This window comes from Streptomyces sp. NBC_00019, from assembly GCF_045041015.1.
In the GTDB taxonomy this organism is placed as follows: domain Bacteria; phylum Actinomycetota; class Actinomycetes; order Streptomycetales; family Streptomycetaceae; genus Streptomyces.
In genome coordinates this window covers 6303047-6755320 of sequence record NZ_CP108302.1, presented here as the reverse complement: position 1 = coordinate 6755320, position 452274 = coordinate 6303047, and the positions used below count along the sequence as shown (strand labels likewise).

Sequence of the window (452274 nt, the reverse complement as noted above, 5' to 3'; positions counted from 1 at the left end):
GACGCAGCGGGCCGTGGAGAACTTTCCCATCTCGGGGCAGCGGATCGAGCGTGCCCACATCGAGGCGCTCGCACGGATCAAGGGTGCCGCGGCGAAGGTCAACGCCGAGCTGGGGGTGCTCGACAAGGACATCGCCGAGGCCGTGCAGGACGCGGCCGGTGAGGTCGCCGAGGGGCGGTGGGACGAGCACTTCCCGATCGACGTGTTCCAGACGGGGTCCGGGACCTCGTCCAACATGAACACCAACGAGGTCATCGCCACGCTGGCGACCGAGCGGCTCGGCCGGGACGTGCATCCCAACGATCACGTCAACGCCTCGCAGTCCTCCAACGACGTCTTCCCGTCCTCCATCCACATCGCCGCCACTGCCGCCGTCACCCGGGATCTCATTCCGGCGCTGGAGCACCTCGCGGCCTCCCTGGAGGCCAAGTCCGAGGAGTTCGCCGACGTCGTGAAGTCCGGGCGTACCCATCTCATGGACGCCACACCCGTCACCCTGGGGCAGGAGTTCGGCGGGTACGCGGCCCAGGTGCGGTACGGCGTCGAGCGGCTGAACGCCTCCCTCCCCCGCCTCGCCGAGCTCCCGCTGGGCGGTACCGCCGTCGGCACCGGCATCAACACCCCGCCGGGCTTCTCCGCCGCCGTCATCGACGAGGTGGCCCGCGTCACCGGGCTGCCGCTGACGGAGGCGCGCGACCACTTCGAGGCGCAGGGGGCCCGCGACGGGATCGTGGAGACGAGCGGGCAGCTGCGGACCATCGCGGTCGGGCTCACCAAGATCGCCAACGATCTGCGGTGGATGGCCTCGGGGCCGCGCACCGGGCTCGCCGAGATCTCCCTTCCCGATCTTCAGCCCGGGTCCTCGATCATGCCCGGCAAGGTCAACCCGGTCATTCCCGAGGCCGTGCTCATGGTCGCGGCCCAGGTCGTCGGCAACGACGCCACCGTCGCCACCGCCGGGGCCGCCGGCAACTTCGAGCTCAACGTCATGCTGCCGGTCATCGCCAAGAACGTACTGGAGTCCGTCCGGCTGCTCGCCAACGTCTCCCGGCTCCTCGCCGACCGGACCGTCGACGGGATCGTCGCGCACCGCGAACGCGCCCGCGAGTACGCCGAGTCGTCACCTTCCGTGGTCACACCGCTGAACAAGTACATCGGGTACGAGGAGGCCGCCAAGGTCGCCAAGAAGGCGCTCGCGGAGCGCAAGACCATTCGTCAGGTCGTCGTGGAGGGCGGGTACATCGAGCGGGGCGACCTCACCGTCGAACAGCTCGACGAAGCGCTGGATGTCCTGCGTATGACGCGTCCGTAACCATTGTCGTCCCGGACGCGAACCGTGACGCGCACCGCAGCGTCGTATGGCCATGGCACCTAATATCTGTTCATGGCAGACGGTGGAGCGGTGAGAGCGGCGGAAGCGGGTAGAACGACGTCCTTCTGGGAGCCCGGGAGTCAGATCCTGTGGCGGTACCGGGAGAACGGCGCCGCGCGTTTTCACATCGCACGCCCTGTCACCGTCGTCCGGGACGACCACGATCTGCTGGCCGTGTGGATGGCCCCCGGCACCGAGTGTGTGAAGCCCGTCCTCGCCGACGGCACCTCGGTGCACGCGGAGCCGCTGGAGACCCGGTACACCAAGCCACGGACCGTGCAGCGGGACCGCTGGTTCGGCACCGGTGTGCTGAAGCTGGCGCGGCCGGGCGAACCGTGGTCGGTGTGGCTGTTCTGGGAGTCGGGCTGGCTGTTCAAGAACTGGTACGTGAACCTGGAGGAACCGCTGGCCCGTTGGGACGGCGGGGTCGACTCCGAGGACCACTTCCTGGACATCTCCGTGCACCCGGACCGCAGTTGGCACTGGCGCGACGAGGACGAGTTCACGCAGGCCCAGCGGGACGGGCTGATGGACTCGGCGCAGGCGGAACAGGTGCGTCGGGCCGGGCGTTCGGCGGTGGAGGTGATCCGCTCCTGGGGCACCCCGTACTCGGACGGCTGGCAGCACTGGCGCCCGGATCCGTCCTGGTCGGTACCGTTGCTGCCGGAAGACTGGGACCGCACGCCCGCGCACATGTCCTCATGAGACCCTTGATGCGCCCCCGGGCAACAAACGTAGGATCGTCCTCCGCAAGAGCGCGCGGCGGCAACTACCGGAGCGTGCATCGAGCTTGAGCATTCGTCACCGAGGGGCGGCAGGACGTGAGCGAGGGGTACGAGGGCAACACCGGTACGGAGGCAAGACGCTCCGCCGGTGGCACAGGAACATCCTCTGACCACGCGGGAATTCCGTTCCTGGGGCACGTATACCGGGTATCGGCATTTCGGCGGGACGAACTGAGCGCGAGGCGCGCAGCCACCGACGGACGGATTCGACACGCGTGACGGAGCAGCCCACCTCCTTCGAGCGCCCCCAGCCGGGCGCCGACCCCGCGGACCCTCGCGGGGCGCTCCTGCGTGCCTCCACGCCCCCGCACAGCGCCTTACCGGCACAGGCCCGGGCCGGCGAGACGCCGCCCCCGGGGTCCGACTTCACGACACCGGTGTCCGGCGGCGACCCCGAGCACTCCCAGCCCACCGTGGCCGCCGAGCCGGACACCCACCGTCCGCGACCGGTGCCCGAGGCCGTCCCCGCCCCGTCGGAGGCCGTGTCCGACGGCCCTGAGCGGCGGAGCGGACAGAGTCAGGCGCTCGGCCGGCCCACGCCGATGCGCCGGGACGGCGACCGGCTGCGGTTCGTGGGCGCCGCGACCCGGCGGATCGCCCGTGGCATCGACCTCGACGAGATCGTGATGGGGCTGTGCCGGGCGACCGTGCCGACCTTCTCGGACGCGATCCTGGTCTATCTGCGCGACCCGCTGCCGGTCGGCGACGAGCGGCCCACCGGCCCGCTGGTGCTGCGGCTGCGCCGTACCGACCGGATACCGGAGGAGCGGGACACCGAGGGCGGTTTCGCCGTGCCCGCGCCCCAGCCGGAGCCAACCGAGCTGACCGAGCTGTCGGCCGTCACCGCCGAGCTGTGCGAGGTGCGCACCGGCGGCGCGCTGGCCGAGGTGCTGCGGGGCGTACGCCCCGTCTTCACGGACTCTCCGGCGGCCCGCGCCGCGCTGCCGGAACTCCTCGGCGAGGGCAGCGAGTTGATCGTCCCCGGCGGCCGGCGCGCCATCCTGGCCCCGCTGCGCGGTCGGCGCCGGGTCATCGGCGCCGCACTGTTCCTGCGCCGCCCGGAGCGCATCGCCTTCGAGCCGGACGACCTCCTGGTCGCCGCCCAGCTCGCCACGCACAGCGCGCTCGGCATCGACAAGGCCGTGCTGTACGGCCGTGAGGCGTACATCGCCGACGAACTCCAGCGCACCATGCTGCCGGAGACGCTCCCGCGGCCGACAGGTGTCCGGCTGGCCTCGCGCTATCTGCCGGCCGCCGAGACCGCGCGGGTCGGCGGCGACTGGTACGACGCGATCCCCCTGCCGGGGAGCCGGGTCGCGCTGGTCGTCGGCGACGTCATGGGGCACTCCATGACGTCGGCCGCGATCATGGGCCAGCTGCGCACGACGGCCCAGACGCTCGCGGGTCTCGACCTGCCGCCGCAGGAAGTACTGCACCACCTCGACGAACAGGCCCAGCGGCTCGGCACGGACCGCATGGCGACCTGCCTCTACGCCGTCTACGACCCGGTCTCGCATCGCATCACCATCGCCAACGCCGGCCATCCGCCGCCCGTCCTGCTCCACCTGGGCGGCCGGGCGGAGGTGCTGCGGGTGCCGCCGGGCGCGCCGATCGGTGTCGGCGGCGTCGACTTCGAGGCCGTGGAGCTGGACGCCCCGGCCGGGGCGACCCTGCTCCTGTACACCGACGGGCTGGTCGAGTCGCGCCTTCGGGACGTGTGGAGCGGCATAGAGCAACTGCGCGAGAAGCTCGCCGCGACCGCGCAGTTGACCGGGCCGGATCATCCGCCGCCGCTGGAGGCGCTGTGCGACGAGGTGCTCGACATGCTCGGACCGGGCGACCGGGACGACGACATCGCGCTGCTCGCCGCCCGCTTCGAGGGGATCGCGCCGAGTGATGTGGCGTACTGGTTCCTGGAGCCGGAGGACGCGGCACCGGGGCGTGCCCGGCGGCTGGCCCGACGCGCCTTGTCCCGCTGGGGACTCGAGGACATGTCCGACTCGGTGGAGCTGCTGGTCAGCGAGGTCGTGACCAACGCCGTGCGGTACGCCTCGCGGCCGGTGACGTTGCGGTTGCTGCGGACCGATGTGCTGCGCTGCGAAGTCGGCGACGACGTGCCTCAGTTGCCGCGGCTGCGGCAGGCCCGGGCCACCGATGAGGGCGGGCGGGGGCTGTACCTCGTCAACAAGCTGGCACGCCGGTGGGGAGCGACCCGGCTGAGCACCGGCAAGGTGGTCTGGTTCGAGTTGAACCGAAGCTGAGAAGACGAAGGGCGCCCGGCGGATGCCGGGCGCCCTTCGTTCTGCCCTACTGATCGTCCCCCGGGTCCACCGGATCCTCCGGAATGCCATCCGTCGGTGGCTTCGTCGTCGGCGTCTGCGTGGGCGTCTGCGTCGGAGTCTGGGTCGGGGTCTGCGTGGGTGTCTGCGTCGGAGTCTGGGTGGGCGTCTGCGTGGGTGTCTGCGTCGGAGTCTGGGTGGGCGTCTGGGTCGGGGTCTGCGTGGGCGTCTGCGTCGGCGTCCACGTCGGCTCGACCGCCGCGCCCTGGTCGGTGTCCAGGTCGAACTCGGCGGACGTGGACGTCACACCGAACATGTACGCCGACCAGATCTGCGCCGGGAAGCCACCGCCGTTGACGCGGTCGAAACCGCCGGCGTTGTACATCTTGGCCTGGGCCTTGGTCTTGTAGTCCTCGCCGAACAGACCCACCGAGGTGACCAGGTCCGGGGTGTAGCCGGTGAACCAGGCCGACTTGTTGTCGTCGGACGTACCCGTCTTGCCCGCGACCTCCTGGCCGTCGCGCTTGGGATTCTCCCGGACGGACGTCTGGGCCGTACCGTCGTCGACCACACCGGTCAGCACCGAGGTCACCGTGTCGGCGGTCTCGCGGCTGATGACCTGCTCGCCGATCGGGTCGGGCATCTCGACCTCGCTGCCGTTGCGCTCGGCCGACTTGATGATGGTCGGGGTGACCTTCTTGCCGTGGTTGTCGAGGGTGGCGTAGACCCCGGCCATCTGGATCGGGCTCGCGCCCATCGTGCCCAGGGTGTAGGCAGGCAGCGCCTTCAGGTCACCGGTGTCCATGCCGAGGTCGGCGGCGGTCTTGAGGACCTTGTCCATGCCGACGTCGACGCCCAGCTGCGCGAAGACGGAGTTGATCGACTTGTTCATCGCCGTCTGGACGGTGACGTCGCCGTAGTCCCGGTCGTCCTCGTTCTCCGGGGCGAAGGCGATGTCGCTGCCCTCGACGGGACGCTTGCTGGTGCCGTCGTAGACCGTGCTCGCGGTGATCTTCTTGTCGTCCTGGGTCACCGCGCCGTCCTCCAGGGCGGCGGCCAGAATGACCGGCTTGAACGTCGACGCGGGCTGGTAGTCGGTGCGGTTGGCGTTGCTGAAGAAGTGCGTGGTGTAGTCCTCGCCGCCGTACAGGGCGACGATCTTCCCGGTCTTCGGGTCGACGGAGGCGGCGCCGGCCTGGATGTTCTTGTCGACCTTGCGCTTGTCCGGGTCCAGCTTGTCGGTCAGCTGGGCCTTGACGGCCTTCTCCAGCTGCGCCTGCTTCTTCTTGTCGATGTTCAGGGTGATGGTCCAGCCGCCCCGGTCGTACTGGGCCTCCGCCTCGTCCTGGGTGAGGCCGTCCTGGGTCATCAGCTGCTTGACGAGCTGCTGCTTGGCGAGCTTGACGAAGTAGCCCTTCTGCCCCTTGAGCCCGGACTCGGCCTTGGGCTCCTTGGGGGTCGGGAACTTCATCTCCGCGCGCTTCGAGGCGTCCAGCCAGTTTTCCTCGACCATGTTGTCCAGGACGTAGTTCCAGCGCTGCTTGACCAGCTTCTTGCTGTAGTCCGAGGCGGTGGCCCAGTCGTACTGGCTCGGCGCCTGCAGCAGCGCGGCGAGGTAGGCGCCCTGCTGGACGCTCAGGTCCTCGGCGTCGACGCGGTAGTAGGCCTGCGCGGCGGCCTGGATGCCGTAGGCGGTACGGCCGTAGTAGCTGGTGTTGATGTAGCCCGCGAGGATCTCGTCCTTGGACTGCTGGCGGTCCACCTTGAGGGAGATCACCAGCTCCCTGAGCTTGCGGGTGACCGTCTGGTCCTGGGTGAGGTAGTAGTTCTTGACGTACTGCTGGGTGATCGTCGAACCACCCTGCTTGCCCTTGCCGGACAGCGTGTTGAGCAGACCGCGGGCGGTGCCCTTCAGGTCGACGCCGGAGTCCTGGTAGAAGGACTTGTTCTCGGCGGCGACGAAGGTGAGCTGGACCTCTTTGGGGATCTTGGCGAGGTCCACGGTCTCGCGGTTCACCTTGCCGTCCCGGACCAGGACGTCGCCATTGCTGTACTTGATGGTGTTGCTCTGGAGCTCGGCCTGCGCGTTGCCCTCGGGGACCTGCACCATCATGTACAGGACGATGAAGGCGCCGATGCCGAGCAGGCAGAAGCCGAGGAACGTGCCGAGGATCTTCTTCCAGGTGAAGAGCCGGCGTATGACGCTCTTCTCGCTGCCGCCGCTCGCCATCCTGGACGAACGGCCCTTGGGCGCGGCGCGGCGACCGCCGCGCTGCCGCGCTCGTCTTTCTTCCGCTCGTCCCATGGGTCCGTTCCGCTCCGCTTCGCTCGTGTGTGCGCATGCGTCACACAGGTTCGCCGCTCAGGTCAGCTCAGAAAGCTAACACCGGGAGATGTGACAAAGGGCGCCCGATCCGGTCTTTTGCGGACGTGACAATCAGCACCCGTTCCTTACGGAACTGACGAGCGAGTGGTGTGAAGGGTTGCCTTGGAGGGTAAAAGTGATATCACTTAGCTAGAACTGAGCTAGCCGTACGAGAACATTCGAGAACCGGGGGACCACCCATGACCACCCGCGACGAGACCACCGTCGACGTACCCGCCATGCCCGCCCCACGCGTGCGGGAGTTCACCGCCCACAGCATCGGCGGCGGACTCGCCCTGCTCCTCGGGCTGCTGGGACTGTTCGCGGGCGCCGGAATGATTGCGGGCGCTACGGCGGTCTCGGCGACCGGCGGGAAGGCCGCGCTGATCGTCGGCGGGATCCTGGTCGGACTCGCCGCGTTTCTCGCCATGTGCGGGCTGAACACGGTGGCGCCGGGCGAGGCGCGGGTCGTGCAGCTCTTCGGGCGCTACCGGGGGACGATCCGGCAGGACGGGCTGCGCTGGGTGAACCCCTTCACCTCGCGCACCAAGATCTCGACGCGGGTGCGCAACCACGAGACGGCCGTCCTGAAGGTCAACGACGCCTACGGCAACCCGATCGAGCTCGCCGCGGTCGTGGTGTGGCGGATCGAGGACACCGCGCAGGCCACCTTCGAGGTGGACGACTACATCGAGTTCGTCTCCACCCAGACCGAGGCGGCCGTCCGGCACATCGCCATCGAGTACCCCTACGACGCTCACGAGGAGAGCGGTCTCTCCCTGCGTGGCAACGCCGAGGAGATCACCGAGAAGCTCGCCCTCGAACTCCACGCGCGCGTGGAGGCGGCCGGCGTCGAGATCATCGAGTCCCGCTTCACCCACCTCGCATACGCTCCCGAGATCGCCTCGGCGATGCTCCAGCGGCAGCAGGCCGGGGCGATCGTCGCGGCGCGGCGGCAGATCGTGGACGGGGCGGTCGGGATGGTCGAGGCGGCGCTCGCCCGGATCAGCGAGCAGGACATCGTGGAGCTGGACGACGAACGCAAGGCGGCGATGGTGTCGAACCTGATGGTGGTGTTGTGCGGGGACCGTGCGGCACAGCCCGTCCTGAACACGGGGACCCTCTACCAGTGACGGAGGAGTCCGCGCCGAAGCGGCGGCCGCAGCAGCGCAAGCAGGTGCTGCTGCGGCTGGACCCGTCCGTGTACGAGGCGCTGGCCCGGTGGGCCGGGGACGAGTTGCGGTCGGCGAACGCACAGATCGAGTTCCTGTTGCGGAAGGCCCTGGCGGACGCGGGGCGGCTACCGGGCGAGGCCGGGCCCATCCCGCGCCGGGGGCGGCCACCGGTGGATCCGGAGGCCTGAGATCCGTGTAGCAGAACCGTGACAATCGGCCCCCACCTGCGATTCAGCACCCACCCACGCCACCTACACACTCGGCGTATACATGCCGTGTATACGCCGCGTGTACAGTCCTCCGCATGTCCATCGGTCACACCCTCTTGGGACTCCTGGAGTCCGGACCCCGCCACGGCTACGACCTGAAGCGGGCCTTCGACGAGAAGTTCGGTCACGACCGGCCCCTGCACTACGGCCAGGTCTACTCGACGATGTCGCGCCTGCTGAAGAACGGGCTCGTCGAGGTCGACGGCATCGAGGCCGGCGGCGGGCCCGAGCGCAAGCGGTACGCGATCACCGAGGCCGGCATCACCGACGTACAGCGATGGCTGGCCACGCCGGAGAAGCCCGAGCCGTATCTGCAGTCGACGCTGTACACGAAGGTCGTCCTGGCGCTGCTCACGCACCGCGACGCCGCCGACATCCTCGACACACAGCGCTCGGAGCATCTGCGCATGATGCGGATCCTCACCGACCGGAAGCGGAAGGGGGACCTCGCCGATCAGCTCATCTGCGACCACGCCCTGTTCCATCTCGAAGCAGATCTGCGCTGGCTGGAACTGACCGCCGCGCGTCTCGACAAGCTCGCACAGGTGGTGGCCGAATGACTCCCGCTGGTTCCCTGCTCGTGGCCGACGACCTGCGCAAGGCGTACGGCCCGACCCTGGCGCTCGACGGCGCCCAGTTCTCCATCCACCCGGGCGAGGTCGTCGCCGTGATGGGCCCCTCCGGGTCCGGCAAGTCCACGCTGCTGCACTGTCTCGCCGGGATCGTGACGCCCGACTCGGGCTCGATCATGTACGGCGGGCGCGAGATGGCGACGATGAACGACGCCCAGCGCAGCGAGCTGCGGCGCTCCCAGTTCGGGTTCGTCTTCCAGTTCGGCCAGCTCGTCCCCGAGCTGACCTGCGTGGAGAACGTCGCCCTGCCGCTGCGGCTCAACGGCACCTCCCGCAAGGAGGCCGAGCGGACCGCCCTGACGTGGATGGAGCGGCTGGAGGTCGACGACCTGAAGAAGAAGCGGCCGGGTGAGGTCTCCGGCGGGCAGGGGCAACGTGTCGCCGTGGCACGGTCGTTGGTGACCAGCCCGCGCGTGCTGTTCGCCGACGAGCCCACCGGCGCGCTCGACTCGCTCAACGGCGAGCGCGTGATGGAGCTGCTCACCGAGGCCGCGCGGTCCACCAATGCGGCCGTCGTACTGGTCACGCACGAGGCGCGGGTGGCGGCCTACTCCGACCGCGAGATCGTCGTACGGGACGGGAAGTCCCGGGACATGGAGCGAGTCGTATGAAGCAGTGGACGCGGGACCTGGGGATGGGGGTCAGATTCGCGTTCGCGGGGGGACGCGAAGGCTGGATCCGGGTGCTGCTGACGGCGGTCGGGGTGGGGCTCGGGGTGGCGCTGCTGCTGCTGACCACCGCGATCCCGAGCGCGATGTCGGCGCGGGACGACCGGGAGGCCGCGCGGACCGACATGTCGTTCAGCGGGACCAGGATCAAGAAGGCCGACGACACCCTGATCGTCGGATACATCACCACGACCTATCACGACAAGAGCGTGCGGGGCCGGGAGTTGGAGCCCGAGGGGCCCAAGTCGCCGCTGCCGCCGGGGCTCTCCGCCTTCCCCGCGGCGGGCGAGATGGTGGTCTCCCCCGCGCTGAAGAAGCTCCTGGAGTCCGGCGACGGGAAGGTGCTGCGGGAGCGGCTGCCGGACCGGATCGTCGGGACCATCGGGGAGAGCGGTCTGATCGGCTCGGCCGAACTCGCCTTCTACCGCGGCGCCGAGGGACTCGCACCCAAGATCGATGGCGGCGTCGTGGACCGCATCGAGCGGTTCGGGGCCCCGCAGCAGTCCAAGGAACCGCTGGATCCCGTACTGCTCCTGCTGATCCTCGTCGTCTTCGCGGTACTGCTGACGCCCGTCGCCGTCTTCATCGCGGCGGCCGTGCGGTTCGGCGGCGAGCGGCGCGACCGGCGGCTCGCGGCCCTGAGGCTGGTGGGCTCCGACGCGCGGATGACCCGGCGGGTCGCGGCGGGCGAGGCGATGGCCGGAGCCATGGTGGGCCTGGTCCTGGGCGCCGGCTTCTTCATGATCGGGCGTCAGATCGCGGGCTCCGTGGAGCTCTTCGACTACAGCTTCTTCCCGAGCTATCTCAACCCCTCGCCCCTGCTGGCCCTGCTGGTCGCCGTCGCGGTGCCCGCGGCCGCCGTGCTGGTCACCCAGCTGGCGCTGCGCGGTGTCGTCATCGAGCCGCTGGGCGTGGTGCGTACGACGAAGCCCTCGCGGCGCCGGCTGTGGTGGCGGCTGCTGCTGCCGCTCGGCGGGCTCGCGATGCTCTACCCGATGATCGGCCAGGGACGCGACGGCGGGAACTTCAACCAGTACCTCACCATCGGTGGCGTCATGCTGCTGCTGGTCGGCGTGACCGCGCTGCTGCCCTGGGCTGTCGAAGCGGTCGTCTCCCGGCTCGGAGTGGGCCCGGTGGCCTGGCAACTGGCGGTCCGCAGACTCCAGTTGAGCAGCGGCACAGCGGCCCGCATGGTCAACGGCATCGCGGTGGCGGTGGCCGGCGCGATCGCCCTGCAGATGCTGTTCGCCGGAGTCGACGGCCAGTACACGGAGCGCAAGGACGAGAACGTCACCGGCGCGCAGATCGCCGTACAACTGTCCACGGGGAGTCCGGTCGCCGAGGCCAAGGAGAAGCTCGCGGCGACCCGGGGCGTCACGCGCGTCTACCACCTGTCCGACGGATACCTCGGAAGCAGCCGCGTCGACCCCCAGAACTTCGCCCCCGTGTCCGTCGGCACCTGTGCGGCCCTGCGCGAGGTCGCGAAGCTCCCTTCCTGCCGTGACGGCGACGTGTTCGTCCTGCGGGTCGGCGACTACGCCTACGACACGGACAAGATGGTCAAGAGCGGCAACAAGCTCTGGTTCGACGACTCCGACGACAGCGCGACGACGAAGTCGGTCGCCTGGACCGTCCCGAAGGACTTCAAGGTCGTCCAGGGCACCGAGGACTCGGCCCGCGTCGGGCGCGCGGGCGTGCTGCTGACACCGGCGGCGCTGCCCTCGGGAGCCGCCCCACTGCTCACCCCCGAGGTGTATCTGGGGCTCGACAACGCGGTGCCGGACGCCATCGAGTACGTCCGCAACACGACGGCGGCCATCGACCCGTACCAGGAGCCCATCCAGTTCACGTCCTCCGTGCGCGACGAGAACTACGCCTCGATCCGCGGTGGCCTGTTCGTCGGCGCCACCTGCGTCCTGATGCTGATCGGCGCGAGTCTGCTGGTCTCCCAGCTGGAGCAGCTCCGTGAACGCAAGAAGCTGCTGTCCGCCCTGATCGCCTTCGGCACCAAGCGCTCCACGCTGAGCCTGTCGGTGCTGTGGCAGACGGCGATCCCGGTCGGCCTCGGGCTGGTGCTGGCCTCGACGGTGGGGCTGACGCTCGGCGCGGTCCTGCTGAAGATGACGAACACCCCGGTGTCCGTGGACTGGGCGGGCGTGCTGTCGATGACGGGCGCGGGCGCCGCGGTCGTCCTGGTGGTGACGCTGCTCAGCCTGCCGCCGCTGCTGCGGCTGATGCGGCCGGACGGGCTGCGCACGGAGTAGTCGGTACGACGGTGGGGCCCCTCCGGTTCGGGAGGGGCCCTTTCCGTGTGCTCAGAGGCTGTACTCCCGTACCACCCGCCGCACTTGGGCGAAGAGCATGCCCACGTTCACCGACTTCCGGCAGACCACCACGGCCACCACGTCCTGCTGTTCGTTCAGCCGGATGAACAGGTGGGTGAGGTTCTCGCTGTTGACCAGGATCTCCTGGAAGAAGTGGTTGTCACCGCCCATCCCGCGGCGTTCCTTGAAGACGTCCTCGATCATCACGACCGTGCGGCCCTGGAACAGGTCGAGAGTCGCACCCGCCAGCAGGTCCAGGACCTCCGGCGGATGGTTCTCGACGGTCTCGTACGAAAGGAGCATGCCGGTGGACATGTCGACCACGCCCGAGGCCACACAGTCGGGCGCATCGGTACGCAGTGACTTGACCAGGCCCATCACCTGATCGGAGAAACCGGGGGTCATACGCTTCGTCGCCACCCTTCAGACTCCTTCCGCTGCCTTGTGCGTGAGGATCGAGCCGATACGGTCGAGAGCGGGCTGGGTCGCCCGGTGCAGTCGGTCCACGTCCATGCCCTCGTCGCCGATGACGACCATCAGGGCGGTGTCGCCGACCGCGTAGAACGCCGCGCAGCCGTGACTGCCGTACGTCACGGTCTGGCGCAGGGTGCCCCGGGCGGTCGCCTGGGCGGTGCGGCGGGCGAGACCGAGGCCGGCCGCGGCGAGGGCGGCGAGGCCCTCCGGATCGATGGAGTCGGCGGTGTCCGCCGCGATGAGCAGTCCGTCGGCGGCGGCGACCGCCGTATCGGTGATGCCGGTCACCTGTTCGCGCAGTCCACGCATTTCCAGCGCCAGTGCTTCGTGATCCATGTATTCAACTCCCCTATTTCTGTTCGGATCTGTTCGGCTTCTTCATTCGAGGGCTCTTTTTGGGGCTCATTTGGGGGATCATTTGGGGGCTCCGTTTCGCAGCCGGAAGAATCCGCCGGGTTTACGGCGGGGCAGGGTGCCGGGGACAAGCGGCGGGGCGGTGGGAGGCGACGGGTCGCGCTGCCGCACCCCCTCGTCGGGGATGGGGAGGACCGGGATCGGGGTGGGTGCCGCGGCGCACTCCAGGAGCCCCTCGCCGAGCATCCGGGCCATCTCGACGGTGACGGTGTAGACGCCACGCCCGGTGCGGAAGGCCAGGTCACGGGCGGTGCTGCGGCCGTCGACGTGGGTGAGCAGCTCGCGTTGGAGCGCGGTGAGAGGGCCGGCGTCCATGTCCGGGACCGGATGCGGACGCTCACGGTCGGGGTGCACGGGGTGCGGCAGCGCGGCCAGGGCGGTGAGCCTGCGGGTGCCCTCCTGGAGCAGCCGCTTCGATGCCTCACCGACGGCGACCGTGGCGAACGGCTCGGTCTCGGCGACACGTTCACAGCCGTGCACCCGGCCGGCGAGGACGGCGAAGACCGCGTCGTGCAGCGCCATCACACACACGACCCTGAGCTGGGCGGCCCCGGCATAGCCGCGCGCGATCAGTCCGGCCGCCGGCCAGCGCGCCCCGCCCGACTCCCGTACCAGCGCGGCCCATTCCTCCCCGCTGACCCGGCCCGAACGCAGCAGCAGCGCCTCGGGTCCGGGGGCGCCGGGACTCTGCGCGCCCACGACGAGCCCGTTGCGCAGATGGAGGGTGCCGCCGGGCGCTCCGGCCACTCTCAGCTCCCCGGTGAACTCCTCGCGCCCGCACAGCGTCAGGGCGTGTGCCAGCAGGTCGTGACCGACCTGATCGAGGTCGAGGGGGTCGCGAAGGCCCGACATCACTCCCCCTGGCATTTCGCACATACGCCTGGCGCGTAGCACTCAGGGGGGTATGTGTATCAGCCGCGAGGCATATTTCGGCCGGGTTATTCCGAGCTGCTCCCAGCTGACGGAAATTGAAGCGTAGAGCCGTTCAATTCGCTTTGTTCGGCGCTCATTTGAACGATTCTCAGGCGACTGTCTCCGAACTGCCGACGAGCCTGACGGGCAGCGGCCGCAGCGCCTCCCGCAGTGCGGTGGCCAGTTCGCCGTACTCGGCACCGCGCGCCGCTCCCGTCCGCATGGCGAGGGCGATGCGGCGGGACGGGGCGGGCTCGGCAAAGTTTCCGGTGAGGAGGTGGGTGCTGCGGGACGTCTCGACCTTGACGGTGGTCCGCGGCAGCAGCGTCACCCCGAGTCCGCCGGCGACGAGTTGGACGAGCGTGGACAGTCCGGCGGCCGTGGTGGTGACGGGGGCGTCGGCCCGCCCGGCCTCCCGGCAGATGTCGAGGGCCTGGTCGCGCAGGCAGTGCCCCTCGTCCAGGAGCAGCAGGTTGAGTTCCTCGAGCACCTCGCGGGTGATGCCCTCGCGGCCGTCGAGCGGGTGGCCGAGGGGGGTGACGAGCACGAAGTCCTCGTCGAAGAGCGCGAGTTCGACGACGCCGGGCACCCCGAGCGGTACGGCGAGCAGCAGCAGGTCCAGGCGGCCGGTGGTGAGGCCGTCGATGAGGTTGGCGGTCTGCTCCTCGTGGACCTGGAGGTCGAGGTGCGGGTAGCGGTCGTGGACCAGGTTGAGGACGGTGGGCAGGAGGTACGGCGCGAGTGCCTCGACTCCCACGAGCAGGTACTCCGCAAGGCGGGCGTCGACCGCGAGGTCATCCAGGAGTCCTTCAAGATCGCCTCGATCGTCCAGGCGATCGGCGTGACGCTGGACGCGGAAGCGATCCTCGCCGACTAGTCCGCCCCATGCTCCGGGCCTCGCTCACCCCTGGTGGGCGGGGCCCTCCTTGGTGCCGGGGGCGTCCGTCGGAGGGGATGCGGGGGCGACGTCCATCGCCGTGGCGCCCCGTGGCCGGGGCGACTGCTTCAGGGCCTGTTCCCGGGAGTACGACCGCAGATAGCCGACCACCGTGTTCGTGACCGCGACCAACGGCACCGCGACCACCGCACCGCCGATCCCGGCGACCATGCCGCCCGCGGCGACGGACAGGACCACCGCCAGCGGGTGGACCCGGACCGCGCGGCCCAGGATGAACGGCTGCAGGATGTGCCCCTCGATCTGCTGCACCGCCAGCACGACCGCCAGGGACATGACCGCCGTGAACACGCCCTGTGTCACCAGCGCGACCACCACCGCCAGGGCGCCCGAGACGACCGCGCCCACCAGCGGGATGAACGCGAACAGGAAGATGAAGACCGCCAGCGGAACGGCCATCGGGACACCCAGGAAGTAGATGCCGAGGCCGATGAAGATGGCGTCGATCAGAGCCACTATCACCGTGCCGCGCACATAGGCCGTCAGCGTGCGCCACGCTCGCGGGCCCGCACCCGCGACGCCTGGCCGCGCCGCCGCCGGCACCAGCTTCAGCGTCCACTCCCAGATACGCTTGCCGTCGTAGAGCAGGAAGAGCGTCGAGAAGGCGGCGAGCAGGATGCCCGTCAGCGCCTCGACGACGACCGTCACACCTTCCAGACCGGCCGACGTGATCTGGTCCGTGTTCGCGCCGACCGCTTCCCGCAGGTTCTCGGCGATGTCGTTGATCTGCTTGTCCGTGACATGGAACGGGCTGTTGAGCAGCCAGTTGCGCAACTCGTCGATGCCGTCCTGGACCTGGTCGGAAACGTTGTCGATGTTCTCCATGACCTGCCAGGTCACGAACCATCCGATCAGGCCCATCACGACGAAGCCGAGAATCGCGGTGAGCGCGGTCGCGAGGCCGCGCGGAACGCCGTAGCGCCGCAGCCACGCCACCGTCGGCTGGAGCAGCGCGGTGATCAGCAGCGCGGCCACGAAGGCGAGGACGACGAGTTGTACGGCGCTGATGACCCGCATGAGGACCCAGACCGTGCCCGCCAGGACGAGCAGTCGCCAGCCGGCCTCGGCGGCGACGCGCATGCCCCACGGGACCGCCTGCGCGGGATCGGGGCGGGGAGTCGCGGCGGGGGGTGCTTCGTCGGTGGGCGGCGGGGGCTCGTCGGGAGGCGAGACCTCCTCCTCGCGCTCCGCCTCCGCTCGGCGCTCGTCCAGCCGGTCACCCATCTCGGTCAGTCCGTGGCCGAGCCGACCGAGCCACTCAGGCACTCGCGACATGATCCGTGTCCGTCCCTTTCCCCCGTCTTTCCCCACCACTCCCCCCTGGAGCCTGTGAGTCGTCCGTCAGACCGTACAACAGGGCGAAAGCCCCCCACCGTAGGACGGTGAGGGGCTGCGCGGGGTTGAGCGTCGGCCGGGGCCGGGCGGCTCTAGTACCAGTTGTTGGCCTGCCAGAAGGACCAGGCCTCGCACGGGCTGCCGTAGCGGCTGTCCATGTAGTTGAGGCCCCACTTGATCTGGGTGGCCGGGTTGGTCCGCCAGTCGTCGCCGACGGAGGACATCTTGGAGCCGGGCAGAGCCTGGAAGAGACCGTAGGCGCCGGAGGAGGCGTTGACCGCCGTGTACTTCCAGCTGGACTCGTGGTCCACGATGTTGCTGAAGCACGTCCACTGACCGCTCGGCACCATCTGGCGCGCCATCGCCTGGATCTGCGCAATGGTGTACGAGCTCTGGACGGGGAAGCTGGAGGAGTCACGGGAGGCGGCGGCGGCCTTGGCCTCGGCGCGCTCCTTGGCGTCCTGCGCCGCCTTCTCGGCGGCTTCCTTCTTCTCGACAGCCGACTGGGCAGCAGCCTTGCGAGCCGATTCCTCGGCGTCCTTCTTGGCGCTCGCGTCGGCGGCGATGGCCTGGACATTGGCCTGCTGCGTCAGGGACGCGGTCTGCACCTGGGCCTGCTGGCCCGCGGGTATGTCCGCGAGGAGCGTCGAATCGGCTACTGCCGCCTCGGCGTCGTTCGTCTGCGCGGTGCTGCCCGAGGCAACGCCGACGACGCTTCCGACAGCGGTGACCGCGGTGGCAGAGGCCACTGCGAATCCCCGGACCGAAATCGGACTCACACGGTTTCCTTCCAGCATCGCCCGCTTCGGTGACCCTGGCGGACGCAATCTTGCCCCTGGCGCTGACCTCCCAACTACTGGGTCACGGGAGGTTCGGGCCCGGTGGGCAACTCCCGTGAGGGAGGCGCCGCGTGGTGCTCGGGCGGCATACGACGGCGGCTATGGAGTTGAAGCTGGTGTTGCTGTGGTGCCGTACCGCTGGGGGTACAGGTGTGTCGTATGCGGGGCCTGACAGGAATGAGACTCTGCCGCAACCGGACGCCGGGTGGCAATTCTGAGTTGCGTGTGAAAGCTCACACCTCGTTTGCCCCTAGGGATTTCAGGAAAGCCGCACACACCGAGGCGCCGCCCGGCTAGGCTCACTGCCTTTCCGAACGGCGCCAACTACTGCGTAACCCTTGTGAAGATGGACGACAGGGTCAGATGTGCCCGTCCTCCAGCATTTCGGTCACAAGGGCGGCGATCTGGGACCTCTCGGACCTCGTCAGCGTGACGTGGGCGAAGAGCGGGTGCCCCTTCAGCTTCTCCACGACGGCGACGACACCGTCGTAGCGCCCCACCCTCAGGTTGTCCCGCTGGGCCACGTCATGGGTGAGGACCACCCGCGAATTGGCTCCGATTCGGGACAGAACGGTGAGAAGTACATTCCGTTCCAGTGACTGCGCCTCGTCCACGATCACGAACGCGTCGTGCAGCGAGCGTCCGCGGATGTGGGTGAGGGGCAGGACCTCGAGCATCCCGCGCGCGGTGACCTCCTCGATGACCTCGCGGCTGGCTACCGCGGACAGCGTGTCGAAGACCGCCTGCGCCCAGGGGCTCATCTTCTCGGACTCGGAGCCCGGCAGATAGCCGAGCTCCTGCCCGCCCACCGCGTACAGCGGACGGAAGACCATCACCTTCTGGTGCTGGCGGCGCTCCAGGACCGCCTCCAGGCCCGCGCACAGCGCGAGCGCCGACTTGCCGGTGCCGGCCCGGCCGCCCATGGACACGATGCCGATGTCCGGGTCGAGCAGGATGTCCAGCGCGATGCGCTGCTCCGCGCTGCGCCCCTTGATGCCGAACGCCTCCCGATCACCGCGCACCAGGCGGATGTTGCCCTCGGGACTGACCCGCCCCAGCGCCTTGCCGCGCTCGGACTGGATCGTCAGACCCGTGTGCACGGGCAGGTCGGCGGCCTCGGGGACGTACACATGGCCTTCCTCGAAGAGGATGTCCACCTGTTCGCCCGGCAGGGTCAGTTCGGACATTCCGGTCCAGCCGGAGGAGCCCGTGATGGCGAGTTCGGCCCGGTACTCCTCGGCGAGAAGACCGACCGAGGAGGCCTTGATCCTGAGCGGGAGGTCCTTCGAGACGACGGTGACGTCGAATCCCTCGGCCTGCAGATTGCGGGCGACCGCGAGGATGCGGGAGTCGTTGTCCCCCAGGCGGTAGCCGCTGGGCAGCACGCTGGGGTCCGAGTGATTGAGCTCGACACGGACGGTTCCGCCGAGTTCCCCGATCGGGATGGGGGCGTCGAGGCGGCCGTGCCGCACCCGGAACTCGTCGAGCAGCCGCAGTGCCTGCCGGGCGAAGTATCCGAGCTCGGGATGGTGCCGCTTGGCCTCCAGTTCCGTCACCACGACGATGGGGAGCACGACCTCGTGCTCGTCGAAGCGGTTCAGGGCGTTCGGGTCGGCCAGCAGAACGCTGGTGTCGAGAACATAGGTGCGCCGGTCTGGCATACGGCGCTTTGTGCTGGTCACCACGGAAGGACGTACCCCCTCGGATGAGGTCGGGGAGCGACGGAGTGGAGCTGGACCGGTCGACGGCCGCGATGCACGGGCCGGAGACCGGCCCTCCACTGCTTCTTCCGTGCTGTGACCGCACGGTCGAGCTGGTGCAAAGGGCCTCCCGGGCGAACGGCTCCGGTGCCGCCCGCTGAGATCCGACACCCGTGGTTCGGGTGTCGACCTGCTTGGCTTATGCCCTCGAACATGCGCCGCCATGCCGGTGCGTATGACGGCGCGCTGGTGAACTCCTTGTTACTTCCGCCCCAAACGGGGTAGGCCGGGCGCCTGCCGCGCGACCTAACCGCCGTAGCGGCGATGCCGCGCCGCGTAGTCGCGCAGGGCGCGCAGGAAGTCGACCTTGCGGAAGGCCGGCCAGAAGACGTCACAGAAGTAGTACTCGGAGTGGGCCGTCTGCCACAGCATGAATCCGGACAGCCGCTGCTCGCCGCTGGTGCGGATCACCAGGTCGGGGTGGGGCTGGTCGCCGGTGTAGAGATGACGGCCGATCGCGTCGATGGTGACGGACTCGGCGAGGTCCTCGAGCGAGGTTCCCTTGTCGGCGGCGTCGAGCATCATCGACCGCATGGCGTCCACGATCTCCTGGCGACCGCCGTAGCCGATGGCGAGGTTGACGAGTATCCCGTCGACGTGCGCCGTCGCCTCCGCCGCCTCCTTCAGCGCCAGCTGCATCTGGGAGGGCAGCAGGTCGGGGGTGCCGACGTGGTGCACCCGCCAGCGGCCGTCCGCGGCGAGGGTGCGCACGACGTCCTCGATGATGCCGAGCAGCGGGCCGAGTTCGTCCTGGGGCCGGTCGAAGTTGTCCGTCGACAGCAGCCAGAGGGTGACGACCTCGACCTCGGTCTCGGAGCACCAGCCGAGGAACTCCTCGATTTTTTCGGCTCCAGCGCGGTGACCGTGCACGGTGGTGGATCCGGCGGCCTTCGCCCAGCGGCGGTTGCCATCCATGATGACGCCGATGTGCTTGGGCACCTGAGCGTGGTCCAGGTGGCCTTCCACCCGGCGCGCGTACAGCCTGACCAGCAGGCCGCGCAGCTTGTCGCGCAGGTTCACGTTCTTGTCAGCCCCTCCGTACGGCGGTCCCCGCGGGCGGAAGCCTACCGGTGCGGTGGAGGATGACTTGAGCGCGGGTCGAGTTGCCGGTCACGCCAACACGGCAGAGCCGCACGTCGACCCACAAAAAACGGGCCGGTCCGTGGGGGGGAGACGGACCGGCCCGAGGGGGGGTTTCCACCATAACCCTTCGTAAGTGATGCTGCGTGCATCGGCGTGCCACAACTACTCTCCGGAGTCGGGTGGCGACGGGCCGATGGCCTGGAAAGGCCCCGTTCATGGAGGATCCATGGCCGAATCGCAGCGGATTCCCAAGGCAATCGGGTGGGTTCCGCGGAGATCCGGAGGCTTTGGGGCGACTTGCCGGATGCTCGGCGACTTGTTCTCGCGTCCCCCAGGTGGGTGACCCCGGCCGCGAACCTCGGCTTGACGCCGGGCGCCGGTCGCGCGATGAGGCCGGTGAGCTGCGAAGGCAGGGCGCCGCGCAGCCCCCTCCGCTGCGCGATGCCGGCCACACAGCTTTGCTCGCGCGAATTACCTTGGTCTGAACTTACGTGAGATCAAGGTAAGAAGCGAGTTGACGGTGATAACGATGTGGAAACCTCGTGAATCCCATGGATGCGAAGGGGGAATGGGGGGCTGATGCGATGATTGCCCGATTTGCCCACAGTGATGGCTGCTGCTCTTCGCACATCTCCATAGAGGACAGTTCCTGACCTAGTTCCGCCCTACCGTCGAATCATGACGGTGAGGATCACATGGACCGAGGCGAGCGCACGCCGACTCGAACGGCAGTTCTTGGCCACTTCCGCGGAGCCGGGCGTCCCGGTCGCCGAGGTGGTCGCCACGATGCTCGGGGCGCATGCGCAGGTGCTGTCCGCGGCCGAGTTGTCGGTCGGGATGCGGACCGAGGGGACGACACGGGCGGACGTGCGCGAGGCGCTCTGGGAGGACCGGTCACTGGTGAAGACGCACGGCCCGCGCGGGACCGTCCATCTGCTTCCCACGGCCGAACTCCCGCTGTGGTGCGCCGCGTTGCCGGCCGTCCCGGCCGGGACGGTCTTCGCATCGGACGTACGGGTCAGCGAGGAGCAGGCCGGGCAGATCGTGGCGGCGATCGGGGACGCCCTGGACGGGGTGTGTCTGACCGTGGACGAGCTGGGCAAGGAGGTCGTGGCGCGCACCGGCGCCTGGGCCGGTGACCTGGTGATGCCCGCCTTCCAGACCCTGTGGCCGCGCTGGCGGCTGGTGCTGCACCGGGCGGGCTGGTCCGGCGCCCTGTGCTTCGGCCCCAACCGGGGCCGCAAGGTGACGTACACCCGCCCGCCGCACTTCGATCCGCTGCCGCCGGACGAGGCCGTGCGGACTCTCGTACGGCGCTATCTGCACGCCTACGGGCCCGGAACCCCGGCGTGGTTCGCCAAGTGGCTGGCGGCGCCCGGCGGTTGGCCGAGCGCACTGTTCCGGCGGATGGCGGAGGCCGGGGAGATCGAGGAGGTCGACTTCGAGGGGACGGCGGCCTGGGTGGTGACGGGCGACACAGAGTTCCCCGGGAACGACGGGGTCCGGGACAGGGATCGGATGCGGGGTGTGCGGCTGCTGCCGTACTTCGACGCGTACGGCATCGCCGCCCAGCCCCGTGAGCTGCTGTTCCCCGGTGCCGCGTACCAGCGGGCGCTGGCGGCCGGCCAGGCCGGCAACTTTCCGCTGCTGCTGGTCGACGGTGTGGTGGCCGGGGTCTGGCATCAGCGGCGCCGGGGCCGTCGTACGACCGTCACGGTGGAGCCGCTGCGGCGGCTCACGGCGCGGCAGGAGCGGGAGTTGGGGGAGCGGGTGGAGCGGGTGGGTGAAGTGCTGGAGGCGGAGGCGGAGTTGGTGGTCGGGGAGGTGACGGTCGGGCCTCACGCGTGAGGAGGCGTGAGTTTCCGGGCGTCGAAGAGATGGCGGGTGCTGTGGGCGACGAAGGGCCCCTCGGACTCGATCCGCTCGTGCAGAGCGCGGAGTTGAGGCTGGTACGTCTCGATGGTGAAGCCCGGCACCATCCACACCACCTTGCGCAGGAAGTGGACGACGGCCCCGATGTCCTGGAACTCGATCCGCAGCCGCTCCGCACGCAGATCGACGACCTCGAGCCCGGCGGCCTCGGCGTCGGCGCGTTCGCGACCGGGGTGGCGGGAGGCGCTCTGTTCGGCGGGGAGCGGGCCGAGGAAGTGCTCGACGAGCTCGAAGACGCTGCGCGGGCCCACGTGCTGGGCGAAGTAGGTGCCACCCGGCTGGAGCACGCGTGCGATCTCCGGCCAGTTGGGGGCGACGGGATGGCGGCTGGTGACGAGGTCGAAGGCCGCGTCCGCGAAGGGCAGCGGGGCGTCCTCGGGCGAGGCGACGACGGCGACGCCGTGGGGGCGGAGCAGCGCGGTCGCCTTGGCCACGTTGGGTGGCCAGCCCTCGGTGGCGACGACGAGGCGGGGCACCTTCGAGCCCTCCGCCGCCTTGCCGAGAGCGAAGTCCAGGACCTCCCCTCCCCCGGTCTGGACGTCCAGCGCGGCGGTGGCCCGGGAGAGCCGCCCGGCCTTGGCCACGGCGTATCCCCACGAGGGCCGCGCCTCGCTGGCCCGTCCCTCGAACCAGGAGAAGTCCCACCCTTCGGTGGGCACGGAGGCGCCTTCGGCGACGAGGGCTTCGTAGCTGCGGTGGGGGTGGTCGATCGGCATGGGGTGATCGTCGCAGGGTGAGGTCTGGGAATGCCGCTGATTTTCACGGGCCGGGGAGGGGGCGGCGGACACGGTGGGCCTCCTGCCGTCACGAGACCAGCGGTCGAACGGGGACGTTCTCGGGGCGTCAACGATCAGGCCGGTATCCAGCAGGTCTGGTTGCACCAGCACAGCATGGATGCGAGAGGATGCAGCGGCGGACACGGTCACCCCACGATCAGCGGGCGGGGACAGGAAGGTGACCGCGGTGACCGTGCCGGTGGGTTGAGCCCAACGGGAACGTGCCGACCACGCAAGCGCAAACGGAGAGGCCCATGGGGGAGCGCGACCGGCTGGTAGTCGACTACGGACTCCTGGAGTCTTCGAAGACGAATCTGCAGGACATCAAGAAGGCCCTCAAAGGCATCGACAAACACCGTGCCGACATCCATGACATCTGGGGCCATCAAAGCATCGCAGGCAAGATGGATGATTTCGTCACCAACTGGGACAACTATCGGCGTGAACTCCTTGAGAACGTCGAGGACTTGGGCAAGCAAGTAGAGACCTCGCTCAAGAGCTTCGAGAAGCTGGACCTCGATCTCGCGAAGGCGAACGAGAAGAAGCACGGCGAAAACGGGGGGAACTGACCGATGGGTACGGGCAAGGGCAGGCGCCGACCGGTCGACTGGCATCCGCTGGCGGAGAAGGACCCGGTCCCCGGCGATCCGGAGGACATCCGCGATGAGGTCGGCAGAATGACGAACCTCGCCTCAACCCTTCGCGACCAGGCTCGCATCCTGCGCAAGGCCGCCGACGGTGACGCCCTGACGGGCAAGTACGCCGACAAGATCCGCGACAAGTCCGGCGACCTCGAAAAGCACTTCCGCGAGACTGCGGCCCGCTACGAACGTGTGGTCGGCGACCTCGGCAATTGGGCCAACGAGCTGGAGGACTTCCAGGAACGGGCCGACGGCGTCCTCCGAGCCGCGAAGCAGGCCGACGAAGAACACGCTGCCGAGGTGAAGAAGAAGGAAGCCGAGGCCAAGAAAAACGGCGAGAAGAACGTGTCGGAGTCATCCGACCCCGACAGCCACCTGGCGCCTTACCACAAGCAGCTCAACCAGATCGTCTCCGAGCGCGACTCCCGCGCCCAGCACTACGCCGACAACATCGGCGATGACATCTCGGACATCATCAAGGACAGCACCTGGGAGAATTTCAAGGACGGGGTGCACGAGCACGCGGATACCATCAAATCCGTCATCGAAGTCCTGAGTTGGGCCGCGACCGCCATCGGGATCATCGCCCTCCTCTTCACTCCGGTCGGATGGCTGGCGACCCTCATCACGGTGACCGCCATCAGCCTCACAGCGCTCGTCGGCATCGGACACACGCTGCTGGCCCTCTCCGGTGACGGGAACTGGGCGGACGTCGCCATGGACGTCTTCGCGCTGGCGACGCTGGGAATGGGCAGCGTTGCGATGAAGGGCGTGAAGTCCGCAGTGACAGCGCTCAAAACCGTCAGCAGGGCGGAACGGTTCCAGCGGTACGAGAATCTGCGCAAGCTGCTCAACAAGAACCTCATGCGCTACGCCGGCTCGGACCGCGGCTCGAAAGCAGCGCGCGCACTGCAATCCCTGCGGCAGATCGGGGCACGAGAAACACGCCCCATGGCGACCCGGGTGGAGCGGCTACTGGGGGGCGACGGGGAGGTCATCAGCGCGAGTAAGTTCGCCAAGGCGATGCGGGCTGAGTTCGGCGGGAATGCCAGCGTGCGGGCGGCGGCCGATGCGACGGAAAAGGCCGTTAGGAATTTCCGCTCGAACTACCTAGCAGCCACCGCCGTAGACCTCGGAGACAAGGCCGGGGAAAAGGGCCCTTACGCGGACCAGTACGGTGATGCCAAGGATGTCCTGACACGTGAAGTCGGGAGTCGCTGGTGAAGAATCCCGGCACTAGGTTCGACCGACAGTAATCAGGCTCAGTAAGGAGTGGGAGATAGTGGCAACAGTCCCAGCGAAAAGCCCAGAAGAGTCACGGGCCATGAAACACCTTGCCGTATTCACTTTGACGCCGATCCTCTGCTTTGCCTTCCAGGATCTCGGAAGTAAATATGGGGGCATGGACTGGCTCACCTACGGATACGCGGCTTGGCCTATGATGATTGGGCCTGTCCTGATGCTTCTCCTGTTCATCAAGAACCGAGAGCTGATCCGTGACCCGCGGAGGGGTGCCAACTTCTCCCAGGTGGTCAAGATGGTTTCCTTTCTTTTCCTGATCCCGAATGTATTGGCGGCATTCGGCTACAGCTGGCTGGCCTGGATTTCGGTGCTTTCCACGCTGACGATCCTCGTGGCCGACCGCCAGCTCAAGAAGCAGGCCCGCGTGTGAGCGCCTCCGATCTGGAACAACAGTCACCCCCCGTCAAGGCGACCGCTCCCCACCGCTACGAACTCGTCCTGCCCCCCGGCTGGGTCCGAATCCCCCTGCGCGCGGGCATGAAGGAAGCACTCGAAAAGGTTCTCTTCTCGCACATGGCGGAAGTCCCGGAAGGCATCCCCCGGGACGACGCGATGCGCTTCCGGTTGGAGATGCGCCGCCAGTTGGAAAAGCAAGCCCGCGCGGCCAGAAGGAACGGTGGCCTCGACCTCTACCTTCCGGTCCTCCCTCGCGGGGGCATCTTCCTCATGGCTTCGTTCATCGTTGCCGAGCTGCCGATCGGCCGAGACCATACGGTCCCCCCACAGGCGGTACTCGCACAGCTTGCCGACGAGGAGGTGCCCGGCGGAACGGCGACAACGGTCGACGTGGCAGGGGCACCCGCACTCCGCCGTGCCTACCGCTCCACCCCTGACGAGGAGGAGCTGCCGACACGGCGGGTCGACTACGTGATCCCCGTGGCGGACGACCCCGGTCGCTGGATCAGCATCAACTTCTCCACCCCGGGTGACGGCGATATCGACGGCGAATTCACCGACGTGCTGGTCGAGTTGTTCGACGCGGTGGTCGGCACGTTCAAGTGGAGTTACGAGTGAGCTGGCTCAACGTCAAGCACGCCATGGATCTGTCCCCCTGGATCCGCATCCCTCTCATGTGGCCGGAGCCGGGTCTTGAGGACGTCGAGGAGGCACAGACGCCTGAGGCGTGGGCACGCTACTTCGCCGAGGGTCTCTGGGAGGACTTCGCGTCGGAGAAGCCAGAGCCGGGCGAAGTCGATCTGCTGACCGACATCCTGTTGATGTATGCCCTCAGGGCCCCCGCGGCCTACCCGGACTTCGAGGTCTTCCTCCATCTCCCCCACCCACGGGAGATCCCGCTTCCCGCGTATGTCGACCTGGTGGAGATCGAGGAGGGTGAGGACCGGGAGATGGCACTGCGTGAGCTGACCCACGCCGATGCGAGCTACGCCGTCGAGCCCCCCATCGTCGAGGGCTTCGACTCCCCGCACCTGGGTGCCGGCTTGCGGGTGCTGCGCTACTTCCAGGACGAGGACAGCAACGAGGTGCACGTCGGCCTCCGTTACGCCTGGCGCTACGAGAAGGGCACGGAAGCCGCGGACGTTCTGATCATCCTGGCCGATCCCGACGCCGGCCGGGTCCTCCGGGCTCTCGACGATGTCGACGAATTCGCCCGCACCGTCCGGATCAGCGCGGATGAGGAAGCGGATGCTTGGAAGTCCTCGTGATCCCGGTCAGGTCGCCACAGCACGTCGGGCGATCACTCTCCCAAGAGGAGTGATCGCCCGACCGTGGTATCTCGCGGTTGTCAGCGGTTGACGGCCTGGATCTCCTGTACGACGACGTCCTGGGTGGCACCGAAGCTTCCGTCGGGCAGGTCGCCGCCGGCACCGCCGGTGCCGGTCCAGGTGATCTTCCAGGTGACCGTGGCCTGGAGCGGGTACGAGCCGTCGCCCGAGGAGCGCAGGTACTTCACGCCGCAGGGCGGCGTCTGGTCGGCCTTGCCCTTCGCGTAGGGCTCACCGATCCGGCCGTTGTTGATCTCGCACACACCGGATGCCGGGTAGGTCACGGCGTCGGCCGTGCCGGGCTTGATCTCGAGGGAGATCGGTTCCGCCGTGGCGGTCGCTGTCAGGCCGATGGCGTCGATGGAGGCGGTGACGGAGACCGGCTTGAACTCGGCGCCGTCGAGCCAGGCCCAGGTCGGGAGGTTGACCTTGGTGTTGTTCGCGGGGGCCAGGGTCACCTCGGTACCGGGGACGCGGATCTCGTTGTAGGCGAGCCCGGCGAGGATCTCCGGGGTGACGGCGTTCGGGATGTTGGCCGGCGGGGCGTCACCCGTGTCCACCCAGAAATAGTCCTCGTCGCAGGCGTCCCAGCCGGGCGGGAAGTCCTTGTTGACGTACGAGCCCCACCAGTAGCCCTTGCCTGACTTGTCCTTGTTGAAGCCCTTCTCTTCATCCTTGGCGTTGTACTTCTCCCGCTGCTCGGCATCCCACTGGTAGCCCGTCGACTCGGCCTCCCAGATCGGCTCCAACTTCTTCTGCAGCTCTTCGGGGGAGTACATCGGGGCATACCAGCAGGCGGGCGGCGTCCAGGAGGTGTTGGACGTCAGGGCGCCGGTGGAGGCGCCGCTGCCATTCTTCGAACGGTCGAATTCGACGGTGCCGACGGTGACGGAGAGATTGCCCTTGTCGTCGGCGTTGGCGTCCTGAGTCGGGTTGCTCGAGTCGAGGGTGCCACCGCCTCCGGTGGGCGAGTCATCGGCGTGGGCCACGCCCGGCACCGCGAAGAGCGACAGGCACACACCGACGGCGACCGCGCTCGGTATCTTCTTCATTGCGCGTGTCAGGGCTGGCACTTCGCGCTCCCCCTCTGCGAGACGATCTTCTGGATCGCCCACACCCCCTTGCCGTTCTTCTTCAGAGACGTGTGGTAGATCACGTAACTGTCGGAAGTGACCTTGGTCTTCCTGACCTTGCCGTTCTTGAGGTCCTTCGCGTACGCCTTCCCCTGGTCCTCGCAGTAGCTGAGGGAAGCGGTACCGTCCTTGTCCACGGCCACTTCGGGGTTGTAGAAGCGGTAGGCCCCCGTGATGCTGACCTTGGCGTCCACGTACTCCTTGACGAACTTCTCCACGCCGACGGCGGCCTCGCCCTCGTAGTAGTAGAGGTACGCCTTGTCGAGCGCGTCCTGGTTCACGATGGCCAGGTCCACAGCCTTGATGGACTGCTCTCCGTCGGCCAGGACCGCGTCCTTGTCCTCGTCACCCGTCTTCGGCCAGTCGAAGGTGTAGGCCAGATCGGACGGCATCTCGATCTTCGGTCGGTCGCTGGAGGTCGACGCGCTCGGGCTGGGGGACGACGTCTTGCCGGTGTCGGCTCCCGCGATCTTGTCGTTGTCCTTGTCCTTGGAGCTGTCGTCGCTTCCGCACGCGGACAGCGTCAGGGCCGCGGTGGCGGTCAGGGCTAGCGCTGCGAGCAGCGTGGGGCGGCGGTTCACGGTCGGCTCCCGGTGAGGCGAGGCTTCTCTTGAGCGAAGCAACGCTATCCAGGGGGCTGCCGGGACACCAGAGTGAAGACTGTCAAGGGGCGGGGTGTATGAGCTCAAATGGGGCACATATGGACCTTGTTGAGTCGTAACGGTTGCGTAACGTGGAGTGAGCGGACAGTTCCAGTTATGAATGCGCAAAGGAGATGTCCGTCAGCAAGAGGCCTACCGCCTACGCCGCACGCGCACCACGCATCATTGCCCAGGCGCGACATGTGTTCTCTCGAACCTGCCGGGCGAAGTCCTCCCGGCCCTTTGCCGATGCCGCGTCGGCGAAGCGGACTTCCCGGTGCCCTCCGGGTGAGGGTGATTCCGCACGGTCACCGCGCGCCCCGTGCTCATACGACGCGCCTCGGGTCCCGCGCCGGGCCACAGTCCTCGGCGTGGTCCTTCGTCAGTACGGCGAGCAGTTCGGGGTCGGAGTGCGCCTCGGCCGTGTGCCGCCATGCAATCAGCGGCTGGGCGACGGATGCGCTGTTGCCGACGGAGTCCGCGGCCCGCACAGTGTCGACTGGTTCGGCTGCGAAGTCGTGCTGCCGCAATCCCTCCCGACCGTCATTTGCTAAACTCTTTGCTACTCTTTCGGTATGGACTCTGCGGAGCAGTACGGCAAGGACGAGGGCCCAGCCCAGAAGGTCAGCGTGTCCATGCCTGCGGGCCGTATCGCCGCGGTCAAAGCGCGCGTGGGAAGCCGGGGCTTCTCGGCGTATGTCAGCGCGGCGGTGGAGCGGCAAATACAGCGTGACCTGCTGGAGGAGCTGCTCCAGGAGAAAGAGGCGGAAATCGGTCCCCCTTCCGCCGAGGTCCAGGAGTGGGCCGCGGACATCTTCCGTGAGGCCGAGACCATGGCGGCGAGCGAGCCCGCCGCAGATGCCCACGGAGAGGGCGACAGTCCCGAATGGCGCGCAAGCAAAGCCAGTTGAGCCATGGAGTACTGCTGCTCGACAGCCAAGGACTCAGCAAGTTCATGGCCAGCGACCCGCACGTGACCGGTCTGATCCGCATGGCCCAGGCCAAAGACACCCTGGTCGCGGTGAGCAACCTGACGCTCGTCGAGGCGTGGCACTCCAAGGCCCGCATGGATCGCCTGCGATGGCATGTGTCCCGGCTGGAAGTGCTGCCCGTCACGGACACGATCACATGGCGTGCCATCGAGCTCCTCCGCAACGCGGACCTGCACGGGCACAAGTACGCCATCGACGCGGTGGTCGCGGCGACGGCGTTGGGCTACTCAGGCCCACGCATCGTCGTGACGTCCGACGTGGACGACATGAACAAGCTCTGCGGCGACCGGATCCGTTCCGTGGGTGTGTGACAGAAGCTATGCGGAGTCGGGGTGGGGGGTCTTGACGGTTGCGAGGAAGGGGGTGAAGGAGGTGGTGGGGAAGGTAAGAGTGGCCCGGGTGGGAGCCTTGGAGTCGCGTATGGCGATGTGGGTGGGGGACGTGGCGATCTCTACGCAGTTGTTGCCGTCGTCCGGACCTGAGTAGGACGACTTGCGCCAGTTATCCATGGGGGACCTCACAGTTCTGCCGCCAGACGATGGATGAAGTCACGCGACGGCGCCGGCTCCAGTGACACGGCTTCCATTTTACGGAAACGTGTTCGAAAAGCTCCGAGTTGAGCCTCGGCATCGATGAAGGCCGAACCCTGTGGTGCATCGCGCAACACCGTGTCCAGTTTGGGTACGGGGCCACCCACGTATGCCATGGCGCCTGCGGCCAAGCCGAAGCGATCCAGGTCGAAGGGGATGACACGCAGGGTGATGTTGTCCGCCTTGGTCAACTCCAAGAGACTGGCGAGCTGAGCCTGAGAGGTGACTCGGTCGCCGGGCCTGATGCGCAGGGCTGCCTCATGGATCAGCAGTTCGTACGGAATGGTGATGTGCTGGCGGGCCATTCGGTGACGCACCCGCAATTCCAGTTCCGCACAGGTGAGTTCGGGGACCCTGGCGGAGAAGACAGCGCGAGCGTAGTCCTCTGTCTGCAGCAGACCCGGCACGTAGAGGATCGACACCTCGTTTCGGAACGTGGCGTAGTGGTCCAGTTCGGCGAGGTCTAGGAATGACGTGGGCAGCTGCCACCTGTACTCCTCCCACCAGCCTCGTGTTCGATCGGTCGCCATCGCGACGAGAGCGTTGATGAACTCTCCGTCCGTACAGACGTAGTGCGATGCGAGTCTGCGCAGGCGTTCCTCACTCACACCCGCGATGCCGGACTCGATCTGACTGATCTGCACAGAGTTCACACCGAGCAGCGCCGCCGCCTCGCGGGCACTGAGGCCCGCTGCGTCCCGCAGCCTGCGCAGCTCCGCCCCCAGACGCTTCTGCCGCGCCGTCGGCTCGCGCCTGGTACCCATCGACTGCCCCTTGGTTCAACACGCCTGCCAGCACGACTCGTTCGGGGTCAGTTTACGGGATCGGCTTGCTTGGTCATAAATAAAAGGTCTACCTTCAGTTACGCAAAGGCATTCTGCGGAAGTGCACCGCCCCGCCCTGCCATTCCGGACGCGGCACCGTAATCGCCGCCAACTCCCCCTCACCTGAACGGAGTTCTCCCCATGCCCGAAACCGAGTCCGCACCCTGGGAGTACACGCTGTACATCCCGAACGACGTCCGAGCCGTCACCGTCAGCCGCCGTACCCTCCGGCTGATCCTCACGATGCACGGCCTGATCCGCCTCGTCGATGTCGCGGAGCTGCTCGCGGCGGAGCTGGTCTCCAACGCCGTACGGCACACCAAGGGACCCGCAGCCCTTCGGGTGCGCTGGGTGGCGGGGGTGCTGCGGATCGGGGCGTGGGACGCCGATCCGGAACCACCTGAGCCGCCGGGGAAGTTGGAGGAGATCACTGAGGCGGAGGAAGGGAGGGGACTGGCGCTGGTACGGGCGTGCGCCGAAGTGTGGGGATGGCAGCCGTTGGCGAGAGAGGGGAACCGGGGGAAGTTCGTGTGGTGTGAGCTTGCCGCGGCTTGAAAGCTGACGAGTGGTCGGCGCGGCCTCGTCTCTGTTGCCTGGCGGCGATACGTTCGGTTCGCGGGAGTGGCGGACGGGCAGGTTGTGGTGGGCGAAGGGGGCGGTTCGGGTATGGGGCGGTTGCGGGATGGGCGGGGGACGTTGGTCGTCCATGGGGAGCCTGCCGGTGTTTCCGTTCCGTTGGAGGTCGCCGCGTCCTATCGCGCCCGTACCAAAGGGTTGTTGGGGCGCGATTCCCTGGACGGGGCGATCCTGCTGACGCCTGCCAGCGGTGTGCACACCTTTCGTATGCGCATGCCCATCGATGTCGCCTACCTCGATCGCCACCTCGTCGTCACCGCCGTACGCACCATGAAGCCCGGCCGACTGGGGATGCCCCGGCTCCGTTCGCGTCATGTGCTGGAGGCGGAGGCCGGGGTTATGGCCGGGTGGGGGCTGCGGGCCGGGGTGCGGGTGAGCGTGACCACCGAGTGACGGGGGCCGATCACTGGGTTTGGTCGCCGGGGGTTGCTCCGTGCGCAGAAGGAATGGTTTGTACTCCCCTGCCGTCAGGTTGCTGACCGTTACCAGGTGGCCCATCCAGGTCAGCTTCTACGTCGCTGTAGTCCCCGTCGGCGCCCACGAGACGCGCGTCACATTCAGGGGTGTCACATCTCGGTGGGGTCGTTCCGTCTAGGGGGTGTAGGCATCGACACCAACGCCACAGGAGCTCACCATGGAAGCCCGCCTCGACCTCTTCGGAAACCCGCTCGCCGGCAAGATCATCCGGTACGTCAACTCGGCGGGCAAGGCGGTCGCGGACTCGACCCTGCCGCACTCGACGGCAGAGCTCGTCAAGCTCCGCGCCAGCCAGATCAACGGCTGCGGGTTCTGCACCGACATGCACACCAAGGACGCGGTCGCCGCCGGCGAGACCCACGAACGTCTCCACCTCGTCGCCGCCTGGCGTGAGGCCAAGGTGTTCACCGAGGCCGAGCGTGCCGCGCTGGAACTGGCCGAGGAAGGCACCCGTATCGCCGACGGGGCCGGCGGGGTCAGCGACGAGGTCTGGGCCAACGCCCAGAAGCACTACGACGAGGAGCAGCTGGCCGCGCTGGTCGCCACCATCGCCCTCATCAACCTCTACAACCGCTTCAACGTCATCATCCAGCAGCCCGCCGGTGACTACCAGCCCGGCATGTTCGGCTGACCGATCGACGATCGACCGTTCCATCGGCGCCGGGGAGTTCTCCTCCCCGGCGCCTCGTCGTTCAGCGTGATCTTGCGAGGAACCCCAGGGCTTCAGCCCCGGGAGGAATCGCATCCCGTGGCTGCGACGCGGAGCGTCGCGGCATCTCTCTCAGGCACGGAGTGCCCGGATTGCCGTCCGGCGGAGCTGGACAGGGCACGCGAAGCGAACGCGTGCTCGATGATCTACCTGATCGTATGGCGAATGCCTGTATCGGTACGGTTTGTGTGACCGGAGGTTTAGGGTCGACGTCATGAAGCTGGTGGTGCGGGTGAAGCTGCTGCCGACGCCCGTACAGGCGGCGGCACTTGAGGCGACCCTGCACGCCTGCAACGAGGCCGCCACCTGGGCCGCCGAGGTCGCCTTCGCCAAGGGCGCGCGCCGTCCGCTCGGTCTGCGCAAGCACACCTATGCCGAGGTCAGGGAGCGGTGGGGGCTGGGGGCGCAGGCCGCCCAGCACGCGATCAAGAAGACCTGTGACGCCTACACCACCCTGAAGGCCAACCTCCGAAACGGCCGCTACGGACGGCCCGGCACCAAGCGCCACACCCGTGCCGCGGGCAAGCCGGTCACCTTCCGTAAGGAGGCGGCCCAGCCCTACGACGACCGGATGCTGTCCTGGCAGCATCAGGCCCGCACCCTCTCCATCTGGACCACGGCGGGCCGGCTGAAGGGCGTGGCGTTCACCGGGCAGGCCGAGCAGTTGGCTGTGCTGGCCGCGCACCGTCAGGGTGAGTCCGACCTGGTCCGCCAGGGCGGGAAGTGGTTCCTGATCGCGACCTGCGAGATCCCCGCCAAGACCCTGAACGCGCACCCGGTGGGCTTCATCGGTGTCGACCTGGGGATCGTGAACATCGCCGCCACCTCCGACGGCGCACGGCACTCCGGACGCCGGATCAACCGCAAGCGCGAGAGGGACCGGGCGCTGCGGTCCAAGCTGCAGAAGAAGGGCACGAAGTCCGCGAAGCGGCGGGCGAGGAAGTACGCGGGCCGTGAGGCCCGCCGGAACAAGGACATCAACCACAAGATCAGCAAGCGGATCGTGGCGGAGGCTGAACGCACCGGACGCGGGATCGCCCTGGAAGAACTGACGGGCATTCGCGAGCGGGCACGGCTGAGAAAGCCCCAACGCACCACGCTCCACTCCTGGCCCTTCGCCCAACTCGGCGCCTTCATCGCCTATAAGGCGAGGCGCGCCGGAGTCCCGGTCGTGCACGTCGATCCGGCGCACACCAGCCAGGAATGCTCCCAGTGCCACCACACCGAACGGGGAAACCGGCCCTCCCAGGCCCGGTTCACCTGCCGGTCCTGCGGCTTCGTTGAGCACGCGGACCACAACGCGTCCCACAACATCCGCCGACGCGGCTGGATGCTGTGGGTATGCGGGGCCCAGCCAACGGCCCCTGCACTCACCCTCATCGCGTGAGTACTGGACGCAGCCGAACCCATCACAGCCAGTGATGACTCGAGCAGCAAGCCCGATCGTTCACGACCGGGTAGTTGACCTCTCCGTGCGCGGGAAAGAGACCTCGACCCGTCGGTTCTTCTTGCGGCCGGCCTCCGTCGAGTTGTCGGAGATCGGGTACTGCTCGCCGTATCCGCGTACCTCGTACGTGACGTTCGCGTCGTTCAGTTCGGCTTCCAGGACGTCCTGTACGGCGTTGGCCCGCTGCTTCGACAGGACGTCGCCGTGGGCGGAGGTGCCCAGGTTGTCCGTGAAGCCGAAGACGCGGATCTTCGTCGCGTTCTGCTTCTTGATCTCGTCCGCGATCGCCGCGATGCGGGCCTTCGACTGGCCGCTGAGTTTCGCACTGTCCTTGCCGAACAGGACCTCCGCCTGGAGGGCGAACTTGACGTCGGCGTTGGTGTCTTCACGGCGTTCCTCGCCGGACTGGTCCTCCACGACCTGCTTGATGTCCAGGACCTTGGGTTCGGCCAGGGTCGCGCCCTCGGGGAGCTTGAGGTCCGGGTCGTTGGCGTCCACCTTCACGGGGGCCGCGGCGGTGGCCTCGGTGCCTGGGGGGACGCTGGGGGTTTCGTCGGCCTCGGCCGTCGTCGCGACGAAGAGGTTCGTGGCGAGCATGACCGACGCGGCGGTGAGGGTCAGGGCGAGGCGGGGTGGGGTGAGGGTCATCGGTGCCTCACCCGGAGATGGTGATCGTGGCGGCTGCGAAGGTGGGCAGTTGGAAGGTGACTTCGCCCGTGTCGGTGGGCGGTGCGGGGAACTGCATGAAGACGGGGATGGAATCGCCTGCCTTGATCCGCGGCATGCCCGTCGTGGTCAGCGGGCGCCCATCGGTATCACGCAGCACGTAGTAGCGCTTCTTGCTCGCGGAGTCCACGAGGGTTGCTCCACCCAACGACGTCCCATGCCTGATGATCTCGGTCTCGTCGCCCGACGTCCGCACAGAGACACGTGCTGCCTCGGCACCGTCGTTCTTCATCTCACCACTCACGGTGACGAACCCACCCGAGTCCCTCTGGGCCGAGGTGATTTCGAGGATCAACCCGTCCTCACCCTTGAGCTCGGCGAGAGGCTCATCCGTCCCCTCCTGAGCACTCGGATTGGACCCGGTGTCCTTGGAAGCCGAGGCCGACGCCTCCGGCTTCTTGTCGTCGTCGCCTCCACCGCCGCAGCCGGCCACACCGACGGCCAGTCCAGCCGCAACAGTCAGTGCGACCATCCCCCTGCGGGCCTTCGTAGTGAACCGAATACTCATGACTCCGCTTCCTTCATCCCTTGTCGTTCGCTTGTCAGTCGGCCAGATGGACGTCGAAGAGGTCCTCGGGCTCCGGAAGGATGGTGAGATCGTCCGGGTCCAAGTCCCAGTCCACGTTGTCCTTGCAGGTGAGTCGCGGCAGTACGTCGTCCCCGGAACCCGCGCCAGGGACCTCGAACGTGCAGAGAGGTTCGATCACTGCCCGGGCGGATGCCCTCGCATACTTGTTCTCCGTGCCGGGAACGATGGAGTCTCCCACCGGTTCGTTCGTCTCCACATCGACTTCGTAGGCCAGAAGTCCCGTCAGCTGACAAGCCTCTACGTGCGCGTCGTTCTGCGCCGCCAGCTCATAGGCCCGCTCGCACGAGGGAGTCAGACCTGGCACGTTGCCATCGAAGATGTCCTGCCACTTCGTCGGGTCGAGTACGACCTCCACCCACTTGCCCGCGAGTTGGTCCCTGGCGTCCTGGGCAGCCGCGAGCGCCGCCGCGTCCGCTGCCGTCTGCGCGCCGTTCCGGTTTGCCGCGGCCTGGCCGACCGCAAGGTAGGCGAACGCAAGAAAAAGCAGGCCCGCCACCACCGTGATGTAGATGGGGAAGGCCTGCCCTGCGTCGCCGTACGGGGACCGCCTGATCAACCAATGACCTCGTCGATTTTCGCCACGATGGCGTCGTAGATCTGCTGACCGATGTCCGTCCCCGTGATCGCCAACACGATCGCCACAACCACCGCGATGATCCCCAGGTACTCGACCGCGGTCTGTCCCTCGTCGTTCCAGTTCCGCATGGCGTTGCCCTCCGTTGTCCGTGGTGTGGGCAACGTATGAGGTGGCGCCCGTCCTCGCGGAGGGTCCCAGGGCCCAACTCCGGGCCCAATTCGCCTTCCCCTTCCCCCCAGCCCTCATCTCAGGTCACCCCTAGCCACTTCGCGGCGGCCTCGGCGCGGCTGGTGCTGTGGAGTTTGGCGAAGATGCGGTTGATGTGGTTCTTGACGGTCTTCTCGCTGATGAAGCAGGTGGCGGCGATCTGTTGGTTGTTCATGCCGGATGCGATGAGGTCCATGATCTCCGCCTCCCTTGCGCTCAGGTGGAACCGCGACTTGTCAGACTGTGCCACAACTGGTTGCAGTTGCGAAAGCTGTTTCGCAGAAATCAATGGGGACTTGGGTTGATGCGGGGCGAAATTGTGTGCAGTCGCACTGCCTTCCTTTGTCTGTCGCAGCCGGGCCACCAGGGCATCCGCCGCCGTCGGCGTGAAGTGGGCCCGGCCGTTCTTGATGTTCCTTACGGCGTCGACCAGTTGGTCCGCCGTGAACTCGCCGTGGACCAGGTAGCCGCCGGCGCCCAGGCGCAGGGCCTCGTGGACGATCTCCGACTCCCGGCTGTAGGTGAGCATCACCACCGGGGAGATCTGAACCAGGTGCGGGAGGGCCGAGAGGCCGTCGACACCCGGCATGCGGACGTCCAGGAGGATCACGTCGGGGTGGTGGGCCAGCGCCACCTCGTAGGCCTGGCGGCCGTCCGCGGCTTCCGCGACGACCGTGATGTCCTCGCGGCCGGAGAGGAGGGCGGTGAGGCCCGCGCGGACCACCGGGTTGTCGTCCGCCACCACGACGCGTAGGGCGGTCGATGGCGCGGGGGGCGGGAAGTCCTCGAACGGGTCGTGGGGCGGTGGCTGCTTCGCGCCGGGGTGGGGAGTCGTCTGGTCCGGCATTCTGCGGCCTCCTCTCGTCGTTTCGCGTTGCGTGGGGGATTTGTGCGGCGGCGTCGTGCGGTTGGTCAAGCGCTGCCTGGGGCCGGTGTCGTCAGCGGGAGTTCCAGTCGGACCTCCGTGCCCTTGGGGTGGGTGCCGCGGCCGATGCGGATGCGGGCGCCGAGCGAGGCGGCTCGTTCGACCATGCCCACCAGACCGAAGTGGCCCGTGCTGCGGAGTTGTTCGAGGGTGGTGCCCTGGGGCAGGCCTCGGCCGTCGTCGTAGACGGTCATGCAGAGCAGGTCGCCGTGGACTCCCGCGCTCACGTCCACCCGGGTCGGGGCCGCGTGGCGGTGGGCGTTCTCCATCGCTTCCGTGGCGATGGTGAGGAGTTGACGGGCGACGGCCGGCGGGATGAGGGGTGTCTCCTCCTCGCCGGTGGAGTGGTAGGTGGCCGCGAGGTTCGTACGGGTGCCGAAGTCCCGTGTGCGGGCCGCCAGTTCCCTGAGTACGTCGGTGCTGTCCGCCTCCCGGCGCAGGTCTGCCAGGAGTTCGCGGGACTCGGCGGCTGCCCGGCGGGCCGAGCGGGCCACCAGCTCCGCCCGTTCCTTGACCAGCGTGGGGTTCATACGGTCGGCCGAGCCTGCCAGGCCGTCCGCCGCCAGGGCCACGCCGAACAGGGTCTTGGCGACCGAGTCGTGCATCTCCCTCGCCAGACGGGCCCGTTCCTCGGCGATCGCCTCCGTGACGGCCAGACGGGCCTGGACCTCGGTCAGGGCCTGGGTGGCGGCGCCGAAGCGGAACATGAGGTTGCGCAGGGCCGAGCCGACCGCTCCGGCGATGACGCAGAGGCCGGGGAGGAGGAGGCGTTCGGCGACGGTGGTGGCCGGGTTCTGTGTCGTCGCGTAGACCAGGAGAAAGATCAGGGACTGAAGGCTCGCGAAGACCGCGGCGCCTCGCCAGCCGTAGACGATGCCGGCGAGGAGCGGGGTGCAGACGCTGACGTAGGCAAGCGTGGTGTCGGGGCCCGCGGAGATGAGGAGCAGGGAGCCGAAGAGGGTGTCCGCGGCCAGGAGCGTGGGGTGGCGGAGGAGGAGGGGGCCGAAGCGTTCCCAGTCCCTGAAGAGGACGTACGAGCCCATGAAGGTGGCGACCACCGCGGCGCCCACCAGGCGGGCGCCCAGGCCCGGGTTGGCGTTGAGGAGGGCGGCGGGGGCGGCCAGGGCGATCATGGCCAGCCGGAAGCCGAAGACTTGGCGGGCCAGGGCTTGTAGGGCGTTGACCTGGATGGGGATGGCGGGTGCGTCGGCCTGTGCGGGCGCGTCGGTCCAAGCGGGAGCGCCAACCCCTGGGGGAGCATCAGTCCGAGCGGGAGCGTCAGCCCCTGCGGGAGCGTCAGCCCATGCGGGTGTGTCAGCCCGAGCGGCTGGCCCCTGTGGGGTGGCTCCACCGTCCGCCGCCGTCCGTGGCTGCCTCGGCACACCCGGCAGTGGCTCCTCCAGCGATTCCACTCCCCGCCGCCGCCACACCCCCCGGCGTTCCCCGGTCATCGACATCCTCGTCACCCGCCCCCTAGTCGCCCGTGATCGAGCCGAAGTCGGTCCCCGAGCCCAGCAGCAGGCCCGCGCCCAGGAGGAGCATCGTGGCCGGGACCATGAACGTGGTGATCATCATCGTGGCCTTGGGGACCGCGCGGGCGGCCTTGCGGCGGGCGTTCTGGGCGTCCGTGCGGCGCATGTCCTTGGCGAGGGCGACCAGGGTGTCGACGATCGGGGCGCCCAGTTCCTCGCCCTGCTGGAGCGCCGTGACGAACATGGCCACCTGTTCGGAGTCGTTGCGGCGGCGCAGTTCCTGGAAGGCCTGGCGGCGGCCCATGCCGAGGTCCATCTGGCGGAGCGTGATGCGGAGTTCGTCCGCCCAGGGCCCCTCGTACTTCGTCGCCACCCGGTCCAGCGCCTGCCTGAAGCCCAGGCCCGCGCTCACCACGACCGCCAGGACGTCGAGGAAGTCCGGCAGGGTCCGCTCGATCACGTCCTTGCGGATCCGGATCGCCGACCAGATGCCGACCTCCGTCCAGAACGCCCCGAAGGCGAACAGCAGCAGGGCCACGAGGAACTGTCCCCGCATCACGAAGACCAGGCCGCCGAACCCGCCCAGGAAGCCGTAGACCGCGCGGCGGGCCGCGTAGCGGTCGATGGTCAGGCCGCCGGGGTTGCCGGCCAGGTCGATCCTGCGGCGGTACTTCGCGACCTGCTTGGGACCCATCAGGCGCAGGACGGCGGGCGCGTAGCGCATGCCGAGACGGTCGATCAGCGAGTCCACCGCGCCGGTGCGCGTGGCGCCGACCTCCAGGGCGAGGACCAGGTCGCCGGGGAGTTTCGCGTCCGCCCGGTACATGCGGATCCCGGCGAAGACGCCCCAGACCCCGAGGCCCATCAGCAGGGCGAGAAGAAGTGCCATCTGTGTACGCCCCCTCAGACGTCGATACGGGACAGGCGGCGGATCAGGACGAACCCCACCGCGTAGAGCGCGAAGGCGATGATCACCGCCGCCTGGCCGGCCGGGGAGCCGGTCATACGGTCCAGGGCGCCGTCCTTCACGCCGTTCATCAGGAAGAGGGAACCCACTCCGAGGACCGGGACGGCGTACGACGTCATGTTGACCTGCGCCAGTTGGGTGCGGACCTCCCGACGGGTCTCCTTGCGCTCCTCCAGGGTCTCCGTCAAGTTCCGCAGCGCACCCACCACTTGGCCGCCCGCCCGGTTGGAGAGCACCAACGTCGTCACCAGGACCACCAGTTCGCGCGACGGCAGGCGCTCCGCCATCTCCCCCAGCGCGTCGTCCAGGGAGGCGCCCAGCGCCAGCTGGTTGGCCACCTTGCCCAGTTCCTCCCCGGCCGGGGCCTCCAGTTCCTCCGCGGCCATGCCGATCGCCGTGCGCAGGGCGAGCCCCGCCTGGGTGGCATTGGCCAGGATGCGGGACATTTCCGGGAGTTGGTTGATGAACTTCTCGATGCGTTTCTGGCGCTGCCAGTTCAGGAACTGCACGGCCACCCAGATGCCCAGCAGACCGGCGAGGGGGCCGAAGAAGGGGGCCAGGGCCGCCTGACTGATCAGCCACAGGCCGGCGGCCGTGGCCACCATGTAGACGAAGAACTCGCCCGGGGTGATGTCCAGGCCCGTCGCCGCCAGCCTCAGTTCCAGTTTCCTGCCGAGCTTGGTGCGGCGCAGTCGGCGGTCCAGGGTCGGGAAGCGGCGCCGGCGGCCGCCCGCCTGTATCTGGCCCGTCGCCGAGAGGCGGTCGACCAGGGCCTGGCGCTGGGCCTTGCCCATGGCGTACGCGTGCAGGCCCGCCACGGCGAGGACGCAGGTCAGCAGGGCGATGCCCGTGGTGAGCGTGATCAGCGAGTCGAGTTCCATCGGGCGGTACCTACCTGGCTTCTCGGGTCGTCAGTTCGAGCGCGGACTGGGCCACGCCGAAGGCCTGGGGGATCGGCTGGCTCGCCATGTAGAGGCGGTCCGCAGTACGGCGTGGGAGCGGGAAGTACTCGAAGGCGCCGTGGACGCGGCCGTCCGCCGACATGGGCTGGGCGTGGAAGCGGGCCGCCGTGGCCAGGCGGTAGGGCTCGGCGCCGTGGCTGTCGAGGATGGCTATCTCCGTGATGCGGCGGGCTCCGTCGGGGAACCGGGTCAGCTGGATGATCACGTCGAGCGCGCTGTTGATCTGGTCGTGCAGCGCTTCGAAGGGGACGCCGACCTCGGACATCGACGCCAGGGTCTTCAGACGCATCAGGGCGTCCTCCGTGCTGTTGGCGTGGACCGTGGCCAGTGAGCCGTCGTGGCCGGTCGACATCGCCTGGAGCATGTCCAGGGACTCGCCGCCGCGGACCTCACCGACGACGATGCGGTCCGGGCGCATACGGAGGGAGTTGCGGACCAGGTCGCGGATGGTCACCTGGCCCTTGCCCTCGACGTTCGGCGGGCGGGACTCCAGGCGGATCACATGCGCCTGCTGGAGCTGGAGTTCCGCGGAGTCCTCGATGGTGATGATGCGTTCGCGCTCCGGGATCAGCCCCGACAGGGCGTTGAGCAGGGTCGTCTTCCCGGTGCCCGTCGCGCCCGACACGATGATGTTGAACTTGGCCTGCACCAGGCCCGCGAGCAGGTACAGCATGTGCTCGTCCAGCGAGCCCAGGCCGATCATCTCCTGGAGGGTGAAGGAGCGCGGGAAACGGCGGATCGTCAGGGTCGCGCCCGTCAGCGACAGGGGCGGGATGATGACGTTCACGCGCTCGCCGGACGGGAGGCGGGCGTCCACCATGGGATTCGACTCGTCCACGCGCCGGTTGACCGTCGAGACGATCCGCTCGATCGTCTGCATCAGCTGGTCGTGGGAGGGGAAGCGGAGCGGCAACTGCTCCACCCGGCCGCCGCGTTCGACGAAGATCGCGTCCGGGCCGTTCACCATGATCTCGGTGATGGACGCGTCTTCGAGGAGCGGCTCCAGGATGCCGAGGCCCAGCGCCTCGTCCACGACCCTGCGGATCAGCTGCGAGCGTTCGACCGTCGACAGCACCGGGCCCTCGCGGCTGATGATGTGCCCGAGCACCCGCTCCAGGCGGGCCCGGCGCTCGGCGGCCGCCAGCGAGCTCATCTCCGCGAGGTCGATCTCCTCCAGGAGCTTGGCGCGGTACGAGGCGACCAGGTGGCCGTCCTCGCCCCGGCTGCCGTTCTCCTCGGGGGTGCTGATGCGGGCCCGCAGACTCATGGGGTACCTCGTTCAGTGGTCGAGCGGCATGGTGGCCGTCTTGGTCGCGTCGCCGAAGTCCCAGCCGGGGACGATGGAGGGGATGTCGACGGTGGCGGTGACGGTGACTTCATCGCCGCCCTGCGCGGCGGAACAGGAGACCGACAGCCAGTCGCTGACCGCGGTCGTACAGCCCTCCTGGGCGCTGTTCTCCAGCGAGGCCGCCCGCGCCCCCGCCCGCGCCGCGGTACCGGCCTGCTGTGCCGTGTAGGCGATGAGCCCGATCTGTACCCCCGCCATGGCGACGAGGATCAGGATCGGGATGAACCCGAGGTACTCGATGGCGACCTGGCCGAGGTCGGCACGTCGGCGGTCGCGGACTTTCCCGTCGTACGACATCTCAGTCCGTCTCCTCCTCCACGGCTCCCGCATGGCCCTCGACCGTGAACGGGAAGCCGATCGCGCCCGGGAAGAGGACGGGGACCTGGAGTTCGACGTCGGCCGTGACATAGCCGCCGCCGGTGCCGCACTCCACGGTGCCGTTCCACGCGTCCGGCAGCTTCTCCAGGCCTGCCGCCTCGCACGCGCCCTGCCGCTCCCCCGGGCTCGCCGCCGTTCCCGCCCGTACCGCCTCGTCCGCAGCATTCCCCGCCAGCGTGAAGGTGTACCCCACCAGCACGAACTGCCACAGCAGCACCAAGGTGATGATGATCAGCGGGGTCATGCCGAGGAACTCGATGGTGACCTGGCCGGAGTCCCGGCGCCCCATGACCCCGAGCCGCCTCATGGCCCCAGCTCCCTGCGTCGGCGGAAGCCCACCGCGCCCCGGTCGCTCCTGGACCGTCCGCCCTTGTGCGCTCCCTCGGCCGGTTTGACCAGTCCCAGTTCCCCCGCGAGAGCCCACAGCGCCTGCTTCACGACGCTCTTGTTGTCGAGTTCGTGGACGCGTCCGGCGTCCACGACCGATTGCAGTTCCTTGAAGTTGGCGGGGATCGCCACCCCCGCGACCGGTGTGCCGGTGATCTTCCGGACCAGCGAGGGCTGGATCTCGGTTCCGCGCGTGTGCCGGTTGACGACCACCGTCGTCTCCTCGGCCTTGCGGATCTGGAGCCGGTCCCACATGCGGACGGTCCGTTTGGCGCCGCGTACCGCGATCACGTCGGGCGTGGTGACGAGCAGGGCCGTGTCCGCCATCTCGACGGCCGCCGCGCCGGCGCCGCCGATCTGGGCGCCGCAGTCGATGACGACGATCTCGTAGCGGGAGCGCAGGGCGCTGACGATCTGACGGACGGCCCGGTCGGTGACCTCCTCGCCGCGTTCGCCCTCGCCGGGGGCCAGGAGCAGGGCGAGCCCGGTGTCGTGGCGGAAGACGGCGTCGGCCAGCACGCGTGGGGAGATGTCGGTGATGGTGGCGAGGTCGGCCACCGAGCGGCGGAACTGGACGTCCAGGAAGGAGGCGACGTCCCCGGTCTGGAGGTCGAGGTCGACCAGGGCCGTGCTGCGGCCGGACGCCTGGGCGGCGAGGGCGAGTTGGATGGCTGCGAGGGTGGTCCCCACTCCCCCTTTCGCGCCGCTGACCGTGACGACCGTGCCGCCGACTCCGGTGAACACGTCGACGGCGCCGCCCAGATGACGCCGTACGCCCACCGACCACTGGGCGACCGCCTGGACCCGGATGGCCAGCTCCTCGTAGCTCAGCGGCAGCGCCACCAGTCCCCGTGCCCCGTAGTCCATGGCGGCCTGGAAGAGGCCGGGGCTCGCGTCGGAGGTGACGAGGATGACGCCGACCGCGGGGAAGCGCAGGGCCACCTCGCGGATCAGTTCCAGCGCCGGGACCGGGCCGATGCGTTCGTGGACGACCACGACCTCCGGCAGCTCGTCGAAGGACTCGGCGGCCAGGCGCGCGAGGGTGTCGACGAGCTGGGTGGAGTCGACGACCGGGGCCACCGGTTCGGCGTCCGGGAGCTGGCTGAGCAGGGTGGTGATGGAGCGGACCGCGTCCGCGTCGCCTACCGCCGGCAGGATCCTCGTGGGCATACGGCTCTCACTTGTCCTTCGCGAGTTCGTACGTGCGGTCCTGCTCGGGGACGGTGCCGGTCTCGCCCGGCGCGACCAGTGCGAGCCGGACGCGCTTGGCGAAGGACTCGGCGTACGTGATGCGCTGGGCGTCGATGGCGGAGAGCGCGAAGGTGATGGGGACGGCCTCGGTGGCCTCGCGGGTGCGGTCGTCGGCGTCGGGCTGGAGCGGGGTGAGGTCGCCCACGTCGAGGACCTTGGCGTTCGTTACGATGATCTTGGACTGATCGGGAGCACCCTCCCGCTCACCCTCGAAGGTGGCGTACACGTTGACCGTGGAGTTCGGCGTGATCTTGCCGGCCACACCGGTCGCCGCGTCGATCATGATGGCGACCTCTTGCTGCCCGGGCTGCAGAGCCGGCTGTGCCACGATCATGTCGCTCTGCAGCAGGGAGCCCTTCTTCAGGGCGGTGACCGCGATCTTGCCGTCGATCTCGCGGAGATTGCGGACCGCGTTGTCGGACAGCCACCGCTCGGGCATCTCGATCTTCTCGAACTGGGCCGTGCTCAGCGGTTTGTAGGGGTCCACGTTCGTCTTGAGCCGGTAGGCGGTGACCTCGGGGCCGACCTTGGACTCGGCGTCGTTGATGACGGACAGGACGCCGGCGAAGGCCGCGAGGGCGCAGACGGCCGACAGGATCAGGAGTATGACGCCGCGGCGCTGACGGGAGTTCATGAACCGTACAACCTCATTGGGGGATATCGGTCGACAGGGCTCACCCGGCGGTGAGTTGGTTCTGCTGGTTCTCGGTGTGCGGTGACGTGGCGGAACAGAACACACAGCGGTCGCCGATCACATCGATGCCGCACCAGTGGCAGGCGCTCTGGCGGACCGAGGTGACCAGTTGGTAGAGGACCGAGAGGTCGGGCAGGAACGAACAGAACTCGATCACTTTCGGGGTGCCCCACCACGACGCCGACTCGGCGGGGAGCGGGACCTCTCGCAGGCCCTGGACGTCCCAGGACGGGGCGAGGGTGGTGGTGACCCAGTCGGACTGGAACTGCCCCTTGGCGACCAGCAGGGCGGTGGCGAACTCGGGGCCCTTCAGGGCGGCTTCGGGGCCGATGCGGACCATTTGCGGTTCGGGGTGGGCGATCACACCGAACTGACTTCCCGGGACCCATGACTTGGCATGCGCCTTGAGGTCCACGGGAACGCGGTCGAGCTTGGTGACGGAGCCGAGGACCGCCCCGGCGTGAATGTAGTGGGTGAGCAGCCGGCCCGCGGAGGCGAGCACGCCGGGGCTGAGGTCGCAGGAGGCGAGCTGCCTCAACTGGCGGGCCAGGACGGCCAGCCCGAGGGGCGGCAGATCGGGGCGGAACAGGGCGATACGGTCGCTTTCCAGGAGGGACCGTACGGTGTGCAGGCGCCGCTCGACCGCCTTCGGCACCGCCTGGGAGCAGACGACGATCACATGGCCGTGCTGGTCGATGAGCGCCTGGAGGCCCAGCAGCGTGCGCTCCAGCGGTTCCTTGTCCAGGCCCTTGAGCACGACGGCGGGCACGGTTCGCTCGTCCTGCGGTGGCAGCGCCATGTCGGCACCGGTCACGGCAATGGCAGTTGGCACGCGCAGCTCCCCGTTCCCATGCCCCGCCGGCCCGACCGGCGTTACTCCGGCACACCCAGTCGACTTCACTGCGTGACTACGTCAGCACTCTAGCCACGCCCATGTGACCGGAGAACAGCGTTTCTTCAGCTGATGGCAACTGTTTTTGCGCAAGGCTCCCCAAATCAGGGCGGATTGCATATGCCGATGCCCCGTGGAGAACCCGTGGGCCCCGTAAAGATGGTCTGGACCTATTGACGGACGCGATTGGTCTGGACCAGTCTGCTTGTCATGGCCATACTCAGACGACGCTCTGCTCGCTTCTGGTCGGCAGCGGTTCTCGCAGCCCTCGCCCTCGGTGTGTCCGGCACAGGCCAGGCCTCCGCCGCGGATGTCAACAACGCCAAGAACGCCGGCTTCGAGTCCGGCCTGACAAACTGGACCTGTACGGCGGGCAGCGGGGCGACCGTCTCCTCGCCGGTGCACGGCGGCGCGGCCGCGCTGAAGGCGACGCCGGCCGGGCAGGACAACGCGAAGTGCACGCAGACGGTGGCGGTGAAGCCCGGATCGACGTACACGCTCAGCGCGTGGGTGCAGGGTGGGTACTCCTACCTCGGTGTCACCGGCACCGGCACGACGGACGTGTCGACATGGACCCCCGACTCCACGTCCTGGAAGCAGCTGTCGACGACCTTCACCACCGGCGCCTCGACGACCTCGGTGACGGTCTACACGCACGGCTGGTACGGGCAGTCGGCGTACTTCGCGGACGACGTCTCGGTGTACGGCCCCGACGGCGGCGGTGGCACCGACCCGGCCCCGACGGTTCCGGGCATGCCGAGCGGCCTCGCGGTCTCCGGTACGTCCTCCTCGTCGGTTTCCCTGGCCTGGAGCACGGTCTCCGGGGCCACGGGGTACAACGTCTACCGCGGCGGTACGAAGGTGACGGCGGTGACCGGCACGTCGGCGACGGTGACCGGGCTCGCGGCGTCGACGTCGTACTCCTTCCAGGTCACCGCGACCAACTCGGCGGGTGAGTCCGCGAAGTCGACGGCGGTGACAGGGACGACGACGGCCACCCCGACCGGACCGGCGCTGCCCAAGCACGCCGTCACCGGGTACTGGCAGAACTTCAACAACGGGGCCACGGTCCAGAAGATCTCCGACGTCCAGTCCCAGTACGACATCATCGCGGTGGCCTTCGCGGACGCCACGACGACTCCGGGCGCGGTGACGTTCAACCTCGACTCGGCGGGGCTCGGCGGTTACACCGTCGACCAGTTCAAGGCGGACATCGCGGCGAAGAAGGCGGCCGGGAAGAAGGTCATCGTCTCGGTCGGCGGTGAGCGGGGGACGGTCGCGGTCAACGACTCCTCCTCGGCGGCGAACTTCGCGAACTCGGTGTACTCACTGATGCAGACGTACGGCTTCGACGGCGTGGACATCGACCTCGAGAACGGCCTCAACGCGACGTACATGACACAGGCGCTGAGGTCGCTCTCGTCGAAGGCGGGCTCGTCCCTCGTCATCACGATGGCCCCGCAGACGATCGACATGCAGTCGACGTCGAACGCGTACTTCCAGACCGCGCTGAACGTGAAGGACATCCTCACGGTCGTCAACATGCAGTACTACAACAGCGGTTCCATGCTCGGCTGCGACGGCAAGGTGTACTCGCAGGGCTCCGTCGACTTCCTGACGGCCCTGGCCTGCATCCAGCTCGAGGGCGGCCTCGCCCCCTCCCAGGTGGGCCTCGGCCTTCCGGCCTCGACCAGCGGCGCGGGCAGCGGCTACGTGTCCCCGACGGTGGTCAACAACGCCCTCGACTGCCTCACGAAGGGCACCGGTTGCGGCTCCTTCAAGCCGTCCAAGACCTACCCCGACCTGCGCGGCGCGATGACCTGGTCGACGAACTGGGACGCCTCGTCGGGCAACGCGTGGTCGAACACGGTGGGCCCGCACGTGCACGGGCTGCCGTAGCGGAAGGGGCTGAGCGTGGGGGCGAGAAGGCCGCCCCCACCACCGCTCACCCCATCGGCCTGTAGTACCCCAACACCGCCGCCAGCCCCGCGAACCACTCCCCCAGTCGCTCCCGCGACTTCGCGTCCACCACGCACTCGTAGAACTGGCCGTCGAGGTGGACCACGGCCAGCATCAGTGACTTTCCGTTCGGGGTCGTCTTGTAGTGGACGCTGCGGATCTCCGGCCAGTCGAAGTCCGCCTCGACGCCGTTGAGTTCCAGGGTGACGCCGGAGGCGTCGACAGACACCGAGCTGCGGCGGTCGACGGCGAGGAACTCGGGGCCGGCGGGGGTCGGCTGGGGCATCGGTGGGGGTGGGCCGAAGCCTTGGGGTGGGTGGGGTGGGTACGGCGGGTGGGTCATGGTGGGTCCCCCGGGGTGACGTGCCTGGGTGTGTGCGTACGGCAACTTACTCGTCGTACCGGGAAATCCGGCGAGCCGGCCTTCGCCTGTGCCGATGCCCTCAAGATCCCCTGCAAATCGTGTGAAACATTTCCGGGGTGCCACCGCATCAATCAAGTGAGAGCGCGAAGCAGGCGCATCCACGAGCAGGGGGAACACATGAGACAGGTCCTTGCGGACCAGTACGCGGAGTTCGCGGCGGCACGCGCGGGGCATCTCTACCGCTCCGCGTGCCTGCTCACCGCCGGGGACACGTATCTCGCCGAGGACCTGGTGCAGGAGACCCTGGGCCGGCTGTACATCAGCTGGCACCGGGTGGCCCGGGTCGGCAACCCCGCCGGGTACGCGCAGACCGTCCTCACCCGGGCGTTCCTCGCCCACCAGCGGCGCCGCAGCAGCAAGGAGCGCGCCACCGCCGAGTTCCCGGAGCAGGTCTACGCCGACCACGGCGACGTCCCGCTGCGCCTCACGCTGCTCCAGGCGCTGGCCCGGCTGCCCGCCAAGGACCGGGCGGTGGTCGTGCTGCGCTACTGGGAGGACCGCTCGATCGAGGAGACCGCCGACGCGATGAACGCCAGTTCCTCCGCGGTCCGCACCCGCTGCACCCGCGCCCTGGGCCGGCTGCGGGAGCTGCTGGGCGAGGACCTCGGCGAGTACGCACGCTTCTGACGGCCCCACCCGTCCCTATGACCTCGCCTCACCACACCTCTGACTTCTCATCCTTCACACCTCGGGGAAACGGTGGTTAGCCATGCCCGCTCAACAGCACAGTGATCCCTTCGAGGACCGTGTCGCCGCCGAACTGCGCGATGTCGGCGGACAGTTCGACGCCGATCCGCATGCGCTCACCACCGCGGGCCTCGCCCGTGGCCGACGGCTGCGACTGCGGCGCCGGGCCGCCGTCGTGGGCGGCGCGGCCTCCCTCGCGCTCGTCGGGGTGGGCGGGGCGCTGCTCCTGCCCGGCGGCGGTTCGGACCCGGACCCGTCCTCGGTGGCCTCGAAGCCGAGCGCCACGGCGACCGTGCCGCCCGTCTCCGGCCAGGAGCTGATCAGGACGCTCAAGGAGCAGCTCGGGTACGGCAAGTTCAGCCAGGAGACCGGTCGCGGTACCGCGGACGCGCCGTACGCGTGGCTCGTGTGGGACGACGGGGACGGGGGTTCCGTCGTCTCCGTCAACATGGAGCGGGTCGAGCCGGGCACTGAGCAGACCCGGCAGTGGACCGAGTGCCCGGACAAGACGTTCACGCCGTACGACAGTTGCCGGACGAGCCGGCTGGACAACGGCTCGGTGCTGAGGATCCTCCAGGGGTACGAGTATCCCGACAAGCGGGAGCCCACCAAGCACTGGTCCGCCGACCTGGTCACTCCGAGGGGCCAGCACGTCGCGGTGTACGAGTGGAACGCCGAGGCCGAGAAGGGCTCGCCGGTCACCCGCGAGGACCCGCCGCTGGACGCGGCGGAGTTGAAGAAGCTGGTGACCGCGCCGGCGTGGCTGACGGCGGTCGACGCCATTCCCAAGGAGGACAAGTCGTCGTCGGCGAGCCCGGAGGAGACCGCCCCCACCACCGACATCCGCAAGACGCTCGTCGACCTCCTCCCCGACGGTCTCACCCCGGTCTCGAGGGGCGGTGACGAGTCCGGGTGGGGCTATGTCGTCGTCGACGACGGCAAGGGCAAGAGCCTCGTCGAGATCAACGTCCAGCCGAACATGGGGGACCTCCTCGGCGAGAGCATCTTCGAGGGTGCCGAGGAGGTCGGCGACGGCACGATGCTCATCACCCGCGAGGACGCCGGGGACAAGGGCGTCTCGGGCACGGTCAGGTGGACCGTCGACACGGTGCGGATCGACGGACTGCGGGTCGTGATCAGCGCCCTCAACGCGGGCGGGCCGCACGACGCGCCGAGCCGTGACAAGCCCGCCCTGACGATGGAGCAGCTCAAGAAGATCGCGCTCAGCTCGAAGTGGGGGCCGAGCCGGGAGGAGTCGCAGACCGGTCAGAAGAACTCCGACCAGGGCTGATCCCAGATCTGCTTCACGCACAGCACCAGGAACAGCAGTCCGGCGATCACCAGCATTCCGTTGCTGATGAGGCCGTTGCGCCATTCGGCCGGTGTGCGCGAGGAGTTGAGGAGCCAGATCAGTGTGCCGGCCAGGAAGGGAAGGAAGGCCGCGCCCAGGACGCCGTAGAGGATGATCAGGCGGAAGGGCTGGCCCTGGAAGAGCAGGACGATGGGCGGGAAGGTCAGCCACAGCAGGTACGCGCGGAAGGGCCAGGAGCGTTCGCGCGCACCGGAGGCGACCTCCTCGCCCGTCCCCTTGCCCGTGCTCTCGCCCTTGTCGCGGAAGCGGGCGACGAAGTCGGCGAACATCAGGCTCACGCCGTGCCAGACGCCGATCAGGGAGGTGTACGAGGTGGCGAAGAAGCCGATCAGGAAGAACTTGGCGGTCGCCGAGCCGTACTTGTCCTCCAGGATGTCGCTGAGCTGGATGAGCCCCTTGTCGCCGCTGGCGATGGCGATGTTCGCCGAGTGCAGCATCTCGGCGCCGACGAACAGCATGGAGATGACGAAGATGCCGGTGGTGGCGTAGGCGACGCGGTTGTCGAGCCGCATGACCTTCATCCAGCCGGTGTTGGTCCAGCCCTTGGCGTTGACCCAGTAGCCGTACGCGGCGAGGGTGATGGTGCCGCCGACGCCGCCGATGAGGCCGAGGGTGTTGAGGATCGAGTCCTTCTCGTCGGGGAGGACGGGCAGCAGGCCCGCGAAGGCGTCCCCCAGGTTCGGGGTGACCCGGATGGCGAGGTAGACCGTCACCACGAACATGACGCCCACCAGGACCGTCATGACCTTCTCGAAGACCTCGTACTTGTTGAACCAGACGAAGACGAGGCCGGTCAGACCGCAGGCGACGGCCCACCACTTGAGGTCCATCACGTCCGGGAACAGCGCCTGGAGCGGGAGCGCGCTGGACGACATCGCGGCGGCGCCGTAGACGAAGCCCCAGATCACCACGTAGACGACGAAGAACCACGAGGTCCAGCGGCCCAGGCTCGCCCAGCCGTCGAAGAGGGTGCGGCCGGTGGACAGATGCCAGCGGCCGGCGGCCTCGGCGAGGGAGATCTTGACGAGGCAGCCGATGACGGCGGCCCACAGGAGCGTGTAGCCGAAGTTGCTGCCCGCGATGAGGGTCGCGACCAGGTCGCCGGCGCCGACGCCGGTGGCCGCGACGACGATGCCGGGGCCTATGTACTTCCAACTGGACTTACGAGGTTGGGGGTTGCCGGATGATGCCTGGGTGTCCGTGGGGTTGCCCGTGGTGTCCGCCATGCAGGTCAAGAAAGCCCAAAGCCGCCCGCCCGGCAAGAGGGCCTGCGTGGATCTTCACCCGATGCGCGTACTCGGGGGGAAGGGGTCGGGCCCCGGCGGCTGGGCAAGCGCACCGGGGCCCGGGATGTGGTTCCGGGGGGAGCCTGAGTTGACGTATCCGGAACTCTCGGGTCAGAACGACTGTCGCCGACCACAGTCGTCGGACCCGCACGTGCCGAGCTCGAACCACACGGTCTTGCCCGGCCCGTCCTGATGGCAGCCCCAGCGCCGGGCAAGCGCATCCACCAGGAACATCCCCCGGCCGCTCTCCGCGGTGCCCGCCTGGAGCACCTGGGGAGTTCGGCGGCCGACATCGGCGACCTCGCAGCGCAGTACGCCGTGCGAGGCGAAGAGGGTGAGTCGGAAGCTGCTCGCGGAGTGGAGCAGGGCGTTGGTGGCGAGCTCGCTGACGAGCAGCTCGGCCGTGTCCACCAGGTCCTCCTGGTCCGCGAGCCCCCACCCCTCCAGCTGTCGGCGGACCGTGGCGCGGGCCTCGCGAACGGCGGCGGGACGGGGGGCGTACTCGACGCTCAGATGGCCTGCCCCCAAGGGGGGTTGGGGGTACGCGGCGTACCGAGGATCGGGGTCCGGGGGGCGGCCCCCGGAGAGTTGCAGCATGGGAGCAGGATGCCCGCCGCGACCGTGCCGCACACCGGGAGGAATACCCGATTCACTACCTACGTACATCAGTTCGGGATCGAGCCACGGCCGCAGCGTTCCGGCCACCGCGCCTTTATTGACTCTTGACCTGCTCATGCCATAGGCGCACGATGAGCGCCGCACCCGCACCTGTGAGTCACCTGTATCCCCACTTGCTTCAGGCCCGGAGACCCCGGAATCCCTGGAGAAACTAGGAGACTTCATGCGACTTCGCATACGAGGCTCAGGCGTCCGCGGCGGAAGACGTACCGCCGTGTTCGCCGCCCTCCTCGCCCTCGCGCTCGCGGCACCCCTCTCCCCGGGCGCGAGCGCCGACAGCACCGCCAAGGCGGCTCCCTCGGCGGACGACATCCGCCAGTACGAGATCCACACGCACGCGACGGTCAAGGAACGCACGGCCCTCCAGCAGGCCGGCGTGGCCATCGACGAGGTGGACGACCACGGTGTCGTGATCTCCGGCCGTGCCGACCAGATCAGGAAACTGCGCGCGCAGGGCTACGACATCACGGCGCTCGGCGCGGTCCCCGACCGGTCCTCCGCCGAGGACGGCGGGGTCGGAATCCTCGACTTCCCCTCGGCCGACTCGAGGTACCACAACTACGCGGAGATGACGAGCGAGATCAACTCGGTCGTCTCCGCCCACTCCTCCATCGCGAGCACCCGCGTGATCGGCACCTCGTACCAGGGCCGGAACATCGTCGCCATCAAGATCAGCGACAACGTGGCGACCGACGAGTCCGAGCCCGAGGTGCTGTTCACCCACCACCAGCACGCCCGTGAGCACCTCACCGTCGAGATGGCGCTGTACCTGCTCAACGAGCTGACCTCGGACTACGGCACCGACTCCCGCGTGACCAGCATGGTCAACAACCGCGAGATCTGGATCGTCCCGGACCTCAACCCCGACGGCGGCGAGTACGACGTCGCGACCGGCTCCTACCGCTCGTGGCGCAAGAACCGCCAGCCCAACTCCGGTTCCTCGAACGTCGGTACCGACCTCAACCGCAACTGGGCCTACCGGTGGGGCTGCTGCGGCGGCTCGTCCGGGTCGACCTCCTCGGAGACGTACCGCGGCCCGGCGGCCGAGTCGGCGCCCGAGGTCAAGGTCGTCGCCGACTTCGTCCGCAGCCGGATCGTCGGCGGCGTGCAGCAGATCAGGGCCGGCATCGACTTCCACACGTACAGCGAACTGGTCCTGTGGCCCTACGGGTACACGACGGCGAACACGGCCACCGGCATGACCACCGACGACCGCAACGCCTTCGCGACGGTCGGCGGGAAGATGGCCGCGAGCAACGGCTACACGCCCGAGCAGTCCAGCGACCTGTACATCACCGACGGATCGATCGACGACTGGCTGTGGGGCAGCCAGAAGATCTTCGGGTACACCTTCGAGATGTACCCGTCGTCGAGCTCCGGGGGCGGCTTCTACCCGCCCGACGAGGTGATCGCTGCGGAGACCGCGCGCAACCGGGACGCGGTGCTGCAGCTGCTGGAGAACGCGGACTGCATGTACCGGTCCATCGGCAAGGAGGCACAGTACTGCAGTTAGAAGTGGACAGGTCGTCGGGGAGCTGCGGGCCGGTGGTGGCCGGTCGCGCAGTTCCCCGCGCCCCTGGGTGGGACTAGTCGTCCTCGGTTTCGTCGGCGCCGTCGTCGAAGTAGGCGTCGAGGACGGCGTCCAGCTGCTCGTCCCACTCCTGGAAGCGCGCCCGCGACGTGGCCTCGACCTCGATCGGGTACCAGCGCCTGTCCGGGGTGTGCACGGTGATCGTGTACCGCTTGCCGAAGCGGGGCGTCTCGGTCTCGATCGCGCCGATCTCGTCCCAGCGGAACTCGCACCGCTCCTCGTCGAGGCTCAGGCGTACGCCCTTCGCATCGGCGACGATCTTCGCGCGGCGGTCGGACGCCTCGAAGGCGGGGCCGTCGGCCGCGTCCGCCTCCGGCTCGTCGGGAGTGGGTTCCTCCTCGGGGTCGGGGGCGGCCTCCTTCTTCGCGAGGGCGTCCTCCTCGGCAAGGGGCTCCTCGGCGTCCTCGGGCTCGCCGGACACGGGTGAGGTCAGCCCGGGGATGAAGGCCGGGTCGAACCCGGCGCCTTCCAGGGGCTTGCTGCTCGAACCTATGCGCTGCTCCACAGCGGGAAGTATGGCGGACGAAGCTGTGCCGTGGGGCGCCGGGGGCCGAGGTCGCCTACCGCGCATGACGAATTGGCGGATCTGTCCCCCCGCCGATGCACCGGCCACCCGCGGTTTTACCGCCGGTTTGGGGACAGATCCGCCAATCACGCCTTCCTGCCTACACGAACAGGCTCAGCACCGCCGCCATCACGAAGCCGACCACCGACAGGACCGTCTCCAGGACCGTCCAGGTCTTCAGCGTGTCCCGCTCGCTGATGCCGAAGTACTTGGCCACCATCCAGAAGCCGCCGTCGTTCACGTGCGAGGCGAAGATCGAGCCCGCCGAGATGGCCATGATGACCAGGGCCACGAAGGCCTGGGAGTGATCGCCCTCCGAGAGCAGGGGCGCCACGATGCCCGCCGTCGTCACGATCGCCACCGTCGCCGAGCCCTGGGCCACCCGTAGGACCACCGAGATCAGGTACGACAGGACGATCACCGGGAGGCCCACGTCGTTGAAGGTGTCCGAGAGCGCCTGGGCCACGCCGCTCGCCTTGAGGATCGCACCGAAGACACCGCCCGCGCCCACGACGAGCAGGATGTTGCCGACCGGCTTGAGCGAGGCCGTCGAGACGGTCTCCAGGGACTTGCGGGACCAGCCGCGCCTCAGGCCCAGGAGGTAGTACGCGAGGAGCAGGGCGATCGTCAGGGCCACGAAGGGGCTGCCGAAGAACTCGATCACCGAGCGGCCCGTGGAGGGGTCCAGGGCGATCGAGGAGAAGGTGGCGGCGAGGATCAGGACCAGCGGGGTGCCGATGATGCCGAGGACCGTGCCCAGCGGGACCGGGTCCTCGCGGGGCTCCACACCCTGCTCGCGCTGCTCGTTGATGACCGCGAGCCTGGCCTCCGCGGCCGCTTCCACCATGTCCTGCGGTACGGCCACGAAGATGCGCCGGCCGATCCACGCGGAGAACACCCAGGCGGCCAGTACCGCCGGGATGCCGCAGACCACGCCCATCAGGATGACCCAGCCGAGATCCACGTGCAGCAGTCCCGCCGCGGCCACCGGTCCGGGGTGCGGGGGCAGGAAGGCGTGGGTCATCGACAGACCGGCGAGGAGGGGGAGGCAGTAGAGCAGGATCGACTTGCCGCTGCGCTTCGCCGCCGCGTACACGATCGGGGCGAGGACGAAGATGCCCACGTCGAAGAAGACCGGGATGCCGAAGATGAGGCCGGTGAGGCCCATGGCGAGGGGTGCCCTCTTCTCACCGAAGAGGTTGAGGAGGCGGGACGCCAACACCTCGGCGCCGCCGCTGACTTCGAGGATCGCGCCGAGCATCGTGCCCAGGCCGATGATGATCGCGACATGGCCGAGGATGCCGCCCATGCCGGACTCGATGGTGGAGACGGCGTCGGAGCGCTGGACCGTGCCGAAGAGTTCGGTGACCGAGAGGCCCGCGAGGAGGCCGACGGCTATGGAGACGGCGAGGAGGGCGACGAACGGCTGGAGTCTGACCTTGATGATCAGGAAGAGGAGGAGGGCGATGCCGATGGCGGCGACGGTCAGGAGACCGGCCGTGCCGTCGATGAGGAGGAGCAGACCACCTGTGTGCGGGGGAGCTTCGGTGGTTGCGGCGAGCGGTTGGGACATGGGGGTCCTCTGCGTAAGTACATACAGCTTTCGGGCAAGGCGGATCGCGGCATGGCCACCCGTCGGGGGCCATGCCGTTCTGCTTACGGCGTGCGGGAGTTGAGGGGGTGTGGGCTCAGCCGAGTACGGCGAGCGCGTCGATCTCGATGAGGAGTCCGGCGGGGAGGCCGACGTAGACCGTCGTGCGGGCGGCCGGGGGCGCGGTGAGGCCCTGCTCCTCGAAGTAGGTGTTGTAGAGGCCGTTCATCTCGGCGAAGTGGTCGACGTCCGTGAGGTAGACGCGGATCATCATCACGTCGTCCCAGCTCGCGCCGCCCTCCTCCAGGATCGCCTTGACGTTGGCGAGAGTCTGCAGGGTCTGCTCGCGCAGGGTGGGGCCGGCGGGCGTCGGCGGCTTGCCGTCCTCCGCGGGGAGGAAGCCGACCTGGCCGGCCACCTGGAGGATGTTGCCCTTGCGCACGCCGTGCGAGAACTTCGCGGGCGGGGTGGTGTGGGTCTTGGGCGTGAGCGCGATCTTCTCGGTCTTCTCGGTCATGAGGTGGCTTCCTTGACGGGGGTTCTGCCGGAGTACTCGCCGCTGACGGTGTCCGCGGTACGGCGGACCAGCGGGAGGAGGGTGAGGAGTTCGTCGGCGGTGACGACGACGTTCGGGGCGGAGACCGACATCGCGGCCACGACCCTGCCGTCGGCGCCGCGGATCGGTGCGGCGACGCAGTTGATGGACTCCTCGTGGCCACCGAGGTCGGTGGCCCAGCCCTGTTCGCGCACGCGCTCCAACTCCTTGAGGAAAGCGGATGCGTTGGGGGTCGAACGGGACGTGTACATGGGGTACTCGAGCTTGTCCGCGAGGGTGCGGCGCTCGGACTCGTGCAGGTCGGCGAGGAGCAGCTTGGCCACGGCCGCGACGGTGATGGCGACGGGCTTGCCGATCCGGGAGTACATCCGGACCGGGTAGCGGCTCTCGACCTTGTCGATGTAGAGGACCTCGGCCTCCTCGTACACGGCGAGGTGGACGGTGTGGCCGCACTGCTCGTTGAGGCGTACGAGGTGGGGGTGGGCGATCTCCCGGATGTCCAGGTTCTCCATCGCCTCCTGGGCCAGCGCGATGAGGCGGGCGCCGAGACGGTAGCGCTGGTCGGACTGGCGGTAGACCATGCCGTGTTCGTGGAGCGTGCGCAGGAGCCGCAGGGCCGTGGACTTGTGGACGCCGAGGCGGTCGGCGACCTGTCCCAGGTCTGCGGGACCTTCTGCGAGCAGCGGCAGGATGCTCAGCGCGCGGTCGACGGTCTGGCTCATGGAATGCGTACCTCCTCCGGGGCCTGCACGGCTTGCGTCCAGCCGGGGCCGAGTCGAAGTGTCTCCCAGGTCCCGTCGTCCACGGCCGCCAGGCGGTCGACGGTGTCGCGGGTGGGCGGTACGGCGAGGTCGCCGGGGGTGGTGAGGGTGGCGGCGGCATGGAGGTGTGCGGTGCGGAGACAGGCCGTCACGGAGAGACCTCGCAGCATGCCGGAGAGAAACCCGGCGGCAAAGGCGTCACCGGCACCGGTGGTGGCCACGACGTCGACACCGAGGGCGGGAACAAAGGTGACGGCGCCCGCCCCAAGGGACGCGGGGAAGGAAGCCTCGCCTTGTGACTCCGGGCCGCCACCCGACCCAAGGGGCGCGGGGAACTGCGCGACCAGCCCCCACTCACCCGCAGCCGACACGAATGCCGTAGCCCCCTTGGCCCCTTGCTTCACCACCAGCACGCCCGGCTCGGGCAACAGCTCCCGGACCGCCGACGAACCACCGGAAACCCCCCACGCCTCCTCCGCCTCGTCCTCCCCCACGAACACCACATCCGCCCGGCGCGCCAGCTCCAGCACCACCCCCGCCCCCTCGGCCCCCCTCCACAGGTCGGGCCGGTGGTTCACGTCGAAGGAGATCAGGGGGCGCCCCACGCCGGGAGCCGTCAGCTCGTGCAGCAACCCCCGGCACCCTTCGGACAGCGCCGCAGTGATCCCCGTCAGATGCAGCACCCGCCCCGCCCGCACCGCCTCCAGGTCCACGTCCCCCGGCGACATCGCCGACGCCGCCGACCCCGCCCGGTAGTAGGCGACCTCGTGCGCATCCGTCCCCCGCTCCCCCGCCGTACGGAAGTACACGCCCGTCGGCCGCGCCGGATCACGACGTACGGCCGACACGTCCACGCCGTACGACCCGATCGTCGCCACCAGATGGTCACCGAAGCCGTCCGCACCCACCCGGCTCACCCACCGCACGGAGTGCCCCGCGGCGGCCAACCCACAGGCCACGTTCGACTCCGCACCCCCGATCCCCCGCTCGAACGACGGCACATCGGCAAGGCGGCCGGGTCGGGTGGGCAGGAACGTGACCATGGACTCGCCGAGCGCGACGACATCCACGATGTCGGGGGCGTTGGTCACGATGGTCGTAGCTCCTCGGTCTCGGTCATGGGGGTCCATTGACCCTGCGTTGGCCGAGATGTTAGACAGCAGTAAGCGATATACGCAATGGACGTTGCAGTAGACGCAACGCACCAGATCAGGGAGGCTCCATGACAGCCGACAGCCCCTCCGAAGCGCTCGCCCGCCTCGCAGAGGACCGTGTCGACCACCGCTTCAAGGGCCTCCCCCCGGACGCCGACGGCCTCACCGTCGCCGAACTCGCCGCACAGCGCCGCAACCTCTTCACCGACGGCTTCGCGACCCCCGTCCTTGCCCTCTCCGCCGAGCGGCTCCAGCACAACCTGGAGCTCATGGAGGCCTACTCCGAACGCCACGGACTCGCGTTCGCCCCGCACGGCAAGACCTCCATGGCACCCCAGCTGTTCCAGCGGCAGATCGAGCACGGGGCGTGGGGCATCACCCTCGCCGTACCGCACCAGGTCCGCGTCGCCCGGGCCTTCGGGACGCGGCGCGTATTCCTCGCCAACGAACTCGTCGACCCGGCCGCGCTCCGGTGGATCTCCGCCGAGCTCGACTCCGACCCCGACTTCCGTCTCATCTGTTACGTCGACTCCGTACGCGGTGTCGGGCTCATGGACGCGGCCCTGCGCGGAGCCGGCCGCCCCCTGGACGTGGTCGTCGAGCTCGCCGCCGGCGACGGCGCCCGTACCGGGGTCCGCACGGAGGCCGAGTGCGCCGCCGTCGCCGACGCCGTGGCCGCCGTACCGACCCTGCGGCTCGTCGGTGTCGCCGGGTACGAGGGGGAGGTCCCGAACGCCGACCCCGAGCGCGTGCACGCCTGGCTGCGGCGGCTCGTCTCCCTCGCGGTGGCGTTCGACAAGCACGGGCGGTTCGGCGGGACGGACGAGGTCGTCGTCAGTGCGGGCGGCAGCGCCTGGTTCGACGCCGTCGCCGACGTGTTCGCGGAGATCCCCGAACTCTCCCTTCCCGTGCTGAAGTTGCTCCGCTCCGGCGCCTATGTCTCGCACGACGACGGCCACTACCGGAAGATCACCCCCTTCAACCGGGTCCCGGAGGAGGGCGCCCTGGAACCGGCGTTCCGGCTGTGGACGCAGGTCGTCTCCCGGCCCTCCCCCGAACAGGCCTTCGTCAACGCGGGCAAGCGGGACGCGGCCTACGACCTCCATCTGCCGTTCGCCCAGGTCGTACGGCGGGAGGGGGTGGAGCGCCCGGCGGACGGCATCGAGGTGACCGGCCTGTCCGACCAGCACGCCTGGCTGCGCACCGGGCCAGAGGCCGATCTGGAGGTCGGTGACTGGCTCGGCCTGGGGCTGTCCCATCCGTGCACGTCCTTCGACAAGTGGCAGCTGATCCCGGTGGCCGAGGCGGACGGCACGGTCGTCGACTACATCCGCACCTACTTCTGAGGGGGCTGTCGCCGATGGAAGAGCTCGTCATCCGGGACGCGGACGTCGTGGACGGCAGCGGTGCGCCGTCGTACCGCGCAGATGTCGTGATCGACGGCGGCCGGATCGTCTCGATCGTCAAGGAGGCGGCCGACGCCGGGTGCCAACGCCCCACGGCCCGCCGCGAGTTGGACGCGGAAGGCCTCGTCCTCTCCCCCGGCTTCATCGACATGCACGCCCACAGCGACCTCGCCCTCCTGCGCGACCCCGACCACAGCGCCAAGGCCGCGCAGGGGGTCACGCTCGAAGTCCTGGGCCAGGACGGGCTGTCGTACGCCCCCGTCGACGACGGCACCCTGGCCGAGGTCCGCCGCGCCATCACCGGCTGGAACGGGTACGGCGACGACATCGACTTCGACTGGCGGTCGGTGGGCGAGTACCTCGACCGCCTTGACTCCGGTTTCGAAGGCCGGGGCATCGCCGTCAACGCGGCCTATCTGATCCCCCAGGGCACCGTCCGCATGCTGGCCGTCGGCTGGGAGGACCGGGAGGCAACCCCTCAGGAGCTCGACCGGATGCGGCAGTTGGTTGCCGAGGGAATGGAGCAGGGCGCGGTCGGCCTGTCGTCGGGGCTCACCTACACGCCCGGCATGTACGCCAAGGACGCCGAACTCACCGAGCTGTGCCGGGTGGTGGCGTCGTACGGCGGCTACTACTGCCCGCACCACCGCTCGTACGGCGCGGGGGCCCTCGAGGCGTACGAGGAGATGGTCGCCCTGACCCGGGAGGCGGGCTGCTCCCTGCATCTCGCCCACGCCACCATGAACTTCGGCGTGAACAAGGGCCGGGCGCCCGAGCTGCTGGCCCTTCTCGACGACGCGCTCGCGCAGGGCGCCGACATCAGCCTCGACACGTACCCCTACACCCCCGGCTGCACCACCCTCGTGGCCATGCTGCCGAGTTGGGCGAGCGAGGGCGGCCCGGAGCGGATCCTGGAGCGGCTCGCGGACGAGGCGACGGCCGAGCGGATCCGGCACCACCTGGAGGTCATCGGCGCGGACGGCTGCCACGGGGTGCCCATCGAGTGGGACACGATCGAGATCTCGGGGGTCAGCGATCCGTCACTGGGCGACTTCGTCGGCCGTACGGTCCAGCAGTCCGCCGAGTCGCGCGGCGAGGCCCCCTGGACGACCGCGCGCCGACTGCTCGTGCGGGACCGGCTCGGGACGACGATCCTCCAGCACGTGGGCCACGAGGAGAACGTCCAGCGGATCATGCGCCACCCGGTCCACACCGGCGGCTCGGACGGCATCCTGCAGGGGACGAAGCCGCACCCCCGCGCGTACGGCACCTTCCCGCACTATCTCGGCCGGTACGTCAGGGAGTTGGGGGTGCTGTCCCTGGAGGAGTGCGTGGCCCATCTGACCGGCCGCCCGGCGGCACGACTGCGCCTGCCGGACCGCGGGCTGGTGCGTGAGGGGTACCGGGCCGACGTGGTCCTCTTCGATCCGGGGACGGTGGCGGCGGGGTCGACGTTCGAGAATCCCCGCACACTCCCGGTGGGCATCCCGCACGTCCTGATCGACGGTCGGTTCGTGATCGAAGACGGCCGACGGACGGACGTACTGGCGGGCAAGGCGGTCCGTCACAGTCCCATGTGACGGAACGCCCGACGCCCCAGGGGCGCGGGACTGTATCAGTGTGCGGCTCCGCCGCGTGGGCGCGACCGGCCACGACGGCGCCGCAGCCGCCCTACAACCGATCGCACCCCGCACGGAGCGTTACGGCTTAGGCAGCGTGCAGGTGCTCGCGCTCAGGTTGAGCTGGTTGCGGGTCGTGAAGCAGGCCGGGATGTTGTAGATCTCCTGGGCGTAGTTGATGCCCTGGCGGACGGTGACGGCGCCGCTCTCGCTGACCTCGCACGGGTTGTTGACCGTGCAGGACTCGCCGTCCTCGTTGCCGGTGTTGTTGACGGCGACGACCTTGCCGGTGGCCTGGTCGATCACCGGCGAGCCGGAGGTGCCGCCGATGGTGTTGCAGGCGGAGGTGTAACGGACCGAGTCCTTCCAGGTCCAGTCACCCTCCTTCAGACGGTACGCGAACCCGTCGATGTTGCAGTTGTAGAGCGTCTTCCAGTAGCCGGAGGCCACGGTGATGGCGGTGCCGGCGGTCGGGTGGGTGTCCTGGACGGTCAGCGGGGAGATGTTGTACGAGCTCTTGATCGTCGCGTACGTGCTGGTGAGCTGGTAGATCGAGACGTCCGTGTCGGTCATCGTCGCGTAGGCGAGCTTGCTCGCGCGCAGCGTCGCGACCCGGGAGCCGGAGGAGTTGAGCAGGCCGAAGGTCCGGGAGGAGGCCTGGTTGGTGATGACCTGGCCGGGTGCCGGGAAGCCGGAGGTCAGGCAGTGGCCGTTGCTGAGCACCAGGGCCGGGTCGGTGTCCAGGGAGTTCGGGAAGCGGATGACCGAACCGGAACAGTTGCTGAGCGAGACGGTCCCGGCGAGCGTCACGGCCTGGAGCGTGGGCGACGGCGACGTGGCCTGCTTGACGGCCGACGTGGTGGACGTGACCAGGTCGTGCACGACCGACGTGACCGTGTCCGTGTCCACGCTCTTGCCGACGCCCGCTGCCGCGGGTTCGGCGGCGACCGCGGGTGCCGTACCCATCCCGGCGAGCGCCAGGACACTGAGTGCGGCGACGAGAGGCTTTCTCATGTGGGGGTCCCCTCTTGCGACTTGGACGACCGGAAATCTTCCGGCCGTCCGTGAGTTTGTCATGCGCATTCTCGACATGGAGGGGTTGAGGGGACAAGGAGTTCGCGCCCTCAGGTATACGGATCTTCACCGGAAGGTCATCAACCCGCCCTGATCCACACTCACTTGGGCGGCTTGGTGTTGCCCTGGCCCTTTCCGGGCCGCTTGTCACGGTTGCCTGGGACGGTCCCGTTCTCGGCGGCGATCGGAGCCGGGGTGGCGGTCAAGGACCGGTGTGTCACCCGACGCTCGACGCCGGGGCGAGGGCGCGCTGCTGATGGGCGACCTGGAGCACCCATTGCGTCAGCAGATCGGGGCTTGATGTCGGCCCCAGAGCCTCCAGTTCACGAGCGCGGGCATGCCGGTTCAGGGTGCACTTGGAGGCATAGAAGATCACCTGCTCCCGCTCCGGGTACAGGCCGCGGTCCCGCCACTCCTGGAGGGCGTCCAGGCCCGCCTCCGGGCCGGCGCTGCGGCCGATGTCGGAGATCACCAGGTTCACCCGGTCGTTGGCGAGCGCGAGTTCCGCCTCCTCCTGATCGGCGGCCTCCACCACGACGGCGCCCCGCAGCGTCAAATAGTCCACCAGGCGCCGGTTGTTGGCCATGTGGTCGTCCACCCACAGGATGTGCAGCCCCGTGAAGTCCTCCTTGACCCGGGTCGGCGCGGGCTCCGTCAACCGCTGTGCGGCGATCGGCAGCACCGCGTCGACGAGCGGCAACTGCCGTAGTGTCGATACCCAGGAGTCCGTGCAGAAGCTCGCCGACGACCCCGATTTCATCTCCCTCTACGACGGGCTGATGAAGTTCCCCGACGCGACGGAACTCATTGATTCGGGATCGACGGTCAGCGCGTTCCAGACCACGTTGACCAGCGCGGCCGGCCCCAGGAAGGCCGCCGCCGTGGCCAGCCCCAGGCGCAGAACGCCGACGAGCGAGAACCGCCCGTCCGCCGAGGCGAGGAACCTGACCAGGGCGCGTCGGCCGAATCCGGCCAGCACCGCCTTGAGCAGCCGCTCCAACTGGTCACCGCTGCGGGCGGACCACGCGTTGTACCAGACGGTCTCGACGCCACCCTCCCGTAACCGGGCCCGCGTCAGGCGCATCAGGGTGCTCTTGCCCATGCCCCGGCGTGCGTCCACCGCGACGGCCATCGGCGTCGAGGCACACGAGTGGATCAGCAGCCGGGCGAGCGCATCAGCACTGACCTGCGCCTTGAGCCGATCCCGTTCCGCGCACTCCACCGGTTCGTCGCTGAGCAGCCTGAAGGATTCGTCGTGGATCCGCACGACATCGACATCAGCCATGTCCGTCCCCCGTTCATGGCAAGTCCTGCCCGGAGTGTGGCATCGCCACGGGCCGCGGGCGCCGCTCACGCACGGAGTTCCGCACGACGACGTAGGCCCCGCGCGCAGGTGGGCGAGGAGCCCTACGCCACGCCCCTCCGGCCCACGCTGCTCACCTGGGCTTCTTGGTGCTGCCCTGACCACGCCCCGATCTGCTGTCGGAGTTGCCCGGGGCGGACTCGCTCGCGGTGGCGGTCGGGGCCGGGGTGGTGGAGGCGCCGGACGAGGGCTGCCCCTCGGGCTCTCCCGATTCCTTCTTGTCCGACGACGGCGACGGGGAGCCGGAGGCGGCGGTCCCGGAGGAGGACGTGCCGGCGTCCGGCGACCCAGTGCCGTCCGAGCCGGTCGCGGTGCCGTCCTCGTCGGGCTCCGTGGAGCCGTCGGCCGCCGACGGTCCCGTACGGCCGTGCTTGCCTTCGGCGTCACCCGACCCGCCTCCCGAGAAGGCGAACCCGGCGATCAGTGCGACCGTCGACACGGCGCCCACCGCGCCGGCCGCGAGCGCCACCCGTCGCGAGCGCCAGGGGGCCGGTTTGCGGCGGGAGCGGGAACGGGAGCGCCGGGACGGGATGCGTGGCAGCTCGGTCGTCTCGTCGTAGGTGCTCTGCCAGCCGTGCGCGACGGCCGGGTCGGCGTACTCCTCGTACGGCGGGGGCGGCTCGGTCTGCGGGTGGTACACGTTCGGCGGACCCTGGGGGTCGCGCGCGACGTGTGTCCCGTTTCCGTACTCGTCTGGGCTGGACATGGCCCCGCATTGTAGGGACGGGCGGGGCCCCTGGGACAGCTACCGCCGATAACCGCCCAAACCGCACCGTCTCGCGTGGCGGAAAACACGACCCGCGAAGCGTTACCCCGCCGTAAGCTCCCTGACATGCAGGTGATCCAGTCGACCAAGCTCGCCAACGTCTGTTACGAGATCCGGGGCCCGGTTCTCGAGGAGGCCATGCGGCTTGAGGCGGCGGGCCACCGCATCCTCAAGCTGAACACCGGAAACCCGGCCGCCTTCGGCTTCGAGTGCCCGCCGGAGATCCTGGAGGACATCCTCCGGAACGTGTCCTCGGCCCATGGGTACGGCGACGCGAAGGGGCTGCTCGCCGCGCGCCGCGCCGTCGTCATGCACAACCAGACCCTCGGCATCGAGACCGACGTCGAGCACGTCTTCCTCGGCAACGGCGCCTCCGAGCTGATCGTGATGGCGATGCAGGCCCTGCTGGACGACGGCGACGAGGTCCTCGTCCCGTCCCCGGACTACCCGCTGTGGACCGCCGCGGTCTCCCTCTCCGGCGGCACCGCCGTCCACTACCGCTGCGACGAGCAGTCCGACTGGATGCCGGACCTCGCGGACATCGAGCGGAAGGTCACCGACCGCACCAAAGCGATCGTGATCATCAACCCGAACAACCCCACGGGCGCGGTGTACGACCCGGCGATGATCCAGGGCCTGACCGACATCGCCCGCCGCCACAACCTGCTGGTCTGCTCGGACGAGATCTACGACAAGATCCTCTACGACGGCGCCACGCACACCCCGACCGCGGCCGTCGCCCCGGACCTGCTGACCCTCACCTTCAACGGCATGTCGAAGGCGTACCGGGTCGCGGGCTACCGCGTCGGCTGGATGGCGATCTCCGGGCCGCGCGCCCACGCGGACTCCTACATCGAGGGCCTCACCATCCTCGCGAACATGCGCCTGTGCGCGAACATGCCGGGTCAGCACGGAGTCGTGGCCGCGCTCAGCGGGCGCCAGACGATCAACGACCTGGTGCTGCCGGGCGGGCGACTGCGCGAGCAGCGGGACGTGGCGTACGAGCTGCTGACCCAGATCCCGGGCGTGAGCTGCGTGAAGCCGAAGGGCGCGCTCTATCTCTTCCCACGGCTCGACCCCAAGGTCTTCAAGATCAAGGACGACCGGCAGATGGTCCTCGACCTGCTGCGGCGCGAGAAGATCATGGTCGTCCAGGGCACCGGCTTCAACTGGAGCGAGCCCGATCACTTCCGGGTCGTGACGCTGCCGACGGCCCGTGATCTACGGGACGCGGTGACACGGATCGGGAACTTCCTGGACGGCTACAGCCAGTCGTAGGTGAATCCGTCCCGCCGCTCAACTTTAGACTAAATCTAAGCTAGGATGATTTCCTGACAGCACAGGAGGCCATCCCATGTACGAACCGATCCGCACCAAGTCGGTCCACAGCACGATGGCCGGCACCACGTCCGACTTTCCGCACCGGACCCGCGAGGAGGAGCTGGAGTTCCAGCTCGCGGGGCATCTGGCGGCCCTGCTGGCGGTGACGGACGAACTGCGTTCGGCTTCGCCGTCGGCCGACCTCGACGCGGCCGCGGAGCGGCTGGCCGAGCAGGTGACGCGTCTGCGGAGCGGCAGCACGCCGGCCCGCGCCTCCGGCGGGGGCGACGGTCGGCTCGCGTCTCTGCACCGACGGGCGCATGCCCTGGCGGGGCGGGCGCTGGTGGTGGCGGCATCGCGTGCGGACACCGCGGCGGCGATTCTGGCCGCGGAACGAATGGATGCGCATGCCGCTGCGCTGGCTGAGCCGCGCGAGCTGACCGCGGCCGGCTGATCCCTGGAACGGCCCCGGTCCGCGTGCACCCGCAGCGACGCGCGGACCGGGCGCCACACACTGCGTTGGCTTGAGCCGTGGCGCCTCTCGCCGTAAGGGTTCGTGTCGTCTTGCGGCTGCGGGTTCGTCGTGGTTGATCGCGCAGTTCCCCGCGCCCCTTTGGGGCGCGTTGCAGTACTGGGGTCGGTATGACACCTCCCGTTCATGCCCCCTGCCGGGGAATGTTGGGTTCCGGGAGCAGTCTGCCTGTGTGAGACGAATCATCGGAATCGTCCTCGCGGTCTTGCTGATCGGCGGAGTGGTGGTAGCCGTCGCGGCGGGCCGGGACACCGGGGACAAGAGCACGGCAACGAAGACCGTGCGAGGAGTGATCGGATCGGAGAAGGCGGAGTTCTTCGCCGATCCTGATGTGGTGAAGGCCCTGACCGCCAAGGGGTTCACCGTGAAGGCCGAGACCTCCGGGTCCTGGGCCATGGAAGGGCTGGACCTCGAGGGGTACGACTTCGCCCTTCCCTCCAGTCAGGCGCCGGCCGTCGAACTCGCCGCGAAGTACAAGGTGTCGGGGACACTCCCCCGCCCCTTCTACTCGCCCCTCGTCGTCGTGGCGCACAAGAGCGCCGCCGAGGTGCTCGCGGGCAACGGGCTCGCCACGCTGGACGCCGAACACCGCGGCATGCTCAGGATGGCCGCCTATCTCGACGCGGCCCGCGAGGACCGCACCTGGCAGCAGCTCAAGGGCGCCGCGAAGTACGGGGAGTTGAGCGGCACGCTCTACCTCGCCAGCACCGACCCGGAGTCCTCCAACTCCGGCGCCCTCTATCTGGCCGCCGCCTCCTATGTCGGCAACGGCGGCAAGGTCGTCGCGAGCGAAGCCGAGGTCGGGAAGGCGACTCCCCTGCTGCGCAAGCTGATCAGCGTGCAGGGCGCCCAGCAGACCAGCACGGACGCGGCGTTCCGGGACTTCGTCAGCGGGGCCGGCAACCCGCTCGTCCTCGTCTACGAGTCGCAGGTCGCCTCGCTCCTGGCGGACGGACAGCAGCCGGACGACCTGGTCGTCCTCTACCCGGACACCACGGTCAACAGCGACCACACCGTCGTACCGCTGACCGAGAACGGCCAGGCCCTCGCCGAACTCCTCTCCACGGACCCCGAGTTGCGCAAGCTGGAGGTCCGGCACGGGTTCCGTCCGCAGGGCGCGGCCGCCGGGTTCGCCTCGGCCGGCACCTATCTCAAGCAGCAGCTGACCGGCGTCCGCCAGGCGCCCGTGCCCACCTCCACGGTGCTGCACGAGCTGGCGCGACGGGCGCGGGGATGAACGGGGGGATCGTATGAGCGGCTTCAACAACACCAGCCAGAACAGCAGTCGGCAGCACACCCTCAGCGGTGACGACGTCTTCACGCTCACCCCGCCCGAGGCCGTGGCACCCGTGCCGCGGGAGAAGGCCGGCGGGCTCGTGCCCGTCGACGAGAGCGTCCGTACGGGGATGGCGCAGAAGGCGGCCGACTATGTCGCGGGGCTCACCGCCCTCGACGCCCGCTCGCCCGAGTTCGCGGGCAAGGTCGGTGAGATCACCGGGCTCGGCGCCGGCGAGATGCGTGCCGCGGCCGCGCAGTCCAACCGGATGCTGGAGCGGACCATCCGCAGCCTGCCCGACACGGGCGGGGACGCCCAGTCGCAGGTCGCGGGCTCGCTCGTGGAACTGCGGCGGGTCGTCGAGGACCTGGACCCGCGTGATCTGCCGGCCGCCAAGGGACGGAAGTTCCTGTCCCGGCTGCCCGGCGGCAACAAGGTGCGCGACTACGTCGCCAAGTACTCCTCCGCGCAGGGGACCCTCAACAAGATCGTGGGCTCGCTGCGCGGCGGGCAGGACGAACTGCGCCGCGACAACGCCGCGTTGCAGACCGAGCGGGTCCGGCTCTGGGAGAGCATGGGCAAGCTCCAGGAGTACGTCGTCCTCACCGAGGCCCTGGACACGGCGGTCGAGCAGCACATCGCCCGGGTCGGCGACCCCGAGGCGGCCGACTCGCTCCGCGCCGACGTGCTCTTCCCGGTCCGGCAGAAGCACCAGGACCTGCTCACCCAGCTCGCGGTGTGCGCCCAGGGCTACCTCGCGATGGACGTCGTACGCCGCAACAACGAGGAGCTGATCAAGGGCGTCGACCGCGCGGCCACGACCACGGTGTCGGCGCTGCGGATCTCCGTGATGCTGGCCTCCGCGCTCGACAACCAGAAGAAGGTCATCGAGCAGGTCAACGCGTTGCGCGGCACGACCGAGGACCTCATCCGGGGCAACGCGGAGATGCTCGCCACGCAGAGCGGGGAGATCCAGCGCATCGCCGCCGACCCGGCCGTGGGGGCGGAGACCCTGCGGTCGGCGTTCCAGCAGATCTATCGGACCCTGGACGCCATCGACACCTACAAGGTCCAGGCGACCGAGGTGATGGCGTCCACCGTGGAGTCCCTGACCTCCGAACTCCAGCACGCCTCCGCGTACCTGGAGCGCAGCCGGTCGCAGGGCGCGCTGGAAGGGGGGCTCGGATGAGACGACCCCTCGCGCTGGCCGTCGCGGCGCTCGCCCTCCTGACCGCGTGCACGTCGACGGGGTCATCGGGCTCCGGGGACGGCGTGAGCACGCCGGGTGTCGCCGGCTCCTACGAGCCCGGCACCCTGCGCGTCCTCGCCTCCAGCGAGCTCAGCGACATGGCCCCGGTCCTCGACCGCGTCGAGAAGGAGACCGGGATCAAGGTCCGACCCGTCTATCTGGGCACCCTGGACGCGATCGACCTGCTCGCCCAGGGCACGGCGGACGGAAAGTACGACGCCCTGTGGCTGTCCTCCAACGACTATCTGCGGCTGCGCCCCGACGTGGCGAAGAAGGTGGTCTCCGAGACCCCGGTGATGTCCAGCCCGGTGGCGATCGGGATCAAAAGCGCCTCGCTGAAGTCCCTCGGCTGGAAGCCCGAGCAGGTGACCTGGGCCCAGGTCGAACAGGCCGTCCAGGACGGCCGGCTGACGTACGGCATGACCGATCCGTCCCGCTCCAACTCCGGCTTCTCCACCCTGGTCGCCGTCGCCTCGGCCCTCTCCGGCGCCCAGTCGGCGCTCACCGACGCGGACGTCACGAAGGCGGCCCCGCGGCTGAAGGAGTTCTTCCAGGGGCAGAAGCTGACGTCGGGCTCGTCGGGCTGGCTGGCGGCGGCGTACGAGCGGCGCGGGAACGTCGACGCGCTCCTCAACTACGAGTCCGTCCTCGAGGGCATCCCGGGCCTCACCGTGATCCGGCCCCGGGACGGCGTGGTCACCGCCGACTACCCGCTCTCCTCCCTCGCCGCCACCGACACCACGGTCCGCGAGGACGTCCGCCGGCTCGCCGAGGCCCTGCGCACCCCGGAGATCCAGCGCGAGATCACCGAGCGCACCCACCGCCGCCCGGTGGTCCCCTCGGTGTCCCCCGCGTCCGGCCTCGACACCGACCGACGTCGCGAACTGCCCTTCCCGGGCAGCCGTTCCGTCGCCGACGGGCTGCTCGACTCGTACGACAACGAGCTGCGCCGTCCTTCCCGGACCGTGTACGTCCTCGACACCTCGGGCTCGATGGAGGGCGACCGGCTGGCGCAGCTGAAGAAGGCGCTCACCAACGTCGGCGGCCGTTTCCGGGGCCGCGAGGAGGTCACCCTGATGCCGTTCGGGTCGGAGGTGAAGGACGTGCGGCGCTACGCGATGGATCCGGATCCCCGGTCCGGCATCGAAGCCGTCCGTGCGGACATCGGCGCGCTCGCCGCCGAGGGGGACACCGCGATCTACACCTCGCTGGAGAAGGCGTACGAGGAACTCCGCACCGACCGGGACATGTTCACGTCGATCGTGCTGATGACGGACGGCGAGAACACGACGGGCAGCTCCGCGGCGCAGTTCGAGGGGTTCCACGCCCTGCTCGACCCCGCGCAGCGGGAGATCCCCGTCTTCCCCATCCTCTTCGGCGACTCCGACCGGGGGGAGCTGGAGCACATCGCCGAACTGACCGGCGGCCGCCTCTTCGACGCCCGACAGGGCTCGCTGGACGGCGCCTTCGAGGAGATCCGTGGCTATCAGTGAGTACCTCGAGTCCCGGAAGAACATCACGGGCAGCGTGTGCGGGATCGCCGGGCTGGGGCTGACCTTCGCGGGAGTGGCGGGCCCGTACTGGCCCGTCGTCGTCGTGGGGCTGTACGGCGCGGGCGCGCTGATCGCCCCGCCGGAGCGGCCGCCGCTGCCGGACTTCCCGGACGCTTCCGCCCAACTGGACGCCGTGCGCGGTGACTTCGGGACCCTCCACGCGTATCTGGCGGAGATCGAACTGCCGCCCGCCGCGGCCGGCCGGCTCACCGAACTCACCGAGCTGCTCGGCGCGTTGCTCGATCCCGGCTGGTCGACCGAGCTGCTCGCGCACGATCCGGAGGGCGTGCACACGCTCTCCCGGGCGGTACGGCAGGACGTTCCCGAGGCTGTCGACACCTTCGTACGCACCCGCTGGTGGACGCGTCTCGCACCGGGCCAGGAGGCGCCGGAACGGCACCTGGAGCGGCAGCTCACGCTCCTCCAGAAGGAGGCCGAGGCGCTGGCCGCGGCGCTGCGCGAGACGGAGGCGCGGCGGCAGGAGTCGCACACGCGGTACCTGGAGGACCGGGCGAACTAGCCCCCGTTGCTCCGGGCGATGGCCGCGATCACGATGAACACCACCAGCGCGATCAGCAGGCACGCCACCTTCAGCGCACCGAACCCGGCGCCCGCCGGCACCTCCTGGGGCACCGGCACCGGCGGCGGGGGCGGCAGCGGTACCGGCCGGGGGCCGTTGAACACGTCGTGGCCGGTGTGGACCGCCCGTACGCACCAGGGGCAGTCCGGCAGATGGGCGCCGTAGGCGTGCAGCGGACGCGCCTGGCACACCCGTATCTGTGCGCGCTGCTTGTCGAGCGCGCGCAGCCATGCCTCCGCCGGTGGGCGGGCGGCGGGGGCGTGGACGCCGGGGCCGAAGGCGGCGCGGGAGAGGGTGAGCAGGTCGGGCGGGAGGACGGACGGGTCGATGGTGCCGCGCGGGATGACGACCTGCTCGGGGCGGACGACGTAGGAGCAGCTGGCGGCGATGTTGTCCTTGACGGTCGACTCGGAGGTGCTCTCGTGCGGGACGCCCCCGAAGGGGTGGTTGCCGGCCGTGAGGAGCTGGTAGACGAGGACGGCGAGGGCGAAGTCGTCGCTGGAGCGGGTGGCGGGGCCGCCTGCTTGGCGTTCCGGGGCCGAGTAGTCCGTGGTGTGCATCAGGCACGGGAAGGGCTCGCCCGTCACCGGGTCGGTGAAGGCGATGGAGTCGCAGTCGAGGAAGGTCACGAAGCCGTTGGCGTCGACGACCACGTTGCTGCTGGAGAAGTCGCCGATGACGAGGTGGTCGTGGTGCATGCGCGCGGTCATGAACGCGAGGTTCCAGGAGACGCCGACCAGGAAGCGCCAGTCCGCCTGGGGGAAGAGCCTCAGGCGCTGGGCGCGGGTGAACAGCCCGACCAGCTGGACGTGTTCGGGCTCGCCGAACCGGTGCATGGCGTAGCCGAGGAACGCGCCCTCGGGACTGCGGGCCATCGCGATGGGCCAGGCCAGCTCGGGCGGCTGGGAGCGGTCGGTGGGGCGGGCCGCGAGGGGGGACATGGTCAGCATGCGGGCCAGTCGGCGCTCCTGGTCGGGGCCCGGCGGGTCGCGGTAGAGCTTGACGACGGTTCCGTGGTCGCCCTCGACGGGGAAGACGGCCGCCTGTCCGCCGCCCTTCAGGGGCTGCTCGGCGAGGACGACCGGTTTGCCGTCCAGGTGGACCACGCGGCCGCTCATGGCCGCGCCTTGCGCACGGCCCGCAGCAGTGTCTTGTCGTCGGCGTTGAGCGCGGTCAGCCGGTCCGACCTGAGCAGTGCGGCCAGATTGTCGTGCGCGGAGTCGGACACCGGTCCGGGGCCGTCGAGGGAGCGGAAGACGGCGTCGGCGAAGGAGGCGTTCGGGGTCGGGGTGCCGCCGCCGGTGCGGGAGAGCGCGGCCTGGGCGAGTCCGTCGGTGGAAAGCAGGACGCCGTCGATCCCCGGGTCGCACACACAGTCGGTGCGCATCCAGCGGGCCGCGTCGGGCGAGGTGAGGAAGACCGTCTCGTTGCTGTACTCGCTGGCGTCCGCGGCCTGCGGCAGCACATGGAACTGCGGTTCGCCGTCCTCGGCTCCGGCGCGCAGTACGACGAAACCGTCGCCGACGGTGAGATGGCCGAGCCAGTCCGGGGCCAGCACGACAACGGTGAGGGTGGTCGCGAAGTCCGCGGCCGCCGCGCCCGTGGTGTCCAGGAACACCTTGGTGACGTCATGGAAGGCGTCCGCGAGCAGATCGTGCACGGCCTCGCCGGGCGGGCTGTCGACGGCCGCGGCGGCCCGTCGTACGAAGTGCTCGGCGGCCAGCTCGACCGCGAGCCGCGAGCCCTCGTCGGAGCGCGGCCGGCTGCCGGCGCCGTCCGCGACGGCGAGCACGGCGACCGGCCCGGACTCGACATGGGCGCAGGCGTCCTGGCAGGGCAGACCGTCCCGGCGGTGCCGGTAGCCCTCGACGCTCATGCCGTGGATCCGCCAGCCGGCCCTGCCCATCGCTCAGCTCTCCCAGGCGGGGCGCTGGGTCTTGAACTGGCTGAAGATCTTCTCGAAGACCTCGTCGCCGGCGCCCTTCTGTTCGGCGTTGGCACTGGCGGACATCATCTGGAGCAGTTCGCGGAACGGGAAGCCGTGGATGGTGGCGTTGAACTTCGGGGCGAACGCCCGCAGGACCTGCTCGCCGGTGTCGGTGATGCCGCCGACGCCGATCGCGTACAGCCGGAAGCGGCGGGCCTGCTGTTCCTCGGCGAGCACCGGGACCAGCCGGTGCCAGGAGTCGGTGCGGCGGCCGGTGGCATCGGTCGGGATGCCGTCGGTGACCAGACAGATCTGCGGGCGGTAGTACTGGAGTCCGGCGGCGCGCAGCTCGGCCTTGCGGGCGGCGACGATGTGCATCGACAGCTCCAGGGCCTCCGTCATCAGCGTCACACCCGCGGCGCCGAGCTGCGGCGGGCGGAACATGTGCGCGGGCACGAAGGGGCTCACGGGGGCGCCGGGGGCGAGGGGCTGCGGACCCCGCCAGGCGGCGACCCCCTGTCCGCCGAAGGTGACGACGGCGACCTCGACGCTGTAGCTGAGGGCCACGTCGTCGTGCAGTTCACGCGTCCACTCCACCAGCGCGTTGTTGAGCGTCTGGATCGGCGGGCCCGCCATGGAGCTGGACGTGTCGAGACACAGCACCAGCGGCAGCCGCTGCGCGTTGTTCTCGAACTCGATGTCGGCGTACTCCGCCGGCAGCGTGGGCGGGTATTCGCTGGACATGGGCGTCTCCTGGTGGAGCGGTACGTCTAACGGGCGTGGGCGTGGCGCCCGGCGGCGGGCGGAAAGGCGTGCAGTACGTCGGAGTCCGGCTCCGGTCCGTCGGTGACGTCGACGCGCGAGCCGGGCGCGGGCGGTGCCTGCCCGGGATCCGCCCACACGGCCCGGTACAGGACGCGGTCGAGTTCGACGTATCCCTGGGGGTGCAGGTCGGTGCGGACGACGGCGGGGCGAGTGGCGGCGCTCGGCGTGCCGGAGCGGTGGCGGCCGGAGCGGGCGGGGGTGGTGCGCAGGGCGCGGGTGGGTTCGTCGGCCATGCGGGCGGCGGGCGCCGGGGCGGCGGCGGGAGCCGTGCGGGTGCGGCGTACGGCGAAGTAGAAGGCGATGAGGAGGAGGACGAGGAGAGTGGCGACGGTGATCAGGAGCCAGTCCTCGTAACCGAGGCCCGATCCTTCGGAGGGGGCCAGGGAGTACTCGGACTCGGGGAGGCCCGCGATGCCCTGCGCGTTGATCAGGCCGGTGCCGAGCACCTGCTTGCCGGAGCCGGGTCCGACCAGGTCGCACAGGTCCCCGGGCCCCTTGGTACAGGCGCCGACGTCCTCCAGTTCCGTGACTTCCGTCGGGGTCAGGCGGGTGATGCTGGCCTTCGGGTGGACGAGCCGGTGGCCCGCCAGCACGAGCAGCGCCGTCCCGCCCTCGCCGGTCGTCACCCCGTCCGGCACCCGCACTTCGAGGTTGTGGCGGTTGCCCAACACGGCCGCGGCGACGGTGCTCCGGCCCCGTTGGGTGCCGTCGAACGGGAGCTGCTGGTCCACGGTGACCGTGACGGTGTGTTCCTTGATCTCCCGAGTCCAGCATCGCAGCCGGTCCGCGAAGGCCCCGTCGCACGACTCGTCGGCATGCGTGGGCGCCGCGGAGACCAGGGCGACGAGCAGCCCAAGAAGCACGGTGAAACAGAGCGAACGCCTCATGGACACCCCCGTGACCCGAAACGGTCATCGCTCATATTGGAGCCAACGGACCCGTTCCCGAAAGGGTTTTACGCTTTCCCGCCATTCCCTTCTACAACTGGAACACCTCATGACAACGGGTGAACATCTGCCGCGCCCGTTCCACCCAATCGCTGGCCAAAGCATCGAAGTCCGCTTGGGTGACCCGGCAGGTCAGCGGCAGATCGCACACCCCTGCGAGACAGGGCCGCGGCCCCCGCACGTCCCACACGGAGAGCATGGGATTCAACTGTTCGGTATTCCATGCGTTCGATGCCGCCGCGGCGACCGCCAGTTGGTCATGGCGCAGGAAATTCCCGTCCGTGACAAAGGCGACGAGCAGCCGCTTGGTGGTCATGAATCTGACCGTGAGCGTTCGTCCCGTTTCCTCGAGATCGAATTGCAGGGACACGGAATCGGTGTCGGTCACGGCGTGGAAATTCCGCCCGGTACCCCAGTTCCGCACCAACTGCCGCCAGTGCGTGCCGATTTCATGGGCCGGGCCGGTCGAGGGCTCAGACGGTGCCACGGCCCACCGCCCGGGCGACCATCGCGTCGGTCAGTCCCGCGTCCAGCAGTGCCTGGGCATGCAGCATCAGACAGGAGGGCACGGACACGCTCGTACCGGCGGCGCGGCGCGCGGCCAGCTCGTCCAGCCGGACCTCGATCGTCTGCCGCACCTTGGGCGGCGGCCACGAGGGTGCCGGCTGGGCCTCCTCCACCAGTTCGGCCAGCAGGTCGTCGAGCCGGGGCCTCTCCTCGGGCCGCTTGGCGAGGCAGCGTGAGATCAGCGGCCGCATGCCGGGCGGTACGCCGTCGAGGTCGGGGTCACCGAAGACGACCTGGTACCGCACCGCCTCCCCCGCCCCGTGCGGCGGCCGCCCCGACAGCGCGTAGACCAGCACTCCGCCGAGGGAGAACACATCGCTCTCCGGCCCGACCTGCGCCCCCTTCATCTGCTCCGGCGACATGAACGGCGGGGTGCCCACGATGAGTCCGACGGCGGTGAGGCCGGGCGCTCCGTCCACGCGGGAGATCCCGAAGTCGATGACCCGCGGCCCGTCGGAGGCGAGGAGCACGTTGGACGGCTTGAGGTCGCGGTGCACGACTCCGGCCGCGTGCACGGCCTGGAGCGCCTCGACGAGGAACGCGCCGAGCCGGCGTACCTGGTCCTCGGGCAGCGGCCCGTCCGTGCGGACCGCCTCGGCGAGCGAGGGGCCGGGGACGTACATCGTGGCCAGCCAGGGCAGTTCGGCCTCGGTGTCGGCGTCGATCACCGCCGCGGTGTAGGCGCCGCTGACGACCCGGGCGGCGGCGACCTCGCGCGCGAAGCGTTCCCGGAACTCGGGTTCGGCCGCCAGCTCGGGGCGTACGACCTTCACCGCCACCTCGCGCCCGGCGGGCGACCGCCCGAGATACACCCAGCCCATGCCGCCGGACCCGAGCCGTCCGACGATGCGGTACGGCCCCACCTTCAAGGGATCGCTGACCGGTGTGCGCACCCCGCTCACCTCATTTCGGGGTTCGTTGCAGGATGTCCCGAGTGTCCCGCGAAATCCCGGTCCGCACAGGGGTGATGAGGGAAAACGCTCAGAGGTGACAGGGGAAGAAGACGAAGGCCTGTCGCCGGTCTCCCGTCGGGGCGGACGGGAGACCGACGACAGGCCTCAAGCCCCGCACGCCGTTGTACGGAACCTCGTCGGCTGTCACCGCGGCCGGTCGTGACGATCGCTGGTCAGGGCACATCCAAACCGGCCGCGGAGTCTTTCTTCGTCGCGTGGGCTCAGCCCAGGCGCTGCACCAGCGCCCGGTACTCGTCCCACAGTTCCTTCGGGGTGTGCTCGCCGAAGGTGTTGAGGTGCTCGGGGACCAGGGCGGCCTCCTCGCGCCAGACCTCCTTGTCGACGGTGAGGAGGAAGTCCAGGTCGGACTCGGAGAGTTCGAGGCCCTTGGTGTCCAGCGCGCCCTTGGCCGGCAGCACGCCGATCGGGGTCTCGACGCCCTCGGCCTTGCCGTCGAGACGCTCGACGATCCACTTCAGGACACGGCTGTTCTCACCGAAGCCGGGCCAGACGAACTTGCCCTCGTCGTTCTTGCGGAACCAGTTGACGTAGTAGATCTTCGGGAGCTTCGCCTGGTCCTTGCCCTTGGCGACGTCGACCCAGTGGCCCATGTAGTCGCCCATGTTGTAGCCGCAGAACGGCAGCATGGCGAAGGGGTCGCGGCGCAGCTCGCCGACCTTGCCCTCGGCGGCCGCGGTCTTCTCGGAGGCCACGTTGGCGCCCAGGAACACACCGTGGTTCCAGTCGAAGGACTCGGTCACCAGCGGTACGGCGGAGGCGCGGCGGCCGCCGAAGAGGATCGCGGAGATCGGCACGCCCTTGGGGTCCTCCCACTCGGGCGCGATGATCGGGCACTGCGAGGCGGGCGTGGTGAAGCGGGCGTTGGGGTGGGCCGCCGGGACACCGGACTCCGGCGTCCAGTCGTTGCCCTTCCAGTCGGTGAGGTGGGCCGGAGTCTCCTCCGTCATGCCCTCCCACCAGATGTCGTTGTCGTCGGTGAGCGCCACGTTGGTGAAGACGGAGTTGCCCCACAGCGTCTTCATCGCGTTGGCGTTGGTGTGCTCACCGGTGCCGGGCGCGACGCCGAAGAAGCCGGCCTCGGGGTTGATGGCGTAGAGGCGGCCGTCCTCGCCGAACCGCATCCAGGCGATGTCGTCGCCGATCGTCTCGACGGTCCAGCCGGAGATCGTGGGCTCCAGCATGGCGAGGTTGGTCTTGCCGCAGGCGCTCGGGAAGGCGGCGGCGACGTACTTCGACTCACCCTGCGGGGGCGTGAGCTTGAGGATCAGCATGTGCTCGGCGAGCCAGCCCTCGTCGCGGGCCATGACCGACGCGATGCGCAGGGCGTAGCACTTCTTGCCGAGCAGGGCGTTGCCGCCGTAGCCGGAGCCGTAGGACCAGATCTCGCGGCTCTCGGGGAAGTGCGAGATGTACTTGGTGGAGTTGCACGGCCACGGGACGTCCGCCTCGCCCTTCGTGAGGGGCGCGCCGAGGGTGTGGACGGCCTTCACGAAGAAGCCGTCGGAGCCGAGCTCGTCCAGGACCGGCTGCCCCATCCGGGTCATGGTGCGCATGGAGACGGCGACGTAGGCCGAGTCGGTGATCTCGACGCCGATGGCGGAGAGGTCCGAGCCGAGGGGGCCCATGCAGAACGGGACGACGTACATCGTCCGGCCCTTCATGGAGCCGCGGAAGACGCCCTTCTCCCCCTGGAAGATGTCCCGCATCTCGGCGGGGGCCTTCCAGTGGTTGGTCGGGCCGGCGTCCTCTTCCTTCTCGGAGCAGATGAAGGTGCGGTCCTCGACGCGTGCGACGTCGGTCGGGTCGGAGGCCGCGTAGTAGGAGTTCGGGCGCTTGATCGGGTCGAGCTTCTTGAAGGTGCCCTTCTCGACGAGCTCCTCGCACAGGCGCTCGTACTCGGCCTCGGATCCGTCACACCAGACCACGCTGTCCGGCTGCGTCAGTTCTGCGATCTCGTTCACCCACGAGACCAGTTCCTTGTGCTGGGTGGGGATGACGGGGGGAGCCGCGATGTCGCGCGCCACGATTGCTCCTAAATGAGGGATTTTTTGTTTGGAGGCCCCGTGGGGGCTGCGACCCGGATGCTTCTCGGTGGTGACCTTGGCGCTCATCCGGTGCCGACCGCACTCATCTGATCATGCGTCGCGAGCGCCCATCTGTCCAGAAGGCCTCACACTTGAGCGGAGTGAGGATTGCCACGTGTCGGAGTGTTGCCAACCGTGCACTTTGGGTTCACTTGACACTTCCTTGACCGCGCCCTCACGGCGTCAACTGCCGTGAGATGATGGCCACTCTCGGCCCTTTCCGGGCCCGCACTCATCCGCAACTTACGGTTCCGTAGGTACGATGCCGTGCATGACTGCGTCCGCCTCCGATGCGCCTCTGGACTCGCCGGCCGCCGGCCGTAACCCCGTGGCGCTCTCCCTGCCGCAAGAGATCAAGCCCAAACTCCGGGGCTGGCTGCATCTCGGCATGTTCCCGGCCGTGCTCATCTCGGGTCTGGTGCTCACCGCCCTCGCGGACTCGACGCGGGGCCGTATCGCCTGCGGGATCTTCGCCCTGACGGCCTGTCTGCTGTTCGGCGTCAGCGCCCTGTACCACCGGGGCAACTGGAGTCCGCGCATGGACGGCATCCTGCGCAGACTGGATCACGCCAACATCTTCCTGATCATCGCGGGCACCTACACCCCGCTGACCATGCTGCTCCTGCCCGGCGCGAAGGGGCAGTGGCTGCTGTGGGGCATCTGGGGTGCCGCCCTGGCCGGAATCATCTTCCGTGTCTTCTGGGTGGGCGCACCGCGCTGGCTCTACACCCCCTGCTACATCGCGATGGGCTGGGCGGCGGTCTTCTTCCTGCCCGACTTCATGCGTACCGGCGGTATCGCGGTCCTGGTCCTGGTGATCGTCGGCGGGCTGCTCTACAGCGCGGGTGGCGTGATCTACGGCCTCAAGCGCCCTGACCCCTCTCCGCGCTTCTTCGGCTTCCACGAGGTCTTCCACTCGCTCACGCTGGCGGCGTTCGTCGTCCACTACGTCGGGATCTCGCTGGTGGCATACCAGCACGCGTAGCGGCATTCCCGCTCTTCAGGGCCATGGCTTCAAGCCGTGGCCCTTTTTTTGTTGACAGGGACTCCTTTTTGAGAGCTACTCTCATTTCATGGACGCTTCCACTTCAGACCCGCGGCGTTGGTGGGCCCTCGCCGCCCTCGTCACGAGCATGCTGACCCTCGGCTTCGACACGACGATCCTCAACGTGGCGCTCCCGACCCTGGCCGCCGACCTCGGCGCCTCCACCGGCGAGCAGCAGTGGATGGCGGACGCGTACGTGATCGTGTTCGCGGCGCTGATGCTCCCCGCCGGGCTGCTCGGCGACCGCTTCGGACGGCGGCGGATGCTGATCGTCGGGCTAGGCGTCTTCCTCGCCGGTTCGCTGGTGGGCGCCCTGGCCGAGGACGTGCACTCGGTCATCGCCGCCCGCGCGCTGATGGGCGTCGGCGCCGCCCTGGTCACCCCGCTCGCGCTCTCCGTCCTGCCCACGCTGTTCGCCCGCGATGAGCAGCCCAAGGCCACCGCCATCGTCTCCGCCGCCTCGGCACTCGGCCTGCCGCTCGGCCCGATCATCGGCGGCTGGCTGCTCAACCACTTCTGGTGGGGCTCGGTCTTCCTCGTCAACATCCCGATGGCCGCGATCGGCATCGCCGCCTGCGTCTTCCTGCTCCCCGAGACCCGCGACCCCGCCTCCCCCAAGGTCGACACCGTCTCCACCGCGTTCACCGCGACCGGCCTCGGCGCCCTGGTCTACGCGATCATCGAGGCGCCCACCCGCGGCTGGGCTGACCCGCTGGTCCTGGCCATGCTCACGGCGGCCGTCGTCCTCATCACCGCGCTGGTCCTGCGCGAACGCCGGGTCGAGCGCCCCATGCTCGACATGACCCTGCTCGCCCAGCGCGGTTTCCTCTTCAACACGATCGCCGCGACCCTGGTCATGTTCGTCCTGTCCGGCCTGCTCTTCGTGCTGCCGCCCTACCTCCAGGCCGTCCTCGGCAACGACGCCCTCGGCACCGGCGTACGGCTGCTGCCGATGATGGGCGGAATCCTGGTCGCCTCCCGCACGGCCCCGCAGGCCGCCACCCGCTTCGGCGCCCGCGCCACGGTCAGCGCCGGTCTGGTGGTGCTGGCCTTCGCCGCGCTCCTCGCCAGCCGTACGACGGTCGACTCCGGTTACGGCTTCACCGCGCTGTGGCTCTCCATCACCGGCCTCGGCTTCGGCTTCTCCCTCATGCCGGCCATGGCCGGAGCCCTCGGCGCCCTGCCCCGCGACCGCGCCGGCAGCGGCTCCGGGCTCCTGATGACGCTGCGCCAGGTCGGCGGCGCGATCGGTATCGCCCTGCTCGGCAGTCTGCTGGCCGACACCTTCCGGGACCGGCTCGACGTCACCGGGCTGCCGGCGAAGGCGGCCGACACCGCCGGGGAGTCCGTGGTCGCGGCGCACCTCGTCGCCGAGAAGGCGAGCCCCGGAAAAGCAGCGGACCTGGTGGCCTCCGCGAACAGCGCCTACGTCCACGGCATGGGCGTCGTCATGGTGGTGTGCGGCGCCGCCGCCCTCGTCGCGGCGCTCCTCGCGGCGGCGTTCCTGCCGGGGACGCGCGAGGCCGACAAGGGCGCCGGCACCCCGGACATGGTGGCCCCGCAGGCCGATGCCCGACAATGAACCCATGACGCCCGCACGCTCCCTCCCGCTCACCGACGCCCCCCAGCTGGGACTTCGCGAGCGGAAGAAGATCAAGACCCGGACGGCGATCCGCGACGCGACGTACGCCCTGATCAAGGAGCAGGGCTACGACGCCACCACCGTCGAGCAGATCGCCGAGCGCGCCGAGGTGTCGCCGTCCACGGTCTTCCGCTACTTCCCCACCAAGGAGGACATCGTCCTCACGGACGAGTACGACCCGATCATCCTGGGCGAGCTGCGCAACCGGCCGGCGGACGAGGCGTGGGTCGACTCGATGCGGTACGTGATGAAGAAGGCCATCAGCTTCGGGCTCGAAAGGGAACCCGAGATCACCCGTATGCGATCGCATCTCCTGGTCCAGGTCCCCGCGGTGCGGTCCCGGATGCGGGAGCACATCGCGGTCACCAGCCGCATGCTCGCCGAGGCCGTCGCCGAGCGCACCGGCTGGGACAAGGACGCCCTGGAGGTACGGGTCTACACGATGTCCCTCATCAGCGGCTTCGGGGAGATCGCCCAGTACTGGGCCGAGAGCGGCTTCCAGGACGACCTCGTCGACCTCGTCGACCGCACCGTGGACGTCCTGACGAACGGCCTGCCGGTCCGGAAACCCTGAGGCCGCCGACGCCTCACATGACATCCTGACCAGGTGAACGGACCGGAGATCCACGTCGAATTCGCCCCCAGGCTGGCCCTGTTCGTCCCGCACGAACGCCGCCACGGCTCCACCACGGTCACCACCGACGGCGTCTCGACCCTCGGCCATGTCGTCGAGTCCCTCGGCGTCCCGCTGACCGAGGTCGGCACACTCCTCGTGGACGGCCGCGAGGTGCCCAGGTCGTACGTCCCCGCTGTCGGCGACTCCGTGGCCGTACGGGACGTCGAGCGCCCCCAGCGGGTGCCCGGCGCTCCGCTGCGCTTCCTCCTCGACGTCCACCTCGGCACCCTTGCCCGCCGGCTGCGCCTGCTCGGCGTGGACACGGCGTACGAGTCGACGGACATCGGCGACCCGGCCCTCGCCACCCGCTCCGCCGTCCAGCAGCGGGTCATGCTCAGCCGCGACCGGGGCCTGCTGCGCCGCCGCGAACTGTGGGCCGGCGCCTATGTCTACAGCACCCGTCCCGAGGAGCAGCTCCGCGACATCCTCGACCGGTTCCGCCCCGAGCTACGGCCCTGGACGCGCTGCACCGCCTGCAACGGCCTGCTCAGGGAGGCCACCAAGGAGGAGGTGGCGGACCAGCTGGCCGGCGGCACACACCGGTCGTACGACGTGTTCGCGCAGTGCACCCAGTGCGGGCGCGCGTACTGGAAGGGCGCGCACCACGAACAGTTGGAGGCCATCGTGGCGCGCGCCCTGGCGGACTTCCCTAACGCTTCCTGAGGTCGGCCTTCCCGCAGGCCACCCCGTCCCCGTTGGCATCGAGCCGCAGCGGGTCGTCCTTGCCGTTGACCTTCAGCCGGCCGTAGTCGTTCTTCTTCAGCCAGTCGCAGCGGGCCTTGGTGCCGGCCTTCACGCTCGGCGGGAAGTCGGTCGGCACACAGACGTTGATCGAGCCGTAGTGCCGGTCGCAGCCGGAGACGGTGACCGGCACCTGCTGCGAGGTGCGCTTCTTGCCGGGCTCGGTGACCTTGCCTTCGAGTGAGTCCGCGAAGGAGTGGACGTGCGCCGAGGCGTCCGTCGCACTGAGCGCCGAAGGCCCTTGCAGATGGACCCACTTGGCCACCGACGGCACCCCGTTGGCGTCGACCGCGAAGAGCATGTACCAGCCGGGCGGGGCCAGGTCGGGGTTGCTCGTCACGTTGAGGTCGACGTTGCCGCCGTCCACCGACAGCGGCAGATCGACGAACCGCTGGTTCGGGTCGGAGGAGTGCGTCACCGCGGCCGGGCGGATCAGCTCGGCCTTGGCGATGGGCCGGTCGACGGTGATCCGCTGGGTGTCGCCGTAGGTCCACTCGGTGTCGATGACCGAAGTGATCGACGGACGCGGGCCCTTGAGGAGATAGGGCGGCGTGTAGATCGACACGTTGTGGTTCCAGGTGCCGTTGCCCGGGTTGTCGCCGGTCGTCATCACCCGGCCGTCGGGCAGCAGGAACGCCGAGGAGTGGTAGCCGCGGGCCTCGGGGTCGGCGGCCACCGGGTCGAAGGTGCCGGTGTCCGGGTCGTAGAGCGACGACTCGTACACCGGGTCGGCGCGGTTGTGCAGCGCGCCGCCGGTCTCCAGCACCTTGCCGTCGGGCAGCAGTACGGCGGAGACGTACATCTTGCCCTGGTTGCCGGTCTGGGCCTGCTTGCCGTTGCCGAGGTCGACCGTGCCCTGCGGGAGCGGCGGACCGGCGGTGTAGGCCGGGTTCGCCTGCTTCAGGTCGATGACGTCGGTCAGGCGGTTGGCGTCCGGGTTGGAGTCGATGTTGCCGCCGCCGATCGTGAGGACCTTCTGGTCCTGTGCGGGTGGCAGCAGCACGCTCGCCGACTGGTCGCGCTCGTCCTTGTTCTGGAGCCCCGGGACCTGGGTGACCGTGTTGGCGTCGTAGTCGTAGATCGCGCTGCCGGTGCCCGGGATGTTGTTGCCGAAGACATGGCTGCCCGAGTAGAAGAGGCGGCCGTCCTGCATCAGGATCATCGACGGGTACAGACCCCAGTACGACCAGGTCTGGTTGACCTTCCAGAGCTCCAGCCACTTCTGCTCGGCGTCCGACCACAGCTCGGCGGTGACCGATCCGGTGGAGTCCTCGCGCAGCCCGCCGAAGGAGATGACGTCACCGTTGCCGAGGATCGTCGCCGACGGGTACCAGTGGCCGTCGTTCATGTCATTGGTCTTGCTGTACGTCTCGGTGACCGGATCGAAGATGTACGAGTCCTTGAACCCCTCGTAGCCGTGCCCGCCCGCGACCGGGTACGCCTTGTTCCCGCTCATCACCAGCACACGCCCGTCCTGGAGCTGGACGTGCCCGGAGCAGAACATGTCCTTGGGCGTGGGGATCACCTTGTACGTGCCGTTGACCGGGTCGTACACCGCCGAGGTGAAGGTGCCCGCGTTGAACTGCTCCTCGCTGTTGCCGGAGCCCGCGATCAGCAGCACCTTGCCGTTGTTGAGGACGACGGAGTGCATGGAGCGCACCGGGTTCTGTGTGGGCAGCACGTCCCAGCGGCCGTTGGCGCACTGCTCGGCGGTGCCCGTGCACTGCGGTGCGGGGACGGGGTCGGCGACCTGCTCCATGGTGTAGTCGTCGGTGGTGGCGGAGCCGGTGCCGTAGACGGAGACACCCCAGGTGATGCGGTCGGTGCCGGTGGGGACCTCGGGCGTACGGACGCTCGCCTCGGTCCAGCTGCCGGCCATCTCCAGGGTCTTCAGGTCCGTCCAGTACTGCCAGCCGGCCGTCGTGTCGTGCCGGAACAGGGTGACCGACGTGTCCGGGGTGGTCGACTTGTACCAGAGGTTCAGGTCGTACTGCCTGCCCACGCTGACGACGGGGGCGCACTCCGCCGACTCGGTGATCAGCGCCTTGCGGTCGCCTTCGGTCCGGCGGGTCAGCTCGACCTTCATGGCCTTCGAGCCGGAGTGGGCGTCGGACGTGGTGGTGAAGGTGAAGTCGTTGTCGCCCCAGCCGGACTTCTCCCAGCAGTACGGCATGCCGCCGGTGCCGGCGGTCTCGAAGCCGGGGTTCTTGATGAGGTTGGCGGCGGAGGCGGGCTGCGGGGCGGTCAGGAGCAGGCCGGCGGTCAGAGCGCCCACTGCGAGAAGGGCGGTTCTCCGTCTTCGGTTCATGCGGTGCGGCTCCTGTTTCTGCGCGGGAGATAAACCAGCGCCTCGGTCCCGGCGAAGCGCAGGACGAACGTCGTCACCAGCGCGAGTGCGGTGGCGGACAGCGCGCCCATCCCGAACCGGTGGACGAACAGCGCGATCAGCGGGATGCGCAGCACCAGGTCGGCGTTGGCGATCAGGGCGAACCGGCCGGCCCGGTCCCACCAGCGCCGGTGCCGGCGGCGGTCGCGGAACAGCAGATGCTCGATGAGCAGGAAGTTCCAGGCGACGCCGAGCTGGTTGGCGAGGATCTCGGCCGGTACGTAGTGCATGCCGAGGACGGTGAGGGCGTACAGCCCGAGCAGATTGGGCACGAACCCGGTCGCGCCGATCAGGCCGAAGCCGACCATGCGGGCGACCGGCGAGGCGGTGCGCAGACCGACCAGGTGACGCAGGAAGCGCAGGCCCTCCTGGGCGCTGGACTTGGACTCGCCCGCGTACCGGTCCTGGAAGACGAAGGGCACCTCGGTGACCGCGCGGGGGCGGCTGCGGACGGCGAGTTCGAGGAGGATCTTGTAGCCGAGGGGCTTCAGGACGTCGGCCGTGATGTCGCTGCGGCGGATCGCGAAGAAGCCGCTCATCGGGTCGCTGATGCCGTGCAGCCGGCGCGGGAAGAGGGACTTGGTCAGCCAGGTCGCCGCCCTGGACACGGCCACGCGGTAACTGCCCGCGAGCCCGGCGCGGCTGCCGCCCTTGATGTACCGGGAGGCGACGACGAGCCCGGCGTTCGCCCGCTCCCCCGTCGCGACCAGCTCCGGGACCAGGGACGGCGGATGCTGGCAGTCGCCGTCCATCACGACGACCCAGTCCGACCCGGCCGCCTTCATCCCCTCCACGACCGCCCCGCCGAGCCCGCCGACCGGCTCGTCACGGTGCAGCACGGTCACCGGGAACGGGCAGTCCTTGGCGGCCTCGTAGATCACCTCGGGGGTGTCGTCGGTGGAGTCGTCCACGAAGACGACCTCGCAGGGCAGTCTGGACGGCACCGACTCGCTGATCTGATGGAGCAGTTGGCGGATGTTGGCGGACTCGTTGTACGTCGGTACGACGATGGTGACGGCACCCGGTTCGGGGATCTCGGTGACCCGTACGTCCGGGACGGGAGCGGTGTACTCGTGGGTCATCGAACGCCTCCGGAGACGGTCTGGATCTGCCGGATCTCGATCCGGTCCGCACCGGTGCCGAAGACGGCGACCGGCGTCGAGTGCTGGATGGCGGCCCTGACGTTGGGCAGGTCCGCCGCGTCGCGCCGCACGGTCGGGGAGGCGACGACGTAGTCGAGATCCTTCCAGCCATGCGGCATCGTCTTGGTCACCGCCGGGTCGAGGTCGGCCTTGTAGAACCAGATGGCGCCGAGCCCGGGCCGGTACCCGGCGTGCACCAGGTCCAGCCAGAGCGCGTCGTCCACGAGTACCCGCCTCTTCTCCGGCTGCTCCACCTCGGTCGCCAGCCACTTGGAGGCGGCCTGGTAGGGGGCGTTGGCATCGGCGGTGACGGCGGTGCGGTCGCCGTCGTACCAGCGCGGGACGACGTAGGCGCCGGCGGCGATCGCGAGGACGGCGGCGAGGGCGTACCGGCCGCCCTGGGGCAGCCGGTGGCTTCTGCGCAGGACGGCATGGGCGACGGAGGCGGTGCCCCCGGCCAGCACGAGCGCGAGGAACGGCAGCGCCTGAATGACGTACATCGCGGGCAGATAGCCGTTGGGGCGCAGGGCGAGCCCGGCGAGGATCGCGACCGTCAGGGCCGGTCCGGCCAGTGCGCGGGCGGTGACCGACCAGCGCCAGGTGGCCAGCAGCAGAAGCGCGCCGACGAGACCCCCGAGGGGCAGGACACGGTCGTAGTAGAGCCATGACTGCAGCACCCCGTGGGAACCGGACCCCTGGTCGAGGATGAAGCCCGAACCGGGCCTGGTCATCTGGTACTTGACCCCGTCCCACAGCGACACATGTCCGCCGCCGGGCAGCAACTCGCCCTTGAGCAGAGCGAACAGGGGGTACGCGAGGCCGATCAGCGTGCACGCCGTGATCGCGCCGGTGAGGGCGAACTTGCGGGTGTCCCTGTGGCTGTGGCGCCACATGGTGAGCAGCAGCGCCGGCAGGACGACGAGCATCGTCTCCTTGGTGAGGACGGCCGTCGCGGCGGCGATGCCCGCGCCGAAGTGGTGCCAGAGGTGGCGGCTCGGGGAGGCGGCGAGGGTGAACGCGAGGAGCGTCCACATCACCGCGAGGTTGTCGAGGAAGATCTCCCGCTGGAGGACGACGGAGAGCGGGGAGAGCCCGAACAGGACCATGCCGAGCCCGGCGGCCCAGCGCGGCAGGGCGAGCCGGCGCCCGAGGACGTACACGAGGGCGGCGCTGATCCCGCTGATCAGCAGCATCGTCACCCGCATCGAGCCGACGGTCATCGACTCCGGGCTCAGGGCCTTCGGGATCCAGGTGAGCAGGGCCATCTGGATCCAGCCGAGCGGCGGGTGGTCGTACCAGTAGGTGTAGTGGGCGAGGCCCTTGCCCTCCTGGACGGCCCAGGCCTGGGCGAGGTAGGTGCCCTCGTCGTCGCTGAGGGTCGGGTAGTCGGCGATGTTCCAGCCCTGGACGGTGAGGATGGCGACGAGAAGCGCGCCGCAGAGGAGGAGGTCGGGGCGCTTCGACGGTGTCGTTCGACTGGTCGAACGCACTTCAGGCGCAGGCTGCCGCTGCGCGGGGACCTGGGGAACGGTCACCGCGGGGAGGGTGGAGGTCACGCAGGGACGTCCTCTCGGATCGCCGGTGTCTGGTTCAGATGCGCACCGACATGAGTGGTCAACTCCCAGTCGTTCCGACCGCGTTGTTCACGCCATACGGCGCGGACGGCGGCCCCGGCGAGGAGCACCTGGTAGAAGGGGCCGCCCACGACGAGCTTGAGGTAGTGGACGAAGCGGATGCGAAGGCCGTACTGCTTGCCGAAGTCGTGCAGTCCGACGATCTCGAAGACGAAGGTGACCAGTGCGGTGACGGCCGGCAGGAAGGTGATGAAGGCGACGCCGACGGGCACGTCGAGGAAGAGCGCGATCGCGACGTTGAGCGGGATGACGACGCCGGAGAAGGCCTGAAGGAACGGCGTCATGAGGGTGTAGCGGGCGAGCAACCGCTGGCCGAGACCGGGGAGTTGCTTCCAGTCCTTCTTCCGGTAGACCTGCAGGAAGCCCTGGTTCCAGCGGGTGCGCTGCTTGAGCAGCGACATGAGCGAGCCGGGGGTCTCCTCCCGGGTCACCATGTCGGAGTCGTAGGCGACGACGACCTTCTTGCCGACGCTGGAGAGCCGTACGCCCAGGTCGCAGTCCTCGGCGAGACAGTCGGGATCCCAGCCCCCGGCTTCCTTGAGGGTGTCGGTCCGTACGAAGACGGTGTTGCCGCCGAGCGGGATGAACCCCTTCTGCGCGTGCAGGTGCAGGCGGGAGCGGAACCAGAAGAAGTACTCCAGACAGTTACGCAGGCTGTACCAGCTGGAGTGGAAGTTGATGAGCTGCACACCGCCCTGGACGACGTCGGCCCCGGTGGTACGGAAGGCGTGGTCGACATGGGCGAGGAGCTCGGGGTGGACCTGGTCCTCGGCGTCGAAGACCCCGACGACGTCGCCGCGGCAGTGCGGCAGCGCCGTGTTCATGGCCTTCGGCTTGTTCTTCTTCTCGTGGGTGTCGACGACGACGCGGACGCGCGGATCACGCGCCGCGGCCCCCTCGGCCACTCTCGTCGTCTCCGGGTCGTCGTGCCCGACGATGACGATGATCTCGAAGTCGGTGTGGCTGGATTCCAGCAGCCGCTGGATGGTGTGGTCCAGCACGGCCTGTTCGTGGCGCGCGGGCAGCAGCAGCGAGAACGACACATGCTCGCCCCCGTCCGGTCTGCTGAACCGGGTGGAGGCGAGCACCTCGGGCGTGCGCCACGCGTGCATCTGCCACCACAGGGTGAACGCCGCCATCCAGAACAAGGCGAGCGAGACGGCGGCGATGAAGACAGACGTCAGCAACAGATCCCCCCAGATCCCCAAACCCCCTGTCACGACGGTCCGTCACATCCGCCGTGATCACTGTGGAGAGATTATGGGTGTTCTGTGAACAGAGGGATCTGCTCCCATAAATAGTGTGTTTCGGAGGAGTGTGGTGACTTAGGGGCGAATCCGAACACCGGATGACTGCCGGGTAACGGCGTTTCAGCCGTTCAGCGCCGCGCGCAGCCGGTCCGGGTCGGTCGTCGGGGCGTCACAGGTGAAGTTACGGCAGACGTACGCGGTCGGTTCACCGCCGACGAGAGGCCGGTCGGCGAGCAGGGGCAGTTCGTCACTCCCCGTCGCCCCGACGGCGACGACGGCACCGGGGGCGGTGCCGAGAAGTGCCGTACGGTGCAGGGCCTTTGTGCCCGGGTCGTCGAGCGCGGGACCGACGACCGCGATCTCCCGCGGCCCGTCGAGCAGGGCCTCGGCGACGGCGAGCCCCCACCCGATGAACCGCGGCACCCGCGGACCGAGCGCCTTGACGACCCCGAGGGCCTTCTCGGCGGCGGTGCGATGGGGCTCGGCACCGGTCTGGGCGGCATAGCTGAGCAGGGCGCCGGCGGCAGCGGTCCATCCCGAGGGAGCCGCGTTGTCGGTCGGGTCCTGAGGGCGCCGGATCAACTGCTCGGCATCGGAGGCGGTGTCGAACAGCGCGCCGGACTCCTCGTCCACGAACCGTGCCAGGACGTGGTCGAGCAGGAAGCCGGCGAACTCCAGCCAGACACCTTCACCGGTGACGGAGGCCAGGGCGAGGAATCCCTCGGCGACATCGGCGTAGTCCTCCAACACTCCCGCGTTGGCACCGGCATGGCCGTCCTTGCTGGTACGCGAGAGCCGCGCCTGCTCGTCGAGATGCAGCCGTACGAGGAGGTCGGCGGCCCCGACCGCGGCGTCGACGAGGTCGGGCCGGTCGAAGTAGGCGCCGGTCTCGGCGAGCGCGGCGATCGCCAGCCCGTTCCAGGCGGCCACCACCTTGTCGTCCCGGCCGGGAGCGGGGCGCTGACCCCGCGCCTCGAGCAGCCGGCCCTTCACGGACTCGATGTGCTCGGCGTCGAACACGCCCTCCTGCTGCGGAAGCTGGAGGACGGAGGCACCCTCTTCGAAGGTCCCCTCCTCGGTGACGCCGAAGTAGTGGGCGGCCAGTTCGGCGTCCTGGGACCCGAGGACCTCGGTGAGCTGCTCGGGCGTCCAGACGTAGTAGGCCCCCTCGACATGCTTGCCGCTGCCGTCGTCGCTGTCGGCGTCGAGCGCGGAGGCGAACCCGCCTTCCGGGGTGCGCAGTTCGCGCACCATGAAGTCGGCGGTCTCCAGGGCCACCCGGCGGGCGAGCTCGGAGCCGGTGGTGCGCCAGAGGTGGGCGTAGACGCGGCAGAGCAGGGCGTTGTCGTAGAGCATCTTCTCGAAGTGCGGCACGACCCACTCGCGGTCGACGGAGTAGCGCGCGAACCCGCCCCCGAGCTGGTCGTAGATGCCCCCGCGGGCCATCCGCTCACAGGTGTCCTGCGCCATCTGGAGCGCACCCTCGGAGCCGGTCCGCGCGTGGTGCCGCAACAGGAACTCGAGGACCATGGACGGCGGGAACTTGGGCGCCCCGCCGAATCCGCCGCGCTGCGGGTCGTACTCCCGGGTCAGCCCGAGCAGCGCCTTGGCGAGCTCCTCCTCACCGGGTGCCTGGGTGTCGCCGTAACTGATCTCCCGCCCGGCGAGATCCCGCACGATCTTCCCGGCCACCTCGGCGACCTCGTCCCGCTTGTCGCTCCAGGCGCTCCGCACACCCTCCAGGACCTGCCGGAAGGACGGCATGCCGTGCCGGGGCGCGGGCGGGAAGTACGTGCCGAAGTAGAAGGGTTCGGCGTCCGGGGTGAGGAACACGGTCATGGGCCAGCCGCCCTGCCCGGTGGCGGCCTGGACGGCCTCCATGTAGACGGCGTCCACGTCGGGGCGTTCTTCTCGGTCGACCTTGACGCTCACGAAATGGGCGTTGAGGTAGTCGGCGGTCGCCTGGTCCTCGAAGGACTCGTGAGCCATGACGTGACACCAGTGGCAGCTCGAATAGCCGACGCTGAGCAGCACGGGCACGCCCCGCTTACGCGCCTCCTCGAAGGCCTCGGCCGACCAGGGCCACCAGTCGACCGGGTTGTCGGCGTGCTGAAGGAGGTACGGGGACGTCTCGTGCGCCAGTCGGTTCGGCATGAGGTCCATCCTGCCGCAGTACCCCGCACGTCACGCGGCAGGCGTCTCCCAGACGGTGACGTCTAGTTTTCCGATGCCCCGGCCCGGTGGAGCGGCGACCACACGGAAGTGCACGACGCGGCCCTCACCGGTCAGGAGGCAGAAGTCGGCGCCGCGTTTCGCGTCCGCCGCGTAGACGCCGTTGCGTTCCACGGCTTCGATGCACTGCTCGGCCGTAGGAGCGGAGTCGGAGGCGGGCAACGGGGCCAGGTGGGAAGCGGAGTCGGGCACGTCCAGCCCCGGGGCGTCGCCGGACGCCTGGTAGATGATGTCCGCGCCCTTGAGGTCGGTGTTGTGCGCCGTCAGCGGTTCGGTCGTGTCCAGCTCGATGTACACCGCCCCGCCTTCGCTGACGTCGGCCGTCACCTCACCCGGCCCGTACAGCACCTGATCGGCCGCGGTGCTCTTCGTGGGAGACGGGGTGGGCTGCTCCTGGCCGGTGGGCTCCGTCGAGACCGACGACCGGGTAGGGCCGGTCGTCTCGTCGCTCTTGTCGTCCGACGAACCCGAGCCGCTCATCAGGATCGTGACCACGATTCCCACGACCGGGATGACGATCCCGGCGACCCACCAGGCCCAACGGGGCTGCTGCGGCCCCTGCGGCGGGACCGGCGGCGGACCTTGCGGCGGGCTCGTCGGCCCGTTGTTCGCCACACTCATGTCTTCCCCGTTGTCGCCTACTGTGTCCGCGGTCACGATAGCCACAGCCACGGCGCGCGCCAATTCACCAACGCCGAAAGGTGGTCTGAAGCCACTTGCCCCCTCGCCCCGGCGCACCCTGGGCAGCACACTTGACCAAGAACCGTTGTCACCGGAGGGGGACGAGACATGCGGGACAGCCATCGGGTGGACGCCGAGCGGCTGTTGGCACGGGCCGTGGAGGAGGAGGTGCGGCGCTCCGGCGGGCGTACCGACGGGCCGGTGCTGATGGCGCGAGGGCGTGGAGCGCTGGATGCCATGGCGCAGAGCGCCGCGGAGGAGTACGAGGCGTACACGCGCGCGTTGGACGAGGCGGCGGCCGGCCAGCTCACGTTCGGGCAGCGGTACGCGAAGGAGGGCGGCGGAACTCCGCTGATGGTGGCGGGCGTCGCCGCTCTCGCGGCCGTCGTCACGGACCTGGCGCTCGGCACCGGCGCGGGTACGGCGCTCGGTGCCGGGGCAGCCGTCGGCGTCGTGGGTGCGGCGGCGACCGTGGTGAAGGTCGCCGGTGCGCATCTGCCGGCCGCGCATCATCAGGCGGGCGCGGTGGGACAGCCGGGCGGGCCCGAGCAGTTGCGGCTGGCGTGGCTGACGGCGCTGGAGGTACGGGGCATCCGACCGTTCCTCGACCAGCAGCGGGTGCTGAGCGCCTCGACGGGGCCGAAGAAGACGGGGCCCCGGCTGAAGGGCGCCGACAAGAGCGCGGCGGCGCGCGGCCGGAACGTGCTGCAGCAGTCGTTCGGCCAACTCCCGGAGCCGGTGGCCGCGTTCGCGGGCCGGCGGCAGGAACTGGGGCGGATCCGGCAGTGGGTGCAGGCGGCCCGGGCGAGCACGGAGACCCGGCCGACGGTGGTGGTGCTGCACGGGTCGTCGGGCAGCGGCCGTTCGGCCCTCGCGCTGCAGGCGGCCCACGATCTGAAGGACTACTTCCGCGGCGCGTGCGTAGTGGACCTGCGCGGCGACAGCCCGGAGGAGCCGCCGCTGTCGACGCGGGACGCTCTGCTGCATCTGCTGAACCGGCTGGGCGCGCCCCGCGAGCAACTCCTCTTCCGTGAGCGTTCCTCACCGGACCAGCAGGTCAAGCGGCTGGGCGAGTTGTACCACCAGCATCTGACGGGGCTGCCGGTGACGATCGTCCTGGACGACGCCTCGGACCCCGAACAGGTCCGCACCCTCGTCCCCGAGCGCTCCGACAGCCTGGTCCTGGTCACCGCCCGCACCTCCCTGGACCTGCCCGCCGATCTGCCGGCCTGGGTGCACCAGTTGCCGGTCGAGGCGCTGGACGCGGCGGGCGCAGAGGAACTGCTGGGGGCGGCGGCGCAGGACGCGTCGGGTCCGTACGACGCCGATGCGTCCGACCTGGTACGGGAGTTGTGCGGCAGCCTGCCGCTGGCGCTGCGTGTCGCGGGTTCGTCCCTCGGCCCGCGCTCACCGCGCGCGCTCGCCGCGGACCTGGGGGCGTACGGTCCGGTGGAGCCGGTCGAGCGGGTGCTGTGGCTGCGCTACACCGACCAGTCGGACACGGCGCGGCGACTGCTGCGGCGCCTGGCCCTCGCCGGCCGGGCGTCCCTGGGCGCGGCGGCGGCCGCGGCGCTGCTGGCCACCGACCAGGCGGAGGCCACCCGCCAGTTGGTCGCGCTGTCCCGGGCGGGCCTGATCGACCATGTCCGCGGCGACCGCTACCGCCTGCACGACCTGGTCCGCGCCTTCGCCCAGGCCCGTCTCCTGGACGAGGAGGAACCGGCCGAGCGCAACTCGGCGCAGGAACGTCTCATCGTGAACTACGCCGAGCTGGCCGACTCGGTCCTGCGCCTGGTCGACGGCAACATGTCGACCCGCTCGGACCGCTTCAGCCCGCACGGCTTCACCTCCCTGGACGAGGCGCTGCGCTGGCTGGACGACGAGTCGAGCTTCATCACCTCGACCCTGCGCCACGCGGAGGGCGTGAACCAGGGCGCGGTGCTCAATCTCCTGGGCGCCCTCTGCGACTACTGCCTTCTGCGCGGCGACCTCTACCGCCTGGGCGAGATCAGCGAGCTGGCGCAGGCGGTGGACCAGGGTCTGCTGCTGAGGTCGGTCCAATGGCGCACGGGCATCGCGGCCCGCCAGCTCGGCGAGCTGGACAAGGCCCGCACGACCCTGACCTCGGTGGTCGACCTCTACATGGAGGCCCACCACGACGCGGGCGCGGCCCGCGCCCTGTGCTCCCTCGGCATCACCCTGCACCACCAGGGCAACCTGACGGAGGCCGCGGCGAAGCTCCACGAGGCCCTGGACCTCCAGGCGGCCCCCGCACTGGCCACCGACCGCGCCTGGACCATGCACGCGCTGGCGGCGGTGGAACGCGACCGGGCGCGGGTGGCGGAGGCCATGGAACTGCTCACCCGGTCCCTGGTCCTGCACCGCGCGGGCGAGTCCGTGCACGGCGAGGCCTGGGCCCACTTCCAGCTCGGCCAGCTGGGCCTGCGCATGGGCGACGTCCCCCGCGCGGAGACCGAGCTGCGCACCGCCCTGGACCTGTACGGCCGTACCCGCGACGCCCGTGGCGAGGCCTGGGCCCTGACCCAGCTGGCCCGCGCCCGTCTGGTCGCCGGCGACCCCTCCCCCGCGGTGGACGGTCTGCGCCAGGCGGCGTCCCGGCATCGCGACAACGAGGACGCCCGTGGCGAGGCGTGGACGGTGTACTACCTGGGCCAGGCGCTGGAGGAGACGGGCAACCTGGACCTGGCGGTACGGGAGTTGGAGAGGTCCAGGACCATGTTCTCCCGGATGCGGGACGTGTACGGCCTGGCCTGCGCCCGCCATCATTCGGCCCGGGTGACGCGCGACCAGCGGGCGGCACAGACCGGCTCGCTGCGGAACTCCGGCTTCGCACGCCAGCTCCTGGTCGACGCGCGTGCGGACTTCCAGCGCATAGGCGTCGCCCACGGCGAGGCATGGACGTGCCTGGAACTGGCCGTGGTCGACGCCGGCAACACCCGCACCCAGCAGGCCCTGTCGCTGTGCGACGAGGCGATCGGCCTGTTCACTTCCTACGGAGACCGCCGCGGCGAGGACTGGGCCCGCTTCCTGCGCTGCACACTGCTGCCGTACGCGGCACCGGGCGGCGTCGAGGTCGGCACGGCGGTGGCCCAGGAGGACCTGTCCCAACTGGGCCGGACCGGCCACTCGCTACGGGACGAGAAACTCGACGACTACGTCGAGGCGTACCAGCTCCTGCTGGAACGCGGCGTGAACCTGGAGGCCGGCTGGCAGGCCTGGCGCCTGGGCATGGTCCCGAACCGGCACGCCCGCGAGGTGATGGGGGTGGCGGTACCGGTCAAGAACTGACCGCCGCACGCCCCCACACCCGTGGGCGTCAGCTCTGGCGGGCCTTGGGCTCGACAGAGGGCTCCTCGGACCCGGCCTCCGGGTCCGAGGATTCCTTGAAGTCGACCTTGTTCATGTGCTTGCTCATCGACTTCATCAGCACCCACACGGCCAGGGCCATCGCCGCGAAGACGATGAAACCGAGGACGCCGGGGGTGACCTTGTCCTCGTCGACCTCCTTGGCGAAGGTCGCGAAGTGGGTCATTGCCAGGCTCACGCTTGCGCTCATGTCAGGCATTGTCCCGGATGCCCGCGAAGAGGTCGTCCTCGGGGAGGGAGGTATCGACGAAGGACTTCGCGAGCTCGTACTCCTCCGTCGGCCAGACCTCCTTCTGGACCTCCATCGGAACCCGGAACCAGCCGCCGTCGGGGTCGATCTGCGTGGCGTGCGCGATCAGCGCCTTGTCACGGATCTCATAGAACTCGGCGCACGGGATGTGCGTGGTCAGCGTGCGCTCGGTGCGCTCGATCTCGCTCCAGCGCTTGAGCCACTCCCCGTACGGCGACTCCAGGCCGCGGTCCAGCATCGCGTTGTGCAGCGCCTCGGTGCGCTGCCGGTTGAAGCCCTGGTTGTAGTAGAGCTTCTGCGACTGGTACGCCGGGCCGAACTCCCCCTCCGGGTACTTCTCGGTGTCCGCCGCACCCTCGAACGCCACCATCGAGATCTTGTGGGTCATGATGTGGTCGGGGTGCGGGTAGCCGCCGTTCTCGTCGTACGTCGTGATCACCTGCGGACGGAACGAGCGGATCTTGCGCACCAGCTCACCGGCCGCCTTGTCGACGTCCTCCAGGGCGAAGCAGCCCTCGGGCAGCGGGGGCAGCGGGTCGCCCTCGGGCAGGCCGGAGTCGACGAAGCCGAGCCACTCCTGCTTGACGCCGAGGATCTCGCGGGCCTCGTCCATCTCCTTCTTGCGTACCTCGTGGATGTGCTCCTCGATGTACTTGTCGCCCTGCAGCTTCGGATTGAGGATGGAGCCGCGCTCCCCGCCCGTGCAGGTCACGACCAGCACGTCCACCCCCTCGGACACGTACTTCGCCATGGTCGCCGCGCCCTTGCTCGACTCGTCGTCGGGGTGGGCGTGGACGGCCATCAGTCGCAGCTGGTCAGTCAAGACTCAATCCTTGGTAAGTCGGCGCCCCTGATGTGAACCGGGGCGATCGGCGCTTCTATAGTGACCGAATCGGGGGGCGAATAATTCCGGTGTCCGGAGGACGATCATGAGTACGGCGAGCACGCGACTGCCCGAGGGCCGTTACGGCCGCTCCTCGGACGAGCGCGCCGACCACAAGCTCAAGATCGCCGGCGCCGTTCTCGGGGCGCTGTTGCTCGCGCTGATGGGGTATTTCGCCTACTACTACGTCGGCCAGAACAAGATCAGCGCCGAGGTGATCAGCTTCGAGCAGGAGCGGGACGCCGTGAAGGTGCATCTGGAGGTCCGCAAGGACTCCGGTGCGAGCGGCTACTGCACTCTGCGTTCCCAGGCCGAGAGCGGTGCCGAGGTCGGCCGGGCCGACTTCCGCTTCGACGGGGACGCCACCCGCATCGACCGGGTCGTCACACTGCGTACGACGTCACCGGGCACGACCGCGGAGCTGCTCGGCTGTCACGCCGACTGACCTCATCCGCATTACGCCTTGCTGACCTGCGCCGATGTGATTCTGATGGCTTATGTCCTCCCCCTTGGGCCGCTGAATTGTTAGGCTCGTGGTTTCGCCCATCCGTGAAGGAACATTCTTCTGGGTAGGGCGATGCTTTGTATTCCCAGTACCTACGAGGAGCACCTGTGACCCAGACCAGCGAAGACGTCACCTGGCTTACGCAGGAGGCGTACACCAAGCTCAAGGAAGAGCTGGCGTACCTGTCTGGTCCCGCGCGCGAGGAAGTCACCGCGAAGATCGCGGCCGCGCGCGAGGAGGGCGACCTGCGCGAGAACGGCGGGTACCACGCGGCCAAGGAAGAGCAGGGCAAGCAGGAGCTCCGCATCCGCCAGCTGACCCAGCTCCTGGAGAAGGCCAAGGTCGGCGAGGCCCCGGCGTCCGCTGACGGCGCGGTGGCGCCCGGCATGGTCGTGACGATCGCCTTCGACGGTGACGAGGACGATACGACGACCTTCCTGCTCGCCTCCCGCGAGTACGCCAGCTCCGACATCGAGACCTACTCGCCGCAGTCCCCGCTGGGCTCCGGCGTGCTCGGCCACAAGGTCGGCGAGGACGCGGAGTACGAGCTGCCGAACGGCAGGAAGGCCTCCGTGAAGATCCTCAAGGCCGAGCCCTACAGCGCCTGATCCCCTTACCCCGCATTGCCCCGACAGACCCCCGGCGTCTTACCGACGCCGGGGGTTTCGTCATGCCGCGTCATGCCGCCCGGCGTCACCTCATGCGGTCGCGGACCGGTACTTCCGCACCGCCAGCGTCCTGAACAGGACGACGATCAGGATCGAGTAGATCAGCGACGCCCACACCGCGTGCTGCATGGGCCAGGCGTCGGAGGTCGAGACCCCTGGGTTGCCGAAGAGCTCGCGGGAGGCCTGGACCGTGGCGCTGAACGGGTTCCAGTCGGCGACATGGCGCAGCCAGGGCGTCATCTGGCTGGAGTCCACGAACGCGTTCGAGACGAAGGTGACCGGGAAGAGCCAGATCAGCCCGCCCGAGGTGGCCGCCTCCGGGGTCCGCACGGAGAGTCCGATCAGGGCGCCGACCCACGTGAAGGCGTACCCGAGCAGGAGCAGCAGACCGAAGGCGCCGAGCACCTCACCGATGCTGGTGTGGGTGCGCCAGCCGACCAGCAGGGCGACCATCGCCAGCACGAACAGCGTGAGCGCCGTCTGCACCAGGTCGGCGAGGGTCCGCCCGGTCAGCACCGCGCCGCGCGCCATGGGCAGCGAGCGGAAGCGGTCGATGAGCCCCTTGTGCATGTCGTCGGCGATCCCGGCGCCCGCACCCGCCGTGGCGAAGGTGACGGTCTGGGCGAAGATGCCTGCCATCAGGAACTCTCGGTAGACCGCGGGGTCCGTGGTGCCGCCGATGTTCATGGAGCCGCCGAACACATAGCTGAACAGCACCACGAACATGATCGGCTGGATGAGCCCGAAGATGACCATCTCGGGGATCCGGGACATGCGGATCAGGTTGCGTTTCGCGACGACCAGCGAGTCACGGATCGACTGGCTGATCGGGTTCGTGGCGGGCGTGACGCGTACGGCGTCGGTGACAGCGCTCACTTGCCGGTCTCCTTCGTGTGGCGGCGGTCCTTGGCGTCCTGGGCGGCACCGCTCTCGCTGTTCGCACCGCTCGCGCCGTTCTCCTCCGCCTCGGCCTCGGCATGGTGGCCGGTCAGGGAGAGGAAGACGTCGTCGAGGGTGGGGCGGCGCAGGCCGATGTCGTCTATCTCGATGCCGCGCACGTCGAGTTCGCGGATGACCTCGGCGAGGAGCTTGGCGCCGCCGGTGACGGGCACGGTGAGCTTGCGGGTGTGGTCCTCGACGGTGGTCTCGCCCTTGCCGAAGCCGGCGAGCACTTCCCGGGCGGTCGGGATGTGCTCGCGCTCGTGCACCACGACCTCGACGCGCTCGCCGCCGGTGCGGGCCTTGAGCTGGTCGGAGGTGCCGCGGGCGATGACGCGGCCGTGGTCGACGACCGCGATGTCGTGCGCGAGGTGGTCGGCCTCTTCCAGGTACTGCGTGGTCAGCAGCAGGGTCGTACCGCCGGAGACGAGCTGCTTGATGACCTCCCACAGCTGCTGGCGGTTGCGCGGGTCGAGGCCGGTCGTCGGTTCGTCCATGAACATCACGGGCGGGGAGACGACCAGGGCGGCCGCGAGGTCGAGGCGGCGGCGCATGCCTCCGGAGTAGGTCTTCGCGGTACGGTCGGCGGCGTCCGCGAGGTTGAACTGCTCGAGCAGCTCGCCGGCCCGGACCTTCGCGTCCTTGGCCTTCATCTGGTAGAGCTGGCCGACCATCTGGAGGTTCTCGCGGCCGGTCAGATACTCGTCGACCGCGGCGAACTGGCCGGACAGACCGATCGAGCGCCGCACCTCGTTGGGATGCTTGAGCACGTCGAGGCCCGCGACGACCGCCTTGCCGCTGTCGGGTCGCAGCAGGGTCGTCAGACAGCGGACGGTCGTCGTCTTGCCCGCGCCGTTCGGCCCGAGCAGGCCCAGGACAGTGCCCTCCGGCACGTCGAGGTCGACGCCGTCCAGAGCCCTTACGTCGCCGAAGGTCTTCACCAGACCTTCGGCATAGATGGCGCCTGGCATATGAGTCTCCACGTCGTCGGGGATTCTTCGAAAAGCCTATGGTTTGTACTTTTTGTTCCGCCTGATGGGTGGCGGATGAGGGCGGCGATCTCGCCGCGAGACACACCATAACGCGATGTATCGCGTCTCTCAATGGACTTACTCGAACGAGTGATGGAGAAGCTCCTGAGCTGGGAGTTCGGCGCCCCGGCTGCTCAGTCGATGACCGTATAGCCCGCGTTCCGCAGGGCCTGGCCGACCTCGGCGCAGTGCTCCGGACCCTTCGTCTCCAGGTGCAGCTCCACCTCCGCCTCCGTGAGCCCGAGCCGTGGATCGGTCCGTACGTGACTCACGTCGAGGACGTTAGCGTCCACCACTGACAACGCCCCGAGAAGCGTCGCCAGGGCGCCCGGCCGGTCCGTCAGCCTGAGCCGTACGGCCAGATAGCGACCCTGCGCGGACATGCCGTGGCGCAGTACGCGTTGCAGGAGCACCGGGTCGACGTTGCCGCCGGACAGCACCGCCACGACCGGCCCCTCGAAGGCACCCGGGTCGCTCAGCAGCGCCGCGACCGGGCTCGCCCCGGCGGGCTCGACGACCAGCTTGGCCCGCTCCAGGCTCAGCAGCAGCGCGGCGGACAGCTCGTCCTCCGACACCGTACGCACTTCGTCGACCAGCTCGCCGATGATTTCGAACGGCACATCGCCGGGCCGGCCGACCTTCATGCCGTCGGCCATCGTCGCCGGGTTCTCGATCGACACCGGACGCCCGGCCGCCAACGAGGGCGGGTACGCGGCCGCGCCCGCGGCCTGGACGCCGACGATCCGCACATCGGGCCTGATCGACTTCACCGCGATCGCGACACCGGCCGCGAGACCGCCGCCACCGATGCCGAGGACGATCGTGCGCACCTCCGGGCACTGCTCCAGGATCTCCAGACCGACCGTGCCCTGACCGGCGATGACGTCGGGATGGTCGAAGGGGTGGATGAACACCGCGCCGGTCCGCTCCGCGTACTCCTGCGCGGCGGCCAGCGTCTCGTCGACCACCTGCCCGTGCAGCCGGACCTCGGCGCCGTACTCCCGGGTCGCGCTGATCTTCGGCAGCGGGGCGCCCTTCGGCATGAACACCGTGGAACGCACGCCGAGCAGGGACGACGCCAGTGCGACGCCCTGCGCGTGGTTGCCGGCGCTCGCGGCGACGACCCCGGCGGCCCGCTCCTCGGGCAGCAGCCCGGCGATCCGGACGTATGCGCCGCGCAGCTTGAACGAGCCCGTTCGCTGGAGGTTCTCGCACTTGAAGTGCACCGGCGAGCCCACCAGCTGGGACAGGTGCCGGCTGCCCTCCATCGCGGTCACCCGCGCCACCCCCATGAGCATCTTCTGGGCGCCGCGCACATCGTCGAGGGTGACGGGCCGCAGGGAGTGCAAGGAGTCAGCCGTGCCATAGCTCATGACACAAGCATCGCAGTTCACAGGCGCAAGCGGCCGCTGTGACCAACCTCCGAGACCGGTTTCCGCAGCGTCGGTACGGCCCGCCTTCCGGCCGCGTACCCTGTCCCCCAACCCAGCACCCCTTATCTGAAGTGAGCCCCCGGCCATGCCCACAACACCTGAAATGTCGATGGACATGACGACCGTCGGTGACACCGGTCTCCTCGACACGCTGCAGCACGAAGTGGCGGTCTTCGCCCGTCGTGCCGAACAGACCCGGCTCGGCGGGGTCGGGCAGGTGCGCAACTCCATGGACCGCGCCGCATATCTGCTGCTCAACCGCCTCGACAAGGAAGGCCCGATGGGCGTCAAGGCGCTCGCCGCGAGCATGGGCATCGACTCGTCGACGGTCACCCGGCAGGTGGCTCCGCTCGTGGACACCGGGCTCGTCAAGCGCACCTCCCACCCGGAGGACGGCCGGGCGGTGGTGCTCCAGCTGTCCCCGCGCGGGCTGTCGCGGCTGGAGGAAGTGCGCTCCTCCCGGCGTCAGTTGATGGCCGAGCTGACACACGACTGGGCACCGGAGGAGCGCGAGGCCTTCTGCACGCTCCTGACGCGCTTCAACACCGCGCTCTCCTCCCGGATGGCGGCCCAGGGCCTGCCGGGCGCGGACGCGCCGTCGGCGTCCTGAGCGTCCTTCACGCACGCGTGGCGCACCCGTTCTCCGGGTGCCCGGCTCTCGAGGGGTGCGCGGCTCTTGACCGAAAGGCCACCCCTGGCCTCATATGAGACCGGGTCCTTAACTCGCACACGGTTCCGTATCCGGTATGTGGCGCGGGTCCCGTTCCCTCACAGGTCGCCCTCAGGCGGGAGGCGCGGTGCGAAAACGGCATGCGTCCCAAGACGCCCGCCGGGCCCGGGAGTTCAAGGCGTTCGTCGCGGGCGCCGCCGGGCGGCTGCTGCATGCCGCGACGCTTCTGACGGCGGAGGGGCCCGACGACAACCCCCGCGCGCGGCGCCTGCTGACGCTGGCGCTCGCCCACACGTACGCGTGCTGGGACGGACTGCGCGGCGAGGACCCCTACGACCGCACCCGCCAGTACCTGGCCACCCGCTTCGCCCGCGGCGCCTGGCACCAGTACGGCGGCCTGGGCGGCCACCGACCGCACCCCGCCAACCCGTTGGCCGCGCTGGCCCCGCAGGAGCGCCTCGTCCTCGTCCTGCGGCTCTACGAGGGCGTCGCCGAGGAACAGACGGCCGCCCTGCTCGGACTCGCCACGGAACGCGTCCGCACGATCTGCGACCGGGCCACGGCGACGCTGCTGCATCCCCCGCGCGGGCCCGCTCCGGCGGTGGGAGGCGCGAAGGTGGCGGCGTCGTGAGGGCGAGGGGCCACCCGGGAAGGGAGCGGCCGTGAACCGGCCCGAACGCGAAGCCGCCGTACGCCGCATCATGGAACAGGCGCATCCGCCCGTGCCGCCGGAACTTCACGCCGAGGTGGTGCGCCGGGGCGGCCGCATGCTGCGGCGCAGGCGGGCAGCCCTGCGGCTGATGTGGTTCCTGATGTTCGCGGCGAGCGTCGCGTTCGTGGTGTGGGCGGTGACGGCCCGGCCTTGGGTGGAGCCGCCGTCGGAGACGACTCCACCGCTGACCGGCTGGTGACCGGCCGGACCGGCCGGCTCGTGAACCGCCGAAGGGGCTAGCCCAGGGCCTGCTGAAGGTCTTCCAGCAGGTCGTCGACGTTCTCGATGCCCACCGAGAGGCGTACGAGGTCGGCGGGGACCTCGAGGGCCGAGCCGGCGACCGACGCGTGCGTCATCCGGCCGGGGTGCTCGATCAGGGACTCCACGCCGCCCAGGGACTCGCCCAGCGTGAACACCTTGGCGCGGTTGCAGACCTCGACGGCCGCCTCCTCGCCACCCGTGACCTGGAAGGAGACCATGCCGCCGAAGGACCGCATCTGCTTGGCGGCGACCTCGTGACCGGGGTGGTCCTCCAGACCCGGGTAGAGCACCTTCGTCACGCGCGCGTGCCGGGTCAGCATGTCGGCGACCTTGGTCGCGTTCTCGCTGTGCCGGTCCATCCGCACCGACAGCGTCTTGGCTCCGCGCAGCACCAGCCAGGAGTCGAAGGGCCCGGCGACCGCGCCCATCGCGTTCTGGTGGTACGCCAGTTCCTCACCGAGCGCCTCGTCGGCGGTGATCAGCGCGCCGCCCACGACGTCCGAGTGGCCGCCCATGTACTTGGTCAGGGAGTGCACGACGACGTCGGCGCCGAGCGACAGCGGCTGCTGCAGATACGGCGTGGCGAAGGTGTTGTCGACGACGAGCTTCGCGCCGGCGTCCCGGGCGATCTGCGCGACGGCGGCGATGTCGGTGATACCGAGCAGCGGGTTGGAGGGGGTCTCCACCCACACGGCCTTGGTCTTCGGGGTGACGGCGGCCCGGACGGCGGCCGGGTCGCTGGTGTCGGCGACCGACCATTCGACGCCCCAGCGGGCGACGACCTTCGCGAAGAGCCGGAACGTGCCGCCGTACGCGTCGTTGGGGATGACCACGTGGTCGCCGGGGCTGAGCAGCGTACGCAACAGGCAGTCCTCGGCCGCCAGTCCGGACGCGAACGCAAGGCCCCGTCGGCCGCCCTCGAGGGCGGCGAGGTTCTCCTCCAGGGCGGTACGGGTCGGGTTGGCGCTGCGGCTGTACTCGTAGCCGCCGCGCAGGCCGCCGACGCCGTCCTGCTTGTAGGTCGAGACCTGGTAGATCGGCGGGACGACCGCACCGGTGAGGGGGTCCGCCGTGTTGCCCGCGTGGATGGCGAGCGTCTCGAAGTGCTGACTGATGTGCCTGTCGCTCATGGGCACCGAGCGTAGTCCGCTCGCGGGGCAGGCGTCGCACAGCGAGGCTCGAGAAGGGTTTTCCCCAGGCCGCGGAGCCGGGACGGGAGGTTCTCCACAGGCACCCGGAGCCTGGACAAGAGGTTTTCCACAGGCCCGGGACCGGGTTGGCCAATTGTCGGCGGCGTCTGGAACGCTTGAGGCATGGAAATTCTCTGGGTCCTGATGGCGGTGGTCATGTTCGGCTTCGTGCTGCTGCCGGTCCTGCGGCGCCGCCGGGGCATGATCGAGCAGGTCCCGCCGGGCCACCCGGACGCCGCGGACCCCGCGGACTACGGCTTCGTACGGCAGGAGGAGCTGGACGTCCGCATGCCCGGCCCCGACCAGGACCTGCTGGACGTCCTGGACCTGGTGCAGCGCACCCAGGACTACCGGGCGGCCTCCCAGCTGCTGGTGGGCACCGAGGCGGCGGGTGAGCTGCGCTGGCAGCGTGTGCAGGCCTTCGCGGGCGCGGCCTCCCTGGAGCTGGCGCAGCGGCCGGGCGGGGTGAGCGAGTCGCCGGGCGGCCAGTGGCTGCGGGTGTGGCGGTCCGAGCAGCCCAAGGACGCGGGTGGTGCGGCCATCCACGCGGAGTTCCTGGTGCAGCAGGCGTGGCGGACGGCCACGCCCGGCACGGACTCGTTCCGGATCATCATGGAGGAGGCGAGGGCGGCGTGCGGCGAGGCGGCGCTGCTGGCGCCGGGTGACCCGATCCCGTACATCGTCGAGCTGTCGGTGGCCCGTGGCCTCGCCTATCCGCGGGCGGAGTTCGAGCAGCTGTGGCTGAAGATCCTGGACCGCGCCCCGTCGCACATGGGCGCGCATCTGGCGGCGCTCCACTACTGGTGCGAGAAGTGGCACGGCTCGCGTGAGCTGGCGATGTCCTTCGCGGAGGCGGCCGCGGCCCGCGCCCCGCAGGGCTCCCTCCTCGCCGCCATGCCGCTGTTCGCGGTCTTCGAGCACCTGCCCGAGGTGAACCTGGTCAGCGGCTTCTACCAGAGCGAGACCGTCACCAAGGCGATGCACGGGGCGCTGCACGCAGTGCACTCGGCCCGCGCGGACGACCCGATGCTGGCGCATGTGCGGCACATGCTGGTCTTCTTCCTGGTCCGCGGCGAGCGCTGGCAGGAGGCCATGAACCAGCTCATACACATCGACGGCCACGTGGGCGCCCTGCCGTGGACCCTGTCCCCCGATCCGGCGGCCGAGTTCGCGGTCTACCGGGCGCTGGCGGTGGCGGGCTACGAGGCGAACGGCGGCAGCCCGGCGACGCTGCCGCACTGAGGAGCACGTGGCCCGGCGTCGCCCCGCCCCGACGGAATGCGGGGCGGCGCCGGGCCGTTGTGCGTGACGCCGCTTCCGGCCACCACCGGAGGGGTCCGGCGAGGAGACGAGAAGGAGCCCGCGCCCATGCTGTTCGGCCGTACGCCCGTCCTGCCCACCCCCGAGCAGGCGCTGAAGGGCCGCCCCGCCCCGGTGTTCACGGTCCCCGACCGCCACACCGTCCTCGGCACCCCGCTGCTCGGCCCCTACCCCCAGGGCCACGAGATCGCCGACTTCGCTCTGGGCTGCTTCTGGGGCGCCGAACGCAAGTTCTGGCAGCTCCCGGCCGGCGTCTGGACCACCCTGGTCGGCTACCAGGGCGGCCACACCGAGCACCCCACCTACGAAGAGGTCTGCTCCGGCCTGACCGGCCACACCGAGGTCGTCCGCGTCGTCTACGACCCCTCGCTCATCTCCTACGAGCGCCTCCTGAAGACCTTCTGGGAGTCCCACGACCCCACCCAGGGCTTCCGCCAGGGCAACGACGTCGGCACCCAGTACCGCTCCGCGATCCACACCCACACCCCCGCCCAGGCCACCACCGCCGAAACCTCGCGCGAGACTTACCAGAAGCTCCTCACCGGCACAGGCCACGGCACGATCACCACGGAGATCCTGCCGGCGGCGGGACGTACCTTCTATCCGGCCGAGGGGTATCACCAGCAGTACCTGGACAAGAACCCGGCCGGTTACTGCGGGATCGGCGGCACCGGAGTGTCGTGCCCGATCGGTGTGGCCAGGGCGGATGGCTGAGCCGCTGTCGCCGGAGGTCGCGGCGACTCTCCGGGCGCTGCTGGCCGGGTCGGATGCGGTGAGCGGCGCCCTGCTGGCCCAGGTTCCCCACACGCGGGTGGTGGGCAGGTGTCGCTGCGGCTGTGCGACGGTCGATCTGGAAGTGGACCGTACGGTGGTGGCTCCTGCGCCGTCGCACGACAATCCAGCTGTGGACGCCGGGTACACCGCCCCGCACTCGGCCGGTGTCATGGTCTTCGCCAAGGACGGCTACCTGTCGCTCCTGGAGATCTACTCGGTCTCCGACGAGCCGATCTCGACGTGGCCGGACCCCCGCTTCATCGAGCGATGAGGCGGAACAGGGTCGAGTTGAGTACCCCGTTCGGCGGGCGCGTCCAGGGGGTTCCGGTTTCAGCCCGGCGCTCCTCGTGCAACCAGGCATACAAGCTGGCAGCAGTGATGCCCATGGGCGTTGAGTGCCCATAGGGTGCCTCCGTGACTGCCACGTTGAGTTCCACGCGAGCCCGGGCCGCGCTGCGCACATCTGCGCGGGTCTCCGGGGAGTTGCTGCTCACATTCCTGATGCTCGCGGTGGCTCTGTGGATTCTGGGGCGGATGTGGTCGGTCGTCTGGCCGCTCGTGATCGGCCTGCTGCTGACCACGCTGACCTGGCCGCCGACTCGTTTCCTGCGGCGTCGCGGGTGGAAGCCCGCTCTCGCCGCGTCGGTCGTGACGGTGCTGTTCCTCCTGGTCGCCATGGGTGTCGTGGCGCTGATCGCGGTACCGGTGGCATCGCAGTCCGGGGAACTGGGAGACGGGGTGTTCAAGGGCATTCAGGAGTTGCGCGAGTGGGCCGCCGGGCCGCCGTTGAACATCGATGACGCGCAGATCAACAAGGCCTTCGACACCGCGGTCTCCCGTGCGCAGGACAGTCTGGGCAACGTGGCGGGCGCTGTCGTCACGGGAGTGAGCACCGTGCTGAACGGTCTGGTCACCGCCGTCCTGGCCCTCTTCCTGATGTTCTTCTTCCTCAAGGACGGCCCACGGTTCCTGCCGTGGCTCGCCCGGCAGCTGCCCGGTCGACTCGCCACCGACGTCCCGACCGTGGCCGCGCGCGGCTGGAACACCCTGGGCGCGTTCGTGCGTTCGCAGGCGGCTGTCGGCCTGATCGACGCCGTCCTGATCGGGCTGGGGTTGTGGATCCTGGACGTACCCCTCGTGCTTCCCCTGGCGGTGCTGACGTTCGTCTCCGCGTTCGTGCCGATCATCGGTGCCTTGTTCGCCGGTTTCGTCGCGGTTCTCATCGCGCTGGTCTCCAACGGCCTGACGGACGCGCTGATCGTGCTGGCGATCATCGTGGCGGTGCAGCAGCTCGAGGGCAACGTGTTCCAGCCCATGATCCAGAGTCGTGGGCTCGGCCTCCACGCGGCCGTGATCCTGCTGGCGGTGACATTGGGCGGGAGTCTGGCCGGCATCGTGGGGAGTCTGCTCGCGGTGCCGGTCGCCGCGCTGATCGCGGTGTGCTGGGACTATGTGCGTGAGCAGCTCCGCGAACCGTCCGAGGGGCCGGGGACCGACGGGTTGGACAGCGACGCCCCCGTCCCGTCCTAGGGATGCGCGAGTGGGTGCGGCCCCTCGCCGTCTCCGCCGGCTGGTGAGGCCGACGGCACCGCCGCGGAATCGCCCGGTGAGCGTTTGACCTTGACACCGTGACAAGGCCTTCACTGCTGCCGAGGAGGTGGTCGCGGTGACCATGGCGGAACAGGACACGGATGGGATGCGGGCTCTCCAGGGCCTGGAGGACGACCGTTCGTCCGTGCGACTGCGGGCGGCCATGACGGTGGGCACGACGCCCGAGCCGCGCTTCGTCGGGAAGCTCATCGAGCGGTGCGCGATCGAGCCCGAGTTCTTCGTCCGCGACATGCTGACGTGGGCGCTCGCCCGTCACCCGGTGTCGGTGACGCTCACCGGGCTGCTCCGCGAGGTCCGTTCGGAGCGGGCGCAGGCACGGAGCCAGGCGTTGCACACGCTGTCCAAGATCGGGGACCGGCAGGCGTGGCCGGCGATCACGCGGGAGCTGCTGTGCGACGCCGACGAGGAGGTGGCGCGGAGCGCCTGGCGGGCCGCGGTCGTGCTCGTACCGGAAGGCGAGGAGTCCGGGTTGGCCGAGGTACTGGCGACGCAGCTCGGGCGCGGGGAGCGCGAGACGCAGCTGAGTCTCAGCCGGGCGCTGGTCGGGCTGGGTGAGGTCGTGCTGCCGGCTCTGCGCGCCGCGGCGACGGCCGCTGACCCACATGTGCGCACGCATGCCCTCGCCACGGAACGGCTGCTGCGCGACCCGGACGCCGGTTTCGAGTTCGCGATCGAGGAGGCGAAGCGCGTGGTGGCCCTCGGCGGGTCGGGCCGGGCGGGACAATAGGGCGTGTTGATCGGTGAGGTGGCGCGACGGTCCGGGGTCAGTGCCCGCATGCTCAGGCATTACGAGTCGCTCGGACTGCTGCGGCCCTCGGGTCGTACGGGCTCCGGCTATCGGGAGTACTCCGGCGACGACATCCGGCGGATCTTCCACATCGAGAGTCTGCGGTCACTGGGGCTGTCGCTGCGGGAGATCGGGCGGGCGCTGGACGATCCCGGTTTCACGCCCTCGGCGCTGGTCGACGACCTCATCCGTCAGACACGCGAACGCATCGCGGCCGAGACCGAGCTGCTCACGCGGCTCCGCCGGATCGACGCCGCCGAGCCCGCCGACTGGGAGGACGTCCTCCAGATCGTCGTGTCCCTCCAGGCGCTGGGGTCGAAGAGCGCTGCCGCCCGCCAGCGCGCGGCCCTTTCCTCAGCCGACGAGATTCCGGTCGAGGCCCTGGTCGAGGCGGTGCTCAGGGAGTCGGAGCCGAACGTCGCCGGAGCCCTTCGCTGGGCGCTGGCGCGATCGGGCGACGGCGGCACGGCACTGCTGGCTCAGGGCCTCGGCTCACCGGTGCCCGCCGTGCGGGAACGCGCCGTTCGGTCCCTCGCCGAGCTGCCCGGCGACGAGGCCACCGCCCGGCTGCGGGACGCCCTCACGGACCCCGATGCCGTGGTCCGCGGTCATGCGGCTCTGGCGCTCGGGACGCGGGGAGTGGTCGACGCGGTCCCGGCCCTCGTCGACCTGATCGTGGAGGGCAGGAACGACACGGACGCGGCCGACGCGCTGAGCATGCTGGCGGGCGACACCGCGACGGCGGACCGGATCGCCACCAGGCTCGTCGACCGCCTCACCCACGGCACCACCCACGACACCACCGAGGCGCCCGCACGCGTACGGCTGACGGAGGCGCTGGCGGACATCCCGGGGCGCACGGCTTCGGACGCCCTCGTGGAGCTGTCCGGCGACGGGGACCGTGCCGTCGCGCTGACCGCCGCGTACCTTCTTCGGCTGCGCGACGCAGGGTGACGGTTCCTCTCGGGAACTGCGTACGCGGCCCGGCCGCAGGACCTCCGCCGGGCCGCCCCTCGGTCAGCCCTCGGCGCGGGCGGGCAGCCGCCATCCCGGGCGCGGGAAGTGGCAGGTGTAGCCGTCCGGGTAACGCTGCAGGTAGTCCTGGTGCTCGGGCTCGGCCACCCAGAAGGGGCCCACCGGCTCCACCTCGGTGACGACCTTGCCCGGCCACAGGCCAGAAGCGTCCACGTCCGCGATCGTGTCCTCGGCGATCCGCTTCTGCTCGTCGTCCACGTAGTAGATCGCCGAGCGGTAGCTCAGACCGATGTCGTTGCCCTGCCGGTTCTTGGTGCTCGGGTCGTGGATCTGGAAGAAGAACTCCAGGATCGCGCGGAAGTCGGTCTTCGCGGGGTCGAAGGCGATCTCGATGGCCTCCGCGTGCGTGCCGTGGTTACGGTACGTAGCATTCGGTACGTCACCCCCGGTGTATCCCACCCGGGTCGCCGTCACGCCCGGAAGTCGGCGGATCAGCTCCTCCATCCCCCAGAAGCATCCGCCCGCCAGCACGGCCCTCTGCGTCTGCGCAGCCATTCCCGCTCCTCCCATATCTGCCATCTCGGTCACTCGGGCTGCTCGGCTCGCACGCCGTCGGCATCCCAGACCCACCCCCCTCAACGCACGAGGGCTTCCGGCGATTCCGTACCGGGCGAACGGCATCCGGTACCCGAACCGGTAGCCGTGGTCATCGGCGGGCGGTCCGCAGTGTCCCGTCGGGGAGCCGACATGACTCGCCGGGACAAGTCCGGACCGGTCTAAAACCACTGGTCCCACCCCCCGGACCGGCCCCACGCTGTACGCCATGGAACAGCCCCGACACCAGATCCGAGCGACCCACACGGCATCCACGATCACCGTCTACCAGGCATACTCCCCTGACCTCGGCCTGCCGGCCGCCCGCGAGAACCGCTTCCCGGCGGCATGGAAGCGCGATCGGATGACGTGGATCAAGCCCTCCTTTCTGTGGATGATGTACCGCTGCGGCTGGGCCACGAAGGAGGGGCAGGAGACCGTGCTCGCCGTCGAGATCACCCGTGACGGCTTCGAGTGGGCGCTGCGCCATGCATGCCTGTCCGGCTACGTCCGGGGCCTGCACCCCGACCGGGCCGCCTGGCAGGGCCAGTTGAAGCGGGCGCCCGCTCGTGTGCAGTGGGATCCCGAGCGCGACCTGCGTCTTCAGCCCCTGCCCCACCGCGCCCTGCAACTCGGCCTCTGTGGCGAGGCGGTTCGGCGATACGCCGATGAGTGGACGGTCGGCATCCGTGACGTGACCTCGCTCGCCCGCGAGATACACGCACGAGTCCGCAGCGGTGATCTGGACTCCGCCGCCCGGCTGTTGCCCGAGGAACTCCCGTTTCCCGAGGGAGACGGACTCCTCGCCCACCTACGGGGATGAAGCCCGCGCGCTCCGCGCTACAGCTCGGGACAGCGCTCCACGTCCCCCTCGAATGTCCCGCCCGCCCCATCCGTCACCGTCACCGTCGTCGAGTCCAGATCCGGGCGGGTGAGCAGATACGCGCGGGCGGCGGTGCAGATGACCTGGTTCGCCGCGAGGGGGGTCAATTTGCCTGCGTAGCCTGGCAGTTCGAGGCGAATCCTGTCGGTCTCCGTCATCAGCCGTACCGACTCCTCGGGGGACGGCTCGGTGGGTGAGGGGGTCGGGAGGGTGGTGGCGGGGAGTTGGCGGGCCAGCTCGGTGGTCAGCTGTTTGCGTCGTTCCTGGGGGGTCGGGCCCTTGAGGAGTGACTCGACGGCCGTCACGGGTTCGCCGGCGTCGGAGATCGTGCGGGGCACCGCGACCAGGGCGCCGTCCCGGACCAGGTAGATCGGTACGGTCGGGGGGATCCCGCTCGCGGGTCCGCCCGCCTCCACCACGCCGGTCGCGGGGATGTCGCAGGAGGAGAGCAGGAGGGCCGACGCCGCGACGAGCAGCGCGGTGACGTGGGTCGGCTTCATGAGGAACCCGGGCTTCATGAGGAACCTCCACCTTCCGACTCGTCCCGCCGTAGCGGGAGTTCTACGGTGAAGACCGCGCCGCCCTCGGGACGGTTCGCCGCGCGGATCGTCCCGCCGTGCATCCGTACGTTCTCCTCCGTGATCGAGAGGCCCAACCCGCTGCCCTCCGTACGGGTGCGCGCGCTGTCCGACTTGTAGAAGCGCTCGAAGACGTACGGCAGTACGTCGGCCGGGATGCCGGGGCCGCTGTCCGTCACCTCGACGATCACCGAGGCGACCGCCGGTTCGTTTGCCGATACGTCCGCCGGTACGCCCGCCGACAATCCGATCCGCACCGGCCGCGCCCCGTGCCGCAGCGCGTTCCCGACCAGGTTGGCCACGACCACGTCCAGCCGCCGCGGGTCGACCCTTCCGCGCAGTTCGTCGGGGCCCGGCAGTGCCGTCTCCACCTCGTCCGACCAGCCGCGGGAGGCGAGGGTGCGGCGGATCGACTCGGCGAGGTCGATCTCGTCCAGGTGGAGGACCGCCGCGCCCGCGTCGAAGCGGGAGACCTCCATCAAGTCCTCGACCAGACGGGCGAGTTTGACCGTCTCCTCGCTGATCAGCCGTACCGCGGTGGCCGTGTCGGGATCGAGGTGGCCGGCCTCCTCGTCGAGGACGTCGGTGACCGCCGACATCGCGGCCAGCGGGGTGCGCAGTTCGTGGGAGACGTCCGCCACGAAACGGCGGGCCCGCGCCTCCATGGCACGCAGTTCGGCGACGGACTTCTCCAGGGCCGCCGCGGTCTCGTTGAACGTGTGGGACAGGTCGGCGAGTTCATCGGAGCCGTTGACGTCGAGGCGGGTGTCGAGGTGGCCCTCGGCGATGCTGCGGGTGGCGCGGCGGAGGGCACGGACCGGACGCAGTACGCCGCGTGCGGCGAACAGGGCGAGGAGTACGGCGGCACCGAGGGCCGGTACCATCGCCCGCTCCACCGCGGTGACCAGGGCGTCGACGGACGCCTGTTCGCCGGTCTGGGGCACGGCGAGGAAGACCTGGACACCGGACAGCACCGGAATACCCCCGGTCGGACCGGCGAAGGCGACCGACATACCGACGAGCAGCGAGGTACGTCCGCCGTCGCGCACCCGCTGGAACACCGTGGCCTGGCTCGAGTCGACGGCCTCGCGCACGGCCGGCGTCAGCGCGCCGAAGGGGTCGTCCGGGATCGAGGTCTCGGAGATCCCCTCGTATCGGACCAACACCCGCCATGTGGCCGCCGGTTCGGCGCGGGCCACGTCCACGGCGAACTGTCGCAGTGACTGCCGGGAGGGGGGATACGTCAAGTCCGGGGCCAGGCGTCCGACTTGGGCACGCAGTTGTGCGATCACCGTGTCCTGGCTCTGCTTGAGGACCCCGTTGCGGGCCTCCCGGAAGGCCAGGGCGCCGGTCGTCATGGTGGCCAGGGCGGCGACGAGCCCGAACGCCACGACCAGCCGCATCCGCAGACCGCCACGCGCGATCCACGCCGGGAACCTCACCCCCGTACGCCCACTCGCCCTCGTACGCTCACTCACCGCCGTACGACCACTCGGCGCCGTACGCCCACTCACTCCCGTACGACCCCCCACTCCCGTACGACGTCTCACTTGGCCGCGAACCGATAGCCGAAGCCACGCACCGTCTGTATATAGCGCGGATCCCGCGGCGGATCGCCCATCTTGGCGCGCAGCCGCTTCACGCAGGCGTCCACCAGGCGGGCGTCGCCGTGGTAGCTGTGCTCCCAGACCGCCTCCAGCAGCTGCTGTCTGCTGAAGACCTGTCCGGGCGAGGCGGAGAGGGTCAGGAGGAGGCGGAGTTCGGAGGGGGCGAGGGCGACCGGGGTGCCCGCGACGGTGACGGTGAGACCGGCCCGGTCGATGGCGAGGTCGCCGTGGGTGTCGATCCTCGGCAGGCCGCCGCCGTCGGCCGCGGTGCCGCCCGCCCGGCGAAGTACCGCGCGGATACGGGCGTTCAGCACACCGGCCTGCACCGGCTTGACGACGTAGTCGTCGGCGCCCGCCTCCAGGCCCACGACGATGTCCACGTCGTCGCCCCGCGCGGTCGCCATGACGATCGGCAGGGTCTGGTCGACGGAGCGGATGCCACGGCACACGTCCAGGCCGGTCATGCCGGGCAGCATCAGATCGAGGACGACGACGTCGGGGCGGAAGGACGTGAGGTGCGCCATGCCGTCCTCGCCGGTCGCGGCGGCGGCGACGTCGTGTCCCTGGCGGCGCAGTGCCAGGGCGACCCCTTCGCGGACGGCGCGGTCGTCTTCGATCAGCAGAACTCGTGGCATGGGCTCAGTATCGGGACCGTCGGGCGCGCGTCTGGACTCTGTTACCGGATGATCACACAGCCCACGACGGATTGTTCGTTATTGTTTCGTGACCATTCGGGCCAGATCCGATCACATGGCGGCCACAACCTGGCCAACCATGACCGCCCACACCACCACACCCTCCCGTTCCCGACGCCGCCGACGCGGCGCCACGCACGCCTCCTCCGGACGGCGGCGCGGAACGGGACGCGTGTGGGCGGGTCTGGTCGCCCTGACCGTCCTCGGTGCCGCCGGGTTCGCGGCCGCCCAGTGGGCGCCGCCCGGAGACGGGGAGGCCAGGACGGAAGCCGGGCAGAAGACGGCCCCCGACCGCAAAGCGACACCGCCGCCGACGCCGACGCCGACGACCGATGCGCGCTCCACCCAGCGGGCCAAACCCGCCCCCGCCCCGTCCCGCTCCACCACCACGACCCCGACCATCCCCGCGACCGGCCCCGGCACCTTCGTCACCGCGTCCGGCGGCAGCCCCAAGGTCGGCAACGGAAGGACCCTGCGCTACCGCGTCGAGGTCGAGACGGGGCTCGACCTGTCCACGGCGGACGTGGCCGAGCAGGTGGACCGCGTCCTGGCCGACCCCCGGGGCTGGACGGCGGACGGCACCTCCGCGTTCCAGCGGATCTCGTCGGGGACCGCGGACTTCGTCGTCAAGGTCGCGACCCCGGGCACCGTCGACAAGATCTGCGCGACGCAGGGCCTGGACACCGGGGGTGAGTACAACTGCAGCGTGAACGACGACGTCATGGTCAACCTCAAGCGCTGGGAGCTGGCCACCCAGTACTACGCCGACGACGTACGGTCCTACCGGGCCCTGATCATCAACCACGAGGTCGGTCACTTCCTCCGCCACGGCCACGTCACCTGCCCCGGCCCCGGCAAACCCGCCCCGGCGATGATGCAGCAGATCAAGGGCATGAAGGGCTGCGTCCCCAACGTCTGGCCCTACGACGCCCAGGGACGGCTCATCACCGGACCGGCCGCGCCCTGACGCCGTGCCGGGGTCAGGCTCACCCGGAAGCCGTCAGCTTCTTCAGCTGTGCCTCGACGATCGCTTCCGGTACGACGGCCGGGGGCGAATCTCCCGACGCACGGGGCCGGTCGAACTCGTAGAACATGGCGACCGTGGCTCCCTGCCTGACGGCCACCACCGCGAAGGGCACCCGGACAGGCTCCTCGTCCCCGGTGCCGGCCACGACCTGCGTGAGCCGCAGGGACACGGACTCGTCGCCGTAACCGGGGTCGGGCTGCAGTTCGGTGTCCTCGTAGGGGAAGTCCGCCGTGACGTCCTCGAAGGTCTCGCACTCCTCGGCGGCGGTGCGGAGCTCGGCGATCACCCGCGCGGCGTCCTGACCGCTGTGCGACGACAGGATCATGGTCGCCCCGGTCGCGCTGTCCTTCTTCGAGAAGATCATCCGGCCGACACGCGCGACGGCGCCGAAGCCGCTGCTTCCCCCCAACGCACGGGCGACGGGGGCGCATTCGTCGGGATCGGCCGTACGCCGCGACGCGGACGTGTCGGTCACCGTCTTCTCGATGTCGTAACCGCCGAGGTCCGCCTTCGTGAGCACCGCCTGTTCGAGCTCCGTCGCGCTCAACGGCTCCGCCTCCACGACGGCCACGTCCGCCGAGGCGTCCGCATCGGAACCGCATCCGGCGAGCGTCGCGCACAACGTGAGCACCGCCAGAGAAACGCCCACCCGTGACTGCCGAACCATCGTCGTCCCCACCCGTTCCCCACCCGCTCCCCACCGGAGCATCGATCAGCAGAGTAGAACGTCAGTCCCCTTCCCGAGGGGCCGAACCAAGATCCGTGACCGCGCAGTTGGCCTCGCGGACCGTCGGCGAAGTTGCGGAGCCGTCAGCCCATGACCGAAGCTCCCGGCATGAACGTCCGTGTGGAGATCGCCCGTGAGGCGAGCCAGGAACTCGTCGACGCTTTCGCCCGCCTGCTGCCCCAACTGTCGTCGACGGCGAAGCCCCTCGACCATGAGGCCGTCGAGCGCATGCTGACGCACGACGCGAACACCGTCCTCCTCGCCCGCACCCAGGCCGGGATCGTCGGGACCCTGACCCTCGCGATGCTCCCCCTGCCGTCCGGTCTGCGGGCCCGCGTCGAGGACGTCGTCGTGGACACCGCCGCCCGCGGCCAGGGAGTCGCCGGCCTGCTCATCGAGGAGGCCCTCCGCATCGCCCACGAGGCCGGAGCCCGCACGGTCGACCTGACCTCCCGCCCGGACCGGGGCCCGGCGAACCGCCTCTATGAACGGCTCGGCTTCCGGGCCCGGGAGTCCACGGTCTACCGCCTTCCGCTGGACACCGGCCCGACCCCCTCATGACCGACACCGACACCGACACCGACGCCGAGTCGCTGGCCGAACTCTGGCGGCAGCGGCGCCCGTCGGGCCCGCCCGTCGCCCACACGCTCCGGAGTACGTACCCGGACTGCTGGGTGCGCTTCCACAGCCTTCCCGAGTCCAAGCGCCACCCCGGGGGAATGTGAAGCAGGGCTCATGGATCATGGTGGGGTGAGAGACGTGGAGCAGGCCGGTGGCCGTGGCGGACTGACCGCCTATCAGGCGGAGTTGCGGGACCGTATGCTCGCCGCCCCGGTCGTGCCCGCCCCCGAGCCGTGGCGGCCGGTCTTCGAGGGCTGTGCCCCCGTCGGCGGGCTGCTCGGTATCGGTTTCGCCGCGCACCCGGAGAACGGTCGTGACCTGGTGATGGTCGTGTCCGGTGACGGGCATGGTCTGTTCGACGCCGTCACGGGAGAGAGGATCGCCCGGGACCGTGACCCCGATCCCGATGCCGAGGAGTGCGGTCGCGACGCGCCTCCCGGGCTGTCGTGCCCGGGGCTCGGGCCGATCGCCGGGCGCAGCGTGTACATCGCCGGGCTCCTCGGCGGCGCTCTGCACACCGGCACCGGTGACGGCTGGGTCCTGGAGGTCGTGAGTCCCGACTGGCCGCACGACCGGGTCCTGCTCTCCCGCGGCAGCAGCATGCCGCACCGCGCACCGCACGGAGAGGGGTGGTGGCACATCTTCCACTCGTACTACTCGGAGTTGCGGGCCGTCGGCTTCTCCCCCTCCGGCCGCACTCTCGCCGTGGCGACCAGCAGCGACGTGACCCTGTGGACCCGCGCCCCCGCCGACTGAGTCACCCCACGCGCCCCGCCAGGAACTCCTCCCACGTCCGCTTCCCCGTCTCCGCGCCCTGCAGCGTGAGGTTCGCCCCCGCCCGGTACGCCTTCCCCGCCTTGCCCGGTATCCGCACCGGCATCCTCAACCGGCTCCGCTTCCCCCGGAGTTCGAGGTACGGACGGGCCAACTCGGCGATGTCGTACGTCTTCGGACCCGTGATGTCGGGGACCAGCCCCTGGGGCTCCCCCAACATCAACTCGGCAAGTCGCGCGGCCACTTCGGCCGAGTCCACCGGCTGGAGGCGCAGACCACCGGGTACCGGAAGCACCGGCAGCTTCGTCATCTTCTCGATCATCGTGAGGGTCAGGTCGTGGAACTGGGCCGCCCTCAGGGTCGTCCAGGGGATGCCCGAGTCGGCGATGACCCGCTCCGAGTCGAGCTTGGTCCGCAGCCAGGCCAGCGGGACGCGGTCGGCGCCGATGACCGAGATGTACACGAGGTGGCGCACCTCGGCGCCGACGCAGGCCCGCACCAGGTTCCGGGTCGCCTCGTCGTCCCCCTTCGGCCCGCCCGCCAGATGCAGGACCGTCCCGACACCGGCCACCGCCGCCGCCACGCCCTCCCCCGTCAGCAGATCGGCGGTGACGTACTCGACGCCGTCCCCGCCCTCGCGGGCACCGCGGCTCAGGACCCGCACCTCGTGACCGGCCGCCCGCAGCAGCGGAACCACATGACCGCCCAGGGTGCCCGTGCCGCCGGTGACCAGGAGGGGTGCCGTCTTCGTCATGTCTGCTCCAGTTCCGCGAGGTTCGACTGCCTTCACCGGACTGACCCCGGGCGTCGGGGCGATGTGACAGACGGCGGCGGATTTTTTCTCGCATTGCTCGCTCGTCCCGCGCGAGGAACACACAGCGACACCACTTAAGGTAAGGCTTGCCTAAGCAAATCCCCCCAGAAGATCGCCGGAGCAAGTCGTGCGCGCAGCGGGGCTATGAGCAGGCAGGGCCACTGGCCGTCGTTCTGCTGCTCTCGCTGCCCGCGCTCGTGTGGGCGAGCCGGGCGTCGCTGCCGCTCGGGCTGGACCCCGACACGGCGGCCGGGCTCGGGGTGCGGGTGGACCGGGTGCGGCTCGGGCTCACCGTCCTCGGGGTCGTGCTCGCCGCGACGGCGACCGGCGCGGCCGGGCCCATCGGCTTCGTCGCCCTCACCGCACCCCAGCTGGCCCGCCGCCTCACCCGCACACCCCAACTGCCCCTGCTCAACGCCGCGTTGACGGGCGCCGTGGTCCTGGTCGCCGCCGACCTCGCGGCCCGCACCCTCGTGCCTCCGCTGGAGATCCCGGTCGGCGCGCTCACCGCGCTGGTCGGCGGGCCGTATCTGCTGTGGCTGCTGGGGAAGAGGTGAGGGCCCCGGAGCAGTGCGGCTCCGGGGCCCTCGGTCATGCGGGCGGTGTCAGATCGTCGCCGTGTCGATCACGAAGCGGTACCGGACGTCGCTCGCCAGCACCCGCTCGTACGCCTCGTTGATCTCGTCGGCGCGGATCAGCTCGATCTCCGCGCCGAAGCCGTGCTCGGCGCAGAAGTCCAGCATCTCCTGGGTCTCCTGGATGCCGCCGATGCCGGAGCCGGCGAGGGTCTTGCGGCCGCCGATCACCGAGAACAGGTTCAGCGCGACGGGCTCCTCGGGGGCGCCGACGTTCACGAAGGCGCCGTCCGTCTTCAGCAGGGACAGGTAGGCGTCCAGGTTCAGCGGGGCCGAGACCGTCGAGAGGATCAGGTCGAAGGTGCCCGCGAGCTCCTTGAAGGTCGTCTCGTCACTGGTCGCGTAGTAGTGGTCGGCGCCCAGCTTCAGGCCGTCGTCCTTCTTGCGCAGGGACTGGGACAGGACGGTGACCTCGGCACCCAGCGCGTGCGCGATCTTGACGCCCATGTGGCCGAGGCCGCCCATGCCGACGATCGCGACCTTCTTGCCGGGGCCGGCGTTCCAGTGCTTGAGCGGGGAGTATGTGGTGATGCCGGCGCACAGGAGCGGGGCGGCCACGTCGAGGGACAGGCCCTCGGGGATGCGGACCACGTAGTTCTCGTCGACGACGATCTTCTCGGCGTAGCCGCCGTAGGTGGGCTCGCCGTCCTTGCCGACGGCGTTGTACGTGCCGGTCATGCCGCCGCCGGTGCAGTACTGCTCCAGGCCGGCCTTGCAGTTGTCGCACTCGCGGCAGGAGTCGACCATGCAGCCGACGCCCACCCGGTCGCCGACGGCGTACTTGGTGACGCCGGGGCCGACCTCGGAGACGATGCCGGCGATCTCGTGGCCGGGGACCATCGGGAAGATGGCCTCGCCCCAGCCCTCACGGGCCTGGTGGATGTCGGAGTGGCAGATGCCGGCGAACTTGATGTCGATCAGGACGTCGAACTCGCGGACCGCGCGCCGTTCGATGGTGGTGCGCTCCAGCGGAGCCTTCGCGGCGGGGGCGGCGTACGCAGCAACGGTGGTCATGCCGGGGTTCTCCTAGCAGTGGTGTCGCACCCGGCCGCCTTCTGACCGGGTACGCGACCACCTTGCCCGAGCGAAGGGTGTTCACCCAGGTCACCGCTCTGCCTACGTTCGCTGTTCCTACTACTGGCGGGGTCAGGATGATGAGCGTACGACCGTGAATACTTGAGGCATGGACGAACGCCCCGAACCCGTACAGGAGCCCTCCGGCGGCGCGCTGGACCGGCGTGCCGAGCTGAGCGAGTTCCTGCGCACCCGGCGGGCCCGGCTGAAGCCGGAGGACGTGGGGCTGCCGGACTTCGGACGGCACCGGCGGGTGCCGGGGCTGCGGCGCGAGGAGCTGGCGCAGCTGGCCGGGGTGTCGGTGGCGTACTACACGCGCCTGGAGCAGGGCAACGGACGGAACGTGTCGGCGGAGGTCCTGGACGCGATCTCCCGTGCCCTGCGGCTGACCGACGCCGAGCACGCCCATCTCACGCATCTCGCGAAGCCGAAGCAGCACAAGAAGAAGCAGACCGGGCGGACCCAGCAGGTGCGCGGCTCCCTGCTTCACCTGCTGGACTCGATGGACGGCTTCCCGGCGTACGTCACGGGTCGGCGCTCGGACATCCTCGCCTGGAACCGGATGGCCGCGGCGGTCTTCGGCGACTGGTCCGAACTCCCGCCGCAGGACCGTAACTGGGCCCGCATGGTCTTCCTGCGCCCCGAGTACCGCGACCTGTTCGTCGAATGGGACTCCAAGGCGACGGACATGGTCAGCTACCTCCGCATGGACGCCGGCTGCCACCCCGATGACCCGCGCCTGTCCGCCCTGGTGGGCGAACTCTCGGTCAAGAGCGAGGAGTTCCGGCGTCTGTGGGCCACCCATGACGTCAAGGAGAAGGGCTACGGCATCAAACGCCTCCGCCACCCCCTGGTGGGCGACCTCACCCTCAGCTTCGAGTCCTTCCGTCTGCCCGACGACAGCGAACAGACCCTCATCACCTACCACGCGGAACCGGGCTCCCCCTCGGCCGAGGCCCTGCGCCTGCTGGCCAGCTGGGGCACGGACGCGACCCGGGCGGGCAAGGAGTCGACGGCCCCGCAGGCCTGACCGGGCGCCTCAGTCCGCGACGCCGAGGTCCTCGCGCATCAGCCGCCGCATCTCGGACAGCCGTGGCTCGGCCTCCTTCAGGTCGAGCAACGCCTGCACGGCGCTCTCCCCGTCCCGGGCCCGCCCCCGGTCGAGCCGTTTCACCACGGCGTCGATGCCCGCGAGCACCTGGTTCACGGCCCGCGAGGCCTGGAGGATCCGCTCCGGGACGACCATCTGCGCCTCGGCGTACCGGTCGCGGTACTCCCGCCGTACCTCCTCCAGCTGCTCACGGTCGTGGTCCGTGTAGACGTCGTCGCGCAGCCGGTGCAGGGCGTCCTTGAGGAGGGTGTGGAACTGACGCGAGGCCCGGTTCATCCCCGTATAGGCGGTCCGCCGGTCCGCGAACAGCCGCCTGTGTTCGGCGAGTTCGGCCTCCTCCGCCCGCTGTCGCGAGGTCAGCCGCTGGCTGAGGACAGGGGCGAAGAGAGTGCCGAGGACACCGACCACGGCGGTGATCATGGCGGTCACGGCAGCGGTCATGCGCGGACCCTACGTCACCCCTGGTACGGCGGCATCACCCCCCACCCCCACTTCGGCACCGGCTGCTCCGCCGGCGGCTTGGCGTCCGGTCCTGAGAAGTACACCGCGAGCCGGGTGCCCCACTCGATGTAGGCGAGGAAGGCCGAGCGGAACTCGGCGTCGGTCGGCAGGCCCGCCTCGTCGGCGGCGTCCTGGATGAGGCTGACCCAGCGGCGGCGCTGGGGCTCGGTGATGCCCCGGCCCAGGTGCTTGGCGACCATGTGCCCGTGGCCGCCCTGGGTCTCGGAGTACCCGGGCGGGCCGCCGAAGACCTCCGCCAGCCAGAGGGACACGTGCTCGGCGTGCTCGGGGGCCAGGCCGTCGAAGACCGGGGCCAGCAGGTCGTCCTTGAGGACCTTGCCGTAGAAGACCGACGTCAGACGGGCGAAGGCCTCAGCGCCACCCGCCCACTCGTACAGCGTGGGCACGGCCGAGCCCGCGCCACGTACCGTCGTCGGTTTGTAGTGCCGCATCTCCTCGATGTCGGCGATGTACGGACGGATCTCGGCGAGGAAGTCGGGGAAGAGTTCCGACTTGCGGAAGCCCTCGATGTGGTCCTCCGTCGAGGTCCACGTGATGCGCAGGACGAAGTGCGCGAAGTCCTCCTCGCAGCGCGCCAGTTCGTAGTCCACGCACTGCGGCGCCGCCGCCAGCTGGGCCGCGGCGCGGGTGTAGGCGGCCAGGAACTCCGCCGAACGGTCTTCCGGGATGTGGTACCGGACGTATTCCACGGTGTGGGCGGTCATGGGGCCACACAAACACGGAAGCCCCACCGGAGGCTGCTCCTCCGGTGGGGCTTTCGCTCATGGCCTACTGCGGCGGACTACTTTCCGTAGTACGCGTTGTAGATCGAGATCGTCGACTTGTTGCCCTTCTTGTCGGCGATCTTGGCGTGGAAGGAGATGCCCTTCCCCTTCTCCGGGTTCTTCACGGTGATCTTGCCGCCCGTGACGGTGACCTTCTTCCAGGTCTTGCCGTAGTCGTAGGACACGTACACCGACAGCGACTTCAGGTTGGAACCCTTGGCCGCACCCTCGACGACGACCGGGATCTTCACCGTCTCGCCGGCCTTGACGCGGCTGTCCAGCCCCGTCTTGGCGTTGAAGCGAGCCGTGGAGACCGGCAGCGAGACCAGGTCCGCGGAGGACTTCTTCGAGCGGAACGTGAAGCTCGCGTCGATCCGCGTCGAAGCCGCCGCCACCTTGACGCTCCGCTTCACGGACGTCGTCAGCTTGTACTCGGCGTCGGCGGCGGGAACCTTGAAGGCCCCCTCGCCGAAGAACGGGTCCGTGTTGGAGCCGACCTTGGTGCCGTTGCGGTACAGCTCCGTCTTCACCGAGGAGAAGACGGACGAGCCCGCGTGGGTGGCGCCGTCCGCGAACAGCGGCAGGTAGCCGTAGAGGTTGTTGCCCTCACGGAACACGCCGTAGTTCTTGTTCAGGTGCGGACCGAAGACCGCGGTGTTGAAGGTCTTCGTGTACTTCTGGCCCGCCTTGAAGGTCTGCGGGTCGCCCAGCGTGTAGTAGGCCTCCGTGATCGGGAAGCCGTCCGCGTCCTTGCCGTTGTACTGCTCGAAGTCCAGCGTCCACTGGACCTTGTCGGACGTCGAGAAGTACACCGTGCGGGTGCCCGGCAGCGACTGCTCCACGGGGGAACCGATGACGATGTCCGTGGGGAAGAAGCCCCAGGCGGTGAGCCCACCGGTCTTGCCGGCCGCGGCCGCACCGAGGTTGTTCTTCACCGTGGCGAGCTCGGACGCCTTGAAGTGGCGGACCTTGTCGCCCTGGATCTTCGTGACCTTGGCGGTGGTGGCCACGTCGTACTCGGCGTTGTCACCCTTGGTCCACTGACCGCTCCAGGTCTGGCTCAGACCGGTCGCGACCTGCCCGCCGAGGTGCGCCATCCGCAGGTCGGCGAAGGACGGCAGCCCCACACCGATGCCGATGCCCGCCGGGTCGTACATGTAGCTGACCATGCCGAAGAGCTGCTTGGCCCCGGCGTCCGGCACCGTGATGTCGGGCGACTTGGTGGTACGGGCGTCGATCGTCACCGAGCTGTTCTTGGTGACGCTCAGCTTCGGCTGGACCACCCAGTCCAGGCCGCCCTCCAGGTTCACCCAGTCCTTGGCGATCCAGGCGTCCAGCAGATACGTGCCCTTGGGCAGGCGCATCTTGGTGGTGCCGGACTCGTCGATCGTCACCTGGTAGCCAAGGTTCGCGGCCAGACCGGTGTAGCCGAGCAGGACGGTGTTGTAGTCCTTGGCCGGCTGGCCGTCCTTGCCGATGTGCTTGACGGTGAGGTCGTACGACTCCACCTCACGCTGCACGGCCGCGGCCGTACGGACCGTCTGGCCGCCGCCCGTCGCGGTCACGTACGCGGAGTACGCGCCGTCGACCGTGCCGCCCAGCTTGGTGTTGACGGTGAAGTCGACGGAGGCCGTGCCGCCCGCCGGGACGGTCACCTTCGTCTTGGCGAGCTTGAAGAAGCCCGTCGGAGCCGCCGCGCCCTTGGGGTTGGTGGCCTTCGACGACAGCGTCAGCGTGACGTCCTTGTCACCGAGGTTGCGGTACGTCAGCTTCTTGGGGACCGGCTTGTCATCGGTGTGCGGCCACAGCTGCGTACCGAAGCTCACCGACACCGGGTCGGCGATCACGGTCTGCTTGATGGCCTTGTCGACCTGGATCCGGCCCGAACCCTGCTCGAACGGGGTGTACTTGCCGCCCTTGGTGGAGGCGGTCAGCGCGCCCTTCAGTTCGGTGTAGGTCCACTCCGGGTGCTGCTGCTTCAGGATCGCCGCGGCGCCCGCGACATGCGGGGTCGCCATCGACGTACCGGAGATGGTCAGGTAGCCGGCCGGCTTCTCGCCGACTTCCTGCTCGATGACGCTGCCCTTGGCCGAGGCGGCCGTGATGTCCACGCCCGGCGCGGTCACGTCCGGCTTGATGGCGCCGTCGCCGACCCGCGGGCCGGTGCTGGACCAGGGAGCCAGGACATCCTTGTCGTCGACGGCGCCGACGGTGAGCGCGGCGTCCGCGCTGCCCGGCGAACCGACCGTCTGCGGACCGGAGTTGCCCGCCGCGATCGCGAAGAGCGTGCCCTTCTCGGCGGAGAACTTGTTGACCGCCGCCTCGAGCGGGTCGACCTCCGGGGTGTCCATGCCGCCGAGGCTGAGGTTGACGACGTCGGCGCCCTGCGCGACGGCCCACTCCATGCCGGCGAGGATTCCGGAGTCGTCGCCCGAGCCGTTGTCGTCGAGGACCTTGCCGTTGAGGAGCTTGGCGCCGGGCGCCACGCCCTTGTACTTGCCGCCCGACTTGGCGCCGGTGCCCGCCGCGATGGACGCGACGTGCGTGCCGTGGCCGAAGTGGTCGGTGGCGTCGGCGGCCGTGGAGAAGTTCTTGGCGTCGATCACCTGGTCCTTGAGGTCCGGGTGAGTGGCATCGACGCCGGTGTCCAGGACGGCGATCTTGACGCCCTTGCCGTTGTAGCCGGCGGCCCACGCCTTGGGGGCGCCGATCTGCGGCACGGACTTGTCGAGGCTGGCCTTGCGGACACCGTCGAGCCAGACGTGCGCGATGCCGGAGGCCGTCTTGTCGCCGTTGGTGACCGCGTCCCACAGCTCGGGCGCGTCGGCGGTCGTGGTCTGCACCGCGTCCGCGTTCAGCGACTTCAGGGCCACGCGGAGCGTGCCCGCGTCCCGGACGTCGTCCTTCGCGGCGGTCGCGGCGCCCTTGTAGCCGACGATCACCTTCAGGCCCTTGGCCTGCGACTTGCGGGTCGCGGACTTGTTGAGCTCGGTGATGTCGAAGAGCCGCTGGTCCAGCTTGCCGGTGGCGACCAGCTGGGCCGCGTCGGCGGGTATGACCAGGGTGTGCCCGTCGGCCTTGCGGACCTGGAACGGTATGCGCTCCCGTCCCTTGGCCCGCTCGACGCTGACGACCTGTCCCTTGGCGTCGACGGCGACCCGGTCACCCGTGATCAGAGTGATGCGATGGTGTGCCTTGAGTGAGGAGGAGGCTGCCGGTGAGGCTGCCGCCCGCTGCTCCGGCTCCGCCGCCGCGGGGCTGGTCATGCCCGCCGCGAGGGCGACCGCTGCTCCCGTGGCCACGGTGGCAGCACAAACTCTTTTCACTTGTCTGCGCAAGTTTCCCCCTTGCTGAAGGACCGGATGAATTCCCCGTTCATCCGGGCGGGGGTGGTCCCGCACGCATGCGCGTGCACCCCCCGGAATACGCAGTATGCCGGGGGGTGATCAGGCACCTCAATAGACAGGAACCCCACAGCGGGGCACTGTTACGTGTTGCTCATATTCAGGCGCCCGCGTTCTCCTTCACCGTGATCTTGCCCTTGCGGATGGTCGCGATCCGCGGGGCCTTCTTCGCGATGGACGAATCATGCGTGACCATGATGAAAGTGAGCCCGAGCTCCTTCCACATGCGTTCGAGTACGTCCATGATCTCGTCGCGCATCGACTCGTCGAGGTTGCCGGTGGGTTCGTCGGCGAGCAGCACCTTGGGGTTCTTGACGAGGGCGCGGGCGATCGCGACGCGCTGCTGCTGCCCTCCGGACATCTCGCCGGGCAGGTGTCCGAGGCGTTCCCCGAGGCCTACGGACTTCAGCGCCTCGGCGGCCCGTTCGCGGCGCTCCTTCACCTTGGTGCCGAGGGGGACCAGGGCGGTTTCCACGTTCTCCTGTGCGGTGAGCGTGGGGATCAGGTTGAAGGACTGGAAGACGAAGCCGATGTTCTCGCTGCGGACCCTGGTGAGTTTGGCCTCGGAGAGCTTGGCCAGGTCGGTGCCGTCCAGGACGACCTCACCTGTCGTGGGGCGGTCCAGGCCGCCGAGCATCTGGAGGAGGGTGGACTTGCCGCCGCCGGTGGGGCCCTGGATGACGAGGCGGTCCCCGTCGGCGATGGTGAGGTCGATGCCGGCGAGGGCGTCGACGGTTTCCTTGCCTCGGGTGTAGCGCTTGGTGACGCTTTTGAGTTCGTACATTTTGGGTGGCTCCTGAGTGTTGTTCGACTGCGGGTCGTGGGGGCTGGTCGCGCCCACGCGGCGGAGCCGCATATCGATGCAGCCCCGCGCCCCTAGGGAGTTGCGGGTGCCGCCCGCCGAAAACGAACCGCTACTCGACGCGCCTCAGCGCGTCCGCCGGGCGCAGCCTCGATGCGCGCCAGCCGCCGAACGCGCCCGCGATCAGGCCGCCGGCGACCGCGAGGCCCACCGCTATGGCCACGGTCGTCACGCTGACCGGGGCCGTCAGGGCGACGTCCAGGGTCCGGGACGCGGCCTGCCGGCCGGGGCCGCCGCCGAAGCCGCCGCCTCCGCCGGGGCCGCCACCGGCGTTTCCGCCGCCGCCCAACTGGGCTTCCAGCGTGGGGCTGATGGCCGTGACGACATACGCGCCCGCCAGGCCCAGCGCGATCCCCAGCGCGCCGCCGAGCAGCCCGTTGACCATCGCCTCGCCGACGACCTGCCGGGTCACCCGGCCCGAGCGCCAGCCCAGGGCCTTGAGCGTGCCGAACTCGCGGACCCGGCGGGAGACCGCCGAGGAGGTCAGCAGACCGGCGACCAGGAACGCGGCGATGAGGACCGCGATGGAGAGCCACTTGCCGACGCTGGTGGCGAGGTCGGAGGCGGTGGAGAGGGAGCCGGAGACGGTGTCCGCGAGGTCGGCGGAGGTCGTCACGGTCGTACCCGAGATGTTCTTCTGGATGGTCGACTTGACGGCGTCGATCTGCTGGGAGTCCGTCGCCTTGACGTAGATCGTGGTGACCTTGTTCTTCTGGTCGCTGATCGTCTGCGCCTGCTTGAGCGGGATGTACAGGTTGGCCGCCGCGTCACCGCTGTCCGCGGTCGCGACGCCGATCACCTTGAACTTGACCTTCTTGATGGTGACCGTGGAGCCGGCCTTGAGCTCCTTCTCCTTGGCGTACGCCGAGTCGACGACGGCGACCTTGGCGTCGGTCTCCGTCGACTTGAAGGTACGGCCGCTGGTGATCTTGGAGGAGGTCAGCGGGCCGGCGCCGGACTGGGTGACGTCGGTGCCGTAGACGGAGTAGTTGTTGACGTCGAAGTTGGCGCCGCCGCCGCGCACTTCGCCCTGCGGCTGGCCGGTGCCGCCGCCGTTCCCACCGGGGCCGCCCTGCTGCTGGCCGCCGTTGTCGTTCTGCTGGAACTGGCCGCGGGTGAACTGACCGTCGACCTTGATGACCTGAAGGCTCAGTCCGCCGACCGCGTCGGAGACACCCTTCTGCGAGCCGACCTTGGTGACGGTGGTGGCGGCCAGCGTCTGGAAGCCCTGGGGCATGACGATGTCGCTGCTCTGCTCCGCGTCGGAGTCGCTGTCCTGCGCGTCGAACTCGAAGCGGGGGCGCTGCTGGGCGTTGTCGCCCGACTGCGCCGGGGCGGCCTTGGTGACCGTCATGTCCGTGCCGAGACCGTAGAGCGACTCCAGGACCTTGTCCTGGGCCTTGCCCATGCCGGAGGACACGGAGTTGACCACGATGACCAGCGCGATACCGAGCGCGAGCCCGGAGGCGACGACGAGGGCCGCCTTTCTGCGGCGGCGCAGTTCGCGCCTCAGGTAGGTGAAGAACATGCGCCGCAAGCTAGGTACGGCGCGTGATGACTGGATAAGGCCTAAATAAGAGATGCATGAGAAGGCTGTGGTGAAGCCCGGAAACACCGATGCCGCCCCTGGGGGCGGCATCGGAAAACTGTGAACAGACCCTGGATCAGGCGGCCGAGCCGGCCTTCCAGTCGGCCCAGCTGAGGTTCCAGCCGTTGAGGCCGTTGTCCGGGGAGACCGTCTTGTCGCCGGTGTTCTGGACGATCACGACGTCGCCGACGATCGAGTTGTTGTAGAACCAGTAGCCCGCGGTGCCCTTGTCGTTGGCGCCCTTGGTGTCCGAGAGGCCGACGCAGCCGTGGCTGGTGTTCACGCTGCCGAAGATGGACTTCGCGCCCCAGTAGTTGCCGTGCACGAAGGTGCCGGAGTTGGTGAGACGGATGGCGTGCGGCACGTCCTTGATGTCGTACTCGCCCTTGCCGTCGTCGTCGGTGAAGCCCACGGTCGCGCCGTTCATGCGCGTCTCCTTGAACTTCTCGGACATCACCATGATGCCCTCGTACGTCTTGTTCTCCGGGGAGCCGGCCGAGATCGGGATCGTCTTGACCGTCTTGCCGTCCTGCGTGACCTTCATCTGCTTGGTCTTCGCGTCGACGTACGTGACCTGGTTGCGGCCGATCTTGAAGGTGACCGTCTTCTGCTGGACGCCGTAGACACCGTCCGCGCCCTCGACACCGTCGAGCGCGAGCTTCAGCGTGACGGTGGAGTTCTCGGTCCAGTAGTCGTCCGGGCGGAAGTCGATGCGGTTGGCGTTGAACCAGTGCCCGACGACCTCCTGGCCGCTGGACGAGGAGACGGTGATGCCCTTCTGGACGGCCGACTTGTTGGTGATGGCCTTGTCGAAGTTGATCGACACCGGCATGCCCACGCCGACGGTGGAACCGTCCTCCGGCGTGAAGTTGCCTATGAAGCTGTTGGTCGGGGAGACCGTGGTGAACGAGGCGTTCTCGTGGGCCACGCGGCCGTCGGAGTCCTTGGCCTCGGCGGCCAGCTTGTAGGTGGTCGAGCGCTCCAGCTGGGCGCTCGGCTTCCAGCTGGTCTTGTCGGCGGACAGCGCGCCCGCGACCTCGGCGCCGTCGGCGGTCGTCATGGATACGTCCGTGAGCGTGCCCTTGCTCACGGTGACGGCGGCCGAGTTGTTGATGGAGGCGTTGTCCGAGCCGTCCTTGGGCGTGATCTTGATGTCGGCCTCGGACGTCTTCTTGGCCGCCGCCTCGTCGGCCTTGGCCTGCGAGGTGTCGTTGCTGCTGCCAGAGGCATCGTCGTCGCCGCTGGAACAGGCCGACAGTACGAGTACACCGCCGAGCAGTGCGGACGCGACCGTAAGGCCCCTGCGCCGCTTACTGACCGTCATCACACGCTTCTCCATCGTTGCCGAATCCCCAAAACCCCGAGAGTCCCCGTTAATGAATCTTCAACGCTACGACCGGTTCGTCCCGTTCCACATTCTTCGAAGGTGTGGGGCACACCACGTCCGCCGTGGCGGGTGGTGCGGATCTCGGTCCGTGCGCCCCCTGAGACGAGTAAACCCCGGGCGGCGGTTGCCGTCCGGGGTCACGATTTTCCCAAGACTGCTCAGCCGGCCGCCACTGCCGCTTCTTCGTCGTCGTCCTCGGTCACATCATCCTCGTCGAGGTCCCACTCCGGCGAATCCGGGTCGTAGTCGATCTGCTCGCTCGACCAGGAGGCCTGCACGAGTTCGACCCCGGGCACCTCGCTGACCAGGTCGAACGGATCGACGAGATACGCGAGGGCCTCCGCGGTGTCTTCCGTCACAGCGCTCTCGGCGTGGGTCTGCTCGTCGGCCGGCATCTCGGAATCGTCGGCGATCCGCTCCAACGCGGCCCTCGTCACGGCCTCCTCGTCGCCGATCTCGACGACGAGTTCCACGCGAAGGCGGACAAAACGTGATGTCTCTGAAGTGCTCATGTCCCGGAGAGTACGGCCCTTCGTCCCCGTGACTTTCCCGTGACCCGCCCCTTTCATTAACATCGCCCCACACGGCCAATTCGCCAGCGCCACAAGGGGATCGATATTCCGTGTCAACCGCTCGCCGTTCGTTGCTGACCGCCACCGCCGCGGGCACCCTCCTGGGCGCCCTGTGGTTCGTCCCTTCCGCCAACGCGTCCCAGGACGAACCGGCGAGAACGCAGGTCACGCAGCAGGCCAGGGCCACGACCGCCGAGTCGGCCCAGGACCAGGAAACGCAGGACGGCACCCGGCTCGCAGACACCGGCAGCTTCGACACCACGCCGTACGTCGTCGGCGGCACGGCCTTCCTCGGGCTCGGCGCCGGTTTCGTCGTCTATTCGGTGCGCCGGGAGCGTCTCGGGTTTTGAATCGACTTGACGCGCGTTTGACCAAAACCTCATAGTCCGCTCATGAAGAGATCATCGGGGGCGCGCATAGGCGCCACGCTCGCCGTGAGCGCGCTGTCACTCGCCCTCATCACGGGCTGTTCGGACGAGGGTTCGGACGACGCCAAGGAAACGGGGTCGGATTCCTCCTCGTCGGCCCCGGCCGGGAAGACGTACACCGCGGCCGAACTGCAGAAGCTGATCCTCGCCCAGGGCGATGTGGACGGCTACAAGGTCGCCAAGACCCTCGGGGCTCCGGAGACCAAGGACGAGGTCACGACCTCCGACGAGAAGTGCCGGCCGCTCGCTTTCGCCATGTCGGCCCAGGCGCCCGGTGACGCGGCCGCGGAGACCAGCGTCCAGGCCACTCAGGAGAAGAACCCCACCGACACCGCCTCCAAGTCCGTGGAGGACCTGGCGGAGGGCGAGGTGGAGGACACCCTCACGGACGCGATGAGCGTCAACGTGACGATCGTCGGCCTCTCGTCCTACGAGGGCGACGGCGCGGCCAAGACCTTCAAGTCCGTCTCGGACGCCGTCGAGGGCTGCTCCGGCGGCTTCACGGTCACCGCGGACGGTGAGAAGCAGAAGCTCACCAAGATCACCGCGGAGAAGGGTTCGGGCGCCGGCGACGAGTCGGTCGCCTTCGCCTCCGAGGGCGAGATGGAGGACTCGGCCGACACCGGTACCGTCCACGCCGAGGTCGTCCGGCACGGCAACACCATCGCCACGTACTACACGATCAACCTCGGCTCGCTGATGACCGGCAAGGCGTACACGATCGACGGCACCGTCGTCGACGCGCAGGCCAAGAAGCTCAAGTAAGCACCGTCGCAAGGGGCCCTGTCGCACGACAGGGCCCCTTCATGCTGTCTATCGAAGCGGTCCGGTGACCGTCTCGGCCGCCGCCACCAGCTGCCCGCTGCGCACGAACGCGTCCGCCGCGGCCAGGTCGGGCGCGAGGAACCGGTCCGGGCCCGGACCCTGGACGCCCGCCTTCCGTACGGCCTCGATGACCGCCTGCGAGGCCGGCGCCGGGGACAGCCCCTCGCGCAGCTCCACCGCGCGCGTGGCGGCGTACAGCTCGACGGCGACGACCCGGGTGAGGTTGTCGACGGCCGTCCGCAGCTTGCGCGCCGCCGACCAGCCCATGGACACGTGGTCCTCCTGCATCGCGGAGGACGGGATCGAGTCCGCCGACGCCGGCACGGCCAGCCGCTTCATCTCGCTCACCAGCGCGGCCTGGGTGTACTGGGCGATCATCAGCCCCGAGTCGACGCCCGCGTCATCCGCGAGGAACGGCGGCAGACCGTGGCTGCGGTTCTTGTCGAGCAGCCGGTCGGTACGCCGCTCCGCGATGGACGCGAGGTCGGCGGCGGCGATGGCCAGGAAGTCCAGCACGTAGGCGACGGGTGCGCCATGGAAGTTGCCGTTGGACTCGACCCGCCCGTCGGGCAGTACGACGGGGTTGTCGACGGCGGACGCCAGCTCGCGCTCGGCGACCAGCCGCGCATGCGCCATCGTGTCCCGCCCGGCGCCCGCGACCTGCGGGGCGCAGCGCACCGAGTAGGCGTCCTGGACGCGCGGCGCGTCGTCCTGGTGGTGCCCGGTGAGCTGCGAACCCTTCAGCACGGCCAGCATGTTGGCGGCGCTGGCGCCCTGCCCCGGGTGGGGGCGAATGGCGTGCAGTTCGGGGGCGAGGACCTTGTCGGTGCCGAGCAGGCCCTCCATCGACAGGGCGGCCGTGATGTCGGCCGACTTGTAGAGCATGTCGAGGTCGGCGAGTGCCATGACCAGCATGCCGAGCATGCCGTCGGTGCCGTTGAGAAGGGCGAGGCCCTCCTTCTCCCGCAGCTCGACGGGGGCGATGCCGTGCGTGGCGAGCAGCTCACCGGCGGGCCGCAGGACCCCGTCCGGTCCCTCGGCGTCCCCCTCGCCCATGAGCGTGAGGGCGCAGTGGGACAGGGGCGCGAGGTCCCCGGAGCAGCCGAGGGAGCCGTACTCGTGCACGGCCGGGGTGATCCCGGCGTTCAGGACGTCGGCCATGGTCTGCGCGACCTCGGGACGGACACCGGTGTGCCCCGAGCAGACGGTCTTCAGTCGCAGGAACATCAGCGCCCGTACGACCTCCCGCTCCACGCGCGGGCCCATGCCGGCGGCGTGCGAGCGGACGATGTTGCGCTGGAGCTGGGCGCGGAGCTCGGTGCTGATGTGCCGGGTCGCCAGTGCGCCGAAGCCGGTGCTCACGCCGTAGACGGGGTCGGGCTTGGCGGCCAGCGCCTCCACGATCTCGCGGGCGGCGGCGAGCGCCGTGACCGCCTCGGCGGAGAGCTCGACCCGGGCGCCGTCGCGCGCAACGGCGAGAACGTCGGACGCGGTCACCCCGGACGTCCCCACCACCACAGTGTGCATATCCATATTCAGGAGCGTACGCACTGAAGACGAGGATGTCACGAGTGGGGTAGGGGTTTGCCCCTTACCCGTGCGTACGTCACAGACGCCGCCCCCGGAACCGCCGCCGCTCCGCACGCCCTTCCCCTGAGGGCTCGTCGGCCAGTCGTACGACGGGGTCGTCGGGCCCCTCCCGCCCCGCGACGACCGGCTTGGCGGCGTGTTCGGCCTTCGCCCGGTACTGCGCGGCGTCGGCGAGCCGGAACAGCCGGCGGGCGGAGCGGACGGGTCCGATGGGATCCTCGGTCGACGCGACACCGCAGGCCACACCGTCCCCCAGCTCCAACTCGGCGGCCCGGCGGCACAGTTCGTCGGCGGCCTTCACCACCTCGTCGGCCCCGGGCCCCACGACGAGCAGACAGAACTCGTCCCCGCCGAGCCGCGCGGCGAGCGCCCCCGGCAGCATGGCGCCACAGAGGGAGAGGACGGACCCGAACCGCTCCAGAAGCCGGTCCCCGACGGCGTGCCCCTGGGTGTCGTTGACACGCTTGAGCCCGTTCAGATCGCAGACGACGAGGCTGACGACGACACCCTCCCGCTTGTGCCGCTCCACCGCTTCGTCAAGGCGTACGTCGACGGCGCGACGGTTCGCGAGTCCGGTGAGCGCGTCGGTGAACGCCAGCCGTCTCGCCTCCTCCAGCCGCTCGGTCTGGGCGATCCCGGCGGCGACGACCGAGGCGAGGACGGTGGCGAAGTCGGCGTCGGCGCGGTCGAAGACGGGTTGCCCGGCGGGGCGGGCGACGTAGAGCTCGCCCCAGGCGCGGCCGTTGAGCACGATGGGGGCGACGACGCAGCAGCCGCGGCCCCTTCTGCGGAGGGCGGCGACTCGCTGGTGGACGTATCCGGGCCGGCGCCCGGCGGCGGGTCCCTCGGCCGTCTCCACCCAGGCGTTGGGCTCGCCGCCGCCGGCCCACCTCTCGTGCAGGAACTCGGTGATCTCGGGGAACTGGTGGACGGGGTACGCCTCGCCGTCGGGGAACTCCTTCTCGTCGGGCGCCCGCTCGCCGACGTTGACGAGGACCCTGAGTCGTCCGAGCTCCCGCTCCCATACGGACAGCGCGGCGAAGCTCCCGCCGAGGGCACGGCAGGCACCGGTCGCCGCGGCGCGCCACGCCTCGCGTGAACCATGGGCTGCCGCCATGCCCTGAGCCAACGCGACGACGGCCGCGAGCCGCTTGTCCTCACCCATCACTCCAGGCTAGGGAGGTTTGGGACGAACAGGGACATTGATGCGCCGAACAGGTGTTGGGGGGCGCGGAAAGGTGGGGGCGGCTGAGCGGTTCGGCGGAGTGCGGGTGCGTGGGGGCTGGTCGCACCCCGCGGCGGAGCCGCTGATGTCACAGCCCCGCACCCCTCAGGTGCGTGTGGCTGACGTCAGCCACATGTCGCCCGCCCTCAGCCCACTACTCCCCCGGCCACTCAGGCGTCCTCTTCTCGTTGAACGCCCGTACCCCCTCCGCCCGGTCCCCCGAGAACGCCACCGATCTCCACGCCGCGTCCTCGACCTCGAGGCCCGCCCTCAGGTCGAGCCCGTGCCCGAGCCGCAACGCCTTCTTCGCGGCTCTCAACCCCACCGGGGAGTTCGCGGCGATCCGCGCCCCCAGCCCCAGCGCCTCCTCCCGGTCCCGCCCCTCCTCCACGAGCAGATCCACGAGCCCCAGCTCCCGGGCCTCCCCGGCCTCCACCCGTCGCGCCGTGAAGATCAGCTCCGCGGCCCGGGCGGCGCCCACCCGCCGCGGGAGCAACTGCGTACCCCCACCGCCCGGAATCACCCCGACCGAGACCTCGGGCAGCCCCACCACGGCCGTACGGTCCGCCACGATCACGTCACACGACAGGGCCAGCTCAAAGCCGCCGCCCAAGGCAAACCCGTGCACCGCCGCGATCGTCGGCACCGGGAGTTCCAGTACCCCGGTGTACGCACCGCGAGCCACCGGCCGCTGGCGCACCAGGTCGGCGTCGCTGAAGGAGTTCCGTTCCTTGAGGTCCGCCCCGACACAGAACGCCCGCTCGTGCGTCGACGTCAGCACGACCACCCGTACGTCCTTGTCGTCCCCCAGCGCCGCACAGGCCGCCGCCAGCGACCGGGCCATCTCCGTCGACACGGCGTTCATGGCCTTCGGCCGGTCGAGGGCGAGCTCCGCGACGTGCCCGTGCCGCCGCACCAGCACGAACTCCCCGAACCGTTCCTCGCTCATGACACCCTCCGGTTAACGCGGGTTAACAACATCCGCCCCGATCATCGCAGCCCGGCCCCCGGCGCGAAAGGGCAGCAGGCGCGGCCGGTTCCCGCACTCCCGCCCGGCTCCCCGTTCGAGTGACATCCCGCCCAACTCGGGTCCCACCGCCCACAGGAGCGCATAGCGTGCGCTCCGGCTCGGCGCACCGGGGGCGCGAGCGCATGGGGAGGGATCGCGATGACGACGATGACGGACACCGCACCACGGCTGGACGCGGCCTTCGCCCAGGCTCCGGAGATCGCACCGCCCAGCCTCTTCGCGGCTCCCCGCGGCCGGCACCGCCGCCCCCGCCCCCGCAAGATCCTCCTCGCCGCCGGCGGACTCGCCCTGGCCGCCGGAGCACTGGGCCTCGTACGGCTGGCGTCCGAGCCCGGCCTCGGCGGCGGCCCGGGCACCGCCACCACGGAGGCCGAACCCCGCTTCGACGACCCCGGCACCGGCACGGACCGGGCGACCAACGCCGCCGCGACCGTCGGTTCGGTACCGAAGGTGAGCCCGTCGGCGACCGCCACGATGGGCGGGGCCGGCGCGGCACCGACGGCGGCCGGGACCCTCGTACCGCTCCCGTCCGCGACGACCGTCGCACCGGCGGGCTCCGTGGTCCCCGCGGCCGTCGCCACGACCATCCCCGACGCCCCGAACACCCCGGCACCCGCGACCACACCCCCGGCGGCGGCCCCGAGCAGCGCGGCCTCGCAGCCGGCGCCCGGTCCGACACCGAGTCAGACCACGCCGTCCCCCGGACCGCAGCAGCCCGGCGGGGTGTGCGTGCCCGTCATCGGACTGTGCGTGGGCCCGCTGGGCCGCTGAGCAGCGGTTACGCCGGCCCGCCGGCGCGCCGCGTCAGCAACCACGGCTCCACCACGCCCAGACCACGCACCGGCCGCTGCCACATCGGCTGTAGCCCGAAGCGGTACGTCGGCGGCTCCTCGCCCTCCTTCTCGGCGGTGGCCGCGGCCTCGGCGGCCTCCGCCTCGGAGGCGGGGGCCTCGGTGGTGCGGATCAGCTCCTCGGCGAACGCGGCGTCGACGAGCACGGCGTCCCGGGGAGCTATCGAGGTCAGCCGGGAGGCCAGGTTCACCGTCGTACCGAAGACATCGCCCATACGGGTGGTCACCGTGCCGAAGGCGATGCCGACGCGCAGCTCCGGCATGGTCTCGTCGTTCGCCATCGTCTCGATGAGCCGCAGCGCGATCTCGGCGGCGACGCCCGCGTCGTCGGCGGCGTACAGCACCTCGTCGCCGAGGGTCTTGATGAGCCGGCCGCCGTGCGCGGCGACCAGGTCGGCGGCGGTGGTCTCGAAGGCCTCGACGAGCTCGCCGAGTTCCTCCTCCTCCATACGACGGGTCAGCCGTGTGAACCCGACGAGGTCGGCGAACCCGACCGCGAGCCGCCGGTCCACCATCTCCTCGTCGTCGGCGGCCTGCACGACCCGGCCCGCCGAGGCGGCGAGCTGGCGCCGCCAGACGTAGACGAGGAACTCCTCCAGCTCGGGCAGGAGCAGCTCGATGATCGGGTACGTCACCTCGGTACGGGTCATCCCCGGCTCGGGCGGCTCGGTCAGGCCCTCCAGGAAGGAGTCGATCTGCCACTCCGCGAGCCGGGCGGTGGTCTGCCCGGTGGACCTGGCCACCTGCACGGCCATCGCCTCGCTCAGCAGCCCCGCCTCGACCAGACCGGCGAGGCGCCGCAGCGCGAGGACGTCGGCTTCCGTGAACGCCTTGGCCTGTCCGACGTCCGCGAAGCCCATCGCCCGCCAGAAACGGGTGGCCAGCTCCATCGAGACGCCGGCGGTGCGGGCCGCCTGGAAGGGCGTGTAGCGCCGCTCGGCGCCGAGGATCAGCGCCTCCAGACGCACGGCGAGCGGGTGCGGGTCCCCTCCGGGGGTGGCGCCGTTCGTGTCCGCGCCGGAACCCGTGTCGTCGACGGTCACGCCTGCTGCCCTTCCGATCTGCCGCGGTCAGGTATCGACCGGCCTTCACTTTACGTCAGGTGTGCCGTAGCTCACTCCCGTGGAGCCGAGAGAAGGAGTGGCTTGTGTTGCCGGTCGCGTGCGGGCCTGTTGTGGCTGGTCGCGCCCCGCGGCGGAGCCGCTGATGTCACAGCCCCGCGCCCCTTGGGGGCGTGCGGTCACGCAGGTCGCAAATGGACGATGTCTCCTGCTCCCACCGGCTCCTGTACGCCCTCCTCCGTCGCGATCACCAGGCGGCCGTCGCCGTCGACCGCCACCGCCTCCCCAGTGATCGAACGATCACCCGGGAGCTCCGCACGTACCGTCCGCCCCAGCGTCGCGCAGCCCGCCGCGTACGTCTCCTGCAAACCGCTCGCCGCCGGGTCTCCCCCCGCCTCGCGCCAGCGGCCGTACCCCTCCTCCAGAGACCGCAGCACGGCCCGCAGCAACGGGTCACGGTCCGTGGTGATCGCCCCGGCCAGCAGCAGCGAACCCGCCTGCGGGACCGGGAGCTCCTCCTCACGCAACGTGACGTTGATGCCGACGCCGACGACGACCCCGTCCTCCCCGGCCCGCTCCGCGAGGATCCCGCCGGCCTTGCGTTCCTCGCCGCCGATGGAAACCAGCAGGTCGTTGGGCCACTTGAGTGCCGTGTCGATGCCCGCCGCCCGGGACAGCCCCGTCGCGACGGCCACGCCCGTCAGCAAGGGCAGCCAGCCCCAGCGGGTCACCGGCACCTCGGTCGGCTTCAGCAGGACGGAGAAGAAGAGCCCGGAGCGGGCCGGTGCCGTCCACTGCCGGTCCAGTCGGCCCCGCCCGGCCGTCTGCTCCTCGGCGACGAGAACCGCACCCTCCTCGGCCTCCCCCTTCACGGCGAGCTCCACCAGGTCGTTGTTGGTGGACCCGGTGCGCTGCACGACATCCACATCGCAGTACAGCCCCCCGTGCCCACCGTCCCGCACCAGCCCTCGCCGCAGCGCGGCCCCATTGAGGGGCGGACGATCGAGGTCGGACCAACGGCTGTCGTCTGAAGCATCTCGCGGCGTCATGCAAGCCACCCTAGGTGTGTGAAACGCCGCACTGCTGATTGGTAGCGCCACCACTACTCTACGGATGAGTAACCGTCCCCCCTTTTGAGCAGGCAGGGAGCCGCCCCCCGATGTCCGAGCCGGTAGAGATCGACATCCACACCACCGCGGGCAAGCTCGCGGATCTCCAGCGCCGCTTCGAGGAAGCGACGCACGCCGGCTCCGCACGCGCCGTCGAAAAACAGCACGCCAAGGGCAAGTTGACGGCCCGTGAGCGGATCGAGCTGCTGCTCGACGAGGACTCCTTCGCGGAGTTGGACGAGTTCGCGCGGCACCGCTCCACCAACTTCGGCCTGGAGAACAACCGCCCGTACGGCGACGGAGTCGTCACCGGGTACGGAACCGTCGACGGCCGCCCCGTCGCCGTGTTCTCGCAGGACTTCACCGTCTTCGGCGGCGCCCTGGGCGAGGTCTACGGCCAGAAGATCGTCAAGGTCATGGACTTCGCGCTGAAGACCGGCTGTCCGGTCATCGGCATCAACGACTCGGGTGGCGCGCGGATCCAGGAGGGTGTCGCCTCGCTCGGCGCGTACGGCGAGATCTTCCGCCGTAACACCCACGCGTCGGGGGTCATCCCGCAGATCAGCCTGGTCGTCGGGCCGTGCGCGGGTGGCGCCGTGTACTCCCCCGCCATCACCGACTTCACGGTGATGGTCGACCAGACCTCGCACATGTTCATCACCGGCCCGGACGTCATCAAGACGGTCACCGGCGAGGATGTCGGCTTCGAGGAGCTGGGCGGCGCCCGCACCCACAACTCGGTGTCCGGCGTGGCGCATCACATGGCCGGGGACGAGAAGGACGCCATCGAGTACGTCAAGCAGCTGCTGTCGTACCTGCCGTCCAACAACCTCTCCGAGGCGCCGGTCTTCGCGGAGGAGGCGGACCTCGCCCTCACCGACGAGGACCGCGAGCTGGACACGATCGTGCCGGACAGCGCGAACCAGCCGTACGACATGCACTCGGTGATCGAACACGTCCTGGACGACGCCGAGTTCTTCGAGACGCAGGCCCTGTTCGCACCGAACATCCTCACCGGCTTCGGCCGCGTGGAGGGGCACCCGGTCGGCATCGTCGCCAACCAGCCGATGCAGTTCGCCGGCTGCCTCGACATCACGGCGAGCGAGAAGGCGGCGCGTTTCGTCCGTACCTGCGACGCCTTCAACATCCCGGTCATCACCTTCGTGGACGTGCCCGGCTTCCTCCCGGGCGTCGACCAGGAGCACGACGGCATCATCCGCCGCGGCGCCAAGCTGATCTACGCGTACGCGGAGGCCACGGTCCCGCTGATCACGGTGATCACCCGCAAGGCCTTCGGCGGCGCCTACGACGTCATGGGCTCCAAGCACCTGGGCGCCGACCTCAACCTCGCCTGGCCGACCGCCCAGATCGCCGTCATGGGCGCCCAGGGCGCGGTCAACATCCTGCACCGGCGCACGATCGCCGAGGCGGAGGCGAACGGGGAGGATCTGGAGGTGGTCCGCGCCCGGCTGATCCGGGAGTACGAGGACACCCTCCTCAACCCCTACGTCGCGGCCGAGCGCGGCTACGTCGACTCGGTCATCATGCCGTCCGACACCCGCCGCCACATCGTCCGCGGCCTGCGCCAGCTGCGCACCAAGCGGGAGTCCCTGCCCCCGAAGAAGCACGGCAACATCCCCCTCTAAGGAGCCGCTGTGACGATCAGAGTCGTACGGGGCAACCCCACCCCCGAGGAGCTGGCCGCCGCTCTGGCTGTGGTCCGAGCCCGCGCCGCGGCGGCAGCAGCCGCTCCGTCCGGCGCCCCCGAACAGCGGGACGGGTGGTCGGACCCGTCCCGCATCGCGGCACACCGTCTGCCCCAGCCGGGGCCGACGACCTGGGCACGTTCCTACTGGCCCGGTTAGAGGATCGCCGCCACGGCTTCGGCCATCACCTCGTATCCCTCGTCGTTCGGGTGCAGGTGATCGCCGAAGTCGTAGGCGGGGTCGAGCCGGTCCGGGTCCTGCGGATCGGCCATCAGCCGCTGCAGGTCCACCACGGCGTCGTACTCCCCTGAACAACGGATCCACTCGTTGACCTCGTGGCTCACCTTCGCTGCGTGTTCACCCCAGTGGTCGGACCCGCCGAAGGGCAGCAGGGTCGCACCCACCACCCTCAGTCCCCGGCCCCTTGCCTGCCGTATCAACTCCCGGTATCCGGCGACGATCTCGTCCGCCTCCACCACCGGCGCCGGCTTGTACGTCGGCTGCTCGTCCGTCTCGCTGAACCCGATGTCGTTGAGCCCGAGCAGCACGACCAGCGTGTCCGCGCCAGGCCGTTCCAGGACGTCCCGCCGCAACCGGTGAACCCCCTTCTCCCCGTACCACGCGGAGTCGTTGAGCAGCAGGTTCCCGCCGATCCCCGCGTTCAGGACGGGCCGTCCCGTGAGCCGGGCCAGCGTGTCCGACCAGCGTCGGTCCGCACCCGGTGTGGATCCGAACCCGTCCGTGAGGGAGTCCCCGAACAGCGCGACCCCGTCCGTCCGGCCGGCGTCCACCTCCACCGCGCTCAGGAAGTACCAGGACTCGCTCGCCGCCTCGAACCCCTCCCCGTCCACGTCGTCCAGCAGGTCGCCCTCTCCCCGCCGGCTGGTCGTGAAGGCCTGTGCGTGGAAGGTCGCGGGCCCGGTCGCCGTGTCGAAGTACAGCGTGACCGTCATCGACTCCCCCGCCGCGACGGCGAGTCGGACGGCGTCGCTGACGATCTCCCCGCGTGCGGGGATCTCGGCGTCCGGCCCGCCTTCGAAGGTGAGCCTCGTCGACGATCCCGCGTACCCCGCGCTCGCGCCCGCGATCCGCACCGGCGAGGTGCCGTACGCGTGGGACAGCCGCACCCGCACCCGGTCCCCGCCCCCGCTCAGCCGGACGACCTGACGCAGCGACTGCCGCCAGAAGCCCTCCCGGGACCAGTTGGGCGTGAAGCCCTCGCTCGGCAGCTGAGGTGACGCGGTCCAGACGGTGGTGAACATGGCACGCCCTTCCAAACGGGACCAGAGTTCCTTTAACAGGAGTCAGACTAACGGAACTCCAGACCCTTTTGGTGAATTTGAGTACGCGTACTCAGGCGTCGCCCCAGGCCTCCCCCGCACCCTGGAGGCATGTTGTGGTCCGACCCCGAGAACGAGCCGCCCAAGGAACTGCGCGACATGCAGGACATGCTGCGGAGACTGGGACTCTTCCTCGCGTTGGCCATGGTGCTCGCGATGATCGTGCTCGGCGTCGGCTGACGGACGCCGATACCCTGACCGCATGACTGATCAGCCGCGCCGCCGACTCGTTCTCGCCTCGCAGTCCCCCGCCCGGCTCAACCTGCTGAGGCAGGCCGGACTGACCCCCGAGGTGCTGGTGAGCGGGGTCGACGAGGACGCCGTCACCGCCCTCACCCCCGCCGATCTGGCGCTCGCCCTGGCCGAGGCGAAGGCTTCCGTCGTCTCGGCGAAGCCCGAGGTCAAGGGCGCGCTGGTGATCGGCTGCGACTCGGTGCTCGACCTGGACGGCGAGGCGCTCGGCAAGCCCGCCGACCAGGAGGAGGCCACCGCCCGTTGGAAGGCCATGCGCGGCCGCGCGGGCACGCTGCAGACCGGGCACTGCATCTACGACACCGTCACCGGACGGTATGTCTCCGGCGTCGCCTCGACCGTCGTCCGCTTCGGCGAGCCGACCGACGAGGAGATCGCCGCGTACGTCGCCTCCGGCGAACCCCTCTACGTCGCCGGGGCGTTCACCCTGGACGGCCGCTCGGCGCCGTTCATCGAGGGCATCGACGGCGACCACGGCAACGTGATCGGCATCAGCCTGCCCCTCGTTCGCAAGCTGCTGGCCCGACTGGGCGTCGGCATCACGGAGTTGTGGGCGCCGGCGCAGGCCTGACCGGGCTCGCACCGTCCCCCTCGGGGGTCTCCGGACCCGCCCTGGGGCCCTCCGGGTCCCCCTTGGGGGCGTCCGGCTTCGCGTCGGCGGGCTCCTGAGGACGGTCGTACGTCATCAGGAGCAGCACTATGAGGCCGAGCACGGCCACCATGAACACGAATTCGGGCCAGCCCAGCAGCCCCCACGCGAACGCGCCCAGCAGCGCGTGCACCACGGCCGCGCTGATCAGCAGGACGCGGCCGAGGCCGGCCGGCGGACGGTTCCGCAACGCCACGAGCAGCGCGACCACGCCGCACAGCGCGAAGTAGAGACCGAAGACGATGCCGCCGATCTTCGACGACAGCGACATCACGTCCGGGTCCAGTCCCGCCAGGGACATGTCCTGCCGGTCCACGACGACGCCCATGAACCACTGCACCGCCGCGATACCGAGCGCCTCGACGAAGAGCACGACCGCCACGATCCATGCCACCGGTCTACGCACCACCGGCCCCCACCCACTCTCAAGCCGAGCTCTTGTTACCTCAAGTACGTTCGATACACGCGAACGCTACTAACGGGTAAACCGCGGGACAAGGGTTCTACGGAGGGCAAAGAATCATTGGGCCATTCGTAGGGACTCCACAAAGAAAGCGAGTGGTCCGCAGCACGCTCTCACAGAGACCTTGACCACAGAGGGGGGCTAGGGTTTCCCGGAGGAGTCCTGCGTACCGAGGTGCGACAAGGGATTTCGCGGGTCGAGCGAGCCTCGAATCACGCTCCGTGTGGGCAAGCTCACCATTGGGGACGGGTCGAAGTGCCGTGTCGGCAGTCCCTAAACTCGGCTTGTTTCAAGGAGGGAGCCTCAATCGTGCGCAAGGTGCTCATCGCCAACCGTGGCGAAATCGCTGTCCGCGTTGCCCGGGCCTGCCGGGATGCCGGCATCGCGAGCGTGGCCGTGTACGCCGACCCGGATCGGGACGCTCTGCATGTCCGCGCCGCGGATGAGGCGTTCGCCCTGGGTGGTGACACCCCGGCGACGAGCTACCTGGACATCGAGAAGGTCCTGAACGCGGCGCGCGAGTCGGGTGCGGACGCCATCCATCCGGGCTACGGATTCCTGTCCGAGAACGCCGAGTTCGCTCAGGCGGTCCTGGACGCGGACCTGATCTGGATCGGCCCGCCCCCGCAGGCCATCCGTGACCTGGGTGACAAGGTGGCCGCCCGGCACATCGCGCAGCGCGCGGGCGCCCCGCTGGTCGCCGGTACGCCGGACCCGGTCTCCGGTGCGGAGGAGGTCGTGGCCTTCGCCGAGGAGCACGGTCTGCCGATCGCCATCAAGGCCGCCTTCGGTGGTGGCGGTCGCGGTCTGAAGGTCGCCCGCACCCTCGAAGAGGTACCGGAGCTCTACGAGTCGGCGGTCCGTGAGGCCGTCGCCGCGTTCGGCCGCGGCGAGTGCTTCGTCGAGCGCTACCTGGACAAGCCGCGGCACGTGGAGACGCAGTGCCTGGCCGACTCCCACGGCAACGTGGTCGTCGTGTCGACGCGTGACTGCTCGCTGCAGCGCCGCCACCAGAAGCTGGTCGAGGAGGCCCCCGCGCCCTTCCTCTCCGACGCCCAGGTCGCCGAGCTGTACGCCTCCTCGAAGGCCATCCTCAAGGAGGCCGGCTACGTCGGCGCCGGCACCGTGGAGTTCCTCGTCGGCCTCGACGGCACGATCTCCTTCCTGGAGGTCAACACCCGTCTCCAGGTGGAGCACCCGGTCACCGAGGAGGTCGCCGGCATCGACCTCGTCCGCGAGATGTTCCGCATCGCAGACGGCGAGGCGCTCGGCTACGGCGACCCGGAGCTGCGCGGCCACTCCTTCGAGTTCCGCATCAACGGCGAGGACCCGGGCCGCAACTTCCTCCCGGCCCCCGGCACGGTCACCGTGTTCAACGGACCGTCCGGCCCGGGCGTCCGGCTGGACGCCGGCGTCGAGTCCGGCTCGGTCATCGGCCCGGCCTGGGACTCCCTGCTGGCCAAGCTGATCGTCACCGGTGCCACCCGTGAGCAGGCCCTGCAGCGTGCCGCGCGTGCCCTGGAGGAGTTCCAGGTGGAGGGCATGGCCACGGCCATCCCGTTCCACCGCGCGGTCGTCAAGGACCCGGCGTTCGCTCCGGAGCTGACCGGCAGCGAGGACCCCTTCACGGTCCACACCCGCTGGATCGAGACCGAGTTCGTCAACGAGATCAAGCCCTTCGCCGCCCCCGCCGACGCGGAGACGGACGAGAAGCAGGACCGCGAGACGGTCATCGTCGAGGTCGGCGGCAAGCGCCTCGAGGTCTCCCTGCCGTCCTCGCTCGGCATGTCCCTGGCCCGCACCGGCCTCGCGGCGGGCGCCAAGCCCAAGCGCCGCGCGGCCAAGAAGTCCGGCCCCGTCGCCTCCGGCGACACCCTCGCCTCCCCGATGCAGGGCACGATCGTCAAGATCGCCGTCGAGGAGGGCCAGGAGGTCAAGGAGGGCGACCTGGTCGTCGTCCTGGAGGCCATGAAGATGGAACAGCCGCTCAACGCGCACAAGTCCGGCACCATCAAGGGCCTGTCCGCCGAGGTCGGCGCCTCGCTCACCTCGGGTGCGGCGATCTGCGAGATCAAGGACTGACCCACCTTCCCCGGAAGGTCGTAGGACATCCCGGAGCGCCCGGCGGACTGACTGTCAGTCCGCCGGGCGCTCCTTTTCCGGCATCCTGGAGACACACGCGGGCACGAGAGAGGGCAGGTGGGAGCCATGGGGAACCAGGAGGCCACGGCGACACCCACGGCGACGCGTGCCATGCGCGCGGACGCCCGCCGCAACTACGACCGCCTCCTCGCCGAGGCCCGCACCGCCTTCGCCGCCCACGGCTCCGAAGCGTCCCTGGAGGACGTGGCCCGCCGAGCAGGCGTGGGCATCGGCACCCTCTACCGCCACTTCCCCAACCGCAACGCCCTGTTGAGCGCGGTCTTCGAGGACGCGGTGAACGACCTGCTGGCTCGCGCGAGCGAACTGCGCCGGTCACCGGAGCCCTGTGCGGCCCTGGTGACCTGGCTGCGCGAGATGATCAGCCAGGCGAGCGAGTACCGGGGCCTGGCAAGGGCGTTGATGTCCGTCTCCCACGACGACACCTCGGCCCTGGCGCGGTGCAGCGACCCCATCCGGGAAGCGGGCGGCGCCCTCCTGACCCGCGCGCAGGAGGCGGGTGCGGTACGCGAGGACGTGGTGATCGGTGATCTGCTCCAGCTGACACACGCCATCGCGCTGGCAGCGGAGGAGACGTCGAGCGACCCGGACCTGGCGGACAGATTGCTGATGCTGACGCTACGGGGCTTGAAACCCGCCTAGGGACAACGCCCCCTAGGGGCGCGGGGCTGTGACATCGGCGGCTCCGCCGCGGGGCGCGACCAGCCACACCCAACCGGCACCCGCGCAACAGACACGAACCCCTACGGCGAATAGGCGAACCCGAACCTAACGCCGCCGCATATCCGCAACCCGAGCCGCCCGCTGCTCCGCCCCCGCCGCCGGCTCACTCAGAACCGACGTTGCCCGAAGCCCCGCCCCGGCGGAGCCGGCCGGCACTCGGCGAGGCCCTGGGAGGGACACGTCCCGGCGAGGTTTGCGCGGGGGGACCGAATCACTCCCCGAGGCCCCGGCGACAGCGATCTGAACACCCTGGTCGGCCAGCGCCTGCAACTCCGTGGCCGCACGATCGTCGTGCGCCGGGGGCTCGTCGGTCACCAGCCGGGTGATCACATCCGTGGGCACGGTCTGGAACATCGTGTCCGAACCGAGCTTGGTGTGATCGGCGAGGACGACGACCTCCGCGGCGGCCTGCACCAGCGCCCGGTCGACGGATGCCGACAGCATGTTGGACGTCGACAGCCCGCGCTCGGCGGTGAGTCCGCTCCCGGACAGGAAGGCCCGCGAGACCCGCAGCCCCTGGAGGGACTGCTCGGCGCCGGAGCCCACCAGGGCGTAGTTGGAACCGCGCAGAGTGCCGCCGGTCATCACGACTTCCACCCGGTTGGCATGGGCCAACGCCTGAGCCACCAGCAGGGAGTTGGTGACGACGGTCAGCCCGGGTACGCGAGCGAGCCGACGGGCCAGCTCCTGTGTCGTCGTACCCGCCCCGACCACGATCGCTTCGCCCTCTTCGACGAAGTTCGCGGCGAGGTCGGCGATGGCCGTCTTCTCGGCGGTCGCGAGATGTGATTTCTGCGGAAAGCCGGACTCCCGCGTGAACCCGCCCGGCAATACCGCACCGCCATGTCGGCGGTCGAGGAGTCCTTCTGCCTCCAGTGCGCGCACGTCCCGCCGTACGGTCACTTCGGAGGTCTGGACGACGCGGGCGAGCTCACGGAGCGATACGGCCCCGTTCGCTCGCACCATTTCGAGGATCAATTGGCGACGTTCTGCAGCGAACACGAAACTGACAGTAACCCCAACGACCGTCTGCTTTCAGCAGTATGCGCCGAATAACAGAAGTTGTTCGCACAGAAGGGTCGGGAGTGGTATAGGGCCTACGCCCCTCGACTATGCCGTACGAATGGTCGACAACTCCCTGTGACCAGCGGGGAGTCGGTTTCAGCCGTCAGCTCTCGGCCGTCTCCTTGCGGGTGTGGAGCTGGCGTGCGACCTCGGCGATCGAGCCCGAAAGAGACGGGTACACGGTGAAGGCGTTCGCGATCTGCTCGACGGTCAGGTTGTTGTCGACCGCGATCGAGATCGGATGGATCAGTTCCGAGGCGCGCGGCGACACGACCACACCGCCGACGACGATGCCCGTGCCGGGACGGCAGAAGATCTTGACGAAGCCGTCGCGGATGCCCTGCATCTTGGCGCGCGGGTTGCGCAGCAGCGGGAGCTTGACGACACGGGCGTCGATCTTGCCCCCGTCCACGTCCGCCTGCGTGTAGCCGACCGTGGCGATCTCGGGGTCGGTGAAGACGTTGGAGGAGACGGTCTTGAGGTTGAGCGGGGCTACCGCGTCGCCGAGGAAGTGGTACATGGCGATACGGCCCTGCATGGCGGCCACGGACGCGAGGGCGAAGACACCGGTCACGTCACCGGCGGCGTACACGCCGGGAGCCGTCGTCCTGGACACCTTGTCGGTCCAGATGTGCCCGGACTCGCGCACCTTGACGCCGGCCTCCTCCAGACCGAGGCCCGCGCTGTTGGGGATGGCGCCGACGGCCATGAGGCAGTGGGTACCGGTGATGACGCGGCCGTCGGAGAGGGTGACCTCGACCCGGTCGCCGACCCGTTTGGCGGCGGCGGCGCGGGAGCGGGCCATGACGTTCATGCCGCGGCGCCGGAAGACGTCCTCCAGCACGGCGGCGGCGTCCGGGTCCTCGCCGGGGAGGACCCGGTCACGGGACGAGACGAGGGTGACCTTCGAGCCGAGCGCCTGGTAGGCACCGGCGAACTCGGCACCGGTCACACCGGAACCGACCACGATGAGCTCTTCCGGCAGCTCGGTGAGGTCGTAGACCTGCGTCCAGTTGAGGATGCGCTCGCCGTCGGGCTGGGCGTCGGGCACCTCGCGGGGATGGCCGCCGGTCGCGATGAGGACGGCGTCGGCGACGAGGGTCTCCTCGCTGCCGTCGGCGGCCTGGACGATGACCTTGCGGGAGCCGTCGAGGGCCTGCATGCCCTCGAGGCGGCCACGGCCGCGCAGCACCCGGGCGCCGGCGCGGGTGACGGAGGCGGTGATGTCGTGGGACTGCGCGAGCGCGAGCCGCTTCACACGACGGTTGACCTTCCCGAGGTCCACGCCGACCACACGGGCGGCCTGCTCCAGGGGTGGGGTGTCGTCGGCGACGATGATGCCGAGCTCTTCGTACGACGAGTCGAAGGTGGTCATCACCTCGGCCGTAGCGATAAGAGTCTTCGACGGCACGCAGTCGGTCAGGACCGACGCTCCGCCCAGACCGTCGCAGTCGACGACGGTCACCTCCGCGCCGAGCTGCGCTGCTACCAGCGCCGCTTCGTATCCGCCGGGTCCGCCACCGATGATCACGATCCGAGTCACGTACTCCATTGTCCCGCACGCTTCAAGGTGCTACTGCCCGGGGGCCACGGGACGGTCCATGTTGTTACCTACGGGACGGGCGGGTCGGCCGTTTCGACTGCCGTACCCTCTCCCCATGTCGCTCTACGCCGCGTACGCCGGCAACCTCGACGCGCGGCTGATGACGCGCCGCGCACCGCACTCGCCGATGCGCGCGACCGGCTGGCTGAACGGATGGCGGCTGACCTTCGGCGGCGAGCAGATGGGCTGGGACGGTGCGCTCGCGACGCTCGTCGAGGACCCCGAGTCCCAGGTCTTCGTCGCGCTGTACGACATCGCGCCGCCGGACGAGGACTCGATGGACCGCTGGGAGGGTGTCGGCCTCGGCATCTACCGCCGGATGCGGGTGCGGGTGCACACCCTGGAGACCGAGGAGTCGGCGTGGCTGTACGTCCTCGACGCGTACGAGGGGGGCCTGCCGTCGGCGCGCTACCTCGGCGAGATCGCGGACGCGGCGGAATCGGCGGGGGCGCCCCACGACTATGTGATGGAACTCCGCAAGCGCCCCTGCTAGCTCTCGCGCCCCTCGTGCCCCTCCTTGCGCCGGACTTCGTTGGAAACGACAAGACAACGATCGTCATCCCGTTAGCTCTGTCATCTACGCGCGTAGGCCGGAAGAGGCTACGCTCATCCGCGTGAACGCATCTCTTCTTCCGGACGACATCCAGGGCGACCCGCATGCCGCCGCCGACGCCGCCGCCGCGCGCCTGCGCGAACTGACCGGCGCCGAGACCCACGACGTCGCCCTCGTGATGGGCTCCGGCTGGGCTCCGGCCGTGGACGCGCTCGGCGTTCCCGACGCCGAGTTCCAGGTCACCGAGCTGCCCGGGTTCCCGCCGCCGGCGGTCGAGGGCCACGGCGGCAAGATCCGCTCGTACAAGATCGGCGAGAAGCGGGCCCTGGTCTTCCTGGGCCGCACGCACTACTACGAGGGCCGTGGTGTGGCCGCCGTCGCGCACGGCGTCCGTACGGCCGTGGCGGCCGGCTGCAAGACGATCGTGCTGACCAACGGCTGCGGGGGGCTGCGCGAGGGCATGCGTCCCGGGCAGCCGGTGCTGATCAGCGACCACATCAACCTCACGGCGACGTCGCCCATCATCGGCGCGAACTTCGTGGACCTGACGGATCTGTACTCCCCCCGTCTTCGCGCCCTGTGCAAGGAGATCGATCCCACGCTGGAGGAGGGTGTCTACGCCCAGTTCCCCGGCCCGCACTACGAGACGCCGGCCGAGATCCGGATGGCCCGTGTCATCGGTGCGGACCTGGTGGGTATGTCGACGGTCCTCGAGGCGATCGCTGCGCGCGAGGCGGGTGCGGAGGTTCTGGGTATCTCCCTGGTGACCAACCTCGCCGCGGGTATGACGGGCGAGCCTCTGAACCACGAGGAGGTTCTCCAGGCTGGCCGTGACTCGGCGACCCAGATGGGTGCGCTGCTGGGCCAGGTGCTGAGCCGGCTGTAGCCGACGGGGCTTTTTCCTCGCCCCCGCCGCCCCTACCCGTCCCATCCCTGGGGGCTGCGCCCCCAGACCCCCGCTTCGGCCCCTCAAGGGCCTCGTCCTCAAACGCCGGACGGGCTGAAATGCAGTGACGGTCGTCAGTGAATTCAGCCCCTCCGGCGTTTGAGGGGCGGAGCCCCCTGGGAGTCCCCGCACACCGACACGAGAGGTTGACCCGACGTGCACGACGATCTCATCGCACGAGCCACCGCATGGCTGGCCGAGGATCCCGACACGGAGACCCGTGACGAGCTCGCCAAGCTCATCGAGGCCGGAGACGTCACCGAACTCGCCGCGCGCTTCAGCGGCACCCTCCAGTTCGGCACGGCGGGCCTCAGGGGCGAGCTCGGGGCCGGACCGATGCGTATGAACCGCAGTGTGGTCATCCGCGCCGCCGCCGGTCTCGCCGCGTACCTCAAGGGGAAGGGCCGGAGGGACGGTCTCGTCGTCATCGGTTACGACGCCCGCCACAAGTCCGCCGACTTCGCCCGCGACACCGCGGCCGTGATGACCGGCGCCGGACTCAGGGCCGCCGTCCTCCCCCACCCCCTCCCCACCCCCGTCCTGGCGTACGCCATAAGGCACCTCGGCGCGGTCGCCGGCGTGGAGGTCACCGCCAGCCACAACCCGCCCCGCGACAACGGCTACAAGGTCTACCTCGGCGACGGATCGCAGATCGTGCCCCCCGCCGACGCGGAGATCGCCGCCGAGATCGACGCCGTGCGGTCCCTGGACGACGTCCCCCGCCCGGACGCCGGCTGGGAGATCCTCGACGGCGCCGTCCTCGACGCCTACCTGGCCCGCACGGACGCCGTCCTGTCGGAAGGCTCCCCCCGCACCGCCCGGACCGTCTACACGGCGATGCACGGCGTCGGCAAGGACGTCCTCCTCGCCGCCTTCGCCCGCGCCGGCTTCCCGGAGCCGGTGCTCGTCGCCGAGCAGGCCGAGCCCGACCCGGACTTCCCGACCGTCGCCTTCCCCAACCCGGAAGAGCCCGGCGCGATGGACCTCGCCTTCGCCAAGGCCCGCGAGACGGACCCCGACCTGATCATCGCCAACGACCCGGACGCCGACCGCTGCGCCGTGGCCGTCAAGGCCGGCGCCGACTGGCGGATGCTGCGCGGTGACGAGGTCGGCGCGCTCCTCGCCGCGCACCTCGTCCGACGCGGCGCGCAGGGGACCTTCGCCGAGTCCATCGTCTCCTCCTCCCTCCTCGGCCGGATCGCCGAGAAGGCGAACCTCCCCTACGAGGAGACCCTCACCGGCTTCAAGTGGATCGCCCGTGTCGAGGGCCTGCGCTACGGCTACGAGGAGGCCCTCGGCTACTGCGTCGACCCCGACGGCGTACGGGACAAGGACGGCATCACCGCCGCCCTCCTGATCACCGAGCTGGCGTCGGAGCTCAAGGAGCAGGGGCGCACGCTGCTCGATCTCCTCGACGACCTCGCCGTGGAGCACGGTCTGCACGCCACCGACCAGCTGGCGGTCCGCGTCGAGGACCTGTCGGTCATCGCCGACGCCATGCGGCGCCTGCGCGAGCAGCCGCCGACCGAGCTGGCCGGACTGGCGATCACCAAGGCCGAGGACCTCACGAGGGGCACCGACAAGCTGCCGCCCACCGACGGTCTGCGGTACACCCTCGACGGCGCCCGCGTCATCGTCCGGCCCAGCGGCACCGAGCCCAAGCTCAAGTGCTACCTGGAGGTCGTCGTCCCGGTCGCCTCCCACGCCGACCTGCCCACGGCCCACGCGAAGGCGACGGACCTGCTGGCGACGATCAAGCGGGACCTGTCGGCGGCGGCCGGCATCTGACCCGCCCGTTGGGCTGCCCTCACCGACGGGGGCAGCCCAACGGGTGATTTCACCGCGTCGATCGACGCGCGCTCCACGCCTCGGCGCCCACCCCGGGCAACGGTGACGGTTGTCCCGTCCGCCGAGCCCCGGAGCCGCCCCCGTGTCCTCGACCGCCCCCGAAACCGCCCCCGGCGGCAGCATCCCGGGCAGCCGGCGACCCGAGACCGCGTCCCGCCCGCACCCCGCCGTCCACGCCCTGCGCCGCGCGGCCCCGGCCCTCGGCGCCTTCGTCGCCGTACGGCTCGCGGGCCTGCTGTTCCTCGCGCTGTGGGCCCATCACCAGGACCACGGTCTGTGGCCGATCCTGGCGCGGCAGTGGGACGCGAAGTGGTACCTCGGCATCGCCGACCACGGGTACGCCCGGGAGGTCGGCACCGAGGGAAGCAACCTGGCGTTCTTCCCGCTCTACCCGGTCCTGGTCAAGGCGGTCGCGGCCGTCACCCCCGGCACCCGAGCCACCACCGGTCTGTGCCTCGCCGTCGCCGCGTCCTTCGTCGCGGCCTGGGGGGTGTTCGCGGTGGGCGACCGGCTGTACGGCCGCCGGGTCGGGGTTCTGGCCACCGTTCTGTGGGCCGCGTTCCCGGTCGGCCTGGTGCAGTGGATGGGCTACACCGAGTCCCTGTTCACCGCGTGCGCGGCCTGGTCGCTGTACGCGGTGCTCACCCGCCGCTGGCTGTGGGCGGGCACGCTGGCCGTGCTCGCGGGTCTGACCCGCCCGACCGGCATCGCGCTGGCGGCCGCGGTCACCGTGACGGCCCTGCTGTCCCTGCGCCGCGGCTTCTCCGTGCGCGCGCTCACGGCCGCTCTCCTGGCCCCGCTCGGCTGGTGCGGGTACATCGCCTGGGTGGGCCTGCGGGTGGGCCGCTGGGACGGCTACTTCGCCGAACAGCGGGTGTGGAGCAACGAGATGGACGGCGGCCGGCGGACCCTGCGGGAGATCCGCCAGCTGCTGGTGCGGGACTCGACGCCGCATCTGTTCCTGGTACTGGTGACCCTGGTGCTGATCGCCTCGGTGGCGCTGTTCGCGCTGTCGGTGCGCGACCGTCAGCCCCTGTGCCTGCTGGTCTTCACGGGCGTGACGCTGCTCATCGTCCTGACCAGCGGCGGCGTCTACTTCCCGCGGGCCCGCTACCTCCTGCCGGCCTTCCCGCTCCTGCTGCCCCTGGCCCTGCGGCTCTCCCACGCCGCCCGTCGCCACCGCGTCCTCGTCCTCACGGCGGCGGTGGCGGGCTCGGTGTACTGGGGCGCGTACATGGCCCTGGTGTGGCCGGGGGCGCCGTGACGCCCCGCGGCGGCTACCGGCCCGGCCCGTCCGTCACGGCAGCAGCACCAGGGCCGCCGTGAAGACCACCACCTGGGCGAGGGCGAGCGGCCACAGCGGGCGTCCCCGCTCCCGCTCGGTCGCCGAGACGGTCGGCCGCAGCGCGGGGTCCTCCCACATCGCGGTGATCTCGGCGGCGGTGCGCTCGTAGGGGTGGATCCAGCCCCGCCGCAGCTCCAGCTTCGGCCAGCGGGTGCCGTGCATCGTCCAGGTGCGGAAGCCGGCCCGGCGGCTGTCGATCTTCAGCTCGGCGCCCTTGCAGCGGACGACGCGGATGTCGTCCCAGGCGATGTGGTGGATGCGGCGGAGCCCTCTGAACCAGAGGCCCTCGCGGTCGGCGGTGATGGTCCAGCCGAGCCGGTCGGAAAGCAGCAGGGCGCCGCCCAGAGCCACGCTGCCGACAAGGACGTAGCGCCAGAACCAGCCGGACTCGTCCAGGGCGATCGGGAGGAACCACAGGATCACCACCACGGCGGTGAGCCGGTCCAGCCACCCCGCGCGCCACCGCCGCACGGCCCCCGAGCCGAGCTGGGCGACCGCCGCCTCGGCGGCCAGCCGGCCCAGTTCCCGGTACGCCGTCTTACGGGTCCCCGCCCGCTTCTCGCCCACGATGCGGCTGCGTCCGAACCGGTCCGACAGCGGCCGTACGGGGCCTTGCGACCGCTCGATCAGCGGCGGCTCGCCGGGCTCCTCGTCGGCGCTGACGAGGAGGATCTCGGCGCCGTCGTAGGGCGTGCCGTACAGGACGGCCTCGCGCAGGGGGCCGGGCTCCTCGTCGTCGATCCGGTCGAGGGCCTCCCGCATCTCCGCCTCGGCCGCCTCCTCGTCGAAGTCGTCGTCGTCCGCTTTCTCGAAGAAGGGCTCGCCCTCGTCCTCCGGCTCCGACATCGAGACGGTGAACAGGGGGCGCAGCGCGCCCAGGTCGTCGGCCGCGTAGACCTCGGTGTCCACGTCGGCGTTCTCCCGTACGAGCACGCGGAGGACGGGGGCGGGTGCGCCGCGCAGGACGGCGGCGCGGCGGCGGCCGAGGAGCCCGGAGAGGACGGCGGTGAGGCCGAGCCCGATCACGTAGAGGCCCGTCGCCGCAAGCACGTGGCCGTCTCCGAGCCCGAACGTCGCGACCCCCGCGGCACCGGCCGCCGTCACGGCCAGCCCGAACCAGGCGAGGAGCTTGCCCCGCCGGAACGTCTTGCCCTCGTCCGGCGGTACGGCCGTCGCCCCGCCGGCCGCCGCCAGGGCTGCCGCCCGCTGCCGCCCGCGCGCGACGAGCCGCAGCATGGCGAGCGCCCAGGCCGAGAGCAGGACCGCGAGCACGGGCAGGGTCACCGCCCACGTCAGCGGCTGCTGGAGGGGGACCAGGAAGAGCAGAACCGGCACCGAGACCCGTACGACCTCGGGCCGTACCGCCGGCCAGATCGCGTGGAGCGCGACGACGGCCGCGGCCCACGGGCTCAGGTCGGTGGACAGGGCCAGGGCGCCGGAGCCGAGCAGACCGGCCAGCGCCACCCCGACGAGCACGCCCGTGTCGAGCCGCACCGGCACCCACCGGGCCGGCAGGGCCTGTGTCCACCGCTGTGTCTGTTCCCCGTCCCAGGGGAGGCAGCCGTCGGGTATCGCGGAGGCGGGCAGCGGCAGCGGCCGCTGGAGGTTCGTGCTCATTGTCTTCCAGACACTCGGACCACAGGTGTGGTTGCAGTCCTCGGGTCCTTGTTCGGGGCGGCACGCCGAGGTGAGGCCGCATCATCACCCCGGAAACTGTGAAAGGACAGGCGCCTCAGGCCGTTGCGATCAAGATCACCAGCAGTACCGCTCCCGCGACCACCGGCGCGAAGATCTCGTACGCCCAGCGCACGGTCACCTCGCCCTGCGCGCTCTCCGCCGTCCCCCGCGTCTCCATGAACTCGCGCAGGTCGTCCATGATCTTGTCGGTCTCGGCCCGGGCGGGCCCGGCGTCGGGGGCGGGGGCGGGCGCGGCACCGCCGCCGCCGAAGCCGAGCCGCAGCCCGGCGCCACCGCCGCGTTCGGCGCGCGCGTCCTTGCGCGCCGCCCTCTTGCGGGCGCGCAGCGACACCGGGACGGCCCACAGCTGGAACTTGTCGCCGGACTCGGCGACGACCTCATTGGAGTAACCGGACCGCAGCGAAGCGGCCTGCCCCCAGGGCAGCACGATCACCCGGAACGGGTTGCGGATGCGCAGGCGGTCCTCGTTGGCGTAGACGGCGGGGCGGACGGTGAAGGCGACGATCAGCGGGACGGCGAGGATCATCGAGGCGAGTGCCAGCCAGGGGGTGCGGTCCTCGCCCTGGACCAGGGCGTCGATGCCGAGCCAGAGGACGATGGCGAGCAGCAGGGCGCCTCCGGCGATGCCTGCGGGTGAGCGGTAGATGCGGTCCTTGGTCGTCATGCGGGCGATTGTGCCTCAGTTGTTCGCCTTCTCGCCGTGGGGGGCCGCCGAGTGCGCGGGTGCAGGTTCGTCCGTGGTTGCTCGCGCAGTTCCCCGCGCCCCTGGGTGGGTGCGGATCCCCTGCGTTCCGAGGAACCGTTCTTTCGGGGTGTACAGCCGCTACGCGCGTAGATATGCTCGGCTGGTGACCATGCCCACCACTGCATCTCCCGCACACCCGCTTACGGATGTCGCCGCGTCCGACAGCACGCTGCGTGGCTTCCTCCACGGGCTGCCCGGCGTCGACGCGGTCGGCCTGGAGGCGCGCGCCGCCTCTCTCGGCACCCGTTCCATCAAGACGACCGCCAAGGCGTACGCCATCGACCTCGCCATCTCGATGGTCGACCTGACGACGCTGGAAGGCGCGGACACCCCGGGCAAGGTCCGGGCGCTCGGCGCCAAGGCGGTCCGCCCCGACCCGACCGACCGTACGGCCCCCGCGACCGCGGCCGTCTGTGTCTATCCCGACATGGTGGCCGCCGCGAAGGAGGCCGTCGCCGGCTCCTCCGTGAAGGTCGCCTCGGTCGCCACCGCCTTCCCGGCGGGCCGCGCCGCCCTGCCGGTGAAGCTCGCCGACGTGCGCGACGCCGTCGCCGCGGGCGCGGACGAGATCGACATGGTCATCGACCGCGGGGCGTTCCTCGCGGGCCACTACATGAAGGTGTACGACGAGATCACCGCCGTGAAGGAGGCCTGCGGGACCAGCGCCCGTCTGAAGGTCATCTTCGAGACCGGCGAGCTCTCGACGTACGACAACATCCGCCGCGCGAGCTGGCTCGGCATGCTGGCCGGGGCCGACTTCATCAAGACGTCGACCGGCAAGGTGGCGGTGAACGCGACCCCCGCGAACACCCTCCTCATGCTGGAGGCCGTCCGCGACTTCCGCGCCCGGACCGGCGTCCAGATCGGTGTGAAGCCGGCCGGCGGCATCCGCACCACCAAGGACGCCATCAAGTTCCTGGTTCTGGTCAACGAGACCGTCGGCGAGGACTGGCTGGACAACCACTGGTTCCGCTTCGGCGCCTCCTCGCTCCTGAACGACCTGCTGATGCAGCGTCAGAAGCTGGCCACCGGCCGTTACTCCGGCCCCGACTACGTGACGGTGGACTGATCCACATGGCATCTGCATTCGAGTACGCACCGGCACCCGAGTCCCGCTCGGTCGTCGACATCGCGCCCTCCTACGGGCTGTTCATCGACGGCGAGTTCGTGGAGGCGGCGGACGGCAAGGTCTTCAAGACCGTCTCCCCCGCCACCGAGGAGGTCCTCTCCGAGATCGCCCAGGCGGGCGAGGCGGACGTCGACCGTGCGGTGAGGGCCGCCCGCAAGGCCTTCGAGAAGTGGTCGGCGCTGCCCGGCGCCGAGCGCGCCAAGTACCTGTTCCGCATCGCCCGGATCATCCAGGAGCGCAGCCGCGAACTGGCCGTCCTGGAGACCCTGGACAACGGCAAGCCCATCAAGGAGACCCGCGACGCCGACCTCCCCCTGGTCGCCGCGCACTTCTTCTACTACGCGGGCTGGGCCGACAAGCTCGACCACGCGGGCTTCGGTGCCAATCCGCGTCCGCTGGGTGTCGCCGGTCAGGTCATCCCGTGGAACTTCCCGCTGCTGATGCTGGCGTGGAAGATCGCCCCGGCACTCGCGACCGGCAACACGGTCGTACTGAAGCCGGCGGAGACCACCCCCCTGTCGGCCCTGTTCTTCGCGGACATCTGCCGCCAGGCCGGTCTGCCCAAGGGTGTCGTCAACATCCTTCCGGGTTACGGCGACACGGGCGCGGCCCTCGTCGAGCACCCCGATGTGAACAAGGTGGCCTTCACCGGTTCGACCGCGGTCGGCAAGGCGATCGCGCGCCAGGTGGCGGGCACGAACAAGAAGGTCACCCTCGAACTGGGCGGCAAGGGCGCCAACATCGTCTTCGACGACGCCCCGATCGACCAGGCCGTCGAGGGCATCGTCACCGGCATCTTCTTCAACCAGGGCCAGGTCTGCTGCGCGGGCTCCCGGCTGCTGGTCCAGGAGTCGATCCAGGACGAGCTGCTGGACTTGCTGAAGCGCAGGCTCTCCACCCTCCGGCTCGGCGACCCGCTGGACAAGAACACGGACATCGGCGCGATCAACTCCGCGGAGCAGCTGTCCCGGATCACCTCGCTCGTCGAGGCGGGCGAGGCGGAGGGCGCCGAGCGCTGGTCCCCGGCCTGTGAACTCCCGTCCTCCGGCTACTGGTTCGCCCCGACGCTCTTCACGAACGTCACCCAGGCGCACACCATCGCCCGCGACGAGATCTTCGGCCCGGTCCTTTCGGTCCTGAGCTTCCGTACGCCGGACGAGGCCGTCGCCAAGGCCAACAACAGCCAGTACGGCCTGTCGGCGGGCATCTGGACGGAGAAGGGTTCGCGGATCCTCGCCGTCGCGGGCAAGCTGCGCGCGGGCGTGATCTGGTCCAACACGTTCAACAAGTTCGACCCGACCTCGCCGTTCGGCGGTTACAAGGAGTCGGGCTTCGGCCGCGAGGGCGGTCGCCACGGCCTGGAGGCGTACCTCGATGTCTGAGAAGAACGAGAAGACGGACCGTTTTGATCGGCTGTCGGTCTTCAAGACCTACAAGCTGTACGTCGGCGGGAAGTTCCCGCGTTCCGAGAGCGGCCGGGTGTACGAGGTGAGCGACGCGAAGGGCAACTGGCTGGCGAACGCGCCGCTTTCGTCCCGTAAGGACGCCCGTGACGCGGTGGTCGCCGCGCGCAAGGCGTTCGGCGGATGGTCGGGCGCGACGGCCTACAACCGGGGTCAGATCCTCTACCGCGTCGCGGAGATGCTGGAGGGCCGCCGCGAGCAGTTCGTGCGCGAAGTGGCCGACGCCGAGGGGCTGTCGAAGTCGAAGGCGGCCGCTGCCGTCGACGCGACGATCGACCGCTGGGTCTGGTACGCGGGCTGGACCGACAAGATCGCCCAGGTGGTCGGTGGCGGCAACCCGGTGGCGGGTCCGTTCTTCAACCTCTCCACCCCGGAGCCGACCGGCGTGGTCACGGTCCTGGCCCCGCAGGAGTCGTCCTTCCTGGGCCTGGTCTCGGTCGTCGCCCCGGTGATCGCGACCGGCAACACGGCGATCGTGATCGCGTCCGAGAAGGCCCCGCTGCCCGCCCTGTCCCTGGGCGAGGTGCTGGCCACCTCCGACCTGCCCGGCGGCGTCGTCAACGTCCTGTCCGGCCGTACGGCGGAGATCGCGGCGCCGCTGGCCGCGCACCAGGACGTCAACGCGATCGATCTGGCGGGCGCCGATGACGTACTGGCGAAGGAGCTGGAGATCGCGGCCGCGGACAACCTGAAGCGGGTTCTTCGTCCACAGGCTGTGGATTATTCGGTGACTCCGGGGATCGACCGGATGACGGCGTTCCTGGAGACGAAGACCGTCTGGCACCCGACGGGTTCGCTGGGCGCGTCCGGCTCGTCCTACTGACGGCCACCACAGACCGGAGAGCCGCGCCTTCCCACCGTCCTGGGAAGACGCGGCTCTCTGCGTACCGTCAGCCGTTGTTGAGGAGCCCCACGGCCTGGCCGACCACCGGGATGCTGCCGATGGACTGGGCCTGCGCCACCGGGCCGGTCAGCGCCTGGGTGGCCAGGGGCTGGAAGTCGGCGAGCTGGGTGCCGAGGCCGTTGTCGAGGGGGTCGACGCCGGTGCCGGCGAGGGGGTTGGGCTTGAGGCCGCTGACCGGGCCGGTGACATAGCCGACCGTGCTGGTCAGGCCCTGGAGGCCGGCCTGCGGGTCGATGTCGCCCAGCGAGGTGGGGCGGGTGCGTATCACGTCGACGACCGGGTCGGTGTCCGCGGAGGCCGTCGCCGCTCCTGCGCCCAGGGCCACGCCCGCGGTCGCGAGGGCGGCCAGCGCGCGCTGGGCGGTGGGGGTGGAGGAGGACGCGTGTCGGGCCATTGCTGCTGCCGCCTTCGTCTTGCTCAAGGTAATCAGGTCGACACGAAGGGTAGTTGAGGTTCGGCGCGCACTCCACCGCCGACCCGCAGACTTCAAAGGCATCCCCATAGGCGTGAAAAGTAGCAGTCATTTAATGCGGGAATCCGATATGCGGCATTCGAACTATCGACTGAATAAGGCCGCTTGACGTACCCTCAAGATCACTTCAAAGCGGGGGCAACACCCCTGCCGCGGTGCGTGAGTCAGATGACCAGCCTTTCGATCAAGGATGGAATTTGAGACCCGGGGGGGCCATGTCCATACACATAGCCGATGTCCAGCAGCACACGCGCGCCACCGAAACCTATTCGGGTCTCGATGATTTCGAACTGGTGCACCCGGTACACACCGACGCCGTCTGCGGAGTTCTTCGCAGCGCGTTCGCCGAAGCACCGCACACCCGGGGCTTCACACAGCTGACCGGACGCTTCGCCGTCGAGACGATGCATCACCCGCTCTCCGATTTCTCGCGCCTGATCCGCACCGAGATCCTCACCCGCGGACACAGCCTGCGACTGCTGGCGGACCGCGGCGTCATGACCGACCCCCGCTCCCGCGTGCTGCCGGGCGGCGCCAGGGCACGGCAGGTGCAACTGCGCGTCACCGACGCCCCGTTGCCCGACCTGGCCCTGCTGGGTACCGAGCTCGGCCTGGTGCGCACCATGGCGCCGGACGGCCGGCTGCAGATCCTGCTCGCCCGCCGGGAGGCCACGGCCGCCCTGCTCCAGTTCCAGCAGGTGCTGTGGGGCCACGCCGAGGGCCTGACCTCGCCGCGCGACGTCCGTGAGCTGCACCTGGACGAGATCCAGCGCCAGGTGTTGCAGATGCTCGGCTCCGGCATGAAGGACGACACGGCGGCCCGGCAGATGAACGTGTCCGTGCGCACCTACCGTCGTCATGTGGCCGCCATCCTCAAGTCCCTTGACGTCAGCACCCGTTTCGAGGCGGGGATCAGGGCCGCGGAGTACGGCCTGGTGTCCGCGACCTGACAGCGCACCCGGGTCCGCACCAGGGCCCGGGGTGGCAGGTTGCTGCCGACTTTGGCGCCCGGAACCTGTTGCTGCCGCGGCGCGCGGACTTCTAGGTTGATGCAGGAAACCAGCACCCCCACCAGGTAATTGACCCCCGTTCCTCCGTGCCCACGCACGGCACCACGGGCAGAAACGGATGACGGAATGTCCATTGCTTCGGTCACCCTTGCCGAGGTCGAGGCCGCCGTACTCGCCGTGACGGCAGAGGCCCTGAATGTCCCCGAAGTACATCTCGACGACAATCTTCTGGAACTGGGCGTCGACTCCCTGGTCGCCACCCGGATAGTGGCGGCACTGCGCACCCGCTTCGGCGCGGACATCCCGTTGCTCAACATCTTCGAATACCCGGAATTGCGCGAATTCGCCATATCGGTCCTGGACACGATCCAGGACGCACCCCAGGAATGATGCATGGGCATACCGGGCGAGTTCCCCTACGACGCAGGACTGCACCCGGGCGGATACACGACCCGGCTGTGGACCATGCGACAGCTCGCGGGCCTCTACAGCGCCGAGAGCACCAACAGCCGTTTCCGATACCTGCTGGAGATGGGTGAGACGGGCCTGTCGCTCGCCTTCGACCTGCCGACCCAGCTCGGCCTGGACCCCGACGCCCCCGCCGCCGACGGCGAGGTGGGACGCACCGGGGTCTCCGTCGCCACGGTGGACGACCTGAAGACCGTGTTCAAGGAGATCCCGCTCGACCGGGTCTCGGTCTCGTTCACCATCAACGCCACCGCCCCGATGCTGCTCGCGATGTGGATCGTGGCCGCCGAGGAGTCGGACGTGGACCCCGCCGCCCTGCGCGGCACCCTCCAGAACGAGATGCTCAAGGAGTTCCTCGCCCGCAAGGCGTACGTGTACGACCTCGACACCAGCGTGCGCTACGCCCTCGACGTCGTCGAGTACTGCATGGAGCACCTCCCCGGCGTCAACCCCATCTCGGTCTCCGGCGGGCATGCCCGGGAGGCCGGGGCGGACGCCGCGCTGGAGGTCGCCTGTGCGCTGGCGAGCGTGGACGCCTATCTCGCCGGGATGGTCGAGCGCGGGCACTCCGCGGAGCGGGTCGCGTCCCGGTTCAGCTTCATCTTCGGCACCGACATGGAGGTGCTGAAGGAGGCCGCCAAGCTGCGGGTCGCCCGCCGCCGGTACGCGGAGCGGATGCGGGACCGCTGGGGCGTGACCTCACCGCGGGCGATGCGGCTGCGCGCACAGGTCAACACCTTCGGCTCGGCCCTCGCCTACCAGGAACCGCTCAACAACATCGTCCGGGCCACCCTGCAGGCGGTCGCCGCCGTCCTCGGCGGCACCCAGTCGCTGCATGTGTGCAGCTTCGACGAGGCCGTGCAGACACCCGGCCCGCTCGGCGCCCGGATCGCCCTGCGCACCCAGCAGATCATCGCCCACGAGACGGACCTGGCCCGCTACGCCGACCCGCTCGGCGGCTCCCATGTGATCGAGGGCCTCGTCGACGAGCTGGGCAAGGAGGTCGACGACTGGCTGGAGCGCATCGAGGCGCGCGGCGGTGTGGCGGCCTGTATCCGCAGCGGCTGGCTGGAGGGCCAGATCGAGGAGCTCGCCTACCGCGACCCCGGGCCCACCGTGGGGGTGCTGGAGACCTCGCCCTCGGAGTCCGAGCGCCAACTGCTCCAGACCGAGGCCCACACCACGACCGGTGGCCGCCGTGACATCGAACGCCCGGACTGCGAAACCGAGTTGACCAGACTGCGGGACGACGCCCGGGCCGGCCGCAACGTCCTGCCGGCCCTGATCGAGGCGGTCCGGCGGCGGGCCACCATCGGGCAGCTCTGTACCGCCATGCGACCGGCCGACGACCCCTCGGCACCGTCCCTTTCCTGACACTCCCCCACCCCAGCGGAGTTGCACTGATGTCTCAACTGATCGAGGCGGTCCGGCACGGCGCGGACCCGGACGAAATACTGGCCTGCCCCGTACCGGAGTCCTATCGCGCGGTCTTCCTGCGCCGCGAGGACGAGGACCTGTTCAAGGGGATCGACAGCCGCGACAAGGACGTACGGCGCACCCTGCACCTCGGCGAGGTGCCCATGCCGGAGCTGGCGCCGGACGAGGTGCTGGTCGCGGTGATGGCGTCCGCCGTCAACTACAACACCGTCTGGTCCGCGCTGTACGAGCCGATGTCGACCTTCGGGTTCCTGGGCCGGTTCGCCCGCGAGGGCCGCTGGGAGGCGCGGCACGACCGCGACTACCAGGTCGTCGGGTCCGACGCGGCCGGTGTGGTGGTCCGGGTGGGCAGTGCCGTACGGCACTGGTCCCCGGGTGACCGGGTGGTGGTGAACCCGCCGTACATCGACGAGCAGGATCCCGTCGCCCAGCGGGACGGGATGTTGACCACGGGCATGCTCGCCTGGGGGTTCGAGACCAACTTCGGCGCGTTCGGCGACTTCGCCGTGGCCCGCGCCTCGCAGCTCGTGCCGATGCCGCCGCATCTGTCGTGGGAGGAGGCCGCCTGCAACACGCTGTGCCTCGGCACCTCCTACCGGATGCTGATCGGTGACCACGGCGCCCGGATCAGGGCCGGGGACATCGTGCTGGTCTGGGGTGCGGCGGGCGGGCTCGGCAGCTACGCCGTGCAGCTGGTGCGGCAGGCCGGCGGGATCGCCGTCGGGGTCGTCGGCTCGCGGGACAAGGCCGACCTGGTGGACCGGCTGGGCTGCCATGTCGTCGTCGACCGCAACGACGTGGGGCTCGGCGACGACGAGGACGACGCCTCCGCGTGGCGGGCGCTGGGTTCGGTCATCCGCAAGGAGCTCGGCGAGGACCCGCACGTCGCCTTCGAGCACGTCGGCAGGTCCACCTTCGAGACCTCGGTGAACGTGGTGCGGCGCGGTGGTGTGGTGGTGACCTGCGGGTCCAGCAGCGGGTACCGGCACGTCTACGACAACCGCTATCTGTGGATGAAGCTCAAGCGGGTCATCGGCAGCCACGGCGCCAACATCGACGAGGCGTGGGAGGCGAACCGGCTGCTGCGCCTCGGCATGGTCGTGCCCGCTCTCTCCCGCGTCTTCCGACTGACCCAGGCCGCGGAGGCCACCCGCTCGGTACAGCTCAACGCCCACGAGGGCAAGGTGGGCCTGCTGAACCTGGCGACCGCGGAGGGCCAGGGCGTACAGGACCCGGGCCTGCGGGAGCGCATCGGCGAGCCCCGACTGCGCCTCTTCCGCGACCACGCCGGCCAGGTGTCCCGACCGTGACCACCCCGCACGCCGACAGCGCCCCCGAGACCTTCCGCCACCGGCCGACCGGGACACCGGGACCGCTCACCGTCACCGCCCCGGACGAGAACCGGCCGCGGCCCTTCCACGACCACACCGAGCAGGTGGAGCGCACATGACCACCCCGTACCTCAGCATCCCCGAGGCCTTTTGTCGTCAGGTCGCGCGGGCGCCGGAGGCGGTTGCCGTCGGCGGTGTGGGTGAGGCGCTGACCTACGGTGAGCTGGACCGTCGCTCGGACGCGTGGGCGGACGCGCTCGTCGCGTGCGGGGTGGTGCCCGGTGACCGGGTGCTGGTGTGCCTGGAGCGGTCGGTGTCGCTGGTCGTCGGCCTGCTCGCGATCCTCAAGGCTTCGGCGGCGTATCTCCCAGTGGACCTCGGGGAGGCGCCGGCCCGGCTGGCGGGCATCGTCGCGGACGCGGAGGTACGGCTGGCGCTGTGCGACGAGGTGGGTGCCGGGGTGCTGGCGGCGCACGAGGTGCCGGTGCTGCTGGTCGGCCGGTCCGGCGAGACGCCGACGGATACGGCGGCACGGACGCCCCTCGACGTACCCGTGTCCCCGCCGGCCCTCGGCGTCTCCGTACCCCTTGCCGGGCACCGCGCGGACGCCGACGCTCCCGCCCAGCGAACCGCGCCCGAAGACGTCGCCTGCGTCATGTACACCTCCGGCTCCACCGGCCGCCCGAAGGGCGTGCTCGTGCCGCACCGGGCCGTGCTGAACCTCGTTCACGAGCCGAACTACGTCACCCTGGACGGCCACGACCGGCTCCTCCAGCTCGCCCCGGTCGCCTTCGACGCGGCGACCTTCGAGATCTGGGGCGCCCTGCTGAACGGCGCCCGGCTGGAGATGGCGCCGGCCGGGCCGCTCGGTGCGGACGGCCTGGGCGGGCTGCTGCGGGAGCGGGGCATCACGGTTCTGTGGCTGACCGCGGCGCTGTTCCACCGTCAGATCGACTTCGACGCCGGGTCGTTGAGCTCGCTGCGCGTCCTGCTGGCGGGTGGTGACGTGCTGTCCGTCGAACACGTCCGGCGACTTCGCGCGGCCGCCCCTGACGTGCGGATCGTCAACGGCTACGGCCCGACCGAGGCCACCACCTTCTCGCTGTGCCACCGGATCGCGCCGGACGAGGAGTTCCCCCGCTCGGTCCCGATCGGCGTCCCCGTCCAGGGCACCGAGGCCCAACTGCGGGACGACTCCGGGGCAGTCGTGCCCGAGGGCGCCGAGGGCGAACTGTGGATCGCGGGGGCAGGCGTGGGCCCCGGCTACTGGCGCCGCCCCGACCTGACCGCCGAGCGGTTCGTCACCGACGCCGACGGCCGCACCTGGTACCGCACCGGCGACCTGGCCCGCCAACGGGCCGACGGCGTCCACGAGTTCCTCGGCCGGATCGACGGCCAGGTCAAGCTGCTCGGCCACCGCGTGGAACCCGGCGAGATCGAGAACCTGCTCGCGGAGTGCCCGCCCATCGGCCAGGCCGCGGTGGGCGTACGCACCAATCTCGTGGGCGATCCGAAGCTGGTCGCCTGGGTCACCCTCACCGGCCCGCTGGACCGCCGCGCACTGCGCGCCCGACTCCGGCGCGAGCTGCCCGAGTACATGGTGCCGACGCTCTTCGCGGCCGTCGACGCGCTGCCCGTGACCGCCAACGGCAAGGTCGACCGGAACGCCCTGCCGACCCCCGACTGGCGACGTAAGGAGAACTATGTCTGAGGTGCGCGACCGGCTCACGGACACCGTCACCGCGGTCTGGACCGAGGTGCTCGGCATCGACGGGATCGGGCCCGACGACGACTTCTTCGACCTGGGCGGCGACTCCCTGGTGGCCACCCGGCTCACCGCCCTGCTGGAACAGCGGCTCGGTGTCGCGATCGACGTACTGACGGTGTTCGACCACCCCACGATCGGGGAGCTCGTCACGGAACTGGAGAAGGCACATGGCGACCGGCTCTGAGACCGCCGGGAGCGGAGCGCCGGCGCCCGCTCCGAACAGGCGGAACGTACGGCTGTGGCTGGCCGGGACATCCGTCTCGCTGTTCGGCGATGCCGCGCTGTGGATCGCGCTCGGCATCTGGATGAAGGACCTGACGGATTCCAACGGCGCGGCCGGACTGGCCTTCGCCGCCTATGTGCTGCCCCGCCTCGGCGCCCCGTTCCTCGGACTGGTCGTGGACCGCTACCGGCGCCGGCCACTGATCGCGCTGATCAACTTCGCGCTGGCCGGCTGGGTGTGCCTGGCCTTCCTGGTCCACGACAAGGACCAGGCGTGGCTGCTGTACCTGGTGCTGTTCGGCATCGGCCTGGGCGTCGGCATGCACAACGCGGCGGGCAGCGCACTGCTCACCCGCCTGGTGCCGGCCGAGGAACTGGGCCCCACCAACGCGCTGATGCGCACGCTCCAGGAGGGCGGCATGCTCGTCGCGCCCGCCGTCGGCGCGGCGCTGTACACCTGGGTCGGGCCGCGTGCCGTGGCCGGTCTGGAAGTGGTGACGTTCCTGGCGTGCGCCCTGTGCGTGCTGGCGGTGAAGGTCGACGAGCCCGAGCCGCAGCGGCCCGACGGCAAGCTCGCCCAGGAACTCCTGGCCGGCGTACGGCATCTGGGACGCACCCCGCAGCTGCGCGCGGTCTCCGTGGCCATGGGGCTCGGCCTGCTGGGCTTCGGCTTCATCGAGACGCTGATCTACGCCGTCGCCGACGAGGGTCTGCATCGCAGCGCGTCGTTCGTCGGGGTGCTCACCGTCGTCAAGGGCGTCGGCTCGGTGCTGGGCGGCCTCGCCGGGGTGCGGGTGCTCAAGCGGATGGGGCCGGGCCGGGAGGCGATGCTGACCGTGTTCGGGCTCGGCACGATGGGCCTGGGCTGCGCCCTGCTCGTCCTGCCCGGCGTGGTGGCGGCGCTGGCGGGTGTCTTCGTGATCGGCCTGGGCATCCCCGGCGCGGTCGTCGGCCTGTACACCTCCGTGCAGCGCAACTCCCCCGACCGGCTCCAGGGCCGGGTCGCCTCGGCGGCGAGCATGCTCGCGACCGCGCCCCAGGTGCTGGCCGTGTTCACCAGCGCCGCGCTGGTGGCGAGCGTCGACTTCCGGGTGCTGCTGGGCGTGATGACCGTCCTGGTCCTGGGCGGCTCCGGCTACCTCGCCCTGCGGATGCGCGGCTTCCCCGCCGCGCCGCGGCCCACCCCCGCGCAGCCGCACTCCGCGCCCGCCGCCGCGGAGTGACGTACCGCCGCGCCCGCACCTTCCGAAGGAGAACCCCATGACCGGCGCCCCCGTGGTGCTGCCTCTGACACCCCAGCAGCGAGGCGTGTACTTCCTGCACTGTCTGGCTCCGGACAGCGCGGTGTACAACGTGCCGATCGTGCTGCGGGTGCGCGGCGGTCTGGACCGTGAGCGGCTCCAGCGAGCGGTGGACGTGCTGGTGACCCGGCATCAGGCGCTGCGGCTGACGGTGCGGGAGAGCGACGGGCAGGTGCTCCAGCTGATCCACCCCGCGGACGCGGCGCCCCGGGTCGAGGTGAACTGGACCTCGCTGCCGGGCGCGGACCTGACCCGGGCGGCCGCGGAGGTGGTGCGGTATGCGGGCCGGCCCTTCGATGTGGTGCGCGGTCCCCTGATGCGGGTGGACGTGGTGGAGCTCGGTGGCGAGGAGCACGCGGTGTCGCTGTGCTTCCACCACCTGATCATCGACGAGATCGCGGCGACCGCGCTGGCCGGCGAACTGTACCGGCTCTACGAGGACCCCGCCGCCGTGCCCGGCACGGGCCCCGAGCACGAGTACGCCGAGTTCTGCGCCGGACTGCTGGCCGAGCCCGACCCGAAGGGCCTCGGCTTCTGGCGGGAGCGGCTGGCCGGGCTGCCGGTACTGCCGCTGCCCGAGGAGCATGTCCCCGAGGACCACGGCCTGTTCACCGGTGACCGGGTCGGCTTCACCGTGCCCGAGGCCGTCTCGGCGCGCGTCGCCGAGGTGAGCCGCGCCCACCGGGTCTCGGAGTTCATGGTGTTCCACGCCGCGCTGCTGGTGCTGCTGCACCGGTGGACCGGCGCCGAGGACATCGCCGTGGGCACGCCGATGAGCGGCCGGGTCGACGAGCGGTTCGCCCAGACCGTGGGCTTCTTCCAGAACACGGTCGTGCTGCGCGGCACGGTCGACCCCGGGCAGACCTTCGCGGCGCTGCTCAAGGCGTCCCGGCGGACCGTGCTGGAGGGTCTGCAACGCCAGCACGTGCCCTTCGAGACGGTCGTGGACGCGGTCCGGCCGTCCCGGGAGTCCACCCGCAACCCGCTGTTCCAGGTGGCGCTGGTCTTCAACCGGCGCAAGGTCGAGCAGGACTGGAGCCTGCCGGGCCTGACCGTGGAGCCGCTGCCGTTCCCGTGGCCGACCTCGCACTTCGATCTGGCGCTGACCCTGCTGCACGAGTACGGGGTGCTCAAGGGCGACTTCGCCTACAGCGCGCAGCGGTTCTCCCGGGCCACGGCCGAACGGCTGACCGCGGTGTTCCTGCGGCTGCTCGGCGGGCTGCTGGCGGACCCGGACGCGCCGGTCGGCGACATCGACCTGATGGACGCCGAGGAGCGGGCGCGGGTGCGGGAGCTGAGCACCGCGAGCGGCCGGCAGGTGCTGGACGGACGGGGGCGGCCGCTGCCGCTCGGCTTCCACGGCGCCGTGCACACCGCGGACCCGGCGGACGGGCGTCCGGTGCCGACCGGGGAGCGCGGCCGGTTCGCCGCGGACGGACGGTTCGAGCTGTGGCGCGACCCCGTCGAGGCGGCCCTGGAGGCTCATCCGGGTGTGCTGGCCGCCGCCGTGGTGCGGCTGCCCGCCGCCGAGGACGGGAGCGGTGAGCAGCTCGTCGCCTGTGCCGTGCCGCGCCCGGGCGTCGAACCGCCCGCGGCGCGCGAGCTGTCGGCCCATCTGCAGGCCCGGGTGCCGGCGCATCTGCTGCCGCAGCGGGTCGTCGTACGGGACGAGGTCCCCACCGGGGCGGACGGCCGCCCCGATCCGGCCGCGCTGGCCGCCGTGCCCGAACCGGCCGAGGGGACGCCGGAGGAGACCGCCGACGACGCTCCGCGCGATGCCGTCGAACGACGGCTGGTGGAGCTCTTCGAGGAGCTCCTCGGCGTGCCGGGACTCGGTCGCTACGACAACTTCTTCGACTACGGCGGCCAGTCGCTGCTGGCGGTCCGGCTGGTGGCACGGGTCGCCGAGGAGCTGGGCCGCCCGCTCGGCGTCGGCGTGTTCATGAACAACCCGACCGTGGCCGCCCTGGCCCGGGCCCTCGCCGAGGACGGGGACGGCACCGCCGACCCCGCCGGTCTGGTGCGTCTGCGCACTCCCGCGGGCGACCCGGCGGACGTGGCGGTGGCCCTGATCCACCCGGTCGGCGGCACCCTCATGTGCTACGCGCCCCTGGTCGGTCTCCTGCCCGAGCACACCGAGGTGGTCGGCCTGGAGCGGGTCGCGGGCGCCCACCCCGACGACACCGCCTACGCGGACCTCGTCGACCGGTACGCCACCACCCTGGCCGACGCCCTGCCCGGCCGCCGGATCGCCCTGCTGGGCTGGTCGCTCGGCGGTGTCCTGGCCCACTCTGTCGCCGACCGGCTCACCGAACTCGGCCACGACGTCGTCCTGGTGGCCCTCCTGGACTCCCTCGCCCAGCGCACCGCCGAGGACGCCGAGCGCATGTCCGCCACCTCCGCGGAACTGCTCGCGCTCGCCGGTTCGGTGCTCCGGGACGGCACCGGTGTCCTCGGGACCACCGCCGGGCAACGGCTGCTCATGCGGCGCTTCGGCGTCGACCTGGACCTCCTGCGCGACACACCCGCGGACCAGGCCGCCCGCATGCTGGAGGACTGGTCCCGGCTGCTCGGCCTGGTGGCCGAGTGCGCCCCGGCGAAGACCACCGCACCCCTCCAGCTCTTCCTGTGCGCGGACAACCCGGCCGGCTACCCGGAGGCGCTGGCCGCGAGCTGGGAGGGGCTCGGCGGAGCGCTGGAGCTGTGCCGGGTGCCCGGGACGCACATCGAGGTGCTCGCGTCCCCCGCGGTGGAGCAGGTCGCGGCGGCGTTCACCGAGCGAACAGGACGGTCATGACGGAGCCCCGCGTCGCCGCCGACTGGTACGAGAACGCCGGGGTGCGCGGCGGCCCGCGCCGGATGCTCCAGGAGGATCGCGAGGCCGGACTGAAGGTGTTCCCCGAGCATCTGGTCCCGCATCTGCACCACGAGGGACTGGCCGGCCTGGGGGCGGACACCCGGCAGGCGCTGCTCACCCAGCACTTCTACCAGTACATGCTGTTCACCTCGCACCTGGAGACCAAGGTGGTCAACCGGGGGGCGGCGATGGTGGCGCACGGCGAGACCGACGTCGACCTCGGGCCCGGTGCCCGGCTGGACGCGTTCAAGATCTACAGCGACGAGGCCTACCACGCCCTGTTCAGCCTGGACGTGGTGCAACAGGTGGAGAAGACCACGGCGGTGCCGGTACTGCCGTACGACTTCGCACCGCGCATGGCCCGCCTGGACCGTACGGGCCACGAATTCCTGCCGGACCAGGGCTCGTTGGCCCACATCCTCCAGGTCGTCGCCTTCGAGACCGTGGTGACACGGATGCTGGCGCGGATCCCCCGCGACGAGACGGTGTTCCGGGTGGTGCGCGAGGTCGTGGGCGACCACGTCCGCGACGAGGTGCACCACCACGCCTACTTCACCCGCTACTTCAAGGAACTGTGGGCGAGCCTGTCCCCGGCGACGCGCGTCAAGGTGGCGTGCGCGATGCCGCACTTCGTCAACGACTGTCTGCGCCCGGACCTCGACCCGGTGCGGTCGGCCCTGCACACGGCCGGCGTGAGCGCCGACCTGGCCGAGGAGGTGCTGCGCGACTGCTATCGCGAGGAGATCCTCGCGGCCGGCGTACGGGACGCGGGCCGGCACACGCTGGGGCTGTGCGAGTCGGTGGGCGCGTTCGACATACCCGAGGCCCGCGAGCAGCTGCATCTGCTGGGGCTGACGGACTGACGGGTCCCGGGCGGCGGCGCGGGCCGCCCGGGGCTCATTTCCTCGCGTACGTCATGGCCGGTACGTCACTTCTCCAGCGCCGCCGCGAGCGCGACGCCGTCGACCCGCCCGGACGCCAGCCGGGGCAGCCGGTCGAGGACGTGCACGATGGGCGGGGGCCAGCCCGCGGGCCAGGCGCGGCGCACGGCACGGCGCCACACACGGGGGTCGGGGTCGGTGCCCGCGGTCGGCACCACGGCGGCCCGGACCCGCAGCGCCCCGCCGTCGCCGGTCACGACCGCGGCCTCCTGGACACCGGGCAGCGCGGCGAGCACCGTCTCGGCCTCGGCACGGTCCAGGGTGCGCCCGACCCACTGCCGCACCTGGTCCGCGGTGCCCAGCAGCCGGACCCGGCCGTCCGCGTCGATCCAGGCACGGAACCCGCCGGGACGCGGGTCGTCGCCGACGCCCAGCAGCCCCGCGATCCCCCGGGGCAGGGTGCGCCCCTCGGGGTCGGTCACCCGCAGCGGGCGGCCGGGCGCCGGGTCGGTGAGCCGGATGCCGTACGGGTCCTGCGCCCGCCAGTCGCACACGCCGAGCCGCCCGAGGGCGGGGTCGACGACGTCCAGCAGGACGCGCCCGCCCGCACTTCGGTACGCGGCGACCGCGGGCGTCGGCAGGAACTGCTCGACGGGACAGTGCACGACCGGGGTGACCGCCGGGCCGGTCGCCGCCGCGGCGGCGAGTTCGGGGAACGACCCGCGCGCGGTGGGCGGCAGGGTGTCGGTGTCGCCGTCCGGTACGGGGTCCTCGGCGGGACGTACGTGGGACTCGGCGAAGGTGTGCAGCGGGGCGTCGGGCCGCTCCGTGAGGGCGCCGAGCAGACGGGTGAAGTCGGCCGTGAGGCGCCGCGCGCCGGCCTGGTCGAGGGCGGCCGGGGTGAAGTCGAGCCGTCCGTAGGCGGCGTCGCCCTCGCGGCGCAGTTGCAGGATGAGGTCGAAGGACCGCGTCGAGTTGGGCGCGAAGAAGTCCCAGTCGAACTCCAGCCCCGCCACCTCGCCCAGATCGCGCGCGACCGACGGATAGGACACGCCGATCCGGTCGAAGGCGCCCTGGCTGACGTCCACGCCGTGCCGTCGGCGCAGTTCGCGCAGGACCCAGCTGAACGGGACCCGGCGATGGCGGTGGACGAGGCCGAGCGCCTCCCCGGCGGCCGCCAGCAGGTCCCGGAACGTCGTCTCGGGTGTCACCTCCATCAGACACGGCACGACGTTGATCTGGAGGCCGATGTGGTCCCGGGTCTCGGGCACGCTGGTGTCCACCGGGATGCCCAGGACGAAACGGCGGTTGCCGTACCCGTGCAGGACCGCTGCGGCGCAGGCCACCAGGCCGGTGAAGAAGCTGACGCCCGTCCGCCGGGTGAGCTCGCGCAGCCGGGCGCAGTGCTCGGCGGGCAGGTCGAAACGGGGCGTCGGCCGTACCGCGGCGTCCTCGGCGGTGCCGGCGGAGCGGGGCAGGACCAGACCGGGCAGGTCGAGCAGACCGGCGGTCAGCCAGTACTGGACGACGTCGTCCAGCTCCTCGTCGATCGCCGGGTGTTCGGGCAGGGCGTGGTTCTCGCGCGAGGGGCGGGGGCCGGTGGCGAGGGCGCGCAGGAACTGGCGGGCGAAGACGAACTTGGAACGCCCGTCGAAGGCGATGTGGTGGACGCCGACGACCAGGGTGTGCCGGTCGGGTCCGTGCGTCAGCAGGGAGAAGGTGATCGGCGAGCGGGTGGTCAGATCCCAGGGGCCGACCCGGTGCGCCCGGTACCAGTCGCGGGCCGCGGCAAGCTCCTGCCCCGGTGCGGCCGCCACCCCCAACTCCTCGAACTGGAGCACCTCCGCCGCCGGACGGATCGCCATCCGCGCCTCGGCCCCCTCCGTGACCAGCCCTCTGAGCTGCGGATGATCCTCACACACGGCCAGACACGCCGCCCGCACCCGCTCCGCGGTCACCCCACCGCTGATGAGCACCGACAGAAACCCACCGTTGATGGACCCCGGATGCAACTGCTGCTCCAGCCACATCGCCTCCTGCGCGGGAGACAACCGCACGAGCACCGGCGCACCGACCGACCGCCCGTCCGTCACCTCCGTCACGTCACCCACGCGTTCCCCCCGCCCCCACCGCGTCCGGCAGTTCGCGGCGGGCGAGCTTCCCGTTGGCCGTCAGGGGGAGCTCCGGTACGAGGACGAAGCGGGCCGGGACCATGTAGTCGGGCAGGGCGGCCGCGCAGGCGGTGCGCAACGCACCGACATCGGGGGCCCGGTCCTCGCCCGCCGGGACGACGTAGGCCTGCAGCGCGGTCGTGCGGTCCGTGCCGAGGCCCACGACGGCGACCCGGCGCACTCCGGGGACCCGGCTCAGCACGGCCTCGACCTCGCCCGGCTCCACGCGGTACCCGCGGACCTTGAGCTGGTCGTCGATACGGCCGACGAAGTGCAGCAGGCCGTCCTCCAGGCGCACCAGATCGCCGGTGAGGTAGCCGCGCCGGGTGCCGCCGTCGACGTACGGCAGCTCCTGGAACCGTTCCTCGGTCAGCCGCTCGTCGCCGAGGTACCCCGTGGCCAGGCAGCGGCCGGTGACGACGAGTTCGGCCTCCTCGCCCGCGGCGAAGGGTCCGAGGACCCCGTCCCGCAGCCGCAGCAGCCCGGCGCCGGCCACGGAGCCGCCGAGCGGCGGATGCGCGGGCCAGGCGGCCGGGTCCGGCGGCAGCCGGTACTCGGTGACGACATGCGTCTCGCTGGGGCCGTACTGGTTGACCAGGGTCGCGTCCAGGCCCGCGAACAGCGCGCGCACCTCGTCGTTGACGACGAGCCGCTCGCCCGCGACGACGACCTCCCGCAGCGCGGGCAGCCGATGGCCGGTCACCGGCACCGCGACGGCCAGCGCGTGCAGGGAGGCCACCGGCAGGAAGGCGCGGGCGATGTCGTACCGCTCCAGTACGGCGGCGAGCAGGAACGGGTCGCGGCGGGTGATGTCGTCGACCACGACCAGCGGCGCGCCCGCGACCCAGGCGGCCACCAACTCCTGGAACCCGACGTCGAACCCGACGGACGCGGCATGCAGCGTGCGCGGCACCTCGCCCCGCTCCCACCCGTCCAGATGCCAGCCGGCCAGCCCCTCGAGAACCACCGGCGGAACCGCCACGCACTTGGGCGTCCCCGTGGAACCGGAGGTGGCGACGACGTAGGCGACAGGACCGCTCCGATCGACCGCGGGCCCCCCGCTCGCGCCCGAGCCCGGACCGGCTCCCTCGGGCGTCCCTTCCGCGGTCCGGCCCAGCGTCCCGGCCCCGAGCGTCGTCACATCCGGACCGAGCTCAAGGGGTGCCGGGGCGTCGGTCAGGGTCAGCCGGACGTCCGCCGCGTCGATGATCCGGGCCAGGCGGTCGGCCGGCAGCCCCGGGTCCAGAGCGACGACCGCCGCTCCCGCCCGCCAGATGCCGAGCACGGCCGCGCACCGCCACCAGCCGCGCCCCGCCAGCACCCCGACGTACGCGCCGGGCGCCACGCCCCGTTCGGCGAGCGCGGCCGCGATCCGGGCGGAGGCGGCGTCCAGCCGGGCGTACGTGTACTCGGTGTCCTCGTGCACCACCGCGACCCGGTCCGCGTACTTCTCGCACGCGGCGACCAGCAGCTCGGTGAGCGGCATCAGAGCTCGACCCGTACGCCGGACTCGAACCAGTGGTCCATCTGCACGGCCGCCTCGATGCTCATCCGGGTCACCCCTGCCCGCAGCCCGTAGGTGGGGTCGGTCAGCACGGACTCGACGCGCGCGGGGTCGAGCAGGTCGTTCACCCGGGCCCCGGGCCGCTCGGTGATCTCCTTCAGCTGGGCGCGCAGCGTGGTGCGGTAGGCGGGGTCCTGGACGGTCGGGTACGGCGACTTCTTCCGCTGGAGGACCGCCTCCGGCAGCAGGTCACGGACCGCGGCCCGCAGCAGGCTCTTCTCCCGCCCGTCGGCGACCTTCATCTCCCACGGCACGTTGTAGACGTACTCGGCGAGTTCGTGGTCGCAGAACGGCACCCGGCCCTCGATGGACGCGGCCATCCCGAGGCGGTCCTTGCGGTCGAGGATGACCCGCAGATAGCGGGTCATGTTGAGGTACGTGATCTCCCGCATCCGGCGTTCGTGCGCGGACTCCTCACCGCTCAGCGGAACCTCGGCGACGGCCTCCTCGTAGCGGGCCTGGGTGTACCCGGCGAAGTCGAGCTCGTGGTAAAGCTCCCGGTCCAGGAGCCCGGACAGGAACTCCATCTGGTGCGAGGCGCCGAGCCAGGGGAAGGTCCTGGACTTCACGTAGAACGGGTCGTGGAACCACATGTATCCGCCGAACAGCTCGTCCGAGCCGTCCCCGGTGAGGGTGACCGTGCAGAAGCGGCGGACCTCCTGGGAGAGCCGGTACAGCGACACGTACATGTCGAGTCCGGCGACGGGCCGCTCATGGGCGCGCACCACGGCCGCCTGGGCCTCGCGGTCGGCCAGGTGGTCCCGGTCGACCAGCAGTTCGCGGTGGTCACTGCCCAGGTGCGCGGCCATCTTGGCGACGTAGGGGGCGTCCGGGGAGTCGTGCACCTCGTCGGGGCGGAAGTTCTCCAGGTGGTAGGCGAACTCCATGGAGAAGGTCTGGAGCCGGTCGCCGCCGCCGAGGGAGCGGTTGACCAGGGCGCAGACGGCGCTGGAGTCCAGGCCGCCGGAGAGCATCGAGGAGATCGGCACGTCCGAGATCACCTGGCGCCGGACGATGTCCTCCAGCATCTCGCGCACGGTCCGTTCCGTGGTGGCGAGGTCGTCGGTGTGCTCGCGCGGGGTGAAGTTCCAGTAGCGGGCGCGGCTGACGCCGGCGCGCGAGTAACGGACGACCTCGCCCGGGATCACCTCCCGGGTGTGCTTGAACACCGACAGGCCCGGGGTGGGGGTGAAGGACAGTGCCTCCAGCAGTCCCGTCCGGTCCACGACCGGCTCGACCAGACCGGTGGCGAACAGCGCCTTGGGTTCGGAGCCGAAGGCGAAGCCGCCCGGGGTCTCGGCGTAGAACAGCGGGTAGATGCCGAACCGGTCGCGGATCAGGACGAGTTCCTCGGTCCGTACGTCCCACACGGCGAAGGCGAACATGCCGCGCAGCCGTTCGGCGCAGGCCGGGCCCCACTCCTGGTAGGCGCGCAGCACCACCTCGGTGTCGCTGCGGTCGCGGAACTCATGGCCGCGGCCGCGCAGTTCCTCGCGCAGCTCGGCGAAGTTGAAGATCTCGCCGGTGTAGTTGAGCACGACGGTCTCGCGGCCCGCCGCGTCGGTGGCGACGGCGGGCTGGTGTCCGCCCGACAGGTCGACCACGGCGAGCCGGCGGGGCACGAACAGGGCTCTCGGAGAGGACCACTCGCTGACTTCGTCCGGACCGCGCAGGGCGAGCGCGCCACGCATCGACTCGACCAGGTCGGAGCGGTGCGCGAGGTCCTGGGTGAAGGAGACAAGGCCGACTATGCCGCACATGGAAAGAGCGCTCCCAGCGTCGTGTGCAGGGTGACGAAGGCGAGGATCACGCGCGACGCACCCGTGCGTCACCCCGGTTGGCAGCTAGTTGCCAGGTCTGGTGTTGTGGCTTCCCGGGCCGCGTGCCGCGTGCGAACCGGCGACTCGCCCAGGGTGACCGGATCCGCACCGACGGTGGTCGACATGTGATGCGCACTGCAAAGCCGGTCCGCGGGGTCGATGAACAGCAGGTGAATGCCGCACACTGGTGTCCCGTGAGTTCCCCTTCGTCCATACCGACGCGAGTCGTGCTGCTCTGCGGCCCCTCCGGCTCCGGCAAGTCCCTTCTCGCGGCCCGTTCCGGTCTTCCGGTCCTCAGGCTCGACGACTTCTACAAGGAGGGCGACGACCCGACTCTGCCGCTGGTGGCGGGGAGCTCCGACATCGACTGGGACCACCCGGAGTCCTGGGACGCGGACGTGGCCGTCGCGGCGATCGTCGAGCTGTGCGGCACGGGCCGTACGAACGTCCCGCAGTACGACCTCTCGCTGAGCGCCCGCACCGGCGCGGAGACCGTCGACATCGGCCGGACCCCGCTGTTCATCGCGGAGGGCATCTTCGCCGCGGAGATCGTCACGCGCTGCCAGGAGCTCGGCGTGCTGGCCGACGCCCTGTGTCTGAGCCGCGGTCCCGTGCAGACGTTCCGGCGCCGGTTCCTGCGGGACCTCAAGGAGGGCCGCAAGTCGGTGCCGTTCCTGCTGCGACGCGGCTGGCGGCTGATGCGGCAGGAACGCACGATCATCTCCCGGCAGACCGCGCTCGGCGCCCACGCCTGCGACAAGGACGAGGCACTGGGCCGACTGGCCGCGGCCGCGGCGGGACGCCGTCCGGCGGCTTCGACACCGGCGGGCTGAACGCCTTCGGCGCCTTCCGCGTCGTAGGGCCATGACGATCACACGTGGAACCCTGCTCGTGGCGGCCGCGGCGCTGCTGGCCGCCACCGGATGCACGGGCGGCGAGGCCGCGGCCTCCTGCTCGGGCCTGGTGACCTACGACAGCCGTGACTATCTGCCCACCGAGAAGTCCGTCTTCACCGTCGGCGAGCGGCTGGGCACCGCCACGGTCGGGGAGTGCGACGACACCCCGAACGACTCCGGGGACGGCATCCCCGAGAGCAGGACCGGCGCGTACCGCATCGAGGGGGTCGATCCCGCCGTGGGCATCGCCGTCGGTGACAGTGCCGCCGAGGCGGCTCCCATGACGGCCGGCTGACCACACACCAAAAGCGGGACTGGACGGACCCCCCGGCCCTCCAGTCCCGCTCTTTGGTGCTTCCCCCGTGATGGTGCTTCCCCCGGTTTCCCCCCGGTACTGCTCCCCCGTGTTACCGCACCACCGCGCTACCGCTCCCCCGCGGTGCTCCCCCGTGGTGGTGCTCCCCCGACCCTCAGGCGACAAGCTCCCCGAAGGCGTCCTCCTCGTCACGGCCGAAGCTGAGGACCTCGTCCTCGCGCAGCCGGCGGAGCGACCGCCAGATGCTGGACTTCACCGTGCCGACACTGATGTCGAGGATGTCCGCGATCTCCGGGTCGGTGCGGCCCTCGTAGTAACGAAGGACCAGCATCGTCCGCTGGAGTTCGGGCAGCCGGGCCAGCGCCTGCCACAGGACCGCACGCAGCTCGGTGCCGCGCATCGCGTCCGTGTCGCCGGGCGTCTCCGGCAGTTCCTCGGTCGGGTACTCGTTCAGCTTGCGGCGGCGCCACGCGCTGATGTGCAGATTCGTCATCGTCCGTCGCAGGTATCCCCCGACGGCCGCCTTGTCACTGATCCGGTCCCAGGCCCTGTACGTCGAGAACAGCGCGCTCTGCAGCAGGTCCTCGGCCTCGAAGCGGTCACCGGTCAAGTGGTAGGCGGTTGCGTACAGGGAGGCGCGGCGCTCCTGGACGTAGGCGGTGAACTCCGCCTCCGACAGCGAACGACGCTCCCCCGAGTCCTCCCTGTACGCGCTTCCCCCGTGTGCTTCCCCCGTGGAACCGTCAACCACCGTCATGTACGCGGTGTGCTGACGCCCAGCGCCGCGAGCGCACCCCCGCCCGCTCACGGCGCCGGACTTCTCGGAACCCCGGCCCCCGTTCACGTCGTGCAGACGCGTGATCACTGCGCTGGTGCTGTTGCTGTGCAGCGTGTTCATCTCGCGCCCCCCGTCGTGGACTTCCGGTGTTCTGCTTTCCAGGCTGTGCTTCCTTGCCTGTGCCGAGAAGCTTGCCCTCGCACCTTCATGGCCGTGTCCGCCGACTGTCACAGACCTGTCACAGGGGTCGGCCTCAGGGAAGACACAGCTTGGTCACAGAGAGCAGCGCTACACGTACGTACCTGTACAGGTGTCGATACCGCACCCCGCCATGGGCCAGAATGAGCCCCGTGCCTTCCCTGTTGCTGATCGAGGACGACGACGCCATCCGTACGGCCCTGGAGCTGTCTCTGACGCGCCAGGGTCACCGGGTTACCACGGCTGCCACCGGCGAGGACGGCCTGAAGCTGCTGCGTGAGCAGCGGCCGGACCTGATCGTGCTGGATGTGATGCTGCCCGGCATCGATGGTTTCGAGGTGTGCCGGCGCATCCGGCGCACGGACCAGCTGCCGATCATTCTGCTGACCGCGCGCAGCGACGACATCGACATCGTGGTCGGACTGGAGTCCGGCGCCGACGACTATGTCGTCAAACCGATCCAGGGGCGGGTGCTGGACGCCCGGATCCGGGCCGTGCTGCGGCGCGGGGAACGCGAGTCGACCGACGCGGCGAGCTTCGGCTCCCTGGTCATCGACCGCGCGGCGATGACCGTCACGAAGAACGGCGAGGACCTCCAGCTCACGCCCACCGAGCTCAGGCTGCTCCTGGAGCTGAGCCGGCGGCCCGGCCAGGCCCTGTCGCGGCAGCAGTTGCTGCGGCTGGTCTGGGAGCACGACTACCTCGGTGACTCGCGCCTGGTGGACGCCTGTGTCCAGCGGCTGCGCGCCAAGGTCGAGGACGTTCCGTCGTCCCCGACCCTGATCCGCACGGTCCGTGGTGTCGGCTACCGGCTGGACACGCCTCAGTGACCCAAGCGCAAGGGGGGATCCGCGGCTGGGCCGCGGCTCGCAAGGGACATCTGACACGACTGCGCTTCACCAGTCTGCGGCTGCGGCTCGTCGTGGTCTTCGGGCTCGTGGCGCTCACCGCCGCGGTGTCCGCGTCCGGGATCGCCTACTGGCTCAACCGCGAGGCGGTGCTCACCCGCACCCAGGACGCGGTGCTGCGCGACTTCCAGCAGGAGATGCAGAACCACGCGGGCCTGCTGCCCGAGCTCCCCGAGCGGTACGAACTCCAGCGCACCGCACAGGAGATGGCCAACAGCAGCCAGCGCTTCAGCGTGCTGCTCGTCGCGAAGGACTCCGACGGCGAGGCGCTGTACGCCAACTCCGGGGCCCTGAACGGCTTCGCGGTCCAGGACGTCCCCGAGTCGCTGCGGGCCGCGGTGAACGAGACGCAGGAGGTCGACTCCTCCAACAAGTACGCGTACCACCTGTACTGGCAGCGGATCGTCGACGACGGCACCCCGTATCTCGTGGCCGGCACGAAGGTCATCAACGGCGGCACCACCGGCTACATGCTCAAGTCGCTGGAGCCGGAGGCGAAGGACCTCAACTCCCTTGCCTGGTCGCTCGGTATCGCCACCGGTCTCGCGCTGATCGGCTCGGCGCTGCTCGCGCAGGCCGCCGCCACGACCGTACTGAAGCCGGTGCACCGGCTCGGGGTCGCCGCCCGCCGGCTCGGCGAGGGCAAGCTGGACACCCGGCTGAGGGTGTCCGGCACCGATGAACTCGCGGATCTGTCACGGACGTTCAACGACGCGGCCGAGGCCCTGGAGAAACGGGTCGACGACATGGCCGCGCGGGACGAGGCGTCCCGGCGGTTCGTCGCCGACATGAGCCATGAACTGCGTACGCCACTGACCGCGATCACCGCCGTGACGGACATCCTGGAGGAGGAGCTGGAGGCGGAGTCGGGTTCGATGGACCCGATGATCGAGCCGGCGGTACGGCTGGTGGTCAGCGAGACGCGGCGCCTCAACGACCTCGTCGAGAACCTGATGGAGGTCACCCGCTTCGACGCGGGTACCGCCCGTCTCGTCCTGGACGACGTCGACGTCGCCGACCAGATCACCGCCTGCATCGACGCGCGCGCCTGGCTGGACGCGGTGGACCTGGACGCCGAACGCGGCATCCACGCCCGGCTCGATCCGCGCCGCCTGGACGTGATCATGGCGAACCTCGTCGGCAACGCCCTCAAGCACGGCGGTTCGCCGGTGCGGGTGGCGGTGCGTGCGGCGGACGATTCGGTCGTCATCGAGGTGCGGGACCACGGGCCCGGCATCCCGGAGGACGTCCTGCCGCACGTCTTCGACCGGTTCTACAAGGCGAGCGCGTCGCGCCCCCGCTCCGAGGGCAGCGGACTCGGCCTCTCCATCGCCCTGGAGAACGCCCATATCCACGGCGGCGAGATCACCGCCGCGAACTCCCCCGAGGGCGGCGCGGTCTTCACGCTGCGACTGCCCAGGGACGGGTCGGAGCTGGCGCAGGAGGGCGAGGGGGAGAAGAACTCATGAGCGTGACGCGAGGGCGGGGGCGGCGGGCCATGGGCACCGTGACCATACGACGGCTGCTGGCGCTGCCCGTGCTGGCGGCGCTGGCCACCGGGTGCGGTATCCGGGCCACCGAGGTCCCGACGGACTTCGGGCCCGCGCCCTCACGGGTGCACTGCTCCGTCTCGGAGCCGGACATCTCCGCGCAGTCCTCGCGCGGGCTGGCGGTGCAGGTGTTCCTGCTGTGCGGTTCGTCGCTGGTGGCCGTCGACCGGACGGTGAGCGTCGAGGACGGTACGGCGGACTCGCGGCGGCGGGTGCTGGTGGCGCAGGAGCTGCTCAACGAGCTGGCCGCGGCGCCGTCGGCCGGCGAGGCGGAGGCCGGGTACCGGACGACCGTGCGCGACGGCATGAGGGTGACCGGGCCGCGCTCCGAGGACCCCGAGGACACCCTCCGGCTGAGCTTCCCGCCGGATGCCCTCGCCAAGTCCTCCCTCGCCCAGATCGTCTGCACGTTCTCCGACTCGGCCGCCGCAGAGGGCGACGGCTCAGTCATCCTCGGCGGCCCGGACGGCGCTGCCCTGCGCCGCTACGAGTGCACCGACGAGGTCCGCGCCGAGCCGAACAGCGCGAAGCCGCCGTCGACGGAGGTCACGGACGGCTGACGTACGGGTGTGGCGGACGCCTCACCCGTATGCCCGGAACCGATCCCGCCGCACCCCGCGTCTAGGGGGTCGTGCAGCGTCAAGGCTCCATCGGCAGCAGCGCCGTGATCCGCATGCGGGCGGCGGGGGGTTTCCTCCTCGTCGCGCATCTCGCGTTCGTGGCCTGGCTCACCCTGCGACCGCTGGACATCCCGTGGATGACGCCACCGAATCTCACCCCGCTCGCCGGGATCCGGGCCGATCTGGCCCTCGGCTGGCCGCAGGCCGCCCGGCGGATCGGTGAGGCGGTCGCGCTGCTGGCCCCGCTGGGGGTGCTGTTCCCGCTGGCGCACGGCAGGCTGTACGTCTCCCCGCTGGCGTCCCTGATCCGTTCGGTCGCCGCGGGCGCCCTGATCTCCCTCGGCATCGAACTGCTGCAGACCGGCGTCCCCGGTCAGATCGTCGACATCGACTCGGTCCTCCTGAACACCGTGGGTGTGGGCCTCGCGCACGCCGCCTTCATCCCCGCGGGCCGCGCCTGGTTCCGCCGCAGGTCCCGGTCCCCCAGGCGGGCGGCCGTCCTTGCGGAGGAGCCCTCTCAGGGTCGTACCCCGACGATTCCCAGGGTCGGGATCGCACCGTAGAGCGACGCTTTGCCCCCTTCGTCTCCGTAGTGTCGAAGACAGACGAGGCAGCCGGAAAGGCAGCCCGACGACGCTCACGAAGGAGCCGCAATGTCCCGCCTTGCCCGCCCCACCAACGGCCGCATGATCGGCGGAGTGTGTGCCGCGCTGGCACGGCGCTTCGGCACCTCCGCCACCACGATGCGGGTGATCTTCGTACTCTCGTGCCTGCTGCCCGGCCCGCAGTTCCTGCTCTACATCGCCCTGTGGATCCTGTTCCCCTCCGAGGACAAGGTGAACAAGACGCAGGCGGCCTGGTAACCGGCCTTCCGCACCTACGCCGATGGGGCGCACCCCGTACCAGGGGTGCGCCCCATCGGGGCGTTCGGCGGGTTCAGCCGAGCGGGATCCCGTTCAGCGGCAGGCCCTGGGTGGGCAGCCCGGTCTGGCCGACCGGCAGACCGCCGAGCAGACCGGCGACCGGCTTGGTCGGACCGTCGGCGAGCGCGCTCTGAGCGGCGGGCGTCACGGCGGCCGGACCCGCGGCGACCGCCGGCTGCGCCTGCGACAGCGCGTCACCGGTACCCGGCAGCGCCTTGGCGACGTTCTCCGCCGGGAGCGTCTTGGTGACGGTGTCCAGCGCCTGGGAGGCGTCCGGAACGGCCGGGGCGGCGTTCGCGGCACCCGCACCGACGGCGGTGAAGGCGGCACCGAGGGCGGCGACACCGAGGGTCTTGGCAGCAGACTGCTTCATGAAAATGCGTCCTCGAATGGGATGACGGTGATGTGAGCGGTCCACGACCGTAAACACGCATCGGCATCCGCCGCAAACATCGAAATGCGGACGGATTGTGAATACCCGTCCGCATTTCGATTCCCGCGAGATCCCCAATCAGCCCTCTTCGACCACAGAACCGCTGGTGGAGGCGGTCTGCTGGAACAGCCATTCGGACTTCAGCTCGGCATATCCGGGCTTGACGACGTCATTGATCATGGCCAGTCGTTCATCGAAAGGAATGAACGCTGATTTCATCGCATTGACGGAGAACCACTGCATGTCGTCGAGCGTGTAGCCGAATGCTCCGACCAGATGCTCGAATTCCCGACTCATGCTCGTACCGGACATCAGCCGGTTGTCGGTGTTCACGGTGGCCCGGAAGTGCAGCCGGCGCAGCAGCCCGATCGGGTGCTTGGCATAGGAGTCGGCGGCCCCGGTCTGGAGGTTGGAGCTCGGGCACAGCTCCAGCGGGATGCGCTTGTCCCGGACGTAGGAGGCGAGCCGGCCGAGCTTGACCGAGCCGTCCTGGTGGACCTGGATGTCGTCGATGATGCGCACCCCGTGACCGAGCCGGTCGGCACCGCACCACTGCAGGGCCTGCCAGATGGAGGGGAGCCCGAAGGCTTCGCCGGCGTGGATGGTGAAGTGGTTGTTCTCGCGCTTGAGGTACTCGAACGCGTCGAGGTGCCGGGTGGGCGGGTAGCCGGCCTCGGCGCCCGCGATGTCGAAGCCCACCACGCCCAGATCGCGGTAGCGGTTGGCGAGTTCGGCGATCTCCAGGGCGCGGGCGGCGTGCCGCATCGCGGTGAGCAGGGCGCCGACGCGGATGCGGTGGCCGTTCTCGCGGGCGATCCGCTCCCCTTCACGGAAGCCCTCGTTGACGGCCTCGACGACCTCTTCGAGGCTGAGCCCGCCTTCGAGGTGCTGCTCGGGGGCGTACCGCACCTCGGCGTAGACGACCCCGTCGGCGGCGAGGTCCTCGGCGCACTCGGCGGCGACCCGGACCAGGGCCTCACGGGTCTGCATCACACCGACGGTGTGGGAGAAGGTCTCCAAGTACCGTTCCAGCGAACCGGAGTCGGCGGCCTCGCGGAACCAGATGCCGAGCTTGTCGGCGTCGCTCTCGGGGAGTTGGGCATACCCGGTGTCCCGGGCGAGCTCGACGACGGTGCCGGGGCGCAGCCCGCCGTCGAGGTGATCGTGCAGCAGAACCTTGGGTGCCCGGCGGATCTGGTCCGAGCTCGGGGTGGTTCCCGTCCGGTCAGTCTGGCTCGTCATTCACGCACTCTAACTCCTACGCGCGTAGATCGCTCGCTGTACAACTCCGTCGATACGTAACGGTGACCGCCCCGACGGGTGGAGTACACGGACGCTTCTGACACTGTTCTGTCATGGCACAGCAAGCGACGCCGGTTCGCACGGCCCGGCTGGGACGGGCACTCGGTCCGGAACCGACGGCGGTGAGCGGGGTGGTGCTGCTGCTCCCCGGCGGCGAGGAGAACTCCGACCGCAGACCGTCCTCCATGATGGCGACCGCGTCCGTCCGCGCCCTCGGCCGCCGGCTGGCGCGCGCGGGCCGGGAGGACGGCCTGGCCGCCCATGTCGTCCACTACCGCTACCGCGGCTGGAACGGCACGGAGGCACATCTCGCCCGGGACGCCGACTGGGCCACGGAAGAGGTGGTACGGCGCTACGGCGACGTCGCCGTGTGTCTGGCCGGCGTCGACATGGGCGCCCGGGCCGCGCTGCACGCGGGCGGCCACGAGGCCGTCAACTCCGTGCTCGCCATCGCCCCTTGGCTGCCCGAGGAGGACGTGGCGGCGCCCCCCGAACCGGTGAAGCAGCTCGCGGGCCGACGGGTGCTGATGGTGCACGGCACGAACGACGCGCGCACGGACCCGGAGCTGTCGTTCCGGCTCGCGGCGCGGGCGAAGAAGGCGAACCGGGACGTGTGCCGGTTCGAAGTCCACTCGGACGGCCATGCGTTGCGCCAGCACCGCGACGAAGTCCACGCGCTGGCCGAGGACTTCGTCATGGGCTCGCTGTTCGGCCGCGCGTTCTCCCGCCCCGTCGAGGACGCCCTGGCCGCTCCGCCGCCGCTGGGGCTGCGGATGCCGCTGGCGGCGGGCTTCGGGCGGTCGCTGCGGCGGTAGCCGACAGCACCGCCCGGCGGTGACCGGCACCGTCACGCGCTTCACAGCGCCCCCACACCCGTCTCATGACCCCCTTGCCACTCTTTACTGAAAATGATTATCGTCTTTACGTGCCCATGGGGGCATGTCCATGACCTAAGGGGGGTCCTCTTTTGCGTACCCGCAACCGTCTGCTGACCGTCGCCGGCCTCGCCGCCGCCACGCTCGCCACCGCCGGCCTCAACTCCTCGGCGTTCGCCGCGACGACGCTGTCGTCCGGCCATGTCGACGTCCTCGACGCCGACTGGGACGGCTCCGCGCTGAGCCTGCACGCCCATGACGAGGAGAACGACACCGAGTACGACCCCGCGGACCTGACGCTGGCCGTCCCGGCCGCCGCGAAGGTCACCAACCCGGGCTACACCTTCCTCGGTTCGGGCAGCCAGGTCTGGCTGCTGCCGGACACCGAGGCCGAGGCGACCGCCGCCGGGGTGCTCTTCCCCGGCGTCTCCACCGAGCATCTGACCACGGGGGTCTTCGCCAACAACAACGTCACGTTCACCCTCGTCAGCGCCACCCGCAACGGTGCCGCGACCGAGGACTTCAGCGTCTACGCGGGCAGCGGCAGCCGCTGGTTCGACAGTGACACCGCGACCGGCAGCTTCAAGTCCAGAACCTTCGCCGTCGCCACCCACAACCACGCCAACTGGGCCTTCGAGGAGGCCGGCACCTACCAGCTGACGTTCCGGGTCTCCGGCACGGTCGGCGGAGTCGCCAAGACCGCCACCGGGACCTACACCGTCGTCGTCAGCTCATGACGGAAGCCCTGACGCGCGGCGGGCGCGCCTTCACGGCAGCCGCTCTCACCACGACGGCAGCGGTGCTCCTGTGCGCGGCAGGGCTGGTCGTCGCCGGCGGCAGCGGGGACGCCCGCGCCGCCGGCGGTGCCGTCGTGCTGGACGAGGGCGAGCTCGACTTCACGCCCCGGCAGGTGGACGGCAGGCTGCAGTTGCAGATCGACGACCGCGCAGGTGGCTCCACGGTCGTACGCGAACCGTCCGAGGTCGTCCTGCACGTCGTACCGTCCGCCCTCCAGTACACGCCGGACCCGGTGGCCACGGCCCTGGGGACCACCAACATGGACTCCTGGCAGCTGGGCGGCTGGGAGGCGGCGAACATCTTCGCGGCCGAACCGGGCTGGAAGGGCACCGAGGCGGGCGGGGACACCGAGGTCGCGCTGTCCGGGTTCGAGGGGCCAGGGGTCTTCGGCCTGGCCACGTACACGCGTGAGATCGACAGTGTGAACGGCCCGGCGATCGCCCATCTCGGCAGCGCTGAGGGTGTACCGCGGTCCTTCACCCTGGCCGGGGACACGGAACGGCTGCCGCCCATCTGGCAGTTCACCGCGGAAGGCGTCTACCGGCTCACCTTCACCGTGACCGCGGGCGCCGCCACCGACACCGAGACGCTGGCCGTGGTGGTGGGCGACGACGTCGATCCGTCGACCGTGCCGCCCGGCGACGGGACCACGCCGACACCGTCCGCGAGCCCCACTCCGACCCCCACCGCCACGACGCACGTCATCTCCGAGGGGCACGTCGACATGGCCGCCCGGAAGGTCGACGGCGAGCTGGAGTTCCAGCTCAAGGAGGGCTCCGAACTCGACCACACATGGCACGAGCCGGGCAGGGTCGTCCTGCACGTACGGCCCGCCGCCAAGCGGAAAATCCCCGAGGGATACGACTTCCTCGGCACCCCGGGCGACGCGGTGTGGTGGCTGCCGTTGCAGCAGAACGCCGGGATCGTGTGGCCCGGCTGGAACACCAGGGAGTTCCCCAGGACCGACCTCGACGGCAAGGTCTCCTTCCGGCTGGACTCCGTCCAGGGTCCGGGGAACGTCGCGATGTTCTACAGCGACTCCACGGGCACCCCGGTCGTCCCGCTCAACAGCGGCGACGGACTGCCCGACACCCACACCCTCGCCGGGGGCACACACGCCCACTTCGACTGGGCCTTCTCCTCCGAGGGCGTCTACCGCACCACCTTCACCGTCAGCGCCGCGCTCGCCGACGGCACGCGGGTCGGTGACACACAGACCCTCGCCTGGGTGGTCGGGGACGACACCGATCCGTCGACCGTGACACCTGGGACGGGGGACGAACCGACGGCCACACCCACGACGACACCGACGGCGAGCGCGAGCGAGACCGGCTCGGCGACGCCCACGGCCACCGCTTCAGCGTCGGCATCGACGTCGGCCTCGGCTGCCGCTTCCGGGTCACCGGGTGCGGCGGCCCCCGGGGCGGCGGTGAGCGTCGACGGCACGTCCGGCTCGCTCGCCTCCACCGGTGCCCAGGCGCCGACGGTCGCGGGGATCGCGGTGGCCGCCCTGGTGATGGGTGGCGGTGCGGTGTTCCTCGTACGACGACGCCGTACGACCGATTGAGAGGAGGGAGCCCCATGCGGGGCCGTCCCACGTGTATCGCGGCCGTGGTGCTCACCACCGCCTGTGTGCTGGCCGCCGGATGCGGCCGGAGTGAATCCGGCGCGTCCGACGCCGAGTTGAAGGTCTCCACGACCACCGCGATCATCGCCGACCTGGTCCGGCAGGTCGGCGGTGACCGGACCGACGTGACGTCGATCGTGCCGCACCACGGAGACCCGCACTCCTACGAGCCGAGCCCGGGGGACGCGGCGAAGGTCGCGCGAGCCGACCTCGTGTTCGGCAACGGGCTGCTGCTGGAGGAGCCCGGGATCATGAAGATGGTCCACAGCAACGCCCGGAAGTCCACGCCGAAGATCGAGATCGCCGAGAAGCTGGAGCAGTACGGCGGCACGGTGATGAAGCTGGAGGAGGACCTCGGGCTCGACGTGCTGTGGCTCGGCTGGGCGGTGGAGGGCGAGGTCGCCGGCGACGGCTCCCAAGTCCGTACGACCGCCACCGGGTTGGAGGGGCCGGGGGATCTGCGGGTCTACCTGACCGACACGCTCGGGCGCCCCAAGGTGTACGTCGACTCCGGTGACGGTTTCGACGACTCGGACTCCTTCGCCCTGCCGCCCGAGGCGCACACGCACGTCAACTGGGCGTTCAGCGAGCCGGGCACGTACCGGCTGACGGTCGAGGGGCGGACCGAGACGCTCGACGGGAGGACCGAGGAGTTCGGCAGCGGCACCTTCACCTTCGCCGTCGGCACCGACGCCCCCGAGGGCGCCACCGTCCTCGACGGTGGACACGCCGATCTCGCGCTGAACGCCGGGACCGGGAAGGTGTACGTCCGCGCCGACGACGAGAAGAGCGGCGAGCGGAGGAGGTTCGCGCCGGACGAGGTGGTGCTGAACGTGCCCGACCGGGCGAGGGAGTCGGTGCCCGACGAGAGCGCCTACTCCTTCCTCGGGGACGCCGGTGACCCGCTGTGGGTGCTGCCGCAGGCCGTGCTCGGCAAGCATGTGCACGGCGATCTGGACCCGCACGCCTGGGAGGACGTCTCCAACGCGGAGGCGTATGTGCGGCGGATCCAGGCCGAGTTGACGAAGGCGGACCCCGCCGGCGCGAAGACGTACGCGAAGAACGCCGCGGCCTGTCTGAAGCGGCTCGGCGCGCTGGACGAGGAGGTCGGGCGGACGCTCGCGACCGTCCCCGAACGGAACCGCAAGCTGATCACCACCCATGACGCCTTCGGCTATCTCGCCAAGGCGTACGGCATGGAGGTCGCCGGTTTCGTCGTGCCGGTGCCCAACCAGGAGCCCAGCGCGGCCGAGGTGGAGCGGCTCGGCGACACCATCCGGGAGAAGCGGGTCCCGGCCGTGTTCGTGGAACCGAACCTCGCCGCGCGGGCGAATGTGCTGGAGCGGGTCGCCCAGGACGAGGGGGTCGACGTCTGCACGATCTACGGCGACTCGTTCGACGACAAGGTCCACGACTACGTATCGATGATGCGGCACAACGCGACGGAGCTCGCCAAGTGCCTTGGAGGGAAAGCCGGATGAGGGGCAGTGAACGGGTCGCGGTCGCCGTGGTGCTGGCGGCCGCACTCGCGGGGGGCGGGGTCGCCGTCGCGGACGAGCCGTCGAGCGGGATCGGACTGATCGCTTACGCCGATGGGGAGTTGACGCTCGATCCTGCGGACAGCGCCCATGTGGTCCAGGCGGACTCGGCCGCGCCGGGGTGGGACACGACGGGGGTGCCGTCGGGCGCCCTTGCCGGGGACACCGTGACCTGGGCGCTGACCGGGGTGGACGGGCCGGGCGAGGTCACGGTGTACGGGGATGACTCCGTGCTCTTCGACAGCGCGGACGACGTGCCGGACCGGGTCGAGGTGCCGGTGGGTGAACAGGCCGACGGGCGCTGGGAGTTCAGCGAGGAGGGTACCTACCGGCTCATCTTCGAGGCGGCGGGTACGGCGGCGGCGGACGGGCGGGAGCTGTCCGTCGGGACCGTGTACACGGTGGTGGTCGGGGGCGAGGACGAACCGGTGGAGTCGAGCCCTCCCCCCACACCTGAGGTCCCGGCGCGCGCGCTCGCCGCTCCGGCGGAGAGGCCGCGCACGGCCGCCACGTCCGATGCCGTCTCGACCCGGAAGGTCCTCGACGAGGGCCACATCGACTTCGCCGCCCGCGTTCTCGACGACAGGCTCCAGATCCACGTCAAGGACGGCACGGTCTCCGGGAGGACCACCTGGCGCGAGCCGTCCTCCCTGGAGCTACGCGTGGGACCGGCCGCGAAGAACACCCTGCCCGACAACGACTCCTTCGCCTTCCTGGGCAGGCCCGGAACCGATGTCTGGCTGCTCGACCAGGTGCAGCAGGAAGGGCTGCTGTGGCCCGGCTGGTCGACGGACAACGTCGCGGCCGGGGCGATGAAGGGCGGCGTGACGTTCACGCTGACCGACATCGCGGGGCCGGGCGCGTACGCGCTGTACACCTACGACGCGATGTCCGGCGCCGAGGTGCTGTTCAACAGCAAGGACGGCGTCCCGGACTCCTTCGAGGTCCCCGCGAACACGCATGCGCACGGCGGGTGGGCGTTCACGAAGGAGGGCACCTACCGGCTGACCTTCAGGATGAGCGGGAAACTCGCCGACGGGACGTCCGTGAGCGACACGGAGACCGTGGCGTTCGTGGTCGGGGACGGGAAGGCGGACGCCGTGAGCCCCGGGGGCGGCTCCTCCGCTGCCGGGTCGTCGTCCTCGCCGTCCCCTTCGGCTTCGGACTCGACCAAGACCGGTTCAGATCAAGGCACTTCATCCGGCTCCATGGCCAGCACGGGCGCCGGTGACACCACTCTCCTCGCCACCGCGGCCGCCGGCCTCGCGCTCGTCGGCGGGGGTGCGGTGTGGGGCGTACGGCGTCGGCGGCGGGGCGTGTGAACGGGGTGCTGCGGGTCGAGGCCGCGTCCGTCGTGCTCGGGGGGCGGCTCGCGCTGGAGGACGCGTCGCTCACCGTGGAGGCGGGCGAGCTGGTCGGGCTGATCGGGCCCAACGGGGCCGGGAAGACCACGCTGTTGCGGGCGGCGCTCGGGCTCGTGCCGCTCGTCTCGGGGGCCGTGTCCGTGGCGTCCCGGCCCGGGTATGTGCCCCAACGGCACGAGTTCGCCTGGGACTTCCCGATCGACGTCGCGGGGGCCGTGCTGACCGGACGTACGAAGACGATCGGATGGCTCAGGCGGCCCCGGCAGACCGACCGGGAGGCCGCCGAACGTGCCCTGGAGCTCACCGGGCTCACCGGCCTGGCCCGCCGCCCCATCGGCGAGCTGTCCGGCGGGCAGCGCCAACGCGTGCTCGTGGCACGGGCGTTGGCGGCGGAACCCCGGCTCCTGCTGCTCGACGAGCCGTTCACCGGCGTGGACGTCCCCACCCAGGAGCTCCTCAACCAGCTCTTCCGACAGCTCGCCGCCGAGGGCCGCGCTCTGCTGATGACCACCCACGACCTGGCGGCCGCCGCCCGCACCTGCGACCGCGTGGTGCTGATCAACCGGACGGTCGTCGCCGAGGGCGGACCCGAGCTGCTGACCGAACCGGACCGGATGCTGCGGGCCTTCGGACTCGACCGGGCCATGCCCACGGAGACGGTGACGTGATCGACTTCCTGCTTGACCCCTGGGAACTGCCCTTCATGCAGCGGGCGTTCACCGTCGCCGCCGTGGTGGGGCTGGTGTGCGGGGTGGTCGGGGTGTACGTCGTGCTGCGCGGGATGGCGTTCATCGGTGACGCGGTGGCGCACTCGGCGTTCCCCGGGGTGGCGCTGGCCTACACCTTCGAGGGGAATCTCCTCCTCGGCGGGGCGACGGCCGGGATCGTCACCTCGGTGCTCATCGCGTACGTGTCGCAGAACCGGCGGCTGAAGGAGGACACCGTCATCGGCGTCTTCTTCGCCTTCGCGTTCGGCCTCGGGATCGTGCTGGTGTCGACGCGGGACAGCTGGACGACCGACCTGTCCTCGTTCCTGTTCGGGCAGGTGCTGGCGGTGTCGCCGCAGGACGTCTGGACGGTCGCCGGGATCGGGGCCGTACTCGTGGCCGTCGTGCTCGCCCTGCGCAAGGAGCTCGTCGCGATCAGCCTGGACCGGGAGACGGCACGGGCCGCCGGGCTGCCGGTGTTCCGGCTCGATGTGACCCTGTACGTGGTCGTGACCTCCACGATCGTGATGTCGCTGGAGGCCGTCGGCAACGTCCTCGTCCTCGCCCTGCTCATCACGCCCGCCGCGACCGCCCGGCTGCTGACCGAACGGCTGTGGACCATGACGCTGCTCGCGTCGGCGATCGGCTGCGCGGGGAGCCTGGCCGGGCTGTACGTGTCGTACACGTACGACTTGGCGGCCGGCGGCTCCATCGTCGTAGTCCTGACCGGGGTGTTCATGGTGACGTGGTGCCTGGCGCCCAAGCACGGACTGCTCGCGCGCGCTTCGAAGAAGACGGTGGTCGGTCCGGTCGGTCCGGTCGGTCCGGTCGGTCCGGTCGGTCCGGTCAGTCCGGGAGGAGACGGCCGCGCTGTGCGAGCAGGAACTTCTTGAAGGCCGCCACCGGCGGCGTGTCCGGGTGGCCGTCGAGCCAGGCGACACCGATCTCGCGCACCGCGCGCGGGGCGGTGACCGTCAGCTCGACGACACCAGGGCGGGCCACGGCGGGCGGCGGGAGGAGGGCGACCCCGAGACCGGCGGCGACCAGCCCCCGTAGCGTCTCGGCCTCCTCCCCCTCGAAGGCGATCCGCGGCTTGAAACCGGCCTCCTGGCACAGGTCGTCGGTGATGCGGCGCATGCCGTAGTTGGGTTCCAGGGTCACGAAGGTCTCGTCGGCGGCCTCGGCTAGGCGCACGCGCTTGCGGGAGGCGAGGCGGTGGTCGGCGGGGACGACCAGGCGCAGCTTCTGCTCGTCGAGGCGGCGGCCGACCAGGTCCGGGGCGTCCGGGACCGGGGAGGTCAGACACAGGTCCAGCTCGCCCGCGCGCAGCCGCTCGAGCATCGCCTCGCCGTAGTTCTGGACGAGGCTGAAGCGGACGCGGGGGTGGTCGGCGCGGAAGGCGCGGATCAGGCCGGGGACCGTCTCCGAGCCCATGGTGTGCAGAAAGCCGAAGGCGACCTTGCCGGTGGCCGGGTCGGCGTCGGCACGGACCTCCTCGGCGGCGCGGTCGATCTCGGCGAGGGCGCGTTCGACGTGGCCGAGGAAGGCGCGGCCGGCCGGGGTGAGGGAAACGGTGCGGCCGATGCGGGCGAACAGGTCGACGCCCAGGTCCTGTTCGAGGCGGACCATCGCGCGGGAGAGCGTGGACTGCGGAACGTTCATCTCCTGGGCGGCCCGGGTGACGTGCTCGGTGCGGGCGACGCCGGCGAAGTACGCCAACCGCGGGGCCAGCACCATCGACATCTCCGACATGTCTTCTGTGTCACTGGACGGTGACAGCCGAGGCTGTGAGCTGTGTTGATGCACCATGGGAACGATTATGGCGAGTCCATGCATTGGACGCATGAACCGAGGTGTACGTAACTTCGAGGCATGCCTGCCAGTACCGAGGCGTCCATGACCATGGGCGCCGTATCCGCTGTTCCTGTCGTCGACTCCCGTATGGCCCCGGGCGGCCCCGGCTACCGCCGGATGAGTTTCGCCCTCTTCCTCGCCGGGGTGGCGACCTTCGCCCTCCTGTACTCCACGCAGGCCCTTCTGCCGCTGATCTCCGGCGACTTCGGGGTGGCGGCGAGCGACGCGAGCTGGACGGTGGCGGCGGCGACGGGCGGACTGGCCCTGTTCGTCCTCCCGATGAGCGCGGTGTCGGAGCGGTACGGACGCCGTACGGTCATGACTGGCTCGCTGGCGGTCGCGGTGATCGTCGGTCTCCTGGTCCCGCTGGCTCCCTCGCTGCCGGTGCTGGTGGCGCTGCGGGCGCTGCAGGGCGCGGCGCTGGCCGGCCTTCCGGCTTCTGCCACGGCCTATCTGGCGGAGGAGGTCCGGCCGAAGGCGCTGGTCACGGCGATCGGACTGTTCGTCGCGGGCAACAGTGTCGGCGGGATGAGCGGCCGGGTCATCACCGGCTGGGTGGCGCAGGAGTGGGGCTGGCGGGTGGCCCTGGGCGTGATCGGTGCGATCGCGGTCGGGTGCGCGGTGGCGTTCCGGCTGCTGCTGCCGGCGCCGAAGCACTTCGTCGCCGGGTCGCTGAAGCCGCGGGTGCTGGTGCAGACGGTCCGTGAGCACCTGTCCAACCCGCTGATGTGCCGGCTGTACGCGATCGGCGCGCTGTTCATGACGGTGTTCGGCGGTGTGTACACGGTGATCGGGTACCGGCTGACGGAGGCGCCGTTCGATCTGCCGCAGGGTGTCGTCGGGTCGATCTTCCTGGTGTACCTGGTGGGCACGGTGTCGGCGTCCACGGCCGGGCGTCTGGTGGGGCGTCTCGGGCGGCGGGGTGCGCTGTACGCGGCGGGCGCGACGACGGCGGCGGGGCTGGTGCTGTCGCTGGCGGACTCCCTGGTGCTCGTCCTGCTGGGTCTGGTGCTGATCACGGGTGGCTTCTTCGCGGGTCACGCGTGCGCGTCCTCGGCGGTCAGCAAGACGGCCACCGAGGGGCGGGCGCAGGCCTCGGCGCTGTACCAGTCGGCGTACTACATCGGCTCCAGCGTGGGCAGCACGGTCGGTGCGCTCGCCTTCCACGCGGGCGGCTGGGCCGGGACCGTCGGGGTCGGTCTGCTGGCGGTGCTCGGTGTCGTCACGATCACCGTCCTGGGCACGCGTGCGGCTAGGGCCCAGCAGCGGCTCCTGGTGGCCTGAGCCGTAAGCCCCCCTTCTTCCCCCTGGTCGAGGTCGGTCGACCAGGGGGACTGCCGTTTCTCGCCCCCGCCGCCCTTACCCGTCCCACCCCTGGGGGCTGCGCCCCCAGACCCCCGCTGTCGGCCCTGAACGGGCCTTGTCCTCGGACGCCGGAGGGGCTGAGCTGCATTCAGCCCCTCCGGCGTTCGAGAAGTGGGCAGTCCCTGCAATTCAGCCCCTCCGGCGTTCGAGGAGCGGGGGTCCAGGGGGCGGAGCCCCCTGGGAGCGGGGTCGAAGGGGCAGCGCCCCTGGAGGATGGGACGGGTAGGGGCGGCGGGGGCGAAGAAGCGTCTGAGCTGCATGTTTCATTACTCGGCACGCCATTGTCAGACCCCTGCGATAGCTTCGAACGTGGTGGGCGCAAAGGCGCGACACAGAACGGCCACAGGGGTGGGTGGACGATGACGGACAGCACGACGACAACGGACCTCGACGTCAGGCTGGAGAAGCACCGGGTCGAACTGACCGGGTACTGCTACCGCATGCTCGGCTCGTCCTTCGAGGCGGAGGACGCGGTGCAGGACACGATGGTCCGCGCCTGGCGCAGCTACGACAAGTTCGAGGGCCGCTCCAGCCTCCGCTCCTGGCTCTACCGCATCGCGACCAACGTCTGCCTGGACATGCTGACGGCGGGCAACAAGCGCGCGAGGCCCATGGACCTCACCGACTCGACCCCGCTCGCCCAGGCCGCCCTCTCCCCCCGCCCGGACCACACCTGGCTGGAGCCGATGCCGGACGCCCGCATCCTGCCCACCGTCGAGGACCCGGCGGAGGCGGCCGTGGCCAAGGAATCCGTGCGGCTGGCCTTCATGGCCGCCCTGCAGCAACTCCCGCCCAAGCAGCGCGCGGTGCTGATCCTGCGCGAGGTGCTGGCCTGGAAGGCGAGCGAGGTCGCCGAACTGCTCGGCACCACGGTCGCATCGGTCAACAGCGCCCTCCAGCGGGCCCGCGCGACCCTCGCCGAGCGGGACGGGCACGGCGCGGAGGCGACGGTGTCCGACCCGCTGGACGAGGAGCAGCAGAAGCTCCTGGACCGCTACATGGCGGCGTTCGAGGGGTACGACATGACGGCGCTGACAGCCCTGCTGCACGAGGACGCCATCATGACGATGCCGCCGTTCGACCTGTGGCTGACGGGCCACGACGACATCACGGGCTTCATGACGACACTGGGTTCGGCCTGCGAGGGCTCCCGTCTGGTGCCGGTGCAGGTCAACGGTCTGCCGGGGTTCGCCCAGTACAAGCCGGACCCCGACGCGGGCGGCTACACACCGTGGGCGGTGCAGGTCCTGGAGATCTCAGAGGGCCGGCTCACCGGGTTCCACTTCTTCCTCGACACCAAGAGGTGGTTCCCGCTGTTCGGGCTCCCCCTCCATCTCGACGCTCTCGAAGCGGAGTCCGACCAGGTCGAGGAGGGCGTGTAGGGCCGGGTCGGGGTCTCTGAGCCGGATCCGTCCGCCGGCCCGACGGGCGGCGAGTTGGAGCCGCGCCAGCAGGTCGACGGTGCCGAGGCCCGGCGGTCCGAGCCCGGCCACATCACAGACCACGACCCCGGCCCCGGTCGTGTCCAGCAGTGCCCGCACGTCGTCGCACAGCCCCGCCACCTCGTCCCGGGTGACGGGGCCGGCCAGTACGAGCACGGCGGGTGTCATGGCGTCCACGATCTGTAGACCGGGCGGGCGGGCGGAACTCATCGTCGCTGCGAGGGTCCGTGCGGGAGTCCACCGACCGGGATCACATTGACCTGGGCATCCTCTTCCCCAGAGGGTTGGCTGTATGCCCCACGGATCAGCACCGCCCTGGATATCCCACGCTCTCCTCACCGACGAGGATGTTCCGTGCAGGGGGTGCTGACCGGCTTCGCCGTCATCGCCGTGGTCATCGCGGTCGGGTATCTGATCGGGCGCCGCGGCTACCTCGGTGACAACGGGCGCGAGGTCCTGACCAAGCTCGCCTTCCATGTCGCCTCCCCGGCCCTGCTCTTCACGACGCTGGCGCGGGCCGACCTGTCAATGGTCTTCTCCAGCCGCCTGGTCGTGACGGCGCTGAGCACGGCGGCGATGGCGGGCGTCTTCGTCGCGGTGGGTGTCGTACGCGGCTGGGGCGTGGGCCGTACGACGATCGGCGCGCTGTGCTCCAGCTACGTCAACTCCGGCAACCTCGGCATCCCGATCGCCGTGTACGTCCTGGGCGACGCCTCGTTGGTGGCCCCGGTGCTGCTGTTCCAGCTGCTCCTGCTGACCCCGATCGCGCTGACCGTCCTGGACCTGTCGGCCCGGGACGGCAAGGACCCTCTGTGGCTACGGCTGCTGACACCGCTGCGCAACCCGATCGCGGTGGGTTCACTGGCGGGGGTCGCGGTCTCGGCGACCGGTCTGCGCATCCCGTCGGCGGTCATGGACCCGGTGACGCTGATCGGCAACATGTCCGTCCCGGCGGTGCTGTTGGCGTTCGGTATCTCCCTGTGCGGCAGCACGATGCCGGGCCGGGGCCCGGACCGCCACCTGGTCCTGCTCTCGGTCGCGCTGAAGTCGGTGGGCCAGCCGGCGGCCGCCTGGGCGCTGGCGGTGGGGGTGTTCGGGCTGCGCGGCCACCAACTCCTGGACGTGGTGGTGACGTCGGCGCTGCCCGCGGCGCAGAACCTCTATACGTATGCGTCGAGTTACCGGGTGGGCGAGCGGCTGGCGCGGGACTCGATCCTGGTGTCGACCGTGCTGTCGGTGCCGGTCCTGGTGGTGGTCGCGGCGCTGCTGGGCTGACCGCGAGCACGAAAGAAGGGGCCGACACCCGTCGGCATCGGCCCCTCTCCCGTCGCCTCACATCAGGCGATCCGCTCCAGCACCACCGGCGACGCCGTGAACTCCGTGCCCGCGGCGGCGATGTCGTAGGAACCCTCGACCGCCTCCAGCGCGTACTCGAAGCGCTCCGGGGTGTCCGTGTGCAGGGTCAGGAGGGGCTGGCCCTCGGTGACCGTGTCGCCGGGCTTGGCGTGCATCTCGACGCCCGCGCCCGCCTGGACCGGGTCCTCCTTGCGGGCGCGGCCCGCGCCGAGTCGCCAGGCGGCGATGCCGATGTCGTAGGCGTCGAGCCGGGTCAGGACACCGGAGGCGCCGGCCTTGACCACGTGCTGCTCCTTGGCGACCGGCAGCTCCGCGTCCGGGTCGCCGCCCTGGGCCGCGATCATGCGGCGCCAGACGTCCATGGCCGAGCCGTCGGCCAGCGCCTTCGCCGGGTCGGCGTCCTTCACGCCCGCCGCGGCGAGCATTTCGCGGGCCAGGGCGATGGTCAGTTCCACGACGTCCGACGGGCCGCCGCCCGCCAGGACCTCGACCGACTCGCGGACCTCGAGGGCGTTGCCCGCCGTGAGACCGAGGGGGGTCGACATGTCCGTGAGGAGCGCCACCGTCTTCACACCGTGGTCCGTGCCCAGGCCGACCATCGTGGAGGCCAGTTCCCGCGCGTCCTCGATGGTCTTCATGAAGGCGCCCGTGCCGACCTTCACGTCCAGGACCAGGGAGCCCGTACCCTCCGCGATCTTCTTCGACATGATCGACGAGGCGATGAGGGGGATCGCCTCCACGGTGCCGGTGACATCGCGCAGGGCGTACAGCTTCTTGTCGGCCGGGGCGAGACCGTCGCCGGCGGCGCAGATCACCGCACCCGTGGTGTCGAGGACGTGCAGCATCTCCTCGTTCGACAGCAGCGCACGCCAGCCCGGGATCGACTCCAGCTTGTCCAGCGTGCCGCCGGTGTGGCCAAGGCCGCGGCCGGACAGCTGCGGGACGGCCGCGCCGCACGCCGCGACCAGCGGGGCGAGGGGCAGCGTGATCTTGTCGCCGACGCCGCCGGTGGAGTGCTTGTCGGCGGTCGGGAGGGACAGCGACGAGAAGTCCATGCGCTCGCCGCTCGCGATCATCGCGGCGGTCCAGCGGGAGATCTCGCTGCGGTTCATGCCGTTGAGGAGGATGGCCATGTTCAGCGCGGCCATCTGGTAGTCGGCGACCTCCCCGCGGGTGTACGCGTCGATGACCCAGTCGATCTGCTCGTCACTGAGCTCACCGCGGTCGCGCTTGGTGCGGATGACGGAGATGGCGTCCATGGCCATGAAGCATTCCTTCCGGACAATCAGAAAGTGCGCGGCCCCTCCGAGCCGGATGGATCATCAACTCGGAGGGGCCGCACGGGAGTTACTTGGTGAGATGGCCCGGCCCGAAGGCCTGCGGCAGCATCTCGGACAGCGGCAGGATCCCCGCCGGGGTCTCCAGCAGGAGATCCGGGCCGCCGAACTCGTACAGCAGCTGACGGCAGCGCCCGCAGGGAACGAGGACCTCGCCCCGGCCGTCGACGCAGGTGAAGTGCGTCAGCCGGCCGCCGCCGGTGCGCTGCAGCTCCGAGACCAGCCCGCACTCGGCGCACAGGCCGAGTCCGTAGGAGGCGTTCTCGACATTGCAGCCGGAGACCGTGCGGCCGTCGTCGACGAGGGCCGAGACGCCGACCGGGTAGCCCGAGTAGGGGGCGTACGCGTGGCTCATCGCCTCGCGCGCCACCTCCCGCAGGGCGTCCCAGTCGAAGTCGGCGGAGGTCACTTCCCTTGCCCCTTCCGATAGGGCAGTCCGTCCGCCTTCGGCATCCTCAGGCGCTGCGCGGACAGCGAGAGCACCAGCAGGGTGATGACGTACGGGCTGGCCGTCACGACCTGGTTCGGGACCTCGTTCGTGGTGGTGTACCAGACGAACATCAGGGCCGAGATCGCGGCGGTGATGGCGGCGGGGACGTACTTCTTCTTCCAGATGAGGTACGCGACGCCGAACACCAGCAGGATCGCCAGGAGCAGGATCAGCGCGTGGACGTTGGTCGTGCCGCCGCGCAGCTTGAGGCTGTCGGTGTAGCCGAACAGGCCCGCGCCGAGGGCGAGTCCGCCCGGCATCCAGTTGCCGAAGATCATCGCCGCGAGACCGATGTAACCGCGGCCGGCCGTCTGGCCGTCGAGGTACACGTTGGACGACACGATCGACAGGAAGGCACCGCCGAGGCCGGCGAAGCCGCCGGAGATGATCACGGCGATGTACTTGTACTTGTAGACGTTGACGCCGAGGGACTCCGCCGCGATCGGGTTCTCACCGCAGGAGCGCAGCCGCAGACCGAAGGACGTGCGCCACAGCACGTACCAGGTGGTGGGTACGAGGGCGACCGCCACCACGGTGAGCGGCGACAGGTCGGTGATCAGGCCGCCGACCAGGCCGGCGATGTCGGAGACCAGGAACCAGTGCTTCTGGTTGAGGGTCTCCAGCCAGCCGGACAGGCCCGGGACGTCGAAGGTGCCCAGCGACTCGATCGGCGGGGACTGCTTGGAGGAGCCCTGCGCGGCCTCCTCGAAGGTGTACTTCGACAGATAGCGGGTGGTGCCCAGCGCCAGGATGTTCAGGGCCACACCGGAGACGATGTGGTTGACGTTGAAGGTCACCGTCGCGATGGCGTGCAGCACGGCGCCGAGCGCGCCGCCGATGATGCCGACGATCACGCCGGTCCAGGGACCCCACTGGTAGCCGGCCCAGGCGCCGAACCAGGTGCCGAGGATCATCATGCCCTCGAGGCCGATGTTGACGACGCCCGCGCGCTCGGCCCACAGACCGCCGAGGCCCGCGAGGCCGATCGGTACGGCGGAGCGCAGCGCGGTGGACATCTGGCCGGTCGAGGTGATGCCGTCCGCGCCGGTGATCAGGCGGACGACGGACGTCAGGATGAGGACGCCCGAGATGATCAGGAGGACGACAGGCAGCGAGATACGGCGGCCGCCCCTTCCGGGCTTCGCCGGCGCCTTGGCGATGGTCGCGGTGCTCATCAGACCGCCACCTCCTTCTTCGTGTTGGCGGCGGCCGCGGCGAGCTCCTCACCGACGCGCTTCTGCTGGCGGCGCAGACCCCAGGTGCGGACGACCTCGTAGGAGATGACGACCGCGAAGACGATCAGGCCCTGCATGATCGTGGCGATCTCCTTCTCGTACGGCTCGGGAGTCGCGTAGTCGAGAGCGGGGGACGCCTTGTCGAGGAAGGCCCACAGCAGGGCCGCGAGTGCGATGCCGCCGGGGTTGTTGCGGCCGAGCAGGGCGATGCCGATGGCGGTGAAGCCGAGGCCGGCCGGGAAGCTGAGGCTGTAGGTGTGGGCGTCACCGAGCAGCAGCGGCAGACCCGAGATGCCGGCGACCGCACCGGAGATCAGCATCGCGGTGAGCACCATGCGCTTGGCGTTGACACCGGAGGCCGCGGCGGCGGACTCGGACTCACCGGTGGCCCTGAGGTCGAAGCCGAAGCGGGTGCGGTTGAGGACGGCCCAGTAACCGATGCCCATGGCGATCGCGAGGAAGACCAGGCCGTAGATCTCGCCGACGTCCGACCCGAGGTTGATGCCGGGCACCCAGCCGGAGTCCTTCATCACGCCGGTCGTGACGTTGTCTCCGACCAGCACACCGAAGTTGTCGGTGAGGGTGAGGTAGCCGATGAGGCTGGTGGCGATCGAGTTCAGCATGATCGTCGAGACGACCTCGCTGACGCCCCGGGTCACCTTCAGCAGGCCCGCGATACCGGCCCACATGGCGCCGGTGAGCCCGCCGACCAGGATCAGCAGCGGGACCTGGAGGGCCGACGGCAGCGCCACGTGGGCGCCGACCACCGCGGTCATCATGGCGCCGAGGCGGTACTGGCCGTCGACGCCGATGTTGAACAGGTTCATCCGGAAGCCGAGGGCGACCGCGAGGGCGGCGATGTAGTACATCGACGCCTGGTTGATGATCAGTACCTGTACGTCGGAGTATCCGGCCTGCTCCAGCATGAGCGTGTACGGCTCGATCGGGCTCTTGCCCGAGGCGAGCAGCACGACCGAGGTCAGCAGGATCGCCGCGACGAGCGCCAGGGCCGGTCCGGCCACGGCGAGGAGCAACCGCTCCTTGTCGAACTTCTTCATCGGGCCTCGTCCTCCGGGGCGCTCTCGTCCTCGACGTGCTCAAGGTGTCCGGTGGCGGCGCCCGTCATGGCGGAGCCGAGTTCCTCCGGGGTGACGGTGGCCGGGTCGGCGTCGGCGACCAGCCTGCCGTTGTAGATCACGCGCAGGGTGTCCGACAGGCCGATGAGCTCGTCCAGGTCGGCGGAGATCAGCAGCACGGCCAGGCCCTCGCGGCGGGCGTCGCGGATGCGGTCCCAGATCTGGGCCTGTGCGCCGACGTCCACACCGCGGGTGGGGTGGGCGGCGATCAGGAACTTGGGGTTGTGGCTCATCTCGCGGCCGACGATCAGCTTCTGCTGGTTGCCGCCGGAGAGGGAGGCCGCGGTGACGTCGATGCCGGGGGTACGGACGTCGTACTCCTCGACGATGCGGCGGGTGTCGGCCTGGGCGGCCTTCGGGGTCAGCCAGAAGCCCTTGGCGTTGGGCGTCTCGGTGACATGCCCGAGGATGCGGTTCTCCCAGAGGGGGGCCTCCAGGAGCAGGCCCTGGCGGTGGCGGTCCTCGGGGATGTAGCCGACGCCGGACTCGCGGCGCTTGCGGGTGGCCCAGGAGGTGACGTCCGCGCCCTCGAAGAAGATGGCTCCGGAGTCGGCGTTCTTGGTGCCGATCAGGGCGTCGATGAGCTCGGTCTGGCCGTTGCCCTCGACACCGGCGATGCCCATGACCTCACCGGCGTGGATGGTGAAGGAGACGTCGTCGAGGACCTTCTTGACCTCGGCGCCGCCCACCTCGTCCATGAGCAGGGAGGCGGACGACTCGCCGAGCGTCAGCGCGCCCGAGGAGTACACGGTGAGGTTCTTGACCTCGACGACGGACCGGTCGGTGACGGTCGACTCGGCGGTCTCCGGGGTGGGGAGCTCGCTGCCGACCATCATCTCGGCGAGCTGGCGCGGGGAGGTCTCGGAGGGTACGGCGGTGCCGACCGTCGTGCCGCGGCGGATGACGGTGATCTCGTCGGCGACGGAGAGGACCTCGCCCAGCTTGTGGGAGATGAAGATGACCGACAGGCCCTCGGACTTGAGCTCGCGCAGGTTGGCGAAGAGCGCGTCGACCTCCTGCGGCACGAGGACCGCGGTCGGCTCGTCGAGGATCAGGGTGTCGGCTCCGCGGAAGAGGACTTTGAGGATCTCCACGCGCTGACGCTCGGCGACACCGAGGTCCTCGACCAGGGCGTCGGGGCGGACGCCGAGGCCGTAGCGGTCGGAGATCTCCTTGATCTTCTTCCGGGCGGTGCCGCCGATGCCGTACAGCTTCTCGCTGCCCAGCACCACGTTCTCCAGGACCGTGAGGTTGTCGGCGAGCATGAAGTGCTGGTGGACCATGCCGATGCCGCGGGCGATGGCGTCGGCGGGGCTGCCGAAGCTCACCTGGGTGCCGCCGACCGCGATGGTGCCCTCGTCCGGCTTCTGCATGCCGTAGAGGATCTTCATCAGGGTCGACTTGCCGGCGCCGTTCTCACCGACGAGGGCGTGCACCGTGCCTTTTCGGACAGTCAGGTGGATGTCGTGGTTGGCGACGACACCGGGGAAGCGCTTGGTGATCCCCGCCAGCTCTACCGCGATCGTCGACGGTGCGGTGAGCGGAGGGCTGCTGGACGCGTCGATGGCGCACTCTCCTTGGGAAAGGGGCCGCTCTACGCGCGTAGCGCCCCTGCTTTAAATAGTGCCCGGACCTGATCGTTCTCTTCTGACGGACGATCCGTTCCGAGCATTCTGCCGCGCGAACGGGGCGCGAGGAGCCATCCTCTCCGCGCCCCGTTCCGCGGCCGTAACGCTGCCATTACAGCGTTTCTTTGGCCAAGGCCTCTACCCGGAAGGGTCAGGAGGTCTTCACCTTGATGGTGCCGTCGATGATGCCCTCGGTGGCCTTCTTGACCGCGGCCTGGATCTCGGCGTTGTCCGCGAACTCCGGGTTGGAGTTCGCGAGGCTCACACCGCCGTTGGAGAGGCTGCCGCGGATGACACCGGTCTCCGGCTTGCCGTCGTGGACGGACTTGGCGAGCTCGTAGACCGCGCCCTCGACGTTCTTCATGGCGGAGGTCAGGATCGAGGACTTGTACGCCTTCAGCGCGTCCTGGTTGTACTGGTCGGAGTCGACGCCGATCGCCCAGATCTTGTTGGCGTTGGCGGCCTTGATGACACCCTGGCCGGACAGGCCCGCGGCGGCGTAGACGACGTCCGCGCCGTCGTCGATCTGACCCTCGGCGGCGCTCTCACCCTTGTCGGGGCTGGAGAAGCCACCCTCGGCGGCGGTCTCGGTCAGGTACTGCGACTTGACCGTGACGCCCTTCTTGGTGTCCTGGACGCCCTGCTTGAAGCCGGCCTCGAACTTGTGGATCAGCGGGACGTCCACACCACCGATGAAGCCGACGGTGTTCGACTTGGTGGACAGGGCGGCCGCGACACCGGCCAGGTAGGAGGCCTGCTCCTCGGAGAAGACGAGGTCGGCGACATTGTCGGCCTTGGTCTGCTCGTCGTCGACGATGCCGAAGGTGGTCTTCGGGAACTTGGCCGAGGCCTCCTTGACGGCCGGCGCGTAGGCGTAGCCGACGCCGATGACCGGGTTGTAGCCCTGCTTGGCGAGGGTCTCCAGGCGCTGGACCTTGTCCGCCTCCGACTCGCCGTCCTGCGGCTCGACGGCCGTGGACTTGTAGCCGAACTCCTTGTCGGCCTTGTCCAGGCCGGCCGTCGCGGCGTCGTTGAACGACTGGTCGCCCTTGCCGCCGACGTCGTACGCCAGGGCCAGACCCAGGTTCTTGCTGTCGCTGCTGCTGCTGGACTCGCTGGACGAGCTGCCACAGGCGGACGCAGTGAGGGCCAGCGCTGCGGTTGCAACGCCTGCAATCGTGATTCGGGACACCCGGCGCATGGAACGAGACTCCTTTGTGCAAGCGCCCAAACCAGGCGCTGGTTCCGCCGCAGCGTAACGCGCGTAGACCAGACGGAAAACCCCTTCTGTCCGGTCCGTTACCGAGCTGTGGCCACAGTTGGTGGACAGACTACGGACAGCAGTACGCCCCTTGCGGGAGGCAAGGGGCGTACGAGCTGCAACGCTGCCCGGGCGGGCGTACGAAGGGGCCTTTCGGCCCTGCGTCGGGCCTTACGAAGTCTTCACCGTCACCTTGCCGTCGATGATGTCCTGCTTGGCCTTGTCGACCGCCGCGACGACATCCGTCATGGCCTTGTACTTCGGGTTGGAGTCGGCGAAGCCCACGCCGCCGGACTTCAGGTCGCCGCGGACGACACCGGTGAGCGGCTTGCCCTCGTAGACCGACTTGGCGAGCTCGTAGACCGCGCCGCCGACGTTCTTCAGCGCCGAGCCGAGGATGTAGTCCTTGTAGCTCTTCAGCGCGTCCTGGTTGTACTGGTCGGAGTCGACGCCGATCGCCCAGATCTTCTTGGCGGCAGCCTCGGAGATCACGCCCTGACCGGAGAGACCGGCCGCGTGGTAGATGACGTCGGCACCCTTCTCGATCTGACCACTGGCAGCCTCCTTGCCCTTGTCAGGACTGGAGAAGCCACCTTCCGCAGGCGTCTCGGTCAGGTACTGCGACTCGATCTTGATGCTCGGGTCGACGGACTTGACGCCCTGGACGAAGCCCGCGCCGAACTTGTGGATCAGCGGGATGTCCACGCCGCCGATGAAGCCGACGTGCTTGGCCTTGGAGGTCTTGGCGGCGGCGACGCCCGCGAGGTAGGAGGCCTGCTCCTCGGAGAAGACCATGTCGGCCACGTTGGCGGCCTTGGTCTGCTCGTCGTCGATGATCCCGAAGGTGGTCTTCGGGAACTTGGCGGCGACCTCCTTGACGGCCGGCGCGTAGATGTAGCCGACGCCGATCACCGGGTTGTAGCCGGCCTTGGCGAGCTCGGTCAGACGCTGGACCTTGTCCGCCTCCGACTCGCCGTCGCTCGGCTGGACGTCCCGGCCGCCCATCTTGAATTCCTTGTCGGCCTGCTGGAAGCCGGAGTAGGCAGCGTCGTTGAACGACTGGTCGCCACGGCCGCCGATGTCGTACGCCAGGCCGATGCCCTTGCCCGAGTACTTGCCGGACGAGGACGACTTGGACGCGTCGTCGCTGCCGGCCTTCGTGCTGGACTCGCCACAGCCGACGGCCGCGAGCGCGATGACCGAAACGGCCACCACTGCTTGGGAGAACCTGGTCCTCCGAGATATGGAACGCACAGCAAGCACCCCTTCATCCCACGGCCCGTCGAACGGCCCGCTTCCCCAATGCGCCGCCGATGGTGGCCATTTCGGCGCACAGTAACGCGCGTAGACGAGGAGGGGAACGGGGTTCCTCGTGGCCGTTATCGAACCGTGCCGACATCGGGTTACGTTCGCCGCCCGCCGGTTACACCCGGGTGACACAAGGGGACGAAGGGGCGCCAAACCGGCCACCCCTTCACAAGATCTTCTACGGGCCTCTCAGGAAACCCCATCGAGCAGCGCGGCGGCGGTGAACAGCTCCACGCCTGCCGTGATCGCCGACTCGTCGGCGTCGAAGTCACCCTGGTGGAGATCCCGTACGGTCCGCTCGCCCGGGGTGCGGACACCGAGCCGGGCCATGGCTCCCGGCACATGCTCCAGATACCAGGAGAAGTCCTCGCCACCGAGGCTCTGCTCGGTGCCCTCGACCGAGGCGGCACCGCGCCGGGCGGTCATGGCATCCCGCAACAGATCGGTGACGGCCGGGTCGTTGACCACGGGCGGCACACCGCGCACGTAGTTGATCTCCGACTTGGCGCGATGCAGGTTGGCGACTTCGTCGATCGCGGCGACCACGACGTCGGGCGCCTGGCGCCAGGCCTCGATGTCCAGGCAGCGCACGGTGCCGGAGAGCTCGGCGTGCTGCGGAATGACATTGGGCGCATGCCCGGACTCGATCCGCCCCCAGGTCACGGCGAGCCCGGCACGGGTGTCGATCCGCCGGGCGACGATCGCGGGCACGTCGACCACGACACGCGCGGCCGCGGTCACCAGGTCCGTCGTCAGATGAGGCCGCGCGGTGTGGCCGCCGGGTCCGCCGAGGGAGATCTCCAGCCGGTCGCACGCGGAGGTGATGGCACCGGCCCGCAGCCCGATCCGCCCGGCGTCCACCCGCGGGTCGCAGTGCACGGCGATGATCCGCCCGACGCCTTCCAGCACCCCGCACTCGATGGCATCGGCGGCGCCACCGGGCAGCACTTCCTCCGCGGGCTGGAAGACCAGCCGCACGGGCCGCGGCAGCAGGCCCTGCCGATGCAGATCGGCCAGCACGAGGCCGGCCCCGAGCACGACCGTCGTATGCACGTCATGCCCGCAGGCATGGGCCCGGTCCGGCACGGTCGAGCGATACGAGCAGTCACTCTTCGTGTCCGGAATCGGCAGCGCGTCGATGTCGGCCCGCAGCGCGAGCGCGGGACGCCCACCACTCCAGTCCCCGATGTCACAGACGAGTCCGGTACCTACCGCGAGCACACGCGGCCGCAACCCGGCCTTCTCGAGCCGCGCCTTGATGGCGGCGGTCGTACGGAACTCCTGGTTGCCGAGTTCCGGGTGCATGTGCAAGTCACGCCGGAACGCGACAAGTTCGGCACGCAGCGACTCCGGCAGCGTGCCGGGAAGCGCTTCCGCGGGAAGATCGGCCTCGGACTCTAGGGACATCAATTGCTTCACCCTCTGAAGGGTAGGACGCCGGGCCGACCAACTGCCCCTCGATCAACAAAAGTTCAACCCGTTAGGGGAAGAAAATCCGGCCGCTCGACGCATACGTATCGACTGGGATGGGTAAACTCGCCCGCTTTCCGGCCGAGTGGATCATGAAATCCCCGGAGAAAGACCCGGCCGAAGACATCCGGCCACATCCGTCACTCATCCACTCCTCCCTCCACGGATACCACGCGCGGTGCCGCCCCGTCGGCTCTGCTCACCTGTCGGGACCGCGCCGCCCCGTAAATCCACCCTGCCTCCACTGAGACGCTTGTTCCGGTCCCGGAATCATCACCGCCGAGCGACGTTTCCGCCACGCGACGTGACGGCCGGGCCGGACGGGAGCACCCTTCCCCCATGGAGGCATGCGGCTGCGGTGAGGACCAGATCCCACGGATGCTGGCGGAATTCGGCGTTCTGGGGGTGGCGGGCCTGGTCCTGGCGATCCTGGTGATCATGACGCTGGCGGGCTGGCTGCTGATGTCGGCGGTGTTGCTGTTCCAGCGGTGGCGGCACCCGCCGCTGACGGTCGACGAGCACGCGCCGGGCACTCTGGACGGATTCACCTGGACGACTGAGGACCCCGGCCTCCTCCGAGATCCTCGCCCGGGGCCGGACGAGCCTCGCTAAGGTCGCCCCCGTGAGCGCCGAGCACCCGGACTTCATACGGGACACCCGCACCTCGTACGACACGATCGCCGACGCATACAGCGAGCGGTTCCCCGCCGACGGGCCGGCCGGCCTGCACGTGGAGCGCGCCCTCTTCGGCGCCTTCGCCGAGCTGGTGAGAGCGACCGGGGCAGCCGCCCCCGTCGCCGACCTCGGTAGCGGACCCGGGCACATCACCGCGCATCTGAGGGATCTGGGCCTGCCGGTCTTCGGGGTCGATGTCTCGCCCCGGATGGTGGCGCTGGCCCGCCGGGGATATCCGGAACTCCGGTTCCACGTGGGTTCGATGACGTCCCTGGATCTGCCGGACGCGACGCTGGGCGGGATCACCGCCCTGTACTCGATCATCCACGTCCCGGACGAGCACCTGCCCGCGACGCTCGCCGAGTTCCGGCGGGTCCTGGTGCCCGGCGGCTACGTGCTCCTCGCCTTCCAGGCCGGGTCGGAGGAGGACACCGAACACCTGCACCTCGCCGAGCGCTTCGGACACGAGATCTCGCTCGACTACTACTGGCGCGACCCGGACGCCGTGGCCGAGCAGCTCGGCAAGGCGGGCCTGCGCCTGCACACCCGGGTGCTGCGCGAGGCGCAGGAGGGCGAGGTGCGCCCGCGCGCCTTTCTCCTGGCGCGCAGGGACGGTTAGGGGCGCCGAACACGCCCCGCCCTCACACCGCCACGACCACCGACGACAGCCGATGCACATCCCGCGCCGTCCCCGTCACCCCCGACAGGAACCCCTGCGCCCGGGGTGAGGCGTTCTCCGTCAGCCAGCTCGGGTCGATGTCGCAGACCGAGACCCGCACGTCGGTGCCGACCAGGGCCAGGGGCAGGGTGTGGACGACCGTCGAGGGGAAGCTCAGGATGGTGCGGCCGATCGGGCCCCGGCGGGCGATCAGTTCCAGGGGGAGGTCCGGGCGGACTATTTCCAGACCGGTCTCGACCGCCAGGCGGTGGAGTTTGTCGGTGCTCTCGCGGCGGTGGGCGAAGTAGCGGGTGGTGCCGTGGGCCTTGGCGAGGGTGCGGACCGCCTCCAGGTATCGCTCGCCGTCCACCACTCCTGTCTCCACCAGCGACGTGCCCACCATGTCGGCGCCCTTGGTGATGCGGGGCGGGCCGAAGCGGGCGCGGGTCCAGGCGAAGGTGTTGGCCGAGACCGTCACCCCCGCCGGGGTCTCCTCCATCGGCATCGACGAGAAGATCTGCACCCGCCGGCGCTCGCTCGGGGTCAGCCGCTTGCGGGCCGAGGCCGACACCGGCGCGAAGATCAGGTCCCGGGGGCCCGGGCGGCCGCCCTTGCGGTGCCAGCGGACCAGCCTTTCCCCACGGGCGAGTTGGGCCACGAACTCCATCGTGGCCGTGCCGTCGTCGACGACGACCAGTTCGGACGCGCGCGTGATCGTCAGCAGCAGTTGTACGTAGCGGGAGAACGGGTCGCCGAGGACGACCCGGTCCGCCCTGCGGAGGGTGCCGGCCAGGCCCCCGATGGTCTGGAAGGGGGCCGCGGGGCCGCCCCGGGCCTCCTCCCAGCGGACCGCGTGACCCTCGTCGCGGGCCAGCTCGGCCATCCGGCGGAGCTGGCCGCGGGTCATGGGGTCGGTCGGGGACAGCACGACGAGGGTGAGCCCCGCGCCGGGTGCGTGGGCGTGCGCCCACTCCAGCACGTTCAGGAGCTGTACCGGGCTCTCGACGAACGCGAGAGTGGAGTTGCTGCCGGCTGATCCGGCGCGGCGGCTCATCGACGTACGACCGTCCCCTAAGTGATTCAACTCAGAACTTCAGCCTCGGAACTTCAGCCTCAGACCGAGACCGGCTCGCCGGCCGCCGCGGCGATCTCCGCCTCGGCGACGACGCCCGAGACACGGCGCAGCTTCTTCATCGGGCCGAGCTCGGAGTCGTAGACCTTCTTGACGCCGTCGCCGAGGGAGGCCTCGATGGTGCGGATGTCGCGGACCAGGCGGGTCAGGCCCTGGGGCTCGACGGAGGCGGCCTGGTCGGAGCCCCACATCGCGCGGTCGAGGGTGATGTGGCGCTCGACGAAGGTGGCGCCGAGGGCGACCGCCGCGAGGGTGGTCTGCAGGCCCGTCTCGTGGCCGGAGTAGCCGATCGGGACGTTCGGGTACTCCTCCTGCAGGGTGTTGATGACACGGAGGTTGAGCTCCTCGGCCTTCGCCGGGTACGTCGACGTGGCGTGGCAGAGCAGGATGTTGTCCGAGCCGAGGACCTCGACCGCGTGGCGGATCTGCTTCGGGGTGGACATGCCGGAGGAGAGGATCACCGTGCGGCCGGTGGCGCGCAGCTCGCGCAGGAGCTCGTCGTCCGTCAGGGAGGCCGAGGCCACCTTGTGGGCCGGCACGTCGAACTTCTCCAGGAAGGCGACGGCCTCGTTGTCCCACGGGGAGGCGAACCAGGCGATGTTCTTGCTCTTGCAGTACTCGTCGATCTGGCGGTACTCGTCCTCGCCGAACTCCACGCGGTGGCGGTAGTCGATGTAGGTCATCCGGCCCCAGGGGGTGTCGCGCTCGATGTCCCACTGGTCGCGCGGGGTGCAGATCTCGGGGGTGCGCTTCTGGAACTTCACGGCGTCGCAGCCGGCTTCGGCGGCCGCGTCGATGAGCTTGAAGGCGTTCTCCAGGTCACCGTTGTGGTTGATGCCGATCTCGCCGCAGATGTAGACGGGCTGGCCGGGACCGGCGAGACGCTCGGAACCGAAGGAACGCAGACGGGAGTTGGTGCTCATGGCAGGCGATTTCCTTAACTGGTGAGGGAGTCGAGAGAGGGGCCGAGGATCCAGCTGGCGATCTCTCGGATCGCGCCGTCGCCACCGGGGACGGTGGTGACCGCACGGGCGGCGCCGCGTACCACGTCGTGGGCGCTCGCGACCGCCACGGGCCAGCCCACGAGGGCGAAGCACGGGAGGTCGTTGACGTCGTTGCCGACGTAGAGCACGCGCTCGGGCGCGATGCCCTGCTCCTCGCACCACTGCTTGAGTGCGAGGTCCTTCCGGTCGATGCCGTGCAGGACCGGGAGCCTGAGCTTCCGGGCCCGGGCGGCGACGACCGGGTTCTGCTCCGTGGAGAGGATCAGCATGTTCAGGCCGCTGTTGCGCAGGGCCGCGATGCCGAGGCCGTCTCCGCGGTGCACGGAGACGAACTCCTTTCCATCGGCGTCGATCAGCACCCGGTCATCCGTCTGGGTGCCGTCGAAGTCCAGTACGACCGCGTCGACGTCGTCGGCGGTCGGCAGCGAACCGGGGCGGTCCGCGTCGAAGAGGGGGGCCAGCGCGCGGGCGCGGGCCAGGTCATGCGGGTCGTCGATCTCCAGCACGCGGGCCGGGTCCGTGCGGACGAGCTCGGTGTGGCCGAAGAAGCGGTGCTGGTGCTTGCGGAAGCCGGCCGCCTCCATCGCGTAGGCGGCGCCGGTCTCCAGGAGGTCCTGGGGGCGGTCCTGGCGCCGGGGGCGGAAAGACTTGTCGTGGTTGACGCCGTAGCCGCCGGTCGCCTCGCCGGAGTTGGCCGCGTCGTCGGCGTCGCGCCAGATGAAGCCGTGGAACGGGGCGACGGTCACCGCGGTGTCGGCGCCGTTCTCGACGACCGCGCCCGCCACCGCGTCGATGTCCTCGCGGACCAGGAACGGGCTGGTGCACTGCACGAACACCACCGCGTCGACCGCCGCGCCGTGCAGCGCCTCGTGGGCGTCCATGGCGTGCAGCACGGCCGCCTCGGAGGTCGCCGTGTCCCCGGCGATCGCGGCGGGCCGCAGCACGACCTCGGCACCGGCCTCGCGGGCCGCGGCGGCGATGGCCTGGTCGTCGGTGGAGACGACCACGTCCGTCACCAGCCGGGTGGCGAGGCACTCCCGCACGGCCCGGGAGACCAGCGGCACCCCACCGACGGGGGCGAGGTTCTTCGCGGGCACACCCTTGGAGCCGCCGCGCGCGGGGATCACCGCGAGCACGCGGCGCACGGAAACGCCTTGGCCCGCTTGCGGGTTGGACATGGGTTGCACTCCTTGCGCAGAGTTCACGGAGGTAGGGAGGGGGCCGCCGGAGCCGCCCCCCAGAGGCGCGGGACTGTGTCGATATGCGGCTCCGCCGCGGGGCGCGACCGGCCCCGACGGCGCCGCAGCCGCGAAAGGACCCATCGCGGCACTCTCGGAGGCGCTCACAGCTCCCCCATCCGCCGAATGACAGGCGCCACCCGCTGCACGCCGTGCCGATACGCCCCCCGAGCGGCCCGCCGCACGATCTGCCGAACCGGCCCCGGCTCCCTGTCATGCGCGGGCGCACCCGGCAGCGGACTCCCGTCGGGGCCGAGGTGGTGGCGGGCCAAAATGCCGGGCAGGTAACCGGGAGCCGTGGCGGGTGTGTAGTACGGGGTCAGCGGGGCCAACCCCCCGGGACGGGCCAGCAGCTTGGCGATCCGCTCCCGCGCCGCGTCGAAGGCGGTCTCGTACGAGCCGTCCGTCACCACGCCCTGCCGGGCCACCCACTCCGGGTCAGCCACCGGCCGGTGTCCCGCGTCCAGCTGGTCCCAGGAGGCGAGGCAGCCGGAGCCGACGAAGTGGTGGTTGCCGAGGACCTCGCGTACGCCGAGGTCGGTCAGGACGACCGTCGGGATACGGCGGTGCAGGGACTCGAGCGCGGCCGTGGAGCTGATCGTGACCAGCAGGTCGGTGCGGTCGAGGACCTCGCCCATGTTTCCGTACACCAGGCGGAAGTTGGCCGGCGGATCGAGCCTCTGGACCAGCTTCTGGTACGGCTGCTCCTCGATGTGCGTGGTGTGTTCGCCCGGCTTGGAGCGCAGCTTCAGCAGCACCTCGCGCTCGGGGTGCAGCCGGGCGTGCCGGATCAGCCGGTTCAGCAGGTACGTACGGTCCTTGCGGCTGTCCGGGACGGAGGGCTGCACGGCGAACACCACGGTGTACGGGTCGTGCTCGCCTTCGTAGGCGGACCCGCCGAGGAACGGCAGCGCCACCTCCGTCACCGACGAGGCGTCGGCGCCCACCCCTTCGTAGACGGCCCGGAAACGGTCCGCGTCCTGGCGGGAGTTGGCGAGGACCAGGTCGGCGCCGTGGCGCAGGAGGAGGCCGTCGGCGAGCTTCTCGTAGACGACACCGACGTAACCGGTGACGACGACGGGACGCTTCTCGCGGCCCTCCCACACCCGCTTGAGGCCGTGCAGCACGGCCTGGACGCCGCCGCCGACGAGGGCGACGACGACCACGTCGTACTCCTCCTCGGCCATGGCGCGCAGGAACTCGACGGCCGTGACCTCCCGCAGCGAGTCGGCGTGCACGCCGACCTCCGCCAGCTGGCGCGGGGTGGGGGTGGCGCGTCCGCGCAGCAGGAATCCGCTCAGGGCGAGGGGCCCTTGCGCATCCTCGCGCGGGGCGATGCGATGAGATGTGAGGGCACCCCATTTCCAGCGGGTGTCCGAGTCCGCTAGGACCGCGATTCGCGTCGGCTTCGTTGTACTTGCTGGCACGTCCAAGACGCTAGGAAGCAATTCCCAGGAATGGCCCAACCTCGAATCAACGAAAAGTTAACAACAGCCCACCGAGAGCCGAACTGGCCCGCCGAAGCCCGGGAAGTACAGGGGATGCACCGTTCCGACACATTCAGTTCACCCCCCGTACGATCACCGTCCAGTTCCCCTGCCGGGCGGCCTTCTAGCGTTTCGCAGGTGCCAAAGCTTTCCGTGATCGTGCCGTTCTACAACGTGCAGCAATACGCCCCGGACACCCTCAGAACTCTGCGGCTCAACGCCCGGAGCGACTTCGAGTTCATCCTGGTCGACGACAAATCCAAGGATGAAACACCCGCCATTCTCGAACGGGCGGCCGAGTCGCTTTCGGATGTCGCGCAGGTGAGATATATCCGCCATGAGGAGAACGGAGGTCTCGCCACCGCCCGCAACACCGGACTGGACGCGGCGACGGGCGAGTACCTCACCTTCCTCGACGGCGACGACTGGCTCGCGCCGGGCTATCTCACCGAGCTGGTCGCGGCCATCGAGGATCTGGGCTGCGACTTCATCCGCACCGACCATGTCCAGGCGACCGCCCGCGCCCGGTCCGTCCACCGGGCGCCGGTGGGCCTGCGCGGGGAGGTGCTGAACCCGCGCGAGGCGATCCTGCCCGCCGACCGGACGACCTCAGTCGACTACGCGTACGCGTGGGCCGGCGCCTACCACCGCCGGCTCCTGGACAAGGGCCTGCTGCACTTCACCGACGGGCTGCGCACGGCCGAGGACCGGCCGTGGATCTGGAAGCTGCACCGCGAGGCGGAGTCGTTCGCCGTGGTGAGCCTGCTCGGCGTGTTCTACCGGCGCGGGGTGGCCTCCTCGCTCACCCAGATCGGCGACGCCCGCCAGCTGGACTTCATCCGCGCCTTCGACCAGGTCGTCGAGGAGACGGCGACGGACCGGGACGCCGCCCGGCTGCTCCCGAAGGCGGTGCGCACCTACTGCGCGATCATCGCCCACCATCTCTCCGACGAGGCCAAGTGGGAGCCGGGCGTGGCCAAGCAGCTCCAGGCGATGAGCGCGGCGGCCATAAAGCGGATGCCGCAGGACGCCCTCGGCGACGTACTCGACACGATGGACCTGCGCCGCTCGTCCAAACTGCGGCGGCTGCGGCGCCGGGTCACCACAGCGAAGGCGGCTGCCTGATGTCCCCCCACCCCCGTCGTACGACCCAGATCTTCTGCGCCTCCACGCTGTACGGGGCCGCCACCCTGGCCGCCGCGATCGACTCCGACCTCTTCGAGGAGGCGGAACGGCGGGTGCTGCTGGTGTTCAACAACTCGGCGAACCCGGAGACCACTTCGGCGGTCGACGCCATGCCGGGCTTCGAGCCGCTCCGCGACCACTTCGACGACGTGCTGTCGTGGAACGAGGCCATCCGTCCCTTCCACCCCGGCTCCTGGACACCGCGCGCCGACGACATCCCGCTCTTCGAGCGCTATCTGCGGCTGCTCTGGGGCCTCGGCGACGACCGCGTCGAGCTGGTCCTGGAGTCCATCCAGGTCACCCCCGCGCTCACCGTGGCCCAGCTGTTCACCGGCGCCCCCGTGCATGTCTACGCGGACGGCCTGATGAGCTACGGTCCCACCCGCAACAAGCTCGACCCACTGGTCGGCACGCGCGTGCGCCGGCTGCTCCACCTGGACCTGGTGCCGGGCCTCACGCCGATGCTGCTGACCGAGTTCGACGTGCCCGGGCAGGTCGTGCCCACGGGCGCGTTCCTGAAGGTGCTGAACGAACTCGGCGATGCCGTACCGGAGTTGCCCGGGCTGCCGGAGAACTCGGCACTGCTCCTCGGCCAGTATCTGTCCGCGCTGAACATCCTCTCCGTCGAGGAGGAGGAGGACCTGCACGTACGGATGATGCGCGGCGCGGTCGAGCGCGGCCATCGCAGCATCGTCTTCAAGCCGCACCCCACCGCCCCGGCCCGCTTCAGCCGCGTCCTGGAGACCGAGGCCGGGAAGCTGGGCGTCGAGCTGACCGTCCTGGACACCCCCGTCCTCGCCGAGGTGCTGTTCGAGAAGGCCCGGCCGGGGCTGGTCGTGGGCTGCTTCTCGACGGCGCTGTTCACGGCGTCCGTCTTCTACGGCCTTCCCGTCGCCCGCATCGGCACCGAGCCGCTCCTGGACCGGCTCACGCCGTACCAGAACAGCAACCGGGTCCCGGCGGTGCTGGCCGACGCCGTGCTGGCGGATCTGGAGTCCCGCAAGGGCGAGGACGCCGTGCCCGACGAGGATCTGAACGGTCTGGTCACCGCGGTCGGCTTCACCATGCAGCCGCAGATGCACCAGGGGCTGCGTCCGGCCGCCGAGCGCTACCTCTCGCAGCACTTCGGCCCGCGCACCCAGCGCTACTTCAAGCGCAAGCGCCTGACCTCGCTGGGGCTGCCCGGCGGCATCCCGGAACGGCTGTCGTTCCTGCCGCGCAACTCCACCGCACGTCGGGTGGTCCGGCGGGCCAAGGCGTTGCGGAAGGCCGTGAAGCGCTGAGCGAATGAGGGATGAACTCCCTGGAAAGGCCGTGGAAATACGGCCCAACCATCGAGCTACTCCGTTGATTCAATGGTGAAGCGGTGTCCGGGTCCCTAGGATCACGGGCACCGCCTATCCGAATCCCGTGAGGCACTCATGACGAAGCTCGGCCGGCTCTACTCCCTCTTCGACAGCGTCACCCTGCCGGAGAACCTGCCCTACACCCAGTGCAGCGCCTGGGAGCTGCAGTTCCTGTACCTGGTGGGCCGGCACCACCTCACGGGCCGGGACCGGATCGTCGAACTGGGCTCGGGGGGCGGCGGATCGACGTACGCGCTCGCGCTCGGCCTGAGCGAGAGCCCCGTGTTCGACCGGAAGAGCGGGCGGCTGCACGCGTACGACTTCTTCCGGGTCGGCAAGGGCACGTTCGCCTCGGAGAAGTTCTTCGACTCCGGTCACAAGCCCGAGGACGACAACTCGTTCCTGGACGACTTCAAGGGGCGTCTGGAGCCCTTCCTGCCGTTCCTGGAGATCCACGCCGGTGACCTGTGGCAGACCTCGGACCCCGAGGACACCAGCCCCGTGGAGTTCCTGCACATCGACATAGCCAAGACGGCCCGGGTGTTCCGGTGTGTGTCGGAGCGGTTCCTGAGCCGGATGCGGCCCGGGACGGTCGTCCTGCACCAGGACTTCGCCGGGCCCCGGCTGCCGTGGCTGCACCACAGCACCGGTGCGCTGCTGCCGTACATCGAGATCGCCGGTCCGCCGATCCGCTCCACCCTCGCCTTCGAGGTGACGAAGCCGATCCCCGCGGACGTCCTCAAGCGGATCACCGAGGACGACTACACCGTCGACGAGAAGCTCGCCCTGATCTCCGCCGTCCAGGAGAAGATCGACCGCGACCACACCGGCGGCATCCCCTTCAAGTCCGTGCTGGAGCTGTCCAAGGCGTATGTCGCCCACTACGACGGCCAGCACCGGCGGGCCTGGTCGATCGCCAGGCCGCTGACCTCCGACGAGTATCTGAGCCGCACCCGCGCGGACCACTTCGATCAGCTGAGGAAGGCGTACGAGAAGGAGCAGCCGAGCGGTTCGAAGCTCACCCGGCTGCTGCACAAGGCCGTCGGCCGCTGAGCTGTCGCATGATGGATCCATGGACACGGACGCGGCGATAGAGGCGGGCTGGCAGAAGGCGCGGGACGACGGGCGCGTACGGCCGGAGTTGCTGGACCTGGCCTACGCGGATCCCCGCCTGCGGCGCCGGTTCCCCTGGGTCGGGATGGGGGAGCTGCACTTCAGCCGCACCGCAGAGCAGCCGTGGACCTGGGACATCCCCTTCGTCCTGTCCGAGTACGGGGGCACCTACTTCGTCATGGGCCCGTCCCGGCAGGAGTCGTTCGGCCGGGTGACGACGGCACGGGAGGCCATCGACCTGGTGCTGGAGCACCTGCCGGACGAGTGAGGTGCGGGCCCCCTGTGCCGTGGGGGCCCGCCGTCCCTCAACTCCCCAGGATCACCCGGAGGTCGGCCGCGTTGGCCTCGGTGACCTTCCACAGCTCCTGCTGGCGGCCGTGGACATCGGCGACCGTCTTGGCGTGGTCCGCGAGCAGGTCGCTCGCGCGCTCGACCAGACGGGCCGCGAGGTGGCGGTCGTGGACCGAGACGCCCCACTCCGGGCGCTCGATGTCCCGCAGGAAGTACGCCATCTTCGGGTGCGAGATCAGGCTGATGACGGGCGTGCCGACGCCGAACGGGATCATCCCGGCGTGGCCGCGCATGCCGATCACCAGCTTGGTACGGGCGTACAGCTCGCGGATCTGGTCGTTCTCGAAGTCGTACATCGGGATGACCGGCAGCGAGATGCCGTGCTCGCGGCGCAGATCGAAGGCGATCTTCTCGTCGTCGAGCGAGTGCGCCACGCACTGCACCTCGGCGAGCTTCCCCAAGTCCCGGACGGCCTGCGCCATTTGCGCGAGGAAGTAGCCGTAGTCGTGGCCGAAGCGCAGACCCGCGCGGTCGTACGCCGCGTTGATGAGGATCGTGTTCTCGCGCTGCACCGGGTCCTGCCAGCCCGCGACCAGCTGGCGCATGACCGTGGTGGGGCAGGGCTGGAAGCGCACCTTGTCGTGCAGGTGCGACGGCAGCATCGCGCGGACCTTCTCGATCGAGCCGTGGTTGCGCAGGCCGAAGAAGGAGGAGCGCTCGACCAGTTGGAGGAGCGAGTCGCGGAAGCGGTTCGCCCGGTAGGACTGGCCGTCGAAGGCGTTGAAGCCCACGGCGAAGACCGCGATCGGCACGTCGATGCGGTTCAGGAGCTCGTCCGGGACGTTCCACTGCCAGGCGCTGTTGCCGTTGGGCATGGTGTCCGGGATGAAGAGCCCGCCGCCGCCGATGACCAGGCCCCGGCGGGCGTTGACGCGCTCCAACGCGGCCTCGTCGAAGAGGCGGTGGGCGTGGACCGAGTGCCAGCGCCGCGAGGTGACGTCGGGGCCGAAGGCGAGCCGGACGGTCTCCGGGAGGAGCTTGTCGCCCGCGTTGCCCTGCCGGTCCATGTAGAAGGCGACGTGGGCGAGCTGTTCCTCGGCACTGCCCCGCTCCTGCGAGGGGACGGCGCCCGCGCGCTGCGCCCACAGCCGGCTGGAGCGGTGGGTCGGGTCGACGGTGATACCGGCGGTGGCGTGCCGCAGGGACTCCGTGTTGTCGCCGTGCACCCACGCCATCTGGGCCAGTCGGGCGTACGCCGTGGCGGCCCGGTTGGGGGCGGCGGTGGCCAGCAGCAGCTGGGCCCTGGCCTCCTCGTAGCGGGAGACGCTCATCAGGGCGTGGCCGAGGACCTCGTGCGGCCAGGCCTCGTCGAGCGGGATCCGGACGCCGGACAGGACGTCGACGGCGTCCTGGTAGTCGCCGTTCGCGATGTGCGCGGCGGCGACCTTGCGGGCCACCTCGACGTCACCGGTGCGCTGGACGTGCGGGGTGCCGAAGTGGACGACCAGGTCGTGGTGGAGGCCGCCGCTCGACGCGAGGTAGGCGGTCTGGAAGGCGGCGTCCGACAGCTCGAACTCGCGCCAGCGGTCCTCCGCCTGGCTGTACCCGGCCTCGCCGCCCTGCCAGGGCTTGTGGCGGCCGGTGAAGTGCAGGATCGCGGTGTCCTCGGGGACCGGCAGGTCGCCGGACAGCCGCCGCTTGACGAAGTTGTAGCGCGGGTCCAGGCGCACGAAGTCGCCGTCGAGGACGGCGTTGAGGATGCCCTGGTCGTGCTTGTCGAGCTCGTAGTCGCCGCTGCGGCCGCACCGGTCGAGCCTGGCGCAGAACTCGTCGCTCAGGTACTCGCGCTGGATGACGAGAAGCCCCGAGTTGAGCTTGTGCTGCCCGTAGAAGAACTGCGGGACGGCCGCCAGCCCCTCGCGCAGCTTCAGGAGTTCACTCAGGTCACTCAGGACCACCATGTCGGTGTCGAGGGTGATGATCGTGTCGTACTCGCGGATCCTGAACACGTCGAGGATGAAGTACGCCTTGCGGACCAGGTAGTTGTCCTGGTCGCCCTTCTTGTACGAGTCGTAGTGCGTGTCGCCCACGCGCTTGAGGACGATCCGCGGGTGCAGGGCGCGGATCCGCGCGATCGAGCCGGGGCGCAGATCGTCGTAGAGGACGACGAAGTCCTCGCACACGCCGGGGTTGGAGAGCGCGAGGCTGCGCAGGAGGGTCAGGAACCCGGGCAGGTAGTTCTCGTCGACGTAGGACGCGAAGGCGATGCGGCGCTTGCCGGTGAGCGCGTGGGCGTCGGTGGCGGGGGCCTGTGTCGCAGGCGGGGCAGTGGTCATCGCAGGGAGATCCTCATGTCGGTCACGCTCTGGGCCCGCTGCATGACCCATGCCTTCTCGCTGGTGTACTCGTGCACGGACGTGATGGCGAGCTTCATCGCCTCCTGGACGCGGTAGGCGCCGCTCTCGTAGAAGTCGAAGCCGATCAGGTCCAGGGTCGGGCTGACGTCCAGGAAGTCCAGCAGGTACAGCATGTTGAAGCCGGTGGTCGGGATGCCGGACCAGACGTCGGTGCCGAGCTTTCCGATGTTGCGCACGGGCCAGCGCAGCGACTCGTCGCCGAGGAAGGTCTGGGCGCCGGGGACGAGCCGGTTGCGCAGCGAGTACTTCCAGTCGCCGGAGATGCCGCCGAACACGAGCCGGGTGTCGACCTGTCGGTCCCAGTTGAAGCCGTGCTTGTGGATGGTGGCGTGGATGTCGGTGCGGCTGCCGGTGTGCTTCGGTTCGATCTTGTACGAGTTGAAGCGGACGACGAGGTCGTACGCGTCGATGTCGGCGCCCATCGAACTGGCGCCGACGCGGCCGGAGTTGGCGATCAGGCAGATCGACTTGCCGGCGATCCGGTTGCGGAACTCGCCGAGGCCGATCCACTGCACTCCGCCGATGGTGGGGTCGGCGACGGGGCCGCGCATCCGGTTGCGGCGCTGCTCGGCGTAGAGGGCGAGGGCCTCGGTGAGGGAGGCGAGGTCCGTCGACTCGGTGGTGCGCAAGTCGAGGTACTGGCTGAGGAGTTCCTGCCGGTCGGCGACCGAGGCGTCCTCGGCGGCCAGCGTCAGGAGCGCTCCCACGAGGCGCGGCTCGGCCTCGGTCCAGTCTCCTACGGCGTGGGCGGCCAGGCCCTCGGCCCAGACGTCGGTGGCGGCGCGGCGGGTGAACTCCGCGGCGCGCGGGCTCTGCCGCTTCAGCAGCGCCAGCAGCTCCCGCTCCTTGTCGCCCGCGACGCGCAGCCCGGCGATCTTGGCGCGGACGCCGAACCCGTCGTCGTCGGTGAGGGCGAGGTACTTCTCGTACGCCTCGACGGCCTCGGTCTCCTCGCCGAGGGCCTCCAGGAGCCGGGCGCGCAGCCGCCATCCGGCGCGGGAGTTCTTGCGCTGGGCGAGGACGGTGTCGCTGATGACGAGGGCGAGGTCGAGCTCGTCGTCGTAGCCGCACTCGAGCGCCTTGTTGGCGACGGCGAGCAGCGCGTCGAGGAGCTCGCCCGGGATGGTGGAGGCCGGGGTGGCGGCGCCCTTGACGGCCCGCTTGAGCAGGGCGGTGGCGCCGCCGGCCGGGGCGGGCACGGGGGCGGACGTGGCCGTCGTGCCCCACACCACGAGCAGCTTGCGCAGCTGCTCCGCGAGTTCGACGCGGCGCCGGTCGATGCTGCCGACGACCTTTCCGCTGTGCACCGCGCAGGCGCGCAGGCAGTCGTCCAGCTCCCCTCCACGCGCACGTGCACGTCTCTTCTGGACCGTCGTCATGGCACTCCTGTTTGTCTTCTTACCAAAGGTCAGGCGAGTTCTTGGGCTTTACCGCTTGTGTGGGGGGATTCTGAGGGAATTTAGGAAGCCAAAACGACATCCAGGTGAACTCACCGGGACCGTGCGGCCAATCGTTGGATCGCCGACCAAGACATCCCTGTGATTCGGACTAATGTCCCTGTGTGCACCCGTAGGAACAGCTGTATCGAGGGGATATCCGTGACCACGACGACGGTCCGCCAGGTGATCGAGACGCCCCGGCGGCCGGACCGGACGGCTCCCCGTGAGACCCGTCTGCGGGCCCTGGACGGACTGCGTCTGGTGGCCGCGCTGATGGTGGCGGCCTACCACTACGGCGGTCGGGGCGGCGAGATCACGACGGCCTGGGGAAGTTCTCCGAAAGACCAGTTCCCGACGCTGAGCGGGTATTTCGCATACGGCTGTCTCGGCGTACAGGTCTTTTTCGTGATCAGCGGATTCGTGATCTGCATGAGCGGCTGGGGCAGACCGCTGAAGTCGTTCTTCGCGTCCCGCGCGTCCCGCCTGCTGCCCGCGTACTGGGTGGCGGTCGTGCTCGTCACGGTGGTGTTCGCGCTGCCGATGGTCGCCTTCAAGGCGGTGGCGCCGAGCGACGCCCTGGTCAACATGACGATGCTCCAGCAGCCGTTGGGCGTCGACCGGGTGCTGGGCGTGTGCTGGACGCTGTGGGCGGAGGTCCGCTTCTACGCCCTGTTCGCCCTGTGCGTGGTCCTGCCCGGAGCCTCCCGGCGCCGGGTGATCATGTTCTGTGCGGGCTGGACGCTGGCCGCGGCGATCGCGCAGGCCTCCAAGGAGCCGCTGCTCGACATCGTGCTGATGCCCGAGTACGCCCCCTTCTTCATCGGCGGTGTCGGTCTCTACCTCGTCCACCGCGACCGACGGGACATCTACGCGTGGGGCATCGTCGCCGTCAGCTTCCTGATCGGCCAGCACTACGCGGTCCGCAGCCTGTGGAACGCGGCCGACCCGAACGCCTTCGCACACCGCACCACCCTCGGCATCGTCCTCGTCGTCGCGTTCGGTTTCCTCGCCGTCACCGCGATCGCGCTGGGCTGGCTGAACCGGGCGAACTGGCGCTGGCTGACCGTGGCCGGGGCGCTGACGTACCCGTTCTACCTGGTCCACGAGCACCTCGGCTGGGTGGTGATCCACGGGCTGCACATCGGGCTCGGGCTGCCGTCGGCGGAGACGTTCGCGCTGACGGTCGCCTCGATGCTGCTGCTGGCCTGGCTGATGAACCGATACGTCGAGAAGCCACTGACCCCGAAGCTGCGTTCGGCCTTGGCCAAGGCTCGCTGAGGTTGTTCACCGGACGTTCAGCGCGGGGAAAGTTGGGGCGGGCTCCAGCGAGCAGACATGCTCCATGGCCAACGCACAGCAGACGTACACGTACCCCGGTGAACTAGGCGACGTACCGGGCTGGTTCCCTCCCCTCGACCAAGTCCTGTTCACCTGGTTCCTCGACCGGCAGCGGACGCGGGGCCTCACCGGCGACCTCCTGGAGCTCGGCGCCTACATGGGCAAGAGCGCGATCCTGCTCGGCCGGCACCTGGAGGAGGGCGAGCGGTTCACGGTCTGCGACCTCTTCGGCGGCGACGCCCCGGACGGGGCGAACAAGGCCGAGACCGCGAAGTCGTACGCCTCCCTCACCCGGCAGGCCTTCGAGCGGAACTACCTCTCCTTCCACGACACCCTCCCGAGGGTGATCGAGGCGCCGAGCTCGGTGATCTCCTCCGAGGTCGCGGCGGGGAGCTGCCGATTCGTCCACATCGACGCCTCGCACCTGTACGAGCATGTCCGGGACGACATCGGTGCGGCTCGGGAGATCCTGCTGCCGGAGGGTGTGGTGGTCCTCGACGACTTCCGGTCCGAGCACACGCCGGGGGTGTCGGTCGCGGCGTGGGAGGCGGTGCTGAACCGTGGGTTGCGGCCGATCTGTCTCAGTACGCAGAAGCTGTACGGGACGTGGGGTGATCCCTCGTCGGTGCAGGAGGAGTTGCTGGAGATGCTGCGGGGGCGGGCGGACTGTGGGTTGAGTGTGCAGCACGCGGCGGGGCATCGGTTGGTCCGGGCTCGCTCCGCGGGGGTGCGAGGGCCTGAGTTTCCCAAGTCGCGGCACTATGTGGCGCCGCCGGTGGAGCCCGTCCCCGCGTCTGAGCCTCGCCGCTCGTCGGCCCGCCGTATCGCCGTGGATCTGTTGCCGCCGGTTATCACGCGGGCCGTGCGGAAGGCTATGACAAGCCGCGCCTGAGTGGTTTGCCGCGGGTCCGTTGTGGCTGGTCGCGCCCACGCGGCGGAGCCGCAAATCGACACAGCCTCCCGCCCCTTACGGGGCGCTCTCGATGCCCTTGATGATCAGGATCAGCCCCTCCTCGAAGTGCCGTTCATAGTCCGCGAAGATCTCCGCGCCCGCCGCGGCCGACAACGGGAAGTCGGCCATCTGGCGGGCGCGTTCGTCGATGTCGTAGCCCTCGCGGCGTTCGCCCGGCAGCGGCTCGACGCCCTGTTCCTCGATGACGAAACCGAGGGTGTAGAGGTACGTCGTCGTGAGGGCGCGGACCGCCTCGGCGAGGGGGAAGCCCGCGGCCGTGAACAGGCGGAGGTTCTCCTCCATCTGCTCCACATGCACCGGGCTGGTGAACCGTGAGCCGCTGAAGACCCTCGCGCCGTCGCGGTAGCCGAGCAGCGACGCCCGCAGCCCACGGTTGCTCACGAGCAGCCGTTCCTGCCAGGTGTGGTCCGGGTCGGAGGGCGTCCTGGCGACCATGCGCCGGTACATCTCCGTCGCCATCTCGTCGAGCAGCGCCTGCTTGTCCTTGAAGTGCCAGTACAGGGCGGGTGCCTTGACGTCGAGTTCCTTGGCGATGGCGCGCAGGGTCAGCCCGTCCAGGCCCACCTCGTTCAGGAGCTTCAGGGCGGTGTCCGCGACCCGGGTGCGGTCGAGGGGCGCGCGTCGTTCGGTAGTCACACTTGACAGCTTAACGGCGTTAAGGGCACGCTCATGGCCGACGGAACTTAACAGCGTTAAGGAGAGTGGTCGTATGCGTACCGATATGCACACCGACGTACTGATCGTGGGTGCGGGCCCGACCGGCCTCGCCCTCGGTATCGACCTGGCCCGGCGCGGGGTGGACGCGCTGGTGGTGGAGAAGGCCGAGGAGCTCTTCCCCGGCTCGCGGGGCAAGGGCATCCAGCCGCGCACGATGGAGGTCTTCGACGACCTCGGCGTCCTGGACGCGATCCACGCCGCCGGCGGCAGCTACCCGGTCGGGATGGTCTGGCAGGACGGCAAGCGGGTCGGCGAGCACCAGATGTTCGAACCGGCCGAGGCGACGGAGGACTCCCCGTACAACGCGCCGTGGATGGTGCCGCAGTGGCGGACCCAGCAGATCCTGGCGGCGCGGCTGACGGAGCTCGGCGGCGAGGTCGCCTTCGGACGCGAGCTGACCGGTCTCGCCCAGGACGAGGAAGGAGTGACGGCCCGCTTCACGGACGGCGAGGACGTCCGCGCCCGGTATCTGGTGGCGGCGGACGGCGGCCGCTCGGCGGTGCGGCGGGCGCTCGGCATCGGGATGACGGGCGAGACGGTGGACCCGCAGCCGATGCTGGTGGCGGACGTACGCCTGACCGGCCTGGACCGCGACTACTGGCACGTCTTCCCGCCGAGCGGGGAGGGCGACGGATTCCTGGCGATCTGCCCGCTCGCGGGCACCGAGGACTTCCAGGTGGCGGCCCGGTTCCCGGCGGACACCGCGGTGGACGTGTCACCGGACGGCGTCCGCAAGGCGGTCGCCGCCGGCTCCCACCTCGACCCCTCCGATGTGACGGAGGTCCGCTGGACCTCGGACTTCCGCCCCCGCATGGCCCTCGCGGACCGCTTCCGCTCGGGCCGGGTCCTCCTCGCCGGCGACGCGGCCCACGTCCACTCCCCGGCGGGCGGGCAGGGCCTCAACACCAGCGTCCAGGACGCCTACAACCTGGGCTGGAAGCTGGGCGCGGTACTGCGGGGCGATGCCTCGGCGACGCTGCTGGACACCTACGAGGAGGAGCGGCGCCCCATCGCCGCGGACATGCTCGGACTGTCGGCGAGCGTCCACCGCGGGGAGACCCGACGCGGTGACGCGACCCGGCAGCTGGGGCTGGGGTACCGGGACTCGTCCCTCACCCAGGAGACGAGGGCGACAGCGACCGGGGTACGGGCGGGCGACCGCGCACCGGACGGGCTGCTGGGCGGGACACGGCTCTTCGACGCGTTCCGGGGGCCGCACTGGACACTGATGGCGGTCGCCAGCGAGGCGCCGGAGGTGCCGGGGGCGGTCAAGGTCGTACAGGGAGATGAGCAGGCTTCGTACGGAATGGGCCTGTTCCTGATCCGCCCGGACGGCTACGTGGGCTGGGCGGGCGAGACGGCCGACGGGCTCGGGGAGTACATGGCGCGCCTGGGCCTCTAGTCACACACCGCTCGCGAGCGACAGCTTCACCGCGAATCCCAGGAACAGCGCCCCCGCCGCCGATGTCGCCCCCGCCGACAGCCGCCTCCGGCGACGGAACGCGTCCGCCAGCCTCGTCCCGCTGAATATCAGCGCGGTGAGATACAGGAAGCTCGCGAACTGCGCGAGCACACCGAGCACGACGAAGGACAGGGCCGGGTACGCGTACCCGGGGTCGACGAACTGCACGAAGAAGGCGACGAAGAACAGGATCGCCTTGGGGTTGAACAGGCTGATGACCAGGGCACGGCGGTAGGGCCGCTCATCGGCGGCACCGGGTTCCGCGACCGCGGCCGCCTCCCCTCGCGCCCGCCACATCCCCCACGCGGCCCGCAGCATCCCGACCGCCAGCCAGGTCAGATATCCGGCGCCCGCGTACTTCACGATCCCGAACAGCACGGCGTTGGCCTGGAGCAGCGAGGCGACCCCCGCGGCCGACAGCGTCATCAGCACGGCGTCCCCGCACCACACCCCGGCCGCCGCCGTGTACCCCGCCCGCACCCCGCGCCGGGCGGCGACGGAGAGCACGTACAGGGAGTTGGGCCCGGGGAGGAGAACGATCAGGACAAGGCCCGCGAGATAGGTGGGGAGGTCGATGACACCGAACATGAAAGCGAGTGTCGCACGCTAGAACACATCCGCCGGAACGTATGTCCCCCAGACCTCCCGCAGGGCGTTGCACACCTCGCCGACCGTGGCCCGGGCCCGCAGCGCCTCCTTCATCGGGTACAGGACGTTGTCCTCGCCCTCGGCGGCCTTCTTCAGGGCCGCCAGGGCCGAGTCCACCGCCCGCTGGTCGCGCTCGGCGCGCAGCCCGGCCAGCCGCTCGGCCTGCTGGGCCTCGATGGCCGGGTCGACGCGCAGGGGCTCGTACGGCTCCTCCTCGTCGAGCCGGAAGCGGTTGACGCCCACGACGACCCGCTCGCCCGCGTCCGTCTCCTGCGCGATGCGGTAGGCGCTGCGCTCGATCTCGTTCTTCTGGAAGCCGTGCTCGATGGCCGCCTCCGCGCCACCGAGGTCCTCGACCCTGCGCATGAGGTCGAGGGCGGCCCTCTCCACGTCGTCCGTCATCCTCTCGACCACGTACGACCCCGCGAACGGGTCGACCGTCGCCGTCACGTCCGTCTCGTACGCCAGGACCTGCTGCGTACGCAGGGCCAGCCTCGCCGACTTGTCCGTCGGCAGCGCGATCGCCTCGTCGAAGGAGTTCGTGTGCAGGGACTGCGTGCCGCCCAGCACCGCCGCGAGGCCCTGGACGGCGACCCGGACCAGGTTCACCTCCGGCTGCTGGGCCGTCAGCTGCACCCCGGCCGTCTGGGTGTGGAAGCGCAGCATGAGGGACTTGGGGTTCTCCGCGCCGAACTCGTCCCGCATCACGCGCGCCCAGATGCGCCTGGCCGCACGGAACTTGGCGACCTCCTCCAGGATCGTCGTACGGGCCACGAAGAAGAAGGAGAGACGCGGGGCGAAGTCGTCGACGTCCATTCCGGCCGCCACCGCCGTGCGGACGTACTCGATGCCGTCGGCCAGCGTGAAGGCGATCTCCTGCGCGGGCGAGGCCCCCGCCTCCGCCATGTGGTAGCCGGAGATCGAGATGGTGTTCCACTTCGGGATCTCGGTCCGGCAGTACTTGAAGATGTCGGCGATGAGCCGGAGCGACGGCTTCGGCGGGAAGATGTACGTCCCCCGCGCGATGTACTCCTTCAGCACGTCGTTCTGGATCGTGCCGGTCAGCTGCCGCGCCGGTACGCCCTGTTCCTCCGCCACCAGTTGGTACATCAGCAGCAACAGGGCCGCGGGCGCGTTGATCGTCATCGACGTCGAGACCTGGTCCAGCGGGATCCCGTCGAACAGCACCCGCATGTCGTCGACCGAGTCGATCGCCACGCCCACCTTGCCGACCTCGCCGTGGGCGATCGGGGCGTCCGAGTCGTGGCCCATCTGGGTCGGCAGGTCGAAGGCGACCGAGAGGCCCGTCGTGCCGTGGGCGATCAGCTGCCGGTAGCGGGCGTTGGACTCCGTCGCCGTACCGAAGCCGGCGTACTGGCGCATGGTCCAGGGCCGGCCCGTGTACATCGACGGGTAGACACCACGGGTGAAGGGGTACGCGCCCGGCTCGCCCAGCTTCTCCGCAGGATCCCAGCCGTCCAGGGACCCGGGACCGTAGACCGGTTCGATGGGCAGTCCGGACTCCGACTCGCGCGCCATGGTGTGCCGCCTCCCGCTGAGGAATCACTCGCCGGTCCCTCACAACAATGCCGCGCCGTTCGCAACCAGTCATCCGCGGGAAGCCATCTCTGGTGACACGAGTGGTGAGAAGGCGGGGGCGGACATGCGTACAGAGGGCATGAGGAGAGTGATCGCCGCGTTGGTGGCGGTGGCGGCCGTGGGCGGCTGCACCGTGCAGGCGGCGGAGGGTGACGGGAAGAGCCCGGTGCGGGTCGAGCTGCCCAAGAGCTCCCCCTCGTCCTCGGCCGGCGCGGAGGACGGCAAGCCCAGCGCCGAGCCGACGAAGACCCCGCCGAAGGTGCTCCTCTCCCCCGGCGACACCGGCCGTGACGTCCGTGAGCTGCAGGCCCGGCTGCGACAGGTGGCCTGGATCTTCGAGGGGCCGACGGGGACGTACGACGGGATGACCGAGGAGGCCGTCAAGGGGTTCCAGGGCAAGCGTGGGCTGCCGAAGACCGGCGAGACCGACTCCGTCACCTGGCAGCGGCTGCTGAAGATGACCCATGAGCCCGGCAAGTGGGAGCTGTATCTGATGGGCGGGCAGCCGGCCGACAAGCCGGACGCACGCTGTCTGACGGGCCGGGTGCTGTGCATCAGCAAGTCCAGCCGCACACTGCGCTGGATGGTGGACGGGCGGACCGTCACCACGGTGCCGGTGCGGTTCGGCTCGGAGTACACACCGACCAGGGAAGGCGTGTTCAGCGTCTACTGGAAGTCGCGCCACCACGTCTCGACGCTCTACGACTCACCGATGCCGTACGCGATGTTCTTCAGCGGCGGCCAGGCGGTGCACTACTCGTCCGACTTCGCGGCCCGGGGCTACGCGGGCGCCTCGCACGGCTGCGTCAACGTGCGGGACGAGGCGGCGATCGCGGAGCTGTTCGACGAGGTCCGCGACGGCGACAAGGTCGTCGTGCACTGGTGACCTGTGGGGCGCGGGCGGGACCGGGGGAACGTGTCCCGCCCGCGCCGAGGTGCACGAGCCGTGAGTACGGGGGGAACCCCGGCTCTGTGCGACGGCCGATGACCAGTCGGCTCACTCATCTCAGCGCCACCGCGGCCGAAAATGTCACACCCGTCGCGGAAAAAGTTCAACACCCCGGGGACATGCAGGTCACAGGGCGGAGTAGGACGGGTTGGGCGACGGTTCGGGAACGGCGGCGGCGCGTTTCGGCTGCAGCGTGGCGTCGTCCGACGGGGACGGCGAGGGGGTGGAGAGGCCACCGTTCTGGTGGTGGTCGTTGCCGTCGTTGCCCTGGTCATTACCGCCGGGGGCTCCGTGGTGGCTTTCGTCGTCACCGCCCGGACCGTCCTGGTCCTTGTCCGAGTCCCTGCGGTCGTCTTCCGGACCGGCCTGACCGTCGGAGGTCTTCAGTACGTCGTTGCAGTACTTCCACACGCGCGTGGAGCCGCCCGCCAGCCCTTCCAGGGCGCGTCTGCGGTCGGTGGACAGCCGCTTGCCGTCACGGATGTCGCGGCAGGCCGACGGGGCCCCGTCCCACCAGGAGCCGAAGCCGCCCGTCCGGCCGTGTCCGTCGGGGTCGGCGCTCGGAGCGCCGCCCGCGTCGGAACGCGGGGTGCCTTGATCGGGGGAAGCACCGGCGGAACCTTCGGGCGTCGGCTCGCCCTCCGCGGCACCGTCCGGCGACGGCGACACCAGCGGACGGTCCGGTGTCACCGCGGCCGACACCGAGGCACCGGGCCGCGGCCCGTCCTCCCCGAACGGCTTCGGCAGCACCCCGGTCGCAGCCGCGGCAACCACCCCACCGACCATCCCGAACGCCACCACAGCAGCCACCCCGAACCGCACGTGCCGCCGATGACGGGAACGCAGGGCACGGTGACCGGGAGCGCCGATACGGATGAGCCCGGCGTCGGTGGAGGGGCCGCCACCGGGGGCGGCGGAGGGGCCGCGACGGGAGGCGTCAGCCGACCGGGGGTGACCTGAGGGGCTCACCGACCGGTCGTGACCGGAGGTGGCAGCCGACACGGCGTGACCTGAGGGGCTGGCCGACGGGGCGTGACCTGGCGCGGAGCCGGACAGGGTGTGCCCGAAGTCGGCCGCCGGTGAGGCATGACCGGCAGCGTCAGCCGACAGCGTCTGGCCGGAGGCGGCGCCCGGTGAGGGGGTGGGTGCGGTCGGCGTGGCCCCGGGGGCCGGGTGGGTTCGGGTGGCAGCCGTGCCGCGGTTTGCTTGTGCCTTGCGGAAGGCGGCCAGGGCGGCGGCCTCGCCGGGGAGTTCGGCGCTGCTCATCGGGGGTTCCACGGAGAGCGCGCCGAGGGTCTTGGCGAGACGCTCGGCATCGTCGCGGTCGGCGGCGTCGACAGCGTTGTCCAGTGACTCGCCGCGCAGCAAACGCTCCGCCGTTTCGCGGTCCAGCCACCCGTACTGCTTGTCGGCCATCACATGTCCTTCTGCGTCCGCGGACGCGTATGCGTCACACTCGCGGACGTCACCGCACGAGTGTGCGGCTCTCGCTGGGGCGGGAGCGCGTCGAGCACACCGTCCGCTTCCAGATCGGCGCCGAGCAGTTCGGCGAGCTTCTTCAGACCCCGGTGCGCGGCGGTCCGTACGGCCCCCGGCCGCTTGCCCAGCGTCTCGGCGGCGGTCTTGGCGTCGAGACCCACCACCACCCGCAGCACCACGGCCTCGGCCTGGTCCTGCGGAAGACGGGCGATGAGGGAGAGGGTGCTGTCGGTGGCCAGGGCCTCCATGGCCTCGCCCGCGGTGTCGGACTCGCTGGCCTTCCCCGTCAGCTCGGTCTCGTCGCCGCCGATGGCGGGGCGGCGGCCGCGCATACGTATGTGGTCCAGGGCGCGGTTACGGGCGATACGGGCGGCCCAGCCGCGAAAGCGGTCCGCGTCCCCGCTGAACCGCTCGAGGTCCCGGGCGATCTGCAGCCACGCCTCGGAGGCGACGTCCTCGGCGTCCGGATCACCGACCAGCGTCCGGACGTATCCGAGCAGCCGCGGGTGCACGGCGCGGTACACAGTCCGGAACGCGGTCTCGTCCCCGTCCTGTGCCGCAAGCACCGCGGCGGTCAGCTCCGCGTCATCCCCCAGCACGCATGGTTCCTCAGTCGATGGTCGCGGCCCCGAGGCCGCCTGCGATTGCGGTGATCTCTCGCTTCCGCGCTCGGCGCGAAAGGCACGTTACGACCTGAAACCGCTGCTCGTCCATGTCCGTACAAGATGCAACTACCGCGGGACGGGGCGGGTACTCCCCCGGTGTGACAGAAAACGCATCCATGGCGCTGTAGGAAGTACGGGTCGCCGCGCGGCCCGTGCCGCGCGACGGCCGGGGCCTCTCCTGTGGGGGGTGGCGGCCCCGGCCGTTGCTTTGGCTGCGGGGTCCTGCCGGGCTACTGCTTCTTCTTGCCGGCCGTGTTGTCGGCGTTCTTCTCGCTCTTGCCGGGCTCGTCCGCCTTCTCGCCCTGTGCCAGCTGGTCCGCGCAGTACCGCGCGAGGTTCCCCTCACCACCGGCCGCGTCCACGAGCCGCTGCCAGGCCGTGGAGTTCAGTGCGCTGCCGCGGCCCCGCACCTTGTCGTAGGCGCGGCAGAGGGCCTCGGTGTCCTGGGCGGTGACCGGACGGTCGGGCTGTGCGGAGGGGCTTTCGGTGGCGGGGGCCGTGGTGCTCGGCTGCCGTACGGGGGCGGACGTCCGCGGCCGGGGCGGGTCCTTCTTCTCGGCCTCGGGCGACGAGCCGCCCGTGCCGATCGTGGCGAACGCGACGCCGCCGAGGGTGAGGCTCGCCAGGAACACGGAGAGCGTGGTCCGCAGCGAACGGGACACCCGGCGCTGCTCCCGGGGCCGCCAGTCGTCCCGGCGGCGGGTGCGGGCCCGGTGCTCCCCGGCGTCGCGGGCGGCCCGGAACGCGGCGACGGCCTGCCGCTCGCCCTCGTCACCGGCGCGGTTCGCGCGCGGGGCGGCGTCCGCGCGCATGGCGGCGGCGAGCAGCGCCTCCAGGCCGTCGGCCCCGTCGGCGTCCGGGGAGCCGGTACCGCCAGGGTGCACATGCCGACGGCCGGGGACCCCGCCGCCGCTCCGCCCTTCACCCATGCCCGTTCCCGCCCCTGTCCCTGTCCCTGTCCGGCCTGCCGCCGTCGTCCTTCACTGCTTCGACTCCCCCAGCGTCCGGGGATCGTCATCCGTCACACTCTCGACGCCCAGCTGCTGAGCCAGACGCTTCAGCCCCCGGTAGGCGGCGGTACGCACCGCGCCCGGCCGCTTGCCGAGGACGCGGGCGGCGGAGGGACCGTCGAGACCGACGACCACCCGCAGCAGCACGGCCTCCGCCTGATCGCGGGGCAGGCCCCGGACCAGCTCCAGGGCGTGGTCCGTGGAGATGGACTCCAGCGCCTGGTCGTGCGTGCTGTGCGGGCCCGGCAGATCCAGTACGTCCTGCTCCAGCGCCGCCGACCGGGGCCGCACCTTCAGCCGGCGCAGATGGTCCAGCGCCCGGTGCCGGCCGATGGTGGCGGTCCAGCCGCGGAAGCCGGCCCCGTCGCCCTTGAACCGGCCGAGGTCGCGGGCGATCTCCAGCCAGGCGTCGGAGGCCACGTCCTCGGCGTCGTCGCCGACGATCCCGCGGAGGTAGCCGAGCAGGCCGGGCTGCACGAGCCGGTACGCGACCGCGAAGGCGGCCTCGTCGCCTTCCTGGGCCCGCGCGACGGCCGCGCCAAGCTCCCCGTCGTACGCCTGCACGCGGCGGGGTTCCCCTCCTCGACCCAAGAACTGTCCTCGTCCGTACCGGTTCGTGGCGGTCCGGCACCGTTCTGCATGACCGCCTCTGCGGGTGTTCCCCCACGGTCAACAGCGCCGGACGCCCCAGATGTGTCACTGCGCCCCGCGTGTCGCGGGGACGGCCATGGACGCGGCGGGCTTCCCCGGATCCACCGCGTCCACGGCCTGATCAGGTGACGGCCTCCGCCGGGCTCGGCTCCGCCCGGTGCAGGACCAGCATGTCCGCCACGAAGCATGTGACCTCCCCCTCCCGGTCCCGGCCCACCCAGACCGGGTAGGAGCCGTCGCCCCGGCCGCTCGGGTAGGCGACGAGGTTGGTGCCGTTCGCCGGGTCGTCGACGACCGCGACACCGTGGACGTCCTCCACCTGCGTACCGGCGACCAGGTCGTCCCAGTACCGGCGCCCGAGGTCGGGTGCGGCGGTGGCGTCGGTGAAGGCGGCCGTACCGGCGTCGACCCCGAAGCCGTAGAACTCACCCTCGCCCAGCAGCCGTTCGTCCTGCCCGTCGAGCAGCGCGGCATCCCAGCGCACGGCCGGCCGGTCGGAGACCAGGACGCGCGCGGCGACGTACTCCTCGAACTTCGCGGCGGCGCGGGCGATCTGCACCGGGTACCTCCCGGGCGCCACCGTCGCGGTGAACCCGGCGTCCTCGTCGCTCGCCCCGTACGTGGGGTCCTTCGCCACCAGCCGCCCGCTGGGCAGCAGCAGCGTCCCCGCCTCGATCGGCTCGCGCACGGTGTACTCGCCGTCGGGCGACGAGAACCGGGTGCCCGCGACGAACAGTTCGGCCAGGTGACTGGGCCGCATCCCTTCGGGTGCCCGCCAGTTGGGCTGGGCGGTCCCGCCCTGCGGTACGTCCGTGATCTCCCGCAGCTCGACGCGGTCCGCGCCCTCGATGCCCAGCGGCGCGAACAGCCGCTCCCAGCACCCGAACCCGGGCACCTCGAACCACCGCTGCCCGTCCGGCACCTGGGCGACCGTGTGCCGCGAGCCACCCTTGTCGCCCTGCGGCTCGACGATCTCGGAGCCCCGCCCGTCCGGCCACAGCGACACCGTGACCCGCCCCGCGTCCGGCGCGAACTCGGGCGCCAGGTCGTCCGGGTAGGCCCATGCACTCCGGCGCCGCAGGAAGAGCCGGTCCGCGTCCAGCTGCCGCAGATCGACCTCCAGGAAGCGCCGCCCCTGGGCGTCGTACACCGCAACGCCGAGGTAGTTCCGCGCCCGCGCCACCTGCGCCACCACGGCCTCGGCGCTGCCGGTCTGCCGCAGTACGACGGCGTACGGCTGCCCCGCCGCATCCCGCGCGGCCGCCTCCTCGGGACCGATCGGCCCGAGGACGGACCCGGCGTCCCAGCCCATGCCGTACGCGACGTCGATGGTCCGCGTCACGCCGCGCTCCTTCGCCGGACCCGCCCGTGCAAGGTCAGATAGAAGGTCTGCAGGGACTCCTCGGGGCCGCCCGCCTCGAAGCGGTTGAGGACCTTGCCGAGGGGGTTCCAGACCCGGCCGTCGGGCATCCGGACGCCGACCGGCTGACCGAAGTACCCGCGCTGCGCCTCGTCCAGATCGACCCACACCGCGCCCGCCCGGCGCACCAGCACCTCACCGACGTAGGCACCCAGCGCGAGCAGCGGCCCGCTCACCCGCTCCCGGTCGGCACCCCCCTTGCGCAACCCGTCGACCAGGAAGTCGACGACCCGCAGACTGGCCACGGAGTAGTCCAGCGGCAGCCGGTTGCGGGCGGTGACCCGGGCGACGAACTCCGCCGCCCGCCCTCGCATCCCGCTCGCGCACGGCACCCGTTCGGCCTGCTTCTCCATGGCCCCCACCCCTTCGTTCGGCTTGCACTCCCCGCTGTCCCAGCGGATGCCGCCCCAGGAACATCACGGGTCACGGACGTGGCCCTTCCCACACAGATGCCTCACAGGCTCCGTGCAACCTTTTGTTTTCTCGTACGTCGTCGTCACGCAACGCGTGATGTTTGGCCAAAGCTGTGCGCTGTCTGTAGGTGCTGCCCAAGTGGCCGCCGATACGACCGTGTTCATCTTTCAGGGGTGGGATTCTTGAGTCCTCGCAACAGCCGTGCGTACAGACCGCTCAGTCTCGGAAGACGGGCCTGGCTCACCGCCGGGGCCGTCGTCCTGAGCGGTGCGGGCATCGTCACGTACGCCATGGCCGATCCGGGAGCGCAGTCCGACAGCAGGGCCGGGGGCCGTGAGCCGGCCGTCCACACGCTCAGGCTCCAGAGCGAGGGCTCGGGCCGCAAGGGGCTCGACCGGCGGGAGACGGACCGGTTCAGCGCGGTCCTCGTCACCTGGGACAACCCCGACGCGAAGTCCCCGGGCACGGCCGAAGTGCGCACCCGGGACGCCGAATCGGGCAAGTGGTCGGGCTGGCAGAAGCTCCAGGACGACCCGAGCCAGGCCGACGGGGCCGAGGGCGAGCGGGCCGCGCTGCGGGGCGGTACGGAGTCGTTGTGGACCGGTGACTCCGACGGTGTCGAGGTGCGGGTCGTGAACGCCGACGGCACGGAGGCGGGTGGGCAGCCTGCCGGTATGGACGTCAAGCTCCTCGACCCCGGTACGGATCCCGAGGGCAGCGGGGTGGAACCGGCGGCGTTCGTGGCGGAGACCCAGACGCCCGTGGCGGTGACGACGAACACGCCGACGGCCACGGCGACCGACAGCCCCACGGCCGGCCCGACGGAGACGGTCACGGAGACGCCGAGCGGCACTCCCTCCGAGTCGGCCTCGGAGTCGGCCTCCCCCTCCGCGTCCCCCTCCCCCACCTCCACCGTCCCGGCCCCGCGCCCCTCCACGGTCGTGAAGCCGCCGGTGATCACCCAGGCCGAGTGGGGCGCGTCCACGGACTACGACGGCACACCCGGCTACGGCACCGAGATCAAGGCCGCCGTCATCCACCACACCGGCATGGACAGCGACAACACCCTGTCCTGCGCCGACTCCCGGGCCCGGCTGCGCTCCATCCAGCAGGAGCACTTCGCGCGCGGCTACTACGACATCGGCTACAACTTCGTCGTCGACAAGTGCGGCCAGATCTTCGAGGGCCGCAGCGGCGGCATGGACCTGCCGGTGATCGGCGCGCACGACATCGGGTTCAACACGAACACGGTCGGCATCTCGTACATCGGCAACTACGAGAGCGCCAAGCCGAGCAAGGCCGCGCTCGACGCCATCGCGCGGATCGTGGCGTGGAAGTTCGGGATGTACGGCATCGACCCCACCGGCAAGGTCACCCTGGTCTCCGGCAGCGACGCCGGCGTCGACGGCAACAAGGTCGCCAAGGGCTCCTCGATCACGCTGCCCCGGGTCTTCGGGCACCGGGACACCAATGCCACGGCCTGCCCGGGCGCCAACCTCTACTCGAAGCTGTCGACGATCGCCACGCTCGCGAAGACGCCGGGCATCTCGCACGCCCTCCCCGCCTCCGACTACAACCGGGACGGCGTGACCGACCTGGTCGCGGGCGTACCGAAGGCCAACGCGGTGAAGGTGGTCCCGGGCAGCGTCGACGGCCCCGTCACGGCTTCGAAGGTGACACTCACGCAGAACAGCGCGGGAGTCCCCGGTTCCTCCGAGACCGGTGACGCCTTCGGCACCTCGACCGCCTGGGGCGACGTCAACGGCGACGGCTACGCCGACCTCGCCGTCGGCTCCCCCGGCGAGGACGACACCAGCGGCAACGCCGACCGGGGCAACGTCACCGTGATGTACGGACCGGCGCTGAACACCGGATTCTCGTACACCACTTCGGGGGTCACGGCGGCCGGTGCCAAGCTCGGTTCGACGGTCGCCGTCGGTGACTTCGACGGCGACGGCAAGGCCGACGTCTTCTCGGCGGGCGCCGGCAAGGGCGGCAACTGGAACGCGCGACTGGGCGCCGGAAAGTACACGTACGGCACGCTCACCACCGCCACCGGCGCGGTCGCCTACCTGGACGCCGCGACGGGCGACTTCAACCGGGACGGCTACGCGGACGTCGCCCTCAACTACCGCGACACCGGCTCCATCGGCCGCGTGGTCCGCTTCGCGGGCTCGTCGACCGGACTGACCAAGGCCGGCGTGATCTCCGTCAAGGGCGGCCGGTCCATCGCCGCCGGTGACGTCAACGGCAACGGCTACGACGACATCGTCATCGGCCAGCCGGTCGCCTCCGAGTCCGGCGGAAAGTCGGGCGGCCAGATCACGATGGTGCCGGGCACGTCGACCGGCTTCACGACCACGGGCATGACGGTGATCCACCAGGACACGACGTCCGTCCCCGGCGGCAACGAGTCCGGCGACGCGCTCGGCAGCTCGGTCTCCGTCAGCGACTACAACGCCGACGGCTACGCGGACGTCCTCGCGGGCGCCCCGGGCGAGGACCTGGTCCGCGACGGGGTGAACCGCACCAACGCGGGCAACGCGATCCTGGTCAAGGGCACGGCGTCGGGGCTGACGGGCTCCGGCTCGGTGGCGGTCTCGCAGGACACCTCGGGCATCCCCGGGTCCACGGAGACCGACGACCGCTTCGGCTCCTCGGTCTCCCTGACCGACCTCTCCGGCTACGGCCGCGCCGACCTCACCTTCGGCGCCGACAACGAGGACACCGGCGACGGCATCCTCCTCCACCTGCCGAGCAACAGCACGGGCCTCGGGTACGCGGACGCGGTGATCTACAGCAAGACCACGCTGGCGACACCGACGGACGCGCGGCTGGGCCAGGCGCTGGCGCCGTAAGGCACCGGAACCGCCGGAACGACGGCCGGGACCCCGCCCACTGCCCGGGGTCCCGGCCGTCCCGGGAAGCCGCTCAGGAACCGGCCCTCACGGCCGGGCGGCACCCGTCGCGTCCCGGCACAGCAACCGCAGCGACCCGTGCCCGGCGAAACACCGCCGGGCCTCGTCCATCGGATCCCACAGCAGCCCGTCGGGCGTACGGATCCAGTGGTCACCCCCGCTCGTCCACCACTCGGCACCGGACTGACGGGCGATCACCTCACCCGCGTACGCGCCGAAGCCGCGCAGCACCGCCTCGACGGCTTCGTACGGCGTGCCCTCGCGTCGCAGGTCCTCGACCATCCGGTCGACACGCCACAGACTCTGCGCCGAGTAGTCGAGCCGCACCCGCGCGCCCTCGCGCATCGTCGCCACCGCGTCCGCCGCCCACCGCATCGGCTTCGCCGCCGCCGGGGGCCTGGTCACCTGAGGTGTCGTCACATGGGTCGTCACATCCCCAAGAGCGTGCGGGGGAGCCGGTTCGTCACCCGATTCCGGCCCCATTCCCGATACCGGCGCAGGACCGCCCCACCTCCGCCCCACGACGGGCACAGTCCCCTCTCAGGTGCGCGTTTTGCCCGGGAGTGACGGTTCGCCGCTCCCGTGCGCTCCTGTCACTGATGAGCATGTACTTCCACTTCCGCGCCATTCCGCCCGCCGCACTGCGCAACAGCCCGGCCTGGCTGGAGAAGCTCTTCGAGGACGACTGGGACGCCGTACGGGTGCGCATCGGCCGCCACCGGGAGGAGGTGCTGGACGGCGGCTACCTCGACCAGGAGCGCCTGTACACCGATGCCCTGACCGGCGAGGGCCCGCACACGCACGTGGTCATGGGGGGCAGGCCGATATCGCACCCCGACCCGTCGGCACCGCCGTTCCTGCTGCTGACCGCGGCCCAGACGAACCGCGTCGCCGCCTATCTCGCCACCGCCGACTTCGAGGACCTGTGGCGGAACGCGCGCGTCGACCTGCTGAAGCCGTACGACGGCCAGGACGCGGAGCCGGAACTGCGCTGCGCGTTCGCGGCGGCCCATCGGGATCTCACGGCGTTCTACGGGCAGACGGCGCAGTACGGCGATGCGGTGGTGAAGTGGCTGGTCCTCTGAGCCTCGCTGTGGCCGGGTGGCTGAGTGGTCGGGTGGCTGACCAACCGAGCCTCACCGCAGCGGAGTGGCCGGGTGGTCGGGTGGCTGACCCACTCACCCTTCAGGCCGTCAACTCCGCCCCCGAGCCCGCCGCGACACCACCGCCCGCAACACCCGGCGCCCCTCCACCGACACCTCCAGCGCCCGCCGCAACCCCGCCGTGCCGTGTCCGGCGAGTACCTCCAGGACGGTGACCTGGCGGCGCAGTTCGGCGGCGACGAGCGGGGGTATGCCCTCCGTGCGGCCTTCGCGGCGGGCGTCGAGCGGGGCGTCGTCGGCGGCGGGGTCGAGAAGCCGGTGGATCTGGAGCGAGGCGACGGAGCAGGCGTCGGCCCACATTCGCACCTCGGCGGCGTCCGGCGTGGCGGGCGCGGCGTCGAGCATCCGGCGGGCGAGCACGGCGGCCTCGTCCTCGGCGGCTTCCTCCCCGCCCCCGAGCTTGCCGCGCGCGACCTCGAGACCCGCGCCCCAGTCGCCGGTGTCGGCGAGGCTCGCCCACAGCGGTCTCAGGAGCTCGTCGTCACCGCCCAGCAGGGGCACGCACCGGTCCAAACAAGCCAACCCGCTGGCGGCCAGTCCGCGTTCGTCGGCCTGAGCGATCAGCTCCACCAGACTCATCCACGCCTCCCTCGCCTGCGGTTTCCCTGACGGAGCCCGCACTTCCCCTTACTGCGTGCGACGGCGCCGGAGTGTCACAGGGGGACCACGGCGAGTCGGTCGAGCAGCCGGAAGAACAGGTTTTCGGCCAACGGGTCGGGGTCCGCGGTCAGCACCTCCACCAACCCCTCGGCCGCCACGGCGTGCCCGGCCTCCTCGGCCCACGAGACGGCCCGTTCGGCGGCGTCCCGCGGCTCCAGGAAGTAGTCCTCCAGCGTGAGGCCCTCCTTGTCGGCGCCGATGTACTTGGCCATCGCGGCCCGCGCCAGACACGTCGTCCACGCCCCGCTGCGGGGCCCGGCCGCCTCCACGACCACACAGTCGCTGTCCATCACGTACCCGAAGAGCGCGGGCGCCCCGGTCTCCCGGGCCAGTGAGTTCATGGACCCGACGTCCCCCTCCCCGCTCGGGTACTCCCACACCTGCCACCCCCCGGACGCCTCCGCCCGCAGGCTCAGCCCCTCGGCCCCCGCCAGCGCGTCCAACTCCCCGAGCGGCCGCTCACTGCGGCCCACGACGAAATACCCCCAGTAGCCCATTCCCGGCTCCCCCCGGCGTCTCGGCTGCGGCTCGGGGCCGAATACACCACAGTCGCACGGCAGTTCGCAGCCGTATCGGACAATCCGACCCTCCAGACGTGCACGGGGCCGACCCGTCAGGCGGGAACGAGAGCTGATACCTCAGGCGGGAACGGGGACAGGCCCGTCAGGCGGGAACGAAGGCCGACGCCTCGGGCGGGAACGGGAGCAGGCCCCTCAGGCGGAGGCAGCGGCCGGTCTCCAGGCGGAGACGAGGCGCGCCCCTCGGACGCAGACGCGAACCCGCCCCGGCAGCTACGAGGGCCGGTCCCTCGGCCCGGGACAGGGGCCGACCCATGCAGCCACCAGTCCCTCAGGCGAAGACAGGGGCGGGCCCCTGCCGCACCTTCTCGTTCTGCATCCGCGTCAGCCGCAGCACGACGACGATGGCGAGCGCGGCGGCCACGATGTCGACGACGTCCGCGAACAGCATCTGGCCCGCCGCGTCCTGGATCTCCTCGGCACTGTCGGCCTTGGTGTACGCGCGGGACGCGGCCCGTCCGGAGAGCAGCGAGATGACCCAGAACGTCCACCAGGTGTTGACGAGCCCGTGCGGCCGGGGCGCGCCCCAGGGGCTGCTGGCGTCCCAGATGTCCAGCGTGATCCGGCGCGGGAACCAGAGGTTGACGATCGGCACGATCCAGCCCCAGATCGCCCAGCTCCGCGTCTTGCCGTGGCCGTCCGGCCGGAACACCTCGGCGTTGACCCGCACCCGGTGGAACCAGCACACGAACAGGACGGCGGTCGTGAGCAGCGCGGCCGTCTGGACGGTGCCGGCGATGGAGTAGAGCCGGTCCGCACGGTCGGCGCGGTCGCCGACCGCCGCGCCGCTCGCCAGGTCGCCGGTCACGTCGCGCATGACGACGTCCGCCCAGACCGCGAACAGGTCGGTGGCGATCACGACACCGAGCCCCGCGACGGCGGCCCACCCGAACCCGATCGGCGACCGCAGCCAGGCGGTCGGTACGGCGTTGAGCTGGGCCTGCGGATTTTCGATCATGGTGAGGCTGTCCCCCCCGAGTACTGAGAAATCGGAACGCCGCACCCAGCCCTCCCCAGAGCCTTACGCGCGGCAAGCGGAAGATACGGTTCGCAGGCGCCGTAAGTCCACTCGTCACCCTCAGCCCAGTCGATCGGCCAGCGCCTTGAAGTCCGTCCAGGACAGAGCCGGTTTCTCCGCGTCCCACAGCTTCTGGACCAGAGCCCTCAGCGGCAGCCGGACTCCGGCCGCGACCTGGTCCTGGGTCTGGGAGTTCGCGAGGTCGCACCAGACGGCGAAGTACCCGCCGCGGATCCGGTCGTCGTACTTCGCCGGGACCGCGAGCGTGCCGCGCACCACCCGGGGCGTCCACAGCTCGTAGATCCGCTGCCCCGTCGGATAGACGAAGTTGTTGGGCTGTCCGAGGACGTAGTACAGGAACTCGTCGTTGTAGTTGATCAGCTCGCGCCCCGCGCTCAGATACTCCACGGGCTGCCGCGCCCCGATCTCCTTGCCGGTCCAGTAGGCGACCTGGATGTCGGCGTCGGGCTGCACGGTCGTACCCCGGAAGAAGCCGTCGTTCCAGGCCTGCGGGGTCCTGTCGTGGGCGCGCACGGTGTCGGCGCGGTCGTTGAGCCACCCGGTGGTGAGGTCGGCGACGGTCCCGCCGGACCCGTACGCCTCCTTCGCGGCGGCGGCCAGTTGCGGGAACGACGCCTCCGGGTCGCTCACCACCAGCGCCTGGTACTCGTCGCCACCGAGGTGCCAGGGCACACCGGGGAACAGGTCGGCGTACTCGTCGAGCAGATCGTCGACGATCGTGGCGGACCCGCCTTTGGAGATGTCGATCGCGCCGCGGGTGGCGACGCCGGAGACGTTGCGCAGTTGCAGTTCGGGGTGCGCGGCGAGCACGGCACCCAGGTGTCCGGGTGAATCGATCTCGGGTACGACGGTGATGTGCCGCTGGGCGGCAAGCGCGACGATCTTCCGGACCTCGGCCTTGGTGAGGTGCTGGGCGGACACGATCTCGGGGTGCGAGTCGGACTCGATCCGGAACCCCTGGTCGTCGGAGAAGTGCAGCTGAAGCTGGTTGAACTTCAGGTCGCCCAGCTCCCGGACCCGGTCCTCGATCCAGCCCGCGGTGAAGTGCTTGCGCGCGATGTCGAGGGAGAACCCGCGCACCGCCTTGGCCGGCGCGTCCCGCACGACGCCCTCCGGCGCCGTACCGCCGCCGTGCACTTCCTGCTTGAGGGTGCGGGTCCCGTAGAAGACCCCGGAGTCGGCAGCCCCGCTGATGCTGACCCGCCCACCGCGCACGGTCATGGTGTACGACTCCGGATCGCCCCCTTCGCCGTCGTCGAGGGCCAGCCGCAGATCCCCGTCCCTGTCGTTCCCCTGCTCGCCCGCGTACGTCAGCCCCAGCTCGCCCGCGACCAGCCGCCCCTCCTCGGCCAGTTCCGCGTCGCTCACCACGACCCGCGCCCCGCGCTGCGGCCGCCAGCCGGGGCCCCGCGCCGGGGTGTGCGCCTGGACGGCGGGAATCGTGCGCGGGGTCCGCGAGAGGGGGTAGGAGCGGGTGGGCGACGGACTCGGTGCCTCCCGGGAAGCGCTGGGCGCGGCCGCCGAAGCCCCGACGGAGGACGTCGGCCGCGCGGATCCCGCCGGCCCGCCGTCACCTCCGTCCCCGGAGGCCCACAACCCGAGCCCCACCCCCGCGGCGACGGTCGCGGCCACCGCCGCGACGACGACCACCCGTGTCCTCATCTGCCGTGTCTGCCGTGCCTTCTCCGCCGACGGCCGGCGCCTGTGCTGGCTCACGACGCCAACCTAGACATGAAGGGTGGCCGGAAGTGTCCACCCGACGTTCCGAAACTCTGCCGTTCGGGTGAAATTCGGTTGTCCGTCGGACACGTGATGCTCACTCTCGATAACGTGACGCAACACCTCACACAGCTTCCCCTGCCGAAACACACGTGACGCCCACACACCTTCCCGGCCGAGTAGCCATACCGGCCCTGCCCGAGCAGACCCGCACCCCACGGTCGCCGACTCTGCTGGACGCCTTCAACACCGCGTCCCCCGAAGAAGCCCACCACCTCCTTCTCACCTGCCTCCGCAGCCTCCGCTGGGCCCGCCGAGTGGCAGACCACCGCCCGTACCCGGACCTGGCCTCCTTGCAGGCCGCGTCCGACGAGGCGGCGTACGACCTGTCCCCGGGCGACCTGTCGGAGGCCCTGGCGGGAGAGACGCTGCCGGCGCTGCCGGACGGAATGTACGAAGCCGCCCATATGGCCCTGAGCGCGGCACACGCGGCATACGAGGCGAAGTTCGGCCATTCGTTCGTCATCTGCCTGGACGGGTTGCCTCCGGGCGAGGCCCTGAACCACGTACTGGCGGGCATCCGGTCACGTTTGACGAACGATCCGGAGGAGGAACGGGTCGTGGCGGCGGAGGAGCTACGGCGCCTGGCAAAGGGACGCCTGGTGGACGCCCTCAGGGGCTCGGGGCCGTGACATCGGCGGCTCCACCGTGGGGCGCGACCAGCCACAACGGCACCACGCCCGGCAAATAACCCCACACACCACCCCAGACCCCGCCAACGCTCACCCAAACGCGTGCCACTTTGATCACACCGCTGGTCCCGGCTTAAGCCCAGCGCCGGCGCATCGCTACGATGCTGGGGGCCGGTGGACCGTACCCGGCCGGGCCAGACCGACAGCACAAGCCGGCGGCCCCAATCCCCGCTCCCGGAGGGACTTCCGTGCCGGCTGGAACGCTGTACCGCGGCCGGGAAGGAATGTGGTCCTGGGTGGCTCATCGAGTCACCGGCGTCCTCATCTTCTTCTTCCTGTTCGTTCACGTGCTGGACACCGCTCTCGTCCGTGTCTCCCCCGAGGACTACGACAGGGTCGTAGCCACTTACAAGACCCCGCTCGTCGCGTGTCTGGAGTACGGCCTCGTCGCCGCCATCCTCTTCCACGCGCTCAACGGCCTGCGCGTCATCGCCGTCGACTTCTGGTCGAAGGGCCCGCGCTACCAGAAGCAGATGCTCTGGTCGGTCGTCGGCCTGTGGGTCGTGCTGATGGTCGGGGCGATCTACCCCGTCCTCGGTCACGCCGCTCGTGAACTGTTCGGGAGCTGACGCGCATGTCCATCACCGAGAAGACCGCGTCCGGTATCGGCCCCGTCGAGGGCGAATCCCTCTACGACGTCGACAACCCGGCCCCCCTCATCGAGGCCCCGCGCAAGCGCACCAAGAAGACCCCCAAGTCCACGCGGGGCAACTTCGAGATGGCCGCCTGGCTGTTCATGCGTCTGTCCGGCATCGTGCTGGTCGTCCTGGTCCTCGGCCATCTGCTGATCCAGCTGGTGCTCGACGGCGGCGTCTCCAAGATCGGCTTCGCCTTCGTGGCCGGCCGCTGGGCGTCCCCGTTCTGGCAGGTCTGGGACCTGCTGATGCTGTGGCTCGCGATGCTGCACGGCGCCAACGGCCTGCGCACGGTCATCAACGACTACGCGGAGCGCGCGAACACCCGGCTCTGGCTGAAGGGCCTGCTCTACACCGCCACGGTGTTCACCATCCTGCTGGGCACGCTGGTGATCTTCACCTTCGACCCGAACATCCGCTAGGCACGGGGCTGAGGAATTCCTGATGAAGATCCACAAGTACGACACCGTCATCGTCGGCGCGGGCGGCGCCGGCATGCGCGCCGCGATCGAGTCGACGAAGCGCAGCCGTACCGCCGTGCTCACGAAGCTCTACCCCACCCGCTCCCACACGGGCGCCGCGCAGGGCGGCATGGCCGCCGCGCTGGCCAACGTGGAGGAGGACAACTGGGAGTGGCACACCTTCGACACGGTCAAGGGCGGTGACTACCTGGTCGACCAGGACGCCGCCGAGATCCTGGCGAAGGAGGCCATCGACGCCGTCCTCGACCTGGAGAAGATGGGCCTGCCGTTCAACCGGACGCCCGACGGGACGATCGACCAGCGCCGTTTCGGCGGTCACTCCCGCAACCACGGTGAGGCCCCGGTCCGCCGGTCCTGCTACGCCGCGGACCGTACCGGCCACATGATCCTCCAGACGCTGTACCAGAACTGCGTCAAGGAGGGCGTGGAGTTCTTCAACGAGTTCTACGTCCTGGACCAGCTGCTCGTCGAGGTCGACGGCGTCAAGCGGTCGGCGGGCGTCGTGGCGTACGAGCTCGCGACCGGTGAGATCCACGTCTTCCAGGCGAAGGCCGTGATCTACGCGTCCGGCGGCACCGGCAAGTTCTTCAAGGTGACGTCGAACGCGCACACGCTGACCGGCGACGGCCAGGCGGCGGTCTACCGTCGCGGTCTGCCGCTGGAGGACATGGAGTTCTTCCAGTTCCACCCGACCGGCATCTGGCGCATGGGCATCCTGCTGACGGAGGGCGCCCGCGGTGAGGGCGGCATCCTCCGCAACAAGGACGGCGAGCGCTTCATGGAGAAGTACGCGCCGGTCATGAAGGACCTCGCGTCCCGTGACGTCGTGTCCCGCTCCATCTACACGGAGATCCGTGAGGGCCGCGGCTGCGGTCCCGAGGGCGACCACGTCTACCTCGACCTCACGCACCTCCCGCCGGAGCAGCTGGACGCCAAGCTCCCGGACATCACGGAGTTCGCGCGCACCTACCTGGGCATCGAGCCGTACACGGACCCGATCCCGATCCAGCCCACCGCGCACTACGCCATGGGCGGCATCCCGACGAACGTCGAGGGTGAGGTCCTGTCGGACAACACCACGGTGGTCCCGGGCCTGTACGCGGCCGGCGAGGTGGCCTGTGTGTCGGTCCACGGCGCCAACCGTCTGGGCACGAACTCGCTCCTGGACATCAACGTGTTCGGCCGTCGGGCCGGTATCGCGGCGGCGGAGTACAGCCAGACGGCGGACTACGTCGAGCTGCCGGAGGACCCGGCCTCGCTCGTCGTCGAGCAGGTCGAGCGGCTGCGCTCGTCGACGGGCACCGAGCGCGTGTCGGTGATCCGTCGTGAGCTGCAGGAGGCCATGGACGCCAACGTCATGGTGTTCCGCACCGAGCAGACGATCAAGACGGCGGTCGAGAAGATCGCGGAGCTGCGCGAGCGCTACCTGAACGTCTCGATCCAGGACAAGGGCAAGCGGTTCAACACGGACCTGCTGGAGGCCGTCGAGCTGGGCAACCTGCTCGACCTCGCCGAGGTCATGGCGGTCTCGGCCCTGGCCCGCAAGGAGTCCCGCGGCGGTCACTACCGCGAGGACTACCCCAACCGCGACGACGTCAACTTCATGCGCCACACCATGGCGTACCGCGAGGTGGGCGACGACGGCGCCGAGTCGATCCGTCTCGACTACAAGCCGGTCGTCCAGACCCGCTACCAGCCGATGGAGCGTAAGTACTGATGGCAACCCCTGTTCTGGACAAGGTCGAGGCGGAGTCCGCGGCCTCTCCCTACATCACGGTCACGTTCCGCGTCCGTCGCTTCAACCCGGAGATCTCGGCCGAGGCGACCTGGGAAGACTTCCAGTTGGAGATCGACCCCAAGGAGCGCGTCCTCGACGGCCTCCACAAGATCAAGTGGGACCTGGACGGCACGCTCACCTTCCGCCGCTCCTGCGCCCACGGCATCTGCGGCTCGGACGCGATGCGGATCAACGGCAAGAACCGCCTTGCCTGCAAGACGCTGATCAAGGACATCAACCCCGAGAAGCCGATCACGGTCGAGCCCATCAAGGGCCTCACGGTCCTGAAGGACCTCGTGGTCGACATGGAGCCGTTCTTCCAGGCGTACCGCGACGTCATGCCCTTCCTCATCACGAAGGACACGAACGAGCCGACGCGTGAGCGCCTCCAGACCGCCGAGGACCGCGAGCGCTTCGACGACACGACCAAGTGCATCCTGTGCGCGGCGTGCACGTCGTCCTGCCCGGTCTTCTGGAACGACGGCCAGTACTTCGGTCCGGCGGCCATCGTCAACGCCCACCGCTTCATCTTCGACTCGCGCGACGAGGCCGGGGAGCAGCGGCTGGAGATCCTCAACGACCGTGACGGTGTGTGGCGCTGCCGCACCACCTTCAACTGCACGGACGCCTGCCCGCGTGGCATCGAGGTCACGAAGGCGATCGCCGAGGTCAAGAAGGCCCTGATCACGCGCCGGTTCTGAGGTCGTTTTCGGTACGGCTTCTCGTACGGCCGTGAGGGCCCCGTTTCCGTTGGGAGCGGGGTCCTCTGGCGTGCGGACACCCGTTTGGGTGAACGTGATCGTTAAGGACATACCGGTGGTGCCCGGCCTACGATGATGCTCTCGGCACCACCCACAGGAGGCACCGATGTCCACAGCAGCCGTCGAGCCACAGCCGCACGACGAGATCTCGCTGACGGCCCTGGCCGAAGAGATCATGGAACGCCATCCGGGGTATCGCGTCGAGATCATCGGAGGCCAGATCCTCGTGACCCCGTCCCCGGACGCTGCCCATGCCTGGGCTTTGACCACCCTTGTACTGCCCTTCGCTATGGCCGGGCTCCACGGGGGTGATACAGCAATCCTCCAGAATGTCAGCATCTGGCTGCCCGACGCTCCCGAGGACTTCGCTACCCCCGACCTCTGCATCGTCGACGCGGACATCGACGACCACCACATCGAGCGCAACTGCTACGACTCCATCGCCTTCCGAATGGTCTTGGAAGTCACCTCCAGCAACTGGAAGACTGATCTGCACAACAAGGTCAGCGCTTACGCTGACGCCGATGTCCCCGTCTACGTGATCGTCGACCGCAAGCACCAGCGTCTACACGTCCTCACCGACCCTGCCGACGAGGAGTACACAACCCACCGCTTGTACTCCCCTGGTGAGATGGTCACCCTGCCCGATTCCATCGGGGCACAGGTCAAGCTCGATGTCGCGGAGATCCTCAAGGCAGGCCAGCCGAAGAGCAGCTGAGATCCGGCCAACTCCCCTGTGACTCCTGGGACTTGTGTGACTCCAGTTGCACACTGACCCCATGCCCTTCCTGAAGAAAGCCGCCGCCTCCCTCTCCGCCGCAGCGGCCGTACTGCTCGCGATCCCCGCCTCCTCCTCGGCGGCCCCCACCCCGCACGGCACCCTCGCCCGGGAGACCTTCGACCGTCTCCCCCTGGGCCCGGTGACGAAGGGTCACGGCTGGACCGCCGACACCGCCGACGGCACCCTGACGGTCGCCCCCAGCAGCACGGGCCACGGCCGTGAACTCCGGATCCACACCGAGGGCAACGGCCGCGCCTTCCTCGTCTTCCCCGACCTGACCGCGCCCGGCAACAGCTACTGGGCCCGTCTGCGCGTCCGGGTGGACGCCTTCCCGACCGCCCCGGACTGGGCGCACTGGACGATCGCCGAGGCGTCCGGGTCCGACTCCCCCACGCTCGTCCGGCCCCTGGGCGGGCAGTACGCCCCCACCGACCGGGGCAACTTCTGGGGCGTCGGCTCCGACCTCGGCCCCACCGGCGACTGGACGTCGTGGAAGACCTCCGCACCGGCGATGGGCGGCGCGTGGCAGTGCGTCGAGTTCCATCTGGACGCGACGGACAACCGGGTCACGGTCTACTTCGACGGCGTCGAGCAGTCCGACCTGACCGTGTCCACGAAGGAACACGGCGGCACGGCCGACGACTTCCTCTTCCCGGCCTTCGACAAGCTGAAGCTCGGCTGGCAGCTCTACCAGGCCGACCCGGCCCCGTCCTCCTACGACATCCGTCTCGACGACATCGCCGTGACCACGCGTCGGGCGGGCGGCTGCGGGGCCTGAGGCGACGCCTACGCCAGGCGAGTTGGCCAGGTCTGCGCGACTGTGATCCACTGCCCTCGCCATGTACACAGCAGCCTCTGGGGAGGGGCTGCCGGGAGGGGGAGGGTGCGCCGATGCGTGCCGCCGGGGAACAGACAGTCCAGCCGTGCCCGCAGTGCGGGGTGGAGATCCGTGCCGACCGCCGGTTCACCGTGTGGTGCGCGGCCTGTGACTGGAACGTGGATCCGCAGGGGGCGGACGAGGAGAAGGGCGGGCTGGGGCGGCTGCGCCGCCGGCTGGCGCAGCGCCATGGTGAGCGGCTGGTCACCGATCTGAGCACCGGGGACGAGCGGCACTGGAACGGACGTACGGCAGCGGGTGTGCTGGCCTATGCGATCGCGCTCATGGTGCACGGGGTGACCGCCGCGCTGGCCGGGGGCGGTATCTGGTTCCTGGTCGGTGGCTGGGGCGGCATCGGCATGGTGCCCGGTCTGCTCCTGCTGGCGCTGGCCTGGACGCTCCGGCCGCGTCTGAACCGACTGCCCGGCAACGCCCGCGTCCTGTCCCGGGACGACGCGCCCGAGCTGTATGCGCTGATCGACGAAGTCGCCGCCCTGTCGGGCACCCGGAGCGTGGACACCGTCGTCGTCGACGCCCAGGCCAACGCGAGCGTGACGCACCTCGGTCTCCGTCGTCGGCTGCTGACGCTGGGGCTGCCGTTGTGGGAGGTCCTGACCCCGCAGCAGCGGATCGCTCTCCTGGGCCATGAACTCGGTCACTTCACCAACGGGGACACCCGGCACGGGATGGTCGTGGGAACGGCCTACAGGTCGCTGACGACCTGGCACTACTACCTGTCGCCCATCCAGGAGCCGACGTTGGTGGAAGCGCTCGTCAACCTGGTGTACCTCGTGCCTCGCTCGCTGATCGGGGGCCTCGTGCTGCTCCTGGACCTGCTGACCTCCAGCGCCGCCCGCCGCAGTGAGTACCTGGCCGACGCCGCGGCCGCCCGCGCCGGGTCCACCGAGGCCGCGGTCGGGCTGATGGATCGCCTCCACGTCACCGAGTCGGTGGAGACGACGCTGTACCGCGAGGCCAACGGCAGGCGTATGCGCGGCTCGGGCCGGACCACCTCGGACGACGCCGAGGGGTTGTGGGAGGCGTTGACCCATCACATGGACTCGGTCCCCGAGTCGGAAGTCGAACGCCAGCGCCGCGCGGGCGCCCGCCGCGGCCACAGCGTCGACGCGACGCACCCGCCGACGCATCTGCGACGCGGCCTGCTGCTCGACAGCCCGTCCCTGCCCGCCTCGGTGAACGCCGACGCCGAACGGGCCCGCCGCATCGCCGCCGAACTCTCGGGTCCGCGGGCGGAGGTGGCGCGGGAACTCGTCAGGGACGGTATCGAGGCGTGAAGGCCCCCACTACAGCTGGCTCAGGATCGTCGGGTCCGTGATCTTCGTGTCGGCCGCCAGCATCATCGCCTTGCTCAGGATGACCGCCAGCATGCGATCCCCCTCGTAGGGGAGGTAACCGGCCTGCGGGGCGGACGCGTTGGACTTCGGGACGATGCAGAGGTACTGGTCGTTCGGGGTGCGGAGGATGTTGCCCGAGCCGAGGTGGATCTTGTACTTGTGGCGGTCGCCCTTCACGTGCAGGAAGCGGCCCTCCAGGGTGCAGCGGTCGGCGATGGCCAGGCGAGGTATCAGGCGGTCCAGGAGGACGCGTCGGGTCTCCGCGCTCTGGCCCAGCTCGCCGAAGCCGTACGACGTCCAGTACTCCTGGAAGCGGCCGTCGGGCCCGCCGTCCTGCCAGGTGGGGTCGTTGCCCACGCTGGCCACGCCGACGAACAGGTCTACGTCGCGCAGGACTTCGGAGAGGACGAGAGGGGGGACCGAGTCCAGGGGCAGGGCCTCGACCGGGTCCTGGCCGTCGCGCAGCCACATGCGGTACTCGCCGCCGCAGCAGTGCGCCGAGTTCTCCGGGGCGTCGATCGGGTAGAAGCGGACCTGGTCGGTGCGCAGGCGCAGGAAGCTGCCGGACTCGGTGATGTCCTCGTAGTGCTCGCCGCCGTCGCCCTCGATCCAGTACTCGGCGCGCAGGCCCCACTGGGGCAGCTCACGGATGGCCGGCGGCGCCTCGTCGTCCACGCTGAGACGAAGCTTGTTGCGCCAGCCGCGGACCGCCGCCAAGGAGTGGAACTGGTGCTGGCGCAGGAAGTGCGCGGCGAAGCGGTTGGAGTAGGTGCCCGTCGCGCGTTCGGCGTCCGTCAGCAGGTACACCTCGCGGTGGGCCTGCTTGAACGGCTGGGTGATGCCGTGCCGTTCCAGCCAGTCGCGCCAGGCGACGATCTCGGCGGGTTCGTGATCCACCGGGTGCCAGAGGGAGACCTCGGTGCCGCTGTCCACCGGGTCGTCCGTGAGCGTGCGCAGGGCGCCCTGGGCGTACCCGACCGTCCTGCCGTCCACCTTCCACAGGAGGCGGCGGGCGAGGGTGCCGACCAGCGGGTGGTCGAGGTAGCGCGCACGCCAGGCGGCGTAGGGCCAGGTGCGGCGGGCCAGGAACTGGCGGTCCAGGCGCTCGCTCTGGGCCGAGAGCATCTTGTCGATGTCCTTGACGGCCGCCTTGATGTCCTTGAGGTCGTCGGCGTGGTCCCGGCGGACGGCGGACGGCACGCTCTTGACGGCCTTTCCGGTCGCGTTGCGCCAGCTCAGCACGGCCTTGGAGCCGTGGACCTCGACCAGGCCCGTGACGTCCCCGAGCCGGTGCTCGGCCCGTCCCACCTCCGTCAACCCATAGGCGGGGACCGCGAGTTCCTCGATCTCCTCCCGGCTGAGCCCCATCGCCTCGGCGCGCGCGTCCAGGGCCCCGTCGAGCAGCTTGAGCGTGCCCTTGAAGGTGACGCGGGTGGCGAGCCGGGCCAGTTCGGCGAGAGCGGCCTCGCTGTCGATGCGGGCGAGGGCGGTGACGCCGGCGTTGGCGACCTTGGGGTTGCGCGGGCCGAGCCCTGCGACCTTCCTGAGCGAGGTCTCGACGAGGCCGCCGAGGGCCCGGGCCGTGTCCGGGTGGGGCGGGAGCAGGGAGAGCAGCCAGGCCACGCCTCGGAGGGCGTCGGCGTTGTAGGGGTCGTAGGCGGCGTTGACGTCCGGCCCGTAGTCCCAGCCCGTCAGGGGGAAGGTGCGCGGGCGGCCGACGAGGGCGAGCCACGTCAGGGCCGCCTCGCGGACGCGGTCGGCACCGAGGGCCTCGACGAGCGCGCGGGCCGGTGCGTCCCACTTCGCGGTGGGTTTGGCGCTGGTGGCGGTGGCGACGTGGGCGAGCAGGGCCTGCCAGTCGGCGTCGTCCCCGGCGTCCCTCAGGGCCTGTTCGGCCCATTCCTCGCCGACGTTGAGTGCGGGGTGGGTGAGCTGCCTGACCACCTTGATCAGGGTGGCGTCCCGGTACGTGGTGCTGGAGGCCGTACGCCGGAAGACGGCCACCACTGCGGGCGCGAGCGGGCGGCCCGCGGCCAACTCGGCCTCGACCAGGCCCTCGTACCGCGATCCGTACCAGAAGGAGTGCTGCCGGGAGAGGTCGTCGAGCTGCTTCAGGCGCTGGGCGGTGAGCCGGTCGTCGGGCTCCAGTCCGTGGGAGACGATTCCGAGCAGCGTCAGGGCGTTGCTCCGGGCGGCCGGGCCGGCCTCCTCCGAGTGGTACTGCGTGACAAGGCCGTCGGCGACCCGTGCCCGCGTCTCGGGCGACAGTTCGCACAGCCGGTCCAGGACCCCGCTCCACAGGCCGGTCCAGTTGCCGCTGTTGACGACGGCGGCCTTGAGCAGGTCGTGGGCGAGCGCCTCCGGCTCCCCGTCGGCGGTGCGCTTGCTGATCAGGTCCTTGTACGTCTGGACGTTCCCCTTCATCATCCACCCACCAGCGCGACGAGCTTCAGGAACGTGACCTCCGTGCCGAGCACCAGCTCGATCTCCTCGTCGGGTTCGGTGACCTGGCGGTCGCCGACGAGCACCAGGAAGCCGTTGCCCGCGAAGGCCTTGAGCGCCAGCTCGGTCTGCTTCTCGGGGTCTATCCGGCGGGGCGTGCGCAGGGCATAGCCGTTCAGCACGCGCTCCGTGTCCTCGGGCTGGACCAGGCCCTGGAAGACCTCCGGCGTACGGGCGTTGTACTCGGCGACCTCCTGGAAGACCCGGCGCCGGATCAACTCCCGCACGCTGAGCCGCTCCTCGGCGATCTCCAGCCCCCAGCCGTCGCTACGGCTCCCGCTTGTCGTCTCGTCGACGAACATCACGATTCCCATGCCGCCGACAGTACGACCCACCACTGACAACGGGCCGGGCGTCACCGCAGGGCAGGCCTGCTCCACTCCCGCGCCCCCGCGGCCCGCATCAGCGCGACGGCCGCCTCCGGTTCCCCGGAGACCAGCGGATGCACCAGCTCGACGTAACGGACCTGCCCGGCCAGCGACTTCCTCAGCTGCCGCAGACTGCGGGCGCCGAAGGAGACCCGGCTGTCGGCCACTCCCGCGGCGAGCGCCAGCTTGCCGATGCCGACCTTGCACTCGGTCATCCCCGTCTCGCGGCAGGCGTGTGTCTCGACGTCGCCGTCCCACAGGCCTAGGACGATCCGGTACCGCACGCCGGAGCCCGTGTAGGTCGCGACGGCGAGGTGCCGGTCCCGCTCCCCCTCGCCGGGGCCGCTCAGGCCCAGTCTCTCGGCGACGTCCGTGAAAGCCACTCGGACTTCGTCGAGGAAGGCCTCTGTTCCCGGAACCATTCCCGCCCCCTCCGCCACACGGCTCTGAAGACGGCTCAGCGTACCGACGGAAGGACCTCCGTCTCGGCTCAATGAGTGACCCCGCGGAAAGCCCGCGGGGCAACCGTCGGCCCCGCACCTAATCTGATGGCATGTCAGACGAAGAGTCGTACGAGCTGCTCGGTTTCGACAACGTCCTGCTGCCCGTGGGTGACCTCGGCGAGGCCGTCGGCTTCTACGAGCGCGCCGGGTTCGCGGTGGTGGTCCGGCACGACGAGGCCGGGATCGCGGTGCTGAAGGCCGGCGGCGAGATTCCGGGGATCCTGCTCCGGCAGGAGGAGGGGATCGGGCACCGTCCGCCGCCGTGGCCCGCCCCGCGCCTGTGGCTGGAGGTGCCGGACGCGCGCGTGGCGGCACGGGAGCTGCGCAGCGCGGACCTCGAGCTGCTCGACGGGCCCTTCTCCACGGCCACCGGCTGGACCGTCGAGATCGCCGATCCGTGGGGCAACGTCGTCGGGTTCACGGACTACACCAAGCGGCCGGAGCTGGGACGCCGCCCCTGATCGCGCCCGCGCCACTGGTTAGGCTCTTCGTCGTGCCCGCGAACAACGAAGAGGGCGGTACGCCCAGCAAGTCCGAGCAGACCCGCGCCCTGATCCTGGAGACCGCCATGCGGCTGTTCCAGGAGCACGGCTACGACAAGACGACGATGCGGGCCATCGCCAAGGAGGCCGGGGTCTCCGTCGGGAACGCCTACTACTACTTCGAGGGCAAGGAGCACCTGATCCAGGGCTTCTACGACCGGATCGCCGCCGAGCACCAGGTGGCGGTCCGGGAGGTCCTGGAGCGGGAGACCGACCTGGAGGCGCGGCTCGCCGGTGTGCTGCGGGCGTGGCTGGACATCGCCACGCCGTACCACGAGTTCGCGGTGCAGTTCTTCAAGAACGCCGCCGACCCGGACAGTCCGCTCAGCCCGTTCTCCCCCGAGTCGGAGCACGCGCGCGTGGAGGCCATCAGCGTCCACCGCGACGTGCTGGCCGGTACGAAGACCAAGGTGCCGGAGGATCTGCGGGATGTGCTGCCCGAGTTGATGTGGCTCTCGCAGATGGGGCTCGTGCTCTATTGGATCTTCGACCGTACCGAGGGGCGCGAGCGGAGCTACCGGCTCGCCGAGCGCGGTGCCCGGCTCACCGCGCGCGGTGTCGCGCTCGCCAGGTTCCGGGTGCTGCGGCCGCTCGTGCGCGAGGTGCACGAGCTGTTCACGGACTTCCTGCCGGGGATGACGAAGATGATGCCCGACCCCGGCAGGAAGTCCTAGGAACCCCGCGTCAGTTCACCGAGTCCAGCTCCCCCTCGGCCAGCTCCACGTCGTACACCAGAGGCCCTTCGCTCACGACCACCTGACCCGCGCGCGAGCCGTACGAGGACGCCGAGGCCGACAGCAGATACGTGCCCGGGGCGGGCACCGACACGATGTACGAGCCGTCCGCCAGGGTCACCACCCGGTCCAGCTGGCGGCCGCCCCTGGACAGCAGCGTCACCGCCGCCCCCGCGACCGGCTCGCCGTCGGTGTCCCGGACGAAGCCGTGGACGACGGAGGCCGGACCGTCGTCCTCCACGGGGACCTCCGCGACAGCCTCTTCCCTGGGCTCCACCGCCAGATGCGGCAGCCGCCTCTCCAGCCCGTCCGGCAGCCACCAGTTGGACTTGCCGAGCAGATGCATCGCGGCCGGCACCAGCGCCGTACGCAGGATGAACGCGTCCAGGGCGACCGCGGCCGCGAGGCCGATGCCCGCCATGGCGCCCTCCATGTCGCCGCTGAGGACGAACGCGGAGAAGACGCAGATCATGATCAGGGCCGCGCAGTTGATGACCCGGCTGGTCTCCGCCAGGCCCACCCGGACCGCGCGCGCGTTGTCCTTCGTGTGCACCCACTCCTCGTGCATCCGGCTCACCAGGAACACCTGGTAGTCCATCGAGAGGCCGAAGAGCAGGGAGAGCATGATGACCGGCAGGAACGCCGTGATCGGGCCCTCCTTGCCGATACCGATGAGCTCCGTCCCCCAGCCCCACTGGAAGATCGCCACCAGGACGCCGAAGGACGCGGCCGCCGCTATCAGGTTCATCAGGGCGGCGGTCAGCGGGACCACCAGCGAGCGGAACGCGACGAGCAGCAGCAGGAAGCCCAGCGAGATGATCGCCGCGACGAAGTACGGCAGCCGCTCGCCGGTCACGGCCGCGAAGTCCTTGAAGACGGCCGTGACACCGCCGACATGGGCCTCGGCGCCGGAGGCGGGGATCACGTCGTCGCGCAGCCGGTCGATGAGCTGGTCGGTCTTCTCCGACTGCGGTGAGGTCGTCGGGACGACCTGGATCAGCGTGACACCGTTCGCGGGCGGTACGGCGGCCACCTGAGCCACACCCTCGGTGGACTCGATACGGGAGACCAGCCCCTGTGCGTCACCTTCGGAGACGACCACCTGCAGCGGGCCGTTGAAGCCGGGCCCGAAGCCCTCGGCGAGCAGGTCGTAGGCCTGCCGGGTCGTCGTCGACTCCTGGTGGTTGCCCTGGTCGGTGGCGCCGAGCCGGATGGAGAGCACGGGCAGCGCCAGGATCACCATGACCACGAGGGCCAGCCCGGCGACCGCGCGCGGGCGCTTCTGGACGTACGCCGACCAGCGCGCCGCGAGTCCGCTCGTGAGCTCCGGCTCGGGTCCCGTCGCGGCCAGCTTGCGCCGCTGACGGCGGCTGAGGACGCGCATACCGAGGAGGCCGAGGAGCGCGGGCAGCAGCGTGATCGCGGCCAGCACGCTCAGCACCACCGTCAGCGAGGTCGCGATGACCACACCGTCCAGGAACCGCATGTTCATCACGAGCATGCCCGCGAGCGCGATGCACACCGTGCCGCCCGCGAACAGCACCGCGCGCCCGGAGGTGTTGAGCGCGACGACCGCCGACTCCTCGGGCTTCATGCCCCGCAGGATGCCGCGGCGGTGCCGGGTCACGATGAACAGGGCGTAGTCGATGCCGACGCCGAGACCGATCAGCGAGCCGAGCAGCGGGGCGACTTCGGGCACGTCGGTGACATGGCTGAGCAGCGAGGTCGCCATCAGGCCGGTGCCGAGAGCCGCAATGGCGACCACCAGGGGCAGCAGCATCGCGAAGAGCGAGCCGAAGGCCAGGAAGAGCACGACCGCCGCGGCGACGATGCCGACCATCTCGGCGATGCCGGTCGGCGGCTCCTGCGTCCGGGTGATCGCCTGACCGCCCAGCTCGACCTGGAGTCCGCTCTGTTCAGCGGCCTGCGCGGTGTCGACGACGTCCTCGACGAGCTCCTTGGGTACGGCGTTGGCCTGCTCGACGAAGGTGACCTGGGCGTAGGCGATCCGCCCGTTCTCACTGATCTGCGCCGCGCCGTCGGCCGCATAGGGGTCGGTGACCTCGCCGACCCCCTTCATCGCGCCGATCTCCTTCAGCGCGGGCTCGATCCGGGACCGTACGGCCTCGTCCCGTACGGAGCCCTCGTCGACCTTCCACACCACCGTGTCGGTGTCGCCCGCGCTCTGCGGGAAGGCCTTCTCCATCAGGTCGTACGCGCGCGTGGAGTCCGTGTTCGGGAGCGAGAACGTGTTCGCGTAGTCCGTGCCCGCGGCGGAACCCGCGAAGCCCACACCGAACACCGTCCCCACCCACAGCAACAGGACCACCAGCCGGTGCCGATAGCACCACCGTGCCAATGCCGCCACGATCAACGCTCCCTATTTGTCGGTCGGTTGGTCCCCCAGGTCCTGGGCAACAGGATTGATGCCGGCACGCGTGCGTGGACACCGGTTACGACCGACTCTCAAGCAACTCCAAAGCACCGAACCGGCCCGGCTGTCAGTGGCTCCGCCGATACTGGGGGCATGACGACGGCCCCAGGCACCGTGCTGGTAGTGGAGGACGAGGAGAGCATCGCGGACGTTCTCGCCATCGCGCTGCGCTACCACCGGTTCGAGGTGATGATCGCGGGCACCGTCCGGGAGGCCCTGGCGCTCACCGAGCGCACCCGGCCCGACGTCGCGCTGCTCGACGTCATGCTGCCCGACGGCGACGGACGCGCCCTGGGGCGCCGACTGCGCGCCGAGCGCCCCGGCATGGCGCTGGTGTTCCTCACCGCGCGCGACTCACCCGGCGAGATCGTCGGCGCCCTCGGCTTCGGCGACGACTACATCACCAAGCCGTTCAACATCGACGAGGTCATCGCCCGTGTCACCGCGGTACTGCGGCGGACGCGCCACGCCGATGTGCTGCCGCAGCGGCCGCCGCTGACGTACGGCGATCTGGAGCTGGACGAGACGACGTACAGCGTCCACCGCGCGGGACGGACCGTCGAGCTCACCCCCACCGAGTACGCGCTGCTGCGCTTCCTGGTGCGCAACGGCGGGCGGATCGTGCCGAAGGAGCAACTCCTGCGCCATGTCTGGCAGTACGAGCACACCCCACCCGAGTCGACGATCGTGGAGACCTACATCAGCTATCTGCGGCGCAAGCTGGACGCGCTGGGGCCGCCGGTCATCACGACCCGGCGCGGCGTCGGATACGGGCTCGCATGAGGTTTCCCCGCACCCTGTCCCGGCACTCGCTGCGCGCCCGGCTCACGCTGGCGAACGTGGCGCTGCTGGCACTCGGCATCGTCGCGGCGACCGCTGTGAGCGTGATGGGCATGCGGTACTACCTGCTCGACCAGATCGACGGCGAACTCGACCAGACGCGAAAGTCGCTTGGCGGTTCCCAGCTCACGCTGGAGATGATCGAGGGGCTCACCGACCTGGCGATCGTGCGCGAGCAGTTCATGCGGCAGAGCGTGGAGGAGACCCGGCCGGACGAGCTCCTCACGCTCGTCGACGAGCGGGGCGGCACGCTCTCCCTGGCCGGATACACGCCGAGCGACGTCCAGCGGGACTTCGCCAGCGCCGTGGGCGATCCGCGCGTGCTGGCCACCGACACCGAACCGCACGACATCCGGGTGGGCGGCGACGCCTACCGGGCGACCGCGACCCGCCTCGCCGACGGCACGTACGTCCTGCTGGCCACCTCCACCGAGGCCGTCCACCGAGGTGTCGGCAAGGCCGTCAAGCTCGATCTCGCCATAGGCACCCTGTTGCTGGCGCTGCTGGCCTGTCTGACGATGTTCAGTGTGCGGCGCCGGATGCGGCCGCTGGAGGACATGGTGGAGACCTCGTCGGCGATCGCCGAGGGGGATCTGACCCGACGGGTGCCGTCCAGCCGGGAGGCGACGCTGGAGGTCGAGCAGCTGCGCGTCGCCCTCAACTCCATGCTCCAGCAGGTGGAGTCGGCGTACCGCACGCGCGAGCACAGCGCGTCCCAGCTGCGCCGGTTCGTCGCCGACGCCTCGCACGAGCTGCGCACCCCGCTGTCGGCGATACGCGGCTATCTCCAGCTGTACGACAAGGGCATGCTGCGGGAGGAGGCCGAGCGCAAGCGGGCCTGGGCGCGGGTGATGGCGGAGGCGGACCGGATGGGTCGGCTGGTGGACGAGCTGCTCACGCTCGCCCGCCTGGACCAGCAGCCCGAACTGCGGTTCCGCAACGTCGATCTGAGCCGTCTGGTGCGGGACGCCGCCGAGGACCTGCGGGTGCAGCAGCCGGACCGGCCGGTCAGCGTCGGCGCCGAGGGCGCGCTGCTGGTGCACGCCGACGAGTCGGGGCTGCGGCAGGTGCTGGGGAACCTGGTGGGCAATGTGCGCACCCACACGCCCGCCGATGTGCCGGTGCGGCTCGGGGTGGAGCGGGCGGACGGGGTCGTACGGCTGTGTGTCGCGGACGAGGGTCCCGGGCTCTGCGACGAGGACGCGGCGCGTGTCTTCGACCGGTTCTTCCGGGCCGGCGGGGGCGCGGGGAGCGGGCTCGGCATGGCGATCGTGCAGGGGGTCGTACAGGCGCACGGCGGGCGGGTGGCGGTGCGGACGGCTCCCGGCGAGGGGCTGACGGTGACGGTCATCCTGCCGGCGCGGACGTAGTCAGGTGTTCGCCGGCACGAGGGCCCATACGGTCTTGCCGTGCCGCCCTCTGCTCCACACCCCCCACGCGGCGGCGATGTTCTCCACCAGATGCAGCCCGCGGCCGGTCTCCTCCCACTCCCCGACCGCTCTGAGCCGGGGCTCCATCTCCCCTTCGTCGGACACCTCTATGAGGCAGGAGCCGTCGGCGAGCGCGGTCACCGCCACCTCGAACTCGCGTTCCAGCAAAGGCCCGTGGCGTACGACGTTCGTCGCCAGCTCGGACACCAGCAGTACGGCGTCCGCGAGCGCCGGATCGTCGGTCCCGTGTCCCCAGTCGGCCAGATGGTCCCGCACCCGGCGCCGGGCGAGACCGACGGAAGCCGGATGCCGGGGCAGCCGGAAGGAGTTGCGTCTCAACACGTTTGCTCCTCACCCCACGCACACCTCCGTCACATGGTGCTGCGTAGGGCTGCTACCCCGCGTCACTCCGGCGAATGTCAATGGCGCGAGATCGCGTCAGATCCAGTTGAGCCGCCAGAGCCGGAAGACACCGGTACCGTCCGAAAGATACTGGCCACCGCCGACGTCCTCGCTGGTCACCACGTACTCCTTGGCCTGCCAGAGCGGAATGACCGGAACATCCCGGGCGACGGCGTCCTGCAGCGATCGGAAGTCGTCCGTGGCGTCACCGCGGTCCTCGAACCGCTGACTTGCCTGAATCAGATCGTCGACCTGGACGCTGCTGTACCCGGTGCTCATGGTTCCGTCGGTGCCGACGAGCGGGCCGCCGTAGGTGTCCGGGTCGGGGTAGTCCGCGACCCATCCGACCGCGTACGCGTCGAGCTTGCCGCCGACCCAGCGCTTCTGGAAGTCGGTCCACTCGTAGCCCTTGACGGTCACCTTGAACAGACCGCTCGCCTCCAGCTGCCGCTTGAGCTCCTTCGCCTCCCCGGCGGCGGAGGCGCGGCCGATGCCGTAGCCGTAGGTGAAGCGGACCGGCAGGCTCACTCCGGCCTCGGTGAGCAGGGCGCGGGCCTTCTCGGCGCTCCGTTTCGGGTAGGCGTCGAAGAACGCCGTGGTGTGGCCGGTGATGCCCGTCGGGATGAGCGAGTACAGCGGGTCGACGGTTCCCTCGTACACCGTGGCCGCCAGCCGCTCACGGTCGATCAGCCAGGCCATCGCCTGGCGGACCTTGGTGTCGCGCAGCGGCGAGGAGGAGCGGGTGTTGAGGTAGAGGTTGCGGACCTCGGAGCTGTCGGCCTCGGAGACCCGCATGGTCGGGTCGCTCGGATTCAGCTCGGCGAGCGTCTTCGGCGGCAGCTGCCGGGTGGCGGCGTCGACCTGCTTCTTCTCCCAGGCACTGTTGAGCGCGTCGGCGTCCTTGTAGTAGCGCAGTTCGACGGGGCGTCCGGCGCTCTTGACCGCGCCCTCGTAGCGCCCGTTGGGCGAGAGGTCCGCCTTGCTGTTCTTCGTATACGCCGTCAGCTCGTACGGGCCGGTGCCGTCCACGCCGTTGTCGGTGCGCAGGCCGTTGGCCGGGTACTTGGTGCGGTCGACGATCGAGCCGGCTCCGGTGGCCACCTTGAACGGGAAGGTGGCGTCCGGGGTGGACAGCCGGAAGGTGACGGTCAGACCGCTCGCGGACACCGACTTGAGGGTGTCCAGCAGCGCGGAGGGGCCAACGTCCGACTTGATCTTCTTGACGCGGTCGAAGGAGTACTTCACGTCCTCGCCGGTCATCGCGCGCCCGCTCGGGAAGGCGAGCCCTTCCCGCAGCGTGCACCGGTAGGTGCGCAGATCGCTGCCGACGAACTCACAGCTCTTCGCCGCGTCGGGCACCGGCTTCGCGCCGCCCGCCTCGAAGGTCAGCAAGGACTGGAAGACGTTGCTGAACAGGGCCCAGGACCCGGCGTCGTAGGCGCCGGCCGGGTCGAGTGACGTGACGACGTCCGACGTGCCCACCTTGATGGTCTTGCCCGAATCCTCCTGCGACGGCATCAGCTGCCAGCCGCCCACTCCGACGGCCGCCAACACCAGCAGCGTCGCGAGAATCCGTATGCGAACCGATCGCATCGGTGCCCTCCCCGGGCCCCCACGGCCCCAAGCGCAAACGCCGCCTCCCCTGGCGGCGCGGCTCACCTAACCACACGCGTTTCAGGTGGGGGAAGAGGGATCTTGAGAGTTGAGAAAGTCATTGCCGCAAGGTGTTACCGCCCGGTTTCACAGGGCCCTCACAGGGTCCGCCCGCGAGGGTCGCCGGGCCTGCTCCTCAGGCTTTCTTCGACGCCAGTTCGATCACCGTGATGTCCGACGGGGCGCCCACCCGGGTCGGCGGACCCCAAGCGCCCGCGCCGCGGCTGACGTAGAGCTGGGTGTCGCCGTAACGTTCCAGCCCCGCGACGGTCGGGTTCGCGAGCTCGGCGACGAAGTTGCCGGGCCAGAGCTGGCCGCCGTGGGTGTGGCCGGAGAGCTGGAGGTCCACACCGCGGTCGACGGCGTCGTGGATCTGGATCGGCTGGTGGGCGAGGAGCACGCACGCGCGTGCCGTGTCGCGGTCGCCGAGCGCCTTGGCGAAGTCGGGGCCCTGGCCCTCGCTCTCGCCCGCGATGTCGTTGACGCCGGCGAGGTCGAAGTACGGCAGTTCCGTACGGTCGTTCTCCAGCGGGCGCATACCGAGCCGCCGTACCTCCCGCACCCACTGCTCGGCGCCGGAGAAGTACTCGTGGTTGCCGGTGACGAAGAACGTGCCGTGCTTCGCCTGGAGTCGGGCCAGGGGTGCCGCCGCGGGACCGAGGTCCTTCACACTGCCGTCCACGAGGTCGCCGACGACCGCGATCAGGTCGGGCTGCGTGGAGTTGATCGTGTCGACGACCGTCCGCGCGAAGCCGCGGCCCAGGACCGGGCTGAGGTGGATGTCGCTGACCACGGCGATGCGGTAACCGTGCGCCGCGCGCGGCAGCTTGGCCAGCGGCACGGTGACCCGCTTGACCTTCGGTCCGCGCAGAACGCCGTACGTGCCGTATCCGACGGTCCCGACCGCCGCGGCGGCCGCGGCACCGGCGGCGACACGGGAGACGAAGAGACGGCGGGAGGGAAGCGGCGTTCCCGAGGCGCCATCAGGGGCGGCTTCCGGTCCTGTTTCCGGGGCCGCTTCCGCGGTGCTCGGCTGCGGCTCGGCCTCCCGTGACTCCTCGGGCGGCGCGCCCGCAGGTACGGATTCCGGCTGCGGTACGGGTTCCGGCCGCGGCAGGGCGACCTCGGCGGGCGCCCGTCGCCGGTCGCGCCGTTCGAGGAAACGTCGCAGCAGGGGTCGTACGACCTCACCCACCGCCACACCGAGCAGCAGGTAGATCGACAGCGCGAGCCACAGGAAACCGGGCCACGCCAGCGCGCGCTGCAACCAGAAGGGCGCACCGGTGCGCTCGGCCACGAGGGCGCCGACCGCCATCAGCCAGCCGCCGGCGATCAGCGCGGCACCCGCGCGGCGCACCCAGCCGGGGCGCTCGGTGGTGTCGCGGAACAACCGGCGCCACACGTACCAGTTGCCCGTCACCAGGACGCCCAGGGCGAGCAGCGCGAAGACGATGACCACGGAGTCGTATCCCTCAGTTCTCTTTTATGACGTCTGGCGCAGTGCGCGCACTCCGCGCAACCCGATGGCCCCGACGACCGTCCCCAATACGAAGGAAACGACGGCGAGCAGCAGGTGCACCCAGAAGTAAGCGGTCGGGTCGCCCGCGTCGTCGAACGCGAGCCCACTGCCGTCCTTGACGAGATTCTTGACGAAAGTGATCCAGATGATCCAGCTCCACACCCCGAAGGCGAGCAGGAACCAGGAGACGGGGCGGCTGAGCTTCATACGCCCAGTATCTCCGCCGGGTGTCCGGTTCCGCGTCCGGGGTGGGGCGGGCGGCGGGACTTCCCGGCCCCCGGCATGTACGTTTCCGACCGTGTCCGCACCTCAGAAGACCGCCAGGCGCTCCCTGCTGGTCACTTCCGCCGCCCTGACGTCCTTCGCACTGGCCGCCGCGCCCGCCTTCGCGGCCCCCGGTCCGAAGCCGTCGACCTCGGCTTCGTCCTCGGCGTCGGCCTCGACCAGTCCGTCGGCCACTCCCCCCGCGAAGATGTCGACCGTCGGCGGCGCCCGGCTCGGACAGGCCGGGACGCAGGTCAACCTGGCGAGCGGGGTGCCGGTGCTGCCGAAGGACATCAGCGCACGGTCGTGGATCGTCGCCGACGCGGAGTCGGGCGACGTGCTGGCCGCGCACAACGCGCACTGGCGGCTGGCCCCGGCGAGCACCCTGAAGATGCTGTTCGCCGACACGCTCCTGCCGAAGTTCCCCGGCACCACCGAGCACAAGGTCGTCCCCTCCGATCTGGCGGGCGTCGGCGCCGGCTCCAGCATGGTCGGGATAAAGGAGGACGAGACGTACACGGTCCACGATCTGTGGCTCGGTGTCTTCCTGCGCTCGGGCAACGACGCGGTGCATGTGCTGTCCGCGATGAACGGCGGCGTGAAGAACACCGTCGCGGAGATGAACGAGCACGCCGAGGAGCTCCAGGCCCTCGACACGAACGTGGTCAGCCCGGACGGTTACGACGCCCCGAGGCAGGTGTCGAGCGCGTACGACCTGACGCTGTTCGCCCGCTCCGGGCTGCAGAAGAAGGACTTCCGCGAGTACTCCTCGACCGTCACCGCGAAGTTCCCCGGCGAGACCAAGAAGAACAAGAAGGGCAAGAAGGTCCGCGGGTCCTTCGAGATCCAGAACACCAACCGGCTGCTGTCCGGAGACTCCGACGTCGATGTCTACCCGGGCATCGCGGGCGTGAAGAACGGCAACACCACCAACGCCGGCGCCACCTTCACCGGCGTCGTCGAACAGGGCGGCAAGGTGCTGCTGGTCACGGTCATGAACCCGGAGAAGGACGACCACAACGAGGTCTACAAGGAGACCTCCAAGCTCTTCGACTGGGGCTTCAAGGCCGCGGGCAAGGTCGAGCCGGTGGGTGAGCTGGTGCCGCCGAAGGGGGCGGAGGCGAGCGCCCAGCCCGGGGCGAACGACAACGGCCAGGCGGGCGGGGCCTCGGCTTCGGCTTCGGCCTCGGGCAAGCCGGTGGCGGCCGCCGTCGAGAAGGGCTCGGGCGGCATCGGTATCGCGCTGGCGATCACCGGTGGCGTGCTGGTGCTGCTGGCGGCCGGCGCGTTCCTGGTCAACCGGCGGTGGCCGCTGCCGGATCTGGTACGTCGGCGGCACTGACGTCCGCGTCCTCCTTGCTCTGCGTCGCCGTCCAGGCGGCGCAGAACAGCACCAGTTTCGACGTGAAGTTGATCCACAGCAGCAGCGCGATGGGGACGCCGAAGGCGCCGTACATGCTCTTCGACGCCACGCCCTGCATATAGCCGCTGAGCAGCAGCTTCAGCAGCTCGAACCCGACCGCGCCGATCAATGCCGCCACCAGCAGCCGGCGCCGCGCCGGCTGGACGCCGGGCAGCAGGGTGAGGACGTAGAGCAGCAGCAGGAAGTCGGCGAGTACGGCGATCAGGAGCGCGGCGGTCCGCAGCAGGACCGCGCCCCAGCCCTCCCGGTCGATGCCGATCTGGTCGCTGATCCAGCCGACCATGGCGGAGCCCACGGTGGACGCGGCGATCGTGATGAGCAGGGCGCCACCGAGGCCGAACAGCACGCCCGTGTCCTTGGCCTTGCGCAGGAGCGGGTTCCCCTCCTCGTCGGGCAGCTCCCACACCGCGCGCAGACACTCGCGCATGTTGCCGACCCAGCCGATGCCGGTGAACAGCAGGATGGCGCCGGCGATGAGGCCGATGGTGCCGGCGTTCGCGACCAGGCTCTCGATGTTCAGCTGGTCGGAGATGCCGGGCACCTGGTCGGCGATCTTGTCCTGCAGCTCCTCCTGCTGCGACTTGCTGAGGGTCGCGGCGGCGACCGCGGCGGCCACCGTCAGCAGGGGGAACAGCGCGATGAAGCTGATGAACGTCATCGCGGCGGCCAGCCGGGCCCACTTCACCCGGTCCAGCCGCTCGTACGACCGCCACGCGTGCGTGGCCATCAGACGGGCTACCAGGGGCCCGACCACAGGGAGTTTCTTCAGCCAGTCCATGATCCGAATCTCCCCTCGGTGCGGAGCACCCATGTGCGGGTACCCCAAAAGCGCAGGACAGTGGCGCGTGCCATGCCGATTCCGGCCCCGGAGAGGGCTTTCGGGGTCCGCGAGGTGAGACGGAGGCAGCCGCGGGTCGGAATCCTCGGACCCCGGGTGTCTACCAACGGGTCACCGCCAGCCCGTACATCGCGAGCCACACCAGACCGATGAGGGCGAGGGCGCGGTCCCCCAGGACGACCTCCTCGGGTTCGCCCGCCGTGCCGCGGTCGGCGAAGACGGCGTAGCGGAGGACGGCGAGGATGAAGGCGACCACGGACAGCTGACGCCAGGGCAGCACACTGCTGGGTGTGCCGCCTTCCTCCAGCGCCCACAGGCAGTACCCGAGGACGGCGACGCCAGCCGCCAACTGCCAGACGAACCGCAGGTATCCGGTGGTGTACTCGGTCAGCAACGCGCGCGTGGCGCCCGCTTTCCCGGCCATCTGCACCGCTTCCGAGTAGCGCTTGGCCGCCACCATGAACAGTGCCCCGAAGCCGGTCGTGATCAGGAACCAGCGTGACAGCGGGATGCCCAGCGCGAGCCCGCCGACCATGGCCCGCATCAGGAACCCGGTCGCGACCAGGACGAGGTCGACGACGAGGACGTGCTTGAGGCTGACGCAGTAGGCCAGTTGCATGCCCAGGTAGGCGGTCAGCAGGGCCGGGACGAGAGGCGGGGTGAGCCAGACGGCTCCGGCGAGCGCGAGGGCGGCGAGGACGCCTCCGACGGCGTACGCGAGCGGCACGGGGACCCGTCCGGCGGCGACCGGGCGGTGGCGTTTGGTGGGGTGGGCGCGGTCGGCCTCGGCGTCGCGGGCGTCGTTGATCAGATAGACGGCGGCGGCGCAGGCCGTGAACAGCGCGAAGACCAGGGCGAGTCGGGTGAGGGCGTGCGCGGTGAAGAGCTGCCCCGCCGCGGCCGGGGCGGCGATGACGAGGATGTTCTTGACCCACTGCTTGGGGCGCGCGGTCCTGACGAGACCGCCCAGGAGGGAGCCCTTGCGAGGTGGTGGGGTGTGGCGTGGGGGCGTGCGCTGCTCCAGAAGCGCCGTGCTCTTGGAGTGCGCGCTGTTGGTGAGCGGCGCGGTCTCAGTCACACGCGCCCTCTCTCATCCAGCGCGCTCCAGCACGCGCCGTGAGCGCCCCCAGGGCCGCGCCCGCCGCGACGTCCGAGGGGTAGTGGACCCCGACGACCAGGCGCGAGAGGCACATCGCCGCGGCGAGTGGTGGGACGGCTCGTGCCCCCAGCACGCCGAAGGCGACCGCGGCGGCCGTCGCGGAGGTCGCGTGCGAGCTCGGGAAGGAGTGTCGGCCGGCAGTGCGGACGAGGGGTTCGACGTGCGCGGGGCGCGGGCGCCGCACCACCCTCTTCACGCCCACGCTGACGACGTGCGCGCCGGCGATGAGGACTGTTCCGCGCAACCAGGCGCCGCGCCGCGCGCCGTCCACGGCGGCCCCCGCGAGGCCCGCCGCGAGCCACAGTGCCCCGTGCTCGCCGACCCAGGACAGGGCACGCGCGGCACCGCCGACGCGGGGGTCGGCACCGCACGCCCGGAGCGCCGAAAGGATCCGGTGATCCATGCCTTCGAGGGCGTCGAGGTGGTCGCGGTCGTCGAATGGGTCCATGTGGAGTCACTGTTCACGTCAACGCCGCGATAACTCCGGCAATATTGAGTGACATCCCATTAATCACCCATTTCGGGGAGAGGATGAATGTCCCGGAATGTTTGAGAATCAATCGCCCACTTAAGGGCGATACGGTCACCGGCATGTCTGCCGAGACCGTTTCCGTCACGGGATGGGGCCGCACGGCACCCACCACGGCCCGCCTGATCCGCCCACGGACCTACGAGGAGGCCGCGGCCGCCGTCCGGGACTGCGGAGCCCGCGGAAGCATCGCCAGGGGCCTGGGACGGGCGTACGGGGACGCCGCGCAGAACGCCGGCGGAGCGGTCCTCGACATGACGGGCCTGGACCGAGTCCACGTGATCGACGCCGCCGGCGGCATCGTGCTGTGCGACGCCGGCGTCTCCCTGCACCGGCTGATGCGGGTGCTGCTGCCGCTGGGCTGGTTCGTGCCGGTGACGCCCGGCACCCGCCAAGTCACGGTCGGCGGAGCGATCGGCGCCGACATCCACGGCAAGAACCACCACGTCTGCGGCGGCTTCTCGCGGCACGTCCTGTCCTTCGAACTCCTCACCGCCGACGGCGAGATCCGCACGGTGAGCCGCGGCACGCCCCTGTTCGACGCGACCACGGGCGGCATGGGCCTGACCGGCGTGATCCTGACCGCGACGGTCCAGCTCCAGCCGGTCGAGACGGCGCTGATGTCGGTGGACACCGAACGGGCACGGGACCTGGACGACCTGATGGCCCGTCTGTCGGCCTCCGACCACCAGTACCGCTACTCGGTCGCCTGGATCGACCTGCTCGCGCGCGGCGCGGCGACGGGGCGCGCGGTGCTGACCCGCGGCGACCACGCGCCCTTGGACGCGCTCGGCACGCGCGCGCGTAGAGAGCCGCTGGCCTTCCGCACCTCCCGGCTCCCGGCGGTCCCCGCCCATCTCCCGGAGGGCCTGCTCACCCGGACGACCGTGGGCCTGTTCAACGAGCTCTGGTACCGCAAGGCGCCACGCGCGCGTACCGGGCAGCTGCAGAGCATCTCCGCCTTCTTCCACCCCCTGGACGGCGTGCCCCACTGGAACCGCGTCTACGGCCGCGGCGGCCTCGTGCAGTACCAGTTCGTCGTCGGGTACGGCCAGGAGGAGACCCTGCGCCGGATCGTGCGTCGCGTCTCGGAGCGCCGCTGCCCGTCCTTCCTGGCCGTCCTCAAGCGCTTCGGCGACGCCGACCCGGGCTGGCTCTCCTTCCCGGTGCCCGGCTGGACGCTCGCCCTCGACATCCCGGCGGGCCTGCCGGGCCTCGGCGCCCTCCTGGACGAACTGGACGAGCAGGTGGCCACCGCCGGGGGCCGCGTCTACCTCGCCAAGGACTCCCGGCTGCGGCCCGAACTGCTCGCGGCGATGTATCCGCGCCTCGACGACTTCCGGGCGCTGCGCGCCGAGTTGGACCCGAGCGCGGTGTTCGTCTCGGACCTGTCGCGCCGTCTGTCCCTCTAGCGAATCCCGGCAACTTCCGCTCACCCCAGGCAACCTCTAGGAGCTGCTGTCGTGAAGGACGCCTTCGGCATCCCCCAGTCCCTGCTCGTCCTCGGCGGCACGTCCGAGATCGCGCTGGCCACAGCCCGCCGCCTCGTCGCCCGTCGCTGCCGCACGGTGTGGCTGGCCGGGCGCCCCTCCCCCGCGCTGGAACAGTCAGCGGCCGATCTGCGCGCACTGGGGGCCGACGTACACACCGTCGCCTTCGACGCGCTGGGCCCCGAGTCCCACGAGACGGTCCTCGGCAAGGTCTTCGCGGAGGGCGACATCGACATGGTGCTGCTCGCCTTCGGGATCCTCGGCGACCAGGCGCACGACGAGCGCGAGCCGGTGAGCGCGGTGCGGGTCGCGCAGACCAACTACACGGGCGCGGTGTCGGCCGCCCTGGTCTCCGCGGGCGCGTTGCAGGCCCAGGGCCACGGTTCCCTGGTGGTTCTCTCCTCGGTCGCCGGCGAACGCGCCCGTCGCTCCAACTTCATCTACGGCTCCAGCAAGGCCGGCCTCGACGTCTTCGCCCAGGGCCTGGGCGACGCGCTGCACGGCACCGGCGTGCACGTCATGGTCGTACGCCCCGGGTTCGTGCGTTCGAAGATGACGGCGGGCCTTCCGGAGGCACCCTTGGCGACGACGCCGGAGGCGGTGGCGACGGCGATCGAGCTGGGCCTGAGGCGCCGCTCGGAGACGGTGTGGGTGCCGGGGGTGCTGCGCGTGGTGATGTCGGCACTGCGGCACGTACCGAGGGAGCTGTTCCGGAGACTGCCGATCTGAGCGGTTCCGGCTCACGCGGGTCCAGCTGGGCGCGCCCCTGCTTTCAGGGGCGCGGGGCTGTGTCGAGGTGCGACTCCGGCGCGTGGACGACCCTCTACGCCTTGGTGCTCTGCTCCACCGGCGCCGAACCCTGCGACGGCACCACGGCCCCGCCGAACGCGTACTCGTGCAGCTTGCGCCACACCCCGTCCGACCCCTGCTCGTAGAGCGCGAACCCGGTGCACGGCCACGCGGCGGCAAAGTCGCCGAGCTCTTCGTACGCCCGGTCCATCGCCGCGTCGTCGATGCCGTGGGCAACGGTCACATGCGGGTGATACGGGAACTGCAGCTCACGCGCCACCGGCCCCGACGCGTCACGCACCTGCTTCTGCAGCCAGGTGCAGGCCTCGGCGCCCTCCGCGACCTGTACGAACACCACCGGCGACACGGGCCGGAAGGTACCCGTGCCGGACAGCTTCATCGGGAAGGGCCGCCCCGCCGCGGCGACCTCGGTCAGATGCGCCTCGATGGCCGGGAGCGCGGTGTCGTCGACCTCGGTCGGCGGCACCAGCGTGACGTGCGTGGGGATGCCGTGAGCCGCGGCGTCACCGAAGCCCGCGCGCAGCTGTTGGAGCAGGCTGCCGTGAGGCTCCGGGACCGCGATCGACACGCCGATCGTTACGGTCCCCACGTCGTCTCCCTGTCTTCCTGTCGGGTTCGTCCCGGCCGTACGGCTATCGACTGTACGGCCATGGCTGTGTTGTGGGCAGGCGCAACCGTAGTGATGTGCAGCGCTCTGTCCAGTGGTACGTGTGTGCGGGCCTACGCCTCAGTGCTTGGCGGGCAGAAAGCCGACCCGGTCGTAGGCCTGTGCCAGCGTCTCCGCGGCTACGGCGCGCGCCTTCTCGGCACCCTTGGCCAGGATCGAGTCCAGCGTCTCCGGGTCGTCCAGATACTGCTGGGTGCGCTCCCGGAACGGCGTCACGAACTCGACCATGACCTCGGCGAGGTCCGTCTTGAGCGCACCGTAGCCCTTGCCGTCGTACTTCTGCTCAAGTTCCGCGATTCCCGTACCCGTGAGGGTCGAGTAGATGCTGAGCAGGTTGCTGACACCGGGCTTGTTCTCGGCGTCGTAGCGGACGACGGTGTCGGTGTCGGTGACCGCGCTCTTGACCTTCTTGGCGGTGATCTTCGGGTCGTCGAGGAGGTTGATCAGGCCCTTCGGCGTGGACGCCGACTTGCTCATCTTGATCGACGGGTCCTGAAGGTCGTAGATCTTCGCCGTCTCCTTGAGGATGTACGGCTTCGGAAGCGTGAAGGTCTCGCCGAAGCGACCGTTGAAGCGCGTGGCGAGGTCGCGGGTGAGCTCGATGTGCTGGCGCTGGTCCTCGCCGACCGGGACCTCGTTGGCCTGGTAGAGCAGGATGTCCGCGACCTGGAGGATCGGGTACGTGAAGAGGCCGACGGAAGCCCGCTCCGCGCCCTGCTTGGCGGACTTGTCCTTGAACTGGGTCATGCGGGAGGCCTCACCGAAGCCGGTGAAGCAGTTCATGACCCAGGCGAGCTGGGCGTGCTCGGGGACATGGCTCTGGACGAAGAGCGTGCAGCGCTCCGGGTCGAGGCCGGCCGCGAGGAGCTGGGCGGCGGCCAGGCGGGTGTTCGCCCGCAGCTCCGCCGGGTCCTGCGGCATCGTGATCGCGTGCAGGTCGACGACCATGTAGAACGCGTCGTGGGACTCCTGCAGGGCCACCCACTGGCGGACGGCGCCGAGGTAGTTGCCGAGGTGGAACGAGCCTGCGGTGGGCTGGATTCCGGAGAGCACGCGGGGACGATCAGAGGCCATGCTCACCATTCTCTCAGGTGTCGGCCCCCGATCCGGAACTGGTCGGAAACAGATGGGAACCGATCCGTCTCCTGCGGTGTAACAAAGGTGTGAGAACGCGGGAGGGGGGCCGCATCGTCGATGAGGCCGCGGTGATCGCACGCGTACGCGCCGGGGAGCCGGAGGCCTACGCGGAGCTGGTGCGCGCCCACACGGGCATCGCGCTGCGGGCGGCCGCGGCACTCGGGGCGGGTGCGGACGCGGAGGACGTGGTGCAGCAGGCCTTCGTCAAGGCGTACTGCGCGCTGGGCCGGTTCAAGGACGGCGCGTCGTTCAAGCCGTGGCTGCTGTCGATCGTGACCAATGAGACGAGGAACACAGTGCGTACGGCGGCCCGCCAGCGCACGCTCGCCGGCCGCGAGGCGGCGTTCGTGGAGGCTGAGCCGCTGATACCGGAAGCGGCGGACCCGGCGGTGGCGACCCTCGAGACGGAGCGCCGCGCGGCCCTGCTCTCCGCCCTGGAGAAGCTGAGCGAGGAGCATCGCCTGGTCGTCACGTACCGCTATCTGCTGGAGATGGACGAGTCCGAGACGGCCCAGGCCCTGGGCTGGCCCCGGGGCACGGTGAAGTCCCGGCTGAACCGCGCGCTGCGGAAACTGAGTCGGCTGCTGCCGGATTTCGAGCCTAGGGAAGGGGGTGATGAGCGTGAGTGAGGGGCGACAGCCGTACGGCGGTGAGGGCGGCCGTGGGCCCGAGGGCGCCGGTGGCCGGGGTCCGCGCGGTCGTGGCGGTGACCGGGGTCCGGGTCCGTGGGGGCGTGGCCGTGGGCGGGCGTCGCAGGGCGGTGCATCACGGCTGCCGGAGGAGCTGCGGGCGCTGGGCAGGTCGCTGGACGCGCCCGGGAGCGACGAGACCGGCGGGTCCAGCGGCTCCGAGACCATGGTCGAGCGGGTGCTCGGGCAGATACTCGCCGATCAGATGCCGGTCCCGGTGGCCGAGCCGCCGCCCGCCCGTGAGCGGCTGACCGCGGTGCGGCGCTGGACGCGGATGCGGTGGCGCGCCCTGAGCGCGGCGCTGTGCGGCCTGCTGACGGTGCTCGCGCTCACCCCGCCGGTGCGGGCCGCGGTCTACGACTGGTTCGGCTTCGCCGGGGTCGAGGTGCGCTACGACCCGTCGGCGACGCCCTCGCCCGGCGCCGAGGTGCCCGGCTGCGGCCGCCCGGTGTCCCTCGCTCAGGCCGAGCGGCGGGCCGGGTTCGCGCCGCTGGTTCCGGACGCGCTCGGCAGCCCGGACGCGGTGGCGGTGACCGGGGAGCCGCGAGGGCGGACCCTGGTCACCCTGTGCTGGCGTGAGCGGGGGCGGACGATCCGGCTGGACCAGTTCGCGGCCGGCCTGGACATCGCCTTCACGAAGACCGTGCGCGAGCAGCCTGAGTGGATCTCCCTGGGCGACGACCCTGAGGGTGTCGGCACGGCGAACGACACGGCCCTGTGGTTTCCGCGCCCCCACCTGCTGAGCTTCTGGCTGGTGGACGCGGACGGGGAGCGTTACACCCGCACCGAGCGGACCGCCGGGCCGACCCTGCTGTGGAGCCATGGGGTGGGCAGCGAGGACATGACGCTGCGACTGGAGGGCGTGGCGTCGCGGGCGCGGGCGGTGGAGATCGCGAAGTCGCTGGAGAAGTCCCCGAAATAGTGCGGTCGGGGTGGGAACCCCGGCGGGTCGGGCGGTGTACCAGAAGTGACACACGGCTCGCGGAGACGGGGGCGGGCCGTACGGCATCGGCTGGTTGGGGGTTCTGATGCACAGGCGGATGAGCGGCTGGAGGGGTGGGCGGCGTCGACTGGGGGCGCTGGCAGGGGTGTTGGCGGCTGCGCTCGGGCTGACCCTGTGGGGTGCCGGGTCCGCTTCGGCGGGCGGGCCGACGAGCGTGCTGATCGTCTCGCCGGGGAGTACGGAGACGGCGTCGCTCTACCACTCCGACAAGAAGTACGGCGAGTTGCAGCGGCTCCTCGGCGAACCGGACGCGGGCACGGCGGACAAGCCGCCCGAGGCCGACCTGGCCGCCGGCCCACAGATCAATGTCACCTGGATGCTGCACGACGTGACGCCGTGGCGGGTCGACCGGGTCCATCCGGCGGTGGACTCCAAGGCGGTCTGGATACACACGGCGGCAAACCTGGACGCGTCGACGAACGGCACCTGGCACCGCGCCGAACAGCCGGCCGCTCTCCGCGGCCTTCTCGAGAACCTGGGCGTGATGGGCGAGGCCTCCGGCGGTGACTACTCGGTGGAATACCCACCGCCCTGGGACATGTACGGCACGGAGCCGGCGGAGGCCATCGAGCCGACGCCCGCGGCGGCCCCGGCCCAGCGGCCCGGATCGGGGGACGGCGCCGACTGGTGGTGGGCGCTGCCGGGCCTCGCGGCCGGGGCGGTGCTGGCGCTGGTGCTGCGGCCTTTCGCCACGCGACTGCCGGAGGTGCCGGCGCTGCGGCGCCACAAGGTGCGGGAGCCGGGGCCTCGGCAGGAACTGAGGGATGTATGAGGACTTGCTCCCGGGGCCCGGGAGTCGGACCGGTCGTCGGGTTCGCGGCCGGGGTCGGCGGGACGCTGCTGATACGCCGCGCGGCGGGCCGGTAGGGAGCCGGACCGCCGCGGGAGGAGCCACGTCAGGAACTCATCGATCTGATCGATCTGTGAGAGTCGCCGGTCTTTGACAACTCAAGAGAGCGTTGGTCAGCCCAGGTCGATCTCGGGGTACAGCGGGAAGCCGGCCACGAGGTCGGTGGCGCGGTGGGAGATCTCGTCCGCGACCTTGGCGTCGAGGATGTGGGCGGCCTTGGAGGGGGCGCCCGACTTGGTGGTGCCCGGCTCGGTGGTGGTGAGGACGCGGTCGATGAGACCGGCGACCTCGTCCATCTCGGCGGTGCCCAGGCCACGGGTGGTGAGGGCGGGGGTGCCGATGCGGATGCCGGAGGTGTACCAGGCGCCGTTGGGGTCGGCCGGGATCGCGTTGCGGTTGGTGACGATGCCGGAGTCGAGGAGGGCGGCCTCGGCCTGGCGGCCGGTGAGGCCGTAGGAGGAGGCGACGTCGATCAGGTTGAGATGGTTGTCGGTGCCGCCGGTGACGAGGGAGGCGCCGCGTCGCATCAGGCCCTCGGCGAGGGCACGGGAGTTGTCGACGATGCGCTGGGCGTAGTCCTGGAAGGAGGGCTGACGGGCCTCGGCCAGCGCCACCGCCTTCGCGGCCATGACGTGCGGGAGCGGGCCGCCGAGGACCATCGGGCAGCCGCGGTCGACCTGGTCCTTGAGGGAGTCGTCGCACAGGACCATGCCGCCGCGCGGGCCGCGCAGCGACTTGTGGGTGGTGGTGGTGACGATCTGGGCGTGCGGGACCGGGTCGAAGTCGCCGGTCAGCACCTTGCCCGCCACCAGGCCGGCGAAGTGCGCCATGTCCACCATCAGGGTCGCCCCGACCTCGTCGGCGATCTCGCGCATGATGCGGAAGTTCACCAACCGAGGGTAGGCGGAGTAGCCGGCGACGATGATGAGCGGCTTGAACTCACGGGCGGACACCCGCAGCGCCTCGTAGTCGATCAGCCCGGTGGCCGGGTCCGTGCCGTAGGAGCGCTGGTCGAACATCTTGCCGGAGATGTTGGGGCGGAAGCCGTGGGTGAGGTGGCCGCCGGCGTCCAGGGACATGCCGAGCATGCGCTGGTTGCCGAAGGCCTGGCGGAGCTCGGCCCAGTCGGCGTCGCTGAGGTCGTTGACCTGGCGGGCGCCCGTCTTCTCCAGGAAGGGGACCTCGACGCGGTCGGCGAGAACGGACCAGAAGGCGACGAGGTTGGCGTCGATGCCGGAGTGCGGCTGGACGTAGGCGTGGCGGGCGCCGAAGAGCTCCTTGGCGTGCTCGGCGGCGAGCGACTCCACGGTGTCGACGTTGCGACAGCCGGCGTAGAAGCGGCGGCCGATGGTGCCCTCGGCGTACTTGTCGCTGAACCAGTTGCCCATCGCGAGGAGGGTGGCCGGGGAGGCGTAGTTCTCGGAGGCGATCAGCTTGAGCATCTCGCGCTGATCGTGGACCTCCTGGCCGATGGCGTCGGCGACGCGCGGCTCGACGGCGCGGATCACCTCGAGGGCGGCGCGGAAGGCGGTGGACTCGGTGGAGAGGGGCTGCTGCTCCGACATGTGCGGCCTCCGGATGGCGTGGCGGTTGCGGTCACGATTCACGGTTCGGCCCAGGCGCACGGCACTCGGTCACTCACAGGCCGCTCCCCGATGGTCCGTCCCATCCCAGCGCGCCAGTCACGGCCCGTCGGCCACCCTACCGGGCAGCCCGGACGCGGGAGGCCCCGCGTCCACCATACGAGCGAGGAATCACCCTGCTCCGGGCCCTGGTCTCCGTCCGCGGTCGGCATGAGCGGCCCCGTGCGGCAGAGGGGGTCAGGACGGCTTGCGACCCCACGCCAGGACCATGAAGTTGGGGATGTAGGTGGTTCCCTGGAGCTTCGTCAGGGTGATCACCTCCTCGATGTCCGCGTCGCTCACCTCGCCCGTCTCCAGGAGCCGTGGCCGCAGGGATCGCAGGGTGAGAGGGAAGAAGGCCGCGGAGCCGCCGGTCAGGACGGGCGCGTAAACCTCCGCCCCGACCTCGGTCAGCCCAGCGTCCGTCAGTGCCTGTGGCAGGCGGCGGCCGGTGCCGGGGTCCACCCCCGCGGCGCCGAAGGCGGCCCGCAGCGCGCGGCCCAGTCGCTCGGCCACCTCCATGTACTGGGGCGGGTAATAGCGGGCGGCGGCCGGGTACATCGGCCCGTCGATGTCGAAGTCCTCCACGACCACCCAGCCGCCGGGCCGGGTCGCGGCGGCCATGCGCCGCAGTGCCTCGTCGCGGTCGGAGAGGTGTTCCACCACGGCCCGTGCGTGCACGAGGTCGAAGGAGGCGTCGGGGAGCCGGTCCGCGAGGATGTCGTGCCGGCGCACCTCCAGGTTGGACAGTGCGTGGGCCGCGGCGAAGCGCGTGTCGAGGTCGACGGCGAGCACCCGCCCCTCGGCACCGACCTGCTTGGCCAGCCAGCGGGCGATGCTGCCGGCGCCGCAGCCCACCTCCAGACATCGCCAGCCCTCGGCGACGCCCAGCTCGGTGAGCCGGTGCCGGCTCTGACTGTCGTAGATCTCCTCCAGCGCGCTGAGCCGGCTGTGCTCGCGCTCCCAGGACGGGTCGAAGACGTATCCGTTCTCCACCGTGGCCGTGTCGCTCATCGATCGCCCCTCTCCGTTCGTCACGGGTCGATCATTCTGTCGCGTCAGAGGATCACGTGGGGCAGGAAGCGCGCGTATTCGTCAGTCACCGGTCCGGACGACTCGCGGATGCCGAGGCCCGCGGACTCGTCCTCGACGACCCAGGCGCCGAGGACGACGCGGTTGCCGTCGAAGTCGGGCAGGAGGGCCAACTCCTGGTAGCAGCAGGGTTCTTCGCGCAGGACGGGCACGGCGCCGGGTTCGTGGATCGTCACGCCGGCGCCCTCGCGGCCCAGCAGCGGCTTGGCGACGTACCCCTTCGAATCGGCCAACTCCCGTGGGCCGTCCAGATATGCGGGGAGGAGGTTCGGGTGGCCCGGGTACAGCTCCCAGAGGATCGCGAGGAGCGCCTTGTTGCTCAGCAGCATCTTCCAGGCGGGCTCGATCCACAGGGTGCTGCCCGTGCCGCCGCCGTTGTCGAGGGTGTCGAGGACGTGGTCGGCGAAGCGGTCGGTGGTCAGCCACTCCCAGGGGTAGAGCTTGAAGCAGCTGCGGATGAACCGGAGTTGCTTGTCGACGAAGCGGCTGGACAGCGGGTCCCAGCCGATCTCCTCCATGGAGATCCAGGCGGTGTCCAGGCCGGCCTGCTCGGCGGTCTCCTGGAGATAGGCGACCGTCATGAGGTCCTCGCCGAGTTCGTCGGCCGAGGAGTACGCGAAGTACAGGGGGCTGCCGGGCGGGAGCAGCGTGGCCTGCTTCTTCCACGCGGCGATGAGGCGCTCGTGGAGGGAGTTCCACTGGTCGGCGCCGGGGAAGCGCTCCTCCATCCAGAACCACTGGGGGGAGGCGGCCTCGACGAGGGAGGTGGGGGTGTCGGCGTTGTACTCCAGGAGCTTGGCCGGTCCGGTGCCGTCGTAGCGGAGGTCGAAGCGGCCGTAGACGGAGGGGAGTTCGGCGCGACGGCGCCAGGCCTCGGCGACGGTGTCCGCGACGCGCGGGTCGGTGATGCCGAGGTCGGCGAAGCGGCCGGTCGTGACGATGTGGTCCGCCGCCCGCAGACACATGACGTGGAGCTCCTCGACGACCTCCTCCAGCGCCTCGACCTCGTCGAGGGAGAAGACGTAGTACGCGCTCTCGTCCCAGTAGGGGCGCAGCGAGTCGTCGGGGTAGCGGGTGAGGGGATAGATGAGCCCCTGCTCCTCGACGGTCTGCTGCCAGCCGGGGCGGGGTTCGGTGGTGCGGCGTTCCATGGCGTGCGTCTGCTCGTCGTCCCGTGTCCGCTCAGCCGCCGCTGCTGCCGCCGGAGCAGCCGAAGCCGCCGCGGTCCACGGCCTCGCTCTTGCTGAAGGTGCCGTAGTCGGCGTAGCCGGAGCTGACGTCGGCGTCGTAGTACCAGGCGGTGCCGGTCTCGCCGGTCTTCTTCTTGCCGTTCTTGCCGTACGAGGAGGAGCTGGAGCTGCCGGAGTTGCAGTTCTTGTCGGCGACGACCTTGTAGCCTTCGTAGGTGTAGCTGTCGCGGTCGACGCAGCGGCGGTCGGGTTCCGAGCCGCAGGACGTGAGTGCCGCCGCGACGACTCCCATGCCGCCGAGCACGACTGTGCTCGAGCGCAGCCGGCGCCGTGTTTCCGCCATTTTCGCGTCTCCCCGTTGTTCGTCTCTGGATTGTTCGTCTCTGGGTTGTCCGGCGGCCAGCCTAGAGATCGGTAATAAGCGCCGCGCAGGCACCCCGTCCGTCGCACCCCCTCCCCTACAGTCGCTTTGTGCTCTTTGGGATGGTGTGCGCGCTTGGTGCGGCGGTCTGTTTCGGTACCGCGACGGTGTTGCAGGCGGTTGCCGCGCGGGCGGCGGGCGGCGGGGGCGGTGGGGAGGCGGCGCTGCTGCTGCGGGCTGTGCGGCAGTGGCGGTATCTGGTGGGGCTGGGGCTGGACGGGGTGGGGTTCCTGTTGCAGATCGCGGCGCTGCGGTCGGTGCCGATCTACGCGGTCGGGGCGGCGTTGGCGTCGAGTCTCGCCGTGACCGCGGTGGTCGCGGCGCGGTTGCTGCGGGTGCGGTTGAGCCGGGCGGAGTGGGGCGCGGTGGGGATGGTGTGCGCCGGGCTCGCGATGCTGGGGGTCGCGTCGGGGACAGAGGGGGATCTGGACGGGCCGGACGCGTTGAAGTACGTGATGCTCGCTGTCGCCGTGGGTGTGCTGCTGCTCGGGCTCGGCGGCGGGCGGCTGCCGGAGCGGGGGCGGGGGGCGCTGCTCGGGCTGGGGGCCGGGCTCGGATTCGGGGTGGTCGAGGTGGCGGTGCGGCTGATCGACTCGCTGGCGCCCTCGGAGCTGCTCGCGAATCCGGCGACGTACGCCCTGCTCCTGGGCGGGGGCGCGGCGTTCCTGTGTCTGACGTCGGCGCTGCAGCGGGGGTCGGTGACGACGGCGACCGCCGCGATGGTGATCGGGGAGACGGTCGGGCCCGCGCTGGTGGGAGTCGTGTGGCTGGGGGACCGTACGCGGGAGGGGTTGGGATGGCTGGCGGTGCTGGGATTCTTGGTGGCGGTGGTGGGGGCGTTGGGGTTGGCGCGGTTCGGGGAGGCTCCGGCGGAGGAGGAGTCGGTCGGCGTGTGACGGTTCGTCGTGTGACGGTTCGTCGTGGTTGCGGTGGGCCGGATTTCCGCCCCCGCCGCCCTTACGTCGGCCCTGAACGGGCCTCGTCCTCGAACGCCGGACGGGCTGAAGGCTGAGGGCTGAGGGCTGAGGGTCTCGGCTATGGCATCACCCTGCACAGCGCCTCCAACGCCCCCGGCCACGCCCGGTCCGACGGTGCCCCGTACCCCACCACCAGGGCGTCCAGTCGCTCCGCCACCGCCTTCGGGTGGCGGAAGAAGGACAGGCCGTGGAGGGCGACGCCCTGCCAGGCGGCGGACTGGACGACGGACTGTTCGGTGCCGGGCGGGAGGCGGAGAACGGCGTGGAGGCCGGCGGCGATGCCGGTGACGTGGACGTCCGGGGCGTGCACGGCCAGCGCCGCGACCAGGGCGTCTCGGCGGCGGCGGTAGCGGAGGCGAGAGGCGCGGACGTGGCGGTCGTAAGCGCCGGAGACGATGAACTCGGCCAGGGTCAGCTGGTCCAGCACTCCGCAGGTGTCGACCTTGCCCTTCGCCTCCGCGGCCGCCTCCACCCATCCCTGGGGGAGGACCATCCAGGCCAGTCGGAGGCCGGGGGCCAGTGACTTGCTGGCCGTCCCGAGGTAGACGACGTGGTCCGGGTCCAGGCCCTGGAGCGCGCCGACCGGCTGGCGGTCGTAGCGGAACTCCCCGTCGTAGTCGTCCTCCAGGACCAGGCCTCCAGTGCGCCGCGCCCAGTCGACGACCGCGGTCCGCCGGTCCCGGTGCAGGGGCACGCCCATCGGGAACTGGTGGGCGGGGGTGAGGAGGACGGCCCCGGCTCCGGCCAACGTGCCCGGGTTCGTGCCCAGTTCGTCGTAGGGGAGTGCCTCGGCGCGCAGGTCCGCCGCTGTCAGCTGGTTCCAGTGCACGTCCAGGCCGTAGGACTCCACGGCGACCGACCGGACGCCGCGTGCCCGCAGGACCGCGCCGAGGATGCGGAGGCCGTGGGCGCAGCCCGCGGTGATGAGGATGCGGTCGGGGTCCGTGCGGACGCCTCGCACGCGGGCGAGGTAGCCGGCGAGGGCGGTGCGCAGTTCGACGCTGCCGCGCGGGTCGCCGTAGCCGAGGGTGTGGTGGGGGGCCGCGAGGAGGGCGCGGCGGGTGGCCTTGAGCCACTCGTTGCGGGGGAAGGCGGTGAGGTCCGGGGTGCCGGGGCGGAAGTCGTGGGCGGGGCGCTGTGATGCGCGGCGGCCGGGTCCCGTGCCCGACGGCGGGATCACCGCGCGGTCCGCCACCCGGGTGCCGGAGCCCTGTTTCGAGGTGAGCCAGCCTTCGGCGACCAGGTCCGTGTAGGCGTCGGCGACCGTGTTGCGGGCGATGCCGAGGTCGGCGGCGAGGGAGCGGGAGGAGGGCAGACGGGTGCCCGGGGCGAGACGGCCGGTGCGGACGGCCTCGCGCAGGGCGTCGGTCAGGCCGCGGCGCAGGCCGGGACCGGTGGGTTCCAGGTGAAGGTCGACGCCCAGAGTGGCCCAGGTTTTCGGCATAGAAATGGACCATACCCGTGGGCAGCCTCACGCATAGTGTCGACACTATGACGACGCACATCGACGACAGTCCTACGACCGTGGAGTACGCCCCCGAACACACCCCCAGACTGAACTGGGCCGAGCAGGCTCCCGAGGTCTTCAAGGCGATGGTCCGCCTCGATGCCGCCGCCCGGAAGGGTCTGGACCCGAAGCTGCTGGAGCTGGTGAAGGTCCGCGCCTCCCAGATCAACCACTGCGCGCTCTGCGTCGACATGCACAGCAAGGAGGCGTTCGCGGCGGGCGAGAGCGTCGAGCGGATCGTCCAGCTGAGCGCGTGGGAGGAGTCGCAGCACTTCTACACGGGGCAGGAGCTCGCCGCGCTGGCGCTGACGGAGGCGGTGACCGTCCTCACGGACGGGTTCGTGCCGGACGAGGTGTACGAGCGGGCCGCCAAGCACTTCACGGAGGCCGAGCTGGCGCAGTTGATCGCGGCGATCGCCGTCATCAACGCGTGGAACCGCTTCGGTGTGAGCTGCCGGCTGGTTCCGGGGCACTACCAGCCGGGGAACAAGTGACGGGGCGTACGCGGCTGTTGGACCCCGCTGTCGGGCAGGCCATGTCCGCGCTCAGCGCCGCCGCGAAGAAGGGGCTCGGGGACCCCGCGCTGGCCGAGCTGGTGGTGATCCGGGCCTCGCAGCTCAACCACTGCGCGTTCTGTCTCGACATGCATCTGCGGATCGCTCGTGAACACGGGGTGAGCGAGCGCAAGTTGGACCTGCTGGCGGCGTGGGAGGAGGCCGGGGACGTCTACGACGAGCGGGAGCGGGCCGCGCTGGCGCTGACGGAGGCGGTGACCGTCCTCACGGACGGATTCGTGCCGGACGAGGTGTACGAGCGGGCCGCCAAGCACTTCGACGACAGGGGGCTCGCCCATCTCATGGGCCTGATCGTCGCCATCAACAACTGGAACCGGGTGATGGTGAGCCGCCGTATCCCGCCGGGAGGCTACACACCATGAGCAAGGTCGAGATCTTCCGCAGGCTGCACCGCCGCCCGGCACAGGACGATCCGCTCGTCCTGCCGGGTCCCTGGGACGCGGCCAGCGCCCGCGTCTTCGCCCAAGCCGGCCATCCCGCGCTCGCGACGCCCAGCGCGGGGGTCGCCGCCGCCCTCGGATACGAGGACGGGGCGACGCCGGCCGACGAGATGTTCGCGGCGGTCGCGCGGATCGCCCGGGCCGTGGACGTTCCGGTGTCCGCGGATGTCGAGGGCGGGTACGGGATGGCTCCGAAGGAGCTGGTGGAGCGGCTGCTGGAGGCGGGTGCCGTGGGCTGCAACCTTGAGGACTCCAACGGGGGTGTCCTCAAGGACCCGCACCAGCATGCCGAGTGGCTCGCAGAGGTGCGGTACGCGGCCGGGGACGCACTGTTCGTCAACGCCCGGATCGACACGTTCGTGCGCGGGGTCGAGGATCCCGAACCGACCATCGAGCGGGCGGCGTTGTACACCGCGGCGGGTGTCGACTGCGTGTATCCGATCGGCGCCCCGGCGAAGGTGCTGCCCTTGCTGCGGGCCGGGATCCACGGGCCGATCAACGTGATCGCGCTGGTCGGCAGCGGCCTCTCCCCCGCCGAACTCGGCGAGCGGGGCGCCACCCGGGTCACGTTCGGGCCGGGCCTGCAGCGGCGCTCGTCCGAGATCCTCGCGGAGCTGGCCGCGGAGATGAGGTGACCGGGTAGGGGCACGCCCCGACGCGCCCGATGTGCCAGACGCGGCGCCCGCGGCTAGAAGGTGAGCGACGCCGTGTAGTAGACCTTGCCATTGCTCATCTGCCAGCCGTAGGCGCCGGTGCGCAGGCCCTTCGGGCACTGGCGCCACGGCGTGGTGAAGGTGTCGTAGCCGGGGATCGTGCCGTCCTTGTAGACCTTGGCGCTCTGGCCGTCGGGGCCGTAGCACGTGATGCCGAACGTGCCCTTGGCCGACCTGGAGGTCGTGTTCGAGAACTTGACCTTGGCCTTGGTACCCGACTTGGTGATGCACCGCGCCGTCAGCTTGCCGCTGCAGCTCCACTTGGTGGCGGCATCCGCTGACGGCGCGGCCAGTCCGACGAGGGAGAGGGTGGTGAGCGCCGCCAGGGTGAGATGCGTGATCTTCTTCATGTGCCTCAACCCACCAGACGGCGCGGGGAGCGACAAAGTCGCTTTCACCCGTAAGGGGGCGGTTCACCACCATTCCCAGTGGATCTTCTTACGCGATCCATTCCTGCCAGGTGGACGTATGGCCGGCCACCCACTTCTTCGCCGCCTCCTCGGGGGTCAGCTTCTGGTCGGCGATCATCAGGGAGACCTCGTTCTGGTCCTCGGTCGTCCACTTGAACTTCTTCAGGAAGGCCGCCGCCTTGCCGCCGCTCCGGGCGAAGTCGGAGTTGAGGTACTTCTGGAGCGGGGTGTGCGGGTAGGCGCAGGTGACCTTCTCCGGGTCGGCGTCGCAGCCCTCCTTGTAGGCGGGGAGCTTCACCTCGGTCATGGGGACCTTCTCGAAGAGCCACTGCGGTGAGTACCAGTAGGTGAGGAAGGGCTCCTTCTCCTTGGCGAACTGTTTGATCTGGGTGATCTGCGCGGCCTCGGAACCGGCGAACACGACCTGGTAGTCCAGCTTCAGGTTGTTCACCAGCGCCTTGTCGTTGGTGACGTAGGAGGGCGAGCCGTCCATCAACTGGCCCTTGCCGCCGCTCTCCGCGGTGCGCATCTGCGCGGCGTACTTGTTCAGGTTCTTCCAGTCGGTGACGTCCGGGTGCGCCTTGGCGAAGTACGTCGGGACGTACCAGCCGATGTGCCCGGTGACCCCGAGGCCGCCGCCGTTGACGATCGTCTTCTTGTCCTGGACGTACCGCTGTTCCTGCTCGGGGTGGCCCCAGTCCTCCATGATCGCGTCGACCCGGCCCTGGCTGAGCGCGTCCCAGGCGGGGACCTCGTCGACCTGCACGGTGTCGACGCGGTAGCCGAGCTCGTGCTCCAACAGGTACTGCGCGACGGCCACGTTGGCCTGCGCGCCCACCCAGGACTGCACGGACAGGGTCACGGTCTTGGCGCCCTGCGCGTTGGCGAAGGGCGAGGCCTGCTGGGTCATGTCGGCGGCACCGCAGCCGGTCAGCAACAGCAGGGAAGCGGCACCGGCCACTACGGCAGTCGTACGTACGCGCATGTCACGCTCCCTTCTTCGCGCGGCGTTCAGTCGGCTGGGTCACCCGGTCGAGCATCAGGCCGAGGCAGACGATGGCCGCGCCGGCCACCAGTCCGGTCGCCAGATCGCCCTGGGCGAGGCCGAAGACGGCGTCGTAGCCGAGCGCTCCGCCACCGACCAGGCCACCGATGATGACGACGGCGAGGACCAGGACCACGCCCTGGTTGACGGCGAGCAGCAAGGCCGGGCGGGCGAGAGGGAGTTGGACCTGACGGAGTTGCTGCCAGGCGGTCGCGCCGAGCGAACTCGAGGACTCCAGCGCGGCCGGGTCGACCTGCCGCAGCCCCTGCGTGGTGATGCGGACGACGGCCGGCAGCGCGTAGACGACGGCCGCGGCGACCGCGGGTGCGCGGCCCACGCCGAAGAGGGCCACCACCGGGATCAGGTACACGAACTGCGGCATCGTCTGGAAGACGTCCAGGACGGGCCGGAGCAGCCGTTCGACTCGGTCGCTGCGGGCGGCCGCGATGCCGGTCGCGAAGCCGATGACGAGCGTGACGGCGACGGCGGCGAGGACCTGGGAGAGCGTGTCCAGGGACGGCTCCCACACCCCCAGCACGCCGATCGCGGCCATGGCGAGGACCGCGGTGAGCGCGGTGCGCCAGGTGCCGATCAGCCAGGCCAGGGTGGCGACCACGAGCAGCACCGACCACCAGGGCAGCCACTGCAGGCCGTCCCGGAGCGGGTTCAGGACCCAGGTGGTGAAGTGGGCGGCCCAGTCGGCGGTGCCGCCGACGACGGGGACACCGGAGTAGAGGTGGGCCGTCATCCAGTCGACGGCACGGTTGACGGGCTGGGCGACCTGGACGACCCAGGCGTCGGGCCAGTCGAGGCGGCCCATGAGACGTCCGGCCACGGCCACGGCGAGGGCGGCGACGAAGGCGTACACCCACCCCCTGCGGCCGGAGCCCTCGGTCCCGTCTCCGGCGGCGGCCGTCACCCGGTCCAGTACGACGGCGAGGAGCACGATCGGGATGCCCGCCGCCAGCGCGGCACCGACGTCGACCGACGCGAGCGCCTGGTAGACGCGGTCACCGAGGCCGCCGGCGCCGATGACCGATGCGATGACCGCCATCGACAGGGCCATCATGATCGTCTGGTTGAGGCCGAGGAGGAGTTCCCTGCGGGCCAGCGGGATACGGGCGGTCAGCAGACGCTGCCGTGCGGTGGCGCCGAGCGAGTCGACCGCTTCCAGGACCTCCTTGTCGGCGCCGCGCAGGCCGAGGGCGGTGAGGCGGGCCATGGGCGGGGCGGCGTAGACGACGGTGGCGAGGACGGCCGCGGGGACGCCCATGCCGAAGACCATGACGACGGGGAGGAGGTAGGCGTACGCCGGGAGCACCTGCATGGTGTCCAGGACCGGGCGCAGGGCGCGGTCCATGCGGTCGGAGAGGCCGGCGGCGAGTCCGAGGAACGCGCCCACGAGGACCGACGCGAGGACGGCCACGACCATCAGGGCGAGGGTCTGCATCGTCGGCACCCACATGCCGAGCAGACCGCAGGCGAGGAACGCGGCGGCGGTACCGAGGGCGAGCCTGATGCCGGCGACCCGCCAGGCGACGAGGGCGCCGATCGCTGTGACGCCGGCCCAGCCCGCTGCCAGCAGCACCAGGTACACGGCCCGTACGCCGAGGACGACCGCGTTGCTGACGTGGCCGAAGAAGTAGAGGAACAGGGGGTGGCTGTCCCGGTTGTCGACGATCCAGTCGCTGGCCCTGGTGAGCGGGTCGGAGAGGTCGACGGTGAGGGCGTCGGGCCATGTTCCGCTCGCCCAGCGGGCGTTCGCCAGCGGGACGAGGATCGCGGCGACCGCGGCGAGCAGCACGAGCTTGTGGACCGCGCGGTGCCGGAGGACGGCGGGGACCGTGCGGGGGACGGGAGCGGTGACCGTAGCCATCAGACCGCCTCCTTGGCGGTCCCGGCCACCACCCCGAGCAGTGCGTCCGAGTCCACCACCCCGACACACCGGCCCTCGTCGACCACCCGGGCCGGAGCCCCTGCCCGTGCGACCGCCTCGATGGCCTCCGAGACCGTGGCGTCCGGCGCGACGGCCGGGCCGTTGCCCTGCTCCGCTGCCGATGCGGCCCTCATCGCCGTACGGACCGTCATCACCTGCTCGCGCGGCACGTCCCGGACGAACTCGCGGACGTAGTCGTCGGCCGGTGAACCCACGATCTCCTCCGGGGTGCCGAGCTGGACGACGCGGCCGTCGCGCATCAGCGCGATGCGGTCGCCCAGCTTCAGCGCCTCGTTCAGGTCGTGCGTGATGAAGACCATCGTGCGGCCCTCCTCGCGGTGGAGGCGGACGACCTCCTCCTGCATGTCCCGGCGGATCAGGGGGTCGAGGGCGCTGAACGGCTCGTCGAACAGCAGTACCTGGGGGTCTACGGCGAGCGCGCGGGCCAGCCCGACGCGCTGCTGCTGCCCGCCCGAGAGCTGGCTCGGCCTGCGCTGTTCCATTCCCTCCAGGCCGACCTTGGCCACGACGTCCGCCGCCCGCGCCCGGCGCTCCGCCTTGCCGACGCCCTGGATCTCCAGGCCGTACGCCACGTTGTCGAGGACCGTGCGGTGCGGGAGCAGGCCGAAGTGCTGGAAGACCATCGCGGCGCGGTGGCGGCGCAGTTCGCGCAGGCGGGACTTGTCCATGGCGCGGACGTCCTCGCCGTCGATGGCGATCGTGCCGGCCGTCGGTTCGATGAGGCGGGTCAGACAGCGGACCAGTGTGGACTTGCCGGAACCCGACAGCCCCATCACCACGAAGACCTCGCCCTTGCGGACGTCGAAGGAGACGTCCTGGACGGCGGCCGTGCAGCCGGTGCGGGCGCGGAGTTCGGCGGGGGTCAGCCCCATGAGCTCCGGGTCCGCGGGGATCCGGTCCGCCTTGGGGCCGAAGACCTTCCACAGGCCGTCGACGGAGAACACCGGGTTCTCGACCGTCGTGCTCGAAGTCTCAGTCGTACTCGTCACCGTACTCATCACGCACCACTTCCGATCAGGTCCACGGCCCTCTCACCGACCATCAGCACTCCGATCATCGGGTTCACGGCGGTCATCGTCGGGAAGACCGAGGCATCCGCGATACGGATGCCGTCCAGGCCGCGGATCCTCAACTCCGGGTCCACCACGGCCAGTTCGTCGTCGGCGGCGCCCATTCGGCACGTTCCCGCCGGGTGGTACACGGTGTGGGCGACCTTGCGGGCGTACTCGCTGAGCTCCTCGTCACCGGTGACGGACGGGCCCGGGCACACCTCGCGCTTGAGCCAGCTCGCCAGCGGCTCGGTCCGGGCTATCTCACGGGCGATGCGGATGCCGTCGACCAGCGTGCGGCCGTCGTAGTCGTCCTCGTCGGTGAAGTAGCGGAAGTCGAGGGCGGGCTTCTCGGACGGGTCGGCGCTGGTCAGGTACAGGCGTCCGCGGCTCTTGGGCTTGGGGATGTTCGGGGTCATCGAGACGCCGTACGAGGGCCGTTCGTAGCCCAGTCGCTCCGGGTTGTCCGTGAAGGGGACCTGGTAGAAGTGGAACATCAGGTCCGGGCCCGCGTGGTCGGGGTCGCGGCGGACGAACAGGCCCGCGTCGGAGTCCATCGCGGAGTTCTCCGGGATGGGCCCGTGGGTCTCCCAGACGATCACCGACTCGGGGTGGTCGAGGAGGTTCTCGCCGACGCCGGGCAGGTCCTGGACGACGGGGATGCCGAGCGCCTCGAGGTCCTCGCGGGGGCCGATGCCGGAGTGCAGCAGCAGGCGCGGCGAGTCGACGGCGCCCGCGCACAGCACGACCTCGCGACGGGCCCGTACGACGGACTCCTCGCCGTCCGCGGCCCGCACGTGCACGCCCTGTGCGCGCGTGCCGTCCAGGTCCAGCTTGTACGCCCAGGTCTCCAGCAGGATCGTCAGGTTGGGGCGCTCGTCCATCACCGGGTGCAGATAGGCCACGGACGCCGAGGACCGCTTGTTGTTCTCGGGGTGATAGGCGAGGTCGAAGAAGCCGACGCCGTCGTCGAAGGGCTTGCGGTTGAAGCCCTCGACGCGCGGGACACCCGTGGCCGCCTGGGCCGCGTCGACGAAGTCGCGGGCGATGGCGTTCCGGTCCTTCTCGTCGACCGGGACGATGTTGTTGAGGAGGCGCGCGTAGTACGCCTCCATGGGTACCGCGCCCCAGCCCTTGGCGCCGTTCGCCTCCCACTCGTCGAAGTCGGACGGCAGCGGCTTGAAGGCGATCAACGTGTTGTGGGAGGAGCAGCCGCCGAGGACGCGGGCCCGGCTGTGCCGGATGTGGGAGTTTCCGCGGGGCTGTTCCACCGTCGGGTAGTCGTAGTCCAGGTCGCCGCCGAGCAGGCCCATCCAGCGGCGCAGGGTGAGGACGTCGTCGCGGCCCACGTCACTGGGGCCGCCCTCGATGACGGCGACGGTGACGTCGGGGTTCTCGGTGAGGCGGGAGGCTATGACGGAGCCGGCGGTACCACCGCCGACGATCACGTAGTCGTATTCGTGTTGGTGCATGGGGGGTTACTCCAAGGACGTGCGGTGAGCGGTTGCTTCAGCCGGCGAACCAGCGGACGGGCCTCGGCGCGAGGTTCTGGTAGATGTGCTTGGTCTCGCGGTACTCGGCGAGCCCGGCCGGTCCCAGCTCGCGGCCCGTGCCGCTCTTGCCGAAGCCGCCCCACTCCGCCTGGGGGAGGTAGGGGTGGAAGTCGTTGATCCAGACGGTGCCGTGGCGCAGACGGCCCGCGACCCTGCGGGCGCGTCCGGCGTCGACGGTCCAGACGGCGCCGGCGAGGCCGTACTCGGTGTCGTTGGCGAGCGCGACCGCCTCGTCCTCCGTGCGGAAGGTCTCGACGGTGAGGACCGGACCGAAGACCTCTTCGCGTACGACCTTCATCTCGCGGTGGCAGGCGTCCAGGACGGTCGGCTCGTAGAAGTAGCCGTCGCCCAGGCCCTCCGGCCGCTTTCCGCCGGTCCGCAGCACCGCGCCCTCCGCCAGCGCCGAGGCCACGTACCCGTCGACCTTGGCGCGCTGCTGCTCGGAGACGAGCGGCCCGCACTCGACACCGTCGTCCGTGCCGCGCCCGAGCCGGATCCGCCCGGCCCGCAGGGCGAGTTCGGCGACGAAGCGCTCCCGGACGGACTCCTCGATGATGAGCCGACCGCCCGCCGAGCAGACCTGCCCGCTGTGGATGAACGCGGCGTTGAGGGCCTGGTCGACGGCGGTGTCGAAGCCCTCCTCCGTGGCGCAGGCGTCGGCGAAGACCACGTTGGGGTTCTTGCCGCCGAGTTCGAGGGCGACCTTCTTGACCGACGGCGCCGCGGCCTGTGCCACCTTGGTGCCGCTGGCCAGGCCTCCGGTGAAGGAGACGAGGTCGACGTCGGGGTGCTCGGCGAGCCGGGCGCCGACCGAGTGGCCGGGTCCGGTGACGATGTTGGCGGCGCCGGCCGGGAGACCCGCCTCGACGAGCAGTTCGATCAGCGCGATCGTCGTCAGCGGGGTGATCTCGCTCGGCTTGACGACGAAGGTGTTGCCGGCCGCGAGCGCGGGGGCGATCTTCCAACTGGCCTGGAGCAGGGGGTAGTTCCAGGGCGTGATCAGCGCGCAGACGCCGATCGGCTCGTGCACCACGACACTGTGGATGTCGGGCGAGCCCGCGTCGACGACCCGGCCGGAGGACTCGGCGGCGACGAGGCCGGCGAAGTAGCGGAAGGCGTCGGCGACACAGTCGATGTCGACGCGGCCCTCTTCGAGGGTCTTGCCCGCGTCCCGGCTCTCCAGCAGACCGAGCCGCTCGCGATCGCGAACCAGCAGATCGGCGACGCGGTACAGCAGCGCGGCGCGCTCGGAGACGGGGGTGCGCGGCCAGTCGCCGTGGTCGAAGGCCTGCCGTGCGGCGGCGACGGCCACGTCGGTGTCCTTCTCGTCACCCTCGGCGACGACGGTGAACGGCTGCGCGTCCGCGGGGTCGAGGATGTCGCGGGTCGCCCCGGAGGCGGCTTCGCGCCACTCGCCGCCCGCGTGGATCGTCTGCCGCGCCTGTCGCGCGTGCTGTCCGGCCATGATCGCTGTTGCCTTCCGTTCCTGTTCAGTTCCCCTGAGTCACACGGGTGTCACTCACGGGGACCGTCACCGCCTGCCCTCGCCCTGGCATTGCATGCGCAATCGATGCCTGAAAGTGCGCCGCGTCACTGAACATGCGGACAAATAGGGGTGAACCGTACGCTGAGTAGTGGTTCACGGAGGTGACGCATGGCAGGGAAAGCGTTGATCTGCGCGACGGCGGCGCTGCTGCTCTCACCGGTCCTGATCGCCGCGGACGACGGCGACGATCTGACCGCCCGGCAACTGGCCGACCAGGCGAAGGACAATCTCCTCGACGCCGAGTCCGTCCATTTGAGACTGACGGACCGCGGTTCGAGCGCGACGACCAGCAGGACGCAGCCGACGTCGATGGATCTCAGCCTCGACCAGGACGGCAACTGCGTGGGGTCGATGCGGATGGGCTCGGGCGGCGGCAGCGTCGAGATCGTCAAACAGGGCGACGAGGTGTGGATGAAACCGGACCGGACCTTCTGGAAGGCCCAGGTGCCGGGCAGCCAGGGCGAGGCGGTGGCCGAGCTCTTCGAGAACCGCTACATCCACGGCTCCACGAACGACGCCATGCTCAAGGGCTTGGCCGACACCTGCGATCTGTCCTCCTTCCAGGAGGACGTCGAGGGCGACGACGGTTCCGAGGAGACGCCGTTGAAGAAGGGCGAGGAGACCACCGTCGACGGCACGAAGGTGATCCCGCTGACGGGCACGGAGGACGGCAAGAAGGCGGTCCTCTACGTCACTTCGGACTCCCCGCACCAGCTGGTCAGGGCGGTCCAGCGGGGCGACGGCACCAATACGACGCTGACCTTCACGGACTACGACAAGCCGGTGCCGACCACGACACCCTCGGCGGACGAGTCGGTCGACGTGGGCAAGCTGCAGGAGGAGCTGCAGAACACCTGAGAACCCATGGACCTGACGGAAACCTTTGACTAAAGTCAAAGACCATGAACCCAGGACCCACCGAGCCTGTGTCGACGCACGACGTGGCGGCCCTCCGCCGGTTCAACCGCTACTTCACGCGCCGCATCGGAGCCCTCGACGACCACTACCTCGGCCAGGACCGCCCGCTCGGCGCGGCACGGCTGCTGTTCGAGATCGGCGAGGGCGCGTCCCTGCGCGAGCTCAGGAGCCGTCTCGGGCTGGACGCCGGGTATCTGAGCCGGATGGCGAAGACCCTGGAGGCCCAGGGCATGGTCCGGATCAGCGTGCACCCCGAGGACAACCGGCTGCGCAGGATCGAGCCGACCCCGGCCGGCCGCACCGAGGTCAAGGAGCAGAACCGCCGGGCCGACGCCCTCGCGGCGGGCCTGCTGTCCGGCCTCACCGCCGGCCAGCGCACCGACCTGACCGACGCCCTGGCCACCACCCGCCGCCTGCTGCGCCTCGCCGCCATCACGGTCGACCTCGTCGACGGCGACACCCCGGACGCCCGCGCCTGCCTCGACGCCTACGCCGCCGACATCGACGCACGCTTCCCGGAGGGCTTCGACAAGTCCGACCTCGTACGACCGGAGGAGGTCTCCGGGGACACCGGGGCGTTCTTCGTCGCCTACGAGGAGGGCCGGCCGGTCGGCTGCGGGGCCCTGCGCCGCCTGGAGCCCGGCGTCGGCGAGGTCCGCCATGTGTGGGTGCACCCGGAGGCCCGGCGACTCGGACTCGCCCGACGCATCCTCGCGGCACTCGAACAGGCGGCTTCGGTACGGGAGTTGACCACCGTACGCCTCGACACGCACGCCACTCTCACCGAGGCGCAGGCGATGTACCGGGCGTGCGGATACACGGAGATCCCGGCGTACGTCGACCACGTCTACGCCAGCCACTGGTTCGAGAAACGCCTGCCCGCCATCCCCTGACCCGCTCACAGGCACGCGCCCGTCGTCGGGCAGAACGAGCCCAGGGCCGCCGTCAGCGGTTCGCGGATCTGTGCCACGGACGTGGTCTCGGGGCCGCTCGCCCGGATCGCGTAGAGCTCTCCGTCGGCCGCCTCGAAGCGGTGGTCGACGACCTGGCGCGCGCCCTTGTCCTCGTCGTCGTAGCGGTAGGTCAGCTCGGACCAGCTCTCGCCCTCGTCGCGTTCGAGGGCCTGGTAGCCGGGCTGGCGGGCGAAGCCGTAGCCGGGGTCGTTCTCGGCCAGGCGCAGGGAGTCGGCGGGGCTGTCCTCCGAGAGCCGGAAGATCTGGAGCTGACGGCCGTCGGCGGGGGCGTCGTAGTAGACCACCGGGGCCTTCTCGCCCTCCTTCTGTCTGCGGATCCAGTCCTGCGGGACGAAGAGCGTGTAGCCGACGGGGTCCTCGACGTTGCGGTAGCCGGGAGCGGGCGTCGGCGGCGGGGACTCCAGGGGCGAGACCGGAGGCGTGGACCGAGGCGTGGTGATCTCCTCGGGTGTGGTCGAAGGGAGCGAGGTCGTGACGGCGACGCTCGTTCCCGGGGTGGCTCCGGGGCTCGTCGAGCCGTCACGGGTCAGGAACCAGACACCCGCGCCGATGCCCGCACCGAGCACGGCCATCGCGGTGAGGATCACCAGCAGCCGGCGGGGGCCGGGCGGAGGGGGAGGCACATACGTCGGGGGCGGCGGTACATACGTCGGGGGCGGCGGCGGATACGGCGTTCCGCCGGTCTGCGGCGGGGGCGCGGCCCACGGCGGCGGGGTCATCGCCGACCGTGTCTCCGCCGAGGCCCAGGGCGGCGGTGCGTGTGACGTCTGCGTCTCCGCCGACGCCCATGGCGGCGGGGAGCCCTGCCCCTGCGCGCCCCAGGCAGCCTGGCCGCTGTCCTCGCTCGGCTCGTGCTCGTCGGAGCCTGAGCTGTAGCCGTTCCATCCGCTCATCGCGAACCCCCCGAATCACCTTGGCGGGTAACGTTCTTGACGGTAGCGGTGAAAACGGGCGCGGGCCCCGCTCCGGAAGAAACCGGAACAGGGCCCGTGCAGGCTCGTGACAGAAGCCGCGTGACCTCTGCGGAACGTTCGGCTCAGATGAGGCCGAGGGCGCGGACCGCCTCGCGCTCCTCCGCGAGCTCGGCGACGGAGGCGTCGATCCGGGCGCGGGAGAACTCGTTGATGTCCAGGCCCTGGACGATCTCGTACTTGCCGTCCTTGGTGGTGACCGGGAAGGAGGAGATCAGGCCCTCCGGGACGCCGTAGGAGCCGTCCGACGGGATGCCCATGGAGGTCCAGTCGCCGTCCGCGGTGCCGTTGACCCAGGTGTGGACGTGGTCGATGGCGGCGTTGGCGGCCGACGCGGCGGAGGACGCGCCACGGGCCTCGATGATCGCGGCGCCGCGCTTGGCGACGGTCGGGATGAAGGTGTCGGCCAGCCAGGCCTCGTCGTTGACGACCTCGGCGGCGTTCTTGCCTGCGATCTCCGCGTGGAAGATGTCGGGGTACTGGGTGGCGGAGTGGTTGCCCCAGATGGTCAGGCGCTTGATGTCGGCGACCGTGGTGCCCGTCTTCTTCGCGAGCTGGGTCAGCGCGCGGTTGTGGTCGAGGCGGGTCATCGCGGTGAAGCGCTCGGCCGGCACGTCCGGGGCGGACGCCTGGGCGATCAGGGCGTTGGTGTTGGCCGGGTTGCCGACGACGAGGACCTTGATGTCGTCCGCGGCGTTGTCGTTGATGGCCTTACCCTGCGGCTTGAAGATGCCGCCGTTGGCAGAGAGCAGGTCACCGCGCTCCATGCCCTTGGTGCGCGGGCGGGCGCCTACGAGGAGGGCTACGTTCGCACCGTCGAAGGCGACGTTCGGGTCGTCCGTGATGTCGATGCCCTGGAGCAGCGGGAACGCGCAGTCGTCCAGCTCCATGGCGGTGCCCTCGGCGGCCTTGAGCGCCGGGGTGATCTCCAGGAGCCGCAGCTTGACCGGCACGTCCGCGCCGAGCAGCTGGCCGGAGGCGATGCGGAAGAGCAGGGCGTAACCGATCTGGCCGGCCGCGCCGGTGACGGTGACGTTCACGGGAGTGCGGGTCATGGCGTTCTCCGTATGACAGCTGGCGGTGGGGCTGCACTGCCCCGGGCCCGGGTGGGACGTACAAATGATCGATCTCTTGGTATCAAGAGATCCACCGGTCAGGCTATCGCGCATCCGGGATCTCGGACCGCCGGGCCCCTGTGGCCCACCCCACAGAACGGCCCCCGAGACAAAAAGAGGCGGCCGCCCGTCCGGGAGAGGGGGGACGAAGGCGGCCGCCGTATGGGGGTACCGACGTGGCCGGACTCCCGTGGGGGTACCGTTCGCGTGCCCACGATTCGTCCGGCCATGCCTGCGGCCCCGAAATTGTTCTCAGCCTCGCCGACTACTCGGCGGCTACTGGGTGCACCCCTTCTCCCCCGCCGCCAGCGTCACGCAGGCGGTGGCGTCGCCGGCGTCCTTCACCGCGACCATCGGCGTGTACGCGATGGTGTCCCCGGCCGTGCTGATCGAGCCGGTCTGCGCGGTCTTGCCGACGGTCACCGCGACCTTGTCGCCCTGCGCGGCCTGCGTGATACGGCCCCACGCGGCACCGCAGGTCTTGCTGTAGCGGACCTCCACGACCGTCGTGCCGACGGTGGCGGTCTGGGCGGTGGTCACCAGGTCCCCGCTGCACCCCATGCTCTCCGCGTCCTTGCCGGTGCAGGAGTCACCGCTGCACTCGACGCCGGGCGGGAGGTCGACGGAGGCGGTGACGCTCGGGGAGGGCGAGGCGCCGGAGCCCTCGTTCTTCTTCTTGTCGCCGCCGTTCGTGAGGAAGTACGCGGCGCCTATCACCACGAGCACCCCGACGACGCCCGCGAGGAACATCGTCAGCCGCCGCTTGCCTCCGCCAGGGGCGGGCGCTGCGCGGCGGGGACCCTGCGGAGGTTCGCCGTACGACGGCCCCGGGGACGGGGACGGCGTCGACACCGGGCGGGCCGGGCTCTCCGGGGCGCGTCCGCCCGACGGCGAGGGTCCGTTGTATCCGGCCATCCCCCAGGAGTTCGGGCCTTCCCGGACATCCGGCGTCGAGTCCCTGACCTCGGGCGACGTCGGCTGCGGCGGCACCGTCGGGGCCACGCCCGCGGGCCCGGCCACCCCCGGGGTCGCCGTGGCGCTGGTGCTCTTGCGGGCGGTCTTGCTGCCCTTGGCGTTCGCCGGGGGCGCCCCGAACTCGCCGAGCGCGGCACGCGCCTGGGAGATACGGATGGCCTCCATGGTCATGTCGTGGCGCATCTCGGAGCGGCTCCAGGCGCGCTCGGCGAGCTCCCACATCGTGGTCAGATGAATGGGATTGGTACCGGTGACCTCGGCCAGCGCCACGATCGCGCCCTTGGGCGCGAGCAGCCGGCCGTTGAGATAACGCTCCCAGGACGTCTTGCTGTAGCCCGTGCGGTCGGCCAGCGCCGCGACGCTCAGTCCGCTGCGGTCCACGAGCCGCCGCAACTGGCTGGCGAACTCCCTGACCTGCGGATCCAGTTCATCGGGCAAGGCCCTCCAACGAGGCATTGCTTCCCCCCTCTTCCCCCCGGTTCGTGCTGGCTGTTGCTGCGTTTCCCCCGCGCGTGGTGCCCTCTGCCGAGTCCCCGTCTGGCTACCCACAGGGATGCGCCCGCTAAGGATCTCAGTTCCCGGGGTGGGGGCGCACGGGTGCATCGGGGCTGTGGGCATGCACCGTTGCACGCCCACCACGCCGCGGTCCAGTCTTCCAGCGGCGGGACGTCCCGGACCGTCCCGATTGGCCACGCTAACTCGGACGTTGAACGACTTCGTCGCACATCCGCGAACTTGTCAATACATCGACACAAAGAACGCACACACTTCGTCACACTTGCCACTTCGGTATGAAACTCACCCAAAAGCCACGATGCCGCCGACCGCGACGACGAGCAGCAGGAGCAACAGCAGCCCCGCGTACAGCAGCAGACGGCCGCCGTCCCGTTTCTCCGCCTTCTCCTCCGGGGGCGCGTCCCACCACGGCAGCGTGGGGTCGTCCTCGTACTCCTCCGCCCGCTCCGCCCCTTGCGGCCGGGCCGGGACGGTCGCCGTGCGGGGCCAGGCCTGGACGGCGAGCTCCCAGCGGACCTTGACGCGCTCGACGTCCGCGTCGGCGAGACCGACGATCCGGCACAGGGCGGTCACCGCCTGCCGCGGCGGTGGCTGCGTGGCGTTGAGATAGCGGTGCCAGGAGGACTTGCTGTACGCGGTTTTCGCCCCCAGCGAGGCCAGGCTGAGGCCCGTACGGTCCTTGAGCCGCCGCAGCTGCTCCACGAAGTGCCGCACCTCCGGCGGCAGATCATCCGGCAGCGCCTGCCAGGCACCCATCCAGCTCACCTCCACGGTGTCGGACGACGTCAGGGAGGCGATCGGTTCCCCTTGTGGCAGGGACCGGACACCGTAGCGGAACGGTCACTTCCGTGCCACAGCGCACTGACAGCCGTTGAACGGGGCGTTCGCCGTACAAGAAGGTGGACGCAGACAGCGGCCCGTCCTTACTCGGGGGAGAGGACGGGCCGCCGTCGTCGTACGCGGGGTCCACCTAGCTGTCGACCGTGAAGTGCAGGGTGTCCTTCAGGAACGGAATCTCCAGCCAGGGGTTCGGCTGGGCCATCATCGACAGCAGGACGATCACCGCGCCCAGCAGACCGTAGGTGACGATGTCCGTGAAGCGGGAGCGCACCGCGAGCATGCCGACGTCCCGCACCAGCCAGCGCAGCGCGGCTCCGGCCACCAGCGCGGCGCCGATCAGCATCGTGCCGTAGCGGAAGACGTCGAGCGCGGTCATCAGCAGGCCGACCGCGACCGCACCGAGCACCAGGAGGATCGGCCACTGCCGTGCGGGCGCGGGGGCGTCGCTCGGGGCGGCCCGGCCGCCGCCCTCGGGGCGTGCGGTGTCCCTGGTGAACAGCGGGAAACGGCGGGTGGTGCGACGCGGCCTGCCCTCGGCGTCGGGGGCGCTGATCGCGTCCCGCACCTCGATCTCCGCACCTTCCCCCGCGTCCTGTCCCTCTGGGGGAGTCGTGTCAGCCTGCACTGCGCTCCGCCGCCTCGACCACGTTGACGAGCAGCTGGGCCCGGGTCATCGGGCCGACACCGCCGGGGTTCGGGGAGATCCAGCCGGCGACCTCGGCGACGCCGGGGTGGACATCGCCCACGATCTTGCCCTCGGCGCTGCGCGAGACGCCGACGTCGAGAACGGCGGCGCCCGGCTTCACGTCCTCGGGGCGGATCAGATGGGCGGAGCCGGCGGCGGCGACGATGATGTCCGCGCGCTTGAGGTGCGAGGACAGGTCGCGGGTGCCGGTGTGGCACTGGGTCACGGTCGCGTTCTCGCTGCGGCGGGTCAGCAGCAGCGGCATCGGGCGGCCGATGGTGACACCGCGACCGACGACCACGACCTCGGCGCCCTTGATCTCCACGCCGTACTGACGGAGCAGGGTGAGGACGCCGTTGGGGGTGCAGGGCAGCGGGGCCGGCTCGTTGAGAACCAGCCGGCCGAGGTTCATCGGGTGGAGGCCGTCGGCGTCCTTGTCCGGGTCCATCAGCTCCAGGATGCGGTTCTCGTCGATGCCCTTGGGCAGGGGCAGCTGGACGATGTAGCCCGTGCAGGCGGGGTCCTCGTTCAACTCCCGCACCGCCGCCTCGATCTCCTCCTGCGTCGCCGTCCCCGGCAACTCCCGCTGGATGGAGGCGATGCCGACCTGCGCGCAGTCGCGGTGCTTGCCGGCGACGTACTTCTGGCTGCCGGGGTCGGACCCGACGAGGATCGTGCCGAGGCCGGGCGTGATGCCCTTCTCCTTCAGCGCCGCCACGCGGGCGGTCAGATCGGACTTGATCGCGGCTGCGGTGGCCTTGCCATCGAGAATCTGGGCGGTCATGACCCCATCCTCGCGGATGACCGGGTCCCGGTTCCAATCCGGGTCCCGGGCGCCTGTCCCGCCGTATCCACTCAAGAGCACCTCCCTTGATCAACGAGGTTGCACTTGCACAACACATACGGATTGCGGCTGGACAACGAACCGGCCACTGAAGAACGATTGTGGCCACAGTGCCGCGGGCTGTACCGGGGGGACGAACCGCATCTGTTGAACATTCCTCCGAACCGTGCCGCTCGTCGTCCCCGCACATTCGGTAAACGGAGGAAACACCGCCATGAGTTTCGGCGATCCGAACAACCCTTACGGGCCCCCGCCCCAGCAGCCGCCGCCCGCTCCCGGTTACGGCTACCCGCAGCAGGCCCCGCCGCCGCCCGGCATCCCGCCGCAGCACCAGGCGTACCCCGGTTACCCGCAGCAGCCGGCGTACCCCGGCTACCCGGGCGGCAACATGATCCCGCAGTCGATGCCGGGCCTGCTGGTGACGGCCCGTGTCTTCCTGTACATCATCTCGGCCGTGCAGATCCTGGGCGGCCTGATCTACCTGTACATCGGTGCGTTCGTGAACGACGTGTCGGACGAGGCGGACTCCTTCAGCTCGTCCTCCGACGACCCGTTCAGCGAGCTCGGCGACATCGGCAACGCCGCGGCCGGCCTGATCGCGGGCATCGGGATCTTCATGCTCGGTCTCGCGACCCTGTCCATCATCCTGGGCGTCAAGTTCGGCCGGGGCGGCCAGGGTGTCCGCATCACCACGGTCATCTACGGCGCGCTCGGCACGATCATCGGCCTGGTCCTGCTCTTCGTCGGCCTCGACACGGGCATGGCCTCGGCGGTCATCCTGCCCCTGCTGTGGGTCGTCTTCGGCGCCATCATCACCGCCGCTCCGGTGGTGCCGAGCGGCACGGCCTGGTTCGCGCGCCCGCGCTACTGACCCTTCACGACTGACCAGTTCGCGCCAATCCTGTCCAAGGGCCGTGTCTCACCCGTACGAGGGGAGACACGGCCCTGGTGCGTCGCCCTAGGCTGATCCGGGTAGCCGTCAGGCACGGGGAGACGCACCTTGTACAGCATCATCGTGGTACCTCCGCCGACCACGGAGGACGAGCGAAACCGCACCCAGATCAGGCTCGCCCCCGGCGAGCGCCTCACCTTCGGCCGGTCCGCCCGGGAGAACGACCTGCGGATCGCCCATGACGGGGTGTCCCGCAGAGCCGGTGAGATCACCGCGCAGGGCGCCTTCTGGATCCTCAGCAACCTCAGCCGGGAACAGACGTACGTCGTCGAGAACCCGGAGGGCGCCGGCGAGCACATCAAGGTCGGCCCGGGGCGCCTGGACGCCCCCGTCCCCTTCGAGTTCTCGCGGATCGTGCTGCCCGCGGCCGGTGATCTGCTCCCCGTCGAGGTGTGGGCGCCGCGCCACGACTACCGGGACGGCGAGAGCGAGCGGGACGGTGACACCACGGCCGCCGCGTTCTCGCTGGACGCCTCCAAGCGCTACTTCGCGGTCCTCGCCGCCCTGTGCGAACCCCGGCTGCGCGGCGCACCGCACGCCCCGCTGCCCACCGTCGACCAGGTCGTGGACCGGCTGCGCCCCAACTGGCCCGCCGCGTCCCGTACTTCGGTGCAGTGGAACATCGACTACCTCGCCGTAAAGCTCCGCCTCAAGCCCGGCCCGGACGAGGCCGACACCGGCCCGCGCCTCAACGGCAAGAAGGAGTCGCTGGTCTCACTGGCACTCCGCTTCGATCTCGTACGGGAGGACGATCTGGTCGTCCTGACCGAGCCGTCCGGCCGGGTGGCCCGGTGACCGAGCCCTACGCCGTCCCGGTGCCCAAGGGCTACCGGGTGGGCGACTGGGAGGTGCGCGAGCCCCTCGCCACGGGCGCCTTCGGCAGCGTGTACGAGGGCCGCCGCACCGGCGACGGCGACCCGCGCACGGCCGCCCTGAAGTTCCTGCCGACCGGCACCGGAACGCCCCGGCAACTGGCCCATCTGCGCGAACTCGTCGAGCGCGAGGTCGAGTTGTACCGTCGACTGAAGCAGCCACGGCTGATCCGGATGTACGAGACGCTCGTCGTCGACGACCCGGAGCGCCCCGAGCTCGACGGCGCCACCGTCCTCGTACTGGAGCGGGCCGAAGGCTCCCTGAACGCCGTACGGCTCCCGGCGCCCGGTCCCCTTCTCGCGCAGATCTGCGAGGGCCTGGCCCAGTTGCACCATGCCGGGTGGGTGCACGGGGACCTGAAACCGGCCAATGTGCTGCTGATGGCGGACGGTTCGGCGCGACTGGCCGACTTCAACATGGCGGCGGAGATGGAGGGCACCCACGCGTACACGCCCGCCTTCTCCACGCCCGACTACACACCGCCGGAGCTGCTGTGGTCGGAGATCGGCGAACGCGGCCGCCGTATCCGCCCCTCCGCCGACGTGTGGGCGTTCGGCGTCCTGGCCCATCTGCTGCTCACCGGTTCCTTCCCGCTGCCCGGTGGCACCCCGTCGGCCCGCCGGGACGCGGCCGCCGCGTACGCCCGGGGCACCGACGAGCTGCGCCTGTCGCCCGAACTGCCGGACGCCTGGCGGGAGATCGTGCGGGAGTGTCTGGCCCGGACGCACGCCGAACGCATCGGTACCCAGGCGCTGCTACGGAGGGTGGAGGCCACGGCGGGCACGGACCGCTCGCCCCGACTGCGACGGCGCCGCTCCCGTCGTACAACTGCCGTCGCACTGGCCGCCGTTGCCGTCAGCGCCCTGGGGTTCGGCATCTGGGCGGCGCAGGACGACGGTTCCGACGCCAAGAACACCGCTGGCGCCGCCGCCTCCTACGGCGCCGCCGAACTGCGTACCGGCGAAGGTGTTCCCGTCGCCTACCGCCGTCTCATCGTCGACTCCGCCCATGACTGTCAACAGGCGGAGGTCACACCGGCGTTGCTCGCCGCGATGCTCAAGACGGAGAGCGACTTCGACGCGGAGCTGTCGGATCCCGCCAACAACGAGTACGGCATCGCCCGCTGGACCCCGAGCGTCCTGCGCTGGTGGATCCGGGCGGACGGCGTTCCGGCGAAGGAGACTCCCGCGCCACCCCTGACCCCCTCGCAGTCGATCCCGGCGATGAGCCGCTACCTCTGCTTCATCGAACCGCGGCTGAAGACCTCGCTGCCCGGTGACCGCCGGGTGCTGCTCGCGGCCTCCTACCGGACCTCGTACAAGAAGGTGAACGCCGCGGGCGGCGTTCCCCCGAACCAGCGTGCCTACGCCGCCCGCGTCGCTCACTGGCTCAAGGAGTACACGCCGCCCGGCGGGCAGTGACCCTGAGAGTTCTGAGGTACCTGCCCGCGACGCCCCCTGGAACGGTGGTCCACGGAAACACCGACCACGTTCATTCATGGGGGAACCATCATGAACATCGTGAAGCCCGCCGCACTGCTCGTCGCGGCCACCGCCCTGCTCGCCGGCTCCACGGTCGCGGCCACCGCCGCGGCCGGACCGACCGGCGGCTACCACCCCGACGGCACCCGGGTGACCAGCCTCCAGCAGACCGCGGACGAGGTGCTCGGCAAGGACCAGAAGGCACTGTCCGTCTCCGCCGACAAGGTCGCCTACGACGGCCTCGACGTCACCAAGGCCCCGCAGGGTACCTTCAGCGCCCAGGACCTGGCCTGCGACTACGGCCACCTGTGCATGATCGTCAAGGGCACCAAGTTCGACTTCTACAAGTGCCAGACGTGGACCGTCTCCAACTGGACCGGCGACGGCCCGTTCACCAACAACCAGACGCCCGGCACGGTCGCCAGGTTCTACAACAAGGACGGCAGCGAGCGCTGGTCGTCGACGGCGTACCAGGCCGGCACGGCGACGTGGGACCCTATCTACTCGCTGCGTCCCTGCTGATTTCTCCCCGAATTCTCCACCTGACACGCCGTATCACGGAGAAGCTTCGGACTCTTCGAGGAACGTCCCCTACCCTCCCCTTCGTTGGACTGGGGGAGGGTGGCCCTCATGGAATCGGGCGAGGGGACGAATCCATGTACAGCGTCATCGTCGTGCCTCCGGCATGCGCGCGGCCGGACGACCAGATCAGGATCGCCACAGGTGAGCGGCTCACCTTCGGGAGGGCCGAGGGAGGCGACGGCCTCACCATCGCGCACGAGGGGGTGCCCCGGATCGCCGGGGAGATCTCCGCACAGGGCACCTTCTGGCTGCTGAGCAACCGCAGCGAGCACCAGACCTACGTGGTGGAGAACCCGGAAGGTGCCGGGGAGCACATCAAGGTCGGCCCGGGGCGCGTGGACGCGCCGGTGCCCTTCGAGTTCTCGCGGATCGTCCTGCCCGCCGCGGGCGACCTGCTCACCTTCGACGTCTGGGCGCCACGGCACGTCTTCCGCAGTGTCGCCCGGCACGGGCTCTCCGGAGCCCTCACCGCACCGGCGTTCACCCTCGACCGCACCAAGCGGTACTTCGCGGTCCTGGCCGCCCTGTGCGAACCCCGGCTGCGCGGCGAACCGCACGCCTCGCTGCCGGCGGTCGAGCAACTGGTGGAACGACTGCGCCCGGTGTGGCCCTCGGCCAGCCGCTCGGCCGTCTACTGGAACATCGACTACCTCGCCCTGAAGCTGCGACTACGGCCCGGCCCGGACACAGCGGAACCCGGCCAGCGCGTCAACGGCAAGAAGGAGTCGCTGGTCTCGCTCGCGCTCCGTTTCGACCTGGTCTGCGAGGACGATCTGGTGGTGCTGGCCGGGTCCGCGACAGAGGCGGCACGGTGAGCGGGGAAACGCACGCCGTCCTGGTGCCGAAGGGGTATCGGGTGGGCCGTTGGGAGGTTCGCGAGCCCCTGGCATCCGGGGCGTTCGCAAGCGTGTACGCGGGCAGGCTCGTCGGGACGGGCGGCAGCGGAGACGGCCTTGTCGGGGACGGCGAGCCGGAGCTGCCGCGCCGGGTGGCCCTGAAGTTCCTGGCGACCGGCACCCGCACCCCACGCCAGCTGAATCACCTGCGCGAACTGGCGGAAAGGGAAGTGGAGTTGCTGGGCCGACTGCGGTCGCCGCGGCTGATCCGGATGTACGACACCCTGACCGTGGACGACCCGGAGCACCCGGATCTCGACGGCGCCACCGTCCTCGTACTGGAGCGGGCCGAAGGGTCCCTGGAGGACGTGGAGATCCCTGACCCCGGGCCCCTGCTCGCCCAGATCTGCGCGGGGCTGGCCCAGCTGCACCACGCCGGCTGGGTGCACGGCGACCTCAAGCCGGCCAACGTGCTGCTGATGAAGGACGGTTCGGTCCGGCTGGCCGACTTCAACATGGCCGCGGAGATGCAGGGCACCCACGCCTACTCCCCCGCCTTCACGACCCCCGACTACACCCCGCCGGAGCTGCTGTGGCCGGAGATGGACGAGCGGGGCACCCGGATCCGCCCCGCCACCGACGTCTGGGCCTTCGGGGTCCTCGCCCACGTCGTCCTCACCGGTACCTTCCCATTGCCGGGCGGCACGACCGACGCTCGCTGCGACGCGGCGACACGGTACGCGCGGGGCACGGAGGACCTGCGACTGTCGCCCGAACTCCCCGAATCCTGGCGGGAGATCATCCACGACTGCCTGGCCCCCACGCACGGTGAGCGGGTCGGGACGCAGGCGTTGCTGCGCCGGGTGGAGCAGGCTTCAGGCACGCCCCGCTCGCCTCGGCCACGTCTCTGGCGCCGGCATCCCGTTCGGGCAGCACTCCTCGCGACCTTGCTGCTGGCGACGGCGGGGCTCGTGGGTGCGGCGGCAGGGGCGCACCGGTCTGCCACCTCGTACGACGGGACCCCGGTGTACGCGGCCCTGCCCCAGGCATCGGCGCCGGTGGACGCCAGCGGCGAACCGGTCTTCCGCTACCACCGCTGCCCCCTGGACACCATCTGCTTCTTCAGCGAGTACAACGGCAACGGCCTGATGTGCATATGGCAGGGCGACGACGCGAACTGGCAGTCGGGCACGCGCACCTGCCCCTGGGCGGCGACCGCTCCCGTCCGGTCCGTCCACAACAACATCCTGGGCGACCGAGGGTTCAGCGGCGTGGCGTACTACCGCGGCACCGAGTTCACCCCGGCGGGCCACGACCGGGGCCGTTCGACGCGGCGGACCGGCTGCACCGATGTGAACAGCATGGGGAACCTGGCGGGCACCTACGCGCCGCTCTCGCACAAGCTGGTGAGCAGCTGCTCGGACGAACCAGGTTTCCGGGAGTGGGTGTCGTCGGTCTGGTGAGCTCGCTCAGCGGAGGTCCGGTCGCAGTGGCCGGACCTCCGTACCGCGGCACGAGCCGGCACGGGGGAGCTCCGGACCCTCACGGGCGGGCGCGGTCACTGTTCACGGGGTCAGAGTGATGGACGTGCAGTCCTCACAGCCCTTGTGCTGGGACGCCTGGTAGTTCCCCGTGGAGTTCTTGATCGTGGCCTTGTCCGCGTTGTGCACCCACCCCTTCCAGGTCCCGTTCGTCTTGACCCGGACCCAGGCGTGCCCCGCACACGAGGTTCCCGTCTTCTGGGTGTAGGCGAGTGTGCGGCTGCTGTAGGCGTCGTAGAACGTCTTGATGCCGTTGCAGGTACGCGTGATGGTGTCCTCGGTGGCCGAAGCGGGCCCGCCGGCGATCATGACGGCCCCGATCGCGCCGGCGACTGCCACGGCTCCGAGCCTCTTCCCTGCGCGCATGGTGATTCCTTCCCCGTTCGTTCCCTGTGGTCGGTCGCCATTCTCGGGAGTCGTCCGCGCTCGGTACACCTGGGAAGTTGCAGGGTCACCCGCGATCGCAGTCGTATATATGATCACCCCGCAGTATTCGCCTTGGCATGACCAGGACTTGACGTTCCTGGCGTCCAGGGCGAGAACCACCAACGGGGAAGGAACACCATGAACTTCCGTACCACCCGGGCCCGTCTGGCCGTCGCCGCGGTGAGCGCCGCGGCCGCGGGCGCGCTGGCCGTCAGCGCCTCGCCCGCCTCCGCGTCCGCCTCCAACGGCTATGTCAGCGGCGGCGGTTCGTTCTACGACGACTTCGCCGACGAGGGCACCCTGTCGACCTCGGCCCACAAGGACTCCAACGCGACCTGCTTCTGGCAGATCATCCTGTACGCCGAGGGCGTCAAGGAGAGCAACGGCACGCAGTTCGACAAGGCCGATGTCGACGGCAAGTTCGGTGCGAACACCAAGTACGCCACCAAGCAGCTGCAGAAGGCCTGGGGTCTGACGCAGGACGGCATCGTCGGCAAGAAGACGTTCGGCGCGGCGGACGACAAGTGGAACTCGTCGACCGGAGCGGGTGAGCTGGAGTACCGCAGCACCGGCTCGACCTCGGCCACGAAGTACAAGGTCCGTTACCACGGCAGCCGTTACTACTTCGACATCTTCCGCACGTCGGACGGCAAGTACCGCATCTACCACAACAGCCAGTGGCAGTACGCGAGCTACAAGAACAACAGCAGCTGCAGCTGAGCCGGCAGCGACCCCTCTTCGGCCCGCCGGTTCCGACCGGCGGGCCGAAGCCCTTTTCCCGGGCGATCCGGGCCGCACGGCGGCTACCTGAACAGTTATAGGTACTGCTCGCCCGGTACTCCCAGCAGAGTGAGCAGAGTGATGTGTGTGCCGCCGGAAGGCGGCACTCAGCACGTGGCACACAGCACGTACAACGCCGGCCTCCGCCGGACTCATCAACGGGTCCGGCACGCACCACAACGAATGGAAGGACGAGGGGACCCTGTCCACCCTGCACCTGGTGTACGTGGGCCAGAAGACCAAGTTCGAGCTGTTCCGCAACACCAAGGGGCGGTACGCGCTCAAGCAGGACGGCGGCACTCTGCCTCCTACACCAAGCGCACCTGCAAGTAGCCTTCTCGCACATACGCCCGATCCCCCCGGCCCCGGCACGCTAGCCTCACCTCAACTGGCGTGAGGCCTGGGCACGTTGAGGCAGAACAGCACTCGGGGGACAAATGACGGACCAGCGGCACCCCACGCCGCCGTACCGCACCGCGCTCATACAGGCGGGCGCCGACCCACTGCAGCCCGCCGACCCCGCCCGGATCGGACCGTACGTGCCGCTCGGGCGGCTCGGCAGCGGGGGGATGGGGCGGGTCTTTCTGGCGCGGCCCGCCGACGACACCGCGGGGCTCGCCGCGGTGAAGGTGATCCGGCCCGAGTACGCCGAGGACCCGGAGTTCCGGCGGCGGTTCGAGCGCGAGGCCGCCGTGCACGGGCGGGTCGACACCCCGCACGCGCCGCGGCTGCTCGGCACCGGGTTCGAGCACGAACTGCTCTGGATGGCCACCCAGTACGTCCCCGGCATCAACCTCGCCGACGCCGTACGCCATGGCGGCAGGCTGGAACCGACCGGTGTGTGGCGGCTGGTCGCGGAGCTCGGACAGGCCCTTTCGGCGCTGGCCGCCGCCGGGGTCGTACACCGGGATCTCAAGCCGTCCAACGTGCTGCTGTCCACGCGGGGCGTGCACGTCATCGACTTCGGCATCTCGCAGGCCGTCGACAGCAGCGCGATCACCGGCACCGGCAGCCGGGTCGGCACGCCCGCGTTCATGTCCCCCGAGTATCTGCGCGAGGGCCGCTGCGACGGCGCCTCCGACGTCTTCTCCCTCGCGGGCACGCTGATCTACGCCGCCACCGGGCACGCCCCGTTCGGCGACGGGACCGGGGTCGACGTCATGCACCGGGTGGCCTTCGAGGAGCCGAAAGCGGAGGTGATGTCCGAACTCGGTCCCGTGGACGGCCCGTTGGCCACCCTGCTGACCGCCTGCCTCGCCAAGGACCCGGCCGGCCGCCCCACCCCGCAGCAACTGATCGCCGCCGCCGCGACCGCGCTGAAGGGCGAGGCACCCGTCTGGCAGGAGCCCCTGGCCGGCCGCCTGCTCGACCGCCAGGAAGGCTGCGACTTACTCGAAGTGGCCTCGGCCGAGCAGACCGTTCACCTCCGCGCACCGGCGACTCCGGCGGTAACTCCCGCCCCCGGCCCGGGTTTCGGCCCCGCGACCCCGCCCGGGGCGTACGGGGCCACACCGGCCGGGGCGTACGGACCCGCCACACCGCCCGGGGCGTACGGGGCCACACCGGCCGGGGCGTACGAACCTGCCACACCGCCCGGCCAGTACACCCCCGATCAGAACGAGGCCCGACGCAGCCGGAAGAAGCCGGCCCTCGCTCTCGTGGCGGGCCTCGCCGTGGTCGCTGTGGCCGCGGGCGCCTTCTTCCTCACCCGCCCGTCCCACGATGAGACGGCCTCGGCCGCCCCGACCGCGAGCAGCAGCACCGGCCCCGCCTCGGACGCCGAAGCGGCCTCGGCCCTGCCCGGCACCTCCGCCTCCCCTTCCCCGAGCACAGCGGAGGAGAAGAAGGAGGCGATGGAGGAGGGAGAGAAGCAGACGGAGTCGGACGGCGGCACCTCCGGATCCGACGACGGCGCCGCGGGCACGCCCTCCGCGACGGCCACCGCCGGCGGCACCGGCGGAACCTCGGGCGGCGGCGCCCCCACCCCGACCGCCACCGTCACCGAGACCGCCCCCACCGACCCTGCCTGGATCTCCGACTGCACCTACTACTCCGGCACCGAGCTCACCAAGCACGGCGACAAGGGCCAACGCGTCGTCCAGGTCCAGTGCATGCTCACCAAACGCGGCTACAGCGTCGGAGACGCGGGCGTGGACGGCCGGTTCGGCAACGCCACCCTGGCCGCGGTCAAGCAGTTCCAGGGCGCGAAGGGGCTGGAGGTCGACGGGAAGGTGGGCCCTCAGACGTGGGCGGCGCTGCGGAGTTCGACCTAGCCGCCACCCGGCCGCCACCCGGCCGACGTCCAGCCGCCGCCTAGCCGACTATGTGGCGCAGATACGCCCGCGGGTCGTTCAGATAGCGCCGCCAGTGCTCGACCAGCTCCAGTTCGTGCCACTCGACGGAGCGCATCCCGTGCTCGCCGACCTCGATGATCTCGGCGCCGGGCAGTGCGGTGAGCAGGGGTGAGTGAGTGGCGCAGATGATCTGGGCGCCCGTCCGGGAGAGGTCGTCGAGCACGCCCACGAGTTCGAGGCAGGAGGCGAAGGAGAGCGCGGACTCCGGCTCGTCCAGGACGTACAGGCCGGGATCGAGGAAGCGCTCGCGAAACGCCATCAGGAAACCCTCGCCGTGGCTCATCTCGTCCGGGGTGCCGGACAGGCGGCCCGTGTGCCGTTCGCGGCCGAGGGCGTCGAGCGCGGTCTCGGCCCGCAGGAAGAAGCCCCGGCGGCGGGTGTGGGGGCCCCGCAGCATCCGGCGCCCGGCCACGGTCGCCTCGAACCGCATCCGGCCGCCGAGGACCGACGGCTCCCGGGGACCGGCGTAGCGATGGCCTGCCGACCCGCCCCAGGGATCGAGACCGAAGGCCTCGGCCAGCGCCTCGACGAGGGTCGACTTGCCCGAGCCGTTCTCCCCGACCAGGAAGGTGACCGGCGCGGTGAAGCGCAGTCCGTCGTCGAGCAACTGCCGCACGCACGGCACCGACCACGGCCACACCGGGCCGCCGCCGGGCCCCAGCTCGTCCTCGGCCACATGGGCGTACGCGCGTTCCACGATCATGCCGCCAGGCTCTCACCCGGCACTGACAACGGCAGGGCGGCGACGGGATGAGACCCCGCCGCCGCCCGTGGACCGCCCGCGACTCAGTGGAAGAAGTGCCGCGTCCCCGTGAAGTACATCGTCACGCCCGCCTTCTTCGCGGCCTCGACGACCAGCTCGTCACGGACCGAACCGCCGGGCTGGACGACCGCCTTCACGCCGGCCCCGACGAGGATCTCCAGACCGTCGGGGAAGGGGAAGAAGGCGTCGGAGGCGGCGTAGGAACCCTGCGCGCGCTCCGTGCCGGCCCGCTCGACGGCCAGCTTCGCGGAGTCGACGCGGTTGACCTGACCCATGCCGACGCCGACCGAGGCGCCGTCCTTGGCGAGGAGGATCGCGTTGGACTTCACCGCGCGGCAGGCCTTCCAGGCGAAGGACAGCTCGGCGAGCTCGGACGCGCTCAGCGCCTCGCCCGTCGCCAGCGTCCAGTTCGCCGGGTCGTCGCCGTCCGCCTGGAGGCGGTCGGTGACCTGGAGCAGCGCGCCGCCGTCGACGAGCTTGAGCTCGACCGGGTTCGCGGGGGCGGCCGGCGCCTTCAGGACGCGGATGTTCTTCTTCTTGGCGAGGGCCTCCAGGGCCCCCTCCTCGTAGTCCGGCGCGACGATGACCTCGGTGAAGATCTCGGCGACCTGCTCGGCCATCTCCTTCGACACCGGGCGGTTGACCGCGATCACGCCGCCGAACGCCGACAGCGGGTCACACGCGTGTGCCTTGCGGTGCGCCTCGGCGACGTCCGCGCCGACCGCGATACCGCAGGGGTTGGCGTGCTTGATGATCGCGACGGCAGGCTCGTCGTGGTCGTACGCGGCACGGCGGGCGGCGTCCGTGTCCGTGTAGTTGTTGTACGACATCTCCTTGCCGTGCAGCTGCTCGGCCTCGGCGAGACCGCCACCGCTGCCGTCGACGTAGAGCGCGGCCGGCTGGTGCGGGTTCTCGCCGTAGCGGAGGGTGTTGTTGCGCTCCCAGGTGGCGCCCAGGAAGTCGGGGAACTGCGACTCGTCCACGGGCGCGTAGGAGGACGCGAACCAGGAGGCGACCGCCACGTCGTAGGACGCGGTGTGCTGGAAGGCCTCGGCCGCGAGCCGCTTGCGGGTGGCGAGGTCGAAGCCGCCGTCCTGGACGGCGCTCAGGACGTCGGCGTACCGCGCGGGGCTGGTGACCACGGCCACCGAGGGGTGGTTCTTGGCGGCGGCGCGGACCATCGACGGACCGCCGATGTCGATCTGCTCCACGCACTCGTCCGGCGAGGCGCCCGAGGCGACGGTCTCGCGGAACGGGTAGAGGTTGACGACGACCAGGTCGAACGGCTCGACGCCCAGCTCGGCCAGCTGCCGCTGGTGGTCCTCCAGGCGCAGGTCGGCGAGGATGCCGGCGTGCACGCGCGGGTGCAGCGTCTTGACGCGGCCGTCCAGGCACTCGGGGAAGCCGGTGAGCTCCTCGACCTTGGTGACGGGGACGCCGGCGGCGGCGATACGGCCCGCGGTGGACCCGGTGGAGACGAGCTCCACGCCCGCCTCGTGCAGGCCGCGCGCGAGGTCTTCCAGACCCGTCTTGTCGTAGACGCTGACGAGCGCCCGTCGGATGGCCCGCTTGTTGCTCTCGGCGGTCACTGGATAACTACCTTTCGTCCCTCAATGCGATAGCCGTTGCGGGCTAGCCGCCCCACGACATCGACGAGCAGCCTTCGCTCGACTTCCTTGATGCGCTCGTGCAGAGCGCTCTCGTCGTCCTCGTCCCGGACCTCCACCACGCCTTGCGCGATGATCGGTCCGGTGTCGACGCCTTCGTCGACGAAGTGGACGGTGCAGCCGGTGACCCGGGCGCCGTACGCGAGCGCGTCACGGACGCCGTGGGCGCCGGGAAAACTGGGCAGCAGCGCGGGGTGGGTGTTCACGAACCGCCCGCCGTAGCGCGCGAGGAACTCCTTGCCCACGACCTTCATGAACCCGGCGGACACCACCAGGTCGGGCTCGTACGCGGCGGTCGCCTCGGCCAGCGCGGCGTCCCACTCCTCGCGGGTCCCGTGGTCCCTGACCTTGCACACGAAGGTGGGGATCCCGGCGCGCTCGGCACGGGCGAGCCCCTCGATGCCGTCGCGGTCGGCTCCTACGGCCACGATCTCGGCGCCGTAGGCCTCCGAGCCTGCCTGGCCGATGGTGTCGAGGAGCGCCTGGAGGTTGGTGCCGGATCCGGAGACCAGCACGACGAGGCGCTTGGCCACGGGCTTGGCGGCCACGGTGGGGCCCTTTCTCGGGGGAGCGTTTTCCGTACGGTCGACCGTATGTACGTTCGTACGAATGCTTCGCGCCCCGGGATACGGGGAAGTCTACGAAGCGGCCGAACGCCAGCAACGATACCGGCACTCCGGGCGGCCCCCACGGGACGGGGGCGTGGCCGGAAGGTAGCGTCTGGGAGGGCCCGAGTCGGGAACGTGGTCGTCGTGCGGTGCGTTTCCGAAGTGAAGGCTCACGCCAGACCGCCGTAAGACGTCGTATCACCTAGGGGAAGACGCTCACTTGATGCCGGACCGCAGCCTGCGACTCCTCACGCTCCCCCCGCAGTCGGTGCAGGGAGGGGAGCACCGCGGCGTGCTGCTGCGGGAGCGCCCTGCCTCTCCGCCCGACGCGCCCTCCGACAAGCCGGACAGTAAGGCGGAGGAGGACAACCCCTTCGCGCCGCCGCCGGAGGGCACCCCGGACCGTCCGTGGCAGCCGCGGCGCCCGGCGGACGACTCCTCCTCCGACGACGACAGCGCCCGCTCCCCCTGGGGCGGCCAGTGGAGCGACCGTCAGCCGGGCCGCTCCTCCGGCGGCTTCGGCGAGCGCCCCGGCGGCGGTCCCGGACCCGAGGGCCCGGGCGGTCCCGGACCCGGCACGGGCATGCGATGGGACCCGACCGACCCGGGTCAGCGCCGCGCGCGCTACTCGCTCCTGAGCGGTATGTGGGCGTTCTTCTTCGCCCTCTTCAGCTGGCCGTACGTCGCCCTGCTGCTCGGCTCGCTCGCCCTGTACTGGGGCATCAGCGCGCTGCGCGCCAAGCCGCGCACCCCCGACCCGGACACCCCGGCGCCCGAATCGGGCGGCCGCCCCCAGCGGACGGCTGCCATCAGCGGCCTGGTCACCTCGTCGCTGGCGATCGCGGTGGTGACGGCGACGTTCGTCCTGCACCTGGTCTACAGCGACTACTACACCTGCACGAGCGACGCCCTCACCAACGAGGCCAAGCAGTCCTGCAGCCAGCTCGTACCGGAGAAACTCCGGGACATCCTGGCCCCCGGCTGACGCGGGGAGCGGCGCCCGGCGCACCCCGCGATCACGGGGCCTCCGGCGGGTCCGACGGTGTCGACGCCTCCTTGAGCGCCGCCCAGCGGGTCTCGCGGGAGGCGTCGCCGTGCCAGGGCGAGCGAAGCGAGGTGGGGGTCCCCCCGCCCGGAGGGTGGGGGAGGGTCGCCGGGGCCGGGTAGGGGTCGGCGGGCAGGAAGTCGTACGGCTCGAAGGCGGGGTCGTCGTCGCCGGGGCCGTAGGGCGTGGCGGGCGTCGGGGGCGGTTGGTCGGCGGGCTTTCTGCGGGAGAACCAGCGGCGAGGCGAGGGCTTCGTGGCGGATGGGCCGGCCCCGTGGCCCGGGGAGGGCCGGTCGTCCGAGGGGGCCTCCGGGGTCCCGGCCGCCGCCGAGAGCTTCGGAACCGCCTGACCGGCGTCCCTCTTCCGCCGGAGCCAGCCGCGTGCCCGGCCTCCGGACGCCTGGGGCTCACCGGCCCCGGATTCGTGTCCCCCACCGATCTCCGATGGGCGCGCCACCGTCTCCGTTCCCGCGCCGCCGGCCCCGGGCTCCCGCGTCTCCGTCCACAGCGGCCCCAGCCCTGTCCCCCGCGACCCGCCCGTCTCCGGACTCGCCCCGCCGTGCCCACGCTCGGGTACGTCCGTGCCCGTCCCGCGCGCCTGCGCCTTCCCGCTCCTCGGCTTCCGCACCCGCCGCTCCCGGCACCGCCACGCCCGTAGCCCCAGGGCCGTGGGGATCGCCACCACCGAGGTCCACGCCAGCGCCGCCGCTCCCGTCAGCCACCACACCGGACCGAACCAGGCGAGTGCGGCGACTCCGAGCGGTCCGCCCGCGAGTGCGGCGAGCGTCGCGACGGCGGCCGCGCACAGGAGGGCCGCGAGCCCGGTGGTACCGGCGGTCCGGCCACGTGACCAGGGCGCGGCGGACCCGTGCCCCGACCGGTCGCCCACCTGCCCGGCACCCCTCGCCACGGCACCCCCGTCCGCGCCCTTCGCCTGTGCGCCGACACCCTTGCCCGGCGCCAAGACAGACGCCCCGGCCGTCGCTCCAACGGCACCCCCACCCCGCCCTCCGGCGAGCACCCCACCCCCCTCATCCGCTCTCCGACTCCCCGCCCGCCCCACGAACCACCCCACCGTCACCCCGGCCACCACCGGCACCCCCGCGGCCGCCCAGCTCACCCACGTCCCCGTCCCCGTCCCCGGCACCGCCGCCAGCAGCGGGAACGGCGGCAGGAGAGGTGCGGGGGCGGAGGACAGGGGCCCCACCACATGCCCCGCCCCCAGGACGAAGCCCGGCCCCAGCGCATACGACGCCGACCAGACGGCCGCGTTCGGCACCAGCGCCACGCACAACAGCAGCACCGCGAACCGGCCCGACCAGCCCTCCGTCAACTGGAGGAAGGAGAGCCGCGTCGCGTCGCCGTGCCACACCAGGGACGTTCCCAGGAGCAGCGCACCACCGCCCACCAGGACCGCCACCCCCGCGCCCGCGGCCCGCGCCGCCGTGCCGAGACGGCGGCGGGCGTCGGGGCCGAGAAGCAGACGCCGTACCCCCGCGGGAAGCAACAGCAGCGCACCGTCCACCGGTTCGCGCGGGCGGCCGTACGCCGTCCAGACCCCCGCGCCCGCCGCCAGCATCACGACCAGCGGCACGCACACTGCCGCCCACACCCACGCCGGCCGCAGAGCACCGCCCGCCGCATACAGCGCGACCCCCGTCCCGACGGCGAGATAGCCGAGGGCCACCCCCGCGAACGCCGTCCATCCCGAAGCCTCCGTGGAGTCGTCCACCGCGTCCCGCGCCGCCCGATGCACCAGCCACACCGGCAGCACGACCAGCAGCAACGGCGTCACCCCCACCGGCGCCGGAACCCCGGACAGCGTGTTGGTTCGCACCAGTTCCGCCCCGTGCGCCACCAGCCACAGAGCCGCCGCGACATGCAGCGCACCGCCCGGCCCGCTGTCCGGATACGGCGAACTGATCCACAGCACCATCACCAGCACGGCGAGCGAACCGAGCCCGAGCCCCGCCGCCAGCACGCCGGCCAGCAGGCTCGCGGCCAGTCCGGGCGATCGGTCCCGCAACCGGGTGAGCAGGGACGACTGGGGTGCTCGGCGAACGGTCATCTGGATCACGATCGCCATGCTCCCAACGACACGCGCTTTCTCGTCGCAACAGGCGAACCTCCGAAGTGTCGCCCAATATACGACTATGTACTTTTTCGTACGAAGAGGCCCCCTGTGACACAGAGCCCTGCGACCCCGCTCCCGCCGCCCAAGGAACGCCGACGCCTGCGCGAGGCCGGGTCCTTGACGCAGGCTCAGGTCGCCGAACGGGTGGGTGCCACCCGCGAGACGGTCCGCGCGTGGGAGTCCGGCCGTACGAATCCGCGGGGCCGGAAACGGGAGGCGTACGCGAAGCTGCTGGACTCCTTGGCGGAGGTCGAGGTGACGGTTCCTCAAGAGGTGACGGTCCCTCAAGAGGAGTCGTCTTCCGAACCCGGGGGACCGGCCGTCCCCCTGACCCCCGCTCAGGCCTTCGACGCGCTGTACGCGTTCTGCGCCCCGGCCCTCGTCCGGCAGTCCTATCTGCTCACCGGGCGCCGCGAACTCGCCCGCGAATCGGTCGAGCGGGCCTTTCAACTCGCCTGGCAGCGCTGGCCCGAAGTGGCCGTCGACCGCGACCCCGCGGGCTGGGTGCGCGCCACGGCGTACGAATACGCCCTCTCCCCCTGGCACCGCTTCCGCCCCAGATTCCGGCACCCGGAGCCACCGCCCGCCGAAGCGTCGGACCGCGCCCTGATGGACGTACTCCTCAAGCTCCCACCGCCGTACCGCCGCACGTTGCTGTTGTACGACGGTGTGGGCCTCGACCTGCCCGAGACCGCGGCGGAGACCGAGGCGAGCACGCCGGCGGCGGCGAACCGGCTGTTGCACGCGCGCGAGGCGGTCGCCACGAGGTTGCCTGCGCTGGCCGATCCCGCTGAGCTGCACCGGCGGCTCACCGAACTCGCCTCGACGGAACGCCTGCGGGCCGCGAAGCCGCCGACGGTGCGGACGGGGAGTGAGCGCAGGGCGCGGTTCTGGACGCGGGCGGCCATTGCCTTCACGGTGGCGCTGATCGGGACGACGGCGCTGACGGTACGGACGGCACCCACGCACTATGAGCCGCCGATCGCGCCGGGTGCGGAGATCGAGGGGGTGCCGCCGCGGGTGGCGCAGGGCGCGTTGTCGGCGGCGGAGGCGGAGCTGCGGGAGAAGCTGCGGGGCGGAATGATGAGCGGCCCGGAGAGGGTGCTGCCGCTGAGTCGTTAGCCTGCGGGCCGGTGGGGGCTGGTCGCGCAGTTCCCCGCGCCCCTAAAAGCGTGGGTCCAGTGCACGTACCTCAGGGCCACGACGCGCCCGCACCCGCCGCACAACCCGACCCGGCACCCCGTAACGCGTCGATGGGCCCGCCCCAACCCTCGGAGCGAGCCCATCGGACGTTCAGCCAGGTACCTGCTCAGCCGGCGAGGATCTCCCGCGCCAGCTTCGCCGTCTCGGTCGGCGTCTTGCCGACCTTGACACCCGCGGCCTCGAGGGCCTCCTTCTTCGCGGCGGCCGTGCCGGAGGAGCCGGAGACGATGGCGCCGGCGTGGCCCATGGTCTTGCCCTCGGGCGCGGTGAAGCCCGCGACGTAGCCGACGACCGGCTTCTTCACGTTCTCCGCGATGAACGCGGCCGCACGCTCCTCGGCGTCGCCACCGATCTCACCGATCATGACGATCAGGTCGGTGTCGGGGTCGGCCTCGAACGCGGCGAGCGCGTCGATGTGCGTCGTACCGATGATCGGGTCGCCACCGATGCCGACGGCGGACGAGAAGCCGATGTCACGCAGCTCGTACATCATCTGGTACGTCAGCGTGCCGGACTTCGAGACCAGACCGATGCGGCCCGGCTTGGTGATGTCGCCCGGGATGATGCCGGCGTTCGACTGGCCCGGCGTGATGAGACCGGGGCAGTTCGGGCCGATGATCCGGGTCTTGTTGCCCTGCGACACGGCGTACGCGTAGAACGCGGCCGAGTCGTGGACCGCGATGCCCTCGGTGATGACGACCGCGAGCGGGATCTCGGCGTCGATCGCCTCGACCACGGCGGCCTTGGCGAAGGCCGGCGGTACGAAGAGGACGGATACGTTCGCGCCCGTCTTCTCGATCGCCTCGGCGACCGTGCCGAAGACCGGGATCTCGTTGCCGTCGATGTCGACGGACGTGCCCGCCTTGCGCGGGTTCACGCCACCGACGATGTTCGTGCCGTCGGCCAGCATGAGCTTGGTGTGCTTCATGCCCGTGGCACCGGTCATGCCCTGGACGATGACCTTGCTGTCCTTGTTGAGGAAGATAGCCATGGCTGTTTTCCCTCGTCCTTACTTCGCAGCCGCGAGCTCGGCGGCCTTGTCGGCCGCGCCGTCCATGGTGTCCACGCGCTGGACCAGCGGGTGGTTGGCGTCGGAGAGGATCTTGCGACCCAGCTCGGCGTTGTTGCCGTCCAGACGGACGACCAGCGGCTTGGTGACTTCCTCGCCCTTGTCGGCGAGCAGCTGCAGCGCCTGGACGATGCCGTTGGCGACCTCGTCACAGGCGGTGATGCCACCGAAGACGTTGACGAACACGGACTTGACGTCCGGGTCGCCGAGGATGATCTCCAGGCCGTTCGCCATGACGGCGGCGGAGGCGCCACCGCCGATGTCGAGGAAGTTGGCCGGCTTCACGCCGCCGTGGTTCTCACCGGCGTACGCGACGACGTCCAGGGTGCTCATGACGAGCCCCGCGCCGTTGCCGATGATGCCGACCTCGCCGTCGAGCTTGACGTAGTTGAGGTTCTTCTCCTTGGCGGCGGCCTCGAGGGGGTTGGCCGCGTCCTTGTCCTGGAGGGCCTCGTGTCCCGGCTGACGGAACTCGGCGTTCTCGTCGAGGGAGACCTTGCCGTCCAGGGCGATGACGTCACCGGAGGCGACCTTGGCCAGCGGGTTGACCTCGACGAGGAGGGCGTCCTCCTCGATGAAGGTCTTCCACAGGGTGACAAGGACGTTCTCGACCTTGTCGGCGACCTCGGCCGGGAAGTTCGCGGCCTCGACGATCTGGCGGGCGACCTCGGGGGTCACACCCACGTTGGCGTCGATCGGCGTCTTGGCGACGGCCTCGGGGCGGGTCTCCGCCACCTCCTCGATCTCCATGCCGCCCTCGACGGACGCGATGGAGAGGAAGGTGCGGTTGGCGCGGTCCAGGAGGAAGGAGACGTAGTACTCCTCCAGGATCTCCGGGGCCGTCTCGGCGATCATCACCTTGTGGACCGTGTGGCCCTTGATGTCCATGCCGAGGATGTTGGTCGCGTGCTCGACCGCCTCGTCGGTGGTCGCCGCCAGCTTCACGCCGCCGGCCTTGCCGCGGCCACCGACCTTCACCTGGGCCTTGACGACGGACTTGCCACCGAGACGCTCGGTGGCTGCGCGGGCCGCCTCAGGCGTGTCGATGACTTCACCGGCCAGCACCGGTACATCGTGCTTGGCGAAGAGGTCCCTCGCCTGGTACTCGAACAGGTCCACGCGCTTCCGTCCCTATCAGTGATCTCGCGGTTCGTTGGATGCGTGGGCGTGCCGCGATGGGCAACGTGACGTCCGCCGTCTGTCACAAGGGAGGCGCACACGGTGTCCGAGCGCGCGGCATGTCCGTCTCGCAGGTTATCGCTGCTTGCAGGGGGCCCCTAAATCGAGGGTCACACCTGAGCGGTGATACCTGTCACATGATGCCGCCCTCACTGGCACGCTGTGCCAGATGTGAGGGGCCGAGGGGGTCACGGGGAAGGGCCTCACCGGGCTGGGGTTGACCCGGTGAGGCCCCTTGAGCAGCCCCTTAGGGGGCGCAGGGCGGTCGATCCCCACCCCAATGGGGACCGCTCCGCCCCGTCCGTGAGGTGTCGGCCGGACAAGCCGATGGCTTTCGGCCGTCCGGGTCCTGCGCCCTCACGGAGTCGGTCGGTCCGCCGCCCTGAGCGACGGTGGTGGGGGACGGTCAGGCGTTGTACGTGCCGCCGTACTGCTGCGCGTAGCCCGGCGTGATCGACTCGGCGACGCCCTGGACACCGGCGACGGCGTTCCCGGCGAGCGGGGTCACGCCGTCGACCGTGTGCCCGACGACGGGTGCGACACCGCCGACGACGGGCGCCACGTCACCGACGACGCCGTACGCGAAGGGGGCCACGTCACCCGTGACGCCGTACGCGAGGTTCCCGGCGCTGCTCGTGACGCCCTGCACGACGGGCTGGACGAGGCCGACGACGGGCTGCGCGACCCCCTGCGCGAAGGACTGGGCCTCCGCGGTCACGCCGTACGCCAGATCGGCGGTGTGCCCGGCCACGCCGTACGCGAGCGGCGCGACGCCACCCACGACGGGCCGGGCGTCGCCGACCACGCCGTACGCCAGCCCGTCCACGTCCGCGACGGCCTGCCCCGCGACCGGGCCCACGCCGTGCACGGCGGCATTCGCGACCGGCGGCAGCACGGCACCGGTGGCATCGACGGCGACCTGACCGACGAGACCGGTGGCGTAGGCGGGTACGTCGGTGACGACGCCGTCGACGACGGGGTGGAGGTCGGCGACCGCGCCGGTGGCGACGGGGGCGAAGCCGTGGACGGCCCCACCGGCGAGGTGGTGGACGTCGCCGACGGTGGCGGTGGCCATGGGCCGGACGCCGTGGACGGCGGTCCCGCCGGTCTGCCCCACGCCCGTGACGGCACCGGCGGCGACCGGCTGGACGTCGGCCACGACGCCGTGGGCGAGGGCGGTCGCGGCGTCGACGGTGTGGTGGGCGGTCCGCGCGACACCGGCGACCGTGCCGCCGACGACCGGGGTGACCTCGCCGACCGTGTGGCCGACGACCGGGGTGACGCCGTTGACCACGCCGTGGGCGACCGGGCTCACCCCTTCCACCGTGCCGGTGGCGACCGGGACGACACCGGCGACGGCGTGCTCGGCGGTCGGGACGACACCGGCGACCGTCTGACCGGCGACCGGGACCACCCCGTTCACGGCGGCGGTGGCCAGCGGGGGCACGGTCGCCGCGACCGTCTCGTCGACGACCGGGGTGACGGTGCCCGGAACGGCGGCCACCGTGCCGACCACCTGCTGCTGGACCCCGTCCACCGTGCCCGTGATGTGGCTCGGGACGGAGGAGACGGTGGCCCCGGCGGCCGTCGTGACGGTTCCGGCCTCGCCCTGGGCGACGGCGAGCACGTCGCCGGCGCGTCCCTCGGCCCCGGTGACCGTGGCCTGCGCGGCGCCGGTCACGCCGGTGGCGGTGCGGCCCGCGCCCGCGACGGTCTGCCGCGCCTTGGTCTGTACGACGCCGTCGACGCCCTGCGCCCGGGTACGGGCCGCCGACTGGACACCCTGGAGCTTGGTCTGGGCGCCGGCGAGGGCCCGCTCGAGCTCCGGGGCGAACGCGGCGAGGGGGCCGAAGAGGTAGTCGACCTCGTCCTGCGGGGCGGTCGCGTCGGAGACGGTGGCCCGGGCGGTGGTGACGGCCTCGTCCGCTGTGGCCTTGGCCTTCGCCTGCGCGGCCCGGGCGGCCTTCGCGCCCTGGATGGCCGCGGCGCCCTTGATCTTCGCGGCCTTGTTCGAGGTCGCGCTGGTCTGCGGGACGGTGACCTTCGCGTCCACGTACCGGCGGGCCTGCTCGGTGGTGGCGGTGCCTGCCGTGTCGGAGACCGTGTCGGTCGCCTTGGGCGTGGCCGTCGCGGCGGTGTTCTCGACCGTCGAGGTCACGCCGGAGACGGTGTCCTGCACCTCGGTGACGACGCCGTCGACCGTGCCGGTCAGGGCGTCCGTGACGTCGGTCGTCGTGTCGGACACGGACAGCGAGGAGGCGGGAAGTTCGTCAGCACTGGCCACGGAGGAGCCGAGCGCCCACGCGCCGGTGACGCCGGCGGCTATGACGATGGAGCGGCGGATGTTCTTGTTCATACGTGCGTCAGATCCTTAGATCCTGGGAGGTCCGAAGCGCCCGGGAGACCTGGGACGGACGGGCTCCTGAGCGCCGCGGGTGGGGACGAGGTCCGGCCGGGCTCGGGGACGAGGGGTCCGGGCGAGCCGCGGAACCGGGTCCGGCGGGCTTTCAGGAGGAGGTCCGTGGCGGAGCTCCGGTGCTTCGGATGGCTGGGGACACTTCCGGTGCCGGTTTCCGACCGCGATGCCCCGGGGGCGGGGTTCTGCGGTGTCGGATGCGGCTTCGACGGTTTCCGTCCGGTGTTCCAAAGGAGGTCCGGACGACGGGCAGACCTGTTCCGCCCCCGCGCGGCAGGTCTACGGCGGGGGGTCCTGCCCTATGCCGGAGAAACCGGAATGTCCCGGTGCCGGTCCCGGGTCTCGAACGCCTCGGCACACACAGCGGCACCGGCCACGAGCCGCACCGCTGTCCGGTGGTTCAGGGACACGGCGTGCGCGTCCCCGTGCCGCGACGAACCGCTGTCCGCCGTCGCCCGGTTGCCCAGCGCACCGCTCTGGTCGTCGCCGGGCGTCTGCTGCGGTACGGGGTCGTGGGCGCCCTGCACGGCACGGTGCCCGTCGGTCTTCGACGCCGCACCCGTCGTTGCCGAACCGGCGACGGACGGCGGACCGTAGACGGCGGCCGTGGCCGCTGCCTTGCCGGAGCGCTTTCCGGAGGCGTCGCCCTGGGGCGAGTCGGCCACCGGGGACTTCGGCTGCGGTGTCGTCGCCGGCGGTGTCTGGTCCGGGAGCGTCTGACCCGGGAGCGCGGGCAGGTCCGGCAGGGTCGGCAGCTCCGGAAGGCCAGGCAGGCCGGGCTGCTCGGTCGCGGGCAGGGACGGCAGGCTCGGCAGTGGCGGCATCTGCGCCTCTGCCTCGGCCAGTTGCCCGGTCACCGTGTCCACCAGGTCGCCGACCGGCTGAAGGACCTTGCCGTCCACGACACCGACGACGTGCTCGGTCACCGGGCGGAGGACCTTGTCGTCGACCGACGTCGGGTCGGCCGACGTCGGGAGGGCGTCCGTCCGGGGTGCCGTGTGATGGACCTCGGCTTCGGCCGACGGCTTCGCCAACCGCCCCACCGCGCCGCTCGTCAACGACCGGACGCCGTCCACCGGATCCGCCGGAACGGCCCCGGATGTCGCCGTCGTCGTCGGTATGCCCTCCGCCGCGCTCGCCTGTCCCCCGCAGAGGAACCCGAGCGCGAACAACCCGCCCACCAGCAGCGCCACTTGCAGCGCACGCCGCCCGACCGCCGTGCGCAGGCTGCGCAGAGCGGCACCGGGCAGTGCGGCCGGCCAGGTCAAGAGGGTGGTCCTCCCGTGCGGCGGAACGAATCACGCGTGACGAGCGACGAAGTCGGTGCGACGCGGTACGGACGAGCGGTGCGCGACGCACCGCTGACGAGGCACCGATACTCGCACGGCAGTGCGGAGGTTACGCAAGCCCCCCGTTACCGATGCGACTCATGTCCGTTTTGCTGTCTCAATTCGGATGTCGCTGGGTCGACAAATCACCACCGATTCGCTGTTGTTCCTCTCGCTTCCGGCCCCGGCTCGTTCCCCCGTCGTGCACCGTCATGCCGTGTCCGGGATGGGGATCGGCCGCTTCTCGATCGCCGCCGCCATCACCTCCGGGAACAGATCGGGGGTACAGGCGAAGGCCGGTGCGCCCAGCGCGGCGAGCGCGGCCGCGTGCTCCCTGTCGTACGCGGGAGCCCCTTCGTCGGACAGCGCGAGCAGCGTCACGAACTGCACCCCCGACGCCTTCATCGCCGCCACCCGCTTCAGCATCTCGTTCCGTATGCCGCCCTCGTACAGGTCGCTGATCAGCACGACCACCGTCTCGGCGGGCCGGGTGATCTGCGACTGGCAGTACGCGAGCGCCCGGTTGATGTCCGTGCCGCCGCCGAGCTGGGTGCCGAACAGGACGTCGACCGGATCGTCGAGCTGGTCGGTGAGGTCGACCACCGCGGTGTCGAAGACCACGAGCCGGGTGTTGATGGACCGCATGGAGGCGAGCACCGCCCCGAACACGGACGCGTAGACGACCGACGCCGCCATCGACCCCGACTGGTCGATGCAGAGGATGACCTCCTTCTTCACCGACTGCGACGCCCGCCCGTACCCGATGAGCCGCTCCGGCACGATCGTCCGGTACTCCGGCAGGTAGTGCTTGAGGTTCGCCGCGATCGTGCGGTTCCAGTCGATGTCGTGGTGGCGGGGCCGGCTGATACGGGCGTTGCGGTCGAGGGCGCCGGTGAGGGTCGCCCGAGTGCGCGTGGCGAGCCGCTTCTCGAGATCCTCGACGACCTTGCGGACCACGGCCCGTGCCGTCTCCTTCGTCGTCTCCGGCATCGCCTTGTTGAGCGAGAGCAACGTGCCGACGAGATGCACATCGGCCTCCACCGCCTCCAGCATCTCCGGCTCGAGCAGCAGGGTGGCGAGACCGAGCCGCTCGATCGCGTCACGCTGCATCACCTGCACGACGGAGGACGGGAAGTACGTCCGGATGTCCCCCAGCCACCGCGCCACGGACGGCGCCGAAGCCCCCAGCCCCGCGGAACGCTCCCGCCCCGACTGCCCCTGCCTGTCCCCCTTCCCGTACAGCGCGCCGAGCGCCCCGTCCATCGCCGCATCCCGCCCACCGAGCGCACACCCCGTCCCGTCGGCGGCGTCACCCCCGAGCACCAGCCGCCAACGCCGCAGCCGCTCCTGCGCCGGGTCCACCATGTCGACCGTCATCCGGACACCCCCACGAGAGGCTTCGTCAGCGGTCGCGCCGCCGCGGACCGCGTCGCGGAAGGCAGCCCCGTCGCGGACTTCCCTGTCGCGGGCCGCGTCGCCGAAGGAGAGCCTGCTGCGGGCTGCGCTGCCGGAGCAGGCGCCGCAGTCACAAGCCGTGCCGTCGCAGGCCCTGCCGTCCGGGGCCGTGCCCAGAGTGGGATCACTCTCACGGTCGCCGTCGGGGCATCTGTCGCCAGGGACCCTTGCCCGTCGCTGAGGACGTCCGTCGCCTCCGCGGGCCTCCTCGGCTCGCCCGGCCCGTCGGTCGTCATCGCCCCACCCCCACAAGGTCGTTGTCGTCGGCGCCCACGGGGTCGCCGCCCGCGGGGTCGCCGTCCAGCCCCAGCAGCAGCCGCACCACCGGCAGCACCGCGTCCGCACGCGCCGTATCGAGATCGGCCGCGAAACCGGGCATGCCGGCGCCGCCGCCCGCCACGCTCCCCCGCTCGCCCGGCCCCCGCCGGACCAGCTCGCCGAGCGTCCGCCGCACCCCCGGCTCGTACGCCGAGAAGGTCCGCCGCAGCAGCGGCAGCACATCCGTGAACGCCTCCGCCGGCACGCCGGTCAGCCAGGCGTCGACCAGCCCGAGCAACCGCTCGTCGTGCACGAGCAGCATTCCGCCCCCGGCACCGCCGCCGACGAATCCCTCGATCCACGCGGCCGCGTCCGCCGGCGGCGTCCCCGGCGACAGCACGAGCCCCATGAGCCGGGCCGCCTCGTCCTGCCCCAACTCCCCGTCGTCCAGCAACAACCGCACGGCCCGTCCCCGGATGACACCGGGCACGGTGTCCCGGCCCGAGAGCACTCGCAGCACGGACCGCCAGCGGGGGCGAAGGTCGCGGTGGGGTGAGTCGGGGGCTCCGCGCAGGGGGTTCTCCACGGGCGGCACGGCGGCATGCGCGGGGGCACTGCCGTCGGGCGTCCCCGCCGCCAGCACATCCCCCAGCAGCCCGACCGCCCCGTGCACCGCGTCCACATGCCGCCGCATCTCCTCGGCCGCGTCCGCGTCGAGCGCGGCGCAAGCCGGGGGAAGGCCGACGAAGACCCGTTCGGCGAGGCCCGCGGCGACCTCTGTCAGGGCGTGGGTGTCCGTGCCGCGCACGTCGCCGTAGCGCAGGGAGCGGACCAGGGCGGGCAGGGCCTGGGCGAGGTGGCCGACGTCGGCGTCGAGCGCGGCGCGGTCGGCGAGTACCTGCATCACCACCGGGAGCGCTTCCGGCAGTTCGGCCAGGAGGCAGCGCTCGGCGAGTGCGGTGACATCGGCAAGGCTCTGCGCGGTGACGGCGTCCGCCTGCGCCTTGGCGGTCGCCGCGGCGAGCACGGTCGTCCCCCACACACCGGCCTCCGCGACCCGCACGGACAGCTCGGGCTCCCACCGCAGCCGCCACGTCTCCCGGAACGTCCCCGTACTCCCCCGCGACACCACCGGCTCGCCCCACCCGACGCGCAGCAGCCGCAGCCGGTGCAGCAGCCTGCTGCGCCCCGCGTCGGTCTCCTTGCGCAGGTCGAGCTCCAACTCCCGCTCCAGCGCCTCCGGCTTGAGCCGCAGCCGACGCTGCGTCCGGTCGAGATCCCGCTGCAACGGCACCGCGGGCGCCGCCTGCGGCACCTCCCCCAGCACGTCCCCCACGACCAGCCGATCGTGCACCAGCGACAGCGGTACGTCCGAGCCCTCGCACATCACCGCCCGCACCGCGTCGGTCGTCTCGCTCAGCCCCGCCAGCGGGCGGCCGCGCATCGCCGCGAGCGTCTGCGCGAGCCGCACCGCCTCGATGACATGGGCCGGCGAGACGATCCGGTCCTCCTCCCGCAGCAGCCCCGCCACCTTGGTCATCCACCGCTCCACCGGACGGTCCGCCGCGCCGAACAGATGCCCGTACCAACCCGGCGAGTCGACACCGGCCCCGTATCCACTGACCCGGGCCAGCCGCCGATACGTCCACGGCACCCACGTCATGTCCGCCTTGACCTTGGGCAGCCCCTTCACCAGTGCCCGGTCGGCGGCGACGGCCGTCCTCTCCCGCAGCGCGGGCACGTGCCACGCCCCGCACACCACGACCACCCCGCCCCCGAACTCCCGCTGAGCCGCCCGCACTTGGAGCCGCATATACGCCTCCCGCACGAGATCCCGCTCATGGCCCCCACTCCCGTACACCTCCCGCAACGCCCCCATGGCCTCCTCCACCACGACGAACGGCGCGAACACATCCCCGGCACCGGCCCCCTGGTGCTCGACGACGTCCTCCCACCACCGCTCGGGGTCGTCGTAACCGGCGGTTTCGGCGAGCACGGCGAGGGGGTCGATCCGGAGTTCGGTGTGGGTGATCTCCGGATCGGGGACACCGTCACCCGCCTCCGCCCGGGAGTCGGGAGCCGTTCCGGAGCCGGGAGGGTCGGCCGTCTCCCCCACTGCCTCGTCGGCCCGACCCTCCTCCCACGCCAACGAGTGCGTCGCAGGCAAGTCGATGAACCTCGCCGGGACTTCGTGCTCCAGAGCCCAGCGGATCGCCACCCACTCCGGGGAGAACTCGGCGAGCGGCCAGAACGCCGAGCGGCCCGGCTCGTCGACGGCGTGGGCGAGGAGAGCGACCGGCGGCCGCATGTCCTCCTCGGCGGCCAGCGGGATCAGGGCGTCGGCCTCCGGCGGGCCCTCGATCAGAACGACCCGCGGCCGGGCCGCCTCCAGCGCCGCCCGCACGGCCCGCGCGGAACCCGGCCCGTGATGCCGGACACCGAGCAGCAGCGGCTCCTTGCCAACGGCTGCCCCGCCCCCATCACCCGCGACTGCCCCGCTCCCGGCGTATGCGGCCGGCTCGCTCCCGTCGCTCACGGCCGCCCCACTCCCGTCCCTCTCACTTCCTGTCACACCGTCCCCCTCCCCTCCAGAACCACCGACCACCGATCACCGGCCACCAGGCCCTGACCGCCGCCGCACCACACCCCCGACGCCCCCGCACGCCATGAACACCGAGCCACCCGACCCCTGACTCCCGCCCGAGCCTCCCGATCCCCCGGAGCCGCCCGAGCCCTGGCCTCCACCGGGGCGGCCCCACCCCAGGTCGTCCCCGCTCACGCACTCACCTCCCGACAGGCGCGGTAGAAGTCCTTCCAGTCGTCGCGTTCCCGGACGACCGCCTCCAGGTACTCCTGCCAGATGACACGGTCGGCCGCCGGATCTCGGACCACGGCGCCGAGGATGCCCGCGGCGACGTCGCCGGCCCGGAGCACGCCGTCGCCGAAGTGGGCAGCGAGGGCAAGCCCGTTGGTGACGACGGAGATCGCCTCCGCCGTCGACAGCGTGCCGCTGGGCGACTTGACCTTCGTACGGCCGTCGGACGTGATCCCGTCGCGCAGTTCGCGGAAGACGGTCACCACCCGGCGGATCTCGTCGACCCCCTCGGGTACGGCCGGCAGGTCTAGGGAGCGGCCGATCTGGTCGACGCGCCGCGAGACGATGTCGACCTCGGCCTCGACGCTGTCCGGCAGCGGCAGCACGACCGTGTTGAAACGGCGGCGCAGGGCGCTGGAGAGGTCGTTGACCCCGCGGTCCCGGTCGTTGGCCGTGGCGATGAGGTTGAAGCCGCGGACGGCCTGCACCTCCTGCCCCAACTCCGGTATCGGCAGCGTCTTCTCGGAGAGGATCGTGATGAGCGTGTCCTGCACGTCGGCGGGGATGCGCGTCAGCTCCTCCACCCGTGCCGTCATCCCCTCCGCCATGGCCCGCATCACCGGGCTGGACACCAGCGCGTCACGGCTGGGGCCGTTGGCGAGCAGCTGCGCGTAGTTCCAGCCGTACCGGATCGCCTCCTCCGGTGTGCCGGCCGTGCCCTGCACCAGCAGGGTCGAGTCGCCGCTGACCGCCGCGGCCAGGTGCTCGGACACCCAGGTCTTCGCGGTGCCGGGCACGCCGAGCAGAAGCAGGGCGCGGTCGGTGGCGAGTGTGGTGACGGCGACCTCGACGAGGCGGCGCGGCCCCACGTACTTCGGTGTGATCACCGTGCCGTCGGGAAGCGTGCCGCCGAGCAGGTACGTCGCCACCGCCCACGGGGACAGCTTCCAGCGGGCGGGGCGCGGGCGGTCGTCCTGGGCTGCCAGCGCGGTGAGTTCGGCGGCGAAGGCGTCCTCGGCGTGCGGACGCAACTCCTCGGTCGGCTCGTTCTCAGGTGATGCGGATGCTTCGACGGACATCGCGTCCACGGACACAGACATGGCTGAGAGCCCCCTCCAGCTCGGCCGGTTCGGATCTGGCACCCACGTTGCACCACGCCACTGACAACACGATCTGACCTGCGAGAACGTGCAGGCGAGGGCGCTCGCCGGACCGATTGTCAGTGGTGGGATCTACCTTCGATGACATGACTCAGCAGGGGGTGCGCTGGAGCGCGGACCAGGTGCTGGCACTGGCGCCTGACGCCGCATCACGCAAAGCGGGAAGCAAACTCGGGGCGGCGGGGCCGTGGTCCGAGGCGGGGAGTTCCGACGAGGGGACGGTGTGGGGGCAGTGCAAGGGCAGTGGCAGCAAGCCGTATCAGACGGTCATCGACATCGCGGACGTGTCCGGGCCGGCGTACAAGTGCAGTTGTCCGAGCCGCAAGTTCCCGTGCAAACACGCTCTCGGGCTGCTGCTGCTCTGGGCGGGCGAGGACGGCGCGGTGCCGCGGGGGGAGGCGCCGGACTGGGCGGAGCAGTGGCTGGAGGCGAGAAGGAAGCGGGCGGAGGAGAAGAAGGACGCGGCGACCGCCAGTGGCAGTGGTGATCCGGAGGCGGCCAGGCGCAGGGCGGAGCGCCGGGCCACGCTGGTCACCGCGGGGGCGACGGAGCTGGAGCAGCGTCTCGCGGATCTGCTGCGCGGCGGGCTCGCCGGCGCGGAGCAGGCGGGGTACGGGATGTGGGAGGAGACCGCGGCCCGCATGGTCGATGCCCAGGCGCCCGGACTCGCTGCCCGGGTGCGGGAGTTGGGGGCGATTCCGGCGTCCGGTCCCGGCTGGCCGGTGCGGCTGCTGGAGGAGTGCGCCCTCCTCCACCTTCTGGACCAGGGCTGGCTGCGGCGCGAGGGGCTGCCCGAGGGTCTGGCGGCGACGGTCCGTTCCCGTATCGGTCTCCCCGCCCCGGCGGACGGGCCGGCGGTGCGGGACCGCTGGCTGGTGCTCGCCCAGTACGACACGGCGGACGCCCGGCTGACGACCCGCCGGATCTGGCTGCACGGCGCCGAGTCCGGGCGCATGGCCCTGCTCCTGTCCTTCGGCGCCGCCGGCCGCGCCCCCGAACTGGCCCTGCCGGTCGGCCTGGTGCTGGAGGCGGAGGTGTCCGCGTACCCGGGTGCCGGGCAGGTGCGGGCGGCGCTGGGCGGACAGTTCGCGCCGCCGGCGCCCTCGGCGATACGCCCGCCGGGGACGACCACGGCCCGGGCGGCAGCCCATTACGGCGAGGCGCTGCGCGACGACCCGTGGCTGGACTCGGTCCCGGTGACGCTCGACCGGGTCGTCCCGACCCCGGACGGCGACACGTGGCAACTGGCGGACGCCGACGGCGACACGGCTCTGCCGCTCACCCCCACCGCCCGCTCCCGCCCGGGCCTGTGGCGCCTGGTCGCCCTCTCGGGCGGCGCCCCGGTCAAGGTCTTCGGCGAGTGCGGCCACCGCGGCTTCACCCCGCTGACGGCCTGGCCCGAGGGGGCGGGCGAGGGGGTGGCGCTGTACTGAGCCGGCCGGAGCATGGGGCGCGCTGCCGCACAGCCGCCCAGGTGCTCCAGGTGCTCCAGGTGCTCCAGGCCGAGCGTGCGGCGGCCCCCGAGGCGCCCGCACCGAGCCGCGTGGCGCACCCGCGCCGACGCGACGCGACAGACGTACGCGATCACCGACACCACAAGCACAGCACCACCGACGCCGATTCCATCCGCACCGACCTCGGAGGACATACGGACACCAACGTCCACGCCACGCGCGCCAGCCGCACGGCACACACGGACTCGGACGACAACACCCACGTCACCCGCGGCCATCGCACGGCCCACACCGGCACCGTCACCAGGGCCCGCACCTGCGCCGGCGTCCCCTCCCGATCTCACTCCCGCACCACCAGGCACACCCACCGCCCCACCTCCCCCACACGCCACGGCACTCCACGGAAAGGACCCGCATGAACAGCACGTCCACACCTGTGGATTCACCCGCCCAGGACGTCTGGGAGGAACTCGTCACCACCGCCCTGCTCGGGACCGATCGGCGCACCCCACCGGGCGCGGCGCCCGGCCGGGCGGCACCCGTCGCCCTGCTGGACGCGGCGGCGACGCAGACCGTACGGCGGCGGGCCGGGCTGCGGCCCGCCCCGGCGGCGGCGCGGCCGGAACCGGCGCCCGCGGATCCCCGCCCCGGCGTGCCCGGCGCCGCGGCCCGCAGGCTCTCGATGCTGCTGGCCGACCGTCCGGGCACGGGCGGCGGAGGTCGCCGCGGCACGGCCCCGGACCTCATGGAACTGCTGCCCCAGTGGCTCGCGACGGCGAACGCCCGCGGTTTCGCGGCACCCCCCGAGGTGCTGCCGGCGCTGCTGGACGCGGCCCGGGGACGTACGGACCTGCGGCCGGCGGCGCTGGCGTTCGCGGGGCCGCGTGCCGTGTGGCTGGCCCGGCTGAACCCGGAGTGGCGGTTCGCCCTGCGCGCGGCACCGGGCGGGGACCCGGCGCTGCCGCACCCGCGGGACACGGACCGGGTCCGGCAGCTGTGGCAGGAGGGCCTGTTCGCGGAGCGGGTCGCGCTGCTCGCCGCGATCCGCGCCCGTGAGCCCGCCGCAGCACGGGAGCTGCTGGCGAAGACGTGGGCGACGGAGCGGGCCGAGGACCGTCTGATGTTCCTCGACTCGCTGCGGACGGGTCTCGGCGCCGACGACGAGCCGTTCCTGGAGCAGGCGCTGGCCGACCGGAGCCGTAACGTCCGGGCGACCGCCGCCGAGTTGCTGTCCGCCCTGCCGGGCTCCGCGCTCGCCGCGCGGATGGCGGTCAGGGCGACGGCGTGTGTGGCCATGGACCGTACGCGGGAGACGCCGACGATCACCGTCGAGGCGCCGTTCGAGTGCGACGCGAGCATGGAGCGGGACGGTGTAGTACTCAAGGCTCCGGCGGGACGGGGTGAACGGTCGTGGTGGTTCGGCCAGTTGGTGGAGGCGGCACCGCTGCGGACGTGGGCGGCGCGGCTCGGTGGGCGTTCGCCGCAGGAGATCGTGGCGCTGCCGGTGACGGACGACTGGCGGTCCGAGCTGCACGCGGCGTGGTGCCGGGCGGCCGTACGGCAGCGGGACGCGGCCTGGGCGCGTGCGCTGCTGGGAGCACCCGGGGCGCCCGAGGCCGGGGGTCCCGGGGCGGTGTCCCTGGCCGAGCGCGCCAAGCTGCTCGGCACGCTGGGCTCCGCCGAGCGGGCCGACTGGGTGGCCGGGTTCATCTCGGCGCACGGATTGTCGGAGGCGTTTCAGCTGCTCGGGGGGTGTGCGGTGCCGTGGGCGGGGCCGCTCGGTCGGGCTGTGGTGGACGCGCTCAACATCGCGCGGGACGCGGGGAGTTACCCATGGAGTTTCAGTGGAGTGATGGGGCTGGCGGAGCGGTGTCTCGATCCGTCCGAGGCGGGGCGGCTCGACGGGCTGCTGGCGGTGCCGGACGAGTCGGAGGATGCGAGCCCCGGGGCCGGTGGGTACTGGGCGGAGGCGTTCCAGCGGCTGGTGACGACGTTGCGGTTGCGGGCGGCGATGGCGCAGGAGTTGGGGTCGGTCTGACGGAGCGGGCCGGCGTCGGCCACGCCGGCCCGCTGTCTCGGAGCGGCCTATGCCCCGGCCGGCTGCTGCACGTTGGCCCGGACCCAGTCCACGATCGCCTGTGTGGTCGCCCCGGGGGTGAAGATCTCCGCGACCCCCTTCTCCTTCAGCGGGGCGATGTCCGCCTCGGGAATGATCCCGCCGCCGAAGACGAGGATGTCCGCCGCGTCCCGCTCCTTGAGCAGATCGATGACGGCGGCGAACAGCGTGTTGTGGGCGCCGGAGAGGATGGAGAGGCCGATCGCGTCGGCGTCCTCCTGGATCGCGGTGTCGACGATCTGCTCGGGCGTCTGGTGGAGCCCGGTGTAGATGACCTCCATACCGGCGTCGCGCAGCGCCCGCGCGATCACCTTGGCCCCGCGATCGTGGCCGTCGAGTCCCGGCTTGGCCACCACGACGCGGATAGGACCGGCTGCCACACCCATCACTGCCTCCATGAAGCGACTACATCCATCCGTACCGACAAGTACCGAACATGCCATGTATGCCACCGCCGCGGCGCCCATACGGCACGGACGTCCTCACACCACCTTGTGCGAGGAAGTGAACGAACGTTATCTCCACCATCCCGTAACCGGCAGTTTCGCGGCGGAGACCGAGGGGGAAATCACACGGTGGGACACGTTCGCCGCGCACCGTTCCGAGTCTTTGCGGCACACGGGCCGCAGCGGTACGCGGCTCTCGTACCGCAGCGGGAGCAAGCGCAACGGGAGCCGCAACGAGGTCGCCGTGCCACCGCGCCGCGGGCCGCGCGCCGTGGCGGTGCGGCGTGCCGACGGTGGCACGAAGGGCACGTAGGGCAGGTAAGGCACGACAGCGGGGAGCCTCGTCGCCACACCGGCAGGGAGCCTCGTCAGGTCATCGGCGCAGCACCACGCTCCACTCGCGCCGCTCGCCGCGCTCGCCCCACGCGCCCTCCTCATGCCTCCTCGGTCGCCTCCGCCGCGGCCTCCCACGAGGGCACACGGGGGACGGAGCTGTCTTCACGTGTGCCGACAGGAGGTCGGCCATGAAGGTCACCAGGGCAGCGGCGCCCTTTCTTCCGCTCTGCCAGCGGCTGCTCCCGAGCAGAATTGCGGGCCTGTCCGTGGCTCTCCTGAAGGCGACAGCCCTGGAGATCGCGATCCTCGCCGGACACCTCCTCCTCTATCCCTCCGGTCTCCTGCAGGAGCGCCGGGCGCCGGCCGCCCCGCTCCCTTCCCCGGACGGCCCCGCCCAGCTGCCGACGGAGGCCAAACCGCCGGTCGTCCTGCTGCACGGCTTCATCGACAACCGCTCGGTCTTCGTCCTGCTGCGCCGCAGCCTCCTCCAGCACGGCCACCGCCAGGTCGAGTCGCTCAACTACTCCCCGCTGACGTGCGACATCCGCACCGCGGCCGAGCTGCTCGGCCGGCACATAGCGGAGATCTGCGAGCGCACGGGCAGCAGGCAGGTCGATGTCGTCGGGCACAGCCTGGGCGGACTGATAGCGCGGTATTACGTACAGTGCCTCGGCGGTGACCTGCGGGTGCGCACCCTGGTCACACTCGGTACCCCGCATTCCGGGACCCGGGTGGTGCCGCTGGCGGACGCGCACCCGATCGTGCGGCAGATGCGCCCCGGCTCGGACGTGCTCGAGGAGCTGACCCGGCCCGCACCCGGCTGCCGTACGCAGTTCGTGAGCTTCTGGAGCGACCTCGACCATCTGATGGACCCGCTGGAGACCGCCTGCATCGACCATCCCGACCTGATGGCGCAGAACGTCCAGGTGAGCGGGATCGGCCATCTCGCCCTCCCTGTGCACCCGGCCGTCGCGACCGGGATACGACAGGCCCTCGACACCCCGCCGACAGGAGTCACGGCCGCAGCCGATGCCGGCGGTCTCACAGTGGCGTGACAGCCACAGGACAGCCGTCCAACATCGAACAATCTTCGAACACAAGGCCAAACTCGCGTCCGCAGTCCCCCGAAACACGGCCGAATGCCCGTTTCCTGAAGGCGCGAAACCCGTTGAAGATTGTCGCGCCCGCATACCGGCGGGTACAGTCACCGCACTGCTCTGGCAGCCCCTGTTGTCGAGGCGAAAGAGAAGTTGGTGAACGATCCGTACCCGTCGGGGACCATGACCACCCCGACTCCCGCTTCCGATGCCTCGGCGCACTACGCGTCGTACGGCACGCAGGAAGCTCAGTACGGTGACCACGCCACTTACGGTTATGACACGGGCGCCCACACCACCGCGCACTTCGACGCGGACCCCCTGTTCGGCAGTCTCCCCGGTGAGAACACCGGGTCGTACGACGCCAACCAGTGGGCCACGGACAGTCATCAGACCCTGAACTACGACGCGTACGCGGCCCAGCACCACGCCGCCTACGACACCGGCGCGTACGACACGACGGCCTGGACCGGCGAGCACCAGCAGCTCTCCGTGATCCCCCCGCAGGCCGGCTCTCCCGACGCGAGCGGCTGGGGGTCCCCCCTCTGGGGGAGGGACGCCAACGCCTGGCTCCAGCCCGACCAGTCCGGGGGCACCGCCGACCAGACCCAGCACTGGGAATGGGGCACGCAGGCCTTCGACACCGGCGCGTACGACGCCACGCAGTGGAACTCCGACGGCACCACACCGGCCCACGAGGAGCCCGTCGACCACCAGTCGACAGCGATGTTCGAGCAGGTCGCGTACGAAGAACCGGCCGCGCACGACGCCGAGTTGAGCGCCACCGGCGAGCTGCCCGCCCTCTCCGAGGACGACGTCGCCCCGCTCCTCGACGATCAGGAGGACGCCGCCCCCGCCCCGGGCTCACGCATGGCCGCCCGTAACGCGGGCCGTTCCCGCCGCCGTACGCCCCCCAAGCGCTCCGCACTGATGAAGATCGCCGTGCCCTCCGCATGCGTCATGGGTGTCACCGGGATCGCCGCCGCCTCCGTCGGTGGCCTGAGCGACGACAAGAACACCTCGACGACCGCGTCCGACGCGACGACCAAGTCCGTCAAGCCGTCCGCCGCGAACAACAAGTTGGACACCCAGCTCGCGAGCCTCTCCGCGGGTGCCGACGACTTCGCCGACCGGGCCAGCCGTACGCAGGAGCGCATCGACCTCAAGGCCCAGCAGGTGGCCGAGAAGAAGAAGGCGGCGGAAGAGGCGGCCCGCAAGGAGCGGCTGCGTCCCAAGTTCGCGCTCCCGGTGGCTCAGCACGGCCTCAGCGCCTACTACGGCCAGGCCGGCGTCAACTGGATGTCCGTGCACACCGGCATCGACTTCCCGGTCTCGTACGGCACGACGGTGATGGCCGCGACCGACGGCATCGTGCGGACGCAGTGGAACAGCGCCTACGGCAACATGATGATCGTGACCGCGAAGGACGGCACGGAGACGTGGTACTGCCACCTCTCCAGCTACCGCGTCGCCTCCGGTACGACGGTCAAGGCCGGCGACCCGATCGCGTACTCCGGCAACTCCGGCAACTCCACAGGACCGCACCTGCACTTCGAGGTGCGCCCGGCCGGCGGCTCGGCGATCGACCCGCTTCCGTGGCTGCGCAGCCACGGGCTGGACCCGACGTAAGCGACAACTTCCCTGAGAGCCCCCGCACTTCACAGCAGCGGGGGCTCACTCATGGAACAGCCTTACAGCTTCTCCACCGGCGCGTAGCGCAGCAGCAGCCGCTTCGGCTTGGTGTCACCGAAGTCGACCGTGGCCTCGGTGTTCGCGCCCGTGCCCTTCACCGATGTCACCGTGCCGAGCCCGAACTGGTCGTGCGTGACCCGATCCCCGACGGCCAGCGAGACGACCGGCTTGTCGGAGGCGCGGTTCGTGGCGAAGCCGGACGCGCCCCTCGCCGAGGAACGGGAGCGGGACGAGGACAGGGAGGCGGCCACCCCCGACGCGGGGCCGGAGGAGACCGGCGCGGTGGCACCCGTCCGCTTCCAGTCCACGTGCTGCTCCGGGATCTCCGACAGGAAGCGCGAGGGCGGGTTGTACGAAGGCTGCCCCCACGCGCTGCGCAGCGCCGACCGCGTCAGATACAGCCGTTCCCGCGCGCGCGTGATGCCGACGTACGCCAGGCGCCGCTCCTCCTCCAGCTCCTTGGTCTGGCCGAGGGAGCGCATGTGCGGGAAGACGCCGTCCTCCATGCCGGTCAGGAAGACGACCGGGAACTCGAGTCCCTTGGCGGTGTGCAGGGTCATCAGGGTGATGACGCCGGAGCCGTCCTCGTCCTCGTCGGGGATCTGGTCGGAGTCGGCGACCAGCGCGACCCGCTCAAGGAACGCGGCGAGACCGACCGGAGCCGCCGCCTCACCTTCCGCGGCTTCCCCGGACTCCTGCTCGAACTCCAGGGCCACGGCGGCGAGTTCCTGGAGGTTCTCGATCCGGGTCTCGTCCTGCGGGTCGGTGGAGGCCTGCAACTCGGCGAGATAGCCGGTGCGTTCGAGCACCGCCTCCAGGACGGTCGCCGGGCCCGCGCCGGACTCGACGATCGTACGGAGCTCCTCCATCAGCGCGTTGAACCGCTTCACGGCGTTCGTCGACCGCGCGGCCATGCCGTACGCCTCGTCGACCCGCTTCAGCGCCTGCGGGAAGCTGATCTTCTCGCGCTGGGACAGGGCGTCGATCATCGCCTCGGCGCGCTCACCGATGCCGCGCTTGGGGACGTTGAGGATGCGGCGCAGCGGCACCGAGTCCTCGGGGTTGGCGAGGACACGCAGGTAGGCCAGGACGTCCCGGACCTCCTTGCGCTCGTAGAAGCGGACGCCGCCGACGACCTTGTAGGGCAGGCCGACGCGGATGAAGATCTCTTCGAAGACCCGGGACTGGGCGTTGGTCCGGTAGAAGACGGCGACGTCGCCGGCCTTCGCGTCGCCCGAGTCCGTCAGTCGGTCTATCTCCTCGGCGACGAACTGCGCCTCGTCGTGCTCGGTGTCGGCGACATAGCCGGTGATGCGCGCGCCCGCGCCCGCGTTGGTCCACAGGTTCTTGGGGCGGCGGGACTCGTTGCGCTCGATGACCGCGTTGGCGGCGGACAGGATCGTCTGTGTGGAGCGGTAGTTCTGCTCCAGCAGGATCGTCGTCGCGTTCGGGTAGTCCTCCTCGAACTGGAGGATGTTGCGGATCGTCGCGCCGCGGAAGGCGTAGATCGACTGGTCGGCGTCACCCACGACACACAGTTCGGCGGGCGGGAGGTCGAACTCGGCCGGGGGTACGTCGACGGGGTGCTCGTTCGTCCCCACCAGCTCGCGGACCAGCGCGTACTGGGCATGGTTGGTGTCCTGGTACTCGTCGACGAGGACATGCCGGAAGCGGCGGTGGTAGTGCTCGGCGACGTCCGGGAAGGCGCGCAGCAGATTGACCGTGGTCATGATCAGGTCGTCGAAGTCGAGCGCGTTGGCTTCCCGCAACCGCGACTGGTACATCGCGTAGGCCTGGGCGAGGGTCTTCTCGAAGCCGTCGGTGGCCTGGGCGGCGAAGTCCTCCTCGTCGATCAGCTCGTTCTTGAGGTTGCTGATCTTGGCACTGAAGGACTTGGGCGGGAAGCGCTTGGGGTCGAGGTCGAGGTCACGGCAGACCAGGGCCATCAGACGCTTGGAGTCGGCCGCGTCGTAGATCGAGAACGACGACGTGAAGCCGAGCTTCTTGGATTCCCTCCGCAGGATCCGCACGCACGCGCTGTGGAACGTCATCACCCACATCGCGTTCGCCCGCGGGCCGACGAGCTGCTCGACGCGCTCCTTCATCTCGCCCGCGGCCTTGTTGGTGAAGGTGATCGCGAGGATCTGGCCCGGGTGGACGTTGCGCTCGGCCAGCAGGTAGGCGATGCGGTGGGTGAGCACCCGCGTCTTGCCGGATCCGGCGCCGGCCACGATGAGCAGCGGGGTGTCGGAGTGGACGACGGCCGCGCGCTGGTTCTCGTTGAGCCCGTCGATGAGCGCGGCCGCGTCCAGGACCGGGCGCGGGGCGCCGTCGCGGTAGTACGCGTCCCGGTCCGGCGGCACGTCGAACCGGCCGCCGAACAGGTCGTCCGGAACGGGTTCCGGTACGTGCTCGTCCTCGGGCGGCGGCGGGGGCTCTTCCTCGCGGCCCTTAGGGGCTTGGAGGTCCGCCAGGAAACTGTCGTCAAAGAGGCTGCTCATCGCTCTCCGAGTCTAGGGCTCCCCACTGACACCCCGCCGCCGCCCTGAGAACATGGGCTCTTTTCGGCGGCGGCCGCGGAGGCCGCCTCAGAATCCGAGGATCTTCCGGACCTGGCCACCAGGGACCTCCTCACCCTCCGCCACCGTTCTGTCACGATCCGCGACCGGCCAGGTGGAGACGTACAACTTGCCGTCACACGGGTCGACGACCACGCCCGAGCTTGCCGAGGCACTTCCTGCCGTCGCGGCCGGAAGCGGGCGGACGTCACCACTTCGCACAAAATGCGTATAAGTCATTGCAGATCACTCCGTACTCACCACCGCGAGCACCGTCCTGACCTAAGGTCACGAAAATGTATCGGGCCTATCGGACATCAACCTTCACAGGGGCCACACCCGTTGGCTACCGTGCCGGAAGGCCGTACGACCCCCACCGGCGAACGTCGCCGGGCCGCGCGGCCTCCGCCGAATCCGGAGCGCCGCCGCGCACCCGGAACCGGGGACCCACCGAACTTGGGGTGAATCGGCCGACTCCCGTACCGGGAACGGCCGTAGGGCAACCCTTCCGAACCACCCGCCCGAACCCGACAGCTAACTCGGTAGGCGGAGCATGGAAGGAGTCGCCGACCTTGGCGTCGCACCGTAAGTCGCCTCCCCCGGGTACGCGCGTAGCCGGCATACGCACACCCGCTCTCGCCACGGCCGCCCTCACCTCCGTGGCCCTGCTCTCCCAGACGGCCACCGCCGCGCCCTCGACCGATGACAAGCCGAGCATCGAGGAAGTCGAGAAGAAGGTCGACGACCTCTACCGCCAGGCGGAGTCGGCGACCGAGAAGTACAACTCGGCCAAGGAGAAGACCTCCAAGCAGCGCAAGGAGGTCGACACCCTCCTCGACGACGTCGCCCAGCGCACCCAGAAGCTCAACGAGGCCCGCGAGGAGCTCGGCACCTTCGCCGCGGCCCAGTACCGCACCGGCGCCTCCGCGCCCGACACCGCGACCTTCCTGCTCGCGGACTCCCCGCAGGACTACTTCGACCAGACGCAGCTGATGGGCCGTATGACGTCCCGCCAGAAGGACGCGGTCGACGACTACGTCTCCGAGCAGTCCGCGACGATGAAGAAGCGCCAGGAGGCCACCGACAGCCTCGAGACGCTCTCCGATTCGCAGAGCGACCTGAAGACCGCCAAGGCGACCGTCCAGCGGAAGCTGTCCGCCGCGCGCGAGCTGCTGTCTCAGCTGACCGCCGAGGAGAAGGCGCGCCTCGCGGCGATCGAGAAGAAGAAGCAGGAGGAGGCCGCCCGCAAGGCCGCCGAGCTGGCGGAGCAGCAGGCGGCCGAGCAGAAGGCGGCGGAGGAAGCAGCCGCGGCCGAGGAGTCGGCGAGCAGCTCGTCGTCGTCCTCGGAGGCCTCGGACTCCTCGTACGCCACGAAGGCCGAGAAGGCCCTCGCCTTCGCCCGCTCACAGGTCGGCAAGCCGTACGTCTGGGGCGCCACCGGCCCCGACTCCTACGACTGCTCCGGCCTCACCCAGGCCGCCTGGAACGCCGCCGGCATCTCCCTCCCTCGCACCACCTACGACCAGGTGAACGCCGGCACCACGGTCACCCTCGCCAACGCCCAGCCCGGCGACCTCGTCTTCTTCTACGACGATGTCACCCACGTCGGCATCTATATCGGCAACGGCAAGATGATCCACGCGCCGAAGCCGGGGGCGTACGTGCGCGAGGAGTCCATCTACTACGACGGTGAGTCGGCTATCCACAGCGTGGTGCGGCCGGCCTGACGCGCGGCAGGGCCCTGGCGTCAGTGACCTCCCCGGTTCTCGACACAGGGCCCTTCGCCGGGCTGGGGCTCGGCGTAGACGCCGTGCACCTCGCCGGTCAGCTCGTCCTTCGTCACCCGTCCGGAGACACACACGACGCCCGTGTAGACGGCGTAGTACCCGTTCCCGACGAAGACCCCGTGCTTCTCACCGCACCCGACACGCTCCAGCGCCGCCTCGACCCGTTCGTCACCGAAGACACCGAACTCCCCCGACCCGCCCTCCTTCCGGACCTTCGCCAGCTCCGCGAGGATCAGCTCGGCCGACGCCTGCCCACTGGCCTGCTGCTCCGCACTCAAGGGCGCCCGCATGCGGTACGCGTGGTTGTCGGCGTAGTTGGGGGGAGCGTCCACAGGTCCGTCCTGCTGTCCTCCGGCCGTGTTCGAGGCGGAGGGTGAGGGGGAGGAAGGCAGGGCGGTGGGCGTCGCTGTGGACTGCGCGCACTTCGGCGGGGGCGGATAGGAGTAGGTCGGAGTGGCCGACCGCGCGGCGCCGGCTCCATTGGCCGCCCCACCTTTTTGACTCCCGCATGCGGTGAGACTGACCGCCACGAGGGCGGCGCCGACGAGGGCGAATGATCGTCTGAGGGACATGGCGAGAGTCTGGCGCCCCGGACGGTCGATTGTCATGAGCGGAACTACTCAGATGACGCCCAGGTGGGCGGGGTCCGACGTGATCCGGCGGGCGTGGGACACATCTGCCATCACTCAGTGCACCGGCCGCCGAGCCGCGCCCCCTCCCGTGCCTGCGCCCGCGCGTATTTGCCCGCGCCCGCTCGCGCGCCCTGCCCTCGAGCTGGGCCGCGCTCCTTAGCATCGCCCCATGTCCGGCGCCTCCTCCCGCTCCCCTCACTCCCCCCTCCCCGCCTGGTGGGCCCAGCGGCCGCCCGCCGCCGGGGCTGCCGTGATGGCGACCGGCATCGTGTCCGTCGGTCTGCATCTGACGGGGCACGAGACCCTGTCGCGGATCGCCCTCGTCCTGGCAGGCGTCGCGTGGGTCGCGTTGGCCGCCGACTTCGCCGTACGGCTGCTGTGGGACCGGGCGAGGTGGGTGGCGGAGGCCGAGACGCCGGGCGCGCTCACCGCCGTAGCGGCTACGGCCGTGCTCGGTACCCGTGTCTCGGCGCTCGGCTTGCAGCAGCTCGCCGAGGCGCTGCTCGCGATCGCCGCGCTGTTGTGGCCGGTGCTGATCGCGCTGGTCGTGACGCACTGGACGCGGCGGATGCCGGGGGCGGTGTTCCTGGCCTGCGTCGCCACGCAGGGTCTCGCGGTGCTCGGTGCCACGCTCGCCTCGGCCGAGTCGACGGCGTGGCTCGCCCACGCGGCGCTCGTGCTGTTCTGGCTCGGCCTCGTGCTCTACGGCATCGCCCTGGCCCGCTTCGACCCGCGGCAGGTGACCGCGGGCGCCGGGGACCACTGGGTGGCCGGCGGGGCGCTCGCCATCTCGGCGCTCGCCGGGTCGAAGCTCGTCGCGGCCGACAGCGCGCCGCTGTACCTGTGGAACGACGACGACAGCGGCGTCCTGCGGGCCGTGACGGTCGCGCTGCTGGTGCTCGACCTGGCCTGGTACGTCGTACTGCTCGTCGCGGAGGCGCTGAAGCCGCGGCCGCGCTACGACGTGCGCCGTTGGGCGACCGTGTTCCCGATGGGCATGACATCGGCGGCGACGCTGTCCGTCGCCGCCGCCCTCGACGTGTCCTGGCTCAGGACACCCGGTCAGGTGCTGCTGTGGATCGCGGTGGCGGCATGGCTCGCCGTCGCCGCGGGTGCCGTCGCGTCGGCGCGCGCCGGCCTCACGTCCCTCAGGTCCACAGCACCGCGATGAAGATGTTCGCGACGGTCAGCGCGCCCACCAGTCCGAACAGCCCCTTCTCCACCTTCTCGTCGTCCCGCTTCACATAGACGAGGCCGAGGATCACCACCAGCACGGCCAGCTTGATGCCGATCTTGACGTTGTTGACGGACTGGTCGTCCGCCTGGTTGAGGCCGACCAGGATCACCCCGGTGACCAGCATGGTGAGCGCGCCGTGCAGCATCGCCGGGACGAAGCGGGCGGTGCCCTGACCCATGGCCTTCATCTGGGTGAGGAATCCGCCGAGCAACGAGGCGATGCCGATGATGTGCAGGCCCACGAAGAGGTGGATGAGTACGTCCATGAGGCCGGAGCCTAATCAGGGGCACTTGAGTCCCCCTACACCGCCCTGCCTCTTCCGCCACTATCCCGCACATACGTGACCTTGCATATATGCGGCCCATAGCACCCCGTCACCTCCCCGCGTTCCGGAATCCGCACTTCGGTCATCACCCTGCGTGAAGTCGACGGCGCGAGAACGGAATCACGGTCGCATGCGGTCACCCGGCGGTCTCCTGAGACCAGTTCCGCGCAACCCGTTACCCCCACGACACCGCGAGGTTTAGCGTCCTCCTCCAGGTGACCGGCTCCCCACCGCCGCCCGGGCCAGGGGCGGCAGTCGGACACCACCGCCGAGAAGGTCCGGCGGCGGCCCGCTCCCCCTGTGCGGGCCGCCGCCGGACGCGTGAACCGCTCCGGGCGGTCGTACGAAAGGACGTGCAGTCCACGTGGCAGCGCACCGCAAGCCCAGGCAGCGCTCGGCCGGCGGCAATACGGTCCGTACGGCGGCAACAATCGCCCTGGCGGGCGCGGCGACCGCGACCGCCTTCGACGGGACCGGGTATGCCGAGCCGAATCTGACACCTGCGCAGGTCAAGGCGAAGGTGGACAAGCTGTACCAGGAGGCGGAGGTCGCCACCGATAAGTACAACGGCGCGAAGGAGAAGGCGGAGGGAGCCGAGGAGCGGCTGAGAGCGCTGCGGGACGCGGCGGCGCGCAAGGCGGACAAGCTCAACTCGGCGCGGGACGCGCTGGGTTCGATGGCGGCGGCACAGTACCGCGACGGCGGCCTCGACCCCGCGCTGCAACTGGCGCTCTCCGACGACCCCGACCGCTATCTCCAGGGCGCCGAGTTCGTCGAGCGCGCGGGCACCCGGCAGGCGGCCTCCGTCACGAGCGTGCGCAGACAGCTGCGGGAGATCGAGCAGTTGCGCGGTGCCGCCCATATCGAGCTGGCCTCGCTCAAGTCGCGGCAGGCGGAGCTGAAGCGGCACAAGAAGACGATCACCGGAAAGCTGGACGCGGCGCGCCGGCTGCTGGCGCAGCTGCCGACCGAGGAACGCACGGACGAGGTGCAGCGCGCCTCGCGCTCCTCCGGCTCCGGTGCCCGCGACGGCCTGACCGCCGCGGGCTCCGTACCGGCCCCCAACTCCCGCGCCGCGGCCGCCGTTTCGTACGCCTCCTCGAAGCTTGGCAGCCCCTATGTCTGGGGCGCCACCGGCCCCGACGCCTTCGACTGCTCGGGGCTGATGCAGGCCGCCTACCGCTCCGCCGGGATCTCCCTCCCGCGCACGACGTACGCCCAGATCGACACCGGCCGCCGCGTCGCCCGCTCCGAACTCCTCCCGGGTGACCTGGTGTTCTTCTACTCGGCCATCAGCCACGTCGGCATCTACATCGGCAACGGCCAGATGATCCACGCCCCGAACCCCTCGGCGCCGGTGCGCGTCGCGCCGATCGACGAGATGCCCTTCGCGGGGGCCACGCGGGTGGTGTGAGCGGCTGCCGTCACCTGGCGAACGTGAACTTCTCGACCGCGTCGAGGTCGGTGTTCCAGTACGTGACGCCGGGGTTGGGGCCGGGGGTGAGGAAGTCGGTGCCGTCGGGCAGCCTGATGTCGAGCGGTGCCCCTTCCTCGCCGCTGTTGGGCTCGCGCTCCATGTAACCGAGGCCCAGCGACTCCACGGTGGTGGTCTTCTCGCCCGCCCGGAAGAGGAACAGGCCCGCGTACGCCTTCTCGTTCGGCTCGATCGTGGCGACCGCCTGCGGCTTCGACTCCATCGGACCGAGCGGGTTCTCGGTCTCGTCGCCGAGGTACACCCGCGGGTAGTGGTAGAGGGTGCAGGCCGAGTCGCCGACGTTGGTGGCCGTGATGAGGAGGTGCCTGACCTCGTCGTGCGGGTAGACCGACGTGGCGATCGAGAGGTCGGGGTCGGCGCAGGCTCTGGTGGCGTCCTCACCGTTGTCGCCGTTGTCACCGCTGTCCCCTGCCCCCGCGGAGCTGCTGGGGGCGGCCGAGCCGCCGGGCGTGGCGGAGTCGGTCGCGGTCGGGCTCGCGGACGGGGAGGTGTCCGCCTTGTCGTCGGTGCCGCCACCCGGCTCGCACGCCGTGGACGCCAGGAGCGCGGCGACGGCCACTGCCCCCAGGGTGTACGTCTTCCAACTCCTGCGGGCAGCGCCCATGGTGATCCCCCGTGTGTCGTCGCAAGACTCGAATGGTCTTGCTGACGACTCGATTCTGCACAGGCCGGAGCTGTGGGCCACCTCTCCCGCGGTGTCGTTACGGATCATGGACATGGACGGCACCGTTCCGTCCCGCTGTCACGGCATCGCCCACGGACCGCCGGCCGAAAGCCTGCGACGCCCCCGGCCTCACACCAGCCGTCGAGCCGTGGCCCAGCGAGTCAGCTCATGCCGGTTCGACAGCTGCAGCTTCCGCAGCACCGCCGACACATGGGACTCGACCGTCTTCACCGAGATGAAGAGCTGCTTGGCGATCTCCTTGTACGCGTACCCCCGCGCGATCAGCCGCAGCACCTCCCGCTCCCGCTGCGTCAGACGGTCGAGGTCCTCGTCCACCGGCGGCGCGTCCGTGGACGCGAAGGCGTCCAGTACGAACCCGGCGAGCCTCGGCGAGAACACCGCGTCGCCGTCCTGGACCCGGAAGACGGAGTCGACCAGATCAGTACCGGTGATCGTCTTGGTGACGTATCCCCGCGCGCCGCCCCGGATCACACCGATCACATCCTCCGCCGCGTCCGAGACGGACAGGGCGAGGAAACGGACCGGCTGTTCGGCGTCGGCCATCAACGGGGCGCAGCGGCGCAGGACTTCGACACCGCCGCCACCCGGGAGATGGACGTCGAGAAGGACCACCTCGGGCCGGGTCGCGGTGATGACGGTGACCGCCTGGTCGACGTCCGCGGCTTCGCCGACGACCTCGACACCGGTCTCCTCGGTCCGGCCGATCTCAGCTTGTACGCCCGTTCGGAACATGCGGTGGTCGTCGACGAGGACCACGCGCACCCTGCGCTCCTCCGCGCTGTCGGTGGCCTCCGCCGTACCGTTCGCCTCGTCGCTCATGACGTCTTCTCCGCCCTCTCCATCTCCAGCTCGACCTCCGTGCCGCCGTCCGGCACCGCGCGCAGCCGCGCCGTGCCGCCGTTGCGCTCCATGCGGCCGATGATCGATTCTCTGACACCCATGCGGTCGGCGGGTATCGAGTCGGGGTCGAAGCCCGGACCGCGGTCCCGGACCGACACGAAGACCGTCCGTCCCTCGACTTCGGCGTAGACCTGAACCGCGCCGCCCTCGCCACCGTACTTGGCGGCGTTCACCATCGCCTCGCGCGCGGCCTGCATCTGCGGGCCGATCCTCTCGTCGAGCGGGCAGTCGCCGACTATGACGACCTCTATGGGGACGCCGTGCTTGTCCTCGACCTCGGCGGCATTGCGCCGTACCGCGTCGGCGAGGGTCGTGGGTTCGTCGGCCTCGTCCTTGCCGGTGCCCTCGGGTTTGTAGAGCCAGGTGCGCAGGTCGCGCTCCTGGGCGCGGGCGAGGCGGCGCACCTCGTTCGCGTTCTCCGCGTTGCGCTGGATCAGGGTGAGGGTGTGCAGCACGGAGTCGTGGACGTGGGCGGCGACCTCGGCGCGCTCCTGGGCGCGGATGCGCATCAGGCGCTCCTCGGAGAGGTCCTGGGTCATGCGCACGAGGTAGGGGCCGGCGAGGAGCGTTATGCCGACGAGGACCGCGAGGGCCGCCTGCAGGACCGAGCCGAGGTGGGCCGCGGAGCCCTGCAGGACGAAGATGCCGGAGACGCCGGCCGTGACCAGCAGGACGCCGCCCGCGGCGCGCAGCAGGCTGAGGGTGCGCTTGCGGCGGCCGACCTCGACCCAGCGGGCCCGGCGGGCGTTGTCGGCCTGGCGCCAGACCAGGGCCACGCCGGCGCCGACCAGCACGGCGGGCCAGAGGTAGGCCTTGGCGCCGGTGCCGAGATTGACGTTGCCCACGAAGACCATGGCCACGACGACCATGAGGAGCAGGGCGACGATCTGGCCCTTGTCGGGCCTGCGGGCGACGAGTCTGCGGCGGCCGTCAGGCGAGGCCTCGGTGGAGACGAGGGACGGCGGCCGCTGCCCGCCGACCCCACCCACCCCGAGCGGCACGAAGAACCAGAACGCCGCGTACAACAGGGCACCGAGCCCGTCCGCCATGAACAGGCCCACGAAGACGAGCCGCACCCAGATGACGGGCAGCCCGAGATGCCCGGCGAGCCCCCGCGCCACACCACCGAGCCAGCGTCCGTCACTGCTGCGGTAGAGCTTGCGCGGCGGCCGCGGTTCGACGAGTGGCGCTGCTGCGGCTTCCGGCATGCCATCGATGTTCACACGGCGGGCGGGCGGGGGCATCAGGGTCGGCCCCCTAGACGCCCCTGATCTTCGAAACATGCAGAAACGTCGGGCCGTCGAACGCCTCCCCGGCGGCGGCTCAGGGGCGATATCAGGGTCCGGCCAGGGTCGTTCCGACTCCCGCCGGGGCGGCTCGCCCGTCACCATGGACACATGACAGATCACCAGCACGCCGCGGACCCGGCGCCCGACGAGGGTGCCTCGTCCGCCGCGCCTCCCGCGGCCGCCGCGGGTGAGGATGCGCGCGCCCACGTGCGGGCGGGTGCGCGGACGGAATCGGGTACGGCCGACCGGCCGGGCCCGGCCGACGGCCCGCCCGGCAGCCCGGCCGGCGCAGGGGTCGAGGCACCCGGCGAGGCCGGGACCGCCGCTCCGCCCGCGAGGTTCCGGCGCGACCGGCGGTTCAAGGTGCTCGCCGGGGTGTGCGCGGGGCTCGGGCGGCAGTGCGACATGGACCCGGTGATCTTCCGCATCACGCTCGCCGTGCTCTCCGCGACCGGCGGCATCGGCCTCATCTTCTACGGCTTCGCCTGGCTCCTCGTCCCGTACGAGGACGACGAGGAGAACGAGGTCCGCAAGCTGCTGACCGGACGCGTCGACGGCCAGGCCCTGACAGCTGTGCTGTTCGCGCTGGTCGGCTGCGGGGTGTTCCTGACGATGCTGAACAACGGCGGGGTACTCACCTTCGCCGTCGTCCTCTCCCTCCTCCTCGCCGGCACCGGGTACTGGGCCCGCCAGCGCGGCGCCCCCGACACCGACCCCCTGGCCGCGCAGGCCGTCGCCGACGCCCCGCCGGAGGCCCAGGCACCGCCGGTCGGTCCCGGATACCCGTCCTGGTGGCGCGAACCCATCGTCAAGGACGGAACGCACGAGGGCGGTACCGGCTATCTGTGGGGCCCCCGCGACTCCCGCGACCGGGACATCGCGGCGGCCGTCAACATCGGCCTCGGCAGATACGACGGGGCGCGCGCCGCCACCCGCACCGCCCGCCCACAGCCACCGAAACCGCGTGGCCCTCGCTGGATCGGCGGCTGGGTCTTCCTGTTCGCCCTGCTCGCGGGCGGTCTCGGCACGGGCCTGACGTGGGACGAGCACCCGCTCGGCACCAGCCTGCAGACCGGCCTGTCCTGCGCCCTCATAGTCATCGGCCTCGGCATCGCGATCAGCTCCTTCCTCGGGCGTACCGGGGCGGGCTCGATCTTCCTGGCGGTGATCACGGCGGGACTCCTCGCCGGGTCGGCCGCGCTGCCCAAGGACATCGGCACGCACTGGATCGAGGAGACCTGGCGACCCGCCGCGGTCGCGGACGTCCAGCCCAAGTACGACCTCGGCACCGGCGTCGGCACGCTGGATCTGACGGGCCTTGACCTCACCAAGGGACAGACGGTGACCGCCCGGGCCGAGGTGGGCGTGGGCAGGCTGAAGGTGGTCGTACCGAAGGACGCGACCGTGAAGGTCAGCATCGACGTGGGCGTGGGCGACATCCAGCTCCCGGGCGACGACCAGGAGGACGTGGACGTGGAACCGGGCAAGTACAAGGAGGTCACCCTGACACCCCCCAAGGGCACCAAATCCTCCGGCACCCTCGACCTCGACCTCCAGGTCGGCGTCGGCCAAGCGGAGGTGAGCCGTGCTACGTCATGAGTTCCGCCCCGGCAAACTGCTCGCCGGCCTCTTCCTGGCCCTGGCCGGCATCATCTACGCCGGCGACGCGGGCGGCATCTGGGAGACCCCGTGGTTCGCGGTCATCCCCATCGTCACGGGCGGCCTCTGCCTGGCAGCCGCGACGGGCCTCGCGACTCGCGCGATCCGTCGACGGCATGCGGGGGGTGGGGCGGGCGCGGGGGCGGTGGGCGAGTCGGAGAGAGCGGGCTGACCGAGGGGGCGGCGGGGCCGGCCCCCGGCCGACTTACGCCGCCGTCCGACTAATACGCCGCCGCCCGTCCCCGTCGTCGGGATCGCCAGGCTGCGTCCACTGAGAAGTTTGCGGCGCCGGCGAGGACGAGGGGGAGCCAGGCCATCAGGTAGGCGAGGTCGTTGCCGTAGTAGTACGGGTCCGAGGCCCAGCTCATCGTCAGCCAGAGGCTCAGGGAGATCAGGGCTCCGCCGAGGGCGGCCAGGCGGGCGAGGAGGCCGAGGAGGGTGCCGATGCCGACGGCCAGTTCGCCGAAGGCGATGGCGTAGCCGAAGCCGACGGGGCTCTTCAGGGCCATGTCGATCATGTCGGGGATCGCCGCGGAGTCCCGGACGTTGCGCATCTGGTCGCCGATGGAGCCGGGCCCGGAGGCCTTCATGAAGGCGCTGTCGGTGAGTTTGTCCAGGCCGGCGTAGATGAAGGTGACGCCGAGGAAGAGGCGCAGTGGGAGCAGGGCGTAACGGGCGGCGGTGTCCCGCCAGCCCCGATCGCCGTCGTAGTAGGGGGTGTGCGTGTCCGTACGGAAGCTGTGCGTCATCGCTCCGAGCCGCCTCTCACCCAGCGTGCCGTGACCCCTCAAAAGACGATACGCACGAACGGGAGATGTCGCTCAATGCTGACGCGACCGTTTTCCGCCGCTCGGGCACACTCGCGCCGACGCCCGCCCGGCCGGATGCCCGCAGCGTCAGATGTGGGCCCGGATCTGACGTACGGGGTGTCCCAGCGCCTTGGCGACGGCGGCCAGCTGCTCGTCGGTGAGCCGGCTGAGTTCCGGGTTCCACGCGGCGATCTCGAAGCGGGCGAAGCCGCAGGGCCAGTCGAAGTCGAGCGTGTCGAGGGAGGTGGTGGCGTCGCAGCAGGGGACGTCCACGAAGAGGGTGGGGAAGCCGTCCTGGTGGTCCTCGACGAGCTCCGCCCACCAGTCGAGGTCGATCGAGCCCCGGCAGTGCGGGCACCCGATCCGCGTCAGGTTCTGGCCGCTGTCGACCACGGCGGGCGCGTCGTACCAGTCCGCCCACGATTCCGTCCACCCACCGCTCATGCCCCCACCCACCCCTCAGTCCGTCACGTCGATCCCGTACCGATTCGTCTCCACCCCCGCCGCAGTGACCACCTGTACCTCCACCCGTCCGGGCTCCACATCCGCCGGCACCGGCACCGTCAGGACCGCGTCCGTCGGGTTGCTGAAGCCTCCGTTCACCGGGACGAGGGGGACATGGACGTGGACGGTGCCGACGCGGACCGTCATGCGGGACAAGCGCTCCGCACCCTGCGCGCCCGGGGGGACGAAACCGGCGCCGCGGATCTCGATGTCGTCGCCCGTGCGGATCGGCGCGTCGAGGTCGCCGGCCTCGCGGGCGCGGACCACGGAGAGGATGACCGGGCGGCCGCCCTCGGCGTATTTGCCGGCCACGTAGGTCGCCGCCGAGATGAGGACGACCACCGCCAGTCCCCAGGGGAGATCGGGGAGTTGGTCGGGGCGGCGGGCCAGGCGGACGGCCGCGAACAGCAGGGCGACGGTGCTGATCACGACGTACTGGATGTCGGCGAAGGTGCCCCGGCCCGCGTCGTCCGTCAGGAGGTCGGCGGCGCGCGGACGGTCGGCGCGTACCTTCTGCAGCCGCTGTCCCAGGACGCGCAGGCCGACCACGCGCCGCACCAGGACCGCGATGCCGCACACCACGGCGAGGACCGTCACCACCCCCGCGCCGCGGGCGAGGTCGAAGCCGGAGATCAGCGTGTCGCGCTCGGCGGGGTCGGAGGCGGCGGCGAGGCGGCCGACCAGGACCAGCACGGCGTACGCCACGAACAGCACCCAGGCCACGGCCACCGCGCGCGAGGTGGACAGGCGGTTGTCCTCGCCGATCACGGGCGCGAGCGCGCCGCCCCGGGCCCGGTGGAACCAGGACGCGGCGGTCAGCACGCCGGCCGTCAGCAGCGCGGCCAGCAGACCGGCGGTCCGGGCCGAGGTCCAGCCCGCGCCGATCGCCGTCAGCGCCTGGACCAGCAGCAGGGCGACCACGCCGGCCCACACCGTGTACGCCGTCCGGCTCCACATCCGCACCAGCCAGGCCTCGCCGTCGGCGCGGCCGCGTTCGGCGACGAGTTCCGCGGACTGGGTCAGCTCCTCCGACACCCACTGGCGGGAGGCGGAGGCCGAGTGGGCCACGGCGGCCGGCAACCCCTGTCCGGCGGCGTACTCATCCCGTTTCAGCACGAATTCGGCGACCGCCCGCCGATGCCCCGCCCGCGCCCCGTGCGGACAGTCCCCGCAGGTGCAGCCGCCCCCGTGAGCGCCAGCCTCCACGCTCTGTCTCGCCTCCTGCACCGCCACGTCCGACGCCTGCCTTCCCCGCGATTCCCACGCGCTGCGGCCCTGCCGAAGCCTCGGCGAACCGCTCTGCAACTCCCGTGCGATGACAGCGAATTGTGCCCTACGCCACTGGGTCCCCGTCCGGCAGGTCTGGTCAGGGCGGGTGAAGACCGGGCCGCCGTGTTGACCCGGCTGCGAGAATTTGCCTATGGCCGAGATCATCCAGCGCGACGGGACCTGGGCCTTCGACGGCGCAACGGTCAGGATCACGCCGGGACTCCACCGCTCCGTGCCGCTGTTCCGGCAGACGTACGGTGAGATCGCCGTACCCCTGGAGGCTGTGTCGGGCGTGGTCTACGAACCCGAACGCAAGCGCGGGCGGCTGCGGATGCGGCTGCGCGAGGGGGCGGACCCGCTCCTCCATGCGACGGGCGGACGGCTGCCGGACCCGGCGGACCCCTACCGGCTGTTGGTGGACATCGACCGTTCGGGGGTCGCCGAGTACATGGCGGAGGAGATCCGCCGGGCGCTGCTGCTCGACCAGGTCCCCAAGGAGCCGACGAAGACGTATCTGCTGGCCGGTCCGCCGGTCCCGGTCTCGGTGCGCTCCTCCGACGGCACGGTCTCCTTCGACGGTCTCCAGGTCCGTATCGACTGGTCGGACACCTCCGACCGGGTCAAGCGGGCGACCGGGCCGCGGATCATCGCCATCGGCGACGTCGTGGGGGTCGAATGGCTGCCCAACTCCGGCTACGAGGACGGCTTCCTGCGCTTCGTGACCCGTGAGACGGCGTTCTCGAAACTGCCGCCGGAGAAGGACCCGTACGCCCTCGATCTGTGGGGCAGCGCCCGCCGCGACCTGCTCACGGCCCTGGTCGCCACCGCGGTCACCGCCCGTCTCCCGCACCCTTCCACCCGCACCGGCAACGAGCTCGCGGAGGGCCGCCCCGCCCAACTCCGGGCGGCCGTCCCGCCCCAGGCCGACCACCACGACGTACTCCTGCGCAGGCTCCGGGAGCTGGGCGAGCTGCACCGCGACGGGGTGCTCACGGACGAGGAGTTCGCGATGACCAAGGCGGCTGTGCTCCGGGGGTTCTGAGCCCCCTTGACCATGAGGGCTCAGCTCAGCAGATCCGGCTCACTGCGACTGATGTCCTGCCACAGCGGCTGATAGTTGATCCACGCCACCAGGTCCCCGCCCAGCTGCTCCCGCGTCGCCACCGCCGCCTTGTGCTCGATGAGAACCGGGCGGCCGGCCGCCCTGGCCGTCAGCTGGACCTGCGAGGACCGCTCCATGGACAGGAACCACCAGGCCGCCGCGTCCACCGAGTCCCCCACGGTCAGCAGGCCGTGGTTGCGCAGCACCAGGCCCTTGCGGCAGTCGAGCGCGGCGGCGATCCGCCGCCCCTCGGCGGCGTCGACGGCGACACCCGAGTAGGCGTCGTAGACCGCGTGGTCCTCGTAGAACGCGCAGCTCTCCTGGGTGATCGGGTCCAGGAGCTCCCCCAGGGCGGCCAGCGCGCGGCCGTGCACGGAGTGGCAGTGGGCGACCGCGACGACGTCGGGGCGGGCGGCGTGGACCTGGGCGTGGACGGCGAACGCGGCCTGGTTGACGTGGTAGCGGCCCTCGATGACCTGCCCCTCGGAGTTGGCGAGGACCAGGTCGCTCACCGTCACGTGCTTGAAGGGCATCCCGAAGGGGTTGACCCAGAAGCAGTCGGTGAATTCCGGGTCGCGCGCGGTGATGTGCCCGGACACCCCGTCCTCGAAGCCCAGCCGTCCGAAGATCCGCAGCGCCCCCGCGAGCCGTTCCTTGCGGTGCCTGCGCTCGTCCTCGACCGCGTCGTGCATCGGCGGCATCGCGAACTGGAGGCTGTCCGTGGGCAGGGGTGTCGGCGGGTTGGGCCCATACGTCCCGTGCATCTGTCCTCCAGCACTGGGGTTGCTTTACGGGGCGGAAGTTACCGCCGGTCAGCGCAGGAGAACAGAGCCGTTATGAAAAGATGACGTGCGCAATCGATCCGGCCGACGCCACTTCGCGCAATACGGACAGCAGATGTCGGGTATCAGCGCCAGACTCGCCGTATGACAGCAAACTGGGCGGCCTTCACCACCGCCGAACCCGACTTCGCCAAGCGCGTCGAGGAACGCTTCGGCGCCTTCACCCACCACACCCTCGCGACCCTCCGCAAGGACGGCTCCCCGCGCACGAGCGGCCTGGAGGTCCGTTTCCTGAACGGCGAGCTCTGGCTCGGCATGATGCCGGACTCGCTCAAGGCGCTCGACGTGCTCCGCGACGGGCGCTTCGCGCTCCAGGCGAACCCCGGTGAGGGGCAGAGCATGGGCGGCGGGGACGTCCGGATCAGCGGGCGGGCGATCGAGGTGGTGGACGCCGAGACGAAGGCCGGATACGGCGAAGAGGTGGAACCGCCGGAGCCGTTCCACCTCTTCCGCACCGAGCTGACGGAGGTCGTACGGACCTACGTCGAGGACGACAAGTACCTGGTCGTCCAGGTCTGGAAGCCCGGAGAGCCGGTGCGGACCCTCAAGCGGACCTGACCTTCAGAACGGGAGGTCTACTCCCACTCGATGGTGCCCGGCGGCTTCGACGTCACGTCGAGGACCACGCGGTTGACGTCGGCCACCTCGTTCGTGATCCGCGTCGAGATCTTCGCCAGCACCTCGTACGGCAGTCGCGACCAGTCGGCGGTCATGGCGTCCTCGGAGGACACCGGGCGCAGCACGATCGGGTGGCCGTAGGTGCGGCCGTCGCCCTGGACGCCGACGCTGCGGACGTCCGCGAGCAGAACCACCGGGCACTGCCAGATGTCGCGGTCGAGGCCGGCCGCGGTCAGCTCCTCGCGGGCGATGGCGTCGGCGTCGCGGAGCAGGTCGAGCCGCTCCTTGGTGACCTCGCCGACGATCCGGATGCCGAGCCCCGGGCCGGGGAACGGCTGGCGCTGGACGATCTCGTCCGGCAGGCCCAGCTCCTGGCCGACCATCCGGACCTCGTCCTTGAACAGCTTGCGCAGCGGCTCGATCAGCTGGAACTCGAGGTCCTCGGGGAGGCCGCCGACGTTGTGGTGGGACTTGATGTTGGCGGTGCCGGTACCGCCACCGGACTCGACCACGTCGGGGTAGAGGGTGCCCTGGACGAGGAACTCCACCGCCGGACCCTCGTCCGCGATGATCTCCGCCTGCGCCTGCTCGAAGACCCGGATGAACTCCCGGCCGATGATCTTCCGCTTCTCCTCGGGGTCCGAGACACCCTTGAGCGCGGTCAGGAAGCGCTCCTCCGCGTCGACGACGACCAGCTTGACGCCGGTCGCGGCCACGAAGTCCTTCTCGACCTGCTCGGTCTCGCCCTTGCGCATCAGGCCGTGGTCGACGTACACGCAGGTCAGCTGGTCGCCGATGGCGCGTGCGACGAGGGCCGCGGCCACCGCGGAGTCGACACCGCCGGACAGACCGCAGATGGCGCGCTTGTCGCCGACCTGCTCACGGATGGCCGTGACCTGCTCCTCGATCACGTTGCCCGTGGTCCAGGACGGGGTCAGGCCCGCGCCCCGGTAAAGGAAGTGCTCCAGGACCTGCTGGCCGTGCGTGGAGTGCATGACCTCGGGGTGGTACTGGACGCCGTAGAGCTTCTTCTCGTCGTTCTCGAAGGCGGCGACCGGGACGACGTCCGTGGCGGCCGTGACGGAGAAGCCCTCGGGGGCGGCGGAGCAGGCGTCGCCGTGGGACATCCAGACGGACTGCTCGTCGGGGGTGCCCTCGAACAGCGTCGAGCCGGACCGCGACACATGGAGCGGTGTACGGCCGTACTCACGGGCGCCGGTGTTGTCGACCGTGCCGCCGAGGGTCGTCGCCATCAGCTGGAAGCCGTAGCACATGCCGAAGACGGGGACGCCGGCCTCGAAGAGCGCGCGGTCCAGGCGCGGGGCGCCCTCCGCGTAGACCGAGGAGGGGCCGCCGGAGAGGATGATCGCCGCCGGGTTCTTGGCGAGCATCTCCGCGACCGGCATGGTGCTCGGCACGATCTCGCTGTAGACCCGGGCCTCGCGGACACGGCGGGCGATGAGCTGGGCGTACTGCGCGCCGAAGTCGACGACCAGGACGGTGTCGGGGGCGGCGGCGGGGGTCGCTGATGACACGGGTTGCCTTCCGGCGTGAGCGAGGTGAGTGTGGGGCCGAGTCTACCGGGCGCGGCGGGGCCGTTCCCGGGGCAACGCTGTCTCACGATGCGAACCGGCTTGGACGCCCCCGTGAGGCGCGGCATACTGCTCCCATGCTCACGCACCCGACCTTCCTCTTTACCTATGGCACCCGGCCCGCCGGCTGCCATGGTCGTGCTGCTTGAGCAACTGACAAGCGACTTCCCAGGCGCCCCGGGCCGACAAGGTTCGGGGCGCCTGTCGTTTCCTCCGGACCCTGCCGCTCCGGGGCACCTCGACCCCTTCCAGACGAGGAGCTCCCCATGACCGCCATCGACGTGACCGGCGCCCGTACCTCCGAGGCCGCGGACGTGATCACCGGCGCCCGTGAGCGCATCGACGCGCTCGACGACCGGATCATCGGTCTGATCCAGGAACGGATGGCCGTGTCCGCCGTCATCCAGGAGGCGCGGATCACCTCCGGCGGCCGGCGCGTGAACCTCTCCCGCGAGATGGAGGTCCTCAACCACTACAGCGAGGCGCTGGGCAAGCCGGGCACCTCCCTCGCGATGACCCTTCTCGAACTGTGCCGCGGTCGCATCTGAGTTCGGGCCCCGCCTCACCCGTACGGCGCGTGACCGGGACGCGGACCGCTTCGTTGGTGGGGTGTCCGTGCCAGCCAGGGGCGGGCCCGAAAGAACCACGCGTGGCTCGCTGGGGCGATGAGACGTACGGATCGTGCCGTACGTCGTGGGACCTCGCTCCAGGTAAGTGACCGGACGGCAGGGGACAGCAGCCCGGTCACCCAAGAGAACGGTCGGCTCCGGGGACGCCCGGGGCCGGCCGACGGAAAAGTGCACAAACGAGTACAAGGCAAAGTACGGGAACACGTACAAGGCCGGGCCAAACGGTTGCGGTGGCCGGGTCCATCCAGCACGATGCCTACAAAGCCCAAGTCCCCTCGCAGACAACCACATTGCCTTTGTCCTCCCGCACTGCCAGAGGTCGAGACCAACCGTGCGCCCCGACTGCGCCGGGGCGCCGACCCAGGCACGCGAAGCAAGCGGCGCAACCCCCCGGCGCCGCTCCCAGGCACCGGTGCTGCCCTGACGCCGGTGCTGACGAAAAATGGGCCCCGCGGCTCCGTCCCGCGGGGCCCTTCGTCGTGCCTCGGCCCTCCACACCTCGACCGCCGTGCGTCAGACGCGCGAGACCGTCCCGCAGTCCTGACCCTGACTGATGCCCTTGCTGCGGTCGTACGGGTCCGACGTCGGGCCCGAGGGGGGCGCGCTCGTCGGGGCGTCCGAGGGGAACTGCGGGTGGAACCAGCCGTCGTGGGCGTCACAGGCCGAGTTGCCGGCGTCCCGGTCGTGCCGCAGGACGGTGAGCTTGCCGGGTGTGACGTCGTACCTGGCCGGGTCGGAGAGTTCGAGGTCGAGGACGCGGCGGACGATGGTGCGGGTCACCTCGGGCGAGCCGTCGGCGCGGACCACCGGGTAGACGAAGGTGTAGTCGGCGTGGACGGCGACGGCGGTGCCCTCGCCCGCCTTGAACGTCATCCGGCCGCGGACCTTCACGACGTCGCCGACCGGCCGGACCTCGTCCGGGTCGAAGCGGGTGAACATCGAGAGCGGGTCGTGCTTCTCGTCCGGCTTGCTCAGGGCGGTCTTCAGCCCCGAGAGGACGTCCTTCTGCTTCGGGTCCACTATGTCCAGCGCCGCCTCGGGGCGCTCGCCGCGCAGTGTCGCCGGGTCGAGGTTCGAGGAGATCAGCAGTTCCCTGGTCAGCTGAAGGGCCTGGGCGACCTCCGCCTTCGACCTTCCGCCGACCGCTTCCGCTTTCGGTGCCAGGATGCCGGCCTTGCCGTCGGCCCAGCGCTTGGCCGGGGAGCCGGCGAACGGATCGTCCAGGGTGGGTGTCGCGGGGGCCGCGGCGGAGGGCGGGGCGGTCGGGGCCGCAGTCTCCTCGGGGAGCGGTGACTCGGCGGCGGAGTCGGAGGTCCCGCTACCGAAGGGGTCGCCCGGCAGCAGCGACGGCTTCAGCGCCACGACGGCCACGACGAGGGCGAGGAGCAGACCGAGGACCGTCCACACCCGCCGGCCGCGCTTCCTCTCCTGCACCGGCGGACCCGGACGCCAGCTCTCGGGTGTCTCACCGCGGGCCTCCTGCTGCCGCAGGCGCTCGGTCACCATGCGGGCGCGCGCGGAGGGCTCCTTCGGAGCCTCCCGCTCGTTGGCGCGCGTGAACTGTTCCCAGACGTCGTCGGGGACTTCGGGGGCCGAGGAGGAGTCCTCGGACGGCTTGTCAGACACGACGGCAGTTCTATGGGCTGAGAAAGCACTTTCACAAGCGCAATCCGAATGTGACTCAGGCCACATAAGGTTTCTGTGAATGCGGGGGCAACCATTCACAGGCTTCGCGAATCAAACCAGGCGAACCACGGGCCACACCCGCACCCCACAGGCGGGGCCCACCAAGCCCCACTCACGTGCTGCGACACGCAGCACACCGGACTTCCTGAGGTCTTTCATGAAGCTTCGCCGTGCCATGGCCGCAGCGGCCGCGACGGCTGTCATAGCCCCGCTCGCGCTGCTGTCCGCGCCTGTCGCGTTCGCGGACGAGACGACTCCGACTCCCACCGAGACGGTCACCACCACGCCGACGGACGAGCCGACCGACACGGCCGAGCCGACCCCGACGGACACCGCGCTGCCCACCGACACCGCGCTCCCGACCGACACGGCGACGGCCACCGCCACCGCCACGGCGACCGACACCGCGACGGCCACCGCCACGGCCACCGAGTCGGACGAGCCCGAGCCCTCCGACTCGGCCGAGCCGAGCGAGGAGCCGACCGACCCGGACGTCCCCTACTGCGAGGACGTCGACGAGGACTTCGCGGACGCCAAGGTGTCCGCGGACATCAAGGGCCTGCCCGGCAAGATCGTCGCCGGTGACGGCTTCCACAACTTCAAGCTGGTCGTCACCAACGACTCCGGCACCACGGTCGACGGCGTCGCGTTCTACGCCGAGATCGAGAACTACGAGATCGACGAGGCGAAGTTCCTGAGCCCGTACGTCGACCTGGAGTTCAAGAACACCGAGACCGGCACCTGGGACCGCATCGGCTCCGAGGAATGGGCCGGCGACTACTTCTTCTACGTCGACTCGCTGAAGGCCGGCAAGACCAAGTCGGTCGACCTGCGCGTCAGCATCGGCTCCAAGGCCCCGGCCGGCGACGCCTACTCCTTCGGCTCCGGCGCCTACCTGGACAACATCGACGGCCAGGACTGCATCGCCGAGGGCTGGGCCCAGTACGACTTCGAGGTCCTGAAGGCCGGCACGCCCAACCCGAACCCGGGCACGGCCGACCCGAGCGACAACGGCTCCAAGGACTCGGTGAAGAAGCCGCAGGGTGACGTCTCCGAGCTGCCGACTGGCAACCTCGCGGACACCGGCTCCAGCTCGGCCCTGCCGACCATCGGTCTCGTCGGCGGTGTCGCGATCGTCGCCGGTGCCGGCGCCGTCTTCGCGATGCGTCGCCGCAAGGTCGGTGCGGAGGGCTAAGGCCTGGCCGTAAGCCCGCAAGACAAAGAGAAGGACCTGCGCTCGGAGGGGGGCGCAGGTCCTTCTCTTCATGTGCGGAGGGGCTACGGCGGGGCTACTTCTTCGGCGGCACCGCCGGCATCCCCAGGAAGGGCAGCCGCAGCGCCCCGAACGCCTCCGCCGGTACCGCCGCCGTCTGCGGCTCGACCGGCTTCAGACGTTCGTACGCCGCTCCCTGCGCCGGACGCGGGTCCGCCTCGCCCTTGTTGGGCCAGAACGACATCGCCCGCTCGGCCTGTGCGGTGATCGTCAGGGACGGGTTCACCCCGAGGTTCGCCGAGACCGCGGCGCCGTCGACGACCGAGATACCGGGGTGGCCGTAGAGGCGGTGGTACGGGTCGATCACACCGTCCTCGGCGGTGGCGCCGATGGGGCAGCCGCCGAGGAAGTGGGCGGTGAGCGGGGTGCCCATCAGCTCGCCGACGTTGGAGCCCGCGAAGCCGTTGATCTCGGCCGCGATCGCCGACGCGCCCTCCGAAGCGGCCCTGATCTGCTTGGGGTTGGGGGCTCCGTGGCCCTGACGGGCGGTGAGCAGGCCCTTCCCCACACCGTCCGGCTTCAGATACGTCGTCAGGGAGTTGTCCAGCGACTGCATCACCAGGCCGATGATGGTCCGCTCCGACCAGCGGCGGTTGGAGAGGGAGCGCAGCACCAGCACGGGATGCCGGGCCGCGTTCGCCACCCAGCCCAGGACCCGCGACGAGCCCTCGGTGTAGGGGACCTGGAGGATGGACAGGCCGCCCATCGAGTTGGAGCCCTTGCCGTAGCGGACCGGCTCGATGTGGGTGTTCGCGTCCGGGTGGATGGACGAGGTGATGGCGACGCCCTGGGTGAAGTCGGCCCTCTTGTCGCCGGTCGCCTTGCGGTAGCGCCGGTCGCTGGTCTGCGCGCCGACCAGTGCCTCGGAGTTGGTGCGGGTCAGCTCGCCCAGCTTCTCGGAGAGGTGCGGCAGTTGGCCGCCCGCCTTCATGCGGTGCAGCAGGGTCTGGGTCCCGTAGGTGCCGGCGGCGAGGACGACACGGCGGGCCTTGAAGGTGCGGCCCTTGCCCTTGCGCTTCTGGTCCGTCGGCAGGGTGGCGATCGCGTACCCGCCCTGCGAGTCGTCCGTGACCGAGACGACCGTCGTCATGGGGAACACGACCGCGCCCGCCTTCTCGGCGAGGTAGAGGTAGTTCTCGTTGAGGGTGTTCTTCGCGCCGTGACGGCAGCCGGTCATGCACTCACCGCACTCGGTGCACGCCTTGCGGTCCGGTCCCGCGCCACCGAAGTACGGGTCCGCGACCCGCTCGCCGGGTTTCGCCTTCCCCGTGCCGTCGGCGTCCTGGCCGTCGCCGAAGAACACGCCGACGGGCGCCATGTGGAAGGTGTCACCGACACCCATCCGCTGGGCCGCCGCCTTCAGATGGACGTCGGACGGGGTCATCGTCGGGTTGAGCCGTACGCCGAGCATGCGCTGCGCCTGGTCGTAGTACGGCTTCAACTCCTCTTCCCAGTCCGTGATGTCACGCCACTGCGGGTCCTCGAAGAACGGCTTCGGCGGTACGTAGAGGGTGTTGGCGTAGTTCAGGGAACCACCGCCGACGCCCGCGCCCGCGAGCACCATCACGTTGCCCAGCAGATGGATGCGCTGGAGCCCGTACATGCCGAGCCTGGGGGCCCAGAGGTAGTTCTTGATGTCCCAGGAGTTCTTGGGGAGGGTGCCCGGGGTGAAGCGGCGGCCGGCCTCCAGGACGCCTACGCGGTAGCCCTTTTCGGTGAGGCGGAGGGCGGTGACGGATCCGCCGAAGCCGGATCCGACGACGATCACGTCGTAGTCGTAAGCGTCCTGAGGCACGTGCGTTCTCTCCTTTGAGCGTGCAGTGCGGGTCGGTACTAGCGGAACCGGAACGCCTTCATGAGGCGCAGGCTGCGGCTCATGAACTGGGCGTACGCCTCGTCGCTCATCCCCAGCGACGGCGCCATCGGCAGCAGCCGCTGCTGGGCCACCGTCTGGGCCTCCGTGTACTTGAGGATGCCCTCGGAGCCATGGCGGCGGCCGAGGCCGGAGTCCTTCATGCCGCCCATCGGGGACTGGACGCTGCCGTAGGCGGGTGCGTAGCCCTCGTTGACGTTCACCGTGCCGGTGCGCAGCCGGGAGGCGACCTCGCGGCCGCGCTTGGCGTCCTTCGTCCAGACCGAGGAATTGAGGCCGTACGACGTGGAGTTGGCCTGCGCGACGGCCTCGTCGTCGGTCTTGAAGCGGTAGATGGAGACGACCGGGCCGAAGGTCTCCTCGGCGCAGATCGCCATGGGCTCGGTCACGCCGTCCAGGATCGTCGGCTCGAAGAAGTACGGGCCGATGTCCGGGCGGGCGACACCGCCGGCGACGACCTTGGCGCCCTTGGAGACGGCCTCCTCGACATGCCGGGTGACGGTCTCCAGCTGGCGCTCGCCGACGAGGGAGCCCATGTCGGCGCCGTAGGCGAGGGACCTGCCGAGCCGCATGGCCTTGGTGCGGGCGGCGAAGCGCTCAAGGAAGGCGTCGGCGACCGACTCGTGGACGTACAACCGCTCGATGGAGATGCAGAGTTGGCCGGCGGAGGAGAAGCAGGCACGGACCGCGCCCGCCGCCGCCTTCTCGATGTCGGCGTCCTCCAGTACCAGCATCGCGTTCTTGCCGCCGAGTTCGAGCGAGACGCCGACGAGGCGGGCGGCGGCGCCCTGGGCGACCTCGCGGCCGGTGCGGGTGGAGCCGGTGAAGGAGACGTAGTCGGCGTGCCGGACGACCTCGGGGCCGACGACGGGGCCCTCGCCGAGGACGACCTGGAAGACGTCGGCGGGCAGCCCGGCCTCGATCAGCAGGTCACGCGCCCACAGGGCGGTCAGGCAGGTCTCGGTGTCCGGCTTCATCACGACCGCGTTGCCCGCCACGAAGGCGGGGAGCGCGTCGCCGACGGACAGCTCCAGGGGGTAGTTCCAGGGGGCGATCTGGCCGACCACGCCCCGCGGGTGGCGCAGCTCGGTGACCTTGGTGAGGGTCGGCATGGCGCCCGCGTGCCGCTTGGGCCGCAGATAGGAGGGCGCCCTGCGGCCGTAGTGGCGGGCGGCGACCGCGACGGCCTGCACCTCCTCGTGGGCGTGCAGACGGGCCTTGCCGGTCTCCAGCTGGATCAGGTCGAGGACCTCGGCCTGGCGCGCGAGCACCAGGTCGTGGAAGCGGAGCAGCACGGCCGCGCGCTGCCGTACGGGCGTCCGCTCCCACACGGCCTGCGCCTTGCGGGCCGCCGCGTAGGCCTTCTCCACGTCCTGCGGCGTCGACTCGGGCAGGTCGGCCAGCTTCTCACCGGTGAACGGCGTGTGGTTGGCGGTGCGACCGGAGCCGACCACACCCTTGGTGAGCTGGGCGACCAGCTCCGGGGTGACCACGTCGGCGGCGGTCCGGGCGCCCTCAGGGGCGGGGGCGAGGGGGTTGGTGGCCTGAGCCGAAGCCTTCGAGTCCGTCATGACGCGCAGGGTATGCCGGAGCGGGGGCTTTGGGTACCCGTCGGTAATCGGGATTCACCGAGTACTCACACGCCGCCAGTGATCACTGGCGCAAAAGCCGCTGATCAGCGCGTTGTTCGGTGTCGATCACCGGCCGCTCACGCATTTTCGATCACGAGCCGGTCACGGGCCGCCTTGAAGAGCGCCATGCCCTCCTTCTCGGCCGCCGTCCCCTTCGGCATGTCGACCCGGAGCTCGTAGAGACGGCCGTCGTCGGTCACGACGGACAGCTGCATGACCCGGGTCGGGTCGTCGCCCTCGTCGTCGTAGGTGGTGTCGGCCTGTACGGCGTACTCGCCCCCGAAGCTGGTCTCCGTGAGCCGGGTCTCGGCCTCCGCGTGCGCCGCCCAGGACCTCTTCTGCTGGTACGCCCGGCCCATGGCTGTGGTGCTGGGCTGGTCCCACAGGCTGAGGCGGAGGTCGATGCCGCCCTCCCCGTAGATCACCATCCGCGGCTGGTCGGTGGCGCTGCCCTGCCGATGGGTCTCCCCGTACCGGCTCGGGACGGCGAGCGTGGCCTTCATGGCCTTCTCGGGGTGCTTGTCCCAGGGCTCGTCGGCGATGTCGGTAGTGGCGGGCGCGAGGGGGGCCGAGGTGTACGTCGGCTCGGCGACCTCGTAGGTCTCGGGCTCGGGGTCGGCGAGAAAATAGGACGTGCCGAGCCAGGCGCCACTGGCGAGGGCGACACCGAGCAGGGCGGCCGGGAGGGGACGGCGCAGGAGGTGGGGCTTCCGCGGCGACGTCGTCGGTACGACGGTGGTGTCCGGCTGCTTCGGTTCGGGCTCGGGTTGCGGTCCCCGCAGGCGTACGGTTCCGGAGTCCTCGCCCAACTCCGTTATTCGGTCGGGCACTTGGGGGGACTGCGTGGCGGGCAGCGGTGGCACCGGCCACCCCTCAGCCGCCGCCTCCAGGATCTTGGCGGCCTCCTCGGCGTCCGGCCGCAGATCGGGGTCCTTCCCCAGCAGCCCGCTGATCAAGGGGCTCAGTGGACCGGCCCGCTTGGGCTCGGGCGGGTCGAAGGAGAGGATCGCGGCGAGGGTGGACTCCAGCGTCGTACGCCGGAAAGGCGGTTCGCCCTCCACGGCGGCGTACAGCAGGACGCCCAGGGACCACAGATCCGAGGGCGGGCCGGCACCCCGCCCGGACATCCGCTCGGGGGCGACGAAGTCGATGGAGCCGACGAACTCGCCGCTGACGGTGAGGGATTCCTCGCCCTGGACATGCGCGATGCCGAAGTCGGTGAGGACGACCCGGCCGTGCGGGCCGAGCAGCACGTTGGCGGGCTTCACATCGCGGTGCACGATCCCGACGGCGTGGGCGGCTCGCAGGGCGCCGAGGACGGCCAGGCCGATCCGGGCGGTCTCGGCCGGGGCGACCGGGCCACGCCGGAGCACCTCGTGCAGGGACTCCCCGCGCACCAACTCCATGACGATCCACGGCAGTCCGTCCTCGACCACCACGTCATGGATCGACACGGCGGCGGGATGGTCGACCCGGGCGGCGGCACGGGCCTCCCGGTAGAGCCGGTGAGAGGCCCGCTGATGGGCCTCGTCCTCCGGGTCACCGGGCAACCTCGGCTGCTTCACGGCGACTTCGCGGTCCACCAGCTCGTCGTGCGCCCGCCAGACGGTGCCCATGCCGCCCGACCCGATGCGCTCGGCCAGGCGGTAACGGCCGCCTATCAGTCGGCCCTTCGGGCTGGTGCCGCCCCGGTCGTTGCTCATGCCCCATCAGTACCTTGTGGGGCGGTTGCTTGTCGACGCGGGTCAGAGCACGTCGACGTCGAGGTTCGCGATCGTCGTCCTCGCCACCTCTTGCCCGCGCTTCGTGAAGTCGCCATCGCCGGGGTAGCTGATGGTGAGCTTGTACATGTCGCCCTTGGAGGTCTTGTAGTAGAAGATCTGCATCTCACGGGGGCGGGGGTTCTGGCTGTCGTCGGTGGTGTACTTGATCGTGTTCTTGGCGGCTTGCTTCCCCTGGTACGTGACCTCGTCGTCGGTGTCCGTCTTCGGGTCCTCCGGCATGCTGAGCTCGTACTCGCCGTTCTCCTTGAACTTCTTGTCGTCCTCGTACATCTCGGCGGCCGCCGAGCCCGCGATGGTGTTGCCCGAGTCCTCGGCCTTCCTGTCGAGCCTCAGCCCGATCCAGATGCTGCCGCTGTAGTCGGTGTACGTGACCCAGTGCGCCTCGTCCGTCTTCCGGTCGGGCACTTCCGCCTGGTACTTGTGGGGCACCGCCAGCGTCGCGGCGACGTCCTTCACCTTCTTCGTCGTCCAGCCGTCCGGCAACGGCCCGGCGAACGGGTCCGCGACCACCAGATACGCCGCCACCGCGGCCGCGACGACCGCGGCACCGAGCCCGATCAGCGACTTGCGGCCCAGCCGCACACCGCCCTTCGGAGCCCCCTCGGCGAGCTGCACGACCTGCGTCGCCGCCGGCGCCGGCGGGTTGGCGGCCGTCTCCAGCAGCGCCCGCACCTGGACCGCGTTCGGGCGACGCGCCGGGTCCTTCTGGAGGAGGCCGGTGATGACGTCGGCCAGCGGACCCGAGGCGGAGGCCGGAGCGGCCGGCGTGGCGTTGAGGACCGACTGGAGCGTGGCCGGCGTGTTGCTCCGGCGGAACGGCGAGACGCCCTCGGTGGCCGCGTACAGGACGACACCGAGCGACCACAGGTCCGACGCCGGTCCCGGCCGCTGCCCCAGCACCCGCTCCGGCGCGATGTACTCGGGCGAGCCGACGAAGCCGCCGGTGTCGGTCAGATTGGTCTCGCCCTCGATCTGGGCGATGCCGAAGTCCGTGAGGACGACGCGGTCATGGCGGCCGAGCAGCACGTTGTCCGGCTTGACGTCCCGGTGCAGGATGCCCGCCGCGTGCGCGGCCTCCAGCGCGCCGAGCACTTCGAGGCCGATTCTGGCCGCTTCCCGCGCCCCGAGGGTGCCCTCCTGCAACGCGTCGCCCAGCGAACGGCCCCGCACCAGCTCCATGACGATCCACGGCTGGCCGTCGACGACGGCGACGTCATGCACGTTCACGACGGCGGGATGGTCGAGCCGGGCCGCGGCACGCGCCTCGCGACGCATGCGCTCGAACGCGTTGGCGCGTTCGCGGTCGGGAAGATGATCGGGTACGCGGGGCTCCTTGACGGCGACCTCACGGTCCACCGTCTCGTCCTTGGCGCGCCAGACCGTCCCCATGCCGCCGTGCCCGAGCTTGGCGAGCAGACGGTAACGACCACCGATCAACCGGCCGGTACCCGGCTCCGGTTCGGGCGCGGAGGGTGCCGTCTGGTGCGGTACGACCTGGGTGGGCGCCGCGTACGGGTTGTCCGGGTGCGGCACGGCCGCGGGCGGGTTCGGCGGTTGCAGACCAAAACTCGTTGGCTCGTCGGACCCGTAAGGGGCTCCCCCGTTGCTGCTCATGGGTCCGTTCATATCGCGCCAGCCGCGTCCGAATCCACTCAGAGGGCGTTGCGGTCACAGACCCGTGACTCAGGAGGTCGCTTATCTCCCTTTTATGTGAGCTCGCTATGGAGCCTCGGACTCAGTGAAGGAAGGTTTCGTCACAGAGGGCGCCGCGGAGGGCGTCACGGAAGGCGTCACCGTCGGACTCGAACCGGCCGAGCCACTGACCGACGTGGGCGACGGCGACGGCTCACCCCCGCCGCCCTCCTGATGCATGATCAGCGCCGCCCCCGAGACCCCCGCCCCCGCCATCGCGGCGACCAGCGCCACGGCCGTCAGCACACCCCGCAGGGAACGCCGCTCGGCGACCGGCAGGCGCCCCGTCTCCAGAAAGGCCCGCAGCATCCGCTCGGCCGACTCCGCGTCCAGCCGGCGTGCCGGATCGCGCTCCAGCAGCCCTCGTACGACGGGCAGGATCGGCGCGGCCTGCGCGGGCAGCCGTATCTCCCCCGCGAGGACCGCGTGCAGGATGCCGCTCAACGAGTCGCGCCGGAACGGCGATTCACCGCTCAGCGCCGTGCACAGCAGCGCGCCCACCGACCACAGGTCCGACGCGGGCCCGGTCCCGACCCCCGACATCCGCTCCGGCGCGGTGTACTCGGGGGAGCCGACGAAGGACCCGGTCTCGGTGAGCGTGGTGGCGCCCGCGACCTGCGCGACGCCGAAGTCGGTGAGGACGACCCGGCCGGTGCCGGCCTCCATCAGGACGTTCGCGGGCTTGATGTCCCGGTGCAGGACCCCGGCCGCGTGGGCCGCGCGCAAGGCGCCGAGCAGATCGACGCCGATCCGGGCGGCCTCGGCGGGCACCACCGGCCCGTGCACGGCGATCCGGTCGGCGAGGGAGCCGCCGTCGATCAACTCCATGACGAGGTAAGGCCGTTCGTCCTGCTCGACGATGTCATGGACGACGATGATGTGCGGGTGCCTGAGCTGTGCGACGGCCCGCGCCTCGCGCAGGGTCCGGTCACGCTGCCACCGGGCCTCGGCCTCGGACAGCGTCTCGTCGAGGGAGATCTCCTTGACCGCCACCCGCCGCCCCAGCAGCAGATCGGTCGCCCGCCACACGACGCCCATGCCGCCCCGCCCGATCCTGACCTCCAGGCGATAACGGCCCGCTATGACACGGAAGTTGTCCCCCGGGGTCCCCATGCGCCCCATGATGCCGCGCCGGACGCCCTCCTTCCGCGGCGCTGACCGGCCAAGTACGCTGCCGACCCCTCTCCGTCCTGATCATTTTCAACCATGGCCGGTTTTGAAATGACTGCAAGGCATGGCAATTCGCCAGGCCATAAGCCCCATAAAAGGTAAACAGGGTGGCCGGAATCGCGCTGTCCTGTGAATCACAAAAGCGCGGCCAGTGGCGGAGCCCCCTCCACTGCATCGGCGCTCAGGTGGCGGTCGCCTGCAGAAGATGCCGGGGCTTTCTCACCCTTCCTGAAAGCCCCGCAGGATCGAGTCGAACTGCTTCCTCGTAGTGGCCCAGTCGTCGGCCGGCGAGGCCGCGTAAATGGCGTACTCGGTGCCTTCACCGTTCATGTACCCGACGTCGATCGCACGGTAGGGCCCGGGGAAGTAGTGCGGCGAGTCCTTGGCCAGCGCGTTCCAGGTGTACTCCCAGCGGGCACCCGGCAGGTCGCGGAAGAGCTCCTGCTTGAGGCTCAGCCGCTCGTATTTCTGAAGCCCTGAGATCCGCTCCTCGAGGTTCCTCATGTGCTCGTACGAGCTGCTGAAGTCCGGCGCGGTGTCGACGGCGACCCGCACTAGGTGCTTGCCGTTGTCGGGCGAGTAGTCGACCTGCTGGAGGCCGTCCTGGTCGATGGAGACGGTCCGCTGCCACCCCTTGGGCAGGGAGATGCTGAAGCCCACCGGGTCGTTGCGCCGCTCCCAACCGGCGGGAATCGCCCCCTGACCACCCTCGCCGCTCGGCGTGGCACTCGGAGTCGGCGATGCAGAAGCGGAGTACCCGGTGCTGTCCGTGCCGAACTGCTGCAACGCGACCGCCACACCCCCGCCGACGATCGCCGCGAGGGCGACGACCAGGGCGAACGTACGCAGGCGGTGCCGCTTGCGCGGGGCGGGAGGGGCCGGGGCACCGATCGTGGCCGGCGGATAGGGGGTGGCGGCGGCCGTCTGCGCATGGGTACCGGCCCCCGTCGTGTGCGACGGCTCGTACCGCACATGCCCCGTGGAGACATACGCCTGCGCCGCAGCCGACGACCGCCCCTCCGCCGCCTCGGCAAGCATCAGCTCGGCCTCCGCGGCGCTCGGCCGCTCGGCCGGATCCTTGCGCAGCAGCGCGGCGAGGACAGGACCCAGCGCCCCGGCGTTGACCGGCTCGGCGGGCTGCTCCTCGACGACCGCCTGCATCGTGCCGATCGGCGAGGTGCGGCGGAACGGCGACCGGCCCTCCACCGCCGTGTACAGCGTCGCGCCGAGCGCCCAGAGGTCGGAGGCCGGGCCCGGATCATGACCACGGACCCGCTCGGGGGCGAGGTAGTCGACGGAGCCGACGACCTCTCCGGTGCGGGTGATCGTCGTATCGCCCTCGATCTGCGCGATACCGAAGTCGGTCAGCAGGACGCGGCCGTCCTGGGAGAGGAGGACGTTGCCGGGCTTCACATCGCGGTGCAGCACCCCGGCGGAGTGCGCGGCGCGCAGCGCACGCAGCACCCACAGCCCGATCCTGGCCGCCTCGGCGGGCTCGACACGCCCCTGCGCCTTGACCGCGTCGGCCAGCGAACGCCCCTCGATCAGCTCCATCACGATCCACGGGCGGGCGTCATGATCGAGCACGTCGTGCACGGTGACGACGGCGGAGTGGTTGATCCGGGCGGCCGCGCGGGCCTCGGCGCGGGTGCGGTGGAGCAGCCGCTCCTGGTCGCTCTCGGACACGTACAGGGCAGCGGTCAGCTCTTTGATGGCGACGGCCCGGTGCAGCACTTCGTCATGCGCACGCCACACACGGCCCATACCGCCGCTGCCGATGGTGTCGGCAAGCCGGTAACGACCCGCGAGAAGCAGGCCTTGCATCTGATTCACGTTGCCCCGCAATGTTCTTGACAGGGTCAGATTAGGGACCGGGCCGGGTGCGGGGAACCACGGGGGTGCCAAGGTTTCGCGGTTGTGACAGTTGTCGCTTTCGACTGCCGGAAGCAACCGTCACCCGACGTGACCGGGCACCGCTCAGCCGGTGACCTCGTACGTCGCCGACGCCTGCTCGAACAGCCGCGTCACCTCGTCCCGCTCGGCCTCCGGCCCGCGCACCTGCACCACGTGGTACTTCCCGTCGACGAGCATCGCGAGATTGCGCACGAACAGCTCGCGCCCCGCGTCGTCGGTCCAGGTGAACTGCCCCTCGGCCATGGTCCGCCCACCCACCTGGATCGTCTTCAGCCCGCTGGCGCTGGCCCAGCTGGAGTCGCGGTACGGCTGCAGCTCGCGCTCGTCCTCCCGCTGGTACGCCATGGGGTCCTCGCCGTACTCGTCGGCGCTGTCCCTTCCGGGTACGACGATCAGGTCGAAGTCGCCGTGCGCGTACACGACCTGACCGCGGCCGTTCTTGGGCGTGTGGTCCCAGCCGCTCGCGACGGCGACACGGAACCCGGCGGAGTCCGTACGCAGAGTGAAGCCGTCGGCGACATCCGGGCTGGTGGTCTGGGGCTCCGCGGACTCGGAAGGGCTGGCCTTCGGGGAGTTCTGGTCGGGCCGCGGCTCACTGCTGGCAGGCGCCTCGCTGACCTCGCCGGCCGAACCGGTCCGGTCGGTGTCGCCCGCGCCGCCCGTCGAGTCGGCGGCCTTGGGCATGAACAGCATGGCGTACGCGATCACCGCGGCCATCAGCAGCAGGACCAGCAGAAGCAACGTACGCCCGAGCCGCCGCGGCGAACGCGCCGGCTCCTGCTTGCCCTGCTTGGCCCGCTTGTGCCGTCCGTGCGCACTGGTCGCGGGCAGCCCGGCGCGCCGTCGGCGCACCAGCTCGCCCCGCCGTCGTACGACGGGCAGCCGCGTGGAGTCGAGGGGCGGCGCGGCGACGACGTACGCGCCGGCGTCGGGCTCGGGCGCGGACCGCACCAGCGACCGCAGCCAGCCCCGAACCTCCTCGAAGTCCAGCCGCTCGGTGGGGTCCTGGCGCAGCAGCGACTCCACGACCGGCCGCAGCGGCCCGCACTCCTCGGCGAAGGCGGGCGGCTCGGCGCACACCATCTGCACCAGCTCGGCCGTCGACTCCTCCGGGTAGGGCGCGTGCCCCTGTACGGCCCTGAAGAGCAGCGCCCCGAGCGCCCACAGGTCGGTGGCAGGCCCGATCGGCGCGGCCAACTGCCAGTTCTCGTGCACCGGCCCGGCCTGCTCCGGCGCCCACCGCTCGGTCACCGGTCCGACCACGGCCATCCTGGCCTGCCGCGCCCGCTCGGCGGCGAGCGCGGTGGCGGGGCCGCGGGGGACGGGGGCCGCGGCGGCGAGCTCGTCCCAACGGCTGGGGGCGGGCGCGGGGTTGGGCCCTCCGGGCGGAAGAGCGGCGCTACGTTCATGTCCTGCCGCCGGCAGTGCCGTACCCGCGGCTCCACCACGCGGCACGGCCCCCTGCCAGTCGGCCCGCACACCGTACGGATCGGCTATCTGCCCCTGGGGCGTGCCGCCGGAACGGGGCTGATCGCCACGGCCGGGCTGCACCGCATCACCGAGGGGAGCGGCACCCGGCGGAAGGGAAACGCCGTGGCCGGGGCCGTACCCCGACTGGCCCTCGCCGCCCGGCGGAAGCTCGACGCCGTTGCCCATGGCGTACGGCGCCTGAAGCCCACCGCTGCCCGAGTGGTACGGCGATGTCGGTCCCTTGGCCATCGTCGCGGGGTCGCCCTCGGGCGTCGGCCGGGCTCCGGGCAGGGCCGCGCGGCCGTTCTGCTGTGCTTCCTGGACCCGGGCGGCGGCCCGGGCGCCCGCGCGATACGCGGCGATCGCCCCGGCGCGCGCGGCCCGGACGTCCCCGCCGGTCTCCACGGCCCTGCGCTCGATCGCGGCCGACGACGCACCCGTACCGTTCGCCGCATCCCCGCCGAGCCCCGGCAGCCCACCGGCCTCCCGCGCCTCGATGGCGGCCCGCCGCGCGGCCTCGGGGTCGACGGCACTCGCCTGGGCGGCGGCACCGCCGAGACCGCTCGCTCCACCGCTCACCGGACCGCCGGCGCCATCCGGCCCGCGCCGGTCACCGAACTCCCGGTCGCCCTCCTCGGCCGGCACCGGGTCGTACCCGCACAGTGCCTCCTCCGCCGCCCCGACCGCGAGGCCGGTCAGCATCACACGGCCGTCGTCGCAGACGAGGACCGTGCGGGCGGTGATGTTCCGGTGCACCCAGCCGTGCGCATGCAGCACCCGCAGGGCCATGAGGACGTCGGAGGCGACCTCGGCCGCCCGGTACGGCGTCAGCGGCTTCTCCGCCAGCAGCGCCGCCAGTGGCCGCGCGGCCACCAACTCGCTCACTATCCACAGCGACCCGCCCTCGGCGAACACGTCGAAGACCTGGTCGAGCCGGGGATGGTCGGGTATCGATGCGGCGGCCTGCGCGGCCTCGACGGCCCGCCGGACGGCCGGATCGGTGGGCCGCCGTGTGCTCGTACGCGCCGCGGACCGCCGAACTCCCCGGTCCCTCGGGTCCCTTGCGGTGAAACCGTCGGGCAGCCCCTCCGCGTCGAGCACCTCCGCCTCGACGACCTCGGGCAACGGCACCTGCCGGACGAGGACTTCCTGACCGCTGTAGGTGTCGAAGGCCCGGGTCTCGGTCAGTTCGTACTCGTCGGAGGGCGGCAGTGGCAGGCGGTAGCGGTCGGCGAGTACCCGTCCCGCATAGTCGTCCACGTTGCCTCCCCCGGCACTCCGGATCGGTCAATTCCGTTCGCCCTGCGTGCCGTTCCGCCCATAGTTGGATGCGTACGGTCCGCAAGCCTTCACGATACGTGCCGGAGGCAACCCGCAAAGAGGGGATGCCAGATCTCACGCCTCAAACGCGGGTCGGGTCACTTCACGATTTCGGTTCGAATGTCTGCGCGAGGGTCTGCCAGGTGTCCTTGCGCAGCTCACTGCCCCAATTGGCCGCTTTCGCGGTGTACATCAGGGCATATCCGAGATGGTCGTCGACGACGAACCCCCGGTCGATCGTCCGGTACTTCGTCCCTCCCTCGACATAGGTGAACTCCCAGTCGGCCGCCGGCCAGCCCCGGTAGTTCACCTTCGCTATTCGGACCCGGTCGTACTGGGAACGCGTCATGTACTGCTCCTGGCTCTTCCAGTCCGCCACCGGGTCACCCTTCGGCGTGGACGTCCAGGCCACCAACAGCTTCTGCCCGTCAGGGCCGGTGAAACGATCCCCCGCCGAACTCGACGTCTGGAACTTCCACCCCTTGGGCAGCCCGATCGAGTACCCCTGACCACCCTTGTACGTCGTCTCCGCCGTGCTGTCGCCCTTCGCGGAACCGCCGCCCTCGCTACCGCCGGTCGCGGTCGGGCTGTTGCTCGGCGTCGTCTCGGCCGCCGCGCCGGACCCCGCGGACTCGGTCGCCTTGCCGTCCGTCTGGGCGCCGCCGCTCTCGTCCTCCTTGGTGGAGGCACTCGCGCTCGCACTGGCGGAAGCCTTGGCACCGCCGCCCGACGAACTCGTGGAGGAGTCGCCGTCACCGCTCAACGCTATGGCCAGCACGACCGCGACCACAGCGAGCACCACGACCACCGCGATGATCACCAGGGTCCGCTTCGGCACCACATCGGTGAGCGGCGCCCTCGGCACGGGCCGCGGCGGCAGATCCGCCGGCGGCGTCATCACGGGCCACCCCGAACTCCGCCCCCCACCAGCCGCGTTGCCCCCGGATCCCGATCCCGCACCAGCACCGGACCCAACGGCACCGGCACCGGTGACACCCACACTGCCGGACCCCGAGACAGCCGTCCCGGACGAAGAAGCCGGCTGCGCCTGCGCACCCGTCCCCGCAGCGCCCGGCCCCGAAGCCGCCGCACCACCAGGCGAACCCGAGGCGCCGGACGAACCCGAGGTACCGGACGAGCCCGAAGTGTCCGTCCCGCTCCCGGACTTGGCCCGAGCCGCAGCCGCCGTACCGGCCGCCCCCGCGGCCACGGCCGCCTTCCGCACGGAACGGAACGCCCCGCGCAACCGCTCCCCGCCCTCACCCCGGTCGGGCTGCGGAGGCAACGGCACGACCTTCGTCGCGTCCGGCGCCGGATCCGGCTCTTCCTTGGGCTCGGGCGCGTGGATCACCGCGTTGAGCATCACGCGCGCACCGGCGTCGTCGAGCCGCTTCTCGGGATCCTTGGTGAGGAGACCGTAGATGACGTCCTTCAGCGGACCCGCGTTCTTCGGCTCCTCCAGCGGCTCGGTCATCACCGCGGTCAGAGTGGCGATCGCCGAGCCCTTGTCGTACGGCGGCACCCCCTCGACCGACGCGTACAGCAGCCCGCCCAGCGACCACAGGTCAGCGGCCGGACCCGGCTTGTGCCCGCGGGCGCGCTCCGGGGAGATGTAGGAGGGGGCGCCGACCAGCATGCCGGTCGAGGTGATGGACGGGTCGCCCTCCACCTGGGCGATGCCGAAGTCGGTGAGCACGACCCGGCCGTCCTCGGAGATCAGCACGTTGGACGGCTTCACGTCCCGGTGCAGGATGCCCTCACGGTGCGCCGAACGCAGCACGTCGAGCACCGCGAGCCCGACTTCCGCCGCACGCTTCGGCTCCAGCAGGCCGTCCTCCCGGATGGCCTCGGCGAGCGACTTGCCCTCGACGAGCTCCATCACGATCCACGGCCGGTCGTCCTCCTCGACCACGTCGAAGACGGTCACCGCGCTGTTGTTCCGGATCCGCGCGATCGCCTTGGCCTCACGCAACGTCCGCGTGATCAGCCGCCGCTTCTCCTCCTCGTCGATATTGGAGGGGAACCTCAGCTCCTTCACCGCGACGATCCGACCCAGGGTCTCGTCCTCGGCACGCCACACCGTGCCCATGCCGCCGCGGCCGAGCACTGCTCCCAACCGGTACCGCCCGGCGAGGAGACGTTCGCTCTTGCCCTGACGGGATGCCCCCGCCCGCTCCGCCTCCGACATGCGTCCCCTCATACAACCCGCCCTGACAGAGCCTCCATTGTCCCTCACCCGACAAGTGCCCGACGCCCAGGGTGCCCCTGCGGACCAGCCGCCCGCCATGAGGACCGAACACCCGCACCCCCATGAACACGGCGCGCCACGGACCCTCACACCAGGGTGACGACCACACGCCCCGCACCACGAAGCCCGCACCACGAAGCCCGCCCCACCCGAAGACCGCCGGAAGGCCGGATTCAGCCACCCTGCATGATGGGCCGCACACAAGGAACCGCCGCAGGACCGATCGCCGCACGAGAAACCACCGCACGAGAAACCACTGCACAAGGAACCACCACACGGCGGGCCGCCGAACGAGGCCCCCGCATGATGACCTCGGCACAAGGAACCACCGCATGAGGAGCCCTGCACAAGGAGACCTGCACAAGGAGCCCTGCACAAGGAGCCCACTGAGGGGACGCCCCACAAGAAGGGCCCCGCCACACAAGAAGCCCCGCCAGATGAGCCACCCATGACGATCCGCGACAAGGGAGGGACCACAATGCCGCCGTTCCGGACACTACTGGCCGTACCTGTGTCCCTCGCGCTCCTCGCCCTGGCCCCGGCCGCCTCCTCCGCACCCACCACACCCCCGACGGACGCGATCCTCCCGCTGCTGGTCAGCGCGGACGGAGCCCCCGCCGCCGCCCTGCTGGCCCGCGAGGAGACCGGCACCCGCTACGCCGAGGCAGGACAGGGCATCGCCCGCGCCGACCACTTCCGCGCCGGCAGCATCACGAAGACCTTCCTCGCGACGGTCGTCCTCCAACTGGCCGAAGAACACCGGCTGTCTCTGTCCGACACCGTGGAGCGGCATCTGCCCGGCCTGGTCCGCGGAGCCGGCAACGACGGCCGCACGGTCACCCTGCGCGCCCTGCTCACCCACACCAGCGGCCTGAACGACTTCACCACGGACACCCAGGGCCTGGTCCCCCTCTCCCCTCTTCAAGCCATACGGATCGCACTCACCCACCCTCCGGCCGACCCGGGCCGCTACTCCTATTCGAACACCAACTACGTCCTGCTCGGCATGGTCATCGCACAGGTCACCGGCCACTCCTACGCAACCGAGGCCGAGCGCCGCATCATCGCCCCGCTGGGTCTGGCGAACACCTCCTTCCCTGGATCCCGCACCTCGCTCCCCACCCCGCACGGCCGCGCCTACGACGCCGACGGATCGGATGTCACCGATCTGGATCCGCGGGTCGCCGGGGCCGCCGGTGAGTTGGTGACCACGCTCGCCGACCTGGACCGCTTCTACGCGGCGCTGCTCGGCGGTGAACTGCTGCCCCCGCGCCGGCTGCGCGAGATGCGCGACTCCCGCGCCGCACACGGCCTGTACGGCATGGGGCTGTTCCCGCTGAAGCTGCCGTGCGGCACGACGGTGTGGGGGCACAACGGCCGGATCTCCGGCAGTTATGTGCGCACCGCGGCCACCGTCGACGGCCGTCGCGTCCTCACCTTCCGCGTGAACACGACCGCGATCGCAGATCCCGACCTCGAACCGGCCCTGCTCGCCGCCGAGTTCTGCCCCCGCACCTCGTAGAACGAGCGGGTTCCGAACGAAGATCCCGGCTCGCGACACTCGTTCGAGTGACGTCGAACCGGGATCCGATGCCGTGCGGGAGCCCTACAGCGGCGCGATGTCCGGCGCCCCCAACCGAGCCGCGTCGGCCGTCAGGTCGTCGGGCTGCCGCTGCGACTCCCGCTCCGCCTCGACCCGCTTCTCGTAGTGCTGGATCTCCCGCTCGATGTGGTCCTTGTCCCAGCCCAGCACCGGCGCCATCAACTCGGCGGCCTCCCGCGCGCTCCGCGTCCCCCGGTCGAAGGTCTCGATGGAGATCCGCGTCCGCCGGGTCAGCACGTCGTCCAGATGCCGCGCCCCCTCGTGCGAGGCGGCGTACACGACCTCGGCGCGCAGATAGTCCTCGGCCGCCGGCAGCGGCTCCCCGAGTGAGGCGTCCGCCGCGATGAGATCCAGGACCTCCTCCGCCAGCGAACCGAATCGGTTCAGCAGATGCTCCACCCGCACCACGTGCAGCCCTGTCCGGGCGGCGATCCGCGCTCGCGCGTTCCACAGCGCCCGGTATCCCTCGGCGCCCAGCAGCGGCACGTCCTCGGTGACGCACTCGGCGACCCGCAGATCGAGCGCGTGCACGGCTTCGTCCACGGCGTCCTTGGCCATGACCCGGTACGTCGTGTACTTGCCGCCCGCCACGACCACGAGCCCCGGCACGGGATGCGCCACGGTGTGCTCGCGGGACAGCTTGCTGGTGGCGTCCGACTCCCCGGCCAGCAAGGGCCGCAGACCGGCGTACACGCCCTCGACGTCGTCGCGCGTGAGCGGCACGGCGAGCACCGAGTTCACATGTTCCAGCAGGTAGTCGATGTCCGCGCTGGACGCGGCGGGATGCGCCTTGTCGAGGTCCCAGTCGGTGTCGGTCGTGCCGATGATCCAGTGCCGGCCCCACGGGATGACGAACAGCACGGACTTCTCGGTGCGCAGGATCAGCCCGGTCGTCGCGTGGATGCGGTCCTTGGGTACGACGAGGTGGATGCCCTTGGAGGCCCGTACGTGGAACTGGCCCCGCTCGCCCACCATGGCCTGTGTGTCGTCGGTCCACACGCCCGTGGCGTTGACGATCTGCTTGGCGCGGACCTCGTACTCCCCGCCCGCCTCGACGTCCTGCACCCGGGCGCCGACGACGCGTTCGCCCTCGCGGAGGAAGCCGGTCACCCGGGCGCGGTTGGCGACCTGCGCGCCGTACGCCGCCGCTGTGCGCACCAGGGTGGCCACGAAGCGGGCGTCGTCCATCTGGGCGTCGTAGTACTGGAGGGCGCCGACCAGGGCGTCCTTCTTCAAGGCGGGTGCGATGCGCAGTGCGTGACGGCGGCTCAGGTGCCGGTGCATCGGCAGGCCTCGCCCATGCCCGCGGGCCATCGACATGGTGTCGTAGAGCGCGACGCCGGAGCCTGCGTACAGCCGCTCCCAGCCCTTGTGCTGGAGCGGGTACAGGAACGGCACCGGCTTCACGAGATGCGGCGCGAGCCGTTCCAACAACAATCCGCGCTCCTTCAACGCCTCCCGGACGAGGGCGAAGTCGAGCATCTCCAGGTAGCGCAGGCCTCCGTGGATGAGCTTGCTCGACCGGCTCGAGGTGCCCGACGCCCAGTCACGTGCCTCGACCAGGCCGACGGACAGCCCGCGCGTCACCGCGTCGAGAGCGGTCCCGGCACCGACCACGCCGGCGCCCACCACCAGTAGGTCCAGCTCGCGCTCGGCCATGGATGCCAGTGCCTCGGCTCGCTGTGCCGGCCCCAGTGTCGCTGTCCTCACCGCTGCCTCCCGCTGTCGGTCACGCCGGTCTCACCCGTGAGGAGTGACCCGGTCCGTATCCCTCATGCCCAAATTCTGACCGCCTTGCCCGACTTCAGCCACCAGTCGCCCCCAGCCTGTGGACAACTTCCACAAGTCGTAGGCCAAAGCTTGAGGAACCCCGCGGGAAGACACAAGGAATCAATCTCGTATTTCGGTCAGATTTACTCTTAGTCTGACATTGCGCTCGCTCGTCCAGTCCACACGGCTTGCGCACCTGTCCCGCTTCGGCTACTGGGAAGGACGGTCCAACGCCATGCCCGCAGATCTCGCCGTCATCGGACTCGGCCCCTACGGACTGCCCCTGGCCCAGGCCGCCGTCGCCGCCGGCATCCCCACGCTCGGTTACCGCACCGGCCCCGAGGCCGGCTCCCTCAGCCCCGCCGAACTGCGCCGGATGCTCTCGGGGGGCTTCCGGCCGACCACCTCCCCCGCCGAACTCGGCCGGGTGCGCACCGCGGTCATCTGCGCGCCCACCCCGCGCGGGGCGGACGGCGGGCTCGACCTCACCCAGGTGGAGTCCGCGGCCCGCACCCTGGCCGCCCACCTGCGCCCGCACACCACGGTCATCCTGGAGTCCCCGGTCCCCCCGGGCACCACCGAGGACCTCCTGCGCCCCCTCCTCGAAGCGGGCTCCGGCCTCCGCGCGGGCCGCGACTTCCACCTCGCCTACTCCCCGAGCCGCGTCGACCCCGGCAACCGCGACTTCACCCCCGCCAACACCCCCAAGGTGATCGGCGGCCTGACCCCCGCCTGCACCGAGTCGGCGGCCGCCTTCTACTCACGCCTCACCGACAAGGTGGTACGCGCGCGTGGCCCGCGGGAGGCGGAGACGGTCCAGCTCCTGGAGACCAACTACCGCCACGTCAACATCGCCCTCGTCAACGAGATGGCCGTCCTCTGCCACGACCTGGGCGTCGACCTGTGGGACGTCGTCCGGTGCGCGGAGACCAAGCCCTTCGGCTTCCAGTCCTTCCGCCCCGGTCCCGGCGTCGGCGGCCACACGGTCCCCCAGGACCTGACCGGCGCCCCCACCGGCCGCACCCTGCGCATGGTCGAACTGGCCCAACAGGTCAACAGCCAGATGCCGCGCTATGTCGTCCAGCGCGCCGCCGCCCTCCTCAACGAGCACGGCAAGTCGGCGCGCGGCGCCCGCGTCCTGCTCCTCGGCGTGACGTACAAGCCGGACCTCGCCGACCAACAGGCCACGCCCGCACGGGAGATCGCGATCCGCCTGATGGAGCTGGGCGCCTCCGTGAGCTACCACGACCCCCACGTCCCCTCCTGGAACGTCCTCGACCGCCCGGTCCCCCGCGCGGACTCCCTCTACGAGGCCGCCGCCGACGCGGACCTGACAATCCTGCTGCAGCAGCACCGGACGTACGACCTCCAGGGCCTGTCGGTGAAGGCACAGCTGCTGCTGGACACACGGGGGGCCACGCCGACAGGGGCGGCACATCGGATCTGAGGGCGAAATTGCCTGGTGGCGAGGGTCGGTGTGCCTGCTACTCTTCGGCGACTCGCCTGACAGTCGAGCCTCGTCGCACACTCGTGCGCACACCCCACGCCGCTCGTTCGACAGTCCCATGGGGGGATCTCTGTCATGACCCAGCCAACCCCGCCGCCGCAGCCCACCGACGGCAACCCGTTCGCCCAGCAGCCGGCCCCGGTGCCACCCGCCGCCCCGGCCCGCGACAACATCGCTCTCGGTGTGGTCACCGCCGTCGTCGTGGCCTTGGTCACCGCGGGCGTCTACGGCTTCATCCTCAAGGCCACCGAGCGCGAGATCGGCTACGCCGCGATCGGCGTCGGCCTCGCCATCGGCTTCGCCGCGGGCAAGGTCGGCGGCGCGAACCCGGTACTGCCGATCGTGAGCGGCGCGCTGTCGCTCGTCGCGGTCTGTCTTGGTCAGCTGTTCGGGGTCGCGTTGATCATGGACGCCACAGAGGCCAGTGTCACCCTCACCGGCGTGCTCACCGAGTACTCCGACCTGGTCGTCACGATCTGGAAGGAGTCGTTCGACGCGATGAGCTTCCTGTTCCTCGCCATCGGCGCCTTCGCCGCGTTCTCGGGCGCCAAGAAGGCCGTGGCCTGAGCGTGGTGCCCGTACCCGTGGTTCTCCTGCTGGTCGGTCTCGCGGCCACCGGATGGGGCGGCCGCTTGGCGTTCAACGTGCGCGGGGCGGCCGATGTCTGGGCGGAGGGCGCCAGGATCAGCACCGAGCTGAGAGCCGCCGCCACGGGCGACTTCAGCCCGCTCGACACGGTGTGGACGGCCCGCCGATTCCGCATACAAGGCGCCCGTATCTTCGCCGGCGGCCTCGTCCTGCTGATGGCCGCCTTCCTGGAAGCCTGGCTCTGAAGCCGCGACGGCACATCGAAGGGCCCGCCCACCTCCCCGGTGGACGGGCCCTTCGATGTCGTACGACCTACCGCTTGTGCTGCGAGTCCGCGACCGTCACCTCGACGCGCTGGAACTCCTTCAGCTCGCTGTAGCCGGTGGTGGCCATGGCCCGCTTCAGGGCGCCGAAGAGGTTCATCGAGCCGTCGGGGGTGTGGGACGGGCCGGTCAGGACCTCCTCGACCGTGCCGACCGTGCCGAGGTCGACCTTCTTGCCGCGGGGAAGCTCCTCGTTGACGGCCTCCATGCCCCAGTGGTGGCCCCTGCCGGGCGCGTCCGTGGCGCGGGCGAGCGGGGAGCCCATCATGACGGCGTCCGCGCCACAGGCGATGGCCTTGGGAATGTCGCCGGACCAGCCCACGCCGCCGTCGGCGATGACGTGCACGTACCGGCCGCCGGACTCGTCCATGTAGTCACGGCGAGCCGCGGCCACGTCCGCGACCGCGGTCGCCATCGGGACCTGGATGCCCAGCACATTGCGCGTGGTGTGCGCCGCGCCGCCGCCGAAGCCGACCAGGACGCCCGCGGCGCCGGTGCGCATCAGGTGCAGGGCGGCGGTGTAGGTGGCGCAGCCGCCCACGATCACCGGGACGTCGAGCTCGTAGATGAACTGCTTCAGGTTCAGCGGCTCGTGCGAACCCGACACATGCTCGGCCGACACCGTCGTACCGCGAATGACGAAGATGTCCACGCCCGCGTCGACGACGGCCTTGGAGAACTGCGCCGTGCGCTGCGGGGAGAGCGCGGCCGCGGTGACCACGCCCGAGTCGCGCACCTCCTTGATGCGCGCGCCGATCAGCTCCTCCTTGATGGGGGCGGAGTAGATCTCCTGGAGGCGCCGGGTCGCCGTCTCCGAGTCCACGCCGACGATCTCGTCGAGCAGCGGCTGCGGGTCCTCGTACCGCGTCCACAGGCCCTCGAGGTTCAGCACGCCGAGGCCGCCGAGCTCGCCGATGCGGATCGCGGTGGCCGGGGAGACGACCGAGTCCATGGGGGCGGCCAGGAACGGCAGCTCGAAGCGGTAGGCGTCGATCTGCCAGGCGATCGAGACCTCCTTCGGGTCGCGCGTACGACGGCTCGGGACGACGGCGATGTCGTCGAAGGCGTACGCCCGGCGGCCGCGCTTGCCGCGCCCGATCTCGATCTCAGTCACGTGTGTGGCCTTTCCCTGATGCGTTGCAGCGCCTTCCAGTATCCCCGACGACCACGCCGAGGGCGGCCCCGGAGGTCCCGGGGCCGCCCTCGGGAAGCCTGGCGACTGCTGGCCGACTACTTGCGGCTGTAGTTCGGTGCCTCGACCGTCATCTGGATGTCGTGCGGGTGCGACTCCTTCAGACCCGCCGACGTGATCCGTACGAAACGGCCGTTGGCCTGCAGATCCGGCACCGTGCGGCCACCGACGTAGAACATCGACTGGCGCAGTCCGCCGACCAGCTGGTGGACGACCGAGTGCAGCGGGCCGCGGTAGGGCACCTGGCCCTCGATGCCCTCGGGGACCAGCTGCTCGTCGGAGGCGACGCCCTCCTGGAAGTAGCGGTCCTTGGAGAACGACTTGCGCTCGCCGCGCGTCTGCATGGCGCCGAGCGAACCCATGCCGCGGTACGACTTGAACTGCTTGCCGTTGATGAACAGCAGCTCGCCCGGGGACTCCTCGCAGCCCGCGAGCAGCGAGCCCAGCATCACGGTGTCGGCGCCCGCGACCAGGGCCTTGGCGATGTCGCCGGAGTACTGGAGGCCACCGTCGCCGATGACCGGGATACCGGCCTCCTTGGCGGCCAGCGCGGCCTCGTAGATCGCGGTGACCTGCGGGACGCCGATGCCGGCGACGACACGGGTCGTACAGATGGAGCCGGGACCGACGCCGACCTTGATGCCGTCCACGCCGGCGTCGATGAGCGCCTGGGCGCCGTCACGGGTGGCGATGTTGCCGCCGATGACGTCGACGCCCGCGGAGTTCGACTTGATCTTGGCGACCATGTCGCCGACGAGCCGGGAGTGGCCGTGCGCGGTGTCGACGACGATGAAGTCGACGCCCCGCTCGATCAGGGCCTGGGCGCGCTCGAAGGAGTCACCGGCGACACCGACCGCGGCACCGACGAGCAGCCGGCCCTCGGCGTCCTTCGCGGCGTTCGGGTACTTCTCCGCCTTGACGAAGTCCTTGACGGTGATGAGGCCCTTGAGGACGCCCGCGTCGTCGACCAGCGGAAGCTTCTCGATCTTGTGCTTGCGCAGCAGCTCCATGGCCTCGACGCCGGAGATGCCGACCTTGCCGGTGACCAGCGGCATCGGCGTCATGACCTCGCGGACCCGACGGGAGCGGTCGCTCTCGAAGGCCATGTCGCGGTTGGTGACGATGCCGAGGAGCTTCTTGTTGGGGTCGGTGACCGGGACGCCGCTGATGCGGAACTTGGCGCACAGCGCGTCGGCCTCGGCGAGCGTGGCGTCCGGGTGCACGGTGATCGGGTCGGCCACCATGCCGGACTCGGAGCGCTTCACCAGGTCGACCTGGTTGGCCTGGTCCTCGATGGAGAGATTGCGGTGCAGAACACCGACGCCGCCCTGACGGGCCATCGCGATCGCCATGCGCGACTCGGTGACCTTGTCCATGGCGGCGGACAGCAGCGGGATGTTCACCCGCACGTTCCTGGAGACGTACGAGGCGGTGTCGATCTCGTCGGGCGCCATGTCCGACGAGCCCGGCAGCAGCAGCACGTCGTCGTAGGTCAGCCCGAGTGTCGCGAATTTGTCAGGCACTCCGTCGACGTTTGCAGTCATGACACCTTCCCCAATGGCCTTGATCGGTGCGGATGTCCATGCTAACGGGAAGGAAGGGTCCCGAATTCCACGGTTCCGTCCGGCTACCGGCTTCGTATGTTCGTACGGAACTGAGGTAGGGCCTGTTCACCGAAGGAACAAACACAAGGGGCAACCGCAGGGAACAACCTCGGGGGACTACTGCTCGGCAAGGGCTCGCAGCCGGCTCAACGCCCGGTGCTGAGCCACCCGCACCGCTCCGGGTGACATTCCCAACATCTGCCCCGTCTCCTCCGCCGTCAGCCCCACGGCGATCCGCAGCAGCAACAGCTCGCGCTGGTTCTCGGGGAGATTGGCCAGCAGCTTCTTGGCCCATTCGGCGTCACTGCTGAGCAGCGCCCGCTCCTCAGGGCCGAGGGAGTCGTCCGGCCGCTCGGGCATCTCGTCGGACGGCACCGCCGTCGAGCCGGGGCCACGCATCGCCGCGCGCTGCAGGTCGGCGACCTTGTGAGCGGCGATGGCGAAGACGAAGGCCTCGAAGGGCCGACCGGTGTCCCGGTAGCGCGGCAGGGCGAGGAGAACCGCGACACAGACCTCCTGCGCCAGGTCCTCCACGAAGTGACGTGCGTCGCCGGGCAGCCGTGACAGACGGGTGCGGCAGTAGCGCAGCGCCAGTGGGTGGACATGGGCGAGCAGGTCGTGTGTCGCCTGCTCATCCCCGTCGACGGCGCGGTGAACGAGCCCACCGATCACCGTCGTCTCGTCCTCGCGCATCGGTCCATGGTGCCTTGCGGCCGTTTCATCCGCGGCACCACGTCCGATGTTGTGCACCGAAGCGTTATGAGCAGGTGCGCCGGAACTCATACCCTGCGCCCTCCCCTTCCGCTCGACCGACTCGTCCCCGAGAGACTCCACACCTCAAGGATGCGGCATCGGCGCCGAAACAAGCAGCGGACACCGTCAGGGCCACTTGACCGACGCCGGCTTCCGCGCCCCGAAGGGGCGCGGGGCTGCATCAACATGCGGCTACCGCCGCGGGCGCGACCAGCCACGAACGGCCCGCAGCCAATACGACTACCTAGCGAACCAGACCCCACCGGAACCCGAGCGCGACCGCATGCGCCCGGTCAGAAGCACCAAGCTTCTTGAACAGCCGACGCGCGTGCGTCTTCACGGTGTCCTCGGACAGGAACAGTTCACGCCCGATCTCCGCGTTGGACCGACCGTGGCTCATCCCTTCGAGCACCTGGATCTCACGCGCGGTGAGCGTCGGCGCCGCCCCCATCTCGGCGGACCGCAGCCGACGGGGAGCGAGCCGCCACGTCGGGTCGGCGAGGGCCTGCGTCACCGTCGCCCGCAGCTCCGCGCGCGACGCGTCCTTGTGCAGATAGCCCCGCGCGCCCGCGGCGACCGCGAGCGCGACCCCGTCCAGGTCCTCCGCGACGGTGAGCATGATGATGCGGGCACCCGGGTCGGCGGACAGCAGCCGACGGACGGTCTCGACGCCGCCCAGACCGGGCATGCGTACGTCCATCAGAATCAGGTCCGAACGGTCGGCGCCCCAGCGGCGGAGGACTTCCTCGCCGTTGGCCGCGGTCGTCACGCGCTCTACGCCGGGCACGGTCGCGACCGCGCGGCGGAGCGCCTCTCGGGCAAGCGGGGAGTCGTCGCAGACGAGGACGGATGTCATGGCCGTCCTCCGCAGCTGATGCACGTCACCTTGAGCCTCCAGGCTGGTACGAAATCGTCACCTGTGCGGTCGACCGTCTCGGACGCTTGCCCGAGCGCTTTGTGTTTCAACCGCCTCCGCACTCTCAACGACGGTCACTCGAAAGAGTTACGGGGCCGTGTGCCATCTTCGGCACTCTACGTGAGGGTGCGGACACGGTGCAGACATGCACGACGGACCCACAACGTTTCATCACAACCAGTGCCCCATTTAGCTCCATTTCTTCCCATTTACTGGTGTCTGAGACTAGATTCGCAATGAGTCATATTTTCATCTCCTTAGATCGCAGATGTACGGTCGAAGACACCGTATCCGCCACAGAACGGCTGCAAGGGGTCACGCAATGGCAGATTTCTCCCGCCTTCCCGGACCGAACGCGGACCTGTGGGACTGGCAGCTCCTGGCTGCATGTCGCGGGGTGGACAGCTCGCTCTTCTTTCATCCGGAGGGCGAGCGAGGAGCGGCCCGGAGCGCTCGTGAGAACTCGGCCAAGGAGGTCTGCATGAGGTGCCCGGTCCGCGCCCAGTGCGCGGCGCACGCGTTGGCGGTGAGAGAGCCGTACGGCGTCTGGGGCGGGCTGACCGAGGACGAGCGCGAGGAGCTCATGGGGCGGGCGCGGAACCGGCTGGTGACGGCGTCGTCGGTCGGTGGGGACGCCGTCTCGAACAACTGAAGGAACGTTTCTTCCGGAAGGGCACGCGTACGCGTGCCCTTCCTTACTTCCGGCCCGCCGCGTGTGCGAGCTGGTCCAGGGTCGCCGCCACCGCGGGCACCTGGGCCAGATCGGGCAGGGTCAGCGCGACGATCTCCCGCCGCACGGCCGGTTCCAGCGTGACGGTGCGCGCGCCTCGCGGCCGTACGGACTCGATGGCCAGCTGCGGCAGCACGGCCACGCCGAGGCCGGCGCCCACCAGCCCCACCACCGCCGGATAGTCGTCGGTCGCGAAATCGATGCGGGGCGTGAACCCGGCGCCCTCGCACACCTCGACCAACTGCCCCCGGCAGCGCGGACATCCGGCGATCCAGGGCTCCCGTGCCAGCTCCCCGATGGCCACGGACCCGGCGGACGCGAGCCGATGCCGCTCCGGTACGAGGGCGACGAGACGGTCCCGCAGCAGTGGTCGTACGACGAGGTCGTCCCACTCGCCTTCCTGGGCGGCCCCCTCGTACCGGAAGGCGAGGGCGACATCGCAGTCGCCTTCTCTCAGCATCGCGACGGACTGCGGGGGTTCGGCCTCCTCCAGGGAGACACGCGTGCCCGGGTGCGCGGCACGCAGCGCCGCGAGCGCGGTCGGTACGAGGGTGGAGCTGCCGCTGGGAAAGGAGACGAGCCGCACGCGCCCGGCCCGCAGTCCGGCGATGGCGGCGACCTCCTCCTCCGCCGCCGTCAGTCCGGCGAGGATCCCGGCGGCGTGCCGCACGAGCGCGTCCCCCGCCTGGGTCAGCCGCATCTCGCGGCCGCTGCGGATGAGCAGCGGGGTGCCGACGGACGCCTCCAGGGCCTTCATCTGCTGGCTCACGGCGGGCTGGGTGCAGCCCAGTTCGCGCCCGGCGGCGGAGAAGGAGCCGGTGGCGGCGACGGCGCGCAGGACACGTAGATGACGGGCCTCGATCACCCTTCGAGGATAAGCCGGGCTTTGATACGACGGCGAATAGTGCGTGGCACCTTTGGGTGCTGGTGTCCTACCGTGCCGCTATGAAGCTTCTGTCGGTGAATCTGGGCCGCGAGAAGGCCGTTTCGTACACGGACAACCCGGAGGGCGTCACCGGTATCGACAAGCGGCCGGTCGAGGGGCCGGTGCGGGTGGCCGCGCCCGGCCCCAAGGGCATCGGCGGGAGTGGGCTCGCCGGGGACGCGGTGTGCAAGCGGCAGCACCACGGCGGCGACGACCAGGCGGTGTACGCGATGGCGCGCGAGGACCTGGACGACTGGGAGCGCGAGCTGGGCCGTTCCCTGGCCAACGGCGCCTTCGGCGAGAACCTCACGACACAGGGCATCGACGTCTCCGGCGCGCTGATCGGCGAACGCTGGCGCATCGGGCCCGAGGTGGTGCTGGAGGTCACCAGCGCGCGCATCCCGTGCGGCACCTTCCAGGGCCATATGGAGGAGAAGCGGTGGGTGAAGCGGTTCACGCGGAAGGGCGCACCCGGGGCCTACCTGCGGGTGATCCGGCCCGGTGAGATCCGTACAGGGGACCCGGTCGAGATCTTGCACCGGCCGGACCACGAGGTGACGGTCGCCCTGGCGTTCCGGGCGATGACCACCGAACGGCCCCTCCAGCCCCGGCTGTTGGCGGCGGGCGAGGCACTCCATCCGGAGGTGCGGAAGTGGGCGCTCGAGTATGTGGAGAAGTACGGCGCCTGACGACGCCCTCGGCAAGCGGACGCTGTCGGTCCTGGTCATTAACCTTGCGTCATGACAACGGCATTGATTACGGGATCGACCGCGGGCATCGGTGCCGCGTTCGCACGGCGCCTCGCCGCCGACGGCCACAACCTCGTCCTGGTGGCCCGCGACACCAAGCGGCTGCGCGAACAGGCCACCGAACTCCACGACCGCCACGGAATCGAGGCGGAGGTCCTCACGGCGGACCTCGCGGAGGACTCCGGCATCGAGACGGTGGCCGCCCGCCTCGCCGACCGTAAGAACCCGGTCGACCTGCTGGTCAACAACGCCGGCTTCGGCAACAAGGGCCGCTACCTCGACGTCTCCATGGCCGACGAGCTGAAGATGCTCAAGGTCCACTGCGAGGCGGTGCTCCGACTGACGTCGGCGGCGACGGAGGGGATGCGCGAGCGGGGCCGCGGCGGCGTGGTCAACGTCGCCTCGGTGGCGGCCTTCGTCCCCCGCGGCACCTACGGCGCGTCCAAGGCGTGGGTCGTGCAGTTCACCCAGGGGGCGGCCAAGGACCTGGCGGGGAGCGGGGTACGGCTGATGGCCCTCTGCCCCGGCTTCGTACGCACCGAGTTCCATGAGCGGGCGGGCATGGGCACGGACAACATTCCCGGCTGGATGTGGCTCGATGCCGACAAGCTCGTGGCGGCCGCGCTGAACGACCTTGCGCGGGGGAAGACGCTGTCGATTCCGGATCCTCGGTACAAGGCGTTGATGGGGGTGGTGAAGGTGGTGCCCCGGGGGTTGCTCGGGGGGATCACTTCCAGGACGGGGCGGAAGTACGGGCCTCAGTAGGCGCCTGCCGGAACGCCCCGACCACCAGTGGCACGGCTCTTGGTTCCAGCCGAAGCAGCGCGGGCAGTGCCCGCGTCCACCGGCCGACATGCAGGGACCGTACGACGGCCATGTGCGCGCGAGCCGGATCCGCCTCGCGGCCGATCGCGGCATGGGCTTGTGCCGCCTCGTCCTGCGATGCGGTGATGGCCAGAGCACAGGCCTCGGCCCGGGCGTACGCACCGTGCCGGGCAAGGAGTTTCGCCAAGCCGGCCCAGGCACGCTCCCGGGTGTGGAGATCGCCCAGGATCCGGCGGACGATCTCCATGGCCTGCTCGTGGCGGCCCACCGAGGCGACGATACGGGCGAGCGCCGCGCCGTCGGCCGGGTCCAGGTCCACTCCGTTCGCGTGCTGTGCGAGTGCCTCGTCCGCCAGCGCCGTGGCCTCGTCGTGGCGCCTGAGAGCCACCAGTGCGCTGACGAGGGGCTCCCGTGTCCTCGGTGCGGCGCTGTGATGGCCGCCTTCCAGGGCTGATGCCTCGGCGAGGCAGGTTGCGGCGAACGCCTCGGCGCCCGCCGAAGCGGCCGTCTCCGCGAGTGACCGCAGTATCTCGACGCGGTCCGCGGGCGCCACGGTGTCCGCCGTCTCCCGAGCCCGGTCGAACTCTCCGGCCGCCGCCTGCGCCTGGACGAGCACCCGGTACTGAGCGGACGAGCGGCGGCCCTGTCTCTCGACCAGTTCCTCGGCCTCGTCGACGGCTCCCGCGCTCGCCAGCGCCTCGACCACCGGAAGAAGGAAATCATCGAACATCGGAAGGGGGAGCTCGCTCAGCAGCCGTCGGGCCCTTTCCCTGTCCCCGACGCGGATCAGCGCGCCGAGGGCGGCCAGGAAGCGTCGGTCGAGGTACGAGAAGCTCTCCGGTTCGAGCCGCAACGCCTCGGCAATCACGGGCTCGGACCGTTCCATCACCACGTCGGCCGCGTCCCGGTGCCCGGCGTCCATCAGCGCCTGTACCGCTTCGGCGACGACAACGACGTCGACCTGCACACTGCCGCGCACCCGGTCCCCGATATCGGCCAGAATGCGTCTGGCCTCGGCTTCCTGCCCTGACCGAGCGAGGCGGAGCGCGGCGCCGGCCAACGCGTGCGGGCTGCCGCCCTCCCGGTCCGCCAATTCGCGCGCGAGGGCGTGGGCGCCTGTGGCGTCGCCCGCCTCGGCAAGGCGATCCACGATGTCCTGGTGGGCGAGGGCCGCGGCCAGCCCGCCGGGGAGAGCGGCGGCCCTGGCCCGCGCGCGGTCGAACTCGCCTGTCATGGCGAGTCCGTTGACGATCCAGGCGCCCGCGAAGTCACGCTCCGAAGAGCTGGTGCAGGACGAGGCGCACACTTCGGCCCGGTCGAACTCGCCGGCCTCGGCCAGCGCTCCGGCCACGTAGGCCAGCGTCATGTCTTTTTCGTCGGAGGCCCGGATCCGCCTGAGCACCTCCTCCGCCTGCGTGAACTCGCCACGGTCTGCACGGCACCTGGCGAGCAGCCCCAGCCCTCGCTGCACCTGTGCGTCCCGCGCGCTCGGTCGCTCGTCCCTGGTCAGCAGGTTCAGCACGGCTTCCGCACACGCCAACTCGCCTTCCTCGGCCAGTGCTTCCACCACGCCGTGGACGTCGTCGAGCACGTCGAAGGCCCACACGGCCTGTTCGAGGCGTGCACACAGCGCGTCGGCCTCCGCCCCCCGGCCTCCGCGGCGCAGCGCGGCAGCCCCGTACGCCTGTGCCACCGCTCGCTCCACCGGACCGGACTCACCAAGGATCGTCTCGGCCCGCTCTCTCTGCCCCGCCGCTTCGAGAGCCGCCGTGAGCCGGCCGGCCGCGGCCGGTCTCGCGTACGCCTCCATCACCCGCAGCAGCCGCTCCACCCGGTCGAACTCCCGCGCCACCGTGAGAGCCCGCACGACGTGCGTGCACCTGTTACGGGCGACGGGGTCACCCGGGTCGAGCCCGCCGACGGCTTCGGCACGGTCGTACAGTCCCAGGTCGACATAGGCCAGGCCGAGTTCCTGTGCCTGCTTGTCGCGGATGCCTGAGCGCTCGCTGTGGCTCACGATGTCCTCGGCTTCGGCGAGCAGAGTGACCGCGGTGTCGGTCAGACCCTTGTCCCGGAGCCGTGGGGCCAGGGCGACAAGTGCTCTCGCCTTCTCCAAGGGAACCGTCAGGCTCTGGGCCAGCGTCTCCGCCCGGCCCGTTTCGCCGAGTTCCGCCCATGCCATGATCGCCTCGATGGGCATCCGGCCGCTGCGTCCGGCCAGGGCCTCACGGTGCAGCGCGAGTTGGAGGCTCTCCAGCAGTCGCCGCTCCGCGCCGCGCGCGATGTTCAGGGACTCCGCCGCACGGATCTCGTCGAGCGCCGCTCCGTCGCCGCCGGTCAGGTCGAACATGTGGTCGTGGCGGCTCTCGTCCAGGGCGGCCTCGACCATGCGGATCAGGTCCCCGTCCGCTCGCAGCATCCGGAAGTAGCCGCGGAACAGGTAGGTCGGCGTTTCCTCCGGCCAGCCCTTGGCCCGCCAGGTGTCCGCCCAGGCGTGCAGCCGCTCCCGGCAGCGCCCCAACTCGCCCGGTCCCAGCATGGTCCGGGCCCGGACCTGAAGTTCCTCATGGGCCAACAGGTATACGCCGGACCGCAGTTGGAAGGTCCGCCCCGCGCGTGTGCGCAGGATGTCTCCGATACGGAAGGGCACCTCCCCCGTCAGTGCGGCCAGATCGTCCGCGGTGAGGCCGCCGCCTGCCGCGGTGATCAGGGCCAGCAGTTCGTACTCCGGTCCGGCCGCCGTCAGCAGGTGCTTCAGCTCCCGCTCCGCCTCGGCACGGATCACCTGGGCGAAGGCGGACGCGGACAGCAGCTGTACGGCGCCGGGCTCCCGCAGTGGGTGGGCGTCGGGCACGTCGGCGGGCGGCGGCGGGTTGAGACGCCCGGTCACCAGCACCCGCATGCCGTGTTGCGGCCGCGGGGGAAGCAGACTGGCGATGCTGTGCGCCTCCGGCCCCGTCGTGACACCCCGGTCCTCGTCCAGACCGTCCACCAACAGCACCAGGCGTTCACCGGACTCCGCACAGGCCCGGGCCGCTTCCCCGTACAGGCGCAGCAGGTGGGCCTCGCGGGTGGCCTCGGTCAGATAGGCCGGCAGCCCCTCCCCCGCCAGTTCCGCCAGCTGTTCCAGTACGACATCGGCGTACGCCGTCGCGTCGTTCTGCGCCCCCAACCGTGCCGTCACGAAGAACGGCACGATCCGCACGCCCGGCGGCGGGTGCAGGGCGAACCACGACATCAGGGCGGTCTTGCCCGCCCAGGCCTCCGCCCGCCACCAGGCGTACGCCGGGCCGGAGTCGGTCGTGCAGAAGTCCGCGAGAGCGGCCAACTCGGTTTCGCGGCCGATCAGTTCGGGTGGGGCGATGCGGCGCACCTGTTCCCGGTAGGCCGAGCGCACCGAGGGACCGAGCGTGACGACGTTGTGGTCGCCCGTCACCGCCACCCCGATGTCGCCGCCCGCCGAGACGGACCGCTCCCCCCGCGCCTCCATGGCGCTCATGATGCCAAAGGGGAGGAGAATGGTGCCGTACACCCGGACCCAGGGGGGCCGGAGGCGATGGTGTCATGACCTTCGTACAGCTCATCGACTGCAGGACCAGCCGCTTCGACGAGATGAACCGGCTGATGGACACATGGGTCGAGCAGACCATGGGGAGACGGACGGCGACGCACACCACCCTCGCGAAGGACCGGGGGGATGCGTCGCACTTCGTCGAGATCGTGGAGTTTCCGTCGTACGAGGAGGCGATGCGGAACTCCGAGCTGCCGGAGACCGACAAGATCTTCCGGGAGATGGTGGCTCTGTGTGACGAGATGCCGACCTTCACCGATCTGGACGTGGTGCGGGACGAGCAGCTGTACACGACCACCGCTCGACGGTTCTTCGAGACCTTGGCCGGGAGCGGGGAGCTGTCGGCGCTCGGGGAGCTGGTCGTCGCGGAGTATCACGACCACGATCCCGCCAATGAGCAGGACGCCGTCGGGCTCGACGCCATGCGGCAGGAGGTCGAGACGTGGCGGGGGGCCTTCGACTTCGGGTTCACGATCCATGAGCAGATCGCCCAGGGTGACCGGGTCTGTACCCGGTGGACCTGGAACGGGACCCATGTCGGGGACTTCTTCGGGATCGCGGCCAGCGGGAAGCGGGTCACCATGACCGGGACCACCATTCACCGGTGCGCCCCCGACGGGCGGATCGCCGAGGGGTGGTGGCAGTACGACCGGCTCGGGCTGATGGCGCAGTTGGGTGCGCTGGACGCGCTGGAGCAGTAGGCACGGGAAAGCCCCCGTTCCGCCGCGGCGGAACGGGGGCTTTCCTCAGGTGTCAGAGCCTCAGTGGGAGTGACCGTGGCCGTGGCCCGCCTCGGCCGGCTCCTCTTCCTTCTTCTCGACGACCAGGGTCTCGGTCGTCAGGAGGAGGGAGGCGATGGAGGCGGCGTTCTCCAGGGCGGAGCGGGTGACCTTGACCGGGTCGATGACGCCGGCCTTGACCAGGTCGCCGTACTCGCCGGTGGCGGCGTTGAAGCCCTGGCCCTTGTCGAGCTCGGCGACCTTGGAGGTGATGACGTAACCCTCAAGGCCGGCGTTCTCGGCGATCCAGCGCAGCGGCTCGACGACGGCCTTGCGGACGACCGCGACACCGGTGGCCTCGTCGCCGGTCTTGCCCAGACCGCCCTCGAGGACCTTGGCGGCGTGGACCAGAGCGGAGCCACCACCGGAGACGATGCCCTCCTCGACCGCGGCGCGGGTCGCGGAGATGGCGTCCTCCAGACGGTGCTTCTTCTCCTTCAGCTCCACCTCGGTGGCGGCGCCGACCTTGATCACGCACACGCCGCCGGCCAGCTTCGCGAGGCGCTCCTGGAGCTTCTCGCGGTCCCAGTCGGAGTCCGTGTTCTCGATCTCGGCCTTGATCTGGGCGATGCGGCCCGTGACGTCCGCGGAGTCACCGGCACCGTCGACGACCGTGGTGTCGTCCTTGGTGATCGTCACGCGGCGGGCGGAGCCCAGCACGTCCAGACCGGCCTGGTCGAGCTTGAGGCCGACCTCCTCGGAGATGACCGTGGCGCCGGTGAGGACCGCCAGGTCCTGCAGCATCGCCTTGCGGCGGTCGCCGAAGCCGGGGGCCTTGACCGCGACCGCGTTGAAGGTGCCGCGGATCTTGTTCACGACCAGGGTCGACAGGGCCTCGCCCTCGACGTCCTCGGCGATGATCAGCAGCGGCTTGGAGGCACCGCCCTGGATGACCTTCTCCAGCAGCGGCAGCAGGTCCTGGATCGAGGAGATCTTGCCCTGGTTGATCAGGATGTACGGGTCGTCGAGGACGGCCTCCATACGCTCCTGGTCCGTCACGAAGTACGGCGACAGGTAGCCCTTGTCGAAGGCCATGCCCTCGGTGAAGTCCAGCTCCAGACCGAAGGTGTTGGACTCCTCGACGGTGATGACACCGTCCTTGCCGACCTTGTCCATCGCCTCGGCGATGAGCTCGCCGACCTGGGTGTCCTGGGCGGACAGCGCGGCGACGGCGGCGATGTCCGCCTTGTCCTCGATCGGGCGGGCGGTCGCGAGGAGCTCCTCGGAGACCGCGGCGACGGCCGCGTCGATGCCCTTCTTCAGCAGCGCCGGGGAGGCACCCGCGGCGACGTTCTTCAGGCCCTCGCGGACGAGCGCCTGGGCCAGCACGGTGGCGGTGGTCGTACCGTCACCCGCGATGTCGTTGGTCTTGGTCGCCACCTCCTTCACCAGCTGGGCGCCGAGGTTCTCGTACGGGTCGTCGAGCTCGACCTCGCGGGCGATCGTGACACCGTCGTTGGTGATGGTGGGGGCGCCGAACTTCTTGTCGATGACGACGTTGCGGCCCTTGGGGCCGATCGTCACCTTGACCGTGTCGGCAAGCTTGTTGACGCCGCGCTCGAGGGCGCGACGGGCGTCCTCGTCGAACTTCAGGATCTTCGCCATGGGAGCGGTTCAGCCCTCTCGGAAAACGTGGGTGAAACGAACTGCGCCCCCGACGCCCAGCTGATTAATGGTCGCGGGGGCCAGGGGCGCAGCTCACATGCAATGTGCTTCGGTGAGGAAGCGGGTGAATTACTTCTCGATGATCGCGAGCACGTCGCGAGCCGAGAGGACGAGGTACTCCTCGCCGTTGTACTTCACCTCGGTGCCGCCGTACTTGCTGTACAGCACGATGTCGCCGGTCTTGACGTCGAGCGGCAGGCGCTCGCCGTTCTCGAAGCGGCCCGGGCCCACGGCCAGGACGACGCCCTCCTGGGGCTTCTCCTTGGCGGTGTCCGGAATGACCAGGCCAGAGGCGGTGGTCTGCTCGGCGTCGAGCGGCTGGACCACAATGCGGTCCTCGAGCGGCTTGATGGCAACCTTGGAGCTGGTGGTCGTCACGATCCGACCTCCCCCTTCGGAGATCTCACGGGGTTAACTGTCTGAGGTGGCGACCAGGTGGATCCGTCGTCGCGGGTGCCGGACCTGCCCGTCGCTATTGGCACTCTCCAGGGGGGAGTGCCAGACCCGAGACTATGACTGCGATTAGCACTCGGTCAAGCGGAGTGCCAATTCACTGCGGCGCGGCGGTCCGAAGAGACCGACACGGGCACCCTCACGGGCACCGCCACAGACATCCCCACGGGTGCCCCTACAGGTAGTCCTCCAGCCGCCCCACCCTCAACCCCGCCCTCCGGATCTCCCCCAGCAGCCGCTCCGTGCGCGCCACCAGCGTCAGCCCCGTCGTCCCGATCGATGCCACGGAGATGATGTCGCCGGGGAGCAGGCGGCGCTCCCCCGTCGGGTAGGCGAGCCGCTCGTCCCCCATCGACGCCCGCCACAGCACGACCGCCGCGACGCCGCAGTCCGCGGCGGCCCGCAGGGTGGTCGTGTCGTAGATGCCGTAGGGCGGGCGGAAGAGGTGGGGGCGGATGCCGAAGCGGGACTTGAGTTTGTCCTGCTGGCCGCAGATCTCGGCGCGCTGCCCGGCGTACGGCAGACCGCGCAGGGCGGTGTGGTCGAGGGTGTGGTTCTGGATCGAGGCGCCCACCGACTGGAGACGGGCGAAGTGCCCGTACCCGGGGCCGACGACGCTGTCGGTGAGGAACATGCTGACGGGCAGCCGCCGTTCACGGACCAGCTCGACGAAGCGCGGGTCCTTCTCGGCGCCGTCGTCGTAGGTCAGGAAGACGACCTTGTCGGAGGTGGGAGCCCGCCTCACGACGGACGGCGGACCCGTCCCGGACCCCGTCGCCGTCACGCCGTACGAACCCGCCTTGCCCATCCGCTCGACGGGGTCGACGGACCGGGCGCAGCCGGCGGCGAGCAGCATGACCGCCGCCAGGGCCGCGGCGGCCGGTCCACGCGAACTCACAGGTAGTCCTCGAGGCGGGCCACCGCGTACCCCTCGGCCGTGACCTTGTTCAGGAACCGCCGGATCATGTCGGACATCGTGCCCTTCCACTCCGCCCGGCCGCGGAAGTGACTCAGCACGATGTCACCCGGGCGGATCTTCCGGTCCCACTCGCGGTAGTCCCAGCGGTCGACGAAGACCTCCTCGTTCCAGATCGGCGCGTACTTCACCCCGCAGGACTTCGCGGCGCGCAGCGTGGCCTCGTTGTAGTTGCCGAAGGGCGGGCGGAAGAGGGTGGGGCGCTTGCCGTAGCGCTTCTCGATGACGTCCTGCATGCCGCAGATCTCGTGCTTCTGGCGGGCGTAGGACAGTCCCGGCAGGTAGGGGTGGTGGAGCGTGTGGTTGTTCAGCCCGACCCCCCTGTCCTGCATGTTCTTGAAGTAGCCGTAGTCGCCCTTGACCAGGTAGTTGCTCAGGAAGGCGGTGTACGGGATCTTCAGCTCGCTCATCATCCGCAGGAACGCCGGGTCCTTCTCGGCGCCGTCGTCGATGGTGAGGAAGACGATCTTCTCCTTGGTCGGGATCGTGGTGAAGACCGGTGGGAGGCCCTTCTCCTCGTGGCCGTCCACCTCGAAGCCCTTGCGGGTCGTGATCCTCGGCTTCTTCGCGGGCGGCGCGGGAGGCGCCAGCGGGACTCCGGCCAGGCCCCAGCGTTTCGCGATCCTCGCCGAGGCGCGGAGCTTCGTGGCGTACGAGTCCAGGGCGCGGGCCGGGGCTCCCTTCAGGGGCTGCTGACCGGGCGCCGGACGTACCGGACGTACCTCGGCGCTCTCGCCCTGCCCGCAGCCCGAGGCGATGACGGCGACGGTGAGCACGGCGATCCCGACACGGGCCCGAGAAGCTGGAATGGCCCGACTTTTGTAATTTTGTACTACTGATCCCATGGCGCCGGATCCTCGCAGGTCACCGCCCTGCTCCCGGGCCGACACCGCCGCCGGAGGCGGACCGTCCACCGACTGGCCCACAATGTCCCGGTGAACGACCTCGCCCCCCTCCTCACCCCCGAAGGCCGCGCCCTCCTCGACACGGTGCGCGACACCGCCCCCGCCGACGAACTCGCCGTCGCCACCCGGCTGCGCCGCGAGCACCCCGCGGAGCTGGTGTCGGCCGCGCTCGGCCAGGCCCGGCTGCGGCAGCGGGCGGCGGTGAAGTTCGGGGCCGAGGACGCGGGACGGATGTTCTTCACGCCGAACGGGGTCGAGCAGTCCACGCGGGCGAGTGTGGCGACGTATCGCGCACAGCGGCTCAGGGAGCTGGGCGTCACCTCCGTCGCCGACCTGTGCAGCGGGATCGGGGGCGACGCGATCGCGCTCGCCCGGGCCGGGATCCGGGTGCTCGCCGTGGACCACGACCCGCTCACCGCCGCCGCGGCGCGCGCCAACGCCGACGCGCTGGGGCTCGCCGGCCTGATCGAGGTGCGGGAGGCGGATGTCACCGACATCGACACCGCCCCGTACGACGCCGTGTTCGTCGACCCGGCCCGGCGTTCCTCCAAGCGCGGCCGGATCTTCGACCCCGAGGCCTACTCGCCGCCCCTGTCCTGGGCGATCGACACCGCACTCAAGGCGCCCCACGCCGCGCTGAAGATCGCCCCCGGCATCCCGCACGAGACCGTCCCCGCCGAGGCCGAGGCCGAGTGGATCTCCGACGGCGGGGACGTCAAGGAGGCGGTGCTGTGGTTCGGTACGGCACCGGGGGCCGTACGGGCGACCCTGCTGCCGGGTCCGCGCACCCTCCTCGGGCGGGGTCTTGCGGACCCCGAAGTCCGGCCTGTCGGACGGTACTTGTACGAGCCCGACGGCGCCGTCATCCGCGCCCACCTGGTCGCCGAGGTCGCCGAGGACCTGGAGGGCGGGCTGGTCGACGCGACCATCGCCTACATCACCTCCGACGACCTGCGCGCGACCCCGTATGCGACGGCGTACGAGATCACCGACCAACTCCCCTTCAGCGTGAAGAAGTTGAAGGCGCTGCTGCGGGAGCGCGGGGTCGGCATCCTGACCGTGAAGAAGCGCGGGTCGGCCGTGGAGCCGGAGGAACTGCGCAAGAAGGTGCTTCCCAAGCCGTACGGGGCCAAGTCGGCGACCGTGTTCCTGACCCGGGTCGCGGGAGCACCGACGATGCTGGTCGGCGCCCCCGCGTGACCGGCTAGCGGGTGGCCGTCGTCCGCAGTGCGGTGAGGCCGGAGCCCGCGACGAGCGGCGCCGACGTCGAACTCGTCACTGGCTCCAGGCCGTTGTAGAACGGCGTGTAGCCCCACTGGCCGGCGCTCGCGCTGATCGCCGCGCCCGCGGAGTTCAGCGCGGCCGTCGACACCGAGCCGGTGCCGCCGAAGACGGCCAGGTAGTTGAGGCTCGCCGCGCCCTTGACCAGGTACGCCTTGGTGTCGGTGGAGAGGGCGTCGGCCTTCGTCCACAGCAGGGGGCCGTAGACGTTCATCGCCGCGGCGGCCGAGACACCGCCGCGCCAGCTGTCCACGTACGCCAGCGCCGCGTTGCGGGGGCCGCCCCACCAGAACTTGGCGAGGGCCGCCGCGGTGGCCTCGTGGGTGCTGCCCGTCACCGGGTAGTAGGAGTACGTCGACGGCCACGTGGAGAACGTCGTGTGCGTCAGCGCGTACTTCGCCGACCCGCCGACCGGGATGATGTGGGTGTCCCGCGGGTCGAGGCCGCCCAGATACGACTTCACGGACGCGGTCAGCCTGTTGCCCTCGTTGAGGACGACGACGGCCTTGCCGCTCTTGCCCAGCGCGCCGGCGGCGGAGGCCGCGGCCAGCGCCGAGTGGTAGTCGGTGCCGGTGGAGAGGAAGACGTCGGTCGGGGCGCCGGTGATCGACTTGGCGACGGCGACCGAGGTCGAGTAACGGGACGTGCCCGCAAGGCGCTTGGGCTGGAAGCCGAGCGCGGTGACCTTCGTGGAGACGCTGTTGCTCAGGATGGAGCTGCCGCCGAGGAGGTAGACCGGCGCGCCGGGCTTGAGGATGCGCTTGAGCTCGGTCTGCACGGCCGAGGTCACCGAGGTGGCCGAGGTCAGCAGGACCGGACCGCCCTTCTTGCCAGCGAGCGCGGCGGCCGTCAGCGCGTACGCCTGGCTGTCCTTGGAGACCAGCACGGCGGCCGAGGCGTTCTTCAGGCCGGCCTCGCTCTGGCCGACGGTGTTCCAGGTCCAGCGGGACGCGGCGATGTTGCTGCCGTAGACGTCGGCGCCCCAGACCCGCCCGACGCCGTTCTTGCGCAGCGGCTGCCAGGCGGGCGAGCGGCCCCCGTACGGGAAGACGGCGCCCCGGGTCACCGCGTCCGCGGTGATCGTCAGGACGGCGTTGCCCGTGGTGCAGCAGCCGCCGGTCTCGGTGACGCCGCGGTCGAAGTGGACCACCATCCGGTCGCTCGCGGGCGCCCAGGACGGGGAGTCGTAGTCGGCGGTGTCCTCGCTGAGACGGCGCTCGCCCGTGCCGTCGGTGTTGATGGAGAACAGCTGGTTGTGGCCGTCGACGCTGCGGATGAAGGCCAGCTTGGTGCCGTCGGGCGACAGGGCGGGCGCGGCGGCGTCGGTGACCAGCGTGGTCTGGGTGCCGGCGGCCGCGTCGTAGAGCACGATCGACGGCGTCTTCGTGGCGCAGGCCGAGCCGTTGCGCTGGAAGACGACGACGCTGTCGACGGCGGCGGCGCTCGGGTGGGTGTCGCAGCCGCCGCCGCTGGACAGCAGCGCGGTCGCGCCGCCGCCGCCGGACGGGACGGAGTAGAGCTTCTTGGCGGCGGCGAAGACGATCCGGCTGCCGGAGGCCCAGTACGTCGGGTGGGACGCCGAACGGCCGCTCTCGGTGCCGTCGTAGACCTTGGTCGAGGTGCCGCCCGCGACGCTCACCGTGCGCAGGGTGCCGGCCTGTTCGAAGACGATCCGGCTGCCGTCGGGCGCCCAGGCGGGCGACTCGTCGTCGGAGCCACGGGTGGCGTACGTGTCCCCCGCGCCCTCGGTGTCGACCAGGGTGATGCCGTCGTTGACCACGGCGATCGCGCCGTCGGTGGCCGTCCAGCCGGGGACGTCGGCCGAGGCGGCGGGCGCGAGCGCGGCGGCGAGGGCCGTCGCGGCGGTGAGCGCTACGAGTCCGCGGCGCGCGGTGAATCTGGCGGATCGGGATGATCGCACGTGTATGTACCCCCCCACGGGTGTCGGAGCGCTGCCGGACCGCGGAATACGTCACGCCGGTTGCGGCAGCCGCGCCACTGTAAACCGTCACTGACCAGGAGCGGAATGGGTTACCGGGTGGGCAGTGATCTCAGTCGCGCCGCCAGCAGCTCCCGTTCCCGTGCGTTGCGCGCCAGGCTCGTCGCCCGCTCGAACTCCGTCCTCGCCTCCGCCGTACGACCGAGGCGGGCCAGCAGGTCGCCGCGGACGCTGGGGAGCAGGTGGTAGTCGCGCAGGGCGGGTTCGTCGATGAGCGCGTCGAGGATCTCCAGGGCCGGTTCCGGGCCCTCGGCCCTCGATACGGCGACCGCTCGGTTGAGCTCGACGACCGGGGACGGGGCGCGGACGGCGAGCAGTCCGTAGAGGGTCGCGATGCTCGCCCAGTCGGTCTCCTCGTAGGTGTAGGCGTGGGCGTGGCAGGCGGCGATGGCGGCCTGGAGGGCGTAGGGGCCAGGGGCGCCCGTGCGGGTGGCGTCGGCGCGGGCGAGGGCGTTGATGCCGCGGGCGATGAGCATGCGGTTCCAGCGGCGGCGGTTCTGGTCCTCCAGGAGGACCGGCTCGCCGGAAGGGCCGGTGCGGGCGGCGGTGCGGGACGCCTGGAACTCCAGGAGCGAGGCCAGCGCGTGGACCTCCGGTTCCTTCGGCATCAGCCCGGACAGGACGCGGGCGAGGCGCAGGGCGTCCTCGCACAGCCCCGGGCGCAGCCAGTCGTCGCCCGCGGTGGCGGCGTAACCCTCGTTGAAGACGAGGTAGATAACGTCGAGGACGTCTCCCAGGCGGGCCTCGCGCTCGGAGCCGTAGGGCACTTCGAAGGCGACGTTCTTCGTCGCGAGGGTGCGTTTCGCCCGGACGATGCGCTGGGCGATCGTCGGCTCCGGGACGAGGAACGCGCGGGCGATCTCGGCCGTGGTGAGGCCGCCGAGCAGCCGCAGGGTCAGGGCGATACGGGCCTCGGCGGAGAGCACCGGATGGCAGGTGGTGAAGACCAGGCGGAGCAGGTCGTCGTCGATGTCCTCAGGGTCGGCCGGCTCCTCCGGCGGGAGCGTCGTCTCCAGCGAGCGGCCGATCTCCTGGAGCTTGCGGGCGTAGTTCTCGCGGCGCCGGACCAGGTCGACGGCGCGGCGCCGGGCGGCGGTCATGAGCCAGGCGCCCGGGTTGCCGGGGACACCGTCGCGCGGCCACTGTTCCAGGGCCGCGACGAGGGCGTCCTGGGCGAGTTCCTCGGCGATGCCGACGTCCCGGACGATGCGGGTGACACCGGCGATGATGCGCGGGGACTCCATGCGGAACACCGTCTCGACGGTGCCGCGGGGGTCGCTGGGGGACTCGCGAGGGGCGCTGGAGGACTGTGGGCTCACAGTCCTCCATGCAACACCCCTCCCGGCGTACGGCCAAGGACACCCGCTCAGCCCGCGGTTCGGCCCTCCGCTCAGCCCTCCGCGATCTCCCGCACCTCGCAGGTCACCGTCCAGTGCGCCTCGTGCACCTGCAGGAACCGCTTGGTCCACTCGATGGCCTCGGCCTTGTCCTTGCACTGCACGATCGCGTACCCCCCGACGACCTCCTTGGACTCGGTGAACGGCCCGTCCGTGACGGAAGCCTGACCACCGCTCCAGTGCACCCGGGTGCCCTGCGCCGAGGGCGTGAGCCCGGCGGTGTCCAGCAGCACCCCGGCCTTGGTCATCTCCTCGATCAGCTCCCCCATGCGCTGCATCAGCTCGTCGCTGGGGCCTTCGGCGGGGGCGGTGGACTCGTCGATCTGCACGAGCGACAGGTAACGCGGCATGGTGGCTCCTCGGTTCGGTCGGCCGGTGCTTTCCGGCCTCTCAACCATGCGTCGAACGGGAGACACCCGGATCGACAGGCTCGCGAGATTTGTTCGAAGAATTTTCCGCGTCATACGTCTGTGCAGGTCGCGGGCGTACTTCCGGGCGCGTCCGGCACAGGGCACCGGCCGCCGTCACGCCCCCGTCGCCGAACGCGGCCCGCTCTAGCCGAGCTCCGCCCCGAACGCCGCCTTCGCGTACGGCGCCCCCACCGTCCGCCCGCCGAACACGAACGCGGCGTCGGTCACGACCCCCGTCGGCCGCCCCCGCAGGGACCACACCGAGCCCGCCCCGGAGTTCTCGTAGGGCGCGGCGGCCGCGAGGTCGGCGTAGCCGTTGCCGTTGGTGTCGAGCAGGCGTACGGCACCGCCGAAGCCGTCGCCCGCCTCCGCGGCGCCGGGGACACCTGCCGTGTCCTGGGTGAAGCCCTGGGCGCCCTTGCCGGTCAGGCCGGTGCCGCTGCCGTACAGGACGTCCACGGTGCCCGCGCCGTCCTCGTACCCCAGTTCCTCGCCGGCCGCGCCGACGGCCACGTCGTCGAAGCCGTCGCCGTTGACGTCGCCGACGGACACCGAGCCGCCGAAGTGGTCCACGTCCTCCCACGCACCGGGCACTCCGGGCGTGTCCTGGCCGTACGTCGTGCCGGTGCCCACCCCGCCGGCCGAGCCGAGGCCCACGACGATCCTCGACTCCTCCGGGAGGCCCCGGACGAGGTCGTCGTAGCCGTCGCCGTTGACGTCACCGAAGGCGACGCCGCCGGTTCCGGCGGGCGCGGTGGCGGAGGTGAAGGCGGCCCCGGAGGCGTTCGCGAGGTAGAAGGCCGAGCCGAAGCCGCCGTCGCCGGTGTAGACGGTCAGCGCGAGGTCGTCGCGGCCGTCGCCGTTCACGTCCCCGACCGCGCCGTCCCACACGTCGTGGTACCGCAGGTCGTCGGGGCCGAAGGCCCTCGTGGCGGCCGGCTTCCCGGCGCGGGAGAGCGGGCCGGTCCACACCGTGGCGGTGGTGCCGTAGGGGTCGTCGCCCTGCGCTCGGCCGCCCCTGAACAGGGCCAGGTCCGGGCGCCCGTCGCCGTCGAAGTCCCCGGCCTGGGTGCTCGCCGCGGGGACGGACGTACCGCCGGACAGGCCGCTCTTCCCGCCCCAGACGACCACCGCGTCCTTCGTCGTGGACGCGTGTCCGACGACCAGGTCCGTGCGCCCGTCGCCGTCGAGGTCGCCCTTGGACAGCTGGACGCCGAACCGCTCGCCCTTGGCCGGGGCGCCCGGAATCCCGCTCGTGGCGCGGCTGGTGACGGTCCGCCGGTCCTTGGTCAGCCCGTGCGGGCCGCCGTACAGGACGACGACGTACCCCGCCCGGTCCTGCCCGCCCACCGTGGCGTTCGGGGCGCCGACGGCGAGGTCCTGGTAGCCGTCGCCGTCGAAGTCGTCCTGGACGGGGGCGGGAGCGGCGGCCTCGGCGCGGTCCGTCAGACCGGACGGGAGCGCACCGAGCGCGAGCACACCGGCCACGACCGGAACGGCCCAAGGGAGCGACGTACGCAGGGAGAACACAGGGAGAGCCTCTCGTCACGGCGACACCGTCACCGCACAAGACCCCCCGGAGGGCCGGGAAGTTGTACGCCGCTCAGCGCGACGACCGCGACGACCGACCGCTCAGCGCAGCGACTTCCACAGCTCGCTCGCCTCCGGTTCCTGCGCCACCACCCGGTTGGCGTCCGAGGGTGCCGTCACGACCGGCATCGTCACCGTCTTCACCTGGTCCGCCGACAGCCCCTTCAGGCTCTGTCCCAGGCTCATCAGCTCGCTCAGCGAGTCGAGCCCGGTGTCGGTGGTGAGGCTGCCGGTGATCGCGTCGGCGACCTCGTAGAGCTTGGTGGGGCTGGTGAGCAGATCGGTCGAGGAGATCTGCTCGAGGAGCGCCTTCACCAGCTTCTGCTGGAGGCCTATCCGGCCGAGGTCGCTGCCGTCGCCTATGCCGTGCCGGGTGCGGGCGAGCGCGAGGGCCTGCTTGCCGTCGAGGTGGTGGGTGCCCGCCTTCAGCGTCAGCCGGCTGCTGGAGTCGTCGATGTCCTCGTCCGTCGTCACGGTCACGCCGCCGAGGGCGTTCACCAGCTTCGCGAAGCCCGAGAAGTCGATCTCGATGTAGTGGTCCATGCGGACGTCCGTGATCGACTCGACGGTCTTGATCGCGCAGACGGGACCGCCGACGGAGTACGCGCTGTTGAACATCGCGTTGTAGGCCACCGCCGTGGAGCCCCCGTCGTCCAGGGGACACGACGGGCGGGTGACGAGGGTGTCGCGCGGGATGCTGACCACCGTCGCCTCGGTGCGGCCGGCGTCGATGTGCACGACCATCGCCGTGTCGGACCGGGCGCCGGCGCTGTCGCCGCCGCCGAGTTCCTTGTTCTCCTTGCCGCTGCGCGAGTCGGAGCCGAGGACGAGGATGTTCAGGGCCTCGGAGGGCAGCGGTGAGGCGGAAGCGGACGCCGACGGCGAAGGTGTGGTCACCGCCTTCGCCGGACGGTCGTCGCCGAGCGCGTTGTCGATGTCGACGCTCTTGATGTTGTCGTTGAGGTGCCAGTACAGCCAGCCACCCGTCGCGGCGCCCAGCACCAGCACGCCCGCGAGAGTGAGGCCGGCGGCCTTCAGCACACGCGACCGCCGGCCCACTCGTCTGCCTTCGTCGTCTCCGCTCACGGGGAGGAACGTAAGTCCGAATTATTACGAGGAGCGCGTCCGGGCCGCCTTTCTTCGGAAGATCTCACCTTTCTCAGCCCAGCGTCACGGTCGGCACCGGGTTGCTCCCGCTCCATGACCCGTTGAAGCCGAAGGTCACCGAGCCGCCGTCCGACACGGTCCCGTTGTAGGAGGCGTTGGCGCAGCTGACCGCCGAGCCGGACTGGGTGCAGGTCGCGTTCCAGGCCTGCGTGACCTGCTGGCCCGCCCCGTACGTCCAGCTCACCTTCCAGGACGACAGCGCGGCACCCGAGCAGGCGATTCTCACCTGTCCCGTGAACCCGGTGTTCCACTGGCTGGCCACGCTGTAGGTCGCGGTGCAGGCCCCCGTCGGTGGCGTGGTCGTGCCGCCGAGCGCCTCCGCGATCGCGTGGTACGCCGGTTTCGGCGCGTAGTTCTCGTCGTACGGCGTCGCCGCGCCCTGCCCCGGGAAGGTGCTCGGGATCCAGGAGTCGGAGTCGGTGAAGCCCCAGACGGTGACGCCGGTGCAGCGGGCGACGGCCACGCAGGCGTTCATGACGGCCTTGTAGTCGGCGGCCTGCTGGGTGAGCTTGGCGCTGTCGGACGGCAGCGTCATCCGGATGTCGAGCTCGGTGATGGCCACGTCGACGCCGAGGTCGGCGAAGCGCTGGATGTTCTGCTGGAGCGTGGACGGCACCTGGCCGAGGATGAGGTGGGCCTGCAGACCGACGCCGTCGATCGGGACGCCCTGCTCCTTCAGCGACTTGACCAGGTTGTAGAGGGCGGTGCTCTTCGCGTTGACGCCCTCGACGTTGTAGTCGTTGATGTACAGCTTGGCGTCCGGGTCCGCGGCGCGGGCGGCGGTGAGGGCCTGGGCGATGTAGCCGGTGCCGAGGCCGTTGTACCAGAGGGTCTGGCGGTAGGTCCCGTCCTCGTTGAAGGGCTCGTTGACGACGTCCCAGGCGGCGAGCCGCCCCTTGTACCGGCCGACCTCGGTGGCGATGTGGTCGTTCAGCAGCGTGCTCAGCTGGGCCGGGGTCCAGGTGCCGTTCGTCAGCCAGCTCGGGTTCTGGCTGTGCCAGACCAGGGTGTGACCGCGCACCTCCTGATCGTGGGCCTCGGCGAAGGCGACGATCTGGTCCGCCTCCGTCCAGTTGAAGTTCCCCTGGGTCGGCTCGACCGAGCCCCACTTCATGGCGTTGCCGGGGGTCAGCCAGTTGAACTGAGCCCCGGCGATGTCACCGTAGGTCCCGGTCAGCTTGGAGCCGGTGACCGCCGTGCCCATGGCCTTGCCCTTGGCGGCCGCGAGGTCGCGCAGCGGGGTGTCGGCGGCGTGCGCGGTGGTCGCGCCGACGGTCACCAGGGTGCCGACGGTGGCCGCTCCGGCCAGCAGAGCGGCGAGTCGTACACGTAGCGAAGTTCTGGAGGATCTCACTGCGGGTGCCTCCGAAAGTTTCGGTCGTGCAGCCGATTGACTTCGGAGGAGTGTGGGGGTGGCGGCCCCACCCGTCAATACGTCAACTTCCGGCCACCGGCGGCCCGGCGGTGCTGCTGCGCACCACCAGGCTCGTCGCCAGCTCCACCCGCGTGGCCGCCGGAGACCCCTCCTCACGTGCCAGATCGAGCACCAGCTTGGCCGCCGCCTCGGCCATCTCGGTCAGCGGCTGCCGTACGGTCGTCAGCGGCGGCCCCACCCAGGGCGCGACGGGCAGATCGTCGAACCCGACCACGCTCAGGTCCTCCGGGATCCTGAGCCCCAGCTCGCGCGCGGCCTCGTACAGCCCGAGCGCCTGGAGGTCGTTCCCGGCGAAGACGGCGGTCGGCCGGTCCGGACGGCGCAGCAGCTCCAGACCCTGCCGGTAGCCGGCCTCGTGATGGAAGTCACCGTTCTTGATGAGCGCGGGGTCGACCGGGAGTCCGGCGGTCTCCAGGGCGGCCCGGTAGCCGTCGATGCGGGCGCGGCTGCACATCATCCGGGAGGGTCCGCTGATCGCGCCGATCCGGGTGTGCCCGAGGTCGACGAGATGCCGGGTGGCGGCGAGCCCGCCCTGCCAGTTGGTGGCGCCGATGGAGGGCACGTCGGCACCGGGGTCGCCGGCCGGGTCCATGACGACGAACGGGATCGACCGGCTGGTGAGCAGCGCACGCTGGGACTCGTCGAGCCCGGACAGCACGAGGATCACCCCGTGCGGCCGCCGGGCGGCGACCTGGTCGGCCCAGGTCCGCCCGGGCGTGAGCCGCCCCGCGCTCTCGCTGAGCACCACGCTCAGCCCGGAGTCCCGGGCGACGTTCTCCACGCCCCGGATGACCTCCATCGCCCAGGCGCTCTCCAGTTCGTGGAAGACCAGGTCGATCAGGGGCGAACGGCTCGCCTCGGCCCGGCGGCGCCGGTAGCCGTGGGCGCGCAGCAGATCCTCCACGCGGGTTCGGGTCGCAGGGGCGACGTCGGCGCGGCCGTTCAGCACCTTCGAAACAGTCGGCGCCGAGACGCCGGCCTCGCGGGCGATCTCGGCGAGCGTCGCGGTCTGCGACGAGCGGCCGGTTGCTGGGGCTGTCGCCCGGGATTCAGCGGGCTCCGGGGGTGTCATGGCGGCGATCGTATCCCTGCACGACCTCTTGACGAACCCTTCCGACCCGCCTAGGTTCCCAAAACATTCGGCATGCATATCGAAACATTCGTTAGGGACATTCGATTAGGGACATTCGTGAGGGCCTTCACCCTGACAGGAGTTTCATGACCACCGCCCCCTGGCGTGACCGCGCCCTGCCCGCCGCCGCCCGCGTCGACGACCTTCTCTCCCGGATGACCCTTCAGGAGAAGACCGCCCAGCTCTACGGCGTGTGGGTGGGCGCCAGCGCGGACGGCGAGGGAGTCGCGCCGCTGCAGCGAGAGATGACCGCCGACTACAACTGGGACGAGCTGATCTCCCATGGACTCGGCCAGCTGACCCGCTCCTTCGGCACCGCCCCCGTGGACCCGGCGCTGGGCGCGCAGGCACTGGCCCGCGCCCAGCGCCGTATCACGGCGGCAGGCCGCTTCGGCATCCCGGCGCTCGCCCACGAGGAGTGCCTGGCCGGCTTCACGGCCTGGCAGGCCACCGCCTATCCGGTCCCGCTCGCCTGGGGCGCGAGCTTCGACCCGCCGCTCGTCGAGGAGATGGCCCGCAACATCGGCCGGGACCTGCGCGCGGTCGGCGTCCACCAGGGCCTCGCCCCGGTCCTGGACGTCGTCCGCGACCCGCGCTGGGGACGGGTCGAGGAGACCGTCGGCGAGGACCCGTACCTCGTCGGCACGATCGGCGCCGCCTACGTCCGGGGCCTGGAGTCGGCCGGGATCGTCGCCACGCTCAAGCACTTCGCCGGGTACGCGTCCTCGGCGGGCGCCCGCAACCAGGCACCGGTACGGGCCGGCGTCCGGGAGCTCGCGGACGTGACCCTGCCGCCGTTCCAGATGGCGCTGCGCGAGGGCGGGGCGCGCTCGGTGATGGCGGCGTACAACGAGACGGACGGCGTCCCGGCCTCGGCGGACCCGGGCCTGCTGACCGGCCTTCTGCGCGAGGAATGGGGCTTCACCGGCACGGTCGTCGCCGACTACTTCGGCATCGGCTTCCTCCAGAGCCAGCACCGGGTCGCCGGCTCGGAGGCGGAGGCCGCCCACGCGGCGCTCGCGGCCGGCCTCGACGTCGAACTGCCCACCCTGAAGTGCTACGGAAAACCGCTCCTCGACGCCGTGCGGGCGGGCGAGATCCCCGAGGAGCTGATCGACCGGGCGGTCCGCCGGGTCCTGGTCCAGAAGTGCGAGCTGGGCCTCCTGGACGAGGACTGGACCCCCGAGCCGACCGCCCGGATCGACCTCGACTCGACGGCGAACCGCGCCCTGGCCCGCCGCCTCGCCGAGGAGTCGGTGGTCCTGCTGGACAACCCGGACGGCGCCCTCCCGCTGTCCCCGGACACGAGGATCGCGGTGGTGGGCCCGAGGGCAGCCGACGCCCTGGCGATGCTCGGCTGCTACTCCTTCCCGTCCCACGTCCTGACCCAGCACCCGGACATCCCGATGGGCATCGAGATCCCGACCGTCCTGGAGGCCCTGCGCACCGAACTCCCCGACGCCAAGGTGACGTTCGCGGAGGGCTGCGACACCTCGGCCCCCGACAGGTCCGGCTTCGCGGAGGCGGTGGCACGGACGTCCGAGGCGGACGTGTGCGTGGCGGTCCTGGGCGACCGGGCGGGCCTGTTCGGCCGGGGCACATCGGGCGAGGGCTGCGATGTGACGGACCTCCGGCTCCCCGGCGTACAGGGCGAACTGCTGGACACCCTGGTCGCCACCGGCGTACCCGTCGTCCTGGTGCTGCTGACCGGCCGGCCGTACGCGCTCGGCCGCTGGAACGGGCGCCTCGCCGCCGCGGTGCAGGCGTTCTTCCCGGGCGAGGAGGGCGGCCCGGCGGTCGCGGGAGTGCTGTCCGGCCGCGTCAACCCCTCGGGCCGCCTCCCGGTGAGCGTCCCTCAGGTGCCGGGCGGCCAGCCCTGGACCTACCTCCAGCCGCCGCTGGGTCTCGCGGGCGAAGTCAGCAATCTGGACCCGACGCCGCTGTACTCGTTCGGGCACGGAAGGTCGTACACGTCGTTCGCCTGGGAATCCGATGCCGCCGACACGGAGATCGGCACCGACGGCTCCTACGACATGACCGTGACCGTCCGCAACACCGGTGACCGCGAGGGCGCCGAGGTCGTCCAGCTGTACCTGCACGACCCGGTGGCCTCGGTGACCCGACCGGACGTCCGCCTGATCGGCTACCAGCGCGTGGAGCTGGCCCCGGGAGAGGCGTCCCGGGTGTCCTTCCGCTTCCACACCGACCTGTCCTCCTTCACAGATCGTTCACTCCGGAGGGTCGTCGAACCGGGCATCCTGGAGCTGCGGTTGGCGGCGTCCAGTACGGACGTACGGCACACGACCCGGCTGAACCTCACGGGGCCGGTACGGGTGCTGGGCCCGGACCGTGTACTGCGCTGCGAGACGGAGGTGTCGGGACCGGCCTGACCCTCCGCGCCTGGGGGAGGCTCAGCATGGACAGATACGTCCACCATGAACTGAGGTCCGTGTACACCGCGTTGGCCGCTCTCGCCGTCAGTCTGACGGTGACGGGCGGCGTGCGCGGTGCGCCGATGACGGCCTACGGGGCGGGAGGGTTCGCCCTCGGCCTGATCGCGTTCACGGTGGTGTTCACGCTGCTCGGCGCGACCCGGCTCAAGTGGGTCGGCGAGATACGGGACTTCGAAGCCGCGGTCCCCCTGGAGACGGCCCCGGCGGACGTCGTCTCCCTGCGCCGCCACCCCCTCAACTGGTGGCTCTTCACGGTGATGTCGGTCCCCACGTGCGTCCTCGCCGTCGGCTGGGAACCGTGGATCGCCCTGCTCCCCCTGTGGCCGGCACTCTCCTGGCTGGGCCAGGCGTGGCTGGCCGCCGAGTGGGAGCGCAGGAACGGCAAGGTGCTGTGGCGGGGATACGACACGGACGCACCGTGGAAGCTGTCGTACTCCCCCGGCGGATCCCGCCGCGAGGCCCCCGCCGGGACCGCGTCGGCATAGGACCCTGCCCGTACCGACGTCCGTTACTCCGAGCCCACCGACTCGAACCGCCACCGGTGCACGGCCCGGCTCGCCAACTCCGCGCCCGGCTCGGGCAGTTCCGGCAGTTCGGCGTCGAGTCCCGCGTCCCACCACGTGATGACGAGCACCCGGTCCTGCGGTGCCCGGAAGGTCTCCCGCCGCAGCGGCGCGAGGGGCAGCGCCTGCGCCCGCGCCCAGGCGAGCAGTTCCTCGCCCCGCCCGTCGACCGCCCGGGCCTCCCACATCAACGCGACCGTCACGAGTAGAGGTTCTCCTTGCTGACCTCGTGCACATGGTCGTGGCCGGGGACATGCGGATCCGTCACCGGCAGCGAGGAGTCCGCCGACAGGTCCCAGCTGGAGGCGGGCCGGTTCCGGGCGACCATCTCCGCGCCCAGCGCGGCCACCATCGCCCCGTTGTCCGTGCACAGCTTCGGCCGCGGCACCCGCAGCCGGATCCCGGCCGCCTCGCACCGCTCCTGGGCCAGCACCCGCAGCCGGGAGTTGGCGGCGACACCGCCCCCGATCATCAGATGGTCGACGCCCTCGTCCTTGCAGGCACGGACGGCCTTGCGGGTCAGCACGTCCACGACCGCCTCCTGGAAGGACGCCGCCACATCCCGCACCGGCACCTCCTCACCGGCGGCCCGCTTGGCCTCGATCCAGCGGGCCACCGCGGTCTTCAGACCGGAGAAGGAGAAGTCGTACGCCGCGTCACGAGGCCCGGTCAGCCCGCGCGGGAACGCGATCGCGCTCGGGTCGCCCTCCTTGGCGTACCGGTCGATGACCGGACCGCCCGGGAAGCCGAGGTTCAGCACGCGCGCGATCTTGTCGAATGCCTCGCCCGCCGCGTCGTCGATGGTCGCGCCCATGGGCCGCACGTCCGAGGTGATGTCACTCGACAACAGCAGGGACGAATGGCCCCCGGACACCAGCAGCGCCATCGTCGGCTCGGGCAGCGCCCCGTGCTCCAGCTGGTCCACGCAGATGTGGGAGGCGAGGTGGTTGACGCCGTAGAGCGGCTTGCCGAGCGCGTAGGCATACGCCTTCGCCGCCGATACGCCGACCAGCAGCGCGCCCGCCAGACCGGGACCGGCGGTCACCGCGATGCCGTCCAGGTCCTTCGCCGTGACACCGGCTTCCTTCAGCGCGCGCTCGATGGTCGGCACCATCGCCTCCAGGTGCGCACGCGAGGCGACCTCGGGCACGACCCCGCCGAAACGGGCGTGCTCGTCGACGCTGGAGGCGATCGCGTCCGCGAGCAGGGTGGTACCGCGGACGATGCCGACGCCGGTCTCGTCGCAGGAGGTCTCGATGCCGAGGACGAGAGGTTCGTCAGTCATTGATCTCGGTTCCTTGTTCGGAGGTGGAACCCGCGGCGGAGCCGCCCTTGGATTCCGTGGTCAGTCGCATGACCAGGGCGTCGACGTTGCCGGGCTGGTAGTAGCCGCGCCGGAAGCCGATCGCCTCGAAGCCGTACCGCTCGTACAGCTTCTGCGCGCGCACGTTGTCGATCCGGCACTCCAGCATCACTTCGGCGCACTCGAAGGCGGTGGCCGCACGCAGGAGTTCGGTCAGCAGCCGCCCGCCGAGTCCGGTGCCCCAGTGGTCACGGGCGACGGCGATGGTCTGCACGTCCGCGAGGTCACCGGACGCGGCGAGCCCGGCGTACCCGACCAGCCGCCCACCGTCCTCGGCGACGACAAAGCGCCGGGTCGCCGAAGCGCCGCGCGCGTGGGCCAGCTCGGACCAGAACATTCCCCGCGACCAGGCGTCCTCGGGAAAGAGGTCCTTCTCCAGCACCAGTACGGGATCGATGTCCCACCAGCGCATCTCGCGCAGCACGGAGGTCACTTGGGGGTGACCACCTTGTAGTTCTTCGGCACCTGGGCGTCGGGCCGGCGCAGATACAGCGGCCGCGGGGCGGGGAGCTCCTCACCGGCGGCGAGTCTCTCGGCGGCGAGTGCGGCGAGTGCGGCGGCGGAGACATGCTCGGGCTCGCGCGCGACGGGGAAGGTGTCCGGGTAGAGCAGCGCACCGGCCCCGACGGCGGGCAGACCCGCGACCTGCTCGGCGATCTCGGCGGGCCGGTCGACGGCGGGGTCGGTCAGCCGCGTACGGGAGTCGGCGTAGCGCGCCCAGTAGACCTCCTTGCGCCGCGCGTCGGTCGCCACGACGAAGGGGCCCTCGTCGATGTCGGCGGCGTAGGCGAGCCCGTCGAGCGTGCACACACCGTGCACGGGGACGCCGAGCGCGAGCCCGAAGGTGTCGGCGGTCATCAGTCCGACGCGCAGTCCGGTGTAGGGGCCGGGCCCGATGCCTACGACGATGCCGGTGACGGCGTCGAGTTTCAGCCCGGCCTCGGCGAGGACGCGGTCGACGGCCGGCAGCAGCAGCTCGCCGTGCCGGCGCGCGTCCACCTGACTCGAAGAGGTGACGACGTCCGTACCGTCGTGCAGCGCGACGGTCACGGCGGGGGTGGCGGTATCCAGAGCGAGCAAGAGCACGCAAACAGCCTACGGCTCCCGCGCCGCGCGTATCGCCGCCCCGGACGCAGGCCCCCCAACTGCTAACGTCGCCGAGGATCACGCCGTACGACAACGAGGTGGACGACCGTGTCAAGCACCAGCGCCGGGATTGTGACCGGGCTCACCACGGCGGCGCTGATCACGGTGGGTGTCCTCGCCTACCAGGCCTCGGCGAGCGTCCCGGTCGGGCTCGGCACCTCGCACCGGAGCGGTGAGCCCGCGGCCGCCGCCTCGAAGGCACCTCGCGACACCGGGCACCCCACCGCCCTGCCCGCCGGCTCCGGCAAGGGTGAACGGGTCGTGTACTCGGTGGACGACGACCGGGTCTGGCTGGTCCGCAAGGACAACAGGGTCCGGCGCACCTTCAAGGTCACCGCGGGCACGGTCGCCCCGCTCCCGGGCTCCTACTTCGTCACGTCCCGCTCGAACTCGGTCACCGGCACCGACGGCATCCCCGTCGAGCACGTCGTCCGCTTCACCAGCGTCGACAGCGTCACGATCGGCTTCAGCGCGGCCGTGGACGGCTCGGCACCGGAGAACGACCCCACGGCGAAAACGGGCGGCATCCGCGAGTCCCGCGAGGACGGCAACGCGATGTGGGACTTCGCGACGATCGGCCAACGAGTGGTCGTCATCCGCTGAAGTACAACGCCGCCAGGGGCGCGGGGAACTGCGCGAGAAGCCCCACCGGCCCGCAGACGAACGAAGAACCTCAGGCTGCTTTGCGCTGTTCCGCCGCCCGCGGCCGTACCGCTTCCCGGTCAGGGACACGCGGCGGCGTCGAGATCACCTGTGCCGCCGCACACGCCGCCAGCAGGTCACGCATGGGCACCGCGGACACCACACGCGGCGCCGCCTCGTCTCGTTCCGTGGCCGCCATGGACGCCTCCTGAGCACCGGGGGCAGACGTAGTTAGGTAGACCTAACTACGAACTGGGTACCATGTGACCACGCACACGACCGCAAATGCAATAACTTGCCGACGTCTTGTCGGAATATTCATCCACCGATGCTCAAGCGGGCAGCGCGCGCAGGCTCAGGCGGTCAGAACACCGAGGTCGACGGCCGCCCAGCGCTCCCCCAGCCCGGTCAGCGTCACGTGCCGCACCTCGTCGGTGGTGTCCCCGACGGCACGGTGGATCCGCACCTGGAGCCGGTCGTCGGTGAGCTCCTCGACCTTGCCCTCGCCCCACTCCACGACGATCACCGAGTCGGACAGCGAGACATCGAGATCGAGGTCCTCCATCTCGTCGAGCCCGCCGCCCAGGCGGTACGCGTCGACGTGGACGAGCGGCGGACCGCCACCGAGGGACGGGTGCACCCGGGCGATCACGAAGGTCGGGGACGTGACGGCACCCCGCACGCCCAGCCCCTCACCCAGTCCCCGGGTCAGCGTCGTCTTGCCCGCCCCGAGCTCCCCGCTGAGCATCACGAGATCCCCGGCGCGCAGCAGCTTGGCCAGCTTCAGGCCCAGCTCACGCATCTGCTCGGGGGAGGTGACGGTCAGTTCGGTCTCAACCGGGTTGTGCGGTGCTGCTGGTGCTTCCATAGCCACCCACGGTAGCTCCTGCCGGCACGGCACCCGCGCGGGTGAGGAGGTCGGCGATGCGGTCGGTGACCACTTCCGGGTGTTCCAGCATCACCAGGTGCCCGGCGTCCGGCACGAGCACCAGTTCGGCTTCCGGCAGCAGCCCGGCGATGGCCTCGCTGTGCTCGCTGGGCGTGACGAGGTCCCCGATCCCGGCCAGCACGAGCACCGGAAGGTCCATGAAGTGGGCGAGCGCCTCGGTCTTGTCGTGTTCGGTGAACGCCGGATAGAACTCGGCGACCACGTCGATCGGCGTCCCCTCGATCATCCGCTCGGCGAACCGGGCGACGGCCGGGTCCACGTCCCGGCTCGCGAACGAGTACCGCTTGATGATCCCCGTGAACAGGTCGGCGGTGGCCTGCCGCCCCTTCTCCACCAGCTCGGCCCGCTGCCCCAGCGCCTTCAGCACCCCGGGCAGGATCCGTCGTACGGCATTCACTCCCGCGACGGGCAGCCCGAAGTTGACCTCGCCGAGCCGCCCCGACGACGTGCCGACGAGGGCGACGGCGACCACCCGCTCACGGATGAGCTCGGGAAACTCGTCGGCGAGCGCCATGACGGTCATCCCGCCCATGGAGTGCCCCACGAGCACGATCGGCCCCTCGGGCGCGGCGGCGTCGATGACGGCCTTCAGATCGCGCCCCAACTCGTCGATGCTGACCGGCACATCGTCCTGCACCTGCTGCACCCCGCGCCCGGACCGGCCGTGGCTGCGCTGGTCCCAGTGGACGGTCCGCACGACCCCGCGCAGTGCGGCCCGCTGGAAGTGCCAGGAGTCCTGGCTGAGGCAGTAGCCGTGGCTGAAGACCACGGTGACGGGCAGCGGGGCCTTGCGTCCGAAGAGCCGGCGCCGGCGCGGGGCGGACCCGCCCTCCGGCTCCACCTCGTCGACCTCGTAGTACAGCTCGGTGCCGTCGTCGGCGTACGCCTTGCCGGGCATGCCGCGCAGCGAGCCGTAGGGCCCGGTGGAGTCGAGCGCGAGCCGCGCCTTCTTCCGCATGCCGCGTCCGACGGTCATCCGCTCGAGGGCGACACCGGCCGCCGCTCCCGCCGCGACCACGCCTATCGCGGCACCCGCGATCCCGGTCGCCCTGCGCCAGTTCCCGGCCGCCCCCGTGGCGGAGACCACGGCTACGACAGCCTCCGCGCTGCTCTCGCTCACGTACCGCTCCTCTTCGCCGGACTGCTGGACCACCACTTGCTGCTGGATCGGTTACCCCGGTTGTCCCTCATTCACATAGACGCGGGGAACGCGGCTTCCGATCCGGGTGACGATTTCGTACGCGATGGTCCCGGCCGCCTGTGCCCAGTCCTCGGCGGTGGGCTCACCGCGGTCGCCGGGCCCGAAGAGGATCGCCTCCGAGCCGGTCTCGGGCTCGTCGCCGCCGAGGTCGACGACGAACTGGTCCATGGCGATCCGTCCCGCGACGGTCCGCCACTTGCCGCCGACCAGGACGGGTCCGGTGCCGGAGGCATGGCGCGGGACGCCGTCCGCGTAGCCGACGGGCACCAGGCCGAGGGTGGTCTCGCCGGGGGTGACGTAGTGATGTCCGTAGCTGACGCCGTGCCCGCCCGGGACCCGCTTGACCAGCGCCACCGACGCGCTCAGCGTCATCACCGGGCGCAGCCCGAAGTCGGCCGGGCTGCCGAGCTCGGGGCTCGGCGAGATGCCGTAGACGGCGACGCCGGTCCGCACGAGGTCGAAGTGTGTCTCGGGAAGCGTGAGCGTGGCCGGCGAGTTGGCGATGTGCCGCACCTCGGGCCGGACCCCGGCCTGTTCGGCGTACGACACCATCTCGCGGAACAGGGTGAGCTGGGCGGCGATGGAAGGATGTCCGGGTTCGTCGGCGCAGGCGAAGTGCGACCAGAGTCCGGTGATGCGCAGGAGGCCTTCTTCCTCGGCCCGCAGGGCGTGGGCGACCAACTCGGCCCAGTCGTCCCCCGGCTGGCATCCGTTCCGCCCCAGGCCGGTGTCGGCCTTGAGCTGCACGCGCGCGGGGACACCGGCCTCCCGGGCCGCCGCGACGACCTCCTCAAGGGCCCACATCCCGCTGACGGAGACGTCGAGATCGGCCTCGACGGCCTCCCGCCAGGGTCCGCCCGGAGTCCAGAGCCAGCACATGATGCGGACGTCGCGCAGGCCCTTGTGCCGCAGCTCGAGGGCCTCCTCGGGGGTCGCCGTGCCCAGCCAGGTCGCCCCCGCCTCGACGGCCGCGCGGGCACAGGGCACCGCCCCGTGGCCGTACGCGTCGGACTTGACCACGGCCATCAGGGCCGCGCCCGGCGCGAGGGCGCGCAGGGTCCGCACATTGGCCCGCAGGGCGGCCAGATCGATCTCGGCGCGGGCACGCAGCGGCGTGCTCCGCGGGGCAGGTGTCTCACTCATGGCGCCCCCAGTCTCTCAGAGGGGTCCGACAGTCCCCGCGGACGCCTACGCTCCGGGTCGCCGCCCCCAGGCATAGACGCGGTCGCCCTTCTTCAGCACACCCCACAGCTTGCGGGCGTCCCCGATCCGCAGATTGACGCAGCCCATGGAGCCGACGGTGGTGAAGATGCTGCCGTAGACGGCGTGGAAGGCCTGTCCGCCGCTGAAGAACTGCGCGTAGGGCATGGGTTGGTGGTAGAGCGTGGACACATGGTTCTTGTGCTTCCAGTAGACCTTGAACCAGCCCGTGCGGGTCTTGTACCCGGCCCGTCCGCTCCGCATGGGCACCGGCCCGAAGACAACCTTCTTCCCCTTCTGCACCCAGGTGATCTGCCGGTCGAGATCGACGCAGGCGACGCGGTACGTGCGGACCGGACACTTCTTGGCGGCATTGGGGTTCTTCTTCGCGGACAGGTACCGCATCCGGGACCAGGTGATCGGCCCCGCGAACCCGATGGCGGGCTTGATCTTCTGCTTGACCTGGAAAGCCCGGATGGCCTTGCAGTCGGCCTTCGACTGCTTCCCGTCCACCTTCAGCTTCAGCCACCGCTCGACCTGCCGCTGATAGGGCCCGCGTGACTTGGTGCACGAGACCCGGGCGACGGCGTCGGCGAGCGGCACGTACTCGACCAGGTCGTACGCCCCCGGAGCGGCCTGCGCCGGCTCGACGGCGTCCTCCTGGGCGCTGGGCACGTACACCTGCGGCGCGAGGGCCTGGTCGGGGCTGTCGATCTGCCAGGGCTGGTACTCGCCTGGGACGAGTTCGGCCTCGGAGCCGGGGGCGGGGGGCGGGGGCGCGGCGTAGGCGGTTCCGGCGGGCAGCACGGTGGCGGCCACGAGGAACGCCGCGACACTCCGGCGGGCGATACGTCTGCTGATCATGCGATCAGAGAAACGTGGGCCCCGCGAGGACAGGGAGTACCACGCGGGGAGGTCACTCGTACGTACGCAGCCCCGGCTACCCGGCCCGCACATCCCTCCAGGCCCCCCGGATCCCGTCCGCCACGTCATGCGCTCCCACCGGCGCCCCCTCGGCCGCGAACCGCCCCGCGAGCCCGTGCAGATACGCCGCCGCACTCCCCGCGTCCACCGCGGAGAGCCCGGCCGCGAGCAACGATCCCGCCAGGCCCGACAGCACGTCCCCACTGCCCGCCGTGGCCAGCCACGCGGTCCCCGTCGGGTTCACCCGCACCGCCCCGCCCCCGGAGTCCGCGACCAACGTCGTCGACCCCTTGAGCAGCACCGTCGCCCCGTACCGCCCCGCCAGCTCCCGTACGGACTCCAGCCGGGCCTCCTCGACCGACTCCCGCGTCACCCCCAGCAACGCCGCCGCCTCCCCGGCATGCGGCGTCATCAGCGTCGGCGCGCGACGCGCCCGCACGGCACCGACGTCCGCCAGCCGCAGCCCGTCCGCGTCGACCAGCACCGGCACATCCGCGGCCAGCACCTCCGCCACACTCGCGGCGTCGTCCCCGGCCCCGGGCCCGACGACCCACGCCTGCACCCGCCCCGCCCGCTTCGGCCCCTGGTCCGACACCAGCGTCTCGGGAAAGCGGGCGATGACGGCGTCGCCGGCGGGTCCGACGTACCGCACCGCCCCCGCACCGCCCCGCAACGCGCCCGCCACGGCGAGCACGGCCGCGCCCGGATACCGGGCGGAGCCGGCGGCGATCCCCACGACCCCTCGCCGGTACTTGTCGCTCTCCCCCGTCGGCACCGGCAACAGCCGGGCCACATCCGCGTGCTGCAACGCCTCCAGCTCCGCCTCGAGGGGCAGCGACAGCCCGATGTCCACGAGCCGCACGGACCCGGCGTACTCCCGGGCCGGGTCCACCAGCAGCCCCGGCTTGTGCGTGCCGAAGGTGACGGTGAGGTCGGCGCGCATCGCGGCCCCGCGCACCTCCCCCGTGTCGGCGTCGACACCGCTGGGCAGGTCGACGGCTACGACAGCGGCGCGCGACGCCCCGACCACCGAGGCGAGCCGGGCCGCGTCCGGCCGCAGTCCGCCCTTCCCGCCGATCCCTACGATGCCGTCGAGGACGAGGTCGGCCCGCGGGACCAGGTCCTCTGCTCCCTCCACGCCCACCACCGCGCCCCCCGCCCGCCGCAACGCCGTGAGCCCCGCGGCATGGGCCCGCTCCGGCGCGAGCAGCACCGCGGTGACACCGGCGCCCCGCCGCGCGAGCCGGGCCCCGGCGTACAGGGCGTCCCCGCCGTTGTCACCGCTGCCCACCAGCAGCACGACCCGGCTGCCGTACACCCGCCCCAGCAGGTCCGCGCAGGCGGCGGCGAGCCCGGCGGCCGCCCGCTGCATCAACGCTCCCTCCGGCAGCCGTGCCATGAGCTCCCGCTCGGCCGCCCTGACCGTCTCCACGCTGTACGCAGTACGCATGGGTCCGAGTCTCCCCCGAGCGTGACGAACCTCGCCGCAGCCATTGACGCTTTACCGCGCCTTTGCCAAACTCCCCCTCCCCCCAGCATGAATCGATTCAGTCGAATTGGTTCGACAAACAGGACGGACCCCCATGCGACGCAGAGCCGCACTGATCGCCGGCACCGCAGCCGCCGCCCTCATGACCGCGGGCATCACTGCCACCACCGTTCCCCAGGCCGCCGCCGCAGCCTGCGGCGAGGGCTCCTACCAGGCCGAAGCCGTACTGAACGGCAGCACCTGGACGGCCCGCCGCGGCAGCACGACGGTCTACACCGGCACGGACCTCCGCGCCGCGGCCCAGGCCGCGGTCAACAGCCTGACGTCGGGCCGCACGGCGAAGGAACGGGTCGTCGTCCGCGGCTCGGGCTCGATGTCGGCCGGCTCCCGCATCTCCCTCCCCAGCTACACGACCCTCGACGTCTGCGGCACCATCAACGTCACCGGCACGGGCAGCGGCGACCAGGCCCCCGTCTACTCCCGCGGCACCCGCGACATCGAGGTCCAGCATCTGAACCTCACCGGCAGCCCGCTCTACGGCGTCTTCCTGCGCAACGTCCAGAACGCGACCCTCGGCCAGCTCGACATGCGCCTGTCGGCGGGCCTGGGCGTACGCATCGACAACCGCGGCGACACCTCGCAATGGACGCGGAACGTCCGCATCGACAACGCGTACGTGTCCGGCGCGTCGAGCCACGCGGTGGAGACCTACGGCGTGGACGGCCTGACCATCGGCACGGTGACCGCGCGCAACGTCGGCGAGTCCGGTCTTCTCCTCAACCAGACGATCAACGCGACGGTGACCAAAGTCGACGCGGAGAACGCCGGCACCGGCACGGGCTACGCCGTCTTCCGCATGGCCAACCGCAACGGCCGGGTGGGGAGCTCGTACCCCACCAACATCCGCGTCGGCGAGGTGATCGCGCGGGGCGGCGGCAGGGGCGTCTTCTGCGTCTCGGAGAGCGGCGGGGCGGTCATCGACAGGGTCACGCTCACGAACACCGGCAACAACTCGGTCCTGATCGAGAACTGCTACAACGTCAGCCTCGCCGCCCAGAGCGGCACCATCACCGGCGGCGGCGAACTGCGCCTCGCGGCCCGCTCGGAGTTCCCCAACAACGACAACATCACCGTCCAGAACCTCACGGTGACCAACTCGTCGATCCGTGAGAGCCCCTGCGGCACGAACACGACGTTCCGCAACATCACACGCGTCAACACCACGCAGACCATCTGCTAGCCGCGGTCCGACTCGGCGGGTGGGCTCCGCCTATCCCTCCGCCACCACCACGGCGGAGGCCACCCCCGCGTCATGGCTGAGCGACACATGCCAGGACCGCACCCCGAGCTGCGCGGCCCGCGCCGCCACCGTCCCGGTGACCCGCAGCCTCGGCTGCCCACTGTCCTCGACATACACCTCGGCATCGGTCCAGTGCAGCCCGGCAGGCGCCCCGAGCGCCTTGGCCAGAGCCTCCTTGGCGGCGAACCGGGCGGCGAGCGAGGCAACCCCCCGCCGCTCCCCGCTGGGCAACCACAGCTCACTGTCGAGAAACAGCCGCCGCGCCATCCCGGGCGTGCGCTCCAACGACGCCGCGAACCGCTCGATCTCCGCCACGTCGATCCCGACACCGATGATGCTCATGCGCAGCACCTTACGGGGGGGGTCCCTCACCCCTACTCCACCGTCACCGACTTGGCCAGGTTCCGGGGCTGGTCCACCTCGTTGCCCCGAGCCGTGGCCAGCTCGCACGCGAAGACCTGCAGCGGCACGGTCGCCACCAGCGGCTGCAGCAACGTAGGCGTGGCCGGGATGCGGATCAGATGGTCCGCGTACGGGACCACCGCCTCGTCCCCCTCCTCGGCGATCACGATCGTCCGCGCCCCCCGGGCCCTGATCTCCTGGATGTTGGACACGATCTTGTCGTGCAGCACGGACCGGCCTCGCGGCGACGGCACGACCACCACCACGGGCAGGTCCTCCTCGATCAGCGCGATCGGCCCGTGCTTCAGCTCGCCCGCCGCGAAGCCCTCGGCGTGCATGTACGCGAGTTCCTTCAGCTTCAACGCCCCCTCCAGCGCCACCGGGTACCCGACGTGCCGCCCGAGGAAGAGGACCGTGTCCTTCGAGGCCAGCGACCTGGCCAGCGCGCGTACCGGCTCCATGGTCTCCAGCACCCGCTCCACCTCGCCGGAGATCTGCGACAGGTCCCGGATGACGGCGGAGATCTCGTCGCCCCACTTGGTGCCCCGCACCTGGCCCAGGTACAGGGCCACCAGATAGCAGGCCACCAGCTGCGTCAGGAACGCCTTCGTCGACGCGACCGCCACCTCCGGCCCCGCGTGCGTGTACAGCACCGCGTCCGACTCACGAGGGATCGTGGAACCGTTGGTGTTGCAGATCGCCAGCACCTTCGAGCCCTGCTCCCGCGCATGCCGCAGCGCCATCAGCGTGTCCATGGTCTCCCCGGACTGCGAGATGGCGATCACCAGGGACCGCGCCCCCAGGATCGGGTCCCGGTACCGGAACTCGCTCGCCAGCTCCACCTCGCAGGGGATCCGGGTCCAGTGCTCGATGGCGTACTTGGCGATCAGCCCCGCGTGGAAGGCCGTACCGCACGCCACGATCACCACCTTGTCCACCTCGCGCAGCTCGGACGCGCTGATCCGCACCTCGTCCAGCGTGAGGGAACCGGCCGCGTCGATGCGGCCCAGCAGGGTGTCCGCGACCGCCTTCGGCTGCTCGGCGATCTCCTTGAGCATGAAGTAGTCGTAGCCGCCCTTCTCCGCGGCGGACGCGTCCCAGTCCACGTGGTACGACCTGACCTCCGCCGGACGGCCGTCGAAGCCCGTCACCGTCACCCCGTCCCGGCGCAGCTCCACCACCTGGTCCTGGCCCAGCTCGACCGCCGACCGCGTGTGGGCGATGAACGCGGCGACATCGGAGGCCAGGAACGCCTCCCCCTCCCCCAAGCCCACGACCAGCGGCGAGTTCCGCCGCGCCCCCACCACCACGTCCGGCTCGTCCGCGTGCACCGCGACCAGCGTGAACGCGCCGTCCAGCCGCCGGCACACCAGCCGCATCGCCTCCGCGAGGTCCCCCGTCACGGAGAACTCCTCCGCCAGCAGATGCGCGACGACCTCCGTGTCCGTCTCGGAGGACAGCACATGCCCGCGCTCCGCCAGCTCGGTCCGCAGCGCGGCGAAGTTCTCGATGATCCCGTTGTGGACGACCGAGACCCGGCCCGCGTTGTCCAGATGGGGATGCGCGTTCGCGTCCGTCGGGCCGCCGTGTGTGGCCCACCGGGTGTGGCCGATGCCCGTCCCGCCCGTGGGCAGGGGCCGGTCCACCAGTTCCTTCTCCAGGTTGACGAGCTTGCCGGCCTTCTTGGCGGCCGCCAGCCCCCCGTCCGCCAGCACGGCGACGCCCGCCGAGTCGTACCCCCGGTACTCCAGCCGCTTCAGTCCGGCCATCACGACTTCGAGTGCCGACTGCGACCCCACGTAACCCACGATTCCGCACATGCGCCGCAGCCTAAAGGCGAAACCCCGCCCGAACAGTGCCCGAACCGGCCTCCGCCTGCCCGAAATCGGAAATCCTCACCCCCGTACGAGCCCCCTCCCGCTCTCCGGGGGACCACCGCGTGACGGACCCCACCCGCCATCACGTTCAAACTCCGTTAACAATGGACTGTGATCTCTCCGGTCTCCTCGATTCCCCGGAGCGCCCACCGGCACAAGCCGGAGGCGACTCCCTACGTCGACCTCACCCGTGCCGAGTGGAGCGCGCTGCGCCACAAGACGCCGCTGCCGCTCACCGCCGAGGAGGTCGAGAAGCTGCGCGGTCTGGGCGATGTCATCGACCTCGACGAGGTGCGCGACATCTATCTGCCGCTGTCACGGCTCCTCAACCTCTACATCGGTGCCACGGACGGCCTCAGAGGGGCGCTGAACACCTTCCTCGGCGAACAGGGCGCCCAGTCCGGCACCCCCTTCGTCATAGGGGTCGCGGGCTCGGTGGCCGGCGGCAAGTCCACGGTCGCCCGACTCCTGCAGGCCCTGCTCTCCCGCTGGCCCGAGCACCCGCGCGTCGAGCGCGTGACGACGGACGGCTTCCTGCTGCCGACCAAGGAGCTGCAGGCCCGCGGTCTGATGTCGAGAAAGGGTTTCCCCGAGTCGTACGACCGACGGGCGCTGACCCGTTTCGTCGCCGACATCAAGGCGGGCAAGGACGAGGTGACGGCCCCCGTCTACTCCCACCTCATCTACGACATCGTCCCCGGCGAGAAGCTCGTCGTGCGCCGCCCGGACATCCTGATCGTCGAGGGCCTCAACGTCCTGCAGCCCGCCCTCCCCGGCAAGGACGGCCGCACCCGCGTCGGTCTCGCCGACTACTTCGACTTCAGTGTGTACATCGACGCCGGCCCCGAGGACGTCGAGCGCTGGTACCTCAACCGCTTCAAGAAGCTGCGCCAGACGGCCTTCCAGAACTCCGACTCCTACTTCCGCAAGTGGACGCAGGTGTCGGAGGAGGAGGCCCTCGACTACGCCCGCACCCAGTGGCGCACCATCAACAAGCCCAATCTGATCGAGAACATCGCCCCCACCCGCGGCCGCGCCACCCTCGTCGTCCGCAAGGGCCCCGACCACAAGGTCCAACGCCTGCGCCTGCGCAAGCTGTGAACTCCCCGGCCGGGCCTGTGGACTGTTAAAAAGGCGTCATGCTGCATCTGCGCCTGATCACCCCGGCCGAGAAGACCGACGACGTGGTCCGGCTGGTCGAGAAGACAGTCGGCACCACGCACCTGGTCGTGCTGCCGGGCGCCGCCCGAAACCCCTCCGGGGACGTCGTGATGTGCGATGTCGCCCGCGAGGCCGGCGACGAACTCATCGGCGCACTACGCCGGTTGGACCTCGACAAGACCGGCTCCATCGCCGTCGAGAACATCGACCTGTCGCTCTCCGAGCGAGCCGACAAGGCCGAGGACGACGCCCCGGGCGAGGGCGCGGACGCGGTCCTGTGGGAGCACCTGACGGACGCGACCCACGAGGAGTCGACGCTCTCGATCACCTACGTCGCCTTCATCACGCTGGCAACGATGATCGCGGCCTGCGGTGTGGTCCTCGACAACGCGATCCTGATCGTGGGCGCGATGGCGGTGGGCCCGGAGTTCGGCCCATTGGCCGCGTTCAGCACGGCGATCGTCCAACGCCACCCCAAGCTGGCCCTGCGCTCACTGATCGCGCTGCTGGTGGGCTTCGCGGTGGCCATGGTGGTGACGGTCGGCTTCAGCTACTTCATGGACTCGGTGGACCTCTTCAGCGCCGAGCAGTTGGATGCCACGCGCCCCAACACCAACTTCATCTACCGGCCCGACTGGTTCTCCTTCGTCGTGGCCGTCCTCGCCGGCTGCGCGGGCACCCTGTCTTTGACCTCGGCCAAGTCCGGCGCTCTGGTCGGCGTCGCGATCTCGGTGACCACGGTCCCGGCGGCCGCGAACGCCGCCGTCGCCTTCAGCTTCAACGAGTACAAGCAGGCCTGGGGTTCAACGGAGCAGCTCCTGCTGAACCTGCTGGGCATCGTCCTGGCAGGCACCCTCACCCTGCTGTTCCAGAAGTGGCTCTGGAAACGCCCTGAGGGGCAACGTCCTTAGGGGCGCGGGGCTCTGTCCGATTTGCGGCTCGCCGCGTGGGCGCGACCAGCCACGACGAACGCGAAAGCCCGCCACGCACAGAACCCCCCACCCCGAACCCGGCACTTACCCCAGCGCCGACTTCACCGCATCGGCCAACCTCCCGGCCACAGACCGAGCCTGATCGATATCCGCGGCCTCGACCATCACCCGAACCAACGGCTCGGTACCCGACGGCCGCAACAACACCCGCCCGGTGGCCCCGAGTTCCCGCTCCGCCTCGGCAACCGCCGCAGCCAGCTCACCCGAGGTCCCCACCCGCGCCCGATCCACATCCGGCACATTGATGAGCACCTGGGGCAGCCGCTCCATCACCGACGCGAGCTCCCGCAACGACCGCCCGGTGGCCGCGACCCGAGCCGCGAGCATGAGCCCCGTCAGCGTCCCGTCACCGGTCGTGGCGTGATCGAGAATGATGACGTGCCCGGACTGCTCGCCACCGAGCGCGTACCCGTGCTCCTTCATCGCCTCCAGCACATACCGGTCACCCACCGCAGTCTGGATGAGGCTGATCCCCTCCCGCTCCATCGCCAGCTTGAACCCGAGGTTCGACATGACGGTCGCGACCACGGTGTCGGCCCGAAGCGCGGAGCGTTCCCGCATCGCCAGCGCGATGACGGCCATGATCTGGTCGCCGTCCACCTCGTCACCGGTGTGGTCCACGGCGAGGCAGCGGTCGGCGTCCCCGTCGTGCGCGATGCCGAAGTCGGCCCCGTGCTCCACGACGGCGGCCTTGAGCAGGCCAAGGTGGGTCGAGCCGCACCCGTCGTTGATGTTGAGCCCGTCCGGCGACGCACCGATCGTGATCACTTCGGCCCCGGCCCGCGTGAACGCCTCCGGCGAGACCCGCGCGGCGGCACCGTGTGCCTCGTCGAGGACGATCTTCAGGCCTTCGAGCCGGTTCGGGAGGACGCCGATGAGATGGGCGACGTACTGGTCGAAGCCCTCCAGGTACTCACGGACGCGCCCCACGCCCGAGCCCGTCGGCCGGTCCCAGGGCTCGCCGTGCCGGTGGGACTCGTAGACCGACTCGATCCGCTCCTCCAGCTCGTCGTCGAGCTTGTGCCCGCCGCGGGCGAGGAACTTGATGCCGTTGTCGGGCATGGCGTTGTGGCTGGCGGACAGCATGACGCCGAGGTCGGCACCGAGGGCGCCCGTGAGATATGCCACGGCCGGTGTCGGCAGGACGCCGACCCGCAGGACGTCGACACCCGCGCTCGCGAGGCCCGCGACCACGGCGGCCTCCAGGAACTCCCCGGACGCGCGCGGATCCCGTCCGACCACCGCCGTCGCCCGGTGGCCCTCGAAGGTACCCGCCTCGGCCAGTACGTGGGCCGCCGCTACCGACAGACCCAGGGCCATCTCGGCCGTCAGGTCCGCGTTGGCGACGCCGCGCACGCCGTCCGTGCCGAAGAGTCGTCCCACTTGTCCTCCTGAAAGAGCGCTGCTACTCGGAGATCATCCGATCGCACAAGCCTTAGACCGTCTTGTGCCGTTATACGCCTAAGGCTGTGATAAACGAACGCCCCGGCGGCACTGTGGCGTGCCGCCGGGGCGTTCGGACGTACTGCTGACGTGCGAGTACGAGCTGCAGGCAGCGAAGCTTAACGCTTGCTGTACTGCGGGGCCTTGCGGGCCTTCTTGAGACCGGCCTTCTTGCGCTCGACCGCACGGTCGTCGCGGCGGAGGAAGCCGGCCTTCTTGAGGGCGCCGCGGTTGTTGTCCACGTCGGCCTCGTTCAGCGCGCGGGCCACGCCGAGGCGCAGGGCGCCGGCCTGGCCGGAGACACCGCCACCCGCGATGCGGGCGATGACGTCGTAGCGGCCCTCGAGCTCGAGCACCTTGAAGGGCTCGTTGACTTCCTGCTGGTGCACCTTGTTGGGGAAGTAGTCCTCAAGGGTGCGACCGTTGATCTTCCACTTGCCGGTGCCCGGGACGATCCGGACGCGGGCGATGGCGTTCTTGCGACGGCCCAGGCCGGCGGCCGGCTGCGGGTCGCCGAAGCGGCCGGCGAGGGACTCCGAGGTGTACTCACCCTCGACGGGGACCTCGGACTCGGTGGTGTAGCTCTCAATGTCGACGAGCTCGGTCTCGGTCTCTTCGACCGGCTGCTCAACGGTGGTCTCGGCCACGGTTCTCCTCAGATCTTTTCTGTTTAGGGGTGTGGCCGGAACTACTGCGCGACCTGGGTGATCTCGAACGGCACCGGCTGCTGGGCAGCGTGGGGGTGCTGGTCGCCCGAGTAGACCTTCAGCTTCGAGAGCATCTGACGGCCCAGGGTGTTCTTGGGGATCATGCCCTTGATGGCCTTCTCGACGGCCTTCTCGGGGTTCTTCGCCAGCAGCTCGTCGTAACGGACGGAGCGCAGACCACCCGGGTACCCGGAGTGGCGGTACGCCAGCTTCTGGGTCTTCTTGTTGCCGGACAGGTGAACCTTGTCGGCGTTGATGATGATGACGAAGTCGCCCATGTCCATGTGCGGGGCATAGGTCGGCTTGTGCTTGCCACGGAGGAGGTTCGCGGCAGTGGTAGCCAGACGGCCCAGGACGATGTCCTGAGCGTCAATGACGTGCCACTGGCGAGTCACATCGCCGGGCTTGGGGCTGTACGTACGCACTTCGCAGCCTTCTTCTTCAGTGGATGGGTGCTGACACATGGCATCACTGAAGCGATCGTGCAGCTGGGGACGACAGTGCCGGGAACGCTGCCCGTATGCCGCCCACTGGTAACTGCTCCAGGGAACCTACGTAAGGGCCACTCGCCTGAGAGCGACCAAGCCAATACGCATAACAAGCGGCAAGACTACTCGCGCTGCCCCGGACGGGTCAAAACGAGTACGCGCATCGTCCCCTCCCGCCCCCCGTCTAAGATGCGCCCCATGAGCTTTGGGCAGCAGGGGGGACCCCCGTCCCAGTGGGATCCCTGGAAACCGAATTCCCAGCAGCCGTGGACCGGCAGCAGCGACGGCCCGACCCCGGACTGGGCCGCGCTCGCCGAGGCGTCGGAGACCCGTAACAAACGCCGCAGGCTGCTTTTCATCGGCGGTGGCGCCCTCGCCACCGTGGCGATAGGCACCGCCGTGGCCGTGGCCGTGGTGTCGGCGAACGGGGACAGTGAGGCGTCCACCGCATCCTCGCTGCCCTCGACCGCGGACATCCCGAGCCAGTCCGCCACGGCCCCGTCCTTCGCGCCGACCAGCGCCCCGCCGCCGCTGGACCCGAAGGAGTTCGTCTCCAGCAAGACCAAGGACACCGCCCCGATCGGCGCGGACATCCTTTTCCCGGGCACGCAGCTGACCATGGGCGAGACGGTCTACAAGAAGGGCCCGACGGCCGACACCAAGAACTGCGCCTCGGTCGCCCAGGGCACCCTGCCGAAAATCTTCAAGGCCAACGACTGCACGCGCCTGATGCGGGTGACGTACGTCAAGGACGGCGTCGCGGTGACGGTCGGCGTGGCCGTCTTCGACACCGAGGCACAGGCGACCAAGGTCAAGACCCAGTCCGACGACAAGAGCGTCGTACGGTCCCTGGCCGGCAGCGGTGTGAAGTCCTTCTGCGATTCCGCGATCTGCCGTACGACGACCAACTCCTACGGCCGCTACGCCTACTTCACGACCGCCGGCTTCACCAACGGCAAGAACGTCACGGAGAAGAGCACGCGGGTCTTCTCCACCGGCGACGACCTGGCCGAGTTCACCTTCCGCCAGATCCGCCGCCGCGGCGAGGCCCAGGCGTCGGCCGCCGCCGACGAGTAGGTAGCGCGTCGATCCGCCGGCCCCCGGGGGCCGGCGGACCCCGGTTCAGCTCCGCCGGTTGCGCATGCGCAGCCGCAGCGGCACCAGCGCCGACTCGATCTGCGTCGAGAGGTTCATCTTGGAGACGCCTTCGGTGCGCTCCTCGAAGCGGATCGGGATCTCGACGGCGCTGTGCCCGGCCCGGACGGCCTTGAACTTCAGCTCGACCTGGAAGCTGTAGCCGGCGCTGTCCAGGGTCGCGAGATCCACGTCACGCAGCGTGGCCGCCGACCACAGGTTGAAGCCGGCCGTGATGTCCCGGATCTTCGTGCCGAGCACGGTCCGGGCGTAGCGGTTGGCGAAGCGGGACAGCAGGACGCGGTGCCTGCCCCACTCCTCGTCCAGCGAGCCGCCCTCGACGTACCGGCTGCCGACGACCAGGCCGACGCCGGAGGCCACGGCCGTGCCGAGCATCCGCGGCACCGCCTCGACGGGGTGGCTGCCGTCGGCGTCCATCTGGATGACGTACTCGGCGCCCTCGGCGAGCGCGGCGCTCATGCCGGCGACGTACGCGCGCCCGAGGCCGTCCTTCTCGGTGCGGTGCAGCACGCTCATCCGGCGCCGCCCGGCGGCCTGATCCGAGTTGTACTTCTCTACGAGCTCCTCGGCGATCCGCCCCGTCCCGTCGGGGCTGGAGTCGTCGACGATCTTCAGATGCAGCCCGTCGATCGGCAGACCGAGGACCAGCTCGGCCATCCTGGGCAGGTTCGCCGCCTCGTTGTACGTCGGCATCACGATGGTGACCGGTACGCCGGCGTGTCTGTCGTTGGCCGTCATGTCTTTCCGTTCCCTCCCCTAGAGGCCCTGAAGGGGCCTCTCCTCAACCGGCGCGGGCCTGCCCAGCGCGCGGAAGTGCCAGCCCGCCGCGGACCAGCGGTCCCCGTCGAGCGCCCCCCGGCCGTCCACGATCAGCGGACGGGCCACCAGCGACGCGGCCCGCTCCGGGTCGATCTCCCGGAACTGCGGCCACTCGGTCAGATGCAGCACGAGGTCGGCTCCCCTGAGCGCCTCCTCGGCCGACATCGCGTATCCGAGGAGCGGGAACGCCTTGCGGGCGTTGTCCAGCGCCTCGGGGTCGTAGACCGTGACGTCGGCGCCGTCCAGGCGCAGACGGGCGGCCACGTTGAGCGCGGGCGAGTCCCGGATGTCGTCCGAGTCCGGCTTGAACGCCGCGCCCAGTACGGCGATACGGGCCCCCAGCACCGCACCTCCGCACAGCTCCCGCGCCAGCTCGACAACCTTGTCGCGGCGGCGCATGTTGATCGCGTCCACCTCGCGCAGGAACGCCAGCGAGACCCCCAGCTCGTCGGCGCGGTGCGCGAAGGCGCGGATGTCCTTGGGCAGACAGCCGCCGCCGAAGCCGACTCCGGCCCGCAGGAACTTCTTCCCGATCCGGTCGTCGTGGCCGATCGCCTCGGCGAGGACGCCGACGTCGCCGCCCGCCGCCTCACAGAGCTCGGCCATCGCGTTGATGAAGGAGATCTTGGTGGCGAGGAAGGCGTTGGCGGCCGTCTTGACCAGTTCGGCGGTCGGGAAGTCGGCGGTGACCAGCGGGGTGCCGGCCTCCAGGACGGGCTCGTACACCTTGCGGAGGATCGTTTCCGCATGTGCGGATCGGACACCGATGACCAGCCGGTCGGGACGCAGCGTGTCCTCGACGGCGAAGCCCTCCCGCAGGAACTCCGGGTTCCAGGCGACCTCGACGCCCAGCGTCCCGGCGAGCCGCTCCGCCGTGCCCACCGGCACGGTCGACTTGCCGACCAGCAGCGAGTCCTCGGCCGCGTGCTCGGCGATCGCCGCGAAAGCAGCGTCGACATAGGTGAGGTCGGCGCCCTCGGAGCCCTTGCGCTGCGGGGTGCCGACACACACGAAGTGCACCTCGCCGAAGGCCCCGGCCTCCGTGTAGTCGGTGGTGAACCTCAGTCGCCCGGTCGCCGTGTGCTTCCGGATCAGCTCGGGCAGCCCGGGCTCGTGGAACGGCACCTGGCCGGCCCGCAGCGCGGCGATCTTGTCCGGGTCGACGTCGACGCCGACCACCTCATGACCGAGCTCCGCCATGCAGGCGGCGTGGGTGGCACCGAGGTAGCCGGTGCCGATGACAGTGAGCCGCATGGATTACGGCCTTTCGTGAATTCAGGGGTGAAGAAGAACAGAGGTGGGCGACCGGTTCAGGACGTCTTCGTCCAGACCTGGTACCAGCCGGTGCCGCCCGAGCTGAGCTTGAACGGGATCTTGCCGACCAGGCGGTAGTGCCCGCTCCTGGTCACCTGCTGCTCGAGGTACTTGTCGAGGTCCGGCGTCGCGACGCCGTCCAGCACGATCAGATCGAAGTAGCCGGCCTCGATGGCGAGCCGGTACCCCTCCCTGCCGTGGTGGATCTTGCCCTTCTTGTCCGAGTAGCCGATGCCGTACGTCGACGTCCACTGATCGTGGTTGGTCTTGTCCCGCAGGTAGTAGACGGGCACCTCGTAAGTGGCGCCGAGGTACTTGGCCTTGGGCTTCATGTACGGCTCGATGGCCTTGACGAGCGGCGTGGAGTCGGGCCACAGCCCGAACCGCCACTCGGACTGCGAGACGCCGAGGCACAGCGCGGTGACCCAGATCAGGATGCCCAGCTGCGGATAGCGGAAGTGCTTGCCGACCAGCCGGATCACACCGATGCCGGCCATCGGGGCGGCGAAGAGCAGACCGAAGTCAAGGTGCTTGTAGAGCGAGACCGAGGTGCTGAGGTGGATCTGGTACGCCGGAGCCAGCAGCGCCGTGCCGGCCAGCACCAGGCCGAGCAGGGCGCGCCAGCGCCAGCCGGGGCCGCCCAGGCCGTGCGAGCGCGGGGACTCGTTCATCCGGCCGCGCAGCGCGTAGGCGACGGTGCCCGCGACGGCGGCGGCGAACATCAGCCCACCCCACTCCACGGACTTCTCCACCAGGGACATCGCGGTGTCGGTGCCGTGGGCACGGTTGGTGGTGGTCGCCTTCACACCGGCGAGCACATCGGTGTACATCAGGCCGACCCCGACCAGCGCGGCGGTGCCGAGGCCGAGCAGGAACGCGCGGAGCAGACAACGCCAGCCCTTGTGGTGCCAGGCAGTCAGCGCGGCGAGCACGACGAGAGTGGGCAGGTACAGCGCGGACGCGTACTTCACCGCGACCGCCAGCACGATCACCGGAGCGGCGAGCAACACGGCGGCCGCGGGTGCCCGGTTGGTGCGGACGACTATCCAGGCGGCCAGGGCCAGCAGGAAGATCGCCGGAGCGTCGTAGGTGGCGAACCAGCCGAGCACGATGCTCGGCTGCGTGACCGCGAACAGCGCGGCAGCGACCAGCGCCACCCGCTCGTTGAACATGCGCCGGCTGAAGGAGTACAGCAGCGCGGTCGCGCCCAGCATGCACAGCAGGCTCAGCGCGCGGGCGCCGGAGAGCCCGAACCAGCCGTCGACCACGGCAGCAGCGACCGGATACAGGACCGGCGACCCGGAGAAGTACGACTCGTACCCGCTGTGCAGCGGGGTGCCGTTCATCCAGTGGTCGATGATGTTGTGGCCCGCCGCCAGGTAGAGGGCCTCGTCCTGGAACGCGGTGTTGGACAGCCGCAACGACAGCACCGTCTGGATCAGCAGAACGACCAGCAGGACACCGCGGCTGACCCACGCCCGCCGCTTGCTCGGGGTGTCGTCCCAGCCCGCGTCCGGCGTCTCGGGAATGTGGTACCCGGGCTCGTCGTCCGGCACCTGCTGGTACTCGACCGTGCGCAGGGCGTACGTCGGCTGGTCGTCGTAGCCGCTCTGCGGCTGCTCCGGGATGCCGACCTGGTAAGGCTGCTGCGACTGCGGCTCCTGGTACGGGTACTGCGCGTTGTCGTAGCCGTACGTCTGCTGCTGGTCCTGCTGCGAGGCGCGGCCGTCGGAGTTGAACCAGCTGCCGTCGTCGGCGTACGGATCGTAGGGCTGTGGCGTGTAGTGATCGTGTCGGGAGGTCATCACGGCTTCCGTACGTCGAAGCCGAAACGATCGTCCGCGGCCAGCTGCTTGAACTCCTGCAGGGCCAGCGGGCTCGCCTCCAACCGCCAGTCGGCACGCTTCTTGTGGTTGAACCAGATGAAGCCGAGCATGTTGTCGTCGGCCTCCACACCCGCGAACAGGTTGCGGATGTCGGCCCGTCGTCGCTCACCTGCCATGGCCGCGGTCTCCAGGAGGAGCGTCGGCTTCTTGGTGAAGGTGCGGATCTGGTCGATGGTGGGACCGAAGACGCTGTCGAAGGCGTTGTCGTCCTCGATCGTCCAGTAGCCGATCAGCCCGACCCAGTCGACGTAGGCGTCGCCCGGGTAGTACGGCTCGAGCTTGACGCTCTTGACCGGGTTGATGATGTTGGGCGACCAGGCCCAGATCACGTTCGAGGCACCGGCGTCGATGAAGGTCTCGTGGATGTGCCGCCAGGCGGCCACGTACTGCTTGGGGGTCGTGTACTTGGTCCCCCACTTCTCCCAGTGACCGTTGAACTCGTCGGCGAAGTCGATCACCACAGGGAGGTTCAGCTTGCGGACCGCGGTCGCGTACTCCTTGATGTACGCGTCCGACTTACCGGCCGCGATGTCGGCCACACTGGTGTCGAAGGGCTCCCAGGACATCAGCGTCATGGCGCCCTCCTTCCAGGCCGTGCGCACACCGCTGGCGTCGAAGCCGTCTCCCCAGGCGGCGTAGTACTCAATGAGGTTCGGCTGCTTGCCGGTCAACTCGGTGTACGCGTCGACGCCCTTCATGGAGGTCGGCGCGCCCGCCACTGCGGCCCCGTAGTACTTCTTCTTCGGCTTGATCAGCGGTACGACGTCGTAGGGAACGTCCGACTCCGCGGTCTGCGACGGATCGCCACCCCCCTCGGCCTGTCCGGCCGGTGAGCCGTTGTTCGAGTCGTCGAGCACAGAGCAGCCGCTGAGGGCCAGCGCGGTGAGCAGGACGGCGGTCAGTGCGGTGCGCGTGCGGGTGCGGAGCTGCATCAGACGGCCTCCTTCTCGCGCGGCTGGACCAGCACGCGGGCCACCACGAGGGCGTAGAAGAGTCCGGAGGACAGGATGAGGGCGAAGTTCGGGGCGTCCATGGTGAACGTCCGGTACACGGCGCCGACCACCCAGATCAGGGCGGTGCCGCCGCTCCAGACCCACATGCCGATCCAGAAGCGGCGGGTCTTGTTCTTCTTGGCTCCGGAGGATCCGGTGGGCTGCCAGCCCATGCGGTTCTTGCGCAGGATGTCCCAGATGGCGAAGACGTGCGCCCAGCCGTACATCATGCGGGCGGCCCAGGCCTCCAGTCGGTAGGGCGCCTTGTGCCACATCGGGAAGACGATCGTGGTGTAGATGATGCTGGGCGCCACCATGAGCAGATGCTCGACCTGGAGCTTGTCCGGCATCATCACCAGCAGCACGATGGGGATGACCGGCGCCGCGAAGGTGAACAGCGCCGTGTGGATGTAGTAGAAGAACCCGGACATGTAGCACAGCCGGCTGGAGAGCTTGATCTTGCGCTCCCAGAACTTCTTGCTGCCGAGCAGGCTCATCGATCCGGAGCACCAGCGGTACTGCTGGTTGAAGAAGGCGCCGGCGGTGTCCGGGCACACTCCGGTGGAGACGGCGACCGGCACATACCGCAGGTCCCAGCCCAGGCCCCGCAGGTCGAAGCCGGTGTGCACGTCCTCGGAGTGCTCGATCAGCGTCGTACCGCCGTTGGTCTCCAGCGCGGCCCGCCGGTACACGGCACAGGAGCCGACGCAGATCGCGCCGTCACTGCCCTGCCGGGAGACCTGCACGGACCGGTAGAACAGCTCCTGCACGGCGCCCGCGCCGCGCTCGATCCAGTTCTGCGAGTCCAGCACCCGGAAGTACTGCGGGGACTGGACGATGCCGATGCCCGGGTCAGACTCCATGTACGGCAGCAGCTCTTGGAGCAGGTCGGCGCGCGGCGTGAAGTCGGCGTCCAGGATGAGGATGTACTTGCCGTCGGACTGCCCGAACCCGAAGTGCAGGTTGCCGGCCTTCTTGAACCAGCCGCGGTTCTCGCGGGTGCCGTAGCGGAACCCGAAGTCCCGGGCCATCGCCTCCAGCTGCGGGTCGGCGCCGTCGTCGAGGACGAACGGGACGCAGACGCCCGGGTAGTGGTCGGCCATGTCCCGGACATGCCGCCAGGTGTTGTGCAGCACCTCGATGGGCTCACCGCACACCGGCAGGAACACGTCGACCGTGGGATAGATCTCGGGCCGCCAGTTGTGGACCAGCCGCTTGTGGTACGCGATGTCGAAGTCCCTGGTGAAACCATTCACCCGGAGCGATATCAGGTAGTAGATGACCGTGAAGACCAGCAGCGGTGTGTAGATCCACAGCACCGGCGTGGACTTCGCCAGCTCGAACTGGCTCACCACCAGACAGCAGAAGCTGATCAGCGAACTGATCGTCAGAATCCACAGGTTCCGCCTGGCGTAGGAGTACTTCTCCTTGTCCGTCGGCGGCAGCGGAAGCAGCCCCAGTGGAGCGCTCCCACTACGCCCAGCCCTACGCCGCCCGCTGTTCTGGCGCGCGTTGCGACGCCCCCCGGTCCGTACAGGACCCACTGAACTCATGAAAAAAGAAACCACCCATGGGCCCCACCGGCCCGTCGACCCCCACCCGTGCTCGGCCGCCCCAATCGAACCAATGGCCGAGCTGCGAAAGATTAACCGAAGTTATGTAGATGACGTAAGGGTCGGAAGGAGGCTTACGCCGGGTAAGATGCGACATGTCCGCTATCTGCGGCGAAATGAGCGGTAACTAACAGGTTTCACAACGGGACGACCCGGGCAGTGACCGCCGATTCCGCGCTTCCTTGTTCCGTGCGGCCAGCAACTCGTCGGCCGGGTAGCCGACTTCCTCGAGCGTCAGCCCGTGCGGCCGTACGACATGCACGGCGGAGTCCCTGACCCCCGCGGCCAGCACCTTCCCCGGCCACTCCGGCCCCCGGTGCCCGTCCCCCACGAACAGCAGCGCCCCGATCAGTGAGCGCACCATGTTGTGGCAGAAGGCATCGGCCCGGACCGTGGCGGTGATGATCCCGTCCTCCCCTCGCACCAGGCTCAGCTCCTGGAGCGTACGAATGGTGGTCGCACCCTCCCGCTTCTTGCAGTAGGCGGCGAAGTCGTGCTCCCCGAGGAGCCGCCCGGCGGCCTCGTTCATCGCATCGACGTCGAGCGGCCAGTCGTGCCACAGGACATGACTCCGCAGCAGCGGGTCCACACCCCCGGGGTTGTCGGTGACGCGATAGGCGTACCGCCGCCAGACAGCGGAGAACCGGGCATTGAAACCGCTGGGCGCCTCACGAAGCGCCCACACCCGTACGTCCTTCGACAGCCGGCCGGCAAGCCGCTTCAGCAACTTCTCGTGATGCTCGCCCCAGACCTCCCGAGGCAGATCGACATGCACGACCTGTCCCCGCGCATGCACCCCGGCATCGGTCCGCCCCGCCACGGTCAGCTCATACGTGTCCCGGGACCGGGTCACCGTACGCAGCGCGTCCTCGACCTCCCCCTGCACGGTCCGCCGCCCCCCGGCCTGCTTGGCCCACCCGGAGAACTCGCTCCCGTCGTACGATAGATCCATCCGCACCCGCACGAACCCGGGCTCTACTTCGTCACTCACACAGAGATCCTCTCAGGAACACGAAAGCGGGCCCGCTCCTGAAAAGGAACGGACCCGCTTTGTCAACGCGAGGCGGAGCCTCAGGCGTCCTTGGACTCCTCGGCAACGTCCTCGGCCTCGTCGGCCTTGGTCACGTCGACCTTGGTCTCCTCGGCAACCGGAGCAGCCTCGGCGTCCTTCGCGGCACGCTTGGTGGCGGCCTCGGCCTCACCCGTCGCCTGCTGCGCAACCGTCAGCGCCTCGACCAGCTCGATGACAGCCATGGGCGCGTTGTCGCCACGACGGTTACCGATCTTGGTGATACGGGTGTAACCACCCGGACGGTTCTCGTACCGCGGGCCGATCTCGGTGAAGAGCGTGTGGACGATGCCCTTGTCCGTGATGACCTGGAGCACCTGGCGGCGGTTGTGAAGGTCGCCCTTCTTCGCCTTGGTCACCAGACGCTCGGCGTACGGACGCAGCTTGCGCGCCTTCGCCTCGGTGGTGGTGATACGACCGTGCTCGAACAGCGCCTTCGCAAGGTTCGCGAGGAGGAGCTTCTCGTGCGCGGCGCTGCCGCCCAGACGGGCACCCTTGGTGGGCTTCGGCATTTCTTTCTCCTTGGTCTGCCCCGGCCGTATCAGGTACCGGGGTCAGGAACCCGATGAGCGGATGCTCACCGGCAACGACCGATCAGTACTGCTCGGTCTCCACAAAACCCGCGTCCGCGTCGTCGTCGGCACCGAAGGCGTCGGCGGCGGCGGTCGGGTCGAATCCGGGCGGGCTGTCCTTCAGGGCCAGGCCCATGCCGGCCAGCTTCGCCTTGACCTCGTCGATGGACTTCGCACCGAAGTTGCGAATGTCGAGGAGGTCGGCCTCGGAGCGGGCGACGAGCTCACCCACGGAGTGGATGCCCTCACGCTTGAGGCAGTTGTACGACCGAACGGTGAGCTCCAGCTCCTCGATCGGCAGCGCCAGATCAGCGGCAAGGGCGGCGTCCGTGGGGGACGGGCCCATGTCGATGCCCTCGGCGTCGATGTTCAGCTCGCGGGCGAGACCGAACAGCTCGACCAGCGTCTTACCGGCAGAGGCCATGGCGTCACGCGGACGCATCGCCTGCTTGGTCTCGACGTCGACGATCAGCTTGTCGAAGTCGGTGCGCTGCTCGACACGCGTCGCCTCGACCTTGTACGTGACCTTCAGAACGGGCGAGTAGATCGAGTCGACCGGGATGCGCCCGATCTCCTGACCGACCTGCTTGTTCTGCACGGCGGAGACATAACCACGGCCACGCTCGACCGTGAGCTCCATCTCCAGCTTGCCCTTGCCGTTCAGCGTGGCCAGGACCAGGTCGGGGTTGTGCACCTCGACACCGGCCGGGGGCGCGATGTCGGCGGCGGTGACCAGACCCGGGCCCTGCTTGCGCAGGTACATCACGACCGGCTCGTCGTGCTCCGAGGAGACGACCAGCTGCTTGATGTTGAGGATCAGGTCGGTGACGTCCTCCTTGACGCCCGGCACGGTGGTGAACTCGTGCAGGACACCGTCGATACGGATGCTGGTGACAGCAGCGCCGGGGATCGACGACAGGAGGGTACGGCGAAGGGAGTTGCCGAGGGTGTAGCCGAAGCCCGGCTCCAGCGGCTCGATCACGAACCGGGAGCGGAACTCGTCGACGACCTCTTCGGTCAACGAGGGGCGCTGAGCGATCAGCATGGTGCGTTCCTTCTGTCAGGGGCGCCCGCTATTTGACGCCCTGATTTGTAACAAGGGTACGGGCGATACGACTCCGAAGAGTCATACCGCCCGAAAACCTCAGACCAAGCAGCCGTGCGTCAGACGCGGCGGCGCTTGGGCGGACGGCAGCCGTTGTGCGGGGTGGGCGTGACGTCCTGGATCGAGCCGACCTCGAGGCCGGTGGCCTGGAGGGAGCGGATCGCGGTCTCACGGCCGGAGCCGGGACCCTTGACGAACACGTCAACCTTGCGCATGCCGTGCTCCTGCGCGCGGCGGGCGGCCGACTCGGCGGCCATCTGCGCGGCGAAGGGGGTGGACTTGCGCGAGCCCTTGAAGCCGACGTGGCCGGCGGAGGCCCAGGAGATCACGTTGCCCGAGGGGTCCGTGATCGAGACGATCGTGTTGTTGAACGTGCTCTTGATGTGGGCGTGCCCATGAGCGACGTTCTTCTTTTCCTTGCGGCGCACCTTCTTGGCAGCGCCCTGACGACCCTTGGGGGGCATCTAGTAACTCCTACGGGGAGGTGGTCGGTCCTACAGCGAAGACCGCTGATGAAGCGTTGTCCGCTGAGGACTACTTCTTGCCCGGCTTCTTCTTGCCGGCGATGGCGCGACGCGGGCCCTTGCGGGTACGAGCGTTCGTGCTGGTGCGCTGACCGCGGACGGGCAGACCACGACGGTGACGGAGACCCTGGTAGCAACCGATCTCCACCTTGCGGCGGATGTCGGCCTGGACCTCGCGACGGAGGTCACCCTCGGTCTTGATGTTGTTGTCGACGTACTCACGAATCGCGACGAGCTGCTCCTCGGAGAGGTCGCGAACGCGGGTGTTCGGGTCGACGCCGGTCTCGGCCAGCGTCAGCTGGGAGAGAGTACGGCCAATACCGAACACGTAGGTCAGGGCGACCTCCACGCGCTTTTCGCGCGGGATGTCAACACCGGAAACGCGTGCCATTCAATGGCTCCTGGTGATCTTCGGAGGTCTTCCACAGAACCGGTTCCCAGCCGCCGTACCAGGTACGAACTGGGTCCCCGGCCTCCGAACCGGGGGTGTCAGGCACCGGAGTGCCTGGGTTCTGCGTATGAACAAATTCAGCTCGCGTCGCGCGAATCTCTGCGATATCGATGCAGAGGGAAAGGTCGTGCGTCAGCCCTGGCGCTGCTTGTGGCGCGGGTTCTCGCAGATGACCATGACCCGACCGTGACGGCGGATCACCCTGCACTTGTCGCAGATCTTCTTGACGCTCGGCTTGACCTTCATTAGTGAGGTTCTCCGGGTCAGTGCCACCACCCCGCCGAAACGGGATGCGGGCAAGATCTACTTGTAGCGGTAGACGATCCGGCCACGCGTCAGGTCGTACGGAGACAACTCCACCACGACCCGGTCGTCAGGGAGGATACGGATGTAGTGCATACGCATCTTGCCGCTGATGTGTGCCAGGACCTGGTGGCCGTTCTGGAGCTCGACCTTGAACATGGCGTTCGGCAGAGACTCGACGACAGTGCCCTCGATCTCGATGGCACCTTGCTTCTTGGCCACGCTTCGCCCTTCGAATCGACTACCTTGATCGACTCTGTACGAGCGCATGCAGGCATGCGGGTGCACGAGAGCCGACGAGTCAGTCTACGTCAGCACACCCGGAAAGACGAATCGAGGAAGAATGCCCGGGGAGGGAGATCTTTAAGCACGCGGGGGGCAGGGACGCGCCCCAAAGGGGCGCGGGGCTGTGTCGATATGCGGCTCCGCTGCGTGGGCGCGACCAGCCCCCACGCAGCCGCACACAACATACGACCTAGGCAAGCGGATCTGGAGCGGCGGTCACGCCATACTCCGCCAGCTTCGCCTTGCCCCCGTCGGGAGCGGTGAGCACCAGCGGACCGTCCACGGTCAACGCGACAGAGTGCTCCCAGTGCGAAGACCACGTACCGTCCGTCGTGATCACGGTCCAGTCGTCGGAGAGGACCTCGGTCCTGGGCGTACCCAGCGACACCATCGGCTCGATCGCGAGGCAGAACCCGGGAACCAGCTTCGGCCCCTTCCCCCGCCGCCGGTCGACGTAGTTCAGCAGATGCGGGTCCATGTGCATCTCGGTGCCGATGCCGTGGCCGCCGTAGTCCTCGATGATCCCGTAGCGCCCGCCGCCGGCCTTCGGCTGCCGCCGGATGTACGTCTCGATGGCCTTCGACACATCCACCAGCCGGTTGCCCTGCTTCATCGCGGCGATACCGGCCCACATGGACTCTTCCGTGACCCGGGACAGCTCAAGGAGCTCCGGAGCGTGACCGGACCCCACGAAGGCCGTGTAGGCCGCGTCACCGTGCCAGCCGTCGACGATCGCGCCGCAGTCGATGGAGATGATGTCGCCGTCCGCCAGGACCACGTCGTCGGACGGGATGCCGTGGACCACGACCTCGTTCACGGAGGTGCAGATCGTCGCCGGGAAACCGCCGTACCCCAGGAAGTTCGACTTCGCCCCGTGCTCGGCGAGCACCTTGCGCGCGACCTCGTCCAGGTCCTTCGTGGACGCCCCCGGTACAGCGGCCTCCCGCGTGGCCGCGTGGATGGCGGCGACGACCAGTCCCGCCTCACGCATCTTGGCGATCTGCTCGGGGGTCTTGATCTGCACCATGGGGGCCTGCGCTCTCCGTCACTCGCTGGTTCGGTTACCTACACAACAGTACGGCCGTGGAGTCCCTCGGGACTCCACGGCCGTACCAGGACGACGACTACTGGTCGTCGCCCTCACGCTTCAGTCCGGCCAGCGCACGAGTGGTGACCTCGTCCACCGGACCCATGGCCTCGATCGTCACGACCAGGCCCTGCGACTTGTAGTAGTCGATGATCGGCTCGGTCTGCGTGTGGTAGACCTCGAGCCGTGTGCGGACGGTGGCCTCGGAGTCGTCGTCCCGCTGGTACAGCTCGCCGCCGCAGACGTCACAGACGCCTTCCTTGGCCGGCTTCTTGTACGTCACGTGGAAGACGTGCGAGGAGTCGTTACGGCAGATGCGCCGACCGGCGATCCGCTTGACGACCTCCTCCTCGGGGGCCTCCAGGTCCAGCACCGCGTCCAGCTTGATGCCCTCGGTGGTGAGCAGCTCGTCCAACGCCTCGGCCTGTGAGACGTTCCGCGGGAAGCCGTCCAGCAGGAAGCCGTTCTCGGCGTCCGGCTGTTCCATACGGTCCTTCGCCATCGCGATGGTGACCTCGTCGGGGACGAGGTTGCCGGCGTCCATGTAGGACTTCGCGAGTTTGCCAAGGTCCGTCTGCTGGCTGATGTTGGCGCGGAACAGGTCGCCCGTGGAGATGTGCGGGACACGCAGTTTCTCGGCGAGGCGCGTGGCCTGCGTTCCCTTTCCGGCGCCAGGCGGCCCGACGAGGACGATTCGCATCAGCGGAGGAACCCTTCGTAATTGCGCTGCTGGAGCTGGCTCTCGATCTGCTTCACCGTCTCAAGACCCACACCCACGATGATCAGGATGCTGGTCCCGCCGAACGGGAAGTTCTGGTTTGCCCCGAAACCAACCAACGCCATCGTCGGGACGAGAGCAATCAGACCCAAGTACAGCGAACCCGGCCAGGTGATCCGGTTGAGTACGTAGGAGAGGTACTCAGCGGTCGGTCGGCCAGCCCGGATGCCCGGGATGAAGCCACCATACTTCTTCATGTTGTCGGCGACTTCCTCGGGGTTGAAGGAGATCGCGACGTAGAAGAAGGCGAAGAAAACGATCAGCAAGAAGTACATGGTGATGTAAATCGGGTGGTCGCCCTTGGTCAGATTCTGCTCGACCCAGGTTTTCCAGCCGGAGTTGCTGCTCGAGAACTGCGCGATGAGAGCCGGGATGTACAGCAGTGACGACGCGAAGATGACGGGAATCACACCCGCCTGGTTCACCTTCAGCGGGATGTACGTGGACGTCCCGCCATAGGCGCGGCGGCCGATCATCCGCTTCGCGTACTGAACCGGGATACGGCGCTGAGCCTGCTCGACGAAGACCACCAGACCGACCATGACCAGGCCGACCGCGACGACGGTGCCGAACTCGATCCAGCCGTCGGCCAGGGTGCCCTGCTTCTTGATGGCCCACAGCGCCGACGGGAAGGTGGCGGCGATCGAGATGAACATCAGGATCGACATGCCGTTGCCGATACCGCGGTCGGTGATGAGCTCACCGAGCCACATCACGACGGCCGTACCGGCGGTCATGGTGATGACCATGACGATCGTGGAGAAGATCGAGCGGTCCGGGACGATGGACGACGCGGCGGTGCAGCCGGAGAACAGTGCACCACTTCGGGCGGTGGCGACGAGGCCCGTGCCCTGAAGGATGGCGAGCGCCACGGTCAGGTAACGGGTGTACTGCGTGATCTTCGCGGTACCGGCCTGGCCCTCCTTCTTGAGGGCTTCCAGGCGCGGGATGACCACGGTCAGCAGCTGAAGGATGATGCTCGCCGTGATGTACGGCATGATCCCGAGCGCGAAGATGGTGATCTGCAGCAGCGCTCCGCCGCTGAACATGTTGACCAGACCGAAGAGGCCCTGGTTCGCGGACGCCTCGTCGACGCACTGCTGAACGGACTTGTAGTCGACGCCGGGGATCGGAACGTGGGTACCGACTCGGTACACCACGATGATGGCCAGCGTGAAGAGCAGCTTCTTGCGCAGGTCGGGCGTCTTGAACGCCCGGGCGAACGCGGTGAGCACGGTGCCTCCTGCGACCCCCGCGCTACTGCGTCAAGGGTGACGGTCTTGAGGTTCGACGGATACAGACGAATACGTAACGGCCAACTGCCGCTCAAGGTGCCCCAGGTGCAGCACCCTGTGAAAGTTGGCAGTGCAGGCCACCTTACCGGCGAGACTGCCACCCTAGGAACGACCAACCGGGGATACCCCATTTGTGGGGTATCCCCGGTCGGGATCGCTCAAGTCATCGAGACGCCTGAGGTGTTCAGACGAGCTCGGTGACGGTGCCGCCGGCCGCGGTGATCTTCTCCTTGGCGGAGCCGGAGACGGCGTCGACCGTCACCTGCAGCGCCACGGTGATCTCACCCTGACCGAGGACCTTGACGAGGCTGTTCTTGCGAACGGCACCCTTGGCCACCAGACCCTCGACGGTGACCTCGCCACCCTCGGGGTAGAGCGCGGCCAGCTTGTCGAGGTTCACGACCTGGAACTCGACCTTGAACGGGTTCTTGAAGCCCTTGAGCTTCGGAAGACGCATGTGGAGGGGCATCTGCCCACCCTCGAAGCGCTCCGGAACCTGGTAACGGGCCTTCGTGCCCTTGGTACCACGTCCAGCCGTCTTACCCTTCGACGCCTCACCACGACCCACACGGGTCTTGGCGGTCTTGGCGCCCGGGGCGGGACGGAGGTTGTGGATCTTGAGCGGGTTGTTCTCCGCCATGATCAGTCGACCTCCTCGACCGACACGAGGTGGCGGACGGTGTGCACCATGCCGCGGAACTCGGGGCGGTCCTCCTTGACGACCTGCGAGTTGATGCCCTTGAGACCAAGGGAACGCAGGGTGTCACGGTGGTTCTGCTTGCTGCCGATGTACGACTTCGTCTGCGTGATCTTGAGCTGTGCCATTACGCAGCACCGGCCCCGGCACGCGCACGCAGCAGAGCCGCGGGAGCGACGTCCTCGAGGGGCAGACCACGGCGAGCCGCGATCTCCTCGGGACGCTGCAGACCCTTCAGGGCCTCCACGGTCGCGTGCACGATGTTGATCGCGTTCGACGAGCCGAGCGACTTCGACAGGATGTCGTGCACGCCGGCGCACTCGAGCACGGCACGCACCGGGCCACCGGCGATAACGCCGGTACCGGGGGAAGCAGGCTTGAGCAGGACGACGCCCGCGGCCTTCTCGCCCGTGATCGGGTGCGGGATGGTGCCCTGGATACGGGGGACCTTGAAGAAGTGCTTCTTGGCCTCTTCAACACCCTTGGCGATCGCGGCCGGCACCTCCTTGGCCTTGCCGTAACCGACACCGACGGTGCCATCGCCATCGCCCACTACGACGAGCGCAGTGAAGCTGAAGCGACGACCACCCTTCACAACCTTGGCGACACGGTTGATCGCGACAACGCGCTCAACGTAAGCGGTCTTCTCGGCGGCAGCTGCGCCGCCGTCACGGCCCTTCCGGTCCCGCCGCTCGCCGCCACCGGCACCGCCACCGCGGCGCTGGGGTCCAGCCATTGGAATTACCTCTCTCTGTTTCCGCTAGCTACGGAAGCGGCTCAGAACTTGAGCCCGGCTTCGCGGGCGGCGTCCGCCAGGGCAGCAATGCGCCCGGCGTACTGGTTGCCACCACGGTCGAATACGACAGCCTCGACGCCCGCAGCCTTGGCGCGCTCGGCGACCAGGGCGCCGACCGACTTGGCCTGCGCGGACTTGTCGCCCTCGGCACCGCGGATCGAGGTGTCCAGGGTCGACGCCGACGCCAGGGTGTGACCCTTGATGTCGTCGATGACCTGGGCCACGATGTGGCGGTTCGAGCGCGTCACAACGAGACGCGGCCGCTCAGCCGTACCCGAGATGTGCTTGCGGATACGAATGTGACGGCGCTTGATCGCGGCGCGCTTGTAGGCGTCGCCCTTAAGGATCTTCTGTCCGTATGCCATGGCTTACTTACCCGCCTTTCCGACCTTGCGGCGGATGACTTCGCCCTCGTACTTGACGCCCTTGGCCTTGTACGGGTCGGGCTTGCGCAGCTTGCGGATGTTGGCCGCAACCTCGCCGACCTTCTGCTTGTCGATGCCCTCGACCGAGAAACGGGTCGGGTTCTCAACCTTGAAGGTGATGCCCTCGGGGGCTTCGACGGTGATCGGGTGGCTGTAGCCCAGAGCGAACTCGAGGTTCGATCCCTTGGCCGTAACGCGGTAACCGACACCGCTGATCTCGAGCTTCTTCACGTAACCCTGGGTCACGCCGGTGATCATGTTCGCCACCAGCGTGCGGGACAGGCCGTGCAGGGCCTTGTTCTGACGCTCGTCGTTGGGGCGGGTGACGCTGAGCACGCCGTCCTCACCCTTGGCGATGTCGATCGGCGCAGCGACGGTGTGGGAGAGAGAGCCCTTGGGGCCCTTCACCGAAACCGTACGGCCGTCGATGGTGACGTCCACGCCGGCGGGAACCGTGATGGGGAGCTTGCCAATGCGCGACATAGCTGTTTCCTCCGTTCCCTTCCGCTACCAGACGTAGGCGAGAACTTCTCCGCCTACGCCCTTCTTGCCGGCCTGCTTGTCGGTGAGGAGCCCGTGGGACGTGGAGATGATCGCCACGCCGAGGCCACCCAGCACCTTGGGCAGGGAGGTGGACTTCGCGTAAACCCGGAGACCGGGCTTGGAGATCCGCTTGATGCCCGCGATGGAGCGCTCACGGTTCGGGCCGAACTTCAGCTCGAGGACGAGGTTCTTGCCGACCTCGGCGTCCTCGACCTTCCAGCCCGTGATGAAGCCCTCCTGCTGGAGGATCTCCGCGATGTGAGACTTGATCTTGGACGCCGGCATCGTCACAGAGTCGTGGTACGCCGAGTTCGCGTTCCGCAGACGCGTAAGCATGTCTGCGATCGGATCAGTCATGGTCATGAATTGGCCTTCGGCCTCTCTCGCCGGGGTTTCCTGGTGCGCCATCCCTCTCCTCGATCCGAGACGAGGCGGGTGCGGTGCGGTGGACCTACGGCGTAGTAAGTCGTACGGGCGACCATCAGGCGCCCAACCCTCCTAGCCTAAGCCATGGAGAGGAGGGCGCCTGACACGCCCAGTGCTTACCGAGAGCCCTTGGAGTCCCTAAAAGCGGGGACTACCAGGAGCTCTTGGTCACGCCCGGCAGCTCGCCACGGTGAGCCATCTCACGAAGGCACACGCGGCACAGGCCGAACTTGCGGTACACGGAGTGCGGACGGCCGCAGCGCTGGCAGCGGGTGTACGCACGCACACCGAACTTGGGCTTGCGAGCAGCCTTGGCAATCAGAGCCTTCTTCGCCATCTCGCTCACGCCTCCTTGAAGGGGAAGCCGAGGTGACGAAGGAGAGCACGGCCCTCAGCGTCGTTGGTCGCCGTGGTCACCACGGTGATGTCCATACCCCGGGTACGGTCGATCTTGTCCTGGTCGATCTCGTGGAACATGACCTGCTCCGTGAGACCGAAGGTGTAGTTGCCACGGCCGTCGAACTGCTTGGGGGACAGACCACGGAAGTCGCGGATGCGCGGAAGCGCGAGCGACAGGGTGCGGTCCAGGAACTCCCACATGCGGTCGCCACGGAGCGTGACGTGGGCACCGATCGGCTGACCCTCACGCAGCTTGAACTGCGCGATGGACTTGCGGGCCTTGGTGACGGCCGGCTTCTGACCGGTGATCGTGGTGAGGTCGCGGATGGCGCCCTCGATCAGCTTGGAGTCGCGGGCGGCGTCGCCCACACCCATGTTGACCACGATCTTGACGAGGCCGGGGATCTGCATGACGTTCTCGTAGGAGAACTCCTCACGCAGCTTGCCCGCGATCTCCTCGCGGTACTTCGTCTTGAGACGCGGAGTCGTGGTGGTAGCCATCAGATGTCCTCACCCGTCCGCTTGGCAACGCGAACCTTGTTGCCCTCGTCGTCGAAGCGGTAACCGACACGCGTGACGACCTTGTTGCCGTCCTTCTCAACGACCAGCTGGACGTTGGAGACGTGGATCGGCGCCTCGGTCGTGACGATGCCACCGGCCTGCGAACCCTTGGCGGTCGGGCCGGCCTTGGTGTGCTTCTTGACCCGGTTGACACCCTCGACCAGGACACGCTCGTCGCTCGGGTAAGCGGCAATGACCTTGCCCTGCTTGCCCTTGTCCTTACCGGTGATGACCTGAACCAGGTCGCCCTTCTTGATCTTCATGCTTACAGCACCTCCGGCGCGAGCGAGATGATCTTCATGAACTTCTTCTCGCGCAGCTCCCGGCCCACCGGGCCGAAGATACGGGTGCCACGAGGGTCGCCGTCGTTCTTGAGAATGACAGCGGCGTTCTCGTCGAAGCGGATGTACGAGCCGTCGGGACGGCGACGCTCCTTGACGGTGCGAACGATGACCGCCTTGATGACGTCACCCTTCTTCACGTTGCCGCCGGGGATCGCGTCCTTGACGGTGGCGACGATGACGTCACCGATGCCCGCGTAGCGGCGACCGGAGCCACCGAGCACACGGATGCAAAGGATTTCCTTCGCACCAGTGTTGTCGGCGACACGCAGTCGCGACTCCTGCTGGATCACGTCTATCTCCTGTTTGTCTGCCGGTTCCCGGCAGGGGCTCCGTGACGGAACCCCTGCCGAGCCTGGCGGAACTGACCTGCGGGATTACCCCCGCAGGAAATTACTTGGCCTTCTCGAGGATCTCGACGATGCGCCACCGCTTCGTGGCGGACAGCGGCCGGGTCTCCGCAAGGAGGACACGGTCGCCGACGCCGGCGGCGTTCTGCTCGTCGTGCGCCTTGAGCTTGTTCGTACGGCGGATGACCTTGCCGTACAGCGCGTGCTTGACGCGGTCCTCGACGGCGACGACGACGGTCTTGTCCATCTTGTCGCTGACGACGAGACCCTCACGGGTCTTGCGGAAGCCGCGGGCCTCTGCAGTCTGCTCAGTCACGTTGCTCTCACTCATCAGGCGCTCTCCACCGTCTCGATGCCCAGCTCGCGCTCACGCATCAGGGTGTAGATCCGCGCGATGTCCTTACGGACGGCCTTGAGCCGACCGTGGTTCTCGAGCTGACCCGTCGCCGCCTGGAAGCGGAGGTTGAACAGCTCTTCCTTGGCTTCGCGGAGCTTGTTGAGAAGCTCCTCGTCACCCAGTTCGCGCAGCTCGGACGCCTTGGTACCGGCCGACATCACGCTTCACCTGCCTCGCGCTTGACGATCCGGCACTTCATCGGCAGCTTGTGGGCTGCGCGAGTCAGGGCCTCACGGGCGATCTTTTCGTTGGGGTAGGACAGCTCGAACATGACCCGGCCCGGGTGCACGTTCGCGATCCACCACTCGGGAGAACCCTTACCGGAACCCATGCGGGTCTCGGCAGGCTTCTTCGTCAGCGGGCGGTCCGGGTAGATGTTGATCCAGACCTTGCCGCCACGCTTGATGTGGCGGGTCATCGCGATACGGGCCGCCTCGATCTGGCGGTTGGTCACGTACGCCGGCGTGAGGGCCTGAATGCCGTACTCGCCGAACGCGACCGTCGTACCGCCCTTGGCCTGACCACGGCGCTTCGGGTGGTGCTGCTTGCGGTGCTTGACCCTACGGGGGATCAGCATGTCGGTCAGGCCTCCGTTCCGGTGCTCTCAGCCGGAGCGGCAGCCGCCGGAGCCTCGGCCTTGGGGGCCTCGGCAGCGGGAGCCTGCTGCGGCTTACGACCGCGACCGCCGCGCTCGCCACCACGGCCACCACGGGCCGGGCGGTCGGCGCCGCCGCCACCACGGGCCGGGCGGTTGCCGGCGCGGGCTGCGGCGTTCTCGGCGCGGACCTCGGCGATGTTCTTGACATCGCCCTTGTAGATCCAGACCTTCACACCGATGCGGCCGAAGGTCGTCTTGGCCTCGAAGAAGCCATAGTCCACGTTCGCGCGGAGCGTGTGCAGGGGCACACGGCCCTCGCGGTAGAACTCCGAGCGGGACATCTCGGCGCCGCCGAGGCGGCCGCCGCACTGGATCTTGATGCCCTTGGCGCCGGCCTTCATGGCGGACTGCATGCTCTTACGCATGGCCCGACGGAAGGAGACGCGGGAGGAGAGCTGCTCGGCAACGGCCTGAGCAACCAGCTGAGCGTCCGTCTCGGGGTTCTTGACCTCGAGGATGTTCAGCTGGACCTGCTTGCCCGTGAGCTTCTCGAGGTCACCGCGGATGCGGTCGGCCTCGGCGCCACGGCGGCCGATGACGATGCCCGGACGCGCGGTGTGGATGTCCACGCGGACGCGGTCACGGGTGCGCTCGATCTCAACCTTCGAGATGCCGGCGCGCTCCATGCCGGACGTCATCATCCGACGGATGGCGACGTCTTCCTTGACGTAGTCCTTGTACAGCTTGTCGGCGTACCACCGGGACTTGAAGTCCGTGGTGATGCCGAGCCGGAACCCGTGCGGGTTTACCTTCTGGCCCATTACCGGGTTCCTTCCTTGCTGCTGACGACCACGGTGATGTGGCTGGTCCGCTTGCGGATCCGGTAGGCGCGGCCCTGGGCACGCGGACGGAACCGCTTCAGGGTCGGGCCCTCGTCGACGTACGCCTCAGAGATGACGAGGCTGTCGGCGTCGGTGTGGTCGTAGTTGTGCGCGGCGTTGGCGATGGCGCTGTCGAGCACCTTGCCGACGGGCACTGAGGCTGCCTGCGGAGCGAATCGCAGAACAGCCTGAGCCTCCGTGGCATCCATGCCACGGATAAGGTCCACCACGCGGCGGGCCTTCATGGGCGTAACGCGGATGTACCGCGCCTGGGCCCTGGCTTCCATGGTTGTCCCTCTCAGTTACTTACGTGTCTGAATGCGATCCGCTACTAGCGGCGCTTCGACTTCCGGTCGTCCTTGACGTGACCCCGGAAGGTACGAGTCGGCGAGAACTCGCCGAGCTTGTGACCGACCATCGACTCGGTGACGAACACCGGGATGTGGGTCTTGCCGTTGTGCACCGCGAGCGTGTGGCCGAGCATGGCCGGCACGATCATGGAGCGACGGGACCAGGTCTTGATGACGTTCTTGGTGCCAGCTTCGTTCTGGGCGTCCACCTTCTTGATCAGGTGGTCGTCGACGAAGGGCCCCTTCTTGAGACTCCGCGGCATCTAAACCCGCTCCTAGCGCTTCTTGTTCGTCTTGCGGCGGCGGACGATGTACTTGTTCGAAGCCTTCTTCGGCGAACGAGTACGACCCTCCTTCTGACCCCACGGGGAGACCGGGTGGCGACCACCGGAGGTCTTGCCCTCACCACCACCGTGCGGGTGGTCAACCGGGTTCATCGCCACACCGCGGACGGTCGGGCGAACGCCCAGCCAGCGCTTACGGCCGGCCTTACCCCAGTTGATGTTGCTCTGCTCGGCGTTGCCGACCTCGCCGACGGTGGCGCGGCAGCGCACGTCGACCAGGCGGATCTCACCGGAAGGCATGCGGAGGTGGGCCATCTGGCCCTCCTTCGCGAGCAGCTGCACCGAGGCACCGGCGGAGCGGGCGAACTTGGCGCCGCCACCGGGACGGAGCTCGATCGCGTGGATCGTGGTACCGACCGGGATGTTGCGGAGCGCCAGGTTGTTGCCCGGCTTGATGTCGGCCCCGGGACCGTTCTCGACGCGGTCACCCTGCTGCAGGTTGCGCGGGGCGAGGATGTAGCGCTTCTCGCCGTCCGCGTAGTGCAGCAGCGCGATGCGCGCGGTGCGGTTGGGGTCGTACTCGATGTGCGCGACCTTCGCCGGCACGCCGTCCTTGTCGTGACGACGGAAGTCGATCACTCGGTAGGCGCGCTTGTGTCCGCCACCCTGGTGGCGAACGGTCACACGACCGGAATTGTTACGGCCGCCCTTGCTGTGCAGGGGGCGAACCAGCGACTTCTCCGGCGTGGACCGCGTGACCTCGACGAAGTCGGCGACGCTGGAGCCACGGCGGCCCGGCGTAGTCGGCTTGTACTTGCGGATTCCCATTTCTCAGTCCTCGTCCGATATCGGACGATCCGACCCGCTTACGCGGTCGGACCGCCGAAGATGTCGATACGGTCGCCCTCAGCAAGGGTCACGATCGCGCGCTTGGTGCCGGCACGCTGGCCGAAACCGGTGCGGGTCCGCTTGCGCTTGCCCTGGCGGTTGATCGTGTTGACCCCGGTGACCTTGACCGAGAAGACCGCCTGGACGGCCTGCTTGATCTGGGTCTTGTTGGCGTTGGGGTCGACGATGAACGTGTACTTGTTCTCGTCGAGGAGCGCGTAGCTCTTCTCCGACACGACCGGCTTCAGCAGCACGTCACGGGGGTCCGTGTACGCCTTGCTGGGCGCGGTGACGACGGTGTTCTTACCCTCGGCGGCGTGGCGACGCGCCTTGGCGACGCGCGCGGCCTTGGCGGCCTTCGCAGCCTTGGAGGCAATGCTCGGGTGACGCGTAGCCATCAGGCCTCGCTCCCTTCGGTGTCGTTGGCCTGCGGGCCGGCGACGAAGGACTCGAAAGCGGCCTGGGTGAAGACCACGTCGTCCGAGACGATCACGTCGTACGTGTTCAGCTGGCCCGGCTCCAGGATGTGGATCTGGGGCAGGTTGCGGGCGGACAGCCACGCGGCCTCGTCGGCGCGGTCGATGACCAGGAGCAGGTTCTTGCGCTCCGAGATCTTGCCGAACAGCGTGCGAGCGGCCTTCGTGGACGGGGAGTCGCCCTCGATCACGCCGGTGACGACGTGGATGCGGTTGTTGCGGGCCCGGTCGGTGAGGGCGTGGCGCAGGGCCGCGGCCTTCATCTTCTTCGGGGTCCGCTGCGAGTAGTCACGCGGCTGCGGGCCGTGGACGACGCCACCGCCGGCGAACTGCGGGGCGCGGGTCGAGCCCTGACGGGCGCGGCCGGTGCCCTTCTGGCGGTACGGCTTCTTGCCGCCACCACGGACTTCACCGCGACGCTTGGTCTTGTGCGTGCCCTGGCGGGCAGCCGCGTTCTGCGCAACGACGACCTGGTGGATCAGCGGGATGCTGATCTTCTCCACGCCGAAGATCTCCGCGGGGAGTTCGACGCTTCCGGTCTTCTCGCCGGCAGGCGAAAGGATGTCAACAGTGCTCATCGGTACCTCAGGCCCCCTTGGCCGCGGTGCGGACCAGGACGAGGCCGCCGTTCGGACCGGGGACAGCGCCCTTGATGAGCAGCAGACCCTTCTCCGCGTCAACGGCGTGGACGGTCAGGTTCTGGGTGGTGACCCGCTCGTTGCCCATGCGACCCGCCATGCGGAGGCCCTTGAACACGCGGCCCGGGGTGGCGCAGCCACCGATGGAACCGGGAGAGCGGTGCTTACGCTGGGTGCCGTGTCCGGCGCCGAGGCCCTTGAAGTTGTGACGCTTCATGACACCGGCGAAGCCCTTGCCCTTGCTCTTGCCGGTCACGTCGACCTTGATGCCGGCCTCGAACACCTCAGCGGTGATCTCCTGGCCGAGGGTGTACTCGCTGGCGTCAGCGGTACGGATCTCGACGAGGTGGCGGCGGGGAGTGACGTCGGCCTTGGCGAAGTGGCCCTTGAGGGGCTTGTTCACCTTGCGCGGGTCGATCTCGCCGAACGCGATCTGGACGGACTCGTAGCCGTCGGCGTCGTTCGTGCGGACCTGGGTGACGACGTTGGGGCCGGCCTTGACGACGGTGACCGGAACAACACGGTTGTTCTCGTCCCACACCTGCGTCATGCCGAGCTTCTCGCCCAGGATGCCCTTGATCTGCTTAGCCATTCTCAGATCACCGATCCCTAGAGCTTGATCTCGATGTCGACACCGGCCGGGAGGTCGAGTCGCATCAAAGAGTCAACGGTCTTGGGCGTCGGGTCGAGAATGTCGATCAGGCGCTTGTGCGTGCGCATCTCGAAGTGCTCGCGCGAGTCCTTGTACTTGTGCGGCGACTTGATGACGCAGTACACGTTCTTCTCAGTGGGCAGCGGCACCGGGCCCGCGACCGACGCACCAGTACGCGTCACCGTCTCGACGATCTTCTTCGCCGAGCTGTCGATGACCTCGTGGTCGTAGGCCTTGAGCCGGATGCGGATCTTCTGTCCCGCCATGGCTACTCAGTAGTCCTTTGCTCGTTTAACGCTCTGGAACCCGGTGTTCCTGTCTTCCGCCCTCCGACCCACGCGGTCGGGTGTGTCGCGCTCTTACTGACACAGATGCCCCTTGTTCGAGCACCCCTTGTCTGGGAGCACGGCCCTTCCGGAACCGCAAGCCGAGGACGAAAGGTCCACCGGGTGCCTGGTCTGTGCCGTACCTTGCTTCCCGAAAGATTCCCGTACGTCCGCCCCAGCGCTGCCGTGTGGCAGTTAGGGCGACGAGTACTGTGGGACTCGCTTCCGGTCCTCCCGGCGGGAGGCGCGCAGCATCAACACTCGACCGAGCAACTCGGACAGTCTGCCATATGGGGCAGGGCCTCCGCCAATCGAGCCGGAGAGAATACCCCGGACGTGACGCAGGTCAAACGCGGGTGGCTTCCCGGTCGGGCGATTCCCTGCGATTTCGCACTTCACCTCGTCGCAGGACCGGCTATTTTGCGGTCTTGATCAGGGCACGTACGCCGGGAGGTCTCACGTCATGGTCAAGGTACGGCTTGAGACCAGCCGTGAGCACGTCGCTGAGCCGGCCCGACTTCGGGACCTGTCGGCGCGGTCGAGGAGCTGGTCTGGAACGCCGTCGACGCCGATGCCGAGAACATCGTCGTCACCTTGGAGCGCAACGACCTGGGCGGCGTGGACAGGGTTCGCGTCCAGGACGACGGCCGTGGGATGTCAGGCGAGCACTGCGAGGAGTACTTCCGACCCATCGGCGCCTCGACGAGAGGTCGGCCTCCCTGGAGCAGCTCCCGCTCATGCTCGCGCGCGAAGGTGAGGACCGCGTGGGTCAGGTCCTCGCTGTAGGAACCCCGGGTGTTCATCTGCAGCAGCCGCGTTCCGTCCCCGGTCAGCACGCCTGCGTGGCGCAGCACAGGGTTCAGGCCCCACTGCCATGCCCGGTCCAGGCCGGAGAGAGGAGCGGCGTGGGGGAAACCGGCGAGGGTGGCGGGCAGATCCATGGTCCCTACGGTCGTCAGAAGCCCCACGGGGCCGGGTGAGGAGTGCGCGTACGGTCTTCGGACCAGATCAGGCGGGCAGGTCGGCCGGGAGGGCGTCGGGACGGAAGACCGTCTGCTTCATATCCGGCCCGTTCCCTTCTTCAGCTTCGAGGACCGTCGCAGATCCACGCAGTCGACGACTTTCTCCGCGAGATGGAGGAGATATTCGGGCTCGCCGGTCGGATAGGTGTCCTCCGGATGCCGAAGACCGGAGCTTCTGGACACCCACAGGGGAACTCGGTCCGCCGCAGCCACGGTTGCCGGCCCATGGACGGCGTCAGCCGGTACCGCGAGGAGACCCCGGCGTTGTCCTACGCACCCCACGGGCACTCCCGTGCCGCGTCCCACCGCACCCAGGACACTCCCTCGCTCCACCCCGGGCGACCGGACGCCCAGCCGAGCAGAACCGGGAGGGCGATCTCCTCGCCTCCCTGGTCCGACGGCAAGGGCACGTCGGCACGATGGTGCGTTGCAGCGCTCCCCTGCCGGTACTCGATCACCATGGTGAGGTCGTCGTTGAGCGCGAGCTGCAGGTAGTGCTGGCCGACTTCGGCCTCCGGTACGTCGAGCCGGTCCAGGACCAGGAACCGGCGGCGCAGGTTGAGCCCTGCGTAGAGCCGTTGGATCTGGTCCTCGCACGGGTCGTCCCAGGTTTCGCCGTCCTCGTCCGAGACACGTAGTCGCGGCTCAGTCATGCAGGGCCTTCTCCGCGAAGGCCAGCAGGTCGGCGAGTCCGACCGGACGCGGCGCGGCTGTCTCGGACTCTTCCAGCAGGGTCCACGTTCGTTCCGCGTCCCACTCGGCCCGGAAGATCTGTCCGCGGAAGTTCTCGAACCGGACGAAACTTCCCGGAGCGCCCTCGAGCAGTTTGATCTCCCGCTGCAGTGTCTTCGGTAGCGCGAGAATTCCGTCCGGTCCGTTCGTCCCGCCCTTGGTCACCGTGTTGTCGTACCAAAGCCTGAGGAAGGGCACAGGCTCTCGGCCCAGATCGGCCGGGGAGAGGAACCTGATGAAACTCTCCCGGGCGTCTTCGAGGGAATACCGGTCCGGGCCCGCGAATTCACACGCATATCCGGGAAATACGGCCCATGTGACCTGCTGAAGCTCGGGCTGCTGCACCTCGTGATACCGATGCACGCCGGGGCGTGCCGCCGCGACGACGTCAAAATCCCGGCCGGGGTGACTGAATCCGGGCAGCACGCCGAGCAGCGTGCCGTCGGACAGCAGCCGGGAGCTGTTCTCACGTGCGGTCACGAGCAGCGCACGCACGAGCTCTTCGTCGTACGTGTCACGGGCGTTCACCTGGAAGAGGTGTCGACCGTCCGCACTCAGGGCCGCAGCGAAGTCCAGGCCCTGCACGGGCGACCAGTGCCAGGCATCGGGAATACCTGGAAATTCTTCAACCCCCGGGAAACCCGACACGACAACAGCCGGATCCATGTTTTCCTCCCTTTAAGCGCCTCTGCATGAATAGTTCGGGCCGGTGTCCTGACGGTAATTCGGAGCACGCTGGCCATCACGACCGTTGTCGGCCCTGGTCATCGGCTCCATATCAGTCGTGTCATTGTACCAAGTCGAGCGCTCCGCGTAATTGGTGTTATGTCCAGTTTCATTCCAGTGCTCGACTACCCGCGGTTTGTGGTCGTAAGTGAGGATGTCGGAATCCCCGGGAATGATTTCACCCGCGTTGTTGCGCCAGGTGAGCTGGTCCCTGGGAATCCGGTTGCCGCTCGCGTCGAGCGGCCATCCGCCCGCGGCCCGCCCCTCGTCCGTGAAGCGCGTGACCATGTCCTCGTGCGTCTCGATGTCGTAGCCGTGCGGGTATTCCGAGGAACGGTTGTGCCGCGTCTCCGGAGCGTCCGGATCCCTCACCCACCGGCCCCCCGCACCGCGCATCCGCTCCAGACCGAGCGGGTCGCTGAACGAGAAGGGGTGCGGGACGTACCCGTAGTGATTCGGCTGCGGAGCGATGCCCAGCGGGTCGGGGGTGAAGTAGCGGGCGTTGTCCGGGTCGTAGTAGCGCGCGTAGTTGTAGTGCAGGCCGGTCTCGGCGTCGGCGTACTGTCCCGGGAACCGCAGCGGGCAGTCCACTGTCGTATCCGACATCCCTGCGGATGAGTCCTGCGCCCGTTCCCTCCCCCACAGCTCCGTCCGCCGGTGCCAGGCCAGCTCTCCCGCGGTGTCGACGAGTTCGGTCGGTGTTCCCACCGTGTCCGTCACGACCCCGTGGAACCGGACACCGTCGGCATCCCGGTGGATCTGTGTCAGCGGGCGATGAGTGCCGGAGAAGTAGTCCCAGGCCGTCGCCCTGGCATCCTTGGTGACCTGTTCGGCGACCCGGGTGCCGTCCCAGGTGAACCGGGTCTCCTCGATCACCTCGCCGTCGGAGCCCAGCCGCGCCTTCGCCGTGCGGCGGCCGGTGGGGTCGTACCGGTACCGCCATCGGTCGCCCTCCGGCGTGACGGTCGCCGTGAGCCGGTCCTGTGCGTCCCAGGTGAAGGAGGCGACCCGCTTCCGCCCGTTGAGCAGCCGCTTCACCGTCCGGACGGGGCGCCCCTGCCCGTCGTACTCATACGTCGTCCGGCCGGACCGCACAAGCCTCGTACCCGTGTATTCGCGCACCGTCGGCCCATCGCCGACGGAGGGCCCAGTCGACTCACGGACGTTGCCGAGGACGTCGTACGCATAGCTCTCGGTCCAGCTCTGGGCGCGGACCGCCGTGACACGTCCAGCCGGGTCGAGGTCGAACGTGCGTCGGCCCGTGGTGAGTTCGGTGATCTCCGACAGCAGGCCGTCCGGCCGGTAGGCGTACGACCGCTCCTGGAGGAGGGTCTCGTCGGACCCGTGGGTGCCGCGTACCTGCTGTCCGGTCAGGCGGCCCATGCCGTCCCATGCCTGGGTGAGCGTCGCGAAGGCCCCGAACGCCCGGGACAGCTCCCTCCCCAGGGCGTCGTAGGCGAAGGTCACCGTGTGCCCTGCCGCGTCCAGCGACGCCGGGCGCCCTACGGCGTCGTACGTCCAGGTCGAGACCGTCCCGCTGGGGGTGCGGCGCTCGGTACGGCGCCCGAGGGCGTCGTAGGCGTAGGTCGTCTCGGCGCCGTCGAGGACCTCCCGCACCAGGCGCCCGGCGGCGTTGTAGGAGCTCTCCAGCGTGCTCTCGGGGCTCACGGCCCGCAGCAGACGTCCCGCGGGGTCGTAGGTGAAGCGCGTCTCCTGATCGCCTGTGTGCTGTTCGACCGCTCGGCCCAGCACGTCCCGGACGAAGACGATCTCCTCGCCCGAGCCATTGGCGCGGGCGATCAGGCGGCCCGCCTCGTCATAGGTGTAGGTGAGCGTGCGTCCCTCGAAGTCCGTTTCGGAGCGCAGGCGGTTGGTCGCGTCGTAGACGTACTCCCAGCTCCGGCCCTGCGGGTTCGTCACTCGGGTGAGGTTCACCTCGGTGTCGTAGGTGAAGCGGTACTCGATGCCGGAGCGGTCGACGCGGCTGCTGGGCTGGTGGAAGTGTCCCGTCGTGACGGCGGATCGACTGCCGGTCCTGTCGACGTGCGCGACGGGGTTGCCCTCCCCG

The 452274-nt window shown here is 70.3% G+C and carries 429 protein-coding genes, 5 pseudogenes and 2 riboswitches (2 of these 436 only partly in view); of the genes and pseudogenes, 176 read left to right on the top strand and 258 right to left on the bottom strand.

The window, feature by feature from the left end; genetic code table 11:
* The 3 genes from OHU89_RS32030 to OHU89_RS32020 form a co-directional block, all read left to right on the top strand.
* Nucleotides 1-1312: the 3' portion of a class II fumarate hydratase gene (locus tag OHU89_RS32030; RefSeq protein ID WP_405648056.1), read on the top strand. It extends 74 nt beyond the left edge of the window; only the last 1312 of its 1386 coding nucleotides appear in the window; its start codon lies beyond the left edge, outside the window; its stop codon occupies nt 1310-1312.
* A gap of 72 nt (nt 1313-1384) precedes the next feature.
* The gene (locus OHU89_RS32025) at nt 1385-2077 is read left to right on the top strand and encodes a DUF402 domain-containing protein (RefSeq protein ID WP_405648054.1); all 693 of its coding nucleotides are present in this window, start codon (nt 1385-1387) and stop codon (nt 2075-2077) included.
* Nucleotides 2078-2372: 295 nt separating this feature from the next.
* Entirely contained in the window at nt 2373-4418 is a 2046-nt protein-coding gene (locus tag OHU89_RS32020; RefSeq protein WP_405648051.1) for a SpoIIE family protein phosphatase, read from the top strand.
* A 46-nt stretch (nt 4419-4464) separates the two neighbouring features.
* On the opposite strand, the gene OHU89_RS32015 is transcribed toward OHU89_RS32020, so the two are convergent.
* On the bottom strand, nt 4465-6741 hold the full coding sequence (locus tag OHU89_RS32015) for a transglycosylase domain-containing protein (RefSeq protein WP_405648049.1): 2277 nt from the start codon (nt 6739-6741) through the stop codon (nt 4465-4467).
* Nucleotides 6742-7001: 260 nt separating this feature from the next.
* Here OHU89_RS32015 and OHU89_RS32010 point away from each other — a divergent pair, with 260 nt between their 5' ends.
* The 5 genes from OHU89_RS32010 to OHU89_RS31990 all read left to right on the top strand — a co-directional run bounded on the left by OHU89_RS32010 (nt 7002) and on the right by OHU89_RS31990 (nt 11809).
* Complete coding sequence (locus OHU89_RS32010) at nt 7002-7934, top strand: SPFH domain-containing protein (RefSeq protein ID WP_405648047.1); 933 nt, start codon at nt 7002-7004, stop codon at nt 7932-7934.
* Entirely contained in the window at nt 7931-8164 is a 234-nt protein-coding gene (locus tag OHU89_RS32005) for a hypothetical protein (protein ID WP_095046857.1), read from the top strand. The genes OHU89_RS32010 and OHU89_RS32005 overlap by 4 nt, the downstream gene beginning before the upstream one ends.
* A gap of 116 nt (nt 8165-8280) precedes the next feature.
* Complete coding sequence (locus tag OHU89_RS32000) at nt 8281-8805, top strand: PadR family transcriptional regulator (protein ID WP_266822519.1); 525 nt, start codon at nt 8281-8283, stop codon at nt 8803-8805.
* Nucleotides 8802-9488: an ABC transporter ATP-binding protein gene (locus OHU89_RS31995; protein ID WP_365391870.1), complete on the top strand. Its 687-nt coding sequence runs from the start codon at nt 8802-8804 to the stop codon at nt 9486-9488. Before OHU89_RS32000 ends, OHU89_RS31995 begins: the two co-directional genes overlap by 4 nt.
* A complete protein-coding gene (locus tag OHU89_RS31990; protein WP_405648043.1) occupies nt 9485-11809 on the top strand; it encodes an ABC transporter permease in 2325 nt (774 codons plus the stop codon). Before OHU89_RS31995 ends, OHU89_RS31990 begins: the two co-directional genes overlap by 4 nt.
* A gap of 51 nt (nt 11810-11860) precedes the next feature.
* On the opposite strand, the gene OHU89_RS31985 is transcribed toward OHU89_RS31990, so the two are convergent.
* The 4 genes and pseudogenes from OHU89_RS31985 to OHU89_RS31970 all read right to left on the bottom strand — a co-directional run.
* Nucleotides 11861-12289: a hypothetical protein gene (locus OHU89_RS31985; RefSeq protein ID WP_046262352.1), complete on the bottom strand. Its 429-nt coding sequence runs from the start codon at nt 12287-12289 to the stop codon at nt 11861-11863.
* A gap of 3 nt (nt 12290-12292) precedes the next feature.
* Entirely contained in the window at nt 12293-12679 is a 387-nt protein-coding gene (locus tag OHU89_RS31980) for a roadblock/LC7 domain-containing protein (protein WP_405648041.1), read from the bottom strand.
* A 78-nt stretch (nt 12680-12757) separates the two neighbouring features.
* Nucleotides 12758-13609, bottom strand: coding sequence for a MarR family transcriptional regulator (locus OHU89_RS31975; RefSeq protein WP_405648039.1), 852 nt, complete (start codon nt 13607-13609; stop codon nt 12758-12760).
* Nucleotides 13610-13778: 169 nt separating this feature from the next.
* A pseudogene (locus tag OHU89_RS31970) lies at nt 13779-14417 on the bottom strand (LysR substrate-binding domain-containing protein); the annotation flags it as partial.
* Here OHU89_RS31970 and OHU89_RS31965 point away from each other — a divergent pair.
* Nucleotides 14409-14546: pseudogene (locus OHU89_RS31965) on the top strand (alkyl hydroperoxide reductase); the annotation flags it as partial. The pseudogenes OHU89_RS31970 and OHU89_RS31965 sit on opposite strands and share 9 nt — an antisense overlap.
* 24 nt (nt 14547-14570) lie before the next feature.
* Here OHU89_RS31965 and OHU89_RS31960 read toward each other — a convergent pair.
* The 4 genes from OHU89_RS31960 to OHU89_RS31945 form a co-directional block, all read right to left on the bottom strand.
* On the bottom strand, nt 14571-15899 hold the full coding sequence (locus tag OHU89_RS31960) for an AI-2E family transporter (protein WP_405648036.1): 1329 nt from the start codon (nt 15897-15899) through the stop codon (nt 14571-14573).
* Between the two features lie 152 nt (nt 15900-16051).
* The gene (locus OHU89_RS31955) at nt 16052-16738 is read right to left on the bottom strand and encodes a transglycosylase SLT domain-containing protein (RefSeq protein ID WP_405648034.1); all 687 of its coding nucleotides are present in this window, start codon (nt 16736-16738) and stop codon (nt 16052-16054) included.
* Nucleotides 16739-17157: 419 nt separating this feature from the next.
* Nucleotides 17158-18483 (bottom strand): PhoH family protein, encoded by a 1326-nt coding sequence (locus OHU89_RS31950; protein ID WP_046262347.1) that lies wholly within the window; start codon nt 18481-18483, stop codon nt 17158-17160.
* 321 nt (nt 18484-18804) lie between these two features.
* Nucleotides 18805-19578 (bottom strand): isoprenyl transferase, encoded by a 774-nt coding sequence (locus OHU89_RS31945; RefSeq protein WP_266888578.1) that lies wholly within the window; start codon nt 19576-19578, stop codon nt 18805-18807.
* Nucleotides 19579-20319: 741 nt separating this feature from the next.
* Here OHU89_RS31945 and OHU89_RS31940 point away from each other — a divergent pair.
* Nucleotides 20320-21489 (top strand): winged helix DNA-binding domain-containing protein, encoded by a 1170-nt coding sequence (locus OHU89_RS31940; protein WP_405648031.1) that lies wholly within the window; start codon nt 20320-20322, stop codon nt 21487-21489.
* Here the strand turns inward: OHU89_RS31940 and OHU89_RS31935 are convergent.
* Nucleotides 21480-22289, bottom strand: coding sequence for a class I SAM-dependent methyltransferase (locus OHU89_RS31935; protein WP_405648029.1), 810 nt, complete (start codon nt 22287-22289; stop codon nt 21480-21482). The genes OHU89_RS31940 and OHU89_RS31935 overlap by 10 nt on opposite strands.
* Before the next feature lie 314 nt (nt 22290-22603).
* Here OHU89_RS31935 and OHU89_RS31930 point away from each other — a divergent pair, with 314 nt between their 5' ends.
* The 5 genes from OHU89_RS31930 to OHU89_RS31910 all read left to right on the top strand — a co-directional run bounded on the left by OHU89_RS31930 (nt 22604) and on the right by OHU89_RS31910 (nt 25956).
* Nucleotides 22604-22918, top strand: a complete 315-nt coding sequence (locus OHU89_RS31930; protein WP_405648027.1) for a hypothetical protein — start codon at nt 22604-22606, stop codon at nt 22916-22918.
* A 3-nt stretch (nt 22919-22921) separates the two neighbouring features.
* Nucleotides 22922-24214, top strand: a complete 1293-nt coding sequence (locus OHU89_RS31925) for a putative T7SS-secreted protein (RefSeq protein WP_405648025.1) — start codon at nt 22922-22924, stop codon at nt 24212-24214.
* A 100-nt stretch (nt 24215-24314) separates the two neighbouring features.
* Nucleotides 24315-24662 (top strand): hypothetical protein, encoded by a 348-nt coding sequence (locus OHU89_RS31920; protein WP_405648023.1) that lies wholly within the window; start codon nt 24315-24317, stop codon nt 24660-24662.
* A 107-nt stretch (nt 24663-24769) separates the two neighbouring features.
* Nucleotides 24770-25306: a hypothetical protein gene (locus OHU89_RS31915; protein WP_405648021.1), complete on the top strand. Its 537-nt coding sequence runs from the start codon at nt 24770-24772 to the stop codon at nt 25304-25306.
* Nucleotides 25303-25956, top strand: coding sequence for a hypothetical protein (locus tag OHU89_RS31910; RefSeq protein WP_405648019.1), 654 nt, complete (start codon nt 25303-25305; stop codon nt 25954-25956). The genes OHU89_RS31915 and OHU89_RS31910 overlap by 4 nt, the downstream gene beginning before the upstream one ends.
* Nucleotides 25957-26036: 80 nt before the next feature.
* On the opposite strand, the gene OHU89_RS31905 is transcribed toward OHU89_RS31910, so the two are convergent.
* From OHU89_RS31905 to OHU89_RS31895, 3 genes are all read right to left on the bottom strand, one after another.
* A complete protein-coding gene (locus tag OHU89_RS31905; protein ID WP_405648017.1) occupies nt 26037-27089 on the bottom strand; it encodes a hypothetical protein in 1053 nt (350 codons plus the stop codon).
* Entirely contained in the window at nt 27077-27730 is a 654-nt protein-coding gene (locus OHU89_RS31900) for a hypothetical protein (RefSeq protein ID WP_405648015.1), read from the bottom strand. Before OHU89_RS31900 ends, OHU89_RS31905 begins: the two co-directional genes overlap by 13 nt.
* A gap of 386 nt (nt 27731-28116) precedes the next feature.
* Nucleotides 28117-28320 (bottom strand): hypothetical protein, encoded by a 204-nt coding sequence (locus OHU89_RS31895; RefSeq protein ID WP_405648013.1) that lies wholly within the window; start codon nt 28318-28320, stop codon nt 28117-28119.
* A gap of 45 nt (nt 28321-28365) precedes the next feature.
* Between OHU89_RS31895 and OHU89_RS31890 the strand changes: the two genes are divergently transcribed.
* Entirely contained in the window at nt 28366-28701 is a 336-nt protein-coding gene (locus tag OHU89_RS31890; protein WP_405648011.1) for a hypothetical protein, read from the top strand.
* Nucleotides 28677-29093 carry a type II toxin-antitoxin system VapC family toxin gene (locus OHU89_RS31885; protein WP_405648009.1) on the top strand — a complete coding sequence of 139 codons (417 nt, stop codon included), beginning with the start codon at nt 28677-28679 and terminating at the stop codon, nt 29091-29093. Before OHU89_RS31890 ends, OHU89_RS31885 begins: the two co-directional genes overlap by 25 nt.
* A gap of 6 nt (nt 29094-29099) precedes the next feature.
* On the opposite strand, the gene OHU89_RS31880 is transcribed toward OHU89_RS31885, so the two are convergent.
* Entirely contained in the window at nt 29100-29291 is a 192-nt protein-coding gene (locus OHU89_RS31880) for a DUF397 domain-containing protein (protein WP_405648007.1), read from the bottom strand.
* Between the two features lie 8 nt (nt 29292-29299).
* On the bottom strand, nt 29300-30136 hold the full coding sequence (locus OHU89_RS31875) for a helix-turn-helix domain-containing protein (RefSeq protein ID WP_405648005.1): 837 nt from the start codon (nt 30134-30136) through the stop codon (nt 29300-29302).
* Between the two features lie 201 nt (nt 30137-30337).
* On the opposite strand from OHU89_RS31875, the gene OHU89_RS31870 reads away from it, so the two are divergent.
* The 4 genes from OHU89_RS31870 (at nt 30338) to OHU89_RS31855 (ending at nt 33405) form a co-directional block, all read left to right on the top strand.
* Nucleotides 30338-30751 carry an ATP-binding protein gene (locus tag OHU89_RS31870; RefSeq protein ID WP_405648003.1) on the top strand — a complete coding sequence of 138 codons (414 nt, stop codon included), beginning with the start codon at nt 30338-30340 and terminating at the stop codon, nt 30749-30751.
* A gap of 111 nt (nt 30752-30862) precedes the next feature.
* On the top strand, nt 30863-31225 hold the full coding sequence (locus tag OHU89_RS31865; RefSeq protein ID WP_405648001.1) for a DUF192 domain-containing protein: 363 nt from the start codon (nt 30863-30865) through the stop codon (nt 31223-31225).
* Between the two features lie 241 nt (nt 31226-31466).
* On the top strand, nt 31467-31940 hold the full coding sequence (locus OHU89_RS31860) for a carboxymuconolactone decarboxylase family protein (RefSeq protein WP_384159043.1): 474 nt from the start codon (nt 31467-31469) through the stop codon (nt 31938-31940).
* 292 nt (nt 31941-32232) lie between these two features.
* Nucleotides 32233-33405, top strand: coding sequence for an RNA-guided endonuclease InsQ/TnpB family protein (locus OHU89_RS31855; protein ID WP_405647998.1), 1173 nt, complete (start codon nt 32233-32235; stop codon nt 33403-33405).
* A gap of 60 nt (nt 33406-33465) precedes the next feature.
* Here the strand turns inward: OHU89_RS31855 and OHU89_RS31850 are convergent, their stop codons facing one another.
* The 14 genes from OHU89_RS31850 to OHU89_RS31785 form a co-directional block, all read right to left on the bottom strand.
* Complete coding sequence (locus OHU89_RS31850) at nt 33466-34113, bottom strand: OmpA family protein (RefSeq protein ID WP_405647996.1); 648 nt, start codon at nt 34111-34113, stop codon at nt 33466-33468.
* 7 nt (nt 34114-34120) lie between these two features.
* The gene (locus OHU89_RS31845; protein WP_405647994.1) at nt 34121-34699 is read right to left on the bottom strand and encodes a hypothetical protein; all 579 of its coding nucleotides are present in this window, start codon (nt 34697-34699) and stop codon (nt 34121-34123) included.
* A 34-nt stretch (nt 34700-34733) separates the two neighbouring features.
* Nucleotides 34734-35336, bottom strand: coding sequence for a pilus assembly protein TadG-related protein (locus tag OHU89_RS31840; protein WP_405647992.1), 603 nt, complete (start codon nt 35334-35336; stop codon nt 34734-34736).
* The gene (locus OHU89_RS31835) at nt 35333-35485 is read right to left on the bottom strand and encodes a hypothetical protein (protein ID WP_362394719.1); all 153 of its coding nucleotides are present in this window, start codon (nt 35483-35485) and stop codon (nt 35333-35335) included. The genes OHU89_RS31840 and OHU89_RS31835 overlap by 4 nt, the downstream gene beginning before the upstream one ends.
* Before the next feature lie 119 nt (nt 35486-35604).
* The gene (locus tag OHU89_RS31830) at nt 35605-36411 is read right to left on the bottom strand and encodes a response regulator (protein WP_405647989.1); all 807 of its coding nucleotides are present in this window, start codon (nt 36409-36411) and stop codon (nt 35605-35607) included.
* Between the two features lie 65 nt (nt 36412-36476).
* Nucleotides 36477-37946, bottom strand: a complete 1470-nt coding sequence (locus OHU89_RS31825) for a sensor histidine kinase (protein WP_405647987.1) — start codon at nt 37944-37946, stop codon at nt 36477-36479.
* A 16-nt stretch (nt 37947-37962) separates the two neighbouring features.
* A complete protein-coding gene (locus OHU89_RS31820; RefSeq protein ID WP_405647985.1) occupies nt 37963-38850 on the bottom strand; it encodes a DUF5936 domain-containing protein in 888 nt (295 codons plus the stop codon).
* A 14-nt stretch (nt 38851-38864) separates the two neighbouring features.
* A complete protein-coding gene (locus OHU89_RS31815) occupies nt 38865-39809 on the bottom strand; it encodes a type II secretion system F family protein (protein WP_405647983.1) in 945 nt (314 codons plus the stop codon).
* 10 nt (nt 39810-39819) lie between these two features.
* Complete coding sequence (locus OHU89_RS31810; RefSeq protein ID WP_307026447.1) at nt 39820-41157, bottom strand: CpaF family protein; 1338 nt, start codon at nt 41155-41157, stop codon at nt 39820-39822.
* Nucleotides 41158-41169: 12 nt separating this feature from the next.
* Nucleotides 41170-41535, bottom strand: a complete 366-nt coding sequence (locus tag OHU89_RS31805) for a TadE/TadG family type IV pilus assembly protein (protein ID WP_405647981.1) — start codon at nt 41533-41535, stop codon at nt 41170-41172.
* 1 nt (nt 41536) lies between these two features.
* A complete protein-coding gene (locus OHU89_RS31800) occupies nt 41537-41923 on the bottom strand; it encodes a TadE/TadG family type IV pilus assembly protein (RefSeq protein WP_405647979.1) in 387 nt (128 codons plus the stop codon).
* On the bottom strand, nt 41920-43173 hold the full coding sequence (locus OHU89_RS31795; RefSeq protein WP_405647977.1) for a CpaE family protein: 1254 nt from the start codon (nt 43171-43173) through the stop codon (nt 41920-41922). The genes OHU89_RS31800 and OHU89_RS31795 overlap by 4 nt, the downstream gene beginning before the upstream one ends.
* Nucleotides 43174-43180: 7 nt before the next feature.
* The gene (gene cpaB / locus OHU89_RS31790) at nt 43181-43888 is read right to left on the bottom strand and encodes a Flp pilus assembly protein CpaB (protein ID WP_266888623.1); all 708 of its coding nucleotides are present in this window, start codon (nt 43886-43888) and stop codon (nt 43181-43183) included.
* A 40-nt stretch (nt 43889-43928) separates the two neighbouring features.
* Nucleotides 43929-44780, bottom strand: a complete 852-nt coding sequence (locus OHU89_RS31785; protein WP_405647975.1) for a hypothetical protein — start codon at nt 44778-44780, stop codon at nt 43929-43931.
* Between the two features lie 270 nt (nt 44781-45050).
* Between OHU89_RS31785 and OHU89_RS31780 the strand changes: the two genes are divergently transcribed.
* Entirely contained in the window at nt 45051-46739 is a 1689-nt protein-coding gene (locus OHU89_RS31780) for a chitinase (RefSeq protein ID WP_405647973.1), read from the top strand.
* 46 nt (nt 46740-46785) lie between these two features.
* Here OHU89_RS31780 and OHU89_RS31775 read toward each other — a convergent pair whose 3' ends face one another.
* On the bottom strand, nt 46786-47085 hold the full coding sequence (locus OHU89_RS31775) for a hypothetical protein (RefSeq protein ID WP_405647971.1): 300 nt from the start codon (nt 47083-47085) through the stop codon (nt 46786-46788).
* 255 nt (nt 47086-47340) lie between these two features.
* Between OHU89_RS31775 and OHU89_RS31770 the strand changes: the two genes are divergently transcribed.
* Nucleotides 47341-47850, top strand: a complete 510-nt coding sequence (locus OHU89_RS31770) for a SigE family RNA polymerase sigma factor (protein ID WP_266888627.1) — start codon at nt 47341-47343, stop codon at nt 47848-47850.
* 82 nt (nt 47851-47932) lie between these two features.
* On the top strand, nt 47933-49201 hold the full coding sequence (locus tag OHU89_RS31765; protein WP_405647969.1) for a hypothetical protein: 1269 nt from the start codon (nt 47933-47935) through the stop codon (nt 49199-49201).
* Here the strand turns inward: OHU89_RS31765 and OHU89_RS31760 are convergent.
* Both OHU89_RS31760 and OHU89_RS31755 read right to left on the bottom strand, forming a co-directional pair.
* Nucleotides 49177-50508: an Nramp family divalent metal transporter gene (locus OHU89_RS31760; protein ID WP_405647967.1), complete on the bottom strand. Its 1332-nt coding sequence runs from the start codon at nt 50506-50508 to the stop codon at nt 49177-49179. The two genes, OHU89_RS31765 and OHU89_RS31760, sit on opposite strands and share 25 nt — an antisense overlap.
* 171 nt (nt 50509-50679) lie before the next feature.
* Complete coding sequence (locus tag OHU89_RS31755) at nt 50680-51165, bottom strand: ATP-binding protein (RefSeq protein ID WP_405647965.1); 486 nt, start codon at nt 51163-51165, stop codon at nt 50680-50682.
* A 244-nt stretch (nt 51166-51409) separates the two neighbouring features.
* On the opposite strand from OHU89_RS31755, the gene OHU89_RS31750 reads away from it, so the two are divergent.
* Entirely contained in the window at nt 51410-52759 is a 1350-nt protein-coding gene (locus tag OHU89_RS31750) for a M14 family metallopeptidase (protein ID WP_405647963.1), read from the top strand.
* Between the two features lie 73 nt (nt 52760-52832).
* Here the strand turns inward: OHU89_RS31750 and OHU89_RS31745 are convergent, their stop codons facing one another.
* From OHU89_RS31745 to OHU89_RS31725, 5 genes are all read right to left on the bottom strand, one after another.
* Nucleotides 52833-53342 carry a hypothetical protein gene (locus OHU89_RS31745; RefSeq protein WP_405647960.1) on the bottom strand — a complete coding sequence of 170 codons (510 nt, stop codon included), beginning with the start codon at nt 53340-53342 and terminating at the stop codon, nt 52833-52835.
* A 160-nt stretch (nt 53343-53502) separates the two neighbouring features.
* Nucleotides 53503-54975 (bottom strand): GntP family permease, encoded by a 1473-nt coding sequence (locus OHU89_RS31740; protein WP_405647958.1) that lies wholly within the window; start codon nt 54973-54975, stop codon nt 53503-53505.
* 115 nt (nt 54976-55090) lie between these two features.
* Entirely contained in the window at nt 55091-55510 is a 420-nt protein-coding gene (locus tag OHU89_RS31735) for a RidA family protein (RefSeq protein WP_405647956.1), read from the bottom strand.
* The gene (locus tag OHU89_RS31730) at nt 55507-56271 is read right to left on the bottom strand and encodes an IclR family transcriptional regulator (RefSeq protein ID WP_405647955.1); all 765 of its coding nucleotides are present in this window, start codon (nt 56269-56271) and stop codon (nt 55507-55509) included. Before OHU89_RS31730 ends, OHU89_RS31735 begins: the two co-directional genes overlap by 4 nt.
* On the bottom strand, nt 56268-57353 hold the full coding sequence (locus tag OHU89_RS31725) for a sugar kinase (RefSeq protein ID WP_405654745.1): 1086 nt from the start codon (nt 57351-57353) through the stop codon (nt 56268-56270). Before OHU89_RS31725 ends, OHU89_RS31730 begins: the two co-directional genes overlap by 4 nt.
* 179 nt (nt 57354-57532) lie before the next feature.
* Between OHU89_RS31725 and OHU89_RS31720 the strand changes: the two genes are divergently transcribed.
* Together OHU89_RS31720 and OHU89_RS31715 are read left to right on the top strand one after the other, a co-directional pair.
* Nucleotides 57533-58810: an amino acid deaminase gene (locus OHU89_RS31720; RefSeq protein ID WP_405647953.1), complete on the top strand. Its 1278-nt coding sequence runs from the start codon at nt 57533-57535 to the stop codon at nt 58808-58810.
* A gap of 14 nt (nt 58811-58824) precedes the next feature.
* Nucleotides 58825-60450 carry an amidohydrolase family protein gene (locus tag OHU89_RS31715; protein ID WP_405647951.1) on the top strand — a complete coding sequence of 542 codons (1626 nt, stop codon included), beginning with the start codon at nt 58825-58827 and terminating at the stop codon, nt 60448-60450.
* 120 nt (nt 60451-60570) lie between these two features.
* On the opposite strand, the gene OHU89_RS31710 is transcribed toward OHU89_RS31715, so the two are convergent.
* The 4 genes from OHU89_RS31710 to OHU89_RS31695 form a co-directional block, all read right to left on the bottom strand.
* On the bottom strand, nt 60571-61503 hold the full coding sequence (locus OHU89_RS31710) for a serine protease (protein WP_405647949.1): 933 nt from the start codon (nt 61501-61503) through the stop codon (nt 60571-60573).
* 277 nt (nt 61504-61780) lie between these two features.
* Complete coding sequence (locus OHU89_RS31705; protein WP_405647947.1) at nt 61781-62263, bottom strand: hypothetical protein; 483 nt, start codon at nt 62261-62263, stop codon at nt 61781-61783.
* A gap of 66 nt (nt 62264-62329) precedes the next feature.
* On the bottom strand, nt 62330-62848 hold the full coding sequence (locus tag OHU89_RS31700) for a P-loop NTPase fold protein (protein WP_405647945.1): 519 nt from the start codon (nt 62846-62848) through the stop codon (nt 62330-62332).
* A gap of 151 nt (nt 62849-62999) precedes the next feature.
* Nucleotides 63000-63632, bottom strand: coding sequence for a hypothetical protein (locus OHU89_RS31695; protein WP_405647942.1), 633 nt, complete (start codon nt 63630-63632; stop codon nt 63000-63002).
* 126 nt (nt 63633-63758) lie between these two features.
* Here OHU89_RS31695 and OHU89_RS31690 point away from each other — a divergent pair, with 126 nt between their 5' ends.
* From OHU89_RS31690 to OHU89_RS31665, 6 genes are all read left to right on the top strand, one after another.
* Nucleotides 63759-64970 carry a pyridoxal phosphate-dependent aminotransferase gene (locus tag OHU89_RS31690; RefSeq protein WP_405647940.1) on the top strand — a complete coding sequence of 404 codons (1212 nt, stop codon included), beginning with the start codon at nt 63759-63761 and terminating at the stop codon, nt 64968-64970.
* Nucleotides 64971-65046: 76 nt separating this feature from the next.
* Nucleotides 65047-65466 (top strand): hypothetical protein, encoded by a 420-nt coding sequence (locus OHU89_RS31685; RefSeq protein WP_266888644.1) that lies wholly within the window; start codon nt 65047-65049, stop codon nt 65464-65466.
* A 250-nt stretch (nt 65467-65716) separates the two neighbouring features.
* Nucleotides 65717-66781, top strand: coding sequence for a hypothetical protein (locus tag OHU89_RS31680; RefSeq protein ID WP_405647938.1), 1065 nt, complete (start codon nt 65717-65719; stop codon nt 66779-66781).
* Nucleotides 66782-66794: 13 nt separating this feature from the next.
* Nucleotides 66795-68009 carry a toxic anion resistance protein gene (locus OHU89_RS31675; RefSeq protein WP_405647936.1) on the top strand — a complete coding sequence of 405 codons (1215 nt, stop codon included), beginning with the start codon at nt 66795-66797 and terminating at the stop codon, nt 68007-68009.
* Nucleotides 68006-69562 (top strand): substrate-binding domain-containing protein, encoded by a 1557-nt coding sequence (locus OHU89_RS31670; protein WP_405647934.1) that lies wholly within the window; start codon nt 68006-68008, stop codon nt 69560-69562. Before OHU89_RS31675 ends, OHU89_RS31670 begins: the two co-directional genes overlap by 4 nt.
* Complete coding sequence (locus OHU89_RS31665) at nt 69549-70142, top strand: hypothetical protein (protein ID WP_405647932.1); 594 nt, start codon at nt 69549-69551, stop codon at nt 70140-70142. The genes OHU89_RS31670 and OHU89_RS31665 overlap by 14 nt, the downstream gene beginning before the upstream one ends.
* On the opposite strand, the gene OHU89_RS31660 is transcribed toward OHU89_RS31665, so the two are convergent.
* The 7 genes from OHU89_RS31660 to OHU89_RS31630 form a co-directional block, all read right to left on the bottom strand.
* The gene (locus tag OHU89_RS31660) at nt 70139-71320 is read right to left on the bottom strand and encodes a hypothetical protein (protein ID WP_405647929.1); all 1182 of its coding nucleotides are present in this window, start codon (nt 71318-71320) and stop codon (nt 70139-70141) included. The two genes, OHU89_RS31665 and OHU89_RS31660, sit on opposite strands and share 4 nt — an antisense overlap.
* Nucleotides 71317-72108, bottom strand: a complete 792-nt coding sequence (locus OHU89_RS31655) for a PP2C family serine/threonine-protein phosphatase (RefSeq protein WP_405647927.1) — start codon at nt 72106-72108, stop codon at nt 71317-71319. The genes OHU89_RS31660 and OHU89_RS31655 overlap by 4 nt, the downstream gene beginning before the upstream one ends.
* A gap of 3 nt (nt 72109-72111) precedes the next feature.
* Nucleotides 72112-72873: a vWA domain-containing protein gene (locus tag OHU89_RS31650; protein ID WP_405647924.1), complete on the bottom strand. Its 762-nt coding sequence runs from the start codon at nt 72871-72873 to the stop codon at nt 72112-72114.
* 26 nt (nt 72874-72899) lie between these two features.
* Nucleotides 72900-73841, bottom strand: a complete 942-nt coding sequence (locus OHU89_RS31645) for a hypothetical protein (RefSeq protein WP_405647921.1) — start codon at nt 73839-73841, stop codon at nt 72900-72902.
* A gap of 91 nt (nt 73842-73932) precedes the next feature.
* On the bottom strand, nt 73933-74289 hold the full coding sequence (locus tag OHU89_RS31640) for a hypothetical protein (RefSeq protein WP_234441697.1): 357 nt from the start codon (nt 74287-74289) through the stop codon (nt 73933-73935).
* 85 nt (nt 74290-74374) lie between these two features.
* On the bottom strand, nt 74375-75361 hold the full coding sequence (locus OHU89_RS31635) for a serine/threonine-protein kinase (protein WP_405647919.1): 987 nt from the start codon (nt 75359-75361) through the stop codon (nt 74375-74377).
* 281 nt (nt 75362-75642) lie between these two features.
* On the bottom strand, nt 75643-77466 hold the full coding sequence (locus OHU89_RS31630; protein ID WP_405647917.1) for a phosphoenolpyruvate carboxykinase (GTP): 1824 nt from the start codon (nt 77464-77466) through the stop codon (nt 75643-75645).
* A 331-nt stretch (nt 77467-77797) separates the two neighbouring features.
* On the opposite strand from OHU89_RS31630, the gene OHU89_RS31625 reads away from it, so the two are divergent.
* The 4 genes from OHU89_RS31625 (at nt 77798) to OHU89_RS31610 (ending at nt 81552) form a co-directional block, all read left to right on the top strand.
* The gene (locus OHU89_RS31625) at nt 77798-78511 is read left to right on the top strand and encodes a hemolysin III family protein (protein WP_266888655.1); all 714 of its coding nucleotides are present in this window, start codon (nt 77798-77800) and stop codon (nt 78509-78511) included.
* 88 nt (nt 78512-78599) lie between these two features.
* Nucleotides 78600-80153: a DHA2 family efflux MFS transporter permease subunit gene (locus OHU89_RS31620; protein ID WP_405647915.1), complete on the top strand. Its 1554-nt coding sequence runs from the start codon at nt 78600-78602 to the stop codon at nt 80151-80153.
* A 4-nt stretch (nt 80154-80157) separates the two neighbouring features.
* The gene (locus tag OHU89_RS31615) at nt 80158-80787 is read left to right on the top strand and encodes a TetR/AcrR family transcriptional regulator (protein ID WP_405647913.1); all 630 of its coding nucleotides are present in this window, start codon (nt 80158-80160) and stop codon (nt 80785-80787) included.
* Nucleotides 80788-80820: 33 nt separating this feature from the next.
* Nucleotides 80821-81552 carry a Mut7-C RNAse domain-containing protein gene (locus tag OHU89_RS31610; RefSeq protein WP_267014979.1) on the top strand — a complete coding sequence of 244 codons (732 nt, stop codon included), beginning with the start codon at nt 80821-80823 and terminating at the stop codon, nt 81550-81552.
* Here the strand turns inward: OHU89_RS31610 and OHU89_RS31605 are convergent.
* From OHU89_RS31605 to OHU89_RS31580, 6 genes are all read right to left on the bottom strand, one after another.
* Entirely contained in the window at nt 81539-83938 is a 2400-nt protein-coding gene (locus OHU89_RS31605; protein ID WP_405647910.1) for a galactose oxidase-like domain-containing protein, read from the bottom strand. The genes OHU89_RS31610 and OHU89_RS31605 overlap by 14 nt on opposite strands.
* Entirely contained in the window at nt 83935-85098 is a 1164-nt protein-coding gene (locus tag OHU89_RS31600) for a glycosyltransferase (protein ID WP_405647907.1), read from the bottom strand. Before OHU89_RS31600 ends, OHU89_RS31605 begins: the two co-directional genes overlap by 4 nt.
* Complete coding sequence (locus OHU89_RS31595) at nt 85095-86714, bottom strand: ArnT family glycosyltransferase (RefSeq protein ID WP_405647905.1); 1620 nt, start codon at nt 86712-86714, stop codon at nt 85095-85097. Before OHU89_RS31595 ends, OHU89_RS31600 begins: the two co-directional genes overlap by 4 nt.
* Nucleotides 86711-87979: a glycosyltransferase gene (locus tag OHU89_RS31590; protein WP_405647903.1), complete on the bottom strand. Its 1269-nt coding sequence runs from the start codon at nt 87977-87979 to the stop codon at nt 86711-86713. Before OHU89_RS31590 ends, OHU89_RS31595 begins: the two co-directional genes overlap by 4 nt.
* A gap of 183 nt (nt 87980-88162) precedes the next feature.
* Nucleotides 88163-90196 carry a thioredoxin domain-containing protein gene (locus OHU89_RS31585; protein WP_405647901.1) on the bottom strand — a complete coding sequence of 678 codons (2034 nt, stop codon included), beginning with the start codon at nt 90194-90196 and terminating at the stop codon, nt 88163-88165.
* 30 nt (nt 90197-90226) lie between these two features.
* The gene (locus OHU89_RS31580) at nt 90227-90895 is read right to left on the bottom strand and encodes a hypothetical protein (RefSeq protein ID WP_405647898.1); all 669 of its coding nucleotides are present in this window, start codon (nt 90893-90895) and stop codon (nt 90227-90229) included.
* Between the two features lie 168 nt (nt 90896-91063).
* On the opposite strand from OHU89_RS31580, the gene OHU89_RS31575 reads away from it, so the two are divergent.
* A complete protein-coding gene (locus OHU89_RS31575) occupies nt 91064-94264 on the top strand; it encodes a tetratricopeptide repeat protein (protein WP_405647896.1) in 3201 nt (1066 codons plus the stop codon).
* Nucleotides 94265-94292: 28 nt separating this feature from the next.
* Here the strand turns inward: OHU89_RS31575 and OHU89_RS31570 are convergent, their stop codons facing one another.
* Both OHU89_RS31570 and mca read right to left on the bottom strand, forming a co-directional pair.
* The gene (locus OHU89_RS31570; protein WP_405647894.1) at nt 94293-94541 is read right to left on the bottom strand and encodes a hypothetical protein; all 249 of its coding nucleotides are present in this window, start codon (nt 94539-94541) and stop codon (nt 94293-94295) included.
* Nucleotides 94534-95394, bottom strand: coding sequence for a mycothiol conjugate amidase Mca (gene mca, locus OHU89_RS31565; protein WP_405654743.1), 861 nt, complete (start codon nt 95392-95394; stop codon nt 94534-94536). The genes OHU89_RS31570 and mca overlap by 8 nt, the downstream gene beginning before the upstream one ends.
* Before the next feature lie 127 nt (nt 95395-95521).
* On the opposite strand from mca, the gene OHU89_RS31560 reads away from it, so the two are divergent.
* Together OHU89_RS31560 and greA are read left to right on the top strand one after the other, a co-directional pair.
* On the top strand, nt 95522-95920 hold the full coding sequence (locus tag OHU89_RS31560) for a DUF4307 domain-containing protein (protein ID WP_266888668.1): 399 nt from the start codon (nt 95522-95524) through the stop codon (nt 95918-95920).
* Between the two features lie 167 nt (nt 95921-96087).
* A complete protein-coding gene (gene greA / locus OHU89_RS31555; RefSeq protein WP_046260823.1) occupies nt 96088-96588 on the top strand; it encodes a transcription elongation factor GreA in 501 nt (166 codons plus the stop codon).
* A gap of 90 nt (nt 96589-96678) precedes the next feature.
* Here the strand turns inward: greA and OHU89_RS31550 are convergent, their stop codons facing one another.
* From OHU89_RS31550 to ilvA, 3 genes are all read right to left on the bottom strand, one after another.
* Complete coding sequence (locus OHU89_RS31550; protein WP_266888670.1) at nt 96679-97524, bottom strand: ABC transporter permease; 846 nt, start codon at nt 97522-97524, stop codon at nt 96679-96681.
* A complete protein-coding gene (locus OHU89_RS31545; protein WP_405647891.1) occupies nt 97521-98558 on the bottom strand; it encodes an ATP-binding cassette domain-containing protein in 1038 nt (345 codons plus the stop codon). Before OHU89_RS31545 ends, OHU89_RS31550 begins: the two co-directional genes overlap by 4 nt.
* A gap of 194 nt (nt 98559-98752) precedes the next feature.
* On the bottom strand, nt 98753-99991 hold the full coding sequence (ilvA, locus tag OHU89_RS31540; protein WP_266888672.1) for a threonine ammonia-lyase: 1239 nt from the start codon (nt 99989-99991) through the stop codon (nt 98753-98755).
* Between the two features lie 163 nt (nt 99992-100154).
* On the opposite strand from ilvA, the gene OHU89_RS31535 reads away from it, so the two are divergent.
* The 3 genes from OHU89_RS31535 (at nt 100155) to OHU89_RS31525 (ending at nt 101632) form a co-directional block, all read left to right on the top strand.
* Nucleotides 100155-100661 (top strand): MarR family winged helix-turn-helix transcriptional regulator, encoded by a 507-nt coding sequence (locus OHU89_RS31535; RefSeq protein WP_171142677.1) that lies wholly within the window; start codon nt 100155-100157, stop codon nt 100659-100661.
* 187 nt (nt 100662-100848) lie between these two features.
* Complete coding sequence (locus tag OHU89_RS31530) at nt 100849-101352, top strand: sigma factor-like helix-turn-helix DNA-binding protein (protein WP_266888673.1); 504 nt, start codon at nt 100849-100851, stop codon at nt 101350-101352.
* A gap of 31 nt (nt 101353-101383) precedes the next feature.
* Entirely contained in the window at nt 101384-101632 is a 249-nt protein-coding gene (locus OHU89_RS31525) for a hypothetical protein (RefSeq protein ID WP_307026556.1), read from the top strand.
* Nucleotides 101633-101669: 37 nt separating this feature from the next.
* Here OHU89_RS31525 and OHU89_RS31520 read toward each other — a convergent pair whose 3' ends face one another.
* On the bottom strand, nt 101670-102824 hold the full coding sequence (locus OHU89_RS31520; protein WP_405647888.1) for a cystathionine gamma-synthase: 1155 nt from the start codon (nt 102822-102824) through the stop codon (nt 101670-101672).
* Between the two features lie 183 nt (nt 102825-103007).
* On the opposite strand from OHU89_RS31520, the gene OHU89_RS31515 reads away from it, so the two are divergent.
* The 6 genes from OHU89_RS31515 to OHU89_RS31490 all read left to right on the top strand — a co-directional run bounded on the left by OHU89_RS31515 (nt 103008) and on the right by OHU89_RS31490 (nt 108330).
* Nucleotides 103008-104126, top strand: coding sequence for a hypothetical protein (locus tag OHU89_RS31515; RefSeq protein ID WP_405647886.1), 1119 nt, complete (start codon nt 103008-103010; stop codon nt 104124-104126).
* Nucleotides 104127-104252: 126 nt separating this feature from the next.
* Nucleotides 104253-104918, top strand: coding sequence for a peptide-methionine (S)-S-oxide reductase MsrA (gene msrA / locus OHU89_RS31510; protein WP_405647884.1), 666 nt, complete (start codon nt 104253-104255; stop codon nt 104916-104918).
* The gene (locus OHU89_RS31505; protein WP_405647881.1) at nt 104911-105249 is read left to right on the top strand and encodes a hypothetical protein; all 339 of its coding nucleotides are present in this window, start codon (nt 104911-104913) and stop codon (nt 105247-105249) included. The genes msrA (OHU89_RS31510) and OHU89_RS31505 overlap by 8 nt, the downstream gene beginning before the upstream one ends.
* 143 nt (nt 105250-105392) lie before the next feature.
* Nucleotides 105393-106508 (top strand): AI-2E family transporter, encoded by a 1116-nt coding sequence (locus tag OHU89_RS31500; RefSeq protein ID WP_405647879.1) that lies wholly within the window; start codon nt 105393-105395, stop codon nt 106506-106508.
* A 142-nt stretch (nt 106509-106650) separates the two neighbouring features.
* Nucleotides 106651-107316 (top strand): HEAT repeat domain-containing protein, encoded by a 666-nt coding sequence (locus OHU89_RS31495; protein WP_405654741.1) that lies wholly within the window; start codon nt 106651-106653, stop codon nt 107314-107316.
* A gap of 3 nt (nt 107317-107319) precedes the next feature.
* Nucleotides 107320-108330 carry a MerR family transcriptional regulator gene (locus tag OHU89_RS31490; protein WP_405647878.1) on the top strand — a complete coding sequence of 337 codons (1011 nt, stop codon included), beginning with the start codon at nt 107320-107322 and terminating at the stop codon, nt 108328-108330.
* A gap of 63 nt (nt 108331-108393) precedes the next feature.
* On the opposite strand, the gene msrA (OHU89_RS31485) is transcribed toward OHU89_RS31490, so the two are convergent.
* A complete protein-coding gene (msrA, locus tag OHU89_RS31485; RefSeq protein ID WP_266888690.1) occupies nt 108394-108906 on the bottom strand; it encodes a peptide-methionine (S)-S-oxide reductase MsrA in 513 nt (170 codons plus the stop codon).
* A 268-nt stretch (nt 108907-109174) separates the two neighbouring features.
* Between msrA (OHU89_RS31485) and OHU89_RS31480 the strand changes: the two genes are divergently transcribed.
* Complete coding sequence (locus OHU89_RS31480) at nt 109175-109768, top strand: DUF4291 domain-containing protein (RefSeq protein ID WP_405647875.1); 594 nt, start codon at nt 109175-109177, stop codon at nt 109766-109768.
* Nucleotides 109769-109785: 17 nt separating this feature from the next.
* On the opposite strand, the gene OHU89_RS31475 is transcribed toward OHU89_RS31480, so the two are convergent.
* From OHU89_RS31475 to OHU89_RS31465, 3 genes are all read right to left on the bottom strand, one after another.
* On the bottom strand, nt 109786-110346 hold the full coding sequence (locus tag OHU89_RS31475) for a hypothetical protein (RefSeq protein ID WP_405647873.1): 561 nt from the start codon (nt 110344-110346) through the stop codon (nt 109786-109788).
* Nucleotides 110343-111809: an ATP-binding protein gene (locus OHU89_RS31470; RefSeq protein WP_405654738.1), complete on the bottom strand. Its 1467-nt coding sequence runs from the start codon at nt 111807-111809 to the stop codon at nt 110343-110345. Before OHU89_RS31470 ends, OHU89_RS31475 begins: the two co-directional genes overlap by 4 nt.
* A 143-nt stretch (nt 111810-111952) precedes the next feature.
* Nucleotides 111953-112648, bottom strand: coding sequence for a response regulator transcription factor (locus tag OHU89_RS31465; RefSeq protein ID WP_266888693.1), 696 nt, complete (start codon nt 112646-112648; stop codon nt 111953-111955).
* Nucleotides 112649-112787: 139 nt separating this feature from the next.
* Between OHU89_RS31465 and OHU89_RS31460 the strand changes: the two genes are divergently transcribed.
* On the top strand, nt 112788-113675 hold the full coding sequence (locus OHU89_RS31460; RefSeq protein WP_405647871.1) for a DUF3152 domain-containing protein: 888 nt from the start codon (nt 112788-112790) through the stop codon (nt 113673-113675).
* 19 nt (nt 113676-113694) lie between these two features.
* Here the strand turns inward: OHU89_RS31460 and OHU89_RS31455 are convergent, their stop codons facing one another.
* Nucleotides 113695-114384 (bottom strand): hypothetical protein, encoded by a 690-nt coding sequence (locus tag OHU89_RS31455; protein WP_405647869.1) that lies wholly within the window; start codon nt 114382-114384, stop codon nt 113695-113697.
* Between the two features lie 186 nt (nt 114385-114570).
* On the opposite strand from OHU89_RS31455, the gene OHU89_RS31450 reads away from it, so the two are divergent.
* The 3 genes from OHU89_RS31450 to OHU89_RS31440 are packed head-to-tail and all read left to right on the top strand — an operon-like array spanning nt 114571 to nt 115839.
* Nucleotides 114571-115023 (top strand): GNAT family N-acetyltransferase, encoded by a 453-nt coding sequence (locus OHU89_RS31450; RefSeq protein ID WP_405654736.1) that lies wholly within the window; start codon nt 114571-114573, stop codon nt 115021-115023.
* The gene (locus OHU89_RS31445; RefSeq protein WP_405647867.1) at nt 115020-115187 is read left to right on the top strand and encodes a hypothetical protein; all 168 of its coding nucleotides are present in this window, start codon (nt 115020-115022) and stop codon (nt 115185-115187) included. Before OHU89_RS31450 ends, OHU89_RS31445 begins: the two co-directional genes overlap by 4 nt.
* A gap of 10 nt (nt 115188-115197) precedes the next feature.
* Nucleotides 115198-115839: a hypothetical protein gene (locus OHU89_RS31440; RefSeq protein WP_405647864.1), complete on the top strand. Its 642-nt coding sequence runs from the start codon at nt 115198-115200 to the stop codon at nt 115837-115839.
* 1 nt (nt 115840) lies between these two features.
* Here the strand turns inward: OHU89_RS31440 and OHU89_RS31435 are convergent, their stop codons facing one another.
* Nucleotides 115841-116611, bottom strand: coding sequence for an SDR family oxidoreductase (locus OHU89_RS31435; RefSeq protein ID WP_405647862.1), 771 nt, complete (start codon nt 116609-116611; stop codon nt 115841-115843).
* A 197-nt stretch (nt 116612-116808) separates the two neighbouring features.
* Here OHU89_RS31435 and OHU89_RS31430 point away from each other — a divergent pair.
* Nucleotides 116809-117228: pseudogene (locus tag OHU89_RS31430) on the top strand (iron chelate uptake ABC transporter family permease subunit); the annotation flags it as partial.
* 48 nt (nt 117229-117276) lie between these two features.
* Here the strand turns inward: OHU89_RS31430 and OHU89_RS31425 are convergent.
* Nucleotides 117277-118320, bottom strand: a complete 1044-nt coding sequence (locus tag OHU89_RS31425; RefSeq protein WP_405647860.1) for an NAD(P)-dependent alcohol dehydrogenase — start codon at nt 118318-118320, stop codon at nt 117277-117279.
* Nucleotides 118321-118489: 169 nt separating this feature from the next.
* On the opposite strand from OHU89_RS31425, the gene OHU89_RS31420 reads away from it, so the two are divergent.
* Nucleotides 118490-119410, top strand: coding sequence for a helix-turn-helix domain-containing protein (locus OHU89_RS31420; protein WP_405647858.1), 921 nt, complete (start codon nt 118490-118492; stop codon nt 119408-119410).
* Nucleotides 119411-119419: 9 nt separating this feature from the next.
* Here the strand turns inward: OHU89_RS31420 and OHU89_RS31415 are convergent, their stop codons facing one another.
* The 7 genes from OHU89_RS31415 to OHU89_RS31385 all read right to left on the bottom strand — a co-directional run bounded on the left by OHU89_RS31415 (nt 119420) and on the right by OHU89_RS31385 (nt 128530).
* Nucleotides 119420-119932, bottom strand: coding sequence for a hypothetical protein (locus tag OHU89_RS31415; protein ID WP_405647856.1), 513 nt, complete (start codon nt 119930-119932; stop codon nt 119420-119422).
* A gap of 14 nt (nt 119933-119946) precedes the next feature.
* The gene (locus tag OHU89_RS31410; RefSeq protein ID WP_267015000.1) at nt 119947-120717 is read right to left on the bottom strand and encodes a group II truncated hemoglobin; all 771 of its coding nucleotides are present in this window, start codon (nt 120715-120717) and stop codon (nt 119947-119949) included.
* Nucleotides 120718-120794: 77 nt separating this feature from the next.
* Nucleotides 120795-124043 carry a S8 family peptidase gene (locus tag OHU89_RS31405; protein WP_405654734.1) on the bottom strand — a complete coding sequence of 1083 codons (3249 nt, stop codon included), beginning with the start codon at nt 124041-124043 and terminating at the stop codon, nt 120795-120797.
* Between the two features lie 238 nt (nt 124044-124281).
* A complete protein-coding gene (locus tag OHU89_RS31400; protein ID WP_405647854.1) occupies nt 124282-124965 on the bottom strand; it encodes an ABC transporter ATP-binding protein in 684 nt (227 codons plus the stop codon).
* Between the two features lie 130 nt (nt 124966-125095).
* A complete protein-coding gene (locus OHU89_RS31395) occupies nt 125096-126571 on the bottom strand; it encodes an ABC transporter permease (RefSeq protein WP_405647852.1) in 1476 nt (491 codons plus the stop codon).
* Nucleotides 126572-126707: 136 nt separating this feature from the next.
* Nucleotides 126708-127970 carry an Ig-like domain-containing protein gene (locus OHU89_RS31390; protein ID WP_266888710.1) on the bottom strand — a complete coding sequence of 421 codons (1263 nt, stop codon included), beginning with the start codon at nt 127968-127970 and terminating at the stop codon, nt 126708-126710.
* Between the two features lie 206 nt (nt 127971-128176).
* A complete protein-coding gene (locus OHU89_RS31385; protein ID WP_266888711.1) occupies nt 128177-128530 on the bottom strand; it encodes a hypothetical protein in 354 nt (117 codons plus the stop codon).
* A 110-nt stretch (nt 128531-128640) separates the two neighbouring features.
* On the opposite strand from OHU89_RS31385, the gene OHU89_RS31380 reads away from it, so the two are divergent.
* Nucleotides 128641-128940 carry an LPXTG cell wall anchor domain-containing protein gene (locus tag OHU89_RS31380; RefSeq protein ID WP_405647849.1) on the top strand — a complete coding sequence of 100 codons (300 nt, stop codon included), beginning with the start codon at nt 128641-128643 and terminating at the stop codon, nt 128938-128940.
* 42 nt (nt 128941-128982) lie between these two features.
* Nucleotides 128983-129783 carry a hypothetical protein gene (locus OHU89_RS31375; RefSeq protein WP_405647847.1) on the top strand — a complete coding sequence of 267 codons (801 nt, stop codon included), beginning with the start codon at nt 128983-128985 and terminating at the stop codon, nt 129781-129783.
* A 48-nt stretch (nt 129784-129831) separates the two neighbouring features.
* Here OHU89_RS31375 and hutH read toward each other — a convergent pair whose 3' ends face one another.
* From hutH to OHU89_RS31360, 3 genes are all read right to left on the bottom strand, one after another.
* Nucleotides 129832-131370, bottom strand: a complete 1539-nt coding sequence (gene hutH / locus OHU89_RS31370; RefSeq protein ID WP_405654732.1) for a histidine ammonia-lyase — start codon at nt 131368-131370, stop codon at nt 129832-129834.
* A gap of 79 nt (nt 131371-131449) precedes the next feature.
* Entirely contained in the window at nt 131450-132598 is a 1149-nt protein-coding gene (locus OHU89_RS31365) for a diguanylate cyclase domain-containing protein (protein ID WP_405647845.1), read from the bottom strand.
* A 214-nt stretch (nt 132599-132812) separates the two neighbouring features.
* On the bottom strand, nt 132813-133607 hold the full coding sequence (locus OHU89_RS31360) for an enoyl-CoA hydratase/isomerase family protein (RefSeq protein WP_266888714.1): 795 nt from the start codon (nt 133605-133607) through the stop codon (nt 132813-132815).
* A 219-nt stretch (nt 133608-133826) separates the two neighbouring features.
* On the opposite strand from OHU89_RS31360, the gene OHU89_RS31355 reads away from it, so the two are divergent.
* Complete coding sequence (locus OHU89_RS31355; protein WP_405647843.1) at nt 133827-134459, top strand: hypothetical protein; 633 nt, start codon at nt 133827-133829, stop codon at nt 134457-134459.
* A 7-nt stretch (nt 134460-134466) separates the two neighbouring features.
* Here the strand turns inward: OHU89_RS31355 and OHU89_RS31350 are convergent, their stop codons facing one another.
* The gene (locus OHU89_RS31350; RefSeq protein ID WP_405647841.1) at nt 134467-135582 is read right to left on the bottom strand and encodes an adenylate/guanylate cyclase domain-containing protein; all 1116 of its coding nucleotides are present in this window, start codon (nt 135580-135582) and stop codon (nt 134467-134469) included.
* Between the two features lie 197 nt (nt 135583-135779).
* Nucleotides 135780-136649, bottom strand: coding sequence for a biotin--[acetyl-CoA-carboxylase] ligase (locus OHU89_RS31345; RefSeq protein WP_405647839.1), 870 nt, complete (start codon nt 136647-136649; stop codon nt 135780-135782).
* A 110-nt stretch (nt 136650-136759) separates the two neighbouring features.
* Here OHU89_RS31345 and OHU89_RS31340 point away from each other — a divergent pair, with 110 nt between their 5' ends.
* Together OHU89_RS31340 and OHU89_RS31335 are read left to right on the top strand one after the other, a co-directional pair.
* Nucleotides 136760-138355: an acyl-CoA carboxylase subunit beta gene (locus OHU89_RS31340; RefSeq protein ID WP_266888718.1), complete on the top strand. Its 1596-nt coding sequence runs from the start codon at nt 136760-136762 to the stop codon at nt 138353-138355.
* A gap of 9 nt (nt 138356-138364) precedes the next feature.
* Nucleotides 138365-138574: an acyl-CoA carboxylase epsilon subunit gene (locus OHU89_RS31335; RefSeq protein ID WP_405647837.1), complete on the top strand. Its 210-nt coding sequence runs from the start codon at nt 138365-138367 to the stop codon at nt 138572-138574.
* Here the strand turns inward: OHU89_RS31335 and OHU89_RS31330 are convergent.
* On the bottom strand, nt 138571-139677 hold the full coding sequence (locus tag OHU89_RS31330) for an SGNH/GDSL hydrolase family protein (protein WP_405647834.1): 1107 nt from the start codon (nt 139675-139677) through the stop codon (nt 138571-138573). The two genes, OHU89_RS31335 and OHU89_RS31330, sit on opposite strands and share 4 nt — an antisense overlap.
* Before the next feature lie 129 nt (nt 139678-139806).
* On the opposite strand from OHU89_RS31330, the gene mmpB reads away from it, so the two are divergent.
* Nucleotides 139807-139935 carry a morphogenic membrane protein MmpB gene (gene mmpB / locus OHU89_RS31325; protein WP_095046738.1) on the top strand — a complete coding sequence of 43 codons (129 nt, stop codon included), beginning with the start codon at nt 139807-139809 and terminating at the stop codon, nt 139933-139935.
* 22 nt (nt 139936-139957) lie between these two features.
* Nucleotides 139958-140578 (top strand): Maf family protein, encoded by a 621-nt coding sequence (locus OHU89_RS31320; RefSeq protein WP_405647832.1) that lies wholly within the window; start codon nt 139958-139960, stop codon nt 140576-140578.
* Here the strand turns inward: OHU89_RS31320 and OHU89_RS31315 are convergent.
* Complete coding sequence (locus OHU89_RS31315; protein ID WP_365392101.1) at nt 140547-141065, bottom strand: hypothetical protein; 519 nt, start codon at nt 141063-141065, stop codon at nt 140547-140549. The genes OHU89_RS31320 and OHU89_RS31315 overlap by 32 nt on opposite strands.
* Before the next feature lie 363 nt (nt 141066-141428).
* Between OHU89_RS31315 and OHU89_RS31310 the strand changes: the two genes are divergently transcribed.
* Both OHU89_RS31310 and OHU89_RS31305 read left to right on the top strand, forming a co-directional pair.
* Entirely contained in the window at nt 141429-143201 is a 1773-nt protein-coding gene (locus OHU89_RS31310; protein WP_405647828.1) for an acetyl/propionyl/methylcrotonyl-CoA carboxylase subunit alpha, read from the top strand.
* 126 nt (nt 143202-143327) lie between these two features.
* The gene (locus OHU89_RS31305; RefSeq protein WP_405647826.1) at nt 143328-143921 is read left to right on the top strand and encodes a TetR/AcrR family transcriptional regulator; all 594 of its coding nucleotides are present in this window, start codon (nt 143328-143330) and stop codon (nt 143919-143921) included.
* Nucleotides 143922-144047: 126 nt separating this feature from the next.
* Here the strand turns inward: OHU89_RS31305 and OHU89_RS31300 are convergent, their stop codons facing one another.
* Both OHU89_RS31300 and OHU89_RS31295 read right to left on the bottom strand, forming a co-directional pair.
* Nucleotides 144048-144968: a DeoR/GlpR family DNA-binding transcription regulator gene (locus OHU89_RS31300; RefSeq protein WP_405654730.1), complete on the bottom strand. Its 921-nt coding sequence runs from the start codon at nt 144966-144968 to the stop codon at nt 144048-144050.
* 202 nt (nt 144969-145170) lie between these two features.
* The gene (locus OHU89_RS31295; RefSeq protein ID WP_405647823.1) at nt 145171-146619 is read right to left on the bottom strand and encodes an NAD(P)H-quinone dehydrogenase; all 1449 of its coding nucleotides are present in this window, start codon (nt 146617-146619) and stop codon (nt 145171-145173) included.
* 106 nt (nt 146620-146725) lie between these two features.
* Between OHU89_RS31295 and OHU89_RS31290 the strand changes: the two genes are divergently transcribed.
* The 4 genes from OHU89_RS31290 (at nt 146726) to OHU89_RS31275 (ending at nt 151281) form a co-directional block, all read left to right on the top strand.
* The gene (locus OHU89_RS31290; protein WP_405647819.1) at nt 146726-147163 is read left to right on the top strand and encodes a gamma-glutamylcyclotransferase; all 438 of its coding nucleotides are present in this window, start codon (nt 146726-146728) and stop codon (nt 147161-147163) included.
* A gap of 121 nt (nt 147164-147284) precedes the next feature.
* Nucleotides 147285-148109 (top strand): purine-nucleoside phosphorylase, encoded by an 825-nt coding sequence (locus OHU89_RS31285; protein WP_046261167.1) that lies wholly within the window; start codon nt 147285-147287, stop codon nt 148107-148109.
* Nucleotides 148110-148325: 216 nt separating this feature from the next.
* Entirely contained in the window at nt 148326-149957 is a 1632-nt protein-coding gene (locus tag OHU89_RS31280) for a phospho-sugar mutase (RefSeq protein ID WP_405647817.1), read from the top strand.
* Between the two features lie 142 nt (nt 149958-150099).
* Nucleotides 150100-151281, top strand: coding sequence for a hypothetical protein (locus OHU89_RS31275; RefSeq protein WP_405647814.1), 1182 nt, complete (start codon nt 150100-150102; stop codon nt 151279-151281).
* Nucleotides 151282-151314: 33 nt separating this feature from the next.
* Here OHU89_RS31275 and OHU89_RS31270 read toward each other — a convergent pair whose 3' ends face one another.
* On the bottom strand, nt 151315-152979 hold the full coding sequence (locus tag OHU89_RS31270) for a hypothetical protein (RefSeq protein WP_405647812.1): 1665 nt from the start codon (nt 152977-152979) through the stop codon (nt 151315-151317).
* A 115-nt stretch (nt 152980-153094) separates the two neighbouring features.
* Complete coding sequence (locus OHU89_RS31265; protein ID WP_405647810.1) at nt 153095-153724, bottom strand: PH domain-containing protein; 630 nt, start codon at nt 153722-153724, stop codon at nt 153095-153097.
* Between the two features lie 184 nt (nt 153725-153908).
* Here OHU89_RS31265 and deoC point away from each other — a divergent pair, with 184 nt between their 5' ends.
* Genes deoC through OHU89_RS31250 form a run of 3 tightly spaced genes read left to right on the top strand, consistent with a single transcriptional unit; the run spans nt 153909 to nt 157220 of the window.
* Nucleotides 153909-154874: a deoxyribose-phosphate aldolase gene (deoC, locus tag OHU89_RS31260; RefSeq protein WP_405647808.1), complete on the top strand. Its 966-nt coding sequence runs from the start codon at nt 153909-153911 to the stop codon at nt 154872-154874.
* Between the two features lie 5 nt (nt 154875-154879).
* Entirely contained in the window at nt 154880-156316 is a 1437-nt protein-coding gene (locus tag OHU89_RS31255; RefSeq protein WP_405647806.1) for an aldehyde dehydrogenase family protein, read from the top strand.
* Nucleotides 156309-157220, top strand: a complete 912-nt coding sequence (locus OHU89_RS31250; RefSeq protein ID WP_405647803.1) for an aldehyde dehydrogenase family protein — start codon at nt 156309-156311, stop codon at nt 157218-157220. Before OHU89_RS31255 ends, OHU89_RS31250 begins: the two co-directional genes overlap by 8 nt.
* A 67-nt stretch (nt 157221-157287) precedes the next feature.
* Here OHU89_RS31250 and OHU89_RS31245 read toward each other — a convergent pair whose 3' ends face one another.
* Nucleotides 157288-157695, bottom strand: coding sequence for a hypothetical protein (locus tag OHU89_RS31245; protein ID WP_405654728.1), 408 nt, complete (start codon nt 157693-157695; stop codon nt 157288-157290).
* A 293-nt stretch (nt 157696-157988) separates the two neighbouring features.
* Here OHU89_RS31245 and OHU89_RS31240 point away from each other — a divergent pair, with 293 nt between their 5' ends.
* The 10 genes from OHU89_RS31240 (at nt 157989) to OHU89_RS31195 (ending at nt 169030) form a co-directional block, all read left to right on the top strand.
* On the top strand, nt 157989-158723 hold the full coding sequence (locus OHU89_RS31240) for a response regulator transcription factor (RefSeq protein WP_405647801.1): 735 nt from the start codon (nt 157989-157991) through the stop codon (nt 158721-158723).
* A gap of 186 nt (nt 158724-158909) precedes the next feature.
* The gene (locus tag OHU89_RS31235) at nt 158910-159173 is read left to right on the top strand and encodes a phosphopantetheine-binding protein (RefSeq protein ID WP_266888735.1); all 264 of its coding nucleotides are present in this window, start codon (nt 158910-158912) and stop codon (nt 159171-159173) included.
* 3 nt (nt 159174-159176) lie between these two features.
* On the top strand, nt 159177-160625 hold the full coding sequence (locus OHU89_RS31230; protein ID WP_405647798.1) for a methylmalonyl-CoA mutase family protein: 1449 nt from the start codon (nt 159177-159179) through the stop codon (nt 160623-160625).
* A 29-nt stretch (nt 160626-160654) separates the two neighbouring features.
* Nucleotides 160655-161998 (top strand): crotonyl-CoA carboxylase/reductase, encoded by a 1344-nt coding sequence (ccrA, locus tag OHU89_RS31225; protein WP_405647796.1) that lies wholly within the window; start codon nt 160655-160657, stop codon nt 161996-161998.
* A complete protein-coding gene (locus OHU89_RS31220; RefSeq protein ID WP_405647794.1) occupies nt 161995-162138 on the top strand; it encodes a hypothetical protein in 144 nt (47 codons plus the stop codon). Before ccrA ends, OHU89_RS31220 begins: the two co-directional genes overlap by 4 nt.
* The gene (locus OHU89_RS31215) at nt 162135-163730 is read left to right on the top strand and encodes an amino acid adenylation domain-containing protein (RefSeq protein ID WP_405647792.1); all 1596 of its coding nucleotides are present in this window, start codon (nt 162135-162137) and stop codon (nt 163728-163730) included. The genes OHU89_RS31220 and OHU89_RS31215 overlap by 4 nt, the downstream gene beginning before the upstream one ends.
* On the top strand, nt 163723-163971 hold the full coding sequence (locus OHU89_RS31210) for an acyl carrier protein (RefSeq protein WP_405647790.1): 249 nt from the start codon (nt 163723-163725) through the stop codon (nt 163969-163971). The genes OHU89_RS31215 and OHU89_RS31210 overlap by 8 nt, the downstream gene beginning before the upstream one ends.
* Nucleotides 163955-165232 carry an MFS transporter gene (locus OHU89_RS31205; protein ID WP_405647788.1) on the top strand — a complete coding sequence of 426 codons (1278 nt, stop codon included), beginning with the start codon at nt 163955-163957 and terminating at the stop codon, nt 165230-165232. The genes OHU89_RS31210 and OHU89_RS31205 overlap by 17 nt, the downstream gene beginning before the upstream one ends.
* Before the next feature lie 37 nt (nt 165233-165269).
* Nucleotides 165270-168107 (top strand): condensation domain-containing protein, encoded by a 2838-nt coding sequence (locus OHU89_RS31200; RefSeq protein WP_405647786.1) that lies wholly within the window; start codon nt 165270-165272, stop codon nt 168105-168107.
* On the top strand, nt 168104-169030 hold the full coding sequence (locus OHU89_RS31195) for a diiron oxygenase (RefSeq protein WP_405647785.1): 927 nt from the start codon (nt 168104-168106) through the stop codon (nt 169028-169030). The genes OHU89_RS31200 and OHU89_RS31195 overlap by 4 nt, the downstream gene beginning before the upstream one ends.
* A 65-nt stretch (nt 169031-169095) precedes the next feature.
* Here OHU89_RS31195 and OHU89_RS31190 read toward each other — a convergent pair whose 3' ends face one another.
* The 3 genes from OHU89_RS31190 to asnB are packed head-to-tail and all read right to left on the bottom strand — an operon-like array spanning nt 169096 to nt 174543.
* Nucleotides 169096-171159: a condensation domain-containing protein gene (locus OHU89_RS31190; protein WP_405647783.1), complete on the bottom strand. Its 2064-nt coding sequence runs from the start codon at nt 171157-171159 to the stop codon at nt 169096-169098.
* Complete coding sequence (locus OHU89_RS31185) at nt 171152-172705, bottom strand: AMP-binding protein (protein ID WP_405647781.1); 1554 nt, start codon at nt 172703-172705, stop codon at nt 171152-171154. The genes OHU89_RS31190 and OHU89_RS31185 overlap by 8 nt, the downstream gene beginning before the upstream one ends.
* Nucleotides 172705-174543, bottom strand: a complete 1839-nt coding sequence (gene asnB / locus OHU89_RS31180) for an asparagine synthase (glutamine-hydrolyzing) (protein WP_405647779.1) — start codon at nt 174541-174543, stop codon at nt 172705-172707. The genes OHU89_RS31185 and asnB overlap by 1 nt, the downstream gene beginning before the upstream one ends.
* A 188-nt stretch (nt 174544-174731) precedes the next feature.
* Between asnB and OHU89_RS31175 the strand changes: the two genes are divergently transcribed.
* Together OHU89_RS31175 and OHU89_RS31170 are read left to right on the top strand one after the other, a co-directional pair.
* Nucleotides 174732-175436 carry a uridine kinase gene (locus OHU89_RS31175; protein WP_405647777.1) on the top strand — a complete coding sequence of 235 codons (705 nt, stop codon included), beginning with the start codon at nt 174732-174734 and terminating at the stop codon, nt 175434-175436.
* 31 nt (nt 175437-175467) lie between these two features.
* Complete coding sequence (locus OHU89_RS31170; protein WP_405647775.1) at nt 175468-175794, top strand: DUF6281 family protein; 327 nt, start codon at nt 175468-175470, stop codon at nt 175792-175794.
* 175 nt (nt 175795-175969) lie between these two features.
* Here the strand turns inward: OHU89_RS31170 and OHU89_RS31165 are convergent, their stop codons facing one another.
* Complete coding sequence (locus tag OHU89_RS31165) at nt 175970-176713, bottom strand: SigE family RNA polymerase sigma factor (RefSeq protein WP_405647773.1); 744 nt, start codon at nt 176711-176713, stop codon at nt 175970-175972.
* Between the two features lie 230 nt (nt 176714-176943).
* Here OHU89_RS31165 and afsQ1 point away from each other — a divergent pair, with 230 nt between their 5' ends.
* From afsQ1 to OHU89_RS31140, 5 genes are all read left to right on the top strand, one after another.
* Nucleotides 176944-177621, top strand: coding sequence for a two-component system response regulator AfsQ1 (gene afsQ1, locus OHU89_RS31160; protein ID WP_405647771.1), 678 nt, complete (start codon nt 176944-176946; stop codon nt 177619-177621).
* Entirely contained in the window at nt 177618-179168 is a 1551-nt protein-coding gene (locus OHU89_RS31155; RefSeq protein ID WP_405647769.1) for an ATP-binding protein, read from the top strand. The genes afsQ1 and OHU89_RS31155 overlap by 4 nt, the downstream gene beginning before the upstream one ends.
* Nucleotides 179165-179809, top strand: a complete 645-nt coding sequence (locus OHU89_RS31150; protein WP_405647767.1) for a hypothetical protein — start codon at nt 179165-179167, stop codon at nt 179807-179809. Before OHU89_RS31155 ends, OHU89_RS31150 begins: the two co-directional genes overlap by 4 nt.
* Before the next feature lie 71 nt (nt 179810-179880).
* Nucleotides 179881-180432, top strand: coding sequence for a VanZ family protein (locus tag OHU89_RS31145; RefSeq protein WP_405647764.1), 552 nt, complete (start codon nt 179881-179883; stop codon nt 180430-180432).
* Between the two features lie 90 nt (nt 180433-180522).
* Nucleotides 180523-180732: a PspC domain-containing protein gene (locus OHU89_RS31140; RefSeq protein WP_405647762.1), complete on the top strand. Its 210-nt coding sequence runs from the start codon at nt 180523-180525 to the stop codon at nt 180730-180732.
* Nucleotides 180733-180805: 73 nt separating this feature from the next.
* On the opposite strand, the gene OHU89_RS31135 is transcribed toward OHU89_RS31140, so the two are convergent.
* The gene (locus OHU89_RS31135; RefSeq protein WP_405647760.1) at nt 180806-181165 is read right to left on the bottom strand and encodes an ATP-binding protein; all 360 of its coding nucleotides are present in this window, start codon (nt 181163-181165) and stop codon (nt 180806-180808) included.
* Nucleotides 181166-181303: 138 nt separating this feature from the next.
* A complete protein-coding gene (locus OHU89_RS31130) occupies nt 181304-182467 on the bottom strand; it encodes an adenosine deaminase (RefSeq protein WP_405647758.1) in 1164 nt (387 codons plus the stop codon).
* Nucleotides 182468-182580: 113 nt separating this feature from the next.
* Here OHU89_RS31130 and OHU89_RS31125 point away from each other — a divergent pair, with 113 nt between their 5' ends.
* The 7 genes from OHU89_RS31125 to OHU89_RS31095 all read left to right on the top strand — a co-directional run bounded on the left by OHU89_RS31125 (nt 182581) and on the right by OHU89_RS31095 (nt 190329).
* Nucleotides 182581-183342 (top strand): alpha/beta hydrolase, encoded by a 762-nt coding sequence (locus OHU89_RS31125; protein ID WP_405647756.1) that lies wholly within the window; start codon nt 182581-182583, stop codon nt 183340-183342.
* 152 nt (nt 183343-183494) lie between these two features.
* A complete protein-coding gene (locus OHU89_RS31120) occupies nt 183495-184139 on the top strand; it encodes a choice-of-anchor M domain-containing protein (RefSeq protein ID WP_266888758.1) in 645 nt (214 codons plus the stop codon).
* Nucleotides 184136-185767, top strand: coding sequence for a choice-of-anchor M domain-containing protein (locus tag OHU89_RS31115; protein ID WP_405647754.1), 1632 nt, complete (start codon nt 184136-184138; stop codon nt 185765-185767). Before OHU89_RS31120 ends, OHU89_RS31115 begins: the two co-directional genes overlap by 4 nt.
* Nucleotides 185768-185781: 14 nt before the next feature.
* Complete coding sequence (locus tag OHU89_RS31110; protein WP_405647751.1) at nt 185782-187308, top strand: anchored repeat ABC transporter, substrate-binding protein; 1527 nt, start codon at nt 185782-185784, stop codon at nt 187306-187308.
* A complete protein-coding gene (locus OHU89_RS31105; protein WP_405647749.1) occupies nt 187305-188687 on the top strand; it encodes a choice-of-anchor M domain-containing protein in 1383 nt (460 codons plus the stop codon). The genes OHU89_RS31110 and OHU89_RS31105 overlap by 4 nt, the downstream gene beginning before the upstream one ends.
* The gene (locus OHU89_RS31100; protein ID WP_405647747.1) at nt 188654-189397 is read left to right on the top strand and encodes an anchored repeat-type ABC transporter ATP-binding subunit; all 744 of its coding nucleotides are present in this window, start codon (nt 188654-188656) and stop codon (nt 189395-189397) included. Before OHU89_RS31105 ends, OHU89_RS31100 begins: the two co-directional genes overlap by 34 nt.
* Nucleotides 189394-190329 carry an anchored repeat-type ABC transporter permease subunit gene (locus tag OHU89_RS31095; RefSeq protein WP_405647744.1) on the top strand — a complete coding sequence of 312 codons (936 nt, stop codon included), beginning with the start codon at nt 189394-189396 and terminating at the stop codon, nt 190327-190329. Before OHU89_RS31100 ends, OHU89_RS31095 begins: the two co-directional genes overlap by 4 nt.
* Here the strand turns inward: OHU89_RS31095 and OHU89_RS31090 are convergent.
* On the bottom strand, nt 190283-191245 hold the full coding sequence (locus tag OHU89_RS31090) for a LysR family transcriptional regulator (protein ID WP_266888764.1): 963 nt from the start codon (nt 191243-191245) through the stop codon (nt 190283-190285). The two genes, OHU89_RS31095 and OHU89_RS31090, sit on opposite strands and share 47 nt — an antisense overlap.
* A 63-nt stretch (nt 191246-191308) precedes the next feature.
* On the opposite strand from OHU89_RS31090, the gene OHU89_RS31085 reads away from it, so the two are divergent.
* Together OHU89_RS31085 and OHU89_RS31080 are read left to right on the top strand one after the other, a co-directional pair.
* Nucleotides 191309-192574, top strand: a complete 1266-nt coding sequence (locus tag OHU89_RS31085; protein ID WP_405647741.1) for an MFS transporter — start codon at nt 191309-191311, stop codon at nt 192572-192574.
* A 440-nt stretch (nt 192575-193014) separates the two neighbouring features.
* Nucleotides 193015-194037 (top strand): sigma-70 family RNA polymerase sigma factor, encoded by a 1023-nt coding sequence (locus OHU89_RS31080; RefSeq protein ID WP_266888766.1) that lies wholly within the window; start codon nt 193015-193017, stop codon nt 194035-194037.
* Nucleotides 194038-194067: 30 nt separating this feature from the next.
* Here OHU89_RS31080 and OHU89_RS31075 read toward each other — a convergent pair.
* A pseudogene (locus tag OHU89_RS31075) lies at nt 194068-194265 on the bottom strand (hypothetical protein); the annotation flags it as partial.
* Between the two features lie 186 nt (nt 194266-194451).
* Here OHU89_RS31075 and OHU89_RS31070 point away from each other — a divergent pair.
* Nucleotides 194452-195372: an AEC family transporter gene (locus OHU89_RS31070; RefSeq protein WP_405647739.1), complete on the top strand. Its 921-nt coding sequence runs from the start codon at nt 194452-194454 to the stop codon at nt 195370-195372.
* 62 nt (nt 195373-195434) lie between these two features.
* On the opposite strand, the gene OHU89_RS31065 is transcribed toward OHU89_RS31070, so the two are convergent.
* The 8 genes from OHU89_RS31065 to OHU89_RS31030 form a co-directional block, all read right to left on the bottom strand.
* Nucleotides 195435-196718: a thymidine phosphorylase gene (locus OHU89_RS31065; protein ID WP_266888768.1), complete on the bottom strand. Its 1284-nt coding sequence runs from the start codon at nt 196716-196718 to the stop codon at nt 195435-195437.
* 82 nt (nt 196719-196800) lie between these two features.
* Complete coding sequence (locus OHU89_RS31060) at nt 196801-197199, bottom strand: cytidine deaminase (RefSeq protein WP_266888770.1); 399 nt, start codon at nt 197197-197199, stop codon at nt 196801-196803.
* Nucleotides 197196-198455, bottom strand: coding sequence for an ABC transporter permease (locus OHU89_RS31055; protein WP_405647736.1), 1260 nt, complete (start codon nt 198453-198455; stop codon nt 197196-197198). Before OHU89_RS31055 ends, OHU89_RS31060 begins: the two co-directional genes overlap by 4 nt.
* Nucleotides 198455-199573: an ABC transporter permease gene (locus OHU89_RS31050; RefSeq protein ID WP_405647734.1), complete on the bottom strand. Its 1119-nt coding sequence runs from the start codon at nt 199571-199573 to the stop codon at nt 198455-198457. Before OHU89_RS31050 ends, OHU89_RS31055 begins: the two co-directional genes overlap by 1 nt.
* Complete coding sequence (locus tag OHU89_RS31045) at nt 199570-201216, bottom strand: ABC transporter ATP-binding protein (RefSeq protein WP_405654725.1); 1647 nt, start codon at nt 201214-201216, stop codon at nt 199570-199572. Before OHU89_RS31045 ends, OHU89_RS31050 begins: the two co-directional genes overlap by 4 nt.
* Nucleotides 201217-201430: 214 nt before the next feature.
* The gene (locus OHU89_RS31040) at nt 201431-202480 is read right to left on the bottom strand and encodes a BMP family protein (protein WP_405647732.1); all 1050 of its coding nucleotides are present in this window, start codon (nt 202478-202480) and stop codon (nt 201431-201433) included.
* Between the two features lie 231 nt (nt 202481-202711).
* Entirely contained in the window at nt 202712-203752 is a 1041-nt protein-coding gene (locus OHU89_RS31035) for a BMP family protein (RefSeq protein ID WP_405647730.1), read from the bottom strand.
* Nucleotides 203753-204037: 285 nt separating this feature from the next.
* Nucleotides 204038-205255: an amidohydrolase gene (locus OHU89_RS31030; RefSeq protein ID WP_266888776.1), complete on the bottom strand. Its 1218-nt coding sequence runs from the start codon at nt 205253-205255 to the stop codon at nt 204038-204040.
* A 402-nt stretch (nt 205256-205657) separates the two neighbouring features.
* Between OHU89_RS31030 and OHU89_RS31025 the strand changes: the two genes are divergently transcribed.
* Together OHU89_RS31025 and OHU89_RS31020 are read left to right on the top strand one after the other, a co-directional pair.
* Nucleotides 205658-205930: a hypothetical protein gene (locus OHU89_RS31025; protein WP_266888777.1), complete on the top strand. Its 273-nt coding sequence runs from the start codon at nt 205658-205660 to the stop codon at nt 205928-205930.
* A gap of 10 nt (nt 205931-205940) precedes the next feature.
* A complete protein-coding gene (locus OHU89_RS31020; RefSeq protein WP_405647727.1) occupies nt 205941-206612 on the top strand; it encodes a class I SAM-dependent methyltransferase in 672 nt (223 codons plus the stop codon).
* Between the two features lie 22 nt (nt 206613-206634).
* Here OHU89_RS31020 and OHU89_RS31015 read toward each other — a convergent pair whose 3' ends face one another.
* The 4 genes from OHU89_RS31015 to OHU89_RS31000 all read right to left on the bottom strand — a co-directional run bounded on the left by OHU89_RS31015 (nt 206635) and on the right by OHU89_RS31000 (nt 211452).
* On the bottom strand, nt 206635-207705 hold the full coding sequence (locus tag OHU89_RS31015; RefSeq protein WP_405647725.1) for a hypothetical protein: 1071 nt from the start codon (nt 207703-207705) through the stop codon (nt 206635-206637).
* Between the two features lie 59 nt (nt 207706-207764).
* The gene (locus OHU89_RS31010; RefSeq protein WP_405647723.1) at nt 207765-208706 is read right to left on the bottom strand and encodes an N-acetylneuraminate synthase family protein; all 942 of its coding nucleotides are present in this window, start codon (nt 208704-208706) and stop codon (nt 207765-207767) included.
* A 14-nt stretch (nt 208707-208720) separates the two neighbouring features.
* Nucleotides 208721-209965, bottom strand: a complete 1245-nt coding sequence (locus OHU89_RS31005; RefSeq protein WP_405647721.1) for a cytidylyltransferase domain-containing protein — start codon at nt 209963-209965, stop codon at nt 208721-208723.
* A 164-nt stretch (nt 209966-210129) separates the two neighbouring features.
* Complete coding sequence (locus OHU89_RS31000; protein WP_405647719.1) at nt 210130-211452, bottom strand: DUF6716 putative glycosyltransferase; 1323 nt, start codon at nt 211450-211452, stop codon at nt 210130-210132.
* Nucleotides 211453-211650: 198 nt separating this feature from the next.
* Between OHU89_RS31000 and OHU89_RS30995 the strand changes: the two genes are divergently transcribed.
* From OHU89_RS30995 to OHU89_RS30980, 4 genes are all read left to right on the top strand, one after another.
* Nucleotides 211651-212637, top strand: a complete 987-nt coding sequence (locus OHU89_RS30995; protein WP_266888783.1) for a glycosyltransferase family 2 protein — start codon at nt 211651-211653, stop codon at nt 212635-212637.
* On the top strand, nt 212637-213980 hold the full coding sequence (locus OHU89_RS30990; RefSeq protein WP_405647717.1) for an alpha-2,8-polysialyltransferase family protein: 1344 nt from the start codon (nt 212637-212639) through the stop codon (nt 213978-213980). The genes OHU89_RS30995 and OHU89_RS30990 overlap by 1 nt, the downstream gene beginning before the upstream one ends.
* Nucleotides 213981-214118: 138 nt before the next feature.
* Entirely contained in the window at nt 214119-215096 is a 978-nt protein-coding gene (locus OHU89_RS30985; RefSeq protein WP_405647715.1) for a hypothetical protein, read from the top strand.
* Between the two features lie 19 nt (nt 215097-215115).
* Nucleotides 215116-215424, top strand: coding sequence for a DUF6193 family natural product biosynthesis protein (locus tag OHU89_RS30980; RefSeq protein WP_266888786.1), 309 nt, complete (start codon nt 215116-215118; stop codon nt 215422-215424).
* Between the two features lie 37 nt (nt 215425-215461).
* On the opposite strand, the gene OHU89_RS30975 is transcribed toward OHU89_RS30980, so the two are convergent.
* Together OHU89_RS30975 and OHU89_RS30970 are read right to left on the bottom strand one after the other, a co-directional pair.
* Nucleotides 215462-217783 carry a glycosyltransferase gene (locus OHU89_RS30975; RefSeq protein ID WP_405647712.1) on the bottom strand — a complete coding sequence of 774 codons (2322 nt, stop codon included), beginning with the start codon at nt 217781-217783 and terminating at the stop codon, nt 215462-215464.
* Nucleotides 217780-219243 (bottom strand): glycosyltransferase family 29 protein, encoded by a 1464-nt coding sequence (locus tag OHU89_RS30970; protein WP_405647710.1) that lies wholly within the window; start codon nt 219241-219243, stop codon nt 217780-217782. Before OHU89_RS30970 ends, OHU89_RS30975 begins: the two co-directional genes overlap by 4 nt.
* 219 nt (nt 219244-219462) lie before the next feature.
* Here OHU89_RS30970 and OHU89_RS30965 point away from each other — a divergent pair, with 219 nt between their 5' ends.
* Nucleotides 219463-220581, top strand: coding sequence for an acyltransferase family protein (locus OHU89_RS30965; RefSeq protein ID WP_405647708.1), 1119 nt, complete (start codon nt 219463-219465; stop codon nt 220579-220581).
* A 64-nt stretch (nt 220582-220645) separates the two neighbouring features.
* Nucleotides 220646-221533 carry a class I SAM-dependent methyltransferase gene (locus OHU89_RS30960; protein WP_405647706.1) on the top strand — a complete coding sequence of 296 codons (888 nt, stop codon included), beginning with the start codon at nt 220646-220648 and terminating at the stop codon, nt 221531-221533.
* Nucleotides 221534-221608: 75 nt separating this feature from the next.
* Here OHU89_RS30960 and OHU89_RS30955 read toward each other — a convergent pair whose 3' ends face one another.
* Entirely contained in the window at nt 221609-222250 is a 642-nt protein-coding gene (locus OHU89_RS30955) for a TetR/AcrR family transcriptional regulator (RefSeq protein ID WP_405647704.1), read from the bottom strand.
* Between the two features lie 85 nt (nt 222251-222335).
* Between OHU89_RS30955 and OHU89_RS30950 the strand changes: the two genes are divergently transcribed.
* A complete protein-coding gene (locus OHU89_RS30950) occupies nt 222336-223733 on the top strand; it encodes an FAD-dependent oxidoreductase (RefSeq protein WP_405654723.1) in 1398 nt (465 codons plus the stop codon).
* On the opposite strand, the gene leuE is transcribed toward OHU89_RS30950, so the two are convergent.
* Together leuE and OHU89_RS30940 are read right to left on the bottom strand one after the other, a co-directional pair.
* A complete protein-coding gene (gene leuE, locus OHU89_RS30945; RefSeq protein ID WP_365392234.1) occupies nt 223734-224381 on the bottom strand; it encodes a leucine efflux protein LeuE in 648 nt (215 codons plus the stop codon). It lies immediately after the preceding gene.
* A gap of 18 nt (nt 224382-224399) precedes the next feature.
* On the bottom strand, nt 224400-225980 hold the full coding sequence (locus OHU89_RS30940) for a methylmalonyl-CoA mutase (RefSeq protein ID WP_405647702.1): 1581 nt from the start codon (nt 225978-225980) through the stop codon (nt 224400-224402).
* A gap of 139 nt (nt 225981-226119) precedes the next feature.
* Between OHU89_RS30940 and OHU89_RS30935 the strand changes: the two genes are divergently transcribed.
* Entirely contained in the window at nt 226120-226926 is an 807-nt protein-coding gene (locus tag OHU89_RS30935; protein WP_405647700.1) for a L,D-transpeptidase family protein, read from the top strand.
* A gap of 189 nt (nt 226927-227115) precedes the next feature.
* Here the strand turns inward: OHU89_RS30935 and OHU89_RS30930 are convergent, their stop codons facing one another.
* The 6 genes from OHU89_RS30930 to OHU89_RS30905 all read right to left on the bottom strand — a co-directional run bounded on the left by OHU89_RS30930 (nt 227116) and on the right by OHU89_RS30905 (nt 232567).
* On the bottom strand, nt 227116-228405 hold the full coding sequence (locus OHU89_RS30930; RefSeq protein WP_405647698.1) for a hypothetical protein: 1290 nt from the start codon (nt 228403-228405) through the stop codon (nt 227116-227118).
* Complete coding sequence (locus OHU89_RS30925) at nt 228405-229067, bottom strand: RNA polymerase sigma factor (protein WP_405647696.1); 663 nt, start codon at nt 229065-229067, stop codon at nt 228405-228407. Before OHU89_RS30925 ends, OHU89_RS30930 begins: the two co-directional genes overlap by 1 nt.
* A 296-nt stretch (nt 229068-229363) precedes the next feature.
* Nucleotides 229364-230062 carry a hypothetical protein gene (locus OHU89_RS30920; protein ID WP_405647694.1) on the bottom strand — a complete coding sequence of 233 codons (699 nt, stop codon included), beginning with the start codon at nt 230060-230062 and terminating at the stop codon, nt 229364-229366.
* A 51-nt stretch (nt 230063-230113) separates the two neighbouring features.
* The gene (locus tag OHU89_RS30915; RefSeq protein ID WP_405647692.1) at nt 230114-230734 is read right to left on the bottom strand and encodes an RNA polymerase sigma factor; all 621 of its coding nucleotides are present in this window, start codon (nt 230732-230734) and stop codon (nt 230114-230116) included.
* Between the two features lie 181 nt (nt 230735-230915).
* On the bottom strand, nt 230916-232136 hold the full coding sequence (locus OHU89_RS30910) for a DUF4241 domain-containing protein (protein WP_405647690.1): 1221 nt from the start codon (nt 232134-232136) through the stop codon (nt 230916-230918).
* Complete coding sequence (locus OHU89_RS30905; protein WP_405647688.1) at nt 232133-232567, bottom strand: hypothetical protein; 435 nt, start codon at nt 232565-232567, stop codon at nt 232133-232135. The genes OHU89_RS30910 and OHU89_RS30905 overlap by 4 nt, the downstream gene beginning before the upstream one ends.
* Before the next feature lie 243 nt (nt 232568-232810).
* Between OHU89_RS30905 and OHU89_RS30900 the strand changes: the two genes are divergently transcribed.
* Nucleotides 232811-235486 carry an FG-GAP-like repeat-containing protein gene (locus OHU89_RS30900; RefSeq protein WP_405647687.1) on the top strand — a complete coding sequence of 892 codons (2676 nt, stop codon included), beginning with the start codon at nt 232811-232813 and terminating at the stop codon, nt 235484-235486.
* Nucleotides 235487-235573: 87 nt separating this feature from the next.
* Here the strand turns inward: OHU89_RS30900 and OHU89_RS30895 are convergent, their stop codons facing one another.
* Nucleotides 235574-235921 (bottom strand): hypothetical protein, encoded by a 348-nt coding sequence (locus tag OHU89_RS30895; protein ID WP_405654721.1) that lies wholly within the window; start codon nt 235919-235921, stop codon nt 235574-235576.
* A gap of 224 nt (nt 235922-236145) precedes the next feature.
* On the opposite strand from OHU89_RS30895, the gene OHU89_RS30890 reads away from it, so the two are divergent.
* Nucleotides 236146-236631, top strand: a complete 486-nt coding sequence (locus OHU89_RS30890; protein WP_405647685.1) for a DUF1877 family protein — start codon at nt 236146-236148, stop codon at nt 236629-236631.
* Between the two features lie 108 nt (nt 236632-236739).
* Here the strand turns inward: OHU89_RS30890 and OHU89_RS30885 are convergent, their stop codons facing one another.
* From OHU89_RS30885 to OHU89_RS30870, 4 genes are all read right to left on the bottom strand, one after another.
* Nucleotides 236740-237288: a hypothetical protein gene (locus OHU89_RS30885; protein ID WP_405647683.1), complete on the bottom strand. Its 549-nt coding sequence runs from the start codon at nt 237286-237288 to the stop codon at nt 236740-236742.
* A gap of 74 nt (nt 237289-237362) precedes the next feature.
* On the bottom strand, nt 237363-237866 hold the full coding sequence (locus tag OHU89_RS30880) for a hypothetical protein (protein WP_405647681.1): 504 nt from the start codon (nt 237864-237866) through the stop codon (nt 237363-237365).
* 352 nt (nt 237867-238218) lie between these two features.
* Complete coding sequence (locus tag OHU89_RS30875; protein WP_405647679.1) at nt 238219-238905, bottom strand: DUF4328 domain-containing protein; 687 nt, start codon at nt 238903-238905, stop codon at nt 238219-238221.
* A gap of 120 nt (nt 238906-239025) precedes the next feature.
* Nucleotides 239026-240648, bottom strand: coding sequence for a beta-N-acetylhexosaminidase (locus OHU89_RS30870; RefSeq protein WP_405654719.1), 1623 nt, complete (start codon nt 240646-240648; stop codon nt 239026-239028).
* Between the two features lie 209 nt (nt 240649-240857).
* Between OHU89_RS30870 and OHU89_RS30865 the strand changes: the two genes are divergently transcribed.
* The 8 genes from OHU89_RS30865 (at nt 240858) to OHU89_RS30830 (ending at nt 248065) form a co-directional block, all read left to right on the top strand.
* Nucleotides 240858-241397 carry a 2-oxo-4-hydroxy-4-carboxy-5-ureidoimidazoline decarboxylase gene (locus tag OHU89_RS30865; RefSeq protein ID WP_405647677.1) on the top strand — a complete coding sequence of 180 codons (540 nt, stop codon included), beginning with the start codon at nt 240858-240860 and terminating at the stop codon, nt 241395-241397.
* A gap of 248 nt (nt 241398-241645) precedes the next feature.
* Nucleotides 241646-242026, top strand: coding sequence for a succinate dehydrogenase, cytochrome b556 subunit (gene sdhC / locus OHU89_RS30860; protein WP_405647676.1), 381 nt, complete (start codon nt 241646-241648; stop codon nt 242024-242026).
* Between the two features lie 5 nt (nt 242027-242031).
* Nucleotides 242032-242514, top strand: a complete 483-nt coding sequence (locus tag OHU89_RS30855; protein WP_266888807.1) for a succinate dehydrogenase hydrophobic membrane anchor subunit — start codon at nt 242032-242034, stop codon at nt 242512-242514.
* 22 nt (nt 242515-242536) lie between these two features.
* Entirely contained in the window at nt 242537-244291 is a 1755-nt protein-coding gene (gene sdhA, locus OHU89_RS30850; protein ID WP_266888808.1) for a succinate dehydrogenase flavoprotein subunit, read from the top strand.
* Complete coding sequence (locus OHU89_RS30845; RefSeq protein WP_046261720.1) at nt 244291-245052, top strand: succinate dehydrogenase iron-sulfur subunit; 762 nt, start codon at nt 244291-244293, stop codon at nt 245050-245052. The genes sdhA and OHU89_RS30845 overlap by 1 nt, the downstream gene beginning before the upstream one ends.
* A 166-nt stretch (nt 245053-245218) precedes the next feature.
* Nucleotides 245219-245830 (top strand): Uma2 family endonuclease, encoded by a 612-nt coding sequence (locus OHU89_RS30840; RefSeq protein ID WP_405647673.1) that lies wholly within the window; start codon nt 245219-245221, stop codon nt 245828-245830.
* A gap of 61 nt (nt 245831-245891) precedes the next feature.
* Entirely contained in the window at nt 245892-246671 is a 780-nt protein-coding gene (locus OHU89_RS30835) for a hypothetical protein (protein WP_405647671.1), read from the top strand.
* 113 nt (nt 246672-246784) lie between these two features.
* Nucleotides 246785-248065: a M48 family metallopeptidase gene (locus OHU89_RS30830; protein ID WP_405647669.1), complete on the top strand. Its 1281-nt coding sequence runs from the start codon at nt 246785-246787 to the stop codon at nt 248063-248065.
* Between the two features lie 9 nt (nt 248066-248074).
* Here OHU89_RS30830 and OHU89_RS30825 read toward each other — a convergent pair whose 3' ends face one another.
* Genes OHU89_RS30825 through OHU89_RS30815 form a run of 3 tightly spaced genes read right to left on the bottom strand, consistent with a single transcriptional unit; the run spans nt 248075 to nt 251417 of the window.
* Nucleotides 248075-250552 carry a DUF4132 domain-containing protein gene (locus tag OHU89_RS30825; protein ID WP_405647666.1) on the bottom strand — a complete coding sequence of 826 codons (2478 nt, stop codon included), beginning with the start codon at nt 250550-250552 and terminating at the stop codon, nt 248075-248077.
* Nucleotides 250549-250941 carry a hypothetical protein gene (locus OHU89_RS30820; RefSeq protein WP_351679862.1) on the bottom strand — a complete coding sequence of 131 codons (393 nt, stop codon included), beginning with the start codon at nt 250939-250941 and terminating at the stop codon, nt 250549-250551. The genes OHU89_RS30825 and OHU89_RS30820 overlap by 4 nt, the downstream gene beginning before the upstream one ends.
* A gap of 41 nt (nt 250942-250982) precedes the next feature.
* Complete coding sequence (locus OHU89_RS30815) at nt 250983-251417, bottom strand: hypothetical protein (RefSeq protein WP_405647664.1); 435 nt, start codon at nt 251415-251417, stop codon at nt 250983-250985.
* 131 nt (nt 251418-251548) lie between these two features.
* Here OHU89_RS30815 and OHU89_RS30810 point away from each other — a divergent pair, with 131 nt between their 5' ends.
* Together OHU89_RS30810 and OHU89_RS30805 are read left to right on the top strand one after the other, a co-directional pair.
* Nucleotides 251549-251959, top strand: a complete 411-nt coding sequence (locus tag OHU89_RS30810) for a VOC family protein (RefSeq protein ID WP_405647662.1) — start codon at nt 251549-251551, stop codon at nt 251957-251959.
* Between the two features lie 32 nt (nt 251960-251991).
* On the top strand, nt 251992-252714 hold the full coding sequence (locus tag OHU89_RS30805) for a TetR/AcrR family transcriptional regulator (protein ID WP_405647660.1): 723 nt from the start codon (nt 251992-251994) through the stop codon (nt 252712-252714).
* Between the two features lie 10 nt (nt 252715-252724).
* On the opposite strand, the gene OHU89_RS30800 is transcribed toward OHU89_RS30805, so the two are convergent.
* Nucleotides 252725-255133 carry an MMPL family transporter gene (locus tag OHU89_RS30800; RefSeq protein WP_405654717.1) on the bottom strand — a complete coding sequence of 803 codons (2409 nt, stop codon included), beginning with the start codon at nt 255131-255133 and terminating at the stop codon, nt 252725-252727.
* A gap of 168 nt (nt 255134-255301) precedes the next feature.
* On the opposite strand from OHU89_RS30800, the gene OHU89_RS30795 reads away from it, so the two are divergent.
* Nucleotides 255302-255991, top strand: a complete 690-nt coding sequence (locus OHU89_RS30795) for a response regulator transcription factor (protein WP_266888817.1) — start codon at nt 255302-255304, stop codon at nt 255989-255991.
* Nucleotides 255988-257418: an ATP-binding protein gene (locus OHU89_RS30790; protein WP_405647658.1), complete on the top strand. Its 1431-nt coding sequence runs from the start codon at nt 255988-255990 to the stop codon at nt 257416-257418. Before OHU89_RS30795 ends, OHU89_RS30790 begins: the two co-directional genes overlap by 4 nt.
* On the opposite strand, the gene OHU89_RS30785 is transcribed toward OHU89_RS30790, so the two are convergent.
* The 4 genes from OHU89_RS30785 to OHU89_RS30770 all read right to left on the bottom strand — a co-directional run bounded on the left by OHU89_RS30785 (nt 257419) and on the right by OHU89_RS30770 (nt 261259).
* Complete coding sequence (locus OHU89_RS30785) at nt 257419-257820, bottom strand: ATP-binding protein (protein ID WP_405647655.1); 402 nt, start codon at nt 257818-257820, stop codon at nt 257419-257421.
* Nucleotides 257821-257916: 96 nt separating this feature from the next.
* Entirely contained in the window at nt 257917-259473 is a 1557-nt protein-coding gene (locus tag OHU89_RS30780) for an ABC transporter substrate-binding protein (RefSeq protein WP_405647653.1), read from the bottom strand.
* 196 nt (nt 259474-259669) lie between these two features.
* Nucleotides 259670-260992: a metallophosphoesterase gene (locus OHU89_RS30775; RefSeq protein WP_405647651.1), complete on the bottom strand. Its 1323-nt coding sequence runs from the start codon at nt 260990-260992 to the stop codon at nt 259670-259672.
* Between the two features lie 24 nt (nt 260993-261016).
* Nucleotides 261017-261259, bottom strand: a complete 243-nt coding sequence (locus tag OHU89_RS30770) for an SCO4848 family membrane protein (protein ID WP_266888822.1) — start codon at nt 261257-261259, stop codon at nt 261017-261019.
* A gap of 91 nt (nt 261260-261350) precedes the next feature.
* Between OHU89_RS30770 and OHU89_RS30765 the strand changes: the two genes are divergently transcribed.
* Nucleotides 261351-262658 (top strand): D-alanyl-D-alanine carboxypeptidase family protein, encoded by a 1308-nt coding sequence (locus OHU89_RS30765; protein ID WP_405647650.1) that lies wholly within the window; start codon nt 261351-261353, stop codon nt 262656-262658.
* On the opposite strand, the gene OHU89_RS30760 is transcribed toward OHU89_RS30765, so the two are convergent.
* The 4 genes and pseudogenes from OHU89_RS30760 to OHU89_RS30745 all read right to left on the bottom strand — a co-directional run bounded on the left by OHU89_RS30760 (nt 262612) and on the right by OHU89_RS30745 (nt 265184).
* A complete protein-coding gene (locus tag OHU89_RS30760) occupies nt 262612-263517 on the bottom strand; it encodes a YihY/virulence factor BrkB family protein (protein ID WP_405647649.1) in 906 nt (301 codons plus the stop codon). The genes OHU89_RS30765 and OHU89_RS30760 overlap by 47 nt on opposite strands.
* Nucleotides 263505-263642: pseudogene (locus OHU89_RS30755) on the bottom strand (GtrA family protein); the annotation flags it as partial. The gene OHU89_RS30760 and the pseudogene OHU89_RS30755, both read right to left, overlap by 13 nt.
* A 35-nt stretch (nt 263643-263677) precedes the next feature.
* Complete coding sequence (locus OHU89_RS30750; protein ID WP_405647647.1) at nt 263678-264655, bottom strand: decaprenyl-phosphate phosphoribosyltransferase; 978 nt, start codon at nt 264653-264655, stop codon at nt 263678-263680.
* Nucleotides 264648-265184, bottom strand: coding sequence for a phosphatase PAP2 family protein (locus tag OHU89_RS30745; protein ID WP_405647645.1), 537 nt, complete (start codon nt 265182-265184; stop codon nt 264648-264650). Before OHU89_RS30745 ends, OHU89_RS30750 begins: the two co-directional genes overlap by 8 nt.
* Before the next feature lie 143 nt (nt 265185-265327).
* Between OHU89_RS30745 and OHU89_RS30740 the strand changes: the two genes are divergently transcribed.
* A complete protein-coding gene (locus tag OHU89_RS30740) occupies nt 265328-266677 on the top strand; it encodes an FAD-binding protein (RefSeq protein WP_405647643.1) in 1350 nt (449 codons plus the stop codon).
* A 51-nt stretch (nt 266678-266728) separates the two neighbouring features.
* On the top strand, nt 266729-267484 hold the full coding sequence (locus OHU89_RS30735) for a decaprenylphospho-beta-D-erythro-pentofuranosid-2-ulose 2-reductase (RefSeq protein ID WP_405647641.1): 756 nt from the start codon (nt 266729-266731) through the stop codon (nt 267482-267484).
* A gap of 94 nt (nt 267485-267578) precedes the next feature.
* On the opposite strand, the gene OHU89_RS30730 is transcribed toward OHU89_RS30735, so the two are convergent.
* Both OHU89_RS30730 and trpS read right to left on the bottom strand, forming a co-directional pair.
* Nucleotides 267579-268154 carry a 2'-5' RNA ligase family protein gene (locus OHU89_RS30730; RefSeq protein WP_405647639.1) on the bottom strand — a complete coding sequence of 192 codons (576 nt, stop codon included), beginning with the start codon at nt 268152-268154 and terminating at the stop codon, nt 267579-267581.
* Nucleotides 268155-268292: 138 nt separating this feature from the next.
* Nucleotides 268293-269306, bottom strand: coding sequence for a tryptophan--tRNA ligase (gene trpS / locus OHU89_RS30725; RefSeq protein ID WP_266888830.1), 1014 nt, complete (start codon nt 269304-269306; stop codon nt 268293-268295).
* A 131-nt stretch (nt 269307-269437) separates the two neighbouring features.
* Here trpS and OHU89_RS30720 point away from each other — a divergent pair, with 131 nt between their 5' ends.
* From OHU89_RS30720 to OHU89_RS30710, 3 genes are all read left to right on the top strand, one after another.
* On the top strand, nt 269438-269998 hold the full coding sequence (locus OHU89_RS30720; protein ID WP_266888831.1) for an RNA polymerase sigma factor: 561 nt from the start codon (nt 269438-269440) through the stop codon (nt 269996-269998).
* The gene (locus OHU89_RS30715) at nt 269985-270980 is read left to right on the top strand and encodes a hypothetical protein (protein ID WP_405647635.1); all 996 of its coding nucleotides are present in this window, start codon (nt 269985-269987) and stop codon (nt 270978-270980) included. Before OHU89_RS30720 ends, OHU89_RS30715 begins: the two co-directional genes overlap by 14 nt.
* Nucleotides 270981-271098: 118 nt before the next feature.
* On the top strand, nt 271099-271833 hold the full coding sequence (locus OHU89_RS30710) for a hypothetical protein (protein ID WP_405647633.1): 735 nt from the start codon (nt 271099-271101) through the stop codon (nt 271831-271833).
* 191 nt (nt 271834-272024) lie between these two features.
* Here the strand turns inward: OHU89_RS30710 and OHU89_RS30705 are convergent, their stop codons facing one another.
* The 4 genes from OHU89_RS30705 to OHU89_RS30690 all read right to left on the bottom strand — a co-directional run bounded on the left by OHU89_RS30705 (nt 272025) and on the right by OHU89_RS30690 (nt 276158).
* Entirely contained in the window at nt 272025-273476 is a 1452-nt protein-coding gene (locus OHU89_RS30705; RefSeq protein ID WP_405647631.1) for a glycine hydroxymethyltransferase, read from the bottom strand.
* Between the two features lie 41 nt (nt 273477-273517).
* A riboswitch (ZMP/ZTP riboswitch) is annotated at nt 273518-273607 on the bottom strand.
* Between the two features lie 124 nt (nt 273608-273731).
* A complete protein-coding gene (locus OHU89_RS30700) occupies nt 273732-274547 on the bottom strand; it encodes a methyltransferase domain-containing protein (protein ID WP_405647629.1) in 816 nt (271 codons plus the stop codon).
* Between the two features lie 44 nt (nt 274548-274591).
* Nucleotides 274592-275776 (bottom strand): glutathionylspermidine synthase family protein, encoded by a 1185-nt coding sequence (locus tag OHU89_RS30695; RefSeq protein WP_405647627.1) that lies wholly within the window; start codon nt 275774-275776, stop codon nt 274592-274594.
* Nucleotides 275777-275807: 31 nt separating this feature from the next.
* Nucleotides 275808-276158 carry a hypothetical protein gene (locus OHU89_RS30690; RefSeq protein ID WP_405647625.1) on the bottom strand — a complete coding sequence of 117 codons (351 nt, stop codon included), beginning with the start codon at nt 276156-276158 and terminating at the stop codon, nt 275808-275810.
* A gap of 140 nt (nt 276159-276298) precedes the next feature.
* Between OHU89_RS30690 and OHU89_RS30685 the strand changes: the two genes are divergently transcribed.
* The gene (locus OHU89_RS30685) at nt 276299-277132 is read left to right on the top strand and encodes a hypothetical protein (RefSeq protein ID WP_405654715.1); all 834 of its coding nucleotides are present in this window, start codon (nt 276299-276301) and stop codon (nt 277130-277132) included.
* A 139-nt stretch (nt 277133-277271) separates the two neighbouring features.
* Here OHU89_RS30685 and OHU89_RS30680 read toward each other — a convergent pair whose 3' ends face one another.
* The gene (locus OHU89_RS30680) at nt 277272-278657 is read right to left on the bottom strand and encodes a PLP-dependent aminotransferase family protein (RefSeq protein ID WP_405647623.1); all 1386 of its coding nucleotides are present in this window, start codon (nt 278655-278657) and stop codon (nt 277272-277274) included.
* Nucleotides 278658-278704: 47 nt separating this feature from the next.
* On the opposite strand from OHU89_RS30680, the gene OHU89_RS30675 reads away from it, so the two are divergent.
* Genes OHU89_RS30675 through OHU89_RS30665 form a run of 3 tightly spaced genes read left to right on the top strand, consistent with a single transcriptional unit; the run spans nt 278705 to nt 280370 of the window.
* Nucleotides 278705-279214: a carboxymuconolactone decarboxylase family protein gene (locus OHU89_RS30675; protein WP_405647621.1), complete on the top strand. Its 510-nt coding sequence runs from the start codon at nt 278705-278707 to the stop codon at nt 279212-279214.
* The gene (locus OHU89_RS30670) at nt 279211-279657 is read left to right on the top strand and encodes a carboxymuconolactone decarboxylase family protein (RefSeq protein ID WP_405647619.1); all 447 of its coding nucleotides are present in this window, start codon (nt 279211-279213) and stop codon (nt 279655-279657) included. The genes OHU89_RS30675 and OHU89_RS30670 overlap by 4 nt, the downstream gene beginning before the upstream one ends.
* Nucleotides 279654-280370 carry an isocitrate lyase/phosphoenolpyruvate mutase family protein gene (locus tag OHU89_RS30665; RefSeq protein WP_405647617.1) on the top strand — a complete coding sequence of 239 codons (717 nt, stop codon included), beginning with the start codon at nt 279654-279656 and terminating at the stop codon, nt 280368-280370. Before OHU89_RS30670 ends, OHU89_RS30665 begins: the two co-directional genes overlap by 4 nt.
* Nucleotides 280371-280423: 53 nt before the next feature.
* Here the strand turns inward: OHU89_RS30665 and OHU89_RS30660 are convergent, their stop codons facing one another.
* The 6 genes from OHU89_RS30660 to OHU89_RS30635 form a co-directional block, all read right to left on the bottom strand.
* Complete coding sequence (locus OHU89_RS30660) at nt 280424-280798, bottom strand: hypothetical protein (RefSeq protein ID WP_405647614.1); 375 nt, start codon at nt 280796-280798, stop codon at nt 280424-280426.
* A gap of 88 nt (nt 280799-280886) precedes the next feature.
* On the bottom strand, nt 280887-281843 hold the full coding sequence (locus OHU89_RS30655) for an ABC transporter substrate-binding protein (protein WP_405647612.1): 957 nt from the start codon (nt 281841-281843) through the stop codon (nt 280887-280889).
* 1 nt (nt 281844) lies between these two features.
* Nucleotides 281845-283779 carry an ABC transporter permease gene (locus OHU89_RS30650; protein ID WP_405647610.1) on the bottom strand — a complete coding sequence of 645 codons (1935 nt, stop codon included), beginning with the start codon at nt 283777-283779 and terminating at the stop codon, nt 281845-281847.
* The gene (locus OHU89_RS30645; RefSeq protein WP_405647608.1) at nt 283779-284849 is read right to left on the bottom strand and encodes a glycine betaine/L-proline ABC transporter ATP-binding protein; all 1071 of its coding nucleotides are present in this window, start codon (nt 284847-284849) and stop codon (nt 283779-283781) included. Before OHU89_RS30645 ends, OHU89_RS30650 begins: the two co-directional genes overlap by 1 nt.
* An 8-nt stretch (nt 284850-284857) precedes the next feature.
* On the bottom strand, nt 284858-286381 hold the full coding sequence (locus tag OHU89_RS30640) for a GMC family oxidoreductase (RefSeq protein WP_267015051.1): 1524 nt from the start codon (nt 286379-286381) through the stop codon (nt 284858-284860).
* 37 nt (nt 286382-286418) lie between these two features.
* Nucleotides 286419-287927, bottom strand: a complete 1509-nt coding sequence (locus OHU89_RS30635) for an aldehyde dehydrogenase family protein (protein ID WP_405647606.1) — start codon at nt 287925-287927, stop codon at nt 286419-286421.
* Nucleotides 287928-288116: 189 nt separating this feature from the next.
* Here OHU89_RS30635 and OHU89_RS30630 point away from each other — a divergent pair, with 189 nt between their 5' ends.
* Both OHU89_RS30630 and OHU89_RS30625 read left to right on the top strand, forming a co-directional pair.
* A complete protein-coding gene (locus tag OHU89_RS30630) occupies nt 288117-288866 on the top strand; it encodes a hypothetical protein (protein ID WP_405647604.1) in 750 nt (249 codons plus the stop codon).
* Between the two features lie 44 nt (nt 288867-288910).
* Nucleotides 288911-289819 carry a GNAT family N-acetyltransferase gene (locus OHU89_RS30625; RefSeq protein ID WP_405647602.1) on the top strand — a complete coding sequence of 303 codons (909 nt, stop codon included), beginning with the start codon at nt 288911-288913 and terminating at the stop codon, nt 289817-289819.
* Nucleotides 289820-289824: 5 nt separating this feature from the next.
* Here OHU89_RS30625 and OHU89_RS30620 read toward each other — a convergent pair whose 3' ends face one another.
* The 6 genes from OHU89_RS30620 to OHU89_RS30595 all read right to left on the bottom strand — a co-directional run bounded on the left by OHU89_RS30620 (nt 289825) and on the right by OHU89_RS30595 (nt 295786).
* Nucleotides 289825-290793 (bottom strand): hypothetical protein, encoded by a 969-nt coding sequence (locus OHU89_RS30620; RefSeq protein WP_405647600.1) that lies wholly within the window; start codon nt 290791-290793, stop codon nt 289825-289827.
* A gap of 143 nt (nt 290794-290936) precedes the next feature.
* On the bottom strand, nt 290937-291926 hold the full coding sequence (locus tag OHU89_RS30615) for a malate dehydrogenase (RefSeq protein ID WP_266888851.1): 990 nt from the start codon (nt 291924-291926) through the stop codon (nt 290937-290939).
* A gap of 336 nt (nt 291927-292262) precedes the next feature.
* A complete protein-coding gene (locus OHU89_RS30610; RefSeq protein ID WP_405647598.1) occupies nt 292263-293417 on the bottom strand; it encodes a DUF2690 domain-containing protein in 1155 nt (384 codons plus the stop codon).
* Nucleotides 293418-293759: 342 nt separating this feature from the next.
* Nucleotides 293760-294233 (bottom strand): helix-turn-helix domain-containing protein, encoded by a 474-nt coding sequence (locus tag OHU89_RS30605; protein WP_405647595.1) that lies wholly within the window; start codon nt 294231-294233, stop codon nt 293760-293762.
* A 214-nt stretch (nt 294234-294447) separates the two neighbouring features.
* Nucleotides 294448-294942: a DUF3017 domain-containing protein gene (locus OHU89_RS30600; protein WP_405647593.1), complete on the bottom strand. Its 495-nt coding sequence runs from the start codon at nt 294940-294942 to the stop codon at nt 294448-294450.
* Nucleotides 294932-295786 carry a bifunctional methylenetetrahydrofolate dehydrogenase/methenyltetrahydrofolate cyclohydrolase gene (locus OHU89_RS30595; protein WP_405647591.1) on the bottom strand — a complete coding sequence of 285 codons (855 nt, stop codon included), beginning with the start codon at nt 295784-295786 and terminating at the stop codon, nt 294932-294934. Before OHU89_RS30595 ends, OHU89_RS30600 begins: the two co-directional genes overlap by 11 nt.
* Before the next feature lie 274 nt (nt 295787-296060).
* On the opposite strand from OHU89_RS30595, the gene OHU89_RS30590 reads away from it, so the two are divergent.
* The 6 genes from OHU89_RS30590 to OHU89_RS30565 all read left to right on the top strand — a co-directional run bounded on the left by OHU89_RS30590 (nt 296061) and on the right by OHU89_RS30565 (nt 302033).
* Nucleotides 296061-296717, top strand: a complete 657-nt coding sequence (locus tag OHU89_RS30590; RefSeq protein ID WP_266888855.1) for a hypothetical protein — start codon at nt 296061-296063, stop codon at nt 296715-296717.
* A gap of 129 nt (nt 296718-296846) precedes the next feature.
* Nucleotides 296847-297593, top strand: a complete 747-nt coding sequence (locus OHU89_RS30585; protein ID WP_361550922.1) for an FHA domain-containing protein — start codon at nt 296847-296849, stop codon at nt 297591-297593.
* Complete coding sequence (locus OHU89_RS30580; protein WP_405647589.1) at nt 297590-299092, top strand: protein kinase domain-containing protein; 1503 nt, start codon at nt 297590-297592, stop codon at nt 299090-299092. The genes OHU89_RS30585 and OHU89_RS30580 overlap by 4 nt, the downstream gene beginning before the upstream one ends.
* 90 nt (nt 299093-299182) lie before the next feature.
* Nucleotides 299183-299674 (top strand): hypothetical protein, encoded by a 492-nt coding sequence (locus tag OHU89_RS30575; protein ID WP_405647587.1) that lies wholly within the window; start codon nt 299183-299185, stop codon nt 299672-299674.
* Nucleotides 299675-299808: 134 nt separating this feature from the next.
* Nucleotides 299809-300549, top strand: a complete 741-nt coding sequence (locus tag OHU89_RS30570) for an FHA domain-containing protein (protein WP_405647585.1) — start codon at nt 299809-299811, stop codon at nt 300547-300549.
* Nucleotides 300546-302033: a protein kinase domain-containing protein gene (locus OHU89_RS30565; RefSeq protein ID WP_405647583.1), complete on the top strand. Its 1488-nt coding sequence runs from the start codon at nt 300546-300548 to the stop codon at nt 302031-302033. Before OHU89_RS30570 ends, OHU89_RS30565 begins: the two co-directional genes overlap by 4 nt.
* A 102-nt stretch (nt 302034-302135) precedes the next feature.
* Here OHU89_RS30565 and OHU89_RS30560 read toward each other — a convergent pair whose 3' ends face one another.
* Complete coding sequence (locus OHU89_RS30560; RefSeq protein ID WP_405647581.1) at nt 302136-302477, bottom strand: hypothetical protein; 342 nt, start codon at nt 302475-302477, stop codon at nt 302136-302138.
* 198 nt (nt 302478-302675) lie between these two features.
* On the opposite strand from OHU89_RS30560, the gene OHU89_RS30555 reads away from it, so the two are divergent.
* Together OHU89_RS30555 and OHU89_RS30550 are read left to right on the top strand one after the other, a co-directional pair.
* Complete coding sequence (locus OHU89_RS30555; RefSeq protein ID WP_266888863.1) at nt 302676-303257, top strand: peptidoglycan-binding protein; 582 nt, start codon at nt 302676-302678, stop codon at nt 303255-303257.
* 497 nt (nt 303258-303754) lie between these two features.
* Nucleotides 303755-305590, top strand: a complete 1836-nt coding sequence (locus OHU89_RS30550) for a protein kinase domain-containing protein (protein WP_405647579.1) — start codon at nt 303755-303757, stop codon at nt 305588-305590.
* Nucleotides 305591-305630: 40 nt separating this feature from the next.
* Here OHU89_RS30550 and OHU89_RS30545 read toward each other — a convergent pair whose 3' ends face one another.
* From OHU89_RS30545 to purN, 3 genes are all read right to left on the bottom strand, one after another.
* Entirely contained in the window at nt 305631-306374 is a 744-nt protein-coding gene (locus OHU89_RS30545; protein ID WP_405647577.1) for an AAA family ATPase, read from the bottom strand.
* An 83-nt stretch (nt 306375-306457) separates the two neighbouring features.
* Nucleotides 306458-308023: a bifunctional phosphoribosylaminoimidazolecarboxamide formyltransferase/IMP cyclohydrolase gene (purH, locus tag OHU89_RS30540; protein ID WP_405647575.1), complete on the bottom strand. Its 1566-nt coding sequence runs from the start codon at nt 308021-308023 to the stop codon at nt 306458-306460.
* On the bottom strand, nt 308020-308649 hold the full coding sequence (gene purN / locus OHU89_RS30535; protein WP_266888867.1) for a phosphoribosylglycinamide formyltransferase: 630 nt from the start codon (nt 308647-308649) through the stop codon (nt 308020-308022). The genes purH and purN overlap by 4 nt, the downstream gene beginning before the upstream one ends.
* A 283-nt stretch (nt 308650-308932) precedes the next feature.
* Here purN and OHU89_RS30530 point away from each other — a divergent pair, with 283 nt between their 5' ends.
* Nucleotides 308933-309694, top strand: a complete 762-nt coding sequence (locus OHU89_RS30530) for a hypothetical protein (RefSeq protein ID WP_405647573.1) — start codon at nt 308933-308935, stop codon at nt 309692-309694.
* A 31-nt stretch (nt 309695-309725) separates the two neighbouring features.
* On the opposite strand, the gene OHU89_RS30525 is transcribed toward OHU89_RS30530, so the two are convergent.
* Nucleotides 309726-311840, bottom strand: a complete 2115-nt coding sequence (locus OHU89_RS30525) for a DUF6350 family protein (RefSeq protein ID WP_405647570.1) — start codon at nt 311838-311840, stop codon at nt 309726-309728.
* Nucleotides 311841-311936: 96 nt separating this feature from the next.
* Here OHU89_RS30525 and OHU89_RS30520 point away from each other — a divergent pair, with 96 nt between their 5' ends.
* Nucleotides 311937-313010: a sigma factor-like helix-turn-helix DNA-binding protein gene (locus OHU89_RS30520; protein ID WP_405647567.1), complete on the top strand. Its 1074-nt coding sequence runs from the start codon at nt 311937-311939 to the stop codon at nt 313008-313010.
* 187 nt (nt 313011-313197) lie between these two features.
* Here OHU89_RS30520 and sucD read toward each other — a convergent pair whose 3' ends face one another.
* The 7 genes from sucD to OHU89_RS30485 all read right to left on the bottom strand — a co-directional run bounded on the left by sucD (nt 313198) and on the right by OHU89_RS30485 (nt 324711).
* On the bottom strand, nt 313198-314082 hold the full coding sequence (gene sucD / locus OHU89_RS30515) for a succinate--CoA ligase subunit alpha (RefSeq protein WP_046261564.1): 885 nt from the start codon (nt 314080-314082) through the stop codon (nt 313198-313200).
* 18 nt (nt 314083-314100) lie between these two features.
* Nucleotides 314101-315279, bottom strand: coding sequence for an ADP-forming succinate--CoA ligase subunit beta (gene sucC / locus OHU89_RS30510; protein ID WP_266888871.1), 1179 nt, complete (start codon nt 315277-315279; stop codon nt 314101-314103).
* A gap of 466 nt (nt 315280-315745) precedes the next feature.
* On the bottom strand, nt 315746-317695 hold the full coding sequence (locus OHU89_RS30505) for a hypothetical protein (RefSeq protein ID WP_405647564.1): 1950 nt from the start codon (nt 317693-317695) through the stop codon (nt 315746-315748).
* 359 nt (nt 317696-318054) lie between these two features.
* Nucleotides 318055-319023 (bottom strand): hypothetical protein, encoded by a 969-nt coding sequence (locus tag OHU89_RS30500; protein ID WP_405647562.1) that lies wholly within the window; start codon nt 319021-319023, stop codon nt 318055-318057.
* A 270-nt stretch (nt 319024-319293) separates the two neighbouring features.
* A complete protein-coding gene (locus OHU89_RS30495; protein ID WP_405647560.1) occupies nt 319294-320460 on the bottom strand; it encodes a VWA domain-containing protein in 1167 nt (388 codons plus the stop codon).
* 310 nt (nt 320461-320770) lie between these two features.
* Entirely contained in the window at nt 320771-323245 is a 2475-nt protein-coding gene (locus OHU89_RS30490) for a DUF5682 family protein (RefSeq protein WP_405654713.1), read from the bottom strand.
* Nucleotides 323246-323571: 326 nt separating this feature from the next.
* Nucleotides 323572-324711 carry an AAA family ATPase gene (locus OHU89_RS30485; RefSeq protein WP_405647558.1) on the bottom strand — a complete coding sequence of 380 codons (1140 nt, stop codon included), beginning with the start codon at nt 324709-324711 and terminating at the stop codon, nt 323572-323574.
* Between the two features lie 146 nt (nt 324712-324857).
* Between OHU89_RS30485 and OHU89_RS30480 the strand changes: the two genes are divergently transcribed.
* Genes OHU89_RS30480 through OHU89_RS30470 form a run of 3 tightly spaced genes read left to right on the top strand, consistent with a single transcriptional unit; the run spans nt 324858 to nt 328263 of the window.
* On the top strand, nt 324858-326204 hold the full coding sequence (locus tag OHU89_RS30480; protein WP_405647555.1) for an SWIM zinc finger family protein: 1347 nt from the start codon (nt 324858-324860) through the stop codon (nt 326202-326204).
* A 41-nt stretch (nt 326205-326245) separates the two neighbouring features.
* Entirely contained in the window at nt 326246-326644 is a 399-nt protein-coding gene (locus OHU89_RS30475) for a hypothetical protein (RefSeq protein ID WP_405647554.1), read from the top strand.
* Entirely contained in the window at nt 326641-328263 is a 1623-nt protein-coding gene (locus tag OHU89_RS30470) for a DUF5691 domain-containing protein (protein ID WP_405647552.1), read from the top strand. Before OHU89_RS30475 ends, OHU89_RS30470 begins: the two co-directional genes overlap by 4 nt.
* Before the next feature lie 47 nt (nt 328264-328310).
* Here OHU89_RS30470 and OHU89_RS30465 read toward each other — a convergent pair whose 3' ends face one another.
* A complete protein-coding gene (locus OHU89_RS30465) occupies nt 328311-328727 on the bottom strand; it encodes a cobalamin B12-binding domain-containing protein (RefSeq protein WP_046261573.1) in 417 nt (138 codons plus the stop codon).
* 584 nt (nt 328728-329311) lie between these two features.
* Here OHU89_RS30465 and OHU89_RS30460 point away from each other — a divergent pair.
* Complete coding sequence (locus OHU89_RS30460; RefSeq protein WP_405647550.1) at nt 329312-330178, top strand: esterase/lipase family protein; 867 nt, start codon at nt 329312-329314, stop codon at nt 330176-330178.
* A 225-nt stretch (nt 330179-330403) separates the two neighbouring features.
* The gene (locus OHU89_RS30455; RefSeq protein ID WP_405654711.1) at nt 330404-331849 is read left to right on the top strand and encodes a M23 family metallopeptidase; all 1446 of its coding nucleotides are present in this window, start codon (nt 330404-330406) and stop codon (nt 331847-331849) included.
* 62 nt (nt 331850-331911) lie between these two features.
* On the opposite strand, the gene pcrA is transcribed toward OHU89_RS30455, so the two are convergent.
* Nucleotides 331912-334413 (bottom strand): DNA helicase PcrA, encoded by a 2502-nt coding sequence (gene pcrA / locus OHU89_RS30450; protein WP_405647548.1) that lies wholly within the window; start codon nt 334411-334413, stop codon nt 331912-331914.
* Nucleotides 334414-334866: 453 nt separating this feature from the next.
* A riboswitch (cyclic di-AMP (ydaO/yuaA leader) is annotated at nt 334867-335034 on the top strand.
* Nucleotides 335035-335042: 8 nt separating this feature from the next.
* Here pcrA and OHU89_RS30445 point away from each other — a divergent pair.
* On the top strand, nt 335043-336197 hold the full coding sequence (locus tag OHU89_RS30445) for an NlpC/P60 family protein (RefSeq protein ID WP_405647546.1): 1155 nt from the start codon (nt 335043-335045) through the stop codon (nt 336195-336197).
* A gap of 20 nt (nt 336198-336217) precedes the next feature.
* Here OHU89_RS30445 and OHU89_RS30440 read toward each other — a convergent pair whose 3' ends face one another.
* Entirely contained in the window at nt 336218-336589 is a 372-nt protein-coding gene (locus OHU89_RS30440; protein WP_405647544.1) for a hypothetical protein, read from the bottom strand.
* A gap of 469 nt (nt 336590-337058) precedes the next feature.
* Here OHU89_RS30440 and OHU89_RS30435 point away from each other — a divergent pair, with 469 nt between their 5' ends.
* On the top strand, nt 337059-338060 hold the full coding sequence (locus OHU89_RS30435; protein WP_405647542.1) for a tellurite resistance/C4-dicarboxylate transporter family protein: 1002 nt from the start codon (nt 337059-337061) through the stop codon (nt 338058-338060).
* Here the strand turns inward: OHU89_RS30435 and OHU89_RS30430 are convergent.
* A complete protein-coding gene (locus OHU89_RS30430) occupies nt 338038-338391 on the bottom strand; it encodes a hypothetical protein (RefSeq protein ID WP_267015067.1) in 354 nt (117 codons plus the stop codon). The genes OHU89_RS30435 and OHU89_RS30430 overlap by 23 nt on opposite strands.
* A 424-nt stretch (nt 338392-338815) precedes the next feature.
* Between OHU89_RS30430 and OHU89_RS30425 the strand changes: the two genes are divergently transcribed.
* Nucleotides 338816-339865: an NlpC/P60 family protein gene (locus tag OHU89_RS30425; RefSeq protein ID WP_405647539.1), complete on the top strand. Its 1050-nt coding sequence runs from the start codon at nt 338816-338818 to the stop codon at nt 339863-339865.
* Nucleotides 339866-339875: 10 nt separating this feature from the next.
* On the opposite strand, the gene OHU89_RS30420 is transcribed toward OHU89_RS30425, so the two are convergent.
* The 3 genes from OHU89_RS30420 to OHU89_RS30410 all read right to left on the bottom strand — a co-directional run bounded on the left by OHU89_RS30420 (nt 339876) and on the right by OHU89_RS30410 (nt 342739).
* Nucleotides 339876-340550: a DUF4232 domain-containing protein gene (locus OHU89_RS30420; protein WP_405647536.1), complete on the bottom strand. Its 675-nt coding sequence runs from the start codon at nt 340548-340550 to the stop codon at nt 339876-339878.
* Between the two features lie 189 nt (nt 340551-340739).
* Nucleotides 340740-341450: a response regulator transcription factor gene (locus tag OHU89_RS30415; protein WP_361480853.1), complete on the bottom strand. Its 711-nt coding sequence runs from the start codon at nt 341448-341450 to the stop codon at nt 340740-340742.
* On the bottom strand, nt 341447-342739 hold the full coding sequence (locus tag OHU89_RS30410) for an ATP-binding protein (protein ID WP_266888888.1): 1293 nt from the start codon (nt 342737-342739) through the stop codon (nt 341447-341449). The genes OHU89_RS30415 and OHU89_RS30410 overlap by 4 nt, the downstream gene beginning before the upstream one ends.
* A 189-nt stretch (nt 342740-342928) precedes the next feature.
* On the opposite strand from OHU89_RS30410, the gene OHU89_RS30405 reads away from it, so the two are divergent.
* Together OHU89_RS30405 and OHU89_RS30400 are read left to right on the top strand one after the other, a co-directional pair.
* Complete coding sequence (locus OHU89_RS30405; RefSeq protein ID WP_405647533.1) at nt 342929-344419, top strand: PspC domain-containing protein; 1491 nt, start codon at nt 342929-342931, stop codon at nt 344417-344419.
* The gene (locus OHU89_RS30400) at nt 344406-344651 is read left to right on the top strand and encodes a hypothetical protein (RefSeq protein WP_405647531.1); all 246 of its coding nucleotides are present in this window, start codon (nt 344406-344408) and stop codon (nt 344649-344651) included. The genes OHU89_RS30405 and OHU89_RS30400 overlap by 14 nt, the downstream gene beginning before the upstream one ends.
* Nucleotides 344652-344700: 49 nt before the next feature.
* Here the strand turns inward: OHU89_RS30400 and OHU89_RS30395 are convergent, their stop codons facing one another.
* The 3 genes from OHU89_RS30395 to OHU89_RS30385 all read right to left on the bottom strand — a co-directional run bounded on the left by OHU89_RS30395 (nt 344701) and on the right by OHU89_RS30385 (nt 347025).
* On the bottom strand, nt 344701-345228 hold the full coding sequence (locus tag OHU89_RS30395) for a TQO small subunit DoxD (protein ID WP_405647528.1): 528 nt from the start codon (nt 345226-345228) through the stop codon (nt 344701-344703).
* Between the two features lie 147 nt (nt 345229-345375).
* Entirely contained in the window at nt 345376-345732 is a 357-nt protein-coding gene (locus OHU89_RS30390; RefSeq protein WP_405647526.1) for a hypothetical protein, read from the bottom strand.
* A gap of 15 nt (nt 345733-345747) precedes the next feature.
* Nucleotides 345748-347025 carry a hypothetical protein gene (locus OHU89_RS30385; protein ID WP_405647524.1) on the bottom strand — a complete coding sequence of 426 codons (1278 nt, stop codon included), beginning with the start codon at nt 347023-347025 and terminating at the stop codon, nt 345748-345750.
* A gap of 187 nt (nt 347026-347212) precedes the next feature.
* Between OHU89_RS30385 and OHU89_RS30380 the strand changes: the two genes are divergently transcribed.
* Nucleotides 347213-348103 (top strand): DUF4429 domain-containing protein, encoded by an 891-nt coding sequence (locus OHU89_RS30380; protein ID WP_266888894.1) that lies wholly within the window; start codon nt 347213-347215, stop codon nt 348101-348103.
* Between the two features lie 20 nt (nt 348104-348123).
* Here OHU89_RS30380 and OHU89_RS30375 read toward each other — a convergent pair whose 3' ends face one another.
* Nucleotides 348124-348927: a class II aldolase/adducin family protein gene (locus OHU89_RS30375; protein WP_046261636.1), complete on the bottom strand. Its 804-nt coding sequence runs from the start codon at nt 348925-348927 to the stop codon at nt 348124-348126.
* Nucleotides 348928-349089: 162 nt separating this feature from the next.
* Here OHU89_RS30375 and OHU89_RS30370 point away from each other — a divergent pair, with 162 nt between their 5' ends.
* Nucleotides 349090-349563, top strand: coding sequence for a pyridoxamine 5'-phosphate oxidase family protein (locus OHU89_RS30370; RefSeq protein WP_405647522.1), 474 nt, complete (start codon nt 349090-349092; stop codon nt 349561-349563).
* Nucleotides 349564-349580: 17 nt separating this feature from the next.
* On the opposite strand, the gene guaA is transcribed toward OHU89_RS30370, so the two are convergent.
* A complete protein-coding gene (guaA, locus tag OHU89_RS30365; protein ID WP_266888896.1) occupies nt 349581-351158 on the bottom strand; it encodes a glutamine-hydrolyzing GMP synthase in 1578 nt (525 codons plus the stop codon).
* 323 nt (nt 351159-351481) lie between these two features.
* On the opposite strand from guaA, the gene OHU89_RS30360 reads away from it, so the two are divergent.
* The gene (locus tag OHU89_RS30360; protein ID WP_266823084.1) at nt 351482-351763 is read left to right on the top strand and encodes a chorismate mutase; all 282 of its coding nucleotides are present in this window, start codon (nt 351482-351484) and stop codon (nt 351761-351763) included.
* A gap of 594 nt (nt 351764-352357) precedes the next feature.
* Here the strand turns inward: OHU89_RS30360 and OHU89_RS30355 are convergent.
* Nucleotides 352358-353470 (bottom strand): hypothetical protein, encoded by a 1113-nt coding sequence (locus OHU89_RS30355; RefSeq protein WP_405647519.1) that lies wholly within the window; start codon nt 353468-353470, stop codon nt 352358-352360.
* A gap of 217 nt (nt 353471-353687) precedes the next feature.
* Between OHU89_RS30355 and OHU89_RS30350 the strand changes: the two genes are divergently transcribed.
* Nucleotides 353688-354725 (top strand): LPXTG cell wall anchor domain-containing protein, encoded by a 1038-nt coding sequence (locus OHU89_RS30350; protein WP_405647517.1) that lies wholly within the window; start codon nt 353688-353690, stop codon nt 354723-354725.
* A 94-nt stretch (nt 354726-354819) separates the two neighbouring features.
* Here the strand turns inward: OHU89_RS30350 and OHU89_RS30345 are convergent, their stop codons facing one another.
* The 8 genes from OHU89_RS30345 to OHU89_RS30310 all read right to left on the bottom strand — a co-directional run bounded on the left by OHU89_RS30345 (nt 354820) and on the right by OHU89_RS30310 (nt 369845).
* Nucleotides 354820-356598: a GMC family oxidoreductase N-terminal domain-containing protein gene (locus tag OHU89_RS30345; RefSeq protein ID WP_405647515.1), complete on the bottom strand. Its 1779-nt coding sequence runs from the start codon at nt 356596-356598 to the stop codon at nt 354820-354822.
* Nucleotides 356599-356636: 38 nt separating this feature from the next.
* The gene (locus tag OHU89_RS30340) at nt 356637-358247 is read right to left on the bottom strand and encodes a succinic semialdehyde dehydrogenase (protein ID WP_405647513.1); all 1611 of its coding nucleotides are present in this window, start codon (nt 358245-358247) and stop codon (nt 356637-356639) included.
* Nucleotides 358248-358384: 137 nt separating this feature from the next.
* Nucleotides 358385-360010, bottom strand: a complete 1626-nt coding sequence (locus tag OHU89_RS30335) for a serine/threonine-protein kinase (RefSeq protein WP_405647510.1) — start codon at nt 360008-360010, stop codon at nt 358385-358387.
* A gap of 42 nt (nt 360011-360052) precedes the next feature.
* The gene (locus tag OHU89_RS30330) at nt 360053-361705 is read right to left on the bottom strand and encodes a serine/threonine-protein kinase (RefSeq protein WP_405647507.1); all 1653 of its coding nucleotides are present in this window, start codon (nt 361703-361705) and stop codon (nt 360053-360055) included.
* 105 nt (nt 361706-361810) lie between these two features.
* Entirely contained in the window at nt 361811-362896 is a 1086-nt protein-coding gene (locus OHU89_RS30325; protein ID WP_405647504.1) for a serine/threonine-protein kinase, read from the bottom strand.
* 276 nt (nt 362897-363172) lie between these two features.
* Complete coding sequence (locus OHU89_RS30320; RefSeq protein ID WP_405647501.1) at nt 363173-364777, bottom strand: serine/threonine-protein kinase; 1605 nt, start codon at nt 364775-364777, stop codon at nt 363173-363175.
* 153 nt (nt 364778-364930) lie between these two features.
* Nucleotides 364931-367597 carry a protein kinase gene (locus OHU89_RS30315; protein WP_405647498.1) on the bottom strand — a complete coding sequence of 889 codons (2667 nt, stop codon included), beginning with the start codon at nt 367595-367597 and terminating at the stop codon, nt 364931-364933.
* A 163-nt stretch (nt 367598-367760) separates the two neighbouring features.
* Nucleotides 367761-369845: a protein kinase domain-containing protein gene (locus tag OHU89_RS30310; protein WP_405647495.1), complete on the bottom strand. Its 2085-nt coding sequence runs from the start codon at nt 369843-369845 to the stop codon at nt 367761-367763.
* A 538-nt stretch (nt 369846-370383) separates the two neighbouring features.
* Here OHU89_RS30310 and OHU89_RS30305 point away from each other — a divergent pair.
* Complete coding sequence (locus OHU89_RS30305; protein WP_405654709.1) at nt 370384-371427, top strand: serine hydrolase domain-containing protein; 1044 nt, start codon at nt 370384-370386, stop codon at nt 371425-371427.
* 84 nt (nt 371428-371511) lie between these two features.
* On the opposite strand, the gene OHU89_RS30300 is transcribed toward OHU89_RS30305, so the two are convergent.
* Nucleotides 371512-373218 (bottom strand): glycerol-3-phosphate dehydrogenase/oxidase, encoded by a 1707-nt coding sequence (locus tag OHU89_RS30300; RefSeq protein ID WP_266888907.1) that lies wholly within the window; start codon nt 373216-373218, stop codon nt 371512-371514.
* 295 nt (nt 373219-373513) lie between these two features.
* Here OHU89_RS30300 and OHU89_RS30295 point away from each other — a divergent pair, with 295 nt between their 5' ends.
* From OHU89_RS30295 to OHU89_RS30285, 3 genes are all read left to right on the top strand, one after another.
* Complete coding sequence (locus OHU89_RS30295) at nt 373514-374725, top strand: nucleotide sugar dehydrogenase (RefSeq protein WP_405647491.1); 1212 nt, start codon at nt 373514-373516, stop codon at nt 374723-374725.
* A gap of 135 nt (nt 374726-374860) precedes the next feature.
* Nucleotides 374861-375352: a hypothetical protein gene (locus tag OHU89_RS30290; protein WP_405647488.1), complete on the top strand. Its 492-nt coding sequence runs from the start codon at nt 374861-374863 to the stop codon at nt 375350-375352.
* A gap of 5 nt (nt 375353-375357) precedes the next feature.
* A complete protein-coding gene (locus tag OHU89_RS30285; RefSeq protein WP_405647485.1) occupies nt 375358-375618 on the top strand; it encodes a hypothetical protein in 261 nt (86 codons plus the stop codon).
* A 67-nt stretch (nt 375619-375685) separates the two neighbouring features.
* Here the strand turns inward: OHU89_RS30285 and OHU89_RS30280 are convergent, their stop codons facing one another.
* From OHU89_RS30280 to OHU89_RS30265, 4 genes are all read right to left on the bottom strand, one after another.
* The gene (locus OHU89_RS30280; protein WP_405647482.1) at nt 375686-376810 is read right to left on the bottom strand and encodes a GuaB3 family IMP dehydrogenase-related protein; all 1125 of its coding nucleotides are present in this window, start codon (nt 376808-376810) and stop codon (nt 375686-375688) included.
* Between the two features lie 116 nt (nt 376811-376926).
* The gene (gene guaB / locus OHU89_RS30275; protein ID WP_405647480.1) at nt 376927-378432 is read right to left on the bottom strand and encodes an IMP dehydrogenase; all 1506 of its coding nucleotides are present in this window, start codon (nt 378430-378432) and stop codon (nt 376927-376929) included.
* Between the two features lie 177 nt (nt 378433-378609).
* The gene (locus OHU89_RS30270; protein WP_059192858.1) at nt 378610-379185 is read right to left on the bottom strand and encodes a sigma-70 family RNA polymerase sigma factor; all 576 of its coding nucleotides are present in this window, start codon (nt 379183-379185) and stop codon (nt 378610-378612) included.
* Between the two features lie 304 nt (nt 379186-379489).
* Nucleotides 379490-380101, bottom strand: coding sequence for a response regulator transcription factor (locus OHU89_RS30265; protein WP_003948568.1), 612 nt, complete (start codon nt 380099-380101; stop codon nt 379490-379492).
* A gap of 382 nt (nt 380102-380483) precedes the next feature.
* Between OHU89_RS30265 and OHU89_RS30260 the strand changes: the two genes are divergently transcribed.
* Nucleotides 380484-380813 (top strand): WhiB family transcriptional regulator, encoded by a 330-nt coding sequence (locus tag OHU89_RS30260; RefSeq protein ID WP_405647476.1) that lies wholly within the window; start codon nt 380484-380486, stop codon nt 380811-380813.
* 43 nt (nt 380814-380856) lie between these two features.
* On the opposite strand, the gene OHU89_RS30255 is transcribed toward OHU89_RS30260, so the two are convergent.
* A complete protein-coding gene (locus tag OHU89_RS30255) occupies nt 380857-381756 on the bottom strand; it encodes a LysR family transcriptional regulator (RefSeq protein ID WP_405647473.1) in 900 nt (299 codons plus the stop codon).
* Between the two features lie 80 nt (nt 381757-381836).
* Between OHU89_RS30255 and OHU89_RS30250 the strand changes: the two genes are divergently transcribed.
* Complete coding sequence (locus OHU89_RS30250; protein ID WP_405647470.1) at nt 381837-382505, top strand: MOSC domain-containing protein; 669 nt, start codon at nt 381837-381839, stop codon at nt 382503-382505.
* Between the two features lie 51 nt (nt 382506-382556).
* The gene (locus OHU89_RS30245) at nt 382557-383330 is read left to right on the top strand and encodes an SDR family NAD(P)-dependent oxidoreductase (protein WP_405647467.1); all 774 of its coding nucleotides are present in this window, start codon (nt 382557-382559) and stop codon (nt 383328-383330) included.
* Here OHU89_RS30245 and OHU89_RS30240 read toward each other — a convergent pair.
* On the bottom strand, nt 383293-386889 hold the full coding sequence (locus OHU89_RS30240; RefSeq protein WP_405647464.1) for a hypothetical protein: 3597 nt from the start codon (nt 386887-386889) through the stop codon (nt 383293-383295). The two genes, OHU89_RS30245 and OHU89_RS30240, sit on opposite strands and share 38 nt — an antisense overlap.
* Before the next feature lie 65 nt (nt 386890-386954).
* Here OHU89_RS30240 and OHU89_RS30235 point away from each other — a divergent pair, with 65 nt between their 5' ends.
* Nucleotides 386955-387662: an ester cyclase gene (locus OHU89_RS30235; RefSeq protein WP_405647461.1), complete on the top strand. Its 708-nt coding sequence runs from the start codon at nt 386955-386957 to the stop codon at nt 387660-387662.
* A 60-nt stretch (nt 387663-387722) separates the two neighbouring features.
* On the opposite strand, the gene groL is transcribed toward OHU89_RS30235, so the two are convergent.
* The 4 genes from groL to OHU89_RS30215 form a co-directional block, all read right to left on the bottom strand.
* Nucleotides 387723-389345, bottom strand: coding sequence for a chaperonin GroEL (gene groL / locus OHU89_RS30230; RefSeq protein ID WP_405647458.1), 1623 nt, complete (start codon nt 389343-389345; stop codon nt 387723-387725).
* 129 nt (nt 389346-389474) lie between these two features.
* Entirely contained in the window at nt 389475-389783 is a 309-nt protein-coding gene (gene groES / locus OHU89_RS30225; protein WP_003998759.1) for a co-chaperone GroES, read from the bottom strand.
* 250 nt (nt 389784-390033) lie between these two features.
* Nucleotides 390034-390756, bottom strand: coding sequence for a polysaccharide deacetylase family protein (locus tag OHU89_RS30220; protein ID WP_405647455.1), 723 nt, complete (start codon nt 390754-390756; stop codon nt 390034-390036).
* Nucleotides 390753-391679, bottom strand: coding sequence for a polysaccharide deacetylase family protein (locus OHU89_RS30215; RefSeq protein ID WP_405647452.1), 927 nt, complete (start codon nt 391677-391679; stop codon nt 390753-390755). The genes OHU89_RS30220 and OHU89_RS30215 overlap by 4 nt, the downstream gene beginning before the upstream one ends.
* A gap of 90 nt (nt 391680-391769) precedes the next feature.
* Here OHU89_RS30215 and OHU89_RS30210 point away from each other — a divergent pair, with 90 nt between their 5' ends.
* The gene (locus OHU89_RS30210; protein ID WP_405647449.1) at nt 391770-392939 is read left to right on the top strand and encodes a THUMP-like domain-containing protein; all 1170 of its coding nucleotides are present in this window, start codon (nt 391770-391772) and stop codon (nt 392937-392939) included.
* Between the two features lie 4 nt (nt 392940-392943).
* Here the strand turns inward: OHU89_RS30210 and OHU89_RS30205 are convergent, their stop codons facing one another.
* The 7 genes from OHU89_RS30205 to OHU89_RS30175 form a co-directional block, all read right to left on the bottom strand.
* Nucleotides 392944-394941: a cell wall-binding repeat-containing protein gene (locus OHU89_RS30205; protein ID WP_405647446.1), complete on the bottom strand. Its 1998-nt coding sequence runs from the start codon at nt 394939-394941 to the stop codon at nt 392944-392946.
* A 110-nt stretch (nt 394942-395051) separates the two neighbouring features.
* Nucleotides 395052-396263 carry an RNA polymerase sigma factor gene (locus OHU89_RS30200; protein ID WP_405654707.1) on the bottom strand — a complete coding sequence of 404 codons (1212 nt, stop codon included), beginning with the start codon at nt 396261-396263 and terminating at the stop codon, nt 395052-395054.
* 146 nt (nt 396264-396409) lie between these two features.
* Nucleotides 396410-396766, bottom strand: a complete 357-nt coding sequence (locus tag OHU89_RS30195) for a YciI family protein (RefSeq protein ID WP_266888922.1) — start codon at nt 396764-396766, stop codon at nt 396410-396412.
* A gap of 204 nt (nt 396767-396970) precedes the next feature.
* A complete protein-coding gene (locus OHU89_RS30190) occupies nt 396971-398356 on the bottom strand; it encodes an FG-GAP-like repeat-containing protein (protein WP_405647443.1) in 1386 nt (461 codons plus the stop codon).
* Between the two features lie 102 nt (nt 398357-398458).
* The gene (locus OHU89_RS30185; protein ID WP_405647440.1) at nt 398459-399502 is read right to left on the bottom strand and encodes an LCP family protein; all 1044 of its coding nucleotides are present in this window, start codon (nt 399500-399502) and stop codon (nt 398459-398461) included.
* Between the two features lie 73 nt (nt 399503-399575).
* On the bottom strand, nt 399576-400937 hold the full coding sequence (locus tag OHU89_RS30180) for an endo-1,4-beta-xylanase (RefSeq protein WP_405647438.1): 1362 nt from the start codon (nt 400935-400937) through the stop codon (nt 399576-399578).
* A gap of 82 nt (nt 400938-401019) precedes the next feature.
* Nucleotides 401020-402090, bottom strand: coding sequence for a LacI family DNA-binding transcriptional regulator (locus OHU89_RS30175; protein WP_266888926.1), 1071 nt, complete (start codon nt 402088-402090; stop codon nt 401020-401022).
* A 146-nt stretch (nt 402091-402236) separates the two neighbouring features.
* Between OHU89_RS30175 and OHU89_RS30170 the strand changes: the two genes are divergently transcribed.
* Entirely contained in the window at nt 402237-404540 is a 2304-nt protein-coding gene (locus OHU89_RS30170; RefSeq protein WP_405647435.1) for a glycoside hydrolase family 3 N-terminal domain-containing protein, read from the top strand.
* A gap of 26 nt (nt 404541-404566) precedes the next feature.
* On the top strand, nt 404567-405088 hold the full coding sequence (locus OHU89_RS30165; protein ID WP_405647432.1) for a hypothetical protein: 522 nt from the start codon (nt 404567-404569) through the stop codon (nt 405086-405088).
* A 23-nt stretch (nt 405089-405111) separates the two neighbouring features.
* On the opposite strand, the gene OHU89_RS30160 is transcribed toward OHU89_RS30165, so the two are convergent.
* The 4 genes from OHU89_RS30160 to tsaB are packed head-to-tail and all read right to left on the bottom strand — an operon-like array spanning nt 405112 to nt 407615.
* On the bottom strand, nt 405112-405369 hold the full coding sequence (locus tag OHU89_RS30160) for a hypothetical protein (RefSeq protein WP_405647429.1): 258 nt from the start codon (nt 405367-405369) through the stop codon (nt 405112-405114).
* The gene (gene tsaD / locus OHU89_RS30155; protein WP_046261597.1) at nt 405366-406451 is read right to left on the bottom strand and encodes a tRNA (adenosine(37)-N6)-threonylcarbamoyltransferase complex transferase subunit TsaD; all 1086 of its coding nucleotides are present in this window, start codon (nt 406449-406451) and stop codon (nt 405366-405368) included. The genes OHU89_RS30160 and tsaD overlap by 4 nt, the downstream gene beginning before the upstream one ends.
* A complete protein-coding gene (gene rimI, locus OHU89_RS30150; protein WP_405654705.1) occupies nt 406444-406941 on the bottom strand; it encodes a ribosomal protein S18-alanine N-acetyltransferase in 498 nt (165 codons plus the stop codon). The genes tsaD and rimI overlap by 8 nt, the downstream gene beginning before the upstream one ends.
* Nucleotides 406942-406958: 17 nt before the next feature.
* Nucleotides 406959-407615 (bottom strand): tRNA (adenosine(37)-N6)-threonylcarbamoyltransferase complex dimerization subunit type 1 TsaB, encoded by a 657-nt coding sequence (gene tsaB / locus OHU89_RS30145; protein WP_405647427.1) that lies wholly within the window; start codon nt 407613-407615, stop codon nt 406959-406961.
* 108 nt (nt 407616-407723) lie between these two features.
* Here tsaB and OHU89_RS30140 point away from each other — a divergent pair, with 108 nt between their 5' ends.
* Entirely contained in the window at nt 407724-408278 is a 555-nt protein-coding gene (locus OHU89_RS30140; protein WP_405647425.1) for a hypothetical protein, read from the top strand.
* A gap of 70 nt (nt 408279-408348) precedes the next feature.
* Here OHU89_RS30140 and OHU89_RS30135 read toward each other — a convergent pair whose 3' ends face one another.
* The 6 genes from OHU89_RS30135 to OHU89_RS30110 all read right to left on the bottom strand — a co-directional run bounded on the left by OHU89_RS30135 (nt 408349) and on the right by OHU89_RS30110 (nt 414041).
* Nucleotides 408349-408516 carry a hypothetical protein gene (locus OHU89_RS30135; RefSeq protein ID WP_405647422.1) on the bottom strand — a complete coding sequence of 56 codons (168 nt, stop codon included), beginning with the start codon at nt 408514-408516 and terminating at the stop codon, nt 408349-408351.
* 156 nt (nt 408517-408672) lie between these two features.
* Complete coding sequence (gene tsaE, locus OHU89_RS30130; protein WP_405647420.1) at nt 408673-409185, bottom strand: tRNA (adenosine(37)-N6)-threonylcarbamoyltransferase complex ATPase subunit type 1 TsaE; 513 nt, start codon at nt 409183-409185, stop codon at nt 408673-408675.
* Nucleotides 409151-410386: an alpha/beta fold hydrolase gene (locus tag OHU89_RS30125; protein WP_405647418.1), complete on the bottom strand. Its 1236-nt coding sequence runs from the start codon at nt 410384-410386 to the stop codon at nt 409151-409153. The genes tsaE and OHU89_RS30125 overlap by 35 nt, the downstream gene beginning before the upstream one ends.
* A 51-nt stretch (nt 410387-410437) precedes the next feature.
* Nucleotides 410438-411610: an alanine racemase gene (alr, locus tag OHU89_RS30120; RefSeq protein ID WP_267015080.1), complete on the bottom strand. Its 1173-nt coding sequence runs from the start codon at nt 411608-411610 to the stop codon at nt 410438-410440.
* 45 nt (nt 411611-411655) lie between these two features.
* Nucleotides 411656-412531, bottom strand: coding sequence for a L,D-transpeptidase family protein (locus OHU89_RS30115; protein WP_405647416.1), 876 nt, complete (start codon nt 412529-412531; stop codon nt 411656-411658).
* Nucleotides 412532-412607: 76 nt separating this feature from the next.
* Entirely contained in the window at nt 412608-414041 is a 1434-nt protein-coding gene (locus OHU89_RS30110; RefSeq protein ID WP_405647414.1) for an NAD(P)H-hydrate dehydratase, read from the bottom strand.
* A gap of 133 nt (nt 414042-414174) precedes the next feature.
* Between OHU89_RS30110 and OHU89_RS30105 the strand changes: the two genes are divergently transcribed.
* Nucleotides 414175-415320 (top strand): hypothetical protein, encoded by a 1146-nt coding sequence (locus OHU89_RS30105; RefSeq protein ID WP_405647412.1) that lies wholly within the window; start codon nt 414175-414177, stop codon nt 415318-415320.
* Between the two features lie 30 nt (nt 415321-415350).
* Here the strand turns inward: OHU89_RS30105 and OHU89_RS30100 are convergent, their stop codons facing one another.
* On the bottom strand, nt 415351-415722 hold the full coding sequence (locus OHU89_RS30100) for a holo-ACP synthase (RefSeq protein WP_307027026.1): 372 nt from the start codon (nt 415720-415722) through the stop codon (nt 415351-415353).
* Between the two features lie 32 nt (nt 415723-415754).
* Nucleotides 415755-417602, bottom strand: coding sequence for a glutamine--fructose-6-phosphate transaminase (isomerizing) (glmS, locus tag OHU89_RS30095; protein WP_405647410.1), 1848 nt, complete (start codon nt 417600-417602; stop codon nt 415755-415757).
* A gap of 168 nt (nt 417603-417770) precedes the next feature.
* Between glmS and coaA the strand changes: the two genes are divergently transcribed.
* Both coaA and OHU89_RS30085 read left to right on the top strand, forming a co-directional pair.
* On the top strand, nt 417771-418760 hold the full coding sequence (gene coaA, locus OHU89_RS30090; protein WP_405647408.1) for a type I pantothenate kinase: 990 nt from the start codon (nt 417771-417773) through the stop codon (nt 418758-418760).
* Nucleotides 418761-418798: 38 nt separating this feature from the next.
* Nucleotides 418799-419731: a DUF389 domain-containing protein gene (locus OHU89_RS30085; protein ID WP_405647406.1), complete on the top strand. Its 933-nt coding sequence runs from the start codon at nt 418799-418801 to the stop codon at nt 419729-419731.
* Between the two features lie 105 nt (nt 419732-419836).
* Here the strand turns inward: OHU89_RS30085 and glmM are convergent, their stop codons facing one another.
* From glmM to rplM, 3 genes are all read right to left on the bottom strand, one after another.
* Nucleotides 419837-421195: a phosphoglucosamine mutase gene (glmM, locus tag OHU89_RS30080; RefSeq protein WP_266888942.1), complete on the bottom strand. Its 1359-nt coding sequence runs from the start codon at nt 421193-421195 to the stop codon at nt 419837-419839.
* A 179-nt stretch (nt 421196-421374) separates the two neighbouring features.
* Nucleotides 421375-421902: a 30S ribosomal protein S9 gene (gene rpsI / locus OHU89_RS30075; RefSeq protein ID WP_046916490.1), complete on the bottom strand. Its 528-nt coding sequence runs from the start codon at nt 421900-421902 to the stop codon at nt 421375-421377.
* Between the two features lie 41 nt (nt 421903-421943).
* The gene (gene rplM, locus OHU89_RS30070; RefSeq protein ID WP_045559465.1) at nt 421944-422387 is read right to left on the bottom strand and encodes a 50S ribosomal protein L13; all 444 of its coding nucleotides are present in this window, start codon (nt 422385-422387) and stop codon (nt 421944-421946) included.
* 261 nt (nt 422388-422648) lie between these two features.
* On the opposite strand from rplM, the gene OHU89_RS30065 reads away from it, so the two are divergent.
* A complete protein-coding gene (locus OHU89_RS30065; RefSeq protein WP_405647403.1) occupies nt 422649-423527 on the top strand; it encodes a hypothetical protein in 879 nt (292 codons plus the stop codon).
* A 45-nt stretch (nt 423528-423572) separates the two neighbouring features.
* Here the strand turns inward: OHU89_RS30065 and OHU89_RS30060 are convergent, their stop codons facing one another.
* The 36 genes from OHU89_RS30060 to rpsJ form a co-directional block, all read right to left on the bottom strand.
* Nucleotides 423573-424343 (bottom strand): polyprenol monophosphomannose synthase, encoded by a 771-nt coding sequence (locus OHU89_RS30060; protein WP_405647401.1) that lies wholly within the window; start codon nt 424341-424343, stop codon nt 423573-423575.
* Nucleotides 424344-424361: 18 nt separating this feature from the next.
* On the bottom strand, nt 424362-425678 hold the full coding sequence (locus OHU89_RS30055; RefSeq protein WP_405647399.1) for a UDP-glucose dehydrogenase family protein: 1317 nt from the start codon (nt 425676-425678) through the stop codon (nt 424362-424364).
* 56 nt (nt 425679-425734) lie between these two features.
* Nucleotides 425735-427543, bottom strand: a complete 1809-nt coding sequence (locus OHU89_RS30050) for a glycosyltransferase family 39 protein (RefSeq protein WP_405647397.1) — start codon at nt 427541-427543, stop codon at nt 425735-425737.
* On the bottom strand, nt 427543-428556 hold the full coding sequence (locus OHU89_RS30045; protein ID WP_405647395.1) for a glycoside hydrolase family 26 protein: 1014 nt from the start codon (nt 428554-428556) through the stop codon (nt 427543-427545). The genes OHU89_RS30050 and OHU89_RS30045 overlap by 1 nt, the downstream gene beginning before the upstream one ends.
* Nucleotides 428556-429971 carry a glycosyltransferase family 2 protein gene (locus OHU89_RS30040; protein ID WP_266899374.1) on the bottom strand — a complete coding sequence of 472 codons (1416 nt, stop codon included), beginning with the start codon at nt 429969-429971 and terminating at the stop codon, nt 428556-428558. The genes OHU89_RS30045 and OHU89_RS30040 overlap by 1 nt, the downstream gene beginning before the upstream one ends.
* A 385-nt stretch (nt 429972-430356) precedes the next feature.
* Nucleotides 430357-431220: a tRNA pseudouridine(38-40) synthase TruA gene (gene truA, locus OHU89_RS30035; protein ID WP_266888949.1), complete on the bottom strand. Its 864-nt coding sequence runs from the start codon at nt 431218-431220 to the stop codon at nt 430357-430359.
* Between the two features lie 80 nt (nt 431221-431300).
* Entirely contained in the window at nt 431301-431810 is a 510-nt protein-coding gene (rplQ, locus tag OHU89_RS30030) for a 50S ribosomal protein L17 (RefSeq protein WP_266888950.1), read from the bottom strand.
* 82 nt (nt 431811-431892) lie between these two features.
* Nucleotides 431893-432915 (bottom strand): DNA-directed RNA polymerase subunit alpha, encoded by a 1023-nt coding sequence (locus OHU89_RS30025; protein WP_003966937.1) that lies wholly within the window; start codon nt 432913-432915, stop codon nt 431893-431895.
* 119 nt (nt 432916-433034) lie between these two features.
* Complete coding sequence (gene rpsK, locus OHU89_RS30020) at nt 433035-433439, bottom strand: 30S ribosomal protein S11 (RefSeq protein WP_003956432.1); 405 nt, start codon at nt 433437-433439, stop codon at nt 433035-433037.
* 70 nt (nt 433440-433509) lie between these two features.
* On the bottom strand, nt 433510-433890 hold the full coding sequence (gene rpsM / locus OHU89_RS30015) for a 30S ribosomal protein S13 (protein ID WP_046263515.1): 381 nt from the start codon (nt 433888-433890) through the stop codon (nt 433510-433512).
* 192 nt (nt 433891-434082) lie between these two features.
* Nucleotides 434083-434196, bottom strand: coding sequence for a 50S ribosomal protein L36 (rpmJ, locus tag OHU89_RS30010; RefSeq protein WP_003998809.1), 114 nt, complete (start codon nt 434194-434196; stop codon nt 434083-434085).
* Nucleotides 434197-434253: 57 nt separating this feature from the next.
* Nucleotides 434254-434475 (bottom strand): translation initiation factor IF-1, encoded by a 222-nt coding sequence (gene infA, locus OHU89_RS30005; protein WP_003948620.1) that lies wholly within the window; start codon nt 434473-434475, stop codon nt 434254-434256.
* Between the two features lie 253 nt (nt 434476-434728).
* On the bottom strand, nt 434729-435565 hold the full coding sequence (gene map / locus OHU89_RS30000) for a type I methionyl aminopeptidase (protein ID WP_405647392.1): 837 nt from the start codon (nt 435563-435565) through the stop codon (nt 434729-434731).
* A gap of 97 nt (nt 435566-435662) precedes the next feature.
* Entirely contained in the window at nt 435663-436325 is a 663-nt protein-coding gene (locus tag OHU89_RS29995; protein WP_266888953.1) for an adenylate kinase, read from the bottom strand.
* Nucleotides 436325-437638, bottom strand: a complete 1314-nt coding sequence (gene secY / locus OHU89_RS29990) for a preprotein translocase subunit SecY (RefSeq protein ID WP_266888954.1) — start codon at nt 437636-437638, stop codon at nt 436325-436327. The genes OHU89_RS29995 and secY overlap by 1 nt, the downstream gene beginning before the upstream one ends.
* Nucleotides 437639-437882: 244 nt before the next feature.
* Nucleotides 437883-438338 carry a 50S ribosomal protein L15 gene (gene rplO / locus OHU89_RS29985; RefSeq protein ID WP_020941680.1) on the bottom strand — a complete coding sequence of 152 codons (456 nt, stop codon included), beginning with the start codon at nt 438336-438338 and terminating at the stop codon, nt 437883-437885.
* Between the two features lie 2 nt (nt 438339-438340).
* On the bottom strand, nt 438341-438523 hold the full coding sequence (gene rpmD, locus OHU89_RS29980; protein WP_046263519.1) for a 50S ribosomal protein L30: 183 nt from the start codon (nt 438521-438523) through the stop codon (nt 438341-438343).
* A complete protein-coding gene (gene rpsE / locus OHU89_RS29975) occupies nt 438523-439131 on the bottom strand; it encodes a 30S ribosomal protein S5 (protein WP_013001409.1) in 609 nt (202 codons plus the stop codon). The genes rpmD and rpsE overlap by 1 nt, the downstream gene beginning before the upstream one ends.
* Nucleotides 439132-439172: 41 nt before the next feature.
* Nucleotides 439173-439556, bottom strand: a complete 384-nt coding sequence (rplR, locus tag OHU89_RS29970; RefSeq protein ID WP_046263520.1) for a 50S ribosomal protein L18 — start codon at nt 439554-439556, stop codon at nt 439173-439175.
* A gap of 3 nt (nt 439557-439559) precedes the next feature.
* Nucleotides 439560-440099: a 50S ribosomal protein L6 gene (gene rplF / locus OHU89_RS29965; protein ID WP_046263521.1), complete on the bottom strand. Its 540-nt coding sequence runs from the start codon at nt 440097-440099 to the stop codon at nt 439560-439562.
* A 24-nt stretch (nt 440100-440123) separates the two neighbouring features.
* Nucleotides 440124-440522 (bottom strand): 30S ribosomal protein S8, encoded by a 399-nt coding sequence (rpsH, locus tag OHU89_RS29960; RefSeq protein WP_013001411.1) that lies wholly within the window; start codon nt 440520-440522, stop codon nt 440124-440126.
* Nucleotides 440523-440736: 214 nt separating this feature from the next.
* Nucleotides 440737-440922, bottom strand: coding sequence for a type Z 30S ribosomal protein S14 (locus OHU89_RS29955; RefSeq protein WP_003956452.1), 186 nt, complete (start codon nt 440920-440922; stop codon nt 440737-440739).
* 5 nt (nt 440923-440927) lie between these two features.
* On the bottom strand, nt 440928-441485 hold the full coding sequence (gene rplE, locus OHU89_RS29950) for a 50S ribosomal protein L5 (RefSeq protein ID WP_003974255.1): 558 nt from the start codon (nt 441483-441485) through the stop codon (nt 440928-440930).
* Nucleotides 441485-441808, bottom strand: a complete 324-nt coding sequence (rplX, locus tag OHU89_RS29945; RefSeq protein WP_046263522.1) for a 50S ribosomal protein L24 — start codon at nt 441806-441808, stop codon at nt 441485-441487. The genes rplE and rplX overlap by 1 nt, the downstream gene beginning before the upstream one ends.
* A gap of 2 nt (nt 441809-441810) precedes the next feature.
* A complete protein-coding gene (gene rplN / locus OHU89_RS29940) occupies nt 441811-442179 on the bottom strand; it encodes a 50S ribosomal protein L14 (protein ID WP_003992364.1) in 369 nt (122 codons plus the stop codon).
* 100 nt (nt 442180-442279) lie between these two features.
* Nucleotides 442280-442567, bottom strand: coding sequence for a 30S ribosomal protein S17 (rpsQ, locus tag OHU89_RS29935; RefSeq protein ID WP_046263523.1), 288 nt, complete (start codon nt 442565-442567; stop codon nt 442280-442282).
* Nucleotides 442567-442791, bottom strand: a complete 225-nt coding sequence (gene rpmC / locus OHU89_RS29930; RefSeq protein WP_005481220.1) for a 50S ribosomal protein L29 — start codon at nt 442789-442791, stop codon at nt 442567-442569. Before rpmC ends, rpsQ begins: the two co-directional genes overlap by 1 nt.
* A complete protein-coding gene (gene rplP / locus OHU89_RS29925) occupies nt 442791-443210 on the bottom strand; it encodes a 50S ribosomal protein L16 (RefSeq protein ID WP_004927269.1) in 420 nt (139 codons plus the stop codon). The genes rpmC and rplP overlap by 1 nt, the downstream gene beginning before the upstream one ends.
* Before the next feature lie 5 nt (nt 443211-443215).
* Nucleotides 443216-444052, bottom strand: a complete 837-nt coding sequence (gene rpsC, locus OHU89_RS29920; protein ID WP_266888956.1) for a 30S ribosomal protein S3 — start codon at nt 444050-444052, stop codon at nt 443216-443218.
* Nucleotides 444052-444399 carry a 50S ribosomal protein L22 gene (gene rplV, locus OHU89_RS29915; RefSeq protein ID WP_030619142.1) on the bottom strand — a complete coding sequence of 116 codons (348 nt, stop codon included), beginning with the start codon at nt 444397-444399 and terminating at the stop codon, nt 444052-444054. The genes rpsC and rplV overlap by 1 nt, the downstream gene beginning before the upstream one ends.
* A 44-nt stretch (nt 444400-444443) precedes the next feature.
* Nucleotides 444444-444725 carry a 30S ribosomal protein S19 gene (gene rpsS / locus OHU89_RS29910; RefSeq protein WP_003992359.1) on the bottom strand — a complete coding sequence of 94 codons (282 nt, stop codon included), beginning with the start codon at nt 444723-444725 and terminating at the stop codon, nt 444444-444446.
* Between the two features lie 12 nt (nt 444726-444737).
* Nucleotides 444738-445574: a 50S ribosomal protein L2 gene (rplB, locus tag OHU89_RS29905; RefSeq protein ID WP_030046376.1), complete on the bottom strand. Its 837-nt coding sequence runs from the start codon at nt 445572-445574 to the stop codon at nt 444738-444740.
* Nucleotides 445575-445612: 38 nt separating this feature from the next.
* A complete protein-coding gene (gene rplW, locus OHU89_RS29900; protein ID WP_046263525.1) occupies nt 445613-446032 on the bottom strand; it encodes a 50S ribosomal protein L23 in 420 nt (139 codons plus the stop codon).
* The gene (rplD, locus tag OHU89_RS29895) at nt 446032-446688 is read right to left on the bottom strand and encodes a 50S ribosomal protein L4 (RefSeq protein ID WP_266888958.1); all 657 of its coding nucleotides are present in this window, start codon (nt 446686-446688) and stop codon (nt 446032-446034) included. The genes rplW and rplD overlap by 1 nt, the downstream gene beginning before the upstream one ends.
* Before the next feature lie 7 nt (nt 446689-446695).
* Nucleotides 446696-447340, bottom strand: coding sequence for a 50S ribosomal protein L3 (gene rplC / locus OHU89_RS29890; protein ID WP_007384065.1), 645 nt, complete (start codon nt 447338-447340; stop codon nt 446696-446698).
* Between the two features lie 17 nt (nt 447341-447357).
* A complete protein-coding gene (gene rpsJ, locus OHU89_RS29885; RefSeq protein WP_003948644.1) occupies nt 447358-447666 on the bottom strand; it encodes a 30S ribosomal protein S10 in 309 nt (102 codons plus the stop codon).
* A gap of 606 nt (nt 447667-448272) precedes the next feature.
* Between rpsJ and OHU89_RS29880 the strand changes: the two genes are divergently transcribed.
* Nucleotides 448273-448512, top strand: a complete 240-nt coding sequence (locus OHU89_RS29880; RefSeq protein ID WP_405654702.1) for an ATP-binding protein — start codon at nt 448273-448275, stop codon at nt 448510-448512.
* Between the two features lie 505 nt (nt 448513-449017).
* Here OHU89_RS29880 and OHU89_RS29875 read toward each other — a convergent pair.
* The 3 genes from OHU89_RS29875 to OHU89_RS29865 all read right to left on the bottom strand — a co-directional run.
* Nucleotides 449018-449401 (bottom strand): hypothetical protein, encoded by a 384-nt coding sequence (locus OHU89_RS29875; RefSeq protein WP_405647384.1) that lies wholly within the window; start codon nt 449399-449401, stop codon nt 449018-449020.
* Nucleotides 449394-450008: a hypothetical protein gene (locus OHU89_RS29870; protein WP_405647381.1), complete on the bottom strand. Its 615-nt coding sequence runs from the start codon at nt 450006-450008 to the stop codon at nt 449394-449396. Before OHU89_RS29870 ends, OHU89_RS29875 begins: the two co-directional genes overlap by 8 nt.
* Nucleotides 450009-450158: 150 nt before the next feature.
* Nucleotides 450159-452274, bottom strand: partial view of a DUF6531 domain-containing protein gene (locus OHU89_RS29865; protein WP_405647379.1) — the 3' end only. It continues 2486 nt past the right edge of the window; 2116 of the gene's 4602 nt are visible here — the last part of the coding sequence; the start codon falls outside the window, past its right edge; it ends in the stop codon at nt 450159-450161.

Bases quoted from the DNA above. Each gene is read 5' to 3' on its own strand.
- OHU89_RS32025 (WP_405648054.1), top strand. From the start codon at position 1,385: ATGGCAGACGGTGGAGCGGTGAGAGCGGCGGAAGCGGGTAGAACGACG.
- OHU89_RS32015 (WP_405648049.1), bottom strand. From the start codon at position 6,741: ATGGGACGAGCGGAAGAAAGACGAGCGCGGCAGCGCGGCGGTCGCCGC.
- OHU89_RS32010 (WP_405648047.1), top strand. From the start codon at position 7,002: ATGACCACCCGCGACGAGACCACCGTCGACGTACCCGCCATGCCCGCC.
- OHU89_RS32000 (WP_266822519.1), top strand. From the start codon at position 8,281: ATGTCCATCGGTCACACCCTCTTGGGACTCCTGGAGTCCGGACCCCGC.
- OHU89_RS31995 (WP_365391870.1), top strand. From the start codon at position 8,802: ATGACTCCCGCTGGTTCCCTGCTCGTGGCCGACGACCTGCGCAAGGCG.
- OHU89_RS31990 (WP_405648043.1), top strand. From the start codon at position 9,485: ATGAAGCAGTGGACGCGGGACCTGGGGATGGGGGTCAGATTCGCGTTC.
- OHU89_RS31980 (WP_405648041.1), bottom strand. From the start codon at position 12,679: ATGGATCACGAAGCACTGGCGCTGGAAATGCGTGGACTGCGCGAACAG.
- OHU89_RS31975 (WP_405648039.1), bottom strand. From the start codon at position 13,609: ATGTCGGGCCTTCGCGACCCCCTCGACCTCGATCAGGTCGGTCACGAC.
- OHU89_RS31960 (WP_405648036.1), bottom strand. From the start codon at position 15,899: ATGTCGCGAGTGCCTGAGTGGCTCGGTCGGCTCGGCCACGGACTGACC.
- OHU89_RS31940 (WP_405648031.1), top strand. From the start codon at position 20,320: ATGACGGTGAGGATCACATGGACCGAGGCGAGCGCACGCCGACTCGAA.
- OHU89_RS31935 (WP_405648029.1), bottom strand. From the start codon at position 22,289: ATGCCGATCGACCACCCCCACCGCAGCTACGAAGCCCTCGTCGCCGAA.
- OHU89_RS31930 (WP_405648027.1), top strand. From the start codon at position 22,604: ATGGGGGAGCGCGACCGGCTGGTAGTCGACTACGGACTCCTGGAGTCT.
- OHU89_RS31925 (WP_405648025.1), top strand. From the start codon at position 22,922: ATGGGTACGGGCAAGGGCAGGCGCCGACCGGTCGACTGGCATCCGCTG.
- OHU89_RS31920 (WP_405648023.1), top strand. From the start codon at position 24,315: ATGAAACACCTTGCCGTATTCACTTTGACGCCGATCCTCTGCTTTGCC.
- OHU89_RS31915 (WP_405648021.1), top strand. From the start codon at position 24,770: ATGAAGGAAGCACTCGAAAAGGTTCTCTTCTCGCACATGGCGGAAGTC.
- OHU89_RS31890 (WP_405648011.1), top strand. From the start codon at position 28,366: ATGGACTCTGCGGAGCAGTACGGCAAGGACGAGGGCCCAGCCCAGAAG.
- OHU89_RS31885 (WP_405648009.1), top strand. From the start codon at position 28,677: ATGGCGCGCAAGCAAAGCCAGTTGAGCCATGGAGTACTGCTGCTCGAC.
- OHU89_RS31880 (WP_405648007.1), bottom strand. From the start codon at position 29,291: ATGGATAACTGGCGCAAGTCGTCCTACTCAGGTCCGGACGACGGCAAC.
- OHU89_RS31875 (WP_405648005.1), bottom strand. From the start codon at position 30,136: ATGGGTACCAGGCGCGAGCCGACGGCGCGGCAGAAGCGTCTGGGGGCG.
- OHU89_RS31870 (WP_405648003.1), top strand. From the start codon at position 30,338: ATGCCCGAAACCGAGTCCGCACCCTGGGAGTACACGCTGTACATCCCG.
- OHU89_RS31865 (WP_405648001.1), top strand. From the start codon at position 30,863: ATGGGGCGGTTGCGGGATGGGCGGGGGACGTTGGTCGTCCATGGGGAG.
- OHU89_RS31860 (WP_384159043.1), top strand. From the start codon at position 31,467: ATGGAAGCCCGCCTCGACCTCTTCGGAAACCCGCTCGCCGGCAAGATC.
- OHU89_RS31855 (WP_405647998.1), top strand. From the start codon at position 32,233: ATGAAGCTGGTGGTGCGGGTGAAGCTGCTGCCGACGCCCGTACAGGCG.
- OHU89_RS31850 (WP_405647996.1), bottom strand. From the start codon at position 34,113: ATGACCCTCACCCCACCCCGCCTCGCCCTGACCCTCACCGCCGCGTCG.
- OHU89_RS31845 (WP_405647994.1), bottom strand. From the start codon at position 34,699: ATGAGTATTCGGTTCACTACGAAGGCCCGCAGGGGGATGGTCGCACTG.
- OHU89_RS31835 (WP_362394719.1), bottom strand. From the start codon at position 35,485: ATGCGGAACTGGAACGACGAGGGACAGACCGCGGTCGAGTACCTGGGG.
- OHU89_RS31830 (WP_405647989.1), bottom strand. From the start codon at position 36,411: ATGCCGGACCAGACGACTCCCCACCCCGGCGCGAAGCAGCCACCGCCC.
- OHU89_RS31825 (WP_405647987.1), bottom strand. From the start codon at position 37,946: ATGTCGATGACCGGGGAACGCCGGGGGGTGTGGCGGCGGCGGGGAGTG.
- OHU89_RS31820 (WP_405647985.1), bottom strand. From the start codon at position 38,850: ATGGCACTTCTTCTCGCCCTGCTGATGGGCCTCGGGGTCTGGGGCGTC.
- OHU89_RS31815 (WP_405647983.1), bottom strand. From the start codon at position 39,809: ATGGAACTCGACTCGCTGATCACGCTCACCACGGGCATCGCCCTGCTG.
- OHU89_RS31810 (WP_307026447.1), bottom strand. From the start codon at position 41,157: ATGAGTCTGCGGGCCCGCATCAGCACCCCCGAGGAGAACGGCAGCCGG.
- OHU89_RS31805 (WP_405647981.1), bottom strand. From the start codon at position 41,535: ATGTCGTACGACGGGAAAGTCCGCGACCGCCGACGTGCCGACCTCGGC.
- OHU89_RS31800 (WP_405647979.1), bottom strand. From the start codon at position 41,923: ATGAGGCGGCTCGGGGTCATGGGGCGCCGGGACTCCGGCCAGGTCACC.
- OHU89_RS31795 (WP_405647977.1), bottom strand. From the start codon at position 43,173: ATGCCCACGAGGATCCTGCCGGCGGTAGGCGACGCGGACGCGGTCCGC.
- cpaB (WP_266888623.1), bottom strand. From the start codon at position 43,888: ATGAACTCCCGTCAGCGCCGCGGCGTCATACTCCTGATCCTGTCGGCC.
- OHU89_RS31780 (WP_405647973.1), top strand. From the start codon at position 45,051: ATGGCCATACTCAGACGACGCTCTGCTCGCTTCTGGTCGGCAGCGGTT.
- OHU89_RS31775 (WP_405647971.1), bottom strand. From the start codon at position 47,085: ATGCCCCAGCCGACCCCCGCCGGCCCCGAGTTCCTCGCCGTCGACCGC.
- OHU89_RS31770 (WP_266888627.1), top strand. From the start codon at position 47,341: ATGAGACAGGTCCTTGCGGACCAGTACGCGGAGTTCGCGGCGGCACGC.
- OHU89_RS31765 (WP_405647969.1), top strand. From the start codon at position 47,933: ATGCCCGCTCAACAGCACAGTGATCCCTTCGAGGACCGTGTCGCCGCC.
- OHU89_RS31760 (WP_405647967.1), bottom strand. From the start codon at position 50,508: ATGGCGGACACCACGGGCAACCCCACGGACACCCAGGCATCATCCGGC.
- OHU89_RS31755 (WP_405647965.1), bottom strand. From the start codon at position 51,165: ATGCTGCAACTCTCCGGGGGCCGCCCCCCGGACCCCGATCCTCGGTAC.
- OHU89_RS31750 (WP_405647963.1), top strand. From the start codon at position 51,410: ATGCGACTTCGCATACGAGGCTCAGGCGTCCGCGGCGGAAGACGTACC.
- OHU89_RS31740 (WP_405647958.1), bottom strand. From the start codon at position 54,975: ATGTCCCAACCGCTCGCCGCAACCACCGAAGCTCCCCCGCACACAGGT.
- OHU89_RS31735 (WP_405647956.1), bottom strand. From the start codon at position 55,510: ATGACCGAGAAGACCGAGAAGATCGCGCTCACGCCCAAGACCCACACC.
- OHU89_RS31730 (WP_405647955.1), bottom strand. From the start codon at position 56,271: ATGAGCCAGACCGTCGACCGCGCGCTGAGCATCCTGCCGCTGCTCGCA.
- OHU89_RS31725 (WP_405654745.1), bottom strand. From the start codon at position 57,353: ATGGTCACGTTCCTGCCCACCCGACCCGGCCGCCTTGCCGATGTGCCG.
- OHU89_RS31720 (WP_405647953.1), top strand. From the start codon at position 57,533: ATGACAGCCGACAGCCCCTCCGAAGCGCTCGCCCGCCTCGCAGAGGAC.
- OHU89_RS31715 (WP_405647951.1), top strand. From the start codon at position 58,825: ATGGAAGAGCTCGTCATCCGGGACGCGGACGTCGTGGACGGCAGCGGT.
- OHU89_RS31710 (WP_405647949.1), bottom strand. From the start codon at position 61,503: ATGAGAAAGCCTCTCGTCGCCGCACTCAGTGTCCTGGCGCTCGCCGGG.
- OHU89_RS31700 (WP_405647945.1), bottom strand. From the start codon at position 62,848: ATGGCTGATGTCGATGTCGTGCGGATCCACGACGAATCCTTCAGGCTG.
- OHU89_RS31695 (WP_405647942.1), bottom strand. From the start codon at position 63,632: ATGTCCAGCCCAGACGAGTACGGAAACGGGACACACGTCGCGCGCGAC.
- OHU89_RS31690 (WP_405647940.1), top strand. From the start codon at position 63,759: ATGCAGGTGATCCAGTCGACCAAGCTCGCCAACGTCTGTTACGAGATC.
- OHU89_RS31685 (WP_266888644.1), top strand. From the start codon at position 65,047: ATGTACGAACCGATCCGCACCAAGTCGGTCCACAGCACGATGGCCGGC.
- OHU89_RS31675 (WP_405647936.1), top strand. From the start codon at position 66,795: ATGAGCGGCTTCAACAACACCAGCCAGAACAGCAGTCGGCAGCACACC.
- OHU89_RS31670 (WP_405647934.1), top strand. From the start codon at position 68,006: ATGAGACGACCCCTCGCGCTGGCCGTCGCGGCGCTCGCCCTCCTGACC.
- OHU89_RS31660 (WP_405647929.1), bottom strand. From the start codon at position 71,320: ATGAGCGGCCGCGTGGTCCACCTGGACGGCAAACCGGTCGTCCTCGCC.
- OHU89_RS31655 (WP_405647927.1), bottom strand. From the start codon at position 72,108: ATGGGCAGGGCCGGCTGGCGGATCCACGGCATGAGCGTCGAGGGCTAC.
- OHU89_RS31650 (WP_405647924.1), bottom strand. From the start codon at position 72,873: ATGTCCAGCGAATACCCGCCCACGCTGCCGGCGGAGTACGCCGACATC.
- OHU89_RS31645 (WP_405647921.1), bottom strand. From the start codon at position 73,841: ATGAGGCGTTCGCTCTGTTTCACCGTGCTTCTTGGGCTGCTCGTCGCC.
- OHU89_RS31625 (WP_266888655.1), top strand. From the start codon at position 77,798: ATGACTGCGTCCGCCTCCGATGCGCCTCTGGACTCGCCGGCCGCCGGC.
- OHU89_RS31620 (WP_405647915.1), top strand. From the start codon at position 78,600: ATGGACGCTTCCACTTCAGACCCGCGGCGTTGGTGGGCCCTCGCCGCC.
- OHU89_RS31615 (WP_405647913.1), top strand. From the start codon at position 80,158: ATGACGCCCGCACGCTCCCTCCCGCTCACCGACGCCCCCCAGCTGGGA.
- OHU89_RS31605 (WP_405647910.1), bottom strand. From the start codon at position 83,938: ATGAACCGAAGACGGAGAACCGCCCTTCTCGCAGTGGGCGCTCTGACC.
- OHU89_RS31600 (WP_405647907.1), bottom strand. From the start codon at position 85,098: ATGACCCACGAGTACACCGCTCCCGTCCCGGACGTACGGGTCACCGAG.
- OHU89_RS31585 (WP_405647901.1), bottom strand. From the start codon at position 90,196: ATGCCGAACCGACTGGCGCACGAGACGTCCCCGTACCTCCTTCAGCAC.
- OHU89_RS31580 (WP_405647898.1), bottom strand. From the start codon at position 90,895: ATGAGTGTGGCGAACAACGGGCCGACGAGCCCGCCGCAAGGTCCGCCG.
- OHU89_RS31575 (WP_405647896.1), top strand. From the start codon at position 91,064: ATGCGGGACAGCCATCGGGTGGACGCCGAGCGGCTGTTGGCACGGGCC.
- OHU89_RS31570 (WP_405647894.1), bottom strand. From the start codon at position 94,541: ATGCCTGACATGAGCGCAAGCGTGAGCCTGGCAATGACCCACTTCGCG.
- mca (WP_405654743.1), bottom strand. From the start codon at position 95,394: ATGGCCGTCCACGCCCACCCCGACGACGAGTCGAGCAAGGGCGCGGCG.
- OHU89_RS31560 (WP_266888668.1), top strand. From the start codon at position 95,522: ATGAGTACGGCGAGCACGCGACTGCCCGAGGGCCGTTACGGCCGCTCC.
- OHU89_RS31545 (WP_405647891.1), bottom strand. From the start codon at position 98,558: ATGCCAGGCGCCATCTATGCCGAAGGTCTGGTGAAGACCTTCGGCGAC.
- ilvA (WP_266888672.1), bottom strand. From the start codon at position 99,991: ATGAGCTATGGCACGGCTGACTCCTTGCACTCCCTGCGGCCCGTCACC.
- OHU89_RS31535 (WP_171142677.1), top strand. From the start codon at position 100,155: ATGTCGATGGACATGACGACCGTCGGTGACACCGGTCTCCTCGACACG.
- OHU89_RS31520 (WP_405647888.1), bottom strand. From the start codon at position 102,824: ATGAGCGACAGGCACATCAGTCAGCACTTCGAGACGCTCGCCATCCAC.
- OHU89_RS31515 (WP_405647886.1), top strand. From the start codon at position 103,008: ATGGAAATTCTCTGGGTCCTGATGGCGGTGGTCATGTTCGGCTTCGTG.
- msrA (WP_405647884.1), top strand. From the start codon at position 104,253: ATGCTGTTCGGCCGTACGCCCGTCCTGCCCACCCCCGAGCAGGCGCTG.
- OHU89_RS31505 (WP_405647881.1), top strand. From the start codon at position 104,911: ATGGCTGAGCCGCTGTCGCCGGAGGTCGCGGCGACTCTCCGGGCGCTG.
- OHU89_RS31495 (WP_405654741.1), top strand. From the start codon at position 106,651: ATGGCGGAACAGGACACGGATGGGATGCGGGCTCTCCAGGGCCTGGAG.
- msrA (WP_266888690.1), bottom strand. From the start codon at position 108,906: ATGGCTGCGCAGACGCAGAGGGCCGTGCTGGCGGGCGGATGCTTCTGG.
- OHU89_RS31480 (WP_405647875.1), top strand. From the start codon at position 109,175: ATGGAACAGCCCCGACACCAGATCCGAGCGACCCACACGGCATCCACG.
- OHU89_RS31475 (WP_405647873.1), bottom strand. From the start codon at position 110,346: ATGAAGCCCGGGTTCCTCATGAAGCCGACCCACGTCACCGCGCTGCTC.
- OHU89_RS31470 (WP_405654738.1), bottom strand. From the start codon at position 111,809: ATGCGGCTGGTCGTGGCGTTCGGGCTCGTCGCCGCCCTGGCCACCATG.
- OHU89_RS31465 (WP_266888693.1), bottom strand. From the start codon at position 112,648: ATGCCACGAGTTCTGCTGATCGAAGACGACCGCGCCGTCCGCGAAGGG.
- OHU89_RS31460 (WP_405647871.1), top strand. From the start codon at position 112,788: ATGACCGCCCACACCACCACACCCTCCCGTTCCCGACGCCGCCGACGC.
- OHU89_RS31450 (WP_405654736.1), top strand. From the start codon at position 114,571: ATGAACGTCCGTGTGGAGATCGCCCGTGAGGCGAGCCAGGAACTCGTC.
- OHU89_RS31445 (WP_405647867.1), top strand. From the start codon at position 115,020: ATGACCGACACCGACACCGACACCGACGCCGAGTCGCTGGCCGAACTC.
- OHU89_RS31440 (WP_405647864.1), top strand. From the start codon at position 115,198: ATGGATCATGGTGGGGTGAGAGACGTGGAGCAGGCCGGTGGCCGTGGC.
- OHU89_RS31435 (WP_405647862.1), bottom strand. From the start codon at position 116,611: ATGACGAAGACGGCACCCCTCCTGGTCACCGGCGGCACGGGCACCCTG.
- OHU89_RS31425 (WP_405647860.1), bottom strand. From the start codon at position 118,320: ATGACCACCGTTGCTGCGTACGCCGCCCCCGCCGCGAAGGCTCCGCTG.
- OHU89_RS31420 (WP_405647858.1), top strand. From the start codon at position 118,490: ATGGACGAACGCCCCGAACCCGTACAGGAGCCCTCCGGCGGCGCGCTG.
- OHU89_RS31415 (WP_405647856.1), bottom strand. From the start codon at position 119,932: ATGACCGCTGCCGTGACCGCCATGATCACCGCCGTGGTCGGTGTCCTC.
- OHU89_RS31410 (WP_267015000.1), bottom strand. From the start codon at position 120,717: ATGACCGCCCACACCGTGGAATACGTCCGGTACCACATCCCGGAAGAC.
- OHU89_RS31405 (WP_405654734.1), bottom strand. From the start codon at position 124,043: ATGACCAGCCCCGCGGCGGCGGAGCCGGAGCAGCGGGCGGCAGCCTCA.
- OHU89_RS31400 (WP_405647854.1), bottom strand. From the start codon at position 124,965: ATGTACGAACTCAAAAGCGTCACCAAGCGCTACACCCGAGGCAAGGAA.
- OHU89_RS31395 (WP_405647852.1), bottom strand. From the start codon at position 126,571: ATGTTCTTCACCTACCTGAGGCGCGAACTGCGCCGCCGCAGAAAGGCG.
- OHU89_RS31390 (WP_266888710.1), bottom strand. From the start codon at position 127,970: ATGGAGAAGCGTGTGATGACGGTCAGTAAGCGGCGCAGGGGCCTTACG.
- OHU89_RS31385 (WP_266888711.1), bottom strand. From the start codon at position 128,530: ATGAGCACTTCAGAGACATCACGTTTTGTCCGCCTTCGCGTGGAACTC.
- OHU89_RS31375 (WP_405647847.1), top strand. From the start codon at position 128,983: ATGAAGAGATCATCGGGGGCGCGCATAGGCGCCACGCTCGCCGTGAGC.
- hutH (WP_405654732.1), bottom strand. From the start codon at position 131,370: ATGCACACTGTGGTGGTGGGGACGTCCGGGGTGACCGCGTCCGACGTT.
- OHU89_RS31365 (WP_405647845.1), bottom strand. From the start codon at position 132,598: ATGGGTGAGGACAAGCGGCTCGCGGCCGTCGTCGCGTTGGCTCAGGGC.
- OHU89_RS31360 (WP_266888714.1), bottom strand. From the start codon at position 133,607: ATGAGCGAGGAACGGTTCGGGGAGTTCGTGCTGGTGCGGCGGCACGGG.
- OHU89_RS31355 (WP_405647843.1), top strand. From the start codon at position 133,827: ATGACGACGATGACGGACACCGCACCACGGCTGGACGCGGCCTTCGCC.
- OHU89_RS31345 (WP_405647839.1), bottom strand. From the start codon at position 136,649: ATGACGCCGCGAGATGCTTCAGACGACAGCCGTTGGTCCGACCTCGAT.
- OHU89_RS31340 (WP_266888718.1), top strand. From the start codon at position 136,760: ATGTCCGAGCCGGTAGAGATCGACATCCACACCACCGCGGGCAAGCTC.
- OHU89_RS31330 (WP_405647834.1), bottom strand. From the start codon at position 139,677: ATGTTCACCACCGTCTGGACCGCGTCACCTCAGCTGCCGAGCGAGGGC.
- mmpB (WP_095046738.1), top strand. From the start codon at position 139,807: ATGTTGTGGTCCGACCCCGAGAACGAGCCGCCCAAGGAACTGCGCGAC.
- OHU89_RS31320 (WP_405647832.1), top strand. From the start codon at position 139,958: ATGACTGATCAGCCGCGCCGCCGACTCGTTCTCGCCTCGCAGTCCCCC.
- OHU89_RS31305 (WP_405647826.1), top strand. From the start codon at position 143,328: ATGGGGAACCAGGAGGCCACGGCGACACCCACGGCGACGCGTGCCATG.
- OHU89_RS31300 (WP_405654730.1), bottom strand. From the start codon at position 144,968: ATGGTGCGAGCGAACGGGGCCGTATCGCTCCGTGAGCTCGCCCGCGTC.
- OHU89_RS31295 (WP_405647823.1), bottom strand. From the start codon at position 146,619: ATGGAGTACGTGACTCGGATCGTGATCATCGGTGGCGGACCCGGCGGA.
- OHU89_RS31290 (WP_405647819.1), top strand. From the start codon at position 146,726: ATGTCGCTCTACGCCGCGTACGCCGGCAACCTCGACGCGCGGCTGATG.
- OHU89_RS31270 (WP_405647812.1), bottom strand. From the start codon at position 152,979: ATGAGCACGAACCTCCAGCGGCCGCTGCCGCTGCCCGCCTCCGCGATA.
- OHU89_RS31265 (WP_405647810.1), bottom strand. From the start codon at position 153,724: ATGACGACCAAGGACCGCATCTACCGCTCACCCGCAGGCATCGCCGGA.
- OHU89_RS31255 (WP_405647806.1), top strand. From the start codon at position 154,880: ATGGCATCTGCATTCGAGTACGCACCGGCACCCGAGTCCCGCTCGGTC.
- OHU89_RS31250 (WP_405647803.1), top strand. From the start codon at position 156,309: ATGTCTGAGAAGAACGAGAAGACGGACCGTTTTGATCGGCTGTCGGTC.
- OHU89_RS31245 (WP_405654728.1), bottom strand. From the start codon at position 157,695: ATGGCCCGACACGCGTCCTCCTCCACCCCCACCGCCCAGCGCGCGCTG.
- OHU89_RS31240 (WP_405647801.1), top strand. From the start codon at position 157,989: ATGTCCATACACATAGCCGATGTCCAGCAGCACACGCGCGCCACCGAA.
- OHU89_RS31235 (WP_266888735.1), top strand. From the start codon at position 158,910: ATGTCCATTGCTTCGGTCACCCTTGCCGAGGTCGAGGCCGCCGTACTC.
- OHU89_RS31230 (WP_405647798.1), top strand. From the start codon at position 159,177: ATGGGCATACCGGGCGAGTTCCCCTACGACGCAGGACTGCACCCGGGC.
- ccrA (WP_405647796.1), top strand. From the start codon at position 160,655: ATGTCTCAACTGATCGAGGCGGTCCGGCACGGCGCGGACCCGGACGAA.
- OHU89_RS31215 (WP_405647792.1), top strand. From the start codon at position 162,135: ATGACCACCCCGTACCTCAGCATCCCCGAGGCCTTTTGTCGTCAGGTC.
- OHU89_RS31210 (WP_405647790.1), top strand. From the start codon at position 163,723: ATGTCTGAGGTGCGCGACCGGCTCACGGACACCGTCACCGCGGTCTGG.
- OHU89_RS31205 (WP_405647788.1), top strand. From the start codon at position 163,955: ATGGCGACCGGCTCTGAGACCGCCGGGAGCGGAGCGCCGGCGCCCGCT.
- OHU89_RS31200 (WP_405647786.1), top strand. From the start codon at position 165,270: ATGACCGGCGCCCCCGTGGTGCTGCCTCTGACACCCCAGCAGCGAGGC.
- OHU89_RS31195 (WP_405647785.1), top strand. From the start codon at position 168,104: ATGACGGAGCCCCGCGTCGCCGCCGACTGGTACGAGAACGCCGGGGTG.
- OHU89_RS31185 (WP_405647781.1), bottom strand. From the start codon at position 172,705: ATGCCGCTCACCGAGCTGCTGGTCGCCGCGTGCGAGAAGTACGCGGAC.
- asnB (WP_405647779.1), bottom strand. From the start codon at position 174,543: ATGTGCGGCATAGTCGGCCTTGTCTCCTTCACCCAGGACCTCGCGCAC.
- OHU89_RS31175 (WP_405647777.1), top strand. From the start codon at position 174,732: ATGCGCACTGCAAAGCCGGTCCGCGGGGTCGATGAACAGCAGGTGAAT.
- OHU89_RS31170 (WP_405647775.1), top strand. From the start codon at position 175,468: ATGACGATCACACGTGGAACCCTGCTCGTGGCGGCCGCGGCGCTGCTG.
- OHU89_RS31165 (WP_405647773.1), bottom strand. From the start codon at position 176,713: ATGAACACGCTGCACAGCAACAGCACCAGCGCAGTGATCACGCGTCTG.
- OHU89_RS31150 (WP_405647767.1), top strand. From the start codon at position 179,165: ATGAGCGTGACGCGAGGGCGGGGGCGGCGGGCCATGGGCACCGTGACC.
- OHU89_RS31140 (WP_405647762.1), top strand. From the start codon at position 180,523: ATGTCCCGCCTTGCCCGCCCCACCAACGGCCGCATGATCGGCGGAGTG.
- OHU89_RS31135 (WP_405647760.1), bottom strand. From the start codon at position 181,165: ATGAAGCAGTCTGCTGCCAAGACCCTCGGTGTCGCCGCCCTCGGTGCC.
- OHU89_RS31130 (WP_405647758.1), bottom strand. From the start codon at position 182,467: ATGACGAGCCAGACTGACCGGACGGGAACCACCCCGAGCTCGGACCAG.
- OHU89_RS31125 (WP_405647756.1), top strand. From the start codon at position 182,581: ATGGCACAGCAAGCGACGCCGGTTCGCACGGCCCGGCTGGGACGGGCA.
- OHU89_RS31115 (WP_405647754.1), top strand. From the start codon at position 184,136: ATGACGGAAGCCCTGACGCGCGGCGGGCGCGCCTTCACGGCAGCCGCT.
- OHU89_RS31110 (WP_405647751.1), top strand. From the start codon at position 185,782: ATGCGGGGCCGTCCCACGTGTATCGCGGCCGTGGTGCTCACCACCGCC.
- OHU89_RS31105 (WP_405647749.1), top strand. From the start codon at position 187,305: ATGAGGGGCAGTGAACGGGTCGCGGTCGCCGTGGTGCTGGCGGCCGCA.
- OHU89_RS31090 (WP_266888764.1), bottom strand. From the start codon at position 191,245: ATGGTGCATCAACACAGCTCACAGCCTCGGCTGTCACCGTCCAGTGAC.
- OHU89_RS31085 (WP_405647741.1), top strand. From the start codon at position 191,309: ATGCCTGCCAGTACCGAGGCGTCCATGACCATGGGCGCCGTATCCGCT.
- OHU89_RS31080 (WP_266888766.1), top strand. From the start codon at position 193,015: ATGACGGACAGCACGACGACAACGGACCTCGACGTCAGGCTGGAGAAG.
- OHU89_RS31065 (WP_266888768.1), bottom strand. From the start codon at position 196,718: ATGGCCATGGACGCCATCTCCGTCATCCGCACCAAGCGCGACCGCGGT.
- OHU89_RS31055 (WP_405647736.1), bottom strand. From the start codon at position 198,455: ATGAGCACCGCGACCATCGCCAAGGCGCCGGCGAAGCCCGGAAGGGGC.
- OHU89_RS31050 (WP_405647734.1), bottom strand. From the start codon at position 199,573: ATGAAGAAGTTCGACAAGGAGCGGTTGCTCCTCGCCGTGGCCGGACCG.
- OHU89_RS31040 (WP_405647732.1), bottom strand. From the start codon at position 202,480: ATGCGCCGGGTGTCCCGAATCACGATTGCAGGCGTTGCAACCGCAGCG.
- OHU89_RS31030 (WP_266888776.1), bottom strand. From the start codon at position 205,255: ATGTCCCTAGAGTCCGAGGCCGATCTTCCCGCGGAAGCGCTTCCCGGC.
- OHU89_RS31025 (WP_266888777.1), top strand. From the start codon at position 205,658: ATGGAGGCATGCGGCTGCGGTGAGGACCAGATCCCACGGATGCTGGCG.
- OHU89_RS31015 (WP_405647725.1), bottom strand. From the start codon at position 207,705: ATGAGCCGCCGCGCCGGATCAGCCGGCAGCAACTCCACTCTCGCGTTC.
- OHU89_RS31010 (WP_405647723.1), bottom strand. From the start codon at position 208,706: ATGAGCACCAACTCCCGTCTGCGTTCCTTCGGTTCCGAGCGTCTCGCC.
- OHU89_RS31005 (WP_405647721.1), bottom strand. From the start codon at position 209,965: ATGTCCAACCCGCAAGCGGGCCAAGGCGTTTCCGTGCGCCGCGTGCTC.
- OHU89_RS30990 (WP_405647717.1), top strand. From the start codon at position 212,637: ATGTCCCCCCACCCCCGTCGTACGACCCAGATCTTCTGCGCCTCCACG.
- OHU89_RS30985 (WP_405647715.1), top strand. From the start codon at position 214,119: ATGACGAAGCTCGGCCGGCTCTACTCCCTCTTCGACAGCGTCACCCTG.
- OHU89_RS30980 (WP_266888786.1), top strand. From the start codon at position 215,116: ATGGACACGGACGCGGCGATAGAGGCGGGCTGGCAGAAGGCGCGGGAC.
- OHU89_RS30975 (WP_405647712.1), bottom strand. From the start codon at position 217,783: ATGACCACTGCCCCGCCTGCGACACAGGCCCCCGCCACCGACGCCCAC.
- OHU89_RS30970 (WP_405647710.1), bottom strand. From the start codon at position 219,243: ATGACGACGGTCCAGAAGAGACGTGCACGTGCGCGTGGAGGGGAGCTG.
- OHU89_RS30960 (WP_405647706.1), top strand. From the start codon at position 220,646: ATGGCCAACGCACAGCAGACGTACACGTACCCCGGTGAACTAGGCGAC.
- OHU89_RS30950 (WP_405654723.1), top strand. From the start codon at position 222,336: ATGCACACCGACGTACTGATCGTGGGTGCGGGCCCGACCGGCCTCGCC.
- leuE (WP_365392234.1), bottom strand. From the start codon at position 224,381: ATGTTCGGTGTCATCGACCTCCCCACCTATCTCGCGGGCCTTGTCCTG.
- OHU89_RS30940 (WP_405647702.1), bottom strand. From the start codon at position 225,980: ATGGCGCGCGAGTCGGAGTCCGGACTGCCCATCGAACCGGTCTACGGT.
- OHU89_RS30935 (WP_405647700.1), top strand. From the start codon at position 226,120: ATGAGGAGAGTGATCGCCGCGTTGGTGGCGGTGGCGGCCGTGGGCGGC.
- OHU89_RS30930 (WP_405647698.1), bottom strand. From the start codon at position 228,405: ATGGCCGACAAGCAGTACGGGTGGCTGGACCGCGAAACGGCGGAGCGT.
- OHU89_RS30920 (WP_405647694.1), bottom strand. From the start codon at position 230,062: ATGGGTGAAGGGCGGAGCGGCGGCGGGGTCCCCGGCCGTCGGCATGTG.
- OHU89_RS30905 (WP_405647688.1), bottom strand. From the start codon at position 232,567: ATGGAGAAGCAGGCCGAACGGGTGCCGTGCGCGAGCGGGATGCGAGGG.
- OHU89_RS30895 (WP_405654721.1), bottom strand. From the start codon at position 235,921: ATGCGGTGGGCGGCGGACGCGGTGGCGACGATGCGCGAGGGCGCGCGG.
- OHU89_RS30890 (WP_405647685.1), top strand. From the start codon at position 236,146: ATGAGCATGTACTTCCACTTCCGCGCCATTCCGCCCGCCGCACTGCGC.
- OHU89_RS30885 (WP_405647683.1), bottom strand. From the start codon at position 237,288: ATGAGTCTGGTGGAGCTGATCGCTCAGGCCGACGAACGCGGACTGGCC.
- OHU89_RS30880 (WP_405647681.1), bottom strand. From the start codon at position 237,866: ATGGGCTACTGGGGGTATTTCGTCGTGGGCCGCAGTGAGCGGCCGCTC.
- OHU89_RS30875 (WP_405647679.1), bottom strand. From the start codon at position 238,905: ATGATCGAAAATCCGCAGGCCCAGCTCAACGCCGTACCGACCGCCTGG.
- OHU89_RS30870 (WP_405654719.1), bottom strand. From the start codon at position 240,648: ATGAGGACACGGGTGGTCGTCGTCGCGGCGGTGGCCGCGACCGTCGCC.
- OHU89_RS30855 (WP_266888807.1), top strand. From the start codon at position 242,032: ATGTCCATCACCGAGAAGACCGCGTCCGGTATCGGCCCCGTCGAGGGC.
- sdhA (WP_266888808.1), top strand. From the start codon at position 242,537: ATGAAGATCCACAAGTACGACACCGTCATCGTCGGCGCGGGCGGCGCC.
- OHU89_RS30845 (WP_046261720.1), top strand. From the start codon at position 244,291: ATGGCAACCCCTGTTCTGGACAAGGTCGAGGCGGAGTCCGCGGCCTCT.
- OHU89_RS30840 (WP_405647673.1), top strand. From the start codon at position 245,219: ATGTCCACAGCAGCCGTCGAGCCACAGCCGCACGACGAGATCTCGCTG.
- OHU89_RS30835 (WP_405647671.1), top strand. From the start codon at position 245,892: ATGCCCTTCCTGAAGAAAGCCGCCGCCTCCCTCTCCGCCGCAGCGGCC.
- OHU89_RS30830 (WP_405647669.1), top strand. From the start codon at position 246,785: ATGCGTGCCGCCGGGGAACAGACAGTCCAGCCGTGCCCGCAGTGCGGG.
- OHU89_RS30825 (WP_405647666.1), bottom strand. From the start codon at position 250,552: ATGATGAAGGGGAACGTCCAGACGTACAAGGACCTGATCAGCAAGCGC.
- OHU89_RS30820 (WP_351679862.1), bottom strand. From the start codon at position 250,941: ATGGGAATCGTGATGTTCGTCGACGAGACGACAAGCGGGAGCCGTAGC.
- OHU89_RS30815 (WP_405647664.1), bottom strand. From the start codon at position 251,417: ATGGTTCCGGGAACAGAGGCCTTCCTCGACGAAGTCCGAGTGGCTTTC.
- OHU89_RS30810 (WP_405647662.1), top strand. From the start codon at position 251,549: ATGTCAGACGAAGAGTCGTACGAGCTGCTCGGTTTCGACAACGTCCTG.
- OHU89_RS30795 (WP_266888817.1), top strand. From the start codon at position 255,302: ATGACGACGGCCCCAGGCACCGTGCTGGTAGTGGAGGACGAGGAGAGC.
- OHU89_RS30790 (WP_405647658.1), top strand. From the start codon at position 255,988: ATGAGGTTTCCCCGCACCCTGTCCCGGCACTCGCTGCGCGCCCGGCTC.
- OHU89_RS30780 (WP_405647653.1), bottom strand. From the start codon at position 259,473: ATGCGATCGGTTCGCATACGGATTCTCGCGACGCTGCTGGTGTTGGCG.
- OHU89_RS30770 (WP_266888822.1), bottom strand. From the start codon at position 261,259: ATGAAGCTCAGCCGCCCCGTCTCCTGGTTCCTGCTCGCCTTCGGGGTG.
- OHU89_RS30760 (WP_405647649.1), bottom strand. From the start codon at position 263,517: ATGGACTGGCTGAAGAAACTCCCTGTGGTCGGGCCCCTGGTAGCCCGT.
- OHU89_RS30745 (WP_405647645.1), bottom strand. From the start codon at position 265,184: ATGGACCCATTCGACGACCGCGACCACCTCGACGCCCTCGAAGGCATG.
- OHU89_RS30740 (WP_405647643.1), top strand. From the start codon at position 265,328: ATGTCTGCCGAGACCGTTTCCGTCACGGGATGGGGCCGCACGGCACCC.
- trpS (WP_266888830.1), bottom strand. From the start codon at position 269,306: ATGGCCTCTGATCGTCCCCGCGTGCTCTCCGGAATCCAGCCCACCGCA.
- OHU89_RS30715 (WP_405647635.1), top strand. From the start codon at position 269,985: ATGAGCGTGAGTGAGGGGCGACAGCCGTACGGCGGTGAGGGCGGCCGT.
- OHU89_RS30710 (WP_405647633.1), top strand. From the start codon at position 271,099: ATGAGCGGCTGGAGGGGTGGGCGGCGTCGACTGGGGGCGCTGGCAGGG.
- OHU89_RS30705 (WP_405647631.1), bottom strand. From the start codon at position 273,476: ATGTCGGAGCAGCAGCCCCTCTCCACCGAGTCCACCGCCTTCCGCGCC.
- OHU89_RS30700 (WP_405647629.1), bottom strand. From the start codon at position 274,547: ATGAGCGACACGGCCACGGTGGAGAACGGATACGTCTTCGACCCGTCC.
- OHU89_RS30695 (WP_405647627.1), bottom strand. From the start codon at position 275,776: ATGGAACGCCGCACCACCGAACCCCGCCCCGGCTGGCAGCAGACCGTC.
- OHU89_RS30690 (WP_405647625.1), bottom strand. From the start codon at position 276,158: ATGGCGGAAACACGGCGCCGGCTGCGCTCGAGCACAGTCGTGCTCGGC.
- OHU89_RS30685 (WP_405654715.1), top strand. From the start codon at position 276,299: ATGGTGTGCGCGCTTGGTGCGGCGGTCTGTTTCGGTACCGCGACGGTG.
- OHU89_RS30680 (WP_405647623.1), bottom strand. From the start codon at position 278,657: ATGCCGAAAACCTGGGCCACTCTGGGCGTCGACCTTCACCTGGAACCC.
- OHU89_RS30675 (WP_405647621.1), top strand. From the start codon at position 278,705: ATGACGACGCACATCGACGACAGTCCTACGACCGTGGAGTACGCCCCC.
- OHU89_RS30665 (WP_405647617.1), top strand. From the start codon at position 279,654: ATGAGCAAGGTCGAGATCTTCCGCAGGCTGCACCGCCGCCCGGCACAG.
- OHU89_RS30660 (WP_405647614.1), bottom strand. From the start codon at position 280,798: ATGAAGAAGATCACGCATCTCACCCTGGCGGCGCTCACCACCCTCTCC.
- OHU89_RS30655 (WP_405647612.1), bottom strand. From the start codon at position 281,843: ATGCGCGTACGTACGACTGCCGTAGTGGCCGGTGCCGCTTCCCTGCTG.
- OHU89_RS30650 (WP_405647610.1), bottom strand. From the start codon at position 283,779: ATGGCTACGGTCACCGCTCCCGTCCCCCGCACGGTCCCCGCCGTCCTC.
- OHU89_RS30640 (WP_267015051.1), bottom strand. From the start codon at position 286,381: ATGCACCAACACGAATACGACTACGTGATCGTCGGCGGTGGTACCGCC.
- OHU89_RS30635 (WP_405647606.1), bottom strand. From the start codon at position 287,927: ATGGCCGGACAGCACGCGCGACAGGCGCGGCAGACGATCCACGCGGGC.
- OHU89_RS30630 (WP_405647604.1), top strand. From the start codon at position 288,117: ATGGCAGGGAAAGCGTTGATCTGCGCGACGGCGGCGCTGCTGCTCTCA.
- OHU89_RS30625 (WP_405647602.1), top strand. From the start codon at position 288,911: ATGAACCCAGGACCCACCGAGCCTGTGTCGACGCACGACGTGGCGGCC.
- OHU89_RS30620 (WP_405647600.1), bottom strand. From the start codon at position 290,793: ATGAGCGGATGGAACGGCTACAGCTCAGGCTCCGACGAGCACGAGCCG.
- OHU89_RS30615 (WP_266888851.1), bottom strand. From the start codon at position 291,926: ATGACCCGCACTCCCGTGAACGTCACCGTCACCGGCGCGGCCGGCCAG.
- OHU89_RS30610 (WP_405647598.1), bottom strand. From the start codon at position 293,417: ATGCCTCGTTGGAGGGCCTTGCCCGATGAACTGGATCCGCAGGTCAGG.
- OHU89_RS30605 (WP_405647595.1), bottom strand. From the start codon at position 294,233: ATGGGTGCCTGGCAGGCGCTGCCGGATGATCTGCCGCCGGAGGTGCGG.
- OHU89_RS30595 (WP_405647591.1), bottom strand. From the start codon at position 295,786: ATGACCGCCCAGATTCTCGATGGCAAGGCCACCGCAGCCGCGATCAAG.
- OHU89_RS30590 (WP_266888855.1), top strand. From the start codon at position 296,061: ATGAGTTTCGGCGATCCGAACAACCCTTACGGGCCCCCGCCCCAGCAG.
- OHU89_RS30575 (WP_405647587.1), top strand. From the start codon at position 299,183: ATGAACATCGTGAAGCCCGCCGCACTGCTCGTCGCGGCCACCGCCCTG.
- OHU89_RS30570 (WP_405647585.1), top strand. From the start codon at position 299,809: ATGTACAGCGTCATCGTCGTGCCTCCGGCATGCGCGCGGCCGGACGAC.
- OHU89_RS30560 (WP_405647581.1), bottom strand. From the start codon at position 302,477: ATGCGCGCAGGGAAGAGGCTCGGAGCCGTGGCAGTCGCCGGCGCGATC.
- OHU89_RS30555 (WP_266888863.1), top strand. From the start codon at position 302,676: ATGAACTTCCGTACCACCCGGGCCCGTCTGGCCGTCGCCGCGGTGAGC.
- OHU89_RS30550 (WP_405647579.1), top strand. From the start codon at position 303,755: ATGACGGACCAGCGGCACCCCACGCCGCCGTACCGCACCGCGCTCATA.
- OHU89_RS30545 (WP_405647577.1), bottom strand. From the start codon at position 306,374: ATGATCGTGGAACGCGCGTACGCCCATGTGGCCGAGGACGAGCTGGGG.
- OHU89_RS30530 (WP_405647573.1), top strand. From the start codon at position 308,933: ATGCCGGACCGCAGCCTGCGACTCCTCACGCTCCCCCCGCAGTCGGTG.
- OHU89_RS30525 (WP_405647570.1), bottom strand. From the start codon at position 311,840: ATGGCGATCGTGATCCAGATGACCGTTCGCCGAGCACCCCAGTCGTCC.
- sucD (WP_046261564.1), bottom strand. From the start codon at position 314,082: ATGGCTATCTTCCTCAACAAGGACAGCAAGGTCATCGTCCAGGGCATG.
- OHU89_RS30505 (WP_405647564.1), bottom strand. From the start codon at position 317,695: ATGAACAAGAACATCCGCCGCTCCATCGTCATAGCCGCCGGCGTCACC.
- OHU89_RS30495 (WP_405647560.1), bottom strand. From the start codon at position 320,460: ATGACGGTCGACATGGTGGACCCGGCGCAGGAGCGGCTGCGGCGTTGG.
- OHU89_RS30485 (WP_405647558.1), bottom strand. From the start codon at position 324,711: ATGTCTGTGTCCGTGGACGCGATGTCCGTCGAAGCATCCGCATCACCT.
- OHU89_RS30480 (WP_405647555.1), top strand. From the start codon at position 324,858: ATGACTCAGCAGGGGGTGCGCTGGAGCGCGGACCAGGTGCTGGCACTG.
- OHU89_RS30470 (WP_405647552.1), top strand. From the start codon at position 326,641: ATGAACAGCACGTCCACACCTGTGGATTCACCCGCCCAGGACGTCTGG.
- OHU89_RS30465 (WP_046261573.1), bottom strand. From the start codon at position 328,727: ATGGGTGTGGCAGCCGGTCCTATCCGCGTCGTGGTGGCCAAGCCGGGA.
- OHU89_RS30460 (WP_405647550.1), top strand. From the start codon at position 329,312: ATGAAGGTCACCAGGGCAGCGGCGCCCTTTCTTCCGCTCTGCCAGCGG.
- OHU89_RS30455 (WP_405654711.1), top strand. From the start codon at position 330,404: ATGACCACCCCGACTCCCGCTTCCGATGCCTCGGCGCACTACGCGTCG.
- pcrA (WP_405647548.1), bottom strand. From the start codon at position 334,413: ATGAGCAGCCTCTTTGACGACAGTTTCCTGGCGGACCTCCAAGCCCCT.
- OHU89_RS30435 (WP_405647542.1), top strand. From the start codon at position 337,059: ATGTCCGGCGCCTCCTCCCGCTCCCCTCACTCCCCCCTCCCCGCCTGG.
- OHU89_RS30430 (WP_267015067.1), bottom strand. From the start codon at position 338,391: ATGGACGTACTCATCCACCTCTTCGTGGGCCTGCACATCATCGGCATC.
- OHU89_RS30420 (WP_405647536.1), bottom strand. From the start codon at position 340,550: ATGGGCGCTGCCCGCAGGAGTTGGAAGACGTACACCCTGGGGGCAGTG.
- OHU89_RS30415 (WP_361480853.1), bottom strand. From the start codon at position 341,450: ATGAGCGACGAGGCGAACGGTACGGCGGAGGCCACCGACAGCGCGGAG.
- OHU89_RS30410 (WP_266888888.1), bottom strand. From the start codon at position 342,739: ATGCCGGAAGCCGCAGCAGCGCCACTCGTCGAACCGCGGCCGCCGCGC.
- OHU89_RS30405 (WP_405647533.1), top strand. From the start codon at position 342,929: ATGACAGATCACCAGCACGCCGCGGACCCGGCGCCCGACGAGGGTGCC.
- OHU89_RS30395 (WP_405647528.1), bottom strand. From the start codon at position 345,228: ATGACGCACAGCTTCCGTACGGACACGCACACCCCCTACTACGACGGC.
- OHU89_RS30390 (WP_405647526.1), bottom strand. From the start codon at position 345,732: ATGAGCGGTGGGTGGACGGAATCGTGGGCGGACTGGTACGACGCGCCC.
- OHU89_RS30380 (WP_266888894.1), top strand. From the start codon at position 347,213: ATGGCCGAGATCATCCAGCGCGACGGGACCTGGGCCTTCGACGGCGCA.
- OHU89_RS30375 (WP_046261636.1), bottom strand. From the start codon at position 348,927: ATGCACGGGACGTATGGGCCCAACCCGCCGACACCCCTGCCCACGGAC.
- OHU89_RS30370 (WP_405647522.1), top strand. From the start codon at position 349,090: ATGACAGCAAACTGGGCGGCCTTCACCACCGCCGAACCCGACTTCGCC.
- OHU89_RS30360 (WP_266823084.1), top strand. From the start codon at position 351,482: ATGACCGCCATCGACGTGACCGGCGCCCGTACCTCCGAGGCCGCGGAC.
- OHU89_RS30350 (WP_405647517.1), top strand. From the start codon at position 353,688: ATGAAGCTTCGCCGTGCCATGGCCGCAGCGGCCGCGACGGCTGTCATA.
- OHU89_RS30340 (WP_405647513.1), bottom strand. From the start codon at position 358,247: ATGACGGACTCGAAGGCTTCGGCTCAGGCCACCAACCCCCTCGCCCCC.
- OHU89_RS30335 (WP_405647510.1), bottom strand. From the start codon at position 360,010: ATGAGCAACGACCGGGGCGGCACCAGCCCGAAGGGCCGACTGATAGGC.
- OHU89_RS30330 (WP_405647507.1), bottom strand. From the start codon at position 361,705: ATGAGCAGCAACGGGGGAGCCCCTTACGGGTCCGACGAGCCAACGAGT.
- OHU89_RS30325 (WP_405647504.1), bottom strand. From the start codon at position 362,896: ATGGGGACCCCGGGGGACAACTTCCGTGTCATAGCGGGCCGTTATCGC.
- OHU89_RS30320 (WP_405647501.1), bottom strand. From the start codon at position 364,777: ATGCAAGGCCTGCTTCTCGCGGGTCGTTACCGGCTTGCCGACACCATC.
- OHU89_RS30310 (WP_405647495.1), bottom strand. From the start codon at position 369,845: ATGTCGGAGGCGGAGCGGGCGGGGGCATCCCGTCAGGGCAAGAGCGAA.
- OHU89_RS30305 (WP_405654709.1), top strand. From the start codon at position 370,384: ATGCCGCCGTTCCGGACACTACTGGCCGTACCTGTGTCCCTCGCGCTC.
- OHU89_RS30295 (WP_405647491.1), top strand. From the start codon at position 373,514: ATGCCCGCAGATCTCGCCGTCATCGGACTCGGCCCCTACGGACTGCCC.
- OHU89_RS30290 (WP_405647488.1), top strand. From the start codon at position 374,861: ATGACCCAGCCAACCCCGCCGCCGCAGCCCACCGACGGCAACCCGTTC.
- guaB (WP_405647480.1), bottom strand. From the start codon at position 378,432: ATGACTGCAAACGTCGACGGAGTGCCTGACAAATTCGCGACACTCGGG.
- OHU89_RS30270 (WP_059192858.1), bottom strand. From the start codon at position 379,185: ATGCGCGAGGACGAGACGACGGTGATCGGTGGGCTCGTTCACCGCGCC.
- OHU89_RS30265 (WP_003948568.1), bottom strand. From the start codon at position 380,101: ATGACATCCGTCCTCGTCTGCGACGACTCCCCGCTTGCCCGAGAGGCG.
- OHU89_RS30260 (WP_405647476.1), top strand. From the start codon at position 380,484: ATGGCAGATTTCTCCCGCCTTCCCGGACCGAACGCGGACCTGTGGGAC.
- OHU89_RS30250 (WP_405647470.1), top strand. From the start codon at position 381,837: ATGAAGCTTCTGTCGGTGAATCTGGGCCGCGAGAAGGCCGTTTCGTAC.
- OHU89_RS30245 (WP_405647467.1), top strand. From the start codon at position 382,557: ATGACAACGGCATTGATTACGGGATCGACCGCGGGCATCGGTGCCGCG.
- OHU89_RS30240 (WP_405647464.1), bottom strand. From the start codon at position 386,889: ATGAGCGCCATGGAGGCGCGGGGGGAGCGGTCCGTCTCGGCGGGCGGC.
- OHU89_RS30235 (WP_405647461.1), top strand. From the start codon at position 386,955: ATGACCTTCGTACAGCTCATCGACTGCAGGACCAGCCGCTTCGACGAG.
- groL (WP_405647458.1), bottom strand. From the start codon at position 389,345: ATGGCGAAGATCCTGAAGTTCGACGAGGACGCCCGTCGCGCCCTCGAG.
- OHU89_RS30215 (WP_405647452.1), bottom strand. From the start codon at position 391,679: ATGGGATCAGTAGTACAAAATTACAAAAGTCGGGCCATTCCAGCTTCT.
- OHU89_RS30200 (WP_405654707.1), bottom strand. From the start codon at position 396,263: ATGGAGTCCCCGCGCATCATCGCCGGTGTCACCCGCATCGTCCGGGAC.
- OHU89_RS30195 (WP_266888922.1), bottom strand. From the start codon at position 396,766: ATGCCGCGTTACCTGTCGCTCGTGCAGATCGACGAGTCCACCGCCCCC.
- OHU89_RS30175 (WP_266888926.1), bottom strand. From the start codon at position 402,090: ATGACACCCCCGGAGCCCGCTGAATCCCGGGCGACAGCCCCAGCAACC.
- OHU89_RS30170 (WP_405647435.1), top strand. From the start codon at position 402,237: ATGACCACCGCCCCCTGGCGTGACCGCGCCCTGCCCGCCGCCGCCCGC.
- OHU89_RS30165 (WP_405647432.1), top strand. From the start codon at position 404,567: ATGGACAGATACGTCCACCATGAACTGAGGTCCGTGTACACCGCGTTG.
- tsaD (WP_046261597.1), bottom strand. From the start codon at position 406,451: ATGACTGACGAACCTCTCGTCCTCGGCATCGAGACCTCCTGCGACGAG.
- rimI (WP_405654705.1), bottom strand. From the start codon at position 406,941: ATGCGCTGGTGGGACATCGATCCCGTACTGGTGCTGGAGAAGGACCTC.
- OHU89_RS30135 (WP_405647422.1), bottom strand. From the start codon at position 408,516: ATGGCGGCCACGGAACGAGACGAGGCGGCGCCGCGTGTGGTGTCCGCG.
- tsaE (WP_405647420.1), bottom strand. From the start codon at position 409,185: ATGGAAGCACCAGCAGCACCGCACAACCCGGTTGAGACCGAACTGACC.
- alr (WP_267015080.1), bottom strand. From the start codon at position 411,610: ATGAGTGAGACACCTGCCCCGCGGAGCACGCCGCTGCGTGCCCGCGCC.
- OHU89_RS30115 (WP_405647416.1), bottom strand. From the start codon at position 412,531: ATGATCAGCAGACGTATCGCCCGCCGGAGTGTCGCGGCGTTCCTCGTG.
- OHU89_RS30110 (WP_405647414.1), bottom strand. From the start codon at position 414,041: ATGCGTACTGCGTACAGCGTGGAGACGGTCAGGGCGGCCGAGCGGGAG.
- OHU89_RS30105 (WP_405647412.1), top strand. From the start codon at position 414,175: ATGCGACGCAGAGCCGCACTGATCGCCGGCACCGCAGCCGCCGCCCTC.
- OHU89_RS30100 (WP_307027026.1), bottom strand. From the start codon at position 415,722: ATGAGCATCATCGGTGTCGGGATCGACGTGGCGGAGATCGAGCGGTTC.
- glmS (WP_405647410.1), bottom strand. From the start codon at position 417,602: ATGTGCGGAATCGTGGGTTACGTGGGGTCGCAGTCGGCACTCGAAGTC.
- OHU89_RS30085 (WP_405647406.1), top strand. From the start codon at position 418,799: ATGCTGCATCTGCGCCTGATCACCCCGGCCGAGAAGACCGACGACGTG.
- OHU89_RS30065 (WP_405647403.1), top strand. From the start codon at position 422,649: ATGAGCTTTGGGCAGCAGGGGGGACCCCCGTCCCAGTGGGATCCCTGG.
- OHU89_RS30060 (WP_405647401.1), bottom strand. From the start codon at position 424,343: ATGACGGCCAACGACAGACACGCCGGCGTACCGGTCACCATCGTGATG.
- OHU89_RS30055 (WP_405647399.1), bottom strand. From the start codon at position 425,678: ATGCGGCTCACTGTCATCGGCACCGGCTACCTCGGTGCCACCCACGCC.
- OHU89_RS30050 (WP_405647397.1), bottom strand. From the start codon at position 427,543: ATGACCTCCCGACACGATCACTACACGCCACAGCCCTACGATCCGTAC.
- OHU89_RS30045 (WP_405647395.1), bottom strand. From the start codon at position 428,556: ATGCAGCTCCGCACCCGCACGCGCACCGCACTGACCGCCGTCCTGCTC.
- rplQ (WP_266888950.1), bottom strand. From the start codon at position 431,810: ATGCCGAAGCCCACCAAGGGTGCCCGTCTGGGCGGCAGCGCCGCGCAC.
- OHU89_RS30025 (WP_003966937.1), bottom strand. From the start codon at position 432,915: ATGCTGATCGCTCAGCGCCCCTCGTTGACCGAAGAGGTCGTCGACGAG.
- rpsK (WP_003956432.1), bottom strand. From the start codon at position 433,439: ATGCCCCCCAAGGGTCGTCAGGGCGCTGCCAAGAAGGTGCGCCGCAAG.
- rpsM (WP_046263515.1), bottom strand. From the start codon at position 433,890: ATGGCACGCGTTTCCGGTGTTGACATCCCGCGCGAAAAGCGCGTGGAG.
- rpmJ (WP_003998809.1), bottom strand. From the start codon at position 434,196: ATGAAGGTCAAGCCGAGCGTCAAGAAGATCTGCGACAAGTGCAGGGTG.
- map (WP_405647392.1), bottom strand. From the start codon at position 435,565: ATGGTGCAGATCAAGACCCCCGAGCAGATCGCCAAGATGCGTGAGGCG.
- OHU89_RS29995 (WP_266888953.1), bottom strand. From the start codon at position 436,325: ATGCGAATCGTCCTCGTCGGGCCGCCTGGCGCCGGAAAGGGAACGCAG.
- rplO (WP_020941680.1), bottom strand. From the start codon at position 438,338: ATGGCGGAGAACAACCCGCTCAAGATCCACAACCTCCGTCCCGCCCCG.
- rpmD (WP_046263519.1), bottom strand. From the start codon at position 438,523: ATGGCACAGCTCAAGATCACGCAGACGAAGTCGTACATCGGCAGCAAG.
- rpsE (WP_013001409.1), bottom strand. From the start codon at position 439,131: ATGGCTGGACCCCAGCGCCGCGGTGGCGGTGCCGGTGGCGGCGAGCGG.
- rplR (WP_046263520.1), bottom strand. From the start codon at position 439,556: ATGGCATACGGACAGAAGATCCTTAAGGGCGACGCCTACAAGCGCGCC.
- rplF (WP_046263521.1), bottom strand. From the start codon at position 440,099: ATGTCGCGCATTGGCAAGCTCCCCATCACGGTTCCCGCCGGCGTGGAC.
- rpsH (WP_013001411.1), bottom strand. From the start codon at position 440,522: ATGACCATGACTGATCCGATCGCAGACATGCTTACGCGTCTGCGGAAC.
- OHU89_RS29955 (WP_003956452.1), bottom strand. From the start codon at position 440,922: ATGGCGAAGAAGGCTCTGATTGCCAAGGCTGCTCGCAAGCCCAAGTTC.
- rplE (WP_003974255.1), bottom strand. From the start codon at position 441,485: ATGGCTACCACCACGACTCCGCGTCTCAAGACGAAGTACCGCGAGGAG.
- rplX (WP_046263522.1), bottom strand. From the start codon at position 441,808: ATGAAGATCAAGAAGGGCGACCTGGTTCAGGTCATCACCGGTAAGGAC.
- rpsQ (WP_046263523.1), bottom strand. From the start codon at position 442,567: ATGAGTGAGAGCAACGTGACTGAGCAGACTGCAGAGGCCCGCGGCTTC.
- rpmC (WP_005481220.1), bottom strand. From the start codon at position 442,791: ATGTCGGCCGGTACCAAGGCGTCCGAGCTGCGCGAACTGGGTGACGAG.
- rplP (WP_004927269.1), bottom strand. From the start codon at position 443,210: ATGCTGATCCCCCGTAGGGTCAAGCACCGCAAGCAGCACCACCCGAAG.
- rpsC (WP_266888956.1), bottom strand. From the start codon at position 444,052: ATGGGCCAGAAGGTAAACCCGCACGGGTTCCGGCTCGGCATCACCACG.
- rplV (WP_030619142.1), bottom strand. From the start codon at position 444,399: ATGGAAGCCAGGGCCCAGGCGCGGTACATCCGCGTTACGCCCATGAAG.
- rpsS (WP_003992359.1), bottom strand. From the start codon at position 444,725: ATGCCGCGGAGTCTCAAGAAGGGGCCCTTCGTCGACGACCACCTGATC.
- rplB (WP_030046376.1), bottom strand. From the start codon at position 445,574: ATGGGAATCCGCAAGTACAAGCCGACTACGCCGGGCCGCCGTGGCTCC.
- rplW (WP_046263525.1), bottom strand. From the start codon at position 446,032: ATGGCTACGCGTCACCCGAGCATTGCCTCCAAGGCTGCGAAGGCCGCC.
- rplD (WP_266888958.1), bottom strand. From the start codon at position 446,688: ATGAGCACTGTTGACATCCTTTCGCCTGCCGGCGAGAAGACCGGAAGC.
- rplC (WP_007384065.1), bottom strand. From the start codon at position 447,340: ATGGCTAAGCAGATCAAGGGCATCCTGGGCGAGAAGCTCGGCATGACG.
- rpsJ (WP_003948644.1), bottom strand. From the start codon at position 447,666: ATGGCGGGACAGAAGATCCGCATCCGGCTCAAGGCCTACGACCACGAG.
- OHU89_RS29875 (WP_405647384.1), bottom strand. From the start codon at position 449,401: ATGACTGAGCCGCGACTACGTGTCTCGGACGAGGACGGCGAAACCTGG.